We start from the raw sequence: 454235 nt of genomic DNA, 5'->3' as shown, positions 1-454235 counted from the left end.
GCGCGAAGTGAAGTAGTAAGCGCGGTTGTTGACCACGCCCGTGGCGTCGGCCAGCAGGCGGGCGTCGAGCGTCTTTTGCGCAGCGGCCAGGAACGGGTCCCAGATGATCCAGGCATCGACCGCACCCTTTTCAAACGCGGCCCGCGCATCGGCCGGGGCCAGGAAGACGGATTGCACGTCGCCGTACTTCAGGCCGTTTTTCTCCAGCAGCTTGACCAGGAAGTACTGCACGTTGGAGCCCTTGTTGTAGGCCACGCGCTTGCCCTTCAAATCGGCCACGCTGCGGATGGGCGAGTCCTTGGGCACGATCACCGCCTCCAGTGCGGGGCGCGGCACCGTGGCACCGGCGTACACCAGCGGCGCGCCAGCGGCCTGGGCAAAGATGGGTGGGGCTTCGCCCACGTCGCCAAAGTCGATGGAGCCGACGTTGAGCGCTTCGAGCTGCACGGGGCCGGCGTTGAATTCGGTCCAGGTGACCTTGACGCCCAGCGGGGCGAGACGTTTTTCGAGCGTGCCGCGGCCCTTCAGGATGGAGAGCCAGCCCTTTTGGTGGCCCACGCGCAGCACGCGGGGCGCGCCCGAGGCCTGAGCCCAAGAGGTGGCGGGGAGCGCCGCAGCAGCGGCAGTGGCAGCACTGGCGGCCAGCAGGTGGCGGCGTTGCAGGGAGAAGCGGTTCAGTTCGTTCATGGTGCAGGTTCCAGCAGCAAATCGGGCGAGGGGATCACCGGGCGGGCTGACAGCAGGCGGCACACCGCCCTGCCCGCGCACCCGGCGCAGCAAAAATCAAAAATGGAAATAAATGAAGGGGGAAGGAAGGTGGCGCTGGCACTGCGGGCCTGCCGCAGTGCCGGGCCAGCGTCAGACGCTACATCGCACGTCAGCGAAGTTGACCGGCGCAAACCGCGTGGCCTGGGCGGGTGATGGGCGCAGGGTTTCGGTCACCAGCACGTTCACCGCGTCGTCCAGTCGGGCGGCAATGTCAGCCTGCACGTGGTAGGTGCCCTCGGGCGTCAGCGTGACCTGCGAGTCGGTGGCGTAGATGCCGGGCAGGATGCTTTTGGCGCCCAGCGACTGCAGCACGGGGCGCAGCGCGTAGTCCAGCGCCAGCATGTGGTGCGGGCTGCCACCCGTGGCCAACGGCAGCACGGTCTTGCCCTTGAGGGCGGTTTGCGGCAGCAGGTCCAGAAAAACCTTGAGCACGCCGCTGTAGGCCGCCTTGTAGACGGGCGTGGCCACCACCAGCACACTGGCATCGGCCACCTGGTCGATGGCGCTGACCACCGTGGGGTGCCCAAAGTCGGCCAGCAGCAGCGCCTGGGGCGAGAGGTCACGGATGTGGATGCGGTCCACCAGCGCACCGCGCACCGAGAGGCGCTGGGCCACGGCGTCGAGCAAGGCGGCGGAGCGGGAGCGCTCCGAGGGGCTGCCGGCGATGAGCAAGGCTGACATGGTGTGGATTCCTTGAATACTATGGTTTTGATAGCTGTCAGCGCATGTTTGACTAGCGCTTGGGCCTGTTTTCATTCAAAAAGGGCGAGCAACGCCCCGCCCCGCCCGCTGGGGCCTGGCTTGTTGAACAGAGACAGGGCGCCATCCCCCCGCACACGAAAGGCGGGTGGACTGGCTGGCTTACCTACTTGCGGGTGTAGATCTGGTCAAAACTGGCGTTGTCCGCAAAGTGTTCCTTGGCCGCCTTGTCCCAGCCACCGAACGCATCGTTGATGGTGAACAGGTTCAGCTTGGGGAACTGCTTGGCGTACTTGGCCTTGGCCTTTTCAGACACGGCGGGGCGGTAGAAATGTTTGCCCGCAATGTCCTGGCCCTCTTCGGTGTACAGGTACTGCAGGTAGGCCTCGGCCACGGCACGGGTGCCCTTCTTGTCCACGTTCTTGTCCACCACCGAGACAGCAGGCTCGGCCAGGATGGAGATCGAGGGGGCGATCACGTCGAACTTGGTGCCGAACTCTTTCTCGAGCAGGTAGGCCTCGTTCTCCCAGGCGATCAGCACATCGCCCTGGTTGCGCTGCGCAAACGTGATGGTGGAGCCGCGCGCGCCGGTGTCCAGCACGGGCACGTTGCCATACAGCTTGGCGACGAAGTCCTTGGCCTTGGCGTCACCACCGTATTTGCGCTTGGCAAATTCCCACGCGGCCAGGTAGTTCCAGCGCGCGCCGCCGGAGGTCTTGGGGTTGGGCGTGATCACCTTCACATCGGGGCGCACCAGGTCGTCCCAATCCTTGATGCCCTTGGGATTGCCTTGGCGCACCACCAGCACGATGGTGGAGGTGTAGGGCGAGCTGTTGTGCGGCAGGCGCTTTTGCCAGTCTTTGGGGATCCAGCCGCCGTTGGTGTGCAGCGCATCGGTGTCGCCCGCCAGGGCCAGCGTGGCCACGTCGGCGTCCAGCCCGTCGATGATGGAGCGGGCCTGCTTGCCCGAGCCGCCGTGGCTTTGTTTGATGATCACGTCCTGGCCGGTCTTGGCCTTCCAGTGCTTGGCAAAGGCCTGGTTGAAGTCCACATACAGCTCGCGCGTCGGGTCGTACGACACATTGAGCAGCGTCACCGACTGCGCAAACGACGGCAATGCCGTCAGGGCCAAACTGCCCACCAGGGCGGCGGCGAAGGGAAACTTGATAAAGTCGCGGCGAAAGTTCATGGAAGGGCCTCTTTTATGAATGTGTTGCGGTGCAAAACACCGATGGAACGCATTCTGGAAGGCCCTCTTCAAAACTGGAACTACTGAGATTTCAGTTCTTAATATCCAAATCATCTGAGCGAAGCCTTTTTTCGCTCGCCCCCACTACAAGGAATTCCCATGGCACGCACCGTTCAATGCATCAAGCTCGGCAAGGAAGCCGAAGGCCTCGACTTTCCGCCCTACCCCGGCGAACTGGGCAAACGAATCTGGGAAAGCGTGAGCAAGGAAGCCTGGGCGGGCTGGCTCAAGCACCAGACGATGCTGGTCAATGAAAACCGGCTGAACCTGGCCGATGCCCGTGCCCGCCAGTATTTGGCACGCCAGATGGAAAACCACTTTTTTGGCAGCGGCGCAGACGCCGCGGCGGGCTACGTCCCGCCCAGCGCGTAACGGAGCGACGCGAAGTGCAGCGCTGCAAAAAGTGGTTTCGCCAAAATCACTTCTTTGGCAGCGGCGCAGACGCTGCGGCGGGCTACGTCCCGCCCAGCGCTTAAATAAAATACCCCCCCTGAGCGGCTACGCCGCTTCCCCCCGCTCTCGTAGCGTTGCACGCTACGGGCAGGGAGACGCAGCCCTCGCTGCGGGGCGGCCCTTGCTTGGCTGCCCTGGCCTGGGCCGCGCCAGTGACGCAGGTCAAGGGCGATGCAAGCGCCGCAAACCTCCAGTCCCCACCCCATGACTGAACCCGTCGAGTGGCTGCCAGACGGCACCCCCTACAGCCCCCGCTTCGGCGACCGCTACCACAGTGAAAACGGTGGCCTGGACCAAGCCCGCCGTGTGTTTTTGCACGGCTGCGGCCTGCCCGAGGCCTGGGCCGGGCAGTCGCAATGGCGCATTCTGGAGACCGGTTTTGGCTTTGGCCTGAACTTCCTGGTGACCTGGGCGGCCTGGCGGGCCGACCCGCAGCGCCCCACGCTGCTGCACTTCGTATCGACCGAGGCCTGGCCCGTGAGCGCAGCCGACCTGCTGCGCGCCACCTCGGTCCACCCCGAGCTGGCGCCGCTGGCCGAAGCACTGCACCAGCAATGGTGGGGCCTGCTGCCAGGCGTGCACCGGCTGCGTTTTGACGAAGGCCGCGTGCTGCTCACCCTGTACGTGGGCGACACCCAGGCCATGCTGCGCCAGCAGAACCTGACGGTGGACTCCATCTACCTCGACGGCTTCAGCCCCCAGCGCAACCCCGAAAGCTGGGACCTGCACACCCTGAAGGCCGTGGCGCGCTGTTGCCGGCGCGGCACCCGCCTGGCCACCTGGACCATCGCCCGCGCTGTGCGTGATGCGCTGACGCAATGTGGCTTTGAAGTGACCCGCGTGCCCGGCGTGCCACCCAAGCGCGACAACCTGCATGCCACCTTCAATCCGCGCTGGGAACCGCGCACCTCGCGCCAGGCGGGTGCCGCGCCGGAACCCTCCACGCCCGGCCCCTGCATCGTGATCGGCGGCGGCATTGCGGGGGCGGCCACCGCAGCCAGCCTGGCCCGGCGCGGCTGGCAGGTCACGGTGCTGGACCAGGCCCCCGAGCCCGCTGCGGGCGCATCGGCCCTGCCCGCCGGGGTGTTTGCCCCCCATGTGTCGCCCGACGACAGCGTGCTGTCGCGCTTGTCGCGCAGCGGCATCCGCACCACCTTGGAGCAGGCCCGCTGGCTGCTGAACGAGGGGGTGGACTGGGCGCATTGCGGCGTGCTGGAGCACCGCACCGACGGCAGCCCCGGCCTGTCGCCCGATTGGCCCCAAGGGCCAGGCGCCGCCTGGAGCGAGCCTGCGCCATCTGCGGCCCTGACCGCTGCCCAGTTGCCGCCTGACGCGACGGCCTGCTGGCACCACCAGGCGGGCTGGGTGCGCCCGGCGCGCCTGGCCAGGGCCTTGCTGGGCCAACCCGGCATTCAATGGCGGGGGAATTGCGCAGTGGCCCAGTTGCGGCGTGTGGAAGCACCCTCCACTGCGCACGGCCCCGCCACTACCACCTGGCAGGCACTCGATGCCCAGGGCCAGGTGCTGGCCGAGGCACCCACCGTGGTCATTGCAGCGGGCGCAGGCAGCCTGGCTCTGCTGAACCACCGCTGGCCCCTGCAGCCGGTGCGCGGGCAGGTGTCGTGGGGCAAACATGCCGACCCAGCAAAGCCGCTGCTGCCATGGATTCCGTTCCCGGCCAACGGGAACGGCAACCTGGTGCCCCGCTTCCCGCTGGGCGATCAAGCCGATGACGACCAAGGCTGGGTGATGGGCTCCACCTTTGAGCGCGATGTGCAGGCCCTGCCGCCCACCGATGCCGACATCCACGCAGCCCACGCCACCAACTGGGCCAAGCTGCAGGGCCTGCTGCCCGGCATCGCCCCCCAGCTGGAACCCTTGTTCGCCCAGGCACTGAACGCCCCGGCTCTACAGCCCGCCGCAGGGGAGCCCCCCGCCCTGCGCACCTGGGCCGCCGTGCGCTGCACAGCGCCCGACCGCCTGCCCATCGTGGGCCCGGTGGATGCAGCCCAGCTGCCCGGCCTGTGGGCCAGCACGGCCATGGGCGCGCGCGGGCTGACGCTGGCGCTGCTGTGCGGCGAACTGCTCGCAGCCCGGCTGCAGGGCGAGCCGCTGCCGCTGGATGCGCGGCTGGCCAAGGCGCTGGGCACCGAGCGGCTGCAATAGATCCAGCACGGCAGGCGGCTCAAGCATCCCCCCTGCCAGCCCGCGCCAATCCTTACTTATAAACAAATCGACATATTGGCAGAGCAAAACAATAGTTTGCATCCATAAGAAGCCCCTCTACATTCGCCGCCATGCATGAATTGGCGTTTGTTTTTGCGGGCTTTGCCGTTGGGCTCATCGTGGGCCTGACTGGTGTGGGCGGCGGCTCGCTCATGACGCCGATCCTGATCTTCTTCTTCGGCATCAAGCCCCACATGGCCGTGGGCACCGATTTGCTGTTTGCGGCCTTCACCAAGATGGGCGGCACCGTCAGCCTGGCCCGCCAGCGTCTGGTGCCCTGGAAAGTGGTGGGCCAGCTGTGCGCAGGCAGCATTCCAGCCGCCCTGCTGGCGCTGTGGGCGCTGCACACCCTGGGCCCGGCCAGCGCCACCGCCCAGCGCATCATGACCACCACGCTGGGTTTTGCCCTGCTGCTCACGGCCGCCGCCACGCTCTACAAGGCCATTGTTTTCTCTGCCCAGCGCCAGGCCGCACAAAACGCCGCCCGCAAGGCCCACACCGGCGACGCCACCCGCCCCCGCCACTGGAGCCTGCCCGTGCTGCTGGGCGCGGTGATCGGCACGCTGGTCACCTTCACCTCCGTGGGCGCGGGCGCCATCGGCGTCACGGTGCTGCTGCTGGTGTACCCCCTGCTGCCGCTGCCGCGCATCATCGGCGCCGACATTGCCTACGCCGTTCCGCTGACCCTGGTGGCGGGCCTCGGCCATGCCTCTCTGGGCTCGGTGGACTGGCCTTTGCTTGCACAATTGCTGGCTGGCTCGCTGCCGGGCATCTGGCTGGGCTCGCGCCTGGTCACCCGCACCCCTGAGCGCCTCATCCGCTCGGCCCTCTCCCTGCTGCTCGCCTGGGCGGGCTTCAAACTGATTCTGATCTGAGTGCTCCACGATGTACCAATACACCGACTTTGACCGCCAATTCATCCGCCTGCGGGCCGAGCAGTTCCGCGACCAGCTCGAACGCTGGCAAGCCGGCAAGCTGACCGAAGAGCAGTTCCGCCCCCTGCGCCTGCAAAACGGCTGGTACGTGCAGCGCTACGCGCCCATGCTGCGCGTGGCCGTGCCGTATGGCGAGCTCTCCAGCGCCCAGCTTCGCGTGCTGGCCCGCGTGGCCCGCGAATACGACCAGCCCGAGCCCGCCCTGCTGGCCGAGGCCCAGGCCACGCAGGAGAAGCTGGGCGAGATCCCGCTGGCCGACGGCCGGCGCATCGGCACCAAGCTGAAGTACGGCTACGGCCACTTCACTACGCGCACCAACGTGCAGTACAACTGGATTCCGCTGTCCAAGGCGGCCGATGTGATGGACCTGCTGGCCACCGTGAACCTGCACGGCATCCAGACCAGCGGCAACTGCATCCGCAACATCAACAGCGATGCGCTGGCCGGCATCGCCGCCGACGAGATCGCCGACCCGCGCCCCTTCACCGAAATCCTGCGCCAGTGGAGCACGCTGCACCCTGAATTCGCCTTCCTGCCGCGCAAGTTCAAGGTGTCCATCAACGGCGCGCGCGAAGACCGCGCTGCGCTGGGCTGGTACGACGTGGGCCTGCAGCTGGTCAAGAACGACGCTGGCGAACTGGGCTTCAAGGTGCGCGTGGGCGGCGGCATGGGCCGCACGCCCACCATTAGCCCGGTGCTGCGCGAGTTCCTGCCCTGGAACCAGCTCATGAACTACCTGGAGGCCGTGATCCGCGTGTACAACCGCTACGGCCGCCGCGACAACAGCTGGAAGGCGCGCATCAAGATTCTGGTGAAGGCCGAAGGCCAGGCGTATGTGGACCAGGTGGAAGAGGAGTTCCGCCAGATCGTGGAAGTGGAAGGCGGCCCCCACACCATCACGCAGGCCGAGTACGACCGCGTGGCCGCCAACTTCCACGAACCCGCGCTGGACCTCTCTCCCGCCGATGCCGAGGCCGAAACCCTGGCCCTGCTGCGCACCGCGGCCGAAGAAGACAAGGACTTCGGCCGCTGGCTCACGCGCAACGTGCTGCCCCACCGCCACCCGCAGTTGCGCGCCGTGATGCTGTCGTTCAAGCGCCTGGGCTACGCCCCTGGCGACGCCACGGCCGAGCAGATGGAAGCCGCCGCCGACCTGGCCGACCGTTTCTCCGCGGGTGAAATGCGCGTGACGCACGAGCAAAACCTGCTCCTGCCCTGGGTGCGCCGCGACCAGCTGCCCGCGCTGTACCAGGCCGCCAAGGCGCTGGGCCTGGCCAAGCCCAACATCGGCCTGCTGACGGACATGATCGCCTGCCCCGGCGGCGACTTCTGCTCGCTGGCCAACGCGCGCAGCCTGCCGATTGCCGAAGCCATCACCGAGCGCTACCAGGACCTGGACGAGCTGTGGGACCTGGGCGAGATCGACCTGCACATCAGCGGCTGCATCAACAGCTGCGGCCACCACCACAGCGGCCACATCGGCATCCTGGGCGTGGATAAAGACGGCAAGGAGTGGTACCAGATCACGCTGGGCGGGGCCGATGGTTCCGACCTCTCGGGCCCCGCCACGCCGGGCAAGATCATCGGCCCCTCGTTCAGCGCCGCTGAAGTGCCCGGCGTCATCGAAGCCCTGCTGGCCACCTACCGCGCCGAACGCCAGTTGCTGGCCAGCGACGCCGAGGGGCCACGCTACGAAAACTTCATCGACACGGTGCGCCGTGTCGGCCTCGACCCCTTCAAGGCCGCTGCCAACGCCGCGCGCCACCCCGCCGAAACCGAAGCCGCCTGAAAGCTGAATACTATGAAAATAATAGCTGCTCACGAGCACCAGCCAAGCCCCGCAGGCCAAAAAGTGATTGAACTGCCCAACGACGCCAACCCCTTCGAGCTGGACCTGGCGGGCGTGGACCGCATCGACCTGCAATTCCCCAAGTTCACCGACGGCCGGGCCTTCAGCCAGGCCCGCCTGCTGCGCGGCCGCCTGAAGTTTGCGGGCGAGCTGCGCGCCACGGGCGACGTGCTGATCGACCAGCTGGTACAGATGGCCCGCTGCGGCTTTGACGTGGCCGTGCTGCGCGAAGGCGTGGACATGGCCGACGCCCAGCGCCAGTTCGACCGTTTCAAAGCCTTCTACCAGGGCGACGTGACGCACCCCCTGCCCCACTTCCGCGAGGCCGCCTGATCATGAATGCGAGAGACCCCCACGCCATGAACAACACCACCATCGACCTCGCCCGCATCAACGCCGACCTGGGCCGCGACGCGCAGGGCTTGGTGGCCTGGGCCCTGGGCCTGAGCCAGCCCACCATCGTCACCACCAACTTCCGCCCGTTCGAAGCGGTGATCCTGCACCTGGTCACGCAGGTGAACCCCGACGTGCCCGTGGTGTGGATGGACAACGGCTACAACACCGAAGCCACCTACCGCTTTGCCGACGAGGTGACCAAGCAGCTGGGCCTGAACCTGAAGATCTACCTGCCCCTGCGCTCGCGCGCCCACCGCGAGGCCGTCGATGGCCCCACGCCCGCGCTGGGCGACCCGCGCCATGCGGCCTTCACCGAAGAAGTGAAGCTCGAGCCCTTTGCCCGCGCCCTGCGCGAGACCGCGCCCAAGGTCTGGTTCACCGCCCTGCGCGCCACCGACACCGCCGTGCGCGCGCAGATGGACCCGGTGAGCATCAACCCCGACGGCCTCATCAAGGTGGCGCCGCTGCTGCACTGGTCGTCCAAGGACCTGCACGAATACTGCGTGAAGCACGGCCTGCCCAACAACTTCGACTACGTGGACCCGACCAAGGGCGAAGACAACCGCGAGTGCGGCCTGCATCTGGCCCACTGAAACCGGACACCTCCATGAACGCCCGCACCGACTCAGCGCTGCTTGAGAAAAAGACCAACAACATGAGCTACCACCTCAATAACTCGCACCTCGACGCCCTGGAAGAAGAAACCATCTTCATCCTGCGCGAAGTCGCCGCCGCCTTCGAGCGCCCCGCCCTGCTGTTCTCGGGCGGCAAGGATTCGCTGGTCATGCTCAAGTGCGCTGAAAAGGCGTTTGGTGCGGGCCGCATTCCCTACCCGCTCTTGATGATCGACACGGGCCACAACTTCCCCGAAGTGACCGACTTCCGCGACTTCCGCGCGAAGGAGCTGGGCGCCGAACTCATCGTGCGCAGCGTGGAGGATTCGATGGCGCGCGGCACCGTGCGCCTGGCCCACCCGGGCGAGAGCCGCAACGTGCACCAGTCCGTCACGCTGCTCGAAGCGATCGAAGAGTTCCGCTTTGACGCCCTCATCGGCGGCGCCCGCCGCGATGAAGAAAAGGCCCGCGCCAAGGAACGCATCTTCAGCCACCGCGACAGCTTCGGCCAATGGCAGCCCAAGGCCCAGCGCCCCGAGCTGTGGACGCTGTTCAACACCCGCCTGCAGCCCGGGGAGCACTTCCGCGTGTTCCCCATCAGCAACTGGACCGAGCTGGATGTGTGGCAGTACATCGACCGCGAGCAGATCGGCCTGCCCAGCATCTACTACACGCACAAGCGCCAGGTGGTGGACAAGAAGGGCCTGCTGATGCCCGTGACCGAGCTGACCCCCGCGCGCGATGGCGACGTGGTGGAAACGCGCGACGTGCGCTTTCGCACCGTGGGCGATATCACCTGCACCGCACCGGTGGAGAGCACCGCCGCCACCCCGGCCGAGATCGTCATCGAGACCCTGGCCGCCGACGTGAGCGAGCGCGGCGCCACGCGCATGGACGACAAGACATCGGATGCTTCGATGGAGAAGCGCAAGAAGGACGGGTATTTCTGATGACCGCTATCAATTCAATAGCTGCCAGCGCAAATAACACTAGCGCTACCAGCCAAAACGACCATATCTCCGCCCTCAAGTTCATCACTTGTGGTTCCGTCGATGACGGCAAGAGCACGCTGATTGGCCGCCTGCTGGTGGACAGCAAGGCCGTGCTGCAAGACCACCTGGCCGGCGTACAGCGCCAGGGCGAGACCGACCTGGCCCTGTTGACCGACGGCCTCAGCGCGGAGCGCGAGCAAGGTATCACCATCGACGTGGCCTACCGCTACTTCGCCACCGAAGAGCGCAAGTTCATCATCGGCGACGCGCCCGGCCACGAGCAGTACACCCGCAACATGGTGACGGCCGCATCCAGCGCCGACGCCGCCGTGGTGCTGGTCGATGCCACCAAGCTTGACTGGAAGAACCCCGGCCTGGCCCTGCTGCCGCAGACCCGCCGCCACAGCCTGCTGGTGCACCTGCTGCGCGTGCATTCGCTGGTGTTTGCCGTGAACAAGCTCGACGCGGTAGAAGACCCCGCGCTGGCCTGGAAGCACATCCAAGGCGCCCTGGATGCCTTTGCGAAGGCCGCCGGCATTACCGTGCGTGCCACGGTGCCAGTGTCCGCCCTCAAGGGCTGGAACGTGGTCGATGCCCATGCCGGCTGGTGCGGCTACACCGGCCCCACGCTGCTGCAAGTGCTGGAAGAGTTGCCCAACACCCCAGCCGACACAGCGCTGGCACCGGCCTTCCCCGTGCAGTGGGTCGAGAAGTTCTCGTCCTCGTCGGACACCAGCCAGGGCCGCCGCGTGTTCTGGGGCCGCGTGGCCGCAGGCCGCTTTGCGCCCGGCACCGCCGTACAGATCTTCCCCAGCGGCCAGCTGGCCACCGTGGCCCAGGTGCTGGACCACGCCCGCCGCCCCAAGGACGTGCCCGCAGGCACCAGCGCCGGCATCATCCTGGACCGCGAGGTGGACGTATCGCGCGGCGACTGGATCCTGGCCGCGCCCCCGGCTGCTGCAACGCCGGCTGCCGACGACGACTTTGGCGACACACCCGCCGCCACCCCGGCCTGGCCCGCCAGCCGCGAGCTGCACACTACGGTCGCCTGGATGGACGACGAGCCCCTGGTCGCAGGCCGCGTGTACTGGGCGCTGCATGGCCACCGCTGGGTCAAGGCCAAGGTCAAGGCCGTGGTGCACAAGCTCAACATCAACACGCTGGCCGAAGAAGCCGCCACACAGCTCGATCCCAATGCCATCGGCCATGTAGACCTGCTGCTGCAGGAGGCGATTCCCGCCGCAGCATTCAGCCAGGCCCGCGTGCTGGGCTCGCTGATTCTGGTGGACACCGCCAGCCACAAAACCGCTGGCGCCGTGCTCGTCAACTGATCCAGATCAGCGCCCCAAGCCCCAGTCACCCCATCGGGGTGAGGGACCCTGCAACCAAAGGTCGGTGAAAGCTTTTAAAATCGAGGGTTTTCACCGACCCACACAACTCCTGTCATGACCCACGTCGTTTCCGAAAACTGCATCAAGTGCAAGTACACCGATTGTGTGGACGTGTGCCCCGTGGACTGCTTCCGCGAAGGCCCGAACATGCTCGTCATCGACCCTGACGAATGCATCGACTGCGCCGTCTGCATCCCCGAGTGCCCGGCCAACGCCATCTTTGCCGAAGAAGACCTGCCGGCCGACCAGATCGCCTTCATCAAGCTCAACGCCGACCTGGCCTTTGCCGACGGCTGGAAGAGCATCACCAAGCGCAAGCCTGCACTGCCCGACGCTGACGAGTGGAACGGCAAGCCGGGCAAGGTCAACGAACTGATCAAGTAACCCGCCGCGCGCGCCACTGGTGACCGAGACTTTGCAAGCGCCCACCGTGGTCGAGACCGACGCCGTTGTCATCGGCGCAGGTCCCGTAGGCCTGTTCCAGGTCTTCCAGCTGGGCCTGCAAGGCATCACCGCCCACTTGATCGACGCCCTGCCCCATGCAGGGGGCCAGTGCGTCGAGCTGTACGGCGACAAACCCATCTACGACATCCCGGGCATCCCGGTGTGCACCGGGCGCGAGCTGGCTGGTCTGCTGCTTCAGCAGACCGCGCCGTTCAAGACCCAGTGGCACCTGAACACGCTGGTGTCCGCCCTCACCGTACAAGCGGACGGGCGCCTGCTGGTCGAAACCTCGCAAGGCGCACAACTGCTGGCCCGCAGCGTGTTCATTGCCGCCGGCGTGGGCGCTTTTGTGCCGCGCACCCTCAAGGTGGACGGCATCGAGCGGTTCGTCGGTACCCAGGTCCACTACCAGAGCCTGCCCGCGACAGTGGATGTGACCGGTCGCCACGTGGTCGTGCACGGCGGCGACGAGCCCGCGGTGGCCCGCGCGGTGGAACTGGCCGAACAAGGTCAAGCCGCCCGCGTGAGCCTGCTGCACCGCCGCGACGTTTTCCAGGCGCCTGACGCCTTACTGCAACGCCTGCAGCAATTGCGCGACGCAGGCCGCATCCACGTCGAGGCCGCGCAGATCACCGGCATTGACACCGCAGGCGACCGCCTCACCGCACTGCAGCTGGTGGACCCCGACGGCAGCACCCGTGCCCTGGCACTCGACCTGCTGGTTCCCGTGCTTGGCATCTCCCCCCGCCTCGGCCCCATCGCCGACTGGGGCATCGCCATGGACCGCAAACAGCTGGTGGTGGACACCGAGGCCTTCCGCACCAGCGTGCCCGGGATCTACGCCGTGGGCGACATCAACACCTACCCCGGCAAGCGCAAGTTGATTCTGTGCGGCTTCCACGAGGCCACGCTGGCTGCCTTTGGCGCGGCCGAGGCGCTCAAGGGCGACAAGGTGGCCCTGCAATACACCACCACCAGCCCGCGCCTGCACCAGTTGCTGGGTGTGGCCCCGGCCACCGCTGCCTGACTGGGCGCGCGACGGCCGCACACCACTACAATCCGCAGCGCGCTGCTTTAGCAAGCGCTACCGCTAGGGGTGTCGATGTGGGCCCGCCCGCTTCGACTGAGAGAGTCCCTTTGAACCTGATTGAGATCATCCTCGCGCAGGGAAGCAAGTCCGCCAAAGCACGGCCCTGAACACATCCGGGCGCACCGGCGGGCCGCCCCTGCTCTGTATCTGCTTACGGAGCCATTCCATGTCCTCATCGCCTGCCACGCACGCCACCAACGAAGCGCTGGCCCCCGTCTCCCCCGACCGCCGCGTCTTCCAGTGGCATGACCACGCCTCGCTCTGGTTCAGCCTGGGTGTTGGCCTGCTCGTCATGCAGGTCGGGGCGTACCTGATGCCCGCGCTGGGTACCAAAGAGGCCCTGATCGCCATCGTGGCCGGTTCCATCGTGGGCGCGGGCCTGCTGGGCTGGGTGGCCAAGCTGGGCTGCGACAGCGGCCTGGCCAGTGCCGGGCTGATGCACGCGGTGTATGGCCGCACCTTTGCCAGCCTGCCCATCATCCTGAACATCGTGCAGCTGGTGGGCTGGGGCACGTTCGAGCTGGTGGTGATGCGTGACGCCACCGTGGCGATTGGCCAGCAGTCGGGCGCCATGGCGGGCGCCCACTGGCCCGTGCTGGCCACGCTGCTGTGGGGCGGCGTGGTGATGCTGCTGATCAGCGGATCGATGGTGCAGCTGGTGCGCAAGCTGATTGCGCGCATCGCGCTGCCGCTGGTGGTGTTGTCGCTGCTGTGGCTGTCGTGGCAGTTCCTGTCGCTGGCGCAAACGCAAGGCTTTGAGGCGCTGTGGACGCGCAAGGGCGACGGCGGCATGGGCGTGCTGCCCGCGCTGGACCTGGTGCTTGCGATGCCCATCTCGTGGCTGCCACTGGTGGCCGACTACGCCCGCCATGGCAAGAACGGTGGCTCCGCACTGCGCGGCACGTGGCTGGGCTATGCGCTGGCCAACATCTGGTGCTACAGCCTGGGTGTGCTGGTGGCATTGACCTTGCCCAGCCAAGACCTGGTGCAGGCGCTGCTGCTGGCCCAGGGCGGGCTGATTGCGCTGTCGCTGATCCTGATCGACGAGGTGGACAACGCCTATGGCGACGCGTATTCAGGCGCCGTGTCGGCCCATAGCCTGCTGCCGCGCTGGGGTGTGCGCGCCTGGGGCCTGCTGGTGGCCGCGCTGTGCACCGGGCTGGCGCTGGTGCTGCCCATGCACAGCCTGGAACCGTTTCTGCTGCTGCTCAGCTCGGTGTTCGTGCCGCTGTTTGGCGTGATCCTCGGGCGTCTGGCCTTTGGCACCGATGCGCCCGCCCTGCTGGCGGCGGCGCGCAAGGTGAATGCAGCGCCCGTAGCCATTTGGCTGGCCGGCATCGCGGTGTACCACCTGGCGCCCAGGGTGCTGCCTGATGCGGGCTCTGCGCTGCCCGCGCTGGCGTTCAGCTTTGTGCTGGCCTGGGCGACACGGCCCAAGGCACGCTGAGTCGCCGCCAAAGCACTATCAAAAGAGGAGCAATCGGCACATGATTGACTAGCGCTTGCGCCTCAAAACACTTAAAAAACCGCTCTAAAGCGCCTGAAACACCCGCTGTGCCACCGGCGCGTAGCCGTGGTTGAGGGGGCCGTGGCCCCGGCCGGTGGTCACATTCGCTCCGGCAGCAATGGCCCCCAGGATATAAGCCCGTGCCCGCTCCACGGCCTGCTCCAGCGGTAGGCCCAGCGCCAGGTGGGCTGCAATCGCAGACGACAGGGTACAGCCCGTGCCATGCCCGTTGTGGGTGGCAATGCGTTGTGACTGCAACCGGTGGCCGTGTCCTGATTCGTGTTCTCCACCCTGTACGGCCAGCACATCCACCACCCAGTCGCCCGGCAAGTGCCCGCCTTTGAGCAATGCCGCGCGGGCGCCCAGCCGCAGCAGGTCTTGCGCGGCCAGCTCCAGCGCCTCCACGCCTTCGATGCGACGCCCCAGCAACCATCCGGCCTCGTCCAGGTTGGGCGTGACCACCTCGGCCAGCGGAAACAGCTCTCGGACCAGCACGGCCACCGTCTCCTGCGCAATCAGCCGGTCGCCACTGGTGGCCACCATCACCGGGTCCAGCACCACGTGCGGCAGCTGGTAGGTCCGAATGGCGTCTGCCACCACATGCACCACGTCGGGCGAGTGCAGCATGCCGATCTTGACGGCGTCCACGCCAATGTCCTGCACCACCGCATCGATCTGGGCCTTGAGCATCTCGGGCGGAATGCCGTGGATGCCCGTCACCCCGCAGGTGTTCTGGGCCGTGATGGCGGTGATGGCCGTCATGCCGTAGCAGCCCAGCGCACTGAAGGTCTTGAGGTCGGCCTGGATGCCTGCGCCCCCGCCGCTGTCGGACCCTGCGATGGACAGCACGCGTGCGTAGCGGTGGCCCGTCGAGGGCAAGGAGGTCGTCGGTGAAATCATGGCAAAAATTATGGCCTATGCGCCACGTCAAAACGGGGCACATGGGGGATGTGCTGTAATTCATTTTCCGGACGAAACAGGGGTGTCCTGCCATCAAGATGCTGTTCTTGGGCGTGCGACTGAGAAATACCCTGGGGCCTGTACAGAACCCTGTGCACTGCGACCGCAGCAGGAGCCCCGCTACCCGATCCAGGTCATGCTGGCGTGGGGAGTTTCCATCAACGGTGACCCCGTTTTGTCCATGGCCGCTTGCCACACCACGGACACACTGACGGATCTATGTCACTTCAACCTTCTTCCTTTGCCATCCTGGGCGCAGGCCTGATGGGCCGTCTGCTGGCCGTGGAGCTGGCGCGCCAGGGGCACCGCGTGGATATCTATGACGCGGGCGGCCCCGCCGCCGAGAACTCGGCCGCCACGGTGGCTGCGGCCATGCTGGCCCCGTTGGCAGAGTCCGCGATCACCGAACCCGGCGTGGTCCGCATGGGCCATCACGCGCTGACCCGCTGGCCCGAGCTGCTGGCAGCCCTGTCAGAACCCGTGTTTTTTCAGCAGGCCGGCACGCTGATCGTGTGGCACCGCCAAGACGTGGCCGAAGCCCAGCGCTTCACCCGCCAGCTTGAAAACAACCAGCGCAGCCTGCCCGAGCTGCCCCCCCTGCAAAAGCTCGACAGCGGCGCCCTGGAACAGGTGGAGCCCGCCCTTGCGCACCGCTTCAACCAGGGCCTGTACCTGCCCGGCGAGGGCCAGCTGGACAACCGCCAGTTGCTGGCCGCCCTGTTGGTGGAAATGGAGCGCCTCGGAGTGCGGGCGCACTGGCACACGCCCCAGTCGCCCGACGCCTTCACGCCCGGCGCCCACGGCCAGCCCGACCGGGTGCTGGACTGCCGGGGCCTGGGCGCCAAGGGCCAGTGGAGCGCGCTGCGGGGCGTGCGCGGTGAAGTGGCGCGCATCCACGCGCCCGACGTGACGCTGCAGCGCCCCACCCGGCTGGTGCACCCCCGCTACCCCATTTACATCGCACCCAAGGAAGACCACTTGTTCGTCATCGGCGCGACCGAGATCGAGTCCGACGACCGCTCTCCGGCGAGCGTGCGCTCTACCCTGGAGCTGCTGAGCGCCGCCTACGCCGTGCACCCCGGCTTCGGCGAAGGGCGGATTCTGGAGCTGGCCACGCAGTGCCGCCCCACGCTGCCCGACAACCTGCCCGCCATCCGCCAGACCCGCCCGGGCGTGCTGGAGATCAACGGCCTGTACCGCCACGGCTTCATGATCTCGCCCGCCATGCTGGACGTGACCCTGGAGGTGCTGAACACGGGACAATCGACCCTGTCCAAACGTTTTGACCTCCGGCTGGAACTGGAGCCCACCGCCCCCGCACCGACCGGCGTTGCCGCCCCCGCATTTGCATGAACATCTCGATCAACCAAGTCCCGCACGAACTGCCCGAAGGCGCCACCGTGGCCGATGCCGTGGCCGCCATCGAAGCGCGCCCCCCGTTTGCCGTGGCCGTGAACACCACCTTTGTGCCCAACACCCGCTACGCCGCCCATGCCCTGCAGCCTGGCGACCGCGTGGAGATCATCTCGCCGGTCACTGGCGGCTGAGGTAGTAAAAACTCAATCAAAATGGCTGCTAGCGCATACAAAACATGCGCCAACAGCTATCAAAACCATAGTAATCCAATGACCACTCCGACGCCCCAAGACCCGCTGGTGCTGTACGGCCAGACGTTCGCTAGCCGCCTGCTGCTGGGCACCTCGCGCTACCCCTCGCCCGCCGTGCTCGAAGCCGCCGTGCTGCGCGCCCGGCCCGCCATGGTCACCGCCTCGCTCCGCCGCCAGGGTAGCAACCCGGCCGAGAGCGGCAGCAGCTTCTGGGAGCTGCTGCGCAAACTCAACGTGCCCGTGCTGCCCAACACCGCCGGCTGCCACAGCGCGCAAGAGGCCATCACCACCGCACAGATGGCGCGCGAGGTATTCAACACCCCGTGGATCAAGCTGGAGCTGATCGGCGACGACTACACCCTGCAGCCCGACACGCTGAACCTGGTGGGCGTGGCCGAGCATCTCATCAAAGAAGGCTTTCAGGTGCTGCCCTACTGCACCGAAGACCTGGTGCTGTGTCAGCGCCTGGTGGACGTGGGCTGCCAGGCCGTAATGCCCTGGGCCGCCCCCATCGGCACCGGGCGCGGCCCGGTCAACCCCTACGCGCTGCAGACACTGCGCGAGCGCCTGAATGTGCCCATGCTGGTCGATGCCGGGCTGGGCCTGCCTTCGCACGCCTGCCAAGTCATGGAATGGGGCTACGACGGCGTGCTGCTGAACACCGCCGTGGCCCTGGCCCAAGACCCGGTGGCCATGGCCGGTGCGTTTGCCGATGCCGTGAGCGCCGGGCGCGCAGCCCGCTTGGCCGGTGCCATGGCCGCCCAAGATGCCGCCCAGCCCAGCACCCCCGTGCTGGGCACCCCTTTCTGGCACCACGCCCATGCATGACACCACTGCCCTGGCGAACGCCATCCTGAGCCACCACGCGGCCACCTTTGCAGGGTTTGCGCCTGAGCCCGTGCCCACACCCACGTCGCAGGACCCTGTGTACCTGGCCGCGCTGCAGGCTTGCAGCCAGCTGGGTTTCATTGCCCACGACGCCGAATGCCTGGCCCGCGCCTGGCAGGCGCGCGCGCTGCGCACCGGCAGCGCACAGCCCGAGCAGTGGCCCGACGAACCCCAGGACTTTGGCCTGCAGCGCCTTCCGCGCGCCCAGCAGTTTGCCGCGTGCCCCGACCGCCTGGGCCTGTATGCCGTGCTGCCTGACGCCCAGTGGGTGGGCCGCATGGCACGCGCCGGGGTGCCCACGGTGCAGTTGCGCTTCAAATCGGAAGACGACCGCGCCATCCGGGCCGAAGTCCAGGCCGCCGTCGAGGCCGTGCAAGGCACGGGCGCGCTGTTGTTCATCAACGACCACTGGCGGGATGCGATCGATGCAGGCGCCTACGGCATCCATCTGGGCCAGGAAGACCTGGACGCACTCACTGCCGACGAGTTGCAGACGCTCCACCGCTCCGGCCTGCGCTTGGGCGTGAGCACCCATGGGTATGCCGAAATGGTGCGTGCCGACGCCGTGGGGCCCAGCTATATCGCGATGGGTGCCGTGTTCCCTACGACCCTCAAAAAAATGGCCACCGCACCTCAGGGTGTGGGCAGGCTGGGGGTGTATGCGCGGCTGATGCGGCACTACCCGCAAGTGGCGATTGGCGGGATCAGCGCCGAGCAGTTCCCCACGGTGCTGGCCACTGGCGTGGGTTCCGTGGCGGTGGTCCGGGCTTTGGTCAATGCACCGGACCCTGAAGCGTCGGCTGCGGCGCTGATGGCTCTGATGCGGTGATGGTCGGGCAGCGATAGCGGCCGGAGCGGCTATCGCGGGTCTTCTGGGGCAGCTACCGCACCGCGTGGCCGTGGCTGGGGCGGTCGATAGGCCAGCGACTGGTTACTTGCGGTCAGGCTTTTTCATCTGCTCCAGCTCAAGGCGGAGCTCCATGAGATCGTTCTCCATGCCAAAGCCAACCGGCTGGCCTGCGGGTGGCGGCGCCGTCACGGGCACCGGGGGCAGATCGCTCAGCGTGAGGTGGGGAGGGTCCGACAGATCCAGATCCAGTGGAATGCCCCGCGAGTCCTCGCCCACAGACGCTGAGGGCCTGGAGGGCGCAACCGGAGCGGGCGCAGGTGCCGGCTCCTGCTGGGCCTTCATCGCAAATTCGAACTCCAGACTGGCGGCCAGCGAATCGAGCGGCAAGTCGTCGTGCAGCGCCGCCGCAGCGGGGGCAGGACCTGCTGGAGCGACCAGCGTTTCGGACCGGGGAGGTGCCAGCGGAGTCGTCCGCTTGCGGGGCGGCGGCGCACCCCGTGCACTGGCAGGCGTGGTTTGCGCCACCGCCAAAAGCAGCAGCAGATCATCATAGGCTGCCAGATCAAACGGCTCCACCGCTTCGGCGCCCGAACGACGGAACAGGAATTTCTCCAGCAAGCCCAGAACCGCAGGCGTTGTCCACTCGGCCTCGATCTCGGCCAGCGCGTCGGTGTAGTGGTACAGCATGCGGCCTGTGCGGTGAAAGCCCGCAAACTCCGGCACCTGTGCGTTGAAGAACTGCATGAACTGGGTACGCAACTGCGCAAACTCGTCCACACGGCTGAGGGTGTGGTACAGCCTCAATAGCTCCAGGTAAGCCAGCGGCGAGGTCTCGCGGTGCTCGGCAATGTGGTGCTTCAGCACCTCGATGGCCTGTTGGTGCTCGCCCACCGAGACAAAGAATTCGGCCTGCTGCTGAATGTCAAACAGCTCTTCAGGGTTGACGATGTGGGCTGCCACGGAGGGCGCTGGGGATGGGGCAGCAGCCTTGGCCTGCAACTGGGCGGGCGCACTGGCCGCAGGGCTGGTTGCCACAAAGCGTGGCTCCACCGCCACCGGGGCGGCTTTACCCAAGGGGCTTGCACCGGACTCAAGGCCGACTACGACGGCGTGAGGCTGGGTTTCTGACGGCAGCCAGGTATCGCCAGGATGGGGCGTCAGACCCAGCGCCTCGTTATGGGCCGATGTGGCCTCAGCGCGCGCGCCCAGGGCCACCGAATCGCGCCACGACCGCACCGCCTTGTCCGACGCACTGCGCATCCGCGACCACATCCATGCCACACCCAACAGTGCCAGGGCCAAGAGGCCTCCCAGGGCATACACCACCGTTGCAGGGAACCGCTCCTGCTCCATCAGCTCCAGCTGCTGCTGCAACTGACCGGCCGTGGCGCGGTCCTTGGCGGCCTGTGCACGCAGCGCGGCTGCGTCTGTTTCCAGGGCCTTGAGCCGTTCGCTGTCCTTTTGCAGATCTTCGGGCGCGGTGTTCAGCGACTTCCACAAAGCAGCGGCCTGGGCCCGCAGGGCCGACATCTCCTCGGACGGCGCGGTGGGCAGTTGCCCGGTGGAGCGCAGTGCCACCGGGCTGTCCAGCCAGGTGTCCAGTGGCTCCACCACCAGACGGGAACGCGCGGCCGGTGCAGCCCCTACCGCTGATTTGCCGGGAGCCGCCGCGCCTACGCGCGCTGAAGGCCGTGGGGCGGTTGCAGCCCCTGGCGCGCTGCGGTCCGCAGACTGCGGACGCACAGCCCTTGCCGGTGCCGCCGCCTTGTCGCTGGGCCGGGTGGCCTGGGCCATGCTGGTTGCTGCTGAAGATGCGGCGGAACTGCCACCACCCACGGCAGGAGAATTCTGTGACTCCGCGCCTGTGCGGGTGGCGGCGGAGGGAAGCCGCGTCACATCCACCGGCGACGCGGAGGCAGATCGGGTCACGGTGGTCGGCAGGTCCGAAAGGAAGGTGTAGCTGCGCGTGGTCTTGCCATTGCAACCTGCAGACAGGGTGACGGTCAGCACAGGCTCATCCAGCGATACCGAGGCCAACACGCGAACGCCCGACGGACGCCCACGCACCTCGGGCAATGGGATCACGCGCACCTTGCTGTCGCTGATGGCGTTGTCGCCTGCCACCAGCTTGGCCGTGACGCAGGACGACGCGACATCGGTGCCAGGGTCGGGCTGCAACTCGAACGAGAGATCGACCGGGGAGCCCAACACCACCGTACCACTACCATTGCCCAGGGACAGCGCCGAAGCACCGGCTGCAAGCGCCCACAATCCCGGTCCAAAAATGGTGTTACGGATTTTCACAATCAATTCTGTTTTTCGGTCCGAAGGATTCTTGCACATAAGTCCCAGATAAGGCCAGAGCCATAATGCCGCTATGAAAATTCAGTTTCCCAACATCGCCATCGTGGGCACCGGCGCCATGGGCCGGGGCATCGCACAAATTGCTGCCCAGGCTGGCAGCCAGGTTTTTCTGCTGGACGCCAACCCCGGGGCCGCCGACGCCGCCCGGGCCGCCTTGCAGGAACAATGGAACAAGCTGGTCGCCAAGGGCCGGATCGAGGCTGACCAAGCCACCGCGCTGACTGCACGGCTGCACCCCGTCACAACGGTGGCGGACCTGGCGGCCTGCGACCTGGTGGTGGAGGCCATCGTGGAGCGGCTGGATGCCAAACAGGCCCTCTTCGTTGAACTGGAGGGGGTGGTGCGCGCCGATGCGGTGCTGGCGACCAACACATCCTCCCTGTCCGTGACGGCGATTGGCGCATCCCTCAAGCGCCCGGAACGCCTAGCGGGGTTCCACTTCTTCAACCCCGTTCCGCTGATGAAGGTGGTGGAGGTCATTGCGGGCCTCAAGACCGATCCTTCCATCTGCACGGCGCTGGCCGCCTATGCCAAGGCCATGGGCCACACCCCGGTGCAGGCACAAGACACCCCGGGCTTTATCGTGAACCACGCCGGGCGCGGCTTTGGCACGGAGGCCCTGCGCATCGTGGGCGAAGGTGTGGCCGACTTCGCCACCATCGACCGCATCCTGCGCGACCAGGTCGGCTTCAAGCTCGGGCCCTTCGAGTTGATGGACCTGACGGCGCTGGACGTGTCGCATCCGGTCATGGAATCGATCTACCGCCAGTATTACGACGAACCCCGTTTCCGCCCCAGCGTGATCACGGCCCAGCGCCTGGCAGGGGGCGTGGTAGGCAAGAAGGTGGGCGAAGGCTTCTACCGCTACGTGGAGGGTGTGGCCCAGGTGCCCGCCGAGGCACCCGTCCCCGTCGTCGACGACATTCCCCCGGTGTGGGTGTCCCCGCGCGCTGCGCGCCGGGCCGAGCTGTACCAATTGCTCAAGGACCTGGGTGCCACCATCGAAACCGGTCAATCGCCCTCCCCCCAGGCCATCACGCTGGTGGCCCCGCTGGGCTTTGACGTGACCACCGTGGCGGTGGTGGAGCGACTGGACCCGGCCCGCACCATCGGCATCGACATGCTGATCGATGACGCCGCCACCAAGCGCCGCGTGCTGGCCACCAACCCCGCCACGCGCGTCGACATCCGCAACGCGGCGCATGCGCTGTTGGCGCGCGATGGCAAAGCCGTCAGCGTGATCCGTGACAGCGGCGGTTTTGTCACGCAGCGCGTGGTGGCCACCATCGTCAACATCGCCAGCGACATCTGCCAGCAAGGCATCTGCACCCCCAAGGACCTGGAGACCGCCGTGACCCTGGGCCTGGGCTACCCGCTGGGCCCGCTGGCCATGGGCGACCGCTGGGGCCCCACCAACATCCTGGAGGTGCTGTTCAACATGCAGACCGTGTACGGTGACACGCGCTACCGCCCCAGCCCCTGGCTGCGCCGGCGCGGGGCCATCGGCCTGAGCCTGAGCCATGTCGAAGAAGCCTGATCGCCCAGCACCACGGCCACCTCACCCAAGACCGCCATGCCCGCAGAACTCCAGAGCACCAGCCAGGGGCAGACCCTGATCCTGACCCTCCGCAACCCCGAGCGGCGCAACGCCATCGACCCGGTGATGTACGCCGCCGGCGTGGAAGCGCTAGGTGTGGCCGAAAGCAGCCCCGACATCCGCAGCGTGGTCATCACCGGGTCGGACGGCATGTTCTGCTCGGGCGGCAACCTGCAGCGGCTGCTGGCCAACCGGCAACAGCCGCCCGAGGTGCAGGCGCAGAGCATCGAAGGCCTGCACAACTGGATCGAGACCATCCGCACCTATCCCAAGCCGGTAATTGCGGCCGTGGAAGGTGCTGCGGCCGGGGCCGGGTTTTCGCTGGCGTTGGCCTGCGACTTCATCGTGGCGGCGCGCAATGCCGTGTTTGTGATGGCTTACAGCAATGTGGCCCTGTCGCCCGATGGCGGCGCCAGCTGGAGCCTGGCCCAGGCGCTGCCGCGCCAGCTGGCCAGCGAAATCCTCATGTGTGGCGACCGCATCGGCGCAGAGCGCCTGCATGCAATGGGCCTGGTCAACCGCGTTGCCGAAGCAGGCAGCGCACTCGATACAGCCCTCGCGCTGGCCGAGCAGCTCAACGCCCGTGCTCCGAATGCGCTGGCCAGCATCAAGGAACTGCTGAACGAAGCCCCGCAGGCCCAGCTCACGCACCACCTGGGCCAGGAGCGCGACCACTTCGTGAAGAACCTGCACCACGCCAATGGCGGCGCAGGCATCTCTGCGTTCCTGGAAAAGCGCGTGCCCCGCTACGAGTAGCGCTGCGCCTCAAACGCCTCGGCATATCCACCGTCACAGGCACATCAACCCCCGGCACGCTGCCACCCAGCACCGGGGGTTTTTTATTGCCCCATAACGTGTTTGTGATCTCGCATTGACTCGCCAACGCGCGCTTACGCGCAGACACGCAGGTGACAACCCTGACGCATTGCACAGGTCCCTGACGCGACAATGGGCCTGTTTCTAGTCACCCAAAAGACAGGCCATGGACGACCCGATTCTTACTATCGAAGAACGTGAAGCGATCAACTCCGGTCGCTGGTTTTCATCACTCTCACCTTCGCTACGCCACGACATCCTCCGATGTGCTTACGTCAAACGCTTCAAGGACGGCGGCCTGATTGCCGCACGCGGGGATCCACCCGAGGAGTGGATTGCTTGCGCACGGGGTGCGGTGCGGGTGAGCTCCACCTCCATCTCTGGCAAGCAGATCACGCTGACGTATGTGGAGCCGGGCATCTGGTTTGGCGACGTGGCGATCTTCGACGGGGACCGGCGCACGCACGACGCCTACGCGCATGGCGACACCACGATCCTGTGCGTTGCCAAGGCCGACTTCCGCAAGATCCTGGCCGTACACACCGAGCTGTACGAGGCCATGCTGCGCCTGCATGCGCGTCGCATTCGCCAGCTGTTCGGTCTGGTGGAAGACCTCAACACGTTGCCCCTGCGCTCACGCCTGGCCAAACAGCTGGTGCACCTGGTGCGCAGCTATGGGGTACCCAGCCTGTCGGACGGCAGCGAGATGCGCATCAGCCTGCAACTGGCGCAGGAAGAACTGGCCCAACTGCTGGGCGCGTCACGCCAACGCGTGAACCAGGAGCTCAAGGCCATGGAACGCGAAGACGCGATCCGCATCGAGCCGGGCGGCCTGGTGGTGCGTGACCGCGAAGCCCTCATGCGCATCGCAGAAGCCGACAACTGAGCCACCAACCCCATCACTGACTGCACGACCTTTCATCCGCCTCCATGAGCAACTTTGACCATTTCGTCGGCACCCGCCCTGTTTCCGATCAGCATGCTTTTGACATCGAAGCGCTGACCGCATGGCTCTCCAAGAACATGGAGGGCTTTGCTGGCCCGCTGACAGTGGAGATGTTCAAGGGCGGGCAGTCCAACCCCACCTACAAGCTCATCACGCCCAGCACCAGCTATGTCATGCGCGCCAAGCCCGGGCCCGTGGCCAAGCTGCTGCCGTCGGCCCATGCCATCGAGCGCGAGTTTGCGGTGATGAGCGGCCTGTACGGCACCGACGTACCCGTGCCGCGCATGTTTGTGCTGTGCGAGGACGAGTCGGTGATCGGGCGTGCCTTCTACGTGATGGAGTGCATGCAGGGCCGCGTGCTGTGGGACCAATCCCTGCCGGGCATGACGCCTGCTGAACGCGGTGACATCTACAACGAGATGAACCGGGTGATCGCAGCGCTGCACACCGTCAAGTTTGCGGACCGTGGCCTGGCCAACTACGGCAAGCCTGGCAACTACTTTGACCGCCAGATCGGCCGTTGGAGCAAGCAGTACGTAGCCTCCATCACGCAGCCCATCGAAGAGATGGACCGCCTGATGGAATGGTTGCCCGCCAACATGCCCGCCAGCGCGCGGGATGAGGGCCACGTATCCATCGTGCACGGCGACTTTCGTTTGGACAACCTGATGTTCCACCCCACCGAGCCCCGCGTGATTGCCGTGCTGGACTGGGAACTGTCCACGCTGGGCCACCCTCTGGCGGACTTCAGCTACCACTGCATGAGCTGGCACATTCCCGCATCGCTCGGGCGTGGCATTGCGGGGCTGGACCTAGGCGCCCTGGGCATTCCCGACGAAGACACCTACATCCGCCGCTACTGCGAGCGCACCGGCATCGCCACGCCCGAAGCCTTGCGCGCGGACTGGAACTTCTACCTCGCCTACAACATGTTCCGCATCGCCGCGATTCTGCAGGGCATTGCCAAGCGGGTAGAGGCCGGCACAGCCTCCAGCGCCCAGGCCAAGGCCTCTGGCGACACCGCACGGCCCATGGCCCAGCTGGCCTGGTCGTTTGCCCAACGCGGCTGAACACACGACGCAACCTCAGCGCCGCCCCACGATTACCAACGGAGAAGAAACCCATGGACTTTGACTACTCGCCCAAAACCAAGGAACTGCAGGCCAAGCTGCTCCAGTTCATGGATGACCACATCTATCCGAACGAGTCCGCCTACAAGGATGAGCTGGCCGCCAACACCGCCGCTGGCAAGCGCTGGAGCGCGCTGAACACCATCGAAAACCTCAAGCCCAAGGCCCAGGCCGCCGGGTTGTGGAACCTGTTCCTGCCCGTCGACAGCGCTGCAGCCTCGGGCTATTCGGGTGCGGGTCTCACCAACCAGGAATACGCACCGCTGGCTGAAATCATGGGCCGCGTGCCATGGGCCAGCGAGGTGTTCAACTGCTCCGCCCCCGACACCGGCAACATGGAAACCATTGCCCGCTACGGTGACGAAGCCAACAAGGCCCGCTGGCTCAAGCCACTGCTCGAAGGCAAGATCCGCTCGGCCTTCGCCATGACCGAGCCCGATGTGGCATCGAGCGACGCCACCAACATCGAAACGCGCATCGAGCGCCAGGGCGACGAGTACGTGATCAACGGCCGCAAGTGGTGGATCTCCGGCGCTGCCGACCCGCGCTGCGCCGTGTTCATCACCATGGGCAAGACTGATCCCGACGCACCACGCCACTCGCAGCAGAGCATGGTGCTGGTGCCCGCTGACACCCCCGGCATCAAGATCATCCGCCCGTTGAACGTGCTGGGCTACGACGATGCGCCGCACGGCCACGTAGAGATGACGTTCGAGAACGTGCGTGTGCCCGTCTCCAACATCCTGCTGGGCGAAGGCCGTGGCTTCGAGATCGCCCAAGGCCGCCTGGGCCCCGGACGCATCCACCACTGCATGCGCCTGATCGGCCTGGCCGAGCGTGCTTTGGAGCTGATGTGCAAGCGCGCGTCCTCGCGCGTGGCCTTCGGCAAGACCGTGGCGCAGCAGACGGTGACGCAAGAGCGCATTGCCGAGGCCCGCTGCAAGATCGACATGGCCCGCCTGCTCACCCTGAAGGCTGCCTGGCTGATGGACGTGGCCGGCAACAAGGTCGCCAAGACAGAAATCGCAATGATCAAGGTGGTGGCCCCCAGCATGGCCTGCCAGGTCATCGACTGGGCCATGCAGGTGCACGGCGGTGGCGGCATGTCTGACGACTTCCCGCTCGCCTATGCCTACGCCGGTGCGCGCACCCTGCGCTTTGCCGACGGCCCGGACGAAGTGCACCGCAACGCGATTGCCAAGTGGGAACTGGGCAAGTACGGCACCTACGGCCGCGACGCCGCCGTGCCGGTCACACGCGGTAGCTGACGCTCCACGGCACAGGACACGGGACCCGCAGAAGCCCTACTGCGGGTCTTCAGCGTCTTCCGTCGGCCCGCCTGCGGCCGCAGGCGGCGGCAGGTTGTTCAATGCCCCCTGGGCAGCCGCCAGCAGCAATTGCGTGGCCTGGGCGATCTCCGTCAGGCTGCGCTGCGTGTGCTCCATGCGCAGGTACACCTTGCCGCGCACCAGCATCAACAGCAGCGGCGGCTGCGCCCGTACCGCCCCACCCTCGCCTTCCACGATATTGAGCAACTGGGACACCACCGGCGCATGGATCCAGCGCTGCGCGGTCTCCATGCGCTCGGCCACCACCGCAAAGTGCTGGCGAAACGAAGCCGGCAGCCCCGGCCAAGTCACCTCTTCAAACATGGCCAGCCAGCGCATTTCCTCGGGCAGGCTGGCATTGACTGTGGTTTGCAGGGTGTCGGTGATGGCGTTGTAGGCATTGCCCTCCAGCGACTCCTGCAAGGGGCGGTTGAGCACCATCACCGCCGCGTCCGGGTCCACCCCCAGGTCGGCGCGCCCCCGCAACTCCAGGCCGCGCACGTAGTCGCGCGTGGGGTTGCCACATTCCAGCCGCCACGGGTGGCCGTTCAGATCGCCCCCCAGGTCAAAATGTCCGTCCACCGCCTGCGGCACCACCGCCAGGCGCTGGGTGGCCGCCCAACGCACCACCTCCTGGTTGGACACGGGCCGCGCGGCATTCGGGCCGCCGGGCAGATGCAGTGCTTTGCGAAGACGGTCAAACATGGCGATTCGAAGCCCCAGGCTTCGCGGGAGTCACGGATGCAGGCATTATTGGGGGCATTGGCCGCTGCAGCAAACTGGACCGACACCTTCTGTGAGCTTGTTCACCCTGACCGTAATAAGCCGTGGGGAGCGGCAGGCGCGACCACTGCCTGGGGGGCGGTCAATGGCTGCGAAGTAAACAGCCCACACACCACTCTTCTCCATGGACCGCAGACGTGCCCTGATCACCCTGTCTGGTGCGCTAGCCGCACCGGGGACTGCCCTGGCGCTGCCAGACGACGCATCGGCCCGGGTGCGCCAACTGGTGCGCTGGTCCACTGCAACGGCCGATCACCAGGGCTTGCCATTTGCCGTGATCGACAAGCCTGCCGCGCGCATCCACGTGTTTTCCGCACAGGCCCAATGGCTGGGCAGCGCACCCGTGCTGCTGGGGGCCGCTGCGGGTGACCGCTCAGCCCCGGGCATCGGGGCCAAGCCCCTGGCCCACATCCGCCCGCACGAACGCACCACCCCTGCAGGCCGCTTTGTGACCGAGCCCGGCCGCAACCTGCAGGGTGAAGACATTGTGTGGATCGACTACGACGCTGCCGTCTCACTGCACCGGGTGCGCAGCGTGAGCGCCACAGAGCGCCGCCTGCAGCGTCTTGCAAGCCCCGGCGCGCGGGACAAACGCATAAGCTACGGCTGCGTTAACGCACCTGCCGCGTTCTACGACCAGTTCATCGCACCTTGGTTCGGGCGGGCACCGGGGGTGATCTACGTGCTGCCGGACATCGAGCCTTTTGCTACATTTTTTGAAGCAGCCAGCGCATATGAATAGTGCGCTACCGGCCGATTTCAATCAAATTCTCTGCCCAACACGCCGTGGGACCAGGAACCGGCACTTCCGGCGGTAGCCACCCAGACGTCGCCCGGACTCAAGCCGCTGCGCGTTGCAAGCGAAAGACCGGCCGCCGGCCGCCCACCACCAACCCCTTGCCATTGCGAATGACGGCGTTTCTGCGAGGCGCCAGGGCCTCCTGCTGGGCTGCATCCAGCCATCCCAACTGGTCCATCACCTCCACGGCCGCCGCCACCTGCGCCACCATGTTGCCGTCCATGATCTTGAGGGCAAAGGCCTCGCCACGGCTGCGGCTGCCCACCACCTGCACCCCGTCGGCTCCGGTCTTCGAGACCCAATCGCCCCGCCCTGCCCGCATGAAATCCAGATCATGCCGCCCGGTGCCAGAGCCCAGCTCCGGGCGTTGCACCATGGCGTCGGCCAGCGCGGTCAGACTCTGGTCCAGATCCGTGTCGGGCGCCCCACCCGCCAGGCGCGCATAGCCCCGCGCCAGGTGCGCGAGCGGCATGGCGTAGTTGGGGGCGGAGCATCCGTCGATGCCCATGGCCAGTTGCTCGGGCGCCAGCCCCACGGCCTGCGCCACGAGGTTACGAATCGCCCGCTGCAACGGGTGCGCAGGGTCCAGATGGTTGTCGAGTGGCCAGCCCTGCTGCACGCAATGGGCGACAAAACCTGCGTGTTTGCCGCTGCAGTTGTTGTGGCGTTCGTCCGGCACAAAGCCGTCTGGCAGCGAACCCAGCCCCAGCTCGGCAAACAGCGGCCGGTGGCAGCCGCAGCGCAGGGCGCGGTAGTTCTGCCCCACACTGCCCAGCATGCGCTCGACCTGCTCGACATGCATGGCCTCGCCGTTGTGGCTGGCGCACAGCAGCGCCAGTTCATCCGCGCCCCAGCCCAGCGCCTGGGCGCCGCCAGACTGCATGAATGGCAGGGCCTGAAATGCCTTGATGGTGGAGCGAGTGAACGTGACCGTGTAAGGGTCGCCCGCCTGCGCCAGCACGCGGCCGTTGCGGTCGGCCACCGCCACGGCGCCCCAGTGCTGGCATTCGGCAAGATTACCCCGGGTCACTTCGATCAGCGGAACAAAACCCATGGTGGTCTCCAGCGTGGTTACTGTGCCGTCGGTGCGGGAGCCAGCGTCAGCTCGTGGGCCCAGCGTGCAGGCTGGCGTTGCAGCGCGCGGTAGCCCGTCTGCGCCCAGGTACTGCTCATGTCGCGGTAACGTGGCGAAAACACCAGACCGCTTTGCCCGGTCTGATAAATGAAGCGCGACTGCTCCAGGTCGGCCAAGTCGTACACAGCGCGCAGCGATGCGGCATGGCGGTTCACAAACGGGCCCTTGGCTTCGCCCGCGTTGTATTGCCCCACATTGACCGTGTAGGAATCGCCATGCGATGGTTCGCTCACGTCAAAAAAGCGGGCCAGCGCAGGCACATTGCCGAACGGCCGGTGCACGCTGAGTGCCGGGTGCGCCGCGCCCCAGCGCCATTGCGCGGGATCGGCGCCGTAGGCGGCCTGCAGCCGATCGAGCGCACGGCCCAGGGCTGCGGCCGACTGCTCTGCGCACGAGGAAGGCTGGCACCACCAGGAGTCGTTGCGCTCCAGAATGCCCTCCAGCGCGGCCCGGTAGTCGCGTTTGCCATAGGTGGCGGTGAACCGCGCCTCGCCGATGCGCGGCACGATCAGGCCACGCGCCAGCTCGTCGGTCCACGCGGCAAACACCAGGGGCGCTGCCTTGCCCGCATCCATCACGCCGTCAAAGCCTTGGAGCTGCTCTTGCGCAGCCGCCGCCAGCGGGTGCGATGACTTGGACTGCTGCAGGTAGGGCAGCAGCTTGCGCGTGGCCAGTGAGGTCACATCGCGGTGAATGGCCTGCATGCTTGCGGCGTCGTGCTTGTCGGTCGCCTCGATCAGCTGCGCAATGCGTTCGTAGCGGTAAGGCAAGGCCCAGTCTTGGGTCAGGTAGTGGGGATAGTCGGGCGCCGTCACCCGCTGGTTGGCGGTGGCTATCCAGCCCCGGGCGCCGTTGTCCTCCGGCGTCTGGTCATACGGCAGCCAGCCCTTCCAGTCGTACCGGGCGTCCCAGCCCGGCGAAGGCGCCACGCCCCGGATGTCGTTGGCAGGGTCTCGCACGGGCGCGCGGCCTGCGGCCTTGAAGCGGATGTTGCCCTGGTCATCAGCCGCCACCACGTTCTGCATCGGCGAGTGGTAGTGCGACAGGGCCGCGAACAACGCGTCCACCGATTTCGCCTGGTTGGTCTGCAGGCCCGCCAGCACCGTCTGGTTGTCGGCATCAAGCGCGCTCCAGCGCAGCGCCAGCACGTATTTGCCAAGGTCCAGCACATCGGCATGCGACTTCTGCGCATCGCTCAACACGGGGCCGTGCCGCGTGCTGCGCACCTTCAGGGCGACATCGGCCTGCCCTTTCACACGGATGGTTTCGTCACGCACCGTGAAGGGCGCCCAGCCCTCGGGCGTGCGGTACTGCGAGGCGTCGGCGGGGTTGATCTGCTCCAGGTACAGGTCCTGCACGTCCGGGCCCGTGTTGGTGAAGCCCCAGGCCACTTTGTCCGTGCGGCCCAGCACCACAAAAGGCATGCCGGGCAAGGTGGCGCCCACCGCGTCGATGGCGCCCATGGGGGTGCCGTCAGACGCCTGGCCTGCGGGCGCCTGCAGGCCTGCAAAGTACCAGATGGCGGGTGCCGACAGGCCCAGGTGCGGGTCGTTGGCCAGCAGCGGTTTGCCACTCACGGTGCGGGTGCCTGCCAGCACCCAGTTGTTGCTGCCCTTGCCCTCGTTGGTGCCCGCATTGCGAGTCAGCTCGTCGGCCCAGGCCAGCATGCCGGCACTGATCTGGCGGGACAGGGGCCCGTCGCCCAGCGCGGCAGATGCAGCCTCCCGATCGGCCAACGCTGTAGCTGCGGACGGTGCAGCAGAAGCGTTGGCATCGGTGGCGCGGTACACCCCCAGTTGCCGGTACAACGCGGCCAGGTCGGCCGAGGCTGCGGGGCGCTCGCCCGGGTACGGCGGCATCAGCTGCCACAGGCGCTCGGTGTCCAGCGTTTTGGCAACGGACAGGCGCGCAAACTCGTTGCCCCAGTTGCCGCCCAGGTCCAGCGCCATCATCAACGCCCAGCCCACGCTGTCCTCGGGCTCCCACACCGCGCCTGTGGCCCCACCGGGCTGAACACCCAGGATGTGGAACTCCGGCGGCAGCGTCTGGGGGCGGTTCTGGTGAAAGGCATGGATGCCCTGGCTGTATGCCTGCAGGGCCTCCCGGGCATACAAAGGCAGGCCTGCGTACTGCCGCTTGGCCGTGCCCATGATGTCCAACGTGCGCATGAGCTTGTCGGTCTCCAGCGTGGCGGGCCCGAACACCTCGGACAGCTCGCCATGCATCACGCGGCGGTTGAACTCCAGCTGCCAAGTGCGCTCCTGCGCGTGCACGTAGCCCATGGCAAACCAGGCATCCTGCGGGCTCTGCGCGCGGATGTGGGTCACATCGGCGCCATCGCGCTGCACCTGCACGGCCTGGCGCAGGCCCTTGACCACCAGCTTGCCATCCAGCGTCGCAAAGCTGCGCTGCACATACACGGCAGCCCCCGTGCCAGCCAGCAAGGCCGCCACCACCAGCCCGACGGCCGTTCGCTTCATCCACGTCATGTCTCGTGTCTCCTGATTGTTCTGGGTTGTTTGTATTGGTTGGGAAGTGAGAAGGGCTGCACGCTGACCAGAAGCCCGCCGCACAGCAACAGCCAGCGGCCCCGGCCCAAGGCCTCAGCCCAGATGAACGCTGGTGCCGGACACCTGAAAGTTCATGACCGGGGCACTGGACTCGGTGAAAGGAACCCCCAGCGCAATCTGCCCCGTGCCATGCAGGATGCAGGCATCGCGGCGCAGCCGCACGGGCGAGTCGCTGCCGTCAAACCGCACCCAGGTGCCAAAGCTGCTCATGTCGGTCAGCACAAAGCCGCTGTTGCGCCAGTCGATGCGCGCATGCAGTCGTGAGACGCGGGGGTCGTTGATGCACAGCTGGGCATGGGTGGCACGCCCCACATGCACGGGCGCGTCCGACGAGGTGAACGACATGTCCACGCCATGCCAGGAAAACTGGATCTGCCCCAGGATGGAATCGGCCGGGGCAAAGCTGCTGACCAGCGCCGCCTGCATGGTGAGCGAGTCAGGCTCTTCGTTCTCGCGCCACTCCACCTGGTAGAGCATCTGCAGCTCGGCCTTGCCGCGAATTTCCATCAGGCCCAGCTTGCGGTACCACACATCGGCAGCGGCCCCCGCCAGCAGCACAGTCGTCTCGGTGGCCCAGATTTCGGCGGGGCCCGCGCGCTCGCACAGGCGAGAGGCCACATTGACGGCATCACCGTAACAGTCGCCATCCACATCGACCACCTCGCCACTGGCCACTCCCACGCGGATGTCCATGCGCAGCGGCTGCGGCCACCGGTCCAGACGTGCCTGGTGCTGGCGCAGCATGTGAGTGGTGGCAGTCACGGCACTGGCCGCATCACCAAACACACACAAAACCCCGTCGCCCAGCTTCTTGACCACGCGGCCCGCATGCGCCTCGATGGTGTCACTGATCCACTGCGTGACCTGAGTCACCGCCTCGGTGGCGCGCTCGTTGCCCAGCGTTTCATACAACGAGGTGCTGCCCGAGATGTCTGCGAAGACCACCGTCGACAACACACTCATGAACGATGGCCGATTAGTAACATCATGTGAATCAGTTTAGTGCAAGCTCAACGAAGACGCACCTAACAAAGCGTCAACAATCCTTTGCCAAGGTCTTTGCAGGCCAGAGAGGCCTGCCGTCATGGCCCGGCCATCGGTTCGGAGGCGCTCCATGAGGGTGCCGGAGCGGCCACCTTCCTGCGCTCCCACCATCGCCTTAGGCTGCACAACGGCTCGGGCGCCCCAGCCACACTTGGACCCCGCGAACATTCGTGCGGAATGCGTAAAAGTTCGCAACAAACCGGGACATCGTGTTGTCTTTATGCAAAAACAGGAGCGCCACCCTTGCGTCAATCCTGAGTCCCGCTTACTTTGATCGACCCTGTTACAAAAACCGCACTTCCCTCCGCACATGCGCTGGAACAAGCCCAATCTCCGCAACAACCTGCACGACCTGCTCGGCCGTGACAAGCCGTCTTCGACGGCGTGGGTGCGCGACCAGGGTCTGGAAGAAGTGCGGCGTGCCATGCTGCACAGCCTGATGGGGCTGACCGGGTGCGAAGTGGCGCGCATGAACATGCGCCTGCGCTATGCGGGCGATATTGAAGCGCTGTGGTACCTGCGCAGCGATTTGCTCGACACGCTCACCCTGTTGCGCGGCGAGACCACTGCTCAAACGGTGCTGGACCGGATCACGCCGATGTTCCAGGGACAGTTGCCCCTGTCGCTGCGGGTGCCGCAAATGCCGCACGCACCCCGTGCGCACCTGTGAAATTCTGAGATTGCGGCCCTGAGCGCCTGGGCCCGTTTACCTTTGGCGCCCGGGTCAGGGCCGCCCCAGCGGAGGCCCTCCCCCCCTCAGTGCTGGTGCCCCCAATAGATCAGCGCGTCCCGCTCTTCCACCGACAACGACACCGTGGCGCCCACGGGCAGCAATACCTTGGTCTCGACATGCCCGAACGGCAGGTTGGTCAGCACGGGAGCCTTGATCTGGGTGCGCAGCCAGTCCACCACCGACTGCAGCTTATAGCCCTTGTCGTGCGGCGCCAGCTTGAAATTGGTGAACTGCCCCAGCACCACGGCCTTTTGCTGGGCCAGCACACCGGCATGCAGCAGCTGGGTCAGCATGCGTTCAATGCGGTAGGGATGCTCGTGCACATCTTCTACAAACAGCACTCCGCCCTTGACCTGCGGGAAATACGGCGTACCCACCAGCGATGCCAGCACTGCGAGGTTGCCGCCCCACAGGGTGGCGCTTTTCACATAGACGTTGGGCACAGCCGGCTTGCCAGTGGTGGCATGGGGCTTTTCCTTGTGCATGCGCCAGCCAGTGCCCTCGCCGTGACCGGTCAGCAGGTCTTCAAAGCAGGCTTCCATGATGTCGTCGGGCTCGCCCTCCACCCCAAAATCGGCCCCCAGTGAGGGCCCCGCCCAGGTGGTGGCCCCGGTTTGGGCCAACACGGCGGTCTGGAAGGCGGTAAAGTCGCTCACGCCCACAAAGTGCGTGCCCTTTTCGATGGCCTTGGCAACCGCCTTGTAGCGGATGCCCGGCAGGATGCGCGTGAGGCCATAGCCCCCGCGCGAGATCAGCGCCACATCGGCGCCGCTGGCCGCTGCACGGTGGATAGCAGCCAGCCGGGTGGCGTCGTCACCCGCAAAACGCGTGTGCGTGGCCAGCGCGTCCACATCCACCTCCACCTCATGGCCCTGGGCCTTGAGCCGCGCAATGCCTCGCTTGAAGGCCGCCTTGTCGCGCACGGCGCTGGAGGGCGAATAAATGTAGATGTGCTTGGGACCGTGGTCGTGGTCGCACTGGGAGTGGTCGTGATGGTGGTCGTGCAAAGCGCTCAGGCCCCGATGGGGCCTGCTCCGTAAACAGGGGGAATGCCCGGCGCCCCATGCAGTCAGGCGGCGCCAGCGGGCACATCAGTGGCTGAAGTATTCCACAGCCCGCGCGGCAATGGCCTCGCCATGCTCCTGAACAAAGTGGCCCGCATGGGGCAGCAACACCGGTTCGGGGCATCCACGGATGTGGCGTTGCAGCGCCCGCATGGTGGGCAACCCCAGCACCGGGTCTTGCGCACCCACCACCATCAGGCTGCGGCCTTGCCACTGGTGGTGCCAGAAGTCGCGGGCTGTACGCGATAGCGCCGCGCCGGCGTCGTCCAACGCGGCGGGGACACGTTCGGGAAACGCCCGCAGCGCGGCACGGTAACCCTTGTCGGGGAAAGGTGCATCGTAGGCCGCGCACTCAGCAGGGCTGAGGTGCGGATTGCCGCGTACCAACAGGCGCCCCACCCCGTACAACGGCTTGTCGCGGCACATCGCGCGCCAGTCCACAAAGCCCTGCGGCAATGGCGTGTCGCCCGTGGCCAACAGCGTGTTCATCACCAGCAGGCCGCCAAACCGCTCGGGCATCGCCATGGGCAGCGTGAGGCCCAGGATGCCGCCCCAGTCCTGCACCACCAGCACGACATTGCGCAGGTCCAGCCGCTCGACCAGCTCCAGCAGCACCTGGCGGTGCCATTCGAACTGGTGCGCCCCCTCCTTCTTGGGCTTGTCGCTTTTGCCAAAGCCGATCAGGTCGGGTGCCACCGCGCGGTCGCCCGCAGCCAGAAAGGCCGGCAGCATGCGGCGATAGAGGTAGCTCCAGGCCGGGTTGCCATGCAGGCACAGCCAGGTGCGGCGGGCATCGCGCGGGCCTTCATCCAGGTAGTGCAGACGCAAGCCCGCCAGACTGGGCAGGTCGCTGAGGTAGTGGGGAGCCCAGGGGTAGCCGGGCAGGTTCGCAAAAGCCTCCTCGGGTGTGCGCAAGGCATCGTCACGCAGGGGGTGGCGGGCCAATGCCTCGGCGCGTTGCTGGCGGCGGCGCTGCGCAAAAAAGTGGCTCAGCAGGCCACCACATTCTTCGGCCAGTACCCCGCCCTGCACCTCGGTCTGGTGGTTGATCTCGGCATGCCCAAACAGGTTGAGCACTGAGCCTGCCGCCCCGGTCTTGGGTTCCACCGCGCCATACACCACCCGCGCCAGCCGCGCGTGCAGCATGGCGCCACTGCACATGGCGCAGGGCTCCAGCGTCACATACAGGCTGCAGCCGTCGAGCCGGTAGTTGCCCAAGCGCTGGGCTGCCGCACGCAGGGCGACGATCTCGGCATGGGCCGTCGGGTCGTGGCCTTGCACCGGGGCATTGCGGCCAGTGGCGATGACCTGGCCGTCCTTGACCACGATGGCGCCCACGGGCACCTCGCCCGCGCTGGCTGCGGCTTGCGCCTCGGCCAGGGCCAGTCGCATCCAGTGCGCATCGTCGGCGGTTTTCATCACTATATTTTCAATAGCATCCAAGGCATGAAGTATCAGCGCTTGAAGCCGATCTGGCTCATTTTTTCTCGTCTTCGGGCATGGGGTGTGCCTGTTGCATCAGGCCTTCTACCTGCTGCTTGACCTGCTGCTGCATCTGCTGGCTCTGCTCACGCACCGTGCCGGTGGGTGCCGAAGCAGGGGCCGCCGCACCCGTAGCGGTCTGTAGCGCAGGCACGGGGGCACGCGTGGCCGCGAGTTGCTTCTTGGCCAGCAGGCCCACGATGGCCAGCACCACCACCAGTCCAACCAATCCAAACAGTGCGCGCATACCTGGGCTCCTTGGCGGGCGCCGGCGGCCCGCGGGTTCTTGCAATGGGGCCTGACTGTAAAGCCAAACGCCGCATGAACGCCGAATGCAAAAACGGCCGCACAAGGCGGCCGTTGGGGCAAGAGTGGTCAAGCCACCGAGGCGAACGGCCTCAGTTCAACGCCACGCGGCTGCCGTCCTTGAATGTGTACAAGGTCACGGCGGGGGTGGTCAGCTCGCCCTTGGCGGTGAAGGCAATGTTGGCTGTCACGCCCTTGTACTCGGTCTTGGCCAGGAAAGGCGTGAACACCTTGGGGTCCACCGAGTTGGCGCGCTTCATCGCGTCGGCCAGCACCATGGCAGCGTCATAGGCGTAGGGGCTGTAGATCTGGAACTGGCCGGGGAACTTGGCGTCGTAGCGCTTCTTCCAGTCCGAACCGCCCTGCATCTTGTCCACCGACGCACCGCCCGTGGCGCAGGTCACGTTTTTCAGCGCCGGCGTCTTGCCCGACAGTTCGGGCAGCTTCTCGGTGCACAGGGCATCGCCGCCAAAGAACTTCACGTTGCCCAGGCCCAGCTGCTCCATCTGGCGCAGCATGGGGCCGGCCTGCGCGTCCAGGCCGCCGTAGAAGATCGCGTCGGGCTTCTTGTTCTTGATGGCGGTGAGGATGGCCATGAAGTCGGTGGCCTTGTCGTTGGTGAACTCCTCGGCCACCACCTTCAGGCCCTTCTGCTGTGCCGTGGCCTTGAAGACCGAGGCCACGCCCTGGCCGTAGGCCGTGCGGTCGTCGATGATGGCCACGTTCTTGAGCTTGAGGTGGTCCGCGCCAAACAGCGCCAGCGCAGCGCCCAGCGCGTTGTCGTTGGCGATCAGGCGGAAGGTGGTCTTGTGGCCGGGCTTCGTCAGGTCGGGGTTGGAGGCCGAGGCCGTGATGTGCGGCAGGTCGCACTTGGCGTAGATGGCCGATGCGGGGATGGACGTGCCCGACTGCAGGTGGCCCACCACGCCCGCCACCTTCTGGTCGCAGAGCTTTTGCGCCACGGCGGTGGCCTGGCGCGGGTCGCCCGCGTCGTCTTCGGCCGCGATTTCAAACTTGATCTTCTTGCCACCGATGACGAGGTTTTGGGCGTTCAGGTCGTCAATGGCCAAGCGCACGCCGTTTTCCGTGTCCTTGCCGATGTGGGCAATGCCGCCCGACACCGGGCCTGCGTGGGCGATCTTGACGGTTTGCACGTCCTGGGCGGAGGCCAGGTTGGCCGCCAGCGCAAGGGCGGTCAGGGCAGAAATACGGAACAGGGGCGAAGAAGCGAAAACGGGGCGCAGCACAGTACAAAGTCTCCTGGGTCGGTCAAAGCAGTCTGTTGTGCACCGAACTTGTACACAACAAACCCTGCATCGTAGCCACCCGAACCCTCATTTCTGGAAAATTACTAAGCAAACTTAGTAATTTGCTCCAGCATTAACCGGGCTAATGCGTCCGGCGCGCACCGCCCGGCAAGCCAGGCTGGGATAATCACGCCCCATGTCCCTCCTGCCCCACCAGCTCGAACTGCTATCGCCTGCGCGCGACGCAGACATTGGCATTGAAGCCATCAACCACGGCGCCGATGCCGTCTACATCGGCGGCCCGGCCTTTGGCGCGCGGGCCAGCGCGGGCAATGACATCCGGGACATTGAGCGCCTGGTGAAGCACGCCCACCGCTTCAACAGCCGCATTTTCATCACGCTCAACACCATCCTGCGCGACGATGAGCTGGAGGCTGCGCGCCAGATGGCCTGGCAGGTGTACGAGGCTGGCGCGGACGCATTGATCATCCAGGACATGGGCCTGCTCGAAATCGACCTGCCCCCCATCCAGCTGCACGCCAGCACCCAAACCGACATCCGCACGCCTGAAAAGGCGCGTTTTCTGCAAGACGCAGGCCTGTCGCAAATCGTGCTGGCGCGCGAGCTCACGGTGCAGCAGATTGCCGCCGTGCACAAGGCGCTGGGCCCGGTGGATGCCCCCGGCCGCGCCAACATTGAATTCTTCATCCACGGAGCGCTGTGTGTGGCCTACAGCGGCCAGTGCAACATCAGCCATGCGCAAACGGGCCGCAGCGCCAACCGGGGCGACTGCAGCCAGGCCTGCCGCCTGCCCTACCAGGTGACGGATGCGCAAGGCCGCTTCATCGCGCACGACAAGCATGTGCTGAGCATGAAGGACAACAACCAGTCCGACAACCTGCGTGCTCTCATCGACGCAGGCGTGCGCAGCTTCAAGATCGAAGGGCGCTACAAGGACATGGGCTATGTGAAGAACATCACCGCCCACTACCGCACGCTGCTGGACGAGATCATCGAAGAGCGCGAGGCGCAGGGCCGGCCGCTGTCGCGCTCGTCCAGCGGGCGCACCACTTTCACATTCAAACCCGACCCGCTCCAGAACTTCAACCGCGAGTTCACCGACTACTTTGTCACCGGGCGCAAGGAAGACATCGGCGCCTTCGACACCCCCAAGAACCCCGGCCAGGCCATCGGCTGGGTGACCAAGGTGGGCCCCGACTTTGTGGAGCTGGAAGTGAGCGACCCCGCCACCGTGCTGCACAACGGCGATGGCCTGTGCTACTACGACCTGCACAAGGAGCTGGTGGGCATGGCCATCAACGTGGCCGAGCCGGTGTCGGCCCGCAGCGTGGGCCAGTGGCGCGTGTACCCCAAGGACCCGATGGAAGGCTTCAAGGATCTGCGCAAGGGCACCGAGGTCAACCGCAACCGCGACATGGACTGGGTGCGCACGCTGGAGAAAAAGTCCAGCGACCGCCGCATCGGCCTGTGGGCGCACCTGAGCGAAACGCCCACAGGCTTCAGCCTGATGCTGACCGACGAAGACGGCAACGTGGGCAGTGCCGACGTGCAGCAGCCCCACCAGCCCGCCACCGATGCCACCAAGGCCGAAGCCAGCCTGCGCGAGCAACTGGGCCGCTTTGGCGCGACGGTGTTTGCGGTGCACGACATTGCACTGCAGTTGTCGCAGCCGTGGTTTGTGCCCGCCTCGGTGCTCAACGCGCTGCGCCGCGATGCCGTGGCCGACCTGGAGGCCAACCGCGCCAGCAACTTTGCCCGCCTGCCGCGTGCGACACCGGTGGAGCCCCCTGTGCCCTACCCCGAGGACACGCTCTCCTTCCTGGGCAATGTGTTCAACCACAAGGCCCATGACTTCTACGTGCGCCACGGCGTGAAGGTGATCGCTGCGGCCTACGAGGCGCATGAAGAAGAAGGCGAAGTCAGCCTCATGATCACCAAGCACTGCGTGCGCTTTTCCATGAGCCTGTGCCCCAAGCAGGCCAAGGGCGTGACGGGCGTGCAGGGCACCATCAAGGCCGAACCCTTGATGTTGATCAATGGCAAGGAGAAGCTAACCTTGCGCTTTGACTGCAAGCCCTGTGAAATGCACGTGGTGGGCAAGATCAAGCGCCAGGTGCTGAACCAGGTGCCAGAAGCCCCGCTCCAGTTCTACAAAGCCCGGCCGCAAGTCGCGCACTAAGGCAACGCAAAGAAGTCCTTGCGTGGGCATGCGGCCCGTTTCACCGATCGCCGCATGTCCCCAACCACCGCGCCGCACCTGCACCCCACCGAGGCCGTCGCCCAGGCCCATGGCGTCGACCCTGACGCGGGCCTGCACGCCGACGAAGCGCAGCGCCGCAGCACCACCCATGGCGCCAACGAATTGGCCGCATCGCAAGACCGCCCCTGGTGGCGTCTGCTGGCCGACCAATTCAAAGACTTCATGGTGCTGGTGCTGCTGGGCGCAGCGGTCATCTCAGGGCTGGTGGGTGAGGTCACCGACACGCTGGTGATCCTTGTCATCGTGGTGCTCAACGCCGTCATCGGCTTTGTGCAGGCCTGGCGCGCCGACCAGGCCATGGCTGCATTGCGGCAACTGGCGGCGGCGCACGCCACCGTGCTGCGCGGCGGCATGGTACAGGTCCTACCCGCCACTGAGCTGGTGCCCGGCGACATCGTGCTGCTGGAGGCGGGCAACCAGATCCCGGCCGACCTGCGGCTCATCGAGATTGCGCAGCTGCAGGTGGATGAATCGGCCCTCACGGGCGAGTCCGTCACCGTGGCCAAACAGACCGAAGCCCTGGCGGCCGAAGACGTGGGCGCGCTGGGCGACCGCACCAACATGGCCTTCAAGGGCACCACGGCCACCCATGGCCGCGCACGCGGGCTGGTGGTGGCCACCGGCATGCACACCGAGCTGGGCAAGGTCGCCAAGCTGCTTGACACCGGCGACCGCAGCACGCCGCTGCAACTGCGCCTGGCGGCCTTTGGCAAGCGCCTCGCGATGGCGGTGCTGGGCATCTGCGCGGTGATCTTTGTGGTGGGCGTGCTGCGTGGCGAGGCCCCGTTGCTGATGGCGCTCACCGCCATCAGCCTGGCCGTGGCCGCCATCCCCGAGGCCCTGCCCGCCGTGGTGACCGTGCTGCTGGCCCTGGGCGCGCGCCGCATGGTGGCCGTGCACGCGCTGGTGCGGCGCCTGCCGTCGGTGGAGACGCTGGGCTCGGTCACCACCATCTGCTCGGACAAGACCGGCACCCTGACCCAAAACCGCATGCATGCCGAGCTGCTGCTGGCCCACGGCGTACGCTGGGTGCCTGGCGACCCCCTGCCCGGCACCGCCCACGCCGAGGCCCTGCGCGCTGCCGCGCTGTGCAACGACGCCACGCTACAGGCAAAGGCCGAAGATGGTCAGTCAGGCACCCAGTGGCTGGGCGACCCCACTGAAACCGCGCTGGTGCTGGCCGCCCACGCGGGCGGGCTGGATAAGGCCCTGCTTGACGCCGCCAGCCCCCGCGTGCAGGAGCAGCCCTTTGACTCCGACCGCAAGCGCATGACCACCTTCCACCGTGCGGCGCAAGGCTTTGTGGCCTACACCAAAGGCGCGCCCGAATCCGTGCTGCCCCGCTGCACCGCCCACTGGACGCCCGAAGGCGCAGCCGCACTCGACACCGCCAAGGTCCTCGGCACTGCCCAGCAGCTCGCAGCCCAGGGCCTGCGCGTACTGGCCCTGGCCCGCCGCAGCCACGCCCGCCTGCCCGACACCAACGACATCGACGCGGTGGAAAACCAGCTGGAGCTGCTGGGCCTGATCGCCCTCATCGACCCACCCCGCCCCGAGGCCCAGGCCGCAGTGCGCGACTGCATCAGCGCGGGCATCACGCCAGTGATGATCACGGGCGACCACCCCGCCACCGCGCGCGCCATTGCGCACCGGCTGGGTATCGTGCGCAGTGCCGATGCTCCGGTGCTGACCGGCGCCGACCTGGCCACATTGGACGATGCCGCGCTGCTGGCCAAGGTAGAGCAGGTGCAGGTCTATGCCCGCGTGGACCCGGCGCAGAAGATCCGCATCGTCGAGGCCCTGCAGGGCCAGGGCCATTTTGTGGCCATGACGGGCGATGGCGTGAACGACGCCCCGGCGCTCAAACGCGCCGACATCGGCGTGGCCATGGGACAGGGCGGCACCGACGTGGCACGCGAGGCATCCAGCCTGGTGCTGCTGGACGACAACTTCGCCACCATCGTCGCGGCGGTGCGCGAGGGCCGCCGCATCTACGACAACATCCGCAAGTTCGTGCGCTACGCCATGACGGGCAACTCGGGCGAGATCTGGACCATCTTTCTTGCGCCACTGTTGCTGTTGCCCATTCCGCTGCTGCCCATCCACATCCTGTGGGTCAACCTGGTCACTGACGGCCTGCCGGGCCTGGCACTGGCGGCCGAGCCGGCCGAGCGCGGCATCATGCAGCGCCCGCCCCGCGCGCCGCGCGAGAGCCTGTTTGCCCACGGCATGTGGCAGCACATCCTGGGCGTGGGCCTGCTCATTGGCGGGCTGTGTCTGGCCGTGCAGGCCTGGGCGCTGCACACCGGCCATGCGCACTGGCAGACCATGGTGTTCACCGTGCTCACGCTGGCGCAGATGGCGCATGTGATCGCCATCCGGTCCGAGTCCGAGCCCATCTGGCGTCTGGGCCTGTGGAGCAACCGCCCGCTGCTGGGCGCCGTGCTGCTGACCTTTGCGCTGCAGTTGGCGACCATCTATGTGCCCTGGCTCAACCCCATCTTCCGCACCGAGCCGCTGAGCCTGGGCGAGCTGGCGCTGTGCATCGGCGCCGCGCTGGTGGTGCTGGTGGTGGTCGAGATCGAGAAGGCCTGGCGACGCAGCCAGCCACAGCGGCGCACCACGCCAGAGTCCAGCGACAGCGCACTGGACGAGCCTGCGACCTGAGGGCACTCCCGGCACGCAAGAACGTCATAAGCACATAGCCAACGATTCGATGACGCCGTGGGCCAGCGGTGCCAGAATGGCCCGCGCCATCGGCACATACGGCTCCGCCCAGCACGGGTAGAGGCCGGTTGCCCCACTCCCTTCCCTTCAACGAAAGAGACAAGCTGCATGAAAATCGAGACCCTGGCCGTTCACGCTGGCTACAGCCCCGACCCCACCACCAAGGCCGTGGCCGTGCCCATCTACCAGACGGTGGCCTATGCGTTTGACAGCGCCCAGCACGGCGCCGACCTGTTCGACCTGAAGGTGCCGGGCAACATCTACACCCGCATCATGAACCCCACGACCGACGTGCTTGAAAAGCGCGTCGCGGCGCTCGAAGGCGGCATCGCCGCGCTGGCCGTGGCCTCGGGCATGGCAGCTATCACCTACGCCATCCAGACCATTGCCGAGGCGGGCGACAACATCGTGTCAGCCAGCACGCTGTATGGCGGCACCTACAACCTGTTTGCCCACACGCTGCCGCAGCAAGGCATCACCACCCGCTTTGCCGACCCGCGCGACCCGGCCAGTTTTGCGCATCACATCGATGCGCGCACCAAGGCCATCTTCATCGAGTCCATCGGCAACCCGCTGGGCAACGTGACCGACATCGCTGCCATCGCCAAGGTGGCGCATGACCACGGCGTGCCGCTGATCGTGGACAACACCGTGCCCAGCCCCTACCTGCTGCGCCCCATCGAGCACGGCGCCGACATCGTGGTGCACTCGCTCACCAAGTACCTGGGCGGCCACGGCAACAGCGTGGGCGGCGCGATTGTGGACAGCGGCAAGTTTCCGTGGGCGCAGCACAAGGCGCGCTTCCCGCGACTGAACGAGCCCGATGTGAGCTACCACGGCGTGGTCTACACCGAAGCCCTGGGCCCCGCCGCCTTCATCGGCCGTGCGCGCGTGGTGCCGCTGCGCAACACGGGCGCGGCACTGTCGCCGCAAAGCGCGTTCCTGATCCTGCAGGGCATCGAGACCCTGGCCCTGCGCATGGACCGCATCTGCGACAACACGCTGGCCATTGCCAAGTACCTGCAGAGCCACCCCAAGGTGGAATGGGTGCGCTACGCGGGCCTGCCCGACCACCCCGACCACGCGGTGGTGCAGCGCCAGTCGGGCGGCAAGGCCTCGGGCATCCTGAGCTTCAGTGTGAAGAACAGCGACGCAGACCCGCGCGCGGCCGGTGCGCGCTTCCTGGATGCTTTGCAACTCTTCACACGCCTCGTCAACATTGGCGATGCGAAGTCGCTGGCCACGCACCCAGCATCCACCACCCACCGCCAGCTCAACCCCGAAGAACTGGCCAAGGCCGGTGTGAGCGAAGGCATGGTGCGCCTGTCGGTCGGCATCGAGCACATCGATGACCTGCAGGCCGACTTGGCGCAGGCACTCGACAAGGTCTGATGTGCAAAGGGCCATGCGCCTCCCAAGCGCATGGCCAGGCACCCTTCAGCGTAGTTTTGAGGCTTTTTGGGCTCTTCTAGCGAATAGTAGTGATGGAAATCGCCGCACGTCTGTAAACGACGATTTCGAAGTACAACATTTATCGAGTGCATCACTAGCATTCGCTAGAAGAGCCGCTTTTTGCGTCCAAGCGCTAGTGGAATATGCGCTGACAGCTACATATTTAATAGCAAACAGGTTCACAGCGCATGGCGACATCGTCATGCCCGCCCCAGCGCGACAGGTCGATGGCGGTCAGCGCCGGGCGCTGGCCGTCTTCACCCGAGGTCGCGTGCCAGCCGAATGCCCGTGAACTGCCAGCGCGCCGTGGCCGGAAAGAAGTTGCGGTAGGTCAGCCGCTCGTGCCCTGGCGGCGTGGCGCTGGACGAACCCCGCAGCACGTACTGGTTGACCATGAACTTGCCGTTGTACTCACCCACGGCGCCGTCCGCCACCCGAAAGCCCGGGTATGGCGCGTAGCTGGACTGCGTCCACTGCCACGCAGCGCCGTGCCATTGCGCCGTGCCTGCGGTACCCTGCGCGGCCGCATGCTCCCATTCGGCTTCGGTGGGCAGGCGCGCGCCCACCCAGCGCGCGTAGGCATCGGCCTCGTAGTACGACAGATGTACCACTGGCTGCTCGCCCTGCAGCGGCTGCAGCCCCGCCAGCGTAAAGTGGTGCCAGGCGCCGTCGATGCGATGCCAGTACAGCGGCTGCTCCAGGCCCTGCGCCGCCCGCCAGTCCCAGCCTTCGGCCAGCCAGAGCAGCGGGTTGCGGTAGCCGCCCGCTTCCACAAACGCCAGGTACTCGGCCTGCGTTAACAGCCGCGAGGCCAGTGCATACGGGTGCAGATACACCCGATGGCGCGGGCCCTCGTTGTCAAAGGCAAAGCCGCTGCCTGCGTGGCCGATGTCGGTCAGCCCCGCGTCAAACGAGTGCCACGCCAGCGCCCCGGCGGGCTCCAGCGCCACAGCGTCAGACGCCTTGGCATAGGCGGGAAACAAGGGGTTGCAGGACAGCAGGTGCAGGATGTCGGTGAGTATCAGCTCCTGGTGCTGCTGCTCATGCTGCAGGCCCAGCTCGATCAGGCCGCGCAGCGCGTCGTCGTGCGCCACGGTGGGCCACAGGCGCGCCATGCGGGCGTCCACGTTGGCCCGGTAGGCGAGCACCTCGTCCAGCGATGGCCGCGTGAGCAGCCCGCGCTGCGGGCGCGGGTGCTTGGCGCCCACACCGTTGTAGTAGGAGTTGAACAGCACACGGAACGCCGGTGCAAACGGCTGGAAACCGGGCTCGTGGGCCTCAAGCATAAAGGTCTCAAAGAACCAGGTGGTGTGGGCCAGGTGCCATTTGGTGGGGCTGGCATCAGGCATGGACTGCGCGGCGCAGTCCTCGGGCGACAGCGGGGCCGCCAGGGCCAGCGAGCGGCCGCGCACGGCGGTGTAGCGCGCCAGCAGCGTGTCGAATGCGGGGGATGTCACGGTCATGAATACCACCGGTCAAGGACGGGCGTGGACCACTGCAAACCAGCCCCGCTCGTCCGTCCACGCCTGGGCCTGCTCAAAGCCGGCGCGCGCGAGCATGTCGGTGAACACGGGCAGCGGGTACTTGTAGCTGTTCTCGGTGTGGATGCGCTCACCCCGGTCGAACCTGCGACCGCCGCCGGGCCAGCATACCTCGGTGTCAGAGGCCGCCTCCAGGTGCATCTCGATGCGCGACGCCTCGGTGTTGAAGAACGCGCGATGCTGCCACTGCGCTACGTCAAAGTCGCTGCCGATCAGGCGGTTCACATGCCGCAGCACATTGCGGTTGAACTCGGCAGTGACCCCTGCGGCATCGTCGTAGGCGGCTTCGAGCACCGCCACGTCCTTGGGCAAATCGATGCCGATCAGCAGACCACCATCATCGTCCACCAGTTCGCGCATGTGGGCCAGCAGATCCAGCGCGTGCGGCGGGTCGAAGTTGCCGATGGACGAGCCCGGGTAGAACACCAGGCGCCCGGTGCGGGGAATGTCGTCGGGCAGTGACACACCCAGCGTCATGTCACCCGCCAGCGCGCGGGCATCCAGCGCCGGAAACTCATCGCGCAGCCCCTGCACCGCCTGCTCCAGAAAATCCGCCGAAATGTCCACGCCCACAAAACAGGCCGGCTGCACCAGGCGGCACAGGGTGCGGGCCTTCTGGCAGTTGCCTGCGCCCAGCTCGATCAGGGTGCGCCCCGGGCCAATGGCATGGGCAATGCTGTCCGCATGCGCCTGCATCAGCGCCATCTCGGTGCGCGTGGGGTAGTACTCCGGCAGGCGCGTGATGGCCTCAAACAGCTGGGAGCCGTGCTGGTCGTAAAAGTACTTGGGGGAGATGCGTGCGGGCCGCTGAGTAAGCCCGTGCGTGATGTCGGAATAGCGAGGCAGGAGCATGGGTCGTCAAGACGTTGGTGCGGCAGCGCCGCCGGTGGGTCAAAAGCAGAGGCGCCTGGGATGCCCGCCTTGCGGCACACCCCACGCGCTCCCCTGCCCCTCTCCCCATTGTGCGTTGCCTCGCTGACAGCCGTGTGTAGGCCATTTCCGCACCTGCCAAAAAAAAGGGCTGGCGCACGCGCCAGCCCTTCAGACCCTTGGAGAACTTTATCGTCAGGAACGCAGGGCCCGCCTGGGCCCTGTGCCCTTAGAAGCGCCAGCCCAGACCCACGCCCACCAGAACGGGGTCTACCTTGAAGGTGCCCAGCTTGGCACCGCCTGCGCTCACGTCGGTCTTGATGAAAACCTTTTTCACGTCGAAGTTGAGGTACAGGTTCTTGGCCAGCGGAATGTCCACGCCCACTTGCAGCGCGGGGCCGAAGCTGTTGCGGTCAATGCTCACGCCTGCGGGCAGGTTCACGCTGGAGAAGCGCGTGTAGTTCAGGCCCGCGCCCACATAGGGCTTGAAGCCAGGGGCGTCAAAGTGGTACTGCGCCAGCAGTGTGGGAGGCAGGTGCTTGAGGGTGCCGATAGCGGCGCCACCAGCGCTGAGCGTGTGCTTTTGCGGCACCGTGAGGATCAGCTCGGCCGCGATGTTCTTGTTGAAGAAGTAGGTCACATCCACTTCAGGGATGGTCTTGTTGTTGACCGACAGGCCCAGCGGCGTGCTGTCCTTGTTGGCGCTGTCCAGGTGCACCGCGCGTGCACGGACCATCCAGGGGCCTTCAGCCTGTTGCGCCAGGGCAGCGCCAGAAGAGAGGGCACAGAGAACGGCGACAGCCAGCAGGTTCTTTTTCATGGTATTTCGCATCGGTTGGACGGGGACGACCCCCGTGCATGCATTGAACCGCTGCGGCCCCCACCCGGCCTTGCCTTACCTCAAGCCATCGGTAGTAACCCTTAGACCTAGATCAAGGAATACCCACTATCAGGCTGTGGACTTGCCCCGCAGGCGCTGCACCAGCGTCACCCCGGCCAGCACCAGGCCACCCGCCACGATGCCCACCACGGCGTTCAGCAGGTTGGGCACCAGCACCGCCCACAGCCCGCCCAACGGCCACTGCGCGGCCGCCGTACCTGTAGCCTCGACCGCGTGGTGCAGCACCGGCACTCCGTGCACCAGAATGCCGCCGCCCACCAGGAACATGGCAGCGGTGCCTGCAATCGACAGCCCCTTCATCAGCCAGGGCGCCGCGCGCAAGATGCCCGCGCCCAAGGCACGCGCCGCGCTGCTGGCCTTATTGCTGAGCCACAGGCCCAGGTCGTCCAGCTTGACGATGCCCGCCACCAGCCCATACACACCGATGGTCATGATGACCGCGATGCCCGACAGCACGGTCAACTGCTGCACAAAGGGCGCGGAGGCCACGGTGCCCAGCGTGATCGCGATGATTTCGGCCGACAGGATGAAGTCGGTGCGCACGGCGCCCTTGATCTTGTCCTTTTCAAACGCCACCAGATCCACCGCTGGGTTGGCATTGGCCTTGGCATGGCTCTCGCGTTCGGCCTCGTCCTCGTGCTGCGCGTGCAGCAGCTTGTGCGCCACCTTTTCAAAGCCTTCAAAGCACAGAAAGGCGCCCCCCACCATCAGCAGCGGCGTCACGGCCCAGGGCGCAAAGGCGCTGATCAGCAACGCGGCAGGCACCAGGATGACCTTGTTGATGAGCGAGCCCTTGGCCACCGCCCACACCACCGGAATCTCGCGCTCGGCGCGCACGCCGGTCACCTGCTGGGCATTGAGTGCCAGATCATCCCCCAGCACGCCCGCCGTCTTCTGCGCGGCCACCTTGGTCATCACCGACACATCGTCGGCCATGGCAGCGCTCTTCTTGGCCGCCACCTTGGTCATCAAGGCCACGTCGTCGAGGATGGTGGCGATGTCGTCGAGCAAAGCAAGCAGGCTGCCAGTGGCCATGAAGAGTCCTTGGGATGGGTCGTAAAAAAGCGGCCAACATGCCGCCGGTGTGCGCCGCACTATAGCAACGCACAGACACCCCAAGCGCCAGCAGCGGCGCCAGGTGTGCGTAGGAGAGCAGGAAAGCGCAGGCGACGTGCCCGCTCTGCCGCACCTCACCCAACGCGAGAAGGATGGTGCTAACCCTTGGCGCCTTTGGAAGCGTCCGCATGGAGGTCAAAAACCAGCGAGCGCAGCCACTGGTTCGCCGGGTCCTTGTGGAACTTGGCGTGCCAGAACATGTTGATGGCGATTTTGGGCAGCTTGACCGGGTGCGCCAGGTACCGCAGTTCAAAGGGGACGGCCATGCGCTCGGCCAGCCGCTCCGGCACCGTGGCCACCAGATCGGTGGACTGCAAGATGTGGCCCACGGCAACGAAGTGAGGCACTTTGAGTTTCACCTGCCGCTGCGGCGAGTGGTTGTCCAGTATCTCGTCCACCTGCCCATGGCCGGTGCCCGCAGAGACGATGGCCACATGGTCCGCACCGAAGAAGTCCTGCAGGCGGATCTTTTTCTGATCCAGCCGATGGCCTTTGCGAAACATGCAGACGTAGTTCTGCTCGAACAGACGGCGCTGAAAAAAGCCCGCCTTCAGCTGCGGCAGCAGGCCCACGGCCAGGTCCACCTGGCCCGACTCCATGGCGTCCTTCAGGTTGGTGGCCGTATTGCGCACGGTGCTGATGGTGACCGAGGGCGCGACTTCTTCGATGCGCTGCATCAGTTGCGGCAGAAAGTAGATCTCGCCAATGTCCGTCATGCCGACGGTGAAGCTGCGTTTGCTGGTGCGCGGGTCGAACGTGTTTCTGGCGTTCACGGCTCCATGAATCATGCCCAGCGCATACCCCACCGATTCCGCCAGTTGTTCTGCAAACGGCGTGGGCTGCATGCCGCTGGCCGTGCGGGTGAACAGCTCGTCGTCAAACAGCTTGCGCAGCCGCGCCAGCGCATTGCTCACCGCAGGCTGGCCAAGGCCCAGGTTTTCCGCCACCTTGGAAACCTTGCGTTCGGCCAGGAGCTGGTTGAAGACCACCAGAAGATTCAGATCAATGTCCTTCAGCTCCATCGATTGCATCCGTAACTATTGATTTGGATGATATTCAACATTCACATCATCGCGTTGACTGATTTTCTCGCCGATCTGATCATCGCCTCCATCGACCCCTTCCCGGGGAATCGACCCACAAAAACATCAGAGACAACACCCGAGACAACGGACGATGGAAATCCACGTACGCCCCTTGCAGCGCACGCTCAACGTCGCTCCTGGCGCCAATCTGCTCGACGCGTTGCGCAACAACGATGTGCCGATTTCACACAGCTGCATGGCCGGGCGGTGCGGCACCTGCCGCTGCAAGATCGTGGCAGGACAGGTGCTCGACTCAGGGCGCGAGGTCCAGCAACCGCTGACGGCACAAGACTCCTACGTCCTGGCCTGCCAGACCTTCGTGACGGAGCCCTGCACGGTAGAGATCCCCGAACCCGACGAAGTGGTCGTGCACACGGCACGCATCATCAAGGCCACGGTGGTGGCCATAGAAGATCCCACCCACGACATCAAGCGGCTGGTTCTCCAGCCCGCTAAAGCACTCGATTTTTCGCCCGGCCAGTATGCGCAGCTGCAGTTCACGCCAGCGCATGTGCGGCCCTATTCCATGGCGGGCACACCCCAGGACGACATGCTGGAGTTCCACGTTCGACTGGTCCCGCAAGGCCGTGTCACCGGCTATGTGGCGAACGAGCTTCGCGTGGGCGATACGGTGCGCGTGAGCGGTCCGATGGGCTCTGCCTACCTGCGCCGCCAACACACAGGGCCCATGCTGTGCGTAGCAGGCGGCACAGGGCTGGCGCCGATTTTGTCCATCGTTCGCGGCGTGGTTGCCGCCGGCATGGGCAACCCCATCCACCTGTACTTCGGCGTGCGGTCCGAGCGCGATGTCTATGGCGTGGAATGGCTGCAAGCGCTACAGCGCCAGCACCCACAGCTTCAGGTGCACGTCGTGGTCGCGTCCGGCCCGGCACAAGGGCATCGCACCGGCTTGGTGACCGACGCCATTGCCCGGGACTGGCGCAGCCTGGAAGGCTTTCGCGCCTACCTCTGCGGCGCGCCGCCGATGGTCGAGGCCACTGCCTTGCTGGTAAGGCAAATGGGCGTGTTGCCAGAGCAGGTGTACGCGGATGCGTTTTATGCCAGTGGCACGTGAGCCCCACAAAACAACCCAGGAGACAGCAATGAGCACACCCGCCAAGGAAGTCTTTCCCAGCCAGATGCGATGGGAAACCGAAGGCAGCAGCCGAATACCGTTCATGGCCTACACCGGTGAAGACCTGCACAAGAAGGAGCTGGAGCGCTTCTTCTACCGGCAGCACTGGAACTATGTCGGGCTGGAGGCCGAGGTGCCGAACGTGGGCGACTTCAAGCGCACGGTAGTGGGAGAACGCTCGGTCATCATGGTCCGCGACGCGAGCGGCATCCAGGTGGTCGAGAACGTGTGCGCCCACCGCGGCATGCAGTTCTGCCGCGAGCGCCATGGCAACAAGAAGGACTTTGTCTGCCCCTACCACCAGTGGAGCTACACGCTACAAGGCGATCTGCAAGGGGTGCCCTTTCGCCGTGGCGTCAAGCAGGACGGCAAAATCAACGGGGGCATGCCAGCAGATTTCCAGACGGCGGACCATGGCCTCAACAAACTCAAGGTGGCCACCCGGGGCGGCGTGGTGTTTGCCAGTTTTGACCACGATGTGGAATCGCTCGAAAACTTTCTGGGGCCGGACATCCTGTCGTACTTTGACCGGCTCTTCAACGGCCGGCGCCTGACGATACTGGGCTACAACCGCCAGCGCATTCCGGGCAACTGGAAGCTCATGCAGGAGAACATCAAGGACCCCTACCACCCCGGCTTGCTGCACACCTGGTTTGTGACGTTTGGCCTCTGGCGGGCAGACAACAAGAGCGAGCTGAAGATGGATGCACGCCACCGGCATGCCGCCATGATCTCCACCCGGGGCCAAGCGGGAAAGGCCGAACAGGTCACCCAGGTGTCCAGCTTCAAGGAGAGCATGCAGCTCCACGACGCGCGGTTTCTGGACATCGTGCCCGAGCCCTGGTGGGGCGGGCCCACAGCGGTCATGATGACGGTGTTCCCCAGCGTCATCTTTCAGCAGCAGGTCAACAGCGTCTCCACGCGGCACATCCAGCCGGACGGGCACGGGGCCTTCGATTTCGTATGGACGCACTTCGGGTTTGAGGACGACAGCGCGGAGATGACACAGCGCCGTCTGCGGCAGGCCAACCTGTTCGGCCCGGCGGGGTTTGTGTCTGCCGACGACGGGGAGGTGATCGAGTTTTCGCAAGAAGGTTTTGAAAGCAAGCCCTACCACCGCGCCCTGGCCGAGTTGGGGGGAAAGACGGTGGAGAACACCGATCACATGGTGACCGAAACACTCATCCGCGGCATGTACGCGTATTGGCGTGAAGTGATGGAGGGCTGACCATGAGCACTGCGCCCCACATTGCTTTTGATGATTACCTGGCCATCTCGCGCCTGTATTCCGAGTACGCGCTGGCAGTGGACTCTGGTGACTGGGACCTGTGGCCCGAATTCTTCACGGAGGACTGCACGTACAAGCTGGTGCCCCGCGAGAACCACGAACGCGGATTCCCCCTCGCAACACTGCTGTTCGAAAGCAAAGGGATGCTCAAGGACCGCGTCTACGGCATCCGCGAAACGCTGTTCCACGACCCCTACTACCAGCGCCATGTGGTCAGCGCGCCCGTGGTCCTTGCCGCGACCGAGAACCGTTTCGAGGCCCAGGCGAACTACGCGGTGTTCCGCACCAAGCTCTCGCGCGAATCCACGGTGTTCAACGTGGGAAGGTACATCGACGTGATCGAACGCACCCCGGCAGGGCTCAAGTTCGCGACGCGCATTTGTGTGTACGACAGCGAAATGATCCCCAACTCCATCATCTACCCCATCTGAACCACCATGAACGAAACCTCCTGGATCGACGCAGCCAGCGAAGCCGAAGTACCCGACGACGATGTCATCGGGTTGCAGGTGGGTGAGCACAACATTGCGCTGTACAAGGTGGATGGCAGTGTGTTTGCGACCGACAACATCTGCACCCACGGGCACGCGCGCCTGTGCGATGGCTTTCTGGACGGCCATGAAATCGAGTGCCCCCTGCACCAGGGGAAGTTCGATGTCCGCAATGGCAGCCCCACCTGCGCACCGGTCACCGAGCCATTGAAGTGTTACCCCGTGCGCATCGACAGAGGGCGCGTGTTTCTTCAGATGGACGACAGGGCATGAACCCCACCTGAAGAAAACTGTAGCCGCTGAACCTGCGGTGTTCAGCGGCTACTGATATCAAGCATGAGCACCCTGCAGCGCAGGGTGCCTCAACCCATCACCCCACCCACTTGCGCGCGTTGCGCCAGATGCGCATCCAGCCGCTGTACTGGGCCTTGTCCTCGCTGGTCCAGCTCATCTGCACGTTGCGGAACACGCGCTCGGGGTGCGGCATCATGGCCGTGAAGCGGCCGTCAGCCGTGGTCACGGCCGTCAGGCCGCCCGCACTGCCGTTGGGGTTGAACGGGTACTGCTCCGTCGCGCGACCGTGGTTGTCCACGTAGCGCATGGCGGCGATGGCCTTGTCGGCATTGCCACGGTACTTGAAGTTGGCATAGCCCTCACCATGCGCCACGGCGATCGGCAGACGGCTGCCCGCCATGCCTTGCAAGAACAGGCTGGGGGATTCGAGCACTTCCACCAGCGACAGGCGGGCCTCGAAGCGCTCGCTCTGGTTGGTGGTAAAGCGCGGCCAGTCTTGCGCGTCGGGGATGATGTCGGCCAGCTCGGCAAACATCTGGCAGCCGTTGCACACGCCCAGGCCGAACGTGTCCGTGCGGCCAAAAAAGCCCTGGAACTGCGCAGCCAGCACCGGATTGAAGGTGATCGAACGCGCCCAGCCGATGCCCGCGCCCAGCGTGTCGCCGTAGCTGAAGCCACCGCAGGCGACCACGCCCTTGAAGTCTTCGAGCTTGACGCGGCCGGTCTGCAAGTCGGTCATGTGCACGTCGTAGGCCTCAAATCCCGCCTCGGTGAAGGCGTAGGCCATTTCGATGTGTGAGTTCACCCCCTGTTCACGCAGGATGGCGACCTTGGGCTTGGCGAGGTTCAGGTACGGCGCGGCCACGTTGTCGGCCGTGTCGAACGTGAGGTGCACGTGCATGCCGGGGTCGGTGGGCTCGCCCGCTGCGGCGTGCTCCGCATCGGCATTGGCGGGGTTGTCGCGCTGCTGGCAGATCTTCCAGCTCACGGCGTCCCACACCTGGTGCAGGTCGGCCAGCGAGGCACTGAAAACGGCCTTGGCATCGCGCCACACCTGCAGCTCGCCCTTGCCCGCATCGATGGACGACGAGGCGGGGCGGGTCTTGCCGATGAAGTGGCTGAACTTGGACAGGCCGTGCTCGCGCAGGGTCTGCATCACCTCATTGCGCTCGCTGGTCTTGACCTGCAGCACCACGCCCAGTTCTTCGTTGAACAGGGCTTTGAGCGTGAGTTCTTCGCGGCGCGCGCTGACCTGGCCCGACCAGTTCTTGGCATCGCCCACTTCGGCGCGGCTGTCGCTGATACCGTCGCCTTCGATCACCAGCAGGTCCACATTGAGCGACACACCCACATGGCCTGCAAACGCCATTTCTGCCACTGCGGCCAGCAGGCCACCGTCGCTGCGGTCGTGGTAGGCCAGGATTTGGCCCTTGGCGCGCAGTGCGTTCACCGCGTTGACGAGGTTGACCAGGTCTTTGGGGTCGTCCACATCAGGCACCACATCGCCGCTCTGGTCCAGCGTCTGGCCCAGAATGCTGCCGCCCATGCGGTTCTGGCCCTTGCCCAGGTCGATCAGCACCAGGGTCGTGTCGGCCTCGGTGGCGTCGAGCTGGGGTGTGAGCGTGCCGCGCACGTCGGACAGTGAAGCGAATGCGCTCACGATCAGGCTGACGGGCGACGTGACCTTCTTCTTGTCGCTGCCGTCCGACCATTGGGTGCGCATGGACAGGCTGTCCTTGCCCACGGGGATGGAGACGCCTAAAGCGGGGCACAGCTCCATGCCCACGGCCTTCACGGTTTCGTACAGCGCGGCGTCTTCGCCGGGCTCGCCGCAAGCGGCCATCCAGTTGGCCGAGAGCTTCACGCGGGGCAGCTCGATGGGCGCGGCCAGCAGGTTGGTGATGGCCTCGGCCACGGCCATGCGGCCCGATGCGGGCGCGTTGATGGCGGCCAGCGGCGTGCGCTCGCCCATGCTCATCGCTTCACCTGCAAAGCCTTTGTAATCGGCCAGCGTCACGGCGCAATCGGCCACGGGCACCTGCCAGGGGCCGACCATCTGGTCGCGGTGGCTGAGGCCGCCCACGGTGCGGTCGCCGATGGTGATGAGGAAACGCTTGGACGCCACCGTGGGGTGGGCCAGCACGTCGATCACGGCCTTTTGCAGCGGCACGCCGGTCAAGTCCATCGGAGCGAATTCGCGCACCACGGTCTTCACGTCGCGGTGCATCTTGGGCGGCTTGCCCAGCAGCACGTTCATGGGCATGTCCACGGGCAGCTTCTGGTCGTCGGCCGTGGCAGCGGGGTCATGCAGTACCAGCTGGCGCTCTTCGGTGGCCGTGCCGATCACGGCAAAGGGGCAGCGTTCGCGTTCGCAGAATGCCTGGAAAAGGGGCAGCGACTCGGGTGCAATCGCGAGCACGTAGCGCTCTTGCGACTCATTGCTCCAGATTTCCTTCGGGCTCATGCCCGACTCTTCAAGCTGCACGGCGCGCAGGTCAAAGCGGGCGCCACGGCCTGCGTCGTTGGTCAGCTCGGGGAAGGCGTTGGACAAACCGCCTGCGCCCACGTCATGGATGGCCAGGATGGGGTTGGCCGCGCCCTGCGCCCAGCAGTGGTTGATGACCTCCTGCGCTCGGCGCTCGATCTCGGGGTTGCCGCGCTGCACCGAGTCAAAGTCCAGCTCGGCCGCATTGGTGCCGGTGGCCATGGAGCTGGCAGCACTGCCGCCCATGCCGATGCGCATGCCGGGGCCGCCCAGCTGGATGAGCAGCGAGCCGGCGGGGAACTCGATCTTCTTCGTCAGCTCGGCGTCGATCACGCCCACGCCGCCCGCGATCATGATGGGCTTGTGGTAGCCGCGCTGCACGCCGCCCACGTTTTGCTCGTATTCGCGGAAGTAGCCATTCAGGTTGGGGCGGCCGAACTCGTTGTTGAACGCGGCGCCGCCCAGGGGCCCTTCGACCATGATCTGCAGCGGGCTGGCAATGTGCTCAGGCTTGCCCACGGTGCTGCCCCAGAGCTTGGACACGGTGAAACCCGTGAGGCCCGCCTTGGGCTTGGAGCCCCGGCCGGTGGCGCCTTCGTCACGGATCTCTCCGCCCGCGCCGGTCGATGCTCCCGGGAAGGGCGAGATGGCCGTGGGGTGGTTGTGCGTTTCCACCTTCATCAGCACATGCTGGGTGACGCTACTTTTTTGATAGCTATTAGCGCTTGATTCACTAGCGCTTGCGGCCATTTTTGCTACAAAACGCTCGACCTGATGGCCTTCCATGACCGAGGCGTTGTCCGAATACGCAATCACCGTGTGCTGGGGCGCCAGCTGGTGCGTGTTGCGGATCATGCCGAACAGGCTCTTGTCCTGCGCCACGCCGTCGATGGTGAACTGGGCGTTGAAGATCTTGTGGCGGCAGTGCTCGCTGTTGGCCTGCGCGAACATCATCAACTCCACGTCGGTGGGGTTGCGCTTCAGGCCGGTGAAGGCGGTCACGAGGTAGTCGATTTCATCGTCGGCCAGCGCCAGGCCGAAGCGGGTGTTGGCCGCTTCGAGTGCAGCGCGACCACCGGCCAACACATCCACATGCTCCATGGGGGCAGGCTGCAGCTCGGTGAACAGGGCTGCGGCGGCGCTGCGGTCGGCCACCACGGATTCGGTCATGCGGTCGTGCAGCAGCGCGGCGATCTGGCCCAGTTGCTCGGCCGTCAGATCGGGCGTCTTGCCCAGCAGGCCCGATTTCAGGCTGATGCGGTATTCGGTGATGCGCTCAACACGGCGGATGGCGATGCCGCAGTTGCGCGCAATGTCGGTGGCCTTGGAGGCCCAGGGCGACAGGGTACCCAGGCGGGGCGTGACGATGAGGACGGCGCCATCTTCGGGGCCTGCGTAGGGGTCGCCGTAGGTCAGCAGCGCGGCCAGACGTTCTTGTTCGGCGGGCGTGGGGGCCGCATCGGTGGCGACAAGATGCACGAAACGCGCTGCAATGCCGCTGATCTTGGGGTGGATCGCCTCCAGGGCGGGTTGAAGTTGCTGGGCGCGGAAGGTGCTGAGGGCGTTGCCGCCCGCCAGCGTGGTCATGTGCAAGGTCACGGTAGCGGCCTGTTGGGGGGTGTCAGGGGTAGAGGGTGGCTCCGGGTGCCAGCGTGCAACCAGCACCGGAGCCCTCCATTTTACCGGGCAAGCCCAGGCCGCCTGCGCGGCCGGGGGGCCGATGGGATAATTGCGGCATGAGCATCACCATCAAAAGCGCCGAGGACATCGAGGGCATGCGCGTGGCCTGCCGCCTGGCCTCCGAAGTGCTGGACTACATCACGCCGCACATCAAGCCCGGCATCACCACCAAAGAGATCGACCGCCTGGGCGCCGAATGCATGGCCCAGCAGGGCACCATCTCGGCCACCGTGGGCTACCAGCCACCGGGCTACCCGCCCTACCCGGCGTCGCTGTGCACCTCGGTCAACCATGTGGTGTGCCACGGCATCCCCAACGACAAGCCGCTCAAGAAGGGCGACATCGTCAATGTGGACGTGACCGTGATCACCAAGGACGGCTGGTATGGCGACAACAGCCGCATGTTCCTGATCGGGGAATGCTCGATCGCCGCCAAGCGCCTGTCAGCGCTGACGTTCGAAGCCATGTGGCATGGCATCGTGCAGGTCAAGCCTGGCGCACGCCTGGGAGATATCGGCCATGCGATCCAGAAGTTTGCCGAAGGGCACGGCTTCTCGGTGGTGCGCGAGTTTTGCGGCCATGGCATCGGCAAAAAATTCCATGAAGAGCCCCAGGTGCTGCACTACGGCAAGCCCGGTACGCTCGAAGAGCTGGTGCCCGGCATGGTCTTCACCATCGAGCCCATGATCAACGCCGGTCGCCGCGAGGTGAAGGACTTTGGCAACGACGGCTGGACCATCGTGACCAAGGACCACAGCCTGTCGGCGCAATGGGAGCACACGGTGCTGGTCACGCCTACGGGGTACGAGGTGATGACGCTGTCGGCTGGATCGCCGCCCCTGCCGTCCTTTGTGACAGCCACCAAGACCTGAGGCGACGGCGGGGCCACCGGGTCCCGCGCCTTTGGCTGCCGCTTGCACAACTCTTGCATGGCTTTTTCATGGCCTCCCACGATACTTACCGACCATGACTGAACTCCATGCCCTGCGCGACGCCTACCGCAGCGACAAGGCCGCGCTGCTGGCTGCCATGCAATCCACCGGCGCATCAACGCGCGGCATCCGGGTGCTGCTGCGCAAGCTGTCGTCGCTGGCGGGCAACCTGCTGCAAACCCTGTGGCAACGCGCCCAACTGCCCGATGACATGGCCCTGGTGGCGGTCGGCGGCTTCGGGCGCGACCAGCTGTTCCCCTACTCCGATGTCGATGTCCTGCTGCTGCTGCCCGACGGCACGGCGCCCGAGGCCGGCAGCGCCTTGCGCACCAAGCTCGAAGGCTTCATTGGCAGCTGCTGGGACACGGGCCTGGAGATCGGGTCGAGTGTGCGCACGGTGGCCGAGTGCCTGGCCGAGAGCGCGGGCGATGTCACCGTACAGACCTCGCTGCTCGAATCGCGGCTGGTGTGCGGCAATGCCGCGCTGTTTGCAGAGTTCCAACGCCAGTACCGCGCGCAGATGAACCCCCAGGCGTTTCTGGTCGCCAAGACGCTTGAGATGCGCCAGCGCCACACCAAGTACGAGAACACGCCTTACTCCCTGGAGCCTAACTGCAAGGAGTCGCCCGGCGGTCTGCGCGACCTGCAGATGATCCTGTGGGTGTCCCAGGCGGCCGGTCTGGGCAGCAACTGGAAGGAGCTGGCCGCCAGCGGCATGGCCACGGCCTTCGAAGTGCGCCAGATCGAGCGCAATGAGGCGCTGCTCTGCCTGATCCGAGCCCGCCTGCATGCAGCGGCCGTGCGGCACGAAGACCGGCTGGTGTTCGACTTGCAGACCGCGGTGGCCGAGTCGTTCGGCTACCGTTCGCAGGCACCCGACGGCTCTCGCCTGCCCATGCGCGCCAGCGAAAGCCTGATGCGCCGCTACTATTGGGCGGCCAAGGCCGTGTCGCAGCTCAGCCAGATCCTGCTGCTCAACATCGAAGAGCGCCTGAACCCATCGACCCACGAGCCACGTCCGATCAACGAGCGCTTCTTCGAGAAGGCGGGCCTCATCGAAGTGGCGAGTGACGACCTGTACACCCGCGACCCGCATGCGATCCTGGAGACCTTTCTGCTCTACCAGACCACCGTGGGGCTCAAAGACCTGTCGGCGCGCACCCTGCGCGCGCTGTACAACGCCCGCGGCGTGATGGACAGCGCCTTCCGGCGCGACCCGGTCAACCGTGATGCCTTCATGCGCATCCTGCAGCAGCCCTCGGGCATCACCCATGCCATGCGGCTGATGAACCAGACCTCGGTGCTGGGGCGCTACCTGTGGCCGTTTCGCCGCATCGTGGGGCAGATGCAGCATGACCTGTTCCACGTCTATACGGTGGATCAGCACATCCTGATGGTGCTGCGCAACGTGCGACGGTTCTTCATGGCCGAGCATGCGCACGAATACCCGTTCTGCTCGCAGCTGGCGGGAGGGTGGGACAAGCCATGGATTCTTTACGTGGCGGCCCTGTTCCACGACATTGGCAAGGGGCGCGGCGGCGACCACTCGCAAATTGGCGCAGAGGAGGTACGGCGCTTTTGCCGCCAGCACGGCGTAGACCGCGAAGATGCCCGGCTCATCGAGTTTCTGGTGCGCGAACACCTGACCATGAGCACCGTGGCGCAAAAGCAGGACTTGAGCGACCCCGATGTGATCGGCGCCTTTGCGCACCGTGTGGGCAACGAGCGCAACCTCACAGCCATGTACCTGCTCACCGTGGCGGACATCCGCGGCACCAGCCCCAAGGTCTGGAACGCCTGGAAGGGCAAGCTGCTGGAAGACCTGTACCGCGCGACACTGCGCACCCTGGGTGGCCGTGCACCCGATGCAGCCGCCGAGATCGAGGCCCGCAAGCGCGAGGCGCTGGTGCTGCTAGCGCTCAACGCCCTGCCCTTTGAAGCGCACAAGGCGCTGTGGGCCACGCTCGACGTGAGTTACTTCATGCGCCATGACGCGGCCGACATTGCCTGGCACACGCGTCATCTTTCGCGCCACGTGGGCACCGCCAAACCGGTCGTGCGCGCCCGCCAGTCGCTGGCGGGTGATGGGCTGCAGGTGATGGTCTACGCGGCCGACCAGGCCGACCTGTTTGCCCGCATCTGCGGCTACTTTGACCGCGTGGGCTTCAGCATCCTGGATGCGCGGGTGCACACCGCCAACAACGGCTATGCGCTCGATACCTTCCAGGTGGTGGCCTCTTCTGCATCCGAACAGCCCGGGCACTACCGCGAGCTGACCCACATGGTCGAGAGCGACCTGATGCGCGTGATCGAGGAAGGCGGCCCGCTGCCCGAGCCCACCCGCAAACGGGTATCGCGCCGGGTCAAGAGCTTCCCGGTCGCACCCCGCGTGACCCTGCGGCCCGATGAAAAAGCGCAGCGTTGGCTGCTGGCCATTTCTGCCAGCGACCGTGCGGGCCTGCTGTATCTGGTGGCCCGCATCCTGGCGCAGCACCACCTGAGCGTGCAACTGGCCAAGGTCAGCACCCTGGGCGAACGGGTGGAAGACACCTTCCTCATCCAGGGCCCCGAGCTGCAGAACAACGCGCGCCAGATCCAGATCGAGACCGAACTGCTGCAGGAACTGTCATCCTGACCCGGCGGGCGTGGGCCAAGGGTGTAGGTCAGGCTCAGTCGTCCTCGTTGGCGCTGATCTCCGGGAACAGCACCTCGGTGAACCCGAACTGCGTGAAATCACGCACCCGCATGGGGTACAGCTTTCCGATCAGGTGATCACACTCATGCTGCACAACGCGCGCATGAAAGCCGTCTACCGTGCGGTCAATGGGATCGCCATACAGGTCAAAGCCTGTGTAGCGGATGCGTGACCAGCGGGGCACCTTGCCACGCAAACCCGGCACGGAGAGGCACCCTTCCCAGTCTTCTTCCTCTTCTGCCCCCAGAGGCGTGATCACCGGGTTGAGCAGGACGGTGGGTGGCACCAGCGGCCGGTTCGGATAACGCGGGTTGCGGTCGTTCGAGCCAAAAATGACCAGTTGCAGATCCACCCCGATCTGCGGTGCGGCCAGCCCGGCTCCGTTCACCGAGGCCATGGTCTCGAACATGTCGCGCACCAGCTGGTGCAACTCATCGGTGTCGAATGCGGTCACTGGCTGGGCCACGCGCAGCAGGCGGGGGTCGCCCATTTTCAGGATGGTGTGGATGGTCATGTCGTGAGGGAGTTGGATGCAGCACAAGCCGCTCGCATGGCGGCGTGCCGGTCAGGATAACGTGCAGTACGACTCCGCGCCGCAGCACTGGCTTGTGAATGGACCTGGCAGTTTTTTGATTGAGACCCAATTTTGTGTATATAATCTAAGTCTTGTTCCTCGATAGCTCAGTCGGTAGAGCGCCGGACTGTTAATCCGTAGGTCCCTGGTTCGAGCCCAGGTCGAGGAGCCAAGAATTTGCAGGCCCTGCATGAGTAAAGCAGGGCCTTTCAATTAGTTAGTCGATAGATACCGATCATTCCTCGATAGCTCAGTCGGTAGAGCGCCGGACTGTTAATCCGTAGGTCCCTGGTTCGAGCCCAGGTCGAGGAGCCATTTTTCGGCACTGTGAATCTTTGCGCGGTGGTTGTGCCTTACCAGGCACTCAGGGTGGTAGTCCACCACCACCTCGCTGTCGGTCACAGTGATTTCCCGGACGAACGACCCCACAAACTCGCGCAGTTTTTTGGGGTCTTCGCAATTTAGGACGATATCCCGCAGTACCTCGGCCGCTTCGGCCGGGTCTACCTCGGGCTGCTCGTTCGCACTCATCCTCTCGTTCTCAAGATCAACCAGACTGGCCTCCAGGCTGCGTATGCGGTCGTTCCATTCCCGGAGCCGCTGGGTGATATCGCCCAGGTTCGGTGCGTCCTGGCCGTGCAGCTCCAGGACAGAGAACAAGTTCGACCGCGCTTTTTCAGCCACACGAAGCTCGGCCACGATTGTTTTGCGCCGGTCTGAGCGGTCTTTCGCCCACGTCTCGCGCGTCTGGTAGGCCTGGGCCACCACGTCGGCCATGCGCTCAGGTGTCATCACCTGGTCCAGCAGCTCGGCCAGCATCCACTCGTCAAACAGTTCTGCCCGCACCTTGCCAAAGCCGCAGCGGTGCTTGCCCACCAGGCTATTGCGGCACCCGTAGTAGTGGTAGACCTTGCTGCGGCCCGTACCGCTGCAGGTCTGCAGGCTGGCATCGCACAGCCCGCACTTCAGCAGGCCGGTGAAGGCAAAGTTGCTGCGCGGCTGGCCGCCCACATTGGCAGGTTTGCGTTTTTCCAACACCTTTTGCACCCTTTCAAAGTCCTCTTCACTCACCAGCGCACTGTGGCTCTTCACCTTGATCCAGTCCTCTGGCGGGTTCGGCGTGCGCTTGTTGGTACGGTTGAAGATGGTCCAGCCCGCATACACCTCGTTCTTGAGGATGTAGGTCAACGTGTTCTTGCTGAACGACTGCCCGCGCAAAGTCAACCCCGTGCCATTCAGGTGCAGGGCAATCGTTTTGGTCCCGCAGCCCTGCAGCGCCATCGTGAAAATCTGCCGCACCGTGTTGGCTTCTGTGGGGTGCTGCCCCAGCCGTTTCCGCTTGCCATCGGAGACGACGACATAGCCAAACGGCACGCGCCCCCCCAAAAAGTAGCCATCCTTGGCAGCCTTGAGCATCGAGCGGCGGGTGTCACTGGCGACCTGGCGCGAGTAGCGCTCATCGATCACCGAGCCAATGGCATCGATAAACCAGCCGTCATCCGTGCCAATGTCCACCTCTGTGCTGGAGTAAATCAGCCGCGTGTTGTACCGCTGCAGCACCGCCTTGTAGTGCCCAGCGTCGAGGTGGTTGCGGGCGAACCGGCTGGATGACCAGGTGATGAAGTAGTCGATATCCGCGACGGCGCAGAAGTTCAGGGCGTCCTGAAAAGACGGGCGGCGGTCGGTGGTGCCCGATATACCCCCATCGGTAAACACCTTCACGACCGTGGCGCCCAGCGCCGCCGCCTTGGATCGGCAGTGATCAATCTGGCTTTCAACGGGCAGGCCGTCGTCGGCCTGGCGCTTGCTGCTCACTCGGGCATAGATGATGGCGCGCTTCATGCTTGGATTCTTCCCCGACCACGCGCCGCAAGACGAACCAGGTGACGAACGCTCAGTTCCTCACCCAGTTCACGCTTGACGCGGTTCTGTATCTCTGTGGTGCTCAGGCCCATGTTCACCAGGGCCTCAATAAAGCGGTTGCGCTGGTAGCGCTGAAAGCTCGAAAACCTGCGGAGCTGCACCTCGATCATGCTTTCGCTGTCGCTGCGCAGCTCCACCGCCGAATCGAGCACCCGCCACATGCGCATGAACGGGTCATAGCCAATCTCGCGCGCCACATCGAGCCACACCTGGGGTAGGCCCATCTCGGCCAATTCGCGCAAACGGGCCTCTTCCCAAAGTTGGGACGGGGTGCATTCATCCAGGTACCCTCCCCCCCCCGCCGTGGGCTGGTCGTGCCCCTGCCGGGCCCCCACCCCCTCCTCGCGTGCCAGGTCAACCCAGTCAAGCTGCGCGCCTGCATGCGCTGCACTGCGCCTTTCACGCATCGCAGCCCTCCCGCTCCAGAGGGAGCGCGCCCCCGTCCACTGCGCAGTTCGACAGACCCCGCAGCGACAGCCCCGCGCGAGTTAGCCCGTTATTGGGCGAAGTTGCAGCGGAGCGCGAGACCGCGCAGCGATGCCGGTTCCCGCAGACCGCGAGGGTGACAGAACAGCGTTTGTGTATACATGCGGTGCGAACGGGCATATGGATGCGGTCCTAAATACCGTGGAGAAATTACGGGGCGGGTTTGGGGTCAGCCGGGCAGGCGCTTGAGCATTTCGCTCACAGGCGTGCGCATCTTGGCCAGCGGGCTGTGCGCATCGACAAGGCCGGTCTTCTTTCGCACGCTCAGCGCGGTGTAGACGGCCGATGACTTCGGATCAGCGTGGCCCATCAGGTCTTGCACCGACAGCGTGGGCACGTCACCCTCGGTCAGCTCGGTGCCGTACAGATGGCGCATGGCATGGGGGTGCAGATGCTTGGCCGGTATGCCCAGCGGCGTGCCATAGGCCTGCACCAGGTCATGCACCGACTGGCGACTCAGCCTGCGCTCCTCCCCTCGGTATGCGTGCTCAGACACTGTGCTGTTGCGTGTGGACACGAACAACACCTTGTCCGCACGGCCGCGCCGGTCCACCGTGTCGCGGTCGATCTCGGCCAGCTCCTCGTGGCCCAGGTACACCAGCAGGATGGCCTCGGCCTCGCGCGGCAAGGGCAACACACGTTCCTTCTCGCCCTTCTCAATCACCCGAAGGAACATGCGGGAGCGCCCATTCACCGTGTCCCGATACAGATCCCCCTCATTGAGGCGGCACAGCCCCGACACCCGCAGGCCAGCGCCCACCAGCAAATGCAGGATGGCCGAATCCCGGATGCCCTTGAAGGTGCCCAGGTCCGGTGCATTCATCAGGCGCTCGGCGTTGGCCAGGCTGATCACATTGGGCAGCGGCTTGCCGGTGCGGGGGTGGCCCAGCGCCAGCGCAGCGTTCTTGTCGATGTGCCCGCGCTCCACACACCACTGATAGAACCCACGCACCGCCGATATGTACGGCTTGCGGCTGCGCGCCACCACACCCCGCTTGTGCAGCCAGATCCCCGTGAACACTTCCAGCTGCTCACCGTCCAGCTCCAGGATCGACACGCGGCCGGCCGTTTCCCGGGCGAACTCCTGCAGCCTGGTCATAGCCAAGCGGTAGGCCTCCCGGGTACGCGGGCTGCGGTTCTGATTCACCCGCATAAATTCCACCCACGCATCAATCACCAGATCGTCAGTCCATCCCATGCGCGCCATGCACACCTCCCAAAGCCAAGACAAAGGGGGGCACACAGGCATTTCCACCTGTGGACCGTGGACCAGCCCCCCAACCACGCGCAAACCCGCGCCAGTCAACGATTCCAGCCCACCAGCCATCCACAGAAAACCTGTGGATGCACGCGCCAACCTGTGGATACATTGCGTTACAAAAAATCAGACCTGTGGATGCCCGTTTGCTTGCCCGCCGCTCTCTCATCCTCTCTCTCTCTTCTAAAAAAAGAGAAAGAGAGAGAGAAAGAGGCCCAAAACCGCAAAACGGCAAATGTGGAAAAAATGACCCGACTTGTGGAAAAAACGCCCCGACCCGTGGAACTTCCACAGGTCCGAATCGGGCCGCAGCCTTACAGCCACGCGGGTTTCGGGTCAAAACAGGGGCTGATCCACAGGTTTTTGCGCGTGCCACCGCCCCCCGGCATTGCAAAAATCTATGGCCTGCCCCCCGGCCCTCTCGGGGTTTCCCCTGAGTCGGCGGCGCCTTCTTGGCTGGGGGGTGCGGGGGGCCGAAGGGGCGAGCGATGCGCCCCGCGCACCAATCCCAGCATGCGGCTACGCCGATGAACGGGAGCGCCTGGCGGCGCGCATGGCCTTGGAGAAAGGGGGGTTGGCCAGCCTCACGCATCGAACGGCCCCACCGGTCCGCCATCGTCCCCAGATGGCCCTGCACCCGCGTCGTACTTCTTGGGCACCACCGCATGCAGACCGAACTGGGCCAGCGCCGACAGCGGCATGGCCACCATGTTCGACACCCGGGCATTGCCAATGGTCCGCTCGACCGACAGCGGCTGGCCGTCCCTGCCCTCCATCAGGACCCCGGCCGCGTGCAGCGCCTTCTTGTAGATCCGGTCGCTCTTCACCGGCAGACCATCCCAAAACTCCCGCAGCGTCGGCGTGGTGCTGATATGCGCCATCACGTGCGACGTCCGCACGCACAGCACAGGGATGTCATCGATGGTGTCGAAGTCGAACGGATACCGGAAATTGCGCTGCGCAATCTCGCTCAGCAGCTTGTCCGTGATCCAGGCCCACGGCTGGCGGTCGCTCACGCTCTCCTTGATGTGGGCGTTCATCTCGGCCACCACCGAGCCCACAAACCCGCCCTGGTGCAACGGGATGCCCGCAAACTCGCACAGCAGGTGCCAGGCCGCCGCCACGGCCGCATAGTTGTGCACCATCCGCTGCGCGCCCGAGTCGGCCGTGGTGGCCACGCAGCTATCGGTCAGCTGCTTCACCATGTCCTCATGCAGGCGGCGCACCCGCGCCTTGTCCTGCTTCGTGAGGAACTGCAGCCACTGCTTCACCGGGAACACCGGCAAGTCCTGCGGCATCTCCGGCCCGCGCCTGGCCAGCGTCAGCTCACTGCGCACCACCTTGCCCTGCAGGCTCTGCACCGGCACATCCTCACCCGCCAGCAACACCGGGGCGCACAGCAGGTAATCGATCAGCTCAGCCCCCCGCCGCGTGTGCTCGTACTGGTAGCACTCCTGCAGGTTGTGGATGGCCTTGTTGATGATGTCCTGCTTGTTGGCCGACATTTCCCCCCAGCCCACCGGGTGGCTGGTGTAGCTCACGCTGGTCAGCTGCCGAAACTCCGTCTGCAGGCTCTGGCGGCTGCTCATCACCATCGCAATCGCGCGCTCCAGCCGCTTCACCAACGTGCTCTTGCCCGTGCCCTTCTCGGCCTGCATCACAAAGTGCGGCCAGAATCCCAGGAAGGCCTTCAGGTGCGCCCCCAGGCCCCACACCAGCGGGATCATGGCCGCGTTGTCCTTGAACGTACGCTGGAACTGCACCAGCACCTCCCGCGCCTGCTCCAGCGTCCCGCTCGGGAACACCAGGTCGCTGTACGGGCACTGCTGCCGGGCATCCGTAAAAAAGCAGTCCGGGCCCTCGTTCACCACCGGCCGCCCATCACGCCAGGCCAGCCCCACGAAGTTGATGGCCTCCCGCGCCCCAATGCTCGATGCCCGCTCCCACACGTTCACCAGCCGGGCGAACGACGTGGGCGCATAGATCGGGCCCAGCTTCTTCCACACGTCCTGGTTGTGCAGCTTCTCATCGTCCACCACCCGGCGCTGCAGCACCGGGCCATGGCGGGCCACCTGCACCGACAGGGCAAACACCGTGCGCGGCGCATTGTCATCGTCCCCCGTCATGGTGGACGTGGGCGACGCAATCTGCACCCGGCTCACCGCCGCGATGCGGAACCCACTGATGTCCGCATAGGACACCTTCTCGTTCCCCTCATCGTCCCGCTCCACCGCCTTGATCGCCCGGGTGAAATCCGGCTCCACCCGATACTTGCCGTAGGCGTGAAAGTCATGCGTCGGCAACCACAGCCGCGGCTTGCCCGCCCGGTAATGCCTCGTGGCCAAGCCGGGAATCGCCCCCTCCTCGAGTAACTTAAGCGCCGCCTTCAGCCCATCCACCCCGCGCAGCTGCAGGTAGTCGTTCAGGTCGTTGATCGGCTCCTCGCCGTGCATCCACTTCTCCTGATCCAGCAGCAGGCAGCTGATGTCCAGCCCCGTCAGAATCTCGTGCATGCGCCAGGCTGCCAGCGGCCCCGGGCAAAAGCCCTTGTTCGGGCCCTGCTCTAGCGGCTTGTGGTCATTGTCAAAGCCCAGCAGCACCTGCTTGCCCCGCAGAAACGACCAGTCCCCGCCGTCAATCGTCTGCGTGCCCCGCACCGCCAGCCCCACCGTGCCCGGCAGCTCGCAGCTGTCCACGCTCAGCGCATTGATCGCGCTCTCCACCACCACCACCGTGCTGGCGCTGGCCAGGCGCTTCCAGTCCAGCACCCACGGCGCCCCCACCTTCTCCCCCTGGCTCTGCGTCTTCTGCCCGCCATTCGCCTCGGGGTCGATGTAGCGCATGTCCACCCCCACCACCTGGCGGTCGAGCCTCGAGCGCACCAAGAACGCCGCCGCCAGCCCCCCATACCCCTGCTCCCCAGGCTCCGCACCCGGCTTCGTCCAGGTGTTCAGGCCAATCGTCCCGCGCTTGATGCCCTCCTCCACCACCTTGAGCGAAAGGTGGCGCTGGCCAGGCTCCTTGCCGCACAGGTAGTTCAGCAGCAGCTCCTTCTGGTCGCCCTTGGCCGCCGCCATGCACTTCTCGCCAATCCACTCGGCCAGCGTCGGCTCCCGCCGCTGCTGCGGCGCCACGCCCGCCGGCGCCGGTACCGAAATGCCGTACATGCTGGCCAGCTCCTTCACCGCGTCCGGAAAGTCCAGGCCCGACGCCCACATCAGCATGTCCACCGGCCCGCCACCCTCGCCCGTGCTCCAGTCCTTCCAACGCTTCAGCCCCCCGCCATCGGGCAGGTACACCGACACGCTCGGCGCCTTGTCCGGGTGGTGTGGGCTGCGGAAATTGCCCGACGAGCCCCCCGGCCGCACCAGGCCCAGCCGCTCGGCCAGGTCCTCGCAATCGATCTCCGCATTCAGCTTCGCGGCCAGGTCCGGCCGCTTGCCGCCCCCCGCTGATGATGTTGTTGTCATGCTCTTGTTTTGATAGCTGCCCGCGCACGACTGGCGGGCGATGAACTCAGATACTTCTTGAAAACTGCAGGGCTTGCGCCGTGGGCGGCTCGTGATAGATCACCGCCAGCCCCAGGTGCACCGCCACAAAGTGCTCGATGCTTGCGCCCCGCGACCGCGACCACCCAGGAAGCAGGCAGATCGCATCGCACAGCACCAGACGCGCAATGTCCTTGCGCATGCACGCCTCCCAGCCCGCAGCAGGGTCAGGGTTGATCTCGGCCGGGTTCTCCACATGCCACCCCGCCGCGCGCAAGCGCTGCGCCTCAGCGTGGAAGGCGGGAAAGTTCAGGTCCGGCAGGCCCGTCATGGGCCCGGCGATGTAGATGCGCCCGCTCACCAGGGGCGCTCCTCTACGCCGTCCACACCAATACTCACGGGCGGGTGCGTCATGCCCCAGCAAGAAAGGCGCACCGGCGCACCGGCAGCAATCGCCGCCCGCTCCTCCGGGCTGGGCTCCCAGTACGACCACACAGCAGGCATACCGCTGGTGAACATCACGCGGGTGATGGCCAATGGCTTGCACTGCTCAGCCGACACGCCCGGCGGGGCGCGCAGCACATCGTTGTTGGATGGGTGCTGGGTCGGCCTCATGCTGCACCGCCCTTCGCGTCCGTCGCCACGCACCCCAGGTCCTGCGCTGTCGCCAGCCGCACCGTGGACATGGCACTGCGGCACCAGGTGTGCCCCATCAAGTCGGCTGCTGCCAGGCCAGCGCGGCGTGCGCCGTTGGTGTTGGGCGCACCCACGTTCACCTGCCAGCGCTTGGGCTTGCGCAGGGGACCCGCCTTGAACTCCACCACCCACTTCTTGTAGTCCTTGTCAGCCCAGTAGGCGTTTGCTTGCTCTTGAGTTTGTAGCGTCATGGTCAATGTCCGTTTGGTATCAATTGAGGTTCGATGCCGGTCCAGAAGCCGCCGCAGTGGTTGCATCCGTATGCCGTGTTGTCTTCCCACAGGTCATCACTGCCGCACCGGCCACAACGGCCCGTGAAGTGGCCCGTGGGCTCGTCGTCTGGGTTGTTCAGCGGACGCGCAGCCGCTGCCTCGGCATTCGTCATGGAGCACCGCCTTCGTCGTCGTGCAGCCCTTTCGATACCGTCTCAACGGAGTTGGCCAAGTCCTCAAGCTCATTCACGCAGAACTGGTCCAGCTCCTCCCACTGCTGGGACATCTCCAGCAGCTGCGCCCGCATCGTGCGCAGGCGTCGGATATGACGCGACGCCAGTTGCTTCTTGGTCGGGGTGCTCATGCCACACCGCCTTTCTGGGCAGTCATCTGGACGCGGTGCAGGGTCAGCGCCGGGGCGTAACACTCCCGAAACGCCTCCCCGATGGTGGGGTGGCCGACCCCATCGGCGCCCGCACCTTCGCCCGTCAGAGTCCAGCGCGCATCAAGCAGGCTGGAGAACAGCACACCGTCGCCGCATGGGGCGACCACAGCCCATGCTTGGACAGGTGAGGGGCAAGGCTGCTGCGCTGCCTCGATGAACTGCACCAGACGATGCCAATCCGCCAAGGCCAGCCCCTTGCCGACGTTCGGCGGGCGGTTGTTGAAAAGGCGCTCACGCTGCGCCGTCGTGAACGGAAGAAGAAGGGCACCCATCACAGGCCACCTTTCACAATCGCCTGCCGCTTGAGCTGGCTAGCCTCACCGGCCACCCGCCCTTCCACGGAGATCGAGCCATACGCCCGGGGCGCCAGCGAGGCATTCACCTTGCCGTTGCGGTCCAGCACACGGGGCAGAGAGCCCGGCAGCTTGGCCGGGGCCTGCCCCGCCTTCGCCACCACCGGCACTGCGCTGGGCATGTCCACGCCACGGGGGCGCACCGACTGAAAAGCGTTGAGCACAGCCATCAGGGCACCGCCTTTCCTGCGGGGTGCACATGCGTCTCGCGCTTGCCGCCCAGCACATCCGAGGCCATGCGCTTGCAGTTGTCCAGCTGCTCGTGGATCTCCTCCACGCTCAGGTCTAGGCCAAAGTGCCCCACCGTTCCAGCCAGCATCCCCAGCAGCAGGTCCTGCATGGCTGCCTTGGGTACGTTCTGATCGCGCAACGCATCGACCACCAGGCCCAGCAGATGCCGTGCGGCCTCAATGCCCATCTCGCTCGCAGTGCAGCCGTCAGAAACGATACGCACATCACCTTCAATCTTCATGCCCATAAATCACTCCTTTTCAGCAGCAGGCACCACCAGGTGCTCCAGCTGCCATTCACGTTTGTTGGCGCCCTCCACAGGGCGCGACACCACCAGCCCAAGCTCCTCCATCTCGGACAGGTGGGACCAGTTCACATTGGCAATCGCCGCCAGGCGGTCGGTGCCCATCCACTCCCACGACTTCAGCTCACCCAGCGCACGCAGCACAGCCGCCCGCTGGCGCGACGAGCGAATGCCCTTGCGCGCCTTGACCAGCAAGCCCTCGGAGCGCCTGCAGCGCGCCTTCCAGTAGTCCACTTCGCTCATTGCTTCTGCCCTCCAAGGCCCGCCAGCAGGCCCGTTTTGCAAAACCCAGCCAGCGCAGTCGCCTGGGCAAGCAGCTCGCTGGGCGAACCACACACCGGCAGCTCCATCTGGTAGGTCACCACGGCCCCGCCCAGCTCAGGGCGCCGCTCAGCCACCCCCATCACCAGCTGCTGCCCCGCATCCGTCTGCACCTCGGCAGCGGCCACCGCGCGCAGCAGGGTCGGGTCGGTCATCAGCTGCACACGGGCCTCACGCACCTGCGGCCCACCCAGTAGCCGGTAGCCCACATGCCGCCTGAACTCCGCATGCCCCTCGATCACCAGGTCTGCCAGCACGTCCTCCAGGGCGGGCTGGCAAGTGGTCAGGGGGTTGAGGGCTTCGCGCTGCACCCAGCCGCCACGGGTCAACAGCAGCCGCAGCACCTTGGTGCGCAGCGGCGTCATGCAGGCACCCGGCCAGCGCCATCCAGCGCACGCAGGCGCTGGCCTTTCAGCCACTCAGGCGAACCAGGGGGGAACGAAACCAGCAGCACACACACGCACTGCTCGCCCATGTACAGCCGCGTTTCCTGCTGCAGCACCCCACCCACCCAGCGAAGGGGGCCGGGCTCAATGCGCTCAGCGGCCAGCGAGATAAAGGCTTGCGTCATGGCCGTGGCCCTCCCCCACGCCGGGGCCGTGCACGTCGTTCGCGCCGCTCGCGCTGGGCGGCAATGGCCCGCTCGGCACGGGCCAGCAGCATCTCGATCTCGGCCGCATTGGCACCCCGCTGCACCCGCCCTGTGAACCAGGCCAGGCCAGAGATAGCCAGCATCCCCAGCGCCTGCAGCGCATCCAGTGCCTTCCACAAGCACCACCATGCCCGGCACTTCATGGCCGTGCCCCCTGCCGAATGGCGCTCATCACCAGCGCCACGCCATACAGCTGCTCCATCCAGGCCTGCGCCTGGGCGGTGGTGGCCGCGTCCACCAGCTGCTGGTGCTTGCGCAAGTCCGGCGCAATGTGCGTCACCTTGAACGTCATGGCTTTGCCCTCCGGTCCAGCAGCGCCTGCACCTCATCCACCCGGTCTGCAGCCTTCACCAGCGAAGCGGCCAGCGTGCGGGCCTCCAGCGCCGTCATGCGCGCCGCCAGGGTGAACGGGTCCTTGCCCGCCTCCAACATCACATGCACCCGGCCCTGCAAGATGCGGGGGTTGCGCATCGAATGCGCGGCCAGCGTGCATGCCGTAGTGGCCTCCAGCACACCGGGGCGGGCAATGGCCACAGACTTGCCGTGCTGCTCCCAGTGGTGGCCGTCTCGGTCGATGGCGGCGCTCATGGGTAGACCCTCCGGCGCATCTCTTCGGCCTCGGCCTTCTTCGCCCGGTGCTTCAAGCCCATGTCGTAGGCCCACACCTCCATGCGGCTTTGCACCGTCATGTCGTCCAGCAGCGCCGACAAGATCACATGCACCTCGGCTCGGCAGTAGTGCGCATCCATGCGCAGCACCGTCAGCGCCATCGCCAAGTTCCGGCCATCCAGGCGGCGCAGGTCCGTCAGGTCAAAAGGGAAGCGGGTGCCGTTGTAGATGCCCAGCAGCAGCCGCGCCACAGTGCCGCCGCCGCCCGTGTCCCAGTGCTTGCGCGCCGTCTCGAACAGCCCCCGCACAGCATCCAGTTCCTCGGCATCGAACTGCGCCAGCAACCGGCGGTTCTCAGCTTCACGCCGAGCCGCATACAGCGCGGCTCGGTCCACCACAGTCGTCTCGGTGGGCTCGGTCAGAAGGTCGCTCATGCCGCCACCCCCTGCGCCATCTGCCGCGCCACCTTCTTCGGCAACCGCCCGCCGTCCACCAGCTGCAGCTCGCGCTCGTACTCCTCCCGGCTCATGTCCAGATAGATGCCGGTGCTTTTCAGGCTGCGGTGGCCCAGCGCAATCTGCGCCACCTTCAGCGGGTTGCTGCCCCGGCTGCGGCGCATGATGTTCATGCCCCGCGTGTGGCGCAGCCAGTGCGGGCTGATCCGCGCATCCAGCCGGGCATGCACCGCCCAGTGCTTCAGCCGCGCCTCATAGCTGCGCACGCTCAGCGGCCCAGCAATCCCGGCCACATCCCGGCCCCACACCAGCGGCTGGCCAGCCTCGGGCACCACGCACCCGGCGCCCAGCTCATGGCTCAGCTTCACCAGCGCCTCAAGGTGGGTGCGCAGCCGGGCAGTCACCATGTACTCATTGCCCCGCTTGCCGCCCTTGCAATGCTCCTTCGGGCTCACCAGCCAGCCCCCGGCCAGGGCCTGCTGCACCATGGGCACCGTCAAGCGGCTGAACTCCTGCACCCGCATGCCCGTCAGGATCAGCGCCGCGATCCAGTGGTAATCGCGCTGCGCCAGCGGGTCGGCCACCTTTGATACCCCATGCAGCAGCCGTGACTGCTCCAACTCGGTCAAATACCTTTTTTGCATCTTGGAACTCCATGTAGATTTCTTCTGTCGTCGCCGTGTGCTGCTCTGCCTCATCCACTGCGGTACTGGCGCACACCAAACCAGCCCACACCAAGGCCCCCACCACGCCCCAGGGCGTCGTGCCGGCCAAAGCCAAAATTCGTTTCATCGCCTGCCCCTCCCCCGCTCCACGCGGTGCCTGTCGCCATGCGCCACGGCCAACATCAGCAGCCGCCGCGTCGTCGGGTCACTCACCGCCTCGTCAAAGCTCTTGGCGGGGTGCCAGCGCGACCACTGCCCCTCGAAAAGCGCGCGCATGCGCGCCTCCGGCGCCGCCAGCGGCAGCTCCATCGGCAGGGTTTGTTGAACTGGGGGGGGAGCAATGCGGGATGCCATCGGTACGCCTCCTTTGAAGGGCCTCGATCAGTTCCACACCGAACAGCGCCGCCAGCGCATTGCCCGCACTCGGGGCAAAGCCATCCGGCAGCCGGTGAACCACGGCGCGCGCAGCGGGCGCCGATTTCTTGCGGGGGGTGCGGGGGGCAGTGCTACTCATCGACCAGCCCCTCCAGGCGCTGCACAAAGTCCAGCACCGCATTGATCAGGTCGAACGCCTCACCGCGCACGGCCTGGTAGTCGGCCCGGCAAAAGCGGGCGTCTGCATAGCCATTGCGCAGGGCCTGCGCCATCTGGCCTTTCTCACTGCTTACACGCAGCAGCAGCTCCAGCACAGCCTCATCGCTCACAGGCCCGGGGCGCAGGTCGATGGTGGCCCGGTCGAACAGCCGGTTCAGGCTCTCCAGAATCCGCATGTCCTGCGTCTCCCGGGTGATGGAGATCACATCGCGCAGCGTCGGCTGGTGATGGCTCTCCACATCGGCATCCACCTTGTTCCACAAAGTGCCCGGCTTCATGCTCAGGCGCTCTGCCAGGTCCTTTACGCCATAGGCCGTGGCCACCGCCCGGAACGCATCGAACGGGCTCACCGGCACTTCGTGTTTGGGGAATATGGGTTTGCGGGGCATGCCTTGCTCACTTGAAAGAAGCGGCCCCACGGCACACCATCACGGCATGCCCACCACCAACACCCAGCGCCCAGCTCATGCCTGTGCCCTCGCCCGGGGCTTGCCCAGGCTCTTGGCCAACTGCACACACAGCTCAGCAGAGCGGGTGCGGTTCTCGTTCTTCGCCTTGGCATCCAGACGCCGAAGCAAGGGCTCCGGCACGGTGACAAGCACCTTCTTGCTCACTGACTTAACTGATTTGGTCATTGTTGGATATCCATTGATATACATCGGGATAGCCGACTATATCCATGGACATCCAAAAGAGCAAATATTTATTACGGCAGGGGCAATGCCCGGATAATTCGCACCGTGACTACGCTGCAAACAAATGAGGCATCTGACGAAAAGAAGCGCCCGCCAAGGTTCTTGCTGGCGATGCCAGAAGACGTGCGCGTGGCCATCGAGCGCGCCGCGTTCGTCAACGGGCGCACCGTCACCGCTGAAATCAATCTGCGGCTGAAATCAACACTTCAGGCGGAAACAACGCAAGCACCGTCAGAGCGCAAGGGCAACGCCTATGCCCTCCCCAACGCACCCACGGTGCTGCACACCGCCAACGACAACGGCCCAACATCGGACCTCACTGGAACCGACAAAGCCATGCTCGATGTGTTCCGGGCCATGCCCCCCGAAAAGCAGCTGGCGCTGCTCAGCCTGTTCAGATAGCGCGAAAGGCGTTTAGTCCTCGCGGTCCAGCAACCAATCCTGGAAGTCGCCCCGTTGCTGTGGCTGCTCGTGCATCAAAAGGGTGTAGTCCACCAGTGCACCCATGGTCTGCGCCATGGTCTGTGCCGCGCTCAACTGCGAATCCATCCAATCGCCGTGCTCCTTACGCCGGGTAGCCTGCAGCTGCAGGGTTAGCGCGTGGGCCATGTTGGCAACCTTGGCCAACGCCTCAGCGGTTTTGGGGTGAATGGAAAGGCGATGCGGCATCTCTCTTACTCCTGTGTCTGTCTACTGTGTTTGCCAAAGATCATGCGACAGACCCGCCAAAAGCAGAGGGGCGATATAAGCCCAATAATGGCCGATATCGCCCCTCTGTTCGCCTCTTAGTTCACACCCCCGGCAGCTTCGCCCCGCCCGCCTGCAGCTCGGTCTTGCGCTGGCTGCTGAAGCTGGTTCCCAGCCAGTACGCACCCACCATGGCAATCACGGCCAGCAGCGCCGTCACGATCTGCACGCGCAGCTCGCCGCTGTAGTTGTCGGGGTGGATAAACAGCACGTCCACCACAAGGCCGTACAGCGGCAGCAGCAGCAGGGCGGATACCCAAAACGCCGGGTTCTGCCAAAAGCCTGGCGCCCCCGGCTGCATGTACACCGCGTTGGCCTCGCGTGCGCCAGCAATGCCGCCGCCCACCTCTTCCAGCTTGAACCACTGGGCCTCAATGGCACCGCGCACAGCCGCAGCTGCTGCCGGGTCTGACTTGATCGTCTCCAGCAGCTCCTGCTCGTTGCGCGCGCCAATCGCCTCCTTGGCTGCGGCAACCACGATTTCTGCGGCCTTCACGTTGCGCTCTGCTGTCTCAGAGCCCGAAGAAAACAGCTTGCCCAGCTTGGGCACCAGGTCGATGAGGGATGGCAGCACTGCGGCGACAAACGGGGCCATGGGTTGCTCCTTGGGTTGTGGGGTAATCGTGTCGGCCGCCAGTGCCTCGGTGTTGATGAAGCTGGCCAGCGTGGAAATGGTGTCGGACACGGCAGGCGCATACGTGCCGCCGTGGGCTTCGTACTCCTGCCGGGCGCGGGCCATGGTCACCACGGGCTGGCCGTAGGGACTGCCGGGCAAGCTGGCCCACTCGCGGTTGCACTTGCGCACCGCGTCTTCAAAGCGCCCGGCAATCACATCGTCCAGCGCCTTGCGGCCCAGGATGAGCGCCACGGCGCCCAGGTCCTGGTTCTGCGGCGAGAAGTCGGCAAAGCCGTACTGCTGCGCCAAGGCGTCCCAGGTGCGCGCCAGGAACTGATACGCCCCCGCCGCCGTGCTGGTGATGGGCGTGCCGCCCAGCTTGCGGGTGATTGGGGTGCGCGGGTGGTCCGCAAAATCGTCAGCGGTGCCCGGCTGGCCGTCCAGGCCCACCAGGTGCCCCCCGCCAAACATCACGCGGTAGCCGTCATCGCTCGCAGTGCCCTCGCCGTGGCGCAGCATGCGCAGAAAGGCCCGCACGTTCGTATCTTGCAGCGCTGCGATCAGCGCTATAGGGTCTTTGGTACTCATGGCGATCCACTTGTGAACAGTGTTTTGAACAACGTGGCCAGCGCTGCCCAGCCGCCAATGGCATACACAATGCCACCCAGCGCCAGGAACAGACTGGCCTTTCGCGCCAGGCCCCACAGCCCGCCCAGCACAAACCGGCCGGCGTGTTGTGTGGCCTGCTTTTGCAGCACCGTCAGGCCTGCAGCCCAAAACGCGGCGGCAGTCTCTTCGGTCATCGCACCCTTGATGCCCTCGCGCACGGCTGCGGCCATCTTGGCCTCCAGCCAGGCGCCAGTCTCATCAGTCAGCCGCACCTCAGAAGGCGCGCTAGCTCGGCGCTCTGGCCCTTTGTATGCATCAGGTGGTGGCATGTACGCCCCCCTGCTCTTCGGCCACCCACAACTCAGCTTGCCGCGCCCCCGCCAGCGCCAGGGCCTCGGCCAGTTCTGCGGCGGTGGCATCGATCACGGTGTTGTCGGCCAGCACCCAGTTGACCGATGGCGTGCCGGTGGCCTGCAGCGCCAGGATGGCCCGCGCCATGCGCGACTGACTGGTCTCATCGCCGTCAAAGGTGTTGCCCGCCTGCGTCGTCACAGTGATGCGGGCCACGGCCTCTGCGCGGGCCAGCTTGAAGGCTTCACGGGCCTGGCTTGCTGCAGCCTCTGCGGCCTGCGCCTCCCGCTCTGCCACAAACTGCGCCCAGGCCTCGGCATCGAGCACCTGCCAGGCGCCGTCCACCACGCACCAGTGGCCCGGCACGTAGTCGGCATTGGGCGGCAGGCCCTGCAGGTGGTCGTAGGCCTCGGGCGTCACGCCGGGTGCGCGGATGGAGCCCACCAGGCCCGCGTCGGTGATGCGCACAGCGGCGTCGTCGGGCAGCGCAAACACTACCCGGCCTGTCGATTTTTCGGTGATGGCCTGCATTACATGTTCCCCGTCAGAAAGAGTTCGGTGGCCGACAAGGCCACGCCCGCGCGGCGCGAGCCGGTTTGCTGCAGATCGCCCAGGTCGTCGATGTAGTACGTGTACCCCGTGGTCAGGCCGCTCAGGCCCGATGCCACGCCGCCCTTTGTGATGACAAGGCCCTGCGCCCCGTCAGCAATCGCTGCGGCGGTGATACCGATCCAGTTGTTGGCGTTGGTCACGCTGTCGCCGGTGTCGTACACGCGGGTGGTCTTGGCGTTGCTGTTGCCCGCGTCAACGTAAGCAAACACCACCTTGTCCTCTGAGCTGTTGTAGCCCAGGGCCAGCACGCTGCTGGTGCTGGTGTTGATGTAGGTGGTGCTGCCAAACACCAGCGCGGCCCCCGACACCGTGGCCGATGCCGTGCGGGCGTAGTTGGTCGTGGCCTCCAGCCCAAAGAACACCAGCTCGCCCTTGCCGATGTCGTACGCAAAGGGCTGCTGGGCGGTGTCCACCGTGCCGCCGCTCCACGCCGTGGCCAGCGGTAGCAAGGCGCCTGCAGATGCCGTGGTGCCGGTCAGCGTGATGAGCTGGCAGGAAGTGGTGCCAGTCTGCGTCAGCGCCACCAGCACAAAGCGGCCCGCCACGGGGGAGTATTCCATCCAGGCCGTACCCTGCGCACCTGATAGCGCGGTGGTCACCTCGGTGCGGGCAGTCAGCGCGGTGGCGTTGACCGTGAGCGCGCGGATGCCCCGGCTGGATGCCGATGTGTTGTACACCACCACGACCTCGGGCGCGCCGGGCATGGATGCAATGGCAAAGTGCTGGTTTGCGGACGTACCAGACCCTGCGCTGATGGTCAGCGGCGAGCCAGCCGTCATCACCCCCCCGGCCACCTGCACGGCGACGGCCTGCGTCGCCGTGCTAGTCACACAGAACACCACCACGATCTTGTTCTGGTGGGCGTTGTGGCAAAGGTCGTACCGGATGCCAGTAGACGATGTCGCCGTACCCAGGCTTTGCGCCGTGCCCAAGCTGATGGTGCTGCCCGAGATCGTGCCCAGCTGCAGGTACACCGCCGAGGCGTTGTAGAACGTCATGCACACCACGTTCTCCACCGGGTGCCAGCAGATGCGATTGAGCGAGCCCGTGGGCAGCGCGGTGCCTGCGCCCCAGGTGGTCGTGCCGGTGCCGCCGTCCACGGTGCCCACATGCAGGTGGGTGGTGGTCAGCAGCACCACCTTGTTCGTGCCGGGCACGTTGAGGATCTGCACAAAGTTGCCGCTGATGGTGGGCGTCTCTTCGGGCCCGAGCGCGCCAGGGTTCATGGCGTAACCCACGGTGCTGACGCTGCCATTGCTGTTAAGCACCACTACCTTGTTGGCCCCCACCGCCCCCTGGGCCGTCATGCGGCGACGGCCTGCGGCCAGGCTCTGCACAAACGCGGTGGTGGCCAACTGTGTGGTGTCGGTGGCACTGGGTGCCGTAGGCGCCGTGGGCGTGCCGGTAAACGCTGGGCTCGCCAGCGCTGCTTTCAGGGCCAGGGCGTTGGTGACGGTGGTTGCAAAGTTGGCATCGTTGCCCAGCGCTGCGGCCAGTTCGTTGAGCGTGTCCAGGGCGGCAGGCGACGATGCCACCAGCGCAGCGATAGCGGCCTGCGTGAAGGCCGTGGTGGCCAGCTGCGTGGTGTTGGTGCCCGGCGCTGCCGTGGGGGCCGTGGGCGTGCCGGTCATGGCCGGACTGTTGGCAAACAGCAGCGCGCCAGTGCCAGTCTCGTCTGTGATCGCCGCCGCCAGCTGTGCAGACGTGGCGACCAGCGTGTTGTTGGCCAGGTTGATCGTCTTGTTGGTAAACGCCTGCGGAGTGTTGGGCAGCACGAACTGGCTGGTGTCGATGGCCAGGGTCAGCGTGACCACCCAGTTCGAGTTGCTGCCGCTGCCGGTGTTGGAGTAGATCAACATCGACAGAGCGCCCGTCGCCGAGTCATACGCCGTCACCGTGCCGATCATTCGCTCGGTCGGCGCGGCCGCGTTGGAGATCACGAGGTCTTGGCCAGACGCATACCCCTTGCCAGGCTGAACCGTCAGGGTCCTGGCGCCAGTGCCGAAGGCCAGGCTGGTGGTGCTGGTGGATGTGACACCCAATGCGAAGGCTGAACCAAACGCATTGACGGCGGCAACCCATGGGTTCAGCTCGGCAAGGAGCTGATCCATTTCTGGCGCGAAGACAGTGGGCCGGGTCGAGGACGGAACCACGCTGAAGTATGGGATGGTCATCAGGTTTCTTCCAGGTTGAGAGTTACCAGCGCTTCTGTGGCGCTGTGATCGGTATTGATAGAGAACCGCTTGTAAATACCGCGAATCAGGAACGCCTCAAACCAGTCATCCGCCCCCGCATCGTCCAGCCCGGACCACACGGCAGCCACTGCGTTAAGCCGCTCACGAGCGTCAAGCAGGTCGTTCACAAAGCGCTTGGGGATTTCGCACACCTGCGTGGTGATAGGCAGCGAGCGGCGCGGCCGCAGCGTGGCTTTTGCAAACGGGTCGCGCTCGATCACGCTGAAGTTCAACGCATCGTTCTCCGCCCCCTCCTGGAGCTCGCCCATGTACACATAGTTGCCCACGTCCACTGCCCCCAGCTTGACGATCCCTGTGGACCGCGTGAGGGTGAGCGTGATTACCGCGTCACTGAACGGCGGCAGGTCAAACTGCACAACCGATGGCTGCAAATTGAACGGCTTGAAGGCGTACTCATACGCATCGCGCACCACGCGGCGGCGCAGGTCGAAGGCCTTGTCGTAGACCAGCACGCCCGCGCCTGTGTGCATCTGGATGCGCAGGTCATCAGACTCCATGCCCGTGACGCCGATGGAGTTGATGCGCTGGCCCGGCCGGATCTGGAGCACCAGTGGCGACGCGGCAATGGTCTGCGTGCTGCGCAGCTCATCCAGACAGGCGTGGCGGTTGGTAGCACCCACTTCCAGCCACCAGTCCGTGCGGTCGATGGGCGGCACCGGCAGCGGATTACCCGTGTTGCCCAACTGCAGACTCTCATAGATGCGGTGGGATGTAGTGCTGACCACCCGTGCGCCGAGCCCATAAGTGGTGCCGGGCACGTAGGGCGTCTCTGTCACCACGTCCCACCACTCGGTGGAAATGGCGGGCGCCACGGGCAAGGGGTTGCCCTGGTTGTTGATCTGGCGCGACTGGTACGTTTGGCCCCCGCTGGTAACGCGGGCGCCATCGACATAGTTGGCCATCGAGCTGTAAGCGGGCCAGCCCGCGTCGGGCTCGGCCACAGTGCTGGTCAACAGCCGCGCGGCTGGTTTGACGGGAACGATGACTCTCATTTTTTAGCGGTCTCCATGAGCAAGGTCACTGCTTGGTTGACGATGCCGGTGATGCCATCAGCGGTGGTCCGGTTGGTGCCTTTGATGAGTGCCAGCTCTTCTTTGATTTGTTGACTCTTCTCCACCAGCTGCGCCAACAGCCGGTTGGCCTCGCGGCGGTCGGCGGCTTGCGCGTCCACATAGGGGCGCGGTGTGATTTCCTCGCCCTGGTGGATCTGGGCCACCATGTCAAACGGCACAGCGCTGGTGCCCACCGCAAAGCCAGGCAGGCCCAGCTTTTTGAGGTAAGGGCTGACGTAGTCCGACAGCGCACTGCCCGGCTGCTCACGCACGGTGGCAGCGGCAGACTCCAAGAACGCCTGCTCAAACCCAGCCAGCGACAAGGCACCCGAGGCCAGTTGCCCGCGCCAGAAGTCCCAGCCCTGCTGGTCTATCTGGTTGGGGGCGCTGCCAATACCCACGCGCCCGATGGACGCATAGGCGTTGCTCACGGTCTGGTCGATGGTGCCCATGCCCGACAGCACGCCGATGGCCTTGGCCGCCTCGGCCGACAAGCCCAGCGCCGTGCCCAGCGTGGGCAGCAGGCCCGCACGCAGGCCCAGCCCGTCCTGTAGCGCAGTAACGGTGTCAGCATCAAAGCCAATGCCGCCCAGCAGCTGCTGCACGGTCACGCGGTCTGCAGCGGCCAGCTGTAAGCCTGCCAGCAGGCCGTCCACCTGGGCCGATGCACCCGCGCTCAGGGTCAGGCCTGCCAGCAGGCCGTTGACCTGGTCTGATGCCGCCGCTGCCAGAGACACTCCACCCAACAAGCCTTGCACCTGCGCGGCCACGTCTGCCGACCAGCCCACGCCCGCGTTGAGGCCGTCCACCTGTGCGCCTGCGGCGTCGGTGAGCGAGACGCCTGCAGCGATCAGCGCGATCTGCTCGCGTGCCACATCGGCAAAGGCCAGGCCCGCCGTGAGCTGCGCCGCCTGGGCGGCTGCGCTTTCTGTAAAGCCTACGCCCGCAGCGACGCGCTTGATGGTCTCCACCAGCGCATCAGAGATGCCCAGCCCGCCCGCAATCAGATCGAGCTGCCCCACCGCAGCCGGTGCAAAGCCAATGCCGCCCAGCAGCGCATCCACCTGCGCGGATGCCTCTGGCGCCATGCCCAGCACGGTGCCCAGCGCGCGGAACTTGTCGCTCTGCAGGTCAAAGCCCAGGATGGTGTGCAGGGCCGCAAAGTCGGGCGATTCCGAGTCGTAACCGACGATAGTGCGCAGCGCATCGAACTGGGCCGGGTCGTAGGCCAGTGCGCCGTCCAGCGCGGCGGCCAGATCCGTTGCAGCCTGACCCACCAGCAGGGCCACCTCGACAGCAAACTGCTGGCCGAGGTCGGCCACGTTCTCGGGCGTGAGACCCAGGGCGCCGGTGATGCTGCTCAGGGCTTCGTCGCTGATGCCCAGCGCCACGCTCAGGCTGTTGGTCTGGTTTGCGGCGACGGCCTTGACCAGCTCTTCCGTCAACCCCAGCGCATCGAGCGCGGCCAGGGCCACGTCCAACTTCAAATTGGCCGCTGCCTGCTCTTGCGTGGCCGCCACGTACTCGTCGCGCAGGGCCTGCAGCGTCTTGTCCACCGTCTGGATGCCCAGGTCGGTGCTGACGCCAGCCACTTCCATCAGCGCCAGGTGCTTGACGACATCGATCTGCGCGTCGGCAATCTGCTGCTGCAGCGTGAGCGTCTGGGCGTCGTACTTTTGCACCAACGGGTCTGCCTCTGCAGCGCTGGCCAGCTTGTTGAGCTGCGCTGTGACGCGGGCGGCGTCGCGGGCGTATTCGACACCGCTGCGGGCATTGGCACGCGCCACGTCCAGGTAGGCGCTGGCAACGCCGGTGAGCGCATCGCGCGCGCCCTGGTCGCCAGCACCGGCACGGGCTGCAGTCTCGGCAAACCGCTGCTGCAGCATTTGGTAGCGGGCGTCCAGCCCCATGCCACCGTTCGGGCCAGTGGCCAGGTCAGACACGAAGCCGCGCAGCGACTGCGCAAACCCGCGCGTGGCGTCTGCGGCCTGCATCTCCAGGTCGATGACCTTTTGCTGGGCGTCGGCATAGCCAGCCCAAATGTCCATGCGCACCGCCGCCACGCGGGCGTCAGCAGCGGCCACCCCGCCGCGCATGTCGGCCAGGCTGTCGGCCAGGGCCGCAAATGCGCCGCGCAGGGCCGATGCACGCTCTCGCTCTGCCTGGGCGGCTTCTTCTGCCGCCTGTGTGGCACTGGCAAACGCGCCCGCTACGGCCAGCAGCCCGGCCACGGTTTTTGCCCCGGCATCGCCCAAGGCGATGTTGGCCTTTACCTGCGCGGCATATTCTTCGCGGGTGGCGGGCATGTCCATGCCCAGCTTGGCCAGGGCTACACGCACGGCCTCGGTACTCACTGCGAGCTTTTCTGCGTCGCTGGTGTACAGCTCCACAAACGTGGCCATGTTGCCCGCGAGCGCCTGCACGCCGCCAGATGCGTCCACCAGCTTGCTGATGGCCGAGTCGGCAAGGCCCGCAAATGTGGGCATGTACTGCCCGAAGGCCTCAAACGCCGCTTGTGCCTGGGCGATCTGCGCCACGGCAGCAGACAACTGATCCATGTTGGACAGCTCGCCCAGCCGGTTGAGCATGGTGTCTGCCCAGCCGGGCAGGTCCATGTCCAGCAGCACCTTGCGGGTGTCGTTCGCAATGGCGGCCAGATACTGGGCCTGGCCCTCTGCGCCGTCGGCAAACTCCTTGGGTGCCCAACGGCTGGTGCGGGTGTCCTGCCAGTTCAGCAAGTCCTTGCCGCCCTGGCTGATGCGCAGTGCGCCCCAAGCGCCATCCTTGCTCGTGTCGTCGGCAAAGGCGGTGGCCACTTCAAAGCCAGCCTTTTGGCCGAAGGCCTTGGCGATACCGTCCAGCGTGGAGCCCAGGCCCGCAGCGATGCCGCTGGCCAGGGCCTGGCCGTCCTTGTTGTACTCCCGCACGTCGCCCATCTTGAACGTGCTCTGGTTGTAGATGCCCGCGCCCTCCTGCAGGCCCTGGTCGGCGCTGTAGATGGCGCCAGCACCAGAGTGCAGGGTTTGCTTTTTGCTCAGCATGGTGCCCAGCAGGGCCACGCCCGCCAGTGCCCAGCCCCAGCCGGGGATGGAGTTGAGCGCGCCCATGATCCCGCCGCCTGCAGTCGCCCCCCCGCCTGTAGCAGTTGCCAGCGTGCCAGCAGGCAGCGCAGCCGCCGTGCCAGCCTCAACGGCAAGGTTGGCCGCAATGGCCGACTGTGCAGCCGCCTGCGCCCCCGTAGCCACGCTTGCCCACATGCCGTTGGCCGTGGCCAGCGCACCAATGGCATCGCCCCCAGCCATTCCTACCAGGTTGGCATACCCCAGCGAGGCGGCAGACGCTCCTGCCGATGCGCCATACAGCGCCTGGCTACCAGCACCCCACAGGGTGTTGAGGTTGCTGGCAGTCTGGATGCCGCCCATCAGCCCGCCACCGCCACCCGACGACGGCGCACCGCCGTTCATAAGGTACTGCACCCCCGCCGAAACGGGCGACATGGCCAGGCTGAACGCAGGCCGCAGCACCAGCGTCTTGAACATGTTCTTCACGGTGTCGCGCAGGTTCTGTGCAGCGGTCTTGCCACTCTCAAAGCCCCGCATCAGCGAATCGGTCAGGCTCTGTTCAATGCGCTCACCCGCCCGCTCCCACTCGTCCGACGCCTTCTTGGCCTCCTTCTCGGCTTCCTTGGCGGCGTCGATCCCGGCTTGCTTAGCGCCCCCTTCACGCTTGGCGCGGGCCACCTCGCGCCAGGCATTGGCCTGCTTGATCAGGACTTCGTACAACGCTCCGTCCTGGTTCAAGAAAAGCGCGTTCGATGCCTGCACTTCCAGATCCGTGGCCAGCATCTCCAGCTTGGCGGCATCCAGCTCGGCAACGGCTTCCTTCGACAAGCCTAAGCGCGCGTTCTGCTCATCCTGCAGCACCAGTGCGGCCTGGGCCTTCTCCAGCTCCTTGCCCTGTGCCACCAGCGCCTTGTCCCGTGCCTTGGCCAGCTCCAGGGTGGCCTTATCGGCAGCGGTCGTAGCCTTGGTCTGCGCGTCCATCAGCTGCTTGGCCATGGGCTGCTTGGCAATCAACGCCTCCACCAGCTCCAGGTAGTACTCCTCGGAGATATTGCCCTTGGCCCTGGCGCTTTGCAGCTCCTTCAGCTTTTGCTGGTAGTCGCCAGTCAACCCGGCAAGGTTCGCAATGGTGGCCGCTTCGCGCTCTTCCTCCGTCTGCCCTACTTTTCTCGCAGCTGCGCTCTTCTCCTTGACCTTGGTCAGGTCAGAGACAACCTTCAGATAGTTGGCCTCAATCTGCGCGCGCTCTTGCTGGGTCAGCCCCTCGTTCTTGATCGCCGTGGTGTACTGCTGGGTAGCCTGCGCCACCGCCTTGCGGGTCTTCTCAAGCTCGGAATCACGCTTACCGGCCTCGTCTGACAGAGCAATCGAGGCCTTGACCGCTGCCGCACGTTCACGCTCAGCATTGGCAGATTCGCTGGCCTGATAGGCCGCGCCAGCCAGAGCAGCCGCCTGAGCTTGCAACCCTTGCAGCTCCGCCTGCATCCGGGCCGTGCCATTGGGCCTGCCTGTGGCGGCGCCACCAGCAGTTTCCCCAAACCCTCCACTGGCTGCGATCTTGTTCTCAAGATCAGCGATGCGCTTGCGCACCGTCTCCAGCTTCTCCCCGCTGGTCTGCTCCCTTCCCACGTTGAGCATGGCATCCCATGCCTCCTTGGCAAAGTCGCGCACCCCACGCCACGCGCGCTCCAGCGTTCCCAGGTGCTGCTCCATCCTCGCAGCCCGCTCCCGCAGGGCATCAGCGGCAGCATTCTGTGCAATCGATGCTGCGGTTTCCTTGTCCCCTAACTCATCTGCGGCCTTGATCTGGGCATAAGTACCCGCCGTGAGGTAGTTCATCGACTCGTTCAGGCGCGCACTGGCCTTCACGGGGGCATCGCCCAGGCTCTCAAAAATCTTGGCTGTATCGGTGATGGATTGGCCCGTGGCCCGCTCCATCTCCACAGCCGCAAGGCTCACCTTCTGCAGGTTCTCGCGCGCCACCTGGCCGGTTGCCGTCATGGTGGCCAGCGCTGCCGCTGCGGTGGCCTGTGTACCCGCCACGCTGTCAATGCCGCGTGCCATGTCGGCCAGCTGGCCAGCCGTCACCCCTGCGGCGTTGCCGGTGCTGATGATGGCCTTCTCATAGGCCTTCGTTTCCTTGCCCGCCTCGTGGTAGGCCAGGCCCACGGCCGCAGCCGCCACCACGGCAGTGCCCGCCACTGCACCCATGGACACCAGGGCACCAGCAGCACCCCGCACCACGGCCGACTGGCCCTGCACGGCAGACTGCACCGCTTCGTGGATGCCCTTGGTGGTGCCCTCCACCTTGGCTGCAGCGGCCTGCGTGTCAGAAACTGCCTGGTTCAGCTCGGCCTTGTACTGCTGGGACTCCAGCAGCATCTTGATCGCCAGCACCAGTTTCCCGCTCACGCTCATCACAGCCCCTATTTGTTGCGGCGCTTGGCCGCCAACTCGCTATCGGCCTGCAACACGGCCAGCTCGATCACGCGCAAATCCTCGTCCCAGGCCTGCAACTGTTCAAACGGCACACCGTGGATGCGAGCCACAGACTCCACGCCGGGGTAGTTCATAGCCACCCGAAACGCTGGGCCCATGCCACCACCGGCATACAGCCACTGCGTCTGCGCCCGCAAAAAGAACTGCAGCACCTCCCAGTTTTCAGGCCACACCTCGCACACGTTGGGGTCGTGCGCCAGGGCGGTGCCACGCTCCAGGCGGATGCGCGCCACATCGGCATCGGTGGCGCCCATACGGCGCATGCCCGCCTCCAGCGCGCTGTCCACCACCACGGCAGACCGCGTGCGGGCCACGCCCACGCCCGCCCAGGCGCGCGCGGCCTCTACAAGTTTTTTGCCTTCTCTCCGCGGCTGGCCCGAAAGAAGGCCAGTGCAATGGCGTACGGTGCCGCCGACATCTCAAGCAAACCGTCGCGCGCAGCGTCCGAATAGGGCACCGCCTGCTTTGTTTCTTCGTCCACCATGTCCCAGCCCACCAGCTGCGAGCGCGCCACCTCAATGTCTTCTTTGGCGCGCAACACCTTGAACTCGGAGTGAGACACGCGCTTGAAGTGCGCAACAAACGTGCTGTCGTCAAAGCCGCCCGCATCGTTGGGCTCCGCAAACGTCACTTCGACCTTGAAAACATCGCTCTTCTTGAACTTGACTGCCATGGTGATCTCTCGATGGTTAAAAAAATGGGTGGGGGTACAGAATCAGGCGCAGGCGCCCCTATCAGGTGAACGTCAACACCAGCTCGTCATTGCCCGCGTCAGGCATCACGGCAAAGTTGGCGCTCAGCATGGCCGTCTTGTCGTCGTCGTTCAGCGACGGCTCCTGGTTGAACTGCAGCTTGGGCGCCTCGATGGTCACGATGTTTCCGGGCGTGACGCCGTGCACGATTTGCAGCGGCATCAACGTGCCGGCCACCACATCACCGGCCCAGTCCTTGGTGGCCACATCGGTCATCTCAAACATGGCACTGGCCGTGGGCTTGCGGTCGGGGCTGCGCACACCGGCCTGGTTGATCCAATTGCGCCAGCTCACCTGGTTGGCCAGGTCAATGCTGAAAGACTTGGTTACCAGGTCCAGCCCTTCAATCGTGAAAGTCACAGTGTTGCTGTCGCCCACCGTGAGCGGCTGCTGGAAGCCCGTGAACGCAATGCCCGTCGGGAACAGTGCATCCTCCACCGGGTGATACTTGCCGATGTAGTTGAACTTCATCACCGGGATCTCTTCCGCATTCAGCGAAAAGCTCACCGATCCCTTGGCGTCGGTCATCTTGAAGAGCACGCCGTCCATGTAGACAAACAGCGTGATGTAGTCGCCCTCATCACCATGGGGCTGATACACAGCGCTGGTCGCGGGCGTGAGGGTTTGGCTCATGTCGCAGCCCAGCAGCAGTGGCGCAAACTTGGGCGCGGTGCCCGCGGCGCCAGAGCCCGCCAGCTCCACCTCAAAGTCAAACACCCGGTGCTCGCTGGTAAACAGCGCGCCCTGGTTGCCTTTGGAGCCTCGCACCAAGTTGCGCTCTACAAACTTGCCTTTGATGGGCTGGGGCGTGAGCCCCCGGCACAAGATGGCGTTCGTACCAGGCACAGGTGCGGCTGGCGTGCCCTTGGCGGTCTGCTTCATAGCAAGCAGCACCATGTTGCTCATGTTCATGCTCATGATCGTTCCTTGGAGTTGAAGGGGTCAGCTGGTGGCCAAGTCAGGCCGCATTGCGTGGGGCCTGGGGCTTGGCCGGTTGGGTGGGTTCTTCCACCCGGCGGCGCTTGCCGGTGAACGGGTCGCGCTCAAAGCTGCCCGCCTGGCCGGTGAACTCATCAGCGGGCCATCCGCCCTCTGGTACGGGCATAGGCTTGCGCTCTTCGCCAGTCGTTACGACGGCATCGGTTTTCTTGGGTTGGGTTGCCATAGCTTTTCCTCTCAAAGTTGTCAGGGCCGCACGTCCAGCTCGATCACGATCCACCCCCAGGGGTGATCCATCTGCCCGCTTTGCCGAAACTCCTTGGGCAAGGCGCTGTCAAACGGGCGCGGCATGCCGGGGTTCTTCACCCAGGCCAGCACATCCGCCAGCACCGCCAGCTCAGCCGTCTCCACGGCCACAGGGTCGGAGTCCTCGGGCACCTTCACAAACGCCACCACACCCAGCTTGGCGTGGCCCAGCTGCCCCTCGCGCCCCCGGTAGTTGGCAAACTGCCCACCGCCACCCGAAACCAGGCAGATCACGCCCTTGGCCAGGTCGGCGGGGTCGTGGTTCATCGGGTCAATCACCAGGCTGCGCTGCACCACGCGGTGCGGCATGGCCGCCTGCATGCTGGCCTCAATCCCCGCCAGCGCCTGGTCAAACGTGTTCAGGCCCATCACGCGGCACCTCCGGGGGGCTGCGCGCTGGCCAGGTAGCGGCGGGCCGCCAGCTCAAGCCGGGCGGGGAAGGTCCGTTCCATCATGGCCAGCGTGGGCGCAGCAAACGGGTGGGCCTTGATGCCCTTGTGCCGCACGTGCCAGGCCAGCCCTTGGTAGCGGTCGCGCAGCTCCAGGTTCTCGCGCACGGCGTTCATGCTGGTGCGGCGCGCACGGCGGCGCCCTGCAAATACCTTGGTGGTCAGCCATGCCACGATGTCGGCAGCAGCCGGGTCGTTCCAGCGCGGCAAGCCCTTGCCGGGGCCGCGCCCCTCTTCCACCGCAGGCCCATAGGCCACACCCGGGCCAATGTCCCACTCATAGCCAGAAACCCGGTCGGCCCGGATCGAGTTGGTCAGCGTGCTGCGCCACTTGGGCGCGGCGCGGCGCATGAAGTTGACCGCCTCTTGCGCCAGGCGCGCCAGCTCGTCGGCCAGCGAGCTGAGCAAGCCCTCCCCCTCTGCCCGCATGGCAATCGTGACTTCGCGGATGTTCGTGGTGGCCATGGTCAACGCACCCCCTTGAACTCGGCCAACAGCGACTCGAACAGCGCGGCAGGTGTGCCGTTGCGCGGCATGCTGGTGTAGCCATCCCGCATCTGCTGGGGCTTCACCACATTGCGCATGGCCAGCTCGCGCATGGCCTCGGCTTGGGCACGCAGCAGCAGCAGGCCACGGTCGGCAGGGTTGATGGTGGTTGCGTCCGGCGTCTCGCTCAGCAGGTGCCGGGCGAAATACCAGAACCGGAACGTGTCACCCCACACGGTGATTTGCAGCATCGTGGGCGCTGGCGAAAACTCCAGCCACCAGGCCACACCATCCCAGGCCGCAGCTACGCGGGGCACCAGGCCGGGGTAACTCGGCTCCCACGGCTTGGGCGTGTTCGCAGGGTCCGCCCACATGTGGGTCTTGAGGGCCGCAAAGTCCTGCGCTTGCACCGCATACCGGGCCTGGAGGGCAAACAGCCCCACCTCTCCCGGCTTGGTGATGGGCCGCTTGGCCTGCATGTCGGCCAGGGCCACGCCCAGCAAGCGCTTGAAGTCGCCGTCATCCGCCGCGCGAAACTGCGCGGCAGCATCGCTCAGCGACGCCTTGAGGTCGGCCACCAGCGCGGACAGCAGCATGGACATGCAAGCGCCCCGCCTTACTCGCCCGTGGGCTCAAGGGCCGCCAGTTGCTCGGCCGACAGAGCGGCCAGCAGCTCGGGCTTCATGCGTGCACGCTGCTCAGCCGTCAGGCTGCGCAGCTGCTCGGGCGTCAGGGCGCTGATCTTCTCGTTGATCGCGGCCAGCTGGTCAGGCGTCAAGTCCAGCAGCTGGTTCAGGTACAGCGCCTCCTCCTCGGCCTTCAGCTTGGCATCCGCGCGGCCCAGCATCTCAGCATCAATGCCAGCGATCAGGCTGGTGCGCGGCTTGGCCTGCGCCCGTTCGGCTTCCAGCAGCAGGCCCAATGCCTCCTGCGTGAGGCCGGGCACTTCGGTAAGGATGTCTTTCACCGACTTGGCGCGCAGCGCCTCAATCAGGTCAGCCAGCGTCGGCTCAGCGGGCGCGGCGGCGGCGGTCTGGTCCTGAAACTCAGGCGGCAGCAGCGCCACGTCGATATCGCGCCCCGTGCCGGGCTGGATCATCTTGCCGCCCACGTAGATCGGGGCGTCGGTGGTGTTCTCGATGTGCTTGGTGGGCATGGGTGTTCTCCGGTACCGGGTTCTGCTGGCCCCCGGCCGCAGCCGGGGGACTTCTCAGCGTCTTCTCGGGAGGGTTATGGAGTTAGGCTGCCCGCGCCACGCGCCCGGTGGCGCTGTAGACGATGATCGAGGTCAGGCTGTTCTTCAGCTGCGTGGGGGTGTGGCTCACGATGAACTGCGTGCCGTACCCTTCTTGCTGGTCCGTGAACAGACCAGCCGCATTGCGCGCGGGCTGCGGCTCGTTCATCGAGAACGCCTTCACCATGCGGAACCGGGTGTTGCCCCGTTCGCCCACGATGATCCGGTTGTCCCCCATCACCAGGCCTGGCGCCGTGGGGTTGAACGTCGGGATGCCCTTGGTGAAGCCCAAACTGCCATCAGCGGCCAGACCCGTCGCCACCCGCGAGCTGTTGGCGCGGAAGCTCTCAGCCTGCGTCAGCGCGTTGTCCAGCGCCCCGCTCATCAGGGCAAAGTTCGCGCTGTAGTAGCGGTCGTTCTCGATCACCACCTTGCGGTTGCCAATCTCGATCAGCAGGCGGTCGTAGCGGTCGCGGATGTTCTCACCGCCCACCGCGTCGGTGTTGAACACCGCGCGGTTCGTGCTGCGGTAGCCCTGCACGGTCAGCACCTTGCCGTTGGCGGGCACCTGCAGCACTCCGTCCTGGTTCACCAGGCGCAGCTCGCCCAGGTTCCAGTCCATGATGTAGTAGATGCCTGCTGGCAGTGCGGAGCCATCCGCAGGCAATGCGTACTGCGCACGCGCTGCGCCGTCATAGGTCACCACCAGCGGGTTGGTGGGCGAGCCCACGGCATTGCCCTGCAGGTCGTAAGCCTGGCGCGGGCGCACCACCGGGAAGGCAGAGGTTACGAACACGCTGTTGGTGCCGTTGCACTGCGCCGTCAAGGTGTCATTGAACGCCACTGCACCCACTTCGTCAGCGCTGAAAACCAGCTCATTGAAGTTGATCGCCTCGGTGTCCTCGCCCACGATCCGCACGATGTTGCGGATGTTCTCCGCCATCGGGTCGAAGTCGATGGGAGATGCGCTCATCAGCAAACGCAGTTCGCTGCTGATCAGGTAGGCCAGCTTCTGCGGGATGGGGCGGGCCTCTTCCTGCGTCTGGATCACACCGGCACGGCGGATGCCCTGGCCCTCATAGCGGCGCAGCGCGCCCACACCAGCCGCAGAGGTGTCGCGGTAGCTGTATGGAATGGTCATCACGTTGGCAAACGGTGCCGTTCCCACGTTCACAAAGCCCAGGCTGGTCAGGTTGTAAAGCGCCTCGCGCAGCACCGTGCGCTCAGCCACCACAGGCACCTTCACATCGCTGATCGAGCCGGTACCGCCAGCCAGCATCTTGTGCTCAGCGTGCAGGCGTTCACCGTTGGCCGCGTCGAACTGGGCCAGCGCCTTCTCGGCAAATTCCTTGTTCGCAGCCAGCAGCTTGCCGCCGGTCTTCTCAAAGCGGCGCGACTCGGCCATGCCTTCATAGCCCAGGCGCTTGTCAATGGTCTGCTGCAGCGCCTTGATGGTGTTGCTGCTGTCCACCGTGATCTGCGGGTTACCCTGGATGTGCACCGCATAGCCCAGGCCCTGCAGCTTGGCCTGCGCGCTCAGCTGCTTCACATGGTCCACCTGCATCTGCGCCAGGCCCTTCACCTGCTCGTCGGTCGATTCGGCCGTCACCATCGGCGCGGCCTTGTCCACCAGCGCCTTCAGGCCGTCATCGTCCAGCTCAGGGTGCCCGGCCTTGATGGTGTCCGACAGCAGCTTGACCTTCGTGGCCAGCGTGGTCTGCGCCAATGCCTTCGCATCGTCGGAGGCCTTGAGCGCCAGCTTCACCGCCTCGTTCACGTCCACGGCAGGCGTCGCCAGCGTGATCGTCACGTTCTGCGGGTGGCCCTGCTGGGGGTTGCCCGTGCCCAGCGCCTTAAGCTGGTCCACCACACCTTGGCCAGCGACAGCCCAGGTGTCCACAAGGGCCAGGCTCTTCACCGCGTCAGATGCCACGGCATCGAACTGCTTCTTGGCCTCGGCCAGCAGCTTCGTGGCCACATCGTCCGACAGGCCCATGGCCTTGTACTTCGCCTTCAGTTGGTCGAGATAGTTCATTTCCTGCTCCTGCAGTTCTTTGAGAAGTTGGGGGGAGATCGCCACGCGCGCCGGGGCGTCGTGGTCGTTGTCGTCTTGGGAAAGCTGCTTTGGGTCAATGCCGTCCAGGCGGCTGATCACGGGCCGGTTGGTCAGGCCCGCACCCAGCAGCACGCAGCCGTGCTGCTGCTTCTTTTCGTTGTCGGCCCACGCTTCGTGGTACTCCGCGCTCAGGTAGGTAAACCCGCGCTCCTTGATGGCCTGCACGCCGTAGGGCGTCCACTCCACCAGTGCGCGCAGGCGCCCGTCCTCCACGGAGAGGCGCAGCACCTTGGCCGCAGAGCCGTCATCAGGCTTGTGCGCCACGTCGATAAACACGTCCTGGCCCAGCACGCGGTTGTCGAAGTTGGCCACCATCTGCGCCAGCATGGCGTGGGTGATCTCGAAGTCGCCGTACCGTGGATCGTTGAACTGCCCGACACGGGTCAGCGTGATCCACGAGGTCTTTGCACCGTCCGAGAGCTGGATGCTCTGCGACAGGAAACGCACCCGGTCCGGGGCGCCCGTCTCACGACCCAGGCGAATGTGGCGCCCCGCAGCCGGGGCATTGCAAGCCGCTGCGGCCGACACGGCCAGGGCTGCAAGTGCAATGATGGAACGCTTCATGATGCCTCTTCGCGGAGTTGTCCGCGATAGGCATCTTCAAAGATTCATCGGTGCAGAAAAAGGGGGTAAAACGGCGTGAAAGCCACGCGCAATAACGTGGGCGCGCTACGTTTTAGGAAGCAGCGAATCCGGCAATGTTCCCGACTTTAAGCAGTGTTCCACGCACTGCCTCCACGCCAGCATTTCACTGGTGACACGCTCGTACCCTAATGTGGTGGAACGCAGACCCAGGCGCTCATTCGACCATCCCCAGGTGTAAGGCCCCCGCTCCGGGTACAGGTCGGCCACATAGCCCTGATCCTTCAATGCCTCGATCAGCGCTCGCAGCTGCGCATAAGGGTTGTTCTCGGTCATGCCTATGTCCTGCTCTTTCGCGCCACCGTGTGAAAAATCTCCCAGCCGTCTTTGAGCAGCTGGCGTAGCCCAAACATCTGCGCCATGGCCAGGTCGCTGTCAGGCCCAAAGGGTGGCAAGTCACAGCCGATGCGTGCGGTGTACCCGCCTTCCGTGCTGGGCTCAAAGGCCACTACAAAACCGGTGCCCCTGTGCGTGGCTGTCAGCCCGTCCACACTCACATCCCACGCCCGCCGCCAGCTCATGCGGTGGTGGTTACCGTCGCCGTAGGGGTTGGCCAAGTCCATCGCCATCACAGATCCTTCACCAACGCCGCAAACTTCGCATCCACCTTCGCACTGGTGTTGTAGGGCACTGCCGCCGGCGGCAGCTCAATGCCCATGCGCTGGGCCAGCAGCCGCCCGTCGAGGTACTTGTCCCCGTGCTGCAGCAGCTTGAGCCCCGCCAGAAAGGCGTCCTTCTGTTCCCGCGTCTGAAAGCACGCGGCCACCCAATACTCGCTGTCGGTCACCAGCGCAAACCGGTCCTGCTCTGCCTGGGCCCGCGCCTTGAACGCGGCCAGCGTGGCGCTGATCTCCTGGTTCGTGGCCTCTTCGTTGCTCAGGTTCTCGTAGTCGATGTCCCCGATGGGGTCATCCACTTCTTGGGTGCCGTCCAGCCCGGCCAGCGCGTCCAAGTCGCCGCCGTCATCCAGGCCATCGAGGCCTTCCAGGGCCTCCAGCGCATCAAGCCCGCTGCCGCTGTCCAGCGAGTCGAGCGGTGCCGGTTCTTTGGGCGAACTCATAACGTGCAATCTCCATGTCCACCAGCGGGAACCAGTCCAGAATGGTCCGATAGTCCCGTGGAAAGTGCTCTCTGATCTTCACCAGAAAGCGCAAGTCCAGGCCGTCAAACGACCGCCCGAACACCTTGTAGTCAATGGGCAGCTTGATGCCCGCGCGCACCAGCTCCTCCAGCAGCTTGTCCTTCTTCCAGTCCCAGCAGGGGTAGAAGTACCGCCGCTTGGCGTTCACCCCCTGGTTCTTGATGAGGGACGCGCGCCGCATCGGGCTGTCCGCCGCCCGCACACCCGTGGCGGTCCACACGTCATCCGGCAAGCCGCAATCCTCGATCACAGCCCCCCGCATGTCGTCATAGTCGTAGTCCGGCCAGCCCACCGCCTCAATGATGCGCAGCCGCTCCGGCACCTGAAAGATGGCCTGGTTCATCCACCGATAGAAAGATGGGTGCGGCAGGCGCACGATACGCTTGCCCAGCACCTTCTCGGCGTACTGCAGGTACTCCTCCACAAACTCCAGCCCTGGCACCAGGTACAGGTAATACGGCGTGAAGTCGAAGTGGTCCCGCGCGCTCAGCCAGGCCGCCCAACTGTCTTTCCCGCAGGAGAACGACAGCAGGGCCTTGTCGTGGTTGGTGGCTGCTCGTACCACATCGCACACTGGGTTTGCCGTCACGATTCCCCCTTACCGTTGAAGTAGCTACGCACCCGCGCAGGGTCGAACACACCCCAGTCCCGCAGGTGGTAGCTCCAGTCCGAATGCCCTTCGCGCACCGCGTCAATCTGACAACCCATCTCGCGCAGCTCGGCCACCATGCGGGCCACCGTGGGCAGGCTCACGCCCAACACAGCCGTGAGCTGCGGCCCCGACTGGGGCAGGCGGTCCAGCGCGGCCAGCAGGCGCAGCGCATTGTCAAATTTCCGGTTTGCCATATCAATTCATGATACTGCAGGGGGCACCCGGTGCCCCCTGCAGCTTCAAGCCTCCACGGGCTCAGCCTTGCGGCTTGCACGGCCCCGGCGGGCCTTTTTCGGGCTCACAGCCCCGGCCACAGTCCGGGCCACCAGCTGGGCGGCCACAGCATCCACAGCAGCGGGGCACGGCTCGGGCTGGGGGGCCTCCTCCGGGGCGGCCTGGGCTGCGGGGGCCTCCTCCGGGGCGGCCTGGGCTGCGGGGGCCTCCTCCGGGGCGGCCTGGGCTGCGGGGGCCTCCTCCGGGGCGGCCTGGGCTGCGGGCTTATCGGCCTCCTGGGGCTGGCGGTGCGGCATCACCACGGCGGCAAAACTGCCATCGACCACCAGCAAAGGCCCTGCGGGCCCCACTTTCCCGGGCTTCGGCATGGCCCACCGTGCCCCCACTCCCACGCAGTCGGCAGCGTCCTGCAGGTAATCGGCTGTGACGTAGAGCGGGAACGCCTCTCCATGCCCCGTGTCGGCAGTCACATCCACCGCGTGGAAGCTGTCGCCACCACCAGCATGCACGCGCCCAGCCACCACATCCAGCGACACGACACCCCGCTTGCCACCGCTCTCCAGCCGGTGCAGCTTGCCCATGGACTCCACCGCGCCAGCCAGTGCCGACGGATCGACCCGGAACCGTGCGCCGCAGGTGCCCAGCGCGGGCACCACCCGCTGCCACTCGGGGTAGCGCCCCTCCAGCCCGTGAGCGAACACAAAGGCATCGCTGGTGCGCAGCAGCACCTGGGCGCGGCCATTGGCCATGCGCCACACCGTCACCTGCGCCACTTCGTCCACGCTGTGCAGTAGCCACTTCACCGCGTCCACTGGCACCGTGACCTGGCCAGCGCCCTCCACCACGGGCACACCGCCGCGATGGCAGTGCAGCCGCGCACCATCCGTGCCCACCAGCGCCCCCGCATCAAAGTCCAGCAACACGCCCTTGAGGTAGTAGCGAATGTCCTGCACAGCCGCCGCGATCGCCACGCGGTCCAGCACATCCAGATCTATCTCGCACTGCGCCACCGGCTCACCGGCAGGCATGCCAGGCAGCAGGGCAGCGGCCCCCGCGCAAGCATGGTCAGCAGCCCATTCGGTGCGCAGGCCAGCGCCGTTGTGCAGGCCCGCATCGTCCACCAGCAGGTGGCGGCTTCGCAGCTGGTGCGACTTCATGGCCTCCATGGGCACAGCCACCGGGCGGGACACCCCAGCCTGCGCATAGGGGACCCCCGCCCACCAGGGGGCGGTCTCCAGCGCATTCGCCACCGCAACGGCCGTCTGGCCGTCAAACACGATGCAGCGGGCTGCGGCCGGCACGTTGGACGGCCGGGCCAGTTTTTCAAGGGATTTCAGGTTGATCATCGTTCGCTCTCCATAGGCCTCTGCATATCCCCGAGGCGCGGGCTGGGGCGGCATGCCCCGTTCACAGGCTCTTGACGTTCTCAAAGTTTGTTGGCGGGCCGCAGAACCTCAAAGACACCCGGCGATGGCTGGCGGTCAAGCCAGCTTATGCCCCGCATGCCCCCCCTGTAGGGCCCATGCGTCCATCGGGACAGTTCCCGCGCATGCCCACCGGGTGGGCATGCACTGGCACTGTCAGTGATACACGCCGTTCGCGGGCTTCGTCGCCGCGATCAGTTCAGGTTCCAGCACCATTTCCACGCTGTACCGTTGGCGCTCAGGCTGGGGCGTGGGCTTGTGGGCGTACCGCTTCGCCTTCAGTTCGGCCAGGGTGATGGGCTTCCAGTGCAGATCCACATTCATTCCCCGCACGCTCACCAGCTCATCGATGCTGATATAGCCCAGCTCAGGCCCGTGCCCCATATCCACCAGCCCGAAAGCCTGCGGGGTGCCCCCGTCCTTGTCCTTCTCGGTGATCCACCAGTCCGCACCACCCATGAAGTAATGCAGGTGCACCACGGCCTGGTCGCCCAGCTCGCTCTGCTCATAGGTCACCGGCATGGCGGCAATGGTGGCCTCCAGGTCGCGGAATGCCTGACGAAAGAACGCACGCTCTTCGCCGCGCAGGCCTGCGGCCATGGTCAGCATCTGCATTTTGGGAATAAAGGGGCGCACGGCTTCAATCGTGCGCAGCATGCTTAAACGCATATTCAATCTCCAGTAATGACCTCTGCAAACCCCCGAGGTGCGGGAATCGATTAACTCGACGGGATTAACTATAACATCATTTTTTGATATTGATAAAAGAATACCCATGCAAAATGCACGGGTATTCTAATTATCCTCCGGGAACTATTTAGGAGCCCGAAGCACGGGCGCGGGATGCCGTCGCAGCGCGCCGCGAAACGGCACGACCACCACCGCCACGCGCGGCCTTCTTGCCGCTTGCAGACTTGCCGCCCTTCTTGGCTGCAGCCTTGCCACGTACCAGACGTGTTGCCATAAATATCACCTCCTTTCCCGACCTACAGGCCGTTATGCGCCGCAGCCGAAGGGCTACGACAACGCATCAGTAATTCGCTTCGCAATAATCTTTTCAACCATGGGTTGAATCGTTCCATCGGGGTAAACAAGCCGCAACCCCTTAATGCGCTCGATATTGCGCATCGCCACCGCAGGCACGTCATCGGCCAGCGTGGCAATCGCATCCACGTCCACCAGCACGCAGTCCCACAGCGCCTTCCAGGTCGCCTCCTCGGGCCAGTCCGCCAGGCGGCGTGGCTTCACCTGCTTGAACACCACGCAATACTTCAGCAGCGCGCCATCGTTCAGCACCAGGGCAGCACTCTCCCGGCGCGGGTTGGCCTTGTACTGCTCCAAGAGTTCATCAAAATTCATAGCTGCTCGCGCTTGTCTATCAAGCCCTGCCGCTCCAAACGGGCAGACACCGCACGCAGCGGTGCGCGGATCATCCCGGTGCGCAGCAGGCCCTGGTCAAAGTACGTCGCCTTCGTCTTGCCCAGCGCTCCCTCGCGGATCTCCGGCGCCAGCCGCTGCAGCGCCTGCAGGGCGGTTTCGCGGCCAGCGCGGTCGGCGTCGCTAACCTCATCCTCGAACACCATCACCACAAAGCTCAGCGTGTTGGGGTGCGCGGGCCACGGGCAGCGCTCGCGGTCCGGGTACACGCCCTGGCCCAGCCCATGCAGGTTCTGCGCGGCCAGCAGGTCGCAAATGTCGGGCGCCGGGTGCGCCGGGCTCAGCAGAAACCGCCAGCCCGCAAAGCCCGGCGTGCCCTCCCCCGCTGCCATGTAGGCCTCGCCATGCGCGCGGTTGATCTCGGTGCGGAACACCCGCTCCACCTGGGCGAATGCGCCCGTGTTGCGGTCGGTCAGCGTGTCCGCCACCCGGGCCAGCGCCCCCGCCTTGCCTGCGGCAATGCGCGCCACCAGGTCACCGGGCACCTTGTCCCCTTGGAGCATGAAGTCCTGGGCCGCACGGCCCGCGCTCTGCCCCATCACCACGGCCTGGCCAATGGCGCGGGTCAACGCCTCCTTGGCGCCCCGGTCCAGGCGCCACAGCCGGTCCGACAGCGTGAGCCCGTCTGCCAGCGTGAAGTCCCGCACAAACCGCACCGCAGCCTGGTGCACGCGCATGGCCGCGCTGCTCTCCAGCACCGCCTGCTGGCCACCCACAGCCCCCACACCCTGCGCGGTGTAGGGCCGCACGCCCAGCTCGGCCGCGCGGTCGATGGCCTGGCTCACCATGGCAGTGCGCCGCTCGGCCAGGCCGTCGATCACCGCCTCGATCTGCGCCAGCAGCTCACGCAGCCGGTGCGCGGGCACCTCCTCCTGCGCGTCCACCGCCGCCGCGATGCGCCCTCGCACCTCCTCGGCCGCACGCCCATACAGCACCAGCAGATCCTCGACGCCGCGGCGGTCGAGTTCCTGCATGGCATAGCGGGCCTGACGGCTCGCGCGGCGGATGGCTGCGGCCTGGCGCACGTCAGTCCACCACAGCCCAGTCTTCGGCGAGCATGTCGGTCTGGCTGGCCAGCCAGGGCACAAAGCAACCATCGGCGGTTTTCATGCCGATCCATGGCAGCTTCTGGCATCCGAGGGCGTACACCGTGGCGCGTCCGTCGTCTGGGTTGTACTCATAGCCTTGGACCAGCCCCAGCCACATTCCCTTGCCATTCCACCCCGCGCGGGCCACACGCTTACCCATCTTCATCGCCTCAATGGCCAGCCCGAATGTCATGCTCAGGCAAGGCCGATAGGCTGCCTTGAACACGTCGGATGGGGACCAGCTCACGTACCCCGCACGGTCTGGCATGTTGGCCTTGCCACCGTCCAGATACTCGACAAGAAAGCCCTCATCGGCGCCGTTCTCGTCGGCGGGAAGCGTCCAACCTCGGTAGGTGTTGTATTCGGCCCGCGTCATGGGCTCGGCGTTGATGAGCTTCACGCCAATGTGCATCTTGTTCATGGTTCATTGCTCCTGATTTAAGAGCGGCCCTTGCCGCCATTGCCCCCTGCCTGGCTCACCGCCGTGGCGCTTTCCCCCTTCGGCGCATTGCCCGGCGTCACGCTCACACGCGGCATGCCGCCCTGGCCACGGCCAGCGCCTTGCGCCGCTGGCGGATACGGGTCGTTGCGCTGCGCCTGCTCGGTGCGCTTGGCGCGCACGTAGTCCGGGTCCAGCCCCATGTCCGCAAACACCATGTCATCGGGCAGTCCCAGCGCCATGTACTTCAGGGCCAGGTCCGCCACCTGGTTCGGCGTCTCGGTGCGGCGCTGGGCAAATCGCAGCGTGAATTCGTCCACCCCGGGGTCAATCCCTTTGAAAAGCAGGTGGATGCGGAACGCCACCGCGTAGCACGCAGCCATGCTGTCCTGCAGCCCGTCCACCTCGTCGTAGTAGGTGCGCTTGAGGTCTTCAAGAATGTCGCGCGCCATGCCATCGGTGTAGCCAAACAGACCCTTGGGCGCAGGGCTCCCGGCATAGAACGTGTCCAGCAGGTGCACCACATCGCCGATATCGCCCAGCGTGGTGTCACCCTGCACGGCAGACACGCTGCCCTTGCGGTTCAGGTAGTAGTCGGTGGTGATGGAGCCCTGCTCCCCTTCCACCTGCTGGCGGTACTTCGCCAGGGCGTCGTCATCGGCGCCTTCCAGCACGTGGGCCATGCGCAGTGGCGCACGCATCCGGCGGCGCAGCACCAGGTCCTCCTCGGTCATCGTCAGCTTGCGCCACACGTGGGCGCAGGCATCCAGAAACGGCCGGCCCATGCTGCCCAGGTCATCAAAGTTGTCCGGGTCCAGCCGCGCCACCGTCATCTGCCAGGCGGCCCAGGTCGCCAGCGTGGCGCCGGTCATCACGTCGCGCTGCTCCCACGCGGCGGCCGGGTTCTTGAACCGCCCGCCCATGTCGGTGATCGGCTGGATGGTGTCGCTGGGCATGCGGATGGCGGCCACCACATCCTGGCGCTCGTTCAGCACCAGCTGCAGCGGCAGGTTGCCTTCCATCACCAGCCCGCGCGCATCGCTCTTGAGCTTGTCCGCCATCTCCAGCTGCAGGCGCCCTTGCAGCGCGCGCCACTCGCGCTTGAGGGTTTCGCTGCTGCCCTTCTCGTTCACCTGCAGCACCAGCCCGCCCCGTATGCAGTCCCGCGCCAGGCGCCGGTGAATCTCCTTCACCCGGCCATCCTTGCGGTCCATCTCGCGGATGGTCTGCACCATGGCGCGCCGGTCGGTGTCCAGCCACATGGTGCGGTACATGCGGCGCATCGCGTCGTCGCTGGCCAGGCGGTCGCCAGTCTCCCCGCGCAGGTTGTTGGCCGCCGGGAAGAACCCGCGCCACATAGTGGTCACCTTGGCGGTGGCAGCAGCGGGCAGGCCGGATAGTTTCTTGATCAGCATGTTGGTTTTCCTTTCACGCCGGTACCAGCACGCCACCGGCCCCAGCCGCCCACCGCTGGCCAAATGCACGCACGGCTGCTGCTGCGCGGTGCAGCAGTGGGGCAGGCAGGCCCATCAGCTGGTCGCGCGTCTGCTTGCGCGCCTGAATCACGGCTGGTGCATCGGCCAGGCCACGGGTCAGCAGCGCATAGATGGCCGCGCACGCGGCATCAAACAGGTCATCACCGATCTTTGTGTCCACCATCGAAAAGCTGCTGTAGCTCGACTGGGTGGGCGTGGCCTTCATGTTCCCCATCTGCCGCACGAACGTGGTCCACTCCTCGGGCTCGCGTTCATCGGCCACATCCACATAGGGGAACGCGGCCCGGTTCTGGTGGAACACCTCGCGCAGCGCGCTGGCCATGATGTGCTTGGTCATCCCCTCGAACCGCATGGGCGCAAACGCCCACTGGCCCCAGGCCGACGCGTTGCTCTGGCCATCGGCCACCAGCTCCCGGTTCACATGGGTCAGCCCCTTGGAAAAGAGCATGTCGTTCACCCCGGTCAGCATGCCCACGCCGTAGGCATCGCCAATGGCGTAGTCCGGGCGGAAGTAGTCCCAGATCGCCACCAGGTCCTTGGCCAAGGTCGTGTCGCTCACGCCGGGCGGCCACACGCGCACATACGGGAACGTCACCCAGTTGCCCAGCTGCTCGCAGATCACCAGCGCGCTTTTTGAGGCCTCGGGGTTCTCGCCATGGCCGGTGTGGTCATAGCCCAGCGTCACCAGGCCCCGCCGCTTGTACCGGGCACCCGGTACCGGGCACGCCCGCTCCAGCCCGGCCTCCAGGCCCAGCGCACTGGCGCGGCGGATGTGCTCCTCCCAAATCCAGTTGCGCGCCCGGATGTTGCGGCACAGAAACTGCCGGATGTACTCCTCCGAGGGCAGCTGAATCTGCATGCTCTTGGCCCACTCCGGGTCCACCATGCCCAGCGCCACGCCCAGGTGCACGTCCACCGTGGGCAGCGTGTGGTATTCCCCGGTGTCAATCAGGCGTTGCAGTACGTCCGCGCCCTTGTAGACGCCGCTGATGCGAATGCTGGGCTTGAACTCCACGTTGCGCCGGTCCACCCCCAGCCGCCGCGCCGCGCCCAGCATGGGCAGAAAGCGCGACATCAGCCGGTCCTGCGGCATGTCGTCGGTTTCCTCCAGACTGGCCATCGTGATCGAGTCGCCGTCGATCTGGCTCATGATCCCGTAGGCACTGCCCTTCGATCCGTTCACGAACTGAAAAGACGTGTCCTTGAGCTGGGGCCGCCCCTGCTTGTGCGCCACATAGGCTGTCAGCAACTCGCTGCGCCGAATGCCGTCAATCAGGTAGTTCAGATTGTTCTGGCTCTGCTGCATGCGCGGCGCCACGATGCCCAGCTCCTGATGGGGCGTGGTCGCGAGCATCTCCAGGTGGTACATCTCCTTCACCGCCGTCTTGCCCGTGCGGCGGCAGCTGAAGTCCACCGTGTTCGGGTGCTGGTCCATCTCCTGCATCTTCAGGATCTGCACCGGGTCCAGCTCCACGTTGTGCACATACTTGTGCCACAGCGCATGCGGGCGGATGCCGGTGGCCGAGTCTGGCACCGCAAAGCGCATGATTTCGCGCTCCGCGACGATGCTGCTCTTGGCCCGCTGGGCGGCGGATACCCGGCTCACTTGTCACCCCCTCGGGCCTGGTGCTCCACCAGCACCGGGTCAGCTTTGGTGGCGCGCTGCGCCTGCTCGATCAGGCCGCGCGCGCTCTCGGTCGCCTGCAGCATGCGCTGGCCAAAGGCCGACAGCGTTTCCTTGTCCTTCTCATCGAGCTTGAGCAGGCCCATGCCCTTCTCGTCGTCGTCATCGTTGGCCCGCACCGTCATGCCCAGGTCGCTCATCGACAGGCCCAGGCGCGAAATCAGCTCGGTCAGCGGCTTGAACGCCGGGTTGCTGGTGTAGTTGTAGATGTACTTCTTGGTGCCATCCTCGGCCGTGTAGGTCAAGGTCACCGGGTTGCCCTCGCGGTCCAGCTCCACCTTGGGCGCCTTGATCAGCACGCCCAGCCCCAGCACCTCCTGAATGCACATCTGCAGCGTCGCCATCAAGGCCGCATGCATGTCCGCGTGGATCGAGGTCAACACCCTCGGGTCGCGCTGCTCAAAGGCCGCGTGGTGCAGCATGAAAATCTCGGTCTGCTTCACGCAGGCCGGCTGCTTCGAGCACCAGTCCCGGTCCACGTCGCACCGCGCGCAGAACGCATACCCGCCCGCCTTGGCCGGAAAGTAGGTGGCCGTGCGCGCCGTGGCCCCGTGCTTCATTGCGTTGAAGCGGGTGCGCAGGGCCTCATGCGGTGTCGGGTGCCCCTCCAGATTGGCCGTGACAGCCGCCACGCCCTCGGGGGTCTTCGGTCCGGTGGAGTGCTGGTGCGCTTTCAGCAGCGCCCGTTCCCAGCTCGCCTGCGGCTGGTGGCGCGCACCGCAGTGCGGGCAGTGGGCAAAGTACCGGTAAGGGTGGTGCGCCTGGTCCGCGTCGTCTTCGACAAGATCAGGCGCACCCTCAAACGCCTTGCGGCACTCACCGCAGCGAAAGTTGACGTGGGAAATCTGCGCAGTCCAGTCCTTGGGCATGCTGGCATATTGCCGCCCAAGTCAGGTGCAGAAAAAGGGGGTAAACCGGCGCAAAGCGCCCGTACAACAAGCGCTGTCAGCTACCTATTTCAGAGCGCACCTCAGTTGCCAGAGTGCCTACGCAATACGTCGTTGTACACCGACTCACACTTCCCACCTCGCTCCAGTGGGAACACCCGCTCACAGTCCGCACGCGCAGATATGGCGGCCCGCTGTGCCGGAGAGTACGCAATGTGTGGAAACAAGAAAAAGGCCACAACCAGGGCGATGGGCACCCACAACCACCACTTGAATCCTGCGGGCGCCGACTTTGCCTCCGCAGGCATACCGCTACCGCTCTCGCCCTGAGTTGTAGAGATCTTCCTCGGCTGAGCAGCCGCTTGAGGCTTTTCAGTGGGCGCCCAAGAAGAATCGTGATCAAAAATGGCTTTGCAATTGGGGCATGCGTCAGCCTTGAGCAGCAGCTCGTAATTGCAGTTGGGGCAGTAGCCAGTGGCCGGTTTCGGCACCAGTTGGTCAACGCGCGTCTTGATGTACGCAGCCTTTGCGCGGGATTCTTCACCATCTGCCTCGGCAAAGCACTTTGCCCACAGGCCAGCATCGCGCTGCTGGGCATCCTCCACCTCGGCCATTGCGCTGGCCCACGGGTCCGTTCCACCTGCCATAGCCCCTCCCTCAGTGCATCAACTCCCACGCATCAGGCATTCCAAGCGCCTGGGCAGTGATGCCCAGTCCCTGAATCGACAGTTCAAGCCGTCCCTGGATCGACTCCAGCAGAACGGCCATCCCCTCCCGGTCCGTCACTGAAAACGATGCATCGGTTTCCCCGTTCAGCAGCCGCACCAGCAGGCAGACCGCCCGGTAGCTGCTCCTGGCCTCCAGTGCGGCCTCGCGGAAATCTTCGTGCAACGCCCCCAGATCAACACCGCTTGCGGTGGGATTGGTTTGAGTATTCATGTCTGTGCTCCATTCGCGGTTTGAAGTACCGCCTCCCCCGCTTCCAAACAGGGGTGGCAGCCCGAACGCGGGTTGGAAGACCGATGGAGCACCGGCGAGCCTTACGGCTCCCCACGCCCGAGCCGCCGAAAACGTGGCACAGACGCAAAAAAAGCCGCAACACCTACAGGGGTAGCGGCTCGCGCCGCTCCATTCGGGCTTCCAAACCCGGCCTAAGTTCCCTCAGGCACTGCGACTTTAACGCAAATTGCGCAGCGAAGCGCATAAAAAAGGGGCCAACTTTTGGAGTCGGCCCGAAGGGGATAAATCCCAGGAGTTCCCCAATGGCTGGGGCGTAGTGACCATCCCACCTCACGCAGCCAGCGTCAATACAACATCTTGTTTTCCCACTGTGAACCGCGCGGGCCGCACAAGGGTCAATCTCACGGTTCGTAGTGAGCCCAGGATGGGGAGCCAATCAAAAAGCCCTGCACTTCTGAAGTGCGGGGCTTTTTTTTCGCCATCCCCGCCGCAGCGTGGCAAACGCTGCATGCCAGACAATGGTGGCTTTGCGCACCCCAACATGCCCCCGCAACTGCCCTGGCTCGAACCCCACGCCCCCTTTCCCGCACCGACCCTTGCGTGGGGGGAAGGCGATCCCGCGCCGGGCCTGCTGGCAGCAGGCGGCGCGCTGGATGTGGCCAGCCTGTGCGCTGCATATGCACAAGGCACGTTTCCCTGGTACGGCCCCGGGCAGCCCATCCTGTGGTGGGCACCTGATCCTCGCATGGTGCTGCCGGTGGCTGAGTTCAGGTTGCGCCGCTCGCTGCGCAAAAAGCTGCAGGCATTTCGCAGACAGGCGCACTGCGAAATCCGCATCGACAGCGCATTCCGGGACGTCATCACCGCCTGCTCCACCAAGGAACGCGAAGGCCAGGCTGGCACCTGGATCGTTCCGGAGATGGTCGGCGCCTATACGGAACTGCATCTGGCAGGCCATGCCCACAGCGTGGAAACCTGGGTCGATGGGCGACTCGTCGGAGGCCTGTACTGCGTGGCGCTGGGTCGCGCGGTGTTCGGAGAATCCATGTTTGCACATGAAACCGACGCCTCCAAGATCGCCCTGTCCGCCCTGGTCTGCCTGTGCCGCCGTCATGGCATCACCCTGATTGACTGCCAGCAAAACACGCAGCACCTGGCATCCCTGGGCGGGCGGGAGATACCCCGGGCCGATTTCCTGCGCCATGTGGACAGCGCGCGACAGCAGCCCCCCACCCCCTGGCAATTTGAGCCCGTATACTGGGACGAGCTGCTGCCACCCAAGACCGATCTGGCATGACGCAACTCAACGACCTTCCGCTGCAAACCCTGCAGTTTTACGCGACAGCGCCCTACCCCTGCAGTTACCTGCCGGACCGGCAGGCACGGTCTCAGGTCGCCACCCCCAGCCACCTGATCCAGAGCGATCTTTACTCCGATCTGGTCGCCAAGGGGTTTCGCCGCAGCGGCATGTTCACGTATCGCCCCTATTGCGATGGCTGCCAAGCCTGTACCCCGCTGCGGGTTCTTGTTAACGAGTTCAAGCCCGACCGCAGCCAACGGCGCGCTGCTGTGCGCCACGGCCAACTCCAGGCCCGGGTGTTGCGGCTGTGTTTTGTGCCCGAGCACTACCAGCTGTACCTCCGCTACCAGAACGGTCGCCACGCGGGCGGCGGCATGGACCATGACAGCATCGACCAGTACACGCAATTTCTGCTGCAAAGCAGGGTGAACTCGAGGCTGGTGGAGTTTCGCGAGACCGACGCCTCCGGCGAACCCGGCGCGCTCAAAATGGTCTCTATCCTCGATGTGCTCGATGACGGCCTGTCTGCCGTGTACACGTTCTACGAGCCTGAACCCCATTGCAGCTACGGCACCTACAACGTCATGTGGCAAATCGCACAAGCCCATTCACTGGGTCTGCCCCATGTGTACCTGGGTTACTGGATTGAAACCAGCCCCAAGATGAGCTACAAGGCACGCTTCCTGCCCCATGAAATCCGCACCGACGGGGCTTGGCGCCGGGTCACAGGCGCCGCGCAAGCGAGCCCCTGAACACGCGTTCACATTTCACAAGATAAAATGCAGCGGCCTTTGCACCATTGCCGCTCATGAAAAAAACCGATCCCAGCATCTCCCCCAAACCCAGCGTTCAGGTGCTTGAGCGCATGTTCACACTGATCGATGTTCTGGCCTCACGGGAAGAGGCGATTTCCCTCAAGGAGATCAGCGAAAAAACCGGGCTGCATCCCTCCACCACCCACCGCATCCTCAACGACCTGACCATCGGCCGTTTTGTTGACCGCCCCGAATCAGGCAGCTACCGATTGGGCATGCGACTGCTGGAGCTGGGCAACCTGGTGAAGGCACGCCTGAGCGTTCGTGACGCGGCGCTCACCCCCATGCGCGCGCTGCACAAACTGATCCAGCAGCCCGTGAACCTGAGCATGCGCCAGGGCGATGAGATCGTGTATGTAGAGCGTGCCTACAGCGAACGATCAGGCATGCAGGTGGTGCGCGCCATTGGCGGCAGAGCGCCTCTGCACCTGACCTCGACAGGCAAGCTCTTCCTTGCGCTGGATGACCCCCAGCGCGTCCGCGCCTATGCCACCCGTACCGGTCTGGCAGGCCACACTCGCAACAGCATCACGCAGCTGCCGTTGCTGGAGCGAGAACTGGCCAAGGCCCGCCAGTACGGTATTGCTCGCGACAACGAAGAGCTGGAGTTGGGCGTGCGCTGCATGGCCGCGGGCGTGTATGACGACCAGGGCAAACTGGTCGCAGGCCTCTCCATTTCGGCCCCTGCGGATCGTCTGGATGAAGGCTGGCTGCCCAAACTGCAGGCTACAGCGAATGAGATTTCACTGGCCTTGGGCTATACGCCACCGAGTGTCGAAGCCGGTCACAATCCCCTCACCAGTCAACGTACCGAATTGCGCTGACGCCCCAAGGAGGGCTAGGCAACGCCGCTCTTAGCGAGGCATCGGGAATGCATTGATGCAACAGGCCCAATAGCCGGTGCCGTCTGGCAGTCACGACTACACGCCCTCGCACCAACAAGGCGCACACAGCCCCGGCCTTCAGCGGCCTGCATAAGCGCTTACCTGCCAAGGACTCGCAAACGCAAAATAAAAACGCCTGACAGACTAAGCCTGTCAGGCGCATTTATTGAATTCAGCAGATCAGCCGTTGGTGCTACGTGCTGCCTGCAAAGGAGCTGCCAGCGCTGGGTTTGACTCCACCCAACGACGAACCCGCTCAGCATCGCCCAGTCGACTGAACTTGCCCGCAGAGTCAAGGAACACCATGATCAACTTGCGCCCCGCCACTTGGGCCTGCATCACCAAGCAACGGCCCGCCTCGGAGATATAGCCGGTCTTTTGCAGGCCGATATCCCAGGTGGGGTTCTTCACAAGTCCGTTGGTGTTGTTGTACTGGAGCGTCTTGTGCCCCACGGCCACCTCAAAGCCGGGCGATGTTGACAGTTCGCGCAGCAAGGGGTCTCCGTGCGCCACGCCCACCAGCGTCGCAAGGTCGCGGGCACTGGACTGGTTGCGGCTGGACAGGCCGGTGGGCTCGACGTAGTGGGTGTCGTTCATTCCCAGCGACTTGGCCTTGGCGTTCATCAGGGCCACAAAAACGTCCAGGCCACCCGGGTAGGTGCGGCCCAGCGCGTGGGCTGCGCGGTTCTCGCTGGACATCAGCGCCAGGTGCAGCATTTCGCCACGCGTGAGCGTCGTGCCCACTGTCAGACGCGACCGGCTCCCCTTTTCGGTATCCACATCATCCTGGGTGATCGTGACAGGCTCATCCATGGGCAACTTGGCCTGGGAGATCAACATGCCCGTCATGAGCTTGGTCAGCGACGCAATCGGAAGCACCGCCTGATCGTTCTTGCGCAGCAAGACCTCATGCGTGTCCTGATCTACCACCAAAGCCACGCTGGACTTGAGATCCAGCGGGTCATTGACTTCGTGCAAACCAGCCATCTGACCAAAAGAAGGCTTGGCAGGCACATACGCCACCTTGGTGGGAGCTTTGGCTGTGCGGGCAGCCACACGGGTGGGCTTTACGCTGGCGGCCACCTTGCGCTGTGCGACAGTACGCTTGGCGCTGGCTGCACTGACCTGCTGCTTTTTGGTCCCTTGTTTTTTGACATCTGCCGCGTGTGCGGCAGGCGAAATGAGGGCAGCGCTCACGAGCGCGAAACCCACCCACTGGAAAAATCGATTCACTGCAGCGTTGCGGCGATGGTGCATCAAAGTGCTCCAAACGGTAAGAATTATGGGGCAGTGTACAGAATCAAAAAAAGTCGCGCAAGATCAATACCTTGCGCGACTTTCCGAGAAAGTGAGTGAATTATAAAGAGATCATTCAGCCTTGTGCGGCCACGCGATCTGCTTTACTTTGTAACTTGTTCAAAGCACTGAGATAAGCCTTCGCCGATGCCACGACAATGTCCGGATCGGCGCCCACCCCGTTCACGACACGCCCGCTGTTCTGCAACCGCACAGTGACCTCGCCCTGGCTCTCGGTGGAGCCACTGATCGCGTTGACGGAATACAGCACCATCTCGGCACCGCTCTTCACGTGCGATTCGATGGCCTTGAGCGAGGCATCAACCGGGCCGTTACCCTCCGCCTCGCCGCGCACCTCTTGCCCATCCACCGTGAACACGATGCGCGCACGCGGCTGCTCGCCGGTTTCGCTTTGCTGGAACAACGAGACAAAGCCGTATTGCTCCTTCTCAGCCGTCACGCTCTCGTCGCTGACCAGCGCGAGGATGTCCTCGTCAAAAATCTCGCTCTTGCGGTCGGCCAGTTCCTTGAACTTGGCAAAAGCCACATTGATTTCGGTTTCGCTGTCGAGCTGCACGCCCAGCTCCTGCAGGCGCTGCTTGAACGCGTTGCGGCCGCTGAGCTTGCCCAGCACGATCTTGTTGGCACTCCAACCCACGTCCTCGGCGCGCATGATTTCGTAGGTGTCGCGGGCCTTGAGCACGCCGTCCTGGTGGATGCCACTGGCATGCGCAAACGCATTGGCGCCCACCACAGCCTTGTTGGGCTGCACCACAAAGCCCGTAGTCTGGCTCACCATCCGGCTGGCGGCCACGATGTGCTGGGTGTCGATGCCCAGATCCAACCCGAAATAATCCTTGCGGGTCTTCACGGCCATCACGATCTCTTCGAGCGAGCAGTTACCAGCGCGCTCACCCAGGCCGTTGATCGTGCACTCCACCTGGCGCGCGCCACCGATCTTCACGCCGGCCAGCGAATTCGCCACGGCCATGCCCAAGTCGTTGTGGCAGTGCACGGACCAGATCGCCTTGTCGCTGTTGGGAATTCGTTCGCGCAGCGTCTTGATGAAGCTGCCGTACAGCTCGGGCACCGCGTAGCCCACGGTGTCGGGCACGTTGATGGTGGTGGCGCCTTCGGCGATCACCGCTTCGAGCACGCGGCAGAGGAAGTCTGGGTCGCTGCGGTAGCCGTCTTCGGGGCTGAACTCGATATCGGCAACAAGGTTGCGGGCAAAGCGCACGGATTGTTTGGCCTGCTCCAGCACCTGCTCCGGCGTCATGCGCAGCTTCTTCTCCATATGGAGTGCGCTGGTGGCAATGAACGTGTGGATGCGCGCGCTGTTGGCACCCTTGAGCGCTTCGGCCGCCCGCGAGATGTCGCGGTCGTTGGCACGCGAGAGCGAGCAGATGGTCGAGTCCTTGATCGCATTGGCAATGGCCTGCACTGCCTCGAAATCACCATTGGAGCTGGCGGCAAAACCAGCCTCGATCACGTCCACCTTCAGACGCTCCAGCTGGCGCGCAATGCGCAGCTTTTCGTCTTTGGTCATCGAGGCGCCGGGGGACTGCTCGCCATCGCGCAAGGTGGTATCGAAAATGATCAGTTTGTCAGCCATGTTGTTCTCCTGGTATCGGTGGGTGGGGACCCGCAACGTCAAAAATCTGGCGCCCAAAACAAAAGGCCCGTTGCGGGTGCATACGGGCCTTTGTGGAAAAAGTGTGCGCGTGCGCCTACTGTCTCCGCCCGTGGGGAGGTAGCAGTAGAGCCAGTGCAAACTTGTTCATGCAACGCAATGTAGCACAACTGCGCGGCAGCGGAGGCGATGGTCACTTGTGCAACCCGCGCTCGTCGGGCTCATCGGTCGAGGTGCTGATCACGCTGCTGTGCTGGCCCTTGGCCTTGCGCCAGGCATACACGGCGTAACCAGACAGCCCATAAAAAACAAACACGCCAAACAGCACGACGGGGGGATGGATGTTGATGACGGCAATGCCTAGCGCTATGAGCACGATGGCTGCAAAGGGCACGCTCTTTTTCATTTGCACGTCCTTGAAGCTGTAGAACGGCACATTGGTCACCATGGTGAGTCCCGCATACAGCGTGAAGGCAAACATGATCCATGTCACCTGACTCCAGGTCAGCCAATGGTCTTCGCCTGGACGCACGCCCAGCTCGGTCATCAACCAGATGAACCCCGCCACCAGAGCCGCGGCCGCCGGCGAAGGCAACCCCTGAAAGTAGCGCTTGTCCACCACGCCAGTGTTCACGTTGAAGCGAGCCAAGCGAAGCGCTGCACATGCACAGTACACAAAAGCGGCAATCCAGCCCCAGCGGCCCAGGCCCTGAAGCGACCACTCATAGGCAATAAGTGCCGGCGCAGCGCCAAAAGACACCATGTCCGACAGCGAATCCATCTGCTCGCCAAACGCACTCTGGGTGTTAGTCATGCGGGCCACGCGGCCGTCAAGGCTGTCGAGCACCATGGCGCAGAAGACGCCCACTGCCGCTTGATCGAAACGGCCATTCATCGCCATAACGATGGAATAAAAGCCGCCAAACAGCGCCGCCAGCGTGAACAGGTTGGGAAGGATGTAGATGCCTTTGCGCCTTTTGCGCACCATCACACCGGGGTTCTCGGTGGACTCATTGCCGTCATGCATCAAACAGACCTCCAGCGCCCACGCACATTACGCAAGCAGCTATAAAATTTATAGTATTAAGCGAATTGTCGCAGGAACACAAGTCGCCCTGCGCGCAAAAGGCGAAGGCCGCAGTGTAGCGCCTGCGCATGGGCCGCCTGGCAACGAAAAAGGCCACCGAAGTGGCCTTGGGATGCTTCGCTCGGAAGTATCAGTTGCGGGTCTGGTCGACCAGCTTGTTCTTGGCGATCCAGGGCATCATGGCGCGCAGCTGGCTGCCCACCTTTTCGATGCTGTGGTCGGCCGTGTTGCGGCGGCGGGCCGTCATCGATGGGTAGTTCAGGCGGCCTTCCTGGATGAACATCTTGGCGTAGTCGCCGTTCTGGATGCGCTTCAGGGCATTGCGCATGGCGGCGCGCGACTGCTCGTTGATCACTTCAGGGCCGGTCACGTACTCGCCGTACTCGGCGTTGTTCGAGATCGAGTAGTTCATGTTGGCAATGCCGCCTTCGTAGATCAGGTCCACGATGAGCTTGAGCTCGTGCAGGCACTCGAAGTAGGCCATTTCAGGAGCGTAGCCAGCTTCGACCAGGGTTTCGTAACCCATCTTGATCAACTCGACGGCACCGCCACACAGCACGGCCTGTTCGCCGAACAGATCGGTCTCGGTTTCTTCCTTGAAGTTGGTCTCGATGATGCCAGCCTTGCCGCCGCCGTTGGCAGCTGCGTAGCTCAGGGCCAGGTCACGGGCCTTGCCGGACTTGTCTTGATGCACAGCGACCAGGTGGGGCACGCCGCCGCCTTGGGTGTAGGTGTTGCGCACGGTGTGGCCAGGGGCCTTGGGGGCCACCATCCACACGTCCAGGTCAGCGCGGGGCACGACCTGGTTGTAGTGCACGTTGAAGCCGTGAGCAAACGCCAACGAAGCGCCTTGCTTGATGTTGGGTTCGACGTTGTTCTTGTACACGGCTGCGATGTCTTCATCGGGCAGCAGGATCATGACCACGTCAGCGGCCTTCACGGCGTCGTTGACTTCCATCACCGTCAGGCCAGCCTTGCCAACCTTGTCCCACGATGCACCGCCCTTGCGCAGGCCGACCACAACCTTCACGCCGCTGTCGTTCAGGTTTTGTGCGTGGGCATGGCCCTGCGAGCCGTAGCCGATGATGGCCACGGTCTTGCCCTTGATCAGGCTCAGGTCGGTGTCTTTGTCGTAGAAAACTTTCATGGGTCGCTCCGGTTGAAATGCGTTGTTGGGGGTTGAAATGGGGAAAAAACGGGGTGAATTGTCTTACACGCGCAGAATGCGCTCGCCACGGCCGATGCCGCTGGCGCCTGTGCGGACAGTTTCGAGGATGGCGGTGCGGTCAATGGCCTGCAGGAAGGCGTCGTTCTTGGACTGGTCGCCCGTCAGCTCGATGGTGTAGCTCTTCTCGGTCACGTCGATGATGCGGCCACGGAAGATGTCGGCCATGCGCTTCATCTCCTCGCGCTCCTTGCCCACCGCGCGTACCTTCACCATCATGAGCTCGCGCTCGGTGTAGGCGCCTTCGGTGAGATCGACCACCTTGACGACCTCAATGAGGCGGTTCAGGTGCTTGGTGATCTGTTCGATCACATCGTCGGAGCCTGTGGTCTGGATGGTCATGCGCGACAGCGATGCATCCTCGGTGGGCGCCACGGTGAGCGACTCGATGTTGTAGCCACGGGCCGAGAACAGGCCCACGACGCGGGAAAGAGCACCAGGCTCGTTTTCCAGCAAGACAGCAATGATGTGTTTCATGGTGAAGAGATTCCTCTTTTCGCTGCCCTCCCCCGTGCACGGTAATGCACAGGCTTGGCAGGCAATAGATTCGTCAAAAAATGAATGCTATCTATTTGATAGCTGAAAGCGCTTTATGGACAAGCGCCAGAGGCCGATTTGATGCTGAATTAAAGGTCTTCCGACCCCAGCAGCATTTCGGTGATGCCCTTGCCGGCCTGCACCATCGGGAACACGTTCTCGGTGGGGTCGGTACGGAAGTCCATGAACACCGTGCGGTCCTTGAGCTTGCGGGCTTCGCGCAGCGCGGGCTCCACGTCTTGAGGACGCTCGATCAGCATGCCCACGTGGCCATAGGCCTCGGCCAGCTTCACGAAGTTGGGCAACGCATCCATGTAGCTGTGGCTGTAGCGTCCGGAGTACTCGATCTCCTGCCACTGGCGCACCATGCCCAGGTAGCGGTTGTTCAACGAGCAGATCTTGATCGGCGTGTTGTACTGCAGGCAGGTGGACAGTTCCTGGATGTTCATCTGCACCGAGCCTTCGCCGGTGATACAGAACACTTCGGACTGCGGCTTGGCCAGCTTGATGCCCATGGCGTACGGAATGCCCACGCCCATGGTGCCCAGGCCACCGGAATTGATCCAGCGGCGCGGCTCGTCAAAACGGTAGTACTGCGCCGCCCACATCTGGTGCTGACCCACGTCGGATGTGATGTAGGTATCACCATCCTTGGTCATGTTCCACAGCGTTTCGACCACGTACTGGGGCTTGATCACGTCGCCGCTGCCCATGCTGTACTTCAGGCACTCACGCTTGCGCCAGCCTTCGATGGTGTCCCACCAGGCTGCCAGGGCACCAGCATCGGGGCGGGTGCTGCTCTCGCGGATCATGGAGATCAGCTCGGTGAGCACATCCTTCACGTCGCCGACGATCGGAATGTCCACCTTCACACGCTTGGAGATGCTCGATGGATCGATATCAACGTGGATGATCTTGCGGTCGTTCTGTGCAAAGTGCTTGGGATTGCCGATCACGCGGTCGTCAAACCGGGCACCCACAGCCAGCAGCACGTCGCAGTTCTGCATGGCGTTGTTGGCTTCGATGGTGCCGTGCATGCCCAGCATGCCCAGGAACTTGCGGTCGCTGGCAGGGTAGGCGCCCAAGCCCATCAGCGTGTTGGTGACGGGGTAGCCCAGCATGTCCACCAACGTTCGCAGCTCGTTGGTGGCATTGCCCAGCAACACGCCGCCGCCGGTGTAGATATAGGGGCGCTTGGCCGCCAGCAGCAGCTGCAGCGCCTTGCGGATCTGCCCACCGTGGCCTTTGCGCACGGGGTTGTACGAGCGCATTTCCACCGTCTGGGGGTAGCCGGTGTATGGCACTTTCTTGAACGACACGTCCTTGGGCACGTCCACCACCACAGGGCCGGGGCGGCCGGTGCGTGCGATGTGGAAGGCCTTTTTCATCGTCGCGGCCAGATCGCGCGGGTCCTTGACGAGGAAGTTGTGCTTGACGATGGGACGGGTGATGCCGACCGTGTCGCACTCCTGGAAGGCGTCCAGCCCGATCGCGGGCGTGGGCACCTGGCCAGAGATGATCACCATGGGGATCGAGTCCATGTATGCGGTGGCGATGCCGGTCACGGCATTGGTCAGACCGGGGCCCGAGGTCACCAGCGCTACGCCCACCTCGCCTGTGGCTCGGGCATAGCCGTCCGCAGCATGCACGGCCGCCTGTTCGTGGCGCACCAGCACGTGCTGGATGGAGTCTTGCTTGTACAGCGCGTCATAGATGTACAGGACCGCACCACCGGGATAGCCCCAGATGTACTGGACGTTCTCAGCCTGAAGCGACTTGATGAGGATCTCGGCACCCATGAGGTCCTGAGATGTGGAAGCGGGGGATGCGTTGCCCTGCGAAGCAGCGGCTGCTGAAGAGATTTCAGCTTTGGAGATTTCCATGATCGATCAACCTTTGTGAATTTCTCTGACGAAAAACCTTGGGTGCCCCTCGCACGCGCTCTTGTGAAGCCAGCTTGGGACTTGAGGCCAAGGACATGGGCGGGATGATTGCCGCGCCGGACCGTGACCCGTTTGCCTTTTGAATTGCAACGCCAATTATCGCACTGCAACACACACAAAATGCAGCGCCGCCGAAAAAAACTCCGGCGGGTGCGATAATCAGGGGCTTTAAGGCGCCATGCGGTTGCAAAACTGCAGACTTTTGCGTCGATCTCCTCCCGGGCTGACCCGTCTTGGCAACCGAACAAGAACTCTCCGATTTCCTCAAAAGCGTAGAAAAGCGCGCATTCAAGCGCTCGGTCTACCACGTTCGCAACGAGGAAGCGGCGCTGGACATTGTGCAAGACAGCATGCTCAAGCTGGCAGAGCACTACGGCGACAAGCCGGCAAGCGAATTGCCCATGCTGTTCCAGCGGATTCTTTCCAACTGCACCCTGGACTGGTTCCGGCGCCAGAAGACGCGCAATGCACTGTTTTCGAGCATGAGCGACTTCGAGGGCCCAGGCGAAGATGGCACGGATTTTGATCTACTCGAAGCGTATTCAGGGACAGAGGACGGGGACAAGGCCGAAAGCGCGGAAGACCTGACCCGCCGCGCCCAGATATTCCAGGGCATTGAGGAAGAAATTGCCGAATTGCCGCCACGTCAACGGGAAGCGTTCCTGATGCGTTACTGGGAGGAAATGGACGTCGCAGAGACAGCCGCCGCCATGGGCTGCTCTGAAGGCAGTGTCAAAACCCACTGCTTTCGCGCCATACAAACCCTCAGCAAGGCACTGAAGGCCAAAGGAATCGAGCCATGAAGAACACTGCACAGACACCATCGACCCAAGCTGAAGCAGCCGCAGAGCGCTTCGCGCTGCGCGTCACGGCCCGACTGTCCAGCGGGACCGAGGCGCTGCCCTACGACATTTCTGAGCGACTGCGTGCCTCGCGCATGCAGGCCCTGGCCAAACGCAAGGTCACCGTGCCGGTGCGCCGTACGGCGCCGGCTGCCGTAGTGGTCAACGCAGGCAGCACCGCCACCCTGGGGCGTGGCGGCGAAGGCGGCGGCTGGTGGAATGCCCTGGTTTCGGCTGTTCCGCTGCTGGCCTTGGTGGTGGGCCTGGTGGTCATCAACATTGCCCAGGACGAACGCGCCGCCAATGACGTGGCCGAAGTCGATGCCGCGTTGCTGACCGACGACCTGCCACCTGCCGCCTACTCGGACCCAGGCTTCGTACAATTCCTCAAGACTTCCGCGCAGTCGAACTGACTGCCTGACTCTGGACTGCATGCACCCAAGCCCCACCGAAGCCCCCTCCACGCTGCCAGCCTTTGTGCTGGCATTGGCGCTTCTGGGCGCCCTCACCGCGGGTGGCTGGCAGGCATGGGTGCAGATGCGCATGGCTCCGAGCACCGTGCTGCAGGCGGGCGCCGAGGCTGCCGTGGCCCGCCCCAACAATGCCCGTGCGGACTTGTCTGCCGTCAACATGCCCCCCGCCACCGAATCGGGACCGGGCTGGGGCACGCTCAACACGGCACAAAAGCTGGCGCTGTATCCGCTGGCAGAACGGTGGGCACTGATCAGCGAAGCCCAAAAACGCCGCTGGCTCGATCTGGCCACCAATTACCCCAACCTTTCGGAAGAGGAACAGCGCAAGTTCCATGACCGCATCACCGACTGGGCGAGCCTGAGCGCCCAGCAACGCAACCAGGCGCGCCTGAACTACGCCGTCACCAAACGCCTGGCCGGCGATGACAAGCGGGCCCAGTGGGAGGCCTACCAGGCACTGTCGGACGAAGAACGCAAGGCCCTGGCCTCCAAGGCAGCCCCCAACCCGCATGGTGCCGCTCCCGCCCTGCGCCCGGTGTCTCCCAAGAAGCTGGTGCAGGTGCCAGCGGCCACCCAGGCCAGCCCGGATCGGCCGAACGCGCCCAAGATTCCACCGGTCGTAGACCATTCGCCCCGCGTTGCAGCGCCCGTACCTGCGCCAGCAACCGTTGCTGCCCCGGCATCCCCAGCGCCAGCGGCCTCCACAGCCGGGGTGGAAACGGCCCCCGTGGCGATCCCCAGCGCGGTGCCTGCTGCGCTCCCCCCTCTGGGTAGCAGCGGCGCGGAAGGCTCCAGCTCGCCAACGCCTCCCCCGGTGACCCCTGACACCTCCGGCCTGTATCCTCAGTAGGTTTGCAACCTGCCCCTGGCCCGACGGGCCTGACCTGGAATGTCCGTTTCTCCCCCTCCCCTCACGCCGCAAACGGCGGCCCCCGCCTCCTTCGGCACCACCCTCGCTGGCGCCCCCACGCCCAATCTGTGGCGGCGCATGGCTTGCTGGCTGTATGAAGGCATGCTCATGTTCGGTGTGGTCTTCATTGCGGGCTACCTGTTCGGCACATTGAGCCAGACCCGGAACGCGATGGACAACCGGCATGCGCTGCAGGCCTTTCTGTTCGTGGTGTTCGGCATTTATTTCACCTGGTTCTGGGCCAAAGGGCAGACCCTGGCGCAGAAAACCTGGCACATCCGCGTGGTCGGCACCGCCGGTCAACCCATCAGCCAGCCGCGTGCCTTGCTGCGCTATGTCTTGAGCTGGCTGTGGTTTTTGCCTCCTTTGGCGGCGATTGCACCGTTCTCCCTGTCGGGCGGTGAGTCTGCGGTGATCGTGCTGGGCTGGGTGGCCGTCTGGGCGCTGCTCAGCCGCTTCCACCCCACTCGGCAGTTCTGGCACGACGCATTGGCCGGCACGCGTCTGGTGCACTACGAAATCCCCAAAAAATAAGCGCATGCAACCCTCTCCCCCCCCATCGGCGGCCCCTGCCAACCCCCAGAAGGCCCGCACGGGCCTCAACCGCATCTGGCATGCGGCAGGCTATTCCCTGGAAGGGCTGCGGGCCGGCTGGAACGAGAAAGCCTTCCGCCAGGAGGCCATCGGCGCCATGGTGCTGCTGCCCCTGTCGCTCTGGCTGGGCCGCAGCTGGGTCGAAGTGGCCCTGCTGGCGGGCTCCGTGGTCATCGTGATGATTGTGGAACTGCTCAACACTGGCATCGAAACCGCCATCGACCGCATCGGGCCCGAGTGGCATGACCTGTCCAAGCGTGCCAAGGACATGGGCAGTGCGGCAGTTTTGCTGGCTTTGCTGCTGTGCATCGGCATCTGGGCCGCCGCGTTATTTCAGAGGTTTTTCCATGGCTGAACCCGCTTTTTCTGTGTGCGTGTACTGCGGCTCGCGCCCCGGTGACAACCCGGCCTATACCCAGGTTGCGCAAGCGGTGGGCCAGTGGATTGGTGCGCACCACGGGCAACTGGTATACGGCGGCGGTCGCAGCGGCCTGATGGGCACCGTGGCCGAAGCCACGCGGCTGGCGGGTGGCCGGGTGGTGGGTGTGATCCCGCAGGCGCTGGTGGACAAGGAACTGGCCAACCGACAGTGCGACGAGTTGCACATCGTGCAGACCATGCACGAGCGCAAGGCCATGATGGCCGAGCGCAGCGATGCCTTTCTCGCCCTGCCCGGGGGCATTGGCACGTTTGAAGAACTGTTTGAGGTGTGGACCTGGCGCCAGCTGGGCTACCACGACAAGCCGCTGGGCCTGCTGAACGTGGCGGGCTACTACGACGGCCTGCTGGGTTTTCTGCAGACCAGCGTGGCCAGTGGCTTCATGGGCGAGTGGCAGATGGGCCTGCTGCACTCTGGCAGTGACGCCAGCGAGCTGCTGCAATCCCTGGTGGAACAGGCCGGCACCAATGCCCGCCAGATCCCGCTGCGCTCAGTGATCTGACTGCCCGACAGGCGCTGGCTTGTGCTGGCGCGCCCGACGCCAGCAAACGCAGCTCATGGGCGGCACGGCTGTACCGGCGATGCCCTCTTCCCCGGTGGCGCAGCCCTATGAGAAGGCGGAACGCGCCAAGCGGCTCAGAGGGTGACCACCTCAGACCGCCGCGTCATCCAGATCGCCCGTGCGGATACGCACCGTGCGCTCCACAGCGGTCACAAAAATCTTGCCGTCACCGATCTTGCCGGTGCGCGCCACGTTCACGATGGCGTCCACGCAGCGGTCCACATCCTCGGACTTCACGACGACCTCGACTTTCACCTTGGGCAGAAAGTCCACCACGTATTCCGCGCCACGGTACAGCTCGGTGTGGCCCTTCTGGCGGCCAAAACCCTTCACTTCGGTGACCGTGAGGCCGGTCACGCCGCATTCGGCCAGGGCTTCGCGGACTTCTTCGAGCTTGAAGGGCTTGATGACGGCGGTGATCATTTTCATGGCGGGTCTCCTGGAGGATGTAAAAAAAGGGGGAGGGCACGGCGCGAACGCATCACGCCCTGAATTTGCTGGTGATAGGGTAACGCCAGTCCTTGCCGAAGCTGCGGCGCGTGACGCGAATCCCTACGGGAGCCTGGCGGCGTTTGTACTCGTTGAGCTTGATGAGCCGTGTCACGCGCTCCACATCGGCGCGCGCAAAGCCGCTGGCAATGATGGATTCGATGGGCTCATCGTTCTCCATATAGCGGGCCACGATGGCGTCCAGCACCTCGTACGGCGGCAGGCTGTCCTGGTCTTTCTGGTCGGGCCGCAGTTCAGCGCTGGGCGGGCGGGTGATGATGCGCTCGGGAATGGGGGTGGCACCCGTGCCATAAGGATCGTTGGCATTGCGCCAGCGGGCCAGGTCGAACACCCGGGTCTTGGCCACGTCCTTGATCACCGCAAAGCCGCCGGCCATGTCGCCGTACAGGGTGCAGTAGCCGGTGGACATTTCGCTCTTGTTGCCCGTGGTCAGCACGATGGCACCGAACTTGTTGGACAGCGCCATCAGCAGCGTGCCCCGGATGCGCGCCTGCAGGTTTTCTTCGGTGGTGTCTTCAGGCAAGCCAGCAAACTCGGTGGCCAGCGCAGCCTTGAACGCCTCGAACTGCGGCTTGATCGAGATCTCGTCGTAGCGCACGCCCATGCGCGTTGCCATGTCGCGCGCGTCGATCCAGCTGATGTCGGCGGTGTAGGGCGACGGCATCATCACCGTGCGGACCTTGTCGGCACCGAGCGCGTCTACCGCAATCGCTAGCACCAGCGCCGAGTCGATGCCACCCGACAGCCCCAGCAACGCGCCCGGGAAGCCGTTCTTGCCCACGTAGTCGCGCACGCCCAGCACCAGGGCATCCCACAGATCGGCCTCCAGCGTGCGCTCGGGAGCCACCTCTGCTGTAATTTTGATAGCACCTTGGGCAGGTTCCACTAGCGCATAGACCAGTTTTTCCACAAAAGCAGGCGCCCGCGCCGCCACCGAGCCATCGGCCGCCAGCGCAAACGACCGGCCTTCAAACACCACCTCATCCTGCCCGCCCACCAGATGGGCGTAGACCAACGGCAGGCCCGTCTCGACCACACGGGCGCGCATCGTGGCCTCGCGCTCCGAGCCCTTGCCCAGGTGGAAAGGCGACGCATTAATGACCGCCAGCAGTTGCGCCCCGGCGGCTGCCGTGTCGCGCGCGGGGGTGGCAAACCAGGCGTCTTCGCACACCAGCACGCCCACCTTCACGCCCTCCACCTCGAACACGCAGGGCTTGCTGCCCGGCACGAAGTAACGCCGCTCGTCAAACACCTGGTAGTTGGGCAGCTCGCGCTTGGCGTAGGTCTGCTCGATCTTGCCGTCGCGCACCACGCTGGCGGCGTTGAAGCACACGCTGAAGGCCTGCGCGCCAGGGGCCATGGCCTGCGGGTGACCCAGCACGATGGCGAGGCCTTTCAACCCCGCAGTCTCGCGGGCCACGGTTTTCACGGCATCATCACAGGCCGCAATGAAGGCGGGGCGCAGGAACAGGTCTTCGGCCGCATAGCCGCAAATGGCCAGCTCCGGCGTCAGCAACAGGCGGGCCCCCTGGGCATAGGCTTCGCGGGCTGCCGCAATGATCTTTTGGGCGTTGCCGGGCATGTCGCCCACAACAAAGTTGAGCTGCGCAGTGCAAATGGAGAGCGTCATGGAACTGGAATCGGCCCCTGCGGCCGGGTTGGATACCGCCGTTGCAGGCCCGCCATCAAGGGAGCATCACAGGGGCCTGCATGGCTGAAGCTGACATTATCGCCCGCGTGCTCCCCTCCGCGCTGGACGTGGATGCTGCGGCCTGGAACCGCCTGCTGGCGCAGCAAAGCCACCCCACGCCCTTCATGCGGCATGAATACCTGGCGGCGCTGGAAAGCAGCGGCAGCGCTACGCCCCGCACCGGATGGACGCCCCGCTTCATGACGCTGTGGCAAGGCGACACCCTGGTGGCCGCGTGCCCGCTGTACCTCAAGAGCCATTCGTATGGCGAATACGTCTTCGACTGGGCCTGGGCCAGCGCCTATGAGCAGCATGGCGTGCCCTACTACCCCAAGGCCGTCATCGCCGTGCCCTTCACCCCTGTGCCCGGCAGCCGCCTGCTGGCGCGCGATGCTGCCACACGGGCCCTGCTGGTGCAGGCGGTGTGCCAGTGGTGCGAGCAAGAGAACGTGTCATCTGTGCACGTGCTGTTTGCCAGCGATGACGATGTGCAGACCAGCGTGCAGCAAGACCTGATGCTGCGGCACACCGTGCAATTTCATTGGAAGAACGAGCCACCCACGCTGGCTGCTGCGCAAGGGGAGGCGGCCACGGCTGGGCAGCCCCCGCGCTACCGGGACTTTGACCACTTCCTGGCCAGCCTGTCGCAGGACAAGCGCAAAAAGATCCGCCAGGAGCGCCGCCGCGTGGCCGATGCAGGGGTGACCTTCCGCTGGTCGCGCGGGGCTGGCATCAGCACTGCAGACTGGGACTTTTTCTACCGCTGCTACGAGCGCACCTACCTGGAGCACGGCAACCCGCCCTACCTCACCCGCGACTTCTTTGCCCGCATGGCCGCGCACATGCCCGACGCCTGGCTACTGTTTGTGGGAGAGCGGGATGGGCGGCCTATTGCTAGCAGTTTGATAGCTATCGGCGCATATGAATCTTGCGCTACAGGCCCAAATGACTCTGATTCAGGCTCTGAATCAGGCTATGAACCAAGCTCCGGACTGGTGGCCTACGGCCGCTACTGGGGGGCCCTGGAGCGTGTGGACTGCCTGCATTTCGAGGCTTGCTACTACCAGCCGCTGCAGTGGTGCATCGCCCACGGCGCCGTGCGGTTTGAGGGAGGCGCCCAGGGCGAACACAAGATGGCCCGCGCCCTGCTGCCCGTGCAGGCCACCAGCGCGCACTGGCTGGCGCACCCCGCGTTTGCAGAGGCGGTACAGCGTTTTCTGGACCGAGAAGGGGCCGGGGTGGAGAACTACCTGGAGTCCCTGCACCAGCGCCTGCCGTTCAAGCAAGCGCCGTAAGAACCTGTGCAAAGGCTTCGCCACACGCCCCTTGCCCGCGTAGTGCAAGGGGCGGCGCGGCTCGACGGCTCAGAACGATTCCCAATCATCGTCCCCCGCAGCACTTGTGACCTTGGGGCGCGGCGCACTGGCCAGTGCCACAGGCTGCGCAGGCCGAGGCGCCGCCGCCTGGGACGAGCCCGCCAGGCGCACCTTGAGCTCCTTCGCCAGCTGGATCACCGCCGTGGCGACCTTTTGCGAGGCGCGGGAGAACGCGGTGTCGTTGGCCAACTGCTTTTCTGCGTGGTCATAGGCACCCTGATTGATCATGCGCGCCACCTTGCCCGCCTCTTCGTGGAACTGGCGGTGTGCGCCCAGCAGGTTCACAAAAGACGGCTTGCCACCGTATTGCGAGCTGCCCGCGCCGTGCAGCCATTGGCCCAGTTCGCAGCAGTCGTCGCGGCCCACGGTCTCCGCATCCAGCCGCTCCTTCTGGGTGACGGCGGTGCGCAGCTTGGCGCGCCAGTTGGCATGGGCCTGGATGGCTGTATCCAGGTTGATGCCCAGCGCTGCGCCCGCGTTGCCCGCAGGAGCAGCGCCAAGGGCGCGCTGGGACGGCAACGGTGCATAGGCCGGTGTGCCCCCCACGCGCCCCGCCGGAGCAAAGGAAGCACGCTGTGTGCTGCCGCTGGCCGCCTGCGTTGCCACCGCCCCCTGGGCGCCCAGTTTGAAGAAGGCCACCGTGCTCACCAGGTCCTGCGCCTGGGTGTTGAGGCTGCTGGCGGCTGCGGCCATTTCTTCCACCAGCGCGGCGTTCTGCTGGGTGACCTGGTCCATCTGCGTGACGGCCTCGCCCACCTGGGCCACGCCCTGGCTTTGTTCGGAGCTGGCGGCGCTGATCTCGCCCATCAGGTCCGTCACCCGCTTGATGGCGCCCACCACCTCGGTCATCGTTGCACCGGCCTGATCGACCAGTGTGGTGCCCGCAGTCACGCGCTCCACGCTGTCGTTGATCAGGGCCTTGATCTGCTTGGCTGCGTCGGCCGAGCGGCCCGCCAGGCTGCGCACCTCGGACGCCACCACCGCAAAGCCCCGGCCCTGCTCGCCGGCACGCGCCGCTTCCACGGCCGCGTTCAGCGCGAGGATGTTGGTCTGGAAGGCGATGCCATCGATCACGCCGATGATGTCGGCGATCTTGCTGCTGCTGTCGTGGATGCCCTTCATGGTGTCCACCACCTGGCTCACCACCTCGCCACCCTGCACGGCCACGGTGGACGCACTTTGCGCGAGCTGGTTGGCCTGCCGGGCGTTGTCGGCGTTCTGGCGCACGGTCGAATTGAGCTGCTCCATGGATGCCGCCGTTTCCTGCAGTGCGCTGGCCTGCTGCTCGGTGCGCGCGCTCAGGTCGTTGTTGCCCTGGGCGATCTCGGACGATGCCGTGGCCACGTTCTCGGAGCCCGAGCGCACATGCCCCACGATGCGCGACAGGTTCTGCTGCATCTCGTTCAGCGACCGCAGCAGGTGCGCCATCTCATTGCGGCTTTCACCCAGATCAGGAATGTGGACCGACAGGTTGCCATGGCTGATTTCGTCGGCCGCGTGCACAGCCCGCTGCACCGGCCCCACGATGGACCGCGTGGTCCACAGCGCAAACAATGCGCCCAGCACCACCGACACCATCGCCCCCAGCGCCAGCACCCACTGGCTGGTGCCTGCGGCCTGGATGATGGCGCCCTCGAACTCATCGAGCTGCTTGTGCGTGTTGTCCGCCACATCGGCCAGCGATTGCAGGTAGGCAGTGGCCAGCGGCTTGAGGTCGCTGTCCACCAGCGCAAACACATCTTCGCCCGCCTTCTTGCGCTCCAGCAATTTGGCGCGCGCGTCCACATAGGCCTTGCGGGTCACCGCCACACGCTCCATCAGCGCCTTTTCGGTGGGGTCATCCACCAGCGCCTCCAGCTTCTTTTGCGCCTCGCTGGCCCGTTGGGACGTGGTGGCCATGTCTGCCGTGAGCGACTGGATGTAGCCCGCATCCGTGGCCTTGAGCGACGCCGACGCCCGCACCCAGTTCAGGTCGATGGCCGCCTTCCACTCCTGCGCCAGGGCGTTGCGTTCCATTTCGACAGTGGCAATGCGGCTGCTGGCCTCCTTGAGTACTGCCAGTCGCCAGACACCGGTGGCAGCAATGGCGGCGGTGATCAACAGGATGAGGCCAAAGGCCAGGCTCAGGCGTGCTCCGATTTTGAGGTTGTTCATGGACTCTTTCGTGGGACTTGTAGGTTTTTGCCAGCCGTTTGGGCCATATCGCCTGGGGGGGGGTGCTCATGCACGGGTGGCCGGTCAGGACGGTGGCAAGGTCTGGATTGGCGTCAATTGTATCATTGTTTTTGATAAAAATGATTTTATCAATTTACAACTATGACGTATTGGCAGGGACGGCAGAGGGAAAGGCGCCCGTGGTGTGGCGCGCTGGGGCAGCCAAGGGTGGACACCCCTGCCCCATTGCCCGGAAAGAAACGCAATCAGACGCACGCACCGCCCGTGGCGAGCTATGCGCAGCCTGCGGTCCCTGTGCCTCGAATGGCGGGCGCTTTGGTTGGCCCGCTTTGATGAGGAAGTTTATGCCCCAACAAGGGGCAAAAACCTTACAACCGGCCCCTCTGCCTGCGCCACATCAAAAGCTCTCCCAATCGTCCTCCGCACCTGCGGCAACAGGCTGGGCCAACTTGGGCGGCGCACTGGCCGATTTGGCTGCGGAAGGCGCTGCTGCAGCAGCGGACGCTTTTTTGCCAGCAGGTGCGGGCGTGGCCGTGGACCGCAGGGTAGAAGTCTCCCTGACGGGCGCGCCTGTCGATGCAGGCTTGCCTGCAGGTGCAGCGGGCACGGGGCGCTGCGCCCCGGTGGCTCCGCCGCCCGGCTGCGCTGCACGCGCCTGGTCGGCTGTGAGCTTGAACACGGCCACCGCCCCCACCAAGGCCTGCGCCTGATGGCTCAGACTGCTGGCGGCCGCCGCCATTTCCTCCACCAGAGCGGCGTTCTGCTGGGTGACCTGGTCCATCTGCGTCACGGCCTCACCCACCTGCGACACGCCGGTGCTCTGCTCGCTGCTGGCGGCGCTGATCTCGCCCATGATGTCCGTCACGCGGCGAATGGCGCCCACCACCTCGGTCATGGTGGTGCCAGCCTTGTCCACCAGCTGCGAGCCCTGCTCCACACGCTCCACGCTGGCTGTGATGAGCGACTTGATCTCCTTGGCCGCCTCGGCGCTGCGCTGGGCCAGGTTGCGCACCTCGCCCGCCACCACGGCAAAGCCCCGGCCCTGCTCGCCCGCGCGGGCGGCCTCCACCGCCGCGTTCAGCGCGAGGATGTTGGTCTGAAAGGCGATGTCATCGATGACCGAGATGATGTCAGCGATCTTCTTGCTGCTGTCGTTGATGCCCTTCATGGTGGTCACCACCTCGGCCACCACATCACCGCCCTGCCCCGCCACGGTGGATGCGCTCATCGCCAACTGGTTGGCCTGGCGCGCGTTATCGGCGTTCTGCTTGACGGTGGAACTCAGCTCCTCCATCGACGCAGCGGTCTCCTGGAGTGCACTGGCCTGCTGCTCGGTACGGATCGACAGGTCGTTGTTGCCCGAGGCGATTTCGGCACTGGCAGACGCCACCCCCTGGGCGTTGCTGCGCACGCCCGACACTACATGCGCCAGGTTGTTACGCATGGTGGTCAGGCCGCTGAGCAAATGGGCGATCTCGTCCTTGCCCCGGGCGTGGATCGCCACGGTCAGGTCGCCCTGGGCCACCGCGTCGGTGATCTGCACCGCATCGCCCAGCGCGCGCGAAATCTGCCGGATCATGGCGCCGCCCATCAGCACCGCCAGCGCGATGCCCGCCACCACCGCCGTGACTGCCAGCGCACGAATGGTCTGGTAGCTGGCAGCCGCGCTGTCGTACTCGGCCTTGGCACGGTCCAGCTGCACCTGCATCAGCTGGCCCAGCACCGCCTGCAACGGGTCGATGGCGGGGTACATCTCCTTGGCAGCAAACGCGGTCAGCGCCGCCACATCGCCCGATTTGAAGTGCCCCGCCAGCACGTCGGTCGCCGCATCGGCCTTGGCCTGCAGCGGCTTGAAGCGCTCGACCAGTTGCGTTTCCTCCGGCACCAGCTGCGTGGCGAGGTAGGCCTTCCAGTTGGTATCGATGGCCTTGCGCGCGTCGGCCACGGACTGCAGGCCTTGCGCAGGGGTCAGCGCGCCGTCGCGCACCTTGTGGGCTGTGTCCACCACGTTGACGGCATACATGTCCGCCACCACCTTGATCTGCTTGAGTGGCACCACCCGGTCGTCGTAGACCGACTTGAGCCCGGCATTGGAATTGCCCATGCCATACAGCCCCGCCACGCCCACCAGCAGCACCAGCAGACACAGGGCCGCAAGCAAACCCGCCAGGCGGGTGGAAATCTTGAACTGGTTCATGACAACACTCCTGAGGGAAACTATGCACACGGCTGAGCCCCGCTGGCTGCGCGCCAGCGGTGGGAAAAGAGCACAGAGCAAGTGGCAACAGCAGCCAGAGCGGCCCGGGGCGGCGGCCTTGGTGGTGCCAGAGTGGGCATTGCAACCCCTTGCACCCAAGCCCGGCGGGCCGCGTCAGCGGCCGGGGGCTGGTGCGTGCGCAAGCGTGTGCGCACAGCGCTGAAACCACGGTCCATTGCGGAACTCCTGGGGAGAACGGCGCAAAAAGAAATGCCCACCCATGCAAAGACCGCGCGCCGTGGCGGTCAGGCCCAGCATAGCGCTTTCCGTTACGTTTGCGTACGAGTCGCATCGTTGGGGCTGGGACGACGGCCCCGGTTGGCAACCAGCCAACTTCACCAGCCGCTGATGCCACTCGCACATCCATCAAGTAACAAAGCACGCAGAAGGTATGCCCCCTGCGTGCTTTTTGCTTCTTTTTTGATTGCTATCAGCGCATGTTCCACCTGCGCTTGCAGCCGTTTTGACCTGAACTCTGCATCCAGGGGCCTGTCTGGCCCTCGTCAGAAGCTCTCCCAGTCGTCGTCGTTGCCCCCGGCCTTGGCCGGTGCCGGGCTGGGCGCTGCCGGTTTGGGGGCTGCGGCGCTGGCTGCTGGGGCCGCTGGTGCTGCGTTGCCAGTCTTGGGCGCTGCCAGGCTGGCGGCGGGTTTGCTGCTGCTCTTGGCGCTGCTGCCCAGGCTGCTGCGGGCCGGGGCTTTGTAGCTGGGCGCTGCCATGGGGGCGCGAGCAGGGGCTGCGCTGGTGCGCGCCGGGCTGTGGCTTGATGTGCTGTTGGCGTCGAGCTTGAACACGGCCACGGCGTTGACCAGTTCGCCGGCCTGGGCGTTCAGTGCGCTGGCAGCTGCGGCCATTTCTTCCACCAGGGCGGCGTTTTGCTGGGTGGCCTGGTCCATCTGGGTGACGGCTTCTCCCACCTGGCCGACTCCTGCGCTTTGTTCGCTGCTGGCGGCGCTGATCTCTCCCATGATGTCGGTCACGCGGCGGATGGCGCTGACGACTTCGGTCATGGTGGCTCCGGCTTTGTCCACCAAGGCGGTGCCTTGTTCCACGCGTTCCACGCTGGCGGTGATGAGGGCTTTGATTTCTTTGGCGGCTTCTGCGCTGCGTCCTGCGAGGTTGCGTACTTCTCCGGCCACCACGGCAAAGCCCCGGCCTTGTTCGCCGGCGCGGGCGGCTTCGACGGCTGCATTGAGCGCCAGGATGTTGGTCTGGAAGGCGATGCCGTCGATGACGCTGATGATGTCTGCAATCTTGTTGCTGCTGGCGTTGATGCCTTTCATGGTCTCGACGACTTCGGCCACCACGTCTCCGCCTTGCACGGCCACGGTGCTGGCGCTGACGGCCAGTTGGTTGGCGGCGCGTGCGTTGTCGGCGTTCTGGCGCACGGTGGAGCCCAGTTCTTCCATGGAGGCTGCTGTTTCTTCCAGCGCGCTGGCCTGCTGCTCTGTGCGCGCGCTCAGGTCGTTGTTGCCGGAGGCTATCTGCGCGCTGGCTGAGGCCACGCCTTCGGCATTCTGGCGCACCGTGCTGACGGTGTTGACCAGGCTTTGCTGCATGCGTTGCAGGGCGCTGAGCAGGTGGCCGGTTTCGTCCTTGGACTGCACGACGATCTGGCCGCTCAGGTCGCCACCGGCCACGCGGTCGGCCGCCTCCACCGCCTGCGCCAGGGGGCGGGTGATGGAGCGGATGATGGTGATGGCCAGAAAGATCGCGATGCCGATAGCGAGTGCGGCCGCAATCAGCACATCGCGCTGCAGGGCGCCTGCTTGCGACTCTGCACGCTGCCCTGCTGCGACGGTGAACTGTGCCTGCAGTTCCACCTGTTCCTTGATACTGGCCTGGTAGGCAAGTTGTACAGGGCGGAGCTGTTCTTCCAGCAGTTTGATGGCTTCGTCTTTTTGCCCTTGGTTGATCAGTGCAAGGTATTGGTCACCCACCTTCAGAAACTCCGTCCGACGCTCTTGCATGCGCGCCATGGCCTCTTTGCCCTTGTCGGAGATGATCAGGCGGTCCAGATCTTTGTAGGCCTCAATCACCCGCGATCTGGCTTCACCGATCTGGTCTTGGGAGGCCTTCAGAATTGCCGCGTTCGAAAAAATCACCAAATTGCGAAATTGGGTCGCCTGCACGTTCACACCGTCCGCCAACGTACCCAGCGCCTTGGTGATGGGTATGCGCACACCCACCACGTCGGTCAGTTCGGCACGCTGGCTGGCAGATCGCACCAAACTCACAGCCCCTAAAGCAACCAGCAAGAGGACCATGACGCCAAAAGCTATCGCGAGCCGGGTGGAAATCTTGAACTGATTCATCCTTCTTCTCCTCGGGTTGATCGTTGTGCGTGTTCTGCCTGTGGCTACCTTAGCTCTATGCAGCCTTTGTCACCAGTCCTATTTCGTCACTGCTCAGCAGGGCCTCAATGTCCATCACGATCAGCATGCGTTCGCCCAGGCTGGCAATGCCGGTAACAAAGGCGGGGTCCACATGGCCCTGCCGCTCGAACTGGGGCGTGGGTTTGATGAGGTCGGGGGTGAGCGAGACCACATCGGCCACCGCGTCCACCACTGCCCCCACCACGGTGGAGCCGATGTCCAGAATGATGACGACGGTGAAGTCGTTGTAGCTGGCTTCGGGGCACTGCAGCTTCACGCGCAGGTCCAGGATGGGGACGATGCGGCCGCGCAGGTCGATCACTCCCTTGATGAAGTCAGGCGAATGCGCCAAGCGCGTGGGCCGTTCGTACGAGCGGATTTCCTGCACCCGCAGGATGTCGATGCCATATTCTTCCGCGCCCAGGCGAAAGGTCAGGAATTCACGCACGGCGGCCGCCGCGCTGGACGCGGGCCCCAACGTTGCAGAGTGGGCGTTGGCAGGGACGGCAGAGTCGACAAAAGCGGTCATGGCACGGGGCTTTCAGGCGGAGGGGGCTGCGAGGGGCGCCAGAACGCGAAATGCGCAAAAGCCATTCAAAGCATAGCAGTCATAGGTTTCATTTCGTGACATTTTTTGACAATCCCCCACGCCAATGCAAGGGGACTGAGGCCGCTAACGACGGTGCAATTGGAGAGCTTGCTCCATTTCGCGCCCCGCCCTGGTGCGCAAAAACTGCTACCGTCGCACCAACCGTGTGCCTTGCCTGGCACGCGCCGTTTTGGAACGACGAATCGATGCCCCTCTTCTCCGACCGCAAATCCGCCGCCCCCGACCACATGCCACCGCCGAGCCTGCCGCTGCTGGCCCTGGAGCTGCGCGCTCCGTGGGAGTTTGGCGCCGTGCTGCCTGCCTGGCCTGTGCTGCAGCGCGCCCCGCTGGGGGATGGGCACACGGTCATCGTGTTCCCGGGCCTCACGGCGGGTGACACCACCACCCTGCCCCTGCGCCGCTACCTCGAATCGCGCAACTACAACACGCTGGGCTGGGGCCAGGGCCTGAACCTGGGGCCCCGCGAAGGCGTGCTGGAGAACGCCAAGGCCCAGTTGCAGCAAGCGGCGGATGCCAGCGGCAACAAGGTCAGCCTGGTGGGCTGGAGCCTGGGCGGCATCTACGCCCGCGAGCTAGCCAAGGAAATGCCCGACCTGGTGCGCTGCGTGGTGACCCTGGGCACGCCCTTTGCCGGGCCCCACACCTCTACCAACGCATGGCGCATCTACCAGTTCGCCAGCGGCCGCAGCATCGAGCGCGAAACCGAGAACTACAACCTGCCCGAGGCGCCCCCAGTGCCCACCACCAGCATCTACTCACGCACCGACGGCGTGGTGGCCTGGCGCGGCAGCATCCAGGCGCCCGCCGACCACAACCCGCACACCGAGAACATCGAAGTGGTGGCCAGCCACTTTGGCATCGGCCTGAACCCAAGCGCCTGGTGGGCTGTGGCAGACCGCCTGGGCCAGCCGCACGGCCCGGGCGTGGTGTGGCAACCCTTCCAGCGTCCGCAGTTGCCAGGGCTGCATCTGGTGTATCCCAACCCGCACCGCTGACGGGGCTACGGACCGGCCCCCTGCCGGACCTGAAGGGGCGGCGCATTCCCAAGTGCCACGTAAAAAAGCACGCAGAAGGTATGCCCCCTGCGTGCTTTTTGCTTCTTTTTTGATTGCTATCAGCGCATGTTCCACCTGCGCTTGCAGCCGTTTTGACCTGAACTCTGCATCCAGGGGCCTGTCTGGCCCTCGTCAGAAGCTCTCCCAGTCGTCGTCGTTGCCCCCGGCCTTGGCCGGTGCCGGGCTGGGCGCTGCCGGTTTGGGGGCTGCGGCGCTGGCTGCTGGGGCCGCTGGTGCTGCGTTGCCAGTCTTGGGCGCTGCCAGGCTGGCGGCGGGTTTGCTGCTGCTCTTGGCGCTGCTGCCCAGGCTGCTGCGGGCCGGGGCTTTGTAGCTGGGCGCTGCCATGGGGGCGCGAGCAGGGGCTGCGCTGGTGCGCGCCGGGCTGTGGCTTGATGTGCTGTTGGCGTCGAGCTTGAACACGGCCACGGCGTTGACCAGTTCGCCGGCCTGGGCGTTCAGTGCGCTGGCAGCTGCGGCCATTTCTTCCACCAGGGCGGCGTTTTGCTGGGTGGCCTGGTCCATCTGGGTGACGGCTTCTCCCACCTGGCCGACTCCTGCGCTTTGTTCGCTGCTGGCGGCGCTGATCTCTCCCATGATGTCGGTCACGCGGCGGATGGCGCTGACGACTTCGGTCATGGTGGCTCCGGCTTTGTCCACCAAGGCGGTGCCTTGTTCCACGCGTTCCACGCTGGCGGTGATGAGGGCTTTGATTTCTTTGGCGGCTTCTGCGCTGCGTCCTGCGAGGTTGCGTACTTCTCCGGCCACCACGGCAAAGCCCCGGCCTTGTTCGCCGGCGCGGGCGGCTTCGACGGCTGCATTGAGCGCCAGGATGTTGGTCTGGAAGGCGATGCCGTCGATGACGCTGATGATGTCTGCAATCTTGTTGCTGCTGGCGTTGATGCCTTTCATGGTCTCGACGACTTCGGCCACCACGTCTCCGCCTTGCACGGCCACGGTGCTGGCGCTGACGGCCAGTTGGTTGGCGGCGCGTGCGTTGTCGGCGTTCTGGCGCACGGTGGAGCCCAGTTCTTCCATGGAGGCTGCTGTTTCTTCCAGCGCGCTGGCCTGCTGCTCTGTGCGCGCGCTCAGGTCGTTGTTGCCGGAGGCTATCTGCGCGCTGGCTGAGGCCACGCCTTCAGCATTGCTGCGCACGCCGGACACCACCCGCGCCAGGTTGGCGCGCATGTCGCCCAGTGCGTTGAGCAGCTGGCCCATTTCATCCTTGCCGCCCGAAGGCACTTCGGTCGCCAGGTCGCCATCTGCAATGGCGCGGGCAGCCTGCACCGCATGGTGGGCCGGACGGGTCACGGCGCGGGTGATGGCCACGCCCAGCACGGCGGCCAATGCCACACACAGCGCAAGCGTGCCCAGCACCCAGGCGCGCGCCACATTGAACACCGTCTTCGCTTCCTCGTTGGCTTGCAAGGCGGCGTCCGCATTGATCTTTTGCAGCTCGCCCAGCGTCTCGGCAGTGGCCACAAAAGCTGACTCCGACTCGCCCGAATACAGCATGCTCAAGGCGTCAGCGGTCAGCTCCATGGTCTCGGCGGTGCTGAAGTCCACGCCCTTTGCAATGTCTGCCAGCTTGCCCTGCAGGGCCACATAGGCCGCCTTGCGGGTCTTGTAGGCGTTGAATACCTCACGTTCCTTGGGCATGTCGATGAGCGGCTCGTAGACCGCCTCGACGCGGCTGAGGTCCTTGTGGCGCGCGGCGACTTGCTCGGCAAACGCCTTGACCTCGGCCGCGCTGCGCGCGCCGACCATGCCCGCCTCTGCGCGGCGCATGCGGTTGAGCAGCACGCGCAGCTCGCCCGTTTGCGTGACGCTGGGCAGCAGGTTGGTGGCGATCTCCTCGGCGTTGGCGTGGATGCGGGACATTTGCACCAGCGCAATGGCGCCGAGCAAGGCGGTCAGCAACACCACCGCCAGGAAACCCGCCGCTAGCTTGACGCCAATGCGCAGATCAGAAATTTTCATGAATCACCTCAAAGTACCTCGAAACACCGGAACAGCCGCAGCTATGTAACAAAATGCAGTCTATCAGCGCGCCCAGCCGCACATGGCGCGGCTTTTCCCTACCCTGGCAGGGTGCCGCCCACAAAAAAACACGCCACCCGAGAGGGATGGCGTGCTTTTATTTTGATAGCATCTGGCGCATATCACACCAGCGCTACGGGCAGAAATCGCCCAAAGGCTATCAGGCTTGCGACTTCTTGTAGTTGTCGATGCCGTCGGTGATTTCCTTCTTGGCAGCGTCGATGCCTTCCCAGCCCAGCACCTTGACCCACTTGCCCTTTTCCAGGTCCTTGTAGTGCTCGAAGAAGTGGGCGATGGCGTTGCGGCGCATGGCGTTCACGTCATCGATGGTCTTCCAGTGGTCGTACATGGGCAGGATCTTGGAGGTGGGCACGGCAATCACCTTGCCATCCACACCAGCCTCGTCTTCCATCATCAGGATGCCCAGGGGGCGGCAGGGCACGACCACGCCGGGGAACAGCGGGTAAGGCGTGATCACCAGCACATCCACCGGGTCGCCGTCGCCCGACAGCGTCTGCGGCACGTACCCGTAGTTGGTGGGGTAGTGCATGGCGGTGGTCATGAAACGGTCCACAAAAATGGCGCCCGATTCCTTGTCCACTTCGTACTTGATCGGGTCGGCGTTCATCGGGATTTCGATGACGACGTTGAAGCTGTCAGGAACGTTCTTGCCTGGGGGGACGTTGTTGAGGGACATGTCTTTGGATAGTGGTTTGTTGACGATAACCCGCGAGGCCTTCGGCACTGATGCAGCGCAACGAAGCGTCGGGATTAACCCTGATTTTAGGCGCACGCCCCTTTCTGCCCGCTTGCAAACCGGCGTTTGCCTGTAAATTGGGTCTGTTGGCCAATCGGCTCCTGCGCGAAACGCATGGGTAGCACGAGGAAGCAACGCAGCGGGGAAACCACCGATGCGTTGGTCCCCCTCCGTGCAACACACCAAGGAGAATTGAATGGCTGCAAGCTCAGCACTGACATCCCCTCTCATCCTGGCCCTCGTTTGCGGGCTCATCGCGGTGGCCTACGGCATCTGGGCCCGGGGCTGGATTCTTTCCAAAGACCCGGGCAACGCCCGCATGCAGGAGATTGCCGCCGCCATCCAGGCGGGCGCCGCCGCCTACCTCGCCCGCCAGTACAAGACCATTGCCCTCGTGGGCGTGGTGCTGGCCGTGCTGATCGGCGTGTTTCTGGACGGCACCACGGCCGTGGGCTTTGTGGTGGGCGCCGTGCTATCGGGCGCCTGCGGTTTCATCGGCATGAACGTGTCGGTGCGCGCCAACGTGCGCACTGCGCAGGCTGCCACCCATGGCATCGGCCCGGCGCTGGATGTGGCGTTTCGCGGCGGCGCCATCACCGGCATGCTGGTGGTGGGCTTGGGGCTGCTGGGTGTCACGGGCTTTTACTGGTTCCTGGCGGGCAACGGCAACCACACGCCCACGGCGCACCTGGCCACCTTGCTCAACCCATTGATCGGCTTTGCATTCGGCTCGTCGCTGATCTCGATCTTTGCGCGCCTGGGCGGCGGCATCTTCACCAAGGGCGCCGACGTGGGCGCCGACCTGGTGGGCAAGGTGGAGGCCGGCATCCCCGAGGACGACCCGCGCAACCCGGCCGTGATTGCCGACAACGTGGGCGACAACGTGGGCGACTGCGCGGGCATGGCGGCCGACCTGTTCGAGACCTATGCCGTGACGCTGATCGCCACCATGGTGCTGGGCGCCCTGATGGTAGCCACGGCCCAGGTCAATGCCGTGGTCTACCCGCTGGCGCTGGGCGCAGTGTCCATCGTGGCGTCCATCATCGGCTGCTTTTTTGTGAAGGCCTCGCCCGGCATGAAGAACGTGATGCCCGCGCTGTACAAGGGGCTGGCGATTGCGGGCGTGCTGTCACTCATTGCCTTCTACTTCGTCACGCTGTGGATCATGCCGGACAACGCCGTCACGGCCACGGGCTCGCAGCTGCGGCTGTTTGGCGCTTGCGCTACCGGCCTGGTGCTGACGGCCGCACTGGTCTGGATCACCGAGTTTTACACCGGTACGCAATACGCGCCCGTGCGGCACATCGCCCAGGCATCCACCACCGGCCACGGCACCAACATCATTGCGGGCCTGGGCGTGTCGATGCGCTCCACGGCCTGGCCCGTGGTGTTTGTGTGCACCGCCATCATCGTGGCCTACGGCCTGGCCGGCCTGTATGGCATTGCGGTGGCGGCTACGTCCATGCTGAGCATGGCGGGCATTGTGGTGGCGCTGGATGCGTATGGCCCCATCACCGACAACGCGGGCGGCATTGCCGAAATGGCCGAGCTGCCCAGCAGCGTGCGCGACATCACCGACCCGCTGGACGCCGTGGGCAACACCACCAAGGCCGTGACCAAAGGCTACGCCATCGGCTCCGCCGGCCTGGCCGCACTGGTGCTGTTTGCCGACTACACCCACAAGCTGGAAACCTATGGCCGGGCGGTGAGCTTCGACCTGTCAGACCCGATGGTCATCGTCGGCCTGTTCATCGGCGGGCTGATTCCGTACCTGTTCGGCGCCATGGCCATGGAAGCGGTGGGCCGCGCCGCAGGCGCCGTGGTGGTGGAGGTACGCCGCCAGTTCAGCACCATCAAGGGGATCATGGACGGCACGGGCAAGCCCGAGTACGGCAAGGCCGTGGACATGCTGACCACCGCCGCCATCAAGGAAATGGTGATCCCCAGCCTGCTGCCCGTGGTGGTTCCAATTGGCGTGGGCCTGCTGCTGGGCCCGAAGGCGCTGGGCGGCCTGCTGATGGGGACCATCGTCACCGGGCTGTTTGTGGCCATCAGCATGTGCACCGGCGGCGGCGCCTGGGACAACGCCAAGAAGTACATCGAAGACGGCCACCACGGCGGCAAGGGCTCCGAGGCGCACAAGGCCGCCGTGACCGGTGACACCGTGGGCGACCCCTACAAGGACACGGCCGGCCCGGCCATCAACCCGCTGATCAAGATCATCAACATCGTGGCACTGCTCATCGTGCCGCTGGTGGTCAAGTTCCACGGCGGGTAAAACCGCCCCACCATCGTCAAAAAGGGGCCTCTGGCCCCTTTTTGACGCGTAACATCGCATCCACTGCAGCAGCCACTGGTATCGCGTTCCACTGAAGATGGCCTTGACACACACCACCCCGTCCGCCACGGCCTCGACCGGCAGCCTCGTTGCCCCCCAGCAGCGCATCGTCCAGATCGCGCTGACCCAGGCCCGGCCTGTGGTGGAACGCGTGATCGAGACCACGCGCATGTCTCTGCAAGCGCGCCTGGACAGTGCCCGCACCCCCGGCGAGCACCATGCGATGCAGGAGGCACGGCAGCAACTGGTGCGGCTGGCATCGGTGATGGCAGATCGCTATCCCGACGCACTGCGCAAGGCGCTGGACCAGGACACGGCACAGGGCGACGACAAGCCCACACGGTCCCTGTTCACCGTGCACTTTGACGACCTCGAACTGATGGACGAGGCGCAGATCAACGACAGCGTGGAGCGCGCACGTGCCCGTCAGGTACTGATCGCTGCAGTGGAAGGTCCGCTGGCGGACCTGGACGCGTTGGTGTGCGCGGCCCAGGGGCTGTCCCGGGTGCAGCCGGAGCACAACCCGCTGCGCCCCGACGTGTTCTTGCAGGCTCTGCAGTCCGTGGTGTCGCAAATGCAGGTCACACCCCAGGTGCGCCACGACTGGGTAGGGCTGATGGCACAGGCATTGGGCGCCGAGCTGCGCAGCCTGTACCTGGCGCAAATCGACCAGCTCAAGCAAAGTGGTGTGAAGCCTGTGGGCTATGCCATGCGGCAGGCCACGGGTGAAGTGGTCTATGTGGCGCCGGCCGACGCCGGGGCGTCCCCCGGTTTTGCAGCCGACAACGACTTGTACGTGTCGTCCACCAGCGCGGGCGACCCGTTGCTGACGCTGGACCGCCTGCGCCGCCTGCTGCTGGGCGAGTTCAATGACGCACCCGCCCCTGCGGACATGCACGCCAGCGGCGACAACCCCCAGGAATCTTTCGCAGCCCGGTTTGACCGGGAGTTTGAACACCCGTCACAAGGTTTGCCGCAGATCGACCCACCGGCCACGGATTTCGCGATGACGGTGCCCGCGGCGTTTGAGGCGCTGCAAGAGATGAACCAGGTCGGCCAGATGATGGAGCGCCTGGGTACGCCACGCGCGCCAGCCGGCAACGATGCAGACGGCAGCCCTGCTGCCGCGCAGCGGGCGCAGGCGCAGGGCCTGGGCCAGGCCTTGAGCATGGAGGTGGTGGCGCTGATGGTGGACAACATCGCGCGCGACACCCGGCTGCTGTGGCCGGTGCAACAGTTCATCCGCGCGCTGGAGCCGGCGCTGATGCAGCTGGCCCTGTCCGACCCGCGCTTCTTCAGCCACAAGGAGCACGCCGCACGTCGCCTGCTGCAAGACATCACCGACCGCAGCCAGGCCTTCAACAGCCCCGAAGCACCGGGTTTCCAGAGCTTCATGCGGTCGCTCATGCACATTGCGGGGCCGCTGGCCACCGCCACCATCGACAGTGCCGACGACTTTGAGCAGGTGCTGCAGCAGCTGCACGGCAAATGGGCAGAGAAAGACCAGGCGCTCAAGCAGGAGCGCCAGCGCGCGATCGAAGCCCTGCAGCACGCCGAGCAGCGCCACCTGCTGGCCGCACAGATATCCCGCGAGCTGTGGTTGTTGCCCGGCATGGGCAAGGTGCCCGATGCGATCTCCCGCTTTCTGCTGGGCCCCTGGGCCCAGGTCATGGCCGAGGCCCGGCTCTCAGCCAAACCCGGCACCACAGACCCGGGCCGCTATCAGGAGCTGGTGGATGCGCTGATCTGGAGCGTGCAACCCGAGCTGACGCGCGCCAACACCGGCCAGCTCGCCCGCCTGCTGCCCAAACTGCTGCCCAAATTGCGCGAGGGCCTGGCATCCATCGACTACCCTGCCGACCGCACAGAGGCTGTCTTCGAGTTGCTGATGCAGCTGCACCAGCAGGCCTTTACCCCCGGGCCCAGGGTCGCGGCTCCCGCCACTGCCGCACCGGCCGCTGCAGCACCGACAGAGACACCCGCCGCAGAGCCAGCACAACCCGCCCCTCTCGACGACGACGATCCCTGGGTGGCACCCTCCGAGGCGCGGGAGTCCGGCTACATCGATATCTCGCAATCCCCCGAGAGCGAAGGCGCAGACTCTGCACCCGAGGCAACACCCAGCAACGCTGCGCCCCTGCAGCTGCCCGCGTCCACCATCACCGTGGGCACATGGGTCAACCTGCAGGTGGCGGGCCAGTGGGAGCGCACGCAGCTCTCCTGGATCGGCTCGCACGGCAACCTGTTCCTGTTCACCAGCGCCTCGGGCCGCACCCAATCGATGACCCTGCGGCTGCTGGACCGGTTGCTGCAACAAGGCGCCCTGCAGGTTCTGGCCGAGCAGACTGTGGTGGACAACGCCCTGAACGCCGTGGCCCAGACCGCCATGCAAAACAGCGTGGAAAGCCGGCACTGAACGCCGCTTGCACAACAGGAGTGGTCAAACACCGCAGACGGTGATAACCTGTTTTCATTACTCCAAGGCTTTGCAGAATTCAGGGGAATTTGTCAGGGCCTTAGCCCGCTTTGGCGGGCTTTTTTCATGGATTTGACCCGTCCTGCCTGGCGTTGACACGAGGACCTTTCAAAAAGGGTATGTGTCATGGAATCAAGTGTCAAACGCACGCAGCGCGACTACACACTGGCCTTTAAGTTGGCGGTGGTGGAGCAGGTGGAAAAAGGCGAGCTCACGTACAAACAGGCGCAGCAGCACTACGGCATCCAGGGTCGCTCGACGGTTCTGGTCTGGCTGCGCAAGCACGGTCGCCTGGGCTGGAGTCCTGCGGCATCATCTGCATCATGCCGCTAGACAAGACCAAAGGACCGCACGCCCGAGCAGCAGATCAAGGCGCTGCAGGTGCAGCTCGCACAGGCGCAGGAGAAGGCCAGGCTATTCGAAGCCGTCATCGACGTGCTGCGCAAGGACTATGGGGTGCGCATCGTAAAAAAGCCTTTGGGCAAGTCCTCGCGCAAAACCTCATCGCAGGGTTGAGCGTGAAGAGGGCTTGCCAGCATATGGGCCACAGCCGTCAGGCGTATTACCAGGGTAGGCGCCGCGAGGCCGATCGCTTGGCGAATGCGCAGACGGTGGTGGAGTTGGTGCGCGAGCAGCGCATGCGCCAACCACGCATAGGCACGCGCAAGCTGCACCACTTATTGCAGGAGCCGCTACAGCGCCGAGGCATCGACTTGGGCCGCGATGCAATGTTCGACGTCCTGCGCAATGCCAGGCTGCTGGTGGCACCCCGGCGGGCGTATCACAAGACAACAGACAGTCACCACCGCTTCAGGCACCATCCGAACCTTCTCAAGGTAGGGCCGCAACAGATCCACGCCAGCGGCAGCGAGCAGGTCTGGGTGGCTGACATCACCTACTTGCCCACACACGGCAAGTTCGTCTATCTGAGCCTGGTCACGGATGCGTATTCCAGGAAGATCGTCGGCTGGCACGTGCATGAGAGCCTGCAGACCGAAGAGGTGGCGCAGGCCATGAAGATGGCGCTCTCGGGGCGACAGAGCAGCCGACAGTTGGTGCACCACTCCGACAGGGGTATCCAGTACTGCGCGACGTACTACCAGGCCCTGCACAAGCGCCACGGCGTGATCTGCTCGATGACGGACGGCTACGACTGCTACCAGAACGCGCTGGCCGAGCGGGTCAATGGCATCTTGAAGAGTGAGTTCTTGCTGCAGCGCCCCGCCGATCTGGGGCAGGCCAGACGCATGGTCGAGCAGTCAGTCGACATCTATAACTGCGAGCGACCGCATCTGTCGCTGAAAATGCAAACGCCCGATGCAGTGCATCGGGCGTCATTGGCCGGATAGTCCGGCTGGAGTTTTTAACCGTCCTGGGTGTCAACGCTATTCAGGACGGGTCATTTCCGCTTTGGCGGGCTTTTTCTGTGCATCCCACTTTGGCAGTTTTTTGGGGCACTTCGCAGCGAGGGTCGCTGCGGCTCAATGTGCGTTTGCAGCCGGCAGGGTGAGCGTCGCCCGCAAACCGCCAAGGCCTGCAGGCTCCAGATCCAGCCGCCCGCCGTACAACGCCGCCAGGTCCTGCACGATGGCCAGACCCAGCCCCGTTCCGGGCACGGTTTCGTCCAGGCGCACGCCGCGCTCCAGTGCTTGTGCACGCTGCGCGGCATCAATGCCAGGGCCGTCGTCCTCCACCGCAACCACCAGTTGGGGCTGCGCAGGTTCAGATCCGGCGGGCAGCAGCTGCGCCTGCAAGCGCACTGCGGAGCGAGCCCACTTGCAGGCGTTGTCCAGCAGGTTGCCCAGCATTTCCTGCAGATCCTGCGCCTCGCCCGCGAAGAACAACGGCACCGGAGGCGGCGCAACGCTGATGTCCAGCGCCCGGTCCGCATGCACCTTGTTCATCACGCGCACCAGGCCCTCCACCACCGGCTGCAGCGCGGTGCGCTGCCCGGGCAAGTGCGCAGACGCCGCCACCCGCGACCGCGCCAGGTGCCAGTCGATGTGCCTGCGTGCCACCACCACCTGCTCGCGCACCAGCGCCGCCAGTTCCTGTTCATCCGTGGGCGGTTGCACACTGGCCGCGTTGTCCAGCACCGTGAGGGGCGTCTTGAGCGCATGGGCCAGGTTGCCCGCCTGGGTGCGTGCGCGCTCCACCACCTCGCCATGGCGGCGCAGCACGGCATTGAAGTCGTCGACCAGTGGCTGCACTTCGGCAGGGAAGCGGCCCTGCAATTGCGAAGCCCGAGCCTCTTGCACGTCTTGCACCGCACGCTGCAGGGCCTGCAGGGGCTTGAGCCCTAAGGCCACCTGCGCCCAGGCGGCGGCGGCCAGCAGCACCAGCAGCACCGCCAGCGACAGCGCCAGCACGCCCGTGAACCGGGCGGTGGCCGCCTGCGTGGCCTGCAGGTCGGCGGCCACCATCAAGCGCCAGCGCGCTGCATGCACGCCCTCTGCGCGCACCGTGCGCTCCAGCACCAGCAAAGGCGCGCCCTGCGGCCCTGCCATCTCGTGCACATGCACGGCGCCATCGGCCAACGCATCCACCTGCAGCGCCAGGCTGGTGTCCCACAACGAGCGCGAGCGCAACACCCCTGCCCGCTCCCGCCCGTCTGGCGCCATGGCGTCCACCTGCCAATACAGGCCAGAGTAAGGCTTGAGCCAGCGCGGGTCCGACAGCGCCTCGGCCGCCATCACCGGCTGCCCCTGGGCATCAAACTCCAACCGCGCCGTGATCTGGTCCAGCTGCAGCTGCAGCGCGGCTTGAAACTGCTGCTGTACATGCTCGCGGAACAACCCGCTCAGCACCAGCCCAGCCAGCACCATGGCCACAGCCACCCCCGCCAGTGTGACGGCCAGCAGCCGCACCCGCAACGACCGGGACCAGTGCACAGGCGACGCAGGTGGCGCACCAGGCACGCTCATGGCGGCACCAGGCGGTAGCCCATACCACGCACGGTCTCAATGCGGGCCGAAGCCGCCGGGTCCGCCGACGAACCTGCAGAGGGCAACATCTTTTTGCGCAGGCGCCCCACAAACACCTCGATGGTGTTCGAGTCCCGGTCAAAGTCCTGCGCGTAGATGTGTTCGGTCAGTTCCGCACGGGAGACCAGCACGCCGGGACGGTGCATCAGGTAGTCGAGCACCTTGTATTCATGGGCTGTCAGCGTCACCGGCTGGCCCGCGCAAGTCACGCGGCCGCTGCGGGTGTCCAGCGACCAGTCTCCGCACTGCAGCACGGCCGATGCCTGCCCGCTGGCGCGGCGGATGAGTGCGCGCAGGCGCGCCAGCAGTTCTTCGAGGTGAAAGGGCTTGGTCAGGTAATCGTCGGCACCGGCGTCGATGCCCGCGACTTTTTCGTGCCAGTTGTCGCGCGCGGTGAGGATCAGCACTGGCATGTTGCGCCCCGCAGCCCGCCAGCGCTTGAGCACTGTGAGCCCGTCCACCACCGGCAGGCCCAGGTCCAGCACCACGGCATCCACCGCCTCGGTCTCGCCCAAGAACTGCGCATCGCGGCCGTTGTCCGCCTCGTCCACGGTGTAGCCCGCGCCTTGCAGTGCCGTGCGCAGCTGGGCGCGCAGCAGGGTGTCGTCTTCTACCAGCAGGATGCGCATGGGGGTGTTGGGGTCGGCAGGGTGTCAGCGATTGTCCCGGCTTCTCGACTGATCTTCGCGCGATTCTCGCGACCGCACACGCAGCACCTCGGCCGTGCGCGCATCGAGCTTGACCTTGGTCAACTGCCCGGCAGGCGTCAGCAGCTTGATCTCGTAAATCCAGCGCTCGCGCTCCTGCTCCAGCTCCACTTCCAGCACCTGCCCCGGCACCTCGCGCTGCAAGCGCTCCAGCACCGTGGGCAGCGGCAGCACCTGGCCCGCCTGCACAGCCTGCCGGGCGCGGTCATGGTCGTCCTTGCCGCTGGCCACGGCGGGTGGCATGGCCAGTGCGGCAGCGCACAACACACAAGCCGCCAGGCGCCACCGCTTCACGGGGCTGTGCGCAGAACCAGGTTGGAGAGAGAAAAACATGGCCGCATTGTCCCGCGCGAAATCTGAACAGCCGATGAACAGACCTTTCACGCGCCGTTCAGGCAGGGACTTCAACAATGGCCGCACAAGACAAAACCCACGAGGACCCTGGCATGACTTCCCTTCGCACACTAACCTTGGCCGCGCTCTGCGCACTGGCGGCCGCTGGCACGAGCCACGCCGCCGACACCACAGCCGCCCAACAGCTTGCCCACTGGAGCGCGCAGGCCGGCGGCCCGGGCAACGCCGACAAGGGCAAAGTGTTCTTCACCACGCGCCATGGCGGCGAGTGGTCTTGCGCATCCTGCCACGGCACACCGCCCACCGCGCAGGGCAAACATGCCAGCACCGGCAAGCCGATTGCGCCCCTGGCCCCAGCCTTCAACCCCAAGGCCTTTACCGACACCGCCAAGGTGGACAAGTGGTTCCGCCGCAACTGCAACGACGTGCTGAGCCGTGAATGCACGGCAGTGGAAAAGGCCGACGTACTGGCCTACCTCAACGCCCTCAAGACCTGAGAACGTCATGAAAAAACCAGCCCCATTACGCCCTGCGGCCCTCGCCGCCGCTGCGTGCGCGCTGACCCTGCTGTCCCTCTCCAGCGCCCACGCGGACAGCGGGCGTGCCACGCCCCGCAACGTGCCCAACGCCTACACGCAGGAATGCGCCGCCTGCCACACGGCCTACCCGCCCGGCCTGCTGCCCGCAGCGTCGTGGAACCGCGTGATGACGGGCCTCGACAAGCACTACGGCACCGACGCATCGCTGGACGCGGCCACCGTGCGCCAGCTCAACCAGTGGTTGCAGGCCCACGCCGGCACCTATAAGCGCGTGAACGAAGAGCCACCCGAGGACCGCATCACCCGCTCGGCCTGGTTTGAACGCAAGCACCGCAAGATCGAACCCGCCACCTGGAAGCTCGCCAGCGTGAAAAGCGCCGCCAACTGCGCGGCCTGCCACACAGGCGCAGACCAGGGGCAGTTTGACGAACACAACCTGCGCATGCCTGTAGGGCTGGATGCCCGTTCCCGCCGCGCCTGGAACGACTGAGAGCGGTGAACAGAACTCTTCTGGCGTCGTTGCTGTGTCTTGTCGTACTGACCGTACTGCCTGCGACACAGCGCCTCGCCAGAACCGCTTCGCTGAGCCCTGTTCGCCGCTCTCGATCTGCATTGAATCTGACCTGTATCCGATCAAGGAAAACACGATGACCAACACACCCACCCTCCATCCCGCCGACGCCTCGGCGCCACCCGCCCCCGCCAAGGCCCCCAGCCGCCGGGTGACCGATGCGCCCACGCGCATGTTCCACTGGCTGTTTGCACTGTGCTTTGCCGGGGCCTACGCCACGGCCGACGGCGAGCACTGGCGGCTGCTGCACGTCACACTGGGCTACACCATGGCGGGGCTGCTGGGCTTTCGCTTGCTGTACGGCATCTTCGGGCCGCGCACCTCGGGCCTGGGCCTGCTGTGGCGCAAGCTCGCGGGGGCACCCGCATGGCTGCGCGCCCTGCCCCAGGCCTCTTCCGTCACGCAAATCAACTGGCGCCAGAGCCAGAACCTGCTGATGGCGCTGGCCATCGTGCTGCTGCTGGCGCTGGTGGTGCCCCTCACCCTCAGTGGCTACGCCACGTACAACGACTGGGGCGCTGCGCTGGGTGGCAACTGGATGGGCGAAGCGATGGAAGAAGTGCATGAGTTCTTCGGCAACGCTCTTCTGTTTGTGGTGTTGGCCCATATCGCGCTGATTGCTGGCTTGAGCGTGCTGCGCCGCAAGAACCAGGCCCTGCCCATGCTCACCGGCCGGGTGGAGGGCAAGGGGCCCGACCTGGTCCCCAAGAACCGCACCTGGCTCGCCGCCCTGCTGCTGATCGCAACCCTGGCCTTTGGCGCCTGGCAGTGGCAGCAGTCGCCCAGCGGATGGGTGGCCAACGGCACATCCACCGAACGCCAGCGGCACCACGATGACGACTGAGGCACCGCCCCACACCGAAGGAACCATCCCATGAAAATCTACATGTGTGCCGTTTGCGGCTGGATCTACGACGAGGCTGCGGGCCTGCCCGACCATGGGATCGCGCCCGGCACCCGCTGGGCCGACGTGCCCGACGACTGGCGCTGCCCCGAATGCAATGTTGGCAAGGCTGACTTTGTGATGTGCGAGGTGTGAAGGAGAGGTATCGGGTGCGGCCCACTGGGCTGCGTCAGGGCTGCAGACATCGGTGCGCGGTATAACCGTTACACCATTGCGCCCTCTGTGCAACTCAGCCTCACACACCCCATGCCACCGACCGACTCCCCCACCGGGCTCGACCCGGCCCTCGCCGCCCAGCGCCTGCGCGACGAGGGCCCCAACGAACTGGGCATCAGCCAGCGCCGCACGCTGCGCGACATGGCCTGGGACGTGGTCACCGAGCCCATGTTCCTGCTGTTGCTGGGCGCAGGCGCCATCTACCTCGCCATGGGCGATGCGCATGAGGCGCTGATCCTGCTGGGCTTTGTGGTGATCATCATGGCGATCACGGTGCTGCAGGAGCGCCGCACCGACAACGCGCTGAACGCCCTGCGCGACCTCTCCAGCCCCCGCGCGCTGGCATTGCGCGGCGGCACCCTGGTGCGCATTGCAGGCCGCGACGTGGTGCGCGAAGACCTGCTGATGATTGCCGAGGGCGACCGCATCCCCGCCGACGGCACGCTGCTGCAGGCCCACGAGCTGGCCGCCAACGAGTCGATGCTGACCGGCGAGTCCGAGCCTGTGGCAAAGCAACCGGCGGACAAGGTGTTTGCAGGCACGCTGGTGGTCAGCGGCCAGGGCCTGCTGCAGGTGACCGCCGTGGGCCGCCACACGGAGCTGGGCCGCATTGGCCAATCGCTCGACACCATTGCCCTGCAGGCTTCGCCGCTGCGCGAAGAAATGGCGCGGCTCACGCGCAGGCTGGTGGCCATCGGCCTGTCGCTGTGCGCGCTGCTGGTGGCCCTGTTCTGGGCGCTGCGGGGCGACTGGCTGCAGGCCGTGCTGGCGGGCATCACGCTGGCCATGGGGGTGCTGCCGCAAGAGCTGCCAGTGATCATGATCATCTTCCTGGCCTTGGCCGCGCGGCGGCTGGCGGCGCAGCAGGTGCTCACGCGGCGGCTCAACGCCATCGAGACGCTGGGGCAAACCACCGTGCTGTGCGTGGACAAGACCGGCACCCTGACGCAGAACCGCATGGCAGTGGCGGCGCTCTGCATTGCGGGGCAGGAGCTGGATGTGCAGAACCTGCCCGCCGCAGCGGATGGCAGCGCGCTGCCCGATGCCTTCCACGAACTGCTCGAATACGCCGTGCTGGCCAGCGAGATCGAGCCGCACGACCCCATGGAGCAGGCCTTTCACCGCATGGCGGCGGACCACCTGGTGGACACCGAGCACCTGCACCCCGCATGGTCGCTGGCGCGCGAATACGAGCTGTCCCCCCAGCTGCTGGCCATGAGCCACCTGTGGCGCGACGGCACCTCGGCGCACGACACGGTAGCCACCAAGGGCGCACCCGAAGCCGTGGCCGACCTTTGCCACCTGCCCGACGCCGAGCGCGCCGCCGTCAGCGCCCAGGCCGCACGCCTGGCCGACCGGGGCCTGCGGGTGCTGGGCGTGGCCAAGGCCCGGCACCGCACACAAGACACCTGGCCCGACGCCCAGCACGACTTTGACTTTGAGTGGCTGGGCCTGGTGGCCCTGGCCGACCCGCTGCGCCCCGAGGTGCCCCAGGCCGTTGCGCTGTGCCGCCAGGCGGGCATTCGCGTGGTGATGATCACCGGTGACCACCCCCGCACCGCGCGCGCCATTGCAGCCCAGGCGGGCATCGCCAACGACCGCGTGATCACCGGCGACGAGCTGGCACAGATGTCGCCCCAGGAGCTGGCCAACCAGGTGCAGCAGGTCAGCGTGTTTGCCCGCATCAAGCCGCACCAGAAGCTGGCACTGGTCGAAGCCCTCAAGGCCCAAGGCGAGGTGGTGGCCATGACCGGTGACGGCGTGAACGATGCCCCGGCCCTCAAGGCTGCACACATCGGCATCGCCATGGGACAGCGCGGCACCGACGTGGCGCGCGAGGCTGCGGCCCTGGTGCTGCTGCACGATGACTTCGCCGCCATCGTGCCGGCGATTCACCGGGGGCGGCAGACCTTTGCCAACCTGCGCCAGGCCATGGTCTACACGCTGGCGGTGCATGTGCCCATCATTGGGCTGGCGCTGCTGCCGGTGCTGTTCGGGCTGCCGCTGGTGCTGGCGCCGCTGCACATCGCGTTTCTGGAACTGGTCATCGACCCGGCCTGCTCCATCGTGTTCGAGGCCGAAGAAGGCGCGGCCGACCTCATGCAGCAGCCGCCCCGCGCGGCCAACGAGCCACTGCTGTCCGCCCGCCACATCCTGCTGAGCGTGCTGCAGGGCAGCGTGGTGACGGCCGCCGTGGTGGGCCTGTATGCCTGGCTGCTGGGCCAGCCCGCCCATGCCGCCACCGCCAGCACGGCCGCGTTTGTGGTGCTGGTGGCCGCCAACGCCGCACTCATCCTGCCCAGCCGCAGCAGTCAGACAAGCTGGCGCAGCCTGTGGGCAGGCCTCACCCCGGTCAGCCTGTGGGTGGCAGGCGGCACGCTGGCCGCGCTGGCGGCCATCACTACCGTGCCGTGGCTGGCCAATGCTTTCCGGTTTGTGCCGCTGTCGCCCCTGCACTGGTTAATGGCCTTGCTGGCCGGGCTGCTGCTCACGGTGGTGTTTGCTGCCAACAAACGGTGGCTGCGACCCAAGGCACCAGCGCTCCGTCCTTCACCCGCCTGACTCTGCCCCACATCATGCCCATCGTCCTGGATTCACTCGACCACGTCGTGCTCACCATCGCCAGCATCGACAAAACCATTGCGTTTTATGAGCGTGTGCTGGGCATGACCGCGCGGGAGTTCAAGCCCCAGCGGTACGCGCTGCACTTCGGCGCGCAAAAGATCAACCTGCACGAAGTGGGCACGGTGGTGGACCCCAATGTGCGCCACGCGACGGCGGGCTCGGGCGACCTGTGCTTTCTCACCCGGATGCCGCTCGACGACGTCATCGCCCACCTGCAGGCCGAAGGCGTCGCCATCGTGCAAGGCCCGGTGGGCGCAACGGGCGCACGCCACCGGCTGCGCTCGGTCTATATCTACGACCCGGACGAAAATCTGATCGAGATTGCCAACGAGGTGTGAGGCGCTGGCTGCACCGATCGCAGTACGGTCTCCAACACAACGATCAGAACTCGGCCGAGATCGCCGCCCGCAACAACGTTGCTGCGGGTTCCACCAGCTCCTGCAGCTGCCCGGCCCGGTCCTGCTCGATGGAGTGCAGCACCATCTCGTTGATGCCCCCCACCACGGCCATGGCCATCATGGGCTGCAGGGGGGTCTTGCGTTTGCGCTCGCCGGGGCGGTTGTTCACCACGTCCAGCATCAGGTCGGCCAGTTGCTGGTTGGCGCGGCGGCGCGCGGCCAGGCCCGTGGGGCCCAGGCCCAGAATGTCGATGAACAAGGTACGCAGCAGCACGGGGTTGCGGGCCAGCACACCAAAGTAGGCGGCCATGGCCTGCTCCACCTGGGCCCCCCAATCGCTGTGCGGGTCAATGGCTGCGCGCAGCACCGCGATTGCATTGCCGCTGGCCGCCTCATACAGTGCGGTCAGGCACTCGGCCTTGTCGGCAAAATTTTCATAAAAGGTACGGCGCGACACGCTGGCTTCGCGCACGATGTCGGCAATGGTGGTGTCGGCATAGCCCTTGGCGGCCACGGCGCGCGCCATGCCTTCCAGCAGGCGGGCGCGGTGTTCGGTGCCCGCAGCGGGTGCGGCGGGTGTAGCAATTGGGGCCGTGACTTCACGCATGGAGGCTGATCGCAATGCAGAAAATTCAATGAGGTACTTGACAGTACCATAGTTGATCTGCATCATACAAACCCAATCGGTACTGCAAAGTACCAAACCTGTGTACCACCGTGCGGTCCCCTTGCGCCAGGAGCCTTCTTCATGACCGAACTCGTTGTCCGCCGCCTGCTGATCGACCTGGAGACGCCGCTTGCGCGCCACTGGTGTGGTGGCGACGCGTTTCGCTCGGCGCTGTTCAATGCGCTGTCGATGAGCTTTCCGGTGGGCGAGCAGTTCTTTATAGACGCCGTGCGTGACGGCCACAAGGCCCTGCCCCCCAACCAACAAGCGCAGTTTGCCGACGAGGTGCGCGGCTTTATCGGGCAAGAGGCCACCCACCGCCGCATCCACGCGCTGTTCAACGGCCACCTCGACCAGCAGGGCCTCGCCAACGAATGGGCCCCGCGTGCGCAAGAGCGCATGAAGCTGTTTGCAGGCGCCGACCCGCGCCATCCGCTGGCCGTGACCGCTGCCAACGAGCACTTCACAGCCCTGCTGGCCGAATGGCTGCTGGCCCACCCCGAGGTACTGCAGGGAGCCGAGCCGCGCCTGGCGACGATGTGGCAATGGCACTGCGCCGAAGAGTCCGAGCACAAGAACACCGCCTTCGACCTCTACCAGGCGCTGGGCGGCAACCACGAGTGGCGCATCACCTGGTTCCGCCGCATCACGGTGGTCTTCCTCGGCGATGTGCTGCGCCAGACGGTACTGAACCTGCGCCGCGATGGCTCGCTGTGGAAATGGAGCACCTGGACCAGCGCCGCACGCACGCTGTTCGGCAAGGGCGGCCTGGTGCGTGAGACCTGGCGCCCCTGGCGCGAATACCTGCGCCCCGACTTTCACCCCAGCCAGCACGGCACCGACCTGTCGGCACGCTGGCTGGCAGAGCACAGCAACGCCTACACCCCCGTGGGTGCGCGCTGACAACCACGACCTGACACCATGACCCATCCCACCACGCCCCGGCACACAGGCCGGGCAGGCGCGGCTTTGCTCTGCCTGCTTGCATCGACCGCCTTGGCTCCCTTGACCCTGCTGCCCCTGCAGGCCCACGCTGGTCCTCTGGCATTTGATGCTGCTCTGCAGCAGCTGCAGCAGCGCTCCGACCAGCTGGCCGCATCGCGCAACGCCGTCGAAAGCGCCCAGCTGCGCCGCGACGCCATGCAGCGCCTGGGCGGCCCGGTGGTCAACCTGAGCGGCGCCGCCTACACCTACAACGCCAACCTGGACGTGGACCTGAACCCGCTGAACCGCGCCCTGCCCGGCGTGCTGTCGCAGCTGCCACCCCAGCTGGCGGGCTCGCTGGCCCAGTTGCCCCACCTGCCGTCCAGCTACACGCTCAACCGCAGCTAGAGCGACACCACGGCCTCGGTCTCCGCCATCTGGCCCATCTACATGGGCGGCGCCAGCAATGCCGCCCGGGGCCTGCTGGATGCCCAGGCGCAAGAGGCCCAGGCGGACGCCACCAAAACCAGCCACGAGGCCACCACCTTGCTGGTGCAGCGCTACTTTGGCGCCCAGCTCGCGCAGCGCGCCGCCGTGCTGCGCGAATCGGCCCTGGCCACCATCGAACAGCACGACGCTGCCGCGCAGAAGATGCTGGACGCCGGCGTGATCGCGCGCGTCGAACGCCTGCAGGCCCGCTCCGCACTGGAAGAGGCCCGACGCAATGCCCGCAAGGCCCGCGACGATGCCGAGCTGGCCGCCACGGCGCTGACCCGCACCCTGAAGGCGTCCGACCCTGTCACGCCCACGAGCCCCCTGTTTGTGCTGAGCGAGCCGGTCGAACCCCTGCCCCACTTCATCGACACCGCCTTGGCCCACCACCCAGGCTTGGACAAGGTGGCCGCCAAGAAAGAACAAGCCACGCAACTGCACGCCGCCCAGGAGGCACTGCGCAAGCCCCAGGTGTTCGCGTTTGGTCAGCGCCAGCTCAAGACCGGCCGCGACGCCGACTGGGTGGCCGGTGTGGGAGTGCGCTGGACGCTGTGGGACTCCATCGACCGCAACGCGCTGGCCGAATCGTCCAACCGCCAGATCGAGCAGGCCGAGCGCACCGGTGCGCAGGCGCAGAACGACATTGCCCTGCTGGTGGAAAAACGCTGGCTGGCCCTGGAGCAGGCACGCCGCGCCTACTTTGCGCTGCAGCCAGGGCTGGAGCTGGCCGACGAAGTGCTGCGCCTGCGCATCTCGGGCCTGAAGGCGGGCACCAGCACCACGCTGGACCTGATCGACGCGCAGGTCAACCAAGCCAAGGCCCAGACCGAACGCGCCCAGGCCGCCCACGACTACGTGAAGGCGCTGGCCGACCTGCTGGAGGCCTGCGGCCTGTCGGAAGACTTTGGCAAATACATGGCGCGCGCTGATGCGCTGAAAGTGGAGTGAAGAGCATGAGCAAGAAAACAGCAGCCGTCGGCGCAGTGGCCTTTGTGGCCGTGGCAGGCTTTGTGGGCTTTGGCCTGTGGAAGGCCTCGCAGCCCGCGCCCGAGGTCTTTCAGGGCCAGATCGAAGCGCAAGAGGCCGACATCGCCCCCAAGGTCACTGCGCGCATCGCGCAGATCCTGGTGAAGGAAGGCGACCAGATCGCTGTGGGCGCGCCCCTGATCCGCATGGACAGCCCCGAGGTCAAGGCCAAGCTGGCACAGGCCACCGCCGCCCAGGAGGCCGCCCAGGCCGTGGCCGCCAAGGCTGAAAGCGGTGCCCGCCCGCAAGAGGTGGAGATGGCCCGCCTGAACTGGCAACGCGCCGTGGCCGCTGCCGACCTGGCCGAGTCGTCCTTCAAGCGCGTCGATGGCCTGGCCCGCGAGGGCCTGGTGGCGGCGCAAAAACGCGACGAGGCCGAGGCCAACTTCAAGGCCTCGCGCGACCAGGCGCTGGCCGCCAAGGCCCAGTACGACCTGGCCCGTGCTGGTGCGCGCAGCGAAGACCGGTCCGCCGCCAGCGCCCAGGCGCGCCAAGTGGCGGGCGTGGTCGCCGAGGTGCAGGCCGCCCAGGCCGAGACCGAGCTCAAGAGCCCCGTGGCCGGCGAAGTGGCCAAGGTGCTGGCCCGCACCGGCGAGCTGTCGCCGCAGGGCGTGGCCGTGGTCACGGTGGTGGACCTGAAGGACCAGTGGGTGGTGCTGAACGTGCGCGAAGACCGCCTGCAGCGCTTTGCCATCGGCAATGAGTTCGACGCCACCCTGCCCGCGCTGGGCGGCAAAACCGTGAAGTTCAAGGTCTATCACACGGCTGCGCTGCCCGACTTTGCCACCTGGCGCGCCACGCGCGCGGGCCAGGGCTTTGACGCCCGCACGTTTGAAGTGCGCGCGCGCCCGGCGGCCCCCATCGAAGGCGCACGCCCCGGTATGACGGTGCTGGTGCAGTGACATGCGCCTGATCCACAGAGATTTCACCAAAAAGTGCCGGTAGCGCTAGTGCAATATGCGCAAACAGCTATGAATTCAATAGCAAACAGCTTCCGCCGCGAGGCCCGCCGTCTGGCGGCCGACCCGTGGGACCTGGCCATGGTCACCTGGGTGCCGCTGCTGGGCGTGGCGCTCTTGTGGTGGATCTTTTCGGCCGGCCTGCCGCGCCACCTGGCGGTGGGCGTGGTGGACGACGACCACTCCAGCCTGTCGCGCCAGCTGGTGCGCATGCTGGACGCCACGCCGGGCGTACAGATCACCCAGCACTTCACCAACGCGGCCGAGGCCGAACGCGCGCTGCGGGCGGTGGACGTGTACGCCGTGGTCTCCATCCCGCGCGACTTTGCGCGCACCGTGAAGGAAGGCCGCGCCGCGCAGGTCACGCTGCTGCACAACGCGCAGATGTCCACCCACTCGGGCCTGCTGCAGCGCGATGTACGCACGGCCGTGGGCACCTTGTCGGCGGGTATCGAAATGGCCGCACGCAACAAGCGCGGCGAAAGCGCCCAAGCCGTGCACGTGAGCATGGAGCCCATCCACACGCAGATGGTGGCGCTGTTCAATGTGTCCAGCAACTACGAGCAGTTTCTGGGCGCGGCGCTCATCCCCGCCCTGCTGCACATCCTGGCCATGACGGCCGGTGCCTGGACGGTGGGCCGCGAACTGCGTGACCGCACGCTGGGCGAATGGCTGGGCGCAGGGGGCTGGGTGCGCACGGCAGGCGCGCTGGCGGGCAAGCTGGCCCTGCCCTGGGTGTCTCTCACGCTGGTGGGCCTGTTGGCACTGGTGGGCATCACCTGGGGCCGGGGCTGGCACCCGCCGGGCAACCTGTGGTGGGTGGCTGCGGCACTTGCGCTGCTGATGGCCGTGTCGATCACCGCTGGCGCTGCGCTGGCGGGTATCACGCGGTCGCTGCGCACTGCGCTGTCGGGTGCGGGCTTTTTTGCAGCACCGGCGTTTGCGTTCAGCGGCGTGGCCTTCCCACTCGCGGGCATGCCCGGCAGCGCCCGCGCCTGGGCCGAGGCCATGCCGTTCACCCACTACATCCGTCTGCAGATCGAGCAGCTGCAAATGGGCGCACCCGTGGCCATCAGCGTCTCGACCGTCGTGGCGCTGATCCTCGCCACCGCCGTGCTGTGGCTGCTGGGCGCCACTGCACTCACGCTGGCACACCAGCGCCCCGACACGTGGGGAGGCCGCTGATGAACACGACAACACAACCCGTGCCCGTGGCAACCCCCTCGCAGCAAGGCCTGCTGGGCGCCTGGCTGCACGCCCTGGCCACCGTGGTGCGCGACAAGGGCGTGCTGCTGCTGTTGGTGGGCGCGCCTGTGCTCTACGGCTTTTTCTATCCCTGGTTCTATGCCGACGAGGTGCTGACCCGAGTCCCCGTGGCCGTCGTGGACTTGGACCACACCAGCCTGTCGCGCCAGATCACCCGCTTTGCCGACGCCGACCCGCGCATCGAGGTGCATCTGGTCACCGGTAGCGAGCGCGAGGCGCAGGAGTCCCTGTGGCGCGGCGAGATCGAGGGCTATGCGGTGATCCCAGCCGGGCTCAAGCGCAACGTGGTGCGCGGCGAAAACGCGGTGGTCAGCATCGAGGCCAACGGCGCCTACGCGCTGCTGAACAAGGCGGTGCAATACGGCTTTGCAGAAGCGGTCGGCACGGTATCGGCCGGGGTCGAGATCCGCAAGCTGCAGGCCAGCGGCCAGAGCGCCCCACAGGCCCGCGCCAGCCGCGCGCCGGTGCAGCTGCAGATGGTGGCGCTGTTCAACCCCACCGAGGGCTACGGCAGCTTTGTGGTGCCCGCCGTGGCGCTGCTCATCCTGCAGCAAACCCTGCTGATGGGCGCTGCGATGCTCACCGGCACCTGGGTCGAAAGCGGCCAGCACCGCGCCCGCGCCACCACCTGGCTGGGCCGCCTGCTGGCGCTGTGCACACTGGGCTGGGCCAGCGGCCTGTTCTACTTTGGCTGGATCTTTGTGCTGCACGACTATGCGCGCGGCGGCAACCCGCTGGGGGCACTGGCGCTGCTGGCCTGCTACATCCCGGCCATCGCCGCCCTCGGCGCTTTGCTGGGGCTGTGGTTTGGCAGCCGCGAACGCGCGCTGCAGGTGCTGCTGTTCACCACACTGCCCATCGCTTTCGTCGCGGGCTTCTCGTGGCCGGTGGAGGCGCTGCCCGAGCCGCTGCAGTGGCTGCGCTGGCTGCTGCCCAGCACCTCGGGCGTGCAGGCGTCGTTGCGGCTCAACCAGCTGGGCGCGCCGCTGTCGGCTGCGTTGCCGTACCTGTGTGCGCTGGTGGCATTGGGGGCGGTGTGCGCAGGGGCTGTGCTGGCTCTTGCGAGGCCTTCAAGTCCCGATGCGCGGCAGTGAACGAGCAGAGCGCGAGCAGAGCGCAAAAGCAGCGCTTACTGAGGATGGGCGGCAGCCTGTTGCCCGGTACGCAGGCGCACCGGGCCACTGCGCTCTTCCACCGCCGCCTGCACTTCCTTGCGCAGGCCCAGCGCAAACGCCCACTCGGCCACCACAAACAGCGGGCCCACGATCAGGCCGACCAGGTCGTCCACAAACGCGGGCTTGCGGCCTTCGTAGTAGTGGCCCACAAACTGGATCACCCAACCTACGGCAAACAGGCCGATCCCCGTGGCCAGCCACACGGGCAGGGTCTGTGCGGCCACCCATTGCCCGCCCACCAGCATGGCGGCCAGCAGCGCGGCCATGGCCAGGCCAAAACGCATGTCCAGCCGGAAGTAGAAGACGCTGGCCGCCAACGCAGCCAGCAGCGCAGGGCTGACTGGCACCGCCCCCACCATCCAGGTCGGGCGCGACAGCAGGATGACGACGGCGAACATGATCATCGGCACGCCCGCAAAATGGGTGTGGATGTTGCGCGGGTCGCGGTGGTAGTCGGCGTATTGGGAGAGGTGGTCGATCAGGGTTTTCATGGGTGTCTCCAGCATGTGTTTTGCGCAGCATCAATACTCGCTCTGGGGCTGTGCCACCGTCTGTCGTGCAGACGACAAAAACCCCGCCGCCCTCCTGCCCCGTTCAATCGCATCCCATGTCCACCCCTTCCGCCTACCTGCCTGTCCTCCAGTCTGGCCGCTGGTTTGCCCACCTGCCGCCCGACTTTGCCCAGCCGCTGATTGCCATGGCGCAGTTGCGCCATCTGCCGACGGGCGAGGTGCTGTTCCGGCGCGGCGATGCGCCCTGTGGCCTGTATGCGGTGGTGCGCGGCGCGGTCAGCATCTCGGGCACCCGGGGGCGGGCCGACGAGGCGCGGGCGGCGCTGCTGATCCGCCTGGAGCCGCCGCACTGGTTTGGCGAGATCTCGGTGTTTGACAACTCGGCCCGCACGCACGATGCGCAGGCCACCGAACCCACGACCCTGGTGCACATCCCACACGAGCGGCTGCAGCACTGGCTGCAGGCCCACCCGCAGCACTGGCACGCGCTGGCCTTGCTGATGACCGACAAGTTGCGCTCGGCCTTCGTGGCGATGGAAGAGCTGGCCCTGCTGCCCGCCCCGCAGCGCCTGGCACGGCGCCTGGTCATGATGGCCGAGGGCTACGGCCAGTGGACGGCCGAAGGGCAGTCGCGCCGGGTGATCGAGATCTCGCAAGAGCAGCTGTCGTTGATGCTGGCGATCTCGCGCCAGACCACCAACCAGATCCTCAAGGACCTGGAGTCGCGCCAGCTGGTGCGCGTGCAGCGCGGCGAGGTGGAGATTTTGGACCTGGCCGGCCTGCGGGGCGTTTGCGCCTGATTACTATCGAATCAATAGCATCCAAGGCATGATGCGCTAGCGCATGAGCCGGTTTTTACACAAATACTAAGCACACATTCCATTTCCGGGCAAAATGGCGGCCATGCAACTCAACTACATCGCCAACGCCTCGGTGCCCTCGTCCTCGGGCCGCACGATCCCTGTGATCGACCCGTCCGACGGCCAGCCCTTCGACGAGATCCAGCGCAGCAACGCCGACGACATCGACGCGGCCCGCCAGTGCTACAACGCGGTGTGGCAGAAGCTGGCTCCGGTGGAACGCGGCCGCCTGCTGCAAAAGCTCTCGGCCAAGATCCTGGAACATGCGGACGAGCTGACGGCGCTGGAGCAGCGCGACTGCGGCAAGCCCACCAAGCAGGCACGCGCCGACGCGATTGCGCTGGCGCGCTACTTCGAGTTCTACGCCGGTGCATGCGACAAGTTCCACGGCGAGACCATCCCCTATCCCGACGGCTACAGCGTGCTGACCTGGCGCGAGCCCCACGGCGTCACCGGCCATGTGATCCCCTGGAACTACCCCATGCAGATCTTTGGCCGCAGCGTGGGCGGCGCCCTGGCGGCGGGCAATGTGTGCGTGGTCAAGCCCGCCGAAGACGCGTGCCTGTCGCTGATCCGCGTGGCGCAGCTGGCGGCCGAGGTGGGCTTCCCCGCCGGTGCGCTCAACATCGTCACCGGCTACGGCCATGAGGTGGGCGACGCACTGGCGCGCCACCCCGGCATCGACCACATCAGCTTCACCGGCAGCCCCAAGATCGGCACGCTGATCCAGCAAGTGGCTGCCGAGCGCCACTGCCCCGTCACGCTGGAGCTGGGTGGCAAAAGCCCGCAGATCATCTTTGCCGACGCTGACCTGGACGCTGCCATTCCCGTGGTCATCAACGCCATCGTGCAGAACGCAGGGCAGACCTGCTCGGCCGGCTCGCGCGTGCTGATCGACTCGCTGATCTACGAACCGCTGCTGGAGCGCCTGTGCAAGACGTTTGAAAAGCTGCGCGTCGGCCCCGCCGCCATGGACCTGGACGTGGGCCCGCTGATCCGCCAGACGCAGCAGCAGCGCGTGTGGGACTTCCTCTCCGACGCGCAAGTGGCAGGCATCCCCATGGTGGCCCAGGGCGTGGTGGTGGACGAAGCCCCCGAGACCGGCTACTACCAGGCCCCCACGTTGCTGCGCGATGTGCCCGTGGGCCATCGCCTGGCGCAGGAAGAAGTCTTCGGCCCCGTGCTGTCGGCCATGGCCTTCCAGGACGAAGACCACGCCGTGGAACTGGCCAACGCCACGCAGTTCGGCTTGGTCGCGGGCATCTGGACGCGCGACGGCGCGCGCCAGTTCCGCATGGCCAAGCGCGTGCACAGCGGGCAGGTGTTCATCAACAACTACGGCGCTGCAGGCGGTGTGGAGCTGCCCTTTGGCGGCGTCAAATCCAGCGGCTACGGGCGCGAAAAGGGCTTTGAGGCGCTGTACGGCTTCACCACCTTGAAGACGGTGGCCATCAAGTACGGTTGAAGAAGCCTAGTGCGGTGTTGCACGCTGGAAGGCACATTGAAAACTGATGGATTTTTGGTCAGGGCAAGGCGCAAACCACAGCGATACCAGCAGGTATCGCGAGGATTTGTAACGCAACCCTGGCCGAAAAGACGCGGTTTTCAGTGCCTGATAGCGTGCGACACCGCACTTAGTGTCTCGCCTGCGCACGACAGCGCAGGGAGGCCCCAGTAACCTTGGCCGCTTCTGCACGACGATTTTTCTTTGTCCATGCCCCTGAGTCCCCCCGCCCCCCGCACCCTGAAACATGTCCGCCGGGTGAACTACCAGGGCTTTGAACGCGACGATGGCCTGTGGGACATCGAAGGCGAGCTGCACGACAGCAAGGCCTATGACGCCACCTCCTTTCGCGATCCCACCAAGCAACGCCTGGCAGGCGAGGCCATCCACCACATGTGGCTGCGCGTGACCGTGAACCGCCAGCTGGTGGTGCAGGCGGTGGACGTGTCCATGGATTCGCACCCGCTCAAGGGCTGCACCGAGGCCCAGGCCGCGCTGCAGCGCATGGTGGGCTGCAGCATGGCGCGCGGCTGGCGCCAGGCCATCCAGAAGCACCTGGGCGGCGTGGAAAGCTGCACGCACCTGCGCGAGCTGCTGTTCAACCTGGCCACGGCAGCGTTCCAGTCGGTTCCTGCGGTGTTTTCGTCTGCCAACCCGGACGAGCCGCCGCGCCACCTGGGCCAGTGCACGGGATGGGACTTCAACGGCCAAGGCGTGAAAGAGTTTTTCCCCCAGTTCTATGGCCGGCAGCCCAAGGCACCCGCCCCGGCTCCCTCTACGGCCGATACGGTTTCGGCCACTGAAATTTCAGCCCCATCGGGCGCTAGCGCTGTTTGAATATGCGCTGGTAGCTATCAATTTTGATACATCACCCCAACCCATCGGAGACACCCATGCGTGTGCAGAACAAATCCATCATCGTCACCGGCGCCGGCAATGGCATTGGCGAAGGCATTGCCAAACGCCTGGCGGCCGAGGGCGGCAAGGTCATCGTCAATGACATCAACGAAGCGGGCGGCCAGCGTGTGGTGGCCGAGATCACGGCCGCGGGCGGCACGGCAGCGTTCTTCAAGGCCGACGTGACGAAGTCCGCCGAAGTGAAGGCCATGGTCGACGAAGCCGTGCGCCTGTACGGCCGCCTGGACGTGGTGGTGAACAACGCGGGCTGGACGCACCGCAACCGCCCCATGCTCGAAGTGAGCGAGGAAGAGTTCGACAAGGTCTATGCCATCAACATGAAGAGCATCTACCTGAGCGCCATCCACGCCGTGCCCGCACTGCGCCAGGCGGGCGGCGGCAGCATCATCAACATCGCCTCCACCGCCGGGCTGCGCCCCCGCCCGGGCCTGACCTGGTACAACGGCTCCAAGGGCGCCGTGATCATCACCAGCAAGTCCATGGCGGCCGAGCTGGGCCCGGACAACATCCGCGTGAACTGCATCAACCCCGTGTTCAACCCCGACACGGGCCTGGCTGCCGAGTTTGCAGGCGGCCCGGTGGACGATGCGCGCCGCGCCAAGTTCCTGGCCACCATTCCGCTGGGCCGCTTCTCCACCGCGCTGGATGTGGCCAATGCGGCGCTGTACCTGGCGAGCGAGGAGGCATCGTTCATTAGCGGCGTGTGCATTGAGGTCGATGGCGGGCGCTGCGTTTAAGTAAGCACGCAAACAGGCGTCTCGGCATGCGCTGAAGCAGCCGCTACGCCGCTTCTTGAGGGGCCCAATCCGCACTGGGGCAGTGCGGATTGATTTGACGGTGGTGGCCCTGCTGCCTATAGTGCCGCCGATGTTCGCGAGCCAGCCCCACACCCCAGCTGCCAGCGCCACCGCGCCGTTGCGCCGTGGCGTGCGCTCGCAGGCCACGCTCCAGGCCGGTGACCACGCTCTCTGCACCCTCGCTGCAGATTCCTGAGCCCGGCGACAACCCCTCCCCTCCGCATTCTTTTCGCGCACCTCCTGTCGCCGGGCCCCACGCCCAGCGCCAGCTTGCGCCTTGGCCACGGCCGGGGCGCGGACGTCAGGAGTGTCCATGCCCCCGTTTCCTTCGGGCGAGATTTCGCTCGCCCCGTGCGCGCCCGCGCACCCACTTGCAGCCCCTGCGCTCGCGCGCGACGGTGCTGTCGATCAGGCCGTGGCCCACGCAGCCGCCGCCGACATCACCCGGCAATTCATCCGTGCCAAGCAGCCCTGCGCCGACGGCTACCGCTGGTACCTGCGCCGCCAGGAGGGCGCCAGCAACTACCAGGCGTTGCTGGACGACCTGGTACGCGAAGGCCGCGTCGAAGACGCTTGCTGGATGCTGGACCAGTTCGGCCCCACCAACGATGTGCTGGAGGTAGACCACCTGGAGGCCGACGCGCTGGTGTTTGCCGGCAGCGTGCGCTGCCGGGGCCATGCCGACGTAGAAGGTGTGCTGCGCACGGGCCGCAGCCTGAGCGTGCTGGGCGGCCTGCGGGTGGGTGGTGCACTGCGCGTGGGCGAAGACCTGCGCGTGGCAGGCGCGGTGCGCTGCGAGGGCAGCGCGCGGCTGCAGGGCGATGTGCGCGCGGGCTGGTCGCTGACCGTGGCTCAGCGGCTGCAATGCACGGGCAGCCTGCGCGTGGGCGGGGAGCTGGACTGCGGCGCCGCCGTCCAGATCGGCGGCCACTGCCGGGTGGCCCAGGATCTGCGCGTGGCGGACGACCTGGGCTGCGAAGGCGGCCTCAAGGTGGGCGGCCACCTGCATGCCGGCGCGGCCCTGCAGGCGGCCCGGGGCCTGTGGGTGATGGGCGATGTGGACTGCAGGGGCCACCTGCAGGTGGGCTGGGGGGTGCGGGCCGGTGGGCATATCCACGCCGGTGGCACCATCCGCGCGGGAGAGAGCCTGTGGGCGGGCGACACGATTGCCGCGGGCGAAGCCTATGGCGTGTATGCGGGCCTGGATGTGCCCTTGCCCGACTGGCCCCACAGCGCCCAGGTCAGCGCCCGCGAACACCCCGCGCGCCTGCTGAGCGGCTGCTGGGCAGGCGGCCCGGGGAGCACGCCATGACGGCAAGCACCTTCTGCCTGCACCTGCCAGGCCATGCCACGGCCACCAAAGCGCAGTCCAGCCCAGGCCTGCGGGGCCGCTGGGCCCAGTGGCTGACCGAGCTGCGCATCGACGTGGACCTGTCGGGCCGCGACATCCAGCGCGAGTTCGATGCGCTGTACGACCGCATCCGCACCAACCATCGCACACGCGATGCGATGCAACCGCTGACCCTGCACCTGCGCGGGCTGGTGTTTCGCCTGCGCGAGGCCGATGGCGAATATTTTGTGTACGCGATCGATCCACTGCGCAACCGCATCGTGGCTTACACCGTGTTCAACCGGCTGGTGGAGGTGGACCGCCGCACCGACCGCCACCTGCGCGCACCCCACACCAAGGTGGCGCACGGCTACCGGCGCATGGGCATTGCCACGGCCATCTACCGCTGGTGGCTGGACTCGGGCCGTTGCCTCATGACGGGGGCACGCCAATCTGCCGGTGCCCACGGCCTGTGGATGGCCCTGGCGCGCGACTATGAGCTGGCCGCCGTGCGCATCGATGCAACCAAGCGTGTGCAGCAGTTGCAAATGCCACCGCCGCCAGGATTCTTCGACGCGCTGGATACGCGGCTGGTACTGGTGGGGCGCGATTGCAGCTTGGCGGACTTCACGCAGCCCGTTGCCTGCAACGGCCGGTGACCCGATGGGCCGAACCGCGAGCAGCCGATCAGCCCAGCACCTCGCGCAGGGCCGCCTCGTACAGGCCGGTGAGCTTGTCCATCACACCCAGCAGGCGTTCACTGGTCGTTGCCACCGCGTTGAGCCCGGCGTCGTCGGCCGGGCGGCGCAGGGCCGCGTCGAAGAACAGCCATTGCGAGTCGGCCAGCTCCAGCTCGCTGCGGATGGCGGGCGTGGACACTGGCGCTGACTTGAGCGTCTGCAGCGCCTGCCGGAAGTCGGCCGCATCGGCCGCCAGCTGCGCGTGCACCACCTTCGACTCCACCTTGGCAGCACTCAAGAAGTAGTTTTTGGCCAGGCGCTGCGACAGCATGCGCTGGCGGCCCGCCAGGTTGACCAGGCGGGCGCTGGGCGCCTGCGCCATCTTCTCGATGGACTCGGTCACAGCCTGGGCCACCAGCAGCGTGCGGTCGGCCTGCTCGGAGGCCGCAACGACCAGGGCGGTCTGGGTGGCCGGCGCTGCAGTCAGCTGGTTGAGCAGCGCAAACTGCTTTTGCACGTCTTCCAGCTGGCGCCCCACGTCGGCGGGCCAGCGCCCGGTCTGCATGCCCCGGGCCAGCTCGCTGCTGCCCGACTGCGCCATCTTGCGGGCGAGCCCCATCACATCCACCGCCGCGCCGGGCAGCACCTGCAGGTACTGCTGGCAATAGGCCTTGGCCATGCGTTGCGACAGCGCACGGAACCAACCCGCATAGTTGATGGCGCCGGACAACCCCATCTGTGCCTGGGCCCCAACGGCCCCACTCGCCCAGGTGGGCAGCAGGATGCCTGCCGCCACCCACTGAACCGCCACACGGCGCTGGCAGGGCATGGCGTCTGCGGAGAAGCTGTTCAATACCTCGCGAACTGGCATGGGAACCCTTTGAAATCGGATGCCTGCATTGTTGCGATGCAGCATTCCCATGCCCTGCGCCAGATCAAAGCGCCCCGCCATCCGCCGCAATCGTTTGCGCTGCCGCAACAAATCCGCCTTCAAGGTCATTCGCAGAAGGGCCCACACCTCCCCGCCAAACCTGACACACTGCGCCGCTCAGGAGACGAACATGTTGATACAACTGACCTACGCCAGCCGCACCTCCCGCGTGCTCGGCCCTGCGGACATCAAGGACATCTTGAGCGCCTCGCAGCGCAACAATGCCCGCGCGGGCATCACCGGCGCGCTATGCCTGAACAACGGCATCTTCCTGCAGCAGCTCGAAGGCGACCGCGCTGCCGTCAACGCGCTGTACCACCGCCTGCTCAAAGACACGCGCCACAAGGACACGGCTGTGCTGGACTTTGGCGAAATCCCGCACCGCCGCTTCACCAGCTGGTCGATGGGGCTTCTGGGCTCGGTGGACGCCAACCGGCAGCTGTTCCTCAAATACTCCAGCACCCCGGATTTCGACCCTTTCAGCATGAGCACCTTGATGCTGCGCAGCTTCTTCGACGAGATACTGCAGAACGTGCGCTGGCTGGAGTGAGAAAATGCGGGCCATGCGCCCTCCCGCCCTGCTGAACGAGCCCAACCATGTCTGAACGCGTGATCCCGCTGGTCGATGAGCGGCTGGCCTCGCTGGCGGCCAAAGTGCCAGCGCAGCTGGTCAACCCCACAGGGCTGCTCACCGATGCCAGGGGCCGCCCGCTGCGCGATCTGCGCATCAGCGTGACGGACCGCTGCAACTTCCGCTGCAACTACTGCATGCCCAAGGAAGTGTTCGACAAGGACTACCCCTACCTGCCGCACGGGGCTTTGCTGAGCTTTGAGGAAATCACACGGCTGGCGCGGCTCTTTCTGGCGCATGGCGTGCGCAAGATCCGCCTGACGGGCGGCGAACCCCTGCTGCGCAAGAACCTCGAAGACCTGGTGGCGCAACTGGCCCAGCTGCGCACCGTGGACGGCGTAGCGCCCGACCTCACCCTCACCACCAACGGATCACTGCTCGCGCGCAAGGCCCAGGCCCTGAAGGACGCGGGCCTGAACCGCGTGACGGTGAGCCTGGACGGCCTGGACGACACGATCTTTCGCCGCATGAACGATGTGGACTTTCCGGTGGCCGATGTGCTGGCCGGCATCGAGGCCGCGCATACAGCAGGCCTGTCGCATATCAAGGTCAACATGGTGGTCAAGCGCGGCACCAACGACCACGAGATCTTGCCCATGGCGCGGCACTTTCGCGGCACAGGCACCACCCTGCGCTTCATCGAATACATGGACGTGGGCGCCACCAACGGCTGGCGCATGGACGAGGTGCTGCCATCGGCCGAACTCATCGAACGCCTGCGCGCCGAACTGCCGCTGGTGCCGCTGGACCCGAGCAGCCCCGGCGAAACCGCCGAGCGCTGGGGCTATGCCGATGCGCAGGGCCAGCACGATCCCGCACTGGGCGAGGTCGGCGTGATCAGCAGCGTGACCCAGGCCTTCTGCCACGACTGCAACCGCGCGCGCCTGTCCACCGAGGGCAAGCTCTACCTGTGCCTGTTTGCCAGCCAGGGCTACGACCTGCGCAGCCTGCTGCGCGGCGGCGCAAGCGATGCTGACATTGCCTCGGCCATCGCCCCCATCTGGCAGCAACGCAACGACCGCTATTCGGAGCTGCGCAGCAGCCTGCCCGCCGACACCGGCCAGGGCGCGCGCCGCGTTGAGATGAGCTACATCGGCGGATGACCTCGGACAACCCCCTGAGCGACTGCGTCGCTTCCCCCTTCTCTCGCACCGCTGCGCGATGCGGGAAGGGGGACGCAGCCCTCGCTGCGGGGCGGCCCTTGCTCGGCTGCCCTGACCTGCAGAGCGCAGCCTCAAAGGCCGCGGGAAATTCCGGCCTGCATTCTTTTGAAGAGCATCCATGATTCAAACCCAAGACATCACCGGCCTGGTCCTCGCAGGGGGCCGAGGCTCCCGCATGGGCGGGGTGGACAAAGGCCTGCAGAACTTTCGCGGCCTGCCACTGGCCCTGCACACGCTGATGCGGCTGCAGATGCAGACGGGCAACGTGATGGTCAACGCCAACCGCAATCTGGCCGCGTATGAAGCGTTTGGCACGCCAGTGTGGCCCGACGTGCTGAGCGACTACGCAGGGCCCCTGGCAGGCTTTCTGACCGGGCTGGAGCGCTGCGAAACGCCCTGGCTGCTGACGGTGCCCTGCGACACGCCGCTGTTTCCGCTGGACCTCGCCCAGCGCCTGGCGGCCGCGGCAGACGCCGAGGGTGCCGACATTGCCATGGCCGCAGCGCCCGAAGACGACGGCAAGGGCCACATCACCGTGCGCCCGCAGCCGGTGTTCTGTCTGCTGCGCGTGGACCTGCTGGAAAGCCTGGTCGCCTTCACCCAGGCCGGTGGCCGCAAGATCGACGCGTGGACGGGCCAGCACCGCTGTGCCATTGTGCCGTTCGACCAGCCGGGCGACGACCCCCAGGCCTTCTTCAACGCCAACACGCTGGCCGAGCTGCACGCGCTGGAAAGCAGCAGTGCGCCCCAGGCCTGAGCTGCCCACCGACCCCATGAACCATCGCCCTCCCGTGGACGCAGTGGACCGAGTGGAACCAGCGAACGCTGGCACGGTACACATCCGCCCCCTGGTCGCCGCCGATGCGATGGCGTACAAGACCCTGCGCGACGAGGCACTGCGCACGGCACCGGACGCTTTCACCTCGGACTACGAATCCTCCGTGGGCCGCGATGCCACCGAGTACGTGGCGCGGTTTGGCGCGCTGGAGTCCGGCCAGTTCTTTCTGGGCGCCTTTGACACGGCGGGCCAGTTGCTCGGCTGCCTGGGTTGCGAGCGCGAACAGCGCACCAAACAGCGCCATTGCGCCGTGGTGGTGGGCATGATGGTGTCGCCCGCTGCACAGCGCCGGGGCATTGGCCGGATGCTGGTGGAGGCCTGCGTGCGAGCCGCCAGCCAGGTGCCGGGGCTGACCCAGCTGGTGCTTACCGTCACCGCGTCCAACCACCACGTGGTGCGCTTGTACGAGCAGGCCGGGTTCCGCGCCTGGGGCCTGCTGCCCAACGCCATCGTGGTGGATGGCGTGGGCTACGACAAGCTGCACATGGTGCGGCTGCTCTCCCACTGAATTCAAGCCAATCCCCCCCATGAAAACCATTGCCCAGATAGCCGCCGAGCTGCAAGGCTACGACCCGCAGGCCCTGAGCGCTGCCGATGTGAACCAGTTTCTGGACCGGCTGGTCGAGCCCGTCACCGCCACCGAAGTGCTGCCGCTGTTCAGCGCGCTAGGCCGCGTGCTGGCGCAGGACGTGATCTCGCCCGTCAGCGTGCCGCCCCACGACAACTCGGCCATGGACGGCTACGCATTTTCGGGTGCGCAACTGGTGACCGGGCAGCCGCTCACCCTGCGCGTGGTGGGCACCGCCCTGGCAGGCAAGGCCTGGGCGGGCACCGTGGCAGCGGGCGAATGCGTGAAGATCATGACCGGCGCCATCATGCCCGCCGGGCTGGACACCGTGGTGCCGCAAGAGTTCACCACCGCCGCTGCTGACGGGCACATCACCATCGCCGCCGATGTGCTGCGCGCCGGCGACAACCGCCGATTCAAGGGCGAGGACATCATGGAGGGCCGCGTGGCCCTGGCCCGTGGCGAGCTGCTGACGCCTGCCGCCCTGGGCCTGGTGGCCAGCCTGGGCCTGCCCACCGTCACGGTGGTCCGCCGCCTGCGCGTGGCGTACTTCTCCACCGGCGACGAGATCCTGAGCCTGGGCGAGGCTCCGCGCGAAGGCGCGGTGTACGACAGCAACCGCTACACCGTGTTCGGCCTGCTCACGCGCATGGGGGTGGAGGTGATCGATCTGGGCGTGGTGCGCGACGAGCCCGCGCTGCTCGAAGCCGCCTTCCGCCAGGCAGCCCAACAGGCCGACGCCATCATCACCAGCGGCGGCGTGAGCGTGGGCGAGGCCGACCACACCCGCACCATGATGAAAAAGCTGGGCGACGTGGCCTTCTGGCGCATCGCCATGCGCCCGGGCCGCCCCATGGCCGTAGGGCGCATCAACAACGCAGAAAATCAAGCCATTTCGGCCTCAAGCGCTAGTACATCAACCGCTGGCAGCTATCAAAATGATATCAACATACCCACCGGTGGGGCCGTGCTGTTCGGGCTGCCCGGCAACCCCGTGGCGGTGATGGTGACCTTTCTGGCCTTTGTGCGCCCCGCCCTGCTGCGCATGATGGGGTGCACCCGCGCTGCGCCCCCGATGCTGCGCGCCATCAGCACCGAGCCCATGCGCAAGAAGCCCGGCCGCACCGAATACCAGCGTGGCCTGGTCACCACCGCCGCCGACGGCACGCTGCAGGTACGCACCACCGGCAACCAGGGCTCGGGCGTGCTCAGCTCCATGGTGCAGGCCAACGGGCTCATCGTGCTGCACCACGGCCAGGGCAACGTCGCGGTGGGCGATGCGGTGGACGTGATGGTGTTTGAGGGCGTGATCTGACACGGCAATGCGCCGCCAGCCGGTGCATGGCATCGGCCGCCAAGGTAACCTGAAACCAGCTTCTCGCCCTGTTCACAGACCACGCATCACGCCATGCCCTACGCCGCCCAACACCTTGCACAACCCCCATCCCGAGACGATGTGGACCGCCTGCCCGGCGCCACGGTGGTCGAGTTCGGCACGCCCTGGTGCGGCCACTGCCAGCGCGCCCAGCCGCTGATCGAAGCCGCCCTGAAGGACCACGCGGACATTGCCCACGTCAAGGTGGAAGACGGCCCTGGCCAGCGCCTGGGCCGCACGTTCGGTGTGAAGCTCTGGCCCACGCTGGTGTTTCTGAAAGACGGCCAGGAAGTGGCCCGCCTGGTGCGCCCACAGGGCGGGCAAGAACTGCAGGACGCGGTGCAGTCGGTGCTGGCCTGAGCCCCCCGCGCCGCCAGCTCGACCCACACATCGTTCACGCATGCACTGAAAAGCAGAAAGGGCCCCACGGGCCCCTTTCTTGTGTTGTATTGCTTTGATGGCTTTAGCCGCACGGCTTATCAGCCCGCCCCCTATTGAAAGTTACTTGGCCACATAGTCGTGCGGGTGCAGCGGGTGTGCCGGCGCGTCCACCGCCACGGCTGTGTTGGCCCCCGGCACCGCCTTGCGGGCGAACAGTGTGTACATGGTGGGCACCACAAAAATGGTGAGCAGCGTGCCCAGCGACATGCCGCCCACAATCACCCAGCCGATCTGGGTGCGCGTTTCGGCGCCAGCACCCGTGGCCAGTGCCAGCGGAATGGCCCCCAGCACCATGGCCCCCGTAGTCATCAGGATGGGGCGCAGTCGCTGGGCCGAGGCCTTGACCAGCGCGTCCACCATTTCCATGCCCTCTTCGCGCAGCTGGTTGGTGAACTCCACGATCAGGATGCCGTGTTTGGTGATCAGGCCCACCAGGGTGATCAGCCCGATCTGCGAATACACGTTGAGCGAGCCGCCGCTCCACTTGAGCGCCAGCAGCGCACCGATCATCGACAGCGGCACCGACACCATGATGACCAGCGGGTCGATGAAGCTTTCGAACTGCGCGGCAAGCACCAGGAAGATGAACACCAGCGCCAGCACAAACACCACGCCCAGCGCGCCTTGCGAGTTCTTGAACTCCCGCGAGGTGTCGTTCAGGTCGGTGGTGTAGCCGGGCTTGAGCACCTTGGCCGCCGTCTCGTTCATGAAGGTGATGGCCTGGCCCAGCGAGTAGTCGGACGACAGGTTGGCCGTGATGGTGGCCGAGCGGCGCTGACCAAAGTGGTTCAGCTCGCGCGGGCTCACGCTTTCGCGCACGTTGACCAGGCTGGTCAGCGGGATCATCGCGTCGTTGCGGCCGCGCACATAGATGGTGTCGATGTTCTCGGGCGTGGTGCGGCCCCGGGCCTCGGTCTGCACGATCACGTCGTACTGCTCGGCATCGCGCTTGTAGCGGGTGACGGTGCGGCCGCCCAGCATGGTCTCGATGGCCTTGGCCACCACTTCCACACTCACGCCCAGGTCGGCGGCGCGTTCGCGGTTGACCTCGATGCGCAGCTCGGGCTTGTTCAGGCGCAGGTCCACGTCGGGGGACACGATGCCGGGGTTCTGCGCAATCTCGGCCATGAAGGCAGCCACCACCTTGCTCAGGTTCTCGTAGCTGTCCGAGGTCTGGATCACGTAGGTGAGGGGCCGCGAGCGAAAGCCCTGGCCCAGCGACGGCGGTGTGATCAGAAAGGCATTCACGCCGGGCAGGCCCGCCACCTTGGGCTGCAGCTCCTTGGCCAGGGCCAGCGTGGTGCGGTCGCGCTTTTCCCAGTCCACGGTGCGGTAGATGACGCTGCCCTGTGCCACCGTAGGGTTGCCGATGTTGGCAAACACGCGGTCGAATTCGGGGTAGGTGTTGCCGATCTTTTCCAGCTCCAGCGCATACCGGTTGGTGTAGTCCAGCGTGGCGCCGTCGGGCGCGGTCACGCTGGCCAAAATGGTGCCCCGGTCTTCCAGCGGCGACAGCTCCTGCCGCATGGTGGGGAACACCAGCACCAGCGCCGCACCGCTCAGGGCCATGACACCCAGCACGATCCAGCGGGCTTGGAACAGCGCACCCCGCACACCACCGCGCACCGAGCTGGTACCGCCCCAGCGGGCCGTGACGATCCAGCGCAGCAGACGGCCATACGCGTCCGACAGGGCCGTGAGCCAACGCTCCATGGAGCGGTCGAACCAATTGGGATTCGGGTTGTGCTTGAGCAGCAGCGAGCACATCATGGGCGAGAGCGTCAGGGCCACAAAGCCCGACACCACCACGGCCCCGGCCAGCGCCAGCGCAAATTCCACAAACAGGCGCCCCGTGCGGCCGGGTGTGAATGCGAGTGGCGCATACACCGCCACCAGCGTGAGCGTCATGGCCACGATGGCAAAGCCGATTTCACGGGCGCCCTTGATGGCGGCCGAGAACGGGTCAAGCCCCTCTTCGATGTGGCGGTAGATGTTCTCCAGCATCACGATGGCGTCGTCCACCACCAGGCCGATGGCCAGCACCAGCGCCAGCAGCGTGAGGGTGTTGATCGAAAAGCCCGCCAGTGCCATCAGCGCAAAACTGCCCACCAGGCTGACCGGGATGGTGATGATGGGGATGATGGACGCCCGGAAGGTGCGCAAGAACACAAAGATCACCAGGGCCACCAGCACAACGGCCTCGATGATGGTGGAGTACACGCTCTTGATGGAGCGGTCGATGAACAGCGAGTTGTCGTTGGCAATGTCGATGCCGATGTCTGGCGGCAGGTCGGCCTTGAGCAGGGGGATCATGGCGCGCACGCCCTTGGACAGCTCCAGCGGGTTGGCCGTGGCCTGGCGGATCACGCCCACTGAGATGGCATCGCGGCCATTGAGCCGCACGCGGCTGCGGTCGCTGGCGGGGCCTTCTTCGACCCGGGCCACATCGCGCACACGCACCGAGAACCCGTTGACCGTGCGGATCACGATGTCGGAAAACTGCGCCGGGGTTTTCAGGTCGGTCTGCGACGTCACGCTGAACTCGCGCTGCTGCGACTCGATGCGGCCCGCGGGCAGCTCCAGATTGTTGCGGCGGATGGCGTCTTCCACGTCCTGCGTGGTCAGGCGGTAACCGGCCATGCGTTCGGGGTCCAGCCACACCCGCATGGCGTATTTGCGCTCGCCGTAAATGGGCACATCAGCCACACCGGTCACGGTCTGCAGGCGGGGCTTGACGATGCGATTGATGAGGTCGTTGACCTCCAGCGGGGTGCGCGTGTCGCTGCTGAAGGCCAGCCACATTACGGGCGAGGCGTCGGCCTCGACCTTGGCAATCACGGGCTCATCCACCGCGAGGGGCAGGCGGTTGCGCACACGGGCCGTGCGGTCACGCACTTCGGCCGCCGCGTTGTCGGCATCCTTCTCCAGCCGAAAGCGCACGCTGATCTGGCTTTGTTCGGCCCGGCTGATGGAGGTGATCACGTCCACCGCGTCGATCCCGGCGATGGAGTCTTCGAGCGGCTTGGTGACCTGCGATTCGATCACCTCGGCCGACGCGCCCGCGTAGCGCACGCTGACGGTGACCACGGGTTCGTCGATCTTGGGGTATTCGCGCACCGACAGGCGCGTGAAGCTCACCGCACCAATCAGCAGCACTAGCAGCGACAGCACGGTGGCAAACACCGGCCGGCGGATCGATATTTCAGCGAGTTGCATGGCAGTCCGTAGGCATCAGAGGGTGACGACAGGCAGTCCGTCAGACAGGCGCACGGTGGCCCGGGGCCGTTGATCGGGTCGAGCTTCCAGCCAGTTGACAAGGGTTGGGACCTGGCAGGGGTTGGGCCTCACTGCGTACAGCCATCGCGCTCGGCACCGAGGGGGCTGTAACGGGAGATGGAGATGCTGGCGCCGCAGAGGTGTTCGGCGCAGGCGCATCAGCCACTGCTGCAGCCTTTGGTCCCACACCACCCGCAGCCCCCACACCACCCGCAGCACCCGCAGCACCTGAAGCGCCCGACGCCGGGCGCGCAGCTGCGGCCGCCGCGCCACCGTTGCCCTGCTTGCCCAGTTCCACCACGCGCACCTCGGTGCCGTCCTTGCGGATGCGCTGCTGGCCCGCCGTGACCACCAGGTCACCAGCGCTCAGGCCGTCCAGAATCTCCACCCATCCGGGCGAGCGCACGCCCAGCTGCACCGGGGTGCGACGAGTCACCTTGCTGCCGGGCTCCTTTCCCTCCACCACCTTGAGCACATAGGGGCTGGAGCCGTCGGGCACGATGGCTTCTTCGGGCACCACGCGCGCATCGTTGCGTTCGGAGAACACGGTCGTCACCCGCGCGAACATGCCGGGGCGCAATTGCAGCCGGCGGTTGTCGATGCAGCCTCGCACCGCAATGGCCCGCCCATCCGCATCGATCTGCGGGCTGATGGCCTGCACCAGGGCCGCGTAGCGCACGCCCGGCAGTGCATCAAAAGTGACCTGCGCGGTCTGGCCCGGGCGCACCTTGCTCTGCAGCCGCTCGGGCAGACGGAAGTCCACGTACACCGCATCGAGGTCTTCAATGTTGACGATGTCGGCCCCGTCCTTGAGGTAGTCGCCCACGTTGACGCCCCTGATGCCCGCGATGCCATCGAACGGTGCCACGATCTTGAGGCGCTGGGCGGTGGCCTGGGCCAGCGCCAGCTTGGCCTGGGCCACTTCCAGGTTGGCAGCACTCTCATCCACAGAGCGTTGGCTGATAAAACCCTGGGCCACCAGCTCCTGGTTGCGCTTGTGGTTGGCCTGCGCAATCGACAACTCGGCCTGGCTTTGTTGAATCTGCGCACGGGGCAACTGGTCGTCCAGCTGCACCAGCACCTGCCCACGCCGCACGCGCTGGCCATCGTGAAAGTTGAGCTGGGTGATGCGCCCGCCCACCTCGGGGCGCAGCATGACGCTCTGGCGCGACTTGAGGCTACCCACGGCTTCGGCATCGTCGCGCAGCGCCATCTTTCGCACGGTCACGGCCTCCACGGCCACGGTGCGGCCAGCCCCGGCAGCGGCACCACCGCCCGCTGGCGTGCCCGCACCGCCCGCCCCGGCCTCGGCACGCTGCGGTGGCTGGGCAGGCTTCTGCAACCACCAGGCGGCGCCCGATGCAGCCGCGATGCCGATGACAGCGAAAACGAGGTACTTGTTCTTGGACGCCATGGGTCAGTCAATCGTTGATGTGGGGAAGCGCAGTCACACAATGTAACAGTGGGTGTATGCAGCCGGAGCCATGCGCTGCAATATCCCAGGGCATTGGCCGCAAGCGGCAGTCCCCGGCACGGCCATGAAAAAAGCCTCCGAAGAGGCTTGTGCGAAACGCTGAGTCGACTTTCAGGCTATCTGCGGCCCAGGGCCTGGTCCACGCCCCGGTTGGCCAGCGCGTCCGCGCGCTCGTTGCCCGGGTCGCCCGAGTGCCCTTTCACCCAGCGCCACTCAATGCGGTGACCGCCGGTGCTGACCAGCGCATCCAGCCGCTGCCACAGCTCCACGTTCTTGACGGGCTGCTTGGAGGCGGTGCGCCAGCCCTTGGCCTTCCAGCCATGGATCCACTCGGTGATGCCCTTGCGCACGTATTCGCTGTCCAGATACAGCGTCACGGCGCAGGGGCGCTTGAGGGCCGAGAGCGCTTCGATCACCGCCATCAGCTCCATGCGGTTGTTGGTGGTGCCCAGTTCGCCACCAAACAGCTCTTTTTCGGTCGCGCCCGAGCGCAGCAACACGCCCCATCCGCCGGGTCCGGGGTTGCCCTTGCAGGCGCCATCGGTGTAAATCTCTACCTGGTTCAAACTCTGTTCCTGACAATGTGATGGATGGTTGCAGCACCGGGGATGGATCTGCCGGGCAACCGGATACGAATGGGCTCAAGGCTCGTGCCGGGCTGCCGGCGGGGCGGCCCGCGAGGAACTCACCCCGCGTTGTGACGCCCGGTTGGCGATGGGCACGGTGCCCGCCGCACGCTGGCGGTGGGTGCGCCAGGCGGGCTCCAGCAAACGCATGCCATGCACCCGTTTGACGGCCACCAGGAAATACGCGGCGCCCAGGATGGGCCACCACTTTTCACCCAGAGGGTCCATCCAGCCAAAACGCTCCAGCCAGTGCGCGGTACGCACCGCTGGACGATAACAGCCAAAACGGGCCGATTCGACTTCGAAATTCAAAAGCCGCAGCCAATCGCGCAGGCGCCGATAACCAATGAACTCGCCGACGTCGGGCAGGTACAGGTTGCCCCGCCCCAGGCGCTGGTACAGCCGCGCACGCCGCTGCCGCAGGCCCCACAGGCTGGTGGGGTTCAGGCCGCTGATGACCACGCGCCCCTCGGGCACCAGCACCCGCTCCACCTCGCGCAACGCGGCATGGGGGTCGATGCTCAGCTCCAGCGTGTGGGGCAGCACCAGCAGGTCCAGGCTGGCGGCGGGGAAAGGCAGGGCCACGGGCTCGGTGAGCAAGTCCACCGCGCGACGCTGCTGCGGGCCATCAACACCCCCAGTCTCCACAAAGGCGATGGAACCTTCCACCGCCTCCTGGCCCATGGCCAGCCATTGGTGTGGCATGCGGTTGGCACGCAGGCCGTCCAGCAGCGGCATGCCGAGCTGCAGGCTGTGGTAGCCAAAAATATTGGCCACCGCCTCGTCAAAGCGCGCCTGTTCCCAAGCGAGCAGATAGCGGCCGGGGGGGGAGTCGAACCAGTGGTGCAAACCTATAATTTGATCGCTCATGAACTTGCTACCGCTGCCCGCCTTTACCGACAACTACATCTGGATGCTGCACGACGGCCGCCAGGCCATCGTGGTGGACCCGGGAGAAGCCGCGCCGGTGGAGCAGGCCTTGCACCGCTGGGGCCTGACATTGCAGGCCATTCTAGTCACGCACCACCATGCCGATCATGTCGGTGGAGTCGATGCCCTGCGCGCCGCCACTGGCGCACAGGTGTATGGCCCTGCACGGGAGCGCATGCCCGAGCCGCTGGTGCGGCTGGCGCAGGGCAACACCGTTGACGCGCTGGGGCTGCAGTTCCAGGTCATCGATGTGCCGGGGCATACGGCCGGCCACATCGCCTACTACTGCGCCGACATGGACGGCGCGCCCCTTCTGTTCTGCGGCGATACGCTGTTCTCGGGCGGCTGCGGGCGGCTGTTCGAAGGCACGCCCGCGCAGATGCTGGACTCGCTGGACCGGCTGGCTGCGCTGCCCGGCAACACCCGGGTGTGCTGCACCCACGAGTACACCCTGTCGAACCTGAAGTTTGCACGTGCCGTGGAACCTGGCAATGCCGCCCTGCTCCACTACAGCAGCCAATGCGAGGCCTTGCGGGCCCAGAACCAGCCCACCCTGCCCTCGCAGATGGCACTGGAGCGAGATATCAACCCCTTTCTGCGCGTGCGGCAGAGCCCGGTGGCACAAGCCGCCCAGGGCTACGATGCGCAGGTGTCCCTTGACGACGCTGTAGCGGTGCTGGCCGCGCTGCGTCAATGGAAAAACGAGTTCCGATGAAAATTTTGCACATCGCCTGCCTGGCCGGCCTTTTGTGGCTGACAGGTTGCGCCACCACGGGTTCAGCGCCCGACCAGGCCGCTGCCGGCGGCAGCACCACCAGCACCAAGGCCCCTGCCGCCCCCCACACTCCTGTCATCCCCAACGGCCCGCTCAAACCCATCACTGCCGCGCAAGCCGCGAGTGGCGAAGTGGCGTCGCTGTCGGCCCCGGCCGACCTGTGGGACCGCATACGGCGTGGCTTTGCCATGCCCGACCTGCAGCACGAGCTCGTGCAGGACCGCGAGCAGTGGTATGCCACACGCCCCGACTACATGCAGCGCATGACGGAGCGGTCCAGCAAATACCTGTTCCACATCGTTGAAGAGCTGGAACGCCGGGGCATGCCCACCGAGCTGGCACTGCTGCCGTACATCGAAAGCGCGTTCAATCCCCAGGCCGTATCGAGCGCCAAGGCCGCAGGCATGTGGCAGTTCATGCCTGCCACGGGCAACTATTTCGACCTCAAGCAGAACGCCTTCCGCGACGACCGCCGCGACGTGCTGGCGTCCACCCGCGCAGCGCTGGACTACCTGCAAAAGCTCTACGGTATGTTTGGCGACTGGCACCTGGCCCTGGCCGCCTACAACTGGGGTGAAGGCAGCGTGGGCCGCGCCATTGCCCGCAACCAGAAGCTGGGGCTGGGCACCAGCTACACCGACCTGAACATGCCGGCAGAGACCCGCATGTATGTGCCCAAGCTGCAGGCGGTGAAAAACATCGTGGCCAACCCCGAGGCGTTCAACACCGAGTTGCCGCTGATCGAAAACCACCCCTACTTCCAGACCGTGGACATCACGCACGACATCGACGTGTCGCTGGTGGCATCGCTGGCAGGTATCCGGGAGGAAGACTTCCGCGCGCTCAACCCGTCGTTCAAGCGGCCTGTGATCCTGGCGGCGGGCACACCACAAATCTTGCTGCCCTGGGACAACGCCAAGGTGTTCCAGCGCAATCTCGAAGCCAAGCGCGAAGGCCAGTACGCCAGCTGGACCGTGTGGTCCGTGCCCACCACCATGAGCGTGGCCGAAGCGGCCCAGCGTGCAGGCATGAGCGAAGCCGACTTGCGCAGCATGAACAACATCCCGCCGCGCATGCTAATCAAGGCGGGCTCGGCCCTGATGGTGCCGCGCTCCACAACCACACGGCAAGACGTGTCGTCCCACTTGGCCGACAACGGCCAGCTGAGCCTCACCCCCGAGATCGTCACCCGCCGCACCACGGTGCGCGCTGGCAAGGGCGACACGGTGGCCAGCATCGCGCGGCGCTACAAGCTGGCAGCCGCCAGCGTCGCCGACTGGAACGACGTGCGGGCGAACGCCGCATTCAAGGTAGGCCAGCAAGTTGTGGTGTACCTGCCGGTGCGCCAAGGCCAAGCGCGCAGCGGCAGCAGCGCCCGCGCCTCGGTCGCCACAGCGGCCAAACGCCAGGCACCCGCGCCCTCGCGACGCGGAGGCACGCCCTCCAAAGTCAAGCGCCGCTGACCCTTGCGCCTGCCGGCCGCCAAGGCTGGCAGGACATCGCTGGGCTGAGTGGCTGGGGCCGTGCTCAGAAACGGAGCGTGTGCATGCCCAGCAACCCCAAAATGCCCATGATGATGAGGTAGAGCGCCACGATGGTGCTGAGCAGGCGCGGCATGACCAGGATGAGAATGCCTGCGATAAGGGAAACGAGCGGGCCGATGCTGAGGCTCAGCGACATGGTGATGGGTCCTTGAAAAATGGCTCGGGAATGGCACAGCACAAGCGCCGCATACGTGGCCTGCGCAATGCCGGTGGCGCGGAGTGATCGCGGTGCAGTGGCGGGTATCTGTGCAGGCGGCTGACACTGTAGTCGATGCCAGAGGACTCAGCCTCAACCCCCACAACCGCAATTCGTCAGACGCTGTACTTCTGGCGCGCCTTGCGCACGAAGTCGCTGGTAAAGGTACGGGCCAGTTCGATCTTGGCCTCGGCCAGTTCGGGCAACACCCGCGACAGCACCCGCAATGCGGTGGCAGGGCCTTCGTCAGGCATCAGGCCATTGGTGGAGTAGGTCTCACGCACGCGGCTGAACGCCGCCAAGTACAGCCCCCGGTCGCCCATCAGATAGGCAGGTGGTACCGTTTTCACCAGATCGGCTGGCGCTGCCGTCTGCAGCCATTTGAGCGCATGCACAACGCCATTGACCAGGGCCTGGGCCTGGGCAGGCTGCTTCTGGATGAACGCCTGGGGCGCATACAGGCAACTGGCGGGCATCGTGCCGCTGAACATGTCCTGCGCGGCCTTGAGCGAGCGCAGGTCCCCCACGATGCGGGTGTCCGCCTTTTGCTCCAGCAGGGTCATGATGGGATCGGCATGGCACAGCGCCTGCACCTGGCCGGAACGCAGCGCGTTCATGGCATTGGTGCCCGAGCCCACACCCACAAACGAAACCTCCCGCAAGGGCACACCTGCGCGCATCAGCATCAGGCTGGCGGCCAAGTGGGTGGAGGAGCCCACCGACGACACGCCCACCTTGCGCCCTGCGAGGTCGCCCAGATCCTTGTACGCCGGCACCGACCGCAGGGATACACCAAGCGCCAGCTGGGGCGCCCGACCCTGCACCACCAGCGCACGGTAGGCATGACCGCGCGCCTGCGCACGCAACACATGCTCGAACGCACCGGAACAGACATCGGCCGCACCGTCCTGCACCGCCTGCCAGGCCAGCGCTCCCGCCGAATAGTCGCGCACCACCACGTCCAGGCCTTCCAAGCGGAAGTACCCCAACGCATCGGCCAGCGCCAGCGGCAGGTGGTACAGAACGCCCTGGCCGCCGACCGCCACGGTCACCCGCCCCAGCGCCGCGCCATCGGTCTGCGCACGCACCCCGACGGCAGGCGCCCACACCGCAGCTGCCGACAAGGCAGATACGGCGCCAAAGGCGCGGCGGGTGAGTGGAGGCAAGGACATGGAATCAGCCAAAAAGACAATGCTGCATTGCAACAATCGTGCCGCAGCACAGGCTAAACCGCATCAGGGTGAATCCCTGCGGGTTACTACGTACCGCCCTGTGCAGGCGTCCACTGCGGGGCACCACCGGTGGAGCGAAAAGCCCCCGGCGCGCTCAACGGTATCCGATGAAAAGGATGGCGATATTGACCAGAAAACCACCGGCCCAGACCGCGCTGCGCGCCGTTGGCATGTCCGCCACATACATCATCACGTAGAAGATGCGCAGAAACACATACAGCAGCGCCAGCAAGTCCAGCAGCGTCTGGCCTGCCCCCAGCAGGTGGGCGATGATGACCGCACCGATGAAAAATGGCAGCGCTTCAAAGCTGTTCGCCTGCGCTGCGTTGGCGCGGCCACGCCAGTCGGACTGCCGCGAGAGCCAGCCGCGCGGGTCGTGGTTGTCAAAACCGCCCTCTTTGCGGGACTTGCCCAAGTTGCCGCTTTTGGCCAGCCAGGCGCAGGCAATCGGCAGCAGTGCGGCAAACAGCACACACCAATAGGCCACAGTAAACCGTGCGACGTGCAGGGTGGTATTCATTTTTGAAGCTTTTGAGGCCCCAGCGCAGCAAATACAGGCACTGGTAGCTATTAAATTGAGAGTATTTTAGCCGCAGGCCCTTGCCAGCCAGCGGGCTGGCTCACAGGCAGGTGGGCACATGCAGGTCACCGGCGATCCACCAGCGCATGCGCAATCGTGCCCAGGTCCACGTACTCCAGTTCGCTGCCCACTGGCACGCCGCGCGCAAGCCGCGTGACATGGAGCCCCCGGCTTTTGAGCGCCTCGCTGATCACATGGGCTGTGGCCTCGCCCTCGGCATTGAAATTGGTCGCCAGAATCACCTCCTGCACGGTGCCGTCCGTGGCGCGGTCCATGAGCTTGTGCAGGCCTATCTCCTTCGGCCCCACCCCATCCAGCGGACTGAGCCGCCCCATCAGCACAAAGTACAACCCCTTGAAGGCGCCCGTGCGCTCCAGCGCCGACTGGTCCGCTGGCGTCTCGACCACACACAGCCGCGTGGCATCGCGCTCGGGGTCCAGGCAGGTGCTGCACACCTCGGCCTCGGTGAACGTATGGCAACGCGCGCAGTGGTGCACGGTGCCCACCGCCTCCCCCAGGGCACGTGACAGCGCCAGCGCCCCTTCACGGTCGTGCTGCAGCAGATGAAACGCCATGCGCTGCGCAGACTTCACCCCCACCCCCGGCAGCCGGCGCAGCGCCTGGATCAGAACATCGAGGGAGTTGGTGGAGGACATGGGTTAACAGGCGATACGGATGCGCGGGTAGGAAAGACGGGGGCAAGGCCTCTACAGGCTCAGCCCGAATGGTGGTTGGGGCACTCAGCAAACTCTCACGAAGGCTTACACACCCCGCCCTCAAGGGCGTAGCGAGCGCCTGCCAGGCTAGGCGGACGGAGCACAGCAACCGGAACGTACTTCCTGTACGTGAGGATTGCGAGCACCGCCCAACGACGCATGGCGGGCGCGCAGTAGCCAGTCCTCAGAAAGGGAATTTCATGCCGCCGGGGAGGCCTGGCATGCCCGCTGTGAGCTTGCCCATCTTCTCTGCGGAAGTTTCCTCGGCCTTGCGCACCGCCGCATTGAACGCAGCCGCCACCAGGTCTTCCAGCATGTCCTTGTCTTCGGCCAGCAGGCTGGGGTCGATGGTGATGCGCTTGACATCGTGCTTGCAGGTCATGACCACCTTCACCAAGCCCGCGCCCGATTCGCCTTCCACTTCGATGAAGGCCAGTTCGTCCTGGGCCTTTTTCAGGTTGTCCTGCATGGCCTGGGCTTGCTTCATCAGGCCGGCGAGTTGTCCTTTGTTGAACATGGTGTGGTTTCCTTTTCGGTTTCTAGTCTAGTGAATGGGTAACAGAGCTTGTGAGGGCTTCAGGGTCGGTCATGCAGGCTTGATGCTGCCCGGCACGATTCTCGCGCCATAGTCCCGCATCAGCGATTGCACGAAGGGGTCGTTGTGCACGATTTCCTCGGCGCGGCGCTGGCGCTCGGCCGCAGCGGCGGCATTGCGGCGGGCGGGGCTGTCGATGACCACACCCACCTCGACGCTGATCTGCGTGGCGTGGCCAGCCGCCTCCAGCGCAGCGCGCAGGCGCTCGCGCGCCGTGGGCTGGTTGAGGGACTCGCGCTCCACCCGCAGCAGCCAGTGCCCCCCATCGCGCGCCACCAGCTGCGATTGCAGCGCCAGCTCGCGCACCAGCGCTGTGATCGCTTCGGCTGCGATCAGTTGCTGCACGGTGGTGTGCCAGACATCGCCCTCTTCGGTGGGCGTGTAGCGGGCAGAGACGGGGGTGGGTGCAGACAGCGGAAGCGGCTGCAGCCGCTCGCCCGGTTCCGGCACTTCGCGCACCGGAATTGCTACATATTCAGGAGCACCTTGCGCTTTGACGGATGGCACTGCACCGGGGTTTTTCCCCAGCCTCTCGGGCGTACGCACGGGCAGTGCAGTTGCGGTGGAAGCTGGCGCCGCGGCCACCGCATCGGGCTCGTCAGACCCAGGCCATGGGGGTGGCTCGGAATCGTGCACCGATGCAGCCGCAGGGTCATCCGCTGGAGCGGGGACAGGGCGCGCCACCGCAGCAGACGCTGGCGTGGCCATCGGAGCGGGCGCAGGGACTTTGGGCGCAGGTGCTACCGACGAGGCCTGCGGAGCCGCAGCGATCGGAGCAGCCAGGGCGGCCGATGCACCCACGGCACCTGCCAAAACAGGGCTGGAGGCTGTCGTTTCAGCCCGCGTCAGAGTTTTTTTTTCAGCCGATTCGCCAGCGCCACCTGCACCGCCGGTCGGCTTGAAAGCCAGCAGGCGCAGCAGCACCATGGTGAGCGCCGCGTACTCGTCGGGCGCCAGGCCTAGCTCGCCGCGCCCATGCAGGCACAGGCTGTAGAGCAATTGTGTTTCGTCGGCGGGCATCAGCGTTGACAGGCGCGCGGTTTCGGCGGCCTCGGGGTCGTCGGCATCCACCGCACCGGCCATCTGCGGCACGGCCTGGAACACAGCCATGCGCTGCAGCACGGCACTCATTTCTTCGAGCGTGGAGGCGGCCGACAGGCCGTTCATGCGCAGCGCATCCGAGGTTTCGACCACGGTCTTGCCATCCCCCTGGGCCAGCGCATCAATCAAGCGGAACACGTAGGAGCGGTCCACCGCGCCCAGCATCTGGCGCACACCCGCTTCTTGCAGCTGGCCGCTGCCAAACGCGATGGCCTGGTCGGTCAGCGACAATGCATCGCGCATGGAGCCCCGCGCGGCACGCGACAGCAGCCGAAGCGCTTGCGGCTCGGCGGGCACGTTCTCGTTGGCCAGCACGCGGGTCAGGTGCTCCAACACTGTCTCGGGCGCCATGGGGCGCAGGTTGAACTGCAGGCAGCGGCTCAGCACCGTGACCGGCACCTTCTGCGGGTCGGTCGTGGCGAGCACAAACTTGAGGTATTCGGGCGGCTCTTCCAGCGTCTTGAGCATGGCGTTGAACGCCGTGTTAGTGAGCATGTGCACTTCGTCGATCATGAAGACTTTGAAGCGGCCCTGCACCGGCTTATAGACCGCCTGCTCCAGCAGGCTTTGCACCTCGTCCACGCCCCGGTTGGAGGCCGCGTCCAGCTCGGTGTAGTCCACAAAGCGGCCGCTGTCGATGTCGGTGCAAGCCTGGCATACGCCGCAGGGCGTGGCGGTAATGCCACCGTTGCCATCCGGCCCCTGGCAGTTGAGCGACTTGGCCAAAATGCGGGACACCGTGGTCTTGCCCACACCGCGCGTACCAGTGAACAGGTAGGCGTGGTGCAGGCGCTGCTGGGTCAGCGCATTCGATAGGGCCTGGACCACATGCTCCTGCCCCACCATCTCGGTGAAATTGCGAGGGCGGTACTTGCGGGCGAGCACGAGGTAGGACATGCGGGCGATTCTACGGGTTGGGCCAGGCGCCCCTGGCACCGCCAGGGCAAACAAAACAGCCACTGAAAAATCAGGGCCTTCATCCGACGTACAATCAGCGGTGACGGGCCTCCTCGCATGGTGAAGCGGCCAACCGGGTCAGGTGGGGAACCAAGCAGCCCTAACCGTGGAGTCAGTGCCGGGGGTAAGGCTCGTCAACTTCTTCTTTTTTGCGCGGTCGCGCAAACGCTCTCTTTCCTTCAAAGCTCCCGCCCCGCAGCCGGTTCGCAGGGCTTACTCAAAGGCCGACGAAGGCAGAGCCCTCTCGATTCTGTTCACTTGCCTGCAGGACGGCCCAGCCACTGCAGCGCCCCCTGGCCCGCCACGCGGCCACTGGCCATGCTGGCGGTGAGCAGATAGCCGCCGGTAGGCGCCTCCCAGTCCAGCATTTCGCCAGCGCAGAACACGCCCGGCAACGCCGTAGTCATCAGGTGCGCGTCCAGCGCCTCAAACGCCACACCACCCGCCGTGCTGATGGCCTCGTCCAGCGGGCGCGCAGCAACCACGGTGATGGGCAGGGCCTTGATCGCGTGGGCCAGTGCCACAGGGTCATTCATGCCGTCCTTGCCCAGGTGCTCGTACAGGATGCCCGCCTTGATGCCGTCCAGGCCCAAACGGCTCTTGAGGTGGCTGGACAGCGAACGCGAGCCGCGCGGGTGGCGCACTTCCACCAGCACGCGCTCAGGGCTGTGGTCGGGCAACAGGTCCAGGTGGAAGGTGGCATGGCCGTGGGCTTGCACCTCGTCGCGCAACAGGTGCGATGCGGCATAGACCAGGCTGCCTTCCACCCCCGTGGCTGTGACCACGAATTCGCCCCGGCGGCTGAAGCTGCGGCCCTGGCTGTCGGTGAAGCTCAGCGCCACGGTCTTGAAGGGCTGGCCCACAAACCTCTCGGAAAAATGCGGCGTCCAGCCCACCGTGGGCGCGGGCGTGCGGCCCAGCAGCTCTTGCAGAAAGGCGCGGCGCGTTTCGCCCACCGGGGCATCAGCGCGCAGCACGTCAAAACCGCAGTTGGACGGGCGCAGCGGCGCCACCGCCACCCCGCGCTGGGCCAGCAGCGGCACCCAGGCACCATCCGACCCCAAGCGCGCCCAGCTGCCGCCGCCCAACGCCAGTACCACGGCCTTGGCGGTTACACGCACCTCGCCGGCCGGAGCGGCCAAACGCAGCGCGCCCTCGTCGGTCCAGCCCAGCCAGCGGTGGCGCATGTGGAACAGCACCCCCTGCCCGCGCAGGCGCTGCAGCCAGGCGCGCAGCAGCGGCGCGGCCTTCATGTCGGTAGGGAACACGCGGCCCGATGTGCCCACAAAGGTTTCCACCCCCAGCCCCTGCGCCCAGGCGCGCAGCTCGGGGCCGCCAAAGGCGCGGACCAGCGGCTCGATCTGCTGCTCGCGCTCCGCATAACGTCCCACAAAGGGCTCGTGCGGTTCGGAGTGTGTGAGGTTGAGCCCGCCCTTGCCCGCCAGCAAAAACTTGCGGCCCACCGAAGGCATGGCATCAAACACATGCACGGACACACCCGCCTGGGCCAGCACCTCGGCGGCCATCAGGCCCGCCGGGCCACCGCCGATGACGGCCACATCACACTGCAAGGTCTCCGCAGACAGGGTGGGTGTATCGGAAGGAGAAATGGGGTGGGACACGGAAGGACCTTGCTGAAAATGAAGAACGTTGCGCTGCCGGAGGGTTGAAAAACGGCTCAGAACAAGGAGCCTTGCGGTGAATCCTCGGGCCCGGGCGCAGTGCGGACGCGCGCGGGTTTTGCCGGGGCGACCGGTGCAGCGGGGGCCACGGGCGCAACGGGGGCCGAAGTATGCCCCACCGCAGAGGGCGTTGCGACCGATACCCCCGCGACATTCGGCGCATCGCCCACCGTCACCAAACGCCCATCGCCGGTCAGGAAGGCAGCGTGCACTGCCTCGCCCGGCATCAGAGCCCCAACGGCTTCGCGGTAGCGCTCCAACTGCGCCACCAAGGCCTGCTGGCGCTGGGGCTGCGTGGCGCTTTTGTAGTCCAGCACCCACCAGCCCGCCAGGGCGTCATCGGCCTGCAGGGCGCGGCGCTGCACCAGCCGGTCGATGCGCAGGCTCTGGCCCTGGTAGTGCAGCGGGGCTTCGTTGATGGCGGTCTGGATCAGCGCCGGATCCCACGCCCAGGCACCCTCGCCCGCCAGAATGGCCTGCGCCATGCGAGCAGCCTGCTCGGCGGCGGCGGGGGTGATGTCGTGGTCCGCAGTCAGGCGGGCCAGGCGTGCGGCGGGCCAGCCGCGAGCGCGCAACTCGGCCAGCGGGGCACCGGCCACGCCTGCCTGCTCCAGCAACTGGTGCATGGCATCGCCCTGACGCGACAGCGGGGTCGATTCCGCATCGCCCGGCATGGCCACAGGGACCTCGCCCTCCAGCCCGGCGGCGGTGTGCACGCGGGCGGTTTGCAGCGCCTCGGGCAGCGCGGGCAGGCTGGGAATGGTGAAAGTCTCGGGTGCAGAGGAAGCGGCGGCTTCTGCGCCATGCGCCGCCGGGGCCTGGGCTTGCAGATCGACTTCCGTGACCAGTGGGGCCAGCCGGTTCCACCAGCTGCCGGGGGCCGAGTTGCCGGGTTGCACCGACGACAGCGCCAGGCAGTGCTTGGCGCGCGTCATGGCCACGTAGAGCATGTTCAGCTCCTCGCGGCTGCGGGCCTGCTGCTCGGCGGCCAGCGTGGCCTCAGCGCTGGGCGGCGGGTTGGATTCGCTGGCCAAAAAGATGAAGGCCGAGGGCGCGGGCTGCTCGCCGGGCCAGTCCACCAGCACGCCCATGGTTTCGGCCTTCTGCGGGCGGGTGTCGGTGTCCAGCAGCAGCACGCAGTCGGCCTCCAGCCCCTTGGCACCGTGCACCGTCAGCAGGCGGATGGCCTGCGCATCGGCCCGGCCGGGGGCGCGAACGCCGCCCTTCTTCATGGCCCGCACAAACGCATAGGGCGTGAGGTAGCGGCCCCCGTCGTGCTGCAGCGCAGCGGCCAGCAACGCACGCAGGTTGGCCTGCACGGCCTGGCGCTGGGTGACGGGCGCGGCGGCGGCAAAGCGGGCCAGCACGTCGCCGTGCTCGTAGATGGCGTGCAGCGCATCGTGCGGCGGCAGGCGCTGCACCCAGCCCTGGTATTGAACCAAAACAGGCCCTAGCTCTTGTAAATCGGGCGCAAGCAGCTCACTTTTCAATAGCAAATCGAACCAGCTGCAGCCCGCATGCTCGGGCTGGCGACGCAGCAGGGCCAGGGCCACCAGCGCATCGTCGCCCAGGTCAAACAAGGGCGACTTGAGCGCGCAGGCCAGCGACAGATCGTGCGTGGGCGAGACCAGCGCATCCAGCAACGCCACCATGTCCTGCACCTCGGGCGCGTCGAACAGGTCGGACTTTTCAGGCTGCACGCAGGGCAGGTGCAAGGCACGCAGGGCGTCTTGCATGCTGGCCAGGCGGTCGCGCTTGCGGGCCATCACCAGCACCTCTTTGGGCGGGGTGCCGCTGGCAATCTGTGCGGCCACCCAGGCTGCGGCCTGCGCGCATTCGCGCATGCGCTGGGTTTCTTCGGCCTCGTGGCGGGGTTCGGTGAGGCTGTCGCGCCAAGCCAGCGGGTCGCGGCTTGCGCCTTGGCCGTCGTCATCCGCATCGGTGATGGCAGGCAGGCGCAGCAACTGGCCTGGGTGTTTCGATTCGGTGGTGTGGTCGCGGAAACCGCTGGTCTCATGCTGCGCCTGGGCCTGGCCCATGACAGCGTTGACGGCGGCAATCACGCCCTGCGCGTTGCGACGCGTGTGGTCGCAGCTGAGCAGGTCGCCGCCCAGCCCATCGCGCACAAATGCCTGTGCGGCGATAAAGACCTGCGGCTCGGCGCGGCGAAAACGGTAGATGCTCTGCTTGGGGTCACCCACGATGAACACGCTGGGCGCGGCAGACCCACCGCCCGAGCCCGCATAGCCCGCCAGCCACGCGTGCAGCGCCTGCCACTGCAGCGGATTGGTGTCCTGAAACTCATCGACCAGCAGGTGGCGAATGCGGGCATCGAGCCGCTCTTGCACCCAGCCGGAGAGGATGGGGTCGGCCAGCATGACCAAGGCCGTGCGCTCCACATCGTTCATGTCCACCCAGCCGTGCTGCTGCTTGACGGCAGCAAACTGCGCGATGAGGCAGCGCGCCAGCCGGGCCATGCGCTGCTGGTGCTGCCAGGCCTCGTGCTGGCGGCGGGCCACCAGCAGGCGCTGCAATTCGGGCTCGGCCTCTTGCGCGGCGGGGAACTTCTCCAGGTTTTTCGACAGGCGGTCTTCCTTGGCCACGAACATGGCTTTGCGCAGCATGTCCAGGCGCTGGTTCAGGTCGGTGGAGGCCAGCGCATCGATGATGGCGTCGGCCGCTTTTTGTGGGGTCTTGTTGGACTCGGCCCCCAAGGCGCTGGCACGGCTGCGCCAGCGTTGCAGGGCGGCCTCGGTCTGCAGGGCCTCAGCGGGCTCGACCAACGCGGCCAGTTCGGGGTACGCCTGCTGGAACGGTGGCACCGAGGCATCCACCACACCTGCCGCGTCGGCCAGGTCAAACTCCACCCGCTTGGCCAGTGCCGCTGCCAGGGCCTTGTGGGTTTGCGAGCGGCCGTGGCGGGCCACCACGGCTTCGTAGTCAGCGCGCAGGCTGGCGCTATCGGCCACGGTCTGCAGGAACGGTGGCCAGACTTCGCGCACGGCCTCGGCGTCATCTTCCAGCAATTCAAAATGCGCAGGCAAACCTTGCTGCTGCAGCAGCGCCAGCGGGGCCGTGCCCAGCAGCGCGGCAAACCAGCTGTGGAAGGTGCGTATCTGCACCGGGCGGCCTGCCTCCAGCAGCTGGCGGTATAAATTTTGTAGCGCCTCCCGCTTATCCAGTGAGCCCTGGGGGCTGATTCCGCGTGCAATCAGCTCGGCGGTGAGTTCATCGAGCGGCTTGTGGCTGAACTGCTCCAGCCACTCCTGCAGGCGCTGGCGCATTTCTCCCGCCGCCTTTTTGGTGAAGGTGATGGCCAGGATCTCGTGCGGCGCGCAGCCGTCCAGCAGCGCGCGCAGCATGCGCGAGACCAGCATCCAGGTCTTGCCCGCGCCTGCGCAGGCCTCCACCGCCACGCTGCGGGCAGGGTCGCAGGCAATGGCGTAGAAGGCCTCGCGCGAGACGGGGCGGCCGTTGTGTTCGTAGGCGGCCTGGGTGGGCGATGGAGTGGTCTCGGTCATGGCGTCTCTGGCGCGGGCAGTGCCTGTTCGGCATCTGCCCAATAGTCTTTGCGGCACAGGCCGCGCACGGCGCAGAACTCGCACACCGAGCCCTCGCCCAGCGCGGGCAGCGGCGCTCCGGCCGCGATGCGGGCCATGTCGTGCTGGATGCCTTCGACCAGCACATCGCGCAGGTGCACCACCTCGCTCTGCTCGTGCAATTGCGTCTCGCCGCGCTCGCCCACGTTGACGTAGGCGGCTCGCAGCGTGTCGTGGTGCAGCAGCGCGGCGTAGAAAGGCAATTGCGTGTCCTCCGCGCCGCTCTTGATGCGCTGGCGGGTGACGCTGTCGCTTTCGGTCTTGTAGTCAATCACCAACACCGTGGGCTCACCGGTGCTGGAGACGCCGTCGATGCGGTCGATGGTGCCGATCAGCTCCAGGTCGCCCAACGGCTGGCGGGCCTTGACCTCGGCCTCTCGGAACATTGCCCCCTGCTGCTCGTGCCCGGCCAGCCAGTGCAGGTAGCCATCGCGCAGTTGCGTCCAGCCTGCGGCAAAGGGCAAAAAGTCGCCGTCTTGCAGGCGCTGCTCGCGGGTGACGGCCTCGGCGGCGGCGTCCATGCGGGCGCTGCGGGCACGCGCGTCGTCGGTGGGTTGGTCGCGCAGGTCTTCGTGAAAGCGCTGCAGCACCGCATGCAGCCAGTTGCCAAAGTCGCGCTTGTCCACCTCGGCGTCCAGCTCATCAGCGTCACGCAGGCCGAGCTGGCGCTGGGCAAAGAAGCGGTAGGGGCAGTGGCGCAGGTCGGAATAGGCGGTGGACGAGAGCTTGGCCACGGGCAGGGCCTGGCCCACGGGCTGAGGGCGCAGCGTGGGCGTTGCCACCACGTCACGTGCAGTGCGGTGATCGGCGCCGGATGAGGCTGCGCCATCCAATTGCAGTGCCAACACCAGCGCACTGGCCAGCAGGGGCTCACCGCCTTCGTCACCCGTGCGCCACAGCACATCCACCACGGGCACGCGCAGGGCATAGGCCCAGGCGGCCCGCTGGGCAGCCTCCAGCGACTGGCGTGTGGGCAAACCCCAGGCCTCGCGCTGGGCCTGGGACCAGTCTCCGGTGGGCTCCGGAGCGGCCTGCAGCCGCTTTTCATCGCAACCGGGGAGCACAGCGGCCGCGAAGGGACGGCCCAGCAGCTGAGGCAGCGGCAATACCACCACGGGCGCATCAGCGGCCTGCGAGGCCACGTAGCGCCCGGCCTCCAGCACGTCCTTCACCCACCGGGTGAACTCCGCCAGCGTCATGCGGCGGCCCGCGCTGGCGCCCCAGCTTTGCAGCTCCGCCTGCTGACCGTCTTGAAGGCGCAGCGCCGCCAGCACGCGCATGCCTGCAGGGTCGGCCTGCAGGCCCTGCCATTGCCCCGCTTGCTCCAGCACGGCGCGCAGAGCGGGCAGCCACTGCGCCAGGGGGCGCGCAGCACGCAGGGTGTCGCGCCAGGTCTCCACCGTGGCCACGGTGTGGGCCAGGTGGGGCTGCGCGCTCAGGAGGTCTTGGGCGGAGGCTGCGCTCCAGTGCTGCAGCACGCCTTTGCGCAGCCACTGCTCCAGTCGGTTGATCTCGCCCGGCGTCAGCGCGGGGGTGTGCTTGATCCAGTCCAGCACGTCGTTGGACGAGGCATTCCACGCGGCGGCCTGCAGCGCGGCCATGACGCGAGACGCCGCACGGGTGGTGGACAGAATCCATCCGCTTTCATCGCGCACCAGCACACCGCTGCTGTCCAGATGGGCCAGCACACGGCGAATGAGCGCGCGGTCGGTGGCCGCCAGCGCAACAGGCACCCGGCCATCGCGGATGTGGCTGAGGACACAGGCGGCTGCGCGGTGGGCTTCGTCTTCGGCGTCGGTGGCAGCGTGCAAGGCACGCTGGGGTGGCGCCAAAGCGTCTTCCAGCAGCGATGGCAGCTTGATGCAAGCGCCCCGTTCGCCCCAATGGGCCAACAGTGCCTGGGGCAAAACGTCGGACTGAAAGCCCTCCAGCACCACCAGCGCATCCACGACCTCACGCACACCGGGCTCAAACAACACATCGGTGGCGTGCCGTGAGGCCAGCACCCATTCCAGCGCCAGACGCGCTACCAGGGCTTCGTAGTGCAGGCTACTGCCTTCATCCGCAGTGGTCAGGAGTTTGCGGGCCTCATCGCCCCAGGCCGCCCTTTGCGCGGGGGGCACGGCTGCCACGGCAGGTGCCAGCTGGGCGGCGGCTTCTTGCAGTGGCGTGGCCAGCATTTCACGCAGGGCGCCCTGCCCAACCCGGTCCAGCAGGGCGCGGGCCGTGAGGGTATCGCGCGCAGCGTCGCCCGCAAAATCATCGGCCGACGGCTCAAAACCCTGCAGCTGGCGCGCCCAGTTGCGGGTCGTCTCGAAACGCGGAGCAAAGCCCTGCGGGAATTGCTGCCCCCACAGGCGTTGCCCCCAGGGCATGAGCTGGGCATAGGGCACCAGCACCACGGTGCGGGCCAGATGAGCGCCCCGGGCACTGGCATGGGCCGCCACCTGGGCCAGAGTGCGTTGCCACAGGTGCAAGCTCCAGCCTGCGCCATCATCGCTTTTCGCTATGACAGTCATAGCGTCGCAGGCCCCGGCCATACCGGTGAATGGGGGATTGGTTTCTGTCACAATGCTCAGACTTTATCCGTACACCGGTCCCAACCTGATCAAAAACAAGGAATCCGCCATGGCCAGCGAACTCATCAAACATGTCTCTGACGCCAGCTTTGAAGCCGACGTGCTGAAAACAGGCACCCCCGTGCTGGTGGACTACTGGGCCGAGTGGTGCGGCCCCTGCAAGATGATTGCCCCTATCCTCGACGAAGTCGCAGGCACTTACCAGGGCAAATTGCAGATCGCGAAGATGAACGTGGACGAGAACCGCGAGATCCCTGCCAAGTTCGGCATTCGCGGCATTCCCACCCTGATGCTGTTCAAGGACGGCCAGCTGGCCGCCACCAAGGTCGGCGCGATGAGCAAGGCCCAATTGACCGCCTTCATCGACCAGCAACTGGCCTGACCTCCTCTCCAAAGCCCCTCGGCAACACCGCCGCTGGGGCTTTTTTCGTTGAGCGATAGACCTGCGGGTGAACAACCAGCGGACAGCCGTGCAAAGCAAGGCGTTGCGCCTCTGAAGCCCCCGCATTTTTTCCTGTCATAATTCCTACAGATCACCGGGCTGCATGCATTGGCAGCCGGACCAAGATCCCTGGCGAGCCGGACCTGCAAACAGCAGCCCATTCGGCATCAGCCCACCTCCCCCAAGATTCATACCAGCTCCGCCAAGGAGTCAATCCATGCACTTAAACGAACTCAAGGCACTGCACGTGTCTGAAGTCCTGAAGCAGGCCGAAGAACTCGAAATCGAAAACACAGGCCGGATGCGCAAACAGGAATTGATGTTTGCGATCATCAAGAAGCGCGCCAAGGCAGGCGAGCAGGTATTTGCTGACGGGGTGCTGGAAATCCTGCCCGACGGATTCGGCTTTTTGCGCAGCCCCGACACCAGCTTCACCGCCAGCACGGACGACATCTACATCAGCCCCAGCCAGGTGCGCCGTTTCAACCTGCACACCGGCGACATGATCGAAGGTGAAGTGCGCACGCCCAAGGACGGCGAGCGCTACTTTGCCCTGACCAAGCTGGACAAGGTCAACGGCGGCCCACCCGAGCAGAACAAGCACAAGGTGATGTTCGAAAACCTGACGCCACTGTTCCCCAAAGAGCAGATGCGCCTGGAACGCGACATCAAGGGCGACGAGAACATCACAGGCCGCATCATCGACATCATCGCGCCCATCGGCCGCGGCCAGCGCGCATTGATCGTGGCGCCGCCGAAGAGCGGCAAGACGGTGATGATGCAGCACATCGCCCACGCCATCACGGCCAACAACCCCGACGTGCACCTGATGGTGCTGCTGGTGGACGAGCGCCCTGAAGAAGTGACGGAAATGCAGCGCACGGTGAAGGGCGACATCATTGCATCGACCTTCGACGAGCCCGCCGCCCGCCACGTGCATGTGGCCGAAATGGTGATCGAGCGCGCCAAGCGCCTGGTGGAGCTGAAGAAGGACGTGGTGATCCTGCTGGACTCGATCACCCGCTTGGCCCGCGCCTACAACAACGTGGTGCCCTCCAGCGGCAAAGTGCTGTCGGGCGGTGTGGACGCAGCAGCGCTGCAGCGCCCCAAGCGCTTCTTCGGCGCAGCCCGCAAGGTGGAAGAAGGCGGCTCGCTCACCATCATCGCCACCGCGCTGGTCGATACCGGCAGCCGCATGGACGAAGTGATCTTTGAAGAATTCAAGGGCACGGGCAACTGCGAAATCCACTTGAACCGCCGCCTGTACGAAAAGCGCGTGTTCCCCGCCATTGAACTCAACAAGAGCGGCACGCGCCGCGAAGAGCTGCTGCTGCCCCCGGAAATCCTGCAGAAGACCCGCATCCTGCGCCAGTTCATGTACAACATGGACGAGATCGAGTCGATGGAGCTCATGATCAAGAACATGAAGGCCACCAAGACCAATGTGGACTTCTTCGACATGATGCGTCGCGGGGGCTGATTCTCAGCCTGTGCAATAATAGAGGACTTTTTCTTGCGGAAAGTACATTGGACTGGCCGGTGCGGCTCCCGCAGTTGACTCAAAGGAAGATCATGAAAGAAGGCATTCACCCCAACTACCGCGAAGTTCTGTTCGTGGACCTGTCCAACGGTTTCAAGTTCGTGACCCGCTCGTGCGTGAACACCAAGGAAACCGAAACCCACGAAGGCAAGGAATACCCGCTGTTCAAGCTGGATACTTCTTCTGAATCGCACCCCTTCTACACCGGCACGCAAAAGTCGGTGGACAACATGGGTGGCCGCGTGGAACGCTTCCGCAACCGTTTCGGCAAGACCGCAGCGAAGTAATTCGCCCCTGCGATCCCGCCAAAAAGGCAGCCCGGGCAACCGGGCTGCCTTTTTTCATGGGTTTTGCCTTTATTCTCGGTGGCTCCTTTGCCCAGCCGCCCACTGCCGCGTGACTCTACCCACCCCCGCCATCGTTACCCAGAACGCCGTCAGCCCGCTGCCCCGCTGGGCGCTGCTGCTGCTTTGCATTGCCTACGTAGTGCCCGGCTTCGTGGGCCGCGATCCGTGGAAAAACGCAGACGTCACCGCCTTTGGCTACATGCTGGAGTTGGCCCAGGGACGCACTCCCTGGCTCAGTCCGCTGCTCGGTGGCATGCCCCCAGAGACCGAAGGTCTGCTGCCCTACTGGCTGGGCGCCTGGGCCGTGCAGATGGCGCCTGGGTGGCTGTCACCGGAGATGGCGGCCCGCATGCCGTTCATCGCGCTCCTGGTCATCACCCTGATGGCCACCTGGTATGGCGTGTACTACCTGGCCCGCAGCCCGGGTGCCCAACCGGTTGCGTTTGCTTTTGGCGGCGAGGCTTCCCCACTGGACTATGCGCGTGCTATTGCCGATGGCGCCTTGCTGGCGCTGATCGCCTGCCTGGGCCTGGCGCAGCTGTCGCATGAGGTGACAAGCTATCTGGCGCAGCTGGGCTGCACCGCTTTGCTGTTTTTTGCGGTGGCCGCCATGCCGCACCGCACCGTGGCGCCAGCCGTGGCATTGGTGCTGGGTATGGCCGGGCTCACGCTGTCAGGAGCCCCCGCCCTCACGGCCTTGCTAGGCGTGGGCGGCGCGGCGCTGGTGTTGTTTGCGCCTGCAAGCAACACCGACCGCCGCTGGCGCTGGGCTGCCGTGTTGGCAGCTTCCACCCTGGTAGCGGCTGTACTGGCCCAGGGCCTGGACCTGTGGCGCTGGCGGGTTGTGGGGTTCGATGGCGGCGGCAAAGACTGGCTGAGCCTGGCGCGCCTTCTGCTGTGGTTTGGCTGGCCGGCCTGGCCACTGGCCCTGTGGACTTTGTGGCGCTGGCGCCAGCAGATCTTCAGCCGCCCGGGCCAACGGCACCTGCTGGTGCCCCTTTGGTTCACCCTGGTGTCCATCGGCGCCACCATCACTACCCAGCCGGCGGACCGGGCCTTGCTGCTGGGCCTCCCCGCCCTGGCTGCGCTGGCAGCTTTTGCACTGCCCACGCTGCGCCGCAGTGTGGGGGCTTTGATTGACTGGTTCACGCTGCTGTTCTTCACTGCCTCGGCCCTCGCGATCTGGGTGATCTGGATCGCCATGCAGACCGGGGTGCCTGCCAAGCCCGCCGCCAACGTGGCCAAACTGGCACCCGGGTTTGTGCCCCAGTTTTCGGTGCTGGCTTTGCTGGTGGCCGTGGCGGCCACGGTGGGCTGGTGCGGTCTGGCGTGGTGGCGCGCATCCCGCAACCGGGCCCCCATCTGGAAGAGCCTGGTGCTGCCCGCTGGCGGTGCCGCCCTGGGCTGGCTTTTGCTGATGACCCTGTGGCTGCCCCTGCTGGACTACGCGCGCAGCTACGGTCCGCAGGTGCGCAGTGTGATCACCGCCCTGGGGCCGGAGCCCGGCTGCATTCAGACCGTGGGACTGAACCGCGCCCAGGTGGCGGCGCTGCAGTTCCATGGACAGCTGTCGCTGCAGCGCGCGGGCCTGCAGGATGAATGCCAGTGGCTGCTGGTGGACAGCGCCTCCTGGCCCGCGTCCGAACGCATGGTCCGCGCTGAACTGTGGGAGCCCCGGGCCACCCTGCCCCGCCCCACCGACAAGAACGAAAACCTGCTGCTGTTCCGCCGCGTGGCCCCAGCTCGCTGATGTCGGAGCTGTCCACCATCACCCGGCACGCCGTGACCGTGCTGGCGGGTCAACTGGCGGTCATGGCCTTCGGGGTGACGGACACCATTGTGGCGGGGCGCTACAGCGAATCGTCGCTGGCCGCGCTGTCCGTCGGGTCGGCCATTTTCATCAGTGTGTACGTTGCCCTGATGGGCGTGCTGCAGGCCCTGCTCCCCGTGTGGGCCGAACAGCGCGGGGCGCAACAACCCGAAGCCGTGGGCCGATCGCTGCGGCAAGCCCTGTACCTGTGCGCAGCGGCGGCTGTGCTGGGCATGGCGGTGCTGCTGTCGCCGGGCCCGCTGCTGCGCTGGACGGAGGTGCCGCCTGCGCTCCGCCCCCAGGTTGAAAACTATCTGGCCGTGCTCGCACTGGCACTCCCGCCCGCCCTGCTGTTCCGCATCTACAGCACCCTCAACCAGGCCCTGGGCCATCCGCGCTTGGTCACGTGGCTGCAGGTGGGCTCGCTGTTCATCAAGCTGCCGCTGTCGGTGTGGTTCACCTTTGGCGGCTGGGGCCTGCCCGCGCAGGGGGTGGTGGGCTGCGCCTGGGCCACGCTGGTCGTCAACTGCAGCATGCTGGCCTTGGCCGTGTGGCTGCTGCGCTCGCAGGACATCTATACCCCCCTGGGCCTGTGGCGCCGTATGGAGCTCCCCCACTGGCCCACCATTGCAGGCTTTGCCAGGCTCGGCATTCCGGCAGGCCTGGCCGTGATGGTGGAGGTGACTTCCTTCACCCTGATGGCCTTGTTCATCGCGCGCCAGGGCACCACGTCGGCGGCCGCTCACCAGATCGCCGCCAACATGGCCGCCGTGCTTTACATGGTGCCGCTGTCCCTGTCCATCGCCACCAGTGCGCGGGTGAGCTACTGGCTGGGCGCACAGCAGCCGCAGCGGGCCCGCCAGGTGGTTTTGATGGGTTTTTCGCTGGCTGCGCTAGTGGGTATTGCCCTGGCAGCTATCTTATTAATAGCAAGATACTCGATCAGCCAGATTTACACCGACAACGCCAACGTGGCAGCCGTGTCCGGCGCGGTGCTGGTCTGGGTGGCGGCGTACCACGCTGCCGATGCGGTGCAGACGCTGTGCGTGTTTGTGCTGCGCTGCTACCGCATCACACTGGCGCCACTGGTGGTGTATTGCGCGCTGCTATGGGGCGCGGGCCTGGCGGGCGGCTACTGGCTGGCTTATGGGGGCGGCGGGCCCTGGTCGGGTGTGGCTTCGCCCACGCCCTTCTGGGCGGCCAGCGCGGCGGCACTTGCAGTCACCGCACTGCTGTTCGTCGCCATGCTCTGGCGAGCCATCAGCCCGGCAGGGCAAAACCCCGCAAGCGGTTGGCCGGGAAGGTGACCGAAAACACCGAGCCCTTGCCCAGCGTGCTCGCGATGTCCAGCGTGGCGCCGTGGCGCTGAAGCACATGCTTGACGATGGCTAAGCCCAGGCCTGTACCCCCGGTCTCGCGCGAACGGCTGCGGTCCACCCGGTAAAAGCGCTCCGTCAGACGCGGGATGTGCTCGGGCGCAATGCCGGGACCGGTGTCGTGCACGGAGAACACGGCACTGCCGTCCTCCTTGCGCAGCCACTGCACCTCGATGGAACCACCGCCGGGCGTGTAGCGCACCGCGTTGTTGACGAGGTTGGACAAGGCGCTTTGCAGTTCGGCAGGCACACCTGCAATCTCGCCTTCGGCCCGCAGCAGGTCGGCCGCCGGAAAGCGCATCGCATGCGGGCGTTGCTGGTTCTGCGTGAGCAGTGCCGACAGGGCGCGCCCCTCCTCCTCGCAGCGCTGCATCAGTGACTGCACCGGTGTCCATTCGGCCATGCCGGGCAGCGGGCTGCCCTCCAGACGCGACAGCGTGAGCAGGTCCTGCACCACACTTTGCATGCGCTGTGCCTGCTGCGCCATCATGCCCAGGTAGCGCGAGCGCTCGTCGGCGCTCAGCGGCAGGGTCTGCAAGGTTTCGACAAAACCGGTCAGCACTGTGAGCGGTGTGCGGATTTCGTGCGACACATTGGCCACAAAGTCGCGCCGCATCGCATCGGCCTGCTCCAGCGCCGTCACATCACGCGACAGCAGCAGCGTGCGGCCGTCGCCGTAAGGGTGCAGGTGCACCGAGATGCGCACCGGCCGCGACGGCGTGCTCAACCGCCCTTCCAGCACCACGTCGCTGGTGAAGTCCTTGGCGGCGAAGTAAGCCGTGAATTCAGGGTTGCGCAGCAAGTTGCCGATGGACTGCATGACGTCGCGCTGCGCGTCAAAGCCAAACTGGTTGGCCGCCATCTGGTTGCACCATTCGATGCGGCCCTGCGCATCCAGCAACACCACGCCGTTGGGGGAGGCCTGCAGGGCGGCCAGAATCTCCTGCAACCGGTCCTGGCTGTCCCGAATCTGCGCCTCCTGCTTGCGCAGCAGCCGCCGCGCACGGTCTGCTGCCTCGCCCCAGATGCCGCGCATGGACGGCACCGATGCCAGGTCGCCGGTGCGCAACCAGCGCAGCACCCGCACGCCCCGTAGCAGGTCCCAGACGAACCACGCCCAGGCAGCAATGGCGGCCCCCAGCGCGGCGCCCCAGGGCCCACCCTGCCACCAACCCAAGCCACCACCCGCCAACTGCCACAGCAGGAAAAACGAAATACGCCACAGCATGCGGATTGCAAAGCCTTCTCAGAAACACCAGGGGCGCGACATGCTCGCCCATTGATCCATCACATCCATCCATCGCCACTGCCGATGCATGCAGGCCGCGGTAGCCCGCTGCACTGCAGTCACTAAGCGCGTCGCATCACTCACAGGCGGCAGGCCGCTGGCCCCATCAGGCCGACAGCGGCACCTGAGGTTGCGCAGTGAGCCGGTAGCCCGCGCCGCGCACCGTCTCCACCATCACGGACGCTGCACCCAGGGCCTCGCGCAGGCGCTTGACATGCACGTCCACCGTGCGCTCCTCGATGAAGACATGGTCGCCCCACACCTTGTCGAGCAGCTGTGAGCGGCTGTGCACACGCTCGGCATGCTTCATCAGGAAATGCAGCAGCTTGAACTCGGTGGGCCCCACCTTCAGGGGCTGGCCCTGGAAGGTGACCCGGTAGGTCGCGGCGTCCAGCACCAGCTCGCCAATGCTCACGCTGTCGCTCACCTGCTCGGGTGCGCGGCGGCGCAGCACCGCACGGATGCGGGCCAGCAGCTCTTGCGTGGAGAAGGGCTTGGTGATGTAGTCGTCGGCACCCGCGTCGAGCCCGGCCACCTTGTCAGGCTCATCACCACGCGCAGTGAGCATGAGGATAGGGATGGGCTTGGTGCGGCTGTCGGCACGCCACTTGCGCGCCAGCGACAGACCACTCTGCCCGGGCAACATCCAGTCGAGCAGGATCACGTCGGGTAGCACGGCATCCAGCTCGCGCTGCGCGCTGTCGCCGTCTTCCGCCCAGAAGGGCTGGAAACCGTTGTGTCGCAGGTTGACCGCAATCAGCTCGGCAATCGCGGGTTCGTCCTCCACGATGAGGACACGGGGAAGCTTTCTCATGGTGAATCAGCGCCCCGTACTTACAGCACTGCCGACTCGATCTCGTCGAGGGCCGTGTGACGCACGTCCTTGCCCTTGACCAGATAGATGATGAGTTCGGCCACGTTCTTGGAATGGTCGCCAATGCGCTCGATGGCCTTGGCGAGGAACAGCAGATCCAGGCTGGGGGAGATGGTGCGGGGGTCTTCCATCATGTAGGTGATGAGCTTGCGCACGAAGCCGTCGAACTCTTTGTCGATGAGGTCATCCTCCTTGAGGATGGCCACCGCCGCCTTCACGTCCAGCCGCGCAAATGCATCCAGCGTCTTGCGCAGCTGGCCCGAGGCCAGCTCGGCCGCCACACGCAGGTCGCTCGATGGCAACGAACGCGGCGCACCGCCTTCGATGATGGAGCGCACCATGCGTGCCATCTTGTTGGCCTCGTCGCCCATGCGCTCCAGATTGGCTGTGGCCTTGGAGAAGGCCAGCAGCAGGCGCAGGTCGCGCGCGGTGGGCTGGCGGCGGGCGATGATGGAGGACAGCTCCTGGTCGATCTCGACCTCCATCGCGTTGATGCGGGTCTCCATCGAGGCCACCGTCTCCACGGCTTCCAGGCTGAATTGCGACAGCGCGTACACCGCCTGGCGAATCTGGGACTCCACCAGGCCGCCCATTTCCATGACGCGGGCAGAGACGCTGTTGAGTTCGCTGTCGAACTGGGACGAAAGATGTTTATCGGGCATCTGCTGTCTCCTTAGCCGAAACGGCCGGTGATGTAGTCTTCGGTTTCTTTGCGCTCGGGTTTGAAGAAGATCTGCTCGGTGGCGCCGAACTCGATCATCTCGCCCAGGTACATGTAGGCGGTGTAGTCGCTGCAGCGGGCGGCCTGCTGCATGTTGTGGGTCACGATGGCAATGGTGTAGTCGTGCTTGAGTTCGTCGATCAGCTCTTCGATCTTGGCGGTGGACAGCGGGTCCAGCGCCGAGGTGGGCTCGTCCAGCAACAGCACCGAAGGCTTCACCGCCACGCTGCGTGCAATGCACAGGCGCTGCTGCTGGCCCCCGGAGAGCGACAGACCGCTCTGGTGCAGCTTGTCCTTCACCTCGGTCCACAGTGCGGCCTTGGACAGCGCCCATTCCACGCGGTCGTCCATCTCGCTCTTGCTCAGCGTCTCGTACAGCTTCACACCGAACGCGATGTTGTCGTAGATGGACATGGGAAACGGCGTGGGCTTCTGGAACACCATGCCGATGCGGGCGCGCAGCAGGTTGATGTCCTGCTTGGGGTCCAGGATGTCCTGGCCGTAGAAGCTGATGGAACCCTCGGCGCGCTGGCCGGGGTACAGGCTGTACATGCGGTTGAGCGTGCGCAGCAGCGTGGACTTGCCGCAGCCCGAGGGGCCAATGAAGGCAGTGACCTTGTGCTCGGCGATGTCCAGGCTCACGTTGCGCAGGCCCTGGAACTTGCCGTAGAAAAAGCTCAGGTTACGCAGCTCCAGCGCGTTCTTGCTGGCGGTGGCGGTAGCAGTGGCGTTCATTGTCAATTCCTGAAAATGGAGGCAGTCTTGTCGATGGCGTTGGCAGGATGAGCAACCGCTATCAGACGCGGTTCTTTTCGCGCAGGAACACCCGCGCCACGACGTTGAGGATCAGCACCGACAGCGTGATGAGCAGCGCACCACCCCAGGCCAGGCGAACCCAGTTTTCGTAAGGGCTCAGCGCAAACTGGAAGATCACGACTGGCAGGTTGGCCATGGGCGCATTCATGTTGGTGCTGAAGAACTGGTTGTTCAGCGCGGTGAACAGCAGGGGCGCCGTCTCGCCGCTGATGCGGGCCACGGCCAGCAGCAGACCGGTCATCACGCCGCTGCGGGCGGCGCGCAGGGTGACCATGGTGGAGACCTTCCAGCGCGGCGCGCCCAAGGCGAAGGCGGCTTCGCGCAGGCTGCCGGGTACCAGGCGCAACATGTTCTCGGTGGTGCGCACCACCACTGGCACGGCGATGAGCGAGAGCGCCAGGCTGCCCGCCCAGCCCGAAAAGTTGCCCACGGTAGCCACCGCGATGGCATACACGAACAGGCCCAGCACGATGGAGGGGGCAGACAGCATGATGTCCGTCACGAAGCGGGTCAGTTCGGCGGTCTTGCTCTGGTCGCCGTACTCGGCCAGGTACACGCCGGCCAACACGCCGATGGGCGTTGACACCAGCACGGTGAAGCCCACCATCAGCAGGCTGCCCACGATGGCGTTGGCCAAGCCACCGCCGTCGGAGCCAGGGGCTGGGGTGGACTGCGTGAACATGTTCCAGTCCAAGGCAGCAAAGCCGTTGGACAGCAGCACGCTCAGAATCCAGAGCAGCACGAACAGGCCCAGTGCCATGGCGCCCAGTGACAGGGTCAGGCCAATGGCGTTGGAGCGACGGCGCTTTGCGTAGAGTTGTTGATTGAATTCCATGGAGCTTGTCTCTGAAGAGGGTCGGGAGCGGGCTGCAGGGCTTACAGGCCCTTGGCCTTCTCGGCGCGCAGCAGCATGATCTTGGCGGCCGACAGCACCACAAACGTGATCACGAACAGCAGGAAGCCCAGGGCGAACAGTGTGGACAAGTGGAAGTCCGCCGCTTCGCCGAACTCATTGGCCAGCGTGGATGCGATGGACGTGCCGGGCGAGAACAGCGAGGTGGGCATGCGGTTGGCGTTGCCAATCACGAAAGTGACGGCCATCGTCTCACCCAAGGCCCGGCCCAGACCCAGCATCACACCGCCAATCACGCCCTTTTGCGTGTAGGGCAACACCACCCGGCGCACCACCTCCCAGGTCGTGCAGCCCAGGCCGTAGGCGGACTCGCGCAGGATGGGGGGAACAATCTCGAACACATCGCGCATCACGGCCGCCACAAAGGGCAGCACCATGAAGGCCAGCACGATGCCCGCAGCCAGGATGCCAAAGCCGTTGGTACTGCCGCCAAACAGGAAGCCGATCAGCGGCATGGACCCGAGCAGCTTTTGCACCGGTACCTGGAAATGGTCTGCGAACAATGGCGCAAACACAAACAGACCAAACATGCCGTATATGATGGACGGCACGGCCGCCAGCAACTCCACCGCCGTACCGAGCGGGCGGCGCAGCCACACGGGGCAGGTTTCTGTCAGGAAGAGTGCAATGCCAAATGCCAGCGGCACGGCGATCAGCAGTGCAATCCCCGCACTGGCGAGGGTGCCGACGATGGCGATCGCCGCACCAAATTCTTCATTGATGATGTCCCACTCAGCGCGCCAGATGAACTGGATGCCAAACTTGTGGAAAGCTGGCCACGCGTAAATGAACAGCGAGACGATGATGCCCAGCAGCGCCACCAGCACCAGCAGCGACAGGCTCTGGGTCAGCCGATGGAAAACGATATCCTGCAGCCGCTGCCGCTTGGCAATCGACACCATGGACGGTGTGGGGGCGTCCGTCGTCTTGACGGACACGGGTTGCGAACTCATGGTGGTTCCCACGCTCATGTTGACTCCCATCTGGCTTCTGGAGACCCCACAAACCAGCGCCCACCGGCCAGACCTGCCGGCCGATGGGCACTATTCTGGGGCAAACCGCTTTACTTCTTGATTTGCGACCAGACCTTGGAGCGGATCTGTGCCGTCAGGGTGTCAGGCAGTGGCACATAGTCCAGGTCTGCTGCCATGGTCTTGCCGTTCTTGAAGGCCCAGTCAAAGAACTTCAGAACTTCGGCCGACTGGGCCTTGTCTGCAGGATCGGCGTACATGAGGATGAAGGACGCCGTGCTCACGGGCCAGCTGTTGGCCCCCTTGGCGTTCACCATCGAAATCCCCATGCCAGGCACGCTGAACCAGTCAGCGCTGGCGGCTGCCGCAGCAAAGGTGGCATCGTCAGGCGACACATACTTGCCATCGGCGTTCTGCAACTGCAGGAATGTCATGTTGTTCTTCTTGACGTAGGCGTACTCCACGTAGCCCAGCGCACCCTTCACACGGGTCACGTTCGCCGCAACGCCTTCATTGCCCTTGCCGCCCACGGAAGACTGAGCAGGCCACTTCACCGCAGCACCCTTGCCCACCGTATCAGCCCACTCCTTGCTGACGGAGCTCAGATAGTCGGTCCAGTTGAAAGTGGTGCCAGAGCCATCGGCGCGGTGCACGATGGTGATGTTTTGGTCGGGCAGTGTCTTGCCGGGGTTCAGAGCTGCCAGCTTGGCATCATTCCACTTGGTAATCTTGCCCAGGTACATTTCGGCCAGCACGGGGCCGGTCACGCGCAGTTCGCCGGGCTTGAAGCCGTCCAGGTTCACCACAGGCACGGTGCCGCCGATGATGGCAGGAAACTGCACCATGCCGTCTTTTTCCAGCTCAGCGCCCGACAGTGGGGCATCGGTCGCGCCAAAAGCCACGGTCTTGGCGCGGATCTGGCGAATACCGCCCGAGGAACCGATGGACTGATAGTTCAGGCCCACGCCGGTTTCCTTCTTGTAGGCTTCCGCCCACTTGGCATACATCGGGAAAGGGAACGTGGCGCCAGCGCCGGTGATGTCTGCCGCAAAGGCGTTGCCCACTGCCAGGGCGGCCAGTGCTACTGCGACGGTTTTGAGAAATACGCGTTTCATGAGGTACCTTTCGGCAGGGGTTAACAGGAACACAGCGAACTCTAGAGACCTATCGTGACAATTCGGTGACACAAAAGACCACCCCCGGAACATTGCGACAACCGCCATGACGCCGTGTACCCGACGTCATGGATGTGTCACACAACCCCATCACACTCCCTCCATAGCCCGATCCGTGCCTGCCCAGGCATTAGCGGCCCACGCCCCGGATCGGGGCACGCGCATCGCGGTACGATGCCGCACGCAGCTCCCACCCAACACACATGCAGAACGGCACACGCCTCGCCGCGGTCGACCTCGGCTCCAACAGTTTTCGCCTGGAAATCGGGCGCTATGAGTTCGGACACATCCAGCGGGTGGAATACCTGAAGGAAACGGTGCGACAGGGCAATGGGCTGGACGAAGACCGCAACCTGACCCGCGACGCGATGGAGCGGGGTTGGGCTTGTCTGGCTCGTTTCGGGGAGCGCTTGGCAGGTTTTCCCCGCGCCCAGGTGCGCGCTGTGGCCACACAGACGCTGCGCGAAGCGCGCAACCGCGAGGAGTTCCTGTCACGCGGCAGTGAGGTGCTGGGATATCCGATTGATGTGGTGTCCGGGCCCGAAGAGGCCCGATTGATCTACCAGGGCGTTGCCCGGCTGTTGCCCCAGTCCGACGAGCGCCGCTTGGTCGTGGACATCGGAGGACGGTCCACCGAACTCATCCTTGGCGAGCAGTTCACGCCCCACGCGGTGGCCTCTTTCCGGGTGGGCAGCGTAGCTTGGTCACAACGCTATTTTTCCAACGGAGAGTTCTCCTCTCAGGCCTTTCTGGCGGCAGAGATTGCGGCCAAGGCGGTGCTGGACGAGGCGCTCGCGACCTTTCGCCCCGATGCATGGGACATCGCCTATGGGTCGTCGGGCACAGCAGGTGCCGTGGGTGACATCCTGTCCGCCGCTGGAGGTTCGCAGGGTCTGATCACCCGCGATGGACTGAACTGGCTGCGAGAGCGTTTGCTCCGCGCCCAAAGTGCCGACCGTCTCCGCTTGGACGGACTCAAGGAGGAGCGCCGAGCAGTCATCGGGGGTGGCGTCAGCGTGCTGCGTGCCGTGTTTGATCTGCTGGACATCCACGAAATGCAGGTTGCACAAGGGGCCCTGCGCCAAGGGGCTTTGTATGACCTCCTGGATCGCGAACAACCCGGCACCGACCTGCGCACCACGACCGTCCAAGGGTTGATGCAGCGGTTTGGCGTGGACATGGAGCATGCAGACCGGGTTGCACGCACTGCCTGCGCATTGTTTGACCAGGCTGCCCCGCCCGGTAGCGAACGCGCCAGCCGCAAGCTGGACTGGGCCGCCCGCCTGCACGAGATTGGCTGCCGCATTTCGCACAGCGACTACCACCGTCACGGCGCCTACATTCTGGACAACACGGATGCCGCTGGGTTTGCGGTGCCCGAACTGCACCGTCTGGGAGTTCTGGTGCAGGGGCAGCGGGGGAAGGTGCGCAAGCTGGGGGTAGAACTGGACGATCCGATTTTTGTGCTGCAACTGCTGTGCTTGCGCTTGGCCGTAGCCCTGTGCCACGCACGCCGGGAGCCTGATACCAAAGGGCTGTCATTGCAGGCGGACGGACAGCGATTTCAGATCAGCGCGCGCCCGGGATGGGCCATCGCATACCCCCAGTCGGCCCACCTTCTGCGCGAAGAAGTTCAAGCCTGGCAAAAAACCCCATGGGAACTGGCTGTGGACATGCCTTGAGGGGAAACAACAAACGGTATAAACTGTTTATACCGTTTATCAATCTTCTGCCATGACCACTGCCACCACAACCCCCAGCCCCATCATCACCCCCGCCGCTGAGCCAGTCAAAGCTGCCAAGCCAACCACGGCACCAAAGGCTCCAAAGGCATCCAAGGCTGCAAAGCCCGCCAAAAAGGCCGCAGCAGAAAAGGCGCCAGCCTCCAAGCCAGCCACCGCGACCAAGCCTGCCAAGGCAGCTGCCGCAGTGAAACCCACCAAGGCCACCGAGCCCAAGGGCAAAAAGCCCAAGCTGGTCCGTGACAGCTTCACCATCCCCAAAGACGAGTACACGGTACTCGACACCCTGAAAGACCGCGCCACAGCACTGGCCCATCCTGTCAAGAAGAGCGAGCTGCTGCGCGCAGGGCTTAAGGTGCTGGCGGGTCTGTCAGACAGCGCGTTGCGCAGCGCCTTGGAAGCTGTGCCGTCGATCAAGACCGGGCGCCCCAAGGCCGATGCAGCCGAACCCGCGCCAACCACCCCAGCCAAGCCAGCGACCAAGGCCAGCGGCAAAGCAGGCCGCAAGTAAATCTGCCCCAAGAGACACGGCGTGTCCAGAGCGAGCGCCTTCGCACTCGACATCGCCGGGCAAGTTACAGAAATTCTGGAGACTGCACCGCTATCAGGACGGTCTGGCTGTGATCCCAGCGCTGGCGCTGGCGCAACCACCACACAGAGCCCTTGCGCACGGGGCATTCGGGGGCCTGGAGTTGCAGCAAGTGGGCAATGGTCTGGCCTAGCATGGGCTGGTGGCCCACCACCAGCACCGCCCCTTTGGCGCGAGGCCACTGCACCAGCTCCAGCAAATCCTGGGGCGTTCCTCCAGGCAACAGCTCAGCGCGCATCTTGAATTTGCGTCCCAGGACATGGGCCGTCTGCTCAGTTCGCCGCGCGGGACTCGCCACCACCCTCAGCCCCTCCGGCAACTGCCGATCCAACCAAGCGGCCATCCGCACTGCCTGCTTCTCGCCCCGGGGCGTGAGCGGGCGGGCCAGGTCATCCCCGCCGTCCTGAGCCTCTTCCGCCTCGGCGTGACGCCAGAGAATCAAGTCCATCATGCGGCCCCTGGCTCCTTGCGGCCAAGGGCTGGACGCGGCCCGTAGCGCGCCATCAAGGCGTTCTGTGCGCCATGGCCGTCTACAGGATGTGCTGCGCGGTCGTAAGTGCCGGCTGCATTCAATGTCCAGGCATCCCGGTCATCACACAGGTACGCCACCAAACATTCGTCAATGATCTGCTGACGCAGTTTGGCGTCCGTGACGGGCCACGCCAGCTCCACGCGACGCATCATGTTGCGGTTCATCCAGTCGGCGCTCGACAGGTACAGGTCTTCTTCATCACCCGCACAGAAGTAGAAAACACGGGTGTGCTCCAGAAACCGCCCAATCACCGAGCGCACGCGGATGTTGTCAGTCACTCCCGGCACCTGGGGCGCCAGCATGCAGGCCCCTCGCACAATCAGATCGATGCGCGCACCGCGCTGCCCGGCGAGGATCAACGCACGCATGAGCCCCTCATCTGTCAGGGCGTTCATCTTGGCCACGATCCGCGCTTCTTCGCCACGGCTTGCCGCCAGACCCACCCTCTCGATTTTTTCGATCATGCGGCGGTGCAGATGGAACGGCGCCAGCATGAGCTTGCGCAGCTTGGGAGGTCGGTTCTGGCTCGCGAGGTGATTGAACACACCATCCATGTCGGCAGTGGTTTCTTCGTCGGCCGTGAGGTAGCTCAGGTCGGTATACAGCTTGGCTGTGCGCACGTTGTAGTTGCCGGTGGACAGGTGTCCATAACGGCGCAACTGCCGCCCCTCGCGTCGCGTGACGAGCAGCATCTTGGCGTGGGTCTTGAGGCCCACCACGCCATAGACCACCTGCGCCCCGATTGACTCCAGTGCCTCGGCCCAGTTGATGTTGGCCTCTTCGTCAAAACGGGCCTTCAGCTCCACCACGGCCATCACCTCTTTGCCCCGGCGCACTGCCTCGCTGAGCAGGTCCATGAGCTCCGAGTCGGAACCAGTGCGGTAGATGGTCTGCTTGATGACCAGCACCTGCGGGTCGTTCACGGCCTCCCGCAAAAAGGCAAGCAACCCATCAAAGCTCTCGAAGGGCTGATGGATCAACACGTCGCGCTCGCGCAGCTGCCCCATGATCGACACCCCTGGCTGGAGCTGACGCGGCCAAGCGGAACTCCATGGTGGAAAGAGCAACGCGGGATCGTTCACCAAATCCACCAGCTGATTCAGGCGCACCAGATTCACGGGACCATGCACACGATACAAGGCCGCGTTAGGCAGATCGAACTGCTGCAGCAGGAAGTCAGACAGAAAGCGAGAACAGCCCGCCGAGACCTCCAGGCGCACCGCCTGTCCGTAATGGCGTTGCTGAAGGCCTTGCCGCAAGGCGGTGCGCAGATTCCGCACATCCTCCTCGTCCAGTGCCAAATCGGAATGGCGCGTCACCCGGAACTGCGAGAACTCCGTCACCTCTCGGCCAGGGAACAGATCCTCCAGATGCGCACGCACGATGCTGGACAAGCTGACGAACAACATCCCGTCGGGCGCCACCTTCTTCGGCATGCGGATCAGACGGGGCAAGGCACGCGGCACCTTGACGATGGCGATTTCATTCTCGCGGCCAAAGGCATCATGTCCCTTGAGACGCACAATGAAGTTCAACGATTTATTGGCCACCTGCGGAAACGGGTGGGCCGGATCGAGCCCCACCGGGATCAACAGGGGACGGACCTCGCGAACAAAATATTCATGAACCCAGCGCCTCTGCTCTGCGGAACGGTCGCCATGCGCCACGATATGGATGCCATGCTGCGCAAACGCAGGGACCAGCACTTCGTTGTACAGCGCATATTGACGCTCCACCAAGTCATGAACCTGGGCGGACAGCGCCTCAAAAGACGCTGCGGTGTAGATGCCCTTGGTCTCGCCTTTCTTCGCCGCCGTGATGTGCGCTGCCGCACGCACCTCAAAGAATTCGTCGAGGTTGGACGAGACGATGCACAGATAGCGCAGCCGCTCCAGCAGCGGAACATCCGTACGGACCGCCCAGTCGAACACGCGTTCATTGAACGCGAGAATGCTGTGGTCACGGTCCAGAAACATATGGGGAGCACCGCCTGTGACAGGCTCTGCCACCCCAGGATCGCTGTCATGTGACACGGAGTGCAAGGAGTTTCCGGCGGCATCGGGGTGCTCGCGCTGCAAAGGGATGGAATCGGCGGTAGGCAGGGGCGGCATGGATACGCGGGGTGCAGCAATTGCGGAATCGCTGCAGTATTTAACGCCCAGATGACAACTGCGTGACAGACTTTGTGACAGACACAGGAGCTCCCCGTGAGCTGGAGCGGGCAGGCACCAAATACTGTTGAAACAGCCGGGCTGCATGTGCCCAAGTGAATTCCAGTGCCCGGGTTCGTGCCTCGGACCTCGGTATAGACAACGCTTGCTGCGTGGCCGCCAAAAGGCTGTCATGCAACACGCCGCCCAGAGGCGCCCCGCCCTCCCCAGCTCCCAACACCTCCCGCGGCCCATCTTCGGGAAAGGCGGCCACCGGCGTGCCACAAGCCATGGCTTCCAGCATGACCAGCCCAAAGGTTTCGGAGCGGCTTGGAAACACAAAGACATCGGCCGAGGCGTAGACCTGTGCCAGCGAATCTCGGTCCAGGATGCCAAGCCACCGCACTTGCGGGTACTTGGCTTTCAGCCGTGCTTCGAGCGGGCCCACACCACACACGACCTTGGTGCCTGGCATATCCAACTGCAAAAAGGCGTCAATGTTCTTTTCATACGAGATACGGCCCACATACAGCGCCACCGGATGGGCAAGCACGCCCGTGAGGGGGCTCTGACAGACCTCGCCATGGAATCGGAACGCCTGGGTATCCACACCATGCGTCCACAAGCGCAGGTGGCTGAAGCCCCGCTGCTGCAGCATCTGCAAGACCCCCTGTGTGGGCACCATCACCCCGGACGAGGGACGATGAAAATGCCTGAAAAGCGCATACCCCCAACGCAGCGGTATGCGCAGGGCGGCCTGCAGGATCTCAGGAAAGCGCGTGTGAAAGGCGGTGGTGAAAGCCAGGCCACGCTTGAGGCAATAGCGACGGCCCGCCCAGCCCAGAGGCCCCTCGGTCGCCAGATGAATGGCATCCGGCTGCAAGGCATCCAGCTTCTGGGCAAGCACCTTGTAGGGCCGCACAGCCAGGTCAATGCCCGCGTAACCGGGACACGGGCGGGTTGCAAACTGTCCGGGGTGGAGCACGTGAACATCATGCCCGGCATCTTCCAGCTCGCGAACCAACTCCACCAGCGTGGTCACCACGCCATTGACCTGGGGCAGCCATGCATCGGTCAGCAACGCGATCCTCATGCGGGCACCTGTTCGATCTGGTGGGACACATGGGTCGCAGGAGTGGCGGGCCAGTACAACAGCTCCAGTCGGCCATCCAGGTGTTCGACCAGCGCTGTGTGGCTCTCCACCCAGTCGCCATCGTTGCAATACAAGGTCCCGTTGATCTCGCGCATCTCCGCGCGGTGGATATGTCCGCAAACCACTCCGTCGTGCCCACGGCGGCGGGCCTCTGCGGCCACTGCCACCTCGAAGTCGGTGACATAGTTGAGCGCTTTTTTCACCTTGCCCTTGAGGTAGGCAGACAGCGACCAGTACGGCAGCCCCATGCGGGCTCGCCAGGTGTTCAGATGGCGATTGAGCTTGAGCGTGAATTCATACAGGTTGTCACCCACGTAGGCGAGCCATTTGGCGCACCGGATCACGCCGTCAAAGTGATCGCCGTGGGTGACCCAAAGGCTGCGCCCGTCGGCAGTGGTGTGCACCGCATCGGACACCACCTCGATGCCCCCGAAGGAATGCCCCACAAACGCCCTGGCAAACTCGTCGTGGTTGCCAGGAACAAACACCACACGGCACCCTTTGCGCGCGCGGCGCAGCAACTTTTGCACCACGTCGTTGTGGGCCTGGGGCCAAAACCAGCGGCGGCGTAACTGCCAACCGTCCACGATGTCCCCCACCAAGTACAGATGGTCGCTGGGATGGTGTTTCAGAAAATCCAGCAGCGCGTCAGCCTGGCACCCTGGAGTGCCAAGGTGCAAATCCGAGATGAACACCGCGCGAAACCGCCGCTGACCCGCGAGTGCTGCAGATGCGTCAGGCTCGGCATCCTGAGCCACCGGAGACTCGTTCAACCAAGGGCCCAGAGCGTCGAACGCGGCACGCACCGGTCAAGCCCCCAGAAAATGCTTGCGGTAGCGGGGATGCAGGTCGGCCAGCCGCATCAGCATGGGCAGGTCGGCGGTATTGAAGTCCGGATCCCAGGCCGGCGCGCCCAGCACACGGGCGCCCAGTCGCAGATAGCCTTTGATCAGGGCTGGTGGGTCTACGGCAATCGAGCCGTCCAGATGCTCCACGGGCAGCGGGAGGCGCGGCAGCACGTGGTATTCGATGGGCGCCAGATGGGTCTTGCGCACTTGCTGCCAGATGCTGGCGGCCGCATCACCGCTGACCACGCCGTTGTGAAGCATGGGAATGCTGGCACAGCCGATCATCGTGTCGAGTTCGTTGCGCACCATAAAGTCTGCGAGTGCACTCCACAACGCCATGATCACGCCGCCGTGGCGGTGATCGGGGTGCACGCAGCTACGGCCCAGTTCCACCATCCGGGGGCGCAAGGTGCGCAGGCGCGTCAAGTCAAATTCGGTATCGCTGTAGGTTCCGCCCACCCGCTTGGCCTGCGCAGGCGTCAGCACCCGGTAAGTCCCAATGACTTGCAGGCTCTGGGCGTCGCGCACCAGAAGGTGCTCGCAGTAGTCGTCGAAGAGGTCCACGTCGTGGCCAGGAACGGGGGTCGTCAATCGAGCGCCCATCTCTGCCGCAAACACCTCAAAGCGCAGGCGCTGCGCCTCGCGGACTTCATCCAGATGCCTGGCCCAGGTCACCTCAATGGCGCCACGCGCCGGGGCAACCTGCGCCGAGCCCGGGACAACGGCAGGGCGTTGAACAATGCCGGTGCCGGCCGCCTCAGGCGATGTGGACAACTGCATCAGAGTGGGCAGGTCGTTCATGGACAACGTCTCCTTCGGTTAAAACGGGCTCAGCTGGCATCTCCAACCGAGGCGGGAATCCGCTTCCCTGGCCGGGAGTGTGAAAGCCGCGCGTGACATGCCCGTGTCCACCGCATGTCAGCGTCGTGACATGTTCTTCCCTCGCCCCTGGGGCCCTCCCGCCCACCGAGGGCCTGCATAATGGATTGAGGAACCTTGTCGTGTCTTCAGCCGCCCCGCCCTCCACCCGCAGCCCCCTTGCCGCCTTTGCCGCTGTTTTTTTGCTGGCAGCGGCCTGCGCTGGAGCACTGGTCTGGACCCTGGAGCGGCAGGAACGCGCACAGCAGCGCACCCAGGCGGCAGATGTGGCGGGCGACCATGTACAGGCCCTGCAGCGCGCCATCGAGTTGGCCTTGTCGGCCAACAACACCCTGGTGGCCCTGGTGAGGCAGGGCCATGGCAACGTTCCGCAGTTCGAAGAAATCGGGACGCAGATGCTGCCGTTCTACCCGGGCATCGCGGCCATGGGCCTGTCCCCAGGTGGGGTGGTGCAGCAAGTCGTTCCCCGCGCGGGCAACGAAAATTCAATTGGTTTTGATCAGCTCAACGACCCCCGCCAAGGGGTGGAAGCCGCCCGCGCCCGCGAATCCGGTCTGCTGACGCTGGCAGGCCCCATGGAGTTGGTGCAGGGCGGCCTGGGCGTTGTGGGGCGCCAACCGGTGTATCTGGAAGATGACCTGGGGCGCCGCAACTTCTGGGGGTTCACGTACGTCACCATCCGCCTTCCAGAGGTGCTGGCGACTGCGCGCCTGCCGCAGCTCACCGAGCGGGGCTTCCACTATCGACTGTGGCGTGTTCGCCCGGACAACCATCAAGAGCAGACCATCGCGGCGTCTGACCCTCCATCCGCTGAAGACGCTGTGGGTCGCTCACTCACCCTGCCCAATGGCCAGTGGACGCTCAGCCTGTCCCCTGCCCAAGGGTGGGGTGCGCCCGGCGTGCTGGCCCTGCGCTGTGCGTTGGGCTTGCTGTTTGCATTGCTGATGGGCTACCTCGCACGCTTGCTGGTCGAACTGAAGGCGCATGAACGCGGTCTGGCGACGCAGGTGGCCCAGCGCACGTCCGAGATCCAGGCCACACAGCAACAGTTGCGTGCCACCATCGACGCGATTCCCGATCCGCTGTTTGAAATCGATCAAGACGGCCGCTATTGCAGCGTACACAGCCCGCGCGCCGAGTTGCTCATGGGCCCTGCGGATCAATTGATCGGCCGCAATGTCACAGACGTGCTGCCTGCGCTGGCTGCACTGACCGTGATGGACGTGCTCAACGAAGCACAGTCCCAGGGGTGGTCCACCGGGCGCCAGATCATGTTGGACCTGCCCGGCCTGGGGCCCACCTGGTTCGAGCTTTCTGCAGCCCGCAAGGCAGGATCCGCCGGAGGAAAACCCCGGTTCATTGTGCTGTCCCGCGACATCTCCGAACGCAAGCGGTCCCAGGAACAGTTGCAGCTGACAGCCCAGGTGTTTGACCAGAGCGGCGAGGCCATCGTGATTGCCGATGCAGCCCAAACCATCGTGCGCATCAACCGGGCATTCAGCCGCATCACCGGCTACTCCGAAGCAGAGGCAGTAGGGCAGTCAATGCGCCTGCTGACGGTGGCAGAGTCCACCCGGGACTTCGATGCCGACCTCGTGTACACCCAACTCTCCAAAGACGGACACTGGGAAGGCGAAGCCTGGGGCCGGCGCAAGGACGGATCGACCTACCCCCAGTGGCTGTCTGTGAGCCGTGTGCACGACGGCAACGGCAGCACCGCCCACTCCATCACGCTGTTCCGTGACATCACGCTCCAGCGCGAGGCGCAGGACCGCATACAGCGGCTCGCGCATTTCGACCCCCTCACCGATCTGCCCAATCGTGCGCTCCTGGCCGAACGCGCCCAGCGCCACATTGAACAAGAGCAAGCGCGGGGCGGTACGCTGGCCATGCTGTTCCTGGACCTTGACCATTTCAAGAACGTCAACGACTCGCTGGGACATCGCATCGGCGACATCCTGCTGGTGGCCGTGGCGCGGCGGCTGGAGTCGCTGCTGGGCACGCAGGACACTGTGTCGCGCCTGGGGGGCGATGAGTTTCTGCTGCTGTTACCCGCCGCCTCCGCGATGCAGGCGGCCGACTTAGCACAGCGCCTGCTGATTGCGGTGGCCCAGCCTTTTCAGGTCGAGCCTTACGAACTCACCACCACCCTGTCCGTGGGCATTGCCATGTATCCGGCGGACGGAGACTCGTTCGACACCCTGTACCAGCGTGCCGATGCCGCCATGTACCGTGCCAAGCAAAGCGGGCGCAACCGCTTTGGCTTTTTCACTGCCGATCTGGAGGCGCGCACCGCCCGAGCCTTGCAGATCGAAAACGCGCTGCGCCGCGCGTTGGAACGCAACCAGTTCGAGTTGCACTACCAACCCCAGGTGTCACTCGCCACGCGTCAGGTCGTCGGGGCCGAAGCGCTGCTGCGCTGGAAACATCCCGAACTGGGCATGGTGTCTCCGGCGGAGTTCATCCCCGTCGCAGAGAGCAGCGGCATGATCGTGGCGATTGGCGAGTGGGTGCTGAACACCGCCGTGCACGATGCGAAGCGCTGGCTGGACCTGCAGCTGCCCTTGCGGGCCGTATCAGTCAACCTGTCGGCGGTGCAGTTCCGCCACCCCCAGTTGCCCGAGATGGTGACGCGCTGCCTGCAACAAGCTGGACTGCCTGCACGCCGGCTGGAGCTGGAGCTGACCGAGGGGGCTGCGGTAGACGACCCCGCGGCTGCACTGGCCATGATGGACCAATTGCATGACCGGGGTGTTCGGCTGTCGATGGATGACTTTGGCACCGGATATTCGTCGCTGAGCTATCTCAAACGCTTTCAGATCTACAAGCTCAAGATCGACCAGTCGTTTGTGCGCGACCTCGACGATGACGCCAACGACCGGGCCATCGTCAGCGCCATCATCCGCATGGCGCAGGCCTTGGGCATGCAGACGACTGCCGAAGGGGTGGAGACGGATGGCCAGCTGGAGTTTCTGCGCTCGCAGGGCTGCGATGAGGGGCAGGGTTACCTGTTCAGTCGCCCCCTGGCGGCCGATGCGTTTGAGGCGTACCTGCGGGAACACCTGGGACGCTAGGAACCTGTCCAAAGAAACTGGGTGACGTGTCTCAGCCCCTTCTCGGGCCAGGCCTACAGACAACTGCGCCGGCGCCAGCCGTACGGCAGAACCTGCAACGCAGTACCTGAGGCATACCCTCAAACGGCTTGTAAGCTGCCACTGCTACACTTTGGCACAATTTTTGAGGCCGTCTGGCCCTGCCGCCTGTACTGGTCTTATGTATTCGCTGTTCAGCACTCCGCCCTCGCAGCGCGCCGGAGTGCCTACCGACACCCCACTGCAACGCACCCTGCGTGAACAACAGATCCTGCTGGATAGCGCGGGCGTGGGCATCGTGTTCCTTCGCCAGCGCAGTGTGGTGCGCTGCAACCAGCGGTATGCCGAAATTTTTGGCTACGCCAGCCCAGCCCACCTCGTAGGGCTCAACACTGAAGCCTTTTACCCGGACCGGGATGCGTTCCGAGACCTTGGGCGCACCGCCTATCCTGCACTGGCCCAGGGGCAGTCCTTCCGGATTGAACGCCAGTTGCGTCGCCAGGATGGCACGCTGTTCTGGGGCAGCCTGACAGGGCGCCTGATCAATCCGCACGACACCGGCGAAGGTTCGATCTGGATCGTGGACGATATCGACGAGCAAAAGCGTGCCCAGGCCGCGCTGAATGCCGCTGTGCGCGAAAAGCAGTTGCTGTTTGACAGTGCAATGGTGGGCATCGTGTTTTTGCGCGACCGGCACTTGACCCGCTGCAACCACCATTTTGAGCAGATGCTGGGCTTTGAGCCGGGCGAACTCATGGGCTGTTCGTCCCGCCGCTGGTATGCCAGCGATGCTGCCTGGCAAGAAGTGGGTGACCGCTGCTACCCCACGCTGGTGGCCGGGCAGTCGTACGAGGGCGAAGTGGAGCTGTGCCGCAAGGACGGCACCCCGGTGATCTGCGAAGTGCGCAGCAAATGCATCGATCCGGCGGACCCAGCCCAGGGCACCATCTGGATCACCATGGACATCACCGACCGCAAACGCGCGCAGGCGATGCTGGCCCAGGCCCATGAGGAGCTGGAGCGACAGGTGCAAGACCGCACGCGCGAGCTGCGCGAAACCGTGGCCAACCTGCACCGCGAAATCAATGACCGCAAGGCCGACCAGGAGCGCATTTACTGGCTGGCCCACTACGATGCGCTGACAGGTCTGCCCAACCGGGCCCTGCTGGCAGAACGCGCGCAGCAGGCCATTCGGCTGGCACAAGACAACCAGACACCCCTGGCCGTCATCTTCCTGGACCTGGATCACTTCAAGCATGTGAACGACTCTCTGGGCCACCGGGTGGGCGATGTGCTGCTGGTCGAAATTGCCAAGCGCCTGCGTGCGGTGGTGCGTGACAAGGACACGGTGTCGCGCCTGGGAGGGGATGAATTCATCCTGCTTCTGCCGGGTGCGGATGCCCGGGGCGCAGCCCGGGTCGCCAGCAAGTTGCAGGAGGCATCACGCCAGCCATACCAGATCGACCACCACGAGCTCACGATGGCCCCGTCCATGGGCATTGCGCTGTTTCCGCAAGACGGACACGACTTCGACACGCTGACCCAGTCGGCCGACGTGGCCATGTACCGCGCCAAGCTGGATGGGCGCAATACCTTCCGCTTCTTCACCCCCGAGATGCAGGCTCAGTCGGTGCGCGCCTTGCAGCTCGAAAACGCATTGCGCCGCGCCCTGGAACGGGAGCAGTTCCACCTGCACTACCAGCCGCAGATGAACTTGGCCACGGGAACCGTGCGCAGTGTGGAAGCCCTGTTGCGGTGGCAACATCCCCAGCTTGGTCCCATCTCTCCTGGAGAGTTCATCCCGATTGCTGAAGACAGCGGACAGATTCTGCAGATTGGCGAGTGGGTGCTGCGCACGGCACTGGCCCAGCTCAAGGCATGGCGCAGCTGCGGGTTTCCGGAACTCACGATGGCTGTGAACCTGTCGGCGATCCAGTTTCGCCAGCCACAGCTGCCTGAACTGGTGAGCCGGGTGCTCGCGGAGTTTGACCTCCCCCCCGATTCGCTGGAACTGGAACTCACGGAAGGTGTGGCCGTGGACGACCCCCATGCGGCCGTGGCCACCATGGACCAGCTGCATGCGCGTGGGGTGCGGATGTCAATGGACGACTTCGGCACGGGCTACTCGTCACTCAGCCAGCTCAAACGGTTCCAGATCTTCAAGCTGAAGATCGATCAATCCTTTGTTCGCGACCTGGGCAACGACAGCAACGACCGCGCCATCGTCAGCGCCATCATCCGCATGGCGCAGGCGCTAGGAATGCGCACCACGGCGGAGGGAGTGGAAACCGAAAGCCAGCTGGCCTTTCTGCACGAACAGGGTTGTGACGAGGCGCAGGGCTACCACTTCAGTACGCCGCTGCCCGCAGAGCAGCTGGAGCGCTTCATGCGGCAGCACACTGCCGCACACTAAGCCGACTCAAGACCACTCGGGGTGCGACAGACGCTGCCGCGCTCCGCTGAAAGACCAGATACTCAGCCCGCACGAGCGGCATCTGCCAGCCGCTGCGCACAGGAGCTGGCCACTTGCGCGTCGCGCGCTTCCACCATCACACGCAGCAAGGGCTCGGTGCCACTGGCACGGATCAAGACGCGGCCCGAGGAGCCCAGTTGCTGCTCCACCGCCTGCGTGGTCTCAGCCAGCAGGCGGTTGGCCTTCCAGTCCTGCCCGGGCGCCAGGCGAACATTGAGCAACACCTGCGGGTACAGGGTGATGTCTGCCAGCAGCTGCGCCAGCGTGCGACCGCTGCGCACACAGGCCTGCAGCACCTGTAGCGCACTCACCAAACCGTCGCCGGTGGTGTGCCGGTCCAGGGCCAACAAGTGGCCTGAGCCCTCCCCGCCCAGCACCCAGTGGTGGCGCGCCAGTTCTTCCAATACGTACCGGTCACCGACCTTGGCGCGCACAAATTTCACGCCTTTGGCTTGCAATGCCACCTCCACGGCCATGTTGGTCATCAGCGTGCCCACCACGCCCGGCACATGCTCGTCACGGCCCATGCGATCTGCGGCCATCAGGTACAGCAACTCGTCGCCGTTGTACAGCCGCCCGGTGGCGTCCACGATCTGCAGCCGGTCAGCGTCGCCATCCAACGCAACGCCATAGTCGGCACGGTTCGCGCGCACGGCGCGGACCAAGGCGTCGGGATGTGTGGCGCCCACTTCGTGGTTGATGTTGAGGCCGTCGGGCGCGCAGCCAATCGACAGCACTTCTGCACCCAGCTCGTGGAAGACCTTGGGCGCCACTTGGTAAGCGGCACCGTGGGCAGCATCCACCACGATCTTCAGGCCCTTGAGCGTCAGGTCCTGGGGAAAGGTGCTTTTGCAGAACTCGATGTAGCGCCCGGCGGCATCATCTAGGCGTCGCGCCTTGCCCAGGCTAGCAGAGTCCACCCAGACCGGTGGCTCGGCCAACGCGGCCTCTACCGCCAGCTCCCAGGCGTCCGACAGCTTGGTGCCTTGCGCACTGAAGAACTTGATGCCGTTGTCGGGATAGGCGTTGTGGCTGGCGCTGATGACCACACCCAGACTGGCGCGCTGGGCACGAGTCAGATATGCCACGCCAGGCGTAGGCAGCGGCCCCAGCAGCACCACATCCACCCCTGCCGAGTTGAAGCCAGACTCCAGCGCGCTTTCAAGCATGTAGCCCGAGATGCGCGTGTCCTTGCCAATGAGCACCGTAGGGCGCTCTTCCGTGCGGCGCAACACATGGCCCACAGCATGGGCCAGGCGCAGCACAAAATCCGGCGTAATGGGCGGCTGTCCGACGGTGCCACGGATGCCGTCGGTTCCAAAGTATTGGCGTGTCATGTTCTGGCGTCTCCTCGTACGGATCTCTGTATGTTGTCCTCACAGGCGAGGACTTGGCGTCCCACAACCTGCTCTCAAATCGCTGGCCCCTCAGCCAGATCGCTGCATCGCAGACCACACGGCCAGTGCCGCCACGGTATCGCGCACATCGTGCACACGCACTACCGAAGCGCCCCGCTCGACCGCCAGCATGGCGGCGGCCACGCTGGGCACCATGCGCTGATCCACCTCCAGCCCGGTCACCGCGCCCAGCGACGACTTGCGTGACCACCCTGCCAGCAGCGGATAGCCAGCAGCCAGCAGTTCGGAATGCCGCGCCAGCAAGGCAAAGTTTTGTTCCACCGTTTTGCCAAAGCCAATGCCCGCATCCAGCAGAATACGAGTCTTTTCGACCCCAAGCGCTAGTAGATTATGCGCCTGCAGCTGCAAAAATGATAGCACCTGGGGCACCACATCCCCGTCCATGGGCGCCTGCTGCATGGTCTGCGGGTCGCGGTGCATGTGCATCAGGCACACGCCGCACTGCGGGTGCGCAGCCACCGCCGCCGCAGCGCCTGGCTGCCGCAGAGCCCAAATGTCGTTGATGATGTCGGCCCCCAAGTCCAGCACCGCGCGCATGACCTCGGGCTTGTAGGTATCCACCGAGATCGGCACACCCAAGGTGACCGCCTCACGCACCAGAGGCACCACACGAGACAGCTCCTCGTCCAGGGGTACCGCGGGGCTGCCCGGCCGGGTGGACTCGCCACCGATATCCAGGATATCAGCCCCCTCCTTCAGCAGCTGCTCGCAATGCCGCAGCGCAGCAGCCGTGGAGCCATGGCGCCCCCCATCAGAGAAAGAGTCGGGCGTCACGTTGACGATACCCATGACCTGGGGACGGGCCAGATCAATGGCGAAGCGAGAGGTTTGCCAGATCATGTGTCGATCGAACCCGTGCAAATTTGCGAAAGAGAGGCCAAGCCAACAAATTCGCAGTGAAAAATGAAACACCACGAAAAACGGGGCACAAGGCCCCGTCTGAACGGCTGTACCGAGAGCTTGGTCAGGCTGCTGTCGGTGCGGTGTCCGTGGCTACTGCAGGAGTACCGCCGCTGGAGTTGTCACCCCCCGAGGGCGGAGTGCGCGGTGTCCAGTCCTTGGGAGGACGGGGCTCCTTGCCTGCCATGATGTCATCCAGCTGCTCGGTATCGATGGTTTCCCATTCGAGCAAGGCCTTGGCCATGGCGTGCATTTTGTCGCTGTTTTCTTCGATCAGACGGCGTGCCAGGTTGTACTGGTCATCGATGATGCGACGCACCTCCATGTCCACCTTTTCCATGGTCTGCTCACTCATGGTGGTGGTCTTGGTCACTGAACGGCCTAGGAACACTTCGCCTTCGTTCTCGGCGTAGACCATGGGGCCCAATGCATCCGTCATGCCGTAGCGGGTGACCATGTCACGAGCGATGTGCGTGGCGCGCTCGAAGTCGTTGCTGGCGCCGGTGGTCATCTGGTTCATGAACACTTCCTCAGCGATACGGCCACCGAACAGCATGCTGATCTGGTTGAGCATGTATTCGCGGTCGTAGCTGTAACGGTCCTGCGCGGGCAGGCTCATCGTCACGCCCAAAGCACGGCCACGTGGGATGATGGTGACCTTGTGCACCGGGTCGCACTTGGGCAGCAGCTTGCCGATCAGGGCGTGGCCAGCTTCGTGGTAAGCCGTGTTGCGGCGCTCTTCCTCGGGCATGACCATGCTCTTGCGCTCGGGGCCCATGAGGATCTTGTCCTTGGCCTTCTCAAAGTCCTGCATCTCGACGGTGCGCGCATTGCGGCGCGCAGCCATCAGGGCAGCTTCGTTGCACAGGTTAGCCAGGTCGGCGCCGCTCATGCCGGGCGTGCCACGGGCGATGATCGCAGGGGCTACGTCCTGGCCGATCGGGATCTTGCGCATGTGCACATTCAGAATCTGCTCGCGGCCGCGGATGTCGGGCAGCGTCACATACACCTGGCGGTCAAAACGACCAGGGCGCAGCAGGGCTGCGTCCAGGATGTCTGGACGGTTGGTGGCAGCCACCACGATCACACCCAGGTTGGTCTCAAAGCCGTCCATCTCGACCAGCATCTGGTTCAGGGTCTGCTCGCGCTCATCATTGCCGCCGCCCAGTCCAGCACCGCGCTGGCGGCCCACGGCGTCGATTTCATCGATGAAGATGATGCAGGGGGCGTTCTTCTTGGCGTTGTCGAACATGTCGCGCACGCGGGCCGCACCCACGCCAACGAACATTTCCACAAAATCCGAGCCCGAGATGCTGAAGAACGGCACCTTGGCTTCGCCCGCAATGGACTTGGCCAGCAAAGTCTTACCAGTACCGGGAGGGCCGACCAGCAGCAGGCCACGGGGAATACGGCCACCCAGCTTCTGGAACTTCTGCGGGTCCTTCAGGAAGTCCACGACTTCCTTGACTTCTTCCTTGGCCTCGTCACAGCCGGCCACGTCCGCGAACGTGACCTGGTTGTTGTTCTCGTCCAGCATGCGCGCCTTGCTCTTGCCGAAGCTGAAGGCGCCGCCCTTGCCGCCGCCCTGCATCTGGCGCATGAAGTACACCCATACGCCAATCAGCAGCAGCATGGGGCCCCAGCTGACCAGCAAGGTCATGAGCAGGGAACCTTCCTCACGAGGCTTCACGTCGAACTTGACGTTGTGGTTCAGCAGGTCGCCCACCAGACCACGGTCCAACACCGAGGCATTCGTGCGGATTTTGCGGTCATCGGTCGTAACCGCCACAATCTCGCCGCCGCTCAGCCCTTCAGGAATGGTGGCGCTTTTGATGCGGTTGTTGCGAACTTCGTCCAGAAACTCGGAATACCCGACGTGGCCTGCACTGGCGCCGCTGCGGGTGTCAAACTGTTTGAACACCGTGAACAGCACCATGGCGATGACCAGCCATACGGCAATTTTTGAAAACCACTGATTGTTCAAGCGGGGCTCCAGTTGCGGGGAACAGAAAACGGACACACTGCCGTCATGGCACGCATGTGCGGCCCATTTTAGGTCTTTCAAGCCACGGGGCCAGCCCTATTCCCCCTCACGCCCATGGAATCAGCACGGGCTTTGGCGCCAAAATTCACGGATTCTTGACCTGAGGCAAGCCTGAACAGGCTACTTTTTAAGCCCCATCCCCACCAGGAACGTTTCGGAGGACTTGTCGCGCGAAGCCTTGGGTTTCAGGGGCTTGACGACCTTGAAAGTCTGCTTGAACAAGGTGACCAGATCGCTGTATCCACTGCCATGGAACAGCTTGACCACCAGGGCGCCCTCCGGTTTCAAATGGTTGCAAGCGAAATCCACAGCCAACTCCACCAGGTGCGCAATCCGCGCCGCATCGGCAGACTCGATGCCCGACAGGTTGGGCGCCATGTCCGACACCACCACATCCACCACACGGCCGTCGAGCGCCTGCTCCAGGCGCTCCAACACTTCGGGCTCCCGAAAGTCGCCGTTCAGGTAGGTGACACCTTCAATCGGCTCCATGGGCAAGATGTCCAACGCAATGATCGCCCCGTTGAGCTGCCCCGCTGCAGCACCCGAGGGTGACAGGCGCCGGCGCAGATACTGGCTCCATGCCCCCGGGGTAGAGCCCAGATCGACGACCGTATATCCCGGCTTGATAAGGCCCAGTTGCTCGTCAATCTCCTTGAGCTTGTAGGCGGCACGGGCGCGGTAACCCTCCTTCTGTGCCAATTTGACATAGGTGTCGTTCACGTGGTCGTTGAGCCACGCCTTGTTCACCTTTTTGCTCTGGGTTTTGACTTTCATATGGCGGTATTGTCTCTCGACAATCACTGCAGTGGCTGACCTGCCCCCCAGCGCTGCGCATGTCAGCCGGAATCACGTCCAGCCGGGCCGCAGACATAATACGGGGATGCCCCAAATTCAACTGACTCCTGCCGAGCGCCGGGAACAACGCGCCGCTGCCCACCACCTGGACCCCGTGGTCCTGATTGGCGGCGATGGCCTCACCCCCGCCGTCAAGAAGGAAATTGACGCCGCCCTCAATGCTCATGGCCTGATCAAGGTGCGTGTTTTCAACGATGACCGCACCGCGCGCGAGCTGATGTACCAGGAGCTGACCGCTGAACTCAACGCTGCACCCATCCAGCACATCGGCAAGCTGCTGGTGCTGTGGCGGCCTCAGCCTGTCAAGGAGCGCGCTGTCGATGAAGACCGGATGCCCGGCCCCCGCGACGTCAAGGTGCTCAAGTACAGCAAGCGGGGCGGTCAGCGTCCCGAGATCAAGCAGTTGCGCGTGCTCGGTAACCAGCGCCTCACCTCGGGTGGCCAGATCAAGCGGGCCAAGCCCAAGCAAAAATCCATCAAGAAGCGTCAGGCCGACTGATGAGCCACGATGCAGGCTCGGCATTACCTGCAACCGTTGCAGCACCTGCCAGCAAGGCGCCCACGCGCCACATCCTCTGCATGAAATGGGGCACGAAATACGGCCCCGAATACGTCAACCGGCTGTATGCCATGGTGCGTCGGCATCTGAGCGGCGATTTCCGTTTTGTCTGCCTCACCGATGACAGCACCGGCATCCGCAGCGAAGTGCAATGCCTGCCCATTCCCGCACTGGATCTGCCGCCCGGCATTCCCGAGCGGGGCTGGACCAAGCTGGCAACCTTCAGCGCAGATTTGCATGGGTTGCGCGGCACCGCCCTGTTTTTGGATGTGGATGTGGTCATCACCGGCAGCCTGGATGATTTCTTCACCCAGCCTGGCGAATTTCTGATCATTCACGACTACAAGCGTCCGTGGCGCATCACCGGCAACTCGTCGGTATACCGCTTCGAGCTGGGCGCACACCCGGATGTGCTGGCGTATTTTCGCGAGCACTTCGCTGAAATCCGGGCACAGTTCCGCAACGAGCAGGCCTACCTGTCAGACTTCTTGCACAAGCAGGGCAAGCTGCAATACTGGCCCGCCGCGTGGTGTCCCAGTTTCAAGTACCACGGGATACCGCCCTGGCCTACCAACTACTGGCGCGCGCCGTTTGTGCCGGAAGGTGCACGCATCGTGATTTTTCATGGGGAATGCAACCCTCCGGATGCCCTGGCGGGCCGGCGCAACCGGCGGTTTCGCTACATCCGCCCAGCCACCTGGGTGGCGGAACACTGGCACGAATAGGCGCGGCGGCGGGCCGGCTTGTTCTCAAAAAAATCTACGCCGCGGTAGATCTGTCAGCGAGTCGCTTGCTTGACCGTCAATCGCTGACGGACCGCTCTTCCACTGCCGCGTGCGCTCCCGTCCGCAGCGTTTGCCACAACACGGCCAAGGCGCAGCCCCATTGCGCTGCGTACATCATCGTCCCCACGCTGTGCCACAGACGCAAGTCCTGCCGGGCCACAATGCGGGGCGCAACGCCAAACTGGTTGAGCAACGCCAGCAGCAGGCCGCCGAGAACGAACAGCATGGCAGCGCGTGCCCAAGGATATTGGGCCACCCCATGCCGAGGCCTGGACACAAGCAGCAGCATCACACAACACACCACCGCCACCCAGGTCTGCGCCGCAAACAGCTTGGCCGCCATGTTGCCCGCCATCGTGGGCGAAGGCAGATGGGCAAACAGCATGGGCACGACCAGAAACCCGATGGTGGTCAAACTGCCCCACCACAGTGCAGCGACCAGGGCAGGAAAGCGGTGGGACATGCCGTGCACGCTCACTGGTAGCTGACCGCCACCACTTCGTAGCGACGAATGCCGCCAGGGGCCTGCACTTCGGCGGTGTCACCCTCTTCCTTGCCAATTAGCGCACGCGCGATGGGGCTGGAAATATTGATCAAGCCTCGCTTGAGGTCAGCCTCGTCTTCGCCCACGATCTGGTACTTCACCATGTCACCCGACTCTTCGTCCTCCAGTTCGACCGTGGCACCAAACACCACCTTGCCGCCACCGTCGACCGCACTGGGGTCAATGACCTGGGCTACCGAGAGCTTGCCCTCGATCTCCTGAATGCGGCCTTCGATAAAGCCCTGGCGGTCCTTGGCTGCGTCGTAGTCGGCGTTTTCGCTCAGGTCACCCTGGGCGCGTGCTTCGGCAATGGCAGCGATCACCGCAGGACGCTCCACGGTCTTGAGGCGGTGCAGCTCTTCCTTGAGCATTTCAGCGCCGCGCTTGGTAATGGGAATGGTGGCCATGCGATTGAGTCTCCACAAGTCAAAACGGTGAAAGTGCAAGGCACTTCCACCGATCTTTCGCCACGCTGCTCCCCACAAAACATTGGGGGGTGCACGTGGCACATCTACAAAAGGAAACCGCCGCACGTTGCCGCGCGGCGGTGTTGGTTCAGTGGCGATTATGCCGTGTTTGCGGCGGCCAAAGCCACCGCAAAAACCCGGTCAGGCCGCCAGCTGGGCGTGCAGTTCCTGCACGGAATACACGTCGAGCTTGTCCAGGTACTTCATGCCTTCCACGGCCGCCTCCGCACCAAAGATGGTGGTGAACGTGGTCACGCGGGCCAGCAGCGACGAGGTACGAATCGCACGCGAATCGGCAATCGCGTTACGGCGTTCTTCCACCGTGTTGATGACCATGACAATCTCGTTGTTCTTGATCATGTCCACGATGTGCGGGCGGCCTTCGGTGACCTTGTTGACCACCACCACCGGGACACCCGCTTCGGCAATGGCTGCAGCCGTGCCCTTGGTAGCAACCAGGTCGAAGCCCAGCGCCACCAGCTGGCGGGCAATGTCCACTGCACGGGGCTTGTCGTTGTTCTTCACGGTAAGGAACACCTTGCCCGACGTCGGCAGCTTAGTGCCCGCGCCCAGCTGGCTCTTCACGAAGGCTTCGCCAAAGGTCTTGCCCACGCCCATCACTTCGCCGGTGGACTTCATCTCGGGGCCGAGGATGGTGTCCACGCCGGGGAACTTGACGAACGGGAACACCGCTTCCTTCACGCTGAAGTACGGCGGTGTGACTTCCTTGGTGATGCCCTGCGAAGCCAGCGTCTGGCCCGCCATGCAGCGTGCCGCGACCTTGGCCAGCTGGATGCCGGTGGCCTTGGAGACAAACGGCACCGTGCGCGAGGCGCGGGGGTTCACTTCCAGCACGTAGATCACGTCCTTGCCATCCACTTCCTGAATGGCAAACTGCACGTTCATCAGGCCCACCACGTTCAGGCCTTCAGCCATGGCAGCCGACTGGCGCTTGAGCTCGTCCACCGTGGCTTGCTTGAGGTAGTACGGAGGCAGCGAGCAGGCCGAGTCACCCGAGTGCACACCGGCTTGCTCGATATGTTCCATCACACCACCGATGAAGGTCTTGCCCTCGGGGTCGCGCAAGCAGTCCACATCGCACTCGATGGCGTCGTTCAGGAAGCGGTCTAGCAGCACGGGCGAGTCGTTGCTCACCTTCACGGCCTCGCGCATGTAACGCTCCAGGTCGCGTTGTTCGTGCACGATTTCCATCGCACGACCGCCCAGCACATAGCTGGGGCGCACCACCAGGGGGTAACCCAGCGTAGCAGCCTTTTCCAGGGCCTCGGCTTCGGTGCGTGCGGTGGCATTGGGCGGCTGGCGCAGGCCCAGATCGCCCAGCAGTTTCTGGAAGCGCTCGCGGTCTTCTGCTGCGTCGATCATGTCGGGGCTGGTGCCGATGATCGGCACGCCTTCGGCTTCCAGGCCCAGTGCAAGCTTCAAAGGCGTCTGGCCGCCGTACTGCACGATCACGCCGTGTGGCTTTTCCTTGTCCACGATTTCGAGCACGTCTTCGAGCGTGAGCGGCTCAAAGTACAGGCGGTCCGACGTGTCATAGTCGGTCGAAACCGTTTCAGGGTTGCAGTTGACCATGATGGTTTCGTAGCCATCCTCGCGCATGGCGAGTGCGGCATGCACGCAGCAATAGTCGAACTCGATGCCCTGGCCGATGCGGTTCGGGCCACCGCCCAGCACCATGATCTTTTTCTTGTCAGTGGGCGCGGCTTCGCACTCTTCCTCGTAGGTCGAGTACATGTAGGCCGTGTTGGTCGCAAACTCTGCAGCGCAGGTGTCCACGCGCTTGTAGACCGGGCGCACGTTGAGGGCGCGGCGTGCTTCGCGCACCGATTTCTCGGTGGTCTTGAGCAGCTTGGCCAGTCGGCGGTCGGAGAAGCCCTTCTTCTTGAGGGTGCGCAGCGTGTCAGCATCCAGCGATGCCAATGCAGCGTCGCCCTTTTCTGCAGCGATCTTGTCCAGCTCCAGCTCGATCTTCACGATCTCTTCGATCTGCACCAGGAACCACTTGTCGATCTTGGTGAGGTCATACACCTCGTCCACCGACAGGCCCATGGCAAACGCGTCGCCCACGTACCAGATGCGCTCGGGACCTGGCTCGCCCAGTTCCTTCTCCAGCGTCTCGCGGTCCTGGGTTTTTTCGTTCATGCCGTCCACACCCACTTCCAGGCCACGCAGGGCTTTCTGGAAGGATTCCTGGAAGGTGCGGCCCATGGCCATGACCTCACCCACCGACTTCATCTGCGTGGTCAGGCGGCTGTCGGCCGTGGGGAATTTTTCGAACGCGAAACGCGGGATCTTGGTGACCACGTAGTCGATAGAAGGCTCGAACGAGGCAGGCGTGGCGCCGCCCGTGATTTCATTCTTCAGCTCATCGAGCGTGTAGCCCACGGCCAGCTTGGCCGCGACCTTGGCGATGGGGAAGCCCGTGGCCTTGGAAGCCAGCGCCGACGAACGCGACACGCGCGGGTTCATCTCGATGACGATCATGCGGCCGTCCTTCGGATTCACCGAGAACTGCACGTTGGAGCCACCCGTGTCCACGCCGATCTCGCGCAGCACCGCCAAAGAGGCGTTGCGCATGATCTGGTATTCCTTGTCGGTCAGCGTCTGGGCCGGGGCCACGGTGATCGAGTCGCCCGTGTGCACGCCCATGGGGTCCAGGTTCTCGATGGAGCAGATGATGATGCAGTTGTCCGCCTTGTCGCGGACCACTTCCATCTCGTATTCCTTCCAGCCGAGCAGCGATTCTTCGATCAGCAGCTCGTTGGTGGGCGAGGCTTCCAGGCCGCGCTTGCAGATGGTTTCGAACTCTTCGGGGTTGTAGGCAATGCCACCGCCCGTGCCGCCCAGCGTGAAGCTGGGTCGGATCACAGTAGGGAAGCCCACGCTCTTTTGCACAGCCCAGGCTTCGTCCATGCTGTGGGCAATGCCCGAGCGCGCGGAGCCCAGACCGATCTTGGTCATGGCGTCCTTGAACTTCAGGCGGTCTTCGGCCTTGTCAATGGCTTCGGGCGTGGCGCCAATCAACTCAACCTTGTACTTGTCGAGCACGCCGTTGCGCCAAAGGTCCAGCGCGCAGTTCAGCGCCGTCTGGCCGCCCATGGTGGGCAGGATGGCGTCAGGGCGCTCCTTGGCGATGATCTTCTCGACCGTCTGCCAGGTGATGGGCTCGATGTAGGTGACGTCGGCGGTGGCCGGGTCGGTCATGATCGTCGCGGGGTTGCTGTTGATCAGGATGACCTTGTAGCCCTCTTCGCGCAGGGCCTTGCAGGCCTGCACGCCGGAGTAGTCGAACTCGCAGGCCTGGCCGATGATGATCGGGCCGGCGCCGATGATGAGGATCGATTTGAGGTCTGTGCGCTTTGGCATTATTTCTTCTCCATCAGCGCGGTGAAGCGGTCAAACAGGTAGGCGATGTCGTGCGGGCCGGGCGATGCCTCGGGGTGGCCCTGGAAGCAGAACGCAGGCTTGTCGGTGCGCTCAAGGCCTTGCAGCGTGCCGTCGAACAGGCTGATGTGCGTGGGGCGCAGTGTGGCGGGCAGCGAGGCCATGTCCACGGCAAACCCGTGGTTCTGGCTGGTGATGCTCACGCGGCCGTTGTCCAGGTCTTTCACCGGGTGGTTGGCGCCGTGGTGGCTGTTGTCCATCTTGAATGTCTTGGCGCCACTGGCCAAGGCCATGATCTGGTGGCCCAGGCAGATGCCGAAGGTGGGCACGCCCGCTTCGACGATCTGGCGGGTGGCTTCGATGGCGTAGTCGCAGGGCTCTGGGTCGCCAGGGCCGTTGGACAGGAACACGCCGTCCGGCTTCATGGCCAGCACGTCCGCCGCAGGCGTCTTGGCGGGCACCACGGTGAGCTTGCAGCCACGCTCGGCCAGCATGCGCAGGATGTTTTTCTTGACGCCAAAGTCGTACGCCACCACATGGAAGCGCGGCGCAGCCTGTGTGCCATAGCCGTCGCCCAGCTTCCACTCGGTCTGGTCCCAGGTGTAGGTCGCAGGGGTGGTCACCACTTGGGCCAGGTCCAGGCCCTTCATGCTGGGCGCAGCCTTGGCCGCGGCCAGGACTTCGTCGATGCGCGCCTGCGTCACAGCCTCACCGGCTGCGAGGCCCAGGATGGCGCCGTTCTGCGCACCCTTGTCACGCAGCAGGCGGGTGAGCTTGCGGGTGTCGATGTTGGCAATGGCCACCGTCTTTTCGCGCACGAGGTACTGCGAAAGCGTTTCGGTGGATCGGAAGTTGCTGGCCAGAAGGGGCAGGTCTTTGATGATCAGACCTGCTGCATGGACCTTGTCGGCTTCGATGTCTTCCGCATTGACGCCGTAATTGCCGATGTGCGGATACGTCAGGGTGACGATCTGCTGGCAGTAGCTGGGGTCGGTGAGGATTTCCTGGTAGCCGGTGACGGCGGTGTTGAACACCACTTCACCGACCGTGGTGCCGGTGGCACCGATCGAGTTACCGATAAAGACCGTGCCGTCTGCGAGCGCCAGGATGGCGGGCGGGAAGTTTCCCTTGAGAGACAAAAGCACTGGGTTCTCCGGATGGTTACGGTCGCCCGGCGCCTGCAGACCACTCGCACACTCGAAGCGCGATGGTGCCAATGGCTGCTCTCAGATGGGTTGTTGCTTTGGGTGCGGTCGGGCGACGCTGTTGCGAGAAAAGCTCCCGATTATACCCTCCGTCGCTGACACCTCCGCAATGCACGCCTTGCATAACCCCGATACCAGGGTCTATGACCTGCGAGCCCCAAGCTCGCCTTGGACGCCCACAGCACCGATGCGGGCGCAGACAGCGTCAGCGCCCTGCTCCGCTCGCGTGCAGGCAAATGGCCGCAGCCGCCGCCACATTGAGCGACTCCTCGCCACCGGGCTGGGCAATGCGGATGCGCAAAGAAGCCCTATCTTCCAGGGCCGGGCTGACGCCCTGCCCTTCGTGGCCCATCACCCAGGCGCAGGGCCAGGGCAAGGCAGCGCGGTGCAAGAATTCACCCGCGTGCGAGCTGGTGACCAGCAGCGGCACCTGGAGGGCGGCGAGGTCGTCCAGCGCCAGCCCCTCGATCAGGTCAAGTGCGAAATGCGCCCCCATGCCAGCCCGCAAGACCTTGGGCGACCACAGCGCGGCACTGCCCTTGATGGCGGCCACCTGGCGAAACCCGAACGCCGAGGCGCTGCGCAGGATGGAGCCCACATTGCCCGCGTCCTGCACCCTGTCCAGCACCACGGTGGCGGCATCGGGCCGGAGTGATGCCGGTGCGGGCAGGTCCAGGATGAAGCCCATCGCGGCGGGCGACTCCAGCCCGCTCACGTCTGCAAACAGTGCATCCGCAAGAACTATGAATTTTGTAGCTGCCCGGGCATATTCCACCTGCGCCTGCGTCCAAAAAGACTCAGAAAACACCGCCACCGATGCCCGCAGCCCCCGCGCCAGCGCGGCGCGGCACAGATGGTCTCCTTCGAGCCAGACACGGCCCTGCTTGCGGTACGCCGTCGTGTCCTGGGCCAAACGGCGCAAATCCTTGACGAAAGCGTTATCGCGGGAATGGATGGCGGTGACGGACGAGGAGGTCATGGCAAATTTTCAGCGCCCGGTCAGGATCCGGCGCGCAGGTTCTGGGCCACAGGCGCAAACGAGCGCCGGTGGTGAATGCAGGCACCGTGCTCGCGCAAGGCCGCCATGTGCACGGCCGTGCCGTATCCCTTGTGGCCGGCAAAGCCGTACTGGGGAAACTCATCATGCACCTGCGCGCACCAGCGGTCGCGGTGCACCTTGGCAAGGATGGAGGCTGCCGAGATGGCCGGCACCAGCGCATCGCCCTTGACGATGGCCTCCGCCGGAACATCCAGCACGGGCAGCCGGTTGCCATCCACCAGCACCATCGCCGGTTTGAGCCGCAGCCCCATGACGGCACGGCGCATGGCCAGCAGCGTGGCCTGCAGGATGTTGAGCTGGTCGATCTCTTCGACACTGGCCTCGGCAATGCTGCAGCACAGGGCCTTGGCGCGGATCTCGTCGTAAAGCTTTTCACGCCGCGCGGCCGTGAGCTTCTTGGAGTCGGCCAAGCCTGCAATCGGGTGCAGGTCGTCCAGGATCACAGCCGCTGCCACCACGGGCCCGGCCAGGGGACCACGGCCGGCCTCGTCCACGCCAGCCACGAGGCCGGGCGGATGCCAGGGCAGGCAGGCCTGCTCAGGCAGCGGGAGCGAGGATTTTCTGGATCGCATCGGCAGCCAGTTGAGGAGTGTTGCGCAGCAGGCTCTCGTGCAGCGCCGTAAAGCGCTGCTCCAGGGTCGCAATTTTGGGGGGATCTTGGCGCTTTGCATCCAGCCAGTCCAAGGTGGCTGCGCAGAGGGCCTGGGGCGTCGCGGCGTCCTGGATCAGCTCGGGCACCACAAACTCGCGGCACAAGATGTTGGGCAGGCCCACCCAGGGCTGCAGTTGCTTGCGGCGCATGAGCCACCAGCTCAGGGGGTGCATGTGGTAACCGATGACCATGGGCCGCTTGAAGAGCGCGGCCTCCAGCGTCGCGGTGCCGCTGGCGATCAAGGTGGCGTCACAGGCCGCGAGCACCGTGTGCGACTGGCCTGTGGTGATCCGCAGGGCATCACCCAGACCACAGGCGCGCGCCACCTGCTCGATGCGGTCACGCAGTGCAGGCACCGCAGGCACTATCAATTTAATAGCTGGTCGCGCTTTAAGCACCAGCGCTGCAGCCTCAAAGAAGGGCCGCGCGATGTACTGGATCTCGGAAGAGCGGCTCCCCGGCAGGATGGCCAGAACTTCGTCTTCATCCCTCAGGCCCAGCTGAGCGCGCGCGGCCGTACGGTCCGGCACCATGGGAATCACGCCCGCCAGAGGGTGGCCCACGTAGGTGGCGGCTATGCCGTGCTGCGCGAGCAACTCTGGCTCGAACGGGAAGATGCAGAGCACATGGTCCGCGCTGCGGCGGATCTTTTCGACGCGGTCTGCACGCCAGGCCCAGATGGACGGACACACGAAATGCACGGTCTTGATGCCCGCAGCGCGCAAATCGGCCTCCAGGCCCAGGTTGAAATCCGGCGCATCCACGCCGATGAATACATCGGGGCGGTCTTTGAGCAGGCGTTCGCGCAGCTGCTTGCGGATGCGCAGCAACTCCCGCAACCGGCGCAGCACCTCCATGCTGTAGCCGTGTACCGCCAGTTTGTCACTGGGCCACCAGGCAGCAAAGCCACGGCGCGCCATCTGCGGCCCGCCAATGCCGCTGGATTGGAGCCCCGGCCAATGCGCCTGCATGCCGTCGATCAGCAAGCCCGCCAGCAAGTCGCCCGACGTCTCGCCCGCCACCATCGCGACGCGGGGGGAATCTGCCATCGCCCAGCCCTCAGCGCGCAATGCCGCGCGTGGCGTCGGCCAGGAACTGCTCCATCATCGCCGCGTCGTCGCTGGCCTGCGGCGCGGACTGCGCCAGCTCTGCAATGGCTGCGCGCGCGGCCTCCAGCGTGAGGCCCTGGCGATAGATCAGCTTGTGCATCTGCTTGACCGCCGCAATGCGCTCGGCCGAAAAGCCACGCCGGCGCAGCCCCACCACGTTGTAGCCGCGCACGGCCAAGGGGTTGCCATCCACCAGCATGAAAGGTGGCACGTCCTGCGACACGGCGCTGGCAAAGCCCACCATCGCATGGGCACCAATCTTGACGAACTGGTGAATGCCGGTGAGCCCGCCCACCGTCACCCAATCGCCCAGGTGCACATGCCCTGCCAGCGTGGTGTTGTTCGCCAGCGTAGTGTGGTTGCCCACATGGCAATCGTGGGCGATGTGGGTGTACGCCATGATCCAGTTGTCATGGCCCACGGTGGTGATGCCACCAGCCTGGGGCACGCCCAGGTTCAGTGTGCAGAACTCGCGGATGGTGTTGCGGTCGCCGATGACCAGTTCGGTCGGCTCGCCCGCGTACTTCTTGTCCTGCGGGATGGCGCCGATGGAATTGAACTGGAAGATGCGGTTGTCAGCACCAATCGTGGTGTGCCCATCGATCACACAGTGCGCGCCGACCGTGGTGCCCGCACCAATGGTCACGTGTTCGCCAATGACCGTGTATGGCCCCACCGTGACCGTAGGGTCCAGGCGGGCACCGTCCGCAACCAGGGCTGTGGGGTGGATATTGCTCACGATCCAACAGGTCTGAACCGGTCAACCCACAGCGCGCATGGTGCACATGAGTTCGGCCTCGCAAGCCACCTCTTCGCCCACGCTGGCCACGCCCTTGAACTTCCAGATGCCGCCGCGCACGCGGTCGATGGTGATGGTCAGGACCAGCTGGTCGCCCGGCTCCACGGGGCGCTTGAAACGCGCGCCATCGATACCGACAAAGTAGTAGATGTTGTTCTCATCGGGCACCTTGCCCATTGCGTCAAAGGCCAGCAAACCGGCGGCCTGGGCCAATGCCTCCAGGATCAACACACCCGGCATCACCGGACGGCCGGGGAAATGCCCCATGAAATAGGGCTCGTTGAACGTGACGTTCTTGATGGCCTTGATGCGGGTGTTGCTCTCCAACTCGATCACCTTGTCCACCAGCAAAAACGGGTAGCGGTGGGGCAGTTGTTTGAGAATTGCGTGAATATCCATCATCGAGTTGTTCTTCCGTTCATGCTGCCTTGAGGGCCAGCTCCAGCGCCTTGATGCGCTCGCGCAGGCTGTGCAATTGTTTGAGTGTGGCAGCGTTTTTTTCCCAGCGCGCATTGTCGTCGATGGGGAACATGCCGGTGTACTGGCCAGGCCGGGTGAGAGAGCGGGTGACCACCGTCGCGGCCGAGATGTGCACGTTGTCGGCCAGTTCCAGGTGCCCCAACACAATGGCGCCGCCGCCCACGGTGCAATGCGCCCCGATGGTGGCACTGCCCGCGACACCCGCGCACCCGGCCATGGCCGAGTGCTTGCCGATGCGCACGTTGTGGCCGATCTGGATCAGGTTGTCGAGCTTCACGCCGTCTTCGATCACCGTGTCTTGCAGCGCACCCCGGTCAATGCAGGTGTTGGCCCCGATCTCGACATCGTCTCCGATGCGCACGGCACCGAGTTGCTCGATCTTGACCCATCGCCCGCTCTCCGGCGCAAAACCAAAACCATCGGCCCCGATGACCACGCCCGCATGGACGATGCAACGCGCACCGACATGGCAGTCCTCGCCCACGGTGACGCGGGACTTGAGCACAGTGTCCGCACCGATGCTTGCACCGCGCTCGACCACGCACAGCGGGCCGATGGTGGCCGAGGGGTGCACCTGCGCCGTGGGATCGACCACTGCACTGGGGTGAACACCCGATGGCCGCGCGGGCGCATTGCACTGGCGCCACAACTGGGTGGCGCGGGCAAAGTACACATACGGGTTGTCGGCCACGATGCATGCGCCGCGCGCCAGTGCGGCATCACGCATGGCAGGCGCCACAATGACACAGGCCGCCCGGGAGGCGGCCAGTTGCTGTTGGTAGCGCGGGTTGCTCAGAAAACTGAGGTCTCCCGGGCCTGCAACCTCCAGTGGCGCGATGCGGGCGATGGCGGTTTCCCGCGCTCCCCCTTCCAGCGAACCACCGAGCGCATCAACGATGTGCCCGAGAAGCAAGCTGCTCACGCGCCACCTGTCCTGCGCAGCGGCTTACTTGGTTGCAGCAGCGGCATTCAGGGCCTTGATCACCTTGTCGGTGATGTCGTGCTTGGGATTGATATAGACGGCCTCTTGCAGGATCACGTCGTACTTCTCGGCCTCAGCCACCTGCTTGACCACCTTGTTGGCGCGCTCCAGCACTTGCGACAGCTCTTCGTTCTTGCGGGCGCTCAGGTCTTCCTGGAATTCACGGCGCTTGCGCTGGAAGTCGCGGTCCTGATCCACCAGTTGGCGTTGGCGCGCGGTACGCTGGCTCTCGGCCATGGTGGGCGCTTCACGTTCAAACTTGTCGCTGGCGGTCTTCAGGGTATTGCCCATGTCCACCAGTTCTTTCTCGCGGCGGGAGAACTCCTGCTCCAGCTTGGCCTGCGCAGCCTTGGCTGTGGTGGCTTCCCGGAAGATGCGATCGGTGTTGACGAAACCGGCTTTGAACTCTTGCGCTTGTGCAGGGGCTGCGATGGCGACGGCGCCCAGCAGCAAGGCCACGGAGAGATGGCGAGAAAAGGATTTCATTAGAAAGACGTTCCAATCTGGAATTGCAGTTTCTGGATTCTATCGCCGGCGAACTTGCGCACCGGCTGCGCAAACGCCAAACGCAAGGGGCCAAGTGGCGAAATCCAGCTCAGACCCAAGCCCACGGATGCACGCATGTCACTGAAGGTAACTTTGTCGTTTTCGCCGTACACATTGCCCACGTCCAGGAACGTGAACACACGCAGGGTCCGGTCATTGCCAGCACCCGGGAACGGAGCAATCAGCTCGGTGTTCAGTGTGATCTTCTTGGGGCCGCCCAAGGAAGCACCGGTCACATCACGCGGGCCGAGGGTACCCTGGTCGAAACCACGCACCGAGCCCAGACCGCCGGAGTAGAAGTTCTTGAACACCGGGAATGGGCGGCCGTTCAAGCCCTTGCCGTAACCGGCCTCGCCATTGAAGGCAATGGTGAAGCGCTTGTTGAGCGGGATGTACTGTTGGTACTGGTAGTTGGCCCGCACATAGCGTGCATCGCCCGCCACAGACCATTCGGAATTGAGGCGCTGGTAGCGGCCGGAGTTGGGCGCCAGAGCGCTGTCCCGATCGTCGCGGGACCAGCCCACGGTCAATGGAATCGACGTGCTGCTGTAGCCAAACTTGTCGGCATAGAACAGGTAGGTGGCCGGAATGTTCGTGCCGGGCTTGATGCGGGTCTGCTCCAGCCCGCCGCCAAAGAACACCGTGTCGGTCTCGCTGAAAGGCACGCCAAAACGCACCGAGGTCCCAGTGGTAACCAGCTGGTAGTTGCCGCCTTGGTCTTCGTAAGGCTTGTCAGTGCGGTAGTACACATCGAGCGTGCGCGAGATGCCTTCTGGCGTGAAGTACGGGTTGGTGGTGCTGAAGACCAGAGTGCGCCGGTACTTGCTGGTGTTGACGTCGATGCCCAGGTAGTTGCCCGAGCCAAAGATGTTTTCCTGCTTGATACCAAACGAGAGCGACGCCTTTTCGGCGCTGGAGAAGCCCACACCCAGTTGCAGCGAACCTGTGGGCTTTTCAGCCACGTTGATCACCAGATCGACCTGGTCGGGAGAGCCAGGCACTTCCTGCGTTTCCACGTTCACTTCCGTGAAGAAGCCCAGACGGTCCACGCGGTCGCGAGACAGGCGGATCTTGTCGCCGTCGTACCAGGAGGCCTCGTATTGGCGGAACTCACGGCGAATGACTTCGTCACGCGTGCGGTTGTTGCCACTGACGTTGATACGGCGCACATAAGCGCGGCGTGCCGGTTCGGCTTGCAGCACAAAATTGACGCGATTGTTCTCGCGGTCGATTTCGGGCACAGCCTCCACGCGGGCAAATGCAAAACCAAACCGAGCGAAATACTCGGAGAAGGCCTTGGTGGTTTCGGTCACCTGGTCCGCGTTGTAGGGCTCGCCGGGGCGGATGGTCACCAGCGACTTGAATTCGTCCTCACGGTCCAGGTAGTTGCCTTCGAGTTTGACGCCCGACACCACATACCGCTCGCCTTCCGTCACATTGACGGTGATGGAGATGTCCTGCTTGTCCGGAGAGATGGCGACCTGCGTCGAGTCCACACGGAACTCCAGGTAGCCTCGCTGCAGGTAATAGGAGCGCAGGGTTTCAAGGTCGGCATTGAGCTTGGTGCGCGAGTAGCGATCAGACTTGGTGTACCAGCTCAGCCAGCCCCCCGTGTCCTGGTCGAACAGGCCCTTGAGCGTGGATTCGCTGAACGCCTTGTTGCCCACAATGCGCACTTCCTTGATGCGTGCAGGCTCACCTTCCGTGATCGTGAAGGTCAGGTTCACCCGGTTGCGCTCGATGGGCGTCACCGTGGTCACCACCTCGGCGCCATACAGGCTCTTGTTGATGTACTGGCGCTTGAGCTCTTGTTCAGCGCGGTCGGTCAGCGCCTTGTCATACGGGCGGCCTTCCGTCAGGCCCACTTCACGCATGGCCTTTTTGAGAGCATCTTTGTCGAATTCGCGGGCACCGGCAAAGTCCACATCAGCGACGGTGGGGCGCTCTTCAACCACCACCACCAGCACATTGCCGCTGGCCTCCAGGCGCACATCCTTGAAGAGTCCCAGACCGAACAACGCACGGATTGCGGCAGCGCCTTTTTCGTCGTTGTAGTCGTCACCGACCCGCAGGGGCATGGATGCAAACACGGTGCCGGGCTCCACACGCTGCAAGCCTTCCACGCGAATGTCCTGCACCTTGAATGGCTCCAGAGCCCATGCCGCATTGGCGACAAAAATCATGGCTGCAACGGCCGATGCAGTACGCACGCCCAGGCGATTGATGTGTTTTTTCATGAATGAAGCGGGAGCCGCAGTTGCAGGGCAAGCGCGGCAAAAGTGTTAGCCAAAGAGCCGGGTGATATCGTTGAACAGGGCTATGGACATCATGACCAGCAGGACTGCAACGCCTCCACGCTGCAGCCGCTCCATCCATGCGTCCGACACGCCCCTGCCCGTGACACCCTCCCAAAGATAATACATCAGGTGCCCACCGTCCAAGACAGGCAGCGGCAGCAGGTTCAGCACCCCCAGGCTCACGCTGATCAGGGCCAGAAAAATGAGGTATTGCGTCAGCCCCATGCTGGCCGAGCGGCCTGCATAGTCGGCGATGGTCAAGGGCCCACTCAGGTTCTTGAGCGACGCCTCGCCGATCACCATGCGCCCCATCATGCGCAAGGTGAGCAACGACACGTCCCAGGTCTTCACCACGCCGCCCCACAGGCCATCGACCAAGCCGTAGTCCACCGTCACGAACTCCGGCGCAGCCCCTACATAGGCACCAATGCGCCCCACCGTGTTGCCAGGTTCGATCACGGCATCAGGCAACACGTCCAGCGTGATCACCTGACCGCCGCGCTCCACGCGCCAGGGCTGCGCCACCGGCTCATTGCCACGCACCGACTGCCGGATCAGCTCACGCAGCTGCTGGCCGTCCACAACATCGGTCTGGCCCACCTTGAGCACCAGATCGCCGGCGCGCAGGCCGGAGCGCTCGGCAGCGCTTTGCGCCATGACCTCGCCCAGCACGGGGCGGGTCCAGGGACCCAGGATGCCGACCTTGCGGAACAGCTGGGCGTCAGCCTCACGGCTGTCGATGCGGGACATGTCGAGAACCACCTCACGGTGGCCTGCACCCTGGGCAGATTGCACATCAAGGCGAACATTGAGCCCCTCGAGTGCACCACGGGTCAGCAGCCACCGCAGGTCTTCAAACGAACGCACCGGCTCCAGGTCTTCTGCCCCCAATGCGGCGCGCTCTACCAGTTCACCGCCCCGCAAACCGGCACTTTGCGCCACCGAGCCTGCGACCGGGCTCGCCAGAATGGCCCGGGGTTCTTCCACCCCGTTCCAGTTCACCACCGAGTACAGCAGCACTGCCAGCAACAAATTGGCGATGGGCCCGGCGGCAACGATGGCTGCACGCGACCGCAGGGGCTGGGTATTGAAGGCCAGGTGTCGCTCCTCTGCGGCGACAGGCGCTTCACGCTCGTCCAGCATGCGCACATAGCCCCCCAGGGGAAACGCACCGATCACGAACTCCGTAGAAGACCCCTGCGGCTGCCAGCGCAGCAACGGCTTGCCAAAGCCCACCGAGAACCGCAGCACCTTGACCCCACAGGCCACCGCCACGCGGTAGTGCCCATATTCGTGCACCGCAATCAACAGACCGAGGGCCACAATGAAGGCAGCGATGGTGAGCAGCATGGATGGATAGTTCCTGAACGGGACGGCAATCAGGCAGCCAGACGGCCCGCCACATGTTCTGCCGCATGGCGGGCCTGGGTATCCAGATCCAGCAATGCAGCCAGCGAATCGGGCTTGGAGGGCGAAACGGCGTCCAAAGTTGCAAGGTTGACCGAGTGAATATGGTCAAAACGCAGCCGTCCGGACAAAAAGGCGCCCACAGCCACCTCGTTCGCCGCATTCAGCACGGCAGTGGTCCCCTCGGCCGCCTTCAATGCCTGCCAGGACAGGTGCAGACCTGGGAAGCGAACGGCGTCCGCGTCTTCAAACGCGAGGGCGCTCAGGGTCGAGAAATCCAGCTTGCTGGCCCCGCTGGTGATGCGCTCGGGCCAGGACAGGCCGCAGGCAATCGGCACGCGCATGTCAGGGGTACCCAACTGCGCCAGGATGGAGGCATCCTTGAACTGCACCATGGAGTGGATGATCTGCTGCGGGTGGATGACCACCTTGATCTGGTCTGGGTGCAGGTCAAACAGCCAGCGGGCCTCGATAACCTCCAGCGCCTTGTTCATCATCGTGGCCGAATCCACGGAAATCTTGCGTCCCATCGAGAAGTTGGGGTGCGCACAGGCCTGGTCAGGGGTGATCTGTGACAGCGTGGACGGGTCCCGCTGGCGGAACGGGCCGCCCGAAGCCGTTAGCAGGATGCTGTCCACGCGGTCAGACCAGGTGGCAGGGTCTTCTGGCAGGCACTGAAAGATGGCCGAGTGTTCGCTGTCAATGGGCAGCAACGTGGCGCCACCGTCGCGCACGGTCTGCATGAACAACCCGCCGCCCACCACCAGGGCCTCCTTGTTCGCCAGCAGCAATCGCTTGCCCGCACGGGCCGCAGCCAGACAGGGCGCAAGACCGGCCGCCCCCACGATGGCAGCCATCACGGCATCCACATCATCGTGCGACGCTATCATTTCAAGAGCATCTTGCGCTTGAATGACTTGCGTTGGAAGGCCATTTGCCTGCAATTTTTCAGCCAAGACAGCCGCATGCGGAGCGCTGGCCATCACCGCATAACGCGGGCGAAACTGCGCGCACTGCGCCAGCAAAAGATCCACTTGCGTCGCCGCACTCAGGGCAAACACCTCGAAGCGCTCGGGGTGGCAGGCCACCACATCCAGCGTGCTGGTCCCGATGGAGCCGGTGGAACCGAGAACGGTGAGTCGTTGTTTCTTCATAGGGTTGTCAGGCTCGTGAGCATCATGGCCAGGGGCAGTGTGGGCAACAAGGCATCCACGCGGTCGAGCACGCCGCCGTGCCCTGGCAACAGGCCACTGCTGTCCTTGACTCCTGCGCTGCGCTTGATGAGCGACTCCACCAGGTCACCCGACACGCTCATGGCCACCATGAACAACGCCGCAATCACCAGCAACCACCAGCCCTGCTGCGCCATGCGGCTGTAAAAACTGGGCACCGACGCCTGCCAGTGGGCATCCGCCAATACCCAGACGAAGGCCATCACCATCACCCCTGCCAGGCCGCCCCATACACCTTCCCAGCTCTTGCCGGGGCTGATCGAGGGCGCCAGCTTGCCCTTGGTAAACCGCAACCCGAATGCGCGCCCCGCAAAGTAGGCAAAGATGTCCGCCACCCACACCAGCAGCAGCACCGACAGCAAAAAGTTGATGCCCACATTGCGGGCCTGCACCACGGCCAGCCACGCGAGCCACAAGGCGAGCACGCCAGCCACCAGACGCACACCGGCTGGTATGCGGGGCCAGCCGGGCACTCCGGCCTTGAGCAGCCAGGCAGCCGCCAGAACCCACAGCCCGCCGCCCACCACCCAGAGGGCTGTCAACGGACGATCCACCCAGCCCAACGCCCACGACCCAGCACACAAGGCCACACAGGCCACACCCACGGCCACGGAGCCCGCCTGGCCAAAACCGCTCAGACGCCCCCATTCCCAGGCACCGGCAGCCATCAAAACCAGCACCACCAGCGTGAACGGGACGGTGTTGGCGTAGAAAAGCGCCGGCAGCAAAATGACCAGCAGAACCAAGGCGGTGATGACGCGCTGTTGAAGCATGGGGGCTTTCAGAACCTGTTCAGGTTCTCAACCCGGCATCGGATCAGGATGCGCGGACAGAATCTGTTCAGAGGTTTTGCCAAAACGGCGCTCGCGGCGGCTGAAGGCGTCAATGGCTTCGTCCAAGGCGGACTCATCGAAATCGGGCCACAACCGGTCGCTGAAGAAAAACTCGGAGTATGCCGACTGCCAGAGCAAAAAGTTGCTGATCCGCATCTCTCCCCCGGTGCGGATCACCAGATCGGGATCTGGCACATGGGCGAGGCCCATCGCGCTGTGCAGACTGGCCTCCGTGATGGGCTCACCCCGCGCAGCCAGCGACGCAGCCGCCTGGGCGATGTCCCAACGGCCTCCGTAGTTGAAGCAGACGTTGAGCACCAGGCGCGTGTTGTTCGCCGTGGCCGCTTCGGCCTGACCCAGACCGTCTCGTACCTTGGGCGAAAGGCTGTCCCGCTCGCCCACAAAATGAAGGCGCACACCGTCCTTCTTGAGCTGCGGCACCTCGCGCGCCAAGGCCATCGCCAGCAGTTCCATGAGGCCGGAGACCTCGTCGGCAGGGCGATTCCAATTTTCAGAAGAGAAGGCAAAAACGGTGAGCACACGCACGCCGCGCTGCACGCAAGCGCGTGCGCAGCGGCGCAGTGAGTCAACCCCTTGTTTATGGCCCGCCAGGCGCGGCAAAAAGCGGCGCGTGGCCCATCGGCCGTTGCCATCCATGACGATGGCAATGTGGTGCGGAACCACCGGAGATGCAGACATGGAAATGTTCAAGCCCTGGGGGCTCAAACCGCCATGATTTCCTGCTCTTTGGCCGCCACCAGCGCATCGATCTCGGCGATGTGCTTGTCGGTGAACTTTTGCACGTCGGTTTCGGCGCGCTTCTGGTCATCTTCGGACGCGAGCTTGTCCTTGACCAGCTTCTTGACGGACTCGTTGGCATCGCGGCGCAGGTTGCGCACGGCGATCTTGGCGCTCTCGCCCTCGTTGCGAGCGAGCTTGGTCATTTCCTTGCGGCGCTCTTCGCTCATCGGGGGCATGGGCACGCGGATCAGGTCGCCCATGGAAGCCGGGTTCAAACCCAGGTCGCTTTCGCGAATGGCCTTTTCAATCTTGGCGCCCATGCCCTTTTCCCAGGGCTGCACGCTGATAGTGCGCGAGTCGATCAGCGCCACGTTGGCCACCTGGCTCAGAGGCACCATGGAGCCGTAGTACTCCACTTGCACCGTATCGAGCAGTGCGGGGTTGGCACGGCCCGTGCGGATCTTCTGCAGGTTGTTCTTGAACGCTGTGATGGACTGGTCCATCTTGGTTTCAGCGGTTTTCTTGATGTCGGCAATCGTCATGTTTTCTCCTGGGGCCGACCCGCATCCGGTGCGGGTCCATCCATCGTGATCAAGCGTAAACCAGCGTACCCTCGTCCTCGCCCATCACCACGCGCTTCAGGGCGCCATGCTTGATGATCGAGAACACCTTCACCGGCAGCTTCTGGTCGCGGCACAAGGCAAAAGCGGTCGCATCCATGATGCCCAGGTTGCGGGACATGGCCTCGTCAAAACTCAGCTTGGTGTAGCGCGTGGCGGTGGGGTCCTTCTGGGGGTCGGCAGTATAAACGCCGTCCACCTTGGTGGCCTTGAGCACCAGCTCGGCCCCGATCTCCGCACCGCGCAACGCTGCGGCGGTGTCCGTGGTGAAAAAGGGATTGCCCGTGCCTGCGGCAAACACAACGACCTTGCCCTCTTCGAGGTATTGCAAGGCCTTGGGGCGCACATAGGGCTCAACCACCTGCTCGATGGCGATGGCGGACATCACGCGGGCCACCAGGCCCTGCTTGTCCATGGCATCGGCCAGGGCCAGGGCGTTCATCACGGTGGCCAGCATGCCCATGTAGTCGGCAGTGGCACGGTCCATACCGACCGAGCCCCCGGCGACGCCACGGAAGATATTGCCCCCACCGATCACCACGGCCACCTGGACACCCAGGCGGGTCACTTCGGCGATCTCCTCGACCATGCGCACGATGGTGGCGCGGTTGATACCGAAGGAGTCATCCCCCATCAGCGCCTCACCAGACAGCTTGAGCAGAATGCGCTTGTGGGCTGGTGCGGCGTGGGACATGGGAAATCTCTCCGGTAAGTGGTGCGAGGCTTGGGTGGGGTGGTTACTGCAGGGAACGATCAGGCAGCGGCCTTGGCGGCAGCCACCTGGGCAGCCACTTCAGCAGCGAAGTCGTCGACCTTCTTCTCAATGCCTTCGCCCACCACGTACAGGGTGAAGCCCTTCACGTTGGTGTTGGCGGCCTTGAGCATCTGGGCCACGGTTTGCTTGCCGTCGGCCGCCTTCACGAAGACCTGGTCGGCCAGCGAGACTTCCTTGAGGTACTTCTGCACAGCGCCGTCGATGCGCTTGGCCGTGATTTCGGCGCTTTGTGCGGGCTTGCCAGCTGCCACGAGTTCCTTGTTGGCTTCGTCGGCCTTGCCTTCAGCCACCGAGCGCTCTTTGGCGATCAGGTCGGCGGGCACGTCGGCGCTGGTCAGGGCCACGGGCTTCATGGCGGCCACGTGCATGGCGACGTCCTTGGCGGCAGTGGCGTCGCCGTCGAACTCGACGACCACACCAATGCGCGAGCCGTGCAGGTAGGCAGCCAGGTTGGAGCCGCTGAAGCGCTTGAAGCGGCGGAACGACATGTTCTCGCCGATCTTGCCGATCAGGCCCTTACGCACATCTTCCAGCGTGGGGCCGAAGCTGTCTTGCTCGTAGGGCAGCGCACCCAGGGCTTCCACCGTGGCGGGGTTGTGCAGTGCCACCAGCTTGGCAGCGGCGTTGGCCATGGCGATGAAGCTGTCGTTCTTGGAGACGAAGTCGGTTTCGCTGTTGACTTCGACCAGAGCACCGGTCGTGCCGTCGATGTAGCTGGCGACCACGCCTTCCGCCGTGACGCGCGATGCGGCCTTGCCAGCCTTGGTGCCCAGCTTGACGCGCAGCAGCTCTTCCGCCTTGGCCATGTCGCCGTCGGCTTCGGTCAGTGCCTTCTTGCATTCCATCATGGGGGCATCGGTCTTGCCACGCAGTTCAGCCACCATGCTTGCGGTAATTGCAGCCATCTTTATTCCTTCAGTGTTCAGTTCAGTCAGTTCAGATTCGGGCTAAAAAAAAGGGGGCTCACCAGGGGCCCCGCTTTTGTTCGCGACGGATCGCGCAGCCGGGCTATCAGGCAGCGGCTTCTTGCACTTCCACGAATTCGTCGGTGCTCTCGCCAGCGGCGGCCTTCACGACTTCGTTCACGGCGTTGGCGCGGCCTTCGATGATCGCGTCAGCGATGCCACGGGCATACAGCGTCACGGCCTTGGCCGAGTCGTCGTTGCCGGGGATCACGTAGTCAATGCCTTCGGGCGAGTGGTTGGTATCCACCACACCGATCAGCGGAATGCCCAGCTTCTTGGCTTCAGCCACGGCGATCTTGTGGAAGCCCACGTCGATGATGAAGATGGCGTCGGGCAGAGCAGCCATATCCTGGATGCCGCCGATGTCCTTTTCGAGCTTTTCGATTTCGCGGGAGAACGTCAGTTGCTCCTTCTTGCTCAGGTTTTCGAGGCCAGCTTCTTGCTGGGCCTTCATGTCCTTCAGGCGCTTGATCGAAGTCTTCACGGTCTTGAAGTTCGTCAGCATGCCGCCCAGCCAGCGCTGGTCCACGAAAGGCACGCCAGCGCGTTGCGCTTCGGTGGCCAGGATTTCACGGGCTTGGCGCTTCGTGCCGACCATCAGGATCGTGCCGCGGTTGGCAGCCAGTTGCTTGGCGAACTTTTGGGCTTCCTGGAACAGTGGCAGCGACTTTTCCAGGTTGATGATGTGAATCTTGTTGCGATGGCCGAAGATGTAGGGGGCCATCTTGGGGTTCCAGAAGCGGGTTTGGTGACCGAAGTGGACACCGGCTTCCAGCATTTCGCGCATGGTAACGGACATAAAAATACTCCAAAGGTTAGGTCTAAAATCAGCCCCAATATTTGCAGTGCCGTGATCCTCACGAACACCGCAACACCTTGACAGGGCTGCTTTGCGATTGGTCTTGCCGCAGCGGCCACGCGGGTTGTGCAAACTTTGCACCACTGCGCTACTGCTCCCAGCAAAACCCAAAGATTCTAGCACACCCATGCTCCCTGACCTGATCGCCACCCGTGAGCAACTGCGGGACGGCGCCACCACCGCGCCCGCCGAGCTGGAGCGCTGCATCGACGCCGCCCAGGCTGCATCCAACACCCACAGCTTTGTCCGCACGCTGTTTGACGAAGCACGCACCACGGCGGTGCAGCCGGGTGTGGCCCAGTTGCCTCTTGCCGGACTGGCCGTGTCGGTGAAGGACTTGTTTGACATCGCCGGGCAACCGACTCCGGCGGGTTCTACCGCGCTCGCAGACGCTCCTGCAGCCGCCGAGGACTGCCCGGCTGTAGCCCGACTGCGCGCAGCGGGCGCCAGCCTGATCGGCCGCACCAACATGGTGGAATTCGCCTTCTCCGGCGTAGGCGTCAACCCCCACTACGGCACGCCCGCTGCCTGGGATAACCGGTTTGGCGCCCTGCCCGGCGCGCCCCGGGTGCCCGGCGGGTCTTCGTCCGGCGCTGGGGTGTCGGTGGCCACCGGCGCGGCGTTCATCGGGCTGGGGTCGGACACCGGAGGGTCCATCCGCATTCCCGCCGCCCTCAATGGCATTGTGGGTTTCAAGAACACGGCCCGGCTGGTGCCGACCGCAGGCGCCGTGCCGCTGTCCACCACCCTGGACACCGCCTGCGCCATCACGCGCACCGTGCGCGACGCCATCGTGGCGCACGAGGTGCTGGCCGCCCGGCGCGTGACGCGCAGCCTGGCGCCGCTGTCGCAATACCGGCTGGCCGTCCCATCCACCCTCCTCCTCGACGGGCTGGACACCACCGTGGCCCGCGCCTTTGAGCGCAGTGTGGAAGCCTTGCGCCAGGCGGGCGCCCAGATCGACACCATCGCCCTGCCCGCCGTGCTGGAGCAGCCCGCCTACGGCTTTGCCGCCCCCGAGGCCTACGCGTGGCACCGCGCGCTGCTGCAGCGCGCAGGCGACCGCTACGACCCCCGGGTGCGCATGCGCATCGAAAAAGGCGCCACGCTGATGGCCTGGGAATACATCGACCTGCTGCAGGCGCGCCAGCAATGGATTGCGCGCATGCTCGCCGACATGGAGCCCTACGACGCCCTGCTCTCCCCCACCGTGCCCATCGTGGCGCCACTGCTGGCCGATGTCGCCCCCGCAGATGGTGTGGACAAGGCCCAGGACGCAGCCCGCGATGCCGAGTTCTTCCGCGTGAACAACCTGCTGCTGCGCAACACCAGCGTGGTCAACCTGCTGGACGGCTGCGCGCTGTCCCTGCCCTGCCATGTGCAAGGGGAACTCCCGGTCGGGCTGATGGTCTGGCACGGGGCACTCCGGGATGACACGGTGCTCAACATCAGCCTGCAGATCGAGCAAACACTACAAAAATAATAGCTACCAGCGCATGATCCACTTGCGCTTGAAGCCAAAAACACCCAAATTCATGAAGATTGCCATCGTGGGCGCCGGCATTGTCGGCGTCACCACCGCGTACGAACTGGCCAGCGACGGCCACGAAGTCACGGTGTTTGAACAGCGCAGTGCGGCCGCCGAGGAGGCCAGCTTTGCCACTGCCGGGCTCCTGGCGCCCCACCTGCTCAGCCCCTGGGCGCTGCCGGGCTTCGGCCAGCCACTGCGGCTGATGGGCGCACAGGCCACCCTGCGCGTGGCAGGCGGCCTGACCCGTGCCAACTGGTCCTGGCTGCGGCGTTGGCGCAGCACGGCGCGCAGCAACAGCGCCCCGGCCGCTGCTGTCGAGCGCTTGGCGCAATACAGCCAGGCACGCCTGCAGGCCATTGCCAGCCAGCACGAGCTGGACTTTGAAGCCAGCGACGGCCGCCTGGTGCTGCTGCGCACGGAGGAAGACAGCGCCCGCCTGCAACCCGCGCTGCAAGTGCTGCGCGACAACGGCGTGGCCCTGCGCGAGATCGACGCCGATGCAGCACGCCAGATCGAGCCCGGCCTCTCGCCCGAGGCGCCGCTGGCGGGCGCCATCCACCTGCCCGATGCGCGCGCAGGCAACTGCCGGCTGTTCGCGCAGCTGCTGCGCCAGGGCATCCAGGGGGCGAGTGTGCAGTTTGTGTTCAACACCCGGGTGGACCGCGTCGGCACCAGCCCCACCGGCGTGGTGCTGCAGGGCGAAACAGACCTGCGCCGCTTTGATGCCGTGGTGCTGTGCGCGGGCATGGCATCGGCCACGCTGCTGCCCGCACTGGGCCTGGGCCTGCCCATGGCAGCCGTCTATGGCTACTCCGTGAGCGCCCCGCTGCGCGAATCCACCCACGCCCCGCGCGCCAGCGTGGTCGATGCGGGCCAGCAAATCTCCATCACCCGCCTGGGCCAGCGCGTGCGCATTGCCGGCGGCGCCGAACTGGCGGGGGCCGAGGCCGAGCACCACACCCCCACGTTGCAGCGTCTGTACCGCACGCTGAACGACTGGTTCCCCGGTGGCGCCCAGCTGTCATCCAACCTGCAGATCTGGCGCGGCGCGCGAACCATGCTGCCCGACGGTGCCCCGGTGGTGGGCGCCAGCGGCGTGCCGGGCCTGTGGCTCAACACCGGCCACGGCGCAGGGGGCTGGGCCCTGGCCTGCGGCAGTGCGCGGGCACTGGCCGACCTGATCGCGCAGCGCGAACCCGAGGTGCCGCTGGACGGGCTGGGCATGCGGCGGTTCTGACCCCACCTGGGATATTTTCAAAGCGGGAAGCGGCGGCGCACAATGGCAGGCGCCTGCCGTTTGCAGCGCCCCTGCCCTCGCCCCATGCACCGCATCGCCCCCCACCAGCCTCATCCCCTGTTCAACACAGCCGCCACACGCCGCCTGGAGAAAGCGGCGGCGGCCACCCTGCCCCCACATACCCTCATGCAACGCGCCGGCCTGGCCGTGGCGCAACTGGCCCAGGCATTGGCTCCGCACGCACGCACCGTTTGGATTGCCTGCGGCCCCGGCAACAACGGTGGTGACGGGCTGGAGGCCGCGATGCACCTGCAACGCAGTGGCCGCAAAGTGGTCGTGACCTGGCTGGGCCAGCCCGATACGGCCCCGGCCGACGCCAAGGCATCGTGGCAGCGCGCGCGGGATGCAGGCGTGGCCTGGGCAGACACAGCACCCGACGACCTGGATGCCAACGACTTGTGCATCGATGCACTGCTGGGCATTGGCGTCTCGTCTTCACCCGGCAGCGCTGCGCGCGCACCCGATGCCCGACTCCAGGCCTGTCTGCAAGCCCTGAACCACAGTCCGGCGCCCGTGCTGGCCGTGGACCTGCCCAGCGGGCTGGACGCAGACACCGGCCAGTTTGCTGCAGGCCTCACGCCCGATACCGCACCCCACCCGCACTACCTCCTCCGCCAGCGCACGCCCCCGCCACGCCACACGCTGAGCCTGCTCACCCTCAAGCCCGGCCTGTTCACCGCTGCCGGGCGGGACGCAGCAGGCCAAGTCTGGCTGGATGATCTGGGCGTAGAACCCGGGCATGAGCCGCCCAACGCCTGGCTCTCTGGCCCCGCCCTCCCTGCTCCCCGCGCCCATGCCAGCCACAAGGGCAGCTATGGCGATGTCGCCGTGGTGGGTGGCGAAGGTTTGGCAGCACGCGGCATGGGCATGGCGGGCGCCGCCTTGCTGGCCGCATCGGCTGCCCTGCACAGCGGTGCGGGCCGGGTGCTGGTGGCGCTGCTGGACGACGGGCATCTGCAACTGGACCCGCAGCAGCCTGAACTGATGCTGCGCCGCTTTGACGCGCTGGCGCTGGAGCAGCTCACCGTGGTCTGCGGCTGTGGCGGCGGCCAGGCCATCGCACACGTGCTGCCCGAAGTCATCCCCCGCGCAGCGCGCCTGGTGCTGGATGCCGATGCACTCAACACCATCGCCACCCAGGCCGCATTGCATGCGCTGGTGGTGGCACGTGGGCAGCATGGGCAGCCCACGGTCATCACCCCCCACCCGCTGGAGGCCGCGCGCCTGCTGGGCCTGACCACGGCCGAGGTCCAGGCCGACCGACTGGATGCCGCGCAACAACTTGCAGACCAGTTCAACTGCGTGGCTGTGCTCAAGGGTTCGGGTACCGTGATTGCCGCCCCCGACCGCGTCCCGGCCATCAACCCCACGGGCAATGCGCGGCTGGCCACGGCGGGCACGGGCGATGTGCTGGCGGGCATGGTGGGCGCGCACCTGGCCGCTGGCGCCAGCGCATGGCGTGCAGCGAGCGAAGCGGTGTACCAGCACGGACAGGCCGCAGATGCGTGGCCTGCGGGCCTGGCCCTTACCGCCAGCGCACTGGCCCGGCGCGTGGGCGGGTGACAGGGGTCAATCCAACAGCGTGACCTGCTTCAGCGGCTTGAGCACGCTCGACGGCATCATGCCAAAGGTCTGGCGGAACATGCGGCTGAAATGCGCCGAGTCCGCAAAGTCGCCGTGCAGCGCCGCATCCGTCAGGCGCGGGCTGACTGCCAGCCCGGCCATGGCCAGGCGCACTTGCGACCACACGCGGTAGCTGCGCAGGCTCACGCCCATTTCGGCGCGGAACAAATGGTTGAAGCGCGAGGCCGACAGCTGCACCCCGGACGCTAGCCCCGAACGCGCCAGACGCCCCTGCTCCTGCTGCGGGCGGCGCAGGGCATTCAGGCTATGGGCCACGCGCGGGTCCAGCGGAGGCGCCGCCTGCAGCAGATGGTGCTGAAGCAGGGCCGGTAGATCAAAGGCGCGCAGATGGCCCTCGATGGCCGCACGCGCACCCACCGGCGTTGCCACATCCAGCAGCACGCCACCCTGCTGCCGGAACACACTGCGCAGGCTGCGCGCCTCCGGCGAGTCGGGCTCCAGGTACACCAGCGCCACCACTTCACCGCAGGGGTCGAACAGATGCTCCACCCCGGCATCCACCAGCGCGCTGTGGCAGGTCTCCATCCGCCCCGCACCCCAGTGCAACGCAAACCGGCCCGAGAGCCCCATCAGCAGCACGGGCGATGCATGGCAGTGCCAACCCGTAGCCGGGATCTCGCCCACGTACAGCGCGCGGTCAATGCCCAGCGTCAGGGTGTTCGTGCGCTGCGGCATAGCCCAAACCTACAAGTCTTGCGGCACGGTTGTCGGTAGCCTTGCCCGGCCCCAGCGCACCCTCGCAGCGCCACGCATCCCATCGTTCTTTTGGAGACTGGTTCTTGAAACGCATTGCCTTCTTTTCTATTGCCGCCGCTCTGGCCCTGTGCTGCGTAGGCCTCTACTACGGCGCACCGTCGCTGCTGAAGGAGCCCCTGCTCCACCTCAACCGCAGCCTCTCGGGCATGGAAGAGAAAACCACCACTGCTGCGCTGCACGCCATTCACTACCTGGACAGCGGTGCGCCATCCCAACCGGCGCCCGGCAACCCGAGCGCCACGCCCCTGGTGCTGCTGCACGGCATTTTTGCGGAGAAGGACCATTGGGTGGATTTTGCGCGCCCCCTCACTGGGCAGTACCGGGTGATTGCCCCAGACTTCCCCGGTTTTGGCGAAAGCACGCGGCTGAACGACCAACCTTACGACTACGCCGCGCACATCCAACGCCTGGGCGCGCTGCTGGACGCGCTGGGCATTGAGAAGGCCCACCTCGCGGGCAACTCCATGGGCGGCACCATTGCCGCGCTGTTTGCGCTGCAGCACCCCGAGCGCGTGGCCAGCGTGGCTTTCATCGGCGCGCCCCATGGCATCCGCTCACCACAGCCCAGCACCATGGACCGCCTTATCGACGCCGGGCAACGCCCGCTGGTGGCCCACGACGCCGCAGCCTTCCGCGCCATGATGGACCTAGTGTTTGAAAAACGCCCGTTCCTGCCGTACCCCATCCTGCACGCCACGGAGCAGGCAGCACTGCGCAATGCCCCGTCCAACGCCCGCCTGTGGGATGCGCAGCTCAAAGACCGCTATCTGCTGGAGCAACGGCTGGGCGACTTGCAGCAGCACCGCGTGCTCGTGTTGTGGGGCGATAAAGACCGCGTGTTTGACCGTTCGGGCCTTCAGCCTTTGCAAAAGCTATTGCCCCAAGCGCAACTGGAGGCCCTGCCCGGCATCGGCCATCTGCCCATGATGGAAGCGCCCGCCGACACGGCGCACAGGTATGCGCGCTTTCTGGATCAAAACGAAGCCAGCTCACCAATAAAAATAGCCGCTAGCGCATGTTAAATATGCGCTAGCGGCTATCAATTAAGTAGCAATTTGCAAGCTGAACTGGAAGCCCTCAGGCCCACCAGCACAGGGCCGTCAGCCGCGGCGTGGCTTGCGCGCCTTGCCCTTGCTGGACTTGCCCGCCACCGCCTTCTTGACCGACGCCTTCAGCGACTGCATGGGCGAACGCGCCGCGCGCTCGCGGGTCAGGCCTGCCTTTTCGGTGGCCGACATCGCAGCGCCCTTGTCGGCCTTGCGGCCACCCGCACGGCCACCGGCCTTGCGGGCCCCGCCGCCTGCACCATCAGCGCCAACACCCTTGTCCTTGAGCGCACGGCCCAGCAGCTCTTCGCCTTCGCGTACCAGGCGGAAGTCGATCTTGCGGCCATCCAGGTCCACACGGCTCACCTGCACCCGCACGCGGGCACCAATGGCATAACGGATGCCCGTGCGTTCGCCACGCAGCTCCTGGCGTGCTTCATCGAACTTGAAGTATTCGCCGCCCAACTCGGTGATGTGCACCAGGCCTTCGACATACATCGCATCCAGCGTCACGAAGATGCCGAAGCTGGTCGCGGCGCTCACCACGCCGCTGTATTCTTCACCCAGGTGCTCGCGCATGTACTTGCACTTGAGCCAGGCTTCCACGTCGCGGCTGGCCTCATCGGCGCGGCGCTCGTTGGCACTGCAGTGCAGGCCAGCAGCTTCCCAGGCCTGGGTTTCGCGGCTGGGCGGCTTGACGTCCTTGCGCGGCTTGGTGCCAGGTGCGGCCACACGTGCTGCCAGGCGCTTGGCCAGCTTGGCATGGGCCTCGCCCGGTGTGGGCAGTGCAGGTAGCTTGTACTGCGTTTTGTTCAGGATGGCCTTGATGACCCGGTGCACCAGCAGGTCGGGGTAGCGACGAATGGGGCTGGTGAAGTGGGTGTAGGCATCAAAGGCCAGCCCGAAGTGGCCGCTGTTGATGGGCGTGTAGATGGCCTGCTGCATGGAGCGCAGCAGCATGGTGTGGATCTGCTGCGCGTCGGGCCGCTCCTTGGTCGCCTCGGCAATCGCCTGGAAGTCACCCGGCTTGGGGTCGTCGCCAATCGTCATGCCCACAGCCATGGCCTTGAGGTAGTTGCGCAGGATCTCCTGCTTCTCGGGCGTTGGGCCTTCGTGCACGCGGAACAGGCCAGGCTGGCCGCCCTGCGCGATGAAGTCAGCGCTGCACACGTTGGCGGCCAGCATGGCTTCTTCGATAAGCTTGTGCGCATCGTTACGGGTGCGGGGAACGATCTTCTCGATGCGGCCGTTTTCGTCACAGACGATCTGTGTCTCGGTGGTTTCGAAGTCCACCGCGCCGCGCGCTTGGCGTGCCACCAGCAACGCGCGGTACACATCGTGCAGGTTGAGCAGGTCCTTGACCCGGTCCTTGCGCTTGCTGGCTTCGGGTCCGCGCGTGTTGGCCAGGATGGCTGCCACCTCGGTATACGTAAAGCGCGCGTGGCTGAACATCACAGCCGGGTAGAACTGGTAGGCGTGCACCTCGCCTTTAGCCGTGACCAGCATGTCGCAGACCATGCACAGGCGCTCCACCTCGGGGTTGAGCGAACACAGGCCGTTGGACAGCTTCTCGGGCAGCATGGGAATCACGCGGCGCGGGAAGTAGACGCTGGTAGCGCGGTCGTAGGCGTCGATGTCGATGGCGCTGCCGGTCTCCACGTAGTGGCTCACGTCGGCAATGGCCACCAGCAGGCGCCAGCCCTTGCTGCGGCCGACCTTGGCGGGCTCGCAGTACACGGCATCGTCGAAGTCGCGCGCGTCTTCGCCGTCGATGGTGACCAGGGGCACGTCGGTCAGGTCTACGCGGCGTTTCTTGTCCTGCGCACGCACCTTGTCGGGCAGGGCTTTGGCCTGGGCCAGGCATTCCTCTGAGAATTCGTGTGGCACGCCGTACTTGCGCACGGCAATCTCGATCTCCATGCCCGGGTCGTCGACTTCACCCAGCACCTCGGTGATGCGGCCCACAGGCTGGCCAAACAGCGCGGGCGGCTCGGTCAGCTCGACCACCACGACCTGTCCCGGCTTGGCGGCGCCGGTGGCCCCCTTGGGGATCAGCACATCCTGGCCGTAGCGCTTGTCCTCCGGCGCCACCAGCCAGACACCGCTTTCCTGCAGCAGGCGGCCGATGATGGGCTGTGGCGGGCGCTCGATGATTTCCACAACGCGGCCTTCGGGCCGGCCACGGCGGTCCTGGCGCACGATGCGCACACGCACGCGGTCCTTGTGCAGGACGGCGCGCATTTCATTCGGGGGAATATAGATATCGCCTTCGCCATCGTCGCGGATGACGAAACCGTGTCCATCACGGTGCCCTTGCACGCTGCCTTCGATCTCTTGCGACAAATGTGGAGCGGGCTGCGTGCCGGAGGTGGATTTTTTGTTATACAATCTTAGTCTTTCCTGAAATGCCCAGGTGGCGGAATTGGTAGACGCACTAGTTTCAGGTACTAGCGAGTAACATCGTGGAGGTTCGAGTCCTCTCCTGGGCACCAAGTTTAACGAGAACCAGCCAAGGTTTTCAAAATATCGAAGCCGCTGCACATACAGCGGCTTTTTTATTTTCCGGCGCGTCATGCACACGCAAAAACACCCAGCCCTGCCGGGCCAGACCCGGCGCGGCGGTCGGGCCATGCGGGAGGTTGTGGTGACCGCGACAAGCCAGCCCCCGCGCCTGGACCTTCGCACAAAATTTTCAAAAAAATGAGCAAGTTCTCCGAATGCCCCAAAAAACATCCTATAATTCGAAGCTGATCTGAAAGCCCAGGTGGCGGAATTGGTAGACGCACTAGTTTCAGGTACTAGCGAGTAACATCGTGGAGGTTCGAGTCCTCTCCTGGGCACCAAACACATAAAAAGCCGTTGCATTCGCAACGGCTTTTTTGTTTTCCAGACCCGTCCTGCCTGGCGTTGACACGAGGACCTTTCAAAAAGGGTATGTGTCATGGAATCAAGTGTCAAACGCACGCAGCGCGACTACACACTGGCCTTTAAGTTGGCGGTGGTGGAGCAGGTGGAAAAAGGCGAGCTCACGTACAAACAGGCGCAGCAGCACTACGGCATCCAGGGTCGCTCGACGGTTCTGGTCTGGCTGCGCAAGCACGGTCGCCTGGGCTGGAGTCCTGCGGCATCATCTGCAGCCATGCCGATAGACAAGAAGAACACTGTTGCTCTCACGCCCGAGCAGCAGATCAAGGCGCTGCAGGTGCAGCTCGCACAGGCGCAGGAGAAGGCCAGGCTATTCGAAGCCGTCATCGACGTGCTGCGCAAGGACTATGGGGTGCGCATCGTAAAAAAGCCTTTGGGCAAGTCCTCGCGCAAAACCTCATCGCAGGGTTGAGCGTGAAGAGGGCTTGCCAGCATATGGGCCACAGCCGTCAGGCGTATTACCAGGGTAGGCGCCGCGAGGCCGATCGCTTGGCGAATGCGCAGACGGTGGTGGAGTTGGTGCGCGAGCAGCGCATGCGCCAACCACGCATAGGCACGCGCAAGCTGCACCACTTATTGCAGGAGCCGCTACAGCGCCGAGGCATCGACTTGGGCCGCGATGCAATGTTCGACGTCCTGCGCAATGCCAGGCTGCTGGTGGCACCCCGGCGGGCGTATCACAAGACAACAGACAGTCACCACCGCTTCAGGCACCATCCGAACCTTCTCAAGGTAGGGCCGCAACAGATCCACGCCAGCGGCAGCGAGCAGGTCTGGGTGGCTGACATCACCTACTTGCCCACACACGGCAAGTTCGTCTATCTGAGCCTGGTCACGGATGCGTATTCCAGGAAGATCGTCGGCTGGCACGTGCATGAGAGCCTGCAGACCGAAGAGGTGGCGCAGGCCATGAAGATGGCGCTCTCGGGGCGACAGAGCAGCCGACAGTTGGTGCACCACTCCGACAGGGGTATCCAGTACTGCGCGACGTACTACCAGGCCCTGCACAAGCGCCACGGCGTGATCTGCTCGATGACGGACGGCTACGACTGCTACCAGAACGCGCTGGCCGAGCGGGTCAATGGCATCTTGAAGAGTGAGTTCTTGCTGCAGCGCCCCGCCGATCTGGGGCAGGCCAGACGCATGGTCGAGCAGTCAGTCGACATCTATAACTGCGAGCGACCGCATCTGTCGCTGAAAATGCAAACGCCCGATGCAGTGCATCGGGCGTCATTGGCCGGATAGTCCGGCTGGAGTTTTTAACCGTCCTGGGTGTCAACGCTATTCAGGACGGGTCACCAGGCCCACGCACACCCAAAAGAAAAAACGAGACCGCGCGCGATCTCGTTTTTCTGTCGGATGCCGTGGCGGCATGCGCACCGCAGTGCGCACACTCCCTGCGTTTCGTTTATTTGCGCAACAGCGTCTTGAGGACGTTCTGCAGACGGCGTGCGCTGGCCGCATCGCTGGGGCCTGCCAACACGCGCGCCACATCCTGCCCCCAGGTCTGGGCTGGTGCGGGATCATTACGGCGTGTCAGCAGTTGCAGCTGCAGCATGCGCCGTGCAGCAATGTGCTCCGCCGGCGTTGGCGCCTCTGCCGCCATCTCCAACCGCAACATGGCTTCCGCGGCATCGCCCTTGGGCGCCGCAGACAACGCCTGGGTCCAGGCACTGCGCACCGATGCCGTCACACCCGAGCCCAGTTCTTGCGCACCGGGCACCAGCGCTGCATCGCGCTTTTCCCAGGCGGTCAGCAACTGGGTCAGCGCTTCGCCGTGGGCCTGGGCCGCCAGTTTCTTCAGCGCCAGCTGCGCATGCTCCATCGCCTCGCGCTGGGCACGGAATGCCGTGTCACCCAGGCGCGGGCCACGGTCCTCAAACGCAGGGCGATCACCAAAGCGGCCTCCCCGGTCACCGCGATCCCCCATACGGCCATCCGTACGCGGGCCGCGGGCACCGTCACGGTCGCCCGGACGGCCATCGCGACGATCACCGGGTCGAGCACCTCGGCCAGGAGCCGCCGGAGCATCCTTCTTCATGCCGGGGCGGTCATCCCCGCGCACCGCCACCACGGGCCGCGCGGCAGGCTTGGGAGCAGCAGGTGTTGCGGGGGCCGCAGCCGCTGCATCGCCACCCTCCACCGCCTCCCCCCCCCCTTCAGCCGCGGCTGGCGCCGCAACCGACTGCGCTTCAGCCTGCGACTGAGCGTCCTTGTTGGCCGTGGCAACGGCTTCCGCCGCCTGGGCCTGGCCGCGCAACGCGGCTTCCAGCGCCTGCATGGCGGCGCGAATCTGCTGCGCATCACCGGTGGCGTTGGCAGCCTCCAGGGCCTTGGACGCGTCCAGCACCACGCGGTCCCGCGCACTCAGTTCAGTGACAGCGCGCTCGCGGTCGGCCGACTTGCGGTTGAACGCCTCGTCAATGGGCTTGCGGAAAGCGTCCCAAAGCTTCCGCTCGTGCTTGCGGTCCAACGGCACCGTCTGTGCCTCAGCCTGCCAGCGCTGCTGCAGCGCCTTGACGGCATCGATGCGCAGCGAAGGGGCAGCGCCCAATGCAGTGGCCTCTTCGATCATTGCGTGGCGACGTGCCAGGCTTTCTTTCTGCGCCGCCTCCAGCGGCGCTGCGGCCAGAGCGATCGCCTGCTTCCACAGGGGCTGAAGTTCGGCAAAGATTTTTTCACCCACATGGCCACCTTCGCGCCAGCGGTCGCCAAACTGGTACAGCGCGCGGTTGATGGCCTTCCAGTCGCCCGACGCAGCATGCTCCTGCGCCCAGGCCTTGACCTCTTCGATCAGCGCGAGGCGCTGGGCCTTGTGCTCAGCAGCTTCAGCGCGGATCTTGTCCAGCCAGGCCTCGACCACCTTGTGCGCTGCGTTGCAGGCCTCGTCAAATTTCTTCCACAGCGCGTGGTTGGGCGCACCGCCTTGGTCCGCCTGCTTCCATTGCTCACGCAGACTGCGCAAGGTCTCCTGCATCTTGCGGCCACCCAAGGCCTGGCCTTCGGGGCGGTTGAGCAGCGCTTCGGCCTTGGCCACCAGCTCTTCACGCACCTGGTCGGCACTCCAGCGTTGCCAGCCTTCCAGCTCACCAGCAGCCACCAGCGCCGTGTGCACCTGCTGCTCCAGGGCGTTATCGATGTGTTTGCCATGCACCTTGAGCACGGCGCGCAGTGCAGCGGCAGCGCCAGCACTGGCTTTGCCGTGGCCCTCGGCCGTTTCTTTCTCCAGCGTCGCCAAGGCATCGCGCACCAGTTGGTGGGCTTTCTCAATCACCTCTGGAGCCACCTTGGGCTTGGCAGCCCGCGCGGGCTTGCTGGCTGCAGCAGAGGCGGCGGCCGCCTCAGAAGCGGCAGTGGGCAAGCCACGTGCAGCGCGCAGCTCGTCCGCCCACACCGGCACAGGTGGCAGGGGTGCAGCAGCATCTTCTGCGGCAGCGGCCGCTTGCGCCACGGCAGGCTGGAACGCCTCCCACACCACCAGCAGCTGGGTGCGCGAGGCATCGAGCAACGGCGGGAACCTGGCTTCCACACTCGCCCAGCTGGCATCACCCGTCAGCTCCTGGGCCTGCTCCTGCCAGCGCGCGACATCGGCGCGCAGCAGTTCGAGCGCAGCCTGCGCATCGCGCCAGGGCTTGGTCGAGAGCACTTCGATGCGCTGTGCCAGCAACACAGCCGCCTCGCGCTGCACCTGGACCCGGTGCTGCAGGTCTTCGATGACCTTCACACGGTCGGCCAGCTGTACCTTGAGCAGGGACAACGGCTCGCGCGACAATGGGGCACCAGCCTTGGCGGCATCCCGCTGCCAGGCCAGAGCATCTGCAATATTGAGCTTGGGGGCCGCCAGCAGGGCCTGGGCTTTTTCAGCCCACTCTGCCGCGATGGCTTCCTGCCCCTTGGCACGGCGGATTTCGTCCAGGCGTTCGCGCACTGCACGGGCCGCGCCCTTGTCACGTCCGCTCAGCTCCTTGAACACCTCTTGCAGTTGCTCAGGCGATGGCTGCGTGGCCAGCCAGTCGCGGATGCGGGAGGCGCGCTCGCCCGAGGTGGCGGCAGAGAAAGCGCCACCAGTCAGCGCATCGAGCGGATGCGGCTCATGGGTTTTGGCCGGGGCCGGATTCACTTCAGATGCGTCGGACATTTTGCTGCGGGAAAAAAATGGAAACATGGATCCAATGGATTACGAAGGCATCCCAGGCGCAGAGCCCAGGGCCGTGCCCGAACGACCGCGCCAAGCGCGCGCCAGGACAACGAAAGGGCTATTTTCACCGGATTGGGCCAGAGGCCGTAGCGGCTCGCCTACTCAACACCTGCAGGGTGATCTGGAGCAAGGCCCGGCGAGGATGTCGCCCGGCAATCCGGGCGAAGGGTCGCCGCTCTAGGGAACAGCCCCCATTATCTATATATAAGACTGTGCCGCCCACCCACAAGGCGACACACCAATAAGAAAGCCCGACGAGCAGTGCCTGAAGGGCCTGCCCGCCGGGCTTGACGGCTGACACAACGGTCTTTGCCATCGGTCGCGATGCGGAGAGAAAGGTCCGCATGGCGCGGAGGCAAGGGATTGCCTCCAGGGGTTGCCATGGAAGCGGCATCTGCTGCACCTTGGCACTGAATGCCCTCGGAGGGAGACTTCGCTTCGTCTGGCGATGCCTGAAATCTACAGGCGCCTCCACCTTATCAAACTCGCTTCGCCAACTCAAATCGGATTCTCAATGGCGGCGAAAAGTCCGATTGAATTTGACATGCGGATGTCAGCCGCTGCACGGCCGCTCCCAACGAAAAACAGCACTTGGCTCAGAAAAACTGTGATTTTTTACAGATTTTTCATAATTTTTATGTCTTAAATATTGAATTGTTAGTATTGACTATGCATTTAGTGAGCTTCTAGAATCCGCCAGCCCCAAAAACGGGGCTAGTACAAACCCCAATCGCTGCCGAACCCGGCTAAGTCAATCCAGGGCGCCAAGCACTCCACAGACGTGCAGCCCGGACTTGATGGCGTACCAATCCAGGCGATCTGCCAGCAAAGCACCGTCCACCGTGACTGCTCCGCTCCGCTGGCCCGCCTCAGAAAGGAAGAGCTATGACAGCGTCAGGAAAAATAGTCTCCGGCGTGCGAACTTTCGCGGCCGACGTGACCGAAGGTTTTCTTGAAATCACCCACAACAGCTTTGCCCTCATCGGCCTGGCCGTTGCCTTCGTCGTCATTGCACTCACAGCACGGCCCGATCTGCGCCAGGCAGGTGAAGAGCAACTGATGAACTGGCTGCAAGCCCGCCAGGTAGAAATGCTGGGCATGCCCATCGAGCCCGAAGCCAGCGAGCGCGCTACGGCAGTGAACCCCAAGGACCTGCCCAAGGAGCAGGCTGCCGTGGCCTTCTGGCTCAGCAAGAAGTACCGTGTGGCGCCAGAGCCCCTCAGCGCCCTGGTCGCCGAAGCCTACGAGATTGGCACCCGCGCCAAGATCGACCCCACGCTGATCCTGGCCATCATGGCCATCGAGTCCAGCTTCAACCCGTTTGCCGAAAGCGCTGTGGGCGCCCAAGGGCTGATGCAGGTGATGACCCGCGTGCACACCGACAAGTACCAGAACTTTGGCGGCCACTTTGCCGCCTTTGACCCGGTGAGCAACCTGCGGGTCGGCGTGAAGGTGCTGCAAGAGTGCATCGCTCGCGCAGGATCGCTCGAAGGTGGCCTGCGCTTTTATGTGGGCGCAGGCAACATGGCCGACGACGGTGGCTACGCCGCCAAGGTGATGGCGGAACATTTCCGCCTGCGCCAGGTGGCCGGTGGTCGCGCAGTGCCCTTCAACCCCCCTCCCTCCCTGTCTACCCAGGCTCCTGTGCAGAGCATCCCTGCAGCAGCACCTCGCACCCCAACACCAGCTGCGGTAAGCGACAAGGTGGCGTTGCTGACACCGGGCCTGTAACAGGCAGGCTCCCGGCGCCCGGGTAACAACCTTGGCCTCCGGCAGTTTCGACGGTGTAGCAGCAGTGCCGTGTCGGCTACACTAACGGGGTACGCGACTGGCGATAGGCGCTGCATTCAGCCAATGGATGCAGCCGCTGACGTGGAAACCAGCAAGAACCTACTTCTTGTGAACCACTGGGAAGCGTGCCGCAGGGGCCCTGCCCCGTGCGTTCAGCCGTTCGCCTGGGCAGCCCTTGTTTCAAGGGACACAAGTTCATAGGACTGCCAATCATGTACGACCGCAAAATTCTTGTCGAACAAACCGACCCCGAGCTGTTTGCCGCCATCCAGGCCGAAAACGCTCGGCAAGAACACCACATCGAGCTGATCGCCAGCGAGAACTACGCATCCCCCGCCGTGATGTGGGCGCAGGGCACCCAGCTCACCAACAAATACGCCGAAGGCTACCCCGGCAAGCGCTATTACGGTGGCTGCGAGCATGTGGACGTGGCTGAGCAGCTGGCCATCGACCGCGTGAAAAAGATCTTCGGTGCCGATGCTGCCAACGTGCAGCCCCACTGCGGCGCCTCGGCCAACGAGGCCGTGTTCCTGGCCTTCCTCAAGCCCGGTGACACCATCATGGGCATGAGCCTGGCCGAAGGCGGTCACCTGACCCACGGCATGCCGCTGAACATGTCGGGCAAATGGTTCAATGTGGTCTCGTACGGCCTGAATGCCAAGGAAGAGATCGATTACGACGCGATGGAAGCCAAGGCCCGCGAACACAAGCCCAAGCTGATCGTGGCCGGAGCCTCTGCTTACAGCCTGCACATCGACTTTGCACGCTTTGCCAAGGTCGCCAAGGAAATCGGCGCGATCTTCATGGTGGACATGGCCCACTACGCCGGCCTGATCGCTGCGGGCGTGTACCCCAACCCCGTGCCCCACGCCGACGTGGTGACATCGACCACTCACAAGAGCCTGCGCGGCCCCCGTGGCGGCATCATCCTGATGAAGGCAGAACACGAGAAAGCCATCAACAGCGCCATCTTCCCCGGCCTGCAAGGCGGCCCGCTGATGCACGTGATCGCAGCCAAGGCCGTGGCCTTCAAGGAAGCGATGCAGCCCGAGTTCAAGGCCTACCAGGAGCAAGTGGCCAAGAACGCCAAGGTGGTCGCCGAGACGCTGACCGCACGCGGCCTGCGCATCGTGTCCGGCGGCACCCAAAGCCACGTGATGCTGGTGGACCTGCGCGCCAAGGGCATCACCGGCAAGGAAGCCGAGGCCGTGTTGGGCGCCGCCCACATGACCATCAACAAGAACGCGATCCCCAACGACCCTGAAAAGCCGATGGTGACCAGCGGCGTGCGCATTGGTACCCCCGCCATGACCACGCGCGGCTTCAAGGAAGAAGAAGCCCGCATCACGGCCAACCTGATCGCCGACGTGCTGGACAACCCTCGCGACGAAGCCAACATCGCCGCCGTGCGCGCCAAGGTCAACGCCCTGACTGCACGTTTCCCGGTCTACCGCTAAGCAAGCCGGTTCTCTGCGCCCATGAAGTGCCCCTTCTGCAGCCACCTCGAAACGCAAGTCGTTGAAACGCGGGTGTCTGAGGATGGAGTCTTCATCCGCCGCCGCCGCCAGTGCGGCGCGTGCGACAAGCGCTTCACCACCTACGAGCGGCCGGAAGTGAACTTCCCGGCCATCGTCAAGAAGGACGGCCGGCGCATTGAATACGACCGCAGCAAGCTGCTGGGCTCGTTCAACCTGGCATTGCGCAAGCGGCCCGTGAGCACCGACCAGATCGACAGCGCCATCGAACGCATCGAAGAAAAGCTGCTCAACCTGGGCCAGCGCGAGGTGATCTCCAGCCGCATCGGCGAGCTGGTGATGCGCGAACTCAAGAAGCTCGACAAGGTGGCCTACATCCGCTTTGCCAGCGTGTACCGCAGCTTTGAAGACATCGACGACTTCCGTGCCATGGTCGATGAAGTGCGCAAGTAGCGCGCGCTCGTTGGGCCAGACCTTACGGCAACGCCCGCCGTTTCCCGTCCTGAGCCCCACGCGGCTACTGGGTCTGCCCGATGCAGCCTGTAGCTACCGACACATTTTGCAAATCCCCGGCTTCGGCACCGGCCCTAGAGCATGTCGCACAAGCTACTTTGCAGCAGCTATTAATTTCATAGCTATCACGGCATGATGCACTAGCGCTTCAGGCGATTTTTGCATCAAAACGGCTCTGCCACACGCCAGCAAGCACCACGAAGGTGCCTGACAATGCACGCGGTGAAAACCCGCCATTTCCTGCAGCTGGTGCTGCTGTCTGCCCTGTGGGGCGCTTCCTTTCTTTTCATTCGCGTTGCCAGTCCGGTGCTGGGCCCCAATGTGATGGCCGCGCTGCGCATTGGTCTGGCCACGCTCACACTGATGGGCATCATGCGCTGGGCAGGCGAGCCCTGGCCCTGGCGTCGCTGGCGAGAGCTGCTGGGGCTGGGCACGCTGACGGTGGCAGCGCCTTTTCTGCTGTACGCCTGGGCAGCCCTGCACCTGCCAGCGGGCTACAGCTCGCTGCTCAACACCATGGCCGTCCCGTTTGGGGTGATCGCTGCCGCGTGGATGAAGGAAGACACGCTGAGCGCACGCAAATGGGCCGGCTGCCTCTGCGGCTTTGCCGGGGTGGCGCTGATCGTGCAGCTAGGGCCCGTGGAGCCCACGCCCGCGCTGCTGACTGCTGCTGCAGCCTGCGTGACGGCTTCGGCTTGCTACGGCATCTCCACCACTTGGATGAAGCGTGCGACACAGCGTATGTCACCGCTGTCGATCGCAGCAGGCATCCACGCCGCAGCGCTGGTGCTGTTGCTACCGGGCGCCGCATGGACCCTGCCCGCCGCACACTTCACCCCCGGGGCACTGGCCGCTGTGGCCGTGATGGGCGTGGTGACCTCGGGGCTGGCCTATTGGCTCAACCTGCGGGTGTTGACACAGGTGTCCCCGGTCGCCGCCATGAGCTCCGCTTTCATGATCCCGCTGTTTGGTGTGGCCTGGGGCCATATCTTTCTGGGTGAGGCCCTGGGGCCGGGCATGCTCTGGGGTGGCGCGCTGGTGCTGGTGGCGACCGGGCTGGTCACCGGCTTCAACCCGCTGCATTGGCTGGGTGCGCTGCGCCGCACAGCCGACTAGTGTGGTGTTGCGCGCTGAATGGCACATTGAAAACCGATGGATTTTTGGTCAGGGCAAGGCGCAAACCGCAGCGATACCCGAAGGTATCGCGAGGATTTGCAACGCAGCCCTGGCCGAAAAGACGCGGTTTTTAAGTGCCAGATAGTGCAACACCACACTAGGCCCCTCCGGGCGATGGTGCCCGGTGGACACGGCTCAGCGCGCAGCGGGCGCAACACGGGTGATGCGGTGGGTAGCAGGCGGTGCCACCGGACTCTGCAGCCGGAAGTAGGCCTCCAGCGCATCCAGGTCCAGTTCGCCCACGCGCCGGTCCTGGCCCTGCGTCAGCACCGTGAAGTTGTCACCACCGCTGTCCAGAAAACTGCTCATGACCACGCGCACTGACTGCGTATCGGTCACCGGCGCACCATTCAGCACCATGTGGCTGATGCGCCCCCCGGCGGGCTGGCTCAGGTCGTAGCGGTAGCTGAAGCCGCTGGACACCGACAGCACCCGGGGCCGCTGCACCGTATTGCCGCCGCTGGCGAACTGCTGCTCCAGCACGGCGCGGATCTGCGCACCCGTGAAGGTCTTGATCACCAGCTGGTTGCCAAAAGGTTGCACGGCATACAGCTGGCCGTAACGCACCAGCCCTTGTTCATCCGGCACCAGGTCCGCACGCAGGCCGCCCGGGTTCATGAACGACAACTGCGCGCCACCATCTTCGGGCGCCCGCGTGGCCAGCAGCTGTGCGTCTGCCACCAGATTGCCCAAGACGCTCTCCAAAGCCGCATTGGGCTGGCGGCGCATCGCCCCCTGGGCCTGGCCCACCGGGCGCTGGGCCAGCGGAATGGCGGCGGCGCAGTAGGTATCGATGATCTTCTGCACGCCAGGGTCCGCAGGAAACGTCGGCACGGCAGTGGTCAGCGGCACAGGCCCCTGGGCGCCCGTGAAGGCCTCGCCTTGCACCACCACATTGCGCGCCGTTTTACGGACCAAGCGGCGGGTCTGCGTGTCCACGCGCAGCTGAATGTCGGTGAGCAGCGTGCCGTACTGGCCTGCGCTGGTCAGCAAGAAGGGTTTGGCCGGGTTCACGCGGCTGTAGTCGCACACATAGGCTTGGTGCGTGTGGCCCGAGACCACCACATCCACGGCCGGGTCCAGGCGCTCCAGGATGGGCACGATGTCTCCAGACAGGCCCGCACAGCTGGTCTCCTGCACGCCCGCCGTGGTGCCGCCACCTTCATGGATGGCCACCACGATCACATCGGCGCCCTGGGCCTTGAGCTGGGGAATCAGCGCGTTGGCGGTGACAGCTTCGTCCTCAAACCGCAGCCCGGCCACGCCCGACGGGCTGACCATGGTGGGTGTGGCCTGCAGCGTGAGGCCAATAAACCCCATGGTGACGGTGACACCGCCTTCGGTGAACCGCTTGAGCCCCGTGGCGGGCAGGAGGGTGCGCCCGTCCTCGCGCAGCGTGTTGGCGGCCAGCAGGCCAAACTTTGCGCCCTCGAACGGTTTGCTGATGCGACAGGGCTCGCGCGAGGTGAATTTTTCGCAGCCGCCGTTCTGCAGCCGCAGCAGCTCGCGCCAGCCCCGGTCAAATTCGTGGTTGCCGACCGCATTGAAGTCGATCTGCATGCGGTTGACCGCCTCGATGGTGGGTTCGTCCAGGAACAGCGACGACACCAGCGGCGAGGCGCCCACCATGTCACCCGCAGACACGACCGCATGGTGCGGCGACTGGGCCTTGAGGGCGGCCATGGCGCTGGCAAAGTAGGCCATGCCCCCGGCAGGCGCCAGCACCGGGCCTTCCGGCCCTTGCACCCGGTGCGCCATGTGGGGCGGCTCCAGGTTGCCGTGGAGGTCGTTGAAGCCGATGAGGGTGATGTCGATGTGGGCCGGCGCGCTGCCCGCCGCAGGGGCGGTGGGCGAAATGGGTGTCATGCCACCACAGCCAGCCAGCCACAGCGGTACAACCAAGGCGGCCAACGCCCGGCAACGGAAGGCCCGGAACAAGCGGTTGCTCATACAGACGCACCGCCCCTGGGACGGTGGGAGTTGGTGTTACAGAAACGAGGCCTGGATGGGCGGCACGGGCGGTACCACGTCGCCACACTGGGCGCGGTGGCGCAGTGCGTGCTCCATCACCACCAGCGCCAGAAGCGCTTCGGCAATCGGCGCGGCGCGGATGCCCACGCAGGGGTCGTGGCGGCCCTTGGTGATCACTTCGGTGCTCTTGCCATGGATATCGATGGACTCGCGCGGGCTGATGATGGAGCTGGTGGGCTTGATGGCGATGCTCACCTCCAGGTCCTGCCCGGTGCTGATACCGCCCAGCACACCGCCGGCGTTGTTGGTGCGGAAGCCCTGCGGCGTCATCGAGTCGCCATGCATGGTGCCCCGGTGGGCCACGCTGGCAAAGCCTGCGCCAATTTCCACACCCTTCACGGCGTTCAGGCCCATCATGGAATGGGCAATGTCGGCGTCGAGCTTGTCGTACAGCGGCTCGCCCAGGCCCACCGGCACGCCCGTGGCCTGCACCCGGATACGCGCGCCGCAAGAGTCACCGGCCTTGCGCAGGGCGTCCATGTAATCCTCGTACTGCTGCACGTCGGCCACGGGGGCGAAGAAGGGGTTGTTGCGCACATGGTCCCAGCTCTCGAACGGGATGGGCAGTTCGCCCAGCTGGGTCATGCAGGCGCGGAACTCGGCGCCATATTGCTGCGCCAGCCACTTCTTGGCCACGGCACCCGCGGCCACCGTGGGCGCCGTCAGGCGGGCGGAAGACCGGCCGCCGCCGCGCGGGTCGCGGATGCCGTACTTGTGCCAGTAGGTGTAATCAGCATGGCCCGGGCGGAAGCTCTCGGCGATGTTGCTGTAGTCCTTGCTGCGCTGATCGGTGTTGCGGATCAGCAGGGCAATGGGGGTGCCGGTGGTCTTGCCCTCGTACACGCCGGAGAGGATTTCCACCGCATCGGGCTCGTTGCGCTGCGTGACGTGGCGGCTGGTGCCAGGGCGGCGCCGGTCCAGGTCAGCCTGGATATCGGCCTCGGTGAGGGGCATGCCGGGCGGGCAGCCGTCAATCACGCAGCCAATGGCCGGGCCGTGGGATTCACCAAAGTTGGTGACTGCGAATAGGGTACCGATGGTGTTGCCGCTCATGGGGCCGGATTATCCCAGAGCTCCCGGGGAGCCCCGAGCAGCAACACCGGTTTGCTGCGGCGCACCACCACGCACCACAGGCATATTCCGCTGCGCCAAGGTACGCAGGGGCCGAATATCGGGGGCGTGGCGCCGAGGCACGGGCAGGACATATCTCGCTTGGCAGGCCCCTGAGCGCTTGTTAGCATGTAACCATCGATTTCTGGGATCTACATGCCCGCCCTCGCGCCCCCCTCTCCGGGTCCAACATCGCCGTCCCGCACCCTTTTGACTGCCACCCTGGCAGATGCGCCTCTTCGCCGGGCGCTGGATGCCAGCGACAACGCCGTGGTGATGACCAACAGTTCCAAGCGCGTGGTGTATGTCAACGAAGGGTTTACACGCCTGTTTGGCTACCAGCCCGCTGAGGTGCTGGGCAAGCTGTTGAGCGAGGTCTTGCTGGGCCCCCACTCCGATCCGGACCTGCTCGAAAGCATCCGGGGCAATGTGCTGGCGCAAGGCAGCTTTCATGGAGACACCCTGCTGTACAGCAAGGCGGGGCAACCCCGCTGGGTGTCGCTGGTCATCAATGCGTCCGACGAAAGCTCGGGCGGACCGGGGGGCAGCATCTCGATCCTGACCGACATCACGCTCACCAAAATGCACGAGGTGCTGCAGACGCATGTGCTGGAGGGCATGGTCAACGAGTTGCCCCTGCACGAGCTGATGGCCCTGGTCTGCCGCGAGGTGGAGCGCATTGCGCCCGAGGTCACCGCCACCATCCTGGCGGTGGATGCCCAAGGCCGACTGCACCCACTGGCAGCCCCCAGCCTGCCCGCCAGCATCAGCCGTGCGCTGGACGGGCTGGCCATTGGCCCTACCGCAGGGTCATGTGGCACCGCAGCGTTCCGCAACGAGCCCGTAGTGGTCACCGACATGACCACAGACCCGCTGTGGGACGACTACCGGGAACTGTTTGCCCCGAGCGGAATGCGCGCCTGCTGGTCCAGCCCGATCCGGGACCACCGGGGCCAGCCGATTGGCACCTTTGCGTTCTACTTCCGCGAGCCACGCGCGCCCGACGCGTTGCACCAGCGCCTGGTCGAAGTGTGCCTGCACCTGTGCGCGTTGGCCATTGAGCGCGACAGCACGCACCAGCGCATCCACCAGCTGGCGTTTTTTGATGTACTCACGGGCTTGCCCAACCGCGCCCTGTTTCGCACCAGCGCAGAGCGCGCGTTGGGTGACCTGCGCCGGGGCAACCACACAGGCGCCCTGCTGTTCCTGGACCTCGACCGGTTCAAACAGGTCAACGACACCCAGGGGCATGCCGCCGGCGATGCGCTGCTGAGCGAGGTGGCCCAGCGCCTCGCGCAAGGCCTGCGCGCCCGCGACCTGATCGCCCGCCTGTCGGGCGACGAATTTGTGCTGCTGCTCTCCGAATGCACCACCGAACAGGCCGTGCAAAGTGCCCACCGCGTGCTGCACGACATCGCCCAGCCGCTGGACATTTTTGGGCAGACCCATGTGCCGCACGCGAGCCTCGGCATTGCGATGTTTCCGAACGATGGGGACACCATCGACACCCTGCTGCGCCATGCCGACCAGGCCATGCACCAGGCCAAAAGCGACCACCGCCACAGCCTGCAGTTGTTCAGCGCCGAGATGAACCGCCGAGCCCAGGAGCGCGCCTCGCTGGAGCGCGCGCTGCAACAGGCGCTGTCAGACCGCAGCCTCATGCTGCACTACCAGCCGCAGGTGCTCAGCAGTTCTCCCGGCACGTTGCACGGGGTGGAGGCGTTGGCGCGCTGGAACCACCCGCAGTGGGGCATGGTGCCGCCATCGCAGTTCATCCCTGTGGCGGAGGACGCCGGGCTGATCCATGAGCTGACCTTGTGGCTGCTGGACGAAGCATGCCGCCAGCTGGCGGCCTGGCGCGCTGCGGGCCACGATGTGCCTTGTGTCGCCGTCAACCTCTCGGGCCGCAGCTTTCACCGGCCGGAGTTTGCGCAGGAGATCAGCGAGGCACTGCAGCGCCACGGCCTGCGCGCCAGCGATGTGCTGCTGGAGATCACAGAGAGCGTGATGATGGATGCGCGTCCCGTCACGCTGCAGAACATCGAGGCCCTGCACCACCAGGGCTTCAAGCTGTCGCTCGATGACTTTGGCACCGGCTATTCCAGCCTGAGCTACCTGCACCGCCTGCCCATCAGCGAACTCAAGCTCGACATGGCTTTTGTTCAGGACCTCACCACCAGCGCCACGGCGCGCGCCCTCACGGTGTCGGTGCTGAGCATTGCCCACAGCCTGGGCATGGTGGTGGTGGCCGAGGGGGTGGAGACCACCGGCCAGCAGCAGTGGCTGCAAGCGCACGGCTGCCCGGTGATGCAGGGTTACCTGTTCGGCAAGCCATTACCACCCGACGAGATCGAAGCCTGGCTCTGCGCCCAGGCGCCGCGCCCCTATCGCTGAAGTGGCTCGGGGTACATCGGTGTTGCCCCGTCAGGGACTGGGCCTTGAGCATCAGGCCCTGGCCATGACCTCAGAAACTCAGGTGCGGGGTTCTTCTTCCGGCCAGTCGCGGATGTAGGCCTTGAGCATCTTGTTCTCAAAGTTCTGGCTGTCCACCACAGCCTTGGCCACGTCATAGAAGCTGATCACGCCCATCAGCATGCGGCGGTCCATCACGGGCATGTAGCGCGCGTGGCGGTCCAGCATCATGCGGCGCACTTCATCCATGTCGGTTTCGAGCGTACAGGTCAGGGGTGCATCGTCCATGGCCGTGCGCACCAGCATCGTGCCCACGCTGCCGCCGTTCTTGACCAGCGCCTGGATCACTTCGCGGAAGGTGAGCATGCCCACCAGATCGCCATGCTCCATCACCACCAGCGAGCCGATGTCGCGCTCGGCCATCAGGCTCACGGCACCCGCCAGCGGCTCGTCCGGCGATGCGGTGTACAGGGTGTTGCCTTTGACGCGAAGGATGTCGCTGACTTTCATGGTGCGGAGTCTCCGGGGGATCGGGAAGAATCGGAAAGAGTAGTGTGGGCCCGCAGCGACCAGCACACCGGCTGGGGCTGCCCAGGTGCTGCAGGCTGTTTGTCAGCAAATATAGCCCACAATGCCCGCCTGCATTGACAACATGGGAGACACACAGATGCCCGGTTACTCCGACCCCGGCTTTGACACGCTGGCGCTGCACGCAGGCGCCAGCCCCGACCCCGCCACCGGCGCGCGCGCCGTGCCGATCCACCTGACCACCTCGTTCGTCTTCGAGTCGAGCGACCACGCAGCGTCCCTCTTCAACCTGGAGCGCGGCGGCCATGTGTACAGCCGCATCAGCAACCCGACCAACGCGGTGCTGGAGCAGCGCGTGGCTGCCCTGGAAGGTGGCGTGGGCGCCATTGCCACCGCCAGCGGCCAGGCCGCACTGCACCTGGCGATTGCCACGCTGATGGGCGCGGGCAGCCACATCGTGGCGAGCACGGCGCTGTATGGCGGATCGCAGAATCTGCTGCACTACACGCTGTCGCGCTTCGGCATTGAGACCACCTTCGTCAAGCCCGGCGACATCGACGGCTGGCGCGCTGCGGTGCGCCCCAACACCAAGCTGTTCTTTGGCGAGACCGTGGGCAACCCCGGCCTGGATGTGCTGGACATCCCCACCGTGTCGTCCATCGCGCACGAGGCGGGCGTGCCGCTGCTGGTGGACTCCACCCTCACCTCGCCCTGGCTCATCAAGCCGTTTGAACATGGCGCGGACCTGGTCTACCACTCGGCCACCAAGTTCCTCTCTGGCCATGGCACCGTCGTGGGCGGCATCGTGGTGGACGGCGGCAGCTTTGACTGGAACGGTCCAAAGTCTGCCGGCAAGTTCGCCGAGCTGACCCAGCCCTACGATGGCTTCCACAACATGGTGTTCACCGAAGAGAGCAGCGTGGGCGCATTTTTGCTGCGTGCCCGCCGCGAGGGCCTGCGCGACTTTGGCGCCTGCATGAGCCCGCACACCGCCTGGCTCATTCTGCAAGGCATCGAGACCCTGCCGCTGCGCATGGCGCAGCACATGCGCAACACCGAGAAGGTGGTGGATTTTCTGGCCGCGCAGCCCTTTGTATCGCGCGTAGGCCACCCCTTGCTCGACTCGCACCCCAGCCATGCACTAGCGCAAAAGCTGCTGCCACGCGGCGCGGGCTCGGTGTTCAGCTTTGACCTCAAGGGCAACCGCGAGCAGGGCAAGAAGTTCATCGAAACCCTCAAAGTCTTCAGCCACTTGGCCAATGTGGGCGACTGCCGCAGCCTGGTGATCCACCCCGCCAGCACCACACACTTCCGCATGAGCGACGATGCGCTGGCGGGCGCTGGCATCAGCCAGGGCACGATCCGCCTGTCCATCGGTCTGGAAGATGCCGACGACCTCATCGACGACCTCAAGCGCGCGCTAAAAGCGGCCGAGAAAGCGGGGGCCTGACCATGCATATCAACGTCAACGGTGCCGCCATCTACGCATACACCGGCGGCAAGGCATTCGATGCCGCCAAGCCTACCGTGGTGTTCATCCACGGTGTCCTCAACGACCACAGCGTGTGGGCCCTGCAAAGCCGCTACATGGCCAACCACGGCTGGAACGTGCTGGCCATCGACCTGCCCGGCCACTGCCGCAGCGGCGGCGATGCGCCTGCCACGGTGGAGCAAGGCGCGGACTTCATCGGCGCGCTGCTGGATGCCGCGGGCGTGCAGCGCGCGGCACTGGTGGGCCATAGCTGGGGTTCGCTCATTGCCATGGAAGCCGCCGCGCGGCTCAAGGACCGCATCAGCCATCTGGTGCTGGTGGGCACGGCATTCCCGATGAAGGTGTCGCCCGCACTCATCGAGGCCTCGCAGACTGACCCGGAGAAGGCGATGCGCATGGTCAATGTGTTCTCGCGCAGCACGCTGTCAGCGCCCCCGTCGGCCCTGGGGCCTGGCACCTGGGTGTTTGGCGCGGGCATGGCGCTGGGGCGCAAGGTGCTGCGTAGCAACCCGCAGGTCAATGTGTTCCACCGGGGTTTTGTGGCCTGCGACAGCTACGCGGGCGGCGAAGCGGCAATGGCAGCCCTCACCTGCCCCGTGCTGTTTGCGCTGGGCAGCCAGGACCAGATGACAGCCCCCAAAGCCGCACAGGGCCTCGTCAAGGCCGCCCAGGCGGCGGGCAAGCAGGTGCAGATCTCCTACCTGCCCGTGGGCCACAACCAGATGACCGAGGCGCCGGAAGAAACACTGGCCGCCATCCGGGACTTCCTGGCCAGGTGACCCACCAAACCCCGGCGCGCTGACAGTCCGCCGGGGTTTCAATGGCCGGTTCAAGGTGGCAGACCCGTTGGCGACAGCCCACCCGCACTGCCCCGCTGGTGCGCGCCAGAACTGCGGCGTATAACGCGGGCAGAGCCCCAACGCCGCCCGGAGACAACGCCATGACCACCCAGACTGCCCCCTCGCAACCCGCGCCCGCCACAGACCCTCGGGCCTTCAAAAGCTTTGCGGCCTTCTACCCGTTCTACCTGAGCGAGCACAGCAACCGCACGTGCCGCCGCCTGCATTTTGTGGGCTCCACGCTCACCCTGGTCTGCCTGGCCATGCTGGTGGCCACGGGCAAGCCCCAGTACCTGCTGTACGGCCTGCTCTGCGGCTACGGCTTTGCGTGGGTGGGGCACTTCGGTTTTGAGAAGAACAAGCCCGCCAGCTTCAAGCGCCCGTTCTACAGCTTCATGGGCGACTGGGTCATGTACAAGGACATCTGGACGGGTAAAGTGCCCCTGTGAGCTGATTTGAAGCCCCAGAGGCCGGAAGCGCTAGTGCAGCATGCCTGACCAGCTATTACTTATATAGCAACCGACTGCTGTTTGAAGGCGCCCACCCGCTCCGCTCAACGCGCCTGCAGCACATCCGCCATGCGCAAGGTTTCCAGCTTCGCGTTGGCCCACAGCGGCCCCAGGCTGTCCACCCGCTGCAGCAGCAAGCGCTGCACCAAGGGCGCCAGCAAGGTGCTTTCAGGGTCGGCCAGCAACACATAGCGGGACTCGGGCACGTCGGCCGCACTCACGGCGGCATCGCTCACCTGCCCCACCCAGTCCAGCGCGGTCAGGGCTTCCAGCACCGGCTGCAGTTGCAATCCATCCACCCGCAACAGCTGGGCCAGCTGGCTGGGGCGCAGGCCTTTGGCAGGCTGCTGGCGCGCACGGTGCAGCGCCTGCAGCACCTCCACCGCCAGCTGAAACGTCCAGCCCGCCACCGTGCCGCGCCGCGCCACCCCCGCCAGCAGGCTGGGCAGGTACGCGGTCACCACAGCACCCAGCAGCACGATGACCCAGGCCACATAGATCCAGACCAGCAAGATGGGCAGCGTGGCAAACGCGCCGTACACCACCGAGTAGGTGGGCACCTTGCCCAGGTACACCGCCAGCACCTTCTTGGCCAACTCGATGCACACCGCCACAAAAAAGCCGCCCGTCCAGGCGTGCCGCCATTTCACCGGCGTGTTGGGCACATAGTGGTACAGCGACGCCATGCCGCCCGCCAGCACCACAAACTGGATCGAGTCGAACAGCAACTGCACGCCATCCGGCAGGCGCTTGACCAGCCCGCCCGAGGCCGACATCACATACGAGGTAAGCGCCAGGCTCGCCCCCATCAGCAGCGGGCCCAGCGTAATGGCCGCCCAGTAGATCAGCACCCGCTGCCCCAGCGGACGCAGACGCTGCACGCGCCAGATGTCGTTGAGCGTGCGGTCGATGGTCAGGATCAACGCCAGCGCCGTGGCCAGCAGGATGCTGAACCCCGCCACCCCCAGGCTGCTTGCCTTGGCCGCAAACTGCGTGAGGTAGCCCAGCACCTGCCGCGAGATGCTGTCGGGCACCAGGCTGCTGACCAGCCAGCCCTGCAGCGCATCCTGCAGCTTGCCGAAGATGGGGAACGCAGTGAACACCGCCAGCGCCACGGTGAAAAACGGCACCAGCGCCAGGATGGTGGTGAAGGTCAGGCTGCTGGCCGTGAGGCCCAGGTGGTCCTCGCGGAAGCGCTCACGCAGCGTCTGGGCCGTGGTCTTCCAGGGGAAGTGCGACAGCTCGGTCATCAGCGCCTCTACGCGCAGTGCGGCTGTCTGTAAGGTCAAGGGCATGGCCGATATGATGCCACCCCAATGACTGCCTCCCCCGCCAACTCTCTCCCACCGTCCGACAGCGGTGTTGCCGCCACGCGCTGGCTTGCCACCGGCAGCCTGCTCGCCCTGATTGTTCTGTGCCTCGCCTGGGAACTGGTGCTGGCCCCGGTCAGGCCTGGCGGCTCGTGGCTGGCCATCAAGGCGCTGCCGCTGTGCATCCCGCTGGCGGGCATCCTGAAGAACCGCATGTACACCTACCGATGGGTCAGCCTGGTGATCTGGCTGTATTTCACCGAAGGCGTGGTGCGCGGCTGGGGCGACCAGCCGCCATCGCAGTGGCTGGCCTGGGGCGAAGTGGCCTTGTGCCTCGTGCTGTTCACCGCCTGCACCCTGCATGTGCGCGTGCGCCAGCGCAACGCCAAGGCCGCCGCGGCGGCGGCAGAAGCCAGCTCGGCGGCACCCGCCCCCTGATGCCCCTGGCGCAGTCCTCCGCTACCCGATCCACCCACTGAACCCGTCGTTTCACCCATGACCACCCTGCTCGACACCCTGCGCACCATCGTCGGCCCCGCCCATGTGCTCCACGAAGGCGACCTGACCGCCTGGGAACAGGACTGGCGCCGCCGCGTGCGCGGCAAGGCCCTGGCCGTGGTGCGCCCCGCCAACACGCAAGAAGTGGCCGCCGTGGTCAAGGCCTGCGCGGCAGCGGGCACCGCCATCGTTCCGCAGGGCGGCAACACCGGCCTGGCTGTGGGCTCAACACCCGACGACAGCGGCACGCAGATCGTGCTGAGCCTCACGCGCATGAACGCGGTGCGCAGCGTGGACACCGACAACCTGACCATGACCGTGGAAGCGGGCTGCATCCTGCAGAACCTGCAGGACGAGGCGGAGAAGGCTGGCGTGCTCTTCCCCCTGAGCCTCGCGGCCGAAGGCAGCTGCACCATCGGCGGCAACCTGGGCACCAATGCGGGCGGCACACAGGTGGTGCGCTACGGCAATGCGCGCGACCTGTGCCTGGGCCTCGAAGTCGTCACGCCGCTGGGCGAGGTGTGGGACGGCCTCAAGGGCCTGCGCAAGGACAACACCGGCTACGACCTGCGTGACCTTTTCATCGGCAGCGAGGGCACGCTGGGCATCATCACCGCCGCGACGATGAAGCTCTACCCCCAGCCCGCCGCCAACCTCACCGCGTGGGCGGCTGTGCCATCGATGGAACACGCTGTGGCTTTGCTGGGTCTGGCACACAAGCAGCTGGGCGCGGGCCTCACGGGCTTTGAGGTGATGGGCCAGTTTGCGCTGAGCCTGGTGGGCAAACACATGCCGCAGCTGCGTGTGCCCTTCTTGGGCGACGACAACGCGCCGTGGTGTGTGCTGCTCGAAAACTCCGACAGCGAATCCGAAGAGCACGCCCGCGCTCGATTCGAGTCGCTGCTGGAGACCGCGTTTGAAATGGGCTGCGTGACCGACGCCGTGGTGGCCGAGAACCTCACACAGGCGCACCAGCTGTGGCACATCCGCGAGAGCATTCCCCTCGCCCAGGCCGAAGAGGGCCTGAACATCAAGCACGACATCTCGGTGCAGATCTCGCGCATCCCCGCCTTTGTGGCCCACACCGACGCGGTGCTGCAGCGCGAGATCCCCGGCGTGCGCCTGGTCAACTTCGGCCACCTGGGCGACGGCAACCTGCACTACAACGTGCAGGCACCGGCAGAAGGCGACCCCAAGGCCTTCCTGCGCGAGCACGAGGCGCATGTGAACCACCTGGTGTACGAGGCCGTGGCCGAGTTTGGCGGCTCGTTCTCGGCCGAGCATGGCATTGGCGAACTCAAGGCCGACAAGCTCGCCAAGTACCAGTCGCCCGTGGCGCTTGGCATGATGCGCGCCATCAAGCAGGCGCTGGACCCGCAGTGCATCATGAACCCGAAGCGCGTACTGCAGTAAACCCACAGAAAGCTGACCCATGACCACTGCTGTGACCGTGCGCCCGGCTCAAACCGAGGACTACGCCGCATGGCGCCCGCTCTGGGACGGCTACAACGCGTTCTATGGCCGCTTTGGCGCCACCGCGCTGCCGGAGCACATCACGCAAGCCACCTGGCAGAGGTTTCATGACGCGGCAGAGCCCATGTTCTGCCTGGTGGCGCAGGACGATGCCGGCGGCGAGCTGCTGGGCCTCACGCACTACGTGTTTCACCGCAGCATGACGCGCATCGAGCCCGTGTGCTACCTCAGCGACCTGTTCACCCGCGAAGCCGCGCGCGGCCGTGGTGTGGGGCGGGCGCTGATCGAAGCGGTGTACGACTCAGCGCGCGCCGCAAAGTCGTCGCGCGTGTACTGGCAAACCCATGAAAGCAACACCGCCGGGCGCCAGCTGTACGACAAGCTGGCCAAGCACCATGGCTTCATCGTGTATGCCCAAGAACTCTGACCGCCGCCCCAAGGACCTGCGATGACCCTGCCCGACCTGCACCGCGCCATTGCCGAACACACCGGTACCTTCCTCTGCGAGCGCATCAACAAGCCGCAAGAAACCAAAACGGTGAACTTCCAGCACCACATGCAGCCGCCAGCAGCGCTGGCTGCGCCACTGCCCGACGTGGGCCAGTTACCAGCGTTCTACGCCACGATGGGCGGCGTTTTGCTGTACCACGACGCCAACACCGGCGATGCCGCCCGCTACATCGCCCCGCCCGCTGAATGGCCCACACTGCAAGAGGCGTTTGAGGGCTGGACGGAGCACCTGAGTGACGAAGAACGCGAAGAGATCCTGCCCGACTGGATTGCGCACTGCCTGGTGATTGGCGAAACGCCGCATTCGGGTAACTACATCCTGATGGCGACCGATGGCGAGTGCGCCGGGCGGGTGTTCGAGTTTGACCACGACGGTTTTGAATTCACCCAGGTGGCCAACGACGTGGTGGACTATGTGCAGCGCCTGCTCCGCCTTGACAGCCCGACGCTCGCCAATATCGCCTCGCACATGCGCTTCATCGACAAGAACACAGGGGCTCAGTGGTGGATTCTGGAAATGAACGACAACCAGGGCCACCGGGTGCGTACTGATGTGTGAGGAGCGTCGGGGGTGAGGGTACCAATTGCTATTAAATTGAGAGCTACTAGCGCATACAGATTGAGCGCCAGAGGCTCTTTTTGCTATAAAACTCGCTAACTCGCCCGTGACCCGAGGGTTGACGCCGCCGCAGACAAGGTGACGTCACAACACCTTGCGCATGGGCTGCGCCTGCAGCCCGCCCCACGTTTGCGCCACGCCATGCGGCACGTAGCCGTGGCGACGGTAAAAAGGCTCTGCCGTGCGCGTGCTCTCCAGGTCCAGCGTGGCGAGCCCCACATCGCGGGCGTAGGCCTCAACGTGCTGCAGCAACGCACGCCCTACCCCCCGATGCAATGCCTCCGGCACCACGTAGCACAGCGCCAGCGTGGCCTGCGCCCGCAGCGCAAAGCCCACCATCGTGTCGCCCCGGTATGCGCCCCATGCCGCAGCACCCGGCGCAGCCATCCACACGGCCAGGTTCTCGGGCGTCTTGTTGGCCAGCCAGGCTGTCAGAATGGCGGCGTCGTTGGCATGGTCGAGCACGCAGCACTGGGTGATGGACTGGCGGGTGACCGTGCACGCGGCCTCGGCTGCGTCTGCCCCCACAGGCATGATGCAAAGGGTTTCGGCGGCAGCGTCGGCGGGCGTCATGCCGATGCGGCCCGCGACAGACCAACCAGCAACACCGCCAGCACGGCATAAAACGCGGATCCCGCGATGTACACCCCGGTCGCAGTCACCACGCGTTGACCATCGCGCCGAAACGACAATGCCCCGGCGGGAGCAAACATGCGGGCTTCCCTGTTGCGCGCATCTTCCGTGCGCCAGCGCCCCAGGCTGAGCGCACGCACCAGCAGTGCGCCGGTGGCTATCAGCAGCACATCCACTGCCGACCACAACACCGCAACCACAAGATCAGTCATGGGCATCCCCGGCGAATTGACGATGTTTGATCATAGACATGCCGCTCCCAGGGGGGCGAACACAAGCCCCATGTCAGTGCGGGTCTTGGGCGGCGGGATGCTGCTCGCTCCATGCGCGTGCAGCCGCCCAGCCCGGCGGCACGCAGCCCTGCTCCATCACACACAGGCTGGCGCTGGCCAGCGCATGGCGCAGCGCCTGCTGGCAGGCGTCGGCCGTCAGCCCGTCCACAAACTGCGCAAAACTCGCAAGCCCGGCGGCCTGCGACTGCCGCAGCAAATGCGCCAGCAACCCGGCCAGAAAGCTGTCGCCTGCGCCCACGGTGTCCACCACCTGCAGCGGATGGGCCTCTTTGGCAAAACACTGCGCGCCGTTGCGGTGCAGCAGCCAGGCGCCTTCCGCGCCCAGGGTCAGCGCGAGCAGGTGGGCCTGCGGGTTGGCGGCGAGCAGGTGCTGTGCGCGGGCCAAGGCATCCGCACCCGGCACGGCCAGATGCTCCAGGTCTTCGTCGCTGGCCTTGATGATGTGGGCGTGGGCCAGTGCGGCGTGCACCGCGGAGCGGTAGGCTGGCAGGTCGGGCATGACCGAGGGGCGCAGGTTGGCATCGGCCACCACACAGCGGCCTGCGGCGCGCTGGGCGGCCAGCCACGGCAGATAGATGTCCGTGTCGCGCGCGTCGAGTGCCAGCGCGCCGGTGCAGACCAGCTGCAGTGCGGGCAAGGCGGCGCAGCTGTCGCCCAGGCCTGCGGCGGACACGGCACGGTCTGCCACGCCTTCGCGGTAGAAGGCGTAATCGGGATGGCCGTGTGCATCGAGGTTGACCACGGCCAGTGAGGTGACTTGCTGCACAGGCTCTGGCTGGGCCAGCACCACGCCGTCGGCCACCAACTGCGCCGCCAGCTCACGGCCAAAGCGGTCGCGCGACAAAGGGTTGAGGTACTGCGTGCCCACACCCTGCCGGGCCAGCGCACGACACAGGTTGTAGAGCGCGCCGCCCAGGCATGGCAGGTAGCTGCCATCAGCGCGGCGGATGAGGTCGATGAGGGCCTCGCCGGCGATGGCAGCGTGGATAGGCGTCGTAGCGGTAGAGGTGTTGGGTGCAGAAGTCATGGTGGCTTGTTAGGCAGCAGATCAGAACTGCGATTGCAGCGCCGGGTACAGCGCCACAAAGCGGGCATAGCGCTCGGTCAGCAGGGCTTGTTGCGCAGGCTGCGGCACGAAGGTGGCGTCTGCGGGCAGGGGTTGGCACCAGTGGGCTTCATCACCACCGCAGGCCATCGCCGCCAGGCGCGCGGCGCCGAGCGCCGCTGCAGCATGTGCCCCCTGCGGGCGCTGCAGTGGAGTGCCCAGCGCACTGGCCAGCAACTGCGCCCAGGGGTTGCTGCGGGCACCGCCACCGACCAGGGCCAGGGCTGCGCCAACATCACCCGATGCACTGCCCTGCCTGGCCCCAGCGGCACGCATCGCATTGAGGCCATCCAGCAAACCAAAGCCCACACCTTCCATCACCGCATAGGCCAGGTCGGCAGCTTCGTGCTCGGCGCGCAGGCCCATGAAAACGCCGGTGGCAGCCGCGTTGTTGTGCGGCGTGCGCTCGCCGCTCAGGTACGGCAAAAACAGCGGCGCCTGTGCCTGGCGGGCGGTGCTGAGGGCGCCCACCGCGTCCGACAGTTGCGCCTCGTCGCTGCGCCCTGTGAGCCGCGTGACCCAGCCAAACGCACTGGCCGCGCTGAGCATGACCGCCATGTGGTGCCAGCGCTGCGGCAGCGCGTGGGCAAAGGCGTGCACAGCACGCTCGGTGGCGGGCGCAAAAGCGTCCGTCACGCGAAAGACCACACCCGAGGTGCCCAGCGACACAAAACCCTGCCCTGCAGTGCGGGCGCCCACGCCCACGGCACTGGCGGCGTTGTCGCCCGCGCCAGCAGCCACGACGATATTGCCACCCAGCCCCCAGCGGCGTGCCACATCGCTGCGCAGCGCGCCCGTGGGCGCACTGCCCTCGGCCAGCGCGGGCATGTGCGATGTATCGAGCCCGCAGGCCTGCAGCATGGCCGGGCTCCAAGCGCGGGCCTGCACGTCCAGCCACAGCGTGCCCGATGCGTCGGACATGTCGCTCATTGCATCACCGGTGAGCTGCAGGCGCAGCCAGTCCTTGGGTAGCAGCACAGTGCGGATCTGGTCAAACACGGCGGGCTCGTGGGTGCGCAGCCAGAGCAACTTGGGCGCAGTGAAGCCGGGCATGGCGAGGTTGCCGGTGATCTGGCGTGAGGTGGGCACGGAGCCTTCCAGCTGCGCACATTCGGCGCTGGCGCGGCCATCGTTCCACAGGATGGCTGGGCGCAGCACCTGGCCCTGCGCGCCCAGCACCACGGCGCCATGCATGTGGCCCGAGAGGCCGATGCCCCGCACCTGCGCCCACGCAACGGGCACCTGGGCACGCAGCTGCGCCACGGCGGCTTCCACCGCCGCCCACCAGTCGGACGGGTGCTGTTCGCTCCAGGTGGGCTGGGGGCGGTGCTGGGGCACGGCCGCATCGGCCGTGGCGACCACGGCTTGCGCGTCGTCCAGCAGCAGGAGCTTGACACCCGAGGTGCCCAAATCGATTCCGAGGTACATGGGAGATGGACCGATGTCAGTGATTCACAGTGAAAGCGCAAGCCCTGCGCAGTGCGTCTGACGGGCTGCAGGCCGGGAGTCCACAAGCAGGGACGCCTCATCCATAAGGCTATACCTGCTGGACTCAGGAGGTCTTGCCAAACCTTCCGGCGCCCTGCTTGCGGTACTCGCTGGGCGTCATGCCCTTGATGTCCAGAAAGCGGCGGTTGAAGTTGGCCATGTTGTTGAACCCCACGTCATACGCAATGTGCGTGATGTAGCGCTCGGTCTCCATCAGCAGCTGGCACGCGCGGTTCACGCGCACCAGGTTCACAAAGTCGGTGAAGGTGTTGCCCGTGGCCCGGCGGAAGAAGCGAGAAAAACGGCTCTCCGTCATGCCCAGCTCCTGCGCCAGGTCGGCGGCCGACAGCGGCTCTGCCAGATGGTCGGTGATGCGGCTCACGATGGCGTTGATCTGGTCCAGCTGGGTGTCGTCGTCCTCGCTTTGCAGCTGCGTGCTCGACAGCAGGCGAAAGTCGGTGCAGCGCGCCAAGTCGCTCAAGAACTCGCAGAACGCGCCAAACCGTGCCAGGCCCTGGCGCGCCTTGATGCGGTGCCAGTGCTCCTGCGCCTGCGCCTCCATGCCGAAGAACTCGATGCCGTGGCGTGCGCGCTCCAGCAGCGGCAGCACCTCGCGCAGCTCAGGGATGCTTTCGCTGCTGGCGACCAGCGGCGCGTGCGAGAACTGGATCACCAGGTCGCGCAGCGGCACACCGCCTTCGGGCAGGTCCATGCTGATCCAGTTGTGCGGCAGGCGCGGGCCGGTCAGCACCAGCTGGCCGGGCTGGAACTGCCCGATCCAGTCGCCCACAAACACCTTGCCCGAGGTGGCGGTGATCAGGTGCAGCTCGTACTCGTCGTGGTAGTGCCAACGCGCCAGCGGCGTGGGAAAACCGTGCGACAGACAGCGGATGAAGCCGGCCGTCTCGGGCGGCTCGTAGCCCAGCGCGGGCGAGCGCACATAGTCGTGCTCCAGCTCGGGCTTGGTCTGGCGCGGGGCGATGGGCGTTTTCACGGTCATGGCAGTGGGTGGGCCGAAGTTACACCAGCATCAGGCGCCTGTCCGCTGCGCCACAAAGGCCAGCACGCGGGCATAGGCTTTGCGCAGGGTGTCCACCAGCTCGGGGCGGTGGGCCATCTCGCCCCACAGGGTCGTGTCGGCCGCGAAGGCAGCAACAGGGTCCGCGGCCTCGCAGATGGCGTGTGCCACGGCCGGGTCCATGGCCTGGTCTTGGTAGGTGTAGGGGATCTGCCCCGCATGCCAGCGCTGCAGGTAGGCCAGGAACAGTGCGGGCAGCATGGCGACGCTGTCAAACGACGCACTGCGCGCCAGCTTGTCGCGGATGGTGGGCGCAATCATGCCGGGGATCTTGGAGAACGCGTCCATCGCCACGCGCTGGTTGGTGTCGGCAATGGCGGGGTTGCCAAAGCGGTCCAGCACCACGTCGCGGTAGCGCGCGAGGTCGATAGGGCACGGCAGCAACACGGGGATCGCATCATCGGTCACGTAGTCGTAGGCCATCTGGCGGATGGAGGCATCGTGCGTGCCTTCGTGGATGTACTGGTAGCCCGCCAGCGTGCCCGCCCAGGCAATGCAGCTGTGGGTGGCGTTGAGCAGGCGGATCTTGGCCTCTTCGTGAGCCTGCACTGATTGCACCATCTCCACGCCCACCGTCTCCCACGCAGGACGGCCGGCGATGAAGTCGTCTTCGATGACCCACTGGATGAAGCTCTCGCCCATGAGCGCGGCCTTGTCGTCCCAGCCGGTGGCGGCGCGCACGCGCTCGGCCACATCGGGTGTGGGGCGCGGCGTGATGCGGTCCACCATGGCGTTGGGGCTGGTGGTGTTCTGCTCCACCCAGCCTTTCAACGGCGCGTCGCCCAGGGCGTCGATGAACTGCAACAGGCCGCCACGCGACCGCTCGCCGTTGTGGCGCAGGTTGTCGCAGTTCATCAGCGTCACGGGGCCCGCACCCGCAGCCATGCGCGCGCGCAGGATGCTGACCAGGCCGCCGTAAATGGTGTGGCCCGCTTGGCCTGCCTTGACTGCCGCGAGGTCGGCGCGCAGGTCGGCAAAGGTGGGCCAGTCGAGCTGGTTTTTCGCGTCGAGGTAGTAGCCTGCCTCGGTCACCGTGAAGCTGATGATGCGTGTGGCGGGGTCGGCACCCATGGCAATCAGCGGGGCCAGATCGTCCTGGTAAGGAATCACGCGCTGAATGGACTCGATGACGGTGTAGCTGCTATCGCCCTGGGGCGTGACCGTCTCCAGCGTGTAGCGGCCACCCTGCGCCTGCAGGGCAGCGATGGTGTCGGCCATGTCGGGGCGCAGGTTGCCGCCCGCGATGGCCCACCCCGTGTCACCTTGCTGGCGCAGCTGGTGAACGTAGACGGCCTGGTGGGCACGGTGAAAGGAGCCCAGGCCCAGATGCAGGATGAAATTCATGGTGCGTGACAGCGGGTTTCTAAAGATCAAAATTCGTGGGCATCATCACGACGTCGCGGATGGTCATGCCGCGTGGGCGGGTGAGCATGAACAGCACCACCTCGGCCACTTCAGAGGCCTCGATCAGGCTGCCGCTGGCCTTGGCCTCGGCGAGCTTTTCTGCGGGCCAGTCGGCCAGCAGCGAGGTGATGACAGGCCCGGGCGAGATGGAGCCCACGCGGATGCCGTGCTTGAACACCTGGCGGCGCACGGTCTGCACAAAGCAGTTGACCGCCCACTTGGACGACGCATAGACGGGCTCCCACGGCGTGGGGAAATGCGCGGCCAGCGAGCTGGTCACGATGATGTCGCCCGTGCCGCGCTCGATCATGTGGGGCAGCACGTTGTGCACGTTCTTCATCACCACATTGACATTGAGCTGCAGCATGCGGTCGATGGCGTCAGGGTCGGCATCGACGAGATCGCCGCCCACATACAGCCCCGCGTTGGCATGAAAGATGTCCAGCGGTCCTGCAATGGCCAACGCGCGCTGCAGCAGGCTGGCGCACTGCCGGGCATCCAGCAGATCGAGCACCAGCGGCGAAGCGCGTTCGCCAATGGCCGCGCAGGCCTTGGCCAGCGCGGCCTCGTCGCGGTCGATCAGCACCACGCGTGCGCCCGCATTGGCCATGGCCTGGGCGCTGGCAAAACCGATGCCAGAAGCCGCGCCAGTGATGGCCGCCACCTTGCCTTGGAGTGGGTATTGCAGGCTCATGACCATCATGCAGCCTGCCGGGCCACCACGCGGCCTTGGGGGTCGAACCAGTGGGCTTGTGAGGCATCGATGTCCAGGCTCACCGCATCGCCCGCGCGCAGGCCTGTGCGGTCGTTCTGGCGGGCCACAAACTGCGCTCCGCCGGGGGTGCTCACGTAGATCAGGGTTTCGGCGCCCAGCGCTTCCACCAGGTCCACCTGGCCCGGCACCGGCGTTGCGCCGGTGTTGCGCACCGTGATGTTCTCCGGGCGCAGGCCAATGGCGCCGCCCATCGCGCCTTCCGGCGCCTGCTGCTGCACGGGCGGTGGCAGCTGCGGCAGGGGCACCACGTTCATCTGCGGCGTGCCGATGAACTGGGCCACGAACTGGTTGGCGGGCCGGTCGTACAGCTCTAGGGGCGTGCCCACCTGCTCGATAATGCCGTCGCGCAACACCACCACACGGTCGGCCAGCGTCATGGCCTCGACCTGGTCGTGGGTCACATAGATGGTGGTGGCGCCCAGGTCGCGGTGCAGCTTGGCGATCTCCACGCGCGTCTGGCCGCGCAGCGCTGCGTCGAGGTTGGACAGTGGCTCGTCGAACAGGAAGACTTTGGGCGCGCGCACGATGGCGCGGCCGATGGCTACACGCTGGCGCTGGCCGCCCGACAGCTCCTTGGGCGTGCGCTGCAGGTACTGCGTGAGGTTGAGGATGCGCGCGGCGTTCTGCACCTTCTCATCGATCACCTGTTTGTCCACCTTGGCCAGCTTGAGCGCGAAGCTCATGTTCTCGTACACGCTCATGTGCGGGTACAGCGCATAGCTTTGGAACACCATGGCCAGGTCGCGCTTGCTCGACGGCTGGTCGGTGATGTCGCGGCCGTCCAGCATCAGCGTGCCACCGTCGATGTGCTCCAGCCCTGCAATTAACCGCAGCAGCGTGGACTTGCCGCAGCCCGAGGGGCCGACAAAGACGATGAACTCGCCCTTCTGGATGGAGAGGTCGATGCCCTTGATGGCGCGGTGTTCGCCAAAGAATTTCTCGATGCCGCGCAGTTGAAGGTAGGCCATGGAATCGGGTTCCTGAATGCTTGAAAACGGGGGAGATGAACGCTGCGCTTTACTTGACCGCGCCGAACGTAAGACCTTGGACGAGCTGCTTCTGGCTGAACCAGCCAAACACCACGATGGGCGCAATGGCCATCAGCGAAGCCGCAGACAACTTGGCCCAAAACAGACCCTCGGGGCTGGAGTACGACGCGATCAGCGTGGCCAGCGTGCCCGCCTTGGCGGCGCTCAGGTTCAGGCTCCAGAAGGCCTCGTTCCATGACAGCACCAGGCACAAGAGGCCGGTGGACGCGAGCCCGCCCATGCCCAGCGGCAGCAGCACCAGGCGCACCTCTTGCCACAGCGTGGCCCCGTCCATGCGTGCGGCTTCCAAAATCTCACGCGGGATGTCCTTGAAGTGCGAGTACAGCATCCAGACCATGATGGGCAGGTTGGACAGCGCGAACACGATGATCAGCGCGAGCTGCGTATCGAGCAGTTGGCTCTTCTGCGCCAGCACGTAGATGGGCACCAGCGCGCCCACGGCGGGCATCATCTTGGTGGAGAGCATCCACATCAGGATGTCCTTGGTGTACTTGCCCTTGAAGAAGGCCATGGCATACGCCGCAGGCGCGGCCAGCATGAGCCCCAGCACGGTGGACAGCACGCTGGTGATGACCGAGTTCTTGGCGTAGAGCAGGTAGTCGCTGCGCTCTTGCACTTCGTGGAAGTTCTCCAGTGTGGGCGTGAAGACGAACAGTGGCGGCACGGCAATGGCCTGCAGCTCGGTCTTGAACGCGGTGAGAAACAGCCAGGCCAGCGGAAACACCAGCAGCAGGGCCACAGCCCAGGCCGCAGCGGTACGCAGGGCCAACAGGCCGAGCGGAAATTGGGAACGGCGTCGTACGGTCATAAAAATGCGAGCCTTACTTGTCGAGGTTCTTGCCGACCATGCGGATGAGGAATACGGCCGCAATGTTGGCCAGCACCACCGCAAACAGCGCACCAGCCGAGGCCACGCCCGCATCAAAGTTGAGCAGCGCCTGCTTGAAGATCAGGAAGGTGACGTTGGTGCTGGCATCGCCCGGCCCCCCACCCGTGGTGGTGTAGATCTCGGCAAAGATGCTGAGCAGGAAGATGAGTTCGATCATCACCACCACGGCCACCGAGCGCGCGAGGTGCGGCACGTACAGGTAGCGCAGCTGCTGCAGGTAGTTGGCGCCGTCCATGCGCGAGGCTTCGAGCTGTTCGTGGTTCATGCTCTGCAGCGAGGTCATGAAGATCAGCGTGGCAAAGGGCAGCCATTGCCATGACACCATCACGATGACGGAGAACAGCGGGTAGTCGGTGAGCCAATCGACCGGCTGCGCACCGAAGAACATCCACACCTGCGCGAGCACGCCGTAGATGGGGTTCATCATCATGTTCTTCCACATCAGCGCGTTCACCGTGGGCATGACGAAGAACGGCGAGATCAGCAGCACCCGCACAATCCCCCGGCCCGCAAACGGCTCGTTAATCAGCAGCGCAATCGCAATGCCAGCCACCACCGTGATGAGGATCACGCTGCCCAGCAGCAGCAGCGTGTTGACCACTGCCGCGCCAAACGAAGGGTCGGTGACGAAATACTCAAAGTTCTCCAGCCCGGCAAAACCGGTCTGGTCCGGCTGCATCAGGTTGTAGCGGATGAGCGAGAAGTAGATCGTCATCACCAGCGGCACGATCATCCACAGGAAGAGCGTGGCCATGGCAGGCGTGAGCAGCAGGCGGGGGAGCAGGCGGCGATTCATGGAGGCCTCAGAAAAAAAAGTCCAGCCGAAATAGGCGTTCAGTCGGCGTCGCGAGCGGGCCGAGGCGGGGGCGCTGTACCGCAGCCGTACTCCCGTACGGCGAGGAACACCGGCCCCGGATCGGCCCGCGCAGTAGCCGCATGAATGCCTATTTGTAGTAGCCGGCTTTTTTCATCTCACGGTCCGCCGTCACCTGACTGGCCTTGAGCGCGGCGTCCACCGTTGTCTTGCCTGCCAGGGCTGCACTCATCTGCTGCCCCACCGCAATGCCGATGGCCTGGAACTCAGGAATCGCAGCGAACTGCACACCCACATACGGGCTCTTGGGCAAGGTCGAGTCGGTGGGGTTGGCCGAGTCGATCGCGGTCTTCTCTGCAGCAGCGAAGCGGGCGGCCTTCTGGAACTCGGGCGACGCGTAGGTGCTCTTGCGCGTGCCGGTGGGCACGTTGGCCCAGCCGTTGGTCTTGGCCACCAGCTGGATGTAGTCCTTGCTGGTGGACCAGGTGATGAACTTCTGCGCGGCTTCCACCTTCTTGGACCCTGCGGGGATCGCCAGATTCCACGACCACAGCCAGTTGGCGCCCTTGGGCGTGTTCATGGTGGGCGCCTGGGCAAAGGCCATCTGGTCGGCCACCTTGGACTGCTTGGGGTCGGCCACGAACGACGCGGCGATGGTCGCATCCACCCACATGCCGCACTTGCCGGAGTTGGTCAGCGCCAGGATCTCGTTGAAGCTGTTGGCCGACGAGCCGGGCGGGCCGTAGTTCTTGAGCAGGTCTACGTAGAAGGTGATCGCATCCTTCCAGGGCTTGGATTCGAGCTGCGGCTTCCACTGCATGTCAAACCACTGGCCGCCAAAGGTGTTGACCAGCGTGGTCAAAAAGGCCATGTTGTCGCCCCAGCCCGGCTTGCCGCGCAGGCAGATGCCATACACGCCGTTCTTGGGATCGTGGATCTTGGCAGCCAGGTCTTTGATCTGTGGCCAGGTGGGGCGCTCGGGCACCTGCACACCGGCCTTGTCGGCCAGGTCCTTGCGGTACATCAGCATCGAGCTTTCGCCATAGAACGGCGCGGCAAACAGCTTGCCGTCGATGGACAGGCCATTGCGCATGGCGGGCAGCAGGTCATCCACGTCATAGGCGGCGTCGGTTTTCAGCTCCTGCAGCCAGCCCTTCTTGCCCCAGATGGGCGCCTCGTACATGCCAATCGTCATCACGTCGAACTGCCCGCCCTTGGTGGCGATGTCGGTCGTCACGCGCTGACGCAGCACGCCCTCTTCCAGCGTCACCCACTTGAGTTTGATGTCGGGGTTGGCCTGCTCGAAATTCTTGCTGAGCTTTTGCATCTCGATCATGTGGCCGTTGTTCACGGTGGCAATCACGAGTTCGGTCTGCGCGTGCGCAGCGGCGCCGCACAGCGATGCCGCCAGGGCAGCAACGGCCAGGGCCAGGCGGGTGTGTGGACGGGTGGAACGGGGCATCGGAACGTCTCCTGCGTAGTTGGTATGGATCTGCCATTCAACGCCAGTCGGATCGCGGCATTGATGGACTGAACGATACCGATGCTCTGATGCTCAGTTGATACTTTGAAAAGCCATACACATACTAAATTTCGCCAGAATCTCAGGATTTATACCTAGATCCATCAATTGGGTATGTGTATTGCGGGCCCGGGATGCCTGCCTTAGCGCTGAGTCGCCCAGAGCAAATTCCGCACAGAGGCGCACTTCGTGCGCGCCCACTGTTTCCAAAACTGGAACAGTCAGTTTGCAACTGCGTAGTTTTTCCCTGAACACCATCGGCGTACAGTTCAACCCATCGATGAGCCGAACCCGCAAGGCGACTCACCGAACCCGGTTCAGGAATGGTTTTTGACCCGGCTTTTTTGAGACGCTTTTTAACTTTCAAGGATTTTCATCATGAACAACACCGCACGTTTCCTCTCCATCGCCGCTATCGCTGCTTTCGCTTCTTTTGGTGCCCAGGCTGACGAAGCCGATGCTTCGCAATTTGCCACCCAATTCCAAACCAACCGCACTCGCGCTGAAGTGCAAGCCGAAGCCGCTACCGTGGCACAGACCCGCTCCATCGAACCCGCTGGTTCGCGTGTGGTGACTTACAAGTCCACGGCTGACCGCGCTGCCGTGCGTGCCCAGGCTGCTGAAGCCGTGCGCACCGGCAAGATCCCATCGGGCGAAATCAGCGCGATGTAAGAACGCAGACCTTTCCGGTTGGTGGCCTCGCACGCTAGCGGACCCAGCCTCCCGGACTCAGAAAGGGCTCCCACTTGGGAGCCCTTTTTGCATGGGTGCATGGACAACCGGCTCAGGCCACCAGCGTCTTGAACATCACATGGGCATCGACATAGCCCAGCGTGTGGTGCCTGAAGGCCCCGGGCAGCGTGCCCACGATCGCAAAGCCCAGGTGCTGCCACAGCCGCACGGCGCGCACATTGCTGGCCACCACCAGGTTGAACTGCATGGCCCGAAAGCCCATGGCCACAGCCTGCTGCTGCGAGTGCTCGCACATCAACGACGCCACACCCTGCCCCTGCGCAACCGGCGCCACCACATAGCCGCAGTTGCACACATGGGCGCCCTGCCCAGGCTGATTCGGCTTGATGAAGTAGGTGCCCAGAATCTCCCTGCCCGCACCGAGGGCGACAAAGGTTGCTGCGGGCAGCTCTACCCAGGCTTTGTGAATCTCGGCCTCGGTGCTGTCAGGGGCGAAGGCATACGTGTCCCCCGCCTGGAAGGTGGTGCGCAGGATGGGCCACACGGCGGGCCAGTCGGCAGCCTGGAGGGGGCGGATGGTGACGGGGGTGTCGGAAGTCGTCATGGGAACTGCAGTGGATGGAAGGCGAGTCCCGCATTGTCCCGCTCCGCATAAAATCCGCCGTCGGCAACGGCCACCCCTTGATGGCGGCGCCCTACCCTGAGTGATCCATCCCATGACCCAGCCTTCTGCCGCCCCGGCAGCCCCTGCCTTGCCCACCCGCCCTGTGCGCTCCCAATACGAAGACTTCATGCGCCATGTGTTCACGCACGGCGTGGACAAGTCGGACCGCACGGGCACCGGCACCAAGAGCGTTTTCGGCCACCAGATGCGGTTTGACCTGAAGGAAGGTTTTCCGCTGGTCACGACCAAGAAGGTGCACCTCAAGTCCATCATCCAGGAGCTGTTGTGGTTCCTGACCGGCTCCAGCAACAACAACTGGCTGAAAGAGCGCGGCGTGACCATCTGGGACGAATGGGCACGCGAGGACGGCGACCTGGGCCCCGTGTATGGCGTGCAGTGGCGCAGCTGGCCCACACCAGACGGCGGGCACATCGACCAGATCAGCGACGTCATCAAGACATTGAAAACCAATCCCGACTCGCGCCGCATCATCGTCAGCGCCTGGAACGTGGCCGAACTGCACAAGATGGCGCTGATGCCCTGCCACGCGTTCTTCCAGTTCTACGTGGCCCCGGCGCAAGCGTCAGGCGGGCGTGGCACGCTGAGCTGCCAGCTGTACCAGCGCAGTGCCGACATCTTTCTGGGCGTGCCCTTCAACATCGCCAGCTACGCGCTGCTGACCCACATGGTGGCCCAGCAATGCGACCTGGACGTGGGCGACTTCATCTGGACGGGCGGCGACTGCCACATCTACAGCAACCACCACGAACAGGTGCAGACGCAGCTGGCACGCACGCCCTACCCCTACCCCGTGCTGAACATCAAGCGCAAGCCGGACAGCATCTTCGACTACGAGTACGAAGACTTTGAGGTGCTGGACTACCAGTGCCACCCGGCCATCAAGGCGCCAGTGGCGGTCTGATCACCGCCCCGGTGCGCCAGCTGCACCTGCCCTGCCTTCCCCCATAACCAATACAACGAGTTTCTATCCATGTCTTCCGGCGGATTCCACGTACACGGCCCCCATGACCACGCGGTCGAACATGCCACCCACGGCCACGATGCTGCACACCACGGCGCTGACCACGGCGGCAGCTCGTCCACCAACAAGATCGCCATGTTCACGGCCATCGTGGCCACGGTAGGCGCCATCTTTGCCTACATGGGCGGCGCCACGCAGGCCAATGCCGGCCTGATGAAGAACGACGCGGCCATCAAGAAGACCGAGGCCTCCAACCAGTGGAATTACTTTCAGTCCAAAAGCACCAAACAAAGCCTGGCCGAGCTGGCGCGTGACCTGACCCCCGCCGAGACCGAAAAGGCCAAGTACCAGGGCAAGATCGACCGCTACGAAAAAGAAAAGAACGAGATCAAGACTGTGGCCGAGAAGCTGGAGGCCGACGCCCACGCGTTCGACCAGCAAAGCGAAGCCCAAATGCACCAGCACCACCGCTGGGCCCAGGCCACCACCGCGCTGCAGGTAGCGATTGCCCTGGCTGCCATTGCGCTGCTGACCAAGAAGAAGTGGCTGGAATACGGCATGTACGGCGTGGCCGCCGTGGGCCTGGGCGTGGGCGCGCTGGCGTTCCTGCACATCTGATCCCCTCCCCACTCAAGCACCGAGCGAGCCCCATGCCCCTGCACCTCATTTACGCCCGCGCGGCCAACGGCGTCATCGGCAAGGACAACCGCCTGCCTTGGCACATCCCCGAGGACATGGCGCACTTCAAGCAGCTCACGCAGGGCTGCCCGGTGGTCATGGGCCGCAAGACCTGGGACTCGCTGCCCCCGCGCTTTCGCCCACTGCCCGGCCGCACCAACATCGTGGTGACGCGCCAGGGCGACTGGCAGGCCGAGGGTGCCCACCGCGCTGGCAGCCTGGCGGAAGCCCTGGCGCTTTGCGACACGGGCAAGACCGTGTGGATCATCGGTGGCGCGCAGATCTATGCCGAGGCCCTGCCCCTGGCGGACTGCGTGGAGGTGACGGAGATTGCGCAAGACTTTGACGGCGATGCCTATGCCCCCGTGCTGGGCGCAGAATGGGTAGAAACCGCCCGCGAGCACCATGTCAGCACCAACGGACTGTCGTTCAGCTTTGTGACCCGTGTGCGCCGCAGCTGACGGCGCAGCCCCATCACTCTTCTACTCACATTTTGATAGCTGCCAGCGCTTGATCCACTAGCGCTACCGGCCAAAAACCATGCAAATTGCCACCTGGAATTTCAATTAGTGTTTCAGAGTGGATCACAACGTCTCAGCCAGTATCGCAAGCCGTTGTTTTCATTGGGTTTTTTGATTCACACTGTCGCACACTGATTCTCATTGGCGCATCAACTCCGGGTAGCTAGGTGGGTAGCTACACTCCTAGCTACCCAAAAAAAGGACTGCCGATGCCCAAAATCAGTCACACGCTCACCGACATACAGATCAAGCGCTGGATCTCAAAAGGTGAGGCGGTCGCCAAGTCGGATGGCGATGGGCTGACATTCACCCTCTCCAAAGGCGGCACCGCAACCTGGGTGCTCCGGTATCGCGTGCAGGGCGGGCGGCGGCGCGAGCTGACCATCGGCAGCTACCCGGACGTGACACTCGCGGCGGCACGGGAGAAAGCCCGCGCGCTGCGCGCATCCATCGACGGTGGCGCGGACCCGGCGGCCGAAAAGCAGGAGCGCAAGTCGCGCACCGCAGCAGCATGGACCATGCGCGAGCTGGTTGCCGACTATCGAGAGAAGGTGCTCCGCCCGGATGTGTTCGCAGAGGACACCATCTACTACCGCAATGCCGACATCGACCAGGTGATCCTTCCGCGCCTGGGTTCCTGGCAGGTGGACAAGGTGACAAGCATTGATGTCGTGAAAGTCCTCAAAGAGAGCGGCCGAACGTGGCTGATGACAAAGCGGCTGCTCACCTCTATCTCCAAGGTTCTCGACCACGCCTGCGGGCTGACTCTCATTGCGGCCAATCCGTGCACCGGCATCAAGCTGTCCGCGCTCAAGGGTCCTCGCCCCAAGACACGCCAGCGCGTCATGCTGGAGAACAAGGAGCTGCAATCCCTGCTGCCGGGCATCGACTTCATCGGCCGCGAGAACGCCCTGGCCTTCCGCATCCTGCTGGCCACCTGCGTGCGCGGGGTGGAGCTGGTGAAGGCCAAGAAGGAACACCTGGATCTGGAGGCTGGCACCTGGTGGGTGCCAGCAGAGTCCGTCAAAACCCGCGCCGGCTTCCTGGTGCCCCTCGCCCCGGTCGTCGTTGACTGGTTCCACGAGCTGATCGCCCTTTCTGGCGACTCCATGTACGTGCTGCCCACTCGCCGCGCTGACCGCTCCAAAGAGCTGGGCGATGTACCTATCGGGCGCACAACCCTTTGGGCGGCACTGCGGCGCGCGTTTGAGCGCGGCGACATGGACATCCGTAAATTCACCCCCCACGACACGCGCAGCACGGCCAAGGGCCACCTCATGAACATGGGGGTGTCGCGCGAAATCTCCGAGATCGCCCTGAACCACACACTCAAGGGCATGGAGGGGGTCTATGACGTGCGGGAGGAAATACCGGAGCGCCGCAGGGCCCTGAAACTCTGGGCCGACTACCTGGTGGGGTGCGAGAACAGCGCCCCACCCGGCCGCGATGGTGAGGCGAACGTGGTCCGGTTGCGCAGGGTGGCATGAGCTGGGGCACCCCCTCTGGACCGTGGACAATCAACATCCATGGCCGCCCAAAACATCGTTGACCTACCCCCACACCACCCCGGAATGGCAGAACTCCACCGCAGGGTGTCGAACGCCTTCCGCACGCACTGGATCAAGCACCCAGATAAGAAACCGCAGAAGCTGATTCTGACCCAGAAACAGGCCGACGACCTGCGGCTGACGCAGCTGTATGGGGGTGTCTCCATACCTGGGTACGCCCCCGAGGTGGGCAAGTTCAATGACCGCCCTGTGGAGGTGTCAGCCACGACAGCGGGCGTGCTGGTGGCACATGACGGGACGGAAATGCCGCTGGCTGACTACGACAAGATGCCCACTGCATAAACACAAAGCCCCGCTTGCATCACTGCGGCGGGGCTTTTTCATTGGCGGATTGCTGCGGGCCATGCAGCCGTAATCAGGTGGGGCGTGGGGTGCCGGCCAGATCCGCAGCGGCATCTGCATCGGTCAGCACCGGGCGGGCTAGCTCGTCGCGCAGACGGAAGCCCAGCAGGGGCCAGATTTCGCGCTCTGCGTTCTCGCGGGCTATGCGCTCCCCGATTTCCTTGTTGTAGTTCTCCGGGCTGGCGCAGGCACTGTGGCCGATGACGGTGAAGCCATTGCGCAGGACCAGGACGCAGAAGGTCAGAAGGCCAAGTTCGCCGGGCACCGGGCCGCTCGTAGCCATGACGGCGCCTTGATATGCAGTGAAGTAGTGGGCGCTGACGATTTCGGCTTGCAGCGCTGCGGGCGTCACACGCGGGCCCTTGTCGGCCTTGGCCTGGATCTCCTGCTCCAGATCGGCAGGGGCCAAGTCGTAGGTGGCCTCGAAAATGTCCCGCTTGCACGGGTAGATCTCCCCCTTCACGCCCGTGATGAGCATGTCATCGCGGCCCATCTTCATGGTGCCTTCCAGTGTGGGGATCAGGTAGCAATCGTCGTTCTCGTGGGTGATCGGGTGGCCCGCGTAGCTGAACGACCAGGGCATGCCATTCACGATGTTCGACTCACGGCCTTCGGCCTTGCATCGCTCTGTGCCGTGGGTCACGAGCTGGTCAAAGGTGATTGCCGTGATGACGACAGGCTTCTTGCGGAATTGGGTCATGGTGTGCTCTTGGGGGGGGTGGTGGTCAGAAAGCCGCGATGCGCTCGCCCAGGATCACGGACAGCTCGCGCATCACATCGAGCTGGCGGCGCAGGCGGGCCTGTTCTTCGGCAGGCAAGGTGGTGAACACGGGATTGCCGCCGATGAAGGCATTGAGGCGGGTGATTTCGCCGTCGCGGGCGGCCTTCTCGTCGATGACGCGCTGCTGATGGGGAGGCACGGTGCTGGCGACAGGCTCAGGCAGGTCGATAGCGCAGCGCACGAAGCAGTCCTTGGCCTCCAGCAGCTTGCGCATGCCTGCGCTCTTTTCGGGGCCGTCCGGTAACAGGTCTTCCAGCTTTTCAGCCAGCTCACCGAGGGGCTTGCTCACGGCCTGCAGCTTGGGCGGCAGGTGGGCGAAGGCGAAGTATTTGATGGTGGTAGAGGGCATGGTGGTACTCAGGGTGTGGTTCCGGCATCCGGCCGGTTCGGCGCTTTGAGTCCCAGGCCACCAGCCGGTGGCAGCAGGGTGCGGTCGTTCTGGATCACGCGCATCAGGGTGCGGACTTCATCGGCGTGCTGTTCAGCAGCTCCTGCGAACGCTTCCGCCTGGCTGTCAGCTTCTCCGTATAGAACCCCGAGGGTGGCGGCGCGATCCCGGCAACGCTGGAGGACAACGGCTGGGCTGTCGGTTTCTCCCCCACCACAGGTGGCGGCGTATTCAGCGACTTGTTTGCGCAGCCGCTCACCGTCAGCAGCGGCAGCAGCAAGGCGAGCAAGACGGCGCTTTTCTTGGGCAGCGTGGGCATCGGCAATCTCCTGTTGGTTGCGGGCGTGGATCTCGCCCTTGCGGAAAGTGGCGCGGGCGTCATCCAGCGCAACGCGGTGGCGCTCCGACTCCTGCGCTGCATGGGTGGCGTTGAGCTTGGCCACGGCCGCATCCATCTGCGCGCCCTGGTAGAACCAGGCTGCTGCAGCGGCCACCGCCGCGGCGATCAGATGGGTGATGAGGGTGAAGTTCACGGCATAGCCTCGCATTACTTACTGTTGCGGAGCACAGCGCAACCCGTGATACACAAAATGAGCAAAAAGAATGAAATGCGTACAAAGCAGATCATTTTTTAACCCCAAGGCGCCAGGATGTGCAGATTTCCTCGTTGGAGTCGCCGCGCAGCTGCAGGCCCGGCAGCACGGTGGAAACGCCTTTGACCGTGCCTTTGTTCCAGCGCGGGTTTTCGCGGCAGGCGCCTTCCCAGTCCCCGGCATTGGCCTTGCGTCGCATGGTGCTGCCGATGAAATGGCCCTCGCCCTTGTTGTGCAGGAAGTCGAGGAAGGTGGCTTGCTGGAACGGGTCGTAACTGGCCCAGTGCGTGAGCAGGCGCTTGGCTTCGACCTCGTAGCCGATGTACTGGCGCTTCTCCAGCCGGTAGCAGTCGGCGGGGGTGTAGATGCGACCCGCCACCACCTCGGGCCCGGTCAGGCCATTGCAGACGGTGAGCGGCTGGCCCTTGCCCAGTTTGTCCACGTAGGGCGTGCCGATGTGGCGATTGCTGGATTCGTAGTAGCTGGCCATCACCATGGCAATGCGGATGCCGTCCGATACCTCGGGATCAGCGGCCACGGCCTGGATGTAGGCGTTGGCGTTGGCCTCGCGTGTGGCGGCCTCGTCCACGTAGTAGGCCCCACCACCGGCGCCCATCAGCATGACCAGGGCGGCCAGGCTGGTGCGCAGCTGGGCGGGAACGCGGCTCACTCGTCGGCTCCCAGCTCGCCCAAGTCGGTATTGCCTGAAACCACGCGCCCGGTGTTGCGCATGATGTCAATGCGCATCTGGCGCTCCTGCTGGCGCAATGCGTGCTCGGCGGCCAGGCGGCGGTTTGCTTCGCGCTTGTAGTACCAGCTCACCAGGGCGCCCAGCAGCGCAATACACACGCCGAACAGACCGATTGCCTGGGATGAGGCGAGCCAGCCAAGAAAGCCAACGACAGCGCCGCCGCCGGAGGTGCGACCGCCAGCCGTGGCAAGAGCGTCGATGGTTTCTGTTTTCATGAGCCCGGAGTTTTCCGGCTCGCGCTCATTTCCCCCAACCCTATACCGGGCTACCCGTTCTCTTTGGCCATGCTCCGCATCTGATCCCGCAGGGCCTTGGGCGCGGTGTCGGCAATCCGCTGGGTACGGTCCTTGCCCATTTCGCGCACGCGCTTCATCACGTCCGGGATCTTCACCACGATAGGCTGGTCCGGGTTGTTGCGGTTCCAGGCGGCCAGTCGGTCGCGCACTCGCTGCAGCGCGGCGTCGTCCTTCTCAAACACCGCCTGTGCCCACTGCGCCTTGATGTCGTTGCTGGTCTGGATGTAGAAGCTCTTGGAGCGCTGCATGAAGGAGTTGGCCTCCTGCACCTCGGCCACGCTCTTGGGTTGGAAGCCCGCGAACTTCGCAATGGCCTCTTCCAGCGTGGTGTCGATGACCTTGTAGCCCTTGGCATCCTTGTAGATACCGCTGGTACCCATGTCGATGCCCTTGGCCCAATTGCGCGCCGCCGTTGGCGACACCTCCAGCGCCGCGCCGACCACGTCGCCGGTCAGCAGCTTGCGCGCGCCAGTGAAGCCGCGCGCCACCAGGTCGCCCGCGGGCCCAGCCACCTCCAGCAGGTCCCGCTCCCGGTTCTGCTTGGCCAGCAGCAGGCCGGTGCCGGGGATTAGGTTGCCCATGCCCAGGCGGCCGGACACGTCGATGGGCGCACCGGGCAAGCCGGACACACCCTGCTCCATGAAGTCGGCCAGCTCCTTGCCCACCACGTCGCGCAGCGCCTGCTTGCGCCAGTGCTTGGTGCTGATGTTGTAGCCCATGAGCTGGCCGGCGCCGTCGATCAGATCCTCGGCATCCTCCATGAACGGCAGGCCGCCAGCACCACCCATCAGCAGCAGCATGGCCACGGCCCAGCCCACGGCGCGCTTGCCCTCGGGGCCGCCCTGGCTCCACATGCGGTGCATCAGCTCCAGGTAGCTGACCGAATAGGTCTTGAAGGTGAATAGCGTGCCGCCGATGGCACCGCGCGCCCACTTCGGCTTGTTCGCCTTGGAGTACACAAACTGCGTTTCCTGCACTGCACGCTCGGCAAACTTCGCCGGGTCGGCCATGCCCTGCTCCTTGGCGATGCGATAGGCGGCGATGAAGGTGCTGCGGCGGTTGAACTGCTCTGCCAGTGCAAATGGCTGGCCCCATGCCACCTTCACCCGCTCCCAGTTGTTGGCCGCCGCGGCGCGTGCGTCGCCCAGCTTGGTGCCATCGCCCGTGCGCAGCGAGCCCGCGCCCCGCGCCTGGGCCATGAGCTGGTGAATTTCCTGGGGCGAAACGATGCCCTCGGCCTCTGCCGTTTGCAGCGCCTTGGCCAGGTCTGGCTCGTAGCTGCTGCGGCGGGTCATGTCGCGCACTGCGGCAGCCAGGTGCGATGCGGCGCTACGCATGCCACCGAACTGGGACAGCCAGGGCATGGTGATCTGGAAAGGCTGGGTCATGTTGACCATGGCCGAAGCCACGGAGCCGCCCAGGTACTGCGCGAAGAGCATGCCGCGCACGGCCTGGCCTTCCTCCTGCGGGTCTTGGATGTAGCTGCGCAGGCCCATCGCCACGTCGCGCAGCTCGCCCTGCTCCTTGGGGATGCCCTCGATGGCCGTTTCCAGCGTGCCTGCGTTCAGACCGCCGGCCGCCAGGCGCGCATTGGAGTACACGAAGCTGGCGAGCACGCGGCCCACGTCCTCGCTGTAGCCACTGATGCCCTTGCGGTGGATCAGGCGCTTGAGCGCGCTGTGGTTGTTTTTGGCCAGCTGCAGGTATGCCTGAAATGCCTTGTCCTTCGGATCGCTGCCATCGCCGCTCAAGCCCAACATTTCACCGAAGTGCTCCAGGCTTTCCGGGGTGATGCCCTGGAACAGCTTGAATGCCTCATCGCTCATGGTGCCCTGGGTGACGGTCGCGCCTGGGAATTCCTTCTCCATGGCGGCCTTCATCTTGTTGGACTCGTACATCGACTCAAACATGCCGAAATACTCGCGCGTTCCGTCCTTGCCCACCACGTCCACGGTGTAGCGGCCAAAGCGCGACAGCGGCGCGTAGCCGGCCTCCATCAGCGCCTGGGCGCGCTCGTAGCTCTTCACCACGGCGTTGTTCAGGCTCAGGATGCGGTCGGCCTGGTCAGGCTGCTCGCGCGCCTCGGCCTGCAGCGTGTCCGTGATGAGCACCATCGCGTCTTCCACGCTGGCCTGCGCCAGCACTGCCTCACGCAGGCCAGCGTATCCGGCACCCAGCGCGCGCAGCATGTCGGCGCGGGCGGTCATGTCGATCGATCGGTCAATCGCGGCCCGCGCCTCCTGGTACAGGCTCACCTGCTGGGCGCTCAGGTCGAACAAGTCTTTCAGCTCTTTCGCCGTCCAGACAACACCCGGCTTGAGGATGGTGCTATCAAATTTGTTGTTGATGATGGTGTTGTACTGATCCACCGGCAGGCCGCGCCATACCTTGAGCATCTGCTCCTGAATCTTGCCGGTGCGCAGCAGGATCTGCGCTTTTTCGTCGGGCGTGGTGTTGCGGTACTTCGCGTTCAGCGCCTCGGTGGTCACTGGCTTGCCGTCCACATCGCGCGCCCACAGCAGCGTGCCCTCGAACAGGGGCTTGGCCACAGCCTGGTTGTCGGCGGCGGTGATGGGCTTCTTCTTGAGGTCGGCCAGCGTTTCAACCCGGGGCAGCAAGCGCGGCGCGCGGTCGGCCGCATCGTTGCCCAGCATGGAAACGTCATCAATGAAGCGCTGCGCAGCCTCGTACACCGGCTTGAACACCGGCGAGCGCTCTGCCAGGTTGCGCATGGTGCCCACTGTCTTATCCCACAACGACACCTTTCCGGGGTGGGACAGGGTCTGGTGGATCTGCTGCAGCGCACTGTCCTTCAAGTCCGCCATGCTGGAGCGGCTGAACAGGACCTCTCCTTGACCGGCAGCGCCGGCTGGATAGACAATACGCAAATCCCCGGTATCGCTCTGGGCGTAGGACGGCACGATTCGATTCCTGATCGTTTCAAAATCCGTCGTACCGGGGTACTTTCTCATGCTGGTCATCGCCAGCGCCTTGCGCCCCGAGCGCACTTCCTCCAAATACAGCACCGTTCCATCAGGCAATCGCTTTAGGTTGCCCACGATGTCTTGCCCGCGCGGCGTCTTGGCCCCAAGAATCCAAGCATCCGGCGCTGCAATGGCCTCTGGAATGGCCGCGATGTCCGCATCACTCAGTGGCAGCTGGCCCTGCTTCGCCTCCACTTGCGCATCGCCGTGACGACTTAGGGCGTGGCGCACCGCATACATGTCGGCAGTGTGCCGATAGCCTGACTCCACAGGAACGCCCTCGCGCTGCAGCATGGCCAAGGCATCGTCTGTCACCGGCCCCAGGACAAGCGTGGTGTTCTCGTTGCCGGAAGAGCGAGCTGCGGCGGCCAGCAGCCGGAGCGCGTCCGCCTCCATTCGGCCCGCGTCTCGGCTGAAACTGACACCACCACCAGGACCACCGGGGCCACCGCGCTCCACCCATCCGCGTGCCGGCATGATGTACGCCTGAATGATGTCGCTGTCCGTCAGGCGCAGGCTCTGGAAGCCCGGCACATGGGTGCGCAGGAAGTTGCGGATGGCTGAAATCGCCCGCTGCACAAACGGCAGCTGGGGGTTCTTCTCGGCCATTTCCGCCAGAACTTCCTCGGCCGCCTCGCGCACGCTCAGGCTGTTCACGCCCCGCAGGCCGTACTCCTGCATCTTGGCGGCCACCTCGGCTTTGCGCATGGTGGCGATCTGGTTCAGCACCTGGTCCAGATCGCGGCCGAACTTACCGCGCAGACCGTGGTGTCCCAGCACCTCGTGGTACAGCACGCGCGCCGCATCATTTGGCGTGTTCAGGCGAGAGGCCACCAGATAGGCCTTGCCACGGTAGTAGAAGCCCTCGGGCGCTCCGCGTGCGCCGCCGCTGCGCTGGCGCAGGTCGGCCTTGCGGGCGGCCTCTGGGATGCGCTCATCCTGCATGTCGAAGGCCACCACCACCTCTGGCGCGTTCGGGCCCCAGGCAGTGCGGATGGCATCCACCGTGGCTGAAACGGAGTCTATGGCCTGCCGCTGCGCGGCCTCGGAGTAGGCCGCTGGGCGCCCCATGGCCTTGAGGAACGAATCCACGTCGAACTCGGTCGCCCGCTCTGAGCTTTCGGCACCGTCGCGTCGGAATGCCGCCACGTCGCCCCCCGGAGATCCGTCACCCGCCTCGGCTTCTTCAGGGGTCGTTTGAACGGCGCTCTGCGGCTTGCCCTCCAGCATGCCCACCAGCTCCCGCAGGCGCTCACGCTTGGCAACCAGCTCGGCCGCCTTGGGGAACGTCTGGTTCAGCTGCTCGCGCAGTGCCGGCAGATCTGCCTTCGCCCGCGCAAGCTGGCGCTCCAGGTAGTCGGTGCTGCTGTTGGCCAGGCGGCCAATGTCATCGAACAGATCAGTCACCAGATTGCGAACATTGGCGGGCACCACGGACTGATTGACTGCGAATGAATTCAATCCACGGCTGGTCACGGTGGTACCGTCCGCGTCCACCAGCGACACCGAGGCGTCGATCTGGGCGCCGCCCTTGCCGGTTTCGCGGGCCTGGGCGTCCAGCACCAGGTCATAGCCCAGCATGTCGCCCACAGTGGCGGTGCGCGAGTCGCCAGCTTGGATGCCCTTGGTCAGCTCGTTGAACTTGGCGGCCAGTTCACGTGCGGCAACGGTGTGTTGGGCGATCAGGCGCCCGTCGATGGTCACATCGAACAGGGATGCATCGCCCAGGGCAGCGCCAATCGCAGTGTCGATGCCGTCCTTGTTGGTCAGGCGCGCGCCGTCCACGGAAATCGAGTAGCGCGCCGTGGGCTTGCCGCCCTGCTGCTGCTCGATGGCCTCGTTCACGGCGGTCATAGCGTCGCGCAGGTTGTCGTATTCCTTGCCCTCGATGGTCACGCGGCGCGCGGCCTTGCGCGCGTCGGCCGCCTCCATGGCCGCATTCGCCTTTACCTTCTTGGCGCGCTCGTCGGCAATGCGGCCGGGGTTGCGCTCGATAGCACGCTCTGCGCTGTCCACCGCGTCCTCGATGCCGAACATCCTGCGGCGGAAAGCGCGCTCCTGCAGCTCCAGCGTGGTGATTTCCGATTCCGTCTTGACGCGCTCCAGCAACAGGGGGTTGCCGGAGGCCAGGGCAGCCATTTCGGCCATGCCCACGGCTTCCTCGTCATCGAACTCCATGGAAAACGCGCCGTCGTATTTGCGGATACCGTTGATGGTGCGCAGCTTGGTCGCGTTCAAGTCCCACATCTTGGCGTCCACCGTGCGCTCGGTGGCGTAGGCCAGGATTTCCACCTCGAAGCTATCGCCGTACTTCTCCAGGAGCAGGTTGCCCTGGCGGATGGCACGGCCCTCCCGCTGCTCGATGTCGCTGGGCTTCCAGGTCACATCAACGTGATGCAGTGCCACGATGCGCTGTTGCACGTTGGTACCGGCGCCCATGCGCGGGGTCGAACCGATCATTACGCGCACCTTGCCGCCGTTCACGGCGTCAAACAGTGCGGCCTTCTGCTCGTCGTTGTTGGCCTCCTGAACGAACCGGATTTCGTTGGCGGGGATGCCAGCGGCGATCAGGTTGTCCTTGATCTGCTGGTAGGCGCTCCATGGGGAGGTTTGCGCCATACGCAGCTCGGCAATCTCCTGGGGATCGTAGCGGTCGAGGGCTTCTTGCGCCTCGTCAAACGCCTCTTGGTTGTCGTCGCGCAGTGCGGCATCACGCTTGGCGATCAGGTCATCGTAGGCCTTGATGATCGCGTCGTCACCCTTGGCCTTGGGAACAGAGCGGTCCAGGAATACGAGCTGCGTGCCCTTGTCGGCATCCCACTTGTCGTAGATGCGCTTGATGTTCTCGCTCACCACCTGCAGCTTGCCGCCTTCCTCGGCGCTGGTGCTGCGCGGGTCCACTGCACGGATGTCCAGAGACAGCTTGCGCGCCCGGTCCATCAGGCGCAGGCGCTCTGCGTTGCGCTCGTAGGGGTCTTCGATGCCGTCCAGGCCGTCGAATCCGTCCATCACCTCCTTGAGGCCCTGTTCTTGTGCTGGCGTGGGCTTGATGGCCACCAGGTTGCGGTCCTTCCCACCGGCCACCTTGGGCACAGGGAATTCGCGGCCGGGGTTGTCCTCGGCGTAGAAGCGCTTGATGTCGTCCAGGCTCACGGCGTCCGTGACCTGGTAGTACAGGTCCATCAGCGAGCGCATGTTCGACCACGTGCGGCCCAGGCGAGTGACCTGCTTGAGGCGGCCGGATTCGGTGGGCTCAAACGCAGGCGTGGCCTCCACGAACTGCGCGCGGAAGGCGTCGAAGTGGGACAGGCCCATTTCGTCCAGCGCGTCGGCCGCCAGGTAGCGCAGCATCGTGAACATTTCCACGGCGCTATTGCTGATCGGTGTGCCAGTCAGGAAAGTGACGCTACCGGTGGGCTGCTCGCGCAGCACCCGCACCTTGTTGTAGAGGTCGTTGGCCTTGCGCGAACCGGTCTTGTCGCCCATGCCGCGCACACCCGTCAGGTTGGACGAGTAGTACAGGTTCTTGAACTCATGGGCTTCGTCCACGGTCAGGTCATCCACGCCCAGCTGCTCAAAGGTCAGCAGGCGGTCGCGCACTCCCTCCGCCAGGCGATCCATGCGAGCCTGAATTTTCTCGGCCAGGCGCTCGGCCTCCTTCACGTTGAAGGGCTTGCGGCGCCCGTTGTCGGTGCCGTCCTCCTTGGCCTGCTCCCAGGCGTCCTCGATGGCGGCCTGCGCCTGGGCCATTTCCAGCTCCAGGTAGCGAGACTCCGTTTCCGGGGCAATGCCGATGAACCCGAAGGACGAATGGGGCACGATCACGATGTCCCAGTCGCCCGTGGCGATCTTGCCGAACAGGCGGCGGCGGCGCTTGGCCTCGAAATCCTTCTTGCCGGCGGCCAGCACCTTGGCGCCAGGGTACAGACGGTACACATCGGCGGCCCACTGCTCCACCAGGTGATTGGGGACAGCCACCATGGGCTTGCGCGAAAGCCCCATGCGGCGGCGCTCCATCGCACGCGCGATGGCGGTGAAGGTCTTGCCCGCGCCCACGGCGTGGTCCACCAGCATGAAGCGCTCGTAGATACCGCGCCAGATGGCATTCATCTGGTGTCGGCGCATCTTGAGGATGGCGTCGGGCACCTTGCCGGGCAGTTGCAGGTGCTGCCCATTGAACTGGCGCACCACGCGCGTGTTGAACTTCTCGTTGAACACATCCACCAGACGCTGGCGGCGCTCGCCATTCTTGAAAACCCAGTCGCCAAACTCGGCCTCAATCTCGCGGGCCTTGAGCCCAGCCAGGGCGGTGCGCTCCTTGTCGATGAAGGTGTTGCCGTCCGCATCGCGGGCGGTGACGGTCACAGCTTTGCTGTTCAGGATGCGGGTGATGATGTAGTCGGCTGGCGCACCCTCGCTGCTCCAGTTGGACATGCTGGTGCGCTCGGCGCCGTCCACGCTGACACTGAAACTGTTGGTCAGAGCCGAAAAGCTCACCCGCGCCTTGCCGCCCACCAGATGGCGCACAAAATCTGCATAGATTTCAGGCGGCACCCAGGTGGCGCCCATGGTCACAGCCACGTTCTCTGCGGTCCAGTCGGCGGGAATGACCTTCTCCAGTGCCTGAGCGTTTTTGGTCATGCCAGCGGCGCGCGCAGCGTTCAGCTTGCGCTTGACCATGCCCGACAGGTAGGCGTCGGCCGTCTCCCACAGGCCGGTTTCAGGGTCTTTGAACACCAACGGGTCAGTGCCCTGTTGCAAGGCCTCTCCAGCCTGCTCCGGGCTAATATCCAGGAGGCTGGCGATGCGGTCCATGTCCACGCGGCCGGACTCGGCCAGGGTGATGGCCAGGGCGTCCGATGGGCTGGCGGCCTTGGTCGCGGGCTCATACTTGGGCACCACGCGCTCACGCAGGATCGGTGCCGGCGTGGCCTTCTCTTTCTGCGCCTCCAGCCCGGAGCGCGCAGCCTGCTCTGCGGTGCGCTCGGGCTGGTAGTCCACCTCCAGGGCGGCGATCAGGCCGCCGTCCGGCATGGTCATCGCCAGTCTCATGTTGGTGGCACGCCCCACCGGGCCATTGGCCTTGACGAATGCCTCGTAGGCAGCGGCCAGGCTCTTGCGGTTGCCCTCCATCATGGCGGGCACGGCGTCGGCCGTTTCCAGCACCAGCTGGCGCTTGAGCAGGTCGCGCAGGCCCACCAGCCCACTGAGGCGCTTCATGCCCAGCTTGCCCAGGCGCAGCTTCTCGGGCACGTCCTCGGGCTTGGCGTAGACCTTTCGCTCGTACAGGTTCTTGCGCGTGGCCTCGCCATTGGCGTTCATGGCCTTGACGTTCTTGCCTTGCTCGTCCAGCACGGGCTCCATGCTGTACCACTGGCCCTCTGCGTTCTGGCTCAGGGATTCATGCCAGGGGCTGTTTTCGTCAATCTCCTGGTAGGCAAACTCGAAATCGCCTTCCGGCGTCTCGCGCTCGATCACGCGCTGCAGCTTGCCGTCCGGGCTGGCCTTGATGTGCCCGGCCTCTTCGTTGGCCACGGCGATGCGCAGAGCGTCGCTCATGGACTTGTGGCGCGCGGCGGTAGCGTCCAGCACATCCTGCTGGAAGTTCTGGATGCCTTCTGGCAGGCGCTGCACAGCGGCGCGCAGCAGCTCGCCCAGTTCTGCAGGATTGTCCAAGCGCACTGTGATGTCTGCGCCATGCTGCATGGAACCGGAGCGCTCCATGACGCCCAGCACATTCGCCGGGTTCTCTGCGAAATAGGCGTTGACGTTCATGGCCTCGCCGCCCAGCGGGTCGGGCACCTTGACCGTTTCCACCCAGGAGGGCACCAGCGCGGCGGCGGCTGCGTCCGCCCCCTTCTTGTTGGCCTTGAGCTTGTTGTATTCCGTGATGGCGGCCTGCATCGCGGCCTGGTCGCCCGCATCCATCTTCTGGAAGATCAGGATGTCAGTGACCACCTCCGTGCGCGCGTTCTCCTTGAATGCGGTGTCAGGCAAGCGGATCGCGGCCACCAAGCGCGCCTGCGCGGCCAGTGCCAAGCGGCTGCTCTTGTCCTGCGCGTCCATGAGGAAGCGCGACACCACCATGGCCTGAATGCCGCCGGGGCGCAGCGCATCCATGCCAGCGCGGAAAAACTGGTTGTGAATCGACACGCCCTGCAGCTCGGGCTTGAACTGGAAGCGCAGGGACTCGCTGCCGAACGGCGGGTTGCCGATGTTCAGCATGAAAGCGTTGTCGGCCACCGGTACCTTCTGGAAACCGGAATGCAGCACCGTCGCCTGCGGGTACAGGGCTTGGCCGATGCGCGCGGTCAGGCTGTCGTATTCGACACCCACGAACCGATTGGGCATGTCCTTGGGGGCCAGGCCCAGGAAGTTGCCGGAGCCCATCGAGGATTCCAGCACCAATCCGCCACGGTAGCCCAGGCGGCGCACCATATCCCACATCGCCGACACCACGGTCTGGGAGGTGTAGTGCGCGTTTCGCGTCGAGCGGCGCGCGGCGGTGTATTCCTCCTTGGTCAGCAGATCGCGCAGTTCCTCACCACGCGCACGCCACTTGTCCTTGAACTGGCCGGTACCGGGGTCGGGGAATGCATTGGCCAGGCCACCCCAGCCCACATAGCGGGCCAGCATTGCCTGTTCTTCCGGGGTTGCGCGGCGGTTGGCAGCCTCGATAGCCTTGAGGGTGCGGATTGCGGCCAGGTTGTCGGTGAACTTTTGAACCTCACCGCCCTTGCCCAGGCCCACCTCGTCGGTGATCTGGAAGTCGGCGGCAGGAATGTTCGGGGCGCTGGCCTCGCCCCCAGGGACGGCTACGCGCCCATCTGCTTGCGGTACTGGCTCTCCAGTTGCGCCAGCTCCTTGCGCTCCCACGGCTCCAGCTCGGCCTCGGGCTCTGGTTTTAGGAGCACGTACTGGCTCAACGCCACTTCCTCCGCCTCGTGCTGGCGAAAACCCTGCTCCATCAGCGACAGCACTTCCTGCTGCGCCTGTTTGCCCGCTGTTTGCAGCGCCTGCTCCAGCTCCCCGCTCGCTTTCAGCGCGGCCACCTTCTTGGGCAGCCACTGCGTCCAGTGCTTGCGGGCTTTCGCTTCGTACAGTTGTGCGCTCATCGCTGGGGTTCTCCTGCTGTGCATTATCGGCCTCGTCCTCTTCTGCAGCAACAGAGGCCTCGTGCGCCTCAATTTCTGCCTTGCTCTCCACGTCGATGACCGCGCGCTTGGTATCCGCTCCCGTCTTGCCCCCCGCCATGGCGATGTAGGCGCCCTGCAGGTGATCCAGCGTCAGGGCGTCAGCCGCATCGTCGCCCAGGTTGGCGCGGATCTGGTCCAGGGCGAACTTGGCCGAATCCTTGAACTTGTGATACCCCAGGCGGAAAGCGGCATCCAGCACGCGCGTGAGCACTGGCAGCAGCTTTTGCTCCTGCTCGGGCATGATGTTCATGCGGGTGTTCTTGCCCAGGATGTCGCCCAGATCGGCCAGGGCGTTCATCAGATCGGCCTGCGCGCGCACCTGATCAGCGCTGGGCTTCTTGGCAGCAGGAGGTGCCTTTTTTGCTACTGAATTCGTAGCTACCGGCGCTTCTTTGGTGCTGGTACCGGTCTGATTTTCATCAGAAACATTGATGGCGTTTTCTGCAGCTGGTGCCGGGCTGGCAGCAGACTTGGCCGCCTCGCTCTCTGCCGCCGTCATGAACTCGGGTTTCAGCTCGCCGCGCGTTACCTGCATGCCCTGGCGCGTGGGGCGCATGGACACGGTTTCCTCGATGCGCACGCCGCCCTGGGCATACCAGCGCACGCCGTTCTTGTCCTGGCGAATCATCACGCCGTCAGAGCGGCGGCCGACGATAGTGTTTCCGTCCTTGTCCGCTTCTGAATTGATAGCTGCTGGTGCAGATTCGGCGCTGGTACCGGCCTGCTCTTGCTCCGCATCCTGACGGGATACGGATGGTGCTGCGACTGGCGCAGCCTCGCCCGTGGGCGATGTGCCGACGGAAAGCAAAGCACGTTCGCCATTCGCCTTGGCGGCAGTCACAACGCCCTCGCGCTCCATGCGCTCCATCAGCGCATTGACTTCATCGAAACCAATACCCAGGGCATCCTGAATAGCCGGACGCTTCACTACGCCTGCGCTGCGCACCAACTCCAGAGCCTTGGTGTAGGTTGCATCATTCTTCGCGCTGGGCTCCATCGCCTCGGCCAGCTTGCGCTGAACATCGCGGTTCAGATCGGCCCAGGCCGCGCGGTGGACGTTCTTGCGCACGATGGGCTTGAGGTCCGCCCGCTGGGCCAGGGCCTGGCGTTCGGCAGTGGGCATACGCGTCCATGCATCGCCAGTGCTGGCTACGCGCTGTGCAGAGCCTTCTGCTTGCGGCGCAACTTGCGCGCCTGGCGCTGCCGCTGCTTGCATTCCAGGGTTCGCAGTCGGGGCGCCATCGATCAGGCCTGCAGCGGCTGCTTGCTGCGCGCCATCCGCGCCTGAGCGTCCTTGAGCATCTGGTGCTCCACGTGCGACTGCTGGCGCTGCTCCGACTTGCGACGGTTGCGCGCTACCTTGCTGGGCTTGGGCGGCTTGAGGGCCATTGCGGTTTCCTTCTGTGGTTGCGGGAATGGTCAGATCGGCCGGTACGGGGCCGGCGTCTTCCGTCAGGGAGGCAAAAGCGGCATCGGCGCGCTCGGCACCGGGCACGCTGGCGCGCTGTTCGGCATCCAGCTCGGCCTGCAGCTCCTGCTGCTCACGCAGTGCGCGGCGTCGGCCCAGTTCCTGGGCCAGTTGCATGCGGACCTCGCGCGACTGAGCGCCACGGAAGGTGTTGGACAACTGGGCATCGCTCCAGCTCTCCATGGGCAAGCCCTGCGAAATTTCGCCGGTTTCTTGGTTCACACCTTGCTGCGTAAGCGCTTGCCGCTCTTGTTTTTGATTGCTTTGGGCAGGTTTCTTGCCCTGCTTTTGCGCCACTTCGGCGGCCTGGGCCAGCGCGGCAGCCTGCTGCACCTGGTCAGATACGCCGGTATCGACAGCCAGTGCAGCACCAGCAGACAGCGGGCCTGCGGCAGGGTTCAGGCCCATGGCGACGGAAGGCTTGACAGGATCGGGTGCACTCAGGCGGTCCATCGTGGCCGCACGCTGCTCCGGCGTGGCAGCGCGGAACCACTTGAACTGCTGCGCAAGTTCCTTCTCTGCGGATGCGCGGTTTTCAGGGCTCACCTTTCCGCCGTAGGTGCGCTCCACATAGTCCATCTGACCACGCATGGTTGAGCGGTCAGATCCATCCCGCAGATTGCTCCAGGCTCGGTATACGGCGTCGGTGTCCAGCATGTCCGCTATGGATGGCGCGGCATTTTCATCGCGCGTCACGTTCTGACTGGACTGCATGCCCGTGGACTGGTAAATCTCGTCGTCAGGGCTCTGCACAGCGCGCGAGGCATCAATGGCAGCCTGGCGCTGGGCTTCGGCCTGGGCCTGCTGCTGCGCCAGCGCGGCGGCGCCATCGGGTGGCGCGGTCTGGGGCACGGGCGGATCGCCCTGCTCCTGCTGCTGCAGCGCCGCCAGTTGGGCAGCGAATGCCTGCTGGATGCGTTCCATGCCCGGGTTGGTGGGGGCGGCACCCGGCTGCGCACCGCCATCGGCGGGTACCGCGCCAGGTTGGGCGGTTGGCGCATCACCAGCACCGCCCTTCGGCTGCCTGATGCCGTGGTAGCCAGCGGCTGCGCCGCCCATAGCGCCACCAGACAGCACGCCCATGACCACGGCTGAATCCACATCCGTCAGCCAGTCCTTGCCCAGGGCCACGTTCTGGAAAATCTGCTCGGCCACGGACTGCGGCAGTTCTTCGAGGAAGCCTTCGGAGATTGCCCCCGAGATCACCTGGCGCGGGATGCTCTTGGCCGCCAGCTGCTGCACCAGCGGGTTCGCGGCTGCACGTGCTGCGCCGTCCGCTTCTGTCTTGGCCATACCCTTTGTGCCCTGGGCGAGCATGGTTTCGGCGTCACCGATACCCAGTTTGTTGGCGACACGCCCGCTGAATGCGCCGATGGCACCACCCACAAGGCCGGTCGCAAGAGCAAGGCCCGATTGAGTAGGCGTGAGCGAACCATCCGGGGTTTCTTGGCGGATCTGCTCGGCCGCAGAGCCCGCCATGGTGATGCCCTCACCAGCAGCGCCAGCCAGCGCAGCGCCCTTGGCGCCCATCTGTCCGAGTTTCGTGGCGGCCATCAGACCGCGCGAGGCAACACCACCGGCACCCATGGCGCCCAGAGACTCACCTACACCCTCAAGGATCAGGCTCGGGTTTTGGATGGCAGCAACCGTCTTATCCACGATGCCATCGGCCTCATTGAACTTCCGGTGGGCTTCGCGCGAAGCATCAGACTTGATCGTTTCATTGACAAACTCTTTGGCCTGCTTGGGCCGGAAGCCTACGGAGCCGCCCTCGTTCTCCAAGAACTTGCCTACGGCACCGCCCGTGGGGATGTCGGCCAGGCCCACGACGGCCTCGGGCACGCTGATGGCACTGTTGATTGCTGTGCCTGCAACATCCTGCGCCCAGCCCTTGAAGCCACGCGATGGGGTCTGCCCCGTCGCCTCTTCGTAGCTGAACGGCTTAGCCGATTCGGACTTAGTGGAGGGTGCCGGCTTTGCGGCGTCTTCGTAGGAGAAGGTATCGCTCATGCACGCATGCTCGCGTGCAGAGCTGAAAGCGCCGAACCCTATACGGGGCGCGCCACCCTTCACCAGCCGCGTCGGCACCACCAACGCTTGTGCTGGGACTGCTGATAGAGTGATGTGCGGAGGGAGTCACCTTGAACATTCGACACGCCATTGCAATCCTGTCTGCCGCCGCTGCTCTTTTCGCCAGCACAGCTCATGCGCAGGTTCATCGGTGCCAGGATCAGGCCGGCAAGATCATTTACTCAGACCGACCGTGCGCGCAGGGGCAGCAAGGCGGCCAAATTGAGCGCCAGCGCTCCAGAGAAGAAATACTTCGTGAGCGCCAAGAGGCCTATGACGCTGAAATGCGCAAGCAGCAGCGCAATGCTGCGGAACAGGAGCGCGAATGGAATGCCCGACAGGGGCAAATGGTGCCTCCCGCCATTGCCACGCAGCAAGGGCAAGAAAGCTGGCAGGCACGAAAGGAGCGAGAGAACGCCGCGACCTCCGCCAATTCGATCACCAACAAGCAGGGACGTTGGAACACAAAGCCTGAAGCAGAACATAAGGACGATGCACGGCGGCGCGCCGCACAAACCACCTTGCAGCCTATCCTCACCCACTGCGATAAAGCCTTTTGCTACGACAACCATGGTGGCGTGTATCACAAGGCTGGTCCTGACTTCATGACAAGCCCCACCGGCAGGCCGTGTCACAGAGCTGGAACAGTCTGGAATTGCAACTAAATTGATAGCACAAAGCCCTCAATGGGCGGTTGCGTGGCGATTTTCCAGCTGACTTATGCAGTTTGAAACTGTTTTCCGTCCCAGCGTGCCGGTCCTCGGGGCGTCTGGTACACCTGGCCTGCCTTGAGCTGATCCTTTGCAGGCAACGGCAATGGTGCTGTGGCGGCTGCATCCACCCGCTCGACCACGCCCGTCTGGGTGTTGTACCGATAGACGCTGCCATCGGTAGTGGACCCATCAGCGTTCTTCGTCGTCGGCGTCACCTGTACCTTCCAAGGCGACTCCGGCTGCTTTCCAGACAGGTCACGGATCTGCTGGGCGACTGCGGCCTTTTCCTCGGCTGTTTTCGCCGCGTTGTAGCGCGCGAATAGCTGCTCCTTCCGCTGCCCCTCGCGGATGTCGAAACCACGCACCTGCTCTTCCAGCCCCACGCGGCGCTGGTCAACAGCATTGCTCGCGTTGGCGCGGGTGTTCGCTCCAGCCTGCTGCACCTGCTCACGTTGCAGCCCGCCGGCCTGCTGCACGGCTTCGCGCTGGAGACCTCCGTTCTCGCGCATTGCAGTCTGATCGAGTCCGGGCTGGGCTTGCTGCAGCGCCTGGTCGGCTCTGAGCGCTTCCTGGTACGAGAGCACATCAGGCGGTACAAAACCGCGCCCGCCTCCGCTCCAGCCCGGCCGATTCGTAATGCTGCTGGCGCTGACTGCCTGATTGCGCAGGTTGTTGCGTGCGGCCCAGTCATTGGTGGAGTTGCGGATGACAGGCGCAGTGATGCCTGTAGGTTGAAACCCGGCAACGCGCGGCACCGTGTCCTGCTGCTGACGGGCGTAAAGCGCATCAGCCGCGGCAACGTTCTGGGCAGAGGGCATGCCACGTGGCGCGGCACCGTTCACGACCCCTTGTGCGGAATCGGAATAGCTGTTGCCTGAGCGGAATACACCTGGCATCACCTGGCCGGTGTTGCCCCCCGTGGAAGCGGCCACCTCAGCTGCGCCGGAAATGGGCGCAGCGGTAGCCTGTACTGGCGGCGCTGCCTGGGTACCGGATGCGGGGGCCTGGCCGCCTTGGGCGTCAGGTGCACGGGGTGCAGCTGGGCTCGGCGACGCCTGGGTAGTCGCAGGCGCCTCCGGTGCCGAATCCCCACCGGTGATGCCATTCCAGAAGCCTCTCGCTACTCCACCCAGCGGGGCAACGGTGTTGTATGCGAATTCGCCAACGGCCGTTGGGATGGCGGTGATAGCACCGCGCGCCACTGCGCCGGCCGCGCCAGCGACTCCATCGACACCGCCACGGTCCCATGAAGCCTGTGCGTCTTGGGCCGCGCCATCCATTACTGCCTTCGTGCGCCAGCCCTCCACCTCGGTCGCAGGAGGGGGCACGACAGGCGCAGGTGCCGGGCGACCGCCAGCGGTATTGCGCCCCATCTGCGGGAACACGCCGAAGGCTGCTTGCGGCTCGGGCGGCGGCGCTGCCGGTGGCGGTGCGGTTGGCGCCGGAGGCCGATTTGCTGCGGCAGCCTGAGCGCCCTGCACGTACATGGAGGTCTGGTTGGCCAACCGCTTCTTTTGCTCATCGTCCACAACGCCGCCGTCGGCAAAGAACTGGCGCGGCTCCTCCGTCTCTGCCTGGGGGGCGAAGCCGCGCACCGGCTTATGAGTGGCATCACGCATTACTGTCAGCACAGCCTCACCCAGCGCCTGAACCTGCTCGGGCGGCAGCTCGAACTCACCGGCACTCAGGCGCACGGGCATTTTTTCGCCCTGCTCTTCCATGTCGCCGTCGTCCATTTCACCCATTTCCTCCAGCGCCTCCGGGCCAATGGCCTGGGTGCTGTCGGCGGGCATGATGAAGGTGCCGGGGCGCTTTTCGGTTTTGATCGAATCGCTGGTGCCCGTCCCAGGCCCGCGGATCAGGCCACCTGCCTTGAACCCACGCGGCTTGACCGTGCCGCCATCAGCCAGGCCAGCAGCCTTCTCGCGGCGCTTCATCGCGCCCATTCCAGCGTAGTCGCTCACCGCAGGTGCGGGGGCTGGCGCTGGTGTCTCGGCAGGTTTCTCTTGCGCAGCCTGCGCGCGGTACGCGGCCACACGCGCATTGCGTTCCTCGTCCATACCGAAGACACGCTTGAGGCCTTGCACCAGGCCACCATCCGCAAATTTTTGTGGTTGAAAGCCTCGCATGTGGAGCCTCCGTAGATTCAATGCCGTGATTCTTCGCAGAAGATGCCCGCAGAAGAAACCCTATACATGGCGCCAATACCGCCAAACCATGTTGGGGGGGGCGGCTGCTGCCGCCGTCTACCCTAGAGGGACTCCCGTGGCGACACAGTGCCAGATACGTCGCCGCCGTAGCTGTATCCGACAGACATGGACGCGCTGCCACTGATGCCAGCGCTGGTGTGCATCATCCCGTACGCCGACGAGGTGAGCTGCGCGTAAACCTGGGTTCCCGCTTTGGCGGCTTCCATCCGGGCGTTGTTGGCCTGGATTGCCCAGTCGCCGTTGATCTTCGCAGTCTGCACTACGATGTTCTGGCTCGCCTCGTACTGGCGGATCTGCGACTCCCAGACCTTCGTGTGCATCTGCGCAGACGACTCGACCGCTGCGGCCCCCGCCTTGTACCCTTCCAGCAGCGCGGTGGACTGCGTGCCCAGCGCCGCGATGCGGCTACGCTCGGCTTCGACCTGTGCGGCATACCCGCGCCATTGCGCCTCCTTGGCCTGCGCAAGCGCGCTGTAGCGGCTGATTTCAGCGCGGGCCTTTTCCGCCTGCGCGCCTGTGCGGGCACTGAACGCCTGGGCTTTGACGCGGTAGACCTCCACCTTGGTCGCTTCGGCCTGCACGCCTGCCTTGTAGGCCTCCACCTTGGATGTCTCCGCGTTGACCTGGGCGACGTAGGCTTTGATCTGTTCTCCGGCTGCGCCAATCCGGGCCTGCTCCAACTGGATGAGGGTGTTGGCCGCGCCGACCTGGGCCTTGTAGATCTCCACCTGGGACAACCCCGCTTCGATCTGGGCCTTGTACTGCTGCACCAACGCCTGGTTCACATCAGCCTTGGTCTGCTCGGCCTGCAGCTCTGCCTTGTAGACCTCGACCTTGGACAGCTCGGCGTCCATGATGGTCTTGTAGGCGGTCGCGTAGGTGTTGTACGCAGACAGCAGGGCCTTGAATTGCTCGACCTGTGCGTTGTAGACCTGAACGGCGTTGTCGGCCGTCACCTTCGCCGTCTCGAACGTCAACTGCTCCAGCTTGAAGCTGTAGTCGATGAGCTGGCCCTCCAGCTGCATGCCCGAGGCGATGGTCTGTTTCAGGTTTTCCTGTTCCAGCTCGGCTTGCTTGATGGCCACGTCGCGCGACAGCCCGCTGAGCTTGTCGTAGTAGTTCTGCTGGGCCTCACGCAGCTGCGCCGCCAGCACGCCGCTGGGCAGCTGAAAGCCCATGGCCTCGCTGGCGCGCATGATCTCGGCCTCGTTGCCAAGAGCCACCTGGGTTTCGCGGCTGCGGGCACGGTCCCAGATGGCCTGCTCGACAGCAGCTGGCAGCCCGGTGCCCCCCGCCATGCGCGCGGTCAGCACCGACTTCAGGGTGTTCAGCAGATCGGATGCGTACTGCGGGCCGGCAATGTAGCTGTACGGGGTCGGCGCCACCAGCTCCAGCGTCGGGATGTCAGTCAGCTTGTCCAGGTATTCCTGGTGCAGGTCCACCCCGCCGAACGTGGGCGTGCTCAACGACAGGTACGTGGGCGCATCCACGACGGGGAGGGTCGGGGCATCTGGCACGGTCACATCGTTCACGTCCGGGATGACTGGGGCCGCGCCGTACGACAGCGCTGGGGCGGTCGGCAAGTTCAACGTCGGCGACGCTTCGGTGAAGTCCGCGATGTCGATGACGGGCTCGGCCAGCGCCCACTCACCCGGCGCTGTCGGGGCGACGAATGCGATGGTCGGCATCTCCGGTACCGCGGGCAGGCCCGGCAACGATGGCGCCGCCAGGCTGTTCCACGTCACGCTGATGGTCGGCGGCGCGTAGACGCTGGATGAAAGCGCGGAGGCGAAGCCATCGAGCTGCTGCTGCGCGTTCTGCGCGTAATCCTGCGCGAGAGCGAACGACTGGTTGACGAGTTCTGCTGCGGATGCCATGGTTAAACCCTCCGGGTCTTGGATTCGGCGACCAGCACCTCAATGCGGTCGAGTTGGAAAGGTGCGCCATCGGTGTTGCTGTACCCGAAGGCGAGGTAGTTCTCACGGATGCCCTGCCCCGGCTTGCAGCGCGACTCGCCGGTGGCGCGCACAGGGAACTGGTAGCTGTAGCTGTCTTCCTCGCCGGTCACAGTCAGGGTGCTGGTGCCCTCACCCTTGAGCGAGAAGTACACCATCAGTGCGGTCTTTTTGAGTGATCCGCCCCACAACTGCTTGCCGGTGGTGACCTGGGCCACGATAGGCTGACCCGCATCGGTGTCGCCACCCAGCGTGAACAGGCCGGCGGCCGAACCGGCGTGCGTCGGTGTGATGGACTGGAACCCGAACCCGGTGTACTCGGTGACAGCGCCCGTGAGGGTGTTGAATGTGATGGTGTTCATGGTCATACCCGGTTGATCTTGATGTTCCGAAGCAGTGCGTTGATTGGGCGCGTTTTGCGGACTGGAGGCCTCACCGTGGTGTCCAGCGCGCCCTGGAGGTCTGCAGACCAATCGACGAACTCGCCATCCAGGATCTCGACGGTGAACACCTTGTTGATGAGGTCGTCCCGGAACGCCGGCATCCACTCGTAGGAGCCATCGTTGGCGCCCGTCAGGCTGACACCGGCCTGCACCATGTCCAGCAGCCAGGTCGCCCCGGATAGTTCGCTGATCTTGAACGTCCGGGAATAGCGGAGCCCGGTGGTCGTCTTGTGGTGCGGATACTCCCGACCGTTCTCCATGCGGGAAAACTCAATGTTCTTGCTGCTGGAGATCCCAGCAAAACCGCCGAGCGTCTCTACGTCCTGCGCCGCAAAGTGCGGGTTGGTGTCCTGCGTGGTCCCGATGTTCTGCAACTGCTTGAACGAGGCCACGGTCGGGTTTACCTGCGGTGCCGTGTAGACCGTGATGGCGTTGATGGGGTCGTACATGGCGATGCTTGGCCAGAGGTACACGTTCGGGTACAGCGTCTTGAAGGCCTCAAAGGGCTCCCGTGTGCATTCCCCGAACAGCAGCTGCTTGTTGATGACGTTGCCGTTCCAGTTGGCCTCAAAGCTGATGGTGTATGTGTAGTCGCCCGGGGTGGAGAGAGCAACCTTGCCAGGGATGGTCGAGCCCACTGGCTCAGTCCACCGTGCGCCAGAGCATGTGACCCGCACCTTGATGGCGGCGATGAAGCGACTCTTGTGGTCGTAGTCAATAACGAAGCGGCTGGTGTAGTCATAGTCCAGCGTGTTTTCCCGGCCCCGCTCCGTTTCTTCTGCGGGCTTGGCGTTGTCCGCGACGTACTGATCTCTGATGCCTGCCCAGCGGGGGTTCTGGTCAGAGCTGTCGATCGTCGACGAGTAGATGTCGGCGGTGGTGTATATATCCCCAAGGGAGCCGCCTGACGGAAGCTGTTGCTGTGCGGGTAGTTCGCCTGGGATGTTGGGGCTGTCAAAAAGGCTGTACGCAAAATAGTACGAGCTAAATTCTTTGTACAGGCGCTGGGACTGCTTGAACCCCACCATCCCGCCGACGGTGGTACCTTCAAAAGACCGTAGTTTGGCCCACCCGAAATCAAACTCCGCAGAGTTGGACACATCCACTATGTGGTGACACTCACGGCGGGCCAGCTCCTCTGAGGTGACGCCGTAGCCTGCCGCGTTGTACTGCGGAAAAATACTGCTGGCCCCCCACGGACGCAGCCCGTACCCGTAGGTCTGGTTCCCGAAAATGAGCCTCCCGCTTACGGGGTAGCAAATGTCGTGGGTGTACTGAACCTCTTCAGTGCCGTCGCAGTTGGAGACTGCGATGATGGGGATTTGCTGCGGGGCGCTTTTGTGCGGGGTCGTGATAGTCCTCGACGCATCGCCGCCGGCGCCCACAGACAGTATGTTCAGAGGGACTACTTTCTCCGTCATGTTTTGCCGGGCCCCCACGGACTGCACGTTGCCGGGTGGGTACTCCTCCCACCCGAACCCGCCAGTCAAGGTGAGTTGATAAGTCCCGAAAGTGCGGGTGTCGCTGGTAAAAGGCACATCGTCCCGAGTAATACTGATCGCGGACAGGTTCGCGTCGATATCGTCCACCAAGTTCGTGAAATTGGCGACCGCATCGTCGGCGGCAACAGGCAGCGGGTGCCAGAACTCTGTCGTGGCGGCGCCGCCTAGCGAGTAACTCTCCTTGCCCGTGCGCGTGACTGCCTGCCGCGCCACCGAGAAGAATGTGCTGCCCAGGCCAACGCTCTCCTTCTTCAGGACTTGAAATAGGCCGGCGTTGCCACGGTTGTCCATGGTCAGCGGGAACACTGTCACCTCAGTCGGGTTGTCGCCGGTCGCGGTCGTACTGAGCGCGGTTGTGACCAGCGCCGTGTTCTTGGCGTTGCGGATGGTCTTGCCGTCTGAAAAGTGCGCCGGGTGAATGCACTGCCACAGAGGTTTGCCGCCATACTTCAACGCAACCGGCTTGATCGCGCCAGACAGCCCCGGGTGGTGCTTGAAGTCCCAGAGCCCGGCGGGCTTGCCAGCCTCACCTGTGGCAACTAGCGGGTAGACGTTGATCCCGGTGTCGCCCAGGCGGTCAGGCTTCATGTCCTCTGCGTAGTGCGCACCGCCAACGATCCCGTTTCTTGCCTGGGCGACGTTGTAGACGGTCTTCTCCTTCCCGATGATCTGCGGGGAGATCCAGCTGCCCTCAACACAAAATCCATGCGCAAGCTCGACACCCACATCGCCGCCCCCAGCAGGCCACACGAACACGGTGTCCTGGCCATAGTTCGACACCATACGGATGCGCGTGCCGTCTGTCAGCGTCCGCTCCTGCACCATATACGGGATGATGGACACCTTCAGTGCGTACGTCATGAGCTGGTAATGGTGCGCAACCATGCCCATCTGCCCTGGCGTCGGGCGCACGTCATTCATCACCACCAAGCGCGGTGGCGCGCGCCCTGTGATCGGGTCACCCTGCAGGTCGGTCCAGTTGTGGTTGCGCAGGTTCATTGCGGGACCGCCAGGTACTGTGGGGCGCCGCCGACCATGCGGAACGTGGCGGCCACCTCAGTCACGTCGGTGGCGTAGCGGCCCTCGGTCATGCGGGAGATACCGCCGTCGCTGAACCCCGCAACGATGCCGCGCCCGGCGATGCAGACCATGGCCGCGCCCTGCCCTGCGCCCTGCCCGCGCTGCACCAACTCGCCGCGAACGGCAACGCCAGAGCCCAGCACCACGGGGCCATCCAGCACGCGGGTGTAGGCCAGCTTGTCGAACTCGGTCCCGGCCAGAAACGCCAGTTCTTTCGTGGTGCCCACGAAGATGCCGCCGTCAACGGGCTGGATCAGCGTGAGGTCGCCCGAGAACTGCTTGAAGTCCCGGCGCATGTCGCACAGCTCCCAACTGTTGGTCTTGGAGGCGTAAAGCACAGGGCCCACGGCGGTCAGCACCCGGCCGCGCCAAAATGCCGTGACCGTGCCCACCGGCATCGGCTGCAGGAAGTCGGTTCGGCACGGCAGCACCAGGGCCTCGTTCTTGCCCAGGTAGGCGAAAGAATCGTTGAAGGCGCTGCCGGCCAGGTATGCCTGGTCGCCGTTTGCGCTGGTCAGGTAGACATTGATCTTGTGGCCTTCCAGCACGGGCAGGCCCGTCAGCAGGATGCCACCGTCCGGCACGGGCGTGGGGTTGGAGTAGATCGGCCCACCCTCAAGGCCATCGCTCAGGCGGACGTAGGTGAGCTGGTATTGATAGTCGCCGGGGAACAGGTCCCCGGACAAAGGTGTCAGTGCGCCAAGATCGGCCGGAATCGGTACGCCCCAGGCCGTGGCCGCGGAGCCGCTCGCGATTCCGTTGATGAGGCCGTTGCTGAACGTGGTGCGGCCATCCGGCAAGTTGCAGTACCAGACTCGACTGGGGCCGAGCGACGGGTACAGGGTGGTGCGCGAGCCGCCGGCCGCGTCCATGGCGATCAAGTCCCCGCCATCGACCGTGGCCAGCATGAACCCATCCGCCTGGTGCAGATTCTTGTGGCAGGTGTCCAGCGCCTCGTCGTAGCCTACGCGGCGGATGAGGTCGCCAGATAGGCCGGCGTCAACGTTCGTGGCCGCAGCCAGCTCACTGCCACCGAGCCGGTGGGATGCGAGCACGTTGTTGATGCCGGAGAACTTCTCGAACGTCAGCATGCGCTGCTCCTGGACAGTAGGGGCTTGCCGAAGCGGGCGGAAGCATGCAGGCCCGTCGCGCGGTACCGCTGCGCGCAAGCCGGTGTGCCGAAGCCACCGGGGCCAAGCAGATGAGCCGCCTGGTAGGCGTTGATCTTGTAGGCCGCCGCGCGGCCGAAGCGCGCGGCGCCGATCAGGCTGCGGGCCCGGTAGGTGTCGCTGCGCTCGGTGGTGGGGCGGCCCCACTTTGTCGGGGCGTGGATGCCCGCCGCCAGCTGCACTCGCGCCACCACCGGGGTGCCGAACACGGTGTTCGGTAGGCTCACTGCGCGCTGCGACAACATCAGTGAGGGGGCGCCGAAATACAGCGTCGGCCCAATAGACTGCGCGCCCATACGGGCCCGGGCGACTGGTACACCGAACTGCCCCGGTGCGTATCCCTGGGCCTGCGCAGCGACACTGGCTGCCACGGACGCGAGGCCGTAGGCCCCCGATAGAAACGGCGCTGCAGCCACGTACTGGTGGGCGCCGGCGACAGGCGGCACATATCTGGTCGGCACGCCAATCTTCTCGGCGCCGAACCCCGATGCGGTGGCGACCTGGGGCACCGGGCTGGATGGGGTGCCGTGGCTCGTGCTGTAGATACCCGTCGCGCTGAGGCGCACACGCCCAGTGGGGGTGCCGAACGTCGTGGTTTCGAACCCGCTCGCGGCGGCGGTGGTGTGAACCAGCACAAACGCAGCTGGGCTACCGAGCGGTGTCGCTGCAGCGGCCTCCGTGAGGATCGAGGCGATCACCAGGGGCCACACCAGGTTGGCGTCGCCCCCGGACGGCGCGGTGTATGCGCTGGCGCCTACCCACGAAAAGTTCGCAGCGCTCCCGGACGGCGGCGTGTAGCTCATACTGGCGTCACCCCGTTGAGGATGATGGCCTGCAGGCTCTCGCCGGAAGCGGGGTAGGCGATGACGCTGTGCGCACCGCCGTAGTCTGTAGGCATGGAGTACGCGCCAGTCACCGCGTCGCTGGTGATGGTCTTGACGATACTGTTCGCAGGGTTTGCCGTTGCCTCTTCGATAGCGATGACAGTCCTCGCGGCGGGGTTGCCAGCCGAGTCCACGACGGTGCCCTTCAGGCGGCCCATGAGCTGGACGTAACCGAAAGCCGCGACGGTCAGGGCCGCTGTGTACCCAGTGGTCGCCTGAACGCCGAAGCGCACCGCCGTCACGGACGACAGGTCCTTGGCGTGGAAGAACGCATTCGTGTTGGACGAGGCGCTGCCCGGGTTCGGCGTGTAGCGCACACCGTCTGCGCTGGCAATGAGTATGCCGTCCACGGACGGGTAGGACCCAGTCGATGCCTTTGCGGTCATCGTGCCCAGCGTGTTGCCGACATGCACGACGTTCTGGAAGTTCGCGGGGCTGCGGAACGAAACCGCCAGCACGACACTGGCGCCTGCAAGAAACTCAATGTCCACACGCGCGTAATCGCCGGTGTACGTGGTATTTCGGGCCCCGACGCGCCACGGCTCCCCGGGAATGAAGCGGCTCAGCGTCTTGGTGACAGAAGGCGCATTGGTCGTCCCGGAGGTAAACGCCCCGGTGGTACTGAACTCAGAAAAGCGCTCTATCCATAGCGGGTGGGATGTAGCTGCAGGATCGTATCTGTCGATGGAGGTCCCGCTCTGGCTGACCGCAGCGCAGGAAGCCAGCCATGAGCGTACTGTCATAGTGACTCTCCGTTCTTTCTAGCCGATCGTCGCGGACACGACTTCGACAGGGGTGCCTGCCACGACGGCGAGCACGTTCATCACCAGCTTGCCGGTGACTGCAGAGCTACCCGCCTGCGTCGGAAGGCTCAGGTACACAGTGCCGTCGCTGTCACAGAATTCCCCATAGGCCGCAGTACCGGACGCATCGGCGCTATCGTCGCGACCCGAGGCCATGATCGTGAGCTGCCCCGTCGCGCCATTGACCGTCCCGCAGGGCTTCGTCAGCGGGATCTGTGCCAGCAGCACGTCGGCCGCGCTGCGGATCTTGATGCTTCCGGCGAGCGCCCCGGAATCGATCAGGTCACGGAAGGTGGTGTGTACCGGTACCAGGGCGGCCACGCTGTAAGTCGCTTGTGCTGGAGCGGGCATGGCTGCTCATCACAGGCTGAAAATGCGGTATGCGCCGTTGTCCCACTGCACCGTGATGTCGCCACCGTTCGTCGCCAGCGGGAAGCCGGTGATGGTGTCGATGTAGTGCAGCAGCGGAGATGTCCCTGCAACCCCGGTGTCTTTGTAGATCACCACGCCTTCGAGGGTGTCGCCGGCCGCGACCGTCAGGAAGGTCACGTCAGCTGCGTCGAACACGCCGTTCGTGATGCTCTTGCCCGTCAGCGTCTGCGGCGTGCCGATCACATGGGCGCTCAGATGCGGACCGAAGAACTCGTCGTTCGCAAGGTCTTGCGCGTAGTTGTTCTTAACCAGTGCCACCTTGATGGTGTCTGTCATGTAGTTGACGGCGCTGGAGAGAAGTTTCTCTTTGCCTTTGGCGTAGTGGGCGTTGGCCATGGTTGGCTCCTTAATTTCTAGAACGCTCGACTGGAGGGGACTTAGGCCAAGATCGCCTCGTTGCGGTGCGCAATGTCCTCGCGCGTGATGCGGCGCATGTCGCTATCAGGGAGCGGCCCAAAATAGGCCGTGAATCCCTCTTCGGCTTTCTGCGCCCGTACTGGGTCAATCAGCTCCGCGTCTGGAACCGAAAACGCCTTGTGCAGCGCCCACAGCAGCAGGTGTTCGTGGTGCGCGGCGTGGATTTCTGGTGAAGCGGAGACGTCGTCGGCAGACAGCTCTTCAAGCGGGAGCCGGTAGGCCTCAATGGTCAATGTGCCGTCTTCCGCCGGCGTAGGGACGATGCGCACCGTGGTGTCGTTCTGCACCAGGTAGCGCGTGCCGCCGTCCATGTGATGCCAGTCGTCAGCATCACGCCAGTTGGGGTAGTTGGCGTTCAGCCATTCGCGCGACTTGAGCAAGAACTTGCCAGGCCGACCACCAGGAGCTGCTGGGCGAAAGCCGGTGTGCACCAGCTCGTAAACCGTGGGGTGCAGCTGGTAGGTGTGGGTCCCTGCCGTGACAGCCACCTCGCAGATGTCGGGGTTGGCATCCTCCGGCAGCAGACGGCCACGCACACAAGCCTGCGCTTGGGCATCGTTGAGCCAGTCCACAATGTCCGCGTTGGACCAGAAGTACGGCACCACCTTGTCATCGGCAAGCACGCGAAAGCGCCGGATCAGATCGCCGAGGGTCATTAGTTGAGCCCGCCATGCACCAGCGCCGTGACCTGGTTACGCAGGTCATCGACTTTGTTCTTGGTATCCAGCACCACGCCGTAGTTCGCCTTCGCAAATTCCGTCAATGCGGCCTTGGTCATTTGCGACACTTCCAGAAGAGTTGCCTCTGTCTGTTCTGCGGCCTTTTTCTCGCGCAGCTGCTGCTCGGTGGCCGCCTGCTTGGCCAGGGCCAGTGCCGCAGCGTTGTCGTCCTTGCCATCGTCGCCCTTGGCTGCGGGCTCTTTGCTCGCCTTTGCGGCCTTCTTGGCTTCGGCAGGAACGCGCTTGAACTCCAAGTAGCGCATCAGCGCCTTGGCGTCCGCTTCGGACACAAGCTTTTCTTCGCCGGGCTCCCAGGCGTTGCGCATGGGGGTACGGTCGGTGTACGGGGCCGTGCCCTCGTAGCGGATCAACTCAAATTTCATGGGAGCCTCCAGAAAAGGAGGCAGGCCGGTTACCCGGCCCGCCGTTCCTTACTTCACGCCTTCGGCAATGCCGTAGATCACCACCTCGATCTCCGAGGCCTTGTCGTTGCCCACCGTCTTGACGGTCAGCAGCAGGTTGGCGTCCTTGGGCAGCACGATGCTGGGGTTCGTGGTGGCGTTGCGCAGACGGGCTGCGGTGGCGATAGCCAGGCCAGCACCGAAGTAGTCCGCGTCCTGCGGTACAGCGGTGTCGTCCACGCCGTCCTTGTAGGCAAAGCCCAGATCGCCGGTGGCGGTAGCCTTCATGCCGGTCACCACCGTGACCTGGCTGTCAATGAAGCGGAAACCAGAAGGCAGGTGCCCCAGGTTCACGATGTCGTTGACAGCGATGGCCGCAGTGGAGTCGGAGTTGATGACCGCGCCCGTGGCGTTGGTCTTGACGACGTAGCGCAGCGCAGTGAGATTGCCCCACGGCGTGTTGCCCAGGTGCACGCCGTTGCCGACGCTCTTGACTTTGATGGTTGCCATGGTTGGCCTCCGTTCTTGAATTGAGGGGGATGGAGGCGAGGCGCACGTGGCGCCCCGCGTGGCCTATCAGCGTTCGCCGGGGATGAGCTTCACCACCGTGTCGATGGCCATGGCGCCGATGTCGGTCCAGTGCTTGGTGCCATCGCCCTGATCCACAGGGAAACGAACCTTTTGCAGGCCCTGGATCACACCGATCATCAGCTCGCGCTTGTCCTTGTGGTCGAAGGTTTCTTCGTTCCAGAAGAACGGCATGCCCGACATGCCAGAGGCCGCGAAGGCTTGCATCAGCGACTGGCCGCCCAGCAAGATCGCACGATCCACCGCATGGGTGTTGGTGAACGATGCAGGCACCAGGCAGGTGCTTTCGTTCTCGGTCGTGTTGCTGGCGCTGTAGCGGATGGTGTTACCTGCGTAAAAGCGGATCGGCTTGGGCTGCTTGAGCAGCAGAATGCCGTTCCACAGTGCTGCCTCGCCCAGGAACAGGGGGTGACGCTTCGCGTTCGCGGCGCGGTTCATGGCCGCCACCTGGAACTTGCGGAAGTTGTCATCCTGCGCAAAGGCGTGGTACTGGGCGGGCGACAGCAGCAGTGCGCGCAGCGGCTCGTCTTCGGAGGCCATGTCGCCGGGGATCTTCACGGCGGGGGGAGGCAGGGGCAGCGACTCGATGAGCGTGCGAACGGCATCCACCACGCTCATGTTCAGGTCGTCCGTGGTTGCCAGAGCAACATCGCCGGTGTTCACGCTGAAAGCCTTCACACCGTTGGTGCCGTCAGCCAGGTAGTGACGGTTCTTGGTGGGGGCCTTCACCGGGTTCACCAGCATTTCGGCAAACTCGGGATCGTCCTCGGTGGGGACGCGCCACTCGATGTTGTCGTGAAAGCCGCGAGCACCGCCCAAGTGGGTCAGGATCGACTGGTCGATGTACGCATTGGCGTGCGACTGGGCCACAGGGCGTGCCAATCGGGTGAAGTCCACGGCCGAACGGATGTTCGTCATGGTGTCGCCCAGCTTGACGGGGATACGCGCCTGATCCACGCGGATGCGGGCCTTGTCGTATGCCAGGCCCTTACCCTTGCCCTCGACCATGCGCGAGCCCATGGTGGGACGCATCTTGGTCGGCTGCACAAAGTGGAATTCCACCTCGTCGCCGGTGCCGCGCGACAAGTCCATGCACTTCACGATGGGGAAATCGGAGCTGGACTGCTTGCGGATCATTTCCGCTACCTTCCCCTCGCCCTTGGGCAGGGGACCGGACATTTGGCCCAGACGAGAGGCGCGGTTTTCGGCCAGGGCAAACATGCCCGCAGCCTGAACAAACATCGCCTTATCGGAACCGGCCGGTACGTGGCTGTTCATGGTCATAGTGACCTCCTTCAATGGGACGGGGGCGGCTCATCACGAGCGGCCCGGTTTCAAAAAACTAAACGGCGTTCATCACGCGCTCGATCTGCTCGGGCGACATGTCTTGCATGCGCTCGATGAGCGCGTTGGGGTCGGTGCCAGCCGAAGCCATCACCTGCTGTGCGATGTCCTGGTGCTGCTCTCCCGCGATCTCCGACAGCGAGTGAGGGACGCGGCGTTGCACCTCCGGTGCCTTGCCCTTGTCCTGAGCGGCAGGCGCTGCGGCCTTGCCGGTCTGCGCCTTGAACGTGTCAAAAACTTCAATCACTTCCGCAGCAGTGCCGCCCGTTTCCGGGTTGAGCACGGCATCGACAGCTGCACGCTGGAAGCCCGGCAGGCTGGCGTGCCAGGCGGCGAACTGCGACGACTGCACGATTTCGTTGGCATCGGGATGCTTTTCGAAGATCGCGCCGTAGTGGCTGTCCTTGACCTCCTGGGCCTCGCGGTCCTTGAGGGGCTTCAACTCGCGGGCGGCTTCTTCGCGCAGCTCGGCGCGCAGCTCCTCACGAGTGCGCTCCATCAGGGCGGCGATGCCCTTGGCGATACCTTCTTCCGAGAAGTCACCGAACAGGGATGCGTCCACACCCTGGCCCATGGCCTTCTTCGCGGCTTCAAGGTTCTGGTCGGCCTGGGTCTGCGCCTTCCCGGCATCCGCGCGGGCTTGGGCTTTGTCCTCGGCCTGTTCCAGGTTCGCCTGCTGCTTGGCGTTCAGCTCTGCCAGCTGCGCGCGCAGGGACTCGTTTTCACCCTCCAGAGTTTTGGCGCGGTCGCGCGCCTGCTCCAGCTTCTCGTAGGGAATCGTGTAAGCGCCAGACTTGCTGGCAATCGGCGCGCCCTTGGGCTCGTCGTCTTCGGTGGTGCCAGCGCCGCCCGTGGTCTTGCCCTGTTCATCTGCACCGGCCTTGGCAGCATCCGCTGCGTCGTCGGTGTTGTTGTCCGTGGGCTCTTCCTGGGTGGTGGTGGTCTTTGTGGCTTCGTCAGCGTGGTCGTCATCCAACGACTCGCCGTTGAGGGCCTTTTCGAGAAGTTCGGCAGGTGTGAGTGCCATTTGCTGCGTGCTCCATCCCAGCTATCCGGCTGGGCCTGACTGGGCATGCGGTCGAGGGTTGGCCAGGGCCATCGCCCCGGCTTTCCGCTCTCCTGCTGCGGGATATGCGCCGCTTCACAGCGGTGCGGTTTCGCCCGGCGCTTCACAGCGGGGGGCTTGGAAACGAGTATTCACGGGTGTGGCGAAAACCCTCTGCCCTATGCTGGGCGGGCACAAAAAAGCCGCCTCGGTGGGCGGCTTTCTGGGGATCGCGGCATGCGCTTAGGTGGACGGGCACATGCGCCACAGCGGGGTCACATTAGGGCGCTCGCGTTTGGCCATGCGCATGATGAAGGCCTTGGCCGCCACCAGCCGCACGCGCGGCTTGTCCTGGCTGGGGCTGATCCGCTGCACCTCCACACTCACGCGGAAGCCATCGAGCACGAAGTCCCAGGCGCGATGAACGGCGGCCACCACATAGTCGCGCGAGGCAACGGCGGCCGAAGCGAAGGCGCCAGCGGCAGCAGCGCAGGCAATGGCGGCGATGGCGAAGAGGCGGGAAGTGCGTGACATGGCTGGTACTCCAGTGATGGTGCCGTGGCTGCGGCGAAACCCTGACCGTTGCGGGTAGGGCCTCATGGTCAAGCCACGGCGCCGGATCGCTGCGCCCTATGCCGGTTGCCTCACGCTGGCAGGTTGTCGGCCACAGCGGGTGTCTCGATGCCCTGCATGCCCTGCCCTGCCTCTTGTGGCACGGGTGGGAATTCCGGGCTGGTGTTCTGCCGGACATCGGCCACGCCTGGCTCCGCCGTCGCACCACCCGCGCCGCCGGTTGGTACCGGGCCGGGCGCCACCGGCAGACCGCCAGCGGTGGGAAAGTTCGGGTCATCGCCGCCAGGGTTCGGCCGCTGGTAGCCCGCGCCTTTCATCACCTCGTCAGCGACGGGCGCAATGGCTGGGTTCATGGCCACCTGCGCTCCTGCTTGCATAGCAGAGAACGCAGATTGCACGCCGGTCTGCACCTTCTGCGCCTGCATGAGTGCTTCGCGCGCAGCCACTTCGCGCTCACGCAACGCCAGCTCGCGCTCCTTGAGGTCGTGCATCAGCTCCTGCTTGACCTGGGCGCGGATGGCCTCGGGATCGGCCTGGCCCTGGGCCTTGCGGATGGCCTCCACCACCTCCTTCTTGCGGGGCATGTCCATGAGGTCGATCATGAACGGCATCACTACCTGCTGGATCTCCGGCGTAGCGGCCTTGACCGATTCCGACAGAGCGTTGAGCTGCTGGGCGCGGAAGCTGCTGGAGCTGGGCACATCCTCCAGCGCCACCTTGAGGCGCGTGCGCTGCACGTCGTTCGACAGCAGCACGATGCCGGTGTGCGGGTCCACCTCAGGGCTGTTCAGCACCACCGTGCGTGGCGGGTTGAGCACGTCGCCCTCGATCACCACCACGGTTTCCTCCTTGCCGATGTCCTCGATGATGAGGGCCATCAGCATTTCGCCCACCAGGGCGCGGGCATCCTTGAAGTTGTCCATCAGGTCGGCCAGCGATACCTGGGACTGCTCCACTTGGGTCTGCTCCTGCACGCCGCTGGTGGCCGTGCCCTGCTGGCCCTGGAACGAAGGGGTCACACCCGACACGCCAGCCGCCGCCGCGCGCGAGTCCTGCATGAGCTGGAAGTGCTGCGCGTTGAGCTGGAAGTCGCGCTTGCGCTCGAACTTTGCCCCCTGTTGCGCCATGTGGTCGGCGTCCAGCACAAAGTCTGCATCTACCCGGGATGCCATCTGCCGGAACTGCGCATCCGGCATGGCCACTGCGCCCTTGGTGCGAATCGTCTCCACCGCCGACATGCCCCAGCGCAGCTTGGAGATCGTGCTGTTGAGGTTGTCCTGCGGGAAAAGCATGTCGCGCACCAGCCCGAAGGGAATGCCGGTCAGGTCTTCCTGGGCGGCCACCACGCGCGCATAGGGGAAGTGCGGATGTGGGTATGGGCTCGGGCCATCGAACAGGCAATGCGGGCCCATCCAGTAGCTGCGGCGCACCACGGGCAGCAGTTCCTCCACCAGCTTGCCACGGCCCAGCGACAGGGCGGCTTGGTGCAGCTGGTTGGCCGGGTCGTACTTCACCGCGCGCCCATCCTTCATCTTGAGCATCACGGTCGTCACCCAGCGGCGGTACCACAGCTCCGTGATGCAGACGGTCTTGTTTTCCTCGTTGTAGTAGGCGTCCTCTACCGTGGTCCATGCCCGGTGTGCCTCGGCGGCTGCTTGCAGGCCGGTGGACTGGCCGCCCTCCAGCTCTTGGATGCTGAACTCCGCGATCCACTTGTCCGCGCCATTCATGATGAGGATGGCGTGGTTCGGGAACATCCGCGCGGCCCGTGTGCGGCTGATCCAGCGGCGGCGATAGAGCCAGCGAGCGTCCGACAGGTCGGGCTCGATGGCCTTCATGTCCCACCAGATCTCATTGCGGTGGATGTAGCGGCACTTGTAGGGGAACTCCAGCGAGTTGCTGGCGCGCGCGACCTCCACCCAGCCGATGCCCACGGCGCTGGCAGGCTTAAACGCTGCCGACAGCGCACGGTCTGCCTTGGAATGGCGCTCGGCCTGATTCAGCTTGAAGTTGAGCGCATCGGCCACGTCCTGGCCGCCTGGGTCGCCATCCGGCGTCACGCGCCAGTCGGTGCGCGTCTTGGCCTCAAAGCCACACACAGCGCGGATGGCCGGGCCAATGATGTTCTCCTTGGCTGGTGGGATGCCCATGTCCTTCAGCCTGCGCAGCAGATCAGTGCTCAGCTGGTTGCCATCGGCGTAGTCCGCCTCCTTGTCGGCCTGGGCGCGCCATGGCGGCTGTGCCAGGCTCTCGCGCACGATGGAGGCGAACTCATCCCGGGTGATGGGCTCGTCGCGGCCGTCCTGCAGCTCTTCGAGGGTGGGGGTGCGTTGGGTAGCGTTCATGGTCTTCGCCTCATGTGCGCCAGTCGGGTGCTGGCGGCATAACAAATTCGTCGTCGGTGCCGTATCCGTCGTCGGATGGCTGGTACAGGCCCGACTCCTTGGCCTGGGCCCACTGGCGCAGCGCGTCCGCGCCCTCGGTGCAGCCGTTGCTCTTGTCTGGCTCGTCCAGGAACTTGGCCAGGGCCATGCTGTATTTCTTGCGGTAGCCGCGCAGGCGCTCCATGCCGAAGGCACAGGCGTCCTTGTCGAACCAGGCCCCGCGCATGTGCTTGCGCAGCGTGTTCACGCCGGTGATGAGCTGCGTAACCCGGGGCACGATCACGAACTTGTGACCCGGCATGAGCTGCTGCAGCTGCTGCTTGGTGCTGCGGTTGGTGTCGCCCAGGCGCTTGTGGTCCGCGTCGTGGGGCAGGAAGTGCTTGCCGAACACGTAGCCCAGGCCCTGCAGATGCCGCACGTAGTGCCGCAGGTCTTCGTCGTGCTCTTCGTAGTAGTTGATGAAGCGGTCTTCGCCGCGCAGCTGCTGGGCAAACCAGATGGCGCACCCGTCGCTGTTGCCGATGTCCCAGAACGTGTAAACGGGCAGATCCAGCATCGGCACGGCGGTGATGCCGCCGCGCTTGGTCAGCTCGGTGATGGCCTTGGTGAGGTAGTGGCCCTCGGTGGACTGCTGGAAGGCCTCGCGCGGGGTGGATGGGTACTCCTGCCACATGCGCTCTTCGCGCCCCGGGAAGTCGGCGGCCTGGGTCGCCGCGTACCAGGCCCGCTGCTCCATGTCCAGGGTGGTACCGGCCTCCACCTCGATGTCATCGAAGTATTTGTGCAGGGCGTCCGACACCACCACCGCGCTCGCGTCCATGCGGTAGCTGGGCTCCTGCCACCAGGCATAGAAGTGGAATCGGTAGTCCCGCTCCGTGAGCCTCTGGTGGGCGTGGTGCAGCGCCTCGGCCCGCGTGCACAGCTCGTAGAACTCACCGTTCGCCCCTTCGGCGGTGGACTCGATCACCAGGATGCCGGACAACGGCACCGCAGGGATGGAGCCCGTCATCACCTCCTTGGCCTTGTGCGGGAACTTGGCGCAAATCTTCCCGAACTCGGACACGTGCAGCCGGTGGATCGTGCCGCCCCGCACGCTGGTGGCCACGCGCATGCTGGAGTTGTTGTGCGCGAATCGGATCTCCTTCGTGCTCGCGCGGGCCAGTGGGAAGCGCTCGCGGATTTCCTCGGGCAGGTGGTCGTAGGCAAAGATCACCTTGTCCCGGAAGATGGATTCAGCCGTCTCCCGGTCCTGGGCGATCATCCCGCAGCGCTGATTCCCGTTGAACAGGGCGTGATCCAGCCACAGGATGGCAATCAGGGTCGTGAAGCCCAGTTGGCGGGCCTTCAAGATGATGTTGCGGTGCCACAGGCGCTTGATGAAACGGCGCTGCGCACGGTTGGGTATGAACGGCTTGACGAACGACTCTTCGTCGTTCTCGCCCTTGATGATGATCTGGTACAGGGCGCCGCTGAACAGGCGCCACTCCGGGTCGGCAAGGCAGCGCTCCAGTTCCTCCGCGTCGGTGGGCATGCGCACCGATGGCAGCACGCGCACACGCTTGAGGTCGCGCGGCTCATGCGGCCAGATCTTGGTGTCCAGGCCAGACGACTCATCGCCTGGGCCCGCAACCCATACGTTCTCGTCCTCTTCCTCGTGCTGAACCTGGGGAGCTTTCGCCATGTCAGTTCCCGTCGTCGGGGTCGTCCGGCTGCATGGGCATGCTGGCGGCCGGGCGCTCTGGGTCATCGACCACGGGCTTGAACCCATTGCCGTTGCCCGATGCAATGCGCTGCAGCAGGGTGGCGAGCGGATCGGTCTTTTGCTCGTTGTCCTTCTCGTAGAGGCCCAGGTGGCGGAACAGGCGCTCGGCATAGGACGACTTGTCCTGCAGCTTCACCTCGATACCGAACTGGGTCTGCTTGGCTCCTGCGTACAGCGCAATGGCCTTCTCGCTCAGGTAGCGGGTGTCCTTGAGCACCACGCGCGCATGGCCGTCGCCGCCGCACTCGGGGCACTCGGCATGTGGGGCGCGCAGTGGGTTGAAGCCAATGCCGCCTTGCTCATCGAACTCGGCGGGGTTGTTGCCCTTCTCCACCCACTTCTCGCGGTCGCGGTTCATTTCGCCCACGGTGCGCTGCCACTTGTGGCCCTCGCCATAGCAGCAGCGGCAGCAGCCGGTTTTCAGCTCCACCAGCTCGCGGGTGTCGGCCGTGACGATGTTCCACGCCTCGCGCAGGACGCCATCGGCGGTGATCTGGGTGCGCTCTTGCTGCGCCTTGCGGGCGGCGTTCAAAGCCCGCTGGATACTAAGTTTCGCTAACAGCTGCGAGCCCTGTTCATTAGCCGTGTGCGGGCTGTATCCGGCCCGAACGGCGGCCTGGGTAGCGTTCATGTCCACCATGTACTCATCGACAAAGCGCTGCTGCTTGTCGGTCAGTACCGAGTCGGTGGGTGCTGGGGTTGTGGGGGGCGATTCCGCCTTGGCCGGGGGTTTGGCTGGCGCCTTGGCTTTGGGTGGTGCTGCGGCCTTTACGGGCTTGGCAGGCTTGGTGCTTGCTGCGGGCGCCTTCTTGGCTGGTGCTGCTTTGCGCGCAGGTGCGACTGAGCCTGCGGCCTTCTTGGGGGCTGCAGGCTTGGTGGGGGTCTTCTTACTGGGGGGCGCGGACTTCTTGCCCGCTGGGGGTTTGGCCATGCCCGGGAGTCTTCCGGGGCATGGGCGATTGGCCTAACCCTATGCTGGGCGTCGGCTCTGCCCGAACAAGTCTGCGTGGCGCTCCACAAAACGGCGCAGGAACTCCAGGCCCCGTCCGGTCACGCGCGCCACGCGGCTAAGCTGGCGGCCCCGGGTGTTCGTGTCGAAGGTGTGCAGCGACTCCTTGAAATAGCCCTGCGTGACGTAGCGCGCGGCCGGGGAGTTGTCGGGCAGGATCACGCCCTTCTGGCGTAGCGCCTTCTCCAGCTTGCGCACGGGCACGCCGATGGTCTTTGCCGCGTCGCGCACCAGGACCGTGCCATCAGCGTTCAGCATGGCGTCGGCGTAGACCACCTTCGGGCGGGCGGCGGCCAGGGCGGCCTGCTGCATTTCGATCTGCTCCTGCTGCTCGGCAGCCAGGCGCAGGGCCTGGGCGAAACTCTTGGGCACGGCGCCCGCCTCCAGCTCCTGCCAGCGCTTGACCACCTTCAACCGCGCTACGGGGTCGTAGCCCAGCAGCAGGGTGAGGCAGGTGTCCTTGTCCAGGGCGAACTCGTCGTAGGTCTGCCCGTTCTGGGGGTGTCTCCAGGTTTGGATGGACCCGCCGAACAGTTCGCCCAGCTGAGTGCGCAGGGTGCGGATGTCCCGCATGACGTGGAAATGCTCCTTGCCCACCAGGACGGCGATCTCGCGGCTGCTCATCGTCAGCGGCTTGCTGGCGAGGGTCATCAGTGTGTTCATGCCTTGCTCCCTTCACGAAATACGGCGTCCTCCGGGCCAGTGAAGCCCAACAGATCCCGTTGGCGCGAATCCAGCTTCCCTTGCAGCAGGTCGCGCATGGATTTCAGCTCGCGGCCCTGCGCCTCCACCTTCGCCGCCAGCTCAGTGGCCAGATAGAGGTGCTGGTTTGTGCTGTTGATGAGGATTGCTTGGCCCGCAGCGCCCACGGACAGAGCGGCCAGCGCGCGGTCTTCGTCGGGCGTCAGGTGCAGCACGACATCGGGCACATCCTTGCGGCCCGTGATTTCAATCATCACGTACCCGCCCTCCAGGATCGTCTTGCTGATGTTGCGGGTTGACGGGTATTCCTCCACCAGCTCGTACACGCCACGCAGCAAACGCTTGAGCTTGCCGTCGTCCACCAGGGCACGCAGGCGGTCATCGACCACCGACATCTTCAAGCTGGTCAATTCGGCAACCGTCTCGCGCGTGGCGATCTGGCCCAAACTTCGCAGATCGCGTACAGCGCCGTACACCCGCGCTGTGCTCGGGATGGCCTTTGGCGGCTCGGTGGACACGGGCTCTGCAGTGGTGGGCGGTTGCTGGGTGGTTTCGGTCATGCGGCCTCTTCTTTGTTAGCGCTTGGCTCGGGCCAAGTAGTCCTTGATGTCGGTGGCTTTCACGGTCTGCTTGTAGCGACGGCCAGCGATCCAGGCCTCTCCTGCAGAAATGAAGCGCCCTGCGGTATCGCGGATAACCAGCTCGCCGCCCTTTGCGCCCGGACCGTAGGCATGACGACATATCGCGTCCACACCATCACTGCCCTCGGCCGTGCGCGTGCCAGCATCGGCAGCAACCATGGAAACAAACTCCAGCCCCCGATCACCGCGCACCCGCACAAAAATCAGGGCTCCCAAAAGCATTCCAGCAGAGAACTTCTTGGCGGGGATTCCAAGCGAGTCAATCGCCTCAAGCTCATGCTTCCACTGTTTGACCAGTGAATACACGTCGCCAGAACCCAGCTTCTTGAGCGCGGATGTGATGGGACCAGACTTGATGAGTCCGCTTGTCGGGGAAATGCAGCACTCCCGATAGGCGCCGAAAACCTTGTCTCTGGCCTTTTCGACAGTCGTTGCGCTGTCGTAGTGGCTGTAAAACTCCTTGGCCTCGGACATGGATTTGACGGGTATCACATGCACATCAACGGCGCTCGGCGCAGGGCTGGCCATGCCATTGGCCCACATGTGGCCGCGCGTGTGCCCGTCCAGCTTTACAAGATCACCACCGGGCAATTCGGCTGCAAACACGGTACTGTGGGTCGGCTGCGGTATGCGCAAGTGGAGCGCACGAGAGGCACGGCCCTCGGTATCGCGCTGCCGTGGATTTGGAAGAACGGCATGCCACTGCTGCGGCGTCATCTTTATGGTCTTCATTGCGATCCTTGACGGTCGTTGGGGTACTGCGGGATTCCTGCGGGCCAAAGGCCCAATTCGTTGAGCTGGCGGCGCGTTTGCGCGGCCATGGCGCGGCCCAGCTCGATGTGGGCTTGGCGCCCACCCGGAACCAGGCGGTATTGGTCGAAAGCGGCGTGGCAGCCCTCGATGCCTGGGCGTGCACAGCACAACGGCATGGCGCGCCGGTCGTCCAGCTTCACGCCCTTGCCCTTGCCTTCGTTCTCGTGGGCGTGTTGGCTGTAGCCTGCGATGTGGCAGTGAGCGCACGGCAGGCTGGCAACTGCGCGGCGGAACTTCTCGCTGCGCAGCGGCGCATCCTTGGGCACGCTGGCGCCGGTGCAGCTGCCGCCCATCACGGCGGCGCGCGGCACTACAGAATTCATAGCTGCTTGCGCACGATGCATAAGCGCTAGCTCCCGATTTGCATCTGTTTTAGGGACGTGCGGCCGCGCTTTGAAGCCGGTGCGCTTGAGTGGGGTGGATCGCTTCACATCCGCCTCCATACGGGCTGCGGTTTGACTTTCTTCTGCGCAGTGGCGAACACTTCCAAGCACTCTTGGTAGTTGCTCGCTGACCGGTGGGGCGGCTCAAGACCTAAAAGCGCGGCTCTCCAGTTGACTTCACACCCACGCAGATCGGCCGTGACTTCGGCCATTGCCACTTCACGGGCCAGCTGCTCGCGCGCAATGCGGCGTTCGCGCATCTTTTGGAATGGGGTTGCAGGCTTCACCGGGTGGCTCCTTCCAAGCGGCGGTTGTTGGCGTTCTCGCTGCGCCACACCTCCACGCGCAGCTGGGCGGCGGTGAGGCGCCAGCGCAGCGCCTCCTCCACGCGCACGGCCTCGCGCAGGCCTTCCAGCAGCGCGATGTATTCGGGGTGGCTGTAGGCGTACTGCTCGCGGGCAGCCACGGCTTTCTCCTGGCAGGCGTTCATCAGCAGCGCCTTCTTGCTCTTGCGGAAGTGCTCCAGATGCACGCGGTCGGCCTTGGCCTGGGCGTACTGGCGCGAGTGCTCGATCAGGAAATCGACGGCGCGTTGTGGGTCCACCGGCTCAGACACGCTCCACCTCCGCGAACAGATCCATCGTCTGGGGGTCCGGGCGGCGTGGGCTGGTGCATGGTCGGGCCAGGCGCAGCACGCCCGCCTTCTTGCGCGCCAGCTCCAGCAGTCCCGCCTTGCGTGCGCAGGTGGGCCCGATGGGATTGGCGCCGACAAACACAGCGGCGGCCAGCATGGGGCGGTTACAGAAAGCGCAGCGCAGCGTCATCGCGCACCCCGGTATGGCCACGCCACCATGGCGGCGTCACGCTCGTGCTGGTTGTTGCGCTCGGTCCAGCCGGTGTAGATGGCGAAGTTCTCCGCGCCGCGCTTCGCGCCCTTGGCGGTCGGGCTCACGCCGTGGGCAGGAATGTCCAGCTCGGCGCACACCTCGGTGATGAGGCGGCACCATGCATCGACCTGGCCCAGGCTGCGAGCGGTGGCCAGGGCGGCACCGTAGGCACCCTTGGTCCGCGCATTCCAGGCGCGCGTCTCCAGGCGGGAGTCCTCAAAGATCACCCGCGCTGGCATCACCTCGCGGATGGTGCGCTCGATCTCCACCGGCGTGATGGTGTCCAGGCGAACGAGCTGGCCATCGAGGAAATGCGCAACGCCTGTGCTGGCGCCCGGGTCCATACCCAAGATCAGGCTCATGCGAAAGCCCTCCCCGGCAGCAGCGAAGTGAAGAGCCCGCCAAACTCCTTCCAGGTTTCACCTCGGCGCACTTGGCCGATGGTGGCCTTGCTGACACCGAACTGCTCGGCCATCACCGCATCGGACTCGGTGCTCGCGCGGATCACGCGCACCTTTTCCCAATCCAGCTTGCCGCGCGTGACCTGGTGCGCCTGAGCAATCCGCTGGCGGTGCAGCACCGAAATGTTCTTGCCCTTGGCTGGGTCTTCGCGGCGCCCCAGCTTCATGTGCGTGTATTCGATGCAGTCGGGCTCGCAATCGGCCTGCATGCGCACGGTTTGCTGATAGCCCAGAGGGCCGCGCTTGATCTGCCATACCGCACGACGCGCCGGGGTGGGCGACTCGTCACCAAAACGCACTATGGGGCCGCGCTTCGGGTCCACGTAGCCGGTCCACACCATGCATCCGTGCACAGGCTTGCAACGCCCCTTCATGATTTCCAGGCGCTGCTCATCGGTCAGCTCCCAATCGGCCGCCACGTAGTAGGGGAAGCGGTCGATGTAGGTTTCGCGGATCAAGCCTTCGGACACCAGGCGGTCGATCAGGGGGCGCAGGCGCTTGCGGATCGCATAGGAGTGGGAGCCCGCCAGATCGGCATAGCGAATGGGGCCCTGCTGAATCTTGGCCAGCACGCGGTCGCGGCGGAACGTCTTCGTCACTGCCATGACTGGCGTCCTTCCAGGCCCAAGGCCTGGCGTGCGCACTGCAGGCTGTAGGGCGGGATCTTCTCGCCCGCTTCGCTGCGAGTGACCAATGCGCGGGCCCAGCCCTTCTCGTCGGCCTTCGGCGCCAGCGCCTGCTTGAGTTCCAGCTGCTTTGCCACCTGCGCAGACACCACCGCCTCATCAGCCTTCGGCACTGGCAGCGCTTTGAACACGGGCGGGGGGCAGAGGTTGGCGATCTTCTTGAGCTGGCCCACATTGGGGCAGCGCTCGGGCAGGTGGCGCAGCGCGTAGCGCAAGGGTTCCAGGTTGTTGGCGTAGCCGCTCAGTTCCTCGGCCCAGTCCGCCTTGACGAATGCCATGTCCACGCCATCCCACTGGCGCAGCCACTCGTGGCCGTAGCGCACGGCCAGCTTGTCGAAAATCGCGTCGATGACGACCATGAAATCGGGGTTGGTCATGCTGCTGCTCCTTCAATGCGCGGCGCGGCCTCGCGCGCCGGAACGTCGATGACGGGCCCACCGGCCATGAAGCGCTGTGCCGCCTCAAAGCCGCTCTCAGCGCCGGGGGCCTTGCGGGCTACCCCGGGCGCGGCCTCTTCCATGCGCTGGCGGGCAGCGCGCTGGGCGAATGTCTCGGTGGGCGCGTCAGGCGTTGCGGGTGCCCCAGCTGCACCGGTCTGGCACTGGGTTGCCCACTTCTCCGCGTCCGACAGCAGCAGCTTCACGGGGTGCATCTGCTTCACCACGAAAGGCTCCTGCACCTTGGCAACGTAGTGGTAGGCCACCCGGGGGGCACGCTCGGCGCCCACGCGGTCGATGAACTGGGACACCTGCCCGGCGACGGTGGCATTCCAGACGGGCCATGCCCCGTGGCGAGTGCGGTACGCGATGGCGTAGGCGCACCATGCGTCGTGGGTTTTGGTCTTGCTGCCGGGGTAGCGCAGATCGGCGGGGATTTCGTGGACGACACCCTTCTTGTCCGTCACCCGCATCGGCTCGGCCATGGCGTCAGCCTTGGCCGTAATATTCTTTGTTGTAGTCTTTGTTGTAGTCTTTGTATCTATACAGTCATCGGTGCAATTTGCACTGATCGATTGGTGCAACTTGCCCTGATCCATCGGTGCAGATTGCCCTGATCCATTGGTGCAATTTGCACCGATGCATTGGTGCAAATTGCCCGCTTCCATCAGTGCAATTTGCGCGTAGTCGATGGTGTAGTAGTTGGTCCGGTCGCGGCCGACTTCCGACAGTTTTTCGACCTTCACCAGACCCTTGTTTTTGAGTGCGGCCAAGGTGCGCTTGATGGTGTCAGGCGACCAAAAGGGGAACTGTTCATGCCAGCGGTCAAGGGAGTTGAAAACCCAGCGACTACCGGCGTGCTCAACCCCGCCGCCCTTCTTTTTGATCCAGTAGTGGATCTGCTGCAGAACGATGGCTTCATTGAGGCCGATGAGGGCCGCGAGCTTGCGGTTCACCAGCAGGATTTCGTCTTTGCTGAACAAAAGGCTCATCTGCGCCTACTCCCGCACGACGGCGCGGCGGCCGCCCTGGCGGCTCACGGCCAGCTCGCGCCCATGCTGGGCAGCCTGCAGCGCGCGGGCGGCGTGATGCTCTGGCGTGTCTGCCAGAGCGGAATGGGTGTTGGTGTGACCTACGCGGCGAAAGCCAGGCGGTTGGTTCAACGGCTTGGCGGGGTTCCAGAGGCTCATCAGCGCACCTCCGATTCGGGGGCCCCAAAAGACCCTATGAGCTTTGTCAGCGCCTCGGTACGCTGCACGGCATGGCTCAGTTTCTCAATCACCATTTGGTCGTAGCTCTTACCGTGAACGATGGCGTACACGCAGTTGCGCAGCTCGTTCGAGGCATCCGTGTTCTGCATGGCGCACTGGCGCAGGAACAGCGCATGGGTGTGCTCGTCCACCTTCGTCTTGAGGGGGTGTTCCAGCTTGCCCAGGGGGCCTGCAATGCCACGGCTGAATGCCGGGCCCTGGTCATCCTCGGCGTAGAGGTGTTCCTCCACATCCGCGAGAACGCGGGTGACACCATCGGGGGGGAGCTGGGCCAGGAGCGCGCGAATCTGGTCCGCAATGGCCTGCTCTTTGCGATTCAAGGGGGCGGGCATTTATGCGGCCTCCTTGGTTTCGGTCGGGGTGCCCAGTTCGGGCCAGATCAGGTGCCAGTCGTCGGGGCGCAGGTCGCGGCGGCTCACGGCTCCACTGGTTGCGCGCTCTATCGCGTTGCAGTAGCGAACGGGTACGGGGCGCCGCTTTTCTGGGTCAGTAGCTGCCCAGGCGCTTGGCAGCGACTGCGGCACACCCAGAGTTCGAGCAAGCTCAGCTTGCGCTCCACGGGTTTCGGCGAAGTATGTTGCGAGTTCCATACCGCGATTGTTTCGCGTTTCGCAAAATGAGTCAACACCGTTACGCGCATAGACCGACTTTGCGTATTGCTATGAAATTCACAAGATGAAAGACATCGACGCCATTCGACGCGACAACATGCGCCTGATTGAAAAGGAGGCCGGAGGCACAACTGAGGCCGCCACTCTCTGCGGGATGTCCCCCTCCCAGTTCATCAATCTGCGCGACGGAGCCAAAGACTCAAAAACCGGCAAGCAACGCGGCATGCGAAAAGAGACGGCACGTCGAATCGAAGAATCAGCGAAAAAGCCCGCTGGCTGGCTCGATGTCGATCACACCTCCGAAAACGATGGGACACCACCGGCGGCACCAGCGCCCTATGAATCGCCAAGCGAGTCACCGGGCATGCCGCCTGATCTGGTCATCACCCAGTTCGCATCTGGCGGCGGCATGGATAGCACCGGGCGCTTACTGCTGGACGATCAACCAGGCATCATCAGGAGCTGGAAAGTCAGTCACGAGTGGCTTCGCCTGAATGTTCCGCACCACACCGGGGTGCGAAATCTATGCATCGTCACCGGATTCGGCCCATCCATGCGACCCATGTTCAACCCCGGCGATCCACTGCTAGTGGACACTGGCGTCAAGGTCATCAACCACGAGGGTGTCTACTTTTTCCGCGTGGGCGATGAGGGGTTCATCAAAATCATTCAGCGTGTTCCAGAGTTCGACGGCCCTGGGTTTGCCCTTCGCATCATTTCCAAGAACCCCGACTACCCACCCTACGACATATCACCAAAAAATCCTCATTTCGAGGTGCTTGGTAAGGTGCTGACGGTGTGGCGCAGTGAGCAGTACTGAGTAACTGGAGCAGGTATGTCCCTCCTGAGAATGGTTTCTGGCGCGCTTGATGCTCAGGTCAATTCATTCACCAAGATCTTGCAGCGTCAACGTACCCCGTTGCAAATTGCTCCAAGTGGATCTGGCCAGGGCATCCTGTATGGGCTTGGCCTCACCGGTATAGGGAATGCAGCCTCGCCAGAAGCGGTGCTCGCCCGCATCCTCAAAGAGTGGATTGGCCTCAGGAGGTGGACCATAGATTCACAAATTTCTGTGATCGAAAGCCGCGTGCTTGGCAACAAGTACGTCGCGCCAGACGGTATTGCAACGATTGACCAGTGGCTCCATTGGCGCCTTCCATTGGAATTCCCGCAGCATCAACTCACACCTGCCAATGGCTGGACGCCTGAGTTCTATTCCTGGGCTGTCGCGCGTGCCCCAGAACACTTCGTCTAGAGCAAGGCTACAAGCTGCCCTGCTCTTGTTCACGGCATTGGCATGGAACGCCGATGCCAGTGCTGAGCGCGACCGCGCCCAGGTGCGCGCCTTCCGCGCAGAGCATCCTTGCCCCGCCACCGGCCGCACGCGCGGGGCCTGCCCGGGATATCACGTTGACCACATAACGCCTCTGTGTGCCGGGGGCGCCGATAGGCCCGGCAATATGCAGTGGATCGCTAGGGAGGACCACCGGTTCAAGACGCTGGTTGATGTGCGCGAATGCAGAAAAATGAAGAGGGAGAATCGGTGATTCTGACACTGAAGATCGACAAGATTGAGCCTGGCAACTATCGCGCCCGGGTTCTAGAAGGCCGGGAGGAACTGGACGAGTTTGGCGCCAATGGTATTGCTGCCGCGATCAGGCAGTGCAGCCAAGCGCAGATGCCTGACCTCTCAGGGTTTCACATCTGGTACGAGCACGTCTGCGCAGGGACGATTCCGATGTCAAACATGCGAATTGATCCAGAGGGCATCGCCCAGCGCCTGATGACCCTGCATGGAGCCCTGAAAGGCTGAATCATGACAACAACACTCCGCCTCCAATACTCCGACGTTCGCACCCGCCTGGTGGACGGCAAGCCATTGATCGGCTTGCGCCACAGAGCCAAGGCAGCAGGGGACATGCCGGTCACAACTGCTTGGGTCGAGATGCCGCCAGAAACCGTCAGGCGGCTCATCAAGACACTAGAGGAAACGCTGTCTGAGCTGGAACCGAAGCAGTCTGAATGAATTGGGACCACCGCTTACTACGCTGGTGGATGTGAGGGAATGCCGTAAGCAACGGCGCTAGAGATTGGAGGAAGCCATGGCAAAAATCTCGGTCAACAAGTTAGCAGAGCTTCTTGTGAGTGCAAACCCAGCGCGTCGCCGCCGAATTTTGCAGGATCAGAAGTATCCGAATGCTCCAATCGTCGCCCGCTATCGACTCGCACAAGACCCCATTAACCAGTTCCTCACAAATGGCCGGGATGAAGCGAAACTGAAAGACGCTATAGCCAAATTGCGCGATGACAGAAGCGGTACTGAGTGGGCAATTGACGACCGATGGAACACTGCTGATGCGTTGGAAAAACTACTGGAAATGTCCGACCTCATACCATCAAAGGATGGAGAGGAATACCAGCAGGGCGAGCAGAACGCACCTAAGTTGGCCATTGCTGGAGTTGACATCAGCATCCGACCTGACTTCTTGATCAGCTTTGAAAAGCGAGGGAAAAAATACACGGGCGCGCTTAAGTTTCACTTCATCAAAAACCCCGACTCTGCGCTCACGAAATCTGGATCAGAGTACGTCTCGACGCTGTTGCGACAATGGCTCGAAATTTACGGGCCCGATGGCACCACGCCCTCGCACACGCACTGCCTATGCGTGGATGTTTTTAGATCTGCAACAGTTTCTGCGCCCCGCAGCACAACCAAGCGCATGATAGAAATCACGGCGGCATGCGAGGAGATTGCTGCGCGCTGGCCTCAGCTATAGCCCCTTCAATCAACCCACGCGGCTTCCAACCGTTAAGGTCGCCCCTGCTTTCCAGTAGCACGTGCGTGCTGTTCACCTGCCTGATCGTCACAGGCTCAAGGTCATCTTCGTCACCATGACAAACAGCGAAGGTTGTTCCTGGCCTTAGCCTGAGTGGTGCACCATCGTTCACATCCAACTCCCAACCGCCCTTGAGGCGGTTTTTTGTTGCCCGCCCGGATTGGGCGTTGGCACAGTTTAGCAATTCATTTTGCGTTTCGCTATTGACATTCATTTTGCGTATCGCTAAATTACACCCATCGCAGCACACAAGCAGCGGCTCAGGTGGGTGGATTGGCGCACACCGGTGGGTTCCTTAAATCAGCTATCCCCGCGGATCACCGGCAACGGTGGAAGCCGTCACAGCGCAGGCAAGCGCGACTGTGAATCAGGTAGTGGGCGCGAACACCGGGCGTTAGACGGTGGTGAGGTGGACCAGCGCAGTGCATACAGCGCCCAGGAACAGGAAAGGTCTGCGTGTCGCGCATGCGGGGGGAGTGCTCCTTGTCCCGGTTGATGCGCCACACGGTATTCAAAGATGCCCTCCAACGAGGGCCATCACATCACCCTGCTGTCCAAGCAAAGGCTCACGCTCTGCGCGGGACATTTGGCAGCGGGGTGATGTGATGGTCAGCGCAGGCGCCCGTTGCCTTGGAGTGGCGCGGGCCGGAAGTACGGCAGTGAACAGGCAGCGTATCTGCCTCGGGTTTGTATCCCTGCGGGCCTGTGTTCGGCCATCAAACCAATACGGGCAAAAGCCACTTCACAAACTTTGAACCGGTGCGTGATCCCCCTGGCAAGTAGCCCACCAGTAGCTCCGGTGCAGGACGCCATCCTGTGCCCTTCCCTGCTTCGGCAGGGCTTTTATTCCCTCCCCTCCTGCCTTGCGCAGGGGTTCGCCCCGCCTGTCGGGGCTTTTTTCTTCCCCACCAGCCCACCACCGCGTGGGCTTTTTCTTTGGAGCCTGCAATGACAAAAATCACCGGTGATGCCGTCGCGCTGGTCAGCAAATACACGCGCTTCGACCCAGCCAACCCGGAGAAGACCGCTGCCGATGAGTTCAGCATCGTGAGCAAAGACAACCTGACCAAGGAAGGTGCACTGCGCGCTCATTGGGCAAAAGATGGCTACATCCTGGTCGGCATGGCCCGCATTGAGATCGAGCTGCTGCCGCAGAAGGAAATCACCACGAAAGCTGTGGCCACGCTGCGCCAGCAGAAGGAGCAGGTTCTTGCCACCGCACAGGCAGAAGCCACCCGCATCGAAGGCCAGATACAGAGCCTGCTGGCGATTGAGCACGTCGTAGAAGCCTGACATGGCCCGCAAGTTCCGCTGGACGCGCGCCCTCTACCGCCGCGCGCACCGCGAGGCCCGTGTCTATGACGGCTACGGGTTCATGTACCACGGTGAGCCTGCCCTAGTCCGGCGCTGGCGCGAGCTGTGGGACCAGCACCCGCAGCACGACGACCCGCTGACGCGGCCCCACTGGCAGCGATACCAGCCAGACGACGGAATCCCGTTCTGAATTCACCCAGCCCGCACCCAGCGGGCTTTTTTCCGCCCAGGAGGCGCAATGCAAAACGTACACCCCACTGTGCAGCCGCTGCTGCGCATCCCTGGCGCACCGCCGCCGATTTCCCCGCAAGAGCTGCAGCGCCTGCGCAATCAGGCCTGGGCAGAGGTGGCCGCCATCGAGGCCAGCGACGGCCGCTACCACCGCGCCCTGGTGGATCAGGTGCAGCACAACGCGCACATGGGGGTGTGGTCGTGAGCACGATGATTTTTCAAGCCACCCGGGCCCCGTGGAATACCTCCATTGAACTGCACATGGCCGTGCGTTCAGAAGGCGTGCTCTCTGTCGCGCAACCGGTGGTGATGAAGGCGGCCGACGAGACGCAACTTCACGACCCATTCATGCGGCTGGACTTCACGGCTGCACAGATGCTCATGGATGAACTGTGGCACTGCGGCCTGCGGCCCACCGAAGGCACCGGCAGCGCTGGAAGTTTGGCGGCGACAGAGCGCCATCTGCAGGACATGCGGAAGTTAGTTTTTGAAGGCAAGCCATGAACGACCACATGACCGCCCCGCACTTCACCACCGCCCGCCGCGATGCCCTGGCTGCATCCATTGCAGCCCAGGCAGAGGCCAAGCGCCGCAACGACGAGGCCGCCCGTGCGGCTGCACTCAGGGCAGAGGCTGCCGCCATTGGCGCGGAGCTGGACCCGGAATCCATTGAACAAGCAGAGGTGACGTAATGAGCAACAGTGCAACCCCAACTTTTCAAATAGGCGCCCGCGCACTCGGGTACTACGGCCTCATGGCCAGCTACCGCCGTCGCAGCGATGGCAAGTGGGAACCATCGGTGTGCATCACTTCATCGGCCGACACCGACGAAGGTGCGCACACACCAGCACAGAGCGTGACCATCAACAGCCGCGCCGGTCTGCTGGCACTGCGCGAGGTGATTGACGAAGCCCTGCGCCAACCAGATGCAGAGCCCGCAGGAGCCGCACCATGAACTACGTCATCAGCCTGATCGCCGTGGTGATCGGCCTTGGCATGGCCGCAGTCGCCGCGCACGAATCCGACGCTGCGGCCGAACCCACCGAGCTGCAGCAGGCCCACCACTCCCGCGACTTCGCCGCTCGCCGTGCCTGCGAAGGCAAGCCGTTTGAGTGGCAGGGGGATGTGCTGGTTTGCTTCAAGGAGCAGCCATGAAAGAGCGCCCCATCCTTTTCAGCAGGCCCATGGTCCGCGCGCTGCTGGATGGCAGCAAGACGCAGACCCGGCGAGTGGTGAAGCCACAGCCCGACACCGCGCACGACGGGGAGCCCTACTGGTTCATCGGCGGCTATCGCGTGTGGGGCTACAGGCCAGCCCCGGCAGTCCCACTGCGCGCGGGTGGTAACCCGCTGCCATGCCCATACGGACAGCGCGGCGACCGGCTTTGGGTGCGTGAGTCTTTTGCGCATATGTATCGAGACAACGCGCAGCCCGAAAAGCGGGCTCCCGAGGATGTCGCATACATGGCCGACAACCTAACGCCTGACCCGTACGTCTACGGATCGTGGAAGCCCAGCATCCACATGCCCCGCTGGGCCAGCCGCATCACCCTGGAAGTCACCAACGTGCGCGTGGAGCGCCTGCAGGACATCAGCGAGGCGGATGCGATGGCCGAGGGCTCCCCACCGAGCCATCCAAGCATCGACCGAATCTCGCGCGAGTTCGGCTATGCGGACTTCCCGCGCAGTTGGTACGCCCAACTGTGGGACCAGATCAACGGCGCCGGCGCCTGGGCCGCCAACCCCTGGGTTTGGGTGGTCGAATTTCGGAGGCTGACATGAAGGTCATCAAACAAGGCCAGCCGCCGGAGGACCAGATCCACCGCGAAACCTGCGGCCACTGCAAGAGCGAGCTGGAATTCAAGCACTCCGAGGTGCAGTGGTCGCCAGACCCGCGCGACGGCGCGCTCTGGTTCGTCATCTGCCCTGTGTGCACGCGGCATGTATGGGGGCGCGCCAGATGATCCAACTCGCACTTGCTTTTTTTGGGCTGACAGCGCTCTACATGGCCACGGGCCACAACGCGCGTGCACGGCGTTGGGCGCCCCTGGTGGGCCTCTGCGGGCAACCGTTCTGGATCACCTTCGCGTTGCAGTCATCGGCCTGGGGCCTGCTGGCCCTGTCGCTGGCCTACAGCGCGGTGTATGTGCGCGGCGCCTGGGTGCAGTGGAGGCTGCCATGAGAGCCGCCCTCGCCTTCGCCGCCTGGCTCCTTTCCACATCCGCAGCCCTGGCCCTCTACATGGCCTGGGTGCATCAACCGTTTATTTGAGGTTCACATGAACGCAACAGACACAGCCGACGTGCTGACACTGGCGCCCGTTGAAGCGCATCAAGTCCCGATGCAGCAGGGGCCCGCTCAGTCAGCCCGATCCGATTCTTCGGCGCTGACGCAGGCGATCATTGCCGCCGCACACGACCCCAGCGTGAACATAGAGAAGATGGAGCGACTGCTAGGAATGCACGAGCACATCGCCGCGCGGGATGCAGAGCAGCAATTCAATGCGGCCATGGCGGCAGCCCAAAGCCGCATGGGTCGCGTGTCTGCTGATGCAGTCAACCCGCAGACCCGCAGCCTGTATGCCTCCTATGCGCAGCTTGACCGCCACATCCGGCCAATCTACACAAGCCATGGGTTTGCCTTGAGCTTTGACCAGGCCGATGGGGCCCCAGATGGTCATATCCGGGTGCTCTGCTACGTGTCGCACATCGCTGGCCACACGCGCACCTACCGGTGCGACATACCGGCTGATGGCAAGGGCGCCAAGGGCGGCGACGTGATGACAAAGACGCACGCCGTGGGCTCAGGCAAGACCTACGCCAAACGCTACTTGCTCAAGGACATTTTCAACGTGGCCATTGGCGAGGACGACGACGACGGCAACAGCGCCGGGAACAGCCAGGAGCCCGAAAAATCCATGCTGGAGCAGTGGACGGAGAAGGTCAAGACCACCAAGACGCGCGCAGTGCTCACTCAGGTGATGCGCGAGGCGAAGGATGCGTTCAAGGTTGCGAACGACTTTGCGGGCTACCAGTCCCTGATGCACATCATCACCCAGCACGGCAACAGCCTGCCCGCAGATCCACCAGCGCAACCAGCCCAGCCCGCCCATGCGTGAAATCCTGTTCCGGTGCTCCAGCCTGGGGCACTTGATGACGGACCCGCGCACCAAGGCCGAGGGCGACCTGTCCATAGGGGCACGCTCCTACATCCGCCAGCTGGTCAAGGAAGAACTGTACAGCGTGGAGTTTGAGGTTTCCAGCAAGGAAACCGACAAGGGCATTGCGGTGGAGAACACCGCCATCGCGCTGCTGAACAAGGTGCGCGGCCTGAATCTGGCGAAGAACACCGAGCGCCGCCGCAATGAATGGATCACCGGCGAGTGCGACCTGTTCGACGCACCCCGGCGCCGTGGGCACGACATCAAAGCGCCCTGGTCCCTCAAGACCTTCCCGGCCTGGACCGTGGACGCCATCGACCCGCTCTACGACTGGCAGATGCGCGGCTACATGATGCTTTGGGACGCGGACGAGTGGGAGGTGAACTACGTGATGGTGAACACCCCGCACGACCTGATCCGCAACGAGCCCATGGATCAGCACCTGGTTGACCACATCCCGCCGCACCACCGCCTGACCACCTGGGTCATAGAACGCGACTTCCAAAAGGAATCGCTGATCCGCCATCGCTGTGAGGCTGCCAGCGCGTACTACGAGCAGCTGATCCGCGAGTTTGACGACACACACAGCATGGACGTGATCGACGTTCAGGCCAAGGTTGTCACCCCAACCCCACAAATTTCCAGCACAGCCGCCTCGCGCGTACGGCTGCCCACCCTTTTCTGAGGAGTTTTCATGACTGAAACCGCAACCCCCACCACCGCAGTGGCGCAACAGCAGGCCGCCAACGTCGCCACCAAGCCCATGTCCATCAAGGACACCGTGCTGGCGCAGTTCAAGGAAACCGAGGCCGGGCTGCTGGCCATGGCCGAAAAGTACCGCAATGTGGTCTACGACGTGACCACCACCAAGGGAATGAACGAGGCCAAGGCTGCCCGCGCCGAGTTGCGCGACGATGGCCGGCGCATGCTCACCCGCACCGAGGCCGCCGTGAAAGCGGACGTGAACGAACTCAAGAAGGTGATGGGCGATGAAGTGGAGCGCCTTGTTGCCATCGTGAAGCCGGTCGAAGACGCCATTGATGCCCAGATCAAGGCCGAGGAAAAGCGCAAGGCCGATGAGAAGGCCGAGCGCGACCGCAAGGAGGCCGAGCGTGTTGGCGCCCACCGCGCCAACATCGAACAGCTCAAGGCCTACGTGGAGCAGGCCGAGGGCCAGCCGGTGGATGTGATTGAAAAGGCCATTGCCACGCTGGGCGAAATGACCTTTGGCGAGGAATGGGAAGAATTCGCCCAGGAAGCCGAGGCCGCGTGCTTGGCCACCGTGCAGCGCCTGCTGGCCATGGTGGAGAGCGAGAAGCGCCGCATTGAAAACGAGCGCCTGCAGAAAGAACTGGAAGCCGCCCGCGCAGCGCTGGCCGCACAGGCACCCGCGCCCGCCCCCGCCGCGGTGGAGCCAACCGAAGAAGCTCCGGCGCAAGCCGCAAATTCCACGGTCTTCGAGGTGGAGCCATGGGATGGGCCCACAGCCGATCAGTTGGTGCAGCCTGCTGCCGAGCCTGTGGACGCGCTCGAACCAGCCCGCCAGCGCGTGAGCAGCTGGGCCGCTGCGCGCAACGCCCCCGCCCCCGCACCTGTCGCGCAAGCTGCAACTCCTGTCCTCAAGCTGGGCACGATCAACGAGCGCTTGGGCGGCGCCATCACCACCAGCGCCGAGGGCTTGCGCATTCTGGGCTTTGAACCCGCTGGCAAGGTGGGAGCCCACGGCGTGTACCGCGAGGCCGATTTCCCTCTGATCCTGGCCGCTATGGTGCGCCACATCGAGGCCGTGCAGGCCAAGGCTGCCGCCTAACTATCACGGGACCGATCAAGACCTTTCACTCCAGCCAGGCCACTGGGGAACAAGTCTCGGATGTCTGCCGCCAGCGTCCCGCGAAGCTCAGCGCTGGCGAACAGGCCAAGGCGTGATCGGTCGAAAGCATGAGCGCCAAATCCGAGAAACGGCCACCCCAAACACCACAACAAAGCCCGCCACATGCGGGCTTTTTCATTCCCCAAGGAGCATCCATGAGCGAAACGACCGACGCCACTACGCCCGACATGCAACGCGTCACCAAGGACATCAAAGCAGGCGGCGCAGACGCCCTTGCGGACAAGGTGATCGACCTGATGAACGAATGCACCCAGGCGCATGACGCATTCACCGCCCTCTACGGCGTGCTGTACGCCGCTGGCTCAGCAATGGCATGTACTGGAGCAGTCCTGGACGAGCGCGTGAACCTGCGCCAGCAGTTGGAACCGCTGTTTACTGGCTATGACGATCAGCGGGCGAGCCAGGCCAAGAAGCACTGAGCGCCACCAACCCACCCCACAGCCCGCACACAGCGGGCATTTTTTTGTTCACCTCAAGGAGAAAACCTATGTCCCAAACCCCTATCCGCCTTCCCTTTAGCGGCCTGCTCGCTGCCCTGCTTCTTGCCGATATGGCCGCCAAGAGCGGCGCCGGACTCGATGGCCAAGTTCCCCCAGGCCTCAAGGAACTGCTCTCGGCCAAGTGCGATGACCCCACCTGCGATGCCTGCAACCCATCCAACGCTGACAAGCAGCAGGGCGGCGATGGTGCGACAGACACGGCTGAGCAGGTCCATGTGAGCGCCGCTGTCGAAATCCCACCCGAGGTTGCCGAGCTGGTGGGCATGACCAAGCCCGACTTCGATCCTGACAGCCTGGAAGGCCATACCCGCCTGCTGGCCGCCGCCTTCATCATCAATGTGCGCAAGCTGGGCGAACAGCCGGTGAACGCCTTCCCCAAGGCTGCCGCCACTCTCTCCGGCATCCGTTACGTGGAGAACACGGTGCTGGCTGCGCTGCACACCTTCGCCTCCCTGGCAGGCAAGTGAGCGCGATGCCGAACGCCGAGAAGCAAACGCCGCCCATCCCCCTGGTGGCGGTCGAGAGCAACCAGATCAAGGCCATTGGGCACGACCCAGACCGAGAGGTGCTGGTGGTGCAGTTCACCAATGGCGCTGCCGTGTACCACTACAGCGGCGTGACCAAGGAGCTGCATCAAGCCCTCATGGCCGCCGAATCGAAAGGCATCTTCTTCGCCCGCCACATCCGGGGCCTGGAGTGCCAGAAGTTTGAAGCGACTCCCCAGGTCCAGCACCTGCCGCCCGACGACACCGAAGGCGGGGCCCTGTAGCCCGCCGCCCGCAGATCCCGCAACCGGCCCGCCACGTGCGGGCCATTCTTTTGGAGCAACCCCATGAGTACCACACTCAAATCCCCAACGCTGCAGGCCAAGCGCAAGCCATTCACCGACTTCTTGAAGCAGGTGGATTTCGGCAACGTGGAGCAGGAAGCCACCGACGCACTGCAGGACATCGTGCACGCCAGCACGCAGACCGGCAAAGCGGGCGAGCTGACGCTCAAGATCAAGATCAAACCCATCGGCACCACCGGCCAGGTGGAGCTGGAGGCCGACGTGAAGGCCAAGGTTCCGCAGCCCACACGCGGCAAGACCCTCATGTTCGCCACGCCGGACAACAACCTGCAGCGCGAGAACCCCCGGCAAACCACGCTGGACGGCCTGCGCACCGCCGACCAGGAAGCCGCCGCTCAAACCGAGCTGCGCACGGCGCCCGCCGCCGATGCCGCGCAACCCCTGCGCGCCGTCCACTGATCCCCCTTCCCTCAACCCGTTCCAACCAGGAGAAAACCCATGGGACAAGAAAAAACCGAAACCCAGGCCCGCGACGAGCTGGCCGCATGTCATCAGCAGGGCTACGCCTTTGGCGCAGGCATCCCTGCCGTGATCCTGCCCGAAGGCTACGAGTTGAAAACGCTGGAGCACACCCTGGCAGCTCCCGCACGCAAGAAGGGTGTTACCACCCTGAAAGACGCCGAGAGCTTCATCGCAGTGGTAAACGACCAGAAGACCGAAGGCAGCACTCGCCTGTTCAGCACCATCGACCCGCCCACCTTCACCGCCGTGTTCAACCACATCGGCACCGAACCCGGCTGGGGCGATCACCGTGCTCAGTACAACGCGCCGCTGTCCCCCGAGTGGAAGGCCTGGAACGGCATGGACGGCATTCACAAGTCCCAGGTGGAACTGGCCCAGTTCATCGAAAACAACCTGGTGGACGTGGTGAGCCCAGACGGCGCAACCCTGCTGGAAATCTGCCGCACCCTGGAAGCCAAGAAGAAGGTGAACTTCGCCAGCGCCATCCGCTTGTCGGACGGCTCGCACCAGTTCACCTACGAGGAAGACGTGCAGGGCACCGCGCAGAAGGGCCAGCTCAAGGTGCCCGAGGAATTCATCATCGGCATCCCTGTGTTCGAGAACGGCGCCAAGTGGCAGATCAACGTGCGCCTGCGCTACCGCATTCAGGACGGTGGCCGCCTGACGATGTGGATTGAGCTGATCCGCCCGCACAAGACCATCGAGGCCGCCGTGGCAGAGCTGCGCAAGCAGATCGCTGACGAAACCAAGCTGCAGATCCTCAACGGCACCCCCAGCAACTAACCCCCAACGCCCGCCCGCATCAAGCGGGCTGGCCGGGCCATGAGCACAGGGCGCGCCGCGCTCTGTCCTGATTGCCTGGAGAACCCATGGAACGACGACAGAGAGACATCCACACCATGGCCGAGCAAGCCGGCCTTTCACCCTTGCGCTACGAGCGCAAAGCCAACCGGGCCACGCTGCTGTGCCTGGCAGAGAACGGCGCCGAGCGCGTTTTCAGTATCAGCATGGGCAGCCGCAGCGACGCGCGCGGCGACTTGAACGAGCTGGGCGCCATGAAGCGTTTCGCCCGTGAAAACTCCGCGCCCAACGAGACCACCCATCCCGCAACCACCGCCCCCAAGAAAGACTACCTCGCCATGCTCAAAGCCACCGCCCCCACCGTCCCCGCTCTCGACCCCGTGGCCTTCTACCGCGCCTGCGAATGGCTCAAGGGTCAAAAGATCGTCACCTTTGCCAGCCTGGAAGCGCTGGCGCAGGACGCATCTAAGCATGTAGGCGCGACCGTCAACGAGACGGACATGAAGCTGGTGATGACCACCCTGAACGTGCAGGAGCCCGCGCTCTGGCACGAACCCAAAGACCCACAGGCCATCCTCGTGCGCGAGCTGTCCACGATCATGAAGAAGCTGGGCGAGACACCATCCCCGGCGTTTGACCGACTGGCCGCGCGCCTGCTGCAGGCATGAGCCGCCCAGACCACTACGCCACGCTTGGCGTGGCCCCTGATGCCAGCGTAGACGACATCAAGCGGGCCTACCGGCGCGCGGCGCGCCATGCTCACCCTGACCGTGGCGGCAACCATGAGCGCATGCAGGCACTGAACGAGGCCAAGGACGTGCTCACTGACCCAGCCCGGCGGGCGCGGTACGACGCTGGTGAAGATGGCCAGGCCAGCACCGAGGAAGAAGCGGCCCGCGCGCTGATCCTCCAACTGTTCGCCGAAGCCGTGGACGTCAACAAGGATGACCCCGTGGAAGGTGTACGCGAGGCGCTGCAAACAGGCCGGACTGGCGCTGCCGTCAAGGCCACCATGCTGCGCCGATCTATCAACCGCCTGGAATCCCAACGCAACCGCGTGAGGGCCAAGACCGAGCGCAATGTGTACCTGGATGTGATTGAGGCGCGCATTGCATCCGCTCGTGCAGACATCGCTGGAATGGAAAGCACCGAGCGCACCGCGAGTCTGGCGCTGGAAATTCTGGCCGCTGAATACGAGTGCGGGCCTGGGGTGAACCGCGAGCGCCCCAGCAGCGATCTAGCTGCCGCGATCCGCTACGGGCTCATCCCCGAAAAACCAGACTGGCGCGGGTACTGACGGACACAAAGGCCAGCCGCAACCCCACCACACAGAGCCCGCACCACGCGGGCTCTTTTTTACCCGCAGCGCTATCGCATTGATAGCTACTCGCGCTTATTTATAAAGCGCCGCGACCTGATTTGATTGGAAAACCATGACCGATAAAACAGACCCTATCGCGCACGCTGCACGCCTGTTGCGCGAAGCAGCGCAAGAGCTGCAGCAGGGCCACACATTGCGCACAACGCCCAACGACTGGACCGGAGAGCCCGAAGCCAAGGCCGCCTACGACGAACACATGGGCGCAGCTGCTGCGCTGGAGTGCTGGGCCGAATCCATCGGCGCAGGTGGAGTGAGTGGGCCGCTGATGGGCAAGCCGCAAGAAATGCCCGACCTGTCAGCACTGACAGAGCGCGGGGCGAAGGCATGGGCTGGTGTTGATGCGCAGGGGCTGCGGGATGGCGTGGCAAGTGCGGGGAGTGAGCCAGTGGCGCATCTTTGGCAGCACAGCGAAACAGGCCGCACGCGGGTTGTGATGCCTGACATGGTGGTAGATGCGTGTGCCACATGGCTTCTAGTCGGTCCGCTGTACCTCCACCCCTCTCCCCCAGAGGGAATGGTGGCCGAGCAAGCACTGCGCAAGGTGCTGTCAGTGGTGCAGCGATACCTGCCCCCAGATGGGCCCACTGCCCACGACGCCATGACCGAAATCACAGAAATCGTTGACCCGTGGCCTCTTGGCCCGCTGGAGAAACCATGAGCACCAAGACCATTCCCGCGCAGATCATCAAAACCTGCGATGGCTGCGGCGTCACGATTGATGCGCAGAACTCTCGCCAAGAGGGCAAGCTGACGCTGAACGCCCACGCGCTGGACATGCACGGCCATGCCTGCGCCGACGCCACTCGCAAACTCGACCTGTGCGATTCCTGCCTCTACAAAGTTGGTAGGGCGATTGACGTAGCGCTCGCCGCCGCCCCGCCCACCTCATCTGCGGATAGCAGAAAGGGGGAGTGATATGGGCAAGCCAATCCGATGGACAAAGCGCCTTTGGAAGATGGCTCGCGGGCAGGACGCATGGCAGGGCTACTACGACCGGCGCGAGACGCCTTTGCTGCTGGCGTACTGGCAGGCCAAAGCGCAAATGGATTCGCTGGCCGGATACCGCGACGACCCACTACTGCGACCGCTGCGCTATCGCCTCAGCGACTACCGATACCGCAAGCAGGTTGCAAGCGGTGAAATCGATGAAATCCCGTTTTGAAAGACCCATCATGACAAACCAACAAGCGCCAGAAGCGCCTAGCTACGAGCATCAGCGCGCGATCATGGTAGGCGAGCGCAATGCCAGCCTGGATGCCTACAGCCGCGTCGTGTACCTGACGCAGACTGAATCGCGCATCTATGAAGCGGCATTCACCAACGGCTGGAATCGCCTTGCCGCCCTGGTAGAGGCACAGCAGCCCGCCCCATCGGCTGCGGGGCCATGCGTGATCTGCGGTTCAGATGACCCATTCACTGGCACTTGCGGTAGTTCCGACCAACGCGCACTTTGCAAGCAGCCCGCCCCATCGGCTGCGGCAGGCGCGGGCCAGGAGCCGCCGGGCATTCATGCATTGATGTGCGTTATCTCAAGCCTGCGCGACACAGCCCATTTCAGCGACGAAGAAGGTGAGGTGACCGACGATCTGCGCACGCTGCGCGATTGGGCCTTAGCGCAAGCTGCAGCACCCCAGCCCTCCCCCACGCCCCAGGCAGACAGCGCCCCAGCCGAAGCCGTGCAGCGCATCGTGCACCTGCGCACCGACCGTGAGCGCCGCGTCTACGTGGCGGGGCCGATGACTGGCCTGCCCGAATACAACTTCCCGCTGTTCAACGCCACCGCTGCGCGCCTGCGCTCCGAGGGCTGGCATGTCGAGAACCCCGCAGAGCACGGGCACGTCGAAGGCGCAGGATGGGCCGACTATCTGCGTTGGGACATCAGCCGCATTGCCACCTGCGGTGCGATCTATCTGCTGCCCGGATGGTCGAAGTCCAAGGGCGCAACGCTGGAGGTGCACATCGCTAGCGTGCTTGGCCTGCAGGTGCTGCTGGCAGATGGTGCAGAGTCCCCCACGGCACAGCCAGCACCAGCCGCCACGCCCACCGCCGCGTCGCTCGCCTGGAACGCACTGCGTGACCTGACTGGCCCGCTGGGCGAGGATGGCGTGAAGATCATGGGGCACATCCGCACCTACGCGCAGCGCCAGTATGAAGCCGGGCTTGCTGAGGGCCGGGCAGCACCAGCCGCCACGCCCCAGGCAGACAGCCAGCCAGCGCCAGAACCTGCAGACATCATTGCAGGCGCGCTGCAGACCAGCCGAGGGCATGCCATGGAGCTAATGCAGCAGGCTGTGGACGCAGACCGCGCAGCCCGTGCCGCACCACAGCCAGCAACAGCAGATGCGGTGGATGCGGAGCGGTGGCGCGAGCTTGCATCCATGGTCGAGGAAATACACGGCGGCGATGACGTGATGACCATTGAACTTTCCTCCGATGCGCGGCCAGCGCCACACCTGAAATCTTTGCTGGAGTTCAAGTTTGACTACTTGGCCGCCCAGCGGGAGGTCAAGCCATGAGCGCGCTCGCAATCATCGGAGCCACCTTCCTTTGTGCCGTGTTCGCTGGCGCCGTGATCCCAGGCGTGGCGTACCACGTCTACTTCGGCACCGAAGACGGCGCCTTGGAATGGCACCAGAAGCACGCGCAGCCCAAGGATCGCGCCACCCACCAAGGAGACACCAAATGACCACAAAAGAACTGCTCTCAATGATGCGCCTGCTGTCCGCTATGGAAAGCGCAATGCTCACCGTGGGCAAGTCATTGCCAGATCACCTTTGGGACGACGTGACGCGGCATGTCGAAATACTGGAGCGCGAAATTTTGCAGAGGGCTACCCAATGACCGACACCAAAACACCGAGCCCGAGCGTGCTTGCAAGCCTGCGCCACTTGTACCAGAACATGGTCAACGGAGGCGTGCGTGACACAGCCAGTTCAAAGCGGATTGCCGAAGGGCTGCTGGCCCCCGCAATTGAAGCGCTGGAGCGTGGCGCGCAGCCTGCGGGAGAGCCGGTGGCGTGGATGTGGCAGCACGACGAAACCGGGCGCACTGGATTTGTGGACTGCTGGCAGGTGGAGAACGGATGGCAAGTGAACAATCCACGTCTGAAGCTGGTCCGCCCGCTTGTGTTTGGTGACACCGCCCCACAGCCTGCGCCAGTACGGGATCCGCAACCCATGCCAGACCTCACCCAGCTCACAGAGCGCGGCGCCGAGGCATGGGCCGGGGTGGATGCGCAGGCGCTGCGGGAAGGCGGCATCACCGGAGGCCAGCATGGCGCTGAGTGACGAACGGCTAGACGCCATCCGCGCCCTCAAGGAATCACCGCCACCCACCGCCTGACAGGCACCCCACCCCATCAACAGCCCCGCTCATGCGGGGTTTCTTATTTGGAGAACCGACATGCAAGTCAAACGAATTGATTCCAGCGATGAAAACGTGAGCAAGTACGTGTTCGACTTCGGCAACGCCGTGGCAGAAGCCGTCCTTTACAAATACCCAACCTATGAGGATCGCACGGTGATCTGCTGCAGCACTCAAAGCGGGTGCCCTGTGGGCTGTCGCTTCTGCGGCGCCGGGGATGCGTTTGTGCGCAGCTTGACCGGCGATGAAATCGTGGCTCAGGTCCAGCACCTGTTTGCAGATCGCGGCATTGACCCCGAGGCTGTGCAGCGCTGCCAGATCATGTTCATGAGCATGGGGGAACCGCTGCTGAACTTCGGCGGCCTGTCGGACGCAATCCGTAAGCTGCATGCGCTCTACCCGCGCTTCGCGTTGCTCATTAGCACCTCTGCGCCAGATGTGGACTACGAGCGGGTGCGCGACCTGTCTGTCGAAGTGCCAACGGTGGGCCTGCAGTTCAGTGTGCATGAGAGCACTGACGAGGCACGCAATGCACTGATCCCGTTCAAGGCAAAGTTGACTCTCGCGCAAATTGCGAAAGAGGGCGAACTCTGGTTTCGAGCCACAGGAAGAGAGCCATTTTTCAACTACTGCGCTCACGACCGCAATACATCCCATGAAGATGCCGAGCGCATCTATCAGATTTTCAATCCGATGTTCTGGCAGGCCACCATCAGCGTGGTGTGTGAGCGCGACGAGTCAGTGGCGGCCGCGAACATCCGGCAACGCCAGTTGGCTACGGACTTCATGGAGAAGCTGAACGCATACGGCTACCCCACACGCTGTTTTGACCCTGCGGGGCAGGACGACATTGGCGGCGGCTGCGGGCAACTGTGGTTCGTTCAGGAGTGGATGCGCAACAACCCCGAATTGGCACGGCCCAGCATTGGCCGAAGCATCCCCATCGTGCACGCGCCGCGCTGCACGGCATGAGCACCGCCCCAGACTGGCACGCCGCCGATGCGGCCTACCAGGCACACCACTCCAACTGCCCCACCTGCCGCGCCGCCGGCACTGCCCCTGGTTCAAGGGAGCGGTGCCCAGATGGCGCAGCTCTGTGGACCCAGTATCAACAGGCGGGAGATCCGCCGCACTTCACCTGGCTGCGGAAGCGGCAGGGAGGAAAGAAACCATGAAGATGGCAAAACCTTCAACCCGTGACATCGACGCAGGCGGCGAATTGCTGTGCCTGCTGGACACCATTGACGAACGCTGGGGAGGGCCCTGGCCGATCCACGGCGCGCCGCAGGATTTGGGCAAGTTCCTCAACGACAAAGATGAGAGTTTCGACAGCGACAACCCGAAGCATCTGCAGGTGCTCTACAACCATCTGGCGAAGCTGCTGCGCACGGCGCCGAACTTTCATGGCCGCGTGCTCGGTGGCATGTGCTACGTCATCTGCTGGGACAAGAATCAGATTCTCGACCCGGCGCTTGACCACCTTGAGCTGCACCCGGACATCCTCGCCGGCCTGCGCCTTCTGGCAGCCAAGCGTGCCGACTTCCTGCCCCAGCTGGAGCGCGAGGCACGCGCGGCGGTGGCCACGGCCATCAATGCATCCGCCGACCGCCACCTGCGGGAAATGGGTCTGTCGCCATGACCAAACGCCCCTCCCTCTCGCCCGCCCAGCGCAACGCGCTGTGGCGCGCAACGGTGGGGCAGACGCCCTCCAAAGACCCCCGCACCCTGCAAGCCCTGCACCGCAAGGGCCTGCTCCAAGGGATCGACCACCGCCCCACCGATGCGGGCGCCGCGTACTTCGCCTTACCCGCTACCGGCGAATTGCCAGGAGCCAGAACAACATGAACACCGCACAACACCCCCTCGCCTATCAAATCAACCACGCCGCTGCAAAGCTCGATGTCTCACGCGCAACCATCTACCGGCTGGTCAAGGACAAGCATTTGAAGCTGGTGAAAGTCGGCAAGCGTGCCAGCCGGATCACCGCGAAAAGCATCCACGACTACTTGGAGTCTCGGTGCGGCGACAATGCCGGCTAGGCCCTTCCAACACGGCTACCCAAGGGCACAAAATTCGGGTAGCTAGGTGGGTAGCCAGCCAAAAAATCAGCACCATCAAGCCGACAACCCATTGATCTAAAAGAGATTTTTCAACCAATGCAAATTGCCACCTGGAACGTGAACTCCCTGTCGGTGCGCCTGCCCCAGGTGCTGGCCTGGCTGGCCGCCAACCCGGTCGATGCCCTGTGCCTGCAGGAGCTCAAGCTCACCGACGACAAGTTTCCGCACGACGCGCTGAAAGAGGCGGGCTACGAAGCCGTCGCCTTCGGCCAGAAGACCTACAACGGCGTGGCCATCCTGAGCCGCCACCCGTTGCGCGACGTGGTGCGCAACATCCCTGACTTTGGAGACGAGCAGGCCCGCGTCATCGCGGCCACGCTGGACACGCCCACAGGCCCGCTGCGCCTGCTCAACGGCTACTTCGTCAACGGCCAGGAGCCGGGCTCGGAAAAGTTTGCCTACAAGATGCGCTGGCTGCAGGCCCTGCAGGACATGGTGCGCGCCGAGATGGCGGCCCACCCCCGCCTGGTGCTGGTGGGCGACTTCAATGTGGCGCCTGAAGACCGCGACTCGTACGACCCCGAAGGCCTGCGCGAGACCATCCACCACACGACCGAAGAGCGCAACCACTTCCAGGCGCTACTGGCGTTGGGACTGACCGATGCCTTCCGCATGTTCGAGCAGCCCGAAAAAAGCTATTCGTGGTGGGACTACCGCATGCTGGGCTTCCAGAAAAACCGGGGCCTGCGCATCGATCACATCCTGGTGAGCGAAGCGCTCAAGCCCACAGTAACGGCCTGCGTGGTGGACCGCGCCCCGCGCAAGAACCCGCAGCCCAGCGACCACGCGCCGGTGGTGGTCACGATGAGCGCCTGATACGTAATACGACCGCTCGGCTGCAGTCCTCAGGCTGCCCGCAAGCAACGCAAAAAGGCTGTCAGAGTATTCCTCTGGCAGCCTTTTTTCTGGGGGCAACCCTCAGGTGCAGCACAGGCGCCATCTCAGGCGTGGCTTCCCCCAGGGACGCCCTTGGCCCCTGAGATCAGGGCCGTGGCGAGAACCCGTCGCGCAGCGCACGCACCTCGTCGTGGTTGCGCTGGGCGCCTTGTGCCTGGCGCTCCACCAGCGCGCGCACATCGGCAGGCAGCGTCGCCTTCAACGCCTTGCGGTAGCGGGCTACCGCAGCGTGCTCGCCACGCTCGCATTCTTCCAGCACGGCCTTGTCGTCGCGGGTGGAGAGTGCAGTCTTCACCGACACCCAGCCCCGGTGCAGCGCACCTGCCACCGTGCCGCCCTGTGCAGGGTCGCCATTCAGGCGGCGAATCTCATGCTCCAGCTCGACAGCGGCAGCGGCGCATTCACGCGAGTGGCGCTGGAAGATGCCCTTGAGCTGGCCCGACTCGGCATGCTCCGCGCAGGCATGGAAGCCGTACTCGCCATCGCGTGCAGACTCCAGCAGGTCATTGAGTACATCGACCACATCCTCGGCGTCGATCACGTCCATTGGGCGGTCGGTGGCGAGCGCAGTGCGGTTGGCGGCGCGCTCCCACGCCGCACGGGTGGCGGGGCGCACATCGGTCCAGGCCAGGCCGTCGCTGCCATGGCGTGCGCGCCAGTCGTCCGCCAGGCGCGGCTCGATGGCGTCAAAGTCGCCCTCGTAGCGGCCCACAGACGACCAGCCCAGCTCATAGGCGGGACGGTATTGGTCGTACGTGCGGCCGCCCACGTAGTAGGGCTCGCGGTGGTAGGTTTCGCGCCAGTAAGCGTCTTCTTCGGTGGGGTTGACGGCCTCGGCAGCCGCCTTGCCAGCCAGGCCGCCGGCCACAGCCCCAGCTACGCCACCAATGGCAGCGCCGACCGGGCCGCCGAAAGCACCAGCAGCAGCGCCGGCAGCAGCGCCACCCAGGGCTGCACCCACGCCCGTTCCGACAGGGTGAGCGCCCGGCTCATTGGTCAAAGGGTCACGGTTGGCATCGTTGAAATCCGACATAGGAACATCTCCGGTTGGTTGACAGTGACTTCATTGTTGAAGCCACCTCCGAAGTGCCAGGTCGGCCCAGGGAGGGCCTACATGTAGGACGTGGCCCGCCATGCGGTGCGATGGGCAACGCGCATCAGGGCCGTGTTACAGCGATGCCACCGGCGAGGTAGTAGCACCTTGAATTGCTATGATTTCAATAGCTGCAGAGGCATGATAAACAAGCACCTGCGGCCATTTTCATACTTCATCCGGTGCGTCCAGCCCCAACTCCTGGATCTTGCGGGTGATGGTGTTGCGCCCAATGCCCAGGCGCTGCGCGGCCTCCATGCGACGGCCGTGGGTGGCCACCAGGGCCGTGCGGATCAGGCGCGACTCAAAGCGCCGCGTGAGCGCGTCCCACACCTCGGGCTGGCCGCCTGCGAGCAGTTTTTGCGCTTCTGTTTCGAGTGCCTGCTCCCAACTGTGGGCGGCAGCCACAGGGGCTGCCACAGCGTCGGCCGACCAGGACGCAGCGGCTACAGGTGCAGACGCGGGCACGGGAGTCGACACGGGCGCTGCGGGGTGCAGCCCCCCCACCAGCTCGGGCGCCGGCTGCGCCACCGGGGCAACAGGCGCCAGCGGGGCCACCGGCATGGATGTCACCGTCGCTGCCACAGGCTCGGCACCCGCCGTAGCGCGCACAGGCGGCTGATACACCGGGGCCTCCAGCACCTCGGGCGGCAGGTCTTGCAGCGAGATCACCTGAGCGGGTGCCATCACGGTCAGCCAGTGGCAGATGTTCTCCAGCTGGCGCACGTTACCCGGGAAGGCAAACTGCTCCAGCCGCGCCAGCGCCGAGTCGGCAATGCGCTTGGGCTCCACGCCCAGCTGCCGCGCGCTTTGCTGCAGGAAGTGGCGCGTGAGCATGGGCACGTCCTCGTGCCGCTCGCGCAGGGCCGGCAGGCGCAGACGGATCACGTTGAGGCGGTGGAACAAGTCTTCGCGGAAGCCACCTTCCTTGACGCGCTGCTCCAGGTTCTGGTGCGTGGCGGCAATCACGCGCACATGGGCCTTGACGGCCGCGTGGCCGCCCACCCGGTAGAACTGGCCGTCAGACAGCACGCGCAGAAGACGCGTCTGCAAATCAAACGGCATGTCGCCGATTTCATCGAGGAACAGCGTGCCGCCCTCGGCCTGCTCGAAGCGGCCGCGCCGCTGCGTCTGCGCACCGGTGAAGGCGCCGCGCTCGTGGCCGAAGAGTTCGCTCTCCAGCAGGTCCTTGGGAATGGCGGCGGTGTTAATGGCCACAAAGGGGCCATCGGCTACGGGCGAATGCTTGTGCAGCGCGCGCGCCACGAGCTCCTTGCCCGAGCCGGATTCGCCGGTGATGAGCACCGTGACCTGGCTTTGCGACAGCCGCCCGATGGCGCGGAACACGTCCTGCATGGCGGGCGCCTGGCCCAGCATTTCGGGGGTTGCAGTCTGGCGCTCTTCGGTGACTTCTTCGCGCTGGCTTTCTTCGACCGCGCGACGGATCAGCTCCACCGCCTTGGGCAGGTCAAAGGGCTTGGGCAGGTATTCGAACGCGCCGCGCTGAAAGGCCGACACCGCGCTGTCGAGGTCAGAGTACGCCGTCATGATGATGACGGGCAGGCCGGGCTGCAGCTCGCGCACCTTCTCCAGCAGTTGCAGGCCCGAGCCTCCGGGCATGCGGATGTCGCTCACCAGAACCTGGGGGCCCTGGCGGGCGGGGTCGCCCGCAGTGACATCGGCCAGTGCGTCCAGCACTTCGCGCGGATGCGTGAAGCTGCGCGTGGGCAGGTTCTCACGGGCCAGCGCCTTTTCCAGGACGAAGCGGATCGAGGGGTCGTCATCTACTATCCAGATCGGCTTCATATGTTTTTCTTACCTTCCCTGTGGTTGCGTGTCAGGGACCGTCGTGCGCTGTCAAGGCAAGGGGATCAGGATTCGGAAGTCGGTGCGACCCGGTACGCTGTCGCATTCGATCAACCCGTGGTGTCGCTGCACGAAGGTTTGCGCCAACGTCAGCCCCAGCCCTGATCCGCCGTCCCGACCCGACACCAAGGGGTAAAAAATCCGCTCCTTGATGGCATCGGGTACGCCCGGTCCGTTGTCGATGACATGCAATTCCAGTGCCAGCCGATAGCGTTGCCGACCGAACGTGACCTGGCGGGCCACACGTGTGCGCAGCGTGATCACGGCATCGCCCTTGGCGATACGCTCTGACAACGCCTGGGCCGCGTTTTGCACGATGTTCAGCACCGCCTGAATGAGCTGCGCACGGTCCCCGCGAAACTCAGGAATGGAGGTGTCGTAGTCGCGCTGTACCTTGAGGCCCTGCGGGTATTCGACCAGCACGAGCGAGCGCACCCGCTCGCACACCTCGTGGATGTTCACGTCGCCCACCAGATGCGGGTGGCGGTGGGGGGCTAGCAACCGGTCCACCAGGCTTTGCAGGCGGTCGGCCTCGTGGATGATGACCTGGGTGTATTCGGTGAGTTCGCGGTTGTCGAGCTCCATCTCCAGCAGTTGCGCCGCGCCCCGAATGCCGCCCAGCGGGTTCTTGATCTCATGGGCCAAGTTGCGGATCAGCTCCTTGTTGGCCTGGGCCTGATCGCGCAGGCGCTCTTCGCGGTCTTGGCGGGCCTGCTGCTCCAGCGGCCACAGCTCTACCAGGATTTCGCCCACCTGCTCGGCATCGGCCACATTGACATGCACAGGTACCGGGTCCTGGTGCAGGCGTTTCAGGCTGGCCTCGTAGCGCAGCGCGGCAAAGTCTTTGCCCCGGGCGCCCGCCAGGGCAGTCTGCAGCAAGGCGGGGTCGGTGAAGAAGGTGGAAAAGTCCGCCCCTTCCAGGGTGCGGCGCGAGAGGCCCAGTGTGTTTTCCAGGGCGGCGTTGGCAAACTGCACGGCACCATCATCCGCACGCAGCACGGCCACCAGGGTGGACATCAGGTCCAGGGAATGAAAACGCCCGGTGTCAGTGCCGGGCAGGTCGGGAAAAGAAGGGGCACTCACGCGCTGTCGCCGTTGTCAGTTAGTGGGCGCTGCGGGCGCGGGCAGGCGGGCAATCTCGCGCTTGATCCCTGCAATGTCGCTCTCGCTGCGGGCGAGGCTCGCCTTGAGTTCGGCCGTGCGCTCGGTGTAGCGCTGGGGGTTGCGCAGATCCAGCGCATTGCGCTCGGGCGCGCCGTTGTTGTATTCCTTGAGCAGCTCGGCATGGCGCGTTTCCGCCTTGCGCAGCTCGGACTCCAGAATGGCGCGGGCATCCGAGTCGCGGGACTTTTGCTCGTTGTTGCTGACGCGCGGAGCGTTGGCGGGCGAGGTCGCGGACGATGGGGCTGCCGCGCCACCACCGCCGGCGGCTGGGGCTGCGGCAGACGCCGGGCGGGTGCCTTGAACCACGGTGACATTGCCCCCTTCGACCAGCTTGCAGCCACGCTCCTTGGCCTGCTGCGCGTTGTTGGTGTATTCGTTGCCGCAACGGTAGATGCGGTCTTGCGCCTGGACTGCGGGAACGGCGGCGGCGATGAGAAGCAGGGTGATGAGCGTTTTTTTCATTCGGTTTCCTCGCACGGACATGCAGGGGTCGGGGGAGTATCCCCCAATCACCCCACATCTCCAATCCAACAAAGACAGACCCTTGCAGGGCTGTGTATACGGATGCAACACCTGACGCCTTGGTTCCACCGCGTGTACTCAGCGCGTCCGCCCGCTTCGCCCGCCCATGAAAAAAGGCGGCTTGCGCCGCCTTTTTGAGCCATGGTCTGCAAGCAGACGATTACAGCGAGTAGTACATGTCGTACTCGACAGGGTGCACGGCCATGCGGAAGCGGGTCACTTCGTTCATCTTCAGATCGATGTAGGCGTCGATCATGCTGTCGGTGAACACGCCACCCTTGGTCAGGAACGCGCGGTCCTTGTCCAGGTGCTCCAGGGCTTGGTCCAGGCTGTGGCACACGGTGGGCACCAGCTTGTCTTCTTCTGGAGGCAGGTGGTACAGGTCCTTCGTGGCGGCTTCGCCCGGATGGATCTTGTTTTCCACGCCGTCCAGACCGGCCATCAGCAGTGCAGCGAAGCCCAGGTAGGGGTTCATCAGTGGATCGGGGAAGCGGGCTTCCACGCGACGGCCCTTGGGGTTGGCCACATAAGGAATGCGGATCGAGGCAGAACGGTTCTTGGCCGAGTAGGCCAGCTTCACCGGGGCTTCGAAGTGAGGCACCAGGCGCTTGTAGCTGTTGGTGCCGGGGTTGGTGATGGCGTTCAGGGCACGGGCGTGCTTGATGATGCCGCCGATGTAGTACAGCGCAAAGTCCGACAGACCGGCATAGCCGTCGCCAGCGAACAGGTTCTTGCCGTCCTTCCACACGGACTGGTGCACGTGCATGCCGGAGCCATTGTCGCCGTGGTAAGGCTTGGGCATGAACGTGGCGGTCTTGCCGTAGGCGTTGGCCACGTTGTGGATCACGTACTTTTGCAGGATGGTCCAGTCGGCGCGCTCGACCAGCGTGCTGAACTTGGTGCCGATTTCGTTCTGGCCAGCGCCCGCCACTTCGTGGTGGAACACTTCGACCGGGATGCCCAGGGATTCGAGGATCAGGGACATCTCGGCGCGCATGTCTTGCGTGCTGTCAACGGGAGGCACTGGGAAGTAGCCGCCCTTGACGGTGGGACGGTGGCCACGGTTGCCGCCTTCTAGCTTGGCGCCGGTGTTCCAAGGAGCTTCGTACTCTTCGATTTCGTAGAAGGTGTTGTTGGGCTCAGTGCTCCAGCGCACGCCGTCGAAGATGAAGAACTCTGGCTCGGGACCGAAATAGGCGGTGTCGCCCAGGCCGGAGGCCTTCAGGTAGGCTTCAGCGCGCTTGGCGATGGAGCGTGGGTCACGGTCATAGGCCTTGCCGTCGGCGGGCTCGATCACGTCGCAGGTCAGGATCAGCGTCGTTTCTTCGAAGAAAGGATCGATGTTGGCCGTGCTCGGGTCGGGGATCAGCTGCATGTCGGAGGCTTCGATGCCCTTCCAACCGGCAATCGACGAGCCGTCAAAGGCGTGGCCCGAAGTGAACTTGTCTTCGTCGAAGTGAGAGACGGGCACCGTGGTGTGCTGTTGTTTGCCACGGGTATCGGTAAAACGGAAGTCAACGAACTTGACTTCGTTCTCCTTCACCATCTTCATCACGTCTGCAACGGTCTTGGCCATCAGGTTCTCCTGGATAAAGCGCTTGTTGAAAAAAGAGTTTGCTGAAACAAAAGCAGTTTGCGTGCCAGCCGAGTGCAGCACCGCACTATGAAGGAGCGCTACTAGCGGCAGGTCGGCGTGGCACACGCCCAAAAGCACCAATACGGTGCAATTCATCTATCCAATCTGGACCTCAGAGGTTGCGCACCAATTCAGGGCCACAATTCGCACCAAATTCGTGCAACCCTGTTTTTAGTGCCTGCCATGCTGCGGGCACGGAAGACGCTGGCCCTTTGACACCCAGTTCGATATGCCGCCCGTATTGTGGATGATCTACGCTGGGCAAACTGAACACCCGCACGTCAGGGTGCGATTTTTCAATCTGCTCCATGAGGGGCGTCAACGAGGCCTCCATCGCGCCAAAGACCACCACCGACTGCTCGGTCTGCGGCGCGCGGTTGAAATGGGCTGCGTAATGGTGCTCCAGCACCCACTCGATCATGGGCCAGGCCATTACAGGAAACCCTGGAACGAAGTGCACGGATCCACCGCCAGGCCCGTCGCAGCTGAAGCCGGGGATCTTGTTGTAGGGATTGGGAATGATGCGCGCGCCCACCGGGAACATGCCCATGTTGAGGCGGTGCACGTTGTCGGACCGGTCAGGCTCGTAGGGCACGCCCTGCTCGCGCGCCACATCCTGCATGCGTTCGCGGATCAGCGCCTCGGCCTCCGGGTGCAGGGCCAGATCCTGGCCCAGGGCTCGTCCGGCGCACTGCCGCGTGTGGTCGTCAGGGGTTGCACCAATGCCGCCACACGAGAACACCACATCAGCCGACGCGAACGCCCGCTGCAAGGTGGCCGTGATCCGGTCCGGGTTGTCGCCCACATAGTCGGCATAGGCCAGAGACAGGCCGCGTGCCGACAACAGTTCGATCACCTTGGGCATGTGCTTGTCGGCACGTTTGCCTGACAGGATCTCGTCGCCCACGATGATGAGGCCGAAGGTAGGTGTCATGGTGCGTTGTCTCCAGAGGGCGAAATGGCAGGGGGTGGTAGCGCGGCCGCAGGAGGGGCCGCAGTTCCCAGCGCCGGCGTATCCGCAGGGCGTGGGGTCAATGCAGACGAGGCCGACGAAGGGGCGGGCTCGGCCATGGGCATATTCGTCCCCCGTTCGGCCCGCAAGCGTTGCAAGGCGGCCAGGCCATAGTGCGTGAACCACAGCGAGGAAAATGCGAACACCAGGGTGTAGATCCAGATCGCCAGTGGCACCAGCACAAAAAACGCGGCGGCAAACACCACACCCGATGCCCATACGATGCTGGGCGCCGCCCCCAGGTAACCCGTGACGATGCCAATACCCAGCAGGCTGCTGCGATGGCGCCGGAAGATCTCCTGGCGCTCCTCCTTGCTGGCGTGGTCCGCCAGCGCGTCAAACACCATCACCCGGTAGGTCAGCCACCCCCAGATCAAGGGTGGCAGAACGAGGACCAGCGGCGGAACCAGCCACAGCGGAACCGACACCACCAGCGCCACAAGCGCCAGCACCGTGGAGCCCAAGGACCAAGCCACACTCGCGATGAAAGACCCGCCTTTTTTGCGCTCCAGGTCCGGAAAACGCCGGGCTGCCACCAAGGCCACCAGGGCAGGCGTCATCAGCACCGCCACGGCCAGCAGCGACACCACCACCAGCACAGGGGCCACAGCCAGCACCACCATCAGCGGCGCCATGACGGCCGTCACATCCCCCAGACCCCAGCCCTGGAGCCAGCCCCAGACGCTGGCCAGCAACGAGGAGGCGTCGAGCAAGGTGCGCATTGCCTGCACTGCCCCGTCCCAGTAAAAGTAGCCCAGGCCCATCGCCAACAAGGCCATCAAGACCAGGGGCAGGAGCGACAACGCGATCACACGCGGACGCAGGCAGTAGGCGGCGGCGCGCCAGAAAGAATCAAGCAGTAATCCCATGGCGGCAAGCATACAGGCAGCGCCCGCCGGGCCGCTCAGGCCTTGCCCAGCAACCTCAGTACGCCCCGCCATTGCTGGGACCAGAATCCCCTGCCGTAGTCGCGCACGCGGCCATCGAGGCCCGGCTCCACCTGGTCGCGCACGCCAGTCGGGTCAAACCGCTTTTCGAAATTGGCCGTGCCCATCAGCATGTCCCACCAGGGCAGCAGAACCCCGAAGTTGTGCCCGCCGAGTACCACGCGCGGTGGGGTTGCGGGTTGGCCCGATGTCGCCTCGGTCGAGGGTTTGACCGTCTCGTGGCCAATGCCAATGCTGTGGTGCCGGCGGTGAAACCGGGGGCTGATCCAGAGCCGCTCTCCCACCTGACCGAACCACAGCCGCACATTGGCGTGCTGAAAGCTCTCGCTGAGCTGGGTGATGGCCACGATGGCAATGAACTGCCCCGGCGCGACACCAATCAGCTGCGCCACCGTCACCAGAATCACGTCGCGCAGCAGGTCGTCGAGCAGGTGGTTGCGGTTGTCGCTCCACATCGTCATCTGCTGCTGCGCATGGTGCAGCGAATGCAGTCGCCACCACCACTCGAAGTGATGCTGCCCCCGATGGATCCAGTAGTCCACAAAATCGAACACCACCAGGTACAGCAGCAAACTGACCCAGGAGATGTCCGTCACACCCGGCCAGATGCCGTCGAGCTGGAAGGTGCTGACACCTGCCACACGCAGCGCACCAAACAACGAATCCGCGAGCGGGTCTACTGTGAAGAACAGCGCCAGACGAAACAGCCCCAGCCGGTGGATCAGGGTGTAGAGGATGTCGGTGCGGATGGTGGCGCGGTCATTGATCGGTTCCACCGGCCACCAGCGCTGCATCGGACCAATCACGGCCACGATGACCACCAGTTGCAGCAAGCCCACCAGCAGCCATCCAGAAGCCTCATAGCCGTTCTCCAGCAGGCTGGCCAACCCTGTGGTGAACATCAGCGGCTGCAGCACGCTCTCAAAAAGCCATTGCTGCACGCTGTCAAATACGCCGCCTAGCCATCCCATCGTGTTGCGCTCCCTGGCACTCGTTTATTCATGCACCTATCCGGCACCTGCGCCCTGCGCCACTGCATCCATGGTCGCACCGGCCCCCACAGCCCTCTAGCGAACCTGAGCCATTGCGGCTGCATAGTCCGGATGGTCCCGCAGGGTGCGAAAGCAAAACCCTCGCTGCTTGAGCCCTTCAATCAAAGGCTCCAGCACGGCGGGCGCCCAGGCGTCCTTGCGCGACCAGATACCCAGGTGGGCCAGCAGGATGTCGCCGCTGCGCACATCGCGCAGCGCCTTGTTCAGCAGCACAGCATTGCTGGCCGTCTCGCTGGGCAGCTCATCGCCCAAAAAGCCAGCGGGCGACCAACCCACATGCGCGTAGCCACAGGCCTTTGCGCTGGCAATCAATTGCGCAGAGGTCTTGCCGCCCGGCGCGCGGAACAGGGGCAAAGGCGTCTTCCCAGTTATGGCCTTCAGGCGATCCGCTGCGTGGGTGATTTCTTCGCAGTATTCAGCCGCCGACATCACAAAGCTCTGCCCCTCACGCAGTCCCGCCGAGGGGCGAACACGAAACGCCGGGTGTTGCGCGTTGCCAGCATCGGCGCGCCAGTAGGTGTGGTTCCAGGTATGGGAGGCAAACTCATGTCCCTCCGCAGCGCGCGCACGCCACCACGGAGCCCAATGGTCTCCCAGACTTCCATCGCCCTCCTTCGTGCGCTCATTCGCGGCAAAGAAGGTCACGTGCACCTGCTGGCGTTTGAGGACCTCCGCCACCAGAGGCGCCACCTCCATGTGACCGGTGTCAAAAGTCAGGTAGAGGGGCTTTTTGCAATCACTTTGCGCAGTAGCGCTAGTGAAACATGCCCAAGCAGCTATCAATACAATAGCATTGCGACGCCTGCCGTGTGGTGCACGAAGAGCGCTGAGAAACATACCTCTGACCGGCTATGCAGCGCTCAACGCGGCGCGTGCTGCAAGGTCCACACGCCGTGGGGGGATTTGCCCACGTTGACCTGGCGCACCACCTTCTTGGCCTGGGTGTCCACCACGGACAGTTTCCGTGCCCAACGCGAACTGACGTAGATGTAGCGTCCGTCCGCCGAAACATCCATGCAATCAGGTCCGCCTGGCACAGGGTACGACTCGACGACCTGCTGGGTGTTCATGTCGATCTTGCTGATCGAGTTGGCCACGCGATTGCTCACATACAGGTGGCGCCCGTCGCCAGCGGCACGAAAAGCGTGTGCACCGTTGCCTGTCTTGATCCGCTTGACGCTGACCGCTTCACGCCCGGAGATATCGAACACCTCCACGCTGTCACCGCCCGTGAGGCCCACAAACAGGTGCTTGCCATCGGGGCTGCCATACACATCCGCAGGCATGGGTCCTGTTTTGACGCGCCATTTGATGGTCTGGGTGGCAATATCAATCGCCACCAGCTCGTCACTGTCCTGCATGGTCGAGTAGACGGTGGTGCTGCGGCTATCGATCCACAGATGGCTTGGCGTGCGGGAGGTGGCCACACGCTGCACCAGCGTCAAGTCCTTGCCGTCCCAGCGGTAAAAATCCACATGGTTCAGGCGGTTGGCGGCCGTGATGAACCATTTCATGTCCGGGCTGAAGCGCAGGTGGTAGGGGTCCACAATGCCGCGCACCGTACGCTGCACCTCGGCGGTACGGGGGTCTACAAAAGTCAGGGTATCGCCGAGCGCGTTGGCCACGATGATCGATTTTTCATCGGGCGTCAGATACAGATGGTGCGGCTCTTTGCCCGTGGGAATTCGGGCTGTCTCGGCCCAGGTCACCGGGTCGATGACGCTGACGTTGGCCTCCAGCGAATTGAGCACAAAAAGAGGCGGCGCGCCCGATGCGACACTGGCAACGGAGTACCACAACCCACCGAGGGCGATAACGCAGGCGCGTGCAATCGAGAGAATCTTCACAAAACCACTTTCAACACAGCCTTGGAGTGTAGCGCCGCGCCTGCCGAGGTCTTGAGCGACAACACGTAACATCAGGGTGATCGTGCACTCTTTGACCAAAGTCATGTCGACACTGGAACGAGCAAGGATGCCGGGCGCGCTGAGAGATGCCGTCGCACTACACCACGAGGCCCGAATTCGCTTGGATGGCCGGACCTTCAAGGATAGGGAGCACCATGCATCGGCCGCAGGCTTGGCGCCAAACAACAACGATTACCTCTGAAGAACGACTCAAGCGTTGCTGTTCAGAAGCTCAAGATCAGACGCACTGAGCCATCGCCATTGCCCTGGCGCCAAATCAGCCGGCAAGTCCATGCCCCCAATGCGAGAGCGGTGCAGTCCTTCCACCCTGTTGCCAACAGCAGCAATCATCCGTTTGACTTGGTGGTACTTACCCTCAGTCAGTGTCATATCCAAGCGATGGGTGTCCACCATGGTGCAATGTGCTGCACGCACTGGCTTGGGGTCGTCGTCCAGAACAACTCCTGCCAACAGTTTCGATACCTGCGCCTCATCCACAGGGTGTTTGGTCGTGACTTGATAGACCTTCGGCACATGCTTCTTGGGCGAACTCAAGCGGTGGATGAACTGCCCGTCATCGCTCAGCAGCAGCATGCCGGTGGTGTCCTGATCAAGACGCCCCACCGCCTGCACGCCTTGCACAGCACTCTTTGTGGGCCGCTGGCGCAACGGCGGAGGCAATAGCGTGTAGATGCTGGGATAGGTAGAAGGCTTTTGAGAGCACTCCGTACCGGCGGGCTTATGCAGCAGTACGTAAGCTTTGGCGTGGAAAGGCCAGTCCACCCCTTGCACGCGAAGCAGCAGCCCTTCGGGCTCGAAATCGGCCGTTGCCTCAGTGCAAAGCACGTAGTCCGAATTGGGCAACGACGCATCACACACCGAAACCCATCCCTGCTGAATCAGCCCCGCGCAGACACGTCGCGTACCAAAGCCCTGGGAATAGAGAATGTCTTGCAGTTGCATGGCCAATAGTTGCAGAAGATGCGTGCTGAGTAGCGTCTATTGCTGTTGACGCATTGTTGGTACCTACAAAGCAAAAAACCCCAGTCTTTATGAGACTGGGGTTTTCTGGGCTGTAAGAGCCTGACGATGACCTACTTTCACACGGGAACCCGCACTATCATCGGCGCAAAGTCGTTTCACTGTCCTGTTCGGGATGGGAAGGAGTGGGACCAACTTGCTATGGTCATCAGGCATAACTTGTTGTCGTGCTGCCTTTGGGGCAACACAACGAATTCATAGAGTCTGGAATCAGATTTTGTGTCTTTTGACTGCGTCTAACTTGGCATAACAGACTTTGAGCTTTTCACACAACCATTGTGGTGTGCGTGTTGGCTATCAAAGTTATAGGGTCAAGCCGCACGAGCAATTAGTACTGGTTAGCTTAACGCATTACTGCGCTTCCACACCCAGCCTATCAACGTCCTGGTCTTGAACGACTCTTTAGGGGGCTCAAGGCCCCGGCAGATCTCATCTTGAAACGAGTTTCCCGCTTAGATGCTTTCAGCGGTTATCTCTTCCACACTTAGCTACTCGGCAATGCCACTGGCGTGACAACCGATACACCAGAGGTGTGTCCACTCCGGTCCTCTCGTACTAGGAGCAGGCTTCCTCAAATCTGCAGCGCCCACGGAAGATAGGGACCAAACTGTCTCACGACGTTTTAAACCCAGCTCACGTACCTCTTTAAATGGCGAACAGCCATACCCTTGGGACCGGCTACAGCCCCAGGATGAGATGAGCCGACATCGAGGTGCCAAACACCGCCGTCGATATGAACTCTTGGGCGGTATCAGCCTGTTATCCCCAGAGTACCTTTTATCCGTTGAGCGATGGCCCTTCCATACAGAACCACCGGATCACTATGTCCTGCTTTCGCATCTGCTCGACTTGTCAGTCTCGCAGTTAAGCACGCTTATGCCATTGCACTATCGTCACGATGTCCGACCGTAACTAGCGTACCTTCGAACTCCTCCGTTACGCTTTGGGAGGAGACCGCCCCAGTCAAACTGCCTACCATGCACTGTCCCCGATCCAGATAATGGACCTAGGTTAGAACCTCAAACACACCAGGGTGGTATTTCAACGTTGGCTCCATGAGAACTAGCGTCCTCACTTCAAAGCCTCCCACCTATCCTACACAGATCTGTTCAAAGTCCAATACAAAGCTACAGTAAAGGTTCATGGGGTCTTTCCGTCTTTCCGCGGGGAGATTGCATCATCACAAACATTTCAACTTCGCTGAGTCTCAGGAGGAGACAGTGTGGCCATCGTTACGCCATTCGTGCAGGTCGGAACTTACCCGACAAGGAATTTCGCTACCTTAGGACCGTTATAGTTACGGCCGCCGTTTACTGGGACTTCAATCAAGAGCTTGCACCCCATCATTTAATCTTCCAGCACCGGGCAGGCGTCACACCCTATACGTCCACTTTCGTGTTTGCAGAGTGCTGTGTTTTTATTAAACAGTCGCAGCCACCGATTTTTTGCAACCCCGTTGGGCTCCCTCTGTACGAGTTCACCTACTTGGGGCATACCTTCTCCCGAAGTTACGGTATCAATTTGCCGAGTTCCTTCTCCTGAGTTCTCTCAAGCGCCTTAGAATACTCATCTCGCGCACCAGTGTCGGTTTGCGGTACGGTCGTCAATAGCTGAAGCTTAGTGGCTTTTCCTGGAAGCAGGGTATCACTCACTTCGTCTGCAAGCAGACTCGTTATCACCCCTCATCTAAGCCCGGCGGATTTGCCTACCAGGCACGACTACAGGCTTGAACCAACATATCCAACAGTTGGCTGAGCTAACCTTCTCCGTCCCCACATCGCACTATTGATCGGTACAGGAATATTGACCTGTTTCCCATCAGCTACGCATCTCTGCCTCGCCTTAGGGGCCGACTCACTCTACGCCGATGAACGTTGCGTAGAAAACCTTGCGCTTACGGCGAGGGGGCTTTTCACCCCCTTTAACGCTACTCATGTCAGCATTCGCACTTCTGATACCTCCAGCATCCGTTACCAGACACCTTCACAGGCCTACAGAACGCTCTCCTACCACTTGCAATAAATTGCAAATCCGCAGCTTCGGTAACTGGCTTAGCCCCGTTACATCTTCCGCGCAGGACGACTCGATCAGTGAGCTATTACGCTTTCTTTAAATGATGGCTGCTTCTAAGCCAACATCCTGACTGTTTTAGCCTTCCCACTTCGTTTCCCACTTAGCCAATTTTAGGGACCTTAGCTGGCGGTCTGGGTTGTTTCCCTCTTGAGTCCGGACGTTAGCACCCGGTGCTCTGTCTCCCAAGCTGTACTCTGCGGTATTCGGAGTTTGCATAGGTTTGGTAAGTCGCCATGACCCCCTAGCCTAAACAGTGCTCTACCCCCGCAGGTAATACTTGAGGCACTACCTAAATAGTTTTCGGAGAGAACCAGCTATTTCCAAGTTTGTTTAGCCTTTCACCCCTATCCACAGCTCATCCCCTAGTTTTGCAACACTAGTGGGTTCGGACCTCCAGTACCTGTTACGGCACCTTCATCCTGGCCATGGATAGATCACTTGGTTTCGGGTCTACACCCAGCGACTGATTCGCCCTATTCGGACTCGATTTCTCTACGGCTTCCCTATTCGGTTAACCTTGCCACTGAATGTAAGTCGCTGACCCATTATACAAAAGGTACGCAGTCACCCTTGCGGGCTCCTACTTTTTGTAAGCATGCGGTTTCAGGATCTATTTCACTCCCCTCCCGGGGTTCTTTTCGCCTTTCCCTCACGGTACTGGTTCACTATCGGTCGATTACGAGTATTTAGCCTTGGAGGATGGTCCCCCCATATTCAGACAGGATTTCTCGTGTCCCGCCCTACTTTTCTCTAACTTAGTACCACACGTCTGTTTTCGCATACAGGGCTATCACCTGCTATGGCCGGGCTTTCCATCCCGTTTTGCTAACAGTCGTGCTATCACTAGAAGGCTCTTCCGATTTCGCTCGCCACTACTTTCGGAATCTCGGTTGATGTCTTTTCCTCGAGCTACTGAGATGTTTCAGTTCACCCGGTTCGCCTCGCATACCTATGTATTCAGTATGCGATACCTCTTGCGAGGTGGGTTTCCCCATTCAGAAATCTCCGGATCAAAGCTTATTTGCCAGCTCCCCGAAGCTTATCGCAGGCTATCACGTCTTTCGTCGCCTGTAATCGCCAAGGCATCCACCACATGCTCTTAGTCACTTGACCCTATAACTTTGACATCTCTTTCAAGATATCGCCATCATCTTCAAGGACTTGTCAGGTCTTTCACCTGACGCGTTATGCCGTAATGTGAATAATTCCTCGATATCACTATCAAGAAACATTCGTCATTACTGAGTTCAAATTACTTCGCAATCACTTTCGTAATCACGTTTGCTCATTGAACATTCGTTTTGACGCAATCAAAAATTTGTCACCAGGGGCACGGTCTGCACTAAACCTTTACGAATGTGCAGTTTCCCCTAGCAACTCTGATTTCGACTCTATGAATTTTTAAAGAACAGCCGATTGATCAATCGATATTGATCAACAACAAAGCAGCCTTTTGCAAAGCAGCTTTGGTGTTGAAGTCCCGAAGTGTGGTTGGTGGAGGATGACGGGATCGAACCGACGACCCCCTGCTTGCAAAGCAGGTGCTCTCCCAGCTGAGCTAATCCCCCAGTGTCCTCTTACCGTATCCAGTCATCGGAATTTGGTGGGTCTAGTTGGGCTCGAACCAACGACCCCCGCCTTATCAAGACGGTGCTCTAACCAGCTGAGCTACAGACCCATTCCACATTCTTGCGAATCCCTTCGCAGGTCTGCGGCTTGTTCCAACAACCGATAAGTGTGGGCGTTCAATATTGAATGCAGTTTTCCAGAAAGGAGGTGATCCAGCCGCACCTTCCGATACGGCTACCTTGTTACGACTTCACCCCAGTCACGAACCCTGCCGTGGTAATCGCCCTCCTTACGGTTAGGCTAACTACTTCTGGCAGAACCCGCTCCCATGGTGTGACGGGCGGTGTGTACAAGACCCGGGAACGTATTCACCGCGACATTCTGATCCGCGATTACTAGCGATTCCGACTTCACGCAGTCGAGTTGCAGACTGCGATCCGGACTACGACTGGCTTTATGGGATTGGCTCCCCCTCGCGGGTTGGCAACCCTCTGTACCAGCCATTGTATGACGTGTGTAGCCCCACCTATAAGGGCCATGAGGACTTGACGTCATCCCCACCTTCCTCCGGTTTGTCACCGGCAGTCTCATTAGAGTGCCCAACTGAATGTAGCAACTAATGACAAGGGTTGCGCTCGTTGCGGGACTTAACCCAACATCTCACGACACGAGCTGACGACAGCCATGCAGCACCTGTGTTACGGCTCTCTTTCGAGCACTCCTCTATCTCTAAAGGATTCCGTACATGTCAAAGGTGGGTAAGGTTTTTCGCGTTGCATCGAATTAAACCACATCATCCACCGCTTGTGCGGGTCCCCGTCAATTCCTTTGAGTTTCAACCTTGCGGCCGTACTCCCCAGGCGGTCAACTTCACGCGTTAGCTTCGTTACTGAGTCAGTGAAGACCCAACAACCAGTTGACATCGTTTAGGGCGTGGACTACCAGGGTATCTAATCCTGTTTGCTCCCCACGCTTTCGTGCATGAGCGTCAGTACAGGCCCAGGGGATTGCCTTCGCCATCGGTGTTCCTCCGCATATCTACGCATTTCACTGCTACACGCGGAATTCCATCCCCCTCTGCCGTACTCTAGCTATGCAGTCACAAATGCAGTTCCCAGGTTGAGCCCGGGGATTTCACATCTGTCTTACATAACCGCCTGCGCACGCTTTACGCCCAGTAATTCCGATTAACGCTCGCACCCTACGTATTACCGCGGCTGCTGGCACGTAGTTAGCCGGTGCTTATTCTTACGGTACCGTCATGGACCCCAGGTATTAACCAGAGTCTTTTCGTTCCGTACAAAAGCAGTTTACAACCCGAAGGCCTTCATCCTGCACGCGGCATGGCTGGATCAGGCTTGCGCCCATTGTCCAAAATTCCCCACTGCTGCCTCCCGTAGGAGTCTGGGCCGTGTCTCAGTCCCAGTGTGGCTGGTCGTCCTCTCAGACCAGCTACAGATCGTCGGCTTGGTAAGCTTTTATCCCACCAACTACCTAATCTGCCATCGGCCGCTCCGTGAGCGCAAGGCCTTGCGGTCCCCTGCTTTCATCCTGAGATCGTATGCGGTATTAGCAAAGCTTTCGCTTCGTTATCCCCCACTCTCGGGCACGTTCCGATGTATTACTCACCCGTTCGCCACTCGTCAGCATCCGAAGACCTGTTACCGTTCGACTTGCATGTGTAAGGCATGCCGCCAGCGTTCAATCTGAGCCAGGATCAAACTCTACAGTTCGATCTTGATTTTTTCGCTCTTTCGAGCAACTCATAATTAAGAATTGAAGTGAACTTCACTTCTCTCTCATGAGCGTTTGTAGTGCTAAGCACTAGTTCCAAAGAACTTGGCACTCGCCATCAAACGCCCACGCTTATCGGCTGTATATTTTTAAAGACCCCGCAAAACAAATCAGACCAAAATCTTCTTCATTTTGCAAACCTCGCTGCGATCAGCGAAGCCTTGAATTATAGCACAGTTTTTGAAGAACTGTCAAAACTTTTTGTTTTTCTTCACCCCGTCTTGGCAACTCCTGCAACCTGCAGCAACCACCTCCACCGAGCGAAGCCTTGTATTCTATACCGGTTTTTAACCCACCCAGAACACAAAACCAAACTTTCTTCGCCACCTTCCGAGCCATCTGCAGCAGCGCCCAAGCACCATCACAAACCGCTCTCAGAACCTGACCGCTTTTGCAATCAGGTCTCAGTAGCGAAGCCCTCAATTATAGCACGGTTCGGTTAGCTTGCAAGAAAAAATCAAACACGCCACTTTTCCAGGAGCTTCTCCGGATTCAGGCTGTCGTAACCTTCGAAGGGCTGGTGGATCCAGGGATTGCTCGGAAGGAACTCGACGGAATAGTCCGGCGAAAACGTCGACAGCCCCTTGGTCCAGATCACCGCGCTGCGCAGCTCTGTGATGGGCGCGTAGTTGGGGTCTTGAGCATGTTGATCACCGCATGCAGAGTGTGCCCAGAGTCGGCCAAGTCATCCACCAGAAGCACCCGTCCTGCAATTTCACCCTTGGGCGTTGTGATGAAACGTGCAATATCCAGATGCCCTTGCACCGTGCCAGCCTCTGCGCGATAGGAACTCGTTGACATGATGGCCAGTGGCTTGTCAAAGATCCGGCTCAAAATGTCACCTGGTCGCAGCCCACCACGAGCAAGGCACAGAATCGTGTCGAATTCCCAACCCGACTGGTGCACCTTCAGCGCGAGTTTTTCGATGAGGCTGTGGTACTCGTCATAGCTGACATAGAGATGTTTTCCGTCTTCGGTCAACATGGGTGACTCCTCGATAGTGGGCAATTAATTGATAGCAGCAAGACAAGTCTGTCGATCACACGGCGACATAAGGGTGACGCATCATGATCGTATGGTCGCGATCAGGACTGGTTGAGATCATGTCGATCGGAACGCCTGTCACTTCTTCGATACGCTCGAGGTAGCGGCGCGCGCTTGCGGGCAACTTGTCGTAGTCGGTCACCCCAACCGTGGAATCGCTCCAGCCTGGCAACGTTTCATAGATGGGCGTGCATCGAGCGATGTCTTCGGCGCCCATGGGAAGCAGATCAATGCGCTCTCCATCGAGTTCATAACCTGTGCACAGCAACAACTCGGTCAATCCGTCCAGCACGTCCAGCTTGGTGATACACAGACCAGTGAGGCCATTGACCTGGGCGCTGCGCTTCAGCAACGCGGCATCAAACCAGCCGCAGCGGCGACTGCGTCCTGTTGTCACACCCTTCTCCGCACCAACCGTGCTCATGTGATAACCAGGAGTACCAGGAACTTCCCAATCCAACTCGGTAGGGAAGGGACCGCCGCCCACCCGCGTGCAATACGCCTTGGTGATGCCAAGGATGTAATGCAGCATGCCAGGCCCCACACCAGAACCAGCAGCTGCATTGCCCGCCACGCAATTGCTGGAAGTGACATATGGATATGTGCCATGGTCCACATCGAGCAGCGTGCCTTGGGCACCCTCGAATAGCAGATTGGCGCCAGCCCGGTTAGCCTCATTCAATTCGCGCGAAACATCAGCCATCATGGGCTTGAGCAGTTCTGCATGGCGCATGGCCTCGGCATAAACGACATCAAACTGCACCTCGCCACCCTGAATGTAGGGCTTGAGCGCATCGCCAAACACGAACTTTGCGGACCCTAGGTACGTGGTCAGCACGTGGTTGTGCAGATCCAGCAATTCACGCAACTTGGCCGCAAACCGCTCTGGGTACTTCAAATCCTGTACGCGCAGTGCACGACGGGCGATCTTGTCTTCATATGCCGGGCCGATGCCACGACCCGTGGTACCGATCTTCTCTGTCCCGCCCTGCTCCCTGGCAGCCTCGCGCGCCACATCGATGGCAGCGTGGAAGGGCAGAATCAGCGGGCACGCCTCACTGATCCGCAAGCGCGAACGCACCTCGACACCGGCTTTCTCCAAGCCTTCAATTTCTTCAAACAACTTTGCTGCGGACAGAACCACGCCGTTGCCGATGTAGCACTTGACCCCTGGGCGCATGATGCCGCTTGGAATCAAATGCAGAGCCGTCTTGACGCCATTGATCACCAATGTGTGGCCAGCGTTGTGTCCCCCCTGGAAGCGCACTACGCCTTGAGCGCTTTCCGTCAGCCAATCGACCAACTTGCCTTTGCCTTCGTCGCCCCACTGGGTACCGACCACCACTACGTTGCGACCTTTGGTTGCTTTCATCTCAAACCCAATTCAAATGACAATTGCTCAAACAGCCTGCACGACCCAACGGCCAGCAACCTGAACCAGTTCACGATCACAGTGGAACTCATCCACCTCACTCTCATGCCCAGGCAAAACACACACGACCGTTTCCCCGGCTGACCGAAGCTCTGCGATCGCAGCACTCACATCCGCAGCCTCACCCCAAGGGGCACGAATTGCAGCCTTCAAGGCACGGGGCGGCACCACACCAACCACCTGCTTGATATCCAGACTGAATCCGGCCGCAGGGCGATTCCGGCCAAAGACTGCACCGACCTCGTCGTATCGACCACCGCGCACCAAGGCATCACTGGCACCCGGGGCATAGATAGCAAAGCGCGCACCGCTGTAATAGGCATACCCACGCAAATCAGCCAAGTCAAAGGTAACGGTCGCTCCTTCAAGGCGGGAGGCTAGCCACTTCAAATTTGATAGCACCTCAGGCAGACCATTAATACGCTTGAGTGCTTTTTCTGCCTCAATTAAGACAGCAGAATCACCGTACAAACGAACCAGGGCGAGAAAGCCCTGTCGAGATTCGTCCGGAAAGCCACGCGTCAGAACCGACAACTCACCCGCATCTTTGGCAGCCAAGGCAGCGTGAATTCCGCTGAGCAATTGCGGGCTGACGCTCACTCCAGCCAACAGGTTGCGGACGATACGCACATCCGCAAGGTCTACCGTGGTGTTGCGTACATTGGCAACTCGCAGACACTCCCTGGCCAACTGAAGCGCTTCGAGGTCCGCCTCTACCCCTGCATGCCCATAGATCTCAGCACCAAACTGAAGAGGCTCCCGGGTGGCATGGGGGCGATCAGGACGCGTATGCAACACGGGACCGCAATAGCAGAGACGCGTCACTCCTTTGCGATTGAGCAAATGTGCGTCGATACGAGCCACCTGGGGTGTCGTATCGGCCCGTAAGCCCATGGAGCGACCAGACAGCTGGTCGACCAGCTTGAAGGTCTGCAAATCCAGCGCTTCCCCAGTACCGGTGAGGAGAGACTCCAGATGCTCCAACAGCGGGGGCATGACCAGCTCGTAACCATAACAACGGGCTGTATCGAGCAGCCCGCGACGCAATTCTTCGATGTGCCGAGCTTCAGACGGCAAGACATCGGCAATGTGATCCGGAAGGACCCAAGCAGACATGGAGAAAAGGGGAGGCTGTTAAAACCGCGATTCTACCGGGACGCGACGAGACTCCCCAAAGAATCTCCCGCCCACACAGTGGGACAGCCGTTAGAAACAAAGCATCAGAACGCCCGCGCCCAAGGCCAACAACGCAAAAAAACGTATCTGACCATCTTGCAATTGCGCGATCTGGGCCACCGTGCGTTTCCAGACCTGGGGGGACAGAAAAGGCAGAAAGCCCTCAATCACCAGCACCAAGGCAAAGGCCGTCCAAAGACTGTCCCACATCATTCGCCTTTCACGGCAATTGCGCTTTTTTACTTGCGAGGCGCCGCAGGCGCCGATGCAGGGACCGATCCACGAAAGACTTTGAAGAAATCTGAAGACGACGGGTCCAGCAGCATCACGTCACTTTTCTTGTTGAAGCTGCCTTTGTAGGCTTCCAGGCTGCGATAGAACTGAGCGAATTGGGGATCCTTCCCAAAGGCTTCTGCATAGATGCGAGCAGCTTCGGCATCGCCCTCACCCTTCAGTTTCTGAGCATCCCGATACGCGTTGGCAATCGTGATCTCTCGCTGGCGATCCGCGTCGGCCCGTATCTTTTCGCCCTCGGCCGCCCCTGTGGAACGCAGCTCATTGGCAACACGCTTACGTTCTGCCTCCATCCGCCGGTATACCGACTCGGTGATAGCTTCCACATAGTCCACACGGGTGATGCGAACGTCCACCACATCCACCCCCCAGGGTTTAGAGCCACGAACAGTCTCCAGAACCTCGCGCTTGACATCGGCCATCAAAGCTTCGCGCTTGAGTGAGAGCAATTCCTTCACGGTACGCTTGTTGATTTCTTCCTGAAAAGCATTGCGCACGACACGATTCAGTTGCATGGCACCTGCCGTCTCATCCAGTCCCACGTTGCGGATGTACTCGGTGGGCTCGGAAATACGCCAACGCACATACCAGTCGATCACCACGCGCTGCTTTTCGGCCGTCAGCATGGGCTCCGTGTCCGTACTGTCCAAGGTCAAAAGACGCTTGTCGATGTAGGTGACGTTTTGGAACGGTGGAGGCAGCTTGAAGTTGAGGCCTGGCTCCGTGATCACTTCCTTGATCTGGCCCAGCGCATACAACACGCCAAACTGACGCTGATCCACCACGAAAAGCATGGAGCTCATGAGAGCAAGCACCACCAGAAGAGTAGATGCAATAAAACCGACTCTGTTCACGAACTGCTCCTAGCGGGATTCACGTTCCCGGGTACGGCTGGTATCGCGCGCCCGAGAATCATTCGAAAAGGTGGGGGCGGGTGTCGCCGGGGACGACACCGCCGGAGACGGACTGGTCGCGGCAGGCGCATCCAGCGCCCCCGAGCCGCTCGCAACCCCTTGCATGATCTTGTCCAGGGGCAAGTACAGCAGATTGGAACCTTGACGCGACTCGACCAGCACCTTGGTCACGTTGCCATAAATCTGCTGCATCGTTTCCAGATACATGCGATCCCGGGTTACCTGAGGCGCCTTCTGGTACTCCGCCAGAATCGACGCGAACCGCTGTGCGTCGCCCTGCGCCTGCGCAACAATCCTTGCCTTGTAAGCCGCCGCCTCTTCATTCAGACGTGACGCAGAGCCCACAGCACGCGGGATCACGTCGTTCGCATAAGCCTGGGCTTCGTTCTTGGCGCGCTCGCGCTCCTGCCCTGCTTTGAGTACATCATCAAATGATGACTGGACCTGCTCAGGCGGCCGCACCCCGCCCTGCTGCAAATTGATGCCGACCACCTCGACACCGACCTTGTACCGGTCCAGGATCGTCTGCATGAGGGTGCGAACGCGCGGCGCTATCTGGTCACGCTCCTCCGCCAGCGCCGTGTCCATGCGCATCTTGCCCACCACCTCACGAACAGCCGTTTCAGCGGCCTGGACCACGGCGTCCGAAGGGTTCTTGCTTTCAAACAACCAAGCCCGGGCATCGCTCAAACGATACTGAACGGCAAACTTGATCTCGACGATGTTCTCGTCTTCAGTCAGCATCGCGGACTCTCTCAAGCCGGTGCTTTTGATGACCGTGTCACGTCCCACATCGGCAGAGCGGATCTGCGTCACAAAAACAAGTTCATGGCGCTCAATCGGATAAGGCAGGCGCCAATTGAAACCCGCGCCCACGGTGCTCTTGTACTTTCCGAACTGGGTAATGACGGCCTGCTGACCTTCCTGCACGATAAAGAAGCCGGTGCCCATCCAGATCACAAACGCGATACCGGCAATCAGACCGACACCGACACCTGCGCTTTTCATATCTGGCTGAAAGCCGCCACCAGCCCCTCCACCGGGACCGCGACCCGAGCCGTTTTTCCCGCCAAACAGGCTACCAAGCTTGCGATTGAGATCACGCCAGAGCTCATCAAGATCCGGTGGCTGCTGGCCGTTGCCCGGCCGTTGCTCGCCGCCCCTTGGGCCGCCAGGTGGCGCTGCAGGCCGATCCTCAGGACGCACACCGCCGTCTTCGGACTTGTCATCACCGCGACCCCAACGTGGATCGTTCAGATTGAACATGCCCCGAATACGGCCTGGCAATGAAGCCCAACGTAGGGTGCGATTATGAAAATTCATGCGCAAAATCTCTGGTTCTCTGATGGCATCATCCGATGGTGCATTGTGCCCAATCAGGACAAAGCATCCGGTAATTCAAGGGTGTCTGCTGGGGTCATATCCAGAACCTCCTGCGCAGCCATCAACCTGGCCGCCAAGGCACGGCGCAGCTCATCCAGCCCCTCGCCAGATCGAGCACTGACAAACAGTCGAGGCAACAACTGCCCTCCCACTTCGTATTGGTCCACCAACACAGGCGGACGTCGTTCTTCAGGCAAAGCATCAAGCTTGTTGAAGACCAGTATCTGAGGGATGTCCGAGGCACCAATTTCCTGCAACACCCGCTCCACCTGCGCCATCTGCTCCGGAAAATCCGAATTGGAAGCGTCCACCACGTGAAGCAGCAAATCGGCGTCGACCGCCTCCTGCAGCGTGGCCTGGAACGCATCGACCAGCCCGTGGGGAAGATCCCGAATGAAGCCCACCGTGTCGGACAACGAAACGGAGCGTGCCGCATCTGCGAGGTACAACTGCCGCGTCGTGGTGTCCAGCGTGGCGAAAAGTTGATCCGCTGCGTACGCCCTGGCCTTCACCAAAGCATTGAAAAGGGTTGATTTGCCCGCGTTGGTATAGCCAACGAGAGAAATATTAAAGGTGTCGCGTCTTTCACGTTGGCGCCGCTGTGTAGACCGCTGGCGTTTGACCTTGACTAAGCGCTCTCTGGTGCGCTTGATCGCATCGCCAATCATGCGCCGATCCAGTTCGATCTGCTTTTCACCAGGGCCGCCACGGGCACCGATACCGCCGGTTTGACGCTCCAGGTGAGACCAGCGGCGCACCAGGCGCGTACTCACGTACTGCAGCTTGGCAAGCTCCACCTGAAGCTTGCCCTCATGGCTGCGCGCCCGTTGCGCAAAGATTTCCAGAATGAGCAGAGTGCGGTCATTCACTGGCAGCTCAATATGGCGCTCCAGGTTCCGCTGCTGCGCTGGGCTGAGAGACTGGTCAAACAGCACCTCCACCGCTCCATGCATGTGTGCCAAAGTGCGAATTTCATCCGCTTTGCCACTGCCAATGAACAGCGCGGCATCTGGTGCTTTGCGCTTGCACGTGATGCGCGCGACTGGCTGCATGCCAGCGGTTTGGGCGAGCAGCCCCAGTTCTTCCAACTCAGCATCGAAATGGGGGAGGCCGAAGTCCACCCCCACCAGCAACACCGGAGTCATGGTGGACGAGGATGCGGAAGCCGAACTCAAAGCCAACCACCCTCTTTTCGCTTTGCCTCGCTCAACAAGCGAGTTCCGCCACTTGGCAACAACTCAAGAGTTGCTGCTGTCGGCATCAGGGGTTTCTGAAGTAGAAAAATTGACGGCTCGACCTGGGACGATCGTAGAAATCGCGTGCTTGTAGACCATTTGCGTCACTGTATTGCGCAGCAACACCACGTACTGATCGAAAGACTCGATTTGCCCCTGCAGCTTGATCCCGTTAACCAAATAAATGGACACTGGAACATGCTCCCGACGCAATGCGTTGAGGAAGGGGTCTTGCAAAAGCTGGCCTTTATTGCTCACGATATTCTCCGTGTTCAAGTGTTGTTGTAAACCATCACCTTACCACAGCCAGACGCATACCCCAGCTTCAGCATGCATGGCCCCTCGACTAAGGAGCCTTTGCAATCAGGCCTCGTCTTTGTCCACAAATGGGTTGTGAGAGGTTTTCATCTCAATGCGCAGAGGAGTCCCTACAAGATCGAACGCCTTGCGGAAGCGCCCTTCCAGGAATCGCTTGTAGGCATCCGTTACGTGCTCGAGGGAGTTGCCATGGATCACGATCACAGGCGGGTTCATGCCCCCCTGGTGCGCATATCGCATTTTGGGCCGGAACATCCCGGCCCGCTTGGGGCTCTGGAACTGAACGGCCTCCAGCAGCAGGCGGGTGAGCACCGGCGTGGACATTTTGCAAGTGGCAGCCCGGTGGGCCTGGGCAATCGACGTCCAAAGAGGGCCCAACCCCTGACGCTTCTTCGCGGAAATGAAGTGCAGCGAAGCAAACTTCAGAAACGCGAGTCGCGTCTCAATGGAACGTTCCAGGAGCTGCCGCTGGTAGTCATCCACGGCATCCCATTTATTCACCGCGAGAACCACGGCACGACCGCTCTCCAGGATGTAACCCGCGATATGGGCGTCCTGGTCTGTCACACCCTGGGTGGCGTCGAGCAGCAGCAGCACCACGTGGGCAGACTCGATGGCCTGGAGCGTTTTCACCACAGAGAATTTCTCGATGGCCTCAAACACCTTACCCTTGCGGCGCAATCCTGCGGTATCCACCAGTTCAAAGCGCTGACCGTTGCGCTCAAAGGGCACAGTGATGGCATCGCGGGTCGTACCTGGCATGTCAAATGCCACCAGTCGCTCTTCACCAAGCCATGTGTTGATGAGGGTGGACTTGCCCACATTGGGACGTCCCGCCACGGCGAGCTTGATCACGCCCTTGTCCAACGTTGCATCCGAATCGTCTGGCTCGGGCAGATTGAGCAGCTCCAGTGCAATGTCCACCAAACTGCGTATGCCTTGCCCGTGGGCCGCGGACACGGGATACACCTCGCCCAGCCCCAGCTCGTAAAACTCCGCCAGTTGGACGCCCTGGAGCATGCCCTCCGCTTTGTTCGCGACAAGTACGCAGGGCTTGCCCAAGCGACGCAAGTAATTGGCAATATCATGATCTTGCGCCGAGACACCCGCACGGGCATCCACCACAAAAATCACCACGTCCGCCTCGGCGACCGCCTGCTGGGTTTGCTTGGCCATCTCGCGGTAGATGCCGCTGGAGGCATCGGGCTCAAAGCCCCCCGTATCGATGACGATGTACTCGTGTTTTCCTTGCTTGCCGTTCCCGTAGTGTCGGTCACGCGTAAGTCCCGCAAAGTCGGCGACGATGGCGTCTCGCGACTTGGTCAGACGATTGAAAAGCGTGGACTTACCGACATTCGGACGCCCCACGAGGGCGATTACTGGCTTCATTGAATAAGACCGATCAATCTGGACGGAATCCGTATATACCGCCGTTGCGGGTAACCACCACCAGCGTATCTGCAGCCACCACCGGGGCAGCCGCGATGGCTGAACCATCTGTTGCCAGTCGGTTCAGGGGGGAGCCATCGGTGCGAGACAGCAGATGCACCAAGCCGGCATCGTCACCGACGACAACCGAGCGCCCCAAAAGCAGCGGTGCCGTGAGTTTGCGGTACTTGAGTCGGTCGATACTCCACAGGCGCGAGCCATCCGCACGGCGCCAAGCGACAAGCGTCCCATTGCTTTCCGAACCAAAAATGGTGTCCGCATCGCCATGAATGCCTTCGGACCCGCTGGCGGGCTGCGTCCAGAGCGTCGCCCCCCGGGCCGTGTTCACACAGCCGACAGCGGCTTGGAAAGACCGAGCGCACACGGTTTCACCCACACGGCTGGTGCGCCCCACCAATTCCACCAAGCGCTCGACATCGTTCGTGCCACGCGGGCTGGCGATGGGCGCTTCCCACCTCACACTGCCGTTGTCAGGATTGAATCCGACCAAGCGGCCCGACAAGCCCACCACCAGGGTGTCACCCACCGCAAGCAATACGCCAGCTTGACGCAGTATCAACGGTTCTCCTGGGCGCTGCTGCGCCCAGAGACGACGGCCCGTGGCAAGATCGAAGGCAGACACTGATCGATCTGCCGACAGCACAAACACCCGACCGCCTGCGACCAAGGGGGGAGTGAAGACCTGTGCGGCAAGCGTCTCACGCCAACGCTCACGGCCACCATCCATCACGATGAGTGCGTTGTTGCGCGATACCACCGCCGCAAATTTGCCGTCGCTGCCCACAGCTGCCGACAAGGGCTCGGCCAGCGCCACCCGCCAGATGTCTCCCCCCGTGCGCGCGTCCAAGGCCGCCACAGCGCCATCAGCGGACGCCACCGTCACGACATTTCCAGCAACATGGGGCTCAAGAGGCAAGCCCGCCACGCTACCGACGCGCGCCGTCCACGCCTGCCTCACCCCCAGGACAGCCACATTGGCGCCAAGGTCCGCAGGCACCGGCTTTGCCTTGTCGGCGCTCCACAAAGAGCAACCAGTCAACGTGGTGGCCACCAATGCCGCCAACAGCCCCCGCACAAAAAACAGGTGCCCAGACCTTGTGTTGATAGGCGATGTCATGGTTATTTGGACTCTGCAGGGGTTGCGGTTGCCGCAGCGGCCACAGTCACACCTTGCAGCGTGACCCCCAGCGCGTTGAGTTTGATTTCCACGAGGCGGCGGTACTCCACACTGTCTTCGAACCCTTTGTAGGCCTTGGTGTATTCGGCAATCGCTTCCGGGCGCTTTTCCTGGAGTGCCAGCACATCACCTTTGCGATCTGCCACAACGGACGAGAACTCGGGTGGAAAGCTGCCAGACAGTTGCTTGAGCGCTGCGTCGTAATTCTTCTGATCCATCAGCACACCTGCCAGCCGCAGTTTGGCCAACGCCTTGAGGCCTTCGTCTGAAGATTGTTCTGCGACCCAGGCGAGCGCTTCTTTGGCACCATCGGCGTTGCCAGCCCCCTGCATGGCCTTGGCAAGCGTCAGACCCGCTTGTCCAGCCTGCACAGTCCCTGCATATTTGGCCTTCAAATCAGCAAAAGCCTGCTCCATGCGGGCATTGTCTGCAGACCGTGCTGCCACATCCACCGCATCAAACAAAGCGGCGGCCTGCGTGGCCTGACGGGTTTGCCAGTACTGGTAACCGTTCCATGCTGCCGCTCCGCCCGCAACGACGATGACCACAGAGCTGATCAAAGTGCCCCAGGTATTCCAAAAATGTTTGAGCTGGTCTAACTGCTCTTGTTCTTCAAGGTCGAGATGATTTGCCATGGAATGTGATTGGTTTAGCGGGTGGATTGTAGGGTGGCCGCCCATTGGGCAACTGATTCCAGCGGGCGCTCTGTCTGCTCGCCTGCGCCATCTCGCAAGGCTTTGACGGTCACCATGCCACGAGACAGCTCATCATCACCAAACACCAGGGCGTACGCGGCGCCACTGGCATCAGCCTTCTTGAACTGCGACTTCATACTGCCCATGCCATCCAATGAAGGCGCCGCATGCATTTGGACGCGAATACCGTGTCGACGCAATTGCTCGGCGGTGGTCACCGCCCGGGGCAACACGGCCGTCGAGGGAACAATGGCATAAACATCAGGCGCCAAAGAGGGGGGTGCACTTTGCTGCTCCTTGAGCAACTCCAGAACGCGCTCCACCCCTAGCGCCCAACCCACTGCGGGTGCGGCCTTGCCGCCGATCTGTTCGATCAAATAGTCGTAGCGACCTCCACCGCAGATCGTGCCCTGCGAGCCCAACTGATCAGTCACAAACTCAAACACGGTGAGGTTGTAATAGTCCATGCCGCGGACCAGGCGGGGGTTCACCGTCCAGGCCACGCCATTGGCGTCGAGAATGGCCTTAACCGCATTGAAGTGGGCCAAAGACTCTTCGCCCAGGAAGTCAATCAACCGGGGGGCGGCCTCCACCACTGACTGCATTGCTGGATTCTTGGTATCCAGGATGCGCAGCGGATTGCTGTGCAGCCGTCGGCGTGCTTCTTCGTCCAGAAGATCGATGTGCTTTTCCAGATACGCAATCAATGCTGCCCGGTGAGCCTTGCGCTCGTCCGGCTGCCCCAAGCTGTTGAGTTCGAGGCGCACATTCTGCAGGCCCAGATCGCGCCACAGTGCACTGGCCAGCAGAATCAGTTCTGCGTCAACCTCGGCGCCGGGAAAACCCAGTGCCTCGGCGCCGATCTGGTGAAACTGGCGGTAGCGTCCTCGTTGGGGGCGCTCATGACGAAACATGGGGCCCATGTAATACAGCCGCTTGCCACCGTCGTACAGCATGGAGTGCTCCGCGACGGCGCGCACCACACCGGCCGTCGCTTCGGGGCGAAGGGTGAGTTGCTCTCCGTTGAGGCGATCCTCAAACGAGTACATCTCCTTCTCCACAATATCGGTGACCTCGCCCAGTCCCCGCACGAACAGCGGCGTAGGCTCGACAATCGGAGTCCGAATATTGCGGTAGGCATAGCGCGCCATCAGATCGCGCACCTTGGCCTCCAACCATTCCCAACGGGCGGACTCTGGCGGCAGGATGTCGTTCATGCCCTTCACCGCCACCAGCTTCTCCGGCTTGGGCGAGAGGGTGTTTTTTTCGTTGCTCACAGCGCTTCTTTTCTATGTCTTGCAGAAATTGACAAAAACTACTTTGGCCCTGCCCCTGAATACATTCCAGGACAGGCCATGGCAGCGCCATCATTCAAACAGCAGCGACTCCAGCGCCAAAACGCTTTTCGATGTACTGCTCGACGATACGATGAAACTCATTGGCAATGTCGTCGCCGCGCAGGGTCATTGCCTTTTCCCCGTCGATAAAGACCGGGGCGGCTGGCGCCTCTCCCGTGCCTGGAAGGCTGATACCGATGTCCGCGTGCTTGCTTTCACCCGGGCCGTTGACGATGCAACCCATGACCGCCACCCGTAAAGTCTCCACGCCCGGATATCGCACACGCCACACGGGCATTTGTGCCCGCAGGAAATCATCAATCTGCTTGGCCAAGTCCTGAAAAGTGGTGCTGGTGGTACGGCCACATCCAGGACAAGCGGTGACGCTGGGCACAAAAACCCGCATACCCAAGGCCTGCAAGATTTCGGATGCCACGACCACTTCCTGGGTACGCGCCTCGCCAGGCTGGGGTGTCAACGACACACGAATCGTGTCGCCAATGCCCTCTTGCAGCAGCACGGACAAAGCGGCCGCCGAAGCGACCGTTCCCTTGGTACCCATACCCGCTTCGGTCAGGCCCAGGTGCAAAGCGTAGTCGCAACGGCGCGCCAACTCGCGGTACACCGAAATCAGATCCTGCACTCCGCTGACTTTGCACGACAAGATAATCTGGTTGCCGTCCATCCCCATGGACTCCGCACGACGCGCAGATTCAATGGCCGATGTGATGAGGGCCTCGTACATGACCTGACGAGCCTCCCAGGGGGTACTGCGACGGCTGTTCGTATCCATCAGCTCGGCCAACAGTTCCTGGTCGAGACTGCCCCAGTTGACACCAATGCGCACGGCCTTGTTCCAGCGCATGGCCGCTTCAATCATCTGGCCAAACTGCTTGTCGCGTTTGTCACCCTTGCCCACATTGCCAGGATTGACCCGATACTTTGACAAGGCCTGGGCACAGTCGGGAAACTCGGTGAGCAAGCGGTGGCCGTTGTAGTGGAAATCACCAACCAACGGAACACTTTCACCCATACGGTCCAGCTGTTCGCGGATGTAGGGCACCGCCGCAGCCGCCTCGGGGGTATTGACCGTGATGCGGACAAACTCCGAGCCCGCCTGGGCGAGTTCTTTGACCTGAATCGCCGTTCCGATGGCATCGACGGTATCGGTGTTGGTCATTGACTGCACGCGCACGGGGGCGTCCCCGCCCACCGTTACCACACGTGAACCCCAGACAACCTTGGCCTGACGCGAGCGCCGTGGCAAGGGCAAAGCAATTGCTACGGGCCCAAAATCAAGTGGGGAGTCTTGCACTACTTCACCTCAAAACGCGCTACGTTTTCGCGGGCAACAGCCGTCAGATCAAACGGCTTTCCACGCACAGTCACTTCGGTGGCATCTGCGCGTCCCACGATCACCGCCAAAGGCGTGGGCCCTGACACCGACACCGTCTCTCCAGCCGCCAAGTTGCGTTGCAGCGCCAGCACTCCGTTGGCATCGCGGACCTGCACCCACGACGCGCTGCGCGCACGCAATACCAGCGGCCCGGCGGAGGCACCTGCCGCGCCATCAGCGGCGGTTGCGTTGCTCGTCGCCACGCCACTGGCCACAGAAGCAGGCAATGGCAATGAAACAGCAGAAGATCCGGAGAACGCGGCAGGAGAAGCTGAGGCCGCCAAGGGAGCGACAGACAATGCAGAGGAGGATACCTCGACGGAATGATCCATTATCGAGGGTACATCTGCTACCGCAGACTCCGAAGCGCTGGCTGACAAATCTTCAGACACCGCATCACCAGAAACAACTGACGCAGAGTGCCGAGGGGCAAAGAACAAGACCAGAGCAGCCAGCAACAGCAGAGGGATAATCCAAATCACAACAGATCTCGAACCTGACCTTGCGCCTATGAAGGGCACAGCAGGCAATTTACCAGCATCTCCTTTTCCTTTTAAGGGCGCATTGATGCCGGCGCTGTCTAGTGACAAATGTGGGCTTTGACTTTGAGGTAACAAAGCCAAAATAGGTGCAGGATCGACCCTGAGAGTACGACACACACTAGAGGCGAGCGCACGCACAAACACTCTATCAGGCAAAAACGTATAGTCGTTTGCTTCCAAAGCCTCAAGCTTACTCACAGGCACCTTCAGCACAACTGCAAGGGCGGCGATGTGCATGCCGGCTGCCTGCCGAGCTTCCTTGAGCAAACCGCCCGCCGTCATTCCACTCTCTACCACCTCACTCATTGAAAGCCCCGCGTTCGTATGCACTCAACTCCCGGGAATCCGGGAAACGCTTGCGCAACTGGGCCGCCAATTGCCTCATTGCCACGGCGTCGCCCAAAGCCCGCTCCACCTTGATGCCCAACCACAAGGATTCGGAGTTCGCAAAATCACTGTTGTTGAGCCGTCGGATATAAAACTGCGCGCGCGAAAGCTCATTGCGACGCAACAAAAGCGCAGCCAGGTGGTACCCGACCACCGGGTTCGCCGCATCGAATTCATAGGCCTTCAGAAAAGACTGTTCCGCTTCAGGGAACTGTCCTGCTCCCGACTGGCACAGTCCACGCGCCATCCAGGTTTTGCCACGCGCTGCATAAGCGGGGTTGGCTATGGCGCGCGCAAAATATGGGTCAGCCTCCGCATACTTTTGCTGCTGACACATCAGCCAGCCATAGTTGTGCAGAACGTTGGCGTCGTTTGCGCGCAGCGATAAGGCGCGGCGAAAACTGTCTTCCGCCTGCGAATAGTCATTCAACCGCATGTAAATCAGACCACGCAGGTTGAAGGCATCCGCGTAGGAAGGGTCGGCGGACAGAGACTGCTTGACCTCATCCAGAGCCACCACCGTCTGCCCCAGTTCGAAATAGTTGGAAGCCAACTCCAGCCGAATGCGCGCGCGGCGCCGCGACTCTGGCTCATCGGACGGTGTTACCAAGCCGGCGTCGGCGTCGCTGACTGCAGGCGAGGTGTTGGTTGCACACCCCTGAAGCGCCCAGATGCAAACCACCGCACTGCATGCCGTGAGTGTCAAGCGGCCAATCTGCCGCCAGCGTCCAACCATTCCCGCCATGTAGAGCCTCCTTGAAGTTTGCCAACTAGCCTGATCAAGTCACCGGTTTGAGCACGATTGTGCGCTGCTTTGCCATGCGCTCTGCGGCACGGGTGCGATCTTTGACGTCCCCCGCCAATTGGCCGCATGCCGCGTCGATGTCATCCCCTCGCGTCTTGCGCACGGTGGTGATGATGCCCGCGTCACTCAGCATCTTTGCAAAGGCTTGCACCTGATTGTGCGGAGACCGCAACAGCCCTGATGCAGGAAACGGATTAAAAGGAATCAGATTGAACTTGCAGCGAATGCCAGTGCGCTTGACCAACTCGATCAGTTGGCGCGCGTGCTCCACCTGGTCGTTGACGCCATCGAGCATGCAGTATTCGAAGGTGATGAAATCACGGGGCGCATGCTGCAAGTAGCGATTGCAGGCATCCAGCAACTCGCTGATCGGATACTTGCGATTGAGCGGCACCAGGTTGTCCCGCAAAGGGTCGTTGGGCGCATGCAGTGAAACAGCCAGCGCCACAGGGCAGTCTTGCGAAAGACGGTCCATCATGGGCACCACGCCTGACGTGGACACCGTCACACGGCGGCGCGACAGCCCGTAGCCGTGGTCATCCAGCATGACCTTGAGCGCAGGGACCAGTGCCGAATAGTTCTGTAGCGGCTCTCCCATCCCCATCATGACCACGTTGGAGATCACACGCTCGTCGGTCTGCAGGCGCTTGCGCAGCGAATGCTCTGCAAACCACAGCTGGGCAACGATCTCGCCCGTCGTCAGATTGCGACTGAAACCCTGATGACCCGTCGAGCAGAAACGGCAACCGACGGCGCAGCCAGCCTGGGATGACACACAGAGCGTCCCGCGATCATCCTCGGGGATGAACACGGCTTCCACCGCGTTGCCATCACCGACATCAAACAGCCACTTGACCGTGCCATCGGAAGACACGTGCTCAGAGATAACAGGAAGCGCCTCGACCCGCGCACAGCCTTTGAGCTTGTCGCGCAAGGCCTTGGCCAGGTCACTCATGGCGTCAAAATCACTGGCCCCGCGCTGGTGAATCCAGCGGAACAGCTGGGTGGCGCGAAAGCGCTTTTCCCCCAGCCGCTCACAAAACGCGGCCAAGCCGTCCAGATCGAATTCCAGCAGATTCGTACTCATGGTGCCGAACCCACCGTAGACCAGGCACAGCTACCCCCATGGCACGGAATTCCCACCGAGGCGGGTGCGTACATGGGGAGCGTCGACATCTCAGCGCGAGTAGATGTTCAGGCCGGGGAAGAAGAATGCCACTTCGGCTTGTGCGGTTTCAGCGGCGTCGGAGCCGTGCACTGCGTTGGCATCGATGCTGTCTGCGAAGTCTGCGCGAATGGTGCCGGCTTCAGCCTTCTTGGGGTCCGTTGCGCCCATGAGTTCACGGTTCTTCAGGATGGCGTTCTCGCCTTCCAGGGCCTGGATCATCACGGGGCCGGAGATCATGAAGTCCACCAGGTCCTTGAAGAAAGGACGCTCTTTGTGCACTGCGTAGAACTGTTCGGCTTCCAGGCGCGACAGGTGGGCCATGCGGGCCGCCACGATCTTGAGGCCGGCGGCTTCAAAACGGGCGTAGATCTGGCCGATGACGTTCTTGGCGACTGCGTCAGGCTTGATGATGGAGAGGGTGCGTTCGATTGCCATGTTGATTTCCTTTGTTGCTGTGATTCGTTTGTCCACCGGACAAAGCCCTCGATTCTAACCGGGGAGTGTGACGAGAGTGACGCTCAGCGCCCGCCTCCGCCACGCCGAGGGCCACCACCGCCCGGACGGCGTTTGTCCTGGCGGTGTCGTGAAAGGCTGTCCATACCGATGTAACCCACCGAGGTCTTCATCGGATCGGGCTGGGCTGCGCCTCCCCGCTGGCGATCTCCGCCTGCCGCATTGTTGCCACGGGCCGGACCTGGACCACCATCACGGCGCGGCTTCTGACCACGGGGGCCGCTAGGGGCTGCCGATTGGGGAATGTCGCGGCGCGAACCATCGCCCCGTGGGCCGCCACGACCACGGTTGCGCGACCTGCCATTGCGCGCACCACCAGCCGCACCTTCCGGACGCCCCTCCACCGACTCGGGTCGACCAGCGCCCGCGGCCTGCACCAAGGCGCGGATATCACTCTCGTCGAGCTCCAGCCAGGCTCCACGCTTGAGACCGCGCGGAAGCACCATGGCTCCATAGCGAATGCGGATCAGGCGGCTGACCGCATGACCCACCGATTCCAGCATGCGACGCACTTCACGGTTGCGGCCTTCGGAGATGGTGACCCGGTACCAGCAGTTGGACCCTTCGCCACCGCCGTCTTCGATGGAACCGAAAGATGCCATGCCGTCATCCAGGCGCACACCGTCCAGCAGCTTTTGCTTCTCCTCATTGCTCAAAGCACCCAGCACCCGAACGGCGTACTCACGCTCCAGCCCGAAGCGGGGGTGCATCAGCTTGTTGGCCAACTCGCCCGAGCTGGTAAACAGCAAAAGGCCCTCGGTGTTCAGATCCAGACGCCCGACCGACTGCCACTTGCCCTGCATCAGCCGAGGCAGCTTACGGAACACGGTAGGTCGGTTTTGAGGATCGTCATGGGTCACGACTTCGCCCACCGGCTTGTGATACGCAATCACACGCGCTGGGGGTGGGTCAATGCGATAACGGATCGGCTTGCCGTTGACCTTGACCTGATCACCAAACTGGATGCGCTGACCAATGTGAGCGGGCTCGTTATTGACCGAAATCCGCCCTTCCAGAATCAGCTGTTCCATTTCAAGGCGCGAACCCAGACCCGCCTGGGCCAACACCTTGTGCAATTTGGGGGTTTCAACCTGCGGCAGCAGCACGCGCTTTGGCGGTACTGCATCTGCAGACGCGTCCTCTTCGTCGAAACGACCGGACACCACGTCTTCAAACTGGTAGCCCTCCACTTCGGGCGCGGCCTTGCGTTTGTCGCGCCCCGCACCTTCAGAGCGAGGGGGCCGCTCGCGGCGCGCTCCCCGAGGACCGCGCTCCCGTTGCTCCGAACTGCCGTCACCCACGACCGCTCCCACATCCGCAGCGGGCGACTCCGGAGCGACTGCCGGCGCCTCAACCGCTGCAGCCTCAGGCGCGGGGGCTGCGACCACAGGGTCTGGTGCACCCACCTGCGCAGCAGTCGCGGCCTCAGGCGCCGCCACCTCAGCAGGGGCAGCCACCGCCTTTTTGCGGGGAGCCCGCTTGGCAGCCGGCTTTTTGGCAGCAGGTACCGTATCAGCGGCATTCAACCCAGGCACTTCGGCCGGATTTTCGGAGGTCGAGTCGTTCATCAAGTATTTCCCTGGATACCACCCGGGGTATCAACATGGTCGTCGCGGAGATCAGTCTCCACATTCTGAAAAAAATCATCCACAGGCCATTTACCACCCGTATCAGTCCCAGACTCCACCGGCTCTTGCCCACAGACTTCGTGCGGCATAACCTCCAGCAGATCAGGCTCACCCTCAATGACTCCCTGGGCGGCGGCTGCCATGGCTTCCAGCACATTCGCATTGCCTGTCGGGTCATCGAGCACCGGAAGTTGGTCCAGAGACTGCAGGCCCATATCGTCTAGAAACTGGCGGGTCGTGGCGAACAACGCCGGGCGCCCCACCGTTTCGCGGTGGCCAATGACCTCCACCCAACCCCGATCTTCCAATTGTTTGATGATCAGGCTGTTGACCGTCACACCCCGAATGTCCTCGATATCCCCGCGCGTGACCGGTTGCCGGTAGGCAATGATGGCCAGGGTTTCCATGGTGGCCCGGGTGTAGCGGGGCGGTTTTTCGGGATGCAGACGGTCCAGGTATTCACGCATTTCAGGACGGCTCTGGAAGCGCCATCCCGTCGCCACCTGTACCAGCTCCACCCCACGCTGCGCCCAATCAAGCTGCAGTTCCTGCAACAGCACCTTGAGGGTGTCGGACCCCAGCGCGTCATTGAACAGCACCCGCAACTCGCGCACAGGCACGGGCTGCTGCGCGCAGATCAACGCAGTTTCGAGGACCCTTTTGGCATCCACCGTGTTCATGGTTCAGCGATTCCTGGAAAAGTGCCACGCGTTGCAACGGGTGTCACATCAACAGCAGGGGCAATCATTGGTGCACCGCGCAATGGCGCTGGTGCGTTGGTAGAGCCCGGCGGGATTCCGGCTGCGGGCTGGGGCCGTCACGGCCATTCACGGCGCATTGTAGCCGAGACCCCATTCTGACAGCGCCTGGCGCATATCGTCGGGTACGGGGGCACGGAACTCCAGAGGCTCCCCCGTCACCGGATGCGCGAAAGCCAAACGGTAGGCGTGCAAGGCCTGGCGTTGCAAGGCTCCGACGGGCGCACCGCCATACAAGGCATCGCCCACCAAGGGATGACGCAAAGACGCCATGTGCACACGGATCTGGTGCGTGCGTCCGGTGTGCAAGGTGCATTGCACCCAGCACCCTCGCTCACCGCCTTCAAGACACAGGAAATCCGTCCGAGCGGTTTTGCCCGGGTGCACCGCCAAGTCCACCACCGCCATGCGCAGACGATTGCGAGGGTCTCGCCCGATGGGTGCGTCTACCGAGCGGGTTGGGGCTCCCGTCCAGGCTCCATGTGCCATGGCCACGTACTGGCGTTTGACCTTGCGCTCGGCAATCAACGCCACCAGGGCGTCCATGCACGCGCGGTCCCGGGCCACCACCATGAGGCCACTGGTGTCCTTGTCCAGACGGTGCACGATGCCCGCACGAGGGACCCGCAAGGCTTTTTCGTCACGGGCCAGCAGCCCGTTGAGCAGGGTACCGCTCCAGTTGCCGGGCGCAGGATGCACGACCAAACCTGCGGGCTTGTTCACCACCAGCAGGTGCTCGTCTTCGTACACCACATCAATCGCCATGGGCTCGGGCCGGAAGGCCTGGCTCTGGAGCGTGGGCCGCATTTCCAGCAGCACCTGGTCGCCGGCCTTGACCCGTGCGGCGGCTTTGAGAGCAGGCCTGCCATTCAGGCTGACCAGCCCCTGGGCCAGCAGTTGCTGCAGATAGCTGCGGGAGAACTCGGGAACCAGTTCCACCAGCGCGCGGTCCAGCCGCTCAGCGTGCTGGCCGGGGCCCATCTGCAAGGCACGCAGCTCACTGTCCGCGTCGGTCAGGGCTTCCGACTCATCGGCCAGCAGGAGGGAGTCGCCCTCCTGCCCAGTCGTCTCGGGAGCGTCCGGACGACCGCCCGGCGACTGATCCGCCATCGGGCTCAACGGGAGGGCAGATAGCGCGTGGGATCGACCGGCTTGCCCTGCCGACGGATTTCAAAGTGCAGCTTGACGCGGTCGGCGTCGGTGTTGCCCATCTCAGCGATTTTTTGCCCCTTGCGCACCGCCTGGTCTTCCTTGACCAGCAGTGTTTGGTTGTGCGCGTAGGCGGTCAGGAAGGTGTTGTTGTGCTTCAGGATGATCAGATTGCCGTAGCCGCGCAGGCCTGCACCTGCATACACCACACGGCCATCCGCCGCCGCCAGCACCGGGTCACCCGCCTTGCCGGCAATGTCAAAGCCCTTGTTGCGCGCTTCGTCAAAGCCGGCAATCAGCGAACCCGACGCAGGCCAGATGAATGCCAGCTCGTCCTCACCCGCAGGCGCTGCTGCAGGTGCTGGTGTAGCGGGTGCGACCGCCACCACCGTGCCCGATGCAGCGGGGGCTGCGGGCTTGGCGCCGCTGGCAGCTGATGCAGGCGCCGCAGCCGGCGTGCTGGCAGGAGCGACGGAAGAAGACGTGACCGGGCGTGTCACCACGCCATTTTCAGAAGCCGCCACAGCCGCCGGGGCTGCAGAAGGTGGCAGTACACGCAGCACCTGACCGACTTCGATCAGGTTGGCATTCTCCAGATTGTTCCAGCGGGCGATGTCTTTCCAGCTTTGCCCGGACTCCAGGCCAATGCGAATCAGGGTATCCCCAGGCTTGACCGTGTAGTAGCCAGGCTTGCCAGCGTTTTCTGCGCCTGGCAGCGGCTTGATGGGGGTGACCACCACGCCGGGTTGGGTTGCGGGGGCGGGCGCGGAAGTTGACGAAGAGGTGCCCCGATCTTCCACAGGAGCCTTGTTCATGCGGGTGCCACAGCCGGAGAGCACCAGACCCGCCATTGCCACGGTAAAACCCACCACAAGACCACGCGATACGAACATAAGCAATTCCCTTTACTCAATCCCCGATTTTAGGGGGACAAAATGCACGGGCTCGAGCACGTTTTGTTTCAATCCGTGCGGGGTTCTGTCGATCACCAGCAACATCTGCTGCCCACCCGACAGCGCCATGGGCGCTACCAGACGGCCCCCCACGGCCAGCTGGTCGCACCACGCCATGGGCACGGCATCGCCGCCGGCCGCCGCGATGATGGCCGCGTACGGAGCACCTTTGGCATAGCCAAGCATGCCGTCGCCAAACAGCAGGTGCACGTTGGCCAGGCGGAACGGCCGCAGGTTGTCGCGCGCCTTGTCGTGCAGGCCGCGCAGGCGCTCCAGCGTGTACACCTCGCGGGCCAGCAGGCTCAGCACGGCCGCCTGGTAGCCGCAGCCCGTGCCAATCTCCAGCACACGGCCCAGCCCGCCATGGCGTGCACTCTCGGCCCCCAGCAGCAGCTCGCACATGCGCGCCACCACGCTGGGCTTGGAGATGGTCTGGCCCAAGCCTATCGGCAGGCTGGTGTCCTCATAGGCCTGGTTGACCAGTGCACTGTCCACAAACCGGTGACGCTCTACAGCGCCCATGGCCTGCAGCACGGGGGGCAACGTGATGCCGCCCGCCGCCAGTTTTTGCACCATGCGGGCACGGACAGCCGACGAGTCCAGCCCTACCCCGGCGGGCGCCGGGGCGACGGCCGGTTTGCGCAGGGCCACGGACGGGGGCGCCACCACCGGCTTGCCCGCAGCGGCGTTGCCCGGCACCGGCAGCTTGGCCGGGAACCCCGGGCGGCGCTGCATCACGCCCCAGGGGCGGCAGCCGCCCCTGTCGCCAACCGGGCAGCGGTCTGCGCCCAGTAGCCGAGGTTGTCGTGATCGGTCAGGTCCACCTTGAGGGGCGTGATGGACACATGGCCCTGCGCCGTGGCATGAAAGTCCGTGCCTTCGGCATCGTCCTTGGCGGCACCGGCACCGCCGATCCAGTACATGGCTTCGCCCCGGGGGCTTTCCTGCACGATGACCCGTTCCGCCGCATGGCGGCGCCCCAGCCGGCACAACTTGGCCGGGCGCAAGGCCTCCAGCGGCATGTTGGGGATGTTCACGTTGAGCAGCCAGGGTGTTTCGTTGACCAGTTGCTGCGCACGCATCTGCGCCACCAGCTCACGCGCCTTGGCCGCTGCGGCCTCCAGCTCGGCCCAGCCCTTGTCCACCTGCGAGAACGCAATGGCCGGAATGCCGAAGAGATATCCCTCCATGGCCGCCCCCACCGTGCCGGAATAGATGGTGTCGTCGCCCATGTTGGCGCCGTTGTTGATGCCCGACACCACCAGATCGGGCCGGTAGCCCAGCAGGCCGGTCAGCGCAATGTGCACGCAATCTGCCGGGGTGCCATTCACGTAGCGAAAGCCGTTGGCTGCCTTGTGCACGTACAGCGGGGAATGCAGCGTCAGCGCGTTGGATTTGGCACTGTTGTTGTGCTCTGGCGCAACGACCTCCACCTCGACCCCGTCGAGGGTCTTGAGCGCATCATGCAGCGCCACGATGCCGGGGGCCTGGAAGCCGTCGTCATTGGATATCAGGATCTTCATGGTCTGGGTAGCGGTTGCAACGGATTGTAGGTGGCCGGACTGCTGCATCGCCGACGGACGCACGTTGACCACATTGCGCCGACGGCACCCCGGGCCCCGTCGCTCGTGGGACATCCTGCACACCGGCGCGCCACCTATCATGCGGGCCATCATTGACAAGACCGACCGACAGGAGACTTCCCCATGCATGCCTGGCTTTGCACCAACCCCACCGGCGTCGAAGCGCTCACCTGGACGGAGCTGCCAACACCCACCCCCAAGGCGGGCGAGGTGCTCATCGAAATCAAGGCCGCCAGCCTGAACTTCCCCGACCTGCTCATCGTGCAGAACAAGTACCAGATGAAGCCGCCGCTGCCTTTTGTGCCCGGCTCGGAATACGCGGGCGTGGTGGCCGCTGTTGGCGAAGGCGTCACGCACCTCAAGGTTGGCCAGAACGTGGCCTGCCTGTCGGGCACGGGCGGCTTTGGCACCCACACCGTCGCCCCCGCCGCCCTGTGCATGCCGCTGCCAGACGGTTTTTCGCATGTCGATGCGGCCGCATTCATCATGATCTACGCCACGTCGCACCACGCACTGGTGGACCGCGCGCAACTCAAGGCGGGCGAGACCGTGCTGGTGCTGGGCGCTGCCGGCGGCGTGGGCACGGCGGCCATCCAGATCGCCAAGGCCATGGGCGCACGCGTGATCGCTGCGGCCTCCAGCGACGAAAAATGCGCGCTGTGCACTTCCATCGGAGCCGACGCCACGATCAACTACAGCAAGGACAACCTGCGCGAGGCCATCAAGACCCTCACGGACGGCAAGGGCCCCGATGTGATCTATGACCCGGTGGGCGGCGACTTTGCCGAGCCCGCCTTCCGATCCATCGCCTGGCGCGGTCGCTACCTGGTGGTCGGTTTTGCGTCCGGCCCCATCCCGGCCCTGCCGTTCAACCTGGCGCTGCTCAAGGGGGCCTCCATCGTGGGCGTGTTCTGGGGCGAGTTTTCCAAGCGCGAACCCAAGGCCAACGCCGCCATGATGGGCGAGCTGGCCCAGTGGTACGCCCAGGGCAAGATCAAGCCCGTGATCGACCGCACCATGCCCATGGCTGAACTGCCCGCCGCCTACGCGCACATGGGCTCACGCGGCGTGATGGGCAAGCTGGTCATGGTGAACTGACGGCTGGCTGCCCCCCTCGGAACGTACGGCAGGCCACGTCGCAAGGCCGCCGCCACGGTCCCGGCTGGCATACCCGTGTGGCGGGGTATGCCAGCCCCTTCCAGGCCTTGCCTGTGTCACACTTGCGCATTCCAGCCCCTCTGACACTGGTGCCCCTCCATGGCCGACCGACCACCTTCCGAGATCGCGCGCGAGACGCTCAAACAACTGGCCGCTCGCCGACTGGCCCCCACGCCAGACAACTACCTCGCGATCTACGATGAAATAGCGGGCATCCGCAGCCCGCAGCCGTTCCCCGAGGGACCGCTGAGCAGCATCCAGCGGGTGCTGCCCGGCCAGACCCCCGCGCAAAAACGCCTGCTGGGCCAGTTCGAACGCGCCATCATCACCAAGGACTGGACGTCGCTGCAAAGCGTGATGGTGGGTTACGCCAACCTGGGTCTGCACCCGGCCACGGCGTCCAAACCCATCGAGGTGGCTGATGCGCCCACCGCACTGGGCGAACTGCCCACCGAGTTTGCCGAGGCCCTGGCCCGCCTCATCGACAACACCCTGCCCGCGCTGGGCGACGACGACCCCCGCGTCATCGACATGGCGCAGCAGCTCATCACCTTTCTGCGCGAGCCCGCCCCACTGGTGACCACCGCTCAGCTCATGCTGGGCAACTTCAGCTACCGCCTGTCGTTCGCCACCGAAGAACAAGCCTCCATCCGCGCGAGCCTGCTGGAGCTGCTGCACATGATCTTCGAGAACATCGCCGTGCTCAGTGTGGACGACCGCTGGCTGCAGGGCCAGGCCGAGGCGCTGATGAGTGCCTCGACCCCGCCGCTGACGCTGCGGCGGCTGGACGATATGCAGCGCCGGCTCAAGGACGTGATCTTCAAGCAGACCGAAGCCAAGGCCCGGTCGCTGGAGGCGCAAGAGCAGATGAAGGAAATGCTGGCCACCTTCATCGAGCGGCTGGCGCGCATCACCGCATCCAGCACCAGCTACCAGGGCACCATGGAGCGTTGCGCCGACCTGATCGGCAAGGCCAGCACCCTGCAGGAGATCGCCCCGGTGCTGCAGGAAGTGATGAGCGCCACCCGCGCCATGGCGCTGGACAGCCGCGTGACGCACGACGAACTGCAAGACCTGCGCGAGCGCACCGAGGCCAAGCGCGCCGAGGTCGCCAAACTGCAGGAAGAACTGGACCGCGCCAGCGCCCAGGCGCGCCACGACCCGCTGACCGGCAGCCTCAACCGCAAGGGCCTGGACGAGGCGGTGGAACGCGAGATCGCCCGCGCCCGCCGCCTGGGCTCGTCGCTGTGCCTGGCGCTGCTGGACGTGGACAACTTCAAGACCATCAACGACCGGCTGGGCCATGCCGGGGGCGACGCTGCCCTGGTGCACCTGGCGCAGGTCACGCGCGAAGTCATGCGGCCGCAGGACCTGTTGGCCCGCTATGGCGGCGAAGAGTTCGTGATCGTTCTGCCAGACACCACGGTCGAAGCCGGTGTGGCGGCCATGACCCGCTTGCAACGCGAGCTGACCACGCGCTTTTTCTTGCAAGGCACGGAGAAGGTGCTCATCACCTTCAGCGCGGGCGTGGCCCAGTTGAGTGACAGCGAGAGCGCCACCGACGCCATCGTGCGGGCCGACCAGGCGATGTATCTCGCCAAGCGCTCGGGCAAGAACCGGGTGATGGCGGCTTGACTACCTCCCCCCTGTGTCGCCTTCGGCGCCCTCCCCCAGAGGGGGACGCCGCCAGCGCGGCCGGGCGGCCCTTGCGCGGCGGCCACTGGTCTGGGTTGCGTCTGTTTCTGAGCACGGCGCCCGACGCAAAGGGCAGCTGAATTGACATCCGAGCAAAGACGGCAGTTCCTGCGCAACGCAGCGCTGACTGCCTCCGTCGCCGCCCTCCCCCGCTGGGCCTGGAGCACCCCGCCCGCGCTGCAAACCAACCCCTTTGCCCTGGGCATCGCCAGCGGCGACCCGGCGCCTGAAGGCGTGGTGCTGTGGACGCGGCTCGCACTGACCGATCCGGCGCAGATGTTGACCACACACACCGTGCGGTGGGAGGTGGCACACGACGCAGGCTTTGCCCAGATCGTGCAAAAGGGCGAGTCCCCCGCGCTGCCCGCGCTCGGCCACAGCGTACATGTGGAGTTGCAAGGCCTGCAACCCGCGCGCTGGTACCACTACCGCTTCATGCTGGGCGACGCGGTGAGCGCCACAGGCCGCACGCGCACCGCGCCTGCGGCGGGCGACCTGCCCGGGGCGCTGCGGGTGGCGTTCGCCTCGTGCCAGCGCTGGGAGCATGGGCACTACGCGGCCTGGCGCCATCTGGCGGCCGACCAGCCAGACCTGGTGCTGTTCCTGGGCGACTACATCTACGAATACGCCACACCCAAAAACACCACTGATCTGGCGCGCACCCACAGCCTGCGCCATGCCACCACGCTGGCCGACTACCGCGACCGCTACGCCCTGCACAAAAGCGACCCCGCCCTGCAGCTGGCCCATGCCACCTGCCCCTGGGCCGTGACCTGGGACGATCATGAGGTGCAAAACGACTACGCCGCCGATGCAGGCCGCGGCGAGGCTGCGGGCAGCGCCGCCTTTCTGGCCCAGCGCAGCGCGGCGTGGCAGGCGTTCTACGAAAACATGCCGCTGCGCGCGGCCAGCCTTCAGCGCCCCGCGTCCACCACGGGCTGGGACGCTCTGCAAATCTACCGCCGCCTGCGCTGGGGCCGGCTGGCACACATCCACCTGCTCGACAGCCGCCAGTACCGCAGCTGGCAAGCCTGCCGCCCCCCTGAGGCCAGCAGCGCACCCGCTGTGCGCCCCGCCGACTGCGCCGAGCTGGCCCAGCCGCAGCGCAGCCTGTTGGGCAGCTTGCAAGAGCGCTGGCTGGACGCAGGCCTGGCCGCCGATACGGCGAGCGCACAGGCCACGCGCTGGAGCGTGATTGCACAGCAGACCCTGTTCTCACCACGCCACTACCCCTCTGGCACGGTGCCCACCGACGCGTGGGACGGTTACCCCGCCGCACGCCAGCGCCTGCTGCAATCGGTGGCCCGGCACACGCCGCGCAATACGGTGCTGCTGGGCGGCGACATCCACCAGAACTACGTCTGCCGCGTGCATGCCAACGCCGCGCGCGCCGACTCGGCCGTGTTGGCCAGCGAGTTCTGCGGCACTTCCATCAGTTCGCGATCGGGCACCACGCAGGCCAAGGTGGACGCCATCGTCCGCCACAACCCGCATGTGCTGCTGGCACGCTGCGAGCAGCGTGGCTATGGCCTGGCCGACATCACCCCCGCGCGCTGGACCACCACGCTACGCGTGGTGGACGACCCGTTGCGCGCGGACAGCGGCGCATCCACGCTCGCACGGTTTGTGGTGGAAGACGGCCGCGCGGGGCCCCAGGCGGCCTGAGAGGGCGTGGCGCAAGCCTCCAGGCCCGGGGGCCCCTTGTCACTACGCCGCACCAGGGCTCAGAGAGGGCCGGAGAACAGCCGCTGGCGGTCGGTAACAACTATCTTTTTGATAGCTGCTCAGGCATATTGCACTAGCGCTACCGCCACAAAACACCTTCAATCGCTGCGCAAACCCCTCCAGCAGCCCCTGGCACGCCCTCGCAGGCTGCAGCAAGGCCCCTTACCATGGCCGCTTCGCTGCTTGCCCCCACAGGAGACCCGCATGTCCCCCACTGCCCTGCCTGCCACGTCGCCCCTGCGCCGCCCGTTCAGCCGCAACCTGCTGGCCCCTGCGGCCCTCGCCACCCTGGTGGCCCTGGCGGGCTGCGTCAGCGCTCCCTCCCAGTTCGCCTACACCGTGCCCGCCCAGCCCGAGGGCTCGTCCGGCTACACCGAAAAACCGGGCTGGGCCACCGAGAAGTTCGCCGTGGCCGCTGCCAACCCGCTGGCCACCGACGCGGGCTACCAGATCCTCAAGGCCGGCGGCTCCGCCGTCGATGCAGCCATTGCCGTGCAGATGGTGCTGACGCTGGTGGAGCCCCAGTCCAGCGGCATCGGTGGCGGTGCCTTCCTGCTGCACAGCAACGGCAAGGTGGTGGAGGCCTACGATGGCCGCGAGACCGCGCCCGCTGCCGCCGATGAAAAACTCTTCCTGGGCGCCGACGGCAAACCCGTGCCGTTCTACGACGGCGTGGTGGGCGGCCGCTCGGTGGGTGTGCCAGGCACCGTGCGCATGCTGGAGATGGCGCACAAGCAGCACGGCAAGCTGCCCTGGGCCACGCTGTTCCAGCCCGCCATCACGCTGGCCGAAGGCGGCTTCAAGGTCAGCGCGCGGCTGAACACCCTCGTCAAAGCCGACGCCCACCTCAAGAAGGACCCCGTGGCCGCCGCCTACTTCTACAAGGCCGATGGCGACGCGCGCGATGTGGGCGTGAACCTGCGCAACCCCGAGCTGGCCACCGTGCTGCGCCGCATCGCCGCCGAAGGCAGCAAAGCCCTGCACGAAGGCGAGATCGCCCAGGCCATCGTGGACAAGGTGCAAAAGCACCCCACCAACCCCGGCAAGCTCAGCCTGGCCGACCTGGCCGGCTACCAGCCCAAGAAGCGCGAGGCGCTGTGCCACGACTACCAGGTGGCCAGCAAGGACTACCGCGTGTGCGGCTTTCCGCCCCCCAGCTCCGGGGCCATCGCCATCGGGCAGATCCTGGGCATCCTGAAGAACACCGACGCCGCCGCCAAGCCGCTGCAGGACGGCCTGCCCAGCGCAGACTGGCTGCACCTCTACACCGAAGCCGCCCGCCTGGCCTTTGCCGACCGCGCCCAGTACGTGGCCGACCCCGACTTTGTGCAGCCCCCCGCCGGCAGCTGGACCAACCTGCTCGCGCCCGCCTACCTGGCCGAGCGCGCCAAGCTCATCGGCACCCAGAGCATGAAGGTTGCCCAGCCCGGCAACCCGGCCGCCGTGAAGACCAGCTACGCCCCCATGCCCGACCAGCCCGAATACGGCACCAGCCACATCAGCATCGTCGATGCCTTTGGCAACGCGGTGGCCATGACCACGACCATCGAAGACCAGTTCGGCGCACGGCAAATGGTGAGGGGCTTCCTGCTGAACAACGAGCTGACTGACTTCAGCTTTGCCCCCACCGACGCGCAAGGCCAGCCCATTGCAAACCGTGTGCAACCTGGCAAGCGCCCGCGCTCGTCCATGTCGCCCACGCTGGTGTTCGACAAGGCCTCGGGCGAGCTGCTGATGAGCGGCGGCAGCCCTGGCGGCGCAGCCATCATCCACTACACGGCCAAGACGCTGTATGGCGTGCTCAACTGGGGCCTAATGCCCCAGCAGGCCATCAACCTGCCCAACTTCGGCTCGATGAACGGCCCCACGCTGCTCGAAGAAAAGCGCTTCCCACCCGCCACGGTGGAAGCCCTGCGCGCACGCGGCGCCGAGGTGCGCGAAATGAACATGACCAGCGGCCTGCAGGCGATCACGCGAGGGCAGGCGCATGGCAAGAAGCTGTGGATGGGCGGCGCGGACCCGCGGCGCGAGGGCATTGTGATGGGCGACTGACCTGACCGCGTGCTTCAGCCCCGCACCGGGGCTTGGCCCCCCGTGATGTCCATCGCGGATGGCCGAAAAGCGCGGGGGCGCTCAACCCGGCAGGCGCAGCGCCAGCATCTCACCCTCGGCGCAGATTTCGCCCTGTGCGCTGAGCGCCAGATCGACCCACACCTTGCGGCCCTCCAGGTTACGCAATCGCCCGGTGATGAGCAGTTCGGTGCCATGGGTGTGGGGCGCCGGAAGTCCACCCGCAACGACGCTGTCACGTAGCGCACCGGGCTCTCGCCGCCGCCCGGGGAACGGGCCTCGGCACGGTGGGCAAAGGCGGCCGCCGATGCGGTGCCATGGCAATCCAGCAACGACGCAATCAGGCCCCCATACACATGGCCGGGCACCCCGCCGCTGTGCTCGGGCCGGGGGGTGTAGCGGGCCACCGTGCCATCGCCATCCCAGTGGCTTTTGAGCTGGTGCCCGTGCGGATTGAGCTTGCCGCAGCCATAGCAATGGCTGTATTTGTCGGCGTAGGTGTCCTGGAATGCTCTGTGCATCGGGGCCCGGGCGCTGTGCGCGGCTACTGGTTGACATCCACCACGATGCGGCCTCGCACCTGGCCGTCCAGCAACTGCTGGGCCAGCGGGAGGGCCTCGGCCAGCCCCACGGTGCGGCCGATGTCGCCGAGCCGGGCCAGATCGAGATCCGTGGCCAGCCGCTGCCAGGCCTGCAGGCGGTCTGCACGCGGGCACATCACGCTGTCGATGCCCACCAGGGTGACGCCGCGCAGGATGAAGGGCGCCACGGTGGCGGGCAGGTCCATGCCCGCGGCCAGACCGCAGGCTGTCACCACACCCCGGTATCTGGTGGTGGCGCAGACGTTGGCCAGCACATGGCTGCCAACCACATCCACGGCCCCCGCCCAGCGCTCCTTGCCCAGCGGCTTGCCGGGGGCGGCAAACTGCGCACGGTCCAGCACCTCGGCAGCGCCCAAACGGCGCAGGTACTCGGCGTCATGCGGCCGCCCGGTGACGGCCACCACGGTATAACCCAGCCGGGCCAGCAGGGCCACGGCCACGCTGCCCACGCCCCCGGCCGCGCCAGTCACCAGGATCTCGCCGTCGGCAGGCCGCACACCCTGCTTTTCCAGCGCCAGCACGCACAGCATTGCGGTGTAGCCTGCGGTGCCAATGGCCATGGCCTGCTGCGGCGTGAAGGCTCCGGGCAGGGGAATCAACCAGTCGCCGTTCAACCGGGCCTTCTGCGCCAGACCACCCCAGTGCACCTCGCCCACCCCCCAGCCATTGAGCAGCACGGCATCGCCCGGCTGATATGCGGGATGCGCACTGTGCTCCACCACCCCTGCCAGGTCGATGCCCGGCACCATCGGAAACTTGCGCACCACCGGCCCTTTGCCCGTGATGGCCAGCGCGTCCTTGTAGTTGAGGGTGGAATGGCTCACCCGCACGGTCACATCCCCCGCAGGCAGTTGGGCATCGTCCACGTCGCGCATGGCTGCGCGGTAGCCCGCGTCGTCTTTCTCGATCAAGATGGCTTTGAACATCTAAGGGGTCTCCTGTGCATGGAAGTGGATGACTGATGAATGGTTTTGACAATCTAACGGGGCTGCAAGCCGGCGAAGAACAAGGCAGCGAAGGTCTCCAGGGGTGCGGGGCCCTGCTCCAGCTTGGCACGCAACACCGCGCCCTCCCAGCCGATCCAGAAAAAGGCCGCCACCCGCTGGGTATCCACATCCATGGCCAGTTGGCCCGACGCCTGGGCCTCGACCAGGCACTCGGCTACGCGACGCTGCCAGTCCTCGAAGGTCGCGATCAGCCGTGTGCGAAAGCTCTCGGGCAGTGCAGCCATCTCCTGCCCCAGGTTGCCAATGAGGCATCCACGCCGGTAGGCAAAGCGCGCCATGCCCGATTGGGCGTCCTGCACAAAGGCATGCAGTCGCTGCAGCGGCGACAGTGCCGGGTTGCGCAGGTGGCGATCCAGCTTGCGGGCAAAGAACTCGCCGTAGCCGTCGATCAAGGCCAGCCCGAAGGCCTCCTTGCTCGCGAAGTAGTGATAGAACGAGCCCTTGGGCACCTGGGCTTGCCGCAGGATTTCATCCAGACCGGTGGCCGTGAAACCCTTTTCCGTCAACACCTCCAGACCCGCCCGCAAGAGCAGCTCGCGCGCGTCAGCCGTAGCCCCGCGCTGGCGGGGCGGCCGGCCCCGGCGCCGCGCAGGAAGGGGATGCGTGTCCATGGATTGATATTAGACCAATCATTTCGTAAATACAAGCCTGGCCATTCACAAGCCACAGACCGCTGCCCACTCCCCGCTCCCACCAGCGCACGCGTGTGTGCGGCCCCGACGGCCCCGGCACTCCGGAACTGCCTTTGGCACACAACGCCTCCCCCGCATCGGGCATGGACGGCACTCTGACATGGCATCCGCCTCAGCCTCACGAACCCAGCACCCTGGGCAGGCTGGCTACCAGCATCGCCACGCCAGACAGGGTCAACATGCCCAGCACGATCTGCCGGAACCGCGCGTCGCTGATACCGTGGTACAGCCGCGCTCCCAGCAGCACGGGCACCAGCATGGCGGGTACCACGATGGCCAGCAGCGGCAGCGCCTCGCGGGTGACCAGGCCGGTGGCCAGGTAGGTGATAAAGGTGACCAGCAGCATGGCCAGGTTGAAGTTCTGGATGATGGCGCGCTGCACGTCCTTGTCCAGCCCGCGCAGGGTGCACCACAGCGTGGGCAGCACGCCGGTGAAGCCGCCCAGCCCGCCCATCACGCCGCCCGCCATGCCCACCAGCGCATCGGCCACGCGCCCGCCGCGCGTGATGCGGGGCAACTGCTTGGCCATCAGCATCGCCGGGCACCACAGCACCAGCAGCGTGCCCAGAATGACCTTGAACGCGTCCATGTCCAGACGGGGCAACACGGCCACCCCGATGGGGATGCCCACCAGGCCGCCCAGCACAAAAGGCAGCAGGCGCACCCGGTCAAAACCCCGGCGCACCGTGGCCGCCGCCACCAGCTGGCCGGTGAGCGCGCCGCACACGGCCAGCAGCGCGGCCAGGCGGGGCTCCAGCGTCCAGGCCCAGAACGACATGGCCACCATGCCAAAACCAAAGCCCGACAGGCCCTGCACAAACCCGGCGGCCACTGCGCCCAGGGCCACGATCAACAGCACGGAATCCATGTCTCCCCCTCACTGGGTGTGAACGTGCGCGGGGGGCTCGCTGCACGCACCACAGAGCCTCAACACATCTGCGTGTTCGGCCGGTGAGTCCATGAAGCGCAAGCCCTGCGCACCCAGCCGCCATTGTGTGCGCTGGCGACGGGAGCAGCGCTGCGGCGGGGAGTCGCAGCGCCCATTCAATACAGCGTGGCCTGCTGGCGCGCTGGCAGTTCGCGGTCGTAGGTCACACCGTCAAACGCGCCTTGCGTGATGGACGCCAGGATGGCGCCCGGAGTGGGCACGGGGCGTGGGGTGCCGGGCGGCACGGCATCCCACAGGCGCGAGCGCTGGATGGCGCGGGCGCACTGGAAGTACACCGCGTGCACATCGACCACGATCACGCATTTGGGGGGCTGGCCGTTGACTACAAACCGCGCCAGCAGGTCGGGCGCGACGCTGATGCGCGCGTGGCCGTTGACGCGCAGCGTCTCGCCCACGCCAGGGATGAGGAACAGCAGAGCCACGCGCGGGTCGGCCACGATGTTGCGCAGGCTGTCGGCGCGGTTATTGCCACGGCGCTCGGGCAGCAGCAGGGTCTTGTCGTCCAGCAGTTGCACAAAGCCGGCCGGGTCCCCGCGCGGCGAGGCGTCCAGCCCGCCAGGGCCCGTGGTGGCCAGCACGGCAAAGGGCGACGCCGCGATCATGGCGCGGTAGGCGGGGTGCACATACGGCAGCTCTTTGTGGACGGAGGCATCGCTCAGCGGGCCCAGCAGGGCCTCCAGGCGTGGCAGGGTGTCGATGGCGTGCTCGTCGTGGGCGGGGTTCACGGGGGCGGCTTCCTTCGGGTGGGGTGGCAAGGGAGCGGCCATGGTGCAGCAGGCCTGCCGGGCTGACAAACGACTTTGCCGCCGGTGATGCGTGCGGAAAACGCACGCATCATCGTCGCGAATAACTGACTGCGATTGCGCCGCCGCAGGACCGAGCGAGCAGCGGCACCAGAAGCGGCGCGCATCCGGCCTGCGGGCCAGACACGCGCCGCTACGCCCTTTAACGCGCCGGGCGCAGCTTGACGCCGGGGAAATCCACCGGCACGCCCAGTGCCACATTCACATAGTTGGTGAACAGGTTGAGCGCCACGTGAGCCACGATCTCGACGATCTGCTCGTCGTTCACGCCCTGGTCGCGCAGGGCCTGCACATCGGCCGCATCGACCTGGCCACGTTCGTTGACCAGCTGCAGCACAAAGCGCAGCACGGCGGCCGTGCGCGGGTCGGCTGACTCGCCCGCTTGCGCGGCGGCCAGGGCCTCGCCACTCACGCCCGCCTTGCGGCCGAGGGCCGTGTGGGCGGCCAGGCAGTAGTCGCAGGCATTGCGGTTGGCCACGGCCACGGCGATCTGCTCGCCTAGGGCAGCGCCGATCACGCCGCCGCCCAGCGCACCAAACGCGCCCCACATGCTTTGCAGCGCGGCGGGCGAATTGGCCACGGCGCGGAACATGTTGGGCGTGGCGCCAAAGGCTCCGTGGACCTGGTCGAGCACGGCGCGCACAGTGCCGGTGGCGGCGGTGCGGTCAACGAGGGGGACGCGGGCGACGGAGGAAGAAGTAGCGGACATGGTGTGTTCCTTGAAGGTCATGAAGGTGATTGAGAACTTGTGCCTGTTCTCGGCACCCCTGCAGTGTCCGGCGCCATCGCGCACCATTTGGCACATAAAATCCACAATTCATACCAAATCATCCAAAACCATGCCAACACCCGCCACCACACCCGCGCAGGCCTCCACCCAGCTCGACCGGTTGTCGCCGCTGCTGGAGCGGTTTCGGGTGCGGGCGCACCTGTTCCACAACGGGCCGCTGTGTGGCGTGACGCACTTTGCGGCGGCGCCGGGCCGGGGCTTTTTGCATGTGCTGCGCCGGGGCGAGATGGTGGTCACGCACCAGCCCCAGGCGGGCCCGCCCGAGCGGCTTCAGGTGTGCGAGCCCAGCCTGCTGTTCTATGCCCGACCGCTGGAGCACTTCTTTCACAACGCGCCCACCGAGGGCTCGGACTTCACCTGCGCCGCGCTGGACTTTGACGGCGGTGCCAGCCACCCGCTGGCCCGCGCCCTGCCCCCGCTGGTGGTGCTGCCGCTGGGCGCGGTGGACGGGCTGCAGCAGTCGCTGGACTTGCTGTTTGCCGAAACCGACCACCTGCGCTGCGGCCACCGCGTGCTGGCTGACCGCTTGTTTGAAGTGGTGCTGCTGCAGTTGCTGCGCTGGCTGCTGGACCACCCGCAGCAGGCGCAGATGCCGCCCGGCCTGCTGACGGGCCTGGCCGACCCGCAACTATCGCGCACCCTCACGGCCCTGCACGAGGCACCCGGCGAGCCGTGGAGCCTGGCGCAGATGGCCCAGCAGGCAGGCATGTCGCGCAGCGCGTTTGCCGCCCGCTTCAAGGCCGTGTTGGGGGACACCCCCGCCGACTACCTGGCGCACTGGCGGCTGACGCTGGCGCAGGCGCACCTGCGTACGGGCCGATCGCTCAAGTCCATCGCCCACGAACTGGGCTATGCCAACCCCTCGGCGCTGTCGCGCGTGTTTGCGCAAAAGCTGGGGATGTCAGCGCGGGACTGGCGCGAGGCGGTAGACGAAGGGCGCTGACACGCAGCCCTGGCAGCGCCGCCGGTGCGCCCAGGAGCCCCTGACCCATGTTTTCAAACCAAAAGCGGTGGATGCGCTAGTGGAATATGCGCTACCAGCTATCAATTAAATAGCATTTTGATAACCCACTGCACGCGGTCTCTTCCTGAAAGGAGCCTCGCGCCTCTCAGACGTTGATGGCCGCCGCCGACCCGGCCTGCTTGCGCAGCTCGAACTTCTGGATCTTGCCAGTGCTGGTCTTGGGCAGCTCGCCAAACACCACGGCGCGCGGCACCTTGAAGCCCGCCAGGTGCTTCTTGCAGTGCGCCACGATGTCTTCGGGCGTTGTCTGCGCGCCGGCCTTCAGCTCCACAAACGCGCAAGGCGTCTCGCCCCACTTGGGGTCGGGCTTGGCCACCACGGCGGCGGCCAACACGTCGGGGTGGCGGTAGAGCACGTCTTCCACCTCGATGGACGAGATGTTCTCACCGCCCGAGATGATGATGTCCTTGCTGCGGTCCTTGATCTTGATGTAGCCGTCGGGGTACTGCACCGCCAGGTCGCCGCTGTGGAACCAGCCGCCCGCAAAGGCCTCGTCGGTGGCCTTGGGGTTCTTGAGGTAGCCCTTCATGGCGATGTTGCCCTTGAACATGATCTCGCCCATGGTTTCGCCGTCCTGCGGCACGGGTTGCATCGTCTCAGGGTCCAGCACGCGCACGTCGCGCTCCAGGTGGTAGCGCACGCCCTGGCGGGCGTTGAGGCGGGCGCGCTCACCAATGTCGAGCGCATCCCAGGCCTCGTGCTTGGCACACACGGTAGCGGGGCCGTACACCTCGGTCAGGCCGTACACATGGGTCAAATCGAACCCCATTTTTTCCATGCCTTCGATCATCGAGGCCGGTGGCGCGGCGCCCGCCACCATGGCCTTGACGCCTGCAGGAACGCCCGCCTTCATGGCCTCGGGCGCGTTGACCAGCAGCCCGTGCACGATGGGCGCACCGCAGTAATGCGTGACGCCGTGCGTGCGAATGGCGTCGAAGATGGCCTGCGCGTCCACGCGGCGCAGGCACACGTTGACGCCGGCGCGGGCCGCAATGGTCCAGGGAAAGCACCAGCCGTTGCAGTGGAACATGGGCAGCGTCCACAGGTACACCGCGTGCTTGGGCATGTCCCACTCCAGCACGTTGCTGATGGCGTTGGTGGCGGCGCCCCGGTGGTGGTAGACCACGCCCTTGGGGTTGCCGGTGGTGCCGGATGTGTAGTTGAGCGCAATCGCATCCCACTCGTCGGCGGGCAGGCTCCAGACAAAGGCCGCGTCGCCGCTGGCCACAAAGGCTTCGTAGTCGGTCCCGCCCAGGCTCTGCACGGCGGGGCCGTAGAGGGCGTCCTGCACCTCGACTACGCGGATGGGCGTGTTGGCGGTGCGCAGGGCCAGCGCCTTGGCCATGGTGCCGCTGAATTCCGGGTCCACGATCACGGCCTTGGCCTCGCCGTGGTCCAGCATGAAGGCGATGGCCTCGGGGTCGAGCCGGGTGTTGAGGGTGTTGAGCACGGCGCCCGCCATGGGCACGCCAAAGTGCGCCTCCACCATTGGGGGCGTGTTGGGCAGCATCACGGCCACGGTGTCGTTCTTGCCGATGCCCGCGTTCGTCAGCGCGCTGGCCAGCTGGCGGCAACGCGCGTAGGTCTGGGCCCAGGTCTGGCGCAAGTCACCGTGCACGATGGCCAGGCGGTCGGGGTAGACCTCGGCCGTGCGTTCGATGAACGACAGGGGCGACAGGGCGGCAAAGTTGGCTTCGTTGCGGGGCAGGTGCTGGTCAAAGATGGAGGTCATGGGTCAGTGCAAGAAGGTGAACGACACACAGCCTAGCGCCGCAGGCTGACACGAAAGCAACACGGGCCGGCGCGTGGACAAGGTGGGCCGCAGCGCGCAGTCTCACAACTTGCGCTTGTGGCCTTGCTTGATGCGGTACATGGCCGCGTCGGCGCTTGCCATGAGTGTGCGCGCATCCTGCGCGTCGCGGGGGAACAGGCTCAGGCCGATGCTGGCGCGCACGGCCAGGGGCTCGCCGTCGATGTCCAGCGGTGGCTCGAACGCGTGCTGCAGCTTGGTCACGATCTGCAGCGCGGCCTCTTCGGAATCCACGTTTTCGCACAGCACCGTGAACTCGTCCCCGGCGAGCCGGGCCACGGTGTCCACCTGCCGCACGGCGCCGACGATGGTGCGAGCCACCGCCTGCAGCACCAGGTCGCCCACAGCATGCCCGCGCGTGTCGTTGATGGCTTTGAACTCATCCAGGTCCACGAACAACAGGGCACAGCTGCGGCCGCTGCGGCGCGACAGCTCCAGCACCTGGGCCAGGCGCTGCTCGAACATGCGGCGGTTGGGCAGGCCGGTGAGTGCGTCGTGGTGCGCCAGGTGGGCCATGGCGTCACGGCTCAGGTTCAGCTCGGCCAGCTGGCGGCTGATCTGCTGCTCCATGTCCTGGAAGCTGCGGGCCAGCTCGCCCACCTCGTCGCCCCGGTGCACCGGCAGCGCGCCGTGGGCCTCCCCGCGTGAAAATGCCTGCGCCGCCTTCACCATGGCCTGCAGCGGCTGGGTCACCAGGAGCGACACCCCGGCCGCCAGGGCCACACCCACCACGCTGAGCACCAGCAGGATCTTGAGGATGCTGCGGCCCAGGTCCAGCACCTCGCCCTGCACAACCGCCAGCGGCTGCGAGAGCCCCACGACCATGAAACGCCCCTCGTCCGCGTTGCCAAAGGGCATGCGCACAAAGGCAAAGACACGCGCCTCCTCGTCGTCGGTGCCGGACTGGCTGAGTACCGCCTCTTCGGCACGGCCATCAACCAGCGCGGCCACCTGCGGGAACGACTCCTGGATCAGGATGCGCTGGCCCCGGTCAAAGCCGAAGGTCTGCGTGGCGTCCGGGTGCACCAGAAAGTCACCCCAGCGGTTGCTCAGATAAAACCCGTAGGGGGTGGGCAGCGCGGCGTTGAAGTTATGCAGGAACGGCGCCGCCGCCACCCGCACCACCACCACGCCCCGCAGCTGCCCCCCCTGCACCACGGGCGACGCCATGTTGAACACGGGCACGGCCGCCTCCTGCGCGGCGTCTTCGTGGTTGATGCCGAACTCGGACACATACACCTCGCCATCGGGCAGGCTGAGGGCCTCGAACACAAACGGAAAGTGCGACTTCTCCTGCAGCTGGTCATCAGGCACGCGCACCAGCTTGTCGCCCTGGCGGTCGATGCGCACCAGCTCCAGCCCATAGTCGCCGGCGCTGATGTAGCGGATCTGCAAATACGCGGGATGGGCCTGCAGGTTGGCCTTGAACAGGTCGGCCAGCCGCCCCTGGTCTTGTTCGACGGCTGCGGCGTCGGCCAGAAAGGCCGTGTCGCGCGCCACCGTACTGAAGCCAGTTTGCATGTGACGCGCCAGCACCTGCGTGGTGGCCAGCAGCGAGCGCTCGGCCCGACCCTGCAGGCGTTCGCGGCTCGAATCAAAGGTGTAGTAGCCCGCCAGAATGGCCGCAAACACGCTGAACGAGGCCAGCAGGGCTCCTAGCCTCAGCGCGATGCTCCATTTCATACGGGCCATGGGTCAGCACCGATCAGAACCGGTTGGGTCGGTCGCCCGACACGATGCGCTGCCACAGACGGGCGCGCAGGGCCTCGTCTTCCACCGGCTCCAGCCACACGATGGGTCCCATGGTCCCCCCGGGCACATCGCCCGCCAGCGCCGGCGGTTCGTCCAGGGTGTTGGCCAGGCCCTGGCGCCGCGTGAATTCGCGGCTCACGGCCGGGTCGAGCATGTAGTTGATCCACTCGGCAGCCAGCGCGACCTGGGTGGAGCGGCGGGTGATGGCCCAGCAGTCCAGCCAGGCCAGCGCGCCCTCCTTGGGCACCACATAGCCCACATCCAGCCCTGCATCGCGCAGCTGCTTGAGCTGCTGCTGGCCGTAGTTGGCATGCATCACCGCCACCTTGTGCTTGCGAAACAGCTCCACCGACTCCTCCGGCAGGCTGTAGAACGACCGCACGTTGCGACGCAGTGCGACCAGGTCCTTGGCCAAGGGGCTGAAGCGGTCGGGCTCGATGCGAAACGGCGGCAGGCCCCGGCGCATGGCCGCGAGCGAAAAACCGTGGCTGCTGCCGTCAAACGCCAGCACCTTGCCCTGCCAGCGCGGGTCCCACAGCACGGCGATCGACTGCGGGGGCGTGCTGAACTGCTGGCGGTCGTACACCAGCCCCATCTCGGAATAGGTGAAGGGCATGGCGTAAACCTCGCCCCGCCAGCCAATGCCCGAGATGGTGTGCAGCTGGCGAAACCGGGGCAGCTGCCCCGCAGTGTTGCGGATGTTGCCCAGCGGCAACGGTGCCAGCTTGTCATGCAGGATCAGTCGCGCAATTTCTGCCGTGTTGGCAGCCACCAGGTCAAACCCCGGCCCCTCGGCGCTCTCCATCTTGGCGCGCAGGACATCGTCCGACGCCACGGTGGTGATCTCGACCTTGACCCCATGGCGCTTCTCAAACACCGCCACAAAGTCCGGGTCGGCATACCCCGGCCAGGCCAGCACCCGCAGCACCGCCTCGGCCCGCGCAGCCCCCGGCAGCAGCAGCGCGAGCCCCGCCAGGGCCAGCAGGCACACGGGCAGGCTGGCGCACCACCTGTGCAGCGCCCTGCCCCACCACGCCCGCCCCCGTGCCGCGAACCCCATGCCAAAAGCCTTTCCAGCAATAACTGGTTACAAAGAGTTTACGCGGACAATAGGGCGCGTGACGATCCCTCAGTCTTTCATTCAGGAACTGCTCACCCGTGTGGACGTGGTGGACATCGTGGGGCGCTACGTCCAGCTGAAAAAAGGCGGCGCCAACTTCATGGGACTGTGCCCGTTTCACGGGGAAAAGTCGCCTTCTTTCAGCGTCAGCCCCGCCAAACAGTTCTATCACTGCTTTGGCTGTGGCAAGAACGGCAATGCCATCAGCTTTCTGATGGATCACGCGGGCATGGGGTTTGTCGAGGCGGTGCAGGACCTGGCCCAGAGCGTGGGCCTGCAGGTGCCCGACGATGACATCTCCCCGCAAGAAAAGGAACGTGCCGCCGCGGCGCGCCAGAAGCAGGCCACGTTGAACGAGGTGCTGGAGAAAGCTGCTGACGCCTACCGCCGCCATCTGCGCGAATCGCAGCGCGCCATTGGCTACTTCAAGGGCCGGGGCGTCTCGGGCGCGGTGGCCAAGCGCTACGGACTGGGCTACGCACCCGAGGGCTGGCGCAGCCTGGCCAGCGTGTTCCCGAGCTACGACGACCCGCTGCTGGAAGAAAGCGGCCTGGTCATCGTCAACGACGAAGATGGCGGCAAGCGCTACGACCGGTTCCGCGACCGGGTGATGTTCCCCATCCGCAACGTCAAAGGTGAATACATCGGCTTTGGCGGCCGGGTGCTGGGCGACGACAAGCCCAAGTACCTCAACTCCCCCGAAACCCCGGTGTTCCACAAGGGGCGCGAGCTGTATGGCCTGTTCGAGGCCCGCACGCCCATCCGCGAGGCCGGGTACGCGCTCGTCACCGAGGGCTACATGGACGTGGTGGCGCTGGCGCAGCTGGGCTTTCCGAACGCGGTGGCCACGCTGGGCACGGCATGTACGCCCGAGCATGTGCAAAAGCTGCTGCGGTTTACGGACGCGGTGGTTTTCAGCTTTGACGGCGACAGCGCCGGACGGCGTGCGGCCCGCAAGGCGCTGGACGGCGCCCTGCCCCATGCGACCGACACGCGCAGCATCAAGTTTCTGTTCCTCCCCGCCGAGCACGACCCGGACAGTTTCATCCGCGAGCACGGTACGGATGCGTTCGCGCGCCATGTCGAGCAAGCGACGCCGCTGAGCCGGTTTCTGGTGGAAGCGGCCAGCGAAGGATGCGACCTGGCCACCGCCGAGGGCCGCGCCCATATGGCGAGTAACGCACGCCCACTGTGGACGGCGCTGCCCGATGGCGTGCTCAAGCGCCAGCTGCTGGGCGAGCTGGCCGAACTGACCCAGCTCAATGCCCGCGACCTGTCGGACCTGTGGGGCCAGGCCGCCGCCCGCGACGGCCTGCGCGCCGCCCACCACGCGCCCCCGCAGCGCCAACAGCCCCGCCCCACCGCCGATGACGCCCCCAGCTGGGACGCCCCGCCCGACGCCGATGGCTGGCAGCCCCACACCGAATCGGCGGGCCCGGCCTATGACCCCGGATACGGCAGCTACAGCCACCAGGGCGGCTACGGAGGCCAAAACGGTCACAGTGGCCCAAGCGGCTATGGCGGTAGCAAACCCCCATTTCGCAAAGGGGGCGACTGGAAAAGCGGCGGCGGCTGGAAAAAGCGCGACAAGGACGCCCCCTGGCCGCCCCAACCCCGCCTGCCCCGCACGCCGGCCATGAGCCGCGCCGACCATGCCGCGCGGCTGCTGCTGTCGCACATGGCGTTTCTGGAAGAGCTGACGCACGACGACCACACCATCCTGGCGGCGCAGCCGGGGGCCCATGGGCCGCTGTTCGCGTGGCTGGAGGCGCAGTTTCATGAACACGGCCCCTTGGCCTGGGCCGTACTGCGCGAGAGTCTGCGCGACCACGAGTGCGAAGAGCTGGCCGTGAAGGTGATGACCGGCTCGCACGCGCAGACCGAGGGCGAGCTGCACGAATTGCGGCTGGAGCTGCGCGACCTGCTCACCCGCATGCAGATCGAAGACATCAAGGAGCAGCAAAAAGTGCTGGTGCTGCAGGTGGCACAAGACCCATCAGCCCTGGAGCGCTACCGGGCGCTGGCCGAAAAGCGCAAGGAGCTGGAGCAAATAGCGCCAAAAACCACTTGAATCGGGTGCGGGCGGTATAATATAAGGTTAGTTATTGGCAAGAGCGACAGCAGCACCTCCGAGCCGGGCCACCGTGACAAACGCGCACCTATGCGCTGATGGGCCCACTTATCGCAAGGACTGCACACCAAATGATCGCCCAGACATCTTGCCGCTGAGGGCTCCCCCTCAAGCGCAAAGCCCCTGTTGCTTTGCGTTGCCACCCGCGCCGGGATCTGAGGCGCTTGCGTTTTCTTTGTGTCCGTTTTTGATTCTGAGGTTGCTCCATGCCCGCTCAAAAGTCCGCGAAGTCGCCCAAGTCTGCCTCAGGCACTGCCGCAAAGGCTGTCTCCAAAACCGCGGCCAAAGCGCCGGCCAAGGCGGCCCCCAAAAAGGCCGCTGCCGCTGCACCCGCCCCGGTCGCCAAGAAAGTGAAAACTGTGCCCGTGAAAAGTACCGCCGAGCTGATCAAAGCTGCCGATGAGTTGCTGAAGAAAAAACCTGCCCGCGCCAAGGCCGTCGCCGCAGCTGCGGACGACGAAGAAGCGCCCAAGAAAAAGCCTGGCCGCCCTGCCAAGGCCGCTGGTGCCGCCGAAGCCAAAGCGCCCGCCAAGCGCGGCCGCAAGCCCAAGGCAGCCGCCGGCGGCGATGAGAGCGTGGACGACACCGACCTGTCGGACATCGAAGCCGACCTCGAAGGCGAGATCGAAGAGACCCCTGAGGCCGCCGCCACGGTCGAGAAGGTCAAGCCTCTGCGCATGAAGATCAGCAAGGCGAAGGAACGCGCCTTGATGAAGGAATTCGGCCTGGACGAAACCGTCCTGTCCGAAGAAGACATGCAAAAGCGCCGCCAGCGCCTCAAGGCCCTGATCAAGCTGGGCAAGACCCGCGGCTACCTCACGCACGTGGAAATCAACGACCACTTGCCCGACAAGCTGGTCGATGCCGAAACCCTCGAAGCCGTCATCACCACCCTGAACGACCTGGGCGTGGCGGTGTACGAGCAGACGCCTGACGCCGAAGCGCTGATCATCACGGACAACGCTCCCGCAGGTGCTACAGAAGAAGAAGCTGAAGAAGCCGCTGAAGCCGCGCTGTCCACCGTGGACTCGGAATTCGGCCGCACCACCGACCCCGTGCGCATGTACATGCGCGAAATGGGCACCGTGGAGCTACTGACCCGCGAAGGCGAAATCGAAATCGCCAAGCGCATCGAAGGCGGCCTGATGGCCATGATGGAGGCGATCAGCGCATCGCCCGCCACCATCGCCGAGATCCTCAACATGGGCGAGGAAATCCGCGAAGGCAAGGTCGTCATCTCGACCATCGTGGACGGCTTCTCCAACCCCAACGAGGCCGACGACTATGTGGCCGAAGAAGACTTCGACGAATTCGACGAGGCCGACGATGACGACGGCAAGGGCGGCTCCAAGGCGCTGACCAAGAAGCTCGAAGAACTCAAGAAGCAGGCGCTGGAGCGCTTTGACAAGCTGCGCGAGCTGTTTGAAAAAGTGCACAAGGTGTACGACAAGGAAGGCTATGGCACGCCTGCCTACATCAAGGCCCAGCAGGCCTTGTCGGCCGAGCTGATGACCATCCGCTTTACCGCCAAGACCATCGAGAAGCTGTGCGACATGGTGCGCGGCCAGGTGGACGATGTGCGCAAGAAGGAACGCGAGCTGCGCCGCATCATCGTGGACAAGTGCGGCATGCCTCAGGAGACCTTCATCAAGGACTTCCCGCCCAACCTGCTGAACCTGCAGTGGGTCGAGAAGCAGGCCGCCGCTGGCAAGCCCTGGTCGGCCGTGATGGCGCGCAACATTCCGCCCATCCAGGACCTGCAGCAAAAGCTGATCGACCTGCAGTCGCGCGTCGTGGTGCCGCTGGCCGAGCTCAAAGGCATCAACAAGCGCATGAACGAAGGTGAAGCCACCTCGCGCGATGCCAAGAAGGAAATGATCGAGGCCAACCTGCGCCTCGTGATCTCGATTGCCAAGAAGTACACCAACCGTGGCCTGCAGTTCCTTGACTTGATCCAGGAAGGCAACATCGGCCTGATGAAGGCGGTGGACAAGTTCGAATACCGCCGGGGCTACAAGTTCTCGACCTACGCTACCTGGTGGATTCGCCAGGCCATCACTCGCTCGATCGCCGACCAGGCGCGCACCATCCGTATTCCGGTGCACATGATCGAGACGATCAACAAGATGAACCGCATCAGCCGCCAGCACTTGCAAGAGTTTGGCTTCGAGCCCGATGCGTCCATCCTGGCGGCCAAGATGGAAATCCCCGAGGACAAGATCCGCAAGATCATGAAGATCGCCAAGGAGCCGATCTCCATGGAAACGCCAATCGGGGACGACGACGACAGCCACCTGGGCGACTTCATCGAGGACGGTGCCAACACCGCGCCTATCGAAGCCGCCATGCAGGCGGGCCTGCGCGATGTGGTCAAGGACATCCTGGACGGCCTCACGCCGCGCGAAGCCAAGGTGCTGCGCATGCGCTTCGGTATTGAAATGACCAGCGACCACACCCTGGAAGAAGTGGGCAAGCAGTTCGACGTGACCCGCGAGCGCATTCGCCAAATAGAAGCCAAGGCGCTGCGCAAGCTCAAGCACCCCAGCCGGTCCGACAAGCTGCGCAGCTTCATCGACTCGCTGTAAGCGCCGTAAGCCTCGCAACCCAGCCTTTGCTGGCTCCAACGCCCTGCCCCGCACCTGCGGCGCAGGGCGTTTTTCATAGTGCACAGATCCGCTCGACCGCTGTGGATGGCGCCCCAAACCCCGCGTTTACCCTGATGCCAGCGACAGCAGACTGACAGCTTGGCTGGCGACCATTGCGCGCAGCCCAGGTGGTGGTGTGCAGATCCCTTCCCTGCGCATGCCCCACCGGCTGACGGCGTTGCCTCGGCGTGGCAACGCGCAAACGACACACTCAGGGCGCTCCTGCAGTGGCCTGAATATCTGATTCCCGACGCCTTTCCTGCCTCCTCACTTGTCAAAGGACTTTCCATGTCTGCAGCCATCGACCGCCGCCGGGCCATCGCCCAATCTGTCGCTACCGCCCTGGCCTGGAGCACGCTTGGCCCTTCCGCCTGGGCGCAGAGCGCTGCCGGGGCAGCCCGCCCTGCCCCCGCGGCCGCCAAGGCAGCCAAGCTGGCGGGCACCGTGCGCATCGTGATTCCGGCCAATGCCGGTGGCGGCTGGGACCAGACAGGCCGCGCCCTGGGCGCCGCCATGGTCGCTGCCGGCGCTGCGGACCAGGTGGAGTACGAAAACATCGGCGGCAAGGGCGGGACCATTGGCCTGGCCAAGTACGCCGAAAAGTACAGCAACGACCCCAACACGCTGCTGATGGGCGGCATGGTGATGGTGGGCGCCGTAGCGCTGCAAAAGCCTGCGGTGGACATGACACAGATTCAGCCCCTGGCGCGACTCACCAGCGACTACCTGGTGGCCGCCGTCGCAGCCAACTCGCCCATCAAGACCACCAAGGACCTCGCCGATGCGCTGCGTGCCGACCTCAAGGCGGTGCCAATTGCCGGTGGTTCGGCCGGTGGCGTGGACCACATCTACGCAGGCGTGCTGGCCCGCGCCGCCAAGGCCAACCCCGAAGGACTGGTCTACAAGCCCTTCGCCGGCGGTGCCGAGGTGGTCGAGGCCGTGCTGTCGGGCAACGCGGCGCTGGGCCTGTCGGGCTACAGCGAGTTCAACGATGCGATTGCCAGCGGCAAGCTGCGCGCGGTGGGCGTGTCGTCGCGCCGCAGCGTCTTTGGTCTGCCATCGTTCCGCGAACATGGGCTGGACGCCGTGATGGCGAACTGGCGGGGCGTGTTCACCGGCAAGGGCGTGCCCGCCGCGCGCGCGGCAGAGATGCTGGCCGCTGTCGAGGCCGCCACCCACCACGAATCCTGGCTGCGCACGCTCAAGCAGAACCGGTGGGAACCCTCTTGGCTCACCGGCAAGGATTTGGCAGAGTTCATGGAACTGGACCTCACCACCGCCCGCGTGATGGTCTATTTGCTCAAGCTGAAGGCCTGATCTCACCGCCAGGCCCTCCGGGTCCGCTGCAGAACCTTTGGAGCCTCTGATGAAAATGTCCCACTACTCCATCGGCGCACGCATGGCGACGGCCCTGGGCCTGGTGCTGGCCCTGTTGCTGGGGGCCGCGCTGTTCGGCATCGCCGCCCTGTACCGAACGCTGGGCACCTACGACACCACGGTGCAACAGCGCGTGGCGCAGGAGCGCGCCGTGAGCCGCATGGAAAGCGAGTTCAAGACCCAGGTGCTGGAGTGGAAGAACACCCTGCTGCGGGGCGAAGACTCGCGCAAGCGCGAGCTGCACTGGAACGCCTTCCAGGCCAGTGAAAAGCGGGTGGCCGATGCCGCCAAGGCGCTGGAGCCCCAGCTGACCGACGCGCAGGAAAAGGCCGCGCTGCAAAAGTTCACCCAGGCCCACGCGCAGATGGCGCAGGGCTACCGCAAGGGCTTTGAGGTGTTCCAGTCGCTCGGCTTTGTGCCGTCGGCCGGCGATGCGGATGTGGCCGACATCGACCAGGGCCCCGCCAAGCTGCTCACCGAGCTGAGCCAGCAGGTGGCCGCGAGCAGTGCGGCCATCGCCCAGGAAGCAGCGCAAGACGCCCGGCGCGCACTGTTCAGCAGTCTGGTCGCCCTTGCACTGGTCACGGCGCTGGGCGCCTGTGCGGGCTGGCTGCTGACGCGGTCGGTGGTGCGCCCGTTGGGTGTGGCGGTGTCGGTGGCGCACAAGGTGGCGGCGGGCGACCTGACCACCCGCATCGAGGTCGAGGGCAAGGATGAGCCCGCGCGCCTGCTGGAGGCCCTGCGCGCCATGCAGGACAACCTGGAAAACGTGGTCTCCGGCGTGCGCAGCAATGCCGAAGGCGTGGCCAGCGCCAGCGCTGAAATCGCCCAGGGCAACGCCGACCTGAGCCATCGCACCGAAGAACAGGCCTCGTCGCTGGACGAGACCACCTCGTCCATGCAGCAGCTGCAGTCCACCGTGCAGCAAAACGCCTCCAACGCCCAGCGCGCGAACGAACTGGCGCGCAACGGCGCCACCGTGGCACAGCGCGGGGGCGATGTGGTCACGCAGATGGTGGAGGTGGTGCAGGGCATCCAGGACAGCTCGCGCCGCATTGCCGACATCATTGGCGTCATCGACGGCATCGCGTTCCAGACCAACATCCTCGCGCTCAATGCCGCCGTCGAGGCCGCACGCGCCGGTGAACAGGGCCGGGGCTTTGCCGTGGTGGCCAGTGAGGTGCGCAACCTTGCCACCCGCAGCGCCAGCGCCGCGCGCGAGATCAAGCAGCTCATCCAGACCAGCGTGGAGCGTGTGCAGGCCGGCTCGGACCTGGCGCGCAATGCAGGCACCACCATGGCCGAGGTGGTGTCGTCCATCCAGGGCGTGAGCGCGCTGATGGAAGAGATCAGCCAGGCCAGCGCCGCGCAGACCAGCGACATGCTGCGCGTGACGCAAGCCATCGTGCGCATGGACGAGGCCACGCAGCAGAACGCCGCCCTGGTGGAAGAAAGCGCCGCCGCCGCAGGCAGCCTGAGCGGGCAGGCGCAGCAACTGGTGCAGGCCGTGGAGGTGTTCCGCCTGCGCCACGCCCACCCTGCACTGCCCGCGCCGCGCGCCTGATGCGGGGCCGCAAGGCTGTTGCCCCTCACACTGCCCTGCGAAGGCGCCGCAGCCCCGGGGGCGCAGGGCCCCGACGCCCATGCAATTGCTATCAATACAATAGCTACTCCGGCATATTGCACTAGCGCATGCGCCAAAAAACCCTCAAAACCGGCCTGACGCCCTGCAAAAACACACCGCAGGCAGTCCCTGCGCTGCGTCAGTCGATCTTCACGTTGGCGTTCTTCACCACCTGCGCCATGCGCGCTGCTTCGCTGCGGAAGAAGGCGGCGGCCGGCTCGGGCGGCGTGAGCTTGATCTCGTAGCCCTGCGCAATCAGCGCGTCGCGCGCCTCGGGCATCTCCATGGCGGCCTTGAAGCCGTTGTACAGCCGCGCCAGTTCCGCCTTGGGCAGGCCCGCAGGCGCCACCGGGGCAATCCACCCGTCCAGCTCATAGCCCGGCAGCCCTTGCTCGGCGATGGTGGGCACGCCCGGCAGTGCCGCCACGCGGGTAGCCGTGGTCACACCCAGGGCGCGCAATGCGCCCGCCTTGATGTGCGCGGCCGCCGGTGCCACGGCCACCACGCCCAGCTGCACCTGCCCGCCGAGGATGTCGTTCATCAGCGGGCCCATGCCGCGGTAGGGAATGTGCTTGATGTCCAGCTTGGCCTGGTCCACAAACATCGCCGCGCCCAGGTGCAGGATGGTGCCGTTGCCCGACGAGCCGTAGTTGAGCACGCCCGGTTTGGACTTGGCCAGTGCGATCAGCTCCTGCACCGTCTTGGCGGGTACCGCAGGGTGCGCGACCAGCACAAACGGCGTGGCGCCCAGGATGGTGATGGGTGTGATGTCGGCCAGCGAGTCGAACGGGATGTTCTTGTACACGCTGGGGTTGACCACGTGGTTGTTGGACACCACGCCGATCACCGAGCCGTCCTTGGGCGCGCGCACGATCTGCGTGGTGCCGGTGATGCCACCCGCGCCCGGCAGGTTCTCGATGACGATGGGCTGGCCCAGTGCCTTGGCCAGGCTGGTGCTGATGGCGCGGATGGCGCCGTCGGCCCCCGAGCCCGCCGACAGCGGCAGGATCACGCGCAACGGTTTGCCGTCGCCCTGGGCACGGGCCACGCGCGGCAGGCCCCAGGCCGCAGCCGCCAGCGCGGCGGCGCCGGTGGCCAGGGCCTGGCGACGCGTGGGCAGGCCGTGCGGGGCAGGCGCGATGCGGTGCATGTCAAAAGCAGGGGTGGGCTGGGGCACGGTTGTCTCCGGTAGTGGGGTTGGAATCCGGGGCCTGCGGTCTGCGCCGCGTGATGAGCCCCGGTCGTCAAGGAAAAATCAGGCAATGGCCCCGCTGGCCTGCAGTGCGGCCACTTCATCGGCGGTGTAGCCCAGGCCCTGCAGCAGCTCGGCCGTGTGCTGGCCCAGGCGCGGCGGGTCGCAGCGCACATCCAGACGCTGGCCGTCCATGCGCAGCGGCATCAGCGTGATCTGCGCGGTCTGCCCGGCGCGCTCGCCATCGGGCAGCGTGATGTCGGCGAGGCCACCGGTGGCCTGCAGGTGCGGGTCGTCAAACAGTTCTTCGGGCCGGCGGATGGGCGCAAACGGCAGTCCGTGGCGCTCAAAGATGGCCGCCAGTTCGTCAGCCGTGTGCTGTGCCAGCCGCTCGCGCAGCACCGGCATCAGCGTGGGGCGGGCGCGCACGCGGTCGTTGTTGGTGGCCAGGCCGGTGTCGGCCTTCAGGTCGGCATAGCCCATGGCGTCGCAGAAGGTCTGCCACTGCGCATCGCTCACGGCGGCCAAAAAGATCTGCCCGCCGTCTTTCACGCTGAACACGTCGTACACGGCCCAGGACGAGATGCGGTCGGGCATGGGCGCGGCCGGTTTGCCGGTGACGGCGTACTGCATCATGTGCTGGCCGACCAGGAACACGTTGTTCTCGAACAGGGCCGAGTCCACCTCCTGCCCGCGCCCGGTGATGCCACGCTGCATCAGCGCCGCCATCGCGCCAATCGCGCCAAACATGCCGCCCATGATGTCGTTCACGCTGCTGCCTGCGCGCAGCGGGTCGCCGGGGCGGCCGGTCATGTAGGCCAGGCCGCCCATCATCTGCACCACCTCGTCGAGCGCTGTGCGGTGCTCGTACGGGCCCGGCAAAAAGCCCGTGTGGTTGACGTAGATGAGGCGCGGGTTGACCGGGCTCAGCGCGGCGTAGTCCAGGCCGTATTTCGTCATCACGCCGGGCTTGAAGTTCTGCGCCACCACGTCGGCCGATGCGGCCAGCTTGCGCGCCACCGCCAGGCCCTCGGGGCTGCGCAGGTCGAGCGCAATGCTCTTCTTGTTGCGGTTGAACATGGGGAAGAAACCGGCGCCTGCGCCCAGCAGGTGGCGCGTGCGGTCGCCGTCCACGGGCTCGACCTTGATGACCTCGGCCCCCAGGTCGGCCAGCACCATGCCGCAGGTGGGGCCCATGACCATGTGGGTGAACTCCACCACGCGCAGGCCTTCCAGCGGCAAGCGGGGGGATGTAGAGGTAGCGGGTGTGTGGTCGTTCATGTTCAGGGCGTTCCGAAAAAGGGTTCAGGCCGTTGCGGCTTCGCGCAGCGCGGCGGGTGCGGCATTCTGCGGCAGCCCCGCCTGCCACAGCGTGCCGTGCAGTGTCTCGCCCGCCAACCATCCGGCCACGCGCTGGCGCAACGTGAGCAGCGCGGTCACGTCAATGCCCGTGGCAACGCCCATGCGCTCCAGCATGAACACCAGGTCTTCGGTGGTGACATTGCCGCTGGCGCCCGGCGCGTGCGGGCAGCCGCCAATGCCCGCCAGGCAGGCGTCGAAGCGGGTGATGCCTGCCTGCCAGGCGGCATACACATTGGCCAGGCCCATGCCGCGCGTGTCGTGGAAGTGCGCGCAGGCCAGGCGGTCGCCCACCAGGGCGCGGGCCTTTTCAAACAGCCGGGCGACCGAGGCCGGGTCGGCAAAACCCACGGTGTCAGCCAGGCTCACGCGGTCGGCCCCCGCATCCAGCAAGGCCACCATCAGGCGCAGCACTTCGCTCTCAGCCACCTCGCCCTGCAGGGTGCAACCAAAGGCCGTGCCCACGCCACCTTCGATCAATGTGCGGCGGCCGCTGCTGTCGCGCAGCGCACGGATGCGGGCCACCTCGGCAACCACCTCGTCGGGGGTCTTGCGCAGGTTGGCCAGGCTGTGGGCGTGGCTGGCAGACAAGGGCACCACCATCAGGTCGGCGCCGCACTCCAGCGCGCGCTCGGCGCCCTTGAAGTTGGGCACCAGCACCGAGGCCACCAGGCCGGGCAACGTTTTGGCGTGGGCCAGCACTTCGGCCGTGTCGGCCAGCTGGGGCAGCAGGCGGGCGGGCACGAAGGAGCCCACCTCGATCTCGCGCTGGCCGGCGGCGAAGGCAGCGTTGATCCATTCGATCTTGTGCGCGGTGGGCACCACCGTGGCAATGCTTTGCAGGCCGTCGCGCAGGCACACTTCGCGGACGATGGCGCGGGCCACCGGGGGCTGCGGGTCGGACGGGATCGGGGAGGTGTGCACGGGATGTCTCTTTCGGGTGGGTCTGGGCAAGATTCTAAAAATTCCCGAATGAATCAGAAAATACATCTCGGAAGCCATAACTTTCCCAAACGGAACATCACAACCATGGAGGTTTGCCATGCGCGACCTGGACTTGCAGACCCTGCGCCTCTTTGCCGCCGTGTGCGATCAGCGCAGCATCGCGCGCGTGGCCGAGCAGGAGTCCATCGTGGGCTCGGCCATCAGCAAGCGGCTGGCGCAGCTGGAAGACACCGTGGGCACCCCGCTGCTGCTGCGCAAGCGCCGGGGCGTGGTGCCCACCCCGGCGGGCGAGACGCTGCTGGAGCACGCCCGCACCATGCTGGCCAGCGTGGGGCAGATCGAGCGCGACATGGCGGCCTACGCCACCGGCACGCGCGGCCATGTGCGCATGCTGGTCACGGCCTCGGTCATGGCCGAGTCGCTGGCCGACGACGTGGCGGCCTTCTTGCAAGACCCCGCACACCGCAATATCCAGATCAGCCTGGAAGAACGCGTGAGCCCGGACGTGGTGCAAGGCGTGCGCGACGGCAGCGCGTCCATCGGCATCTGCTGGGACGCAGCCGACCTGTCGGGCCTGGAAACCAGCGCCTACCGCAGCGACCACCTGGCCGTGGTGGCGCACGAGTCGCACCCCGTGGCCCAGCTGCAGAGCGTGCGGTTTGCCGACGTGCTGGAGCATGAATTCGTCAGCATGCCCGCGCTCAGTGCAGTGCAGGTGCTGCTGGCGCGTGCCGCTGCGGTGGAGGGAAAAATGCTGGCCCACCGCGTGCTGGTGTCCAACTTTGACGCCGCCCTGCGGGTGGTGCGCGCCAACCTCGCCATCAGCGTGGTGCCACGCGAAGTGGCCCAGCCTTTTGCCCAGCTGGCACCGGTGCGCATCGTCCCGCTGAGCGACCCCTGGGCCCAGCGGCGCTTTGCCATCTGCTACCGCAGCGCCCAGTGGCTGCCCCCCGCGGCCCAGTTGCTGGTCGCGCATCTGGCGGGGCTGGGGCGCAGCTGACAGGGGCCGAAAACCGTGGCCCTGTCGCAACAGTTTGATACGCAACATTGTATTTTTCGCCACTAGCGCATGTGTGCTGTGCGTTCTGAGCTACTAAACTTGTAGCAAAATGGGTTCCGCGCTATAGTCTCAGCGCATCAGCGGGCCCGGTTGACGGCCACCCGCACTGAATCCAGATCCAACACTTGCGCGAGGAGAAGCGTCCATGAGCTCCAAAGAAAATGCTTCCATCAACCAGCTTTTCGAGAAACTTGAATGCCGCTATGCGCTGCGCGTGCTGTGGGCCCTGAAGGACGGCCACCCCCAGACGTTCCGCCTGCTGCAGGACAGCGTGGGTGGCATCACCCCCAACACGCTCAACACCCGCATCAAAGAGCTGCGCGAAGCCGGTTTTGTGGACCATGGCAGCGACGGCTACACCGTCACCCCCTCGGGCGCTGACCTGCTCAAGCGCCTGTCGGACGTGCAGGCCTTTGCCACCCGCTGGGTCGCAGGCCGCGCCAAGAAGGCCTGAGCCCTCTCCCCTCCCCCTGCTCGCCCCTGCCCCGCAGGGAAAAGCCCCGCCGGACCTCCGCGCGGGGCTTTCGTTAAAATAGGGGTCAAAATAGCTTCAAGCGCAATCAAAACATGCGTCTGAAGCTATATTTTTAATAGCAACCAAGGAATTCCCATGGCACTGACCACCACCGCATCCGGCCTGCAATACGAAGACACCACCGTGGGCGAAGGCGCCGAAGCCACCAAGGGCCAGAACGTGTGGGTGCACTACACCGGCTGGCTGTACAACAACGGCGAGCAAGGCGCCAAGTTCGACTCGAGCCGCGACCGCAACGACCCCTTTGAATTTGCACTGGGCGCCGGCATGGTCATCAAGGGCTGGGACGAAGGCGTGCAAGGCATGAAGATCGGCGGCCAGCGCACGCTGATCATCCCCGCCGCCCTGGGCTACGGCGCCCGTGGAGCAGGCGGCGTGATCCCCCCGAACGCCACGCTCAAGTTCGACGTGGAACTGCTCAAGGTGGGCCGCTGATCTCAGCCCCCTTCCGGTCTGCATCGCCAAAACCAAAGCGGCCCTCGGGCCGCTTTTTTCATGCTCGCTTATCTAGCGAACGGTCTGCAGAGTTTGAGTCCCCACGCTCCTATCCAGCCAGAGCGCGCCAAAATCCCAGAGCATCAATCAAACAGCGCCTTGTCCAGCCGCTCGAACTTGGCATCACCCACCGCCTCGCGGATCTTGGGGGCCAGGGCGGCCAGGTCTTCAAAGCTGCCAGCACCTTCTACCGCCAGATTCAAGCGAAAACCGCGCAGACCCAGGCCCGCCGTCAGCTCGGTGGCGATGGGATAGGCCGCCTTGTAGCGCTCCATGGGAGAGCGTCCCGAGCCTTCAACCGGCGACGCCACCGTGCCCAGATCGGTGGCGGGAGCCTCTGCCAACGCAGCGGCGGCGGGGCCGGCCACCGGGTTGGCTGCTGCCGCAGGCATCTGCCCACCCACCGGTGCCAGCAACCCCTGGGCGATCATGGCCTGCACGTCGTCCTGCGTGATGCCCATGGCCGCCGTGGCCGCCAAAATCTCCCCCGTGGTGCGCTTGCCGTCAAAGAGAATGAAGGCCGAGCGCTGGCGTGAACTCAGGCTGCCGTGGCGGTCCTTGAGTGCTTCCTGGCCTGCGGGGGTTTTGACGAGAACCATGAGTCTCCTAGTTATGAGCAAGGATGGGGAAGGCCGCAAGGCTATCACCCACAAACCAGAATCCCATGTTTTGGCACCTCTGCAAATCGGGGTTTACACATAACCCCCGCGCAGTGCCCACCCTCACATCTCCGAGCGGATGCGGGGCAGCGGCGGCGCAGGCCGGGTGATCCAGCTGACCACCAGGGTCACAAGCAGGCCACACGGCACCCCAAACACCCCCGCCGAGATGGGCTGGATGCCGAACCACAACCCGTCGGCCAGCAGCCAACGCGGCAGCACCTGCATGGCCGGCACATGCGACAGCATGTAGTACACCGTGATGGCCAGTCCGCCCAGCATGCCGGCCACCGCGCCTTGCCGCGTGGTGCCCCGCCAGAAGATGCCCAGCACCATCACCGGCACAAAGGCCGATGCCGCCAGCGAGAACGAGGCCGACACCATGGGCAAAATTTCGGACGGCTTGAGCGCTGCTACAAACGCAGCCGACAAGGCCACGGCCAGCAGCGTGAACTTGGTCAAGATCACGCGCTGCTCAGGCGACGCCTGGCGGCGCGTGTCCTGAAAATACAGGTCGCGCACCAGCGCGTTGCTGATGGTGAGCAGCAAGCCGTCGGCCGTGGACAGCGCCGCTGCCAGCCCCCCTGCCGCCACCAGGCCCGAGACCACATAGGGCAACCCGCCCAATTCGGGCGTAGCCAGCATGATGAGGTCGGCCCCGAGGCGGATCTCGCCAAACTGGATCAGGCCATCGCCGTTCACGTCTTCCACCGACAGCAGCGAGCTGTCCACCCGCGCCCATTGGGCCATCCAGGTGGGCAGGGCCTCGAAACTGCTGCCCACCAGGTTCTGCATGACCTCGAACTTCACCAACACCGCCAGCGCGGGCGCGCTGAGGTACAACAGCGCAATGAAAAACAGCGACCAGCCCACTGACGCGCGCGCCGCCGACACCGTGGGCGACGTGTAATACCTGGTCAGCAGGTGGGGCAGCCCCGCGGTGCCCACCATCAGGCAGAACATCAGCGCGAGGAAGTTGCGGCGCGTGAGCTCGTAGTCGCGTTGCTCCTCCGGCGTGCCATGGGGGTCGCCCGCATAGGCTTGGCTGTGGGGCGGCAGCCCGCCCAGGGGGCGCGCGCGCTCGTAGTTCTCGCGCATCTCACGGGTCCAGCGCTCGCGGGCCGAAGCCGCATCGCGCGGCAGCGCGGCCAGCTCGCGGCTGGCGGAGACGATGAGGCCCACGTCCGCGTTCTGCGCACGCAGCGCCCGGATGCGCTCACGGCCCTTTTCGCGCTCTCGCTCCAGGGCCGCCTCCACATCCTGCAATCGCGCCTCGAAGTCTTTGGCGCGCTGCAGGTAGGCCTGCACCACCTGGTGCTCGGCCGGAGAGTCGAGCAGCTGCGCCTCCAGGTCGGCAATCTTGCTGATCTGCGCGCCATACACCAGCGGCGCCAGCGGGTTGCCCAGTTGCTTGTACGCCAGCCACGACACCGGGATCATGAACGCCAGCAGCAGCACCACGTACTGCGCCACCTGCGTCCAGGTGATGGCCCGCATGCCGCCCAGGAACGAGCACAGCAGCACTCCGCCCAGGCCCAGCATGATGCCGATTTCGAACTGCACGCCGGTGAGGCGCGACGCAATCAGCCCCACGCCGTAGATCTGCGCCACCACGTAAGTGAACGAGCACAAGACGGCAGCCAGCGCAGCAATGACGCGCGGCCAGCGCCCGCCAAAACGCACATGGAAAAAATCGGGAATGGTGTACAGCCCCATGGCCCGCAGGTGCGGGGCAATCAGCATGGCAACCAGGCAGAAGCCCCCTGTCCACCCCAGCAGATAGGCGAGGCCCCCTGCCTGCCCTGGCGTGCCTGAAAAGCCCTGCAGGTACAGCGCGCCCGACAGGCTGATGAAGGACGCCGCACTCATCCAGTCGGCCGCCGTGGCCATGCCGTTGTACATGGGCGGAATGCGCCGCCCCGCCACGTAGTAGTCCTCGGGGTCGGTCGTGCGGCCGTACACGCCGATGCCGGCGTACACCATCACGGTGAGGAACAGAAAAATCGGGCCGATCCAGTGGCGCGACAGCCCCTGGTGTTCGGCCCAGGTCATCAGGGCCAGAAAACCCAGCACCCCCGCTACGTACAGCGCCAGGATGCGGTGCAACCGCCACAAATAGGCGCGGTCCGCCTCAGCGCTGCCTGGCTTGCGCTCAGCCATGGGCGCGGTCTTCTGCGGCAGGGGCGGAACGCTCCAGCGCCTCGCGCTGCTGCCGGTCCTGACGCTCAAAGTGGTTCATGGCCCAGCCGTAGGCGACCACGATGGCGATGAACACCAGCACCGCACCCTGCGCCGCAATCCAGTAGCCCAGGGGCCAGCCCCCCACCACCAGCACCTGCAGGTCGCGGGCGAAGTAGGTGGCGCCAAACGACACCAGTGCCCAGAGCAGGAGCAAACCTGCCTTGAGCCACAGGTGGCGCACGTCGTGCAAATCGGGGGGAAACGGCCCCGCCATCTCGGCGTCGGCGGGGCGGTTGGCGGGCTGCTGTAACGGCATCACGGGCGCGGCATCACGGACGCGATGGCGGGTGGTGCAGTGGGCACATGGTGCACAGGGCAGCCCGGTCGGTGCGTCAGCCTGCCAGTTGCTGCCAGGTGGCAATCACGCTGTCGGGGTTGAGCGAGATCGACGAGATGCCTTCCTTGGCCAGCCACTGCGCAAAGTCAGGGTGGTCGCTGGGGCCCTGGCCGCAGATGCCGATGTACTTGCCCTGGGCCAGGCAGGCCTTGATCGCCTGATGGATCAGTGCCTCGACAGCCGGGTCGCGTTCGTCGAAGTCCTGTGCCAGCAGCTCCAGGCCCGAGTCGCGGTCCAGGCCCAGCGTGAGCTGGGTCAGGTCGTTGGAGCCGATGGAGAAGCCGTCGAAGAACTCCAGGAAGCGCTCGGCCAGGATGGCGTTGCTGGGCACCTCGCACATCATGATGACCTTGAGGTCGTCCTTGCCGCGCTGCAGGCCATGCGATGCGAGCAGCTTGGTCACGCGCTCGGCCTGGCCCAGCGTGCGCACAAACGGCACCATCACCTGCACGTTGGTCAGGCCCATATCGTTGCGCACGCGCTTGAGCGCTTCGCATTCCATCGCAAAGGCTTCGCCGAAGTCTTCGCTGATGTAGCGGGCGGCGCCACGGAAGCCCAGCATCGGGTTTTCTTCCTCGGGCTCGTAGCGGCTGCCGCCAATGAGCTTGCGGTATTCGTTGGACTTGAAGTCCGACAGGCGCACGATGACGGGCTTGGGCCAGAAGGCGGCAGCGATGGTGGCCACGCCTTCAGCGACCTTGTCCACATAGAACGCGCGGGGCGATGCATGGCCACGGGCCACGGATTCCACGGCCTTCTTCAGATCGGCGTCGATCTGGGGGTAGTCCAGGATCGCCTTGGGGTGCACGCCAATGTTGTTGTTGATGATGAACTCCAGGCGGGCCAGGCCCACGCCAGAGTTGGGCAGCTGGGCAAAGTCAAACGCCAGCTGGGGGTTGCCCACATTCATCATGATCTTGGTCTTGATGGGGGGCATCTCGCCGCGCTGCACTTCGGTGACTTCGGTTTCGAGCAGGCCGTCGTAGATCTTGCCCGTGTCGCCCTCGGAGCAGCTCACGGTGACCAGCGTGCCGTCTTTCAGGCGCTCGGTCGCGTCACCACAGCCCACCACGGCCGGGATGCCCAGCTCGCGCGCAATGATGGCGGCGTGGCAGGTGCGGCCGCCTCGGTTGGTGACGATGGCGCTGGCGCGCTTCATCACGGGTTCCCAGTTGGGGTCGGTCATGTCGGTCACCAGCACGTCGCCGGGCTGGACCTTGTCCATCTCGGAAATGTTGTGCACCAGGCGCACGGGGCCGGTGCCGATCTTCTGGCCAATCGCGCGGCCCTCGGCCAGCACGGTGCCGTGGCCCTTGAGCTTGTAGCGCAGCTCGGCCTGGCCCTTGGCCTGGCTCTTCACCGTCTCGGGACGGGCCTGCAGGATGTAGAGTTGGCCGTCGGTGCCATCCTTGCCCCACTCGATGTCCATGGGGCGGCCGTAGTGCTGCTCAATCACCAGCGCGTAGCGGGCCAGTTGCTCCACATCGGCATCGGTCAGCGAGTAGCGGTTGCGCTGCTCGGTGGGCACATCAATGGTCTTGACCAGCTTGCCGCTGGCGGCCTTTTCCTCGGGCGTGGAGAACACCATCTGGATCAGCTTGCTGCCCAGGTTGCGGCGGATCAGCGCCTTCTTGCCCGCTTGGAGCATGGGCTTGTGCACGTAGAACTCGTCGGGGTTCACGGCGCCCTGCACCACCGTCTCGCCCAGACCGTAGCTGCTGGTGATGAACACCACGTCTTCAAAGCCGGATTCGGTGTCGATGGTGAACATCACACCGGCAGCGCCGAGGTCGGAGCGCACCATGCGCTGCACACCCGCCGACAGGGCGACTACGTCGTGCTCGAAACCCTTGTGCACGCGGTAGGAGATGGCACGGTCGTTGTACAGCGACGCGAACACTTCCTTCATCTTGTGCATGACTTCGTCGATGCCCACCACGTTCAGGAAGGTTTCCTGCTGGCCGGCAAACGATGCGTCGGGCAAGTCCTCGGCCGTGGCGGACGAGCGCACGGCAAACGAGGCAGCGGGGTTGCCCGCGCTCAGCTTGGCAAATTCGTCGGCAATGGCCTTTTGCAGGTCGGCCGGGAAGGGCTGTGCCTCGACCATGGCACGGATTTCGGCGCCGACCTGCGCGAGGGCGCGCACGTCTTCGGTGTCCAGGCTCTTGAGCTTGGCGCTGATGCGGTCGGCCAGGCCGTCGTAGGCCAGGAATTCACGGAACGCGTGGGCGGTGGTGGCGAACCCGGTGGGCACGCGCACGCCTTGCGGCAGTTGGGAGATCATCTCGCCGAGGCTGGCGTTTTTACCGCCAACGACCTCGACATCGGTCATTCTCAGGTTTTCAAACGGTACGACCAGGGCGGTCGGGCTGAAAAGTGCAGACATGGGAAAGCTCCAGAAGTTGAAACCGGGTCTGCGTGCCGGGCCCTGGATGGCTCCTGGCAGGCGGCCATGCACGGCCTGAGGCTTTGTCGTTGTGGTTGTGGGCCGACGCGGTGCATGGTGAGAATTGGATAATTGTGACAATTGTAGGCCCGAGCTTCTGGCAACGGGCTGACGCTTTCACGCGACTGACGCAAAACGGGTCATTGCCACCTTTTGGTGGTGTCCACCCCGCTAGCGCAAGCCGCATCCAAAAAAAGGGGCTCCATGCACTCGCGCACCGTATTTTTTGTCTCTGACGGCACCGGCATCACCGCCGAAACCTTCGGCAACGCCATCCTGGCCCAGTTCGAGATGAAGCCGCGCCATGTGCGCCTGCCCTTCATCGACACCGTGGACAAGGCCCACCAGGCGGTGCGGCAAATCAACCACACCGGCGAGGTCGAGGGCAAAAAGCCCATCGTCTTCACCACCCTGGTCAACATGGAGGTGCTTAAAGTGATCCAGGACGGCTGCAAAGGCATGCTGCTGGACATGTTTGGCACCTTTGTGCACCCGCTGGAGCAAGAGCTGGGCATCAAGTCGCACCACCGCGTGGGCCGCTTCAGCGACGTGAGCCGCAGCAAGGAATACACCGACCGCATCGAGGCCATCAACTTCAGCCTGGCCCACGACGATGGCCAGAGCAACCGCGACCTGGCCGGTGCCGACGTGATCCTGGTAGGCGTGAGCCGCAGCGGCAAAACCCCCACCAGCCTGTACCTGGCCATGCAGTGCGGCCTGAAAGCGGCCAACTACCCGCTGATCCCCGAAGACTTCGAGCGCCGCCAGCTGCCACCAGCCCTGGTGCCGTTTCGCAGCAAGATCTTCGGCCTGACCATCAGCCCCGACCGCCTGGCCGAGATCCGCGCCGAGCGCCGTCCCAACTCCAAATACGCCAGCATCGAAAACTGCCGCGCCGAGGTGGCCGAGGCCGAAGCCATGATGCGCCGCGCGGGCATCCGGTGGCTGTCCACCACTACCAAATCGATTGAAGAGATTGCGACGACCATCCTGCAGGAGGTGAGGCCGGAGCGGCTGGTTTATTGACCCTAGCCAGCCACTGCCCGCGCCACAAAACTAAAAAGCGATGCCAAGGCACCGCTTTTTGCTATTAAAATAATAGCTTCAGGGGCATGTAATTCAATCGCCTGAAGCCGTTTTGGTCCAAATTTACACAGGGACAGCCACTCGATCGGCTACTGCAGCGCCGCTAGGCGCACCGGTCGCCACCACGGGCATGCGAATCAGGTGGTCAAAGGCGCTCAGCGCTGCCTTCGAGCCATCGCCCGCTGCAATCACGATCTGCTTGAAAGGCACGGTGGTGCAATCGCCCGCCGCAAACACGCCGGGGATGTTGGTGCGACCGTGCGAATCAACAATGATTTCGCCAAAGCGCGACAGCTCCACCGTGCCCTTGAGCCATTCGGTATTGGGCACCAGGCCGATCTGCACGAACACGCCCTCCAGCGCTACTGTGTGCTCCACGTTGGTTGCGCGGTCCTTGTACTTGAGGCCATTGACCTTTCCATCAGCGCCGGTGATTTCGGTGGTCTGCGCGTTGGTGTGAATGGTCACGTTGGGCAGGCTCTTGAGCTTGTTGACCAGCACGGCGTCGGCCTTGAGCTGGTCCGCAAATTCGATGAGCGTGACGTGGGCCACGACGCCAGCGAGGTCAATCGCGGCTTCGACACCGCTGTTGCCGCCGCCGATGACCGACACGCGCTTGCCCTTGAACAGCGGGCCGTCGCAGTGCGGGCAGTAGGCCACGCCCTTGTTTTTGTACTCGGCTTCGCCGGGCACGTTCACGTTGCGCCAGCGGGCGCCGGTGGACAGGATCACCGTCTTGGCCTTGAGCGAGCCGCCGTTGGCCAGCTGCACTTCAATCAAGCCGCCGGGCTGCGCAGCAGGAATAAGCTTGTCGGCGCGCTGCAGGTTCATGATGTCCACGCCATAGGCACGGGTGTGGGCTTCGAGCGCGGCGGCGAACTTGGGGCCGTCGGTTTCGAGCACCGAGATGTAGTTCTCGATGGCCAGCGTGTCATTCACCTGGCCGCCAAAGCGCTCGGCCGCCACACCGGTGCGGATGCCCTTGCGGGCGGCGTACACGGCGGCTGCGGCACCTGCGGGGCCACCACCGACGATGAGCACGTCGTACGGGTCCTTGGCGCTCAGCTTGGCCGCTTCGCGGGCGGCAGAACCGGTGTCGAGCTTGGCGACGATTTCTTCAATGGTCATGCGGCCGGAGCCGAACACCTGGCCATTGAGGAACACCATGGGCACGGCCATGATTACGCGCTCGGTCACTTCCTGCTGGAAGGCGCCGCCTTCGATGACGGTGGTCTTGATCTTCGGGTTGACGACGGCCATGAGCGACAGTGCCTGCACCACGTCCGGGCAGTTGTGGCAGGTCAGGCTCATGTAGACCTCGAAGTTGAAGTCGCCATCCAGGGCCTTGATGGAATCAATTACGTCCTGCTCGACCTTGGGCGGGTGACCACCCGTCCAAAGCAGGGCCAGCACCAGCGAAGTGAACTCATGGCCCAGCGGCAGGCCGGCAAAGCGCAGGCTGTTGGTGGCGCCCACGCGCTGCAGGCTGAAGGATGGCTTGCGCGCATCGTTGCCGTCGGTGCGCAGGGTGATCTTGTCGCTGCGCAGGGACTGGATGGTCGTCAGCAGCTCGCGCATGTCGCGCGCCGTCTCGCTGTCGTCCAGGGAAGCCACCAGCTCAAACGGCTGCTGCACACGCTCCAGGTAGGCGGCGAGTTGGGTCTTGAGTTGTTCGTCGAGCATGGTGGTGTCCTTTGAAATTCGAGTTGTGGTGTCTGGGAGGTTGATGCCAAACGGGCTGCAGTTCAAGCCTGCTGGTCAACGTCCGGGCGTAAAAAAGCCGGACGGCATGGCGCATTGGCGCCATGACGCTGTCCGGCTTTGGGGGAGCCGTGGATTAGATCTTGCCGACCAGGTCCAGCGAAGGCGTCAGGGTCTTGGCGCCTTCCTTCCACTTGGCTGGGCAGACCTGGCCAGGGTTGGCGGCGGTGAACTGGGCAGCCTTCAGCTTGCGCAGGGTTTCCGACACGTCGCGGGCGATTTCGTTGGAGTGGATTTCCAGGGTTTTGATCACGCCATCGGGGTTGATCACGAACGTGCCACGCAGTGCCAGGCCTTCTTCAGGGATGTGCACGCCGAAGGCGTTGGTCAGCTGGTGCGTTGGGTCGCCGACCAGAGGGAACTTGGCCTTGCCGACGGCGTCGGAAGTTTCGTGCCACACCTTGTGCGAGAAGTGGGTGTCGGTCGTCACGATGTAGACCTCGGCACCGGCCTTCTGGAACTCAGCGTAGTTGTCGGCAGCGTCTTCGATTTCGGTGGGGCAGTTGAAGGTGAACGCTGCGGGCATGAAGATCAGCACGGACCACTTGCCCTTGAGGGACTGCTCGGTCACTTCGATGAATTCACCCTTGCCGCCACGGTTGACGAAAGCGGTGGTCTTGAAGGGCTGAACTTGCGTATTGATCAGGGACATTGCTGTTTCCTTAGTGGTTGGTTGACTGAACAGGACTGAAGTTTAGGCATTTCCAAGCCATCAATCCAATTAATTGATTGCATTGAATCAATTGCCAATTACTATACAACGCCCACTGTGGCCTTCCCATGACAACCCTGGTGGGCCACGGGGAACACAGCCTGTGAACGCGAACGCCTCTCAGCATCACACGCAGCCCGCACGCTGCAGCAGGGGCTTGCCTTGCGCTGCTTGATGCGGGTCACGACAATCAGCGCCGAATTCACACATTACAAGGAGTCCCCATGAAAGGTGACGCACAGGTCATTGGCCATCTGCAGGCCCAGCTCAAGAACGAACTCACGGCCATCAACCAGTACTTCCTGCACTACCGCATGCTCAAGCACTGGGGCTTCGATAAGTTGGCCAAGAAGGAGTATTCGGAATCCATCGGCGAGATGAAACATGCCGACTGGCTGATGGACCGCATCTTCACGCTGGACGGCCTGCCCAACCTGCAGGACCTGGCCAAGATCCAAGTGGGCGAAGACGTGCCGGAGATCCTGGCCTGCGACCTGCGCGCCGAGCAGGGCGCCCAAGCCACCATCAAGGAGGGCATTGCCCACTGCGAAAGCGTGCGTGACTATGTATCGCGCGACCTCTTGCAAAAGATCCTGGACGACACTGAAGAGCACATCGACTTCCTCGAAACCCAGATCGACCTGATCGGCAAAGTGGGCCTGCAAAATTACCTGCAGTCGCAGATGGGCGAGATCGAGTGAGCCAATGAGTGACTGATGGGTGCCCCGACATGGGCCACCCTCTGACCTCCCCACGGGCTTCGGCCCGTTTTTTTTCGCCTGTGCAGGCGTGAACTGCGCACACTCTGTTGCAACTGCACATCAAACCTCGCAGTTTCTTCATCAGTTAATGCGAATGATTTGCAACCACATTAAAATGGCAGCCGATCATCCCCTACCGCGTCCTGCGCACTGACTCGCGTTGCAGTGCGCATGAGCAGGCAAGTACCTGCTCCCGCAGGGCGATGACTTCACCTGGAAGCCAGCCAGCCGGTGACCCGCATCACCGGCAACAGCCAGCGTTTGGTTTGTTCACCCATCCAACGACTGGAGCCCTTGCCCATGCTGCGCAGCCTTGCCCGCCTCTGCCCTTCGGAGGCGCTGTCCCCCCCTGATCGCCCAGTCACTGCGCCGATGGTCTCGCAGCCATGAAGACCCCTCGCGTCGATGGACGCTACCGGCTGGCCATCACCTCGCGTGCCGTGGCCGCAATAGGGGGCGGCTATGCGCTGGCCGCCGGTTTCACTGCGGCGCTGTCGCTGCTGCTGGCGCAGTGCATGCCACGGGTGGAAGCCGTGCTCACGGCCACCATGTTGTCGTGGGTGGTGTATGCCATCGCCGCAGGCTGGGCCTTTTATGCACGCACCGCCTGGGGCGCGTGGGGTGGCACGCTGCTGCCCGCAATGGTGCTGGGCGCATGCGCCACGGCACCTCAATGGATGAGGGCCGCCGCATGACCCGCATCACGGCCCCTGCATGCCAGCCAGTCGATCGGGCATCTGCAAGCACCGCTTCTGAACAAGCCCGCAAAGCCAAACCACCCAAGGCGCCCAACGACCGCGAGGGCTTTCGCCAGGCCATGTCGTGGCTGCACACCTGGGCGGGGCTCATCCTGGGCTGGCTGCTGTTTGCGATCTTCCTCACCGGCACGCTGTCGTTCTTCAAGAACGAGTTCAACCTGTGGATGCGCCCCGAGATGCATGGCCTGCAGCCGGTGGATGCCACCGAACCGCAGGTTGCGCAAACGGCGCAGAGGGCCCTGGACGCGCTGGTGCGCAAGGTGCCCAACGTCACGCAGTGGATCATGCACCTGCCCGACGACCGCGACCCCGCCGTCAACATCCTGTGGCGCGACACGGGCAATGGCCGCTTCGAAACGCTGCGCATGCACCCGCAGACCGGCGAGGCCATCGACACCCGCCAGACCATGGGGGGCGACTTCTTCTACCGCTTTCACTTCGAGTTGCGCACCGCGCAAAAGGGCCGCTGGACCTTGCAGGGCCGCTGGGTGGTGGGCGTGGCCACCATGCTGATGTTTGTGGCGCTGATCTCGGGGGTGATCACGCACCGCCGCATCTTCAAGGACTTCTTTACCTTCCGCCCCACCAAGGGCGGGCAGCGTGCCTGGCTGGACGCGCACAACGTCACCGGCGTGCTGGTGCTGCCGTTCTACCTGATGATCACCTTCAGCGGGCTGATGATCTTCCACACGCTGTACATGCCTGCGGGCATTGCAACGGCCTACCAGGGGGAGAAAGGCGTGGACTCCAACGCGTACTTTGCCGACCTGCAGGGCGAGAAGGCCGAAAGCCGCCCCCGGCGCGGCCCCGGCGACAAGGTGGAGCCCCTGCCCGCCATCGCCCTGCCGCCCATCCTGGCCGAGGCCCGCACCCGCTGGGACGGCGGGCGCATTGGCAGCGTGCAGGCACGCCGCGATGCCAAGGGCCGCGCCGTGGTCGAAGTCACCCGCCACGAGGGCGACCGCCTGCAATACCGCCCGCCGCGCCTGCTGTTTGATGCCCCCACCGGCCAGTGGCTGGACCAGGCCGATGCCACCGGCCCTGCCGTCAAGACCTACGGCGTGCTGTACGGCCTGCACATGGCGCGGTTTGCCGATGTGGGCCTGCGCTGGGCGCTGTTTGGTTTTGGTGTGCTGGGCAGCCTGATGATTGCCACCGGCATGGTGCTGTGGTCGGTCAAGCGCAGCGCCAAGTCGCAGACACAAGCCAACCGCAAAGGGGCAGCAGCCAACACAGACGCCGTCACAAAGGCGCCTTTTGGCGAGCGCTTGGTGGCGGCCATCAACATCGCCACGCTGGCGGGGCTGCCGCTGGCCTGCGGCGTGTACATCGCCTCCAACCGCCTGGTCCCGCTGAACTTGGAGGGCCGGGCCGATGTGGAGTTGGCCTGGTTCTTCAGCGCCTGGGGCCTGACCTTGCTGTGGGCGCTGGCCTGCGCCGTGGTGCGGCCCAGCCGCATGGGCTGGTCGGTGCCGCTGGGCGCTGCGGGGCTGGCGTGGGCGCTGCTGCCGGTCATCAATGCGCTGACCACCCACACCCACCTCGGCATCACGCTGCCTGCAGGCGAGTGGGTGTGGGCCAGCATGGACCTGGCCTTCCTGGCCACCGGGCTGCTGCTGGGCTGGCTGTCGTGGCGCCTGCGCCCGGGCCGTTTGCCCCGGGGCACCACCACAGCGGCCAAGGCGCCCCGCGCGGCCCCAGCGGCAGCTTTGCCCGCTGCGCCCGATGTGTCTGTTTCAACGTCGGGGGCCTGAGCACCATGTCCGCTTTTCTGCTGTGTTTTGCGGCCTGGTCGGCCATTGCGCTGGGCATGGACCGCCACCACGAAGACGCCACAGACCGCGAAGGTGCGGCCCGCCGCCTGCAACAGCTGCGCCGCGCCGGATGGCTGCTGCTGTTGCTGTCGCTGTGGCTGGCCGCACACCCCGCCGATGGTGTGCCTGCCTCGCTGGGCGTGACCACATGGACGGTGGCCCTGTCGGTGGCCGCTGTGGCCGTGACGGCCGCCGTGACCTGGCAGCCCCGGCGCACACCGCTGCTGGCAGGGATGGCCCTGGTGGCCGGCCTCGGCGCCTGGGCCTGGGGGTGGTAAAGGCGAGGGATGCAGCGGCCCTGCGGGCTCGTCGCTCCTTCTGATCCACCGCCCTCCTCAGCTTCCTTTTCTCCCGCTCTCCGCACCCCTCCCAGCCACGGCCCCAAAGGCCCACGCCAGGCCCGGTGCCTGCGGAGCCGTTTTCCACCGCGTTGCGCACACACCAAGGACAACCTATGCACGCACCTTTGCACCGCTCCTTCCGCCGTTCTCTCGGCCGCTCCTATGCCCTGCACCCGCTGGCTGCAGCCGTTCTTGCCGCCTTCTGCGGCACCGCGCTGGCACAAACCCCAGCGCCTGCCGCCCCCACCCAGACGCTGGGCGAGGTCACCGTGCAGTCCACCAGCGACGATGACGGCTATTCGCCCGCCGCCAGCACCTCGGCCACCAAAGGCAGCGCGCCGCTGCGCGACGTACCCCAGGCCGTGAACGTGGTGCCCGAGCAGCTGCTGCGCGACCAGGGCGCGCGCTCGATGGAAGACGCGCTGCGCAACGTGCCCGGCGTGGCCATGAGCCACGGCGACGGGCAGCGCGACCAGGTGGTGATCCGGGGCTTTACCGCGATTGCCGACCAGTTTGTGGACGGCGTGCGCGACGACGCGCTGTACTTCCGCGATCTGGCCGACATAGAACGCATCGAAGTGCTCAAGGGCCCGGCCGCCGTGTTGTACGGGCGCGGATCGTCGGGCGGGCTCATCAACCGCGTGACCAAGAAGCCCAAGTTTGGCGAGACCTCGGGCGAGGCGTCGCTCGGTCTGGGTAGCTTTGATTACCGCCGCGCCACGGCCGACGTGAACGTGGGCATCAGCGACACCGCAGCCTTACGCATCAATGCCGCCGTGGAAGACTCGGGCAGCTACCGCGACCAGCAGTTCGTCAAGCGCCACAACTTCGCGCCCTCGCTCGCGCTCAAGCTCGCCGCGCAGACCGACCTGCTGCTGCAGTACACCAACGCACGCGACAAGCGTCTCACGGACTTCGGTATCCCCGCGCTGAATGGTCGCCCAGTCAACGTGCCCGCCAGCACCTACTACGGCTCCAGCAACGCGGCGCAGGACGACACCACCACCAGCACCATGCAGTCGTTCGCGGCCACACTCAACCACCGTTTCAACGACGACTGGTCGGTGCGCAACGTCACGCGCCTGTACGACTACACGCTGGACCGCTACAACACCCTGCCCGGCGGCACCACCAACCCCGTGGACATGACCGTGGGCCGCACGCGCTCGTTCATCCTGCGCGACGAAAAAGGCTTTTTCAACCAGACCGACCTGACCTGGCGCAACCAGCTGGGCGGCTTGAAGCAAGAGTGGCTGATGGGCGTGGAACTGGGCCAGCAGAAGAAGCGCGCCGAGTCCGTATCGGGCGGCGCGGACCGCGTGCCCCTCCTCAACCCCGGCAACCGCCCCGCCCCGGCCATCCCGGCAGCCAGCTACAACGCCGACAGCGCCATCCCCAGCCACACCACGCAGGACACGGCCGCGCTGTACTGGCAAAACCAGATCACGCTCGCCCCCCAATGGAAGGCGCTGGTGGGCGCTCGCTACGACGTGTTCGGGCAAGAGACCACGTTCGACCGCAAGCTCGCCACGCTCTCGCGCACCGACAAAAAGTTCAGCCCCCGCGCAGGCCTGGTGTGGCAGCCCAGCGATACCGTGTCGTACTACGTGTCGTACAGCAAGTCGTTCCAGCCCTCGGCCGAGACCTTTGCGCTCGCCGCCAACACCACCGGCGCCGAGCCCGAGATCACCGAGAACAAGGAAATCGGCGTGAAGCTCGACCTGCTCGATGGCCGCATGAACGTGACCGGCGCGCTCTTCAACCTGGAGCGCACCAACATCAAGAACACCGACCCGACCAACCCCTCGCGCCAGATCAACGTGGGCACCCAGCGCACCAACGGGCTGGAACTGACCGCCAACGGCCGCCTGCCCGGCCGCTGGGACATGAGCGCAAGCTACGCCTGGCTGGACGGCCGCATGACGAAATCACTGGCCACCACCACCTCCACCCAGTTGCCCACCGCTGCCATCGCGGCCCAGGGCAAGGTGCCCGCGCTCACGCCTCGCAACTCCGCCTTCCTCTGGGCCATGAAGGACCTGGGCCACGGCCTGCGCGTGGGCGGCGGCGTGAACTACGTGGGCGCGCGCTTCACCTCGCTGACCAACCTGGTCACCCTGCCCGGCTACACCACGGTGGACGCCGCCCTGCAGTACACGCTGGGCCAGTGGGATGTGGACGTGAACATCAAGAACCTGGCCAACCGCAAGTACTACGTGTCGGCCCACGGGAGCAACGACAACCTGATCCTGCCCGGCTCGCCGCGTGCGGTGCAGGTGACGTTGCGGACGCGGTTCTGAGGCCCAAGTGAACGGCGGAAGTGAGCCAAGGGCCCCAGTTTCAAAGGAATGTGGCCTCTTCCGCCGGATGCCCAAAACCGGCGCTCCATCGGCCGCAACCGCGTGCTGGAACAGGGCGTGGCTGTCATCAACCCCCACTGCGGGCTCTTGCGGCGAACCCGCTGGGCATCACGGAGGTGTCACGCCCATCTTGTGCACCTTGAAGCTTTCATCCAGGTAGACCGATGACCCCGTCATGCCATAGCCTTCGCAGACGAACCCATTCAAAGGAAGCACACCCGGACCACCAACGATCCGGCCTCGGGCCTCCTTGTACTTCTTGCCAGCACGCCGCGAATCAATGGTGGCGTTGGTCAGGTAGTTGAGGCTCACGCGGTGGGAGGCATTGCTGGAATAGTCTTCATCGTCCTGCTGCTCGCCGATGTGTTCCAGGTCTTTGATCTTGGCGTTGTAGCGGAACTGCAGCGTGAAGCCCGAGAACCGGGCGGCGTCTGCGTAGTAGACCGCCTGAACGAACAATGAATTGCTCTTGATTTCCAGGTTGTAGAACTTGCAGGGGTGGCAGAACTCGCCGGACGTTGAGAGCACCTGATAGCTGCCATCCGCCCTCCCGGTCAGGACAAGCAACCGCTCCTCTCGCTGGCCTTCTCCCTTGTGCTTTGTCAGCAACAGGGCCAGGTCAGGAATGCCATCGCCGTTCAAGTCGCCTTCTGCAGTGGTCCAGACAAAATCGGGATGCCGAAACTCGGGGGGTATTGCAAGCCGTGCCTTTTGCTCCGCAGAGGTGCTTTCGTCTGCGGCGCGCACGTTGCCCGTACACAAAATCGCCACCACAGCGAGCCATGGCAAGGCCGTCCGGTACAAAGCCCCCATGCCTCTCGCAGATGCGTGCGCAACGGCCTGAACGGCGCCGAATATCGTGGACACGGAACTCTCCTGCAAGCGGCTTGCAGCCGGGGGATAAAGCCCATGCAAGGGTCGCAAACGCGGGTGTGAATGTCTGCAAAACCAGCACGCTGGGGCGACGGCACTATAGCCTGCAGGCGCCCACCCCGCCCCGTGCCCACAGCCCCCTGCGCGCAAAGCCTCCCCTTCTTCACAGTGTCCGATCGACCGCAGGCCGCAGCGATTTCGCAACATCCTTATCCCCACACACACCATCACGAATACAAACAATTCCCATTTGCAATGTAAAATTGGATTTCCGCCAGCCATAGCCCTTGCCGCGAGCCTTTTCACGGGCCTCCCGGCTGCAGCCAGCACCCACCGTCTTCCGATGTTTCCGGGTTGTCTGGCTTGATGAATCACTTGTTCGCCCTTTCTGTAGCGACAGCGCGCCCCGTGCCGTGGGTGACGTTGGCGGTGGTGCGACTGCCCGACGGCCCTTACCACCCCACGCCCACGCCCACGCCCACGCCATGCTGAGCCCCACCGCCCTGCGCCGCTGGAGCTGGACCCACAAGTGGTCCAGCCTGGTGTGCACCGTCTTCATGCTGCTGCTGTGCATCACCGGCCTGCCGCTGATCTTTCACCACGAAATTGGCCACCTGCTAGGCACCGAGGTCGAGGCGCCCGCCATGCCCGCCAACACGCCGCGCGCCAGCCTGGACCAGGTGCTGGCCACGGCAAAAGCGCTGCACCCGGACCGGGTGGTGCAGTTCGCATCACACGCCGAGGACGATGACAACGTGTGGTTCGTCACGCTCACGCCCACCCCGGCGCCCACCGATGACTTCCGATCCGTGGCGGTGGACGCGCGCACGGCGCAGGTGCTGGCGCAGCCCCGGTTTGACGAAGGCTTCATGTACGTGATGTTCAAGCTGCATGTGGACCTGTTCGCGGGGCTGCCGGGCAAGCTGTTTCTGGGCTTCATGGGCTTGTTGCTGCTGGTGGCCATCGTCACGGGCGTGGTGCTGTATGCGCCGTTCATGCGCAAGCTGGCGTTTGGCGAGGTGCGGCGCGATCGGTCCACGCGGGTGAAGTGGCTCGACCTGCACAACCTGCTGGGCATCGTCACGCTGGTGTGGGCGTTTGTCGTGGGCGGCACGGGCATGATCAATACGTGGGCCGACCTACTTATCAAGTACTGGCAGCACGACCAGCTCTCGGTGCTGCTCAAGCCCTATGAGGGACAGCCCATCGTGCCCGCCGCCGAGCGCGGGCCGCTGCAGCAGGCGCTGGAGGCGGCGCAGGCCCAGGCGCCGGGCACCAAGCTGTCGTTCATTGCGTTCCCGGGCACGGCGTTCTCCAGCCCGCACCACAACACGTTTTTCCTGCGCGGCAACGAGCCGCTGACCTCCAAGCTGCTCCAGCCGGTGCTGGTGGATGCACGCACGGCGCAGGTCACCGCATCGCCCCAGCTGCCTTGGTACCTGACGGCGCTGCTGGTGTCGCAGCCGCTGCACTTTGGCGACTACGGCGGCATGCCGATGAAGATCCTGTGGGCGCTGCTCGACATTGCCACCATCGTGGTGCTGGGCAGCGGGCTGTATCTATGGCTGCGCAAGGGCGTGCAGGCGGCAAGCCCCGCAACACCCACCGCAGGCAGCGCCACGGGCGGTTTTGCAGGCAGCGCTTTGCCCACATCGGGTGCTGCGCGCTCCACCGAGGGGGCCACATGAAAAAGCACCGCCCTTTCTGGGCCCTGTGGGGCGGGCCCATCGTGATGGGTGTGCTCACCACCACCGGCTTGATCACGGCGCTGGTGTCCGACACCTGGGGCGACTGGTGGTCGTGGGTGGGGCTGGGCATCCCCGTCGCGGTGATGTGCTGGTACGGCCGGCCGCGCGCACCAGGGCCGACGCCCCAAGCGCAGAGCCAGCGCTCAGGCGTGGAGTGGTGAGCAGTTTCTGGCGGCCGGCATGACGACGGCATGACGACGGCGTGACGACCTCATGACGGCCGCTGAAGCGGCTCTCATGCCCCCCGTCTGCGCTGTCGCCCGGTGTGAGCCGAGCGCTGCAACGTTCAGATCAAAAAGCCACCCAGCGCTCATCCATCAAGCGCAGGCAGCTATCAAAAAGTGAGCTTCACTGCACCCACCCTTGCGGTGGTGCAGCGGGCTGCGCGCTGCGTTTGGAGCAGCGCTCCGGAATCCCAAACCAAAGAGAGGAAATACCCATGTCCATGTCTTGCTTTCCCACCTCCCCACGCCCTTGGCTGGCTGCCATGCTGGCCATTGCCGGCGTATGTGACCTGGCCCCTGCCCACGCCCACCAGGTGTGGCTGGAGAACGCCGGGGGCCAGGCGCGCCTGCACTTTGGCGAGTTCAACGACAACCTGCGCGAGACATCGCCTGGCCGGCTCGACCAGTTCAAGGGCGTGCCCCTGCTGGAACAACAACGCACCGGCGCCCCGGCGCAGCGCGTGGACGGCCAACTGGGCAAGGATGCCTTCGTCTACGCCACCACCGGCAGCCCAGACACGCTGTTTGCAACGCCTACCTACCCCGTGATCGACCGCAGCAAGCGCAACCTGCCCGCGATGTACTGGCAGCCCGCCGCCCGCTGGGTGGCCAGCCTGGCCAAGCCCGTGGCCCCCACCGCAGCGCTGGACCTGGTGCCCACCGGCAAGCCGGGTGAGCTGAAGGTGGTCTACCAGGGCGCCCCCTTGCCCAAGGCCAAGGTGCAGCTGGCTGCACCCTCGGGCTGGACGCGCGAGGCCGAGGCGGGTGAAGACGGCACGGTGACCTTCGTCACCCCCTGGAAGGGCCAGTACGTGGCCGAGGTGAAGCACAGCGACAAGACGCCGGGCGAGGCGCACGGCGCGCCGTACGGCGAGGCCAGCTACGTGACGACGCTGAGCTTTGTGCTGGCCGAGGGCATGCCCTCGCCGTCGTTGCCGCCAGCGGCCACGCCCGCACCCGCTGGTCGCTGATCAGCGCCCATTTCAAGCAATTCAAGCAAAACCGGCCGCTTGCGCTAGTCGAACATGCCCAAGCAGCTATCAAATCAATAGCAAATCATGCTTCCTTTCCCATCCCGTTCGCGCGCATGCCGCGCGCCGCGCACCGCCGTCGCACAGGCCGCCCTGTTGGTGCTGTGCAGTGCCGCTGCCCAGGCGCAGACCACCACCGTCCCATCGCCCACTGCCGAGGTCACACTGGCCCCCGTCACCGTGTCTTCGGGCGCGGAGCAAGAGAACCCGACGGCCCCCGTCACCGGCTTTGTGGCCCAGCGTGCGCTCAGCGCCACCAAGACCGACACGCCACTCATCGAAACCCCGCAAGCCATCAGCGTGGTCACCCGCGACCAGATGGAGGCGCAGGGCGTGCAGACGCTGCGGCAGGTGACGGCGTACACCGCAGGCGCTGTGTCCAACTACTTTGACAGCCGCGTGGACAGCTTCGCCGCGCGCGGCGGCACCGTGTCGCAATACCAGGACGGCCTGCTGCGCACCTATGGCACCTACAACACCAGCCGGCCAGACCCCTACACGCTGGAGCGCGTGGAGTTTCTGCGTGGCCCCACCTCCGTGCTGTACGGCCAGGGCAGCGTGGGCGGCGTGCTCAACCCGAGAGCGTGACTACGACCTGTCTGGGGTCGCGTTGGAGTGCAATCGGGATGAGTGGATGCTTCGGGTGCGCCGCATGGGCTCATGCCCATGCAAGCGGCCGGGGCGTCCAATCGCCCGATTTCACTCCAACCCTTCGGGCAAGTGCCTTGCCGGGCGGTCTGCGGCGTTGCGGCGCTTGTGGATAGCCGAGCTATCCACTGCGCACCGCGCCTTGCATCCCATCCCGGCAAGGCATTTGCGCGCCCCCGGACAGGTCGTAGTCACGCTCTTTGCAAGCGCCCGCAGGCCGACACCCTGCGCGAGGTGCAGGTGCAGCTGGGCAACAACGCACGCAAGCAGATCGCCGCCGACCTGACGGGCGCGCTCGACCAGGACGGCCAGTGGCTCTATCGCCTGGTGGCCGTGGGCCGCGACAGCGGCACGCAGGTGGACCATGTGGACGACAACCGCGTGGTGTTTGCGCCATCGCTCACCTGGAAACCCAATGCCGACACGTCGCTCACGCTGCAGGCGCTGCACCAGAAGGACCAAAGCGGCTCGCTCATCGGCTTCTTCCCGTGGCAAGGCACGCAGCTGCCCAGCCAGTACGGCCAGATTCCGCGCAACACCTTCATCAGCGAGCCGGGCTGGGATGCGTACGACACCCGCAACAACTCCTGGGGCTACCTGTTCAGCCACCGCCTGAACAGCGACTGGACCGTGCGCCAGAACCTGCGCCGCACCGTGAGCGAGGTGGACTACCGCACCATCTACACCAGCTTCACCACCAACGCTGCCACGGGCCGCCCTGCGCGCCCGGTGTTCAACAGCGACAACCGCACGCTGGTACGCGACGCGGTGTGGAACCTCAACACCGGCCGCATGCTGCTCATCGACACGCAGCTCGAAGGCAAGCTGCAGGCGGGCAGTACCGCGCACACAGTGCTCGCAGGCCTGGACGTGCAGCGCAACCACACCGGCCAGCAGGCATGGCGCGCGGTGGCGTCGTCCATCGATGTGTACAACCCGGTGTACGGCAACTTCACGCCACCCACTGCGGCGCAGCTGGTGCGCCAGCCCAGCGTGGTGCAAAAGCAGCTGGGGTTCTACGCGCAAGACCAGATCCAATGGGGCCGCTGGACGGCCACGCTGGGCCTGCGCCACGACAGTGCGCAGACCGATACCGAAGGCCGCCCTGCCGCTGCCGTGGACGACAAAGCCTGGACCAAACGTGCGGGCGTGACGTACCAGATGGACGGCGGCTGGGCGCCGTATGTGGGCTATTCCGAATCGTTCCAGCCCCTGGGCGGGCTTGACGCGTACGGCACCCCTTACAAGCCGCAGCGCGGTGAACAGTGGGAGGCGGGTGTGAAGTGGCAGCCGCCGGGCCAGGGCATCAGCGCGTTTGCCGCTGTGTACACCCTGCGCGAAAAGAACCGCAAGACCACCGACCCCAGCAACCCGCTCAACAGCCTGCAGATCGGCGAAGTGAAGGTCAACGGCTTCGAGGCCGAAGTGCAGGCCAGCCTGGCGCGCCAGTGGGACTTTACGCTGGCCTACGCCTTCACCGACGCCCAGATCAGCCGCAGCAACGCAGGAGACCAGGGCCAGGCCGTGGCCGGCGTGCCCCGGCACACTGCATCGGCCTGGCTGAGCCACCGCTTTGCAGCGCAGGGGCGTGGCGGCTGGGTGGTGGGCGCGGGCGTGCGCTACACCGGCTCGCAGTGGACGGGCACCAGCGCCATCACCACCCCGGCGGCCACCCTGGCCGATGCCATGGTGGCCTACGACGCTGGCGACTGGCGCGTGGCCTTCAACGTGGTGAACCTGACCGACAAGGTGCATATCACCCAGTGCCTGGCACGCGGGGACTGCTTTTACGGACAGGCGCGCACCTACACGCTGACCTCGACGTACCGGTTCTAAGTCCCGGTTCTAGGCGCCGGTTGGCGATCCCACAAGGGATAGTCAAGGGATTGCCGCCACGCCACAAGCTGCCGTGCAGGGCTCGCACGGCGGCAGTGGCCTGTACGCAGCGCCACGCCGGTGCCAGCCCGCGCGGGGCTTGCACCACATTCGCGACCTTCCAAGGGGCTCCAAGGGACTCAAAGGGGCTCCGGGCTCCACCCGAAGTTGGGTTCTGGCGCGCCATACCAGAACCATGTTGCGCCGCAACGACATTTGGATGACAAAAAGGTGTTTACCCCGCTGGCGGCCAATCACGGCGGCCAGTAGCATCCCCCTCCGTTGCAAAGTGCAACGATCACATCACCACAGGCATCAAACTTGCTTGTAGCGGCGGCCCGAAGGCATCACCCCTGTGCGTTTTTGGCCGGTGATTATTTGTCGTCAAACAAAATTTGATTTAAGGAACCTCGCGAATGAAAACATTGAACCGCTGCGCCCTCGCCGCGCTGGCCCTGGTGGGTACGTCTGCTGCCTTTGCACAGAGCAGCGTCACCCTGTACGGCCGGGTCAACACGACCTTCGAACACCAAAAAGACGGCGATGTCTCCAAGACCGGTCTGTTCAACAACTCCTCCCGCTTCGGCTTCAAGGGCCAGGAAGACCTGGGCGGCGGCCTTATGGCTGGCTTCCAACTGGAAAGCGGCTTTGACTCCAGCTCCGGCGCTTCCGACTCGCGCGGTATTTTTGCCCGCCAGAGCGAAGTGAACCTGTCCGGCGGCTTCGGCATGGTACGCCTGGGCAACTTCACGTCCGAGTCGTACTACGCCACGGCCGACTTCATCAGCAACCACAACCACGACACCGGCTCGTCGGCTGACGCCCTGTACGCCTACCCCGCCCGTGACGTGAACAAGATCGCTTACCGCACCCCCAGCCTGGGCGGCGCAACGTTCGAAGCCGGCTGGGCCCAGCACGAGCAGCCCAGCGGCACCGGCGGCAAGAACAGCCTAGACCTGGCTGCCAACTACGAAATCGGCAAGTTGGGCCTGGGCGCTGGTTACTCCAAGCTGGGCGACCAGAACCAGTTCGCAGTGCGCGCTTCGTACTCCACCGGTCCTTTCGTGATGGGCGCCTACGTGCAACGCGACAAGAACGTGTTCATCGCCAACGGCGGCAACCGCACCAACCTGCGCCTGTCGGCCGCCTACATCATGGGTGTGTCCGAGTTCCACGTGAACGTGGGCCGTGCTGGCAACTACTCCAACGTGTCCAACAGCGCCGCCACCCAGTACACACTGGGCTACAACTACAACCTGAGCAAGCGCACCAAGATCTACACGTACTACACCCGCATCAACAACAGCCAGGCAGCCACCTACGGCGTGTCGGCTCCGGGTAACGACTTCAGCTCCTTCGCCGTGGGCGTGCGCCACAACTTCTGATAGCGCCCCACACGCTGCTGCCCTGACTGGTGGGAGGGCAGACACACAGCCAATTACCCCGCACTCCTTTTTTTGGGAGTGCGGGGTTTTTTATGCCTGCTACCGGTTGGAAAAGGCACACAGCCCTTGGGCGGACGCGGCGCCGACCACCCAACCCGGCGCCCCCCACAGGGCCGTTCAGCCACTGCAAACCCAGCCCCGCCCACAGGCTTTTGCAGCGGCCGATACTCTGCGCCACACAGGCCCGGCAATGGCTGCCTGGCTGTGAAACGGGGAGCACAGGACCATGCCAACACCGCGCCACGCAGTCATCGCCACCCTGGCGTTCTGGGCCCTGGCCGCATCTGCCCAGACCCCAGCGCCCGTGGTGCTGGACGACCTGCACGGCCTGCGCATCGACAAGACCGAAGTCACCATCGCCCAGTTTGCGCGCTACGCGCGGGCCACCGGCACCACCACCCGTGCCGAGCGCGAAGGCGGCGGTTTTGAATACGTGGGCGGCTGGCAGCGCCGCGCGGGCTGGACCTGGCAGCGCCCCGACGGCTCACCGCCCGACACCGACCAGTTGCCCGCCGTGCACCTCACCCACACCGAGGCCCAGGCGTACTGCCAATGGGCCGGCGGCCGCCTGCCCACCGCCGCCGAGTGGCGCACCGCCGGCTTTACCGAGCTGCGCAGCCAACCACCCACGCCCTGGGTGCGTGGCACCACCTACCCCTGGACCACGGGCCACAGCCCGCAGGGCGCCAACACCAGCGACCCCGACCCCTGGCCCCGCGCCGCGCCCGTCAACGCCACTGTGGCCGGAGTGAACGGCCTGCACGACATGGGCGCCAATGTGTGGGAATGGGCGGCCGATGCGCGTGGCGACGAGCGGCGCACGATGGGCGGATCCTGGTGGTATCCCGCCTCGCAAATGCGCGCGGATGTCGAGGCCTGGAAGCCTGCGGACTTCTATGCGGTGTACATCGGCTTTCGCTGCGTGTACGACCCGGTGAAACAGCGCTGAGAACCCGTACTGTGCGGGTGCGAACTCAGTGCCCGCCGAACCTCGCTACCTGCCGCAGCCCGCCCGTCAGGCCCCACAGCGATACGCACCAGCCGTCACACCCCTCAGACACCACAAGGCCCGGCAGGTCGTTGCCGTCGATGTCCACGTAGCTGTCGGGCTTGCCGGGCACCTCGCCCATGTAGGCATAGCCGCTACTGCCACGCACAAAAACATGGTGCCGCTGGGCTCCGTAAAAAGCGTCCGGGTCGCGCACCACCCTGCCAGGCACCACCACGGTGGTGCGTGCGCCCTGGGGCTGCTGAATCGTGCGTGCAGCACCCCATTGGAGCTGGCGGCGCAGCGCGCCAAACCGGCGGTCGTCCGACTGCACGAACGACTGCAGTGCGACAAGCTGCTCGGCGTCGGGTTTGGCAACCAGCCACTGGGGCGTGCGCGGCGGCGTGAGGGCGAAGAGCCGGTACTGCGGGTTGTCTGTCCGGGGCCTGGGCCCCTGCACGGTCAGGGCTGCGGCGTAGGGTTCTTCCTGCCCGGCAGACTTCGGCGGCAGTTCTGCCTTGCACTGGAATCGGGTGCCTGATTGCATCGCAAATACCGGCGTACCGGCATTGCAGTGCCGCACCAGTTGCTGCAGGTGCGCTGGGTTCTCAAAGTGTGCCCACACCGGGCCATCGTCAGGCGACAGCCAGGCAAAGAACAGCCCGGGACGCTGGCTGGAGCTCTCCTTCTCCTCGCCCGCCCAGGCAAGGGGCACGCAGGCCAGCGCAACGATGAGGGCTAGGCATGGCCGGGGCAGCATGGGCAGGGCACTCCTGAAATGGGGGACGGTGGGTAGCTGCCACCTTTGGTGCCCGCAGGTCTTCAACGCCCCGCCATTGTGCCGCCCCGTGCAATCTTCCAAAAGCAAAAAGGCCCCCGATGCCCATGGCACCGGAGGCCTGTGTCCAAGGAGCAACGAGCGCGATGGTTACACGTTCATGATCGACACCAGGCGCGTGTTCAGGTGCGCCTCGATGGCCTCGGGGCCACCCTCGGAGCCGTAGCCCGAATCCTTCAGGCCGCCAAAGGGCAGCTCGGCGGCAGGGGCGGCGGCCTGGTTGATCCAGAGCATGCCCACTTCCAGGCGCTGGGCCAGCAGGTGCGCGTTCTTCAGCGACGAGGTGAACGCATAACCCGCCAGGCCAAACGGCAAGCGGTTGGCTTCGGCTATGGCGTCTTCAATCTTCTCAAACCCGCGAATCGCGGCCACGGGGCCAAAGGGCTCTTCGTTCACGATGCGGGCCGACAGGGGCACGTCGTTCAGCACGGTGGGCTGGAAGAAGTTGCCTTCGGTGCCAATGCGCTCGCCACCGGTCAGCACCTTGGCGCCCTGCTGCACCGCATCGGCCAGCAAGTCGGCCATGGCGGTGATGCGGCGCGGATTGGCCAGCGGGCCCATCTGCGTGCCAGCCGTGAGACCGTCGCCGACCTTCAGGCCCTGGGCGTACTTGGCAAACGCGGAGGCAAAGTCGGCGCGGATGCTTTCGTGCACCAGGTAGCGCGTGGGCGAGATGCAGACCTGGCCCGCATTGCGGAACTTGGCACCGCTGCCGATCTTGATAGCGAGTTCGAGGTCGGCGTCTTCGGCCACGATCACCGGGGCGTGGCCGCCCAGCTCCATCGTCACGCGCTTCATGTGCTTGCCCGCCAGCGCGGCCAGCTGCTTGCCCACGGGCGTGGAGCCGGTGAACGTGACCTTGCGGATGATGGGGTGCGGGATCAGGTAGCTGGAGATTTCCGCCGGGTCGCCATAGACCAGGCCCACGGTGCCTGCGGGCACGCCCGCATCGGCAAACGCACGGATCAGCTCGGCCGGGCTGGCGGGGGTTTCTTCAGGTGCCTTGACCAAGATGGAGCAACCGGCACCCAGCGCAGCGGCCAGCTTGCGCACCACCTGGTTGATGGGGAAGTTCCACGGCGTGAAGGCCGCCACGGGTCCCACCGGGTCCTTCAGCACCATCTGCGTGGCCTTGAGATTGCGCGAGGGCACGATGCGGCCGTACACACGCAGCGACTCGTCGGCAAACCATTCGATGATGTCGGCGGACGCCATGGTCTCGACCTTGGCCTCGGCCAGGGGCTTGCCTTGCTCTTGCACCATGATGGCGGCAATGGCCTCGGCGCGCTCGCGCATCAGGGCCGCTGCGCGGCGCATGGTCTTGGCGCGCTCGGCGGCAGGCATGTCACGCCAGGCTTCAAAGCCCTTTTGTGCGGCGTCCAGCGCACGGTCCAGATCGACCTTGGTGGCATGGGCCACGCGGCCGATTTCCTTGCCCGTGGCGGGGTTGAACACGGCAAGGGTCTTGCCTTCGGCGGCGTCTTGCCACTGGCCTGCGATGAAGAGCTGGGTGTTGGGATAGGTCATGAGCGTTGGTTGGTCAGCCAAGGTGGTGAAAAAATCAAAAAAACGACTATACGCCTGCGATGATGGCTGTGTATTTCAAGGAGATTGCATGCGAGAAGTAGTCCAAAGCCTCGAAGAGTCGCGCATCCGCGAAGTGGCCAACGAAGGCCTGGGGCGCAGCGACGTGCTGAAGTTCTGGTTTGGCGAGAGCGACGAAGTGACGCCCGATTTCATCCGCGAGGCGGCCATTGCGTCGCTGCAGCACGGTGAAACCTTTTATGCCCATAACCTGGGCCTGCCCGAACTGCGCCACGCGATTGCGGG

At 64.7% G+C, this 454235-nt stretch carries 422 protein-coding genes, 6 tRNA genes, 3 rRNA genes, 1 other RNA gene, 5 pseudogenes and 2 riboswitches (2 of these 439 cut by a window edge); of the genes and pseudogenes, 177 read left to right on the top strand and 260 right to left on the bottom strand.

Annotated features, from left to right (window positions below; all coding sequences use genetic code 11):
- The 3 genes from C380_RS10185 to C380_RS10175 all read right to left on the bottom strand — a co-directional run.
- Positions 1-687: the 5' portion of a sulfonate ABC transporter substrate-binding protein gene (locus C380_RS10185; RefSeq protein WP_015013768.1), read on the bottom strand. 291 nt of this gene lie to the left of the window's left edge; the window shows 687 of its 978 coding nt (coding positions 1-687); the start codon lies at positions 685-687; its stop codon lies off the left edge, out of view.
- A 171-nt stretch (positions 688-858) separates the two neighbouring features.
- The gene (ssuE, locus tag C380_RS10180; RefSeq protein ID WP_015013767.1) at positions 859-1449 is read right to left on the bottom strand and encodes an NADPH-dependent FMN reductase; all 591 of its coding nucleotides are present in this window, start codon (positions 1447-1449) and stop codon (positions 859-861) included.
- A gap of 184 nt (positions 1450-1633) precedes the next feature.
- The gene (locus C380_RS10175) at positions 1634-2656 is read right to left on the bottom strand and encodes a sulfate ABC transporter substrate-binding protein (RefSeq protein ID WP_015013766.1); all 1023 of its coding nucleotides are present in this window, start codon (positions 2654-2656) and stop codon (positions 1634-1636) included.
- 159 nt (positions 2657-2815) lie between these two features.
- On the opposite strand from C380_RS10175, the gene C380_RS10170 reads away from it, so the two are divergent.
- From C380_RS10170 to C380_RS10120, 11 genes are all read left to right on the top strand, one after another.
- Positions 2816-3088: an oxidative damage protection protein gene (locus C380_RS10170; RefSeq protein WP_015013765.1), complete on the top strand. Its 273-nt coding sequence runs from the start codon at positions 2816-2818 to the stop codon at positions 3086-3088.
- A gap of 285 nt (positions 3089-3373) precedes the next feature.
- Complete coding sequence (gene mnmC / locus C380_RS10165) at positions 3374-5335, top strand: FAD-dependent 5-carboxymethylaminomethyl-2-thiouridine(34) oxidoreductase MnmC (protein WP_043565331.1); 1962 nt, start codon at positions 3374-3376, stop codon at positions 5333-5335.
- Positions 5336-5466: 131 nt separating this feature from the next.
- Positions 5467-6270: a sulfite exporter TauE/SafE family protein gene (locus C380_RS10160; protein ID WP_015013763.1), complete on the top strand. Its 804-nt coding sequence runs from the start codon at positions 5467-5469 to the stop codon at positions 6268-6270.
- Between the two features lie 10 nt (positions 6271-6280).
- A complete protein-coding gene (locus C380_RS10155; RefSeq protein ID WP_015013762.1) occupies positions 6281-8119 on the top strand; it encodes a nitrite/sulfite reductase in 1839 nt (612 codons plus the stop codon).
- Between the two features lie 12 nt (positions 8120-8131).
- Positions 8132-8512, top strand: coding sequence for a DUF934 domain-containing protein (locus C380_RS10150; RefSeq protein ID WP_015013761.1), 381 nt, complete (start codon positions 8132-8134; stop codon positions 8510-8512).
- 26 nt (positions 8513-8538) lie between these two features.
- On the top strand, positions 8539-9168 hold the full coding sequence (locus tag C380_RS10145) for a phosphoadenosine phosphosulfate reductase family protein (protein WP_015013760.1): 630 nt from the start codon (positions 8539-8541) through the stop codon (positions 9166-9168).
- 14 nt (positions 9169-9182) lie between these two features.
- Complete coding sequence (gene cysD, locus C380_RS10140; RefSeq protein ID WP_015013759.1) at positions 9183-10139, top strand: sulfate adenylyltransferase subunit CysD; 957 nt, start codon at positions 9183-9185, stop codon at positions 10137-10139.
- A complete protein-coding gene (locus tag C380_RS10135; protein ID WP_015013758.1) occupies positions 10139-11512 on the top strand; it encodes a sulfate adenylyltransferase subunit 1 in 1374 nt (457 codons plus the stop codon). Before cysD ends, C380_RS10135 begins: the two co-directional genes overlap by 1 nt.
- Positions 11513-11626: 114 nt before the next feature.
- Positions 11627-11956: a ferredoxin FdxA gene (gene fdxA, locus C380_RS10130; RefSeq protein WP_008904181.1), complete on the top strand. Its 330-nt coding sequence runs from the start codon at positions 11627-11629 to the stop codon at positions 11954-11956.
- A gap of 46 nt (positions 11957-12002) precedes the next feature.
- Complete coding sequence (locus tag C380_RS10125) at positions 12003-13043, top strand: NAD(P)/FAD-dependent oxidoreductase (protein ID WP_015013757.1); 1041 nt, start codon at positions 12003-12005, stop codon at positions 13041-13043.
- A gap of 55 nt (positions 13044-13098) precedes the next feature.
- Positions 13099-13203, top strand: a riboswitch (TPP riboswitch).
- 69 nt (positions 13204-13272) lie between these two features.
- Positions 13273-14553 carry a cytosine permease gene (locus tag C380_RS10120; RefSeq protein ID WP_015013756.1) on the top strand — a complete coding sequence of 427 codons (1281 nt, stop codon included), beginning with the start codon at positions 13273-13275 and terminating at the stop codon, positions 14551-14553.
- An 84-nt stretch (positions 14554-14637) separates the two neighbouring features.
- Here C380_RS10120 and thiD read toward each other — a convergent pair whose 3' ends face one another.
- Positions 14638-15513 (bottom strand): bifunctional hydroxymethylpyrimidine kinase/phosphomethylpyrimidine kinase, encoded by an 876-nt coding sequence (gene thiD, locus C380_RS10115; protein ID WP_043565327.1) that lies wholly within the window; start codon positions 15511-15513, stop codon positions 14638-14640.
- A gap of 279 nt (positions 15514-15792) precedes the next feature.
- On the opposite strand from thiD, the gene thiO reads away from it, so the two are divergent.
- From thiO to C380_RS10095, 4 genes are all read left to right on the top strand, one after another.
- The gene (gene thiO / locus C380_RS10110) at positions 15793-16926 is read left to right on the top strand and encodes a glycine oxidase ThiO (RefSeq protein WP_015013754.1); all 1134 of its coding nucleotides are present in this window, start codon (positions 15793-15795) and stop codon (positions 16924-16926) included.
- Positions 16923-17120 (top strand): sulfur carrier protein ThiS, encoded by a 198-nt coding sequence (thiS, locus tag C380_RS10105; protein WP_015013753.1) that lies wholly within the window; start codon positions 16923-16925, stop codon positions 17118-17120. The genes thiO and thiS overlap by 4 nt, the downstream gene beginning before the upstream one ends.
- A 78-nt stretch (positions 17121-17198) precedes the next feature.
- A complete protein-coding gene (locus tag C380_RS10100) occupies positions 17199-18008 on the top strand; it encodes a thiazole synthase (protein ID WP_015013752.1) in 810 nt (269 codons plus the stop codon).
- Positions 18001-18897 carry a thiamine phosphate synthase gene (locus tag C380_RS10095; RefSeq protein ID WP_015013751.1) on the top strand — a complete coding sequence of 299 codons (897 nt, stop codon included), beginning with the start codon at positions 18001-18003 and terminating at the stop codon, positions 18895-18897. Before C380_RS10100 ends, C380_RS10095 begins: the two co-directional genes overlap by 8 nt.
- A gap of 102 nt (positions 18898-18999) precedes the next feature.
- Here C380_RS10095 and C380_RS10090 read toward each other — a convergent pair whose 3' ends face one another.
- Positions 19000-21189 carry a hypothetical protein gene (locus C380_RS10090; protein WP_015013750.1) on the bottom strand — a complete coding sequence of 730 codons (2190 nt, stop codon included), beginning with the start codon at positions 21187-21189 and terminating at the stop codon, positions 19000-19002.
- A 106-nt stretch (positions 21190-21295) separates the two neighbouring features.
- Here C380_RS10090 and C380_RS10085 point away from each other — a divergent pair, with 106 nt between their 5' ends.
- The 5 genes from C380_RS10085 to C380_RS10065 all read left to right on the top strand — a co-directional run bounded on the left by C380_RS10085 (position 21296) and on the right by C380_RS10065 (position 27039).
- Positions 21296-22819: a 3-hydroxyacyl-CoA dehydrogenase gene (locus C380_RS10085; RefSeq protein ID WP_015013749.1), complete on the top strand. Its 1524-nt coding sequence runs from the start codon at positions 21296-21298 to the stop codon at positions 22817-22819.
- 36 nt (positions 22820-22855) lie between these two features.
- Complete coding sequence (locus C380_RS10080) at positions 22856-23635, top strand: oxepin-CoA hydrolase, alternative type (RefSeq protein ID WP_015013748.1); 780 nt, start codon at positions 22856-22858, stop codon at positions 23633-23635.
- Positions 23636-23861: 226 nt separating this feature from the next.
- Positions 23862-24581 carry a Crp/Fnr family transcriptional regulator gene (locus C380_RS10075; protein ID WP_015013747.1) on the top strand — a complete coding sequence of 240 codons (720 nt, stop codon included), beginning with the start codon at positions 23862-23864 and terminating at the stop codon, positions 24579-24581.
- 44 nt (positions 24582-24625) lie between these two features.
- The gene (locus C380_RS10070; RefSeq protein WP_015013746.1) at positions 24626-25711 is read left to right on the top strand and encodes a phosphotransferase; all 1086 of its coding nucleotides are present in this window, start codon (positions 24626-24628) and stop codon (positions 25709-25711) included.
- Positions 25712-25764: 53 nt separating this feature from the next.
- A complete protein-coding gene (locus tag C380_RS10065) occupies positions 25765-27039 on the top strand; it encodes an acyl-CoA dehydrogenase family protein (RefSeq protein ID WP_015013745.1) in 1275 nt (424 codons plus the stop codon).
- Positions 27040-27075: 36 nt separating this feature from the next.
- Here C380_RS10065 and C380_RS10060 read toward each other — a convergent pair whose 3' ends face one another.
- Complete coding sequence (locus tag C380_RS10060; RefSeq protein ID WP_015013744.1) at positions 27076-27804, bottom strand: hypothetical protein; 729 nt, start codon at positions 27802-27804, stop codon at positions 27076-27078.
- Between the two features lie 202 nt (positions 27805-28006).
- Here C380_RS10060 and C380_RS10055 point away from each other — a divergent pair, with 202 nt between their 5' ends.
- Positions 28007-28624: a hypothetical protein gene (locus tag C380_RS10055; RefSeq protein WP_015013743.1), complete on the top strand. Its 618-nt coding sequence runs from the start codon at positions 28007-28009 to the stop codon at positions 28622-28624.
- A 97-nt stretch (positions 28625-28721) separates the two neighbouring features.
- Here C380_RS10055 and C380_RS10050 read toward each other — a convergent pair whose 3' ends face one another.
- The 3 genes from C380_RS10050 to C380_RS10040 all read right to left on the bottom strand — a co-directional run bounded on the left by C380_RS10050 (position 28722) and on the right by C380_RS10040 (position 33349).
- Positions 28722-29735 (bottom strand): asparaginase, encoded by a 1014-nt coding sequence (locus tag C380_RS10050; protein ID WP_015013742.1) that lies wholly within the window; start codon positions 29733-29735, stop codon positions 28722-28724.
- Between the two features lie 17 nt (positions 29736-29752).
- Entirely contained in the window at positions 29753-32305 is a 2553-nt protein-coding gene (locus C380_RS10045) for a penicillin acylase family protein (protein ID WP_015013741.1), read from the bottom strand.
- A gap of 114 nt (positions 32306-32419) precedes the next feature.
- The gene (locus C380_RS10040; protein ID WP_015013740.1) at positions 32420-33349 is read right to left on the bottom strand and encodes an adenylate/guanylate cyclase domain-containing protein; all 930 of its coding nucleotides are present in this window, start codon (positions 33347-33349) and stop codon (positions 32420-32422) included.
- Between the two features lie 391 nt (positions 33350-33740).
- Between C380_RS10040 and C380_RS10030 the strand changes: the two genes are divergently transcribed.
- Positions 33741-34100: a hypothetical protein gene (locus C380_RS10030; RefSeq protein ID WP_015013739.1), complete on the top strand. Its 360-nt coding sequence runs from the start codon at positions 33741-33743 to the stop codon at positions 34098-34100.
- An 86-nt stretch (positions 34101-34186) separates the two neighbouring features.
- Here the strand turns inward: C380_RS10030 and C380_RS10025 are convergent, their stop codons facing one another.
- From C380_RS10025 to C380_RS10010, 4 genes are all read right to left on the bottom strand, one after another.
- Entirely contained in the window at positions 34187-35170 is a 984-nt protein-coding gene (locus tag C380_RS10025; protein ID WP_015013738.1) for an LD-carboxypeptidase, read from the bottom strand.
- An 84-nt stretch (positions 35171-35254) separates the two neighbouring features.
- Positions 35255-36646: a tRNA adenosine(34) deaminase TadA gene (gene tadA, locus C380_RS10020; protein WP_015013737.1), complete on the bottom strand. Its 1392-nt coding sequence runs from the start codon at positions 36644-36646 to the stop codon at positions 35255-35257.
- Between the two features lie 58 nt (positions 36647-36704).
- Entirely contained in the window at positions 36705-36956 is a 252-nt protein-coding gene (locus tag C380_RS10015) for a hypothetical protein (RefSeq protein WP_015013736.1), read from the bottom strand.
- A gap of 151 nt (positions 36957-37107) precedes the next feature.
- Entirely contained in the window at positions 37108-38262 is a 1155-nt protein-coding gene (locus tag C380_RS10010; protein ID WP_015013735.1) for a branched-chain amino acid ABC transporter substrate-binding protein, read from the bottom strand.
- Positions 38263-38458: 196 nt separating this feature from the next.
- Between C380_RS10010 and C380_RS10005 the strand changes: the two genes are divergently transcribed.
- The 3 genes from C380_RS10005 (at position 38459) to C380_RS09995 (ending at position 44662) form a co-directional block, all read left to right on the top strand.
- Positions 38459-40462: a U32 family peptidase gene (locus C380_RS10005; protein ID WP_015013734.1), complete on the top strand. Its 2004-nt coding sequence runs from the start codon at positions 38459-38461 to the stop codon at positions 40460-40462.
- A 54-nt stretch (positions 40463-40516) separates the two neighbouring features.
- Positions 40517-43210 carry a cation-translocating P-type ATPase gene (locus tag C380_RS10000; protein WP_043565323.1) on the top strand — a complete coding sequence of 898 codons (2694 nt, stop codon included), beginning with the start codon at positions 40517-40519 and terminating at the stop codon, positions 43208-43210.
- 168 nt (positions 43211-43378) lie between these two features.
- The gene (locus tag C380_RS09995) at positions 43379-44662 is read left to right on the top strand and encodes an O-acetylhomoserine aminocarboxypropyltransferase/cysteine synthase family protein (RefSeq protein ID WP_015013732.1); all 1284 of its coding nucleotides are present in this window, start codon (positions 43379-43381) and stop codon (positions 44660-44662) included.
- Positions 44663-44979: 317 nt separating this feature from the next.
- Here the strand turns inward: C380_RS09995 and egtB are convergent, their stop codons facing one another.
- From egtB to C380_RS09970, 5 genes are all read right to left on the bottom strand, one after another.
- The gene (egtB, locus tag C380_RS09990) at positions 44980-46185 is read right to left on the bottom strand and encodes an ergothioneine biosynthesis protein EgtB (protein ID WP_015013731.1); all 1206 of its coding nucleotides are present in this window, start codon (positions 46183-46185) and stop codon (positions 44980-44982) included.
- Positions 46186-46197: 12 nt separating this feature from the next.
- Complete coding sequence (gene egtD, locus C380_RS09985) at positions 46198-47115, bottom strand: L-histidine N(alpha)-methyltransferase (RefSeq protein ID WP_015013730.1); 918 nt, start codon at positions 47113-47115, stop codon at positions 46198-46200.
- A 247-nt stretch (positions 47116-47362) separates the two neighbouring features.
- Positions 47363-47953 (bottom strand): OmpW family protein, encoded by a 591-nt coding sequence (locus C380_RS09980; protein WP_015013729.1) that lies wholly within the window; start codon positions 47951-47953, stop codon positions 47363-47365.
- Between the two features lie 129 nt (positions 47954-48082).
- Positions 48083-49069: a DUF808 domain-containing protein gene (locus tag C380_RS09975; RefSeq protein WP_015013728.1), complete on the bottom strand. Its 987-nt coding sequence runs from the start codon at positions 49067-49069 to the stop codon at positions 48083-48085.
- A 179-nt stretch (positions 49070-49248) separates the two neighbouring features.
- Positions 49249-50172, bottom strand: coding sequence for a LysR family transcriptional regulator (locus C380_RS09970; protein ID WP_015013727.1), 924 nt, complete (start codon positions 50170-50172; stop codon positions 49249-49251).
- A 154-nt stretch (positions 50173-50326) separates the two neighbouring features.
- Here C380_RS09970 and C380_RS09965 point away from each other — a divergent pair, with 154 nt between their 5' ends.
- The 4 genes from C380_RS09965 to C380_RS09950 are packed head-to-tail and all read left to right on the top strand — an operon-like array spanning position 50327 to position 53422.
- Entirely contained in the window at positions 50327-51310 is a 984-nt protein-coding gene (locus C380_RS09965) for a 2Fe-2S iron-sulfur cluster-binding protein (protein ID WP_015013726.1), read from the top strand.
- A gap of 28 nt (positions 51311-51338) precedes the next feature.
- Positions 51339-52598, top strand: coding sequence for an aromatic ring-hydroxylating dioxygenase subunit alpha (locus C380_RS09960; protein ID WP_015013725.1), 1260 nt, complete (start codon positions 51339-51341; stop codon positions 52596-52598).
- Positions 52599-52600: 2 nt separating this feature from the next.
- On the top strand, positions 52601-53089 hold the full coding sequence (locus C380_RS09955) for an aromatic-ring-hydroxylating dioxygenase subunit beta (protein WP_015013724.1): 489 nt from the start codon (positions 52601-52603) through the stop codon (positions 53087-53089).
- Between the two features lie 6 nt (positions 53090-53095).
- Positions 53096-53422 carry a non-heme iron oxygenase ferredoxin subunit gene (locus C380_RS09950; protein WP_015013723.1) on the top strand — a complete coding sequence of 109 codons (327 nt, stop codon included), beginning with the start codon at positions 53096-53098 and terminating at the stop codon, positions 53420-53422.
- Positions 53423-53519: 97 nt separating this feature from the next.
- Here C380_RS09950 and purL read toward each other — a convergent pair whose 3' ends face one another.
- On the bottom strand, positions 53520-57527 hold the full coding sequence (gene purL / locus C380_RS09945) for a phosphoribosylformylglycinamidine synthase (RefSeq protein WP_015013722.1): 4008 nt from the start codon (positions 57525-57527) through the stop codon (positions 53520-53522).
- Positions 57528-57664: 137 nt separating this feature from the next.
- Between purL and map the strand changes: the two genes are divergently transcribed.
- Positions 57665-58480, top strand: a complete 816-nt coding sequence (gene map / locus C380_RS09940) for a type I methionyl aminopeptidase (RefSeq protein WP_015013721.1) — start codon at positions 57665-57667, stop codon at positions 58478-58480.
- A gap of 94 nt (positions 58481-58574) precedes the next feature.
- A complete protein-coding gene (locus tag C380_RS09935; protein ID WP_015013720.1) occupies positions 58575-61175 on the top strand; it encodes a [protein-PII] uridylyltransferase in 2601 nt (866 codons plus the stop codon).
- A 34-nt stretch (positions 61176-61209) separates the two neighbouring features.
- On the opposite strand, the gene def is transcribed toward C380_RS09935, so the two are convergent.
- Complete coding sequence (gene def, locus C380_RS09930; RefSeq protein ID WP_015013719.1) at positions 61210-61749, bottom strand: peptide deformylase; 540 nt, start codon at positions 61747-61749, stop codon at positions 61210-61212.
- Positions 61750-61905: 156 nt separating this feature from the next.
- Here def and C380_RS09925 point away from each other — a divergent pair.
- Together C380_RS09925 and C380_RS09920 are read left to right on the top strand one after the other, a co-directional pair.
- Positions 61906-61981: transfer RNA gene (locus C380_RS09925), tRNA-Asn, on the top strand.
- Positions 61982-62048: 67 nt separating this feature from the next.
- A tRNA-Asn gene (locus C380_RS09920) sits at positions 62049-62124 on the top strand.
- Here C380_RS09920 and C380_RS25840 read toward each other — a convergent pair.
- The 23 genes from C380_RS25840 to C380_RS25290 all read right to left on the bottom strand — a co-directional run bounded on the left by C380_RS25840 (position 62083) and on the right by C380_RS25290 (position 75136).
- The gene (locus tag C380_RS25840) at positions 62083-63651 is read right to left on the bottom strand and encodes a recombinase family protein (protein ID WP_015013718.1); all 1569 of its coding nucleotides are present in this window, start codon (positions 63649-63651) and stop codon (positions 62083-62085) included. The two genes, C380_RS09920 and C380_RS25840, sit on opposite strands and share 42 nt — an antisense overlap.
- Positions 63648-63974, bottom strand: a complete 327-nt coding sequence (locus C380_RS09910) for a hypothetical protein (RefSeq protein ID WP_148279940.1) — start codon at positions 63972-63974, stop codon at positions 63648-63650. Before C380_RS09910 ends, C380_RS25840 begins: the two co-directional genes overlap by 4 nt.
- A 413-nt stretch (positions 63975-64387) precedes the next feature.
- A complete protein-coding gene (locus C380_RS09905) occupies positions 64388-65425 on the bottom strand; it encodes a tyrosine-type recombinase/integrase (protein WP_015013716.1) in 1038 nt (345 codons plus the stop codon).
- A gap of 635 nt (positions 65426-66060) precedes the next feature.
- Positions 66061-68946: a toprim domain-containing protein gene (locus tag C380_RS09900; RefSeq protein ID WP_015013715.1), complete on the bottom strand. Its 2886-nt coding sequence runs from the start codon at positions 68944-68946 to the stop codon at positions 66061-66063.
- Positions 68947-68992: 46 nt separating this feature from the next.
- The gene (locus C380_RS09895) at positions 68993-69325 is read right to left on the bottom strand and encodes a DUF4406 domain-containing protein (RefSeq protein ID WP_015013714.1); all 333 of its coding nucleotides are present in this window, start codon (positions 69323-69325) and stop codon (positions 68993-68995) included.
- Complete coding sequence (locus tag C380_RS09890; RefSeq protein ID WP_015013713.1) at positions 69322-69579, bottom strand: hypothetical protein; 258 nt, start codon at positions 69577-69579, stop codon at positions 69322-69324. The genes C380_RS09895 and C380_RS09890 overlap by 4 nt, the downstream gene beginning before the upstream one ends.
- Complete coding sequence (locus tag C380_RS09885) at positions 69576-69851, bottom strand: hypothetical protein (RefSeq protein ID WP_015013712.1); 276 nt, start codon at positions 69849-69851, stop codon at positions 69576-69578. The genes C380_RS09890 and C380_RS09885 overlap by 4 nt, the downstream gene beginning before the upstream one ends.
- Before the next feature lie 2 nt (positions 69852-69853).
- A complete protein-coding gene (locus C380_RS24425) occupies positions 69854-70045 on the bottom strand; it encodes a hypothetical protein (protein WP_083871603.1) in 192 nt (63 codons plus the stop codon).
- On the bottom strand, positions 70042-70236 hold the full coding sequence (locus tag C380_RS09880) for a hypothetical protein (RefSeq protein ID WP_015013711.1): 195 nt from the start codon (positions 70234-70236) through the stop codon (positions 70042-70044). The genes C380_RS24425 and C380_RS09880 overlap by 4 nt, the downstream gene beginning before the upstream one ends.
- A complete protein-coding gene (locus C380_RS09875) occupies positions 70233-70589 on the bottom strand; it encodes a hypothetical protein (protein WP_015013710.1) in 357 nt (118 codons plus the stop codon). The genes C380_RS09880 and C380_RS09875 overlap by 4 nt, the downstream gene beginning before the upstream one ends.
- The gene (locus tag C380_RS09870) at positions 70589-70840 is read right to left on the bottom strand and encodes a hypothetical protein (protein ID WP_015013709.1); all 252 of its coding nucleotides are present in this window, start codon (positions 70838-70840) and stop codon (positions 70589-70591) included. Before C380_RS09870 ends, C380_RS09875 begins: the two co-directional genes overlap by 1 nt.
- A complete protein-coding gene (locus C380_RS09865; RefSeq protein ID WP_168162359.1) occupies positions 70840-71142 on the bottom strand; it encodes a hypothetical protein in 303 nt (100 codons plus the stop codon). Before C380_RS09865 ends, C380_RS09870 begins: the two co-directional genes overlap by 1 nt.
- A 9-nt stretch (positions 71143-71151) precedes the next feature.
- A complete protein-coding gene (locus C380_RS09860) occupies positions 71152-71448 on the bottom strand; it encodes a hypothetical protein (protein WP_015013707.1) in 297 nt (98 codons plus the stop codon).
- Positions 71445-71891 (bottom strand): hypothetical protein, encoded by a 447-nt coding sequence (locus C380_RS09855; RefSeq protein WP_015013706.1) that lies wholly within the window; start codon positions 71889-71891, stop codon positions 71445-71447. The genes C380_RS09860 and C380_RS09855 overlap by 4 nt, the downstream gene beginning before the upstream one ends.
- Positions 71888-72097: a hypothetical protein gene (locus C380_RS09850; RefSeq protein ID WP_015013705.1), complete on the bottom strand. Its 210-nt coding sequence runs from the start codon at positions 72095-72097 to the stop codon at positions 71888-71890. Before C380_RS09850 ends, C380_RS09855 begins: the two co-directional genes overlap by 4 nt.
- Complete coding sequence (locus tag C380_RS09845) at positions 72094-72321, bottom strand: hypothetical protein (RefSeq protein ID WP_015013704.1); 228 nt, start codon at positions 72319-72321, stop codon at positions 72094-72096. The genes C380_RS09850 and C380_RS09845 overlap by 4 nt, the downstream gene beginning before the upstream one ends.
- Positions 72318-72470 carry a hypothetical protein gene (locus C380_RS25295; protein WP_168162358.1) on the bottom strand — a complete coding sequence of 51 codons (153 nt, stop codon included), beginning with the start codon at positions 72468-72470 and terminating at the stop codon, positions 72318-72320. Before C380_RS25295 ends, C380_RS09845 begins: the two co-directional genes overlap by 4 nt.
- A complete protein-coding gene (locus C380_RS09840) occupies positions 72467-72766 on the bottom strand; it encodes a hypothetical protein (protein WP_015013703.1) in 300 nt (99 codons plus the stop codon). The genes C380_RS25295 and C380_RS09840 overlap by 4 nt, the downstream gene beginning before the upstream one ends.
- Positions 72763-73221 carry a hypothetical protein gene (locus C380_RS24010; RefSeq protein WP_015013702.1) on the bottom strand — a complete coding sequence of 153 codons (459 nt, stop codon included), beginning with the start codon at positions 73219-73221 and terminating at the stop codon, positions 72763-72765. The genes C380_RS09840 and C380_RS24010 overlap by 4 nt, the downstream gene beginning before the upstream one ends.
- Positions 73218-73886 carry a tyrosine-type recombinase/integrase gene (locus tag C380_RS09830; RefSeq protein ID WP_015013701.1) on the bottom strand — a complete coding sequence of 223 codons (669 nt, stop codon included), beginning with the start codon at positions 73884-73886 and terminating at the stop codon, positions 73218-73220. Before C380_RS09830 ends, C380_RS24010 begins: the two co-directional genes overlap by 4 nt.
- Before the next feature lie 144 nt (positions 73887-74030).
- The gene (locus tag C380_RS09825; RefSeq protein ID WP_015013700.1) at positions 74031-74261 is read right to left on the bottom strand and encodes a hypothetical protein; all 231 of its coding nucleotides are present in this window, start codon (positions 74259-74261) and stop codon (positions 74031-74033) included.
- A gap of 152 nt (positions 74262-74413) precedes the next feature.
- On the bottom strand, positions 74414-74890 hold the full coding sequence (locus tag C380_RS09820; protein ID WP_015013699.1) for a phage regulatory CII family protein: 477 nt from the start codon (positions 74888-74890) through the stop codon (positions 74414-74416).
- Between the two features lie 75 nt (positions 74891-74965).
- The gene (locus C380_RS25290; RefSeq protein ID WP_168162357.1) at positions 74966-75136 is read right to left on the bottom strand and encodes a hypothetical protein; all 171 of its coding nucleotides are present in this window, start codon (positions 75134-75136) and stop codon (positions 74966-74968) included.
- 105 nt (positions 75137-75241) lie between these two features.
- Here C380_RS25290 and C380_RS09815 point away from each other — a divergent pair, with 105 nt between their 5' ends.
- The gene (locus tag C380_RS09815) at positions 75242-75598 is read left to right on the top strand and encodes an Arc family DNA-binding protein (protein WP_148279938.1); all 357 of its coding nucleotides are present in this window, start codon (positions 75242-75244) and stop codon (positions 75596-75598) included.
- A gap of 12 nt (positions 75599-75610) precedes the next feature.
- Here C380_RS09815 and C380_RS09810 read toward each other — a convergent pair whose 3' ends face one another.
- From C380_RS09810 to C380_RS09660, 32 genes are all read right to left on the bottom strand, one after another.
- Positions 75611-75865, bottom strand: coding sequence for a hypothetical protein (locus tag C380_RS09810; RefSeq protein WP_015013697.1), 255 nt, complete (start codon positions 75863-75865; stop codon positions 75611-75613).
- Between the two features lie 121 nt (positions 75866-75986).
- Entirely contained in the window at positions 75987-77147 is a 1161-nt protein-coding gene (locus tag C380_RS25390) for a glycoside hydrolase family 104 protein (protein WP_015013696.1), read from the bottom strand.
- Complete coding sequence (locus tag C380_RS09800) at positions 77144-77398, bottom strand: hypothetical protein (protein ID WP_238544087.1); 255 nt, start codon at positions 77396-77398, stop codon at positions 77144-77146. The genes C380_RS25390 and C380_RS09800 overlap by 4 nt, the downstream gene beginning before the upstream one ends.
- Before the next feature lie 85 nt (positions 77399-77483).
- Positions 77484-78050 (bottom strand): DUF4376 domain-containing protein, encoded by a 567-nt coding sequence (locus C380_RS24000; RefSeq protein ID WP_015013694.1) that lies wholly within the window; start codon positions 78048-78050, stop codon positions 77484-77486.
- Positions 78050-80305: a hypothetical protein gene (locus C380_RS09790; protein WP_015013693.1), complete on the bottom strand. Its 2256-nt coding sequence runs from the start codon at positions 80303-80305 to the stop codon at positions 78050-78052. Before C380_RS09790 ends, C380_RS24000 begins: the two co-directional genes overlap by 1 nt.
- Entirely contained in the window at positions 80305-81378 is a 1074-nt protein-coding gene (locus tag C380_RS09785; protein WP_015013692.1) for a hypothetical protein, read from the bottom strand. Before C380_RS09785 ends, C380_RS09790 begins: the two co-directional genes overlap by 1 nt.
- Positions 81375-86918, bottom strand: a complete 5544-nt coding sequence (locus C380_RS23995) for a phage tail length tape measure family protein (protein WP_015013691.1) — start codon at positions 86916-86918, stop codon at positions 81375-81377. The genes C380_RS09785 and C380_RS23995 overlap by 4 nt, the downstream gene beginning before the upstream one ends.
- A gap of 8 nt (positions 86919-86926) precedes the next feature.
- Positions 86927-87313, bottom strand: coding sequence for a DUF1799 domain-containing protein (locus C380_RS09775; protein WP_148279937.1), 387 nt, complete (start codon positions 87311-87313; stop codon positions 86927-86929).
- 29 nt (positions 87314-87342) lie between these two features.
- Positions 87343-87672 (bottom strand): hypothetical protein, encoded by a 330-nt coding sequence (locus C380_RS09770; protein ID WP_015013689.1) that lies wholly within the window; start codon positions 87670-87672, stop codon positions 87343-87345.
- Positions 87673-87733: 61 nt separating this feature from the next.
- A complete protein-coding gene (locus tag C380_RS09765) occupies positions 87734-88669 on the bottom strand; it encodes a hypothetical protein (protein WP_015013688.1) in 936 nt (311 codons plus the stop codon).
- Positions 88670-88709: 40 nt separating this feature from the next.
- A complete protein-coding gene (locus C380_RS09760) occupies positions 88710-88916 on the bottom strand; it encodes a hypothetical protein (protein ID WP_015013687.1) in 207 nt (68 codons plus the stop codon).
- Between the two features lie 20 nt (positions 88917-88936).
- The gene (locus tag C380_RS09755; protein ID WP_015013686.1) at positions 88937-89365 is read right to left on the bottom strand and encodes a hypothetical protein; all 429 of its coding nucleotides are present in this window, start codon (positions 89363-89365) and stop codon (positions 88937-88939) included.
- Complete coding sequence (locus C380_RS09750) at positions 89365-89910, bottom strand: hypothetical protein (RefSeq protein WP_015013685.1); 546 nt, start codon at positions 89908-89910, stop codon at positions 89365-89367. The genes C380_RS09755 and C380_RS09750 overlap by 1 nt, the downstream gene beginning before the upstream one ends.
- 2 nt (positions 89911-89912) lie before the next feature.
- Positions 89913-90533: a hypothetical protein gene (locus tag C380_RS09745; RefSeq protein ID WP_015013684.1), complete on the bottom strand. Its 621-nt coding sequence runs from the start codon at positions 90531-90533 to the stop codon at positions 89913-89915.
- Positions 90534-90547: 14 nt separating this feature from the next.
- Complete coding sequence (locus C380_RS09740; protein ID WP_015013683.1) at positions 90548-91087, bottom strand: hypothetical protein; 540 nt, start codon at positions 91085-91087, stop codon at positions 90548-90550.
- A gap of 82 nt (positions 91088-91169) precedes the next feature.
- Positions 91170-93845 (bottom strand): phage protease, encoded by a 2676-nt coding sequence (locus C380_RS09735; protein ID WP_015013682.1) that lies wholly within the window; start codon positions 93843-93845, stop codon positions 91170-91172.
- 105 nt (positions 93846-93950) lie between these two features.
- Positions 93951-94199 carry a hypothetical protein gene (locus tag C380_RS09730; RefSeq protein ID WP_015013681.1) on the bottom strand — a complete coding sequence of 83 codons (249 nt, stop codon included), beginning with the start codon at positions 94197-94199 and terminating at the stop codon, positions 93951-93953.
- Between the two features lie 2 nt (positions 94200-94201).
- A complete protein-coding gene (locus C380_RS09725; protein ID WP_015013680.1) occupies positions 94202-94492 on the bottom strand; it encodes a hypothetical protein in 291 nt (96 codons plus the stop codon).
- Positions 94492-94983 (bottom strand): hypothetical protein, encoded by a 492-nt coding sequence (locus C380_RS23990; RefSeq protein WP_015013679.1) that lies wholly within the window; start codon positions 94981-94983, stop codon positions 94492-94494. Before C380_RS23990 ends, C380_RS09725 begins: the two co-directional genes overlap by 1 nt.
- Complete coding sequence (locus C380_RS09715) at positions 94925-95653, bottom strand: phosphoadenosine phosphosulfate reductase (protein WP_015013678.1); 729 nt, start codon at positions 95651-95653, stop codon at positions 94925-94927. The genes C380_RS23990 and C380_RS09715 overlap by 59 nt, the downstream gene beginning before the upstream one ends.
- A complete protein-coding gene (locus C380_RS09710) occupies positions 95650-95910 on the bottom strand; it encodes an HTH domain-containing protein (RefSeq protein ID WP_015013677.1) in 261 nt (86 codons plus the stop codon). Before C380_RS09710 ends, C380_RS09715 begins: the two co-directional genes overlap by 4 nt.
- Positions 95911-95955: 45 nt before the next feature.
- Positions 95956-97296, bottom strand: a complete 1341-nt coding sequence (locus C380_RS25730) for a DNA polymerase III subunit beta (RefSeq protein WP_015013676.1) — start codon at positions 97294-97296, stop codon at positions 95956-95958.
- 234 nt (positions 97297-97530) lie between these two features.
- Positions 97531-98043, bottom strand: a complete 513-nt coding sequence (locus C380_RS23980) for a DUF2958 domain-containing protein (protein WP_015013675.1) — start codon at positions 98041-98043, stop codon at positions 97531-97533.
- A gap of 148 nt (positions 98044-98191) precedes the next feature.
- The gene (locus C380_RS25280) at positions 98192-98338 is read right to left on the bottom strand and encodes a hypothetical protein (RefSeq protein ID WP_168162355.1); all 147 of its coding nucleotides are present in this window, start codon (positions 98336-98338) and stop codon (positions 98192-98194) included.
- 53 nt (positions 98339-98391) lie between these two features.
- The gene (locus C380_RS09695; RefSeq protein WP_015013674.1) at positions 98392-98733 is read right to left on the bottom strand and encodes a hypothetical protein; all 342 of its coding nucleotides are present in this window, start codon (positions 98731-98733) and stop codon (positions 98392-98394) included.
- The gene (locus C380_RS09690; protein ID WP_015013673.1) at positions 98730-99836 is read right to left on the bottom strand and encodes a hypothetical protein; all 1107 of its coding nucleotides are present in this window, start codon (positions 99834-99836) and stop codon (positions 98730-98732) included. Before C380_RS09690 ends, C380_RS09695 begins: the two co-directional genes overlap by 4 nt.
- A gap of 1 nt (position 99837) precedes the next feature.
- The gene (locus C380_RS09685; protein WP_015013672.1) at positions 99838-100320 is read right to left on the bottom strand and encodes a DUF2829 domain-containing protein; all 483 of its coding nucleotides are present in this window, start codon (positions 100318-100320) and stop codon (positions 99838-99840) included.
- A 17-nt stretch (positions 100321-100337) separates the two neighbouring features.
- A complete protein-coding gene (locus tag C380_RS09680; protein ID WP_015013671.1) occupies positions 100338-101753 on the bottom strand; it encodes a hypothetical protein in 1416 nt (471 codons plus the stop codon).
- Between the two features lie 13 nt (positions 101754-101766).
- Positions 101767-103440, bottom strand: a complete 1674-nt coding sequence (locus C380_RS09675; protein WP_015013670.1) for a hypothetical protein — start codon at positions 103438-103440, stop codon at positions 101767-101769.
- Positions 103437-104387, bottom strand: a complete 951-nt coding sequence (locus C380_RS09670; RefSeq protein ID WP_015013669.1) for a hypothetical protein — start codon at positions 104385-104387, stop codon at positions 103437-103439. Before C380_RS09670 ends, C380_RS09675 begins: the two co-directional genes overlap by 4 nt.
- A 101-nt stretch (positions 104388-104488) precedes the next feature.
- Positions 104489-105019, bottom strand: coding sequence for a hypothetical protein (locus C380_RS09665; RefSeq protein ID WP_043565312.1), 531 nt, complete (start codon positions 105017-105019; stop codon positions 104489-104491).
- A 43-nt stretch (positions 105020-105062) separates the two neighbouring features.
- Positions 105063-105344: a hypothetical protein gene (locus C380_RS09660; RefSeq protein ID WP_015013667.1), complete on the bottom strand. Its 282-nt coding sequence runs from the start codon at positions 105342-105344 to the stop codon at positions 105063-105065.
- A gap of 562 nt (positions 105345-105906) precedes the next feature.
- On the opposite strand from C380_RS09660, the gene aat reads away from it, so the two are divergent.
- Genes aat through C380_RS09645 form a run of 3 tightly spaced genes read left to right on the top strand, consistent with a single transcriptional unit; the run spans position 105907 to position 108304 of the window.
- A complete protein-coding gene (gene aat / locus C380_RS09655; RefSeq protein ID WP_043566335.1) occupies positions 105907-106662 on the top strand; it encodes a leucyl/phenylalanyl-tRNA--protein transferase in 756 nt (251 codons plus the stop codon).
- Positions 106659-107417 carry an arginyltransferase gene (locus C380_RS09650; RefSeq protein ID WP_015013665.1) on the top strand — a complete coding sequence of 253 codons (759 nt, stop codon included), beginning with the start codon at positions 106659-106661 and terminating at the stop codon, positions 107415-107417. The genes aat and C380_RS09650 overlap by 4 nt, the downstream gene beginning before the upstream one ends.
- Before the next feature lie 56 nt (positions 107418-107473).
- Positions 107474-108304, top strand: coding sequence for an IclR family transcriptional regulator (locus tag C380_RS09645; protein WP_015013664.1), 831 nt, complete (start codon positions 107474-107476; stop codon positions 108302-108304).
- A 240-nt stretch (positions 108305-108544) separates the two neighbouring features.
- Here the strand turns inward: C380_RS09645 and pbpG are convergent, their stop codons facing one another.
- From pbpG to C380_RS09615, 6 genes are all read right to left on the bottom strand, one after another.
- Positions 108545-109621: a D-alanyl-D-alanine endopeptidase gene (gene pbpG, locus C380_RS09640; RefSeq protein WP_015013663.1), complete on the bottom strand. Its 1077-nt coding sequence runs from the start codon at positions 109619-109621 to the stop codon at positions 108545-108547.
- A gap of 115 nt (positions 109622-109736) precedes the next feature.
- On the bottom strand, positions 109737-111275 hold the full coding sequence (locus tag C380_RS09635) for a 2-isopropylmalate synthase (protein WP_015013662.1): 1539 nt from the start codon (positions 111273-111275) through the stop codon (positions 109737-109739).
- A gap of 211 nt (positions 111276-111486) precedes the next feature.
- The gene (gene pssA / locus C380_RS09630) at positions 111487-112320 is read right to left on the bottom strand and encodes a CDP-diacylglycerol--serine O-phosphatidyltransferase (protein WP_015013661.1); all 834 of its coding nucleotides are present in this window, start codon (positions 112318-112320) and stop codon (positions 111487-111489) included.
- Positions 112321-112510: 190 nt separating this feature from the next.
- On the bottom strand, positions 112511-113527 hold the full coding sequence (ilvC, locus tag C380_RS09625; RefSeq protein WP_015013660.1) for a ketol-acid reductoisomerase: 1017 nt from the start codon (positions 113525-113527) through the stop codon (positions 112511-112513).
- A gap of 63 nt (positions 113528-113590) precedes the next feature.
- A complete protein-coding gene (gene ilvN, locus C380_RS09620; protein WP_015013659.1) occupies positions 113591-114082 on the bottom strand; it encodes an acetolactate synthase small subunit in 492 nt (163 codons plus the stop codon).
- Positions 114083-114231: 149 nt separating this feature from the next.
- The gene (locus C380_RS09615; protein ID WP_015013658.1) at positions 114232-116025 is read right to left on the bottom strand and encodes an acetolactate synthase 3 catalytic subunit; all 1794 of its coding nucleotides are present in this window, start codon (positions 116023-116025) and stop codon (positions 114232-114234) included.
- 293 nt (positions 116026-116318) lie between these two features.
- On the opposite strand from C380_RS09615, the gene C380_RS09610 reads away from it, so the two are divergent.
- The 6 genes from C380_RS09610 to C380_RS09585 are packed head-to-tail and all read left to right on the top strand — an operon-like array spanning position 116319 to position 119845.
- Positions 116319-116888, top strand: a complete 570-nt coding sequence (locus C380_RS09610; protein ID WP_015013657.1) for an RNA polymerase sigma factor — start codon at positions 116319-116321, stop codon at positions 116886-116888.
- On the top strand, positions 116885-117340 hold the full coding sequence (locus C380_RS09605) for a DUF3619 family protein (RefSeq protein WP_015013656.1): 456 nt from the start codon (positions 116885-116887) through the stop codon (positions 117338-117340). Before C380_RS09610 ends, C380_RS09605 begins: the two co-directional genes overlap by 4 nt.
- 19 nt (positions 117341-117359) lie before the next feature.
- Positions 117360-118250: a DUF3106 domain-containing protein gene (locus C380_RS09600; protein WP_015013655.1), complete on the top strand. Its 891-nt coding sequence runs from the start codon at positions 117360-117362 to the stop codon at positions 118248-118250.
- A gap of 39 nt (positions 118251-118289) precedes the next feature.
- Positions 118290-118844: an RDD family protein gene (locus tag C380_RS09595; RefSeq protein WP_015013654.1), complete on the top strand. Its 555-nt coding sequence runs from the start codon at positions 118290-118292 to the stop codon at positions 118842-118844.
- Positions 118845-118848: 4 nt separating this feature from the next.
- Positions 118849-119259 (top strand): diacylglycerol kinase, encoded by a 411-nt coding sequence (locus C380_RS09590; RefSeq protein WP_015013653.1) that lies wholly within the window; start codon positions 118849-118851, stop codon positions 119257-119259.
- Positions 119252-119845, top strand: coding sequence for a TIGR00730 family Rossman fold protein (locus tag C380_RS09585; RefSeq protein WP_015013652.1), 594 nt, complete (start codon positions 119252-119254; stop codon positions 119843-119845). Before C380_RS09590 ends, C380_RS09585 begins: the two co-directional genes overlap by 8 nt.
- A gap of 150 nt (positions 119846-119995) precedes the next feature.
- Here the strand turns inward: C380_RS09585 and C380_RS09580 are convergent, their stop codons facing one another.
- Together C380_RS09580 and C380_RS09575 are read right to left on the bottom strand one after the other, a co-directional pair.
- Complete coding sequence (locus C380_RS09580; protein ID WP_015013651.1) at positions 119996-120334, bottom strand: P-II family nitrogen regulator; 339 nt, start codon at positions 120332-120334, stop codon at positions 119996-119998.
- Between the two features lie 52 nt (positions 120335-120386).
- Complete coding sequence (locus C380_RS09575) at positions 120387-122045, bottom strand: NAD+ synthase (RefSeq protein WP_015013650.1); 1659 nt, start codon at positions 122043-122045, stop codon at positions 120387-120389.
- An 80-nt stretch (positions 122046-122125) separates the two neighbouring features.
- On the opposite strand from C380_RS09575, the gene C380_RS09570 reads away from it, so the two are divergent.
- Complete coding sequence (locus C380_RS09570; RefSeq protein WP_015013649.1) at positions 122126-123400, top strand: GNAT family N-acetyltransferase; 1275 nt, start codon at positions 122126-122128, stop codon at positions 123398-123400.
- A 69-nt stretch (positions 123401-123469) separates the two neighbouring features.
- Here the strand turns inward: C380_RS09570 and C380_RS09565 are convergent, their stop codons facing one another.
- The gene (locus tag C380_RS09565) at positions 123470-125635 is read right to left on the bottom strand and encodes a methyl-accepting chemotaxis protein (protein ID WP_015013648.1); all 2166 of its coding nucleotides are present in this window, start codon (positions 125633-125635) and stop codon (positions 123470-123472) included.
- Here C380_RS09565 and C380_RS25275 point away from each other — a divergent pair.
- Complete coding sequence (locus C380_RS25275) at positions 125634-125801, top strand: hypothetical protein (RefSeq protein ID WP_168162354.1); 168 nt, start codon at positions 125634-125636, stop codon at positions 125799-125801. The two genes, C380_RS09565 and C380_RS25275, sit on opposite strands and share 2 nt — an antisense overlap.
- 252 nt (positions 125802-126053) lie before the next feature.
- Here the strand turns inward: C380_RS25275 and C380_RS09560 are convergent, their stop codons facing one another.
- From C380_RS09560 to C380_RS09550, 3 genes are all read right to left on the bottom strand, one after another.
- Complete coding sequence (locus C380_RS09560) at positions 126054-127853, bottom strand: methyl-accepting chemotaxis protein (protein ID WP_015013647.1); 1800 nt, start codon at positions 127851-127853, stop codon at positions 126054-126056.
- Between the two features lie 563 nt (positions 127854-128416).
- Positions 128417-130225 (bottom strand): methyl-accepting chemotaxis protein, encoded by a 1809-nt coding sequence (locus C380_RS09555; RefSeq protein ID WP_015013646.1) that lies wholly within the window; start codon positions 130223-130225, stop codon positions 128417-128419.
- 55 nt (positions 130226-130280) lie between these two features.
- Positions 130281-130814 (bottom strand): chemotaxis protein CheW, encoded by a 534-nt coding sequence (locus C380_RS09550; protein ID WP_015013645.1) that lies wholly within the window; start codon positions 130812-130814, stop codon positions 130281-130283.
- A gap of 266 nt (positions 130815-131080) precedes the next feature.
- Between C380_RS09550 and C380_RS09545 the strand changes: the two genes are divergently transcribed.
- Complete coding sequence (locus C380_RS09545) at positions 131081-131890, top strand: triacylglycerol lipase (RefSeq protein WP_015013644.1); 810 nt, start codon at positions 131081-131083, stop codon at positions 131888-131890.
- A 192-nt stretch (positions 131891-132082) separates the two neighbouring features.
- Here C380_RS09545 and C380_RS09540 read toward each other — a convergent pair whose 3' ends face one another.
- A complete protein-coding gene (locus tag C380_RS09540; RefSeq protein ID WP_015013643.1) occupies positions 132083-133927 on the bottom strand; it encodes a methyl-accepting chemotaxis protein in 1845 nt (614 codons plus the stop codon).
- A 220-nt stretch (positions 133928-134147) separates the two neighbouring features.
- Positions 134148-134684, bottom strand: coding sequence for an inorganic diphosphatase (gene ppa / locus C380_RS09535; protein ID WP_015013642.1), 537 nt, complete (start codon positions 134682-134684; stop codon positions 134148-134150).
- Between the two features lie 256 nt (positions 134685-134940).
- On the opposite strand from ppa, the gene C380_RS09530 reads away from it, so the two are divergent.
- The 3 genes and pseudogenes from C380_RS09530 (at position 134941) to C380_RS09515 (ending at position 140907) form a co-directional block, all read left to right on the top strand.
- Positions 134941-137022: a sodium-translocating pyrophosphatase gene (locus C380_RS09530; protein ID WP_015013641.1), complete on the top strand. Its 2082-nt coding sequence runs from the start codon at positions 134941-134943 to the stop codon at positions 137020-137022.
- A gap of 97 nt (positions 137023-137119) precedes the next feature.
- Complete coding sequence (locus C380_RS09525) at positions 137120-139498, top strand: DUF1631 family protein (RefSeq protein WP_015013640.1); 2379 nt, start codon at positions 137120-137122, stop codon at positions 139496-139498.
- Between the two features lie 186 nt (positions 139499-139684).
- Positions 139685-140907, top strand: a pseudogene (locus C380_RS09515) (IS3 family transposase).
- A gap of 132 nt (positions 140908-141039) precedes the next feature.
- On the opposite strand, the gene C380_RS09510 reads toward C380_RS09515, so the two are convergent.
- The 3 genes from C380_RS09510 to C380_RS09500 are packed head-to-tail and all read right to left on the bottom strand — an operon-like array spanning position 141040 to position 143582.
- On the bottom strand, positions 141040-142482 hold the full coding sequence (locus tag C380_RS09510) for a sensor histidine kinase (RefSeq protein WP_015013639.1): 1443 nt from the start codon (positions 142480-142482) through the stop codon (positions 141040-141042).
- Positions 142479-143171: a response regulator transcription factor gene (locus C380_RS09505; protein ID WP_015013638.1), complete on the bottom strand. Its 693-nt coding sequence runs from the start codon at positions 143169-143171 to the stop codon at positions 142479-142481. Before C380_RS09505 ends, C380_RS09510 begins: the two co-directional genes overlap by 4 nt.
- Positions 143172-143195: 24 nt before the next feature.
- A complete protein-coding gene (locus C380_RS09500; protein ID WP_051022675.1) occupies positions 143196-143582 on the bottom strand; it encodes a PepSY domain-containing protein in 387 nt (128 codons plus the stop codon).
- A gap of 113 nt (positions 143583-143695) precedes the next feature.
- Here C380_RS09500 and C380_RS09495 point away from each other — a divergent pair, with 113 nt between their 5' ends.
- The 6 genes from C380_RS09495 to C380_RS09470 all read left to right on the top strand — a co-directional run bounded on the left by C380_RS09495 (position 143696) and on the right by C380_RS09470 (position 148796).
- Positions 143696-144100: a DUF1924 domain-containing protein gene (locus tag C380_RS09495; protein ID WP_043566327.1), complete on the top strand. Its 405-nt coding sequence runs from the start codon at positions 143696-143698 to the stop codon at positions 144098-144100.
- 7 nt (positions 144101-144107) lie between these two features.
- On the top strand, positions 144108-144632 hold the full coding sequence (locus tag C380_RS09490; RefSeq protein ID WP_015013635.1) for a diheme cytochrome c: 525 nt from the start codon (positions 144108-144110) through the stop codon (positions 144630-144632).
- Positions 144633-144789: 157 nt separating this feature from the next.
- Positions 144790-145557 (top strand): cytochrome b/b6 domain-containing protein, encoded by a 768-nt coding sequence (locus tag C380_RS09485; RefSeq protein WP_015013634.1) that lies wholly within the window; start codon positions 144790-144792, stop codon positions 145555-145557.
- Between the two features lie 30 nt (positions 145558-145587).
- Positions 145588-145752: a rubredoxin gene (locus C380_RS09480; RefSeq protein ID WP_015013633.1), complete on the top strand. Its 165-nt coding sequence runs from the start codon at positions 145588-145590 to the stop codon at positions 145750-145752.
- Positions 145753-145863: 111 nt separating this feature from the next.
- Complete coding sequence (locus C380_RS09475) at positions 145864-148395, top strand: cation-translocating P-type ATPase (protein WP_015013632.1); 2532 nt, start codon at positions 145864-145866, stop codon at positions 148393-148395.
- 14 nt (positions 148396-148409) lie between these two features.
- A complete protein-coding gene (locus tag C380_RS09470) occupies positions 148410-148796 on the top strand; it encodes a VOC family protein (protein WP_015013631.1) in 387 nt (128 codons plus the stop codon).
- 43 nt (positions 148797-148839) lie between these two features.
- On the opposite strand, the gene C380_RS09465 is transcribed toward C380_RS09470, so the two are convergent.
- Positions 148840-149463, bottom strand: coding sequence for a TetR/AcrR family transcriptional regulator (locus C380_RS09465; protein ID WP_043566324.1), 624 nt, complete (start codon positions 149461-149463; stop codon positions 148840-148842).
- Positions 149464-149604: 141 nt separating this feature from the next.
- Here C380_RS09465 and C380_RS09460 point away from each other — a divergent pair, with 141 nt between their 5' ends.
- The 7 genes and pseudogenes from C380_RS09460 (at position 149605) to C380_RS09440 (ending at position 155284) form a co-directional block, all read left to right on the top strand.
- The gene (locus C380_RS09460) at positions 149605-150426 is read left to right on the top strand and encodes a metal-dependent hydrolase (protein WP_015013629.1); all 822 of its coding nucleotides are present in this window, start codon (positions 149605-149607) and stop codon (positions 150424-150426) included.
- An 18-nt stretch (positions 150427-150444) separates the two neighbouring features.
- Positions 150445-150855: a hypothetical protein gene (locus C380_RS25535; RefSeq protein WP_238544086.1), complete on the top strand. Its 411-nt coding sequence runs from the start codon at positions 150445-150447 to the stop codon at positions 150853-150855.
- Positions 150856-150879: 24 nt separating this feature from the next.
- A pseudogene (locus tag C380_RS25835) lies at positions 150880-151218 on the top strand (TolC family protein); the annotation flags it as partial.
- A gap of 51 nt (positions 151219-151269) precedes the next feature.
- The gene (locus C380_RS25830; RefSeq protein ID WP_369750501.1) at positions 151270-151887 is read left to right on the top strand and encodes a TolC family protein; all 618 of its coding nucleotides are present in this window, start codon (positions 151270-151272) and stop codon (positions 151885-151887) included.
- Positions 151888-151892: 5 nt separating this feature from the next.
- The gene (locus C380_RS09450; RefSeq protein WP_015013628.1) at positions 151893-152867 is read left to right on the top strand and encodes an HlyD family secretion protein; all 975 of its coding nucleotides are present in this window, start codon (positions 151893-151895) and stop codon (positions 152865-152867) included.
- A gap of 69 nt (positions 152868-152936) precedes the next feature.
- Entirely contained in the window at positions 152937-154109 is a 1173-nt protein-coding gene (locus tag C380_RS09445) for an ABC transporter permease (protein ID WP_015013627.1), read from the top strand.
- Positions 154109-155284: an ABC transporter permease gene (locus C380_RS09440; RefSeq protein WP_015013626.1), complete on the top strand. Its 1176-nt coding sequence runs from the start codon at positions 154109-154111 to the stop codon at positions 155282-155284. Before C380_RS09445 ends, C380_RS09440 begins: the two co-directional genes overlap by 1 nt.
- A 35-nt stretch (positions 155285-155319) precedes the next feature.
- Here C380_RS09440 and C380_RS09435 read toward each other — a convergent pair whose 3' ends face one another.
- Positions 155320-155856, bottom strand: a complete 537-nt coding sequence (locus C380_RS09435; RefSeq protein ID WP_015013625.1) for a DUF962 domain-containing protein — start codon at positions 155854-155856, stop codon at positions 155320-155322.
- Between the two features lie 116 nt (positions 155857-155972).
- Between C380_RS09435 and C380_RS09430 the strand changes: the two genes are divergently transcribed.
- The 6 genes from C380_RS09430 (at position 155973) to C380_RS09405 (ending at position 161945) form a co-directional block, all read left to right on the top strand.
- On the top strand, positions 155973-156677 hold the full coding sequence (locus C380_RS09430) for a Crp/Fnr family transcriptional regulator (RefSeq protein ID WP_015013624.1): 705 nt from the start codon (positions 155973-155975) through the stop codon (positions 156675-156677).
- 103 nt (positions 156678-156780) lie between these two features.
- Positions 156781-158202, top strand: a complete 1422-nt coding sequence (locus tag C380_RS09425) for an aldehyde dehydrogenase family protein (RefSeq protein WP_015013623.1) — start codon at positions 156781-156783, stop codon at positions 158200-158202.
- Between the two features lie 249 nt (positions 158203-158451).
- Entirely contained in the window at positions 158452-159078 is a 627-nt protein-coding gene (locus C380_RS09420; RefSeq protein ID WP_015013622.1) for a DUF2889 domain-containing protein, read from the top strand.
- A gap of 56 nt (positions 159079-159134) precedes the next feature.
- Positions 159135-159896 carry an SDR family oxidoreductase gene (locus C380_RS09415; RefSeq protein ID WP_015013621.1) on the top strand — a complete coding sequence of 254 codons (762 nt, stop codon included), beginning with the start codon at positions 159135-159137 and terminating at the stop codon, positions 159894-159896.
- 373 nt (positions 159897-160269) lie between these two features.
- Positions 160270-161268, top strand: a complete 999-nt coding sequence (locus C380_RS09410; RefSeq protein ID WP_015013620.1) for a hypothetical protein — start codon at positions 160270-160272, stop codon at positions 161266-161268.
- Positions 161265-161945 (top strand): hypothetical protein, encoded by a 681-nt coding sequence (locus tag C380_RS09405; RefSeq protein WP_015013619.1) that lies wholly within the window; start codon positions 161265-161267, stop codon positions 161943-161945. Before C380_RS09410 ends, C380_RS09405 begins: the two co-directional genes overlap by 4 nt.
- A 28-nt stretch (positions 161946-161973) precedes the next feature.
- Here the strand turns inward: C380_RS09405 and C380_RS09400 are convergent, their stop codons facing one another.
- Positions 161974-162837, bottom strand: coding sequence for a type IV pili methyl-accepting chemotaxis transducer N-terminal domain-containing protein (locus tag C380_RS09400; RefSeq protein ID WP_148279934.1), 864 nt, complete (start codon positions 162835-162837; stop codon positions 161974-161976).
- A 190-nt stretch (positions 162838-163027) separates the two neighbouring features.
- Between C380_RS09400 and C380_RS09395 the strand changes: the two genes are divergently transcribed.
- The 6 genes from C380_RS09395 (at position 163028) to C380_RS09370 (ending at position 167832) form a co-directional block, all read left to right on the top strand.
- Entirely contained in the window at positions 163028-163447 is a 420-nt protein-coding gene (locus tag C380_RS09395) for a BLUF domain-containing protein (protein ID WP_015013617.1), read from the top strand.
- Positions 163448-163494: 47 nt separating this feature from the next.
- A complete protein-coding gene (gene moaA / locus C380_RS09390; protein WP_015013616.1) occupies positions 163495-164631 on the top strand; it encodes a GTP 3',8-cyclase MoaA in 1137 nt (378 codons plus the stop codon).
- Between the two features lie 178 nt (positions 164632-164809).
- Positions 164810-165448, top strand: a complete 639-nt coding sequence (gene mobA, locus C380_RS09385; RefSeq protein ID WP_015013615.1) for a molybdenum cofactor guanylyltransferase MobA — start codon at positions 164810-164812, stop codon at positions 165446-165448.
- A 16-nt stretch (positions 165449-165464) separates the two neighbouring features.
- Positions 165465-166037, top strand: coding sequence for a GNAT family N-acetyltransferase (locus C380_RS09380; protein WP_193353844.1), 573 nt, complete (start codon positions 165465-165467; stop codon positions 166035-166037).
- Positions 166038-166056: 19 nt separating this feature from the next.
- Entirely contained in the window at positions 166057-167412 is a 1356-nt protein-coding gene (gene glp, locus C380_RS09375) for a gephyrin-like molybdotransferase Glp (protein ID WP_015013613.1), read from the top strand.
- Between the two features lie 93 nt (positions 167413-167505).
- Positions 167506-167832 carry a thioredoxin family protein gene (locus C380_RS09370; RefSeq protein ID WP_015013612.1) on the top strand — a complete coding sequence of 109 codons (327 nt, stop codon included), beginning with the start codon at positions 167506-167508 and terminating at the stop codon, positions 167830-167832.
- Positions 167833-167973: 141 nt separating this feature from the next.
- Here the strand turns inward: C380_RS09370 and C380_RS09365 are convergent, their stop codons facing one another.
- The 4 genes from C380_RS09365 to C380_RS09350 all read right to left on the bottom strand — a co-directional run bounded on the left by C380_RS09365 (position 167974) and on the right by C380_RS09350 (position 174159).
- Positions 167974-171129, bottom strand: a complete 3156-nt coding sequence (locus tag C380_RS09365) for an efflux RND transporter permease subunit (RefSeq protein ID WP_015013611.1) — start codon at positions 171127-171129, stop codon at positions 167974-167976.
- Positions 171130-171169: 40 nt separating this feature from the next.
- Positions 171170-172603, bottom strand: a complete 1434-nt coding sequence (locus C380_RS09360; RefSeq protein ID WP_015013610.1) for an efflux RND transporter periplasmic adaptor subunit — start codon at positions 172601-172603, stop codon at positions 171170-171172.
- Between the two features lie 176 nt (positions 172604-172779).
- Positions 172780-173229: a ribonuclease HI gene (rnhA, locus tag C380_RS09355; RefSeq protein WP_015013609.1), complete on the bottom strand. Its 450-nt coding sequence runs from the start codon at positions 173227-173229 to the stop codon at positions 172780-172782.
- Between the two features lie 75 nt (positions 173230-173304).
- Positions 173305-174159 carry a class I SAM-dependent methyltransferase gene (locus tag C380_RS09350; RefSeq protein WP_051022518.1) on the bottom strand — a complete coding sequence of 285 codons (855 nt, stop codon included), beginning with the start codon at positions 174157-174159 and terminating at the stop codon, positions 173305-173307.
- On the opposite strand from C380_RS09350, the gene gloB reads away from it, so the two are divergent.
- A complete protein-coding gene (gene gloB, locus C380_RS09345) occupies positions 174158-174934 on the top strand; it encodes a hydroxyacylglutathione hydrolase (RefSeq protein WP_015013607.1) in 777 nt (258 codons plus the stop codon). The two genes, C380_RS09350 and gloB, sit on opposite strands and share 2 nt — an antisense overlap.
- Entirely contained in the window at positions 174931-176457 is a 1527-nt protein-coding gene (locus tag C380_RS09340) for a transglycosylase SLT domain-containing protein (RefSeq protein WP_015013606.1), read from the top strand. The genes gloB and C380_RS09340 overlap by 4 nt, the downstream gene beginning before the upstream one ends.
- A 64-nt stretch (positions 176458-176521) precedes the next feature.
- Here the strand turns inward: C380_RS09340 and C380_RS24415 are convergent, their stop codons facing one another.
- From C380_RS24415 to dnaX, 6 genes are all read right to left on the bottom strand, one after another.
- Positions 176522-176674 (bottom strand): DUF3096 domain-containing protein, encoded by a 153-nt coding sequence (locus C380_RS24415; protein ID WP_015013605.1) that lies wholly within the window; start codon positions 176672-176674, stop codon positions 176522-176524.
- Between the two features lie 176 nt (positions 176675-176850).
- Positions 176851-177906 carry an ABC transporter substrate-binding protein gene (locus C380_RS09335; RefSeq protein ID WP_015013604.1) on the bottom strand — a complete coding sequence of 352 codons (1056 nt, stop codon included), beginning with the start codon at positions 177904-177906 and terminating at the stop codon, positions 176851-176853.
- Between the two features lie 154 nt (positions 177907-178060).
- Positions 178061-178486: an MAPEG family protein gene (locus C380_RS09330; protein ID WP_015013603.1), complete on the bottom strand. Its 426-nt coding sequence runs from the start codon at positions 178484-178486 to the stop codon at positions 178061-178063.
- 125 nt (positions 178487-178611) lie between these two features.
- A complete protein-coding gene (gene recR, locus C380_RS09325; protein ID WP_015013602.1) occupies positions 178612-179202 on the bottom strand; it encodes a recombination mediator RecR in 591 nt (196 codons plus the stop codon).
- Between the two features lie 244 nt (positions 179203-179446).
- Positions 179447-179779, bottom strand: a complete 333-nt coding sequence (locus C380_RS09320; protein ID WP_015013601.1) for a YbaB/EbfC family nucleoid-associated protein — start codon at positions 179777-179779, stop codon at positions 179447-179449.
- A gap of 69 nt (positions 179780-179848) precedes the next feature.
- Positions 179849-181855, bottom strand: coding sequence for a DNA polymerase III subunit gamma/tau (gene dnaX, locus C380_RS09315; RefSeq protein WP_015013600.1), 2007 nt, complete (start codon positions 181853-181855; stop codon positions 179849-179851).
- 102 nt (positions 181856-181957) lie between these two features.
- Between dnaX and ffs the strand changes: the two genes are divergently transcribed.
- Positions 181958-182054: signal recognition particle sRNA small type (gene ffs, locus C380_RS24410), an RNA gene on the top strand.
- 115 nt (positions 182055-182169) lie between these two features.
- Here the strand turns inward: ffs and C380_RS09310 are convergent.
- From C380_RS09310 to C380_RS09300, 3 genes are read right to left on the bottom strand one after another with little or no spacing between them, the layout of a single operon-like run.
- Positions 182170-183537 (bottom strand): TIGR03862 family flavoprotein, encoded by a 1368-nt coding sequence (locus C380_RS09310; RefSeq protein WP_015013599.1) that lies wholly within the window; start codon positions 183535-183537, stop codon positions 182170-182172.
- Between the two features lie 56 nt (positions 183538-183593).
- The gene (locus C380_RS09305; RefSeq protein ID WP_015013598.1) at positions 183594-187118 is read right to left on the bottom strand and encodes an exodeoxyribonuclease V subunit beta; all 3525 of its coding nucleotides are present in this window, start codon (positions 187116-187118) and stop codon (positions 183594-183596) included.
- Complete coding sequence (locus tag C380_RS09300; RefSeq protein WP_015013597.1) at positions 187115-189715, bottom strand: PD-(D/E)XK nuclease family protein; 2601 nt, start codon at positions 189713-189715, stop codon at positions 187115-187117. Before C380_RS09300 ends, C380_RS09305 begins: the two co-directional genes overlap by 4 nt.
- A 109-nt stretch (positions 189716-189824) precedes the next feature.
- Between C380_RS09300 and trxA the strand changes: the two genes are divergently transcribed.
- The 5 genes from trxA to C380_RS09275 all read left to right on the top strand — a co-directional run bounded on the left by trxA (position 189825) and on the right by C380_RS09275 (position 195221).
- Positions 189825-190157, top strand: coding sequence for a thioredoxin TrxA (gene trxA, locus C380_RS09295; protein WP_015013596.1), 333 nt, complete (start codon positions 189825-189827; stop codon positions 190155-190157).
- 277 nt (positions 190158-190434) lie between these two features.
- A complete protein-coding gene (gene rho, locus C380_RS09290; protein WP_015013595.1) occupies positions 190435-191697 on the top strand; it encodes a transcription termination factor Rho in 1263 nt (420 codons plus the stop codon).
- A 92-nt stretch (positions 191698-191789) separates the two neighbouring features.
- Entirely contained in the window at positions 191790-192044 is a 255-nt protein-coding gene (locus C380_RS09285; RefSeq protein WP_015013594.1) for a type B 50S ribosomal protein L31, read from the top strand.
- A 109-nt stretch (positions 192045-192153) separates the two neighbouring features.
- Positions 192154-193854, top strand: coding sequence for a hypothetical protein (locus C380_RS09280; protein ID WP_015013593.1), 1701 nt, complete (start codon positions 192154-192156; stop codon positions 193852-193854).
- Positions 193854-195221, top strand: coding sequence for an MATE family efflux transporter (locus C380_RS09275; protein ID WP_015013592.1), 1368 nt, complete (start codon positions 193854-193856; stop codon positions 195219-195221). Before C380_RS09280 ends, C380_RS09275 begins: the two co-directional genes overlap by 1 nt.
- Here the strand turns inward: C380_RS09275 and phoR are convergent.
- From phoR to pstS, 7 genes are all read right to left on the bottom strand, one after another.
- The gene (gene phoR, locus C380_RS09270) at positions 195175-196518 is read right to left on the bottom strand and encodes a phosphate regulon sensor histidine kinase PhoR (RefSeq protein WP_015013591.1); all 1344 of its coding nucleotides are present in this window, start codon (positions 196516-196518) and stop codon (positions 195175-195177) included. The genes C380_RS09275 and phoR overlap by 47 nt on opposite strands.
- Before the next feature lie 166 nt (positions 196519-196684).
- On the bottom strand, positions 196685-197392 hold the full coding sequence (phoB, locus tag C380_RS09265) for a phosphate regulon transcriptional regulator PhoB (protein ID WP_015013590.1): 708 nt from the start codon (positions 197390-197392) through the stop codon (positions 196685-196687).
- Between the two features lie 20 nt (positions 197393-197412).
- Positions 197413-198114, bottom strand: coding sequence for a phosphate signaling complex protein PhoU (phoU, locus tag C380_RS09260; RefSeq protein WP_010457902.1), 702 nt, complete (start codon positions 198112-198114; stop codon positions 197413-197415).
- Between the two features lie 11 nt (positions 198115-198125).
- On the bottom strand, positions 198126-198908 hold the full coding sequence (pstB, locus tag C380_RS09255) for a phosphate ABC transporter ATP-binding protein PstB (RefSeq protein ID WP_015013589.1): 783 nt from the start codon (positions 198906-198908) through the stop codon (positions 198126-198128).
- 61 nt (positions 198909-198969) lie between these two features.
- Complete coding sequence (pstA, locus tag C380_RS09250) at positions 198970-199824, bottom strand: phosphate ABC transporter permease PstA (protein WP_015013588.1); 855 nt, start codon at positions 199822-199824, stop codon at positions 198970-198972.
- 41 nt (positions 199825-199865) lie between these two features.
- Positions 199866-200885, bottom strand: coding sequence for a phosphate ABC transporter permease subunit PstC (gene pstC, locus C380_RS09245; RefSeq protein WP_015013587.1), 1020 nt, complete (start codon positions 200883-200885; stop codon positions 199866-199868).
- An 80-nt stretch (positions 200886-200965) separates the two neighbouring features.
- The gene (gene pstS / locus C380_RS09240; RefSeq protein ID WP_015013586.1) at positions 200966-201988 is read right to left on the bottom strand and encodes a phosphate ABC transporter substrate-binding protein PstS; all 1023 of its coding nucleotides are present in this window, start codon (positions 201986-201988) and stop codon (positions 200966-200968) included.
- 263 nt (positions 201989-202251) lie between these two features.
- Between pstS and C380_RS09235 the strand changes: the two genes are divergently transcribed.
- Positions 202252-203730 (top strand): Ppx/GppA phosphatase family protein, encoded by a 1479-nt coding sequence (locus tag C380_RS09235; RefSeq protein ID WP_015013585.1) that lies wholly within the window; start codon positions 202252-202254, stop codon positions 203728-203730.
- 52 nt (positions 203731-203782) lie between these two features.
- Positions 203783-204301, top strand: coding sequence for a hypothetical protein (locus tag C380_RS09230; protein WP_015013584.1), 519 nt, complete (start codon positions 203783-203785; stop codon positions 204299-204301).
- A 64-nt stretch (positions 204302-204365) separates the two neighbouring features.
- Here the strand turns inward: C380_RS09230 and C380_RS09225 are convergent, their stop codons facing one another.
- The 5 genes from C380_RS09225 to C380_RS09205 all read right to left on the bottom strand — a co-directional run bounded on the left by C380_RS09225 (position 204366) and on the right by C380_RS09205 (position 209863).
- Positions 204366-204830 carry a histidine phosphatase family protein gene (locus C380_RS09225; RefSeq protein WP_015013583.1) on the bottom strand — a complete coding sequence of 155 codons (465 nt, stop codon included), beginning with the start codon at positions 204828-204830 and terminating at the stop codon, positions 204366-204368.
- On the bottom strand, positions 204827-206887 hold the full coding sequence (ppk1, locus tag C380_RS09220; protein WP_015013582.1) for a polyphosphate kinase 1: 2061 nt from the start codon (positions 206885-206887) through the stop codon (positions 204827-204829). Before ppk1 ends, C380_RS09225 begins: the two co-directional genes overlap by 4 nt.
- Before the next feature lie 175 nt (positions 206888-207062).
- Positions 207063-208154: a glycosyltransferase family 1 protein gene (locus tag C380_RS09215; protein WP_043565304.1), complete on the bottom strand. Its 1092-nt coding sequence runs from the start codon at positions 208152-208154 to the stop codon at positions 207063-207065.
- Positions 208151-209020 (bottom strand): UDP-2,3-diacylglucosamine diphosphatase, encoded by an 870-nt coding sequence (locus C380_RS09210; RefSeq protein WP_015013580.1) that lies wholly within the window; start codon positions 209018-209020, stop codon positions 208151-208153. The genes C380_RS09215 and C380_RS09210 overlap by 4 nt, the downstream gene beginning before the upstream one ends.
- Positions 209021-209023: 3 nt before the next feature.
- Entirely contained in the window at positions 209024-209863 is an 840-nt protein-coding gene (locus C380_RS09205; protein ID WP_015013579.1) for a GNAT family N-acetyltransferase, read from the bottom strand.
- Positions 209864-210063: 200 nt separating this feature from the next.
- Between C380_RS09205 and C380_RS09200 the strand changes: the two genes are divergently transcribed.
- Together C380_RS09200 and C380_RS09195 are read left to right on the top strand one after the other, a co-directional pair.
- A complete protein-coding gene (locus C380_RS09200) occupies positions 210064-213015 on the top strand; it encodes an EAL domain-containing protein (protein ID WP_015013578.1) in 2952 nt (983 codons plus the stop codon).
- 199 nt (positions 213016-213214) lie between these two features.
- Positions 213215-215446 (top strand): bifunctional diguanylate cyclase/phosphodiesterase, encoded by a 2232-nt coding sequence (locus tag C380_RS09195; RefSeq protein WP_015013577.1) that lies wholly within the window; start codon positions 213215-213217, stop codon positions 215444-215446.
- A 62-nt stretch (positions 215447-215508) separates the two neighbouring features.
- Here C380_RS09195 and glmM read toward each other — a convergent pair whose 3' ends face one another.
- The 4 genes from glmM to C380_RS09175 all read right to left on the bottom strand — a co-directional run bounded on the left by glmM (position 215509) and on the right by C380_RS09175 (position 220645).
- A complete protein-coding gene (gene glmM, locus C380_RS09190) occupies positions 215509-216843 on the bottom strand; it encodes a phosphoglucosamine mutase (RefSeq protein ID WP_015013576.1) in 1335 nt (444 codons plus the stop codon).
- 90 nt (positions 216844-216933) lie between these two features.
- Entirely contained in the window at positions 216934-217764 is an 831-nt protein-coding gene (gene folP, locus C380_RS09185) for a dihydropteroate synthase (RefSeq protein WP_015013575.1), read from the bottom strand.
- 124 nt (positions 217765-217888) lie between these two features.
- On the bottom strand, positions 217889-219808 hold the full coding sequence (gene ftsH / locus C380_RS09180; RefSeq protein WP_015013574.1) for an ATP-dependent zinc metalloprotease FtsH: 1920 nt from the start codon (positions 219806-219808) through the stop codon (positions 217889-217891).
- 180 nt (positions 219809-219988) lie between these two features.
- Positions 219989-220645 carry an RlmE family RNA methyltransferase gene (locus tag C380_RS09175; RefSeq protein WP_015013573.1) on the bottom strand — a complete coding sequence of 219 codons (657 nt, stop codon included), beginning with the start codon at positions 220643-220645 and terminating at the stop codon, positions 219989-219991.
- Positions 220646-220751: 106 nt separating this feature from the next.
- Here C380_RS09175 and C380_RS09170 point away from each other — a divergent pair, with 106 nt between their 5' ends.
- Together C380_RS09170 and C380_RS09165 are read left to right on the top strand one after the other, a co-directional pair.
- Positions 220752-221225, top strand: coding sequence for a YhbY family RNA-binding protein (locus tag C380_RS09170; RefSeq protein WP_015013572.1), 474 nt, complete (start codon positions 220752-220754; stop codon positions 221223-221225).
- On the top strand, positions 221225-222010 hold the full coding sequence (locus C380_RS09165; RefSeq protein WP_015013571.1) for a hypothetical protein: 786 nt from the start codon (positions 221225-221227) through the stop codon (positions 222008-222010). The genes C380_RS09170 and C380_RS09165 overlap by 1 nt, the downstream gene beginning before the upstream one ends.
- A gap of 76 nt (positions 222011-222086) precedes the next feature.
- Here C380_RS09165 and C380_RS09160 read toward each other — a convergent pair whose 3' ends face one another.
- From C380_RS09160 to rpsB, 20 genes are all read right to left on the bottom strand, one after another.
- Complete coding sequence (locus C380_RS09160) at positions 222087-222533, bottom strand: DUF4149 domain-containing protein (RefSeq protein ID WP_015013570.1); 447 nt, start codon at positions 222531-222533, stop codon at positions 222087-222089.
- Between the two features lie 11 nt (positions 222534-222544).
- A complete protein-coding gene (gene greA, locus C380_RS09155) occupies positions 222545-223021 on the bottom strand; it encodes a transcription elongation factor GreA (protein ID WP_015013569.1) in 477 nt (158 codons plus the stop codon).
- 201 nt (positions 223022-223222) lie between these two features.
- Positions 223223-226468, bottom strand: a complete 3246-nt coding sequence (gene carB / locus C380_RS09150) for a carbamoyl-phosphate synthase large subunit (RefSeq protein ID WP_015013568.1) — start codon at positions 226466-226468, stop codon at positions 223223-223225.
- Positions 226468-227631, bottom strand: a complete 1164-nt coding sequence (gene carA, locus C380_RS09145) for a glutamine-hydrolyzing carbamoyl-phosphate synthase small subunit (protein WP_015013567.1) — start codon at positions 227629-227631, stop codon at positions 226468-226470. The genes carB and carA overlap by 1 nt, the downstream gene beginning before the upstream one ends.
- Before the next feature lie 265 nt (positions 227632-227896).
- Entirely contained in the window at positions 227897-228670 is a 774-nt protein-coding gene (locus C380_RS09140; protein ID WP_015013566.1) for an RNA methyltransferase, read from the bottom strand.
- Between the two features lie 20 nt (positions 228671-228690).
- Positions 228691-229323 (bottom strand): ribonuclease HII, encoded by a 633-nt coding sequence (gene rnhB / locus C380_RS09135; protein ID WP_015013565.1) that lies wholly within the window; start codon positions 229321-229323, stop codon positions 228691-228693.
- On the bottom strand, positions 229289-230452 hold the full coding sequence (gene lpxB / locus C380_RS09130; RefSeq protein WP_015013564.1) for a lipid-A-disaccharide synthase: 1164 nt from the start codon (positions 230450-230452) through the stop codon (positions 229289-229291). Before lpxB ends, rnhB begins: the two co-directional genes overlap by 35 nt.
- 10 nt (positions 230453-230462) lie before the next feature.
- Positions 230463-231251, bottom strand: coding sequence for an acyl-ACP--UDP-N-acetylglucosamine O-acyltransferase (gene lpxA / locus C380_RS09125; protein WP_015013563.1), 789 nt, complete (start codon positions 231249-231251; stop codon positions 230463-230465).
- A gap of 21 nt (positions 231252-231272) precedes the next feature.
- Positions 231273-231713 (bottom strand): 3-hydroxyacyl-ACP dehydratase FabZ, encoded by a 441-nt coding sequence (gene fabZ, locus C380_RS09120; protein ID WP_015013562.1) that lies wholly within the window; start codon positions 231711-231713, stop codon positions 231273-231275.
- Between the two features lie 16 nt (positions 231714-231729).
- On the bottom strand, positions 231730-232713 hold the full coding sequence (gene lpxD, locus C380_RS09115; RefSeq protein ID WP_015013561.1) for a UDP-3-O-(3-hydroxymyristoyl)glucosamine N-acyltransferase: 984 nt from the start codon (positions 232711-232713) through the stop codon (positions 231730-231732).
- A 24-nt stretch (positions 232714-232737) separates the two neighbouring features.
- A complete protein-coding gene (locus C380_RS09110) occupies positions 232738-233259 on the bottom strand; it encodes an OmpH family outer membrane protein (RefSeq protein ID WP_015013560.1) in 522 nt (173 codons plus the stop codon).
- Positions 233259-235556, bottom strand: coding sequence for an outer membrane protein assembly factor BamA (bamA, locus tag C380_RS09105; RefSeq protein WP_015013559.1), 2298 nt, complete (start codon positions 235554-235556; stop codon positions 233259-233261). Before bamA ends, C380_RS09110 begins: the two co-directional genes overlap by 1 nt.
- A gap of 45 nt (positions 235557-235601) precedes the next feature.
- A complete protein-coding gene (rseP, locus tag C380_RS09100) occupies positions 235602-236966 on the bottom strand; it encodes an RIP metalloprotease RseP (protein WP_015013558.1) in 1365 nt (454 codons plus the stop codon).
- Between the two features lie 29 nt (positions 236967-236995).
- The gene (gene ispC, locus C380_RS09095; protein ID WP_015013557.1) at positions 236996-238177 is read right to left on the bottom strand and encodes a 1-deoxy-D-xylulose-5-phosphate reductoisomerase; all 1182 of its coding nucleotides are present in this window, start codon (positions 238175-238177) and stop codon (positions 236996-236998) included.
- Positions 238174-239028, bottom strand: a complete 855-nt coding sequence (locus C380_RS09090) for a phosphatidate cytidylyltransferase (protein ID WP_015013556.1) — start codon at positions 239026-239028, stop codon at positions 238174-238176. Before C380_RS09090 ends, ispC begins: the two co-directional genes overlap by 4 nt.
- Positions 239029-239055: 27 nt before the next feature.
- Positions 239056-239787, bottom strand: coding sequence for a polyprenyl diphosphate synthase (gene uppS, locus C380_RS09085; RefSeq protein WP_043566300.1), 732 nt, complete (start codon positions 239785-239787; stop codon positions 239056-239058).
- Between the two features lie 23 nt (positions 239788-239810).
- The gene (gene frr / locus C380_RS09080) at positions 239811-240371 is read right to left on the bottom strand and encodes a ribosome recycling factor (protein WP_015013554.1); all 561 of its coding nucleotides are present in this window, start codon (positions 240369-240371) and stop codon (positions 239811-239813) included.
- Positions 240372-240420: 49 nt separating this feature from the next.
- Positions 240421-241143: a UMP kinase gene (gene pyrH, locus C380_RS09075; protein ID WP_015013553.1), complete on the bottom strand. Its 723-nt coding sequence runs from the start codon at positions 241141-241143 to the stop codon at positions 240421-240423.
- Between the two features lie 59 nt (positions 241144-241202).
- Complete coding sequence (gene tsf / locus C380_RS09070; protein ID WP_015013552.1) at positions 241203-242129, bottom strand: translation elongation factor Ts; 927 nt, start codon at positions 242127-242129, stop codon at positions 241203-241205.
- A 106-nt stretch (positions 242130-242235) separates the two neighbouring features.
- A complete protein-coding gene (rpsB, locus tag C380_RS09065; RefSeq protein ID WP_015013551.1) occupies positions 242236-242988 on the bottom strand; it encodes a 30S ribosomal protein S2 in 753 nt (250 codons plus the stop codon).
- A gap of 187 nt (positions 242989-243175) precedes the next feature.
- On the opposite strand from rpsB, the gene C380_RS09060 reads away from it, so the two are divergent.
- The 3 genes from C380_RS09060 to C380_RS09050 all read left to right on the top strand — a co-directional run bounded on the left by C380_RS09060 (position 243176) and on the right by C380_RS09050 (position 247439).
- Complete coding sequence (locus C380_RS09060; RefSeq protein ID WP_015013550.1) at positions 243176-244531, top strand: amidase; 1356 nt, start codon at positions 243176-243178, stop codon at positions 244529-244531.
- A gap of 52 nt (positions 244532-244583) precedes the next feature.
- Positions 244584-245816 (top strand): FAD-dependent oxidoreductase, encoded by a 1233-nt coding sequence (locus C380_RS09055; RefSeq protein WP_015013549.1) that lies wholly within the window; start codon positions 244584-244586, stop codon positions 245814-245816.
- Positions 245817-245900: 84 nt separating this feature from the next.
- Positions 245901-247439, top strand: a complete 1539-nt coding sequence (locus C380_RS09050) for a bifunctional ADP-dependent NAD(P)H-hydrate dehydratase/NAD(P)H-hydrate epimerase (protein ID WP_015013548.1) — start codon at positions 245901-245903, stop codon at positions 247437-247439.
- A gap of 6 nt (positions 247440-247445) precedes the next feature.
- Here C380_RS09050 and C380_RS09045 read toward each other — a convergent pair whose 3' ends face one another.
- Positions 247446-248195 carry an AraC family transcriptional regulator gene (locus C380_RS09045; protein ID WP_015013547.1) on the bottom strand — a complete coding sequence of 250 codons (750 nt, stop codon included), beginning with the start codon at positions 248193-248195 and terminating at the stop codon, positions 247446-247448.
- Positions 248196-248299: 104 nt separating this feature from the next.
- Between C380_RS09045 and C380_RS09040 the strand changes: the two genes are divergently transcribed.
- Positions 248300-249298, top strand: coding sequence for an alpha/beta fold hydrolase (locus C380_RS09040; RefSeq protein ID WP_015013546.1), 999 nt, complete (start codon positions 248300-248302; stop codon positions 249296-249298).
- Positions 249299-249376: 78 nt separating this feature from the next.
- On the opposite strand, the gene rnr is transcribed toward C380_RS09040, so the two are convergent.
- Positions 249377-251710, bottom strand: coding sequence for a ribonuclease R (gene rnr, locus C380_RS09035; protein ID WP_015013545.1), 2334 nt, complete (start codon positions 251708-251710; stop codon positions 249377-249379).
- A 19-nt stretch (positions 251711-251729) separates the two neighbouring features.
- On the opposite strand from rnr, the gene C380_RS09030 reads away from it, so the two are divergent.
- The 3 genes from C380_RS09030 to C380_RS09015 all read left to right on the top strand — a co-directional run bounded on the left by C380_RS09030 (position 251730) and on the right by C380_RS09015 (position 253492).
- Positions 251730-251814, top strand: a tRNA-Leu gene (locus C380_RS09030).
- A gap of 266 nt (positions 251815-252080) precedes the next feature.
- A tRNA-Leu gene (locus C380_RS09025) sits at positions 252081-252165 on the top strand.
- A 98-nt stretch (positions 252166-252263) separates the two neighbouring features.
- Positions 252264-253492, top strand: a protein-coding gene (locus C380_RS09015) for an IS3 family transposase (protein ID WP_369750442.1) whose coding sequence is annotated in 2 segments (ribosomal slippage) — positions 252264-252609 and positions 252609-253492 — 1230 coding nt in all. Because the reading frame shifts where the segments join, the coding sequence is not laid out codon by codon here.
- A gap of 163 nt (positions 253493-253655) precedes the next feature.
- Here the strand turns inward: C380_RS09015 and C380_RS09010 are convergent.
- The gene (locus C380_RS09010) at positions 253656-256412 is read right to left on the bottom strand and encodes a DUF349 domain-containing protein (protein WP_015013544.1); all 2757 of its coding nucleotides are present in this window, start codon (positions 256410-256412) and stop codon (positions 253656-253658) included.
- 918 nt (positions 256413-257330) lie between these two features.
- On the opposite strand from C380_RS09010, the gene C380_RS09005 reads away from it, so the two are divergent.
- From C380_RS09005 to C380_RS08990, 4 genes are all read left to right on the top strand, one after another.
- Positions 257331-258176 (top strand): lytic transglycosylase domain-containing protein, encoded by an 846-nt coding sequence (locus tag C380_RS09005; protein WP_015013543.1) that lies wholly within the window; start codon positions 257331-257333, stop codon positions 258174-258176.
- Between the two features lie 83 nt (positions 258177-258259).
- Positions 258260-258413: riboswitch (ZMP/ZTP riboswitch) on the top strand.
- A 35-nt stretch (positions 258414-258448) separates the two neighbouring features.
- Positions 258449-259693 (top strand): serine hydroxymethyltransferase, encoded by a 1245-nt coding sequence (glyA, locus tag C380_RS09000; protein ID WP_015013542.1) that lies wholly within the window; start codon positions 258449-258451, stop codon positions 259691-259693.
- 21 nt (positions 259694-259714) lie between these two features.
- A complete protein-coding gene (gene nrdR, locus C380_RS08995; RefSeq protein ID WP_015013541.1) occupies positions 259715-260164 on the top strand; it encodes a transcriptional regulator NrdR in 450 nt (149 codons plus the stop codon).
- Positions 260165-260437: 273 nt separating this feature from the next.
- Positions 260438-261340, top strand: a complete 903-nt coding sequence (locus C380_RS08990) for a DMT family transporter (RefSeq protein ID WP_015013540.1) — start codon at positions 260438-260440, stop codon at positions 261338-261340.
- Between the two features lie 195 nt (positions 261341-261535).
- Here C380_RS08990 and C380_RS08985 read toward each other — a convergent pair whose 3' ends face one another.
- Both C380_RS08985 and aroC read right to left on the bottom strand, forming a co-directional pair.
- Positions 261536-263350 carry a bifunctional UDP-sugar hydrolase/5'-nucleotidase gene (locus tag C380_RS08985; RefSeq protein WP_015013539.1) on the bottom strand — a complete coding sequence of 605 codons (1815 nt, stop codon included), beginning with the start codon at positions 263348-263350 and terminating at the stop codon, positions 261536-261538.
- A gap of 36 nt (positions 263351-263386) precedes the next feature.
- Positions 263387-264484: a chorismate synthase gene (gene aroC, locus C380_RS08980; protein WP_015013538.1), complete on the bottom strand. Its 1098-nt coding sequence runs from the start codon at positions 264482-264484 to the stop codon at positions 263387-263389.
- A 267-nt stretch (positions 264485-264751) separates the two neighbouring features.
- On the opposite strand from aroC, the gene C380_RS08975 reads away from it, so the two are divergent.
- Positions 264752-266935 carry an EAL domain-containing protein gene (locus tag C380_RS08975; RefSeq protein ID WP_015013537.1) on the top strand — a complete coding sequence of 728 codons (2184 nt, stop codon included), beginning with the start codon at positions 264752-264754 and terminating at the stop codon, positions 266933-266935.
- Positions 266936-267013: 78 nt separating this feature from the next.
- On the opposite strand, the gene C380_RS08970 is transcribed toward C380_RS08975, so the two are convergent.
- The gene (locus C380_RS08970) at positions 267014-267463 is read right to left on the bottom strand and encodes a CBS domain-containing protein (protein ID WP_015013536.1); all 450 of its coding nucleotides are present in this window, start codon (positions 267461-267463) and stop codon (positions 267014-267016) included.
- A 157-nt stretch (positions 267464-267620) separates the two neighbouring features.
- Between C380_RS08970 and C380_RS08965 the strand changes: the two genes are divergently transcribed.
- The 3 genes from C380_RS08965 (at position 267621) to C380_RS08955 (ending at position 270261) form a co-directional block, all read left to right on the top strand.
- Positions 267621-268931 carry an O-acetylhomoserine aminocarboxypropyltransferase gene (locus C380_RS08965; protein WP_015013535.1) on the top strand — a complete coding sequence of 437 codons (1311 nt, stop codon included), beginning with the start codon at positions 267621-267623 and terminating at the stop codon, positions 268929-268931.
- 2 nt (positions 268932-268933) lie between these two features.
- The gene (locus C380_RS08960) at positions 268934-269752 is read left to right on the top strand and encodes an alpha/beta fold hydrolase (protein ID WP_015013534.1); all 819 of its coding nucleotides are present in this window, start codon (positions 268934-268936) and stop codon (positions 269750-269752) included.
- A gap of 161 nt (positions 269753-269913) precedes the next feature.
- The gene (locus C380_RS08955) at positions 269914-270261 is read left to right on the top strand and encodes an Mpo1-like protein (protein ID WP_015013533.1); all 348 of its coding nucleotides are present in this window, start codon (positions 269914-269916) and stop codon (positions 270259-270261) included.
- A gap of 104 nt (positions 270262-270365) precedes the next feature.
- Here C380_RS08955 and C380_RS08950 read toward each other — a convergent pair whose 3' ends face one another.
- The gene (locus C380_RS08950) at positions 270366-271616 is read right to left on the bottom strand and encodes a YihY family inner membrane protein (RefSeq protein WP_015013532.1); all 1251 of its coding nucleotides are present in this window, start codon (positions 271614-271616) and stop codon (positions 270366-270368) included.
- A gap of 21 nt (positions 271617-271637) precedes the next feature.
- Here C380_RS08950 and C380_RS08945 point away from each other — a divergent pair, with 21 nt between their 5' ends.
- From C380_RS08945 to C380_RS08930, 4 genes are read left to right on the top strand one after another with little or no spacing between them, the layout of a single operon-like run.
- Entirely contained in the window at positions 271638-272069 is a 432-nt protein-coding gene (locus C380_RS08945; protein ID WP_015013531.1) for a DUF2069 domain-containing protein, read from the top strand.
- Positions 272070-272126: 57 nt separating this feature from the next.
- A complete protein-coding gene (locus tag C380_RS08940) occupies positions 272127-273542 on the top strand; it encodes an FAD-binding oxidoreductase (protein ID WP_015013530.1) in 1416 nt (471 codons plus the stop codon).
- Positions 273543-273561: 19 nt separating this feature from the next.
- Complete coding sequence (locus C380_RS08935) at positions 273562-274029, top strand: GNAT family N-acetyltransferase (protein WP_015013529.1); 468 nt, start codon at positions 273562-273564, stop codon at positions 274027-274029.
- 21 nt (positions 274030-274050) lie between these two features.
- A complete protein-coding gene (locus C380_RS08930; RefSeq protein WP_015013528.1) occupies positions 274051-274671 on the top strand; it encodes an SMI1/KNR4 family protein in 621 nt (206 codons plus the stop codon).
- Positions 274672-274815: 144 nt separating this feature from the next.
- Here the strand turns inward: C380_RS08930 and C380_RS08925 are convergent, their stop codons facing one another.
- The 11 genes from C380_RS08925 to C380_RS08875 all read right to left on the bottom strand — a co-directional run bounded on the left by C380_RS08925 (position 274816) and on the right by C380_RS08875 (position 285721).
- Positions 274816-275304: a GNAT family N-acetyltransferase gene (locus tag C380_RS08925; RefSeq protein WP_015013527.1), complete on the bottom strand. Its 489-nt coding sequence runs from the start codon at positions 275302-275304 to the stop codon at positions 274816-274818.
- Complete coding sequence (locus C380_RS08920) at positions 275301-275576, bottom strand: hypothetical protein (RefSeq protein WP_015013526.1); 276 nt, start codon at positions 275574-275576, stop codon at positions 275301-275303. The genes C380_RS08925 and C380_RS08920 overlap by 4 nt, the downstream gene beginning before the upstream one ends.
- A gap of 73 nt (positions 275577-275649) precedes the next feature.
- Complete coding sequence (locus C380_RS08915) at positions 275650-276684, bottom strand: PfkB family carbohydrate kinase (RefSeq protein WP_015013525.1); 1035 nt, start codon at positions 276682-276684, stop codon at positions 275650-275652.
- Between the two features lie 21 nt (positions 276685-276705).
- Positions 276706-278190, bottom strand: coding sequence for a xylulokinase (xylB, locus tag C380_RS08910; RefSeq protein ID WP_015013524.1), 1485 nt, complete (start codon positions 278188-278190; stop codon positions 276706-276708).
- 124 nt (positions 278191-278314) lie between these two features.
- Entirely contained in the window at positions 278315-279250 is a 936-nt protein-coding gene (locus C380_RS08905; RefSeq protein WP_015013523.1) for an AraC family transcriptional regulator, read from the bottom strand.
- Between the two features lie 30 nt (positions 279251-279280).
- Positions 279281-280672 (bottom strand): D-arabinitol 4-dehydrogenase, encoded by a 1392-nt coding sequence (dalD, locus tag C380_RS08900; RefSeq protein ID WP_015013522.1) that lies wholly within the window; start codon positions 280670-280672, stop codon positions 279281-279283.
- Between the two features lie 19 nt (positions 280673-280691).
- Positions 280692-281426, bottom strand: coding sequence for an SDR family oxidoreductase (locus tag C380_RS08895; protein ID WP_043566297.1), 735 nt, complete (start codon positions 281424-281426; stop codon positions 280692-280694).
- A 5-nt stretch (positions 281427-281431) separates the two neighbouring features.
- Positions 281432-282475 carry an ABC transporter ATP-binding protein gene (locus C380_RS08890; protein ID WP_015013520.1) on the bottom strand — a complete coding sequence of 348 codons (1044 nt, stop codon included), beginning with the start codon at positions 282473-282475 and terminating at the stop codon, positions 281432-281434.
- 49 nt (positions 282476-282524) lie between these two features.
- On the bottom strand, positions 282525-283364 hold the full coding sequence (locus tag C380_RS08885) for a carbohydrate ABC transporter permease (RefSeq protein WP_015013519.1): 840 nt from the start codon (positions 283362-283364) through the stop codon (positions 282525-282527).
- Between the two features lie 13 nt (positions 283365-283377).
- Positions 283378-284241, bottom strand: coding sequence for a carbohydrate ABC transporter permease (locus C380_RS08880; protein ID WP_015013518.1), 864 nt, complete (start codon positions 284239-284241; stop codon positions 283378-283380).
- Between the two features lie 148 nt (positions 284242-284389).
- Complete coding sequence (locus C380_RS08875) at positions 284390-285721, bottom strand: sugar ABC transporter substrate-binding protein (RefSeq protein ID WP_015013517.1); 1332 nt, start codon at positions 285719-285721, stop codon at positions 284390-284392.
- Between the two features lie 438 nt (positions 285722-286159).
- Here C380_RS08875 and C380_RS08870 point away from each other — a divergent pair, with 438 nt between their 5' ends.
- On the top strand, positions 286160-286453 hold the full coding sequence (locus C380_RS08870; protein ID WP_015013516.1) for a hypothetical protein: 294 nt from the start codon (positions 286160-286162) through the stop codon (positions 286451-286453).
- Positions 286454-286565: 112 nt separating this feature from the next.
- Here the strand turns inward: C380_RS08870 and C380_RS08865 are convergent, their stop codons facing one another.
- Positions 286566-287078: a GNAT family N-acetyltransferase gene (locus tag C380_RS08865; protein ID WP_015013515.1), complete on the bottom strand. Its 513-nt coding sequence runs from the start codon at positions 287076-287078 to the stop codon at positions 286566-286568.
- Positions 287079-287190: 112 nt separating this feature from the next.
- On the opposite strand from C380_RS08865, the gene C380_RS08860 reads away from it, so the two are divergent.
- From C380_RS08860 to C380_RS08840, 5 genes are all read left to right on the top strand, one after another.
- Positions 287191-288060, top strand: coding sequence for a thymidylate synthase (locus C380_RS08860; protein ID WP_015013514.1), 870 nt, complete (start codon positions 287191-287193; stop codon positions 288058-288060).
- A 69-nt stretch (positions 288061-288129) separates the two neighbouring features.
- Positions 288130-288738 carry a DUF4337 domain-containing protein gene (locus tag C380_RS08855; protein WP_015013513.1) on the top strand — a complete coding sequence of 203 codons (609 nt, stop codon included), beginning with the start codon at positions 288130-288132 and terminating at the stop codon, positions 288736-288738.
- Positions 288739-288770: 32 nt separating this feature from the next.
- Positions 288771-289259, top strand: coding sequence for a dihydrofolate reductase (locus C380_RS08850; protein ID WP_015013512.1), 489 nt, complete (start codon positions 288771-288773; stop codon positions 289257-289259).
- A 269-nt stretch (positions 289260-289528) separates the two neighbouring features.
- The gene (locus C380_RS08845) at positions 289529-290806 is read left to right on the top strand and encodes a site-specific integrase (RefSeq protein WP_015013511.1); all 1278 of its coding nucleotides are present in this window, start codon (positions 289529-289531) and stop codon (positions 290804-290806) included.
- Between the two features lie 84 nt (positions 290807-290890).
- Complete coding sequence (locus tag C380_RS08840; RefSeq protein WP_043565298.1) at positions 290891-291169, top strand: hypothetical protein; 279 nt, start codon at positions 290891-290893, stop codon at positions 291167-291169.
- Between the two features lie 73 nt (positions 291170-291242).
- Here C380_RS08840 and C380_RS08835 read toward each other — a convergent pair whose 3' ends face one another.
- The 6 genes from C380_RS08835 to C380_RS08805 form a co-directional block, all read right to left on the bottom strand.
- A complete protein-coding gene (locus C380_RS08835) occupies positions 291243-291929 on the bottom strand; it encodes a Gp49 family protein (protein ID WP_015013509.1) in 687 nt (228 codons plus the stop codon).
- A gap of 25 nt (positions 291930-291954) precedes the next feature.
- Positions 291955-292359: a hypothetical protein gene (locus C380_RS25415; protein ID WP_015013508.1), complete on the bottom strand. Its 405-nt coding sequence runs from the start codon at positions 292357-292359 to the stop codon at positions 291955-291957.
- Between the two features lie 8 nt (positions 292360-292367).
- Positions 292368-292931, bottom strand: a complete 564-nt coding sequence (locus C380_RS23975; protein ID WP_148279933.1) for a hypothetical protein — start codon at positions 292929-292931, stop codon at positions 292368-292370.
- 91 nt (positions 292932-293022) lie between these two features.
- A complete protein-coding gene (locus C380_RS08815; RefSeq protein WP_015013506.1) occupies positions 293023-293661 on the bottom strand; it encodes a glycoside hydrolase family protein in 639 nt (212 codons plus the stop codon).
- Positions 293658-293957, bottom strand: a complete 300-nt coding sequence (locus C380_RS08810) for a holin (protein WP_015013505.1) — start codon at positions 293955-293957, stop codon at positions 293658-293660. Before C380_RS08810 ends, C380_RS08815 begins: the two co-directional genes overlap by 4 nt.
- A 50-nt stretch (positions 293958-294007) precedes the next feature.
- Entirely contained in the window at positions 294008-307696 is a 13689-nt protein-coding gene (locus C380_RS08805; protein WP_015013504.1) for a PLxRFG domain-containing protein, read from the bottom strand.
- 131 nt (positions 307697-307827) lie between these two features.
- On the opposite strand from C380_RS08805, the gene C380_RS24405 reads away from it, so the two are divergent.
- A complete protein-coding gene (locus C380_RS24405) occupies positions 307828-308421 on the top strand; it encodes a DUF4124 domain-containing protein (protein WP_083871597.1) in 594 nt (197 codons plus the stop codon).
- 53 nt (positions 308422-308474) lie between these two features.
- Here C380_RS24405 and C380_RS08800 read toward each other — a convergent pair whose 3' ends face one another.
- The 32 genes from C380_RS08800 to C380_RS08645 all read right to left on the bottom strand — a co-directional run bounded on the left by C380_RS08800 (position 308475) and on the right by C380_RS08645 (position 336060).
- Positions 308475-310598, bottom strand: coding sequence for a hypothetical protein (locus tag C380_RS08800; RefSeq protein ID WP_015013503.1), 2124 nt, complete (start codon positions 310596-310598; stop codon positions 308475-308477).
- A gap of 122 nt (positions 310599-310720) precedes the next feature.
- Positions 310721-312556: a hypothetical protein gene (locus C380_RS08795; RefSeq protein ID WP_015013502.1), complete on the bottom strand. Its 1836-nt coding sequence runs from the start codon at positions 312554-312556 to the stop codon at positions 310721-310723.
- A 2-nt stretch (positions 312557-312558) separates the two neighbouring features.
- Positions 312559-312996 carry a hypothetical protein gene (locus C380_RS08790; RefSeq protein ID WP_043566292.1) on the bottom strand — a complete coding sequence of 146 codons (438 nt, stop codon included), beginning with the start codon at positions 312994-312996 and terminating at the stop codon, positions 312559-312561.
- Between the two features lie 2 nt (positions 312997-312998).
- Positions 312999-315578, bottom strand: coding sequence for a hypothetical protein (locus C380_RS08785; RefSeq protein ID WP_015013500.1), 2580 nt, complete (start codon positions 315576-315578; stop codon positions 312999-313001).
- Entirely contained in the window at positions 315575-316750 is a 1176-nt protein-coding gene (locus C380_RS08780; protein WP_015013499.1) for a hypothetical protein, read from the bottom strand. Before C380_RS08780 ends, C380_RS08785 begins: the two co-directional genes overlap by 4 nt.
- On the bottom strand, positions 316744-317631 hold the full coding sequence (locus C380_RS08775; RefSeq protein WP_015013498.1) for a hypothetical protein: 888 nt from the start codon (positions 317629-317631) through the stop codon (positions 316744-316746). The genes C380_RS08780 and C380_RS08775 overlap by 7 nt, the downstream gene beginning before the upstream one ends.
- Positions 317628-318455, bottom strand: coding sequence for a hypothetical protein (locus C380_RS08770; RefSeq protein ID WP_015013497.1), 828 nt, complete (start codon positions 318453-318455; stop codon positions 317628-317630). Before C380_RS08770 ends, C380_RS08775 begins: the two co-directional genes overlap by 4 nt.
- An 18-nt stretch (positions 318456-318473) precedes the next feature.
- Positions 318474-318866, bottom strand: a complete 393-nt coding sequence (locus tag C380_RS08765) for a hypothetical protein (RefSeq protein ID WP_015013496.1) — start codon at positions 318864-318866, stop codon at positions 318474-318476.
- Positions 318867-318875: 9 nt separating this feature from the next.
- Positions 318876-319283 carry a hypothetical protein gene (locus C380_RS08760; RefSeq protein ID WP_015013495.1) on the bottom strand — a complete coding sequence of 136 codons (408 nt, stop codon included), beginning with the start codon at positions 319281-319283 and terminating at the stop codon, positions 318876-318878.
- A gap of 41 nt (positions 319284-319324) precedes the next feature.
- Positions 319325-320020 (bottom strand): DUF6682 family protein, encoded by a 696-nt coding sequence (locus tag C380_RS08755; protein ID WP_015013494.1) that lies wholly within the window; start codon positions 320018-320020, stop codon positions 319325-319327.
- Positions 320020-320466 carry a hypothetical protein gene (locus C380_RS08750; RefSeq protein WP_015013493.1) on the bottom strand — a complete coding sequence of 149 codons (447 nt, stop codon included), beginning with the start codon at positions 320464-320466 and terminating at the stop codon, positions 320020-320022. The genes C380_RS08755 and C380_RS08750 overlap by 1 nt, the downstream gene beginning before the upstream one ends.
- A gap of 48 nt (positions 320467-320514) precedes the next feature.
- Complete coding sequence (locus tag C380_RS08745) at positions 320515-320994, bottom strand: hypothetical protein (RefSeq protein ID WP_015013492.1); 480 nt, start codon at positions 320992-320994, stop codon at positions 320515-320517.
- A gap of 66 nt (positions 320995-321060) precedes the next feature.
- Positions 321061-322356: a DUF4043 family protein gene (locus tag C380_RS08740; RefSeq protein WP_015013491.1), complete on the bottom strand. Its 1296-nt coding sequence runs from the start codon at positions 322354-322356 to the stop codon at positions 321061-321063.
- 58 nt (positions 322357-322414) lie between these two features.
- On the bottom strand, positions 322415-323443 hold the full coding sequence (locus C380_RS08735) for a hypothetical protein (protein WP_015013490.1): 1029 nt from the start codon (positions 323441-323443) through the stop codon (positions 322415-322417).
- A gap of 261 nt (positions 323444-323704) precedes the next feature.
- On the bottom strand, positions 323705-323995 hold the full coding sequence (locus C380_RS08730) for a hypothetical protein (RefSeq protein WP_015013489.1): 291 nt from the start codon (positions 323993-323995) through the stop codon (positions 323705-323707).
- A 110-nt stretch (positions 323996-324105) separates the two neighbouring features.
- The gene (locus tag C380_RS08725) at positions 324106-326379 is read right to left on the bottom strand and encodes a hypothetical protein (protein WP_015013488.1); all 2274 of its coding nucleotides are present in this window, start codon (positions 326377-326379) and stop codon (positions 324106-324108) included.
- 10 nt (positions 326380-326389) lie between these two features.
- Positions 326390-328099, bottom strand: coding sequence for a terminase (locus tag C380_RS08720; RefSeq protein ID WP_015013487.1), 1710 nt, complete (start codon positions 328097-328099; stop codon positions 326390-326392).
- Position 328100: 1 nt separating this feature from the next.
- Positions 328101-329111, bottom strand: a complete 1011-nt coding sequence (locus C380_RS08715; protein ID WP_015013486.1) for a terminase small subunit — start codon at positions 329109-329111, stop codon at positions 328101-328103.
- A 39-nt stretch (positions 329112-329150) separates the two neighbouring features.
- Positions 329151-329852, bottom strand: coding sequence for a phage regulatory protein/antirepressor Ant (locus tag C380_RS08710; RefSeq protein ID WP_015013485.1), 702 nt, complete (start codon positions 329850-329852; stop codon positions 329151-329153).
- Positions 329849-330451, bottom strand: a complete 603-nt coding sequence (locus tag C380_RS08705; RefSeq protein WP_015013484.1) for a hypothetical protein — start codon at positions 330449-330451, stop codon at positions 329849-329851. Before C380_RS08705 ends, C380_RS08710 begins: the two co-directional genes overlap by 4 nt.
- A gap of 15 nt (positions 330452-330466) precedes the next feature.
- Positions 330467-331264: a hypothetical protein gene (locus C380_RS08700; protein WP_015013483.1), complete on the bottom strand. Its 798-nt coding sequence runs from the start codon at positions 331262-331264 to the stop codon at positions 330467-330469.
- On the bottom strand, positions 331261-331668 hold the full coding sequence (locus C380_RS08695; RefSeq protein WP_238544082.1) for a hypothetical protein: 408 nt from the start codon (positions 331666-331668) through the stop codon (positions 331261-331263). Before C380_RS08695 ends, C380_RS08700 begins: the two co-directional genes overlap by 4 nt.
- A 104-nt stretch (positions 331669-331772) precedes the next feature.
- Entirely contained in the window at positions 331773-332015 is a 243-nt protein-coding gene (locus C380_RS24945) for a hypothetical protein (protein ID WP_015013481.1), read from the bottom strand.
- Complete coding sequence (locus tag C380_RS08690) at positions 332012-332344, bottom strand: hypothetical protein (protein WP_238544081.1); 333 nt, start codon at positions 332342-332344, stop codon at positions 332012-332014. The genes C380_RS24945 and C380_RS08690 overlap by 4 nt, the downstream gene beginning before the upstream one ends.
- Positions 332337-332519 (bottom strand): hypothetical protein, encoded by a 183-nt coding sequence (locus C380_RS08685; protein ID WP_148279932.1) that lies wholly within the window; start codon positions 332517-332519, stop codon positions 332337-332339. Before C380_RS08685 ends, C380_RS08690 begins: the two co-directional genes overlap by 8 nt.
- A 29-nt stretch (positions 332520-332548) precedes the next feature.
- A complete protein-coding gene (locus tag C380_RS08680) occupies positions 332549-332977 on the bottom strand; it encodes a hypothetical protein (protein ID WP_015013478.1) in 429 nt (142 codons plus the stop codon).
- Positions 332974-333681 carry a hypothetical protein gene (locus C380_RS08675; RefSeq protein ID WP_015013477.1) on the bottom strand — a complete coding sequence of 236 codons (708 nt, stop codon included), beginning with the start codon at positions 333679-333681 and terminating at the stop codon, positions 332974-332976. The genes C380_RS08680 and C380_RS08675 overlap by 4 nt, the downstream gene beginning before the upstream one ends.
- Positions 333672-334139 (bottom strand): hypothetical protein, encoded by a 468-nt coding sequence (locus C380_RS08670; RefSeq protein WP_015013476.1) that lies wholly within the window; start codon positions 334137-334139, stop codon positions 333672-333674. Before C380_RS08670 ends, C380_RS08675 begins: the two co-directional genes overlap by 10 nt.
- A complete protein-coding gene (locus C380_RS23965; RefSeq protein WP_015013475.1) occupies positions 334136-335191 on the bottom strand; it encodes a hypothetical protein in 1056 nt (351 codons plus the stop codon). The genes C380_RS08670 and C380_RS23965 overlap by 4 nt, the downstream gene beginning before the upstream one ends.
- Positions 335192-335197: 6 nt before the next feature.
- Positions 335198-335389, bottom strand: coding sequence for a hypothetical protein (locus tag C380_RS08655; RefSeq protein WP_015013474.1), 192 nt, complete (start codon positions 335387-335389; stop codon positions 335198-335200).
- Complete coding sequence (locus C380_RS08650) at positions 335389-335802, bottom strand: hypothetical protein (protein ID WP_015013473.1); 414 nt, start codon at positions 335800-335802, stop codon at positions 335389-335391. Before C380_RS08650 ends, C380_RS08655 begins: the two co-directional genes overlap by 1 nt.
- On the bottom strand, positions 335803-336060 hold the full coding sequence (locus tag C380_RS08645) for a YdaS family helix-turn-helix protein (RefSeq protein ID WP_043565293.1): 258 nt from the start codon (positions 336058-336060) through the stop codon (positions 335803-335805).
- Positions 336061-336145: 85 nt separating this feature from the next.
- On the opposite strand from C380_RS08645, the gene C380_RS08640 reads away from it, so the two are divergent.
- From C380_RS08640 to xth, 37 genes are all read left to right on the top strand, one after another.
- The gene (locus C380_RS08640; protein ID WP_015013472.1) at positions 336146-336901 is read left to right on the top strand and encodes a S24 family peptidase; all 756 of its coding nucleotides are present in this window, start codon (positions 336146-336148) and stop codon (positions 336899-336901) included.
- A gap of 15 nt (positions 336902-336916) precedes the next feature.
- Entirely contained in the window at positions 336917-337336 is a 420-nt protein-coding gene (locus tag C380_RS08635; protein ID WP_015013471.1) for a hypothetical protein, read from the top strand.
- A 261-nt stretch (positions 337337-337597) separates the two neighbouring features.
- On the top strand, positions 337598-337894 hold the full coding sequence (locus tag C380_RS08625) for a hypothetical protein (RefSeq protein WP_015013469.1): 297 nt from the start codon (positions 337598-337600) through the stop codon (positions 337892-337894).
- Positions 337895-337897: 3 nt separating this feature from the next.
- The gene (locus C380_RS08620; RefSeq protein WP_015013468.1) at positions 337898-338107 is read left to right on the top strand and encodes a hypothetical protein; all 210 of its coding nucleotides are present in this window, start codon (positions 337898-337900) and stop codon (positions 338105-338107) included.
- Positions 338108-338183: 76 nt separating this feature from the next.
- Positions 338184-338858, top strand: coding sequence for a hypothetical protein (locus tag C380_RS08615; RefSeq protein WP_015013467.1), 675 nt, complete (start codon positions 338184-338186; stop codon positions 338856-338858).
- Positions 338859-339866: 1008 nt separating this feature from the next.
- Positions 339867-340211, top strand: a complete 345-nt coding sequence (locus C380_RS08610; protein ID WP_015013466.1) for a hypothetical protein — start codon at positions 339867-339869, stop codon at positions 340209-340211.
- Position 340212: 1 nt separating this feature from the next.
- Positions 340213-340422: a hypothetical protein gene (locus C380_RS08605; RefSeq protein ID WP_015013465.1), complete on the top strand. Its 210-nt coding sequence runs from the start codon at positions 340213-340215 to the stop codon at positions 340420-340422.
- Positions 340423-340470: 48 nt separating this feature from the next.
- Positions 340471-340668 carry a hypothetical protein gene (locus tag C380_RS08600; RefSeq protein WP_015013464.1) on the top strand — a complete coding sequence of 66 codons (198 nt, stop codon included), beginning with the start codon at positions 340471-340473 and terminating at the stop codon, positions 340666-340668.
- The gene (locus tag C380_RS08595; protein ID WP_148279931.1) at positions 340665-340967 is read left to right on the top strand and encodes a hypothetical protein; all 303 of its coding nucleotides are present in this window, start codon (positions 340665-340667) and stop codon (positions 340965-340967) included. Before C380_RS08600 ends, C380_RS08595 begins: the two co-directional genes overlap by 4 nt.
- The gene (locus C380_RS08590; RefSeq protein ID WP_015013462.1) at positions 340964-341155 is read left to right on the top strand and encodes a hypothetical protein; all 192 of its coding nucleotides are present in this window, start codon (positions 340964-340966) and stop codon (positions 341153-341155) included. The genes C380_RS08595 and C380_RS08590 overlap by 4 nt, the downstream gene beginning before the upstream one ends.
- Positions 341155-341418 carry a hypothetical protein gene (locus C380_RS08585; RefSeq protein WP_015013461.1) on the top strand — a complete coding sequence of 88 codons (264 nt, stop codon included), beginning with the start codon at positions 341155-341157 and terminating at the stop codon, positions 341416-341418. The genes C380_RS08590 and C380_RS08585 overlap by 1 nt, the downstream gene beginning before the upstream one ends.
- The gene (locus C380_RS08580; RefSeq protein ID WP_015013460.1) at positions 341415-341618 is read left to right on the top strand and encodes a hypothetical protein; all 204 of its coding nucleotides are present in this window, start codon (positions 341415-341417) and stop codon (positions 341616-341618) included. The genes C380_RS08585 and C380_RS08580 overlap by 4 nt, the downstream gene beginning before the upstream one ends.
- On the top strand, positions 341615-342244 hold the full coding sequence (locus tag C380_RS08575; protein WP_015013459.1) for a hypothetical protein: 630 nt from the start codon (positions 341615-341617) through the stop codon (positions 342242-342244). Before C380_RS08580 ends, C380_RS08575 begins: the two co-directional genes overlap by 4 nt.
- Positions 342241-342426 (top strand): hypothetical protein, encoded by a 186-nt coding sequence (locus tag C380_RS08570; protein ID WP_015013458.1) that lies wholly within the window; start codon positions 342241-342243, stop codon positions 342424-342426. Before C380_RS08575 ends, C380_RS08570 begins: the two co-directional genes overlap by 4 nt.
- Positions 342423-342644 carry a hypothetical protein gene (locus C380_RS08565; protein WP_043566286.1) on the top strand — a complete coding sequence of 74 codons (222 nt, stop codon included), beginning with the start codon at positions 342423-342425 and terminating at the stop codon, positions 342642-342644. Before C380_RS08570 ends, C380_RS08565 begins: the two co-directional genes overlap by 4 nt.
- A 96-nt stretch (positions 342645-342740) precedes the next feature.
- A complete protein-coding gene (locus C380_RS23960) occupies positions 342741-343580 on the top strand; it encodes an ERF family protein (protein WP_015013456.1) in 840 nt (279 codons plus the stop codon).
- Positions 343573-344307 (top strand): hypothetical protein, encoded by a 735-nt coding sequence (locus tag C380_RS08555; RefSeq protein WP_015013455.1) that lies wholly within the window; start codon positions 343573-343575, stop codon positions 344305-344307. The genes C380_RS23960 and C380_RS08555 overlap by 8 nt, the downstream gene beginning before the upstream one ends.
- Positions 344308-344316: 9 nt before the next feature.
- Positions 344317-345432, top strand: a complete 1116-nt coding sequence (locus C380_RS08550; RefSeq protein WP_015013454.1) for a hypothetical protein — start codon at positions 344317-344319, stop codon at positions 345430-345432.
- 215 nt (positions 345433-345647) lie between these two features.
- Positions 345648-345932 carry a hypothetical protein gene (locus C380_RS08545; protein WP_015013453.1) on the top strand — a complete coding sequence of 95 codons (285 nt, stop codon included), beginning with the start codon at positions 345648-345650 and terminating at the stop codon, positions 345930-345932.
- Between the two features lie 68 nt (positions 345933-346000).
- Positions 346001-346480: a hypothetical protein gene (locus tag C380_RS08540; protein ID WP_015013452.1), complete on the top strand. Its 480-nt coding sequence runs from the start codon at positions 346001-346003 to the stop codon at positions 346478-346480.
- A 5-nt stretch (positions 346481-346485) separates the two neighbouring features.
- Positions 346486-346782, top strand: coding sequence for a KTSC domain-containing protein (locus tag C380_RS08535; protein WP_015013451.1), 297 nt, complete (start codon positions 346486-346488; stop codon positions 346780-346782).
- Positions 346783-346845: 63 nt separating this feature from the next.
- Positions 346846-347262, top strand: a complete 417-nt coding sequence (locus C380_RS08530; protein WP_015013450.1) for a hypothetical protein — start codon at positions 346846-346848, stop codon at positions 347260-347262.
- A 39-nt stretch (positions 347263-347301) separates the two neighbouring features.
- Complete coding sequence (locus C380_RS08525) at positions 347302-348108, top strand: DUF2303 family protein (RefSeq protein WP_015013449.1); 807 nt, start codon at positions 347302-347304, stop codon at positions 348106-348108.
- Between the two features lie 116 nt (positions 348109-348224).
- Positions 348225-348794 carry a hypothetical protein gene (locus C380_RS08520; protein ID WP_043565285.1) on the top strand — a complete coding sequence of 190 codons (570 nt, stop codon included), beginning with the start codon at positions 348225-348227 and terminating at the stop codon, positions 348792-348794.
- The gene (locus tag C380_RS23955; protein ID WP_015013447.1) at positions 348791-349423 is read left to right on the top strand and encodes a DnaJ domain-containing protein; all 633 of its coding nucleotides are present in this window, start codon (positions 348791-348793) and stop codon (positions 349421-349423) included. Before C380_RS08520 ends, C380_RS23955 begins: the two co-directional genes overlap by 4 nt.
- 136 nt (positions 349424-349559) lie before the next feature.
- Positions 349560-350165, top strand: coding sequence for a hypothetical protein (locus C380_RS08510; RefSeq protein WP_015013446.1), 606 nt, complete (start codon positions 349560-349562; stop codon positions 350163-350165).
- Positions 350162-350422: a hypothetical protein gene (locus tag C380_RS08505; RefSeq protein ID WP_015013445.1), complete on the top strand. Its 261-nt coding sequence runs from the start codon at positions 350162-350164 to the stop codon at positions 350420-350422. Before C380_RS08510 ends, C380_RS08505 begins: the two co-directional genes overlap by 4 nt.
- Position 350423: 1 nt before the next feature.
- A complete protein-coding gene (locus C380_RS08500) occupies positions 350424-350669 on the top strand; it encodes a hypothetical protein (RefSeq protein WP_015013444.1) in 246 nt (81 codons plus the stop codon).
- A 10-nt stretch (positions 350670-350679) separates the two neighbouring features.
- Positions 350680-352023: a DUF4406 domain-containing protein gene (locus C380_RS24395; protein WP_015013443.1), complete on the top strand. Its 1344-nt coding sequence runs from the start codon at positions 350680-350682 to the stop codon at positions 352021-352023.
- Entirely contained in the window at positions 352020-352193 is a 174-nt protein-coding gene (locus tag C380_RS25270) for a hypothetical protein (protein WP_168162353.1), read from the top strand. Before C380_RS24395 ends, C380_RS25270 begins: the two co-directional genes overlap by 4 nt.
- Positions 352190-352348, top strand: coding sequence for a hypothetical protein (locus C380_RS25265; RefSeq protein ID WP_168162352.1), 159 nt, complete (start codon positions 352190-352192; stop codon positions 352346-352348). Before C380_RS25270 ends, C380_RS25265 begins: the two co-directional genes overlap by 4 nt.
- Positions 352345-352794, top strand: a complete 450-nt coding sequence (locus C380_RS08490) for a hypothetical protein (protein ID WP_015013442.1) — start codon at positions 352345-352347, stop codon at positions 352792-352794. Before C380_RS25265 ends, C380_RS08490 begins: the two co-directional genes overlap by 4 nt.
- Before the next feature lie 115 nt (positions 352795-352909).
- The gene (locus C380_RS08485) at positions 352910-353842 is read left to right on the top strand and encodes a radical SAM protein (RefSeq protein WP_015013441.1); all 933 of its coding nucleotides are present in this window, start codon (positions 352910-352912) and stop codon (positions 353840-353842) included.
- Between the two features lie 199 nt (positions 353843-354041).
- Entirely contained in the window at positions 354042-354509 is a 468-nt protein-coding gene (locus tag C380_RS08475; protein ID WP_015013440.1) for a hypothetical protein, read from the top strand.
- A complete protein-coding gene (locus C380_RS08470; protein ID WP_015013439.1) occupies positions 354506-354715 on the top strand; it encodes a hypothetical protein in 210 nt (69 codons plus the stop codon). Before C380_RS08475 ends, C380_RS08470 begins: the two co-directional genes overlap by 4 nt.
- Positions 354712-354909: an AlpA family transcriptional regulator gene (locus tag C380_RS08465; RefSeq protein ID WP_015013438.1), complete on the top strand. Its 198-nt coding sequence runs from the start codon at positions 354712-354714 to the stop codon at positions 354907-354909. Before C380_RS08470 ends, C380_RS08465 begins: the two co-directional genes overlap by 4 nt.
- A gap of 117 nt (positions 354910-355026) precedes the next feature.
- Positions 355027-355806: an exodeoxyribonuclease III gene (gene xth, locus C380_RS08460; RefSeq protein ID WP_015013437.1), complete on the top strand. Its 780-nt coding sequence runs from the start codon at positions 355027-355029 to the stop codon at positions 355804-355806.
- Between the two features lie 166 nt (positions 355807-355972).
- Here xth and C380_RS08455 read toward each other — a convergent pair whose 3' ends face one another.
- From C380_RS08455 to surE, 39 genes and pseudogenes are all read right to left on the bottom strand, one after another.
- Positions 355973-356920 (bottom strand): PA2169 family four-helix-bundle protein, encoded by a 948-nt coding sequence (locus C380_RS08455; RefSeq protein WP_015013436.1) that lies wholly within the window; start codon positions 356918-356920, stop codon positions 355973-355975.
- 228 nt (positions 356921-357148) lie between these two features.
- Entirely contained in the window at positions 357149-358786 is a 1638-nt protein-coding gene (gene ntrC, locus C380_RS08450) for a nitrogen regulation protein NR(I) (protein ID WP_015013435.1), read from the bottom strand.
- Positions 358787-358837: 51 nt separating this feature from the next.
- The gene (gene glnL, locus C380_RS08445; protein WP_043566259.1) at positions 358838-359863 is read right to left on the bottom strand and encodes a nitrogen regulation protein NR(II); all 1026 of its coding nucleotides are present in this window, start codon (positions 359861-359863) and stop codon (positions 358838-358840) included.
- Positions 359864-359944: 81 nt separating this feature from the next.
- Positions 359945-360472 (bottom strand): hypothetical protein, encoded by a 528-nt coding sequence (locus C380_RS08440; RefSeq protein ID WP_015013433.1) that lies wholly within the window; start codon positions 360470-360472, stop codon positions 359945-359947.
- A gap of 220 nt (positions 360473-360692) precedes the next feature.
- Positions 360693-362108, bottom strand: coding sequence for a type I glutamate--ammonia ligase (gene glnA, locus C380_RS08435; RefSeq protein WP_015013432.1), 1416 nt, complete (start codon positions 362106-362108; stop codon positions 360693-360695).
- A 172-nt stretch (positions 362109-362280) separates the two neighbouring features.
- Positions 362281-363102: a molybdopterin-binding protein gene (locus tag C380_RS08430; RefSeq protein WP_015013431.1), complete on the bottom strand. Its 822-nt coding sequence runs from the start codon at positions 363100-363102 to the stop codon at positions 362281-362283.
- Positions 363099-364049: an EI24 domain-containing protein gene (locus tag C380_RS08425; RefSeq protein WP_083871650.1), complete on the bottom strand. Its 951-nt coding sequence runs from the start codon at positions 364047-364049 to the stop codon at positions 363099-363101. The genes C380_RS08430 and C380_RS08425 overlap by 4 nt, the downstream gene beginning before the upstream one ends.
- Positions 364050-364084: 35 nt before the next feature.
- Complete coding sequence (locus C380_RS08420) at positions 364085-365098, bottom strand: sterol desaturase family protein (protein ID WP_015013429.1); 1014 nt, start codon at positions 365096-365098, stop codon at positions 364085-364087.
- Positions 365099-365194: 96 nt separating this feature from the next.
- Entirely contained in the window at positions 365195-366016 is an 822-nt protein-coding gene (locus tag C380_RS08415; RefSeq protein WP_083871596.1) for a polysaccharide deacetylase family protein, read from the bottom strand.
- A gap of 23 nt (positions 366017-366039) precedes the next feature.
- Complete coding sequence (locus tag C380_RS08410; protein WP_015013427.1) at positions 366040-367026, bottom strand: YncE family protein; 987 nt, start codon at positions 367024-367026, stop codon at positions 366040-366042.
- Positions 367027-367296: 270 nt separating this feature from the next.
- Positions 367297-368049 carry a 16S rRNA pseudouridine(516) synthase gene (locus C380_RS08405; protein ID WP_015013426.1) on the bottom strand — a complete coding sequence of 251 codons (753 nt, stop codon included), beginning with the start codon at positions 368047-368049 and terminating at the stop codon, positions 367297-367299.
- Between the two features lie 118 nt (positions 368050-368167).
- Positions 368168-368280, bottom strand: a 5S ribosomal RNA gene (gene rrf / locus C380_RS08400).
- 154 nt (positions 368281-368434) lie between these two features.
- A 23S ribosomal RNA gene (locus C380_RS08395) occupies positions 368435-371313 on the bottom strand.
- A gap of 379 nt (positions 371314-371692) precedes the next feature.
- Positions 371693-371768, bottom strand: a tRNA-Ala gene (locus C380_RS08390).
- A gap of 33 nt (positions 371769-371801) precedes the next feature.
- A tRNA-Ile gene (locus C380_RS08385) sits at positions 371802-371878 on the bottom strand.
- Positions 371879-371969: 91 nt separating this feature from the next.
- A 16S ribosomal RNA gene (locus C380_RS08380) occupies positions 371970-373502 on the bottom strand.
- The 16S, 23S and 5S rRNA genes sit together here with 2 tRNA genes alongside, the layout of an rRNA operon.
- 518 nt (positions 373503-374020) lie before the next feature.
- Positions 374021-374547, bottom strand: a pseudogene (locus C380_RS08375) (phosphoribosyltransferase).
- A gap of 55 nt (positions 374548-374602) precedes the next feature.
- Positions 374603-375979, bottom strand: a complete 1377-nt coding sequence (locus C380_RS08370; RefSeq protein ID WP_015013425.1) for an adenylosuccinate synthase — start codon at positions 375977-375979, stop codon at positions 374603-374605.
- Between the two features lie 27 nt (positions 375980-376006).
- The gene (locus C380_RS24390; RefSeq protein WP_015013424.1) at positions 376007-377155 is read right to left on the bottom strand and encodes an ATP phosphoribosyltransferase regulatory subunit; all 1149 of its coding nucleotides are present in this window, start codon (positions 377153-377155) and stop codon (positions 376007-376009) included.
- 90 nt (positions 377156-377245) lie between these two features.
- Positions 377246-377425 carry a DUF2065 domain-containing protein gene (locus tag C380_RS08360; RefSeq protein WP_369750488.1) on the bottom strand — a complete coding sequence of 60 codons (180 nt, stop codon included), beginning with the start codon at positions 377423-377425 and terminating at the stop codon, positions 377246-377248.
- Positions 377426-377454: 29 nt separating this feature from the next.
- Positions 377455-378363, bottom strand: coding sequence for a protease modulator HflC (gene hflC, locus C380_RS08355; RefSeq protein ID WP_015013422.1), 909 nt, complete (start codon positions 378361-378363; stop codon positions 377455-377457).
- A 9-nt stretch (positions 378364-378372) separates the two neighbouring features.
- A complete protein-coding gene (hflK, locus tag C380_RS08350) occupies positions 378373-379746 on the bottom strand; it encodes an FtsH protease activity modulator HflK (protein ID WP_015013421.1) in 1374 nt (457 codons plus the stop codon).
- 53 nt (positions 379747-379799) lie between these two features.
- The gene (gene hflX, locus C380_RS08345) at positions 379800-380951 is read right to left on the bottom strand and encodes a GTPase HflX (RefSeq protein ID WP_193353843.1); all 1152 of its coding nucleotides are present in this window, start codon (positions 380949-380951) and stop codon (positions 379800-379802) included.
- Positions 380952-381044: 93 nt separating this feature from the next.
- Complete coding sequence (hfq, locus tag C380_RS08340; RefSeq protein ID WP_015013419.1) at positions 381045-381299, bottom strand: RNA chaperone Hfq; 255 nt, start codon at positions 381297-381299, stop codon at positions 381045-381047.
- Between the two features lie 105 nt (positions 381300-381404).
- Entirely contained in the window at positions 381405-382748 is a 1344-nt protein-coding gene (der, locus tag C380_RS08335) for a ribosome biogenesis GTPase Der (protein WP_015013418.1), read from the bottom strand.
- 13 nt (positions 382749-382761) lie between these two features.
- On the bottom strand, positions 382762-383925 hold the full coding sequence (gene bamB, locus C380_RS08330; RefSeq protein WP_015013417.1) for an outer membrane protein assembly factor BamB: 1164 nt from the start codon (positions 383923-383925) through the stop codon (positions 382762-382764).
- A gap of 2 nt (positions 383926-383927) precedes the next feature.
- Positions 383928-384620, bottom strand: a complete 693-nt coding sequence (locus C380_RS08325; protein WP_043565275.1) for a tetratricopeptide repeat protein — start codon at positions 384618-384620, stop codon at positions 383928-383930.
- A gap of 14 nt (positions 384621-384634) precedes the next feature.
- Complete coding sequence (gene hisS, locus C380_RS08320) at positions 384635-385897, bottom strand: histidine--tRNA ligase (protein ID WP_043566255.1); 1263 nt, start codon at positions 385895-385897, stop codon at positions 384635-384637.
- Between the two features lie 154 nt (positions 385898-386051).
- Complete coding sequence (gene ispG / locus C380_RS08315) at positions 386052-387332, bottom strand: flavodoxin-dependent (E)-4-hydroxy-3-methylbut-2-enyl-diphosphate synthase (protein WP_015013414.1); 1281 nt, start codon at positions 387330-387332, stop codon at positions 386052-386054.
- Positions 387332-388237, bottom strand: a complete 906-nt coding sequence (locus tag C380_RS08310) for a helix-turn-helix domain-containing protein (protein ID WP_015013413.1) — start codon at positions 388235-388237, stop codon at positions 387332-387334. Before C380_RS08310 ends, ispG begins: the two co-directional genes overlap by 1 nt.
- A 16-nt stretch (positions 388238-388253) precedes the next feature.
- Positions 388254-389087 carry a type IV pilus biogenesis/stability protein PilW gene (gene pilW, locus C380_RS08305; RefSeq protein ID WP_015013412.1) on the bottom strand — a complete coding sequence of 278 codons (834 nt, stop codon included), beginning with the start codon at positions 389085-389087 and terminating at the stop codon, positions 388254-388256.
- Positions 389088-389121: 34 nt separating this feature from the next.
- Complete coding sequence (gene rlmN / locus C380_RS08300) at positions 389122-390234, bottom strand: 23S rRNA (adenine(2503)-C(2))-methyltransferase RlmN (RefSeq protein ID WP_015013411.1); 1113 nt, start codon at positions 390232-390234, stop codon at positions 389122-389124.
- 90 nt (positions 390235-390324) lie between these two features.
- Positions 390325-390750, bottom strand: a complete 426-nt coding sequence (gene ndk / locus C380_RS08295) for a nucleoside-diphosphate kinase (protein WP_015013410.1) — start codon at positions 390748-390750, stop codon at positions 390325-390327.
- Between the two features lie 83 nt (positions 390751-390833).
- Positions 390834-392396 carry a pseudouridine synthase gene (locus tag C380_RS08290; protein ID WP_015013409.1) on the bottom strand — a complete coding sequence of 521 codons (1563 nt, stop codon included), beginning with the start codon at positions 392394-392396 and terminating at the stop codon, positions 390834-390836.
- On the bottom strand, positions 392396-393136 hold the full coding sequence (gene scpB, locus C380_RS08285; RefSeq protein ID WP_015013408.1) for an SMC-Scp complex subunit ScpB: 741 nt from the start codon (positions 393134-393136) through the stop codon (positions 392396-392398). The genes C380_RS08290 and scpB overlap by 1 nt, the downstream gene beginning before the upstream one ends.
- Before the next feature lie 147 nt (positions 393137-393283).
- Positions 393284-394324, bottom strand: coding sequence for an RluA family pseudouridine synthase (locus C380_RS08280; RefSeq protein WP_015013407.1), 1041 nt, complete (start codon positions 394322-394324; stop codon positions 393284-393286).
- 5 nt (positions 394325-394329) lie between these two features.
- Entirely contained in the window at positions 394330-395256 is a 927-nt protein-coding gene (locus C380_RS08275; RefSeq protein ID WP_015013406.1) for a peptidoglycan DD-metalloendopeptidase family protein, read from the bottom strand.
- A 12-nt stretch (positions 395257-395268) separates the two neighbouring features.
- Positions 395269-396051, bottom strand: coding sequence for a protein-L-isoaspartate(D-aspartate) O-methyltransferase (locus tag C380_RS08270; protein WP_015013405.1), 783 nt, complete (start codon positions 396049-396051; stop codon positions 395269-395271).
- Positions 396051-396839 (bottom strand): 5'/3'-nucleotidase SurE, encoded by a 789-nt coding sequence (surE, locus tag C380_RS08265; RefSeq protein ID WP_015013404.1) that lies wholly within the window; start codon positions 396837-396839, stop codon positions 396051-396053. The genes C380_RS08270 and surE overlap by 1 nt, the downstream gene beginning before the upstream one ends.
- Before the next feature lie 183 nt (positions 396840-397022).
- On the opposite strand from surE, the gene C380_RS08260 reads away from it, so the two are divergent.
- The 4 genes from C380_RS08260 (at position 397023) to C380_RS08245 (ending at position 403529) form a co-directional block, all read left to right on the top strand.
- Positions 397023-397997, top strand: a complete 975-nt coding sequence (locus C380_RS08260; protein ID WP_015013403.1) for an NADPH:quinone oxidoreductase family protein — start codon at positions 397023-397025, stop codon at positions 397995-397997.
- Between the two features lie 159 nt (positions 397998-398156).
- A complete protein-coding gene (locus C380_RS08255; RefSeq protein ID WP_015013402.1) occupies positions 398157-399692 on the top strand; it encodes a diguanylate cyclase in 1536 nt (511 codons plus the stop codon).
- Positions 399693-399833: 141 nt separating this feature from the next.
- Positions 399834-401417 carry an alkaline phosphatase gene (locus C380_RS08250; protein WP_015013401.1) on the top strand — a complete coding sequence of 528 codons (1584 nt, stop codon included), beginning with the start codon at positions 399834-399836 and terminating at the stop codon, positions 401415-401417.
- A 264-nt stretch (positions 401418-401681) separates the two neighbouring features.
- A complete protein-coding gene (locus C380_RS08245; protein WP_015013400.1) occupies positions 401682-403529 on the top strand; it encodes a gamma-glutamyltransferase family protein in 1848 nt (615 codons plus the stop codon).
- Positions 403530-404091: 562 nt separating this feature from the next.
- Here C380_RS08245 and C380_RS08235 read toward each other — a convergent pair.
- The 5 genes from C380_RS08235 to C380_RS08215 form a co-directional block, all read right to left on the bottom strand.
- Positions 404092-405075, bottom strand: coding sequence for an MDR family oxidoreductase (locus C380_RS08235; protein WP_015013398.1), 984 nt, complete (start codon positions 405073-405075; stop codon positions 404092-404094).
- A gap of 53 nt (positions 405076-405128) precedes the next feature.
- Entirely contained in the window at positions 405129-405767 is a 639-nt protein-coding gene (locus C380_RS08230; protein ID WP_015013397.1) for a TetR/AcrR family transcriptional regulator, read from the bottom strand.
- A gap of 199 nt (positions 405768-405966) precedes the next feature.
- The gene (locus C380_RS08225) at positions 405967-406716 is read right to left on the bottom strand and encodes a sulfite exporter TauE/SafE family protein (RefSeq protein WP_015013396.1); all 750 of its coding nucleotides are present in this window, start codon (positions 406714-406716) and stop codon (positions 405967-405969) included.
- A gap of 176 nt (positions 406717-406892) precedes the next feature.
- Positions 406893-407564: a pyridoxamine 5'-phosphate oxidase family protein gene (locus C380_RS08220; protein WP_083871595.1), complete on the bottom strand. Its 672-nt coding sequence runs from the start codon at positions 407562-407564 to the stop codon at positions 406893-406895.
- A gap of 178 nt (positions 407565-407742) precedes the next feature.
- Positions 407743-408309 carry a carboxymuconolactone decarboxylase family protein gene (locus C380_RS08215; RefSeq protein ID WP_015013394.1) on the bottom strand — a complete coding sequence of 189 codons (567 nt, stop codon included), beginning with the start codon at positions 408307-408309 and terminating at the stop codon, positions 407743-407745.
- 130 nt (positions 408310-408439) lie between these two features.
- Between C380_RS08215 and C380_RS08210 the strand changes: the two genes are divergently transcribed.
- Positions 408440-409333 (top strand): cupin domain-containing protein, encoded by an 894-nt coding sequence (locus C380_RS08210; RefSeq protein WP_015013393.1) that lies wholly within the window; start codon positions 408440-408442, stop codon positions 409331-409333.
- A gap of 166 nt (positions 409334-409499) precedes the next feature.
- Here C380_RS08210 and C380_RS08205 read toward each other — a convergent pair whose 3' ends face one another.
- The 3 genes from C380_RS08205 to C380_RS08195 form a co-directional block, all read right to left on the bottom strand.
- Positions 409500-411146, bottom strand: a complete 1647-nt coding sequence (locus C380_RS08205; protein WP_015013392.1) for an acyl-CoA synthetase — start codon at positions 411144-411146, stop codon at positions 409500-409502.
- A gap of 102 nt (positions 411147-411248) precedes the next feature.
- A complete protein-coding gene (locus C380_RS08200) occupies positions 411249-412916 on the bottom strand; it encodes a GGDEF domain-containing protein (RefSeq protein WP_238544079.1) in 1668 nt (555 codons plus the stop codon).
- Positions 412917-412929: 13 nt separating this feature from the next.
- The gene (locus C380_RS08195) at positions 412930-414036 is read right to left on the bottom strand and encodes a PotD/PotF family extracellular solute-binding protein (RefSeq protein WP_083871594.1); all 1107 of its coding nucleotides are present in this window, start codon (positions 414034-414036) and stop codon (positions 412930-412932) included.
- A 58-nt stretch (positions 414037-414094) separates the two neighbouring features.
- Here C380_RS08195 and dnaG point away from each other — a divergent pair, with 58 nt between their 5' ends.
- The 4 genes from dnaG to C380_RS08175 all read left to right on the top strand — a co-directional run bounded on the left by dnaG (position 414095) and on the right by C380_RS08175 (position 421813).
- The gene (dnaG, locus tag C380_RS08190; RefSeq protein ID WP_015013389.1) at positions 414095-416167 is read left to right on the top strand and encodes a DNA primase; all 2073 of its coding nucleotides are present in this window, start codon (positions 414095-414097) and stop codon (positions 416165-416167) included.
- A gap of 266 nt (positions 416168-416433) precedes the next feature.
- On the top strand, positions 416434-418812 hold the full coding sequence (gene rpoD, locus C380_RS08185) for an RNA polymerase sigma factor RpoD (protein WP_015013388.1): 2379 nt from the start codon (positions 416434-416436) through the stop codon (positions 418810-418812).
- Positions 418813-419160: 348 nt separating this feature from the next.
- Positions 419161-420189 (top strand): tripartite tricarboxylate transporter substrate-binding protein, encoded by a 1029-nt coding sequence (locus C380_RS08180; RefSeq protein ID WP_015013387.1) that lies wholly within the window; start codon positions 419161-419163, stop codon positions 420187-420189.
- Positions 420190-420238: 49 nt separating this feature from the next.
- Complete coding sequence (locus tag C380_RS08175; protein ID WP_015013386.1) at positions 420239-421813, top strand: methyl-accepting chemotaxis protein; 1575 nt, start codon at positions 420239-420241, stop codon at positions 421811-421813.
- A 199-nt stretch (positions 421814-422012) separates the two neighbouring features.
- On the opposite strand, the gene C380_RS08170 is transcribed toward C380_RS08175, so the two are convergent.
- The 3 genes from C380_RS08170 to C380_RS08160 form a co-directional block, all read right to left on the bottom strand.
- Complete coding sequence (locus C380_RS08170; RefSeq protein WP_043566249.1) at positions 422013-423023, bottom strand: tripartite tricarboxylate transporter substrate binding protein; 1011 nt, start codon at positions 423021-423023, stop codon at positions 422013-422015.
- A 105-nt stretch (positions 423024-423128) separates the two neighbouring features.
- A complete protein-coding gene (locus C380_RS08165) occupies positions 423129-424346 on the bottom strand; it encodes a CaiB/BaiF CoA-transferase family protein (protein ID WP_015013384.1) in 1218 nt (405 codons plus the stop codon).
- Positions 424347-424370: 24 nt separating this feature from the next.
- Positions 424371-425348 (bottom strand): hydroxymethylglutaryl-CoA lyase, encoded by a 978-nt coding sequence (locus C380_RS08160; protein WP_015013383.1) that lies wholly within the window; start codon positions 425346-425348, stop codon positions 424371-424373.
- A gap of 118 nt (positions 425349-425466) precedes the next feature.
- On the opposite strand from C380_RS08160, the gene C380_RS08155 reads away from it, so the two are divergent.
- The 3 genes from C380_RS08155 (at position 425467) to C380_RS08145 (ending at position 427399) form a co-directional block, all read left to right on the top strand.
- The gene (locus tag C380_RS08155; protein ID WP_015013382.1) at positions 425467-426369 is read left to right on the top strand and encodes a LysR family transcriptional regulator; all 903 of its coding nucleotides are present in this window, start codon (positions 425467-425469) and stop codon (positions 426367-426369) included.
- Between the two features lie 205 nt (positions 426370-426574).
- On the top strand, positions 426575-426883 hold the full coding sequence (locus C380_RS08150; protein ID WP_015013381.1) for a helix-turn-helix domain-containing protein: 309 nt from the start codon (positions 426575-426577) through the stop codon (positions 426881-426883).
- 156 nt (positions 426884-427039) lie between these two features.
- Positions 427040-427399: an FKBP-type peptidyl-prolyl cis-trans isomerase gene (locus C380_RS08145; RefSeq protein ID WP_015013380.1), complete on the top strand. Its 360-nt coding sequence runs from the start codon at positions 427040-427042 to the stop codon at positions 427397-427399.
- Positions 427400-427542: 143 nt separating this feature from the next.
- Here C380_RS08145 and C380_RS08140 read toward each other — a convergent pair whose 3' ends face one another.
- The 4 genes from C380_RS08140 to ppsA form a co-directional block, all read right to left on the bottom strand.
- Positions 427543-428058, bottom strand: coding sequence for a hypothetical protein (locus C380_RS08140; RefSeq protein ID WP_015013379.1), 516 nt, complete (start codon positions 428056-428058; stop codon positions 427543-427545).
- Positions 428059-428181: 123 nt separating this feature from the next.
- The gene (locus C380_RS08135) at positions 428182-430278 is read right to left on the bottom strand and encodes a VC_2705 family sodium/solute symporter (protein ID WP_015013378.1); all 2097 of its coding nucleotides are present in this window, start codon (positions 430276-430278) and stop codon (positions 428182-428184) included.
- Complete coding sequence (locus C380_RS08130; RefSeq protein ID WP_015013377.1) at positions 430271-430615, bottom strand: DUF4212 domain-containing protein; 345 nt, start codon at positions 430613-430615, stop codon at positions 430271-430273. Before C380_RS08130 ends, C380_RS08135 begins: the two co-directional genes overlap by 8 nt.
- A gap of 76 nt (positions 430616-430691) precedes the next feature.
- The gene (gene ppsA, locus C380_RS08125; RefSeq protein ID WP_015013376.1) at positions 430692-433082 is read right to left on the bottom strand and encodes a phosphoenolpyruvate synthase; all 2391 of its coding nucleotides are present in this window, start codon (positions 433080-433082) and stop codon (positions 430692-430694) included.
- Between the two features lie 264 nt (positions 433083-433346).
- Here ppsA and C380_RS08120 point away from each other — a divergent pair, with 264 nt between their 5' ends.
- A complete protein-coding gene (locus C380_RS08120) occupies positions 433347-434168 on the top strand; it encodes a pyruvate, water dikinase regulatory protein (RefSeq protein ID WP_015013375.1) in 822 nt (273 codons plus the stop codon).
- Between the two features lie 123 nt (positions 434169-434291).
- Here C380_RS08120 and ahpF read toward each other — a convergent pair whose 3' ends face one another.
- Both ahpF and ahpC read right to left on the bottom strand, forming a co-directional pair.
- Positions 434292-435911 (bottom strand): alkyl hydroperoxide reductase subunit F, encoded by a 1620-nt coding sequence (gene ahpF / locus C380_RS08115; RefSeq protein ID WP_015013374.1) that lies wholly within the window; start codon positions 435909-435911, stop codon positions 434292-434294.
- 154 nt (positions 435912-436065) lie between these two features.
- Positions 436066-436641, bottom strand: a complete 576-nt coding sequence (gene ahpC, locus C380_RS08110; protein ID WP_015013373.1) for an alkyl hydroperoxide reductase subunit C — start codon at positions 436639-436641, stop codon at positions 436066-436068.
- Between the two features lie 284 nt (positions 436642-436925).
- Between ahpC and bfr the strand changes: the two genes are divergently transcribed.
- From bfr to C380_RS08085, 5 genes are all read left to right on the top strand, one after another.
- Positions 436926-437402, top strand: coding sequence for a bacterioferritin (gene bfr, locus C380_RS08105; protein WP_015013372.1), 477 nt, complete (start codon positions 436926-436928; stop codon positions 437400-437402).
- Between the two features lie 446 nt (positions 437403-437848).
- Entirely contained in the window at positions 437849-438157 is a 309-nt protein-coding gene (locus C380_RS08100; RefSeq protein WP_015013371.1) for a hypothetical protein, read from the top strand.
- Positions 438154-439974 carry a PepSY domain-containing protein gene (locus C380_RS08095; protein WP_015013370.1) on the top strand — a complete coding sequence of 607 codons (1821 nt, stop codon included), beginning with the start codon at positions 438154-438156 and terminating at the stop codon, positions 439972-439974. The genes C380_RS08100 and C380_RS08095 overlap by 4 nt, the downstream gene beginning before the upstream one ends.
- 5 nt (positions 439975-439979) lie before the next feature.
- The gene (locus tag C380_RS08090; protein WP_015013369.1) at positions 439980-440312 is read left to right on the top strand and encodes a DUF3325 domain-containing protein; all 333 of its coding nucleotides are present in this window, start codon (positions 439980-439982) and stop codon (positions 440310-440312) included.
- A 176-nt stretch (positions 440313-440488) separates the two neighbouring features.
- On the top strand, positions 440489-442675 hold the full coding sequence (locus C380_RS08085) for a TonB-dependent siderophore receptor (RefSeq protein ID WP_015013368.1): 2187 nt from the start codon (positions 440489-440491) through the stop codon (positions 442673-442675).
- Between the two features lie 168 nt (positions 442676-442843).
- Here the strand turns inward: C380_RS08085 and C380_RS08080 are convergent, their stop codons facing one another.
- Positions 442844-443602, bottom strand: coding sequence for an FG-GAP repeat protein (locus tag C380_RS08080; RefSeq protein ID WP_148279930.1), 759 nt, complete (start codon positions 443600-443602; stop codon positions 442844-442846).
- Positions 443603-444093: 491 nt separating this feature from the next.
- Between C380_RS08080 and C380_RS08075 the strand changes: the two genes are divergently transcribed.
- The 7 genes and pseudogenes from C380_RS08075 to C380_RS08045 all read left to right on the top strand — a co-directional run bounded on the left by C380_RS08075 (position 444094) and on the right by C380_RS08045 (position 451528).
- On the top strand, positions 444094-445296 hold the full coding sequence (locus tag C380_RS08075) for a PepSY domain-containing protein (protein ID WP_015013366.1): 1203 nt from the start codon (positions 444094-444096) through the stop codon (positions 445294-445296).
- Positions 445293-445517 (top strand): hypothetical protein, encoded by a 225-nt coding sequence (locus C380_RS08070; RefSeq protein ID WP_015013365.1) that lies wholly within the window; start codon positions 445293-445295, stop codon positions 445515-445517. The genes C380_RS08075 and C380_RS08070 overlap by 4 nt, the downstream gene beginning before the upstream one ends.
- A gap of 278 nt (positions 445518-445795) precedes the next feature.
- Entirely contained in the window at positions 445796-446551 is a 756-nt protein-coding gene (locus C380_RS08065; RefSeq protein WP_015013364.1) for a TonB-dependent receptor, read from the top strand.
- A gap of 87 nt (positions 446552-446638) precedes the next feature.
- A pseudogene (locus tag C380_RS08060) lies at positions 446639-447187 on the top strand (TonB-dependent receptor plug domain-containing protein); the annotation flags it as partial.
- 268 nt (positions 447188-447455) lie between these two features.
- Positions 447456-449095, top strand: a pseudogene (locus tag C380_RS08055) (TonB-dependent siderophore receptor); the annotation flags it as partial.
- Between the two features lie 455 nt (positions 449096-449550).
- Entirely contained in the window at positions 449551-450519 is a 969-nt protein-coding gene (locus C380_RS08050; protein ID WP_015013363.1) for a porin, read from the top strand.
- A gap of 286 nt (positions 450520-450805) precedes the next feature.
- Positions 450806-451528, top strand: a complete 723-nt coding sequence (locus C380_RS08045) for a formylglycine-generating enzyme family protein (protein ID WP_015013362.1) — start codon at positions 450806-450808, stop codon at positions 451526-451528.
- 25 nt (positions 451529-451553) lie between these two features.
- Here C380_RS08045 and C380_RS08040 read toward each other — a convergent pair whose 3' ends face one another.
- Positions 451554-452327 carry a hypothetical protein gene (locus tag C380_RS08040; protein ID WP_015013361.1) on the bottom strand — a complete coding sequence of 258 codons (774 nt, stop codon included), beginning with the start codon at positions 452325-452327 and terminating at the stop codon, positions 451554-451556.
- A gap of 168 nt (positions 452328-452495) precedes the next feature.
- Positions 452496-453932 carry an NAD-dependent succinate-semialdehyde dehydrogenase gene (locus C380_RS08035; protein ID WP_015013360.1) on the bottom strand — a complete coding sequence of 479 codons (1437 nt, stop codon included), beginning with the start codon at positions 453930-453932 and terminating at the stop codon, positions 452496-452498.
- Positions 453933-454020: 88 nt separating this feature from the next.
- Between C380_RS08035 and C380_RS08030 the strand changes: the two genes are divergently transcribed.
- Positions 454021-454235 carry the 5' portion of a pyridoxal phosphate-dependent aminotransferase gene (locus tag C380_RS08030; RefSeq protein WP_015013359.1) on the top strand. Its footprint extends 958 nt past the window's final position, so the window shows 215 of its 1173 coding nt (coding positions 1-215); the start codon lies at positions 454021-454023; the stop codon falls past the right edge of the window.

It is taken from the genome of Acidovorax sp. KKS102, assembly GCF_000302535.1.
In the GTDB taxonomy this organism is placed as follows: Bacteria; Pseudomonadota; Gammaproteobacteria; order Burkholderiales; family Burkholderiaceae_C; genus Acidovorax.
Note: the sequence above shows the minus strand (reverse complement) of the source record. Positions and strands in the feature narration are given on the sequence as shown.

What these genes read in the sequence shown, in the direction of transcription:
- C380_RS09360 (WP_015013610.1), bottom strand. Translation starts at nt 172,603, where the DNA reads ATGGCGTCCAAGAACAAGTACCTCGTTTTCGCTGTCATCGGCATCGCG.
- C380_RS08760 (WP_015013495.1), bottom strand. Translation starts at nt 319,283, where the DNA reads ATGGCCAACGCCCACTACGCCAAAGGCAAAGAGAAACTTCTCTCCAGC.
- C380_RS08755 (WP_015013494.1), bottom strand. Translation starts at nt 320,020, where the DNA reads ATGACCCTCGGCGATCTGATCCGGCGCTTTCGCGTGCTTGCCGATGAC.
- egtB (WP_015013731.1), bottom strand. Translation starts at nt 46,185, where the DNA reads ATGACCGTGACATCCCCCGCATTCGACACGCTGCTGGCGCGCTACACC.
- C380_RS09855 (WP_015013706.1), bottom strand. Translation starts at nt 71,891, where the DNA reads ATGACGCCGCTGCGCACCAAGGTGCTGCGGCTGCTGTTGACCCGTGGC.
- C380_RS09575 (WP_015013650.1), bottom strand. Translation starts at nt 122,045, where the DNA reads ATGACGCTCTCCATTTGCACTGCGCAGCTCAACTTTGTTGTGGGCGAC.
- C380_RS10000 (WP_043565323.1), top strand. Translation starts at nt 40,517, where the DNA reads ATGTCCCCAACCACCGCGCCGCACCTGCACCCCACCGAGGCCGTCGCC.
- ssuE (WP_015013767.1), bottom strand. Translation starts at nt 1,449, where the DNA reads ATGTCAGCCTTGCTCATCGCCGGCAGCCCCTCGGAGCGCTCCCGCTCC.
- C380_RS09510 (WP_015013639.1), bottom strand. Translation starts at nt 142,482, where the DNA reads ATGAGCGTGCCTGGTGCGCCACCTGCGTCGCCTGTGCACTGGTCCCGG.
- C380_RS24415 (WP_015013605.1), bottom strand. Translation starts at nt 176,674, where the DNA reads ATGTCGCTGAGCCTCAGCATCGGCCCGCTCGTTTCCCTTATCGCAGGC.
- mobA (WP_015013615.1), top strand. Translation starts at nt 164,810, where the DNA reads ATGATTCAAACCCAAGACATCACCGGCCTGGTCCTCGCAGGGGGCCGA.
- C380_RS09745 (WP_015013684.1), bottom strand. Translation starts at nt 90,533, where the DNA reads ATGTCCATGCTGCTGTCCGCGCTGGTGGCCGACCTCAAGGCGTCGCTG.
- C380_RS08565 (WP_043566286.1), top strand. Translation starts at nt 342,423, where the DNA reads ATGATCCAACTCGCACTTGCTTTTTTTGGGCTGACAGCGCTCTACATG.
- moaA (WP_015013616.1), top strand. Translation starts at nt 163,495, where the DNA reads ATGTCTGAACGCGTGATCCCGCTGGTCGATGAGCGGCTGGCCTCGCTG.
- C380_RS09340 (WP_015013606.1), top strand. Translation starts at nt 174,931, where the DNA reads ATGAAAATTTTGCACATCGCCTGCCTGGCCGGCCTTTTGTGGCTGACA.
- C380_RS09380 (WP_193353844.1), top strand. Translation starts at nt 165,465, where the DNA reads ATGAACCATCGCCCTCCCGTGGACGCAGTGGACCGAGTGGAACCAGCG.
- C380_RS08770 (WP_015013497.1), bottom strand. Translation starts at nt 318,455, where the DNA reads ATGACAGTACGCTCATGGCTGGCTTCCTGCGCTGCGGTCAGCCAGAGC.
- C380_RS09010 (WP_015013544.1), bottom strand. Translation starts at nt 256,412, where the DNA reads ATGTTTCCATTTTTTTCCCGCAGCAAAATGTCCGACGCATCTGAAGTG.
- C380_RS10065 (WP_015013745.1), top strand. Translation starts at nt 25,765, where the DNA reads ATGGACTTTGACTACTCGCCCAAAACCAAGGAACTGCAGGCCAAGCTG.
- C380_RS08415 (WP_083871596.1), bottom strand. Translation starts at nt 366,016, where the DNA reads ATGTTTCTCAGCGCTCTTCGTGCACCACACGGCAGGCGTCGCAATGCT.
- C380_RS10040 (WP_015013740.1), bottom strand. Translation starts at nt 33,349, where the DNA reads ATGAGTGTGTTGTCGACGGTGGTCTTCGCAGACATCTCGGGCAGCACC.
- phoR (WP_015013591.1), bottom strand. Translation starts at nt 196,518, where the DNA reads ATGCTGTGGCGTATTTCGTTTTTCCTGCTGTGGCAGTTGGCGGGTGGT.
- C380_RS09860 (WP_015013707.1), bottom strand. Translation starts at nt 71,448, where the DNA reads ATGAGCGAAGTGGACTACTGGAAGGCGCGCTGCAGGCGCTCCGAGGGC.
- C380_RS23980 (WP_015013675.1), bottom strand. Translation starts at nt 98,043, where the DNA reads ATGCGTTTAAGCATGCTGCGCACGATTGAAGCCGTGCGCCCCTTTATT.
- C380_RS09480 (WP_015013633.1), top strand. Translation starts at nt 145,588, where the DNA reads ATGAAAATCTACATGTGTGCCGTTTGCGGCTGGATCTACGACGAGGCT.
- C380_RS08645 (WP_043565293.1), bottom strand. Translation starts at nt 336,060, where the DNA reads ATGGAACTCGCAACATACTTCGCCGAAACCCGTGGAGCGCAAGCTGAG.
- C380_RS08610 (WP_015013466.1), top strand. Translation starts at nt 339,867, where the DNA reads ATGACAAAAATCACCGGTGATGCCGTCGCGCTGGTCAGCAAATACACG.
- C380_RS09485 (WP_015013634.1), top strand. Translation starts at nt 144,790, where the DNA reads ATGACCAACACACCCACCCTCCATCCCGCCGACGCCTCGGCGCCACCC.
- rpoD (WP_015013388.1), top strand. Translation starts at nt 416,434, where the DNA reads ATGCCCGCTCAAAAGTCCGCGAAGTCGCCCAAGTCTGCCTCAGGCACT.
- C380_RS09685 (WP_015013672.1), bottom strand. Translation starts at nt 100,320, where the DNA reads ATGAACAAGATGCACATTGGCGTGAAGCTCATCAACGCCGAGCCCATG.
- C380_RS08775 (WP_015013498.1), bottom strand. Translation starts at nt 317,631, where the DNA reads ATGAGCTACACGCCGCCGTCCGGGAGCGCTGCGAACTTTTCGTGGGTA.
- C380_RS24390 (WP_015013424.1), bottom strand. Translation starts at nt 377,155, where the DNA reads ATGTCTGCTTGGGTCCTTCCGGATCACATTGCCGATGTCTTGCCGTCT.
- C380_RS09850 (WP_015013705.1), bottom strand. Translation starts at nt 72,097, where the DNA reads ATGACGCAAGCCTTTATCTCGCTGGCCGCTGAGCGCATTGAGCCCGGC.
- C380_RS09810 (WP_015013697.1), bottom strand. Translation starts at nt 75,865, where the DNA reads ATGCCGCATCGCCTTTCCATTCACCCCAAAACCGCTGAGGCGTTGGCC.
- uppS (WP_043566300.1), bottom strand. Translation starts at nt 239,787, where the DNA reads ATGTCTGCATCTCCGGTGGTTCCGCACCACATTGCCATCGTCATGGAT.
- thiD (WP_043565327.1), bottom strand. Translation starts at nt 15,513, where the DNA reads ATGATTTCACCGACGACCTCCTTGCCCTCGACGGGCCACCGCTACGCA.
- C380_RS08650 (WP_015013473.1), bottom strand. Translation starts at nt 335,802, where the DNA reads ATGCCCGCCCCCTTGAATCGCAAAGAGCAGGCCATTGCGGACCAGATT.
- C380_RS08550 (WP_015013454.1), top strand. Translation starts at nt 344,317, where the DNA reads ATGACTGAAACCGCAACCCCCACCACCGCAGTGGCGCAACAGCAGGCC.
- C380_RS08805 (WP_015013504.1), bottom strand. Translation starts at nt 307,696, where the DNA reads ATGAGCGATACCTTCTCCTACGAAGACGCCGCAAAGCCGGCACCCTCC.
- C380_RS09445 (WP_015013627.1), top strand. Translation starts at nt 152,937, where the DNA reads ATGAATTCAATAGCAAACAGCTTCCGCCGCGAGGCCCGCCGTCTGGCG.
- C380_RS08470 (WP_015013439.1), top strand. Translation starts at nt 354,506, where the DNA reads ATGACCAAACGCCCCTCCCTCTCGCCCGCCCAGCGCAACGCGCTGTGG.
- trxA (WP_015013596.1), top strand. Translation starts at nt 189,825, where the DNA reads ATGGCCAGCGAACTCATCAAACATGTCTCTGACGCCAGCTTTGAAGCC.
- C380_RS10055 (WP_015013743.1), top strand. Translation starts at nt 28,007, where the DNA reads ATGGACCGCAGACGTGCCCTGATCACCCTGTCTGGTGCGCTAGCCGCA.
- C380_RS08925 (WP_015013527.1), bottom strand. Translation starts at nt 275,304, where the DNA reads ATGACGCCCGCCGACGCTGCCGCCGAAACCCTTTGCATCATGCCTGTG.
- C380_RS09465 (WP_043566324.1), bottom strand. Translation starts at nt 149,463, where the DNA reads ATGCGTGAAGTCACGGCCCCAATTGCTACACCCGCCGCACCCGCTGCG.
- C380_RS09560 (WP_015013647.1), bottom strand. Translation starts at nt 127,853, where the DNA reads ATGAACCAGTTCAAGATTTCCACCCGCCTGGCGGGTTTGCTTGCGGCC.
- C380_RS08605 (WP_015013465.1), top strand. Translation starts at nt 340,213, where the DNA reads ATGGCCCGCAAGTTCCGCTGGACGCGCGCCCTCTACCGCCGCGCGCAC.
- ispC (WP_015013557.1), bottom strand. Translation starts at nt 238,177, where the DNA reads ATGAAGAAACAACGACTCACCGTTCTCGGTTCCACCGGCTCCATCGGG.
- C380_RS08840 (WP_043565298.1), top strand. Translation starts at nt 290,891, where the DNA reads ATGGCAGAACTCCACCGCAGGGTGTCGAACGCCTTCCGCACGCACTGG.
- C380_RS08420 (WP_015013429.1), bottom strand. Translation starts at nt 365,098, where the DNA reads ATGGGATGGCTAGGCGGCGTATTTGACAGCGTGCAGCAATGGCTTTTT.
- C380_RS08485 (WP_015013441.1), top strand. Translation starts at nt 352,910, where the DNA reads ATGCAAGTCAAACGAATTGATTCCAGCGATGAAAACGTGAGCAAGTAC.
- C380_RS09175 (WP_015013573.1), bottom strand. Translation starts at nt 220,645, where the DNA reads ATGAAAGTCAAAACCCAGAGCAAAAAGGTGAACAAGGCGTGGCTCAAC.
- dalD (WP_015013522.1), bottom strand. Translation starts at nt 280,672, where the DNA reads ATGAATTTCATCCTGCATCTGGGCCTGGGCTCCTTTCACCGTGCCCAC.
- C380_RS08280 (WP_015013407.1), bottom strand. Translation starts at nt 394,324, where the DNA reads ATGGCGGATCAGTCGCCGGGCGGTCGTCCGGACGCTCCCGAGACGACT.
- C380_RS10135 (WP_015013758.1), top strand. Translation starts at nt 10,139, where the DNA reads ATGACCGCTATCAATTCAATAGCTGCCAGCGCAAATAACACTAGCGCT.
- def (WP_015013719.1), bottom strand. Translation starts at nt 61,749, where the DNA reads ATGACCATCCACACCATCCTGAAAATGGGCGACCCCCGCCTGCTGCGC.
- C380_RS08205 (WP_015013392.1), bottom strand. Translation starts at nt 411,146, where the DNA reads ATGACCTCCATCTTTGACCAGCACCTGCCCCGCAACGAAGCCAACTTT.
- rlmN (WP_015013411.1), bottom strand. Translation starts at nt 390,234, where the DNA reads ATGAGTACGAATCTGCTGGAATTCGATCTGGACGGCTTGGCCGCGTTT.
- C380_RS10045 (WP_015013741.1), bottom strand. Translation starts at nt 32,305, where the DNA reads ATGACGTGGATGAAGCGAACGGCCGTCGGGCTGGTGGTGGCGGCCTTG.
- cysD (WP_015013759.1), top strand. Translation starts at nt 9,183, where the DNA reads ATGAACGCCCGCACCGACTCAGCGCTGCTTGAGAAAAAGACCAACAAC.
- C380_RS09440 (WP_015013626.1), top strand. Translation starts at nt 154,109, where the DNA reads ATGAACACGACAACACAACCCGTGCCCGTGGCAACCCCCTCGCAGCAA.
- C380_RS08895 (WP_043566297.1), bottom strand. Translation starts at nt 281,426, where the DNA reads ATGAGCCTGCAATACCCACTCCAAGGCAAGGTGGCGGCCATCACTGGC.
- C380_RS09585 (WP_015013652.1), top strand. Translation starts at nt 119,252, where the DNA reads ATGGCTGAACCCGCTTTTTCTGTGTGCGTGTACTGCGGCTCGCGCCCC.
- C380_RS08790 (WP_043566292.1), bottom strand. Translation starts at nt 312,996, where the DNA reads ATGAACACCATCACATTCAACACCCTCACGGGCGCTGTCACCGAGTAC.
- C380_RS09970 (WP_015013727.1), bottom strand. Translation starts at nt 50,172, where the DNA reads ATGGAGCTGAAGGACATTGATCTGAATCTTCTGGTGGTCTTCAACCAG.
- C380_RS08600 (WP_015013464.1), top strand. Translation starts at nt 340,471, where the DNA reads ATGCAAAACGTACACCCCACTGTGCAGCCGCTGCTGCGCATCCCTGGC.
- C380_RS08920 (WP_015013526.1), bottom strand. Translation starts at nt 275,576, where the DNA reads ATGACTGATCTTGTGGTTGCGGTGTTGTGGTCGGCAGTGGATGTGCTG.
- C380_RS08905 (WP_015013523.1), bottom strand. Translation starts at nt 279,250, where the DNA reads ATGACCGTGAAAACGCCCATCGCCCCGCGCCAGACCAAGCCCGAGCTG.
- C380_RS09285 (WP_015013594.1), top strand. Translation starts at nt 191,790, where the DNA reads ATGAAAGAAGGCATTCACCCCAACTACCGCGAAGTTCTGTTCGTGGAC.
- C380_RS08500 (WP_015013444.1), top strand. Translation starts at nt 350,424, where the DNA reads ATGGGCAAGCCAATCCGATGGACAAAGCGCCTTTGGAAGATGGCTCGC.
- C380_RS09840 (WP_015013703.1), bottom strand. Translation starts at nt 72,766, where the DNA reads ATGAGCGCCGCCATCGACCGAGACGGCCACCACTGGGAGCAGCACGGC.
- C380_RS09330 (WP_015013603.1), bottom strand. Translation starts at nt 178,486, where the DNA reads ATGAATACCACCCTGCACGTCGCACGGTTTACTGTGGCCTATTGGTGT.
- C380_RS25290 (WP_168162357.1), bottom strand. Translation starts at nt 75,136, where the DNA reads ATGACCAAATCAGTTAAGTCAGTGAGCAAGAAGGTGCTTGTCACCGTG.
- C380_RS10095 (WP_015013751.1), top strand. Translation starts at nt 18,001, where the DNA reads ATGCATGACACCACTGCCCTGGCGAACGCCATCCTGAGCCACCACGCG.
- C380_RS09055 (WP_015013549.1), top strand. Translation starts at nt 244,584, where the DNA reads ATGAAGATTGCCATCGTGGGCGCCGGCATTGTCGGCGTCACCACCGCG.
- C380_RS08845 (WP_015013511.1), top strand. Translation starts at nt 289,529, where the DNA reads ATGCCCAAAATCAGTCACACGCTCACCGACATACAGATCAAGCGCTGG.
- C380_RS08290 (WP_015013409.1), bottom strand. Translation starts at nt 392,396, where the DNA reads ATGAACGACTCGACCTCCGAAAATCCGGCCGAAGTGCCTGGGTTGAAT.
- C380_RS08750 (WP_015013493.1), bottom strand. Translation starts at nt 320,466, where the DNA reads ATGAAATTTGAGTTGATCCGCTACGAGGGCACGGCCCCGTACACCGAC.
- C380_RS09320 (WP_015013601.1), bottom strand. Translation starts at nt 179,779, where the DNA reads ATGTTCAACAAAGGACAACTCGCCGGCCTGATGAAGCAAGCCCAGGCC.
- C380_RS08795 (WP_015013502.1), bottom strand. Translation starts at nt 312,556, where the DNA reads ATGGCATCCGCAGCAGAACTCGTCAACCAGTCGTTCGCTCTCGCGCAG.
- C380_RS09565 (WP_015013648.1), bottom strand. Translation starts at nt 125,635, where the DNA reads ATGAACAACCTCAAAATCGGAGCACGCCTGAGCCTGGCCTTTGGCCTC.
- C380_RS08735 (WP_015013490.1), bottom strand. Translation starts at nt 323,443, where the DNA reads ATGGCACTCACACCTGCCGAACTTCTCGAAAAGGCCCTCAACGGCGAG.
- dnaX (WP_015013600.1), bottom strand. Translation starts at nt 181,855, where the DNA reads ATGTCCTACCTCGTGCTCGCCCGCAAGTACCGCCCTCGCAATTTCACC.
- C380_RS09540 (WP_015013643.1), bottom strand. Translation starts at nt 133,927, where the DNA reads ATGAAAATTTCTGATCTGCGCATTGGCGTCAAGCTAGCGGCGGGTTTC.
- C380_RS08860 (WP_015013514.1), top strand. Translation starts at nt 287,191, where the DNA reads ATGACCCAGCCTTCTGCCGCCCCGGCAGCCCCTGCCTTGCCCACCCGC.
- C380_RS08530 (WP_015013450.1), top strand. Translation starts at nt 346,846, where the DNA reads ATGAGTACCACACTCAAATCCCCAACGCTGCAGGCCAAGCGCAAGCCA.
- C380_RS09875 (WP_015013710.1), bottom strand. Translation starts at nt 70,589, where the DNA reads ATGGGTGCCCTTCTTCTTCCGTTCACGACGGCGCAGCGTGAGCGCCTT.
- rseP (WP_015013558.1), bottom strand. Translation starts at nt 236,966, where the DNA reads ATGCTGCTCACCATCGCTGCCTTCATTGTGGCCCTCGGTCTGTTGATT.
- C380_RS09950 (WP_015013723.1), top strand. Translation starts at nt 53,096, where the DNA reads ATGAACGAAACCTCCTGGATCGACGCAGCCAGCGAAGCCGAAGTACCC.
- C380_RS24000 (WP_015013694.1), bottom strand. Translation starts at nt 78,050, where the DNA reads ATGCAGGCCATCACCGAAAAATCGACAGGCCGGGTAGTGTTTGCGCTG.
- bamB (WP_015013417.1), bottom strand. Translation starts at nt 383,925, where the DNA reads ATGACATCGCCTATCAACACAAGGTCTGGGCACCTGTTTTTTGTGCGG.
- C380_RS09405 (WP_015013619.1), top strand. Translation starts at nt 161,265, where the DNA reads ATGACGGCAAGCACCTTCTGCCTGCACCTGCCAGGCCATGCCACGGCC.
- C380_RS08715 (WP_015013486.1), bottom strand. Translation starts at nt 329,111, where the DNA reads ATGGCCAAACCCCCAGCGGGCAAGAAGTCCGCGCCCCCCAGTAAGAAG.
- C380_RS09885 (WP_015013712.1), bottom strand. Translation starts at nt 69,851, where the DNA reads ATGACGCTACAAACTCAAGAGCAAGCAAACGCCTACTGGGCTGACAAG.
- C380_RS08580 (WP_015013460.1), top strand. Translation starts at nt 341,415, where the DNA reads ATGAACTACGTCATCAGCCTGATCGCCGTGGTGATCGGCCTTGGCATG.
- rpsB (WP_015013551.1), bottom strand. Translation starts at nt 242,988, where the DNA reads ATGTCCGTTACCATGCGCGAAATGCTGGAAGCCGGTGTCCACTTCGGT.
- C380_RS08170 (WP_043566249.1), bottom strand. Translation starts at nt 423,023, where the DNA reads ATGCACCGCATCGCGCCTGCCCCGCACGGCCTGCCCACGCGTCGCCAG.
- phoB (WP_015013590.1), bottom strand. Translation starts at nt 197,392, where the DNA reads ATGAGAAAGCTTCCCCGTGTCCTCATCGTGGAGGACGAACCCGCGATT.
- C380_RS09555 (WP_015013646.1), bottom strand. Translation starts at nt 130,225, where the DNA reads ATGAATCAGTTCAAGATTTCCACCCGGCTCGCGATAGCTTTTGGCGTC.
- C380_RS08065 (WP_015013364.1), top strand. Translation starts at nt 445,796, where the DNA reads ATGTCCATGTCTTGCTTTCCCACCTCCCCACGCCCTTGGCTGGCTGCC.
- C380_RS10120 (WP_015013756.1), top strand. Translation starts at nt 13,273, where the DNA reads ATGTCCTCATCGCCTGCCACGCACGCCACCAACGAAGCGCTGGCCCCC.
- ilvN (WP_015013659.1), bottom strand. Translation starts at nt 114,082, where the DNA reads ATGAAACACATCATTGCTGTCTTGCTGGAAAACGAGCCTGGTGCTCTT.
- C380_RS08670 (WP_015013476.1), bottom strand. Translation starts at nt 334,139, where the DNA reads ATGACCAACCCCGATTTCATGGTCGTCATCGACGCGATTTTCGACAAG.
- C380_RS08075 (WP_015013366.1), top strand. Translation starts at nt 444,094, where the DNA reads ATGCTGAGCCCCACCGCCCTGCGCCGCTGGAGCTGGACCCACAAGTGG.
- C380_RS09530 (WP_015013641.1), top strand. Translation starts at nt 134,941, where the DNA reads ATGGCTGCAAGCTCAGCACTGACATCCCCTCTCATCCTGGCCCTCGTT.
- C380_RS08850 (WP_015013512.1), top strand. Translation starts at nt 288,771, where the DNA reads ATGCCCCTGCACCTCATTTACGCCCGCGCGGCCAACGGCGTCATCGGC.
- C380_RS25280 (WP_168162355.1), bottom strand. Translation starts at nt 98,338, where the DNA reads ATGGCAACACGTCTGGTACGTGGCAAGGCTGCAGCCAAGAAGGGCGGC.
- C380_RS09365 (WP_015013611.1), bottom strand. Translation starts at nt 171,129, where the DNA reads ATGCAACTCGCTGAAATATCGATCCGCCGGCCGGTGTTTGCCACCGTG.
- C380_RS09475 (WP_015013632.1), top strand. Translation starts at nt 145,864, where the DNA reads ATGCCACCGACCGACTCCCCCACCGGGCTCGACCCGGCCCTCGCCGCC.
- C380_RS25840 (WP_015013718.1), bottom strand. Translation starts at nt 63,651, where the DNA reads ATGAAGCGCGCCATCATCTATGCCCGAGTGAGCAGCAAGCGCCAGGCC.
- C380_RS08555 (WP_015013455.1), top strand. Translation starts at nt 343,573, where the DNA reads ATGCGTGAAATCCTGTTCCGGTGCTCCAGCCTGGGGCACTTGATGACG.
- C380_RS08620 (WP_015013468.1), top strand. Translation starts at nt 337,898, where the DNA reads ATGACAACAACACTCCGCCTCCAATACTCCGACGTTCGCACCCGCCTG.
- C380_RS08525 (WP_015013449.1), top strand. Translation starts at nt 347,302, where the DNA reads ATGGGACAAGAAAAAACCGAAACCCAGGCCCGCGACGAGCTGGCCGCA.
- C380_RS08405 (WP_015013426.1), bottom strand. Translation starts at nt 368,049, where the DNA reads ATGCAACTGCAAGACATTCTCTATTCCCAGGGCTTTGGTACGCGACGT.
- C380_RS08140 (WP_015013379.1), bottom strand. Translation starts at nt 428,058, where the DNA reads ATGGTTCTCGTCAAAACCCCCGCAGGCCAGGAAGCACTCAAGGACCGC.
- C380_RS09900 (WP_015013715.1), bottom strand. Translation starts at nt 68,946, where the DNA reads ATGACAACAACATCATCAGCGGGGGGCGGCAAGCGGCCGGACCTGGCC.
- C380_RS08675 (WP_015013477.1), bottom strand. Translation starts at nt 333,681, where the DNA reads ATGGCAGTGACGAAGACGTTCCGCCGCGACCGCGTGCTGGCCAAGATT.
- C380_RS10050 (WP_015013742.1), bottom strand. Translation starts at nt 29,735, where the DNA reads ATGGGTTTTGTTCCGCTGATCGAAGTGACCCGGGGTAATCTTGCCGAA.
- C380_RS09980 (WP_015013729.1), bottom strand. Translation starts at nt 47,953, where the DNA reads ATGAAAAAGAACCTGCTGGCTGTCGCCGTTCTCTGTGCCCTCTCTTCT.
- C380_RS09205 (WP_015013579.1), bottom strand. Translation starts at nt 209,863, where the DNA reads ATGAACGACCTGCCCACTCTGATGCAGTTGTCCACATCGCCTGAGGCG.
- pilW (WP_015013412.1), bottom strand. Translation starts at nt 389,087, where the DNA reads ATGGCGGGAATGGTTGGACGCTGGCGGCAGATTGGCCGCTTGACACTC.
- C380_RS25295 (WP_168162358.1), bottom strand. Translation starts at nt 72,470, where the DNA reads ATGACGTTCAAGGTGACGCACATTGCGCCGGACTTGCGCAAGCACCAG.
- C380_RS08270 (WP_015013405.1), bottom strand. Translation starts at nt 396,051, where the DNA reads ATGCAGCGCCGCCCGGGGTTCCCGGCCAAGCTGCCGGTGCCGGGCAAC.
- recR (WP_015013602.1), bottom strand. Translation starts at nt 179,202, where the DNA reads ATGTCCTCCACCAACTCCCTCGATGTTCTGATCCAGGCGCTGCGCCGG.
- ndk (WP_015013410.1), bottom strand. Translation starts at nt 390,750, where the DNA reads ATGGCAATCGAACGCACCCTCTCCATCATCAAGCCTGACGCAGTCGCC.
- C380_RS10150 (WP_015013761.1), top strand. Translation starts at nt 8,132, where the DNA reads ATGAAAATAATAGCTGCTCACGAGCACCAGCCAAGCCCCGCAGGCCAA.
- carB (WP_015013568.1), bottom strand. Translation starts at nt 226,468, where the DNA reads ATGCCAAAGCGCACAGACCTCAAATCGATCCTCATCATCGGCGCCGGC.
- C380_RS10030 (WP_015013739.1), top strand. Translation starts at nt 33,741, where the DNA reads ATGCGCTGGAACAAGCCCAATCTCCGCAACAACCTGCACGACCTGCTC.
- C380_RS23990 (WP_015013679.1), bottom strand. Translation starts at nt 94,983, where the DNA reads ATGAGTTCGCCCAAAGAACCGGCACCGCTCGACTCGCTGGACAGCGGC.
- C380_RS09760 (WP_015013687.1), bottom strand. Translation starts at nt 88,916, where the DNA reads ATGGCAACCCAACCCAAGAAAACCGATGCCGTCGTAACGACTGGCGAA.
- C380_RS09790 (WP_015013693.1), bottom strand. Translation starts at nt 80,305, where the DNA reads ATGACCATCCCATACTTCAGCGTGGTTCCGTCCTCGACCCGGCCCACT.
- C380_RS08950 (WP_015013532.1), bottom strand. Translation starts at nt 271,616, where the DNA reads ATGCCCTTGACCTTACAGACAGCCGCACTGCGCGTAGAGGCGCTGATG.
- glnA (WP_015013432.1), bottom strand. Translation starts at nt 362,108, where the DNA reads ATGGCCAAGACCGTTGCAGACGTGATGAAGATGGTGAAGGAGAACGAA.
- C380_RS08875 (WP_015013517.1), bottom strand. Translation starts at nt 285,721, where the DNA reads ATGCCCCGTTCCACCCGTCCACACACCCGCCTGGCCCTGGCCGTTGCT.
- hisS (WP_043566255.1), bottom strand. Translation starts at nt 385,897, where the DNA reads ATGAACGACATCCTGCCGCCAGAGTCCGCCCGTTGGGAATGGTTGGAG.
- C380_RS09845 (WP_015013704.1), bottom strand. Translation starts at nt 72,321, where the DNA reads ATGAAGTGCCGGGCATGGTGGTGCTTGTGGAAGGCACTGGATGCGCTG.
- C380_RS08100 (WP_015013371.1), top strand. Translation starts at nt 437,849, where the DNA reads ATGAAGACCCCTCGCGTCGATGGACGCTACCGGCTGGCCATCACCTCG.
- aroC (WP_015013538.1), bottom strand. Translation starts at nt 264,484, where the DNA reads ATGAGCGGCAACACCATCGGTACCCTATTCGCAGTCACCAACTTTGGT.
- xylB (WP_015013524.1), bottom strand. Translation starts at nt 278,190, where the DNA reads ATGTACCTCGGAATCGATTTGGGCACCTCGGGTGTCAAGCTCCTGCTG.
- C380_RS08960 (WP_015013534.1), top strand. Translation starts at nt 268,934, where the DNA reads ATGCATATCAACGTCAACGGTGCCGCCATCTACGCATACACCGGCGGC.
- C380_RS08040 (WP_015013361.1), bottom strand. Translation starts at nt 452,327, where the DNA reads ATGCTGCCCCGGCCATGCCTAGCCCTCATCGTTGCGCTGGCCTGCGTG.
- C380_RS09525 (WP_015013640.1), top strand. Translation starts at nt 137,120, where the DNA reads ATGGCCTTGACACACACCACCCCGTCCGCCACGGCCTCGACCGGCAGC.
- C380_RS09600 (WP_015013655.1), top strand. Translation starts at nt 117,360, where the DNA reads ATGCACCCAAGCCCCACCGAAGCCCCCTCCACGCTGCCAGCCTTTGTG.
- C380_RS09045 (WP_015013547.1), bottom strand. Translation starts at nt 248,195, where the DNA reads ATGCCGCAGCGCACGAACACCCTGACGCTGGGCATTGACCGCGCGCTG.
- C380_RS09170 (WP_015013572.1), top strand. Translation starts at nt 220,752, where the DNA reads ATGCCCCAAATTCAACTGACTCCTGCCGAGCGCCGGGAACAACGCGCC.
- C380_RS08510 (WP_015013446.1), top strand. Translation starts at nt 349,560, where the DNA reads ATGACCGATAAAACAGACCCTATCGCGCACGCTGCACGCCTGTTGCGC.
- C380_RS08680 (WP_015013478.1), bottom strand. Translation starts at nt 332,977, where the DNA reads ATGAGCCTGATCTTGGGTATGGACCCGGGCGCCAGCACAGGCGTTGCG.
- C380_RS09230 (WP_015013584.1), top strand. Translation starts at nt 203,783, where the DNA reads ATGACCACTGCCACCACAACCCCCAGCCCCATCATCACCCCCGCCGCT.
- C380_RS09965 (WP_015013726.1), top strand. Translation starts at nt 50,327, where the DNA reads ATGGAAATCCACGTACGCCCCTTGCAGCGCACGCTCAACGTCGCTCCT.
- C380_RS09890 (WP_015013713.1), bottom strand. Translation starts at nt 69,579, where the DNA reads ATGAGGCCGACCCAGCACCCATCCAACAACGATGTGCTGCGCGCCCCG.
- C380_RS08705 (WP_015013484.1), bottom strand. Translation starts at nt 330,451, where the DNA reads ATGACCGAAACCACCCAGCAACCGCCCACCACTGCAGAGCCCGTGTCC.
- C380_RS08940 (WP_015013530.1), top strand. Translation starts at nt 272,127, where the DNA reads ATGACCACCCTGCTCGACACCCTGCGCACCATCGTCGGCCCCGCCCAT.
- C380_RS08225 (WP_015013396.1), bottom strand. Translation starts at nt 406,716, where the DNA reads ATGGATTCCGTGCTGTTGATCGTGGCCCTGGGCGCAGTGGCCGCCGGG.
- C380_RS24010 (WP_015013702.1), bottom strand. Translation starts at nt 73,221, where the DNA reads ATGAGCGACCTTCTGACCGAGCCCACCGAGACGACTGTGGTGGACCGA.
- C380_RS09550 (WP_015013645.1), bottom strand. Translation starts at nt 130,814, where the DNA reads ATGACCGCTTTTGTCGACTCTGCCGTCCCTGCCAACGCCCACTCTGCA.
- C380_RS09395 (WP_015013617.1), top strand. Translation starts at nt 163,028, where the DNA reads ATGTTGATACAACTGACCTACGCCAGCCGCACCTCCCGCGTGCTCGGC.
- C380_RS08700 (WP_015013483.1), bottom strand. Translation starts at nt 331,264, where the DNA reads ATGAAGACCATAAAGATGACGCCGCAGCAGTGGCATGCCGTTCTTCCA.
- glp (WP_015013613.1), top strand. Translation starts at nt 166,057, where the DNA reads ATGAAAACCATTGCCCAGATAGCCGCCGAGCTGCAAGGCTACGACCCG.
- C380_RS08505 (WP_015013445.1), top strand. Translation starts at nt 350,162, where the DNA reads ATGAGCACCAAGACCATTCCCGCGCAGATCATCAAAACCTGCGATGGC.
- C380_RS08430 (WP_015013431.1), bottom strand. Translation starts at nt 363,102, where the DNA reads ATGACACCTACCTTCGGCCTCATCATCGTGGGCGACGAGATCCTGTCA.
- C380_RS09880 (WP_015013711.1), bottom strand. Translation starts at nt 70,236, where the DNA reads ATGAGCACCCCGACCAAGAAGCAACTGGCGTCGCGTCATATCCGACGC.
- C380_RS24395 (WP_015013443.1), top strand. Translation starts at nt 350,680, where the DNA reads ATGACAAACCAACAAGCGCCAGAAGCGCCTAGCTACGAGCATCAGCGC.
- C380_RS09425 (WP_015013623.1), top strand. Translation starts at nt 156,781, where the DNA reads ATGCAACTCAACTACATCGCCAACGCCTCGGTGCCCTCGTCCTCGGGC.
- C380_RS08095 (WP_015013370.1), top strand. Translation starts at nt 438,154, where the DNA reads ATGACCCGCATCACGGCCCCTGCATGCCAGCCAGTCGATCGGGCATCT.
- hflX (WP_193353843.1), bottom strand. Translation starts at nt 380,951, where the DNA reads ATGACTCCGGTGTTGCTGGTGGGGGTGGACTTCGGCCTCCCCCATTTC.
- C380_RS09580 (WP_015013651.1), bottom strand. Translation starts at nt 120,334, where the DNA reads ATGAAAATGATCACCGCCGTCATCAAGCCCTTCAAGCTCGAAGAAGTC.
- phoU (WP_010457902.1), bottom strand. Translation starts at nt 198,114, where the DNA reads ATGCCCGATAAACATCTTTCGTCCCAGTTCGACAGCGAACTCAACAGC.
- C380_RS08045 (WP_015013362.1), top strand. Translation starts at nt 450,806, where the DNA reads ATGCCAACACCGCGCCACGCAGTCATCGCCACCCTGGCGTTCTGGGCC.
- C380_RS09430 (WP_015013624.1), top strand. Translation starts at nt 155,973, where the DNA reads ATGTCCACCCCTTCCGCCTACCTGCCTGTCCTCCAGTCTGGCCGCTGG.
- C380_RS09955 (WP_015013724.1), top strand. Translation starts at nt 52,601, where the DNA reads ATGAGCACTGCGCCCCACATTGCTTTTGATGATTACCTGGCCATCTCG.
- pstS (WP_015013586.1), bottom strand. Translation starts at nt 201,988, where the DNA reads ATGAAACGCGTATTTCTCAAAACCGTCGCAGTAGCACTGGCCGCCCTG.
- mnmC (WP_043565331.1), top strand. Translation starts at nt 3,374, where the DNA reads ATGACTGAACCCGTCGAGTGGCTGCCAGACGGCACCCCCTACAGCCCC.
- ppsA (WP_015013376.1), bottom strand. Translation starts at nt 433,082, where the DNA reads ATGTCTGCACTTTTCAGCCCGACCGCCCTGGTCGTACCGTTTGAAAAC.
- C380_RS09605 (WP_015013656.1), top strand. Translation starts at nt 116,885, where the DNA reads ATGAAGAACACTGCACAGACACCATCGACCCAAGCTGAAGCAGCCGCA.
- ahpC (WP_015013373.1), bottom strand. Translation starts at nt 436,641, where the DNA reads ATGTCCCTGATCAATACGCAAGTTCAGCCCTTCAAGACCACCGCTTTC.
- C380_RS25535 (WP_238544086.1), top strand. Translation starts at nt 150,445, where the DNA reads ATGACCCATCCCACCACGCCCCGGCACACAGGCCGGGCAGGCGCGGCT.
- C380_RS10080 (WP_015013748.1), top strand. Translation starts at nt 22,856, where the DNA reads ATGCCCGCAGAACTCCAGAGCACCAGCCAGGGGCAGACCCTGATCCTG.
- C380_RS09275 (WP_015013592.1), top strand. Translation starts at nt 193,854, where the DNA reads ATGTCGGAGCTGTCCACCATCACCCGGCACGCCGTGACCGTGCTGGCG.
- tadA (WP_015013737.1), bottom strand. Translation starts at nt 36,646, where the DNA reads ATGAAAACCGCCGACGATGCGCACTGGATGCGACTGGCCCTGGCCGAG.
- C380_RS09830 (WP_015013701.1), bottom strand. Translation starts at nt 73,886, where the DNA reads ATGCAAAAAAGGTATTTGACCGAGTTGGAGCAGTCACGGCTGCTGCAT.
- C380_RS08245 (WP_015013400.1), top strand. Translation starts at nt 401,682, where the DNA reads ATGTCCCCCACTGCCCTGCCTGCCACGTCGCCCCTGCGCCGCCCGTTC.
- C380_RS08370 (WP_015013425.1), bottom strand. Translation starts at nt 375,979, where the DNA reads ATGAAAGCAACCAAAGGTCGCAACGTAGTGGTGGTCGGTACCCAGTGG.
- C380_RS09305 (WP_015013598.1), bottom strand. Translation starts at nt 187,118, where the DNA reads ATGACCGAGACCACTCCATCGCCCACCCAGGCCGCCTACGAACACAAC.
- C380_RS09060 (WP_015013550.1), top strand. Translation starts at nt 243,176, where the DNA reads ATGCTCCCTGACCTGATCGCCACCCGTGAGCAACTGCGGGACGGCGCC.
- lpxB (WP_015013564.1), bottom strand. Translation starts at nt 230,452, where the DNA reads ATGGCAGATTCCCCCCGCGTCGCGATGGTGGCGGGCGAGACGTCGGGC.
- C380_RS08985 (WP_015013539.1), bottom strand. Translation starts at nt 263,350, where the DNA reads ATGAGCAACCGCTTGTTCCGGGCCTTCCGTTGCCGGGCGTTGGCCGCC.
- C380_RS09410 (WP_015013620.1), top strand. Translation starts at nt 160,270, where the DNA reads ATGCCCCCGTTTCCTTCGGGCGAGATTTCGCTCGCCCCGTGCGCGCCC.
- C380_RS09490 (WP_015013635.1), top strand. Translation starts at nt 144,108, where the DNA reads ATGAAAAAACCAGCCCCATTACGCCCTGCGGCCCTCGCCGCCGCTGCG.
- C380_RS09755 (WP_015013686.1), bottom strand. Translation starts at nt 89,365, where the DNA reads ATGGGCCTGAACACGTTTGACCAGGCGCTGGCGGGGATTGAGGCCAGC.
- C380_RS08590 (WP_015013462.1), top strand. Translation starts at nt 340,964, where the DNA reads ATGAACGACCACATGACCGCCCCGCACTTCACCACCGCCCGCCGCGAT.
- C380_RS08090 (WP_015013369.1), top strand. Translation starts at nt 439,980, where the DNA reads ATGTCCGCTTTTCTGCTGTGTTTTGCGGCCTGGTCGGCCATTGCGCTG.
- C380_RS08360 (WP_369750488.1), bottom strand. Translation starts at nt 377,425, where the DNA reads ATGTGGGACAGTCTTTGGACGGCCTTTGCCTTGGTGCTGGTGATTGAG.
- C380_RS08655 (WP_015013474.1), bottom strand. Translation starts at nt 335,389, where the DNA reads ATGAGCCTCTGGAACCCCGCCAAGCCGTTGAACCAACCGCCTGGCTTT.
- C380_RS09195 (WP_015013577.1), top strand. Translation starts at nt 213,215, where the DNA reads ATGTATTCGCTGTTCAGCACTCCGCCCTCGCAGCGCGCCGGAGTGCCT.
- C380_RS08070 (WP_015013365.1), top strand. Translation starts at nt 445,293, where the DNA reads ATGAAAAAGCACCGCCCTTTCTGGGCCCTGTGGGGCGGGCCCATCGTG.
- C380_RS08725 (WP_015013488.1), bottom strand. Translation starts at nt 326,379, where the DNA reads ATGAACGCTACCCAACGCACCCCCACCCTCGAAGAGCTGCAGGACGGC.
- C380_RS09225 (WP_015013583.1), bottom strand. Translation starts at nt 204,830, where the DNA reads ATGATGGACTTGATTCTCTGGCGTCACGCCGAGGCGGAAGAGGCTCAG.
- C380_RS08120 (WP_015013375.1), top strand. Translation starts at nt 433,347, where the DNA reads ATGCACTCGCGCACCGTATTTTTTGTCTCTGACGGCACCGGCATCACC.
- C380_RS09215 (WP_043565304.1), bottom strand. Translation starts at nt 208,154, where the DNA reads ATGAGGATCGCGTTGCTGACCGATGCATGGCTGCCCCAGGTCAATGGC.
- fabZ (WP_015013562.1), bottom strand. Translation starts at nt 231,713, where the DNA reads ATGATGGATATTCACGCAATTCTCAAACAACTGCCCCACCGCTACCCG.
- C380_RS10070 (WP_015013746.1), top strand. Translation starts at nt 24,626, where the DNA reads ATGAGCAACTTTGACCATTTCGTCGGCACCCGCCCTGTTTCCGATCAG.
- glmM (WP_015013576.1), bottom strand. Translation starts at nt 216,843, where the DNA reads ATGACACGCCAATACTTTGGAACCGACGGCATCCGTGGCACCGTCGGA.
- C380_RS08865 (WP_015013515.1), bottom strand. Translation starts at nt 287,078, where the DNA reads ATGACGACTTCCGACACCCCCGTCACCATCCGCCCCCTCCAGGCTGCC.
- C380_RS08475 (WP_015013440.1), top strand. Translation starts at nt 354,042, where the DNA reads ATGAAGATGGCAAAACCTTCAACCCGTGACATCGACGCAGGCGGCGAA.
- C380_RS09500 (WP_051022675.1), bottom strand. Translation starts at nt 143,582, where the DNA reads ATGTTTTTCTCTCTCCAACCTGGTTCTGCGCACAGCCCCGTGAAGCGG.
- C380_RS08695 (WP_238544082.1), bottom strand. Translation starts at nt 331,668, where the DNA reads ATGAATTCTGTAGTGCCGCGCGCCGCCGTGATGGGCGGCAGCTGCACC.
- C380_RS09165 (WP_015013571.1), top strand. Translation starts at nt 221,225, where the DNA reads ATGAGCCACGATGCAGGCTCGGCATTACCTGCAACCGTTGCAGCACCT.
- C380_RS08935 (WP_015013529.1), top strand. Translation starts at nt 273,562, where the DNA reads ATGACCACTGCTGTGACCGTGCGCCCGGCTCAAACCGAGGACTACGCC.
- C380_RS09420 (WP_015013622.1), top strand. Translation starts at nt 158,452, where the DNA reads ATGCCCCTGAGTCCCCCCGCCCCCCGCACCCTGAAACATGTCCGCCGG.
- folP (WP_015013575.1), bottom strand. Translation starts at nt 217,764, where the DNA reads ATGATCTGGCAAACCTCTCGCTTCGCCATTGATCTGGCCCGTCCCCAG.
- C380_RS08765 (WP_015013496.1), bottom strand. Translation starts at nt 318,866, where the DNA reads ATGCCCGCTCCAGCACAAGCGACTTACAGCGTGGCCGCCCTGGTACCG.
- ahpF (WP_015013374.1), bottom strand. Translation starts at nt 435,911, where the DNA reads ATGCTCGACGAACAACTCAAGACCCAACTCGCCGCCTACCTGGAGCGT.
- C380_RS25265 (WP_168162352.1), top strand. Translation starts at nt 352,190, where the DNA reads ATGACCACAAAAGAACTGCTCTCAATGATGCGCCTGCTGTCCGCTATG.
- C380_RS08810 (WP_015013505.1), bottom strand. Translation starts at nt 293,957, where the DNA reads ATGAAAACAGAAACCATCGACGCTCTTGCCACGGCTGGCGGTCGCACC.
- C380_RS25415 (WP_015013508.1), bottom strand. Translation starts at nt 292,359, where the DNA reads ATGCCCTCTACCACCATCAAATACTTCGCCTTCGCCCACCTGCCGCCC.
- C380_RS10155 (WP_015013762.1), top strand. Translation starts at nt 6,281, where the DNA reads ATGTACCAATACACCGACTTTGACCGCCAATTCATCCGCCTGCGGGCC.
- C380_RS09615 (WP_015013658.1), bottom strand. Translation starts at nt 116,025, where the DNA reads ATGGAAATCTCCAAAGCTGAAATCTCTTCAGCAGCCGCTGCTTCGCAG.
- C380_RS25275 (WP_168162354.1), top strand. Translation starts at nt 125,634, where the DNA reads ATGGACTCTTTCGTGGGACTTGTAGGTTTTTGCCAGCCGTTTGGGCCA.
- C380_RS08545 (WP_015013453.1), top strand. Translation starts at nt 345,648, where the DNA reads ATGAGCGAAACGACCGACGCCACTACGCCCGACATGCAACGCGTCACC.
- C380_RS08085 (WP_015013368.1), top strand. Translation starts at nt 440,489, where the DNA reads ATGCACGCACCTTTGCACCGCTCCTTCCGCCGTTCTCTCGGCCGCTCC.
- C380_RS08135 (WP_015013378.1), bottom strand. Translation starts at nt 430,278, where the DNA reads ATGGCTGAGCGCAAGCCAGGCAGCGCTGAGGCGGACCGCGCCTATTTG.
- C380_RS09730 (WP_015013681.1), bottom strand. Translation starts at nt 94,199, where the DNA reads ATGACCGAGAACAACCCTTATGCGCAGCTGCGAGCGCTGATCGAGGCA.
- C380_RS08615 (WP_015013467.1), top strand. Translation starts at nt 338,184, where the DNA reads ATGGCAAAAATCTCGGTCAACAAGTTAGCAGAGCTTCTTGTGAGTGCA.
- C380_RS10085 (WP_015013749.1), top strand. Translation starts at nt 21,296, where the DNA reads ATGAAAATTCAGTTTCCCAACATCGCCATCGTGGGCACCGGCGCCATG.
- aat (WP_043566335.1), top strand. Translation starts at nt 105,907, where the DNA reads ATGCCCCCGCAACTGCCCTGGCTCGAACCCCACGCCCCCTTTCCCGCA.
- rnhB (WP_015013565.1), bottom strand. Translation starts at nt 229,323, where the DNA reads ATGCGATCCAGAAAATCCTCGCTCCCGCTGCCTGAGCAGGCCTGCCTG.
- C380_RS09680 (WP_015013671.1), bottom strand. Translation starts at nt 101,753, where the DNA reads ATGCTGATCAAGAAACTATCCGGCCTGCCCGCTGCTGCCACCGCCAAG.
- C380_RS08970 (WP_015013536.1), bottom strand. Translation starts at nt 267,463, where the DNA reads ATGAAAGTCAGCGACATCCTTCGCGTCAAAGGCAACACCCTGTACACC.
- C380_RS08465 (WP_015013438.1), top strand. Translation starts at nt 354,712, where the DNA reads ATGAACACCGCACAACACCCCCTCGCCTATCAAATCAACCACGCCGCT.
- frr (WP_015013554.1), bottom strand. Translation starts at nt 240,371, where the DNA reads ATGACGATTGCCGACATCAAGAAAACCGCTGAAACCAAGATGGACCAG.
- bfr (WP_015013372.1), top strand. Translation starts at nt 436,926, where the DNA reads ATGAAAGGTGACGCACAGGTCATTGGCCATCTGCAGGCCCAGCTCAAG.
- gloB (WP_015013607.1), top strand. Translation starts at nt 174,158, where the DNA reads ATGAACTTGCTACCGCTGCCCGCCTTTACCGACAACTACATCTGGATG.
- C380_RS08175 (WP_015013386.1), top strand. Translation starts at nt 420,239, where the DNA reads ATGAAAATGTCCCACTACTCCATCGGCGCACGCATGGCGACGGCCCTG.
- C380_RS08640 (WP_015013472.1), top strand. Translation starts at nt 336,146, where the DNA reads ATGAAAGACATCGACGCCATTCGACGCGACAACATGCGCCTGATTGAA.
- glnL (WP_043566259.1), bottom strand. Translation starts at nt 359,863, where the DNA reads ATGTCCACCCTGGTGGCCGTGCTGCGTGCGGATGATGGTGCCGTGCAG.
- C380_RS08195 (WP_083871594.1), bottom strand. Translation starts at nt 414,036, where the DNA reads ATGGGGTTCGCGGCACGGGGGCGGGCGTGGTGGGGCAGGGCGCTGCAC.
- C380_RS09460 (WP_015013629.1), top strand. Translation starts at nt 149,605, where the DNA reads ATGACCGAACTCGTTGTCCGCCGCCTGCTGATCGACCTGGAGACGCCG.
- C380_RS08575 (WP_015013459.1), top strand. Translation starts at nt 341,615, where the DNA reads ATGAAAGAGCGCCCCATCCTTTTCAGCAGGCCCATGGTCCGCGCGCTG.
- C380_RS09470 (WP_015013631.1), top strand. Translation starts at nt 148,410, where the DNA reads ATGCCCATCGTCCTGGATTCACTCGACCACGTCGTGCTCACCATCGCC.
- thiS (WP_015013753.1), top strand. Translation starts at nt 16,923, where the DNA reads ATGAACATCTCGATCAACCAAGTCCCGCACGAACTGCCCGAAGGCGCC.
- xth (WP_015013437.1), top strand. Translation starts at nt 355,027, where the DNA reads ATGCAAATTGCCACCTGGAACGTGAACTCCCTGTCGGTGCGCCTGCCC.
- C380_RS09545 (WP_015013644.1), top strand. Translation starts at nt 131,081, where the DNA reads ATGCCCCTCTTCTCCGACCGCAAATCCGCCGCCCCCGACCACATGCCA.
- C380_RS09905 (WP_015013716.1), bottom strand. Translation starts at nt 65,425, where the DNA reads ATGGCGCGCATGGGATGGACTGACGATCTGGTGATTGATGCGTGGGTG.
- C380_RS09110 (WP_015013560.1), bottom strand. Translation starts at nt 233,259, where the DNA reads ATGAAATCCTTTTCTCGCCATCTCTCCGTGGCCTTGCTGCTGGGCGCC.
- C380_RS08260 (WP_015013403.1), top strand. Translation starts at nt 397,023, where the DNA reads ATGCATGCCTGGCTTTGCACCAACCCCACCGGCGTCGAAGCGCTCACC.
- C380_RS08440 (WP_015013433.1), bottom strand. Translation starts at nt 360,472, where the DNA reads ATGAAAAAAACGCTCATCACCCTGCTTCTCATCGCCGCCGCCGTTCCC.
- scpB (WP_015013408.1), bottom strand. Translation starts at nt 393,136, where the DNA reads ATGAACACGGTGGATGCCAAAAGGGTCCTCGAAACTGCGTTGATCTGC.
- C380_RS08835 (WP_015013509.1), bottom strand. Translation starts at nt 291,929, where the DNA reads ATGACCCAATTCCGCAAGAAGCCTGTCGTCATCACGGCAATCACCTTT.
- C380_RS08220 (WP_083871595.1), bottom strand. Translation starts at nt 407,564, where the DNA reads ATGGCCGCTCCCTTGCCACCCCACCCGAAGGAAGCCGCCCCCGTGAAC.
- C380_RS09050 (WP_015013548.1), top strand. Translation starts at nt 245,901, where the DNA reads ATGCACCGCATCGCCCCCCACCAGCCTCATCCCCTGTTCAACACAGCC.
- C380_RS08180 (WP_015013387.1), top strand. Translation starts at nt 419,161, where the DNA reads ATGTCTGCAGCCATCGACCGCCGCCGGGCCATCGCCCAATCTGTCGCT.
- greA (WP_015013569.1), bottom strand. Translation starts at nt 223,021, where the DNA reads ATGGCCACCATTCCCATTACCAAGCGCGGCGCTGAAATGCTCAAGGAA.
- C380_RS08625 (WP_015013469.1), top strand. Translation starts at nt 337,598, where the DNA reads ATGCAGAAAAATGAAGAGGGAGAATCGGTGATTCTGACACTGAAGATC.
- C380_RS08535 (WP_015013451.1), top strand. Translation starts at nt 346,486, where the DNA reads ATGCCGAACGCCGAGAAGCAAACGCCGCCCATCCCCCTGGTGGCGGTC.
- C380_RS08965 (WP_015013535.1), top strand. Translation starts at nt 267,621, where the DNA reads ATGCCCGGTTACTCCGACCCCGGCTTTGACACGCTGGCGCTGCACGCA.
- C380_RS08210 (WP_015013393.1), top strand. Translation starts at nt 408,440, where the DNA reads ATGCCAACACCCGCCACCACACCCGCGCAGGCCTCCACCCAGCTCGAC.
- C380_RS08915 (WP_015013525.1), bottom strand. Translation starts at nt 276,684, where the DNA reads ATGACTTCTGCACCCAACACCTCTACCGCTACGACGCCTATCCACGCT.
- C380_RS25730 (WP_015013676.1), bottom strand. Translation starts at nt 97,296, where the DNA reads ATGATCAACCTGAAATCCCTTGAAAAACTGGCCCGGCCGTCCAACGTG.
- thiO (WP_015013754.1), top strand. Translation starts at nt 15,793, where the DNA reads ATGTCACTTCAACCTTCTTCCTTTGCCATCCTGGGCGCAGGCCTGATG.
- C380_RS23965 (WP_015013475.1), bottom strand. Translation starts at nt 335,191, where the DNA reads ATGAGCCTTTTGTTCAGCAAAGACGAAATCCTGCTGGTGAACCGCAAG.
- C380_RS09450 (WP_015013628.1), top strand. Translation starts at nt 151,893, where the DNA reads ATGAGCAAGAAAACAGCAGCCGTCGGCGCAGTGGCCTTTGTGGCCGTG.
- C380_RS09800 (WP_238544087.1), bottom strand. Translation starts at nt 77,398, where the DNA reads ATGGCCGCAGCCGTGCGCGAGGGCATCAAGGGTGCGATGACCGAAGAG.
- tsf (WP_015013552.1), bottom strand. Translation starts at nt 242,129, where the DNA reads ATGGCTGCAATTACCGCAAGCATGGTGGCTGAACTGCGTGGCAAGACC.
- bamA (WP_015013559.1), bottom strand. Translation starts at nt 235,556, where the DNA reads ATGAAAAAACACATCAATCGCCTGGGCGTGCGTACTGCATCGGCCGTT.
- C380_RS09505 (WP_015013638.1), bottom strand. Translation starts at nt 143,171, where the DNA reads ATGCGCATCCTGCTGGTAGAAGACGACACCCTGCTGCGCGCCCAGCTG.
- C380_RS09140 (WP_015013566.1), bottom strand. Translation starts at nt 228,670, where the DNA reads ATGACCTCCTCGTCCGTCACCGCCATCCATTCCCGCGATAACGCTTTC.
- C380_RS09865 (WP_168162359.1), bottom strand. Translation starts at nt 71,142, where the DNA reads ATGAAGATTGAAGGTGATGTGCGTATCGTTTCTGACGGCTGCACTGCG.
- C380_RS10100 (WP_015013752.1), top strand. Translation starts at nt 17,199, where the DNA reads ATGACCACTCCGACGCCCCAAGACCCGCTGGTGCTGTACGGCCAGACG.
- rho (WP_015013595.1), top strand. Translation starts at nt 190,435, where the DNA reads ATGCACTTAAACGAACTCAAGGCACTGCACGTGTCTGAAGTCCTGAAG.
- C380_RS08425 (WP_083871650.1), bottom strand. Translation starts at nt 364,049, where the DNA reads ATGGGATTACTGCTTGATTCTTTCTGGCGCGCCGCCGCCTACTGCCTG.
- egtD (WP_015013730.1), bottom strand. Translation starts at nt 47,115, where the DNA reads ATGCTCCTGCCTCGCTATTCCGACATCACGCACGGGCTTACTCAGCGG.
- C380_RS25270 (WP_168162353.1), top strand. Translation starts at nt 352,020, where the DNA reads ATGAGCGCGCTCGCAATCATCGGAGCCACCTTCCTTTGTGCCGTGTTC.
- C380_RS08200 (WP_238544079.1), bottom strand. Translation starts at nt 412,916, where the DNA reads ATGGCCCGTATGAAATGGAGCATCGCGCTGAGGCTAGGAGCCCTGCTG.
- C380_RS08165 (WP_015013384.1), bottom strand. Translation starts at nt 424,346, where the DNA reads ATGAACGACCACACACCCGCTACCTCTACATCCCCCCGCTTGCCGCTG.
- C380_RS08745 (WP_015013492.1), bottom strand. Translation starts at nt 320,994, where the DNA reads ATGGCAACCATCAAAGTCAAGAGCGTCGGCAACGGCGTGCACCTGGGC.
- C380_RS08785 (WP_015013500.1), bottom strand. Translation starts at nt 315,578, where the DNA reads ATGAACCTGCGCAACCACAACTGGACCGACCTGCAGGGTGACCCGATC.
- C380_RS23995 (WP_015013691.1), bottom strand. Translation starts at nt 86,918, where the DNA reads ATGAGCGTGAGCGGGAAACTGGTGCTGGCGATCAAGATGCTGCTGGAG.
- C380_RS08255 (WP_015013402.1), top strand. Translation starts at nt 398,157, where the DNA reads ATGGCCGACCGACCACCTTCCGAGATCGCGCGCGAGACGCTCAAACAA.
- C380_RS08155 (WP_015013382.1), top strand. Translation starts at nt 425,467, where the DNA reads ATGCGCGACCTGGACTTGCAGACCCTGCGCCTCTTTGCCGCCGTGTGC.
- pstB (WP_015013589.1), bottom strand. Translation starts at nt 198,908, where the DNA reads ATGAACGCCACTGCTACCGCCACCGCCAGCAAGAACGCGCTGGAGCTG.
- glyA (WP_015013542.1), top strand. Translation starts at nt 258,449, where the DNA reads ATGTACGACCGCAAAATTCTTGTCGAACAAACCGACCCCGAGCTGTTT.
- pstC (WP_015013587.1), bottom strand. Translation starts at nt 200,885, where the DNA reads ATGGGAGTCAACATGAGCGTGGGAACCACCATGAGTTCGCAACCCGTG.
- C380_RS09995 (WP_015013732.1), top strand. Translation starts at nt 43,379, where the DNA reads ATGAAAATCGAGACCCTGGCCGTTCACGCTGGCTACAGCCCCGACCCC.
- C380_RS08870 (WP_015013516.1), top strand. Translation starts at nt 286,160, where the DNA reads ATGAACAACACCGCACGTTTCCTCTCCATCGCCGCTATCGCTGCTTTC.
- der (WP_015013418.1), bottom strand. Translation starts at nt 382,748, where the DNA reads ATGAAGCCAGTAATCGCCCTCGTGGGGCGTCCGAATGTCGGTAAGTCC.
- C380_RS09785 (WP_015013692.1), bottom strand. Translation starts at nt 81,378, where the DNA reads ATGAGAGTCATCGTTCCCGTCAAACCAGCCGCGCGGCTGTTGACCAGC.
- C380_RS08635 (WP_015013471.1), top strand. Translation starts at nt 336,917, where the DNA reads ATGTCCCTCCTGAGAATGGTTTCTGGCGCGCTTGATGCTCAGGTCAAT.
- C380_RS08945 (WP_015013531.1), top strand. Translation starts at nt 271,638, where the DNA reads ATGACTGCCTCCCCCGCCAACTCTCTCCCACCGTCCGACAGCGGTGTT.
- fdxA (WP_008904181.1), top strand. Translation starts at nt 11,627, where the DNA reads ATGACCCACGTCGTTTCCGAAAACTGCATCAAGTGCAAGTACACCGAT.
- C380_RS09825 (WP_015013700.1), bottom strand. Translation starts at nt 74,261, where the DNA reads ATGGCATCCCGCATTGCTCCCCCCCCAGTTCAACAAACCCTGCCGATG.
- C380_RS08215 (WP_015013394.1), bottom strand. Translation starts at nt 408,309, where the DNA reads ATGTCCGCTACTTCTTCCTCCGTCGCCCGCGTCCCCCTCGTTGACCGC.
- C380_RS08855 (WP_015013513.1), top strand. Translation starts at nt 288,130, where the DNA reads ATGTCTTCCGGCGGATTCCACGTACACGGCCCCCATGACCACGCGGTC.
- C380_RS08930 (WP_015013528.1), top strand. Translation starts at nt 274,051, where the DNA reads ATGACCCTGCCCGACCTGCACCGCGCCATTGCCGAACACACCGGTACC.
- pyrH (WP_015013553.1), bottom strand. Translation starts at nt 241,143, where the DNA reads ATGTCCCACGCCGCACCAGCCCACAAGCGCATTCTGCTCAAGCTGTCT.
- C380_RS08890 (WP_015013520.1), bottom strand. Translation starts at nt 282,475, where the DNA reads ATGGCCTACCTTCAACTGCGCGGCATCGAGAAATTCTTTGGCGAACAC.
- C380_RS08490 (WP_015013442.1), top strand. Translation starts at nt 352,345, where the DNA reads ATGACCGACACCAAAACACCGAGCCCGAGCGTGCTTGCAAGCCTGCGC.
- C380_RS08585 (WP_015013461.1), top strand. Translation starts at nt 341,155, where the DNA reads ATGAGCAACAGTGCAACCCCAACTTTTCAAATAGGCGCCCGCGCACTC.
- C380_RS08685 (WP_148279932.1), bottom strand. Translation starts at nt 332,519, where the DNA reads ATGCTGGCCGCCGCTGTGTTTGTCGGCGCCAATCCCATCGGGCCCACC.
- C380_RS08035 (WP_015013360.1), bottom strand. Translation starts at nt 453,932, where the DNA reads ATGACCTATCCCAACACCCAGCTCTTCATCGCAGGCCAGTGGCAAGAC.
- C380_RS09735 (WP_015013682.1), bottom strand. Translation starts at nt 93,845, where the DNA reads ATGAAGCGTTCCATCATTGCACTTGCAGCCCTGGCCGTGTCGGCCGCA.
- C380_RS09300 (WP_015013597.1), bottom strand. Translation starts at nt 189,715, where the DNA reads ATGACTGTCATAGCGAAAAGCGATGATGGCGCAGGCTGGAGCTTGCAC.
- C380_RS08145 (WP_015013380.1), top strand. Translation starts at nt 427,040, where the DNA reads ATGGCACTGACCACCACCGCATCCGGCCTGCAATACGAAGACACCACC.
- C380_RS09400 (WP_148279934.1), bottom strand. Translation starts at nt 162,837, where the DNA reads ATGCCAGTTCGCGAGGTATTGAACAGCTTCTCCGCAGACGCCATGCCC.
- C380_RS09650 (WP_015013665.1), top strand. Translation starts at nt 106,659, where the DNA reads ATGACGCAACTCAACGACCTTCCGCTGCAAACCCTGCAGTTTTACGCG.
- C380_RS09710 (WP_015013677.1), bottom strand. Translation starts at nt 95,910, where the DNA reads ATGGCAAACCGGAAATTTGACAATGCGCTGCGCCTGCTGGCCGCGCTG.
- C380_RS09415 (WP_015013621.1), top strand. Translation starts at nt 159,135, where the DNA reads ATGCGTGTGCAGAACAAATCCATCATCGTCACCGGCGCCGGCAATGGC.
- C380_RS08520 (WP_043565285.1), top strand. Translation starts at nt 348,225, where the DNA reads ATGGCCGAGCAAGCCGGCCTTTCACCCTTGCGCTACGAGCGCAAAGCC.
- C380_RS09235 (WP_015013585.1), top strand. Translation starts at nt 202,252, where the DNA reads ATGCAGAACGGCACACGCCTCGCCGCGGTCGACCTCGGCTCCAACAGT.
- C380_RS08740 (WP_015013491.1), bottom strand. Translation starts at nt 322,356, where the DNA reads ATGACCATGAACAGCCACGTACCGGCCGGTTCCGATAAGGCGATGTTT.
- C380_RS10175 (WP_015013766.1), bottom strand. Translation starts at nt 2,656, where the DNA reads ATGAACTTTCGCCGCGACTTTATCAAGTTTCCCTTCGCCGCCGCCCTG.
- C380_RS09335 (WP_015013604.1), bottom strand. Translation starts at nt 177,906, where the DNA reads ATGTCCTTGCCTCCACTCACCCGCCGCGCCTTTGGCGCCGTATCTGCC.
- C380_RS09160 (WP_015013570.1), bottom strand. Translation starts at nt 222,533, where the DNA reads ATGTCCCACCGCTTTCCTGCCCTGGTCGCTGCACTGTGGTGGGGCAGT.
- C380_RS09090 (WP_015013556.1), bottom strand. Translation starts at nt 239,028, where the DNA reads ATGCTTCAACAGCGCGTCATCACCGCCTTGGTTCTGCTGGTCATTTTG.
- C380_RS09740 (WP_015013683.1), bottom strand. Translation starts at nt 91,087, where the DNA reads ATGCCCACCAAGCACATCGAGAACACCACCGACGCCCCGATCTACGTG.
- C380_RS08050 (WP_015013363.1), top strand. Translation starts at nt 449,551, where the DNA reads ATGAAAACATTGAACCGCTGCGCCCTCGCCGCGCTGGCCCTGGTGGGT.
- C380_RS08880 (WP_015013518.1), bottom strand. Translation starts at nt 284,241, where the DNA reads ATGAATCGCCGCCTGCTCCCCCGCCTGCTGCTCACGCCTGCCATGGCC.
- C380_RS08570 (WP_015013458.1), top strand. Translation starts at nt 342,241, where the DNA reads ATGAAGGTCATCAAACAAGGCCAGCCGCCGGAGGACCAGATCCACCGC.
- C380_RS08130 (WP_015013377.1), bottom strand. Translation starts at nt 430,615, where the DNA reads ATGCCGTTACAGCAGCCCGCCAACCGCCCCGCCGACGCCGAGATGGCG.
- C380_RS08990 (WP_015013540.1), top strand. Translation starts at nt 260,438, where the DNA reads ATGCACGCGGTGAAAACCCGCCATTTCCTGCAGCTGGTGCTGCTGTCT.
- C380_RS08230 (WP_015013397.1), bottom strand. Translation starts at nt 405,767, where the DNA reads ATGGACACGCATCCCCTTCCTGCGCGGCGCCGGGGCCGGCCGCCCCGC.
- C380_RS09645 (WP_015013664.1), top strand. Translation starts at nt 107,474, where the DNA reads ATGAAAAAAACCGATCCCAGCATCTCCCCCAAACCCAGCGTTCAGGTG.
- map (WP_015013721.1), top strand. Translation starts at nt 57,665, where the DNA reads ATGAGCATCACCATCAAAAGCGCCGAGGACATCGAGGGCATGCGCGTG.
- C380_RS10015 (WP_015013736.1), bottom strand. Translation starts at nt 36,956, where the DNA reads ATGCGCGCACTGTTTGGATTGGTTGGACTGGTGGTGGTGCTGGCCATC.
- pssA (WP_015013661.1), bottom strand. Translation starts at nt 112,320, where the DNA reads ATGCATGACGGCAATGAGTCCACCGAGAACCCCGGTGTGATGGTGCGC.
- C380_RS08310 (WP_015013413.1), bottom strand. Translation starts at nt 388,237, where the DNA reads ATGACGGCGGGCGGTTTGCTCAAGGAAGCTCGGCAGGCAGCCGGCATG.
- C380_RS25390 (WP_015013696.1), bottom strand. Translation starts at nt 77,147, where the DNA reads ATGAGTACCAAAGACCCTATAGCGCTGATCGCAGCGCTGCAAGATACG.
- C380_RS08780 (WP_015013499.1), bottom strand. Translation starts at nt 316,750, where the DNA reads ATGCTGACGTTCGAGAAGTTCTCCGGCATCAACAACGTGCTCGCATCC.
- C380_RS08540 (WP_015013452.1), top strand. Translation starts at nt 346,001, where the DNA reads ATGTCCCAAACCCCTATCCGCCTTCCCTTTAGCGGCCTGCTCGCTGCC.
- ppk1 (WP_015013582.1), bottom strand. Translation starts at nt 206,887, where the DNA reads ATGTTTCTGGACCGTGACCACAGCATTCTCGCGTTCAATGAACGCGTG.
- C380_RS10145 (WP_015013760.1), top strand. Translation starts at nt 8,539, where the DNA reads ATGAACAACACCACCATCGACCTCGCCCGCATCAACGCCGACCTGGGC.
- C380_RS09725 (WP_015013680.1), bottom strand. Translation starts at nt 94,492, where the DNA reads ATGGCGATGGACTTGGCCAACCCCTACGGCGACGGTAACCACCACCGC.
- C380_RS09350 (WP_051022518.1), bottom strand. Translation starts at nt 174,159, where the DNA reads ATGAGCGATCAAATTATAGGTTTGCACCACTGGTTCGACTCCCCCCCC.
- ppa (WP_015013642.1), bottom strand. Translation starts at nt 134,684, where the DNA reads ATGTCCCTCAACAACGTCCCCCCAGGCAAGAACGTTCCTGACAGCTTC.
- C380_RS09590 (WP_015013653.1), top strand. Translation starts at nt 118,849, where the DNA reads ATGCAACCCTCTCCCCCCCCATCGGCGGCCCCTGCCAACCCCCAGAAG.
- C380_RS09635 (WP_015013662.1), bottom strand. Translation starts at nt 111,275, where the DNA reads ATGGCTGACAAACTGATCATTTTCGATACCACCTTGCGCGATGGCGAG.
- C380_RS09670 (WP_015013669.1), bottom strand. Translation starts at nt 104,387, where the DNA reads ATGCCCAAGGACTGGACTGCGCAGATTTCCCACGTCAACTTTCGCTGC.
- C380_RS08955 (WP_015013533.1), top strand. Translation starts at nt 269,914, where the DNA reads ATGACCACCCAGACTGCCCCCTCGCAACCCGCGCCCGCCACAGACCCT.
- C380_RS09495 (WP_043566327.1), top strand. Translation starts at nt 143,696, where the DNA reads ATGACTTCCCTTCGCACACTAACCTTGGCCGCGCTCTGCGCACTGGCG.
- C380_RS09770 (WP_015013689.1), bottom strand. Translation starts at nt 87,672, where the DNA reads ATGGCAGTCAAGTTCAAGAAGAGCGATGTTTTCAAGGTCGAAGTGACG.
- C380_RS08150 (WP_015013381.1), top strand. Translation starts at nt 426,575, where the DNA reads ATGAGCTCCAAAGAAAATGCTTCCATCAACCAGCTTTTCGAGAAACTT.
- C380_RS09435 (WP_015013625.1), bottom strand. Translation starts at nt 155,856, where the DNA reads ATGAAAACCCTGATCGACCACCTCTCCCAATACGCCGACTACCACCGC.
- C380_RS23955 (WP_015013447.1), top strand. Translation starts at nt 348,791, where the DNA reads ATGAGCCGCCCAGACCACTACGCCACGCTTGGCGTGGCCCCTGATGCC.
- C380_RS09820 (WP_015013699.1), bottom strand. Translation starts at nt 74,890, where the DNA reads ATGCCCCGCAAACCCATATTCCCCAAACACGAAGTGCCGGTGAGCCCG.
- C380_RS09005 (WP_015013543.1), top strand. Translation starts at nt 257,331, where the DNA reads ATGACAGCGTCAGGAAAAATAGTCTCCGGCGTGCGAACTTTCGCGGCC.
- C380_RS08710 (WP_015013485.1), bottom strand. Translation starts at nt 329,852, where the DNA reads ATGAACACACTGATGACCCTCGCCAGCAAGCCGCTGACGATGAGCAGC.
- surE (WP_015013404.1), bottom strand. Translation starts at nt 396,839, where the DNA reads ATGAAGATCCTGATATCCAATGACGACGGCTTCCAGGCCCCCGGCATC.
- C380_RS09665 (WP_043565312.1), bottom strand. Translation starts at nt 105,019, where the DNA reads ATGGCCGAGGTGGAGGATGCCCAGCAGCGCGATGCTGGCCTGTGGGCA.
- pbpG (WP_015013663.1), bottom strand. Translation starts at nt 109,621, where the DNA reads ATGCACCATCGCCGCAACGCTGCAGTGAATCGATTTTTCCAGTGGGTG.
- C380_RS08235 (WP_015013398.1), bottom strand. Translation starts at nt 405,075, where the DNA reads ATGTTCAAAGCCATCTTGATCGAGAAAGACGACGCGGGCTACCGCGCA.
- C380_RS08720 (WP_015013487.1), bottom strand. Translation starts at nt 328,099, where the DNA reads ATGGCGAAAGCTCCCCAGGTTCAGCACGAGGAAGAGGACGAGAACGTA.
- C380_RS08455 (WP_015013436.1), bottom strand. Translation starts at nt 356,920, where the DNA reads ATGTCGGATTTCAACGATGCCAACCGTGACCCTTTGACCAATGAGCCG.
- C380_RS09975 (WP_015013728.1), bottom strand. Translation starts at nt 49,069, where the DNA reads ATGGCCACTGGCAGCCTGCTTGCTTTGCTCGACGACATCGCCACCATC.
- C380_RS08800 (WP_015013503.1), bottom strand. Translation starts at nt 310,598, where the DNA reads ATGCGAGGCTTTCAACCACAAAAATTTGCGGATGGTGGCCTGGTGCAA.
- nrdR (WP_015013541.1), top strand. Translation starts at nt 259,715, where the DNA reads ATGAAGTGCCCCTTCTGCAGCCACCTCGAAACGCAAGTCGTTGAAACG.
- C380_RS09870 (WP_015013709.1), bottom strand. Translation starts at nt 70,840, where the DNA reads ATGGCTGTGCTCAACGCTTTTCAGTCGGTGCGCCCCCGTGGCGTGGAC.
- C380_RS10160 (WP_015013763.1), top strand. Translation starts at nt 5,467, where the DNA reads ATGCATGAATTGGCGTTTGTTTTTGCGGGCTTTGCCGTTGGGCTCATC.
- ntrC (WP_015013435.1), bottom strand. Translation starts at nt 358,786, where the DNA reads ATGAAGCCGATCTGGATAGTAGATGACGACCCCTCGATCCGCTTCGTC.
- C380_RS08275 (WP_015013406.1), bottom strand. Translation starts at nt 395,256, where the DNA reads ATGTTCGTATCGCGTGGTCTTGTGGTGGGTTTTACCGTGGCAATGGCG.
- C380_RS23960 (WP_015013456.1), top strand. Translation starts at nt 342,741, where the DNA reads ATGAACGCAACAGACACAGCCGACGTGCTGACACTGGCGCCCGTTGAA.
- pstA (WP_015013588.1), bottom strand. Translation starts at nt 199,824, where the DNA reads ATGGAATTCAATCAACAACTCTACGCAAAGCGCCGTCGCTCCAACGCC.
- C380_RS10005 (WP_015013734.1), top strand. Translation starts at nt 38,459, where the DNA reads ATGTCCCTCCTGCCCCACCAGCTCGAACTGCTATCGCCTGCGCGCGAC.
- C380_RS24425 (WP_083871603.1), bottom strand. Translation starts at nt 70,045, where the DNA reads ATGACGAATGCCGAGGCAGCGGCTGCGCGTCCGCTGAACAACCCAGAC.
- C380_RS10060 (WP_015013744.1), bottom strand. Translation starts at nt 27,804, where the DNA reads ATGTTTGACCGTCTTCGCAAAGCACTGCATCTGCCCGGCGGCCCGAAT.
- C380_RS08325 (WP_043565275.1), bottom strand. Translation starts at nt 384,620, where the DNA reads ATGGCAAATCATCTCGACCTTGAAGAACAAGAGCAGTTAGACCAGCTC.
- C380_RS09595 (WP_015013654.1), top strand. Translation starts at nt 118,290, where the DNA reads ATGTCCGTTTCTCCCCCTCCCCTCACGCCGCAAACGGCGGCCCCCGCC.
- C380_RS08730 (WP_015013489.1), bottom strand. Translation starts at nt 323,995, where the DNA reads ATGTCACGCACTTCCCGCCTCTTCGCCATCGCCGCCATTGCCTGCGCT.
- C380_RS08885 (WP_015013519.1), bottom strand. Translation starts at nt 283,364, where the DNA reads ATGACCGTACGACGCCGTTCCCAATTTCCGCTCGGCCTGTTGGCCCTG.
- C380_RS10170 (WP_015013765.1), top strand. Translation starts at nt 2,816, where the DNA reads ATGGCACGCACCGTTCAATGCATCAAGCTCGGCAAGGAAGCCGAAGGC.
- C380_RS09570 (WP_015013649.1), top strand. Translation starts at nt 122,126, where the DNA reads ATGGCTGAAGCTGACATTATCGCCCGCGTGCTCCCCTCCGCGCTGGAC.
- C380_RS09750 (WP_015013685.1), bottom strand. Translation starts at nt 89,910, where the DNA reads ATGGCCACCACGAACATCCGCGAAGTCACGATTGCCATGCGGGCAGAG.
- C380_RS09935 (WP_015013720.1), top strand. Translation starts at nt 58,575, where the DNA reads ATGACTGAACTCCATGCCCTGCGCGACGCCTACCGCAGCGACAAGGCC.
- C380_RS09765 (WP_015013688.1), bottom strand. Translation starts at nt 88,669, where the DNA reads ATGAGCATGAACATGAGCAACATGGTGCTGCTTGCTATGAAGCAGACC.
- C380_RS09695 (WP_015013674.1), bottom strand. Translation starts at nt 98,733, where the DNA reads ATGAATTTTGATGAACTCTTGGAGCAGTACAAGGCCAACCCGCGCCGG.
- hflK (WP_015013421.1), bottom strand. Translation starts at nt 379,746, where the DNA reads ATGAATTTTCATAATCGCACCCTACGTTGGGCTTCATTGCCAGGCCGT.
- C380_RS10075 (WP_015013747.1), top strand. Translation starts at nt 23,862, where the DNA reads ATGGACGACCCGATTCTTACTATCGAAGAACGTGAAGCGATCAACTCC.
- C380_RS09960 (WP_015013725.1), top strand. Translation starts at nt 51,339, where the DNA reads ATGAGCACACCCGCCAAGGAAGTCTTTCCCAGCCAGATGCGATGGGAA.
- C380_RS09660 (WP_015013667.1), bottom strand. Translation starts at nt 105,344, where the DNA reads ATGAATACTCAAACCAATCCCACCGCAAGCGGTGTTGATCTGGGGGCG.
- C380_RS09370 (WP_015013612.1), top strand. Translation starts at nt 167,506, where the DNA reads ATGCCCTACGCCGCCCAACACCTTGCACAACCCCCATCCCGAGACGAT.
- ilvC (WP_015013660.1), bottom strand. Translation starts at nt 113,527, where the DNA reads ATGAAAGTTTTCTACGACAAAGACACCGACCTGAGCCTGATCAAGGGC.